The sequence below is a fragment of the Candidatus Dependentiae bacterium genome, from assembly GCA_016191325.1.
In the GTDB taxonomy this organism is placed as follows: Bacteria; Babelota; Babeliae; order Babelales; family JACPOV01; genus JACPOV01.
This window is the reverse complement of the sequence record JACPOV010000008.1, coordinates 230,686-692,058: the sequence shown is the minus strand read 5'-3', so window position 1 is coordinate 692,058 and position 461,373 is coordinate 230,686. Positions and strand designations below refer to the sequence as shown.

Here is a 461,373-nt window from a genome sequence, read left to right as displayed (position 1 = left end):
AACGCATCGCTATTTGGTTCGCGCTGATAAAGAGGGAAGATTTGCTATCGGTCCGGCGCACGTGAAAACGCAAGCGGGCACATTAACTTCCGGTACTGTTTACGTAACAGTCGGCGCTCAACAAGTAACGACCAATACAGATGAAGCAATCGTACGTTTATTAATAGATAAAACTAAAGCGGTAGTTGGTGAAAAAATCGGATTTATGATTCGATTTTATTATCAAAATGGCGTGAGCCTTACCGGTATTTCAGATCCGCAGCTGAAAGATATTTCATTGCAAGGGCCGTATACCGGCGTTGAATTGGTAAACGGTGTGAGGATGAATTATTTAGAATGGCGTGCCGATTTTTATCCGAGTGCGGCTGGAAAAATAACTGTTGCCCCCGTTCGTGCGACGTATAGAATGCAACGAATGAATCGCTCGGCAGGTTTTGATATTTTTTCGTTATTTGATAATGCATTCGATCAAAAATATATTTATTCAAACGGGTTAGCGATCGATGTCGATTCTTTGCCGCAGACAAATGAAGCTGTTTCGGCCGTAGGCATTTTTGATCGCATCGAACTCACGCTTGATAAAAATGAGGCGGGCGAGGGTGATGGTATTGTGCTCCGCTTGACGGTGCACGGATCGGGCAACACAGAAAAAACGCTTGCACCAAAACTTGTGCTTCCGCCAGGATTGACCTCGTACGACTCACAAGCGAGCTTGCGCGATTTGGGTAGCGGGAAAACCGCAATGATTTTTGAATATATTGTGCAAGGTATAAAGCCAGGATCGTATACTATTCCTGAACAAAAATTTAATTATTTTAATACGCAAGATCGTTCATATAAAACACTCAAAACATCTACTGCTCAACTTACCATTACGCCGGGTACCGGATTTGCTGAGGATCAGAAACAAATGCCGCCTGAAAATGAACCCGCTACAAGCGCTGGATCTGCCCCACAATTAAATGAACAAATTCCTTTGTTGCAGCATGGTGCTCTTCATTCGCATTCGCATTGGCAGCTTGCGTGGCCATTTTTCTGGGCATGTATTTTCGGATTTTTTTGTGCCTTTGTATTGCGATACTTGCAGCCATTTATAACGCAGTGGCGCTTATCACGAGCAACAAAAAAAGAATACGCATTTACGCACGCTCGCTCGCGCCTAGCCAAATTAAAAAAGGTTGGAGGAACTAAACGAGCGCTTTACGATTTATTTATGCAACTTTTTGCTCAGCGTGCCCAATATCCTGTTAACGAAATGACCGAAGATCTTATCAGTGAACAATTAAAGCAGGCAGGTTGCCCAAATCAAATGGTCGATCAATGGGAAATTTTCTTTAAAAAATGTGCAGCATTTGCCTTTTTTGCGGGCGATGCCGCTCGTGATAATGAACAAACCCTTTACCAAGAAGCGGAACAATGGTTATCGCGCCTTCAAGAATATCTTTAATCTTCGTTCTCTTTTTTTCAGCAATTGCGTACGCCGTACAAAATGATCAAGAAATCTTTTTGCAAGCGCGAAGACGATATTTCCAAAACGAGCCACAAAAAGCGCTAGAGCTTTATTCATCAATTGAAAAAAAAGGTGATGCGGTTTGGTTTAATAGTGGCGCTTGTTTATTTGCGCTCGGCAAACATCCTGAAGCACTCGCTTATTGGTATCGAGCACGAAAAGAGGCGAGCTTTGCCACATTGCCTTTCATTGATCATTCGATAAACGAACTTGAAAAATCACTTAATGGTTATGCAACAACCACTAACATCTGGCGGTGGCAGCTGCTTGAACGAATTTCGCTTCTTTTTTCAATTGGTACATGGCAATTGCTTTTTTTATCATTTCTTTTTTTATTTGGTTTTTTCATATTTTATGATGGTCGCATTAAAAGAATAGCGCTTGTTTTTTGTACGATTGTTCTTTTATTATTAGCGCTGTTGATTTTTGCAGCGAATCGTTTAAAAAATAGCTCTGTTGGAATTATTGCTAAAGAACAAGCGACAGTAAGAATAGCTCCCGATGAATCTTTTGATCAGGCGTGCTTGTTGCCGTATGGTTCAACGGCACAAATCTTGCAAAAAGAAGGCCAATGGTATAAAATTCGGCACCATACGTGTGTTGGATGGGTTAACATAGACGATGTTGTCCAAGCTCAGTGAGCATGTGAGGGGAATGTATTAAGAGCAACATAAAATCTTTACCATTTTTCTTTCACCTCTTTTTTGTTTCGATATTGGGAGCGATGATTATTCTGCTCATTGGCACCTATCGCGATTTAATGGAACAAGGAAAGCAGCTTGTCGAACTTAAAAATGAATACGATACGTACGTTCTCGTTTACAAAAAAATATTCGATGAATATAAAACTATCAAACAAGCTGGCGGGAGTTCTTCCGGCCAGGAATTAATTCCGGTAATGGAAAAAGATTCAGGAAATTCCTTTGAAGTTGTTAATAGAAACGCAAACTATTTGGCAGAATCTGCGTGTGATTTTGGTAAAAATTATAATCTAGAAGATTCGTTGCGTTTCCTATACGGGCTTGATGGATCGCGTTACGAAGAACCACGCCGACCAGTTTCAAAAAAAAGAAAGCGCGTTCAAGGTAAATCTGTTCGTTCATCAAAGCGTCGACCAATGATTAGTTTACATCCACGCACCGATATTCCGATGCAATGGCCAATTTTGCGAGATCAGTTTTGGTTGAGTTCAAGATTTGGATGGCGCAAACGTGGCCAAGAACTGCATTTTCATACGGGAATTGATCTTGCTGCGATGAATGGAACGCTTGTTACTGCTGCAGCGCGCGGCGTTGTTATTGAAGTTTCCTTTTCAAAAAAAGGTTATGGTAATACAATAGTTATCGCTCACGGACAAGATCGAACCTCGCGCTATGCGCATTTGGAAACAATCAAAGTTCGCTATGGACAAAAAGTTGAAGCGGGCCAACAAATCGGTTGCGTTGGAGCTACCGGTTTAGTTCTTGGTAGAAACGGGAAAAAAAGTGCGTCCCATCTTCATTTTGAAGTGAAAGAGCACGGAAAACATGTCGATCCATTATTGATTTTAACATAAGATACAGAGGACGTTGGTATGACCTTTATTCAAAAGTTTCGCGCATGGCTTCGTAGGCCAAATAAATCGACGATCGAACAGTACATAGAAACATTTATTGTCGTTGTACCGATCGCTTTTATAATTCGCACTTATTTTTATGGTTTGTACCAGGTTCCAACTGGATCAATGGAAACAACAATGCTTGTTGGTGAACGTTTTTTTGCAGACAAATTTTTTGTTAATTTTTATCCAATTGAACGTGGCAATATTATTACGTTCAATGATCCAAATTTTGCCTATTCGGATGTTTGGTATAAAAAATTATTTGAAAATTATGTCTGGGGTCCATCAAATTGGACAAAACGTGTTATTGGTATCCCTGGCGATCACGTAAAAGGCGTAATTGAAGATGGAAAACCAGTTGTCTATCTTAATGGTGAAAAGCTTGATGAACCGTACATAAATAAATATCCACTCATCGCATTGTATCGCGATAGTTCGCAGCCTTGGGATTTTCGTTCTTATGATCCTTCAGTTTCTTACGAAGATCAGCCTTTTTATGCAATGGATGAATTTAGCGTAGAGCGCGCGAAACGCTTAGTTCGCAACTATAATGATTCGAATATAAAAATGCCTTATCAACCGGTAGAGTGTTATGGCAAAACGGTTGATGAGTTTGATGTTCAATTGGGAGAAAATCAATATTGGGCGATGGGCGATAATCGTCAAGGAAGTAACGACTCGCGCTATTGGGGGCCGCTTGATGGCTCGCTGATTCATGGCGTAATTAAATGGCGTTTGATTTCGATTGATAGCACCGATTCGTGGCTAATTTTTGATATGGCTTCGCATCCAATTGATTTTTGGAAACGCGTTCGTTGGAGCAGATTCTTCCAGCGTGTTCGCTAAAAAGTATTGCAACGCAACAAAATTTTGATACAGTATGGGTGATGCATGAAAATAGGAAATTATATTAAGGAATTAGCAATGATGGCTCCCAATAAAATGACGCTTGGAGTAATTCTTGTCGGAATAGCAACGCTTAGCGCGTGTCAGTGGTTTGGCTCATCGAGCGATCACGATCATAAGCCATCGCTTGTGGTGGTGAACGTGCTTGATAAGCAATATTATGATGATGCGCATATCGCTGGCTCAATAAATGTGCCCCTTGAAGAACTTGAGAATTATGTACAGAAGAATCTGGGCAAAGATACTGAAATTGTGATATATTGTGGTAATTATAAGTGCTTAGCAAGCTCTGAAGGCGCTAAAATGCTATCAGATCTTGGCTACAATCATGTTTGGGCCTACGAAGGCGGTACTGCAGAGTGGAAACAACTTGGTTTTCCTGTCAATGGCGCTAGCAAGGAAGTATATTTAAACGACCTTGAAAAGCCAGAAGGTATGACCCACGAAGGCGTTAATATGATTTCAGCACAAGAACTTAAAGAGAAAATTGAAAAGCACGCACAAAAAAGAGATTGCTGCTAAGTTAGATAAGCGTTTCGCGGCGGTATAGCCAAGTGGTAAGGCATGGGACTGCAAATCCCTGATCCCCGGTTCGAATCCGGGTGCCGCCTCCAGCCTTCGCCAAGGCTTCGGCTGGCGCGGCCAGTTTTTTTCACGGATTGAAATATATTAACAATCGGCAGTTGAGCGAAGGCTGTCCGCCGTAGTTTGCCGAGTCTGATGACCCGGATAAACGCAGGCTGGACTAATTCCGATTAGGAAAAGCTACGAATGGCGGGCCATTCTCTTTAAATGAATTTTTAAGCATGTTGAAATTTTCAAAGAAGCGACCTATCTATCGCGTTCGTCCCGAGGGATTTCGAATGAAATGTGAAATTGTATCGAGGGATAGCGAAAAACTCTTCAGAAATTTTTGAAATAGTTTACAATAAATAAAAAAATATGGTTGCCGGGATGGCGAAATTGGTAGACGCAAAGGACTTAAAATCCTTTGGGGTAATTCCCCGTGCCGGTTCGAGTCCGGCTCTCGGCACCAGCCTTCGATAAAGCTTCGGCTGGCGCGGCCAGTTCTCTTGCGGATTGAAATATCTTAACGCTCGATAATTGAGCGAAGACTGTCCCGCCATAACGGCGAAACCCAGAGCCACCGATGGGGCTAGTTTCTTAGAATAATCACAAGCAAAATAGCAAAAAATCGTAATTTACTTTCTACTAAATAATTATTAATTCCTCGTTGATGTGCAAAAAACTAATTTTAATGCGCCACTTTCTTCTGGTAAAAAAAGCATTTTTTATTCATGCACGTTTTTTTGTTTTTAGCGCGCATATTTTTTTTGTATTTTTGTGCTTTTAAATGCCTCTTTTTTTTTAATATTGAAAAAAATAAAAAAACAGAGCATAATTTTTTTTGAAATGAAAAATTCTTTCTGATAAGCAAATTGAAGCACGAAAATCTTTTTGCGTAACGGGAAAAAATAAATTTTTTTATGAGCGGTTTTTTAAAAAAAACGTTCATTTTTATCGCGGATTCGTGTGTTATGATAAAAAAACTTCTTGACAAAAGTTTTACTCATAATATTGTACGAATTAGACGAGATTTTGTGGGTATGCTCTTTTGTACGATAAAATAGAAAGCCTCAAATAATTGAAAGAAAGGCAAAAAAATGAATAAAGCGATGGTTGTTGAATTAATGGCCAAAATGACCAAGGAATCAAAAGCAACATGTAAGCGTTGCTTGGAAGCGTCAATGGATGTAATTAGCGACGCTCTTAAAAAAGGTAAACCAGTTGTATTGACTGGCTTTGGAACATTCTCTGTATTGAAGAGAAAAGCACGTACAGGCGTTAACCCTGCTACTGGCGGCAAGATGCAAATTCCTGCTAAAAAGGTTCCTAAGTTCAAGCCAGGCAAAGCACTTAAAGAATTGGTTTCGTAAAGAACTGATTCTAAAGCTTTCAGAAAAAGAGGTGCTCTTAAAACGAGCGCCTCTTTTTTTTGGCTTGCAATAACATTTTTAGAACAATTATACTGAGTAGAATAATTGGCGTATGACCTTAAGGATGAGCATGGAAAAAAATTCAACGAATAATTGGTTTGGCATAGCAAAAGAAAAAATTGATGAAGGTGCGCGCAAGCTAAATATTTCATCAAGCACTATTACTGAGAGTGCAATCGCTCTCGGCTCCGGTTTTATTATCGGCTATTTAGCAAAAAAATATGGCCGGCCAATTCTAGCATCTACTTTCCTGCTTATCGTTGTTTTGGTAATTCTGAATCATTTTTCAGTGATTACGATCGAATGGTCCAAAATAAAAGCGCTTCTTGGCCTTTCGCCCAATGAAGATGTACATGCGATCCTTAATAATATGGGGCAGTGGATAAAAGATCATACTATTGCAGTTGTTGTCGGCGCGGTCGCGTTCCTGATTGGATATTCAATCGGATAAAAAAGTGGAGACGTAGAATGAAAAAGCAGGAGACCTTTGTTGAGTCTTTGACAAAAATTTTGCAAAAACAAAATGCAATAAAACAAGAAGATGCTCAGTCGCTCAAAAAAATATTTTATGATCGTTCCGATTTAACCTTCGATGAATTTTTGCTTGAAGAAGGATTGATAAGTCGTTCGCAATTGCTCAATGCTTTAAGTGAACTTTATCAAGTTCCTGCATTCGATGCGACCGGTTATTTTTTTGAATATCATACTTTGCACGAATTTCCAAAAGATGTGATGCTGCGTTATCTTTTCATTCCGGTAAAACTTGATGAAAATCATAATCTTTTCGAACCGGATGAAGATATTCTGCCGGTGATTGCAAACAATCCAAATGATCCGGATTTGCTTGAAGAGATTGGCAAATATGTTTCTTACGATATTACTTTTATGGTTGGATTAGCGCGCGATATTAGTGATGCGGTAAAAGAGTTTTATGATAGATCGCCCACTGAATTGCATACTGATGACGATGTTAATGAGCTTGTAGAGGAAACTGAAGAGATTGATGAATTGCTCCATCCGCATACTCGAAAAGATGAAGAGTAACGGTATGCAGATTGATCGAACAATCTCAGAACATTCGGCTGTCGACCTTGTCGATAGATTAATTATGCGTGCGATTGAATGCAAAGCATCTGATATTCATTGTGAACCACTCGATGATCTTTTGCGTATTCGTTATCGCATTGACGGCGTACTTTATGATCAACCACCTTTGCCAGAATCACTCGCATTGCAAATTTTATCCCGCATTAAAATTTTAGCGCATACTGATATCGCGGAAAAACGTATTCCACAAGATGGTAAATTTCGTGTTCGCGCTGGTATTCATGAAATCGATTTGCGCGTTTCAACCTTTCCTTCAATGCATGGCCAAAAAATTGTGATTCGTATTCTTGATCGCCAGCATATGACGATTGCGCTCAATCGTTTAGGATTGCAGCTTACGATGTACGAAACGCTTTCATCTATACTCAATAAGCAAAGCGGATTTTTTTTGGTTACGGGGCCTACTGGATCAGGAAAAACGACGACGCTGTATGCGGCGCTTTCTGCATTGAATTCTCCAGAAAAAAATATTATTACGCTGGAAGATCCGGTGGAATATCACATTGAAGGAATCACGCAAGGCCATATTCAATCCGATATTGGTTTTACGTTTGCGCGCGGTATTCGTGCAATGCTGCGCCAAGATCCTGATGTGGTTATGCTTGGTGAAATTCGGGATATAGAAACAGCAAAAGCTGCCATTGAAGCATCGCTTACCGGGCACTTAGTTTTGAGCACATTACATACCACCGATGCGCCCGGCGCTCTTATGCGTTTGATGGATATGGGAATCGAACCGTTTTTAATTAATGCTTCGGTTTCAGGAATTCTTGCGCAGCGACTAGTGCGCAGACTCTGCAATTCGTGCAAGATAGAACGATTACCTACCGATGACGAAAAAATTATTCTCGAGCGAATCGATTTGCATCTGCAAATAGTATTTAGCAGTACCGGTTGTTCAGCCTGCCTAAATTTGGGCTATAAAGGCCGTATAGGCATCTTTGAACTTTTAATGATGAGCCATGGCTTGCGCGCGCTTGTTGTCCATAAACCGATTTTTGATGCAATCGCGGGCCAGGCAAAAGCGGACGGCATGGCCACACTTCTTGAAGATGCAAAATACAAGGTGCAGCAAGGAATTATTTCTCTTGCAGAATTAGTGCGCGTATTGCTTTAGTGATTTAATTTTACGCCGGAGTTTTGAGTCTATTTTCAAAAAATTTAAAAATCATATTTCCTGCTTTATCAAGATATTCTTTGCCAAAAGAATTTCGGCCAAGAATATAACATAAGCCACCAGCAAGTCCCATTGAGATATAAAAATGACGTTTGTGTGCCGGTTGGAAGTTTCTACTTTCTATATATACGGTAGGATGCCTGAACAATTGCCCCAAGTTATCCCGTGTTTCCGTATCATATTCAATTTTTGGTCTCATTGCCCTATCGTTCATCGCATTTATAAGATTGCCCACAACTTTTCTCTGTACGATTGGTTTTGAAGCCATTAAATCCAAAAACTCTTCCTCGGTTGATAGAGAATCTTTTAGTATTTGTTTAATTTCTTGATGCTTTGCGGCTGCGTCTTGCACTTTTCTTTCATTCAATAATTGATTCAGTTTACTAGGGTCTTCGATAAGAGCTGTTCGTACATACGTGAAGCCAGGAAGTGACACAATTTTTTTTGAATAACGTTGGAAATATGCTTCGTTCAAAATTTGATCAACGAGCGGGGATAAATTATAGACAATGATTCTTTGATTATCCTTATCACCGTTATGGTACTCTTTTGCATTGGTTGATTGCATTACTTTTTTTATTGCCATTTCGTGCTGAGGAATAAGGGGCTTACCGCCAAAATTGAGCTGCACGTTTGGAGCATATTGTGCTTCTGTAAAAAATGGTTTTACGTCCGCGTGCTGTTTTCCTCCAAAGTCGATATCATCTACGATTCGTATTTTTTCTTCTTCTTTGGACTCTTGTTTAAAAAGAGGCTGCGGAGGCATATCCTGGGGCTGAGGCTCAAGCTCCATCGCGGTGCACATATTTGATAAGAAAATTATTGATAAAACTATTTTTTTCATCTCATACCTAAATTAAGAATTAGTTTAATTGTAATATAAACCGATTCTTATTTTAGAATTGGCGCAAAGATTGTCAATTTGTTGGAGATGCAAAAAATGATTCAGAAGGTTTATTTTTTTAAGAATGAGGAAAAATAGCTGTAGAGATTTTTAATCTCTGTTTTGCTATTCAAGAGAGCATAAAGCGATAAGCATGTACTTGCTCCCACAACACATTTAAACTCAAAATCATCCCACAGGCGGGCATGCCGGCGTACTTCATCGTCTTGCGCAACGTTGTTTGCAATAGCTGTTTGTGTGGCAGCAGTTTGAACCGCTTGTTGAGCAATATGCGATCTTGTTGGGAAGGATCTAAGTATGGGAGACACTTGGTTAGTATTTGGCAAGCGGATGGTTTTATTTACTACGATTTCTTTATATTGATCCATTGGTACAACTACCCCATCAAGGCGATCGTAATCGTTTATGGCAGGTAGTGTTTTCTTTTCTATATTTTTTGATTTAACGGAAGAAAGGAAGTTATTCCAAAGCTCGCGCGGTTTGTATTGATTTAAGGTTTTTTTTGATCCCGCGTCATATAGAGGACTTTGCTCAAATGAACCATTATCGCCGCTGCTTATTTTTTCCATAGAAATCGAACTGGCATTCTGAGATGCTGGCGATTCTTTTTTTTGAGTGTTCTTAATTTTTTGTAAAATAATATTATTCTGTATATCTAGCTTTTTTCTTAATTGTGCAATTTCCGGATCAGCTTTAATAATCAATTCTCTTAAGCCGCTCATATCAATATAAAGATTATTTTTCTTCCCCCGTATCGCAACCACTTTTATATTTTTTATCGCAGCCAAGAAGCGATTTATAATTTCCGGATCGGTAATTGGAGGAAACTGTTTAGATATCATAATTCCCTGAATAGAATCTAAATGGGGAGTATTTAAAACTTTTTTAGCAGTCATCTGGGCAACATCGCTTTTTTCAAGAGGCCACGGATTGATATCAGGGCACGGCCTCATTTCCGGGTTTTCACAATTACTAGATTCAATTTTTTTGTTGATAAATGCATCGTTAGTCTGAATTGCAATTTTCATTATTTTAATTGCGTGATCTTCGTCTAAAAGAAAATCTCTAAGTGCTTGCAAATCCAGATAAAGAGCTGATTCGCACTTTTCCTTGAATTTAGTTGTCGCTGTACCTACGTATATTTTTGACAAAGCTTGGCGTGCTTTTTCCTGTAAATCAGAATCTTCGCCTATATCTTTTCCAAGAAATATTTTTAATTTCTGATCGCCCAAGACATCTTTGATAAAAATATGAGGGTTTTTCAGCTTGGTTTTATCGAACGTCGTTGCTGGTTGCGTGCCGTTGATCACATGCTCAGAGATTTCTGATTCCTTTTTTTGCATGCCAAAAGCAGTGTTTATAAAAGGAAGAGCAATAAGAATTGTTAATAGGTAACGATAAAGCATAACCTTTTCCCAGTTTTTCATGTTTATTTAATACTATTATTGAGTCTACCAGGCAGTTCATAATTGTCAATTAGAAATAATTTATATTTACCTTGCGATCAAAGCCCGCTGTGGTACAATCAAAAGCATGTTTTATACCTACCTTGAGCATTTTTTATAATGAACACGCTAATAATCGAGAATCTTTCTGTTTATATCGAAGAAAAGTCTATTATTAAGCAATTTTCGCTGACGCTTTCAAGCGGTTCGATTCACGCACTTATGGGCCCTAATGGCTCTGGAAAAAGCTCGTTAGCATACGCCCTAGCCGGTCACCCTAAATATAAAGCCATTTCTGGTAGCGCACTATTAAATAAGAAAAACCTGCTAGATTTGCCGCCTCATAAAAGGGCCCAATCTGGTCTTTTTATCGCTTTCCAATACCCGCAGGCATTGCCGGGGGTAAATGTATTTACTTTCTTAAAAGAAGCTCAAGCAGCCCTCACAGGCCAGAGGCCAGAAGTCAAAGAATTTCGTGCGCGCGTTGAAGAGCTTTTTGAGCTGTTAGGGCTTGGAAGTTCGTTTTTAGATCGTGCCGTTAATGATGGATTTTCAGGCGGCGAAAAGAAACGTTTTGAAATAGTACAACTTCTGCTTTTTAAACCACGCGTTGCAGTTCTTGATGAAATTGATTCAGGGCTCGATGTTGATGCATTACGCGCAGTTGGTAAAGCTCTGGAACTAGTGCGTAAAGAGCAACCAGAAATGATTCTTTTTTTGATTACGCATTATCAACGCATTTTAGATTATTGCATTCCTGATCAAGTTCATATTTTGATTGACGGCGTTTTGCAATCAAGTGGAGATTTTCAATTAGCGCGGGATATTGAATTAAAAGGGTACGATGGCTACCGAATCTGAACACGCCCAACATTCTGAATCTTATTTTAAAACAGGTAAGGGGCTTAATCGAGAAACGGTTATTACCATCTCCAATCAAAAAAATGAACCGGGATGGATGACCGATTTTCGTCTTAAAGCGCTCGAAATTTTTGAAAAAAAACCAATGCCGTCTTGGGGTGCCGATTTATCGGAACTTGATCCGAGTGATATTTATTATTATGTGCGCCCTCTTGAAAAGTCGCACGATTCTTGGGATGCCGTTCCGGCAAATATAAAAGAAACGTTTGAAAAACTTGGTATTCCGCAAGCTGAACAAAAAATGCTGGCCGGAGTTGGTGCTCAATTTGAATCTGAGATCGTGTATAAACGCCTTAAAAAAGAATGGGCAGACCAAGGCGTTATCTTTACAGATTTAAATGACGCTCTTATAAATTTTCCTGATCTTGTGAAAAAATATTTTGCCACCATTATTCCGCCTCACGATAACAAATTTGCAGCGCTCAATTCTGCCGTTTGGAGCGGCGGAAGTTTTGTGTACGTTCCACAAGGAGTTAAGATCGATTTGCCGTTGCAGGCCTATTTTAGAATCAATAGTGCAAGCATGGGGCAGTTTGAAAGAACGCTGATTATTGCTGAGCCTGAAAGTTTTGTTCACTATGTTGAAGGCTGCAGTGCGCCAATTTATAGGCGCAGTTCATTGCATAGCGCTGTTGTAGAAATTAGTGCGCATGAACGTTCGCATGTTCGCTATACGACGATTCAAAACTGGGCGCCAAATGTTTATAATTTGGTGACAAAACGCGCGGTTGCTGATGCGCATGCATTCGTACAATGGGTTGATGGGAATTTCGGAAGCAAAATTACTATGAAATATCCTGCGATTATTTTGCGCGGCAAGTTTGCTAAAGGTGAAATTATTTCTATTGCGGTCGCCGGAAAAAATCAGCATCAAGATTCTGGTGGAAAAATTATTCATACAGCGCCAAACACAACTTCCTCAATAATCGCAAAATCGATTAGTAAAGATGGGGGGCGTTCATCCTATCGCGGTTTATTGAAAGTAGTTAACGGTGCACATTCTGTTCGTTCAAAGGTTCAATGCGAAGCACTTATTTTGGATAAACATTCTCGTTCAGATACCTATCCAACGATCGATGTTAAAGAAAATGATTGCGATATTGGGCATGAAGCAAGCGTAAGTTGCGTAGATGAAGAACAACTGCTTTATTTAATGAGCCGTGGATTGAGCCAACAGCAAGCTCGCGCAATGATGGTGAATGGATTCATTGACGCATTCGTGCAACTTTTACCAATGGAATATGCGGTGGAAATTAATCGGTTAATTGAGCATGAAATGGAAGGCTCAATAGGCTAATGAACGCGCACAACTATCAAAAATTTATTATTGGATCAGATCAATCAATCACCGTGCAAGCTGATAATAGTACCATTGATATTTTCATAGAGCGGAATATACGAACAACAATTTTTATTGTACCGCAAGCAAATGCAGTTCACTGCTCAGTTTCGGTGCATGTGAGCAACGGTAGCTTCTGTATTCTTATTCAAGAAAACTCTAAAAATTTGTGTGCGCAAACTATTTCTTATCGCTTCTTTATTGAGGAACATGCATCTCTTGAATATGGCCTTGCGCTTGAAAGCGAATCAGAAAATAATTTTTCTATTGAATCACATTTAAACGGCATCGGCGCATCACTAGCAGTTGTCGGTTTTTATCTTGTGCGAAAAAATGCCAATTTAAAATTGATGATTAATACTCAGCACCACGCAATGCGCACACAAAGCACGGTGCAGCTTTGTGGAGCGCTGTATGATCAAGCAAGTGTTTCCTATAATGGAAAAACGGTAGTTGATGAAAATGCGCAACATGTGCGTGCAGATCAGCAAAATAGAAATTTACTTTTAAGTGAGTTTGCTCGTGCGAGTTCATTGCCAGAAATGGAAGTTAAAGCACATCAAGTGCAATGCTCTCACGGAAGTGCTTTAGGAAAACACGATGAAGCTCAATTGTTTTATTTGCAAACGCGCGGAATCTGTTATGATCAAGCCCAGTATTTGCTAACTGAAGGATTTATATCCGATTCATTGAGTAAAGCAAGTACGCAAACAACAATAATGCTTAAAAAACGATTGAGCGAGCTACTATGATCAAAATGATTTTTTTACTAAGCAGTTTTAGTGTGGGAATAATTGCAGGTGCATTTAAACCTGACGAAGTAACTGGCCGCGAGTTAGTTTCTTTAGAAGATTATTATAAAGTTAAATATGCAAAAATAGTTTCAAGCAAAGCCCTCCAAGCTCAAATGACGTACGCGCAGAAGTTGCTCAAAGATCCCAAAACAGCTTCGCAGGGCCAACAAATGCTCCAGGTAATGGAAACTGCTTTTTCTAATTATAACCCATTCCCAGATAGAATTTTGCGTGATCATTATCTTAGTAATGGTGATCAAGAAAAAGCCTGGGCTCTGGTAGGCAAATTGGCGATCAACGGTGATCCAGATGCACAATTTACTGTTTATAAAACACTTAAAGACGCAAAAAAAAGTCTCCCGATTGCTTTGCTTAAGCAAGCAGCTGAGCCAAAACTTTTTGAAAAGGATGGTAAGTCTTTTTATTTTTCTCATCTGCCTGCGCAGCTTGCGTTAGTTCCTTTCTACGCTCAAAAAAAAGAAGAGGAAGCAAAAGCGATTGAATCCTTTGATCATGCGTACCGGCATGGGGCTGCATTATTAGGTGAAGAATTTTTTGGCGAGATATACTCTTCAGATGCATATAAAACTATAAAAGAACTATCGTGCAAAAAGGGAAGCCAACAGCACGCAGCAAAAGAATTAGTTAAAAAAATTGAACCGGAAGCGTTCAAAAAAAAATTATCGAACGATCCAATTGCCTCTATTGATTCGCCTGAAGACAAAAATCGGATATTGCAAGAACTTGAACATCATGCCTTCTCTTTCAATGATGAAAAAGCTCTTCTTGCATTAGTAGATTTGTATTTTGAAAAAGCTGAAATAAGAGAATCGAAAAAGCAACAACAAGATGCTTTCAGCTTTGAAAAAAAGGGCATGACTCTTTTACGCAAAGGTGCTGAGAAATTTCCCATGATGCGATGGGAGTTAATAAAAAAATTAGCTCAGCAAGAGAATGGGCAAGAACTCAGAGGGCATCTTAAACAAGCGCGCAAAGCGAATGTTAGTCCAGGTAAACGTGAAGTCGTTCTTACTGCGCTCGAAATGCTTAACGCGCATGCAAAGAAAGATGAAGAAGTCGCTTACCAATTATCTCTGATTTACAAAAATGGTATGAGTGATTGCATTCCGCCTATAAAAGAGAAGGCTGACGCGTTGCGACAAACAGCAATCGATAAAGGACATGCGTTAGCTTCGTTTGAATTTCTAGATGAAAATACTGAAAAATTATCTATTGAAGATCGAGTAAGAAGATCAACTGAAATTTTGAGTCATTTATCTCCAAAAAATGAAGATTGTCAAAATGCTCGAAACGCTATTATAAAGTTTTTAGAAGAGAATAAAGAGTATCCTCAAGCGTGCTATTGCTTGGCAAAGGAATATGCGGCCTTAGGGCAAAAAGATAAGGCGCTATTATTTCTTTTACAAGCTCAGCTTCAATCGGACGAAAAAAGCATGCAAAGCGAATTTGCAAGGCAAGCATTCTCGGCGGTTGAGTCGCTAAAAGATAAGCATCCTGAAGTGCTTAAAACATTAGGTATGGTTCGTTTTAAGAGACTCGAAGCCCTCGAGAATACAAAAGATAAGATCAAAGAGCTCGATGAAACGCAGCGAATGAAAGATAAGCATCCTGAAGTACTTAAAACAGTAGGTACGGTTCGTTTTAAGAGACTCGAAACCCTCGAGGATACAAAAAATAAGATCGAAGAGTTCGATGAAACGCAGCGAATGAAAGATAAGCATCCTGAAGTGCTTAAAACAGTAGGTACGGTTCGTTTTAAGCGACTCGAAACCCTCGAGGATACAAAAGATAAGATCGAAGAGCTCGATGAAACGCAGCGAATGAAAGATAAGATCAAAGAGCTCGATGAAACGCAGCGAATGATTGATTCATTGAAACAAAAAAAAATTGAATGCAATGATCTTGAACTCGTGCAGAATAAGTATTTACGTGATGTAGCACTCGCGTTGCAAGATACCGACGGCGTAATGGCGGAAAAACTTTTAACCATCGCATGGGAAAAAAATAACTCGTATCCTGCTCGTCAGCAATGGTGGAAAATGCGTTATGCAAAATCTCATGAAGATGGGAAAAAAACTATAACAGCTAATTGGCTCACTGAAGTTGTTGAAAGAAACAATTCAGGTGAACTTTTTCAGGCATGCCAGACAGTAATTGAAACATACGCACGCAGCAAAAGTATCATAGATGAACAATTGGCAAAAAAAGTGACTGTACTTCTAGAAAAAGAGATATCCCGTAAGCCACTTGAGGTACTTGCTATTCTGGATCGTTGGTGTCGCACCGGTAAACATAATTCAGGTGAAAAACTAGTTATATCGTTGCCGAATATTTCTTCATACTCGAAAAACGAACAACTTGTGATGAGAGCTATTCAAGCGGAACTCGAAAGAAAAAGTGAATCTGAGTTGCCGATTATTAAAGAGATGATTGAAAGCAAAACGCCGGAGGGTTATGCCTTTGCTGCTTTACATGAAAAAAATCCTGAAAAGCAAAAACAGTATATAAAGAATTTTGATGAGGTATTCGATACGTTAAATATGAAGAGCCCGTTTGCGATAAATGTTTTGGGATGGGTGATTATCGCGAGCCTAAAACAACCTGGCGATAAAGAGCTTGCCCATGCATCCATCAAAGCGGCACTTCATTATCCACTCGTTTGTAATGATCCTGCCGCAGCACGAATTCTAAAGTTTGTGACCGAGGATTTAGATCACGCCAACGCAGACCTTATCGATGCTTTCGTTACCAATGCGCAACTGGTGAATAAAGTATGCGATCATTTTTCAAAGTTTCCTGAATCTGTTTTGCTTAGAGGTAGATTATATCTTGAGCAGGGTCAGTTATTCGAAGCCGAGAAACATCTTTTGCAAGGGCAAATTTTGACACAAGAACAGAAAGATCAATCGATAGAGAGCGATATTAAAAGAAATTTGGCAAAAGTTTTCACTAAGAAAGCGGAAGTTGTTTTCGAACAAAACAAAGAATTGACCGCCGAGGTTGAGGGCCTTCTTAGAAAGGCGGCAGAGTACGATCCTAATTGTCAGGATGCCTTTGAAAAACTAGTTATATTTTCAAAAGGACGCTCTGATAATTTGCAAAAATGTTTTGATTTTAATGAATTCCAGGCATTTTCGGGAAATGCTAAGCTTGCGCACAATCTCGGTTATCTTTATCATTACGGCGGGGAATATTTACTGCACAACGATAAAAGTATAAAAATTCTTCCAGATCCGCAAAAAATGAAAAAACTTTATGAAATTGCATCCAGAAATGGTCACGCAGAATCAAGCCGAGTATGCGGCATGCTATCCGTTGCAAGTGGTCACTTTGGTAGAGCTGAAGATTTTTTCAAAAAAGCTATTGAGCAAGGTTCACAAAAAGCGGCATTTGAGTTGGGCGCTGAACTTTTCAAAACAGGTAGGGTTAAGGAAGCATTGCCATATTTGAATAAATCTTTTTCAGAAAGTGGCCCAAGCTGGAGGAGTGATCTTTTTCTTGGTGCGATGTATGCTCTTGGGGAAAAAGTACCTCAATCGGACGAAATGTTTGTAAAAAAAATGAGAAATTTCTTTTTTAGGATTTCTTCTGATATTTTAACGACCAATGACGGGTTTTCTGAATTTTCGCTTCTTAAAGACTCAATTAAGCTATATGAGCTTAGAGAAAAGTTCGCAAAATACGCTGGCAATTGGAAAACTTATTTTGATGGTCATCTTATGTTAATAGAAGCGGCATCGCAAGAAGACCTAGAAAAGAAAAGTGCGAATTATCAAGCTTGCAAAACTCTTTTTGAAAAGGCGACTACATTAGAAGCAGTGGATGTAAAATATTGTGCTCTCTTACAATTGGCCCAAATGGCTTATGGTGCAGCAGCAACTTGCGATAAAGAAGGAGCGCCAGCGCTTGAAAATGCATGTATGTACACTATTAGGGCAATGCGCCTTAACACTCAAGATGTAGACAAGCGGCTTTCTAGTTTTGGTCCGCTATTGAGTGAGCGGTTGGCGTTATTTGAACAAGAAAAAGCGATCGATGCGAAGTTTGTTTCAAAATTTAGGCAAGAATATAATGCATGGCTAAAAAGTGCTTCTCAAAATAGCAATGGTTTAGCATAGTTACAAACGTAAATATGCTAAGTATTGCTTGCTAAAGGAATAATAAAATGAGTAAGAATAGTAAAAAACCACTATATAAAAATCAATGAATACACTAATAAAAGATTTTCCCATTTTTAATCACGCAGCTGAGCAAAAACTTATTTATTTTGATAATGCAGCAACAACGCAAAAGCCGCTGCAAGTAATTGAAGCGCTTTCTTTATTCTATGCAACCCAGAATGCGCCTATTCATCGCGGTCTGTATAAGTTAGCAGAAAATGCTACCGCGCTTTTTGAACATGCACGCGAAACAATTGCCGTTTTTGTAGGAGCATCAGACCCTTCTGAAATTATTATTACAAAAAGCGCGACGGAAAGTATCAATTTTATTGCGACCGCTTGGGGCATGCAATCTATTAATGCTGGCGATGAGATCGTTCTTACCGAGCTTGAACATCACGCTAATTTAATACCATGGCAAATTATAGCAAAGAAAAAGAATGCGCTGCTTAAATTTATCCCGATCGATTCTCAAGGGAATCTCGTACTTGATAATCTTTCTTCGATCATAACTGCGCGCACAAAAATCGTTGCGTTTACGCATACTTCTAATGCTATTGGAACGCACGTCGACGCGGAACGAATTATAAAACAAGCACAGCGCGTTGGCGCAAAGGTATTGGTTGATGCGTGCCAATCGGCACCACATCAACCAATAAACGTGCGAGAACTGGGATGCGATTTTTTAGTTTTCTCGGGGCATAAAATGCTTGGGCCAACGGGAGTTGGAATTCTCTATATCAAACAAGAAGTGCAGCATGAGGTGCCGCCGTATCAATTTGGCGGTGGCATGATTTATGAAGCGTCGTATTACGATGCAACTTTTCTAAAGGCACCGCAATGCTATGAGGCTGGAACGCAACCGGTAGCAGAAGTAATTGCTTTTGCGCAGGCTTTGGAATATCTCAATAAAAATATTTCATTCTCCGCTTTGCGCGCGCATCAAGCTGCATTGTGCTCAGAATTGATTGATGGCTTGGAAAAGCTTAATGGTTTTAGAGTGCTTGGGCCAATTGATCAATTAAAACAACGTGGGCACATGGTTAGTTTTGTGCATGATAAGTATCACGCGCACGATATTGCAGCACATCTTGATCAATTTGGCATTTGCGTTCGCTCAGGGCATTTTTGCGCGCAACCACTTGCGAAAAAATTAGGTATAGCAAGTGCTGTGCGGGCAAGTTTTTATATTTATAATTCGATGGATGAAGTTAAATCGTTATTGAGTGCCCTTGAGAATATGCGCTTTTAACCGATCATTGTTCTTTTGCAGTGCTCTGGGGTAACATTCTTCTATCTATATTTAACGGAAAAAGGATGAAGTATGAAGGTATCTGGCAAGCAGATTTTCTTTATTTTAGCTATTGTCGCTTTAGTTCTTTTCGTTCAATTCAGCGGCGTTCGTTCATGGTTCACTATCGAATCGCTTAAAACGCATAAAGATTCTTTGATGCAGGTGGTGCAAACAAATTATTTCTTTGCAGTTCTTCTCTATATCGGTATTTTTGCAGCAATTGTAATGTCTCTCGTTCCATTTACACCGTTAGCAACGATCGCGAGCGGTTCTTTATTTGGAACGCTTGGCGGAATTATTTATACGCTGATCGGAGGATTATTAGGATCTACGATCGCGCTTCTTTTATTTCGGTATGTTTTTAGAGATTTTATGCTTGCGCGCCACAGTGCTCAATTTGATAAATTTCAGGGCGAGTTTAAAAGTCACGGAATGAGCTATTTGCTTTCGCTTGTTCTTTTTCCTATCACGCCTTTCAGCGTGATTATTATTCTTGCAGGATTATCCGATATTGCGCTTTGGAAATTTTTAAGTGCAATTGGCCTTGGTATGTTTCCGAGCACCGTTCTTTATGCATATACTGGCCAACAACTTGCAACAATCGAGTCTGCGCGCGATATTCTTTCATGGCAATTCATTTTGCTTTTTTCAGCATTGGGGATTCTTTCATTACTTCCCGTAATTGTTGCAAAAATAAAAAAGCTCTTAGGTAAATAGTTTTTTTGAATTTGTCGCAATACCATGATAAAATGGCGCCGATATAATTTTTTTACTTCGGAGAATTTATGAAAAAAAATATTTTGTTTATTTTTGCGCTAGCAATTGGTGGGGCTGCACATGCGAGCCATAAAGGTTATGAAAAAATAAAAGAGCATGTGAATGAAGTAGCTCCTCAACTTGACAGAGTCACCGAATCAATTCTGGATATATCTAAGCACCACAATGATATCGATGGTCGTCGTGAAAGAATAAAAAAGGCACAACGCGAAATAAATGCAGCCAATAATACTTGGATTTCAAAAAAAGATTTTATAATAGCAGGCGTTGTGTTCGTTGCAGGCTTTGTAGCTGGTAAGTTGCGATAGTTTTATGAAAATAAATAATAAAATAATTATATTAATTGCCGTAATAACAATTTCGCTGGCACAGAAGGTAGTGGCAAAAAATCATGCAGTTGAGCATATTGAGAAAGCGTCTGCTTTGGCTACTACCGAGCAAGCTGCTGTAATACATAATGTTTTACACCTACAGCATTGCCATACAGAAGAGGGCAGAAAAAACCAGCTCAAAATTTTGCAAAAATCTATGAATGAGGGTGCGGTTGAATCGATTTTATCATGGCAAAATGCGAAAATCGTCGCAGGTACCGTCATAGGAACTAGTGTATGCGGACTTGGTTTAGTTGGTTGTTTAATTTATGAAGGCTATCTTACTGTTCGCTAAGTTGAAGTGAAAAATAGTAAACAGGCTGGTTGGTTAACAATCAGCCTGTTTTTTTAATTAAATGCTTTTGTATATGTATTAATTCTATTAAACCAGCCAGGAAGCCAACGAGCTTCGTTCCGATCTTTTGGTGCAAGTACGACGCGTTCTTCCAAAACTTTTTTTGCAGCTGCAGCAAAATCGTTTACTGCGGATGAACCGGTGCTCGATCCTTCCATGTTTTCTAAGACTTGCAATAATCCCCAGCGATGATTTTGATATGCTTCTCGCGGCTCAATTCCTTCACCTTTGAAATTGATGTAATCGATAAGAGCATAGGTTCCATTCAGGCTAGAAGTGAGGCGATTAAATTGTTTTCTTACATGCTCTTGCTCTTTTAATGGCAAAGATCGCAACATTTTAGGGAAATTTTTCTTAAGACGATTAATGATGAACGTTGTTTGTAAATCAATAGTAGATGCAAGAAGCTTGCGCAACTCCTTCATGCGGGGACTATTAAACTCTTTGAGAAACTGTTCTCTGGAGTTCCAAGGGCAACCGGTTAATCGAGCATGATTAAGCCAATCGGGTATTTTAATACCATGCTCTTTGAGAAAAAAAAGAAGTGACGGAAAGCTTTGAATGAAGTGGCTGCTTTTTCCTTTTGGATGCCAAATAAAATGGCCAATGCCTAATGAAGCAAAATCTTCACCATCGTTCCAAGAAGTAAGGCCCGTGATGGTCCCTTTGCATTCATTGTGCCAAATTTTTTGGCCAATTTTCTTTGCATCTTTTGGAGTTAACACAATTGTTGAGCCGTCGGCAACTAAGACAATAATGCTGATTACAAGAAGTACTTTTTTCATCTCGATATTCCCATCCATTTAGGATTTTCCCTCTGTATTCTAAGGAGATGGGTAAATGAAAGTAAACGATTTTTGTTTCCAACTGTTCGAGAATGAATTTCAGATTACGCCCAGCTTTTTCATCTCTTTCTTAATCGATTTGAATTTAGCGTTTTCGCAAAGAAATGCGTGAAGTTGCCGTTTATTCATTTCGCGGGCTGCTGCAATATTAATCCGCTGATCATCGATAAAAATGGTCAATTCTTTATGGGGATTAATTTCGTACTTATTAAATAAACATTCAAAAATACGTATGTCGGGCTTCATTAAATGGACGTCGCCAGAAATAATAATGCCCGTGCAGAGCGAAATGATTTCTTCAAACGGCTCAAGCTGCGCTAATAATCTGAAAGATTCAGGATCCCAGTTGGAAAGAATATAGAGCTTGTGGACTCTTTTTCCTTCTTCATCAAGCATGCTTGCGCATTTCTTAAACAACTTAATACCGTCTTTTATTGGTGCAATACCGCGCACGAAAAGCATAGGGGTGAAAAGTACGGTACTGAGCGCTTTAAAAAGCGTTTTATGGCTTGAATATTTGGAACTTTCAATCAGAGCTTTTTCAATAATGTGCCTAATTTCTTGCGTAGATTTCGTACCGCACATCCAATCGCACATAATTTGAGGCAATGGCTTGTTGTTGTAGAAAGCAAGAGGCGTGTCTTGGTGACGCTTTTCGATTGAGGAGAGAAATTTAAGAAAAGTGCTTTCTACCGAAAAAGGGTTATAAGCACCCAGAAGATGCGTTGGCCCCGCAGCGCGAAGAACTTCCCAAAGCACGGCGCGGCGATTACTTTCAGCCAACACCCCATCAAAATCGAAAATAATATGAGCTGCAGACAGATCGATAACGGCAATAAGGCCGATTACAAGTTTAAACCCGCGCATGCTAAGCTTCATAGAAGATCCTTTTTCTAAGCATGATACTGGAGTTACTATACTTTACTGGACCTGTCTGCGCAAGAATGTTGAACAGAAATTTTTTATATTCTGATATTGTGTTTTTCTCTAAGCTCTTTGCGTGCATCATGCACATTTCTTTTGGCATGTTCAAGATGCCCACATAAAATCATTTTGTTTCGGGGAATCCCTGCTTGCGCTGCATATTCTGCATAAAGAGGATCTTTTTCAATGACGTAGCAATTTGCAGGATCGATTTTATAACGCGTTAGTACTTCATCGTAAAATTTTTTACTTTTTATTTCTTTGAGATCTCCAGATACTACCATGTCTGAGGTGCGCAGTAGTGCAAATTTAGTTTTAAGAGCAGATGCAACTTCTTGGTTGTAATTATCTGCAATAACTATCCGATAGTTTTGCGCTAGTTCTCGCACAAATGCTTCACCCTCTGGGCAAAGTTGAAGACTGCGTGTACATGTTGCAGGGTCGATTGCAATTCTTACTAGTTTCAAGACAGATGATTCATCTCGAATTTTTTGAATTTCATTTTTTTTAATTTTATGGCTTCTTTCCAATGTTTTAAGTTGGTTATTTGCGCGACGGATATCGTTCTCGACTGTAGATAAAAGTTCGGCTGTAGATACGAGGCCAAATAATAATTTGTAAATAGCATCAGGGGCTTCCATACCATTCCAAATGGCCTTACTACAATGTGCAGTTGCCGAGCGGCCATTTGTAATGCCAATTTTTTCAATCGTAGTAAGAGCATCAAAAAGTAAATGTTTCATTTCTTTGCTTGCTTCTGCTATGGGATCGCCTTTAAATATTCCTTTAAAACCCGCCCATGCACCCGTTGCCGAAAATCCAGTTTCGGAAAGTGCAGCATTCACATCCGGCTCTAAAAGAAACATATCAAGAGGCACAATAATGACTGGTTTTTCTGCCTGAAGCAGAAAAGAATTAAAGCATAATGTGAGAAATAATAATAAATGATTTAATTTCATAAAGCCCTTACCTGGATTAAATAGCAACTATGCATATTTTATCCTACCATGAAATTAATGTTACGCAAATCAAGCGCTCTATTGGCTCGGTTTCCATTCAGGCTGAATTAAATCAGATGTGTTTTTATCAAAAAAAGTGCGTTTTTTGAGCAAATTTCACAAATTTTGTATACTTTCTAGTGAAAAAGCTTTTATCCAAACGGAACTCTGCATGAATATCTATAAAGAGATTTTACTTGAGCATTATCGCCAGCCGCGCAATCGCGGTCAGCTTGAGCCTGCCGATTTTTCATCGGACATGCATAATCCTTCATGCGGAGATAGCGTTTCATTTCAGGGTTTGATCATTAAAAATCAACTAGTGAAATTAATGTTTATGGGGCATGGTTGCGTTATTAGCCAAGCGGCTGCTTCAATGTTGAGTGAATTTGCTCAGGACAAAAAAATTGAGGAAATAATGAACCTCAATACCTCGGCAATGTGCACGATGATAGGTATGGAGCTTGGGCCGACGCGATTAAAATGCGCGTTACTACCTCTTGAAGCTTTGCAAAAGGGATTGCTAAGATTGAATAAAGAAAAAGGAGCAGAGGGTGCTGGATCATGCGAAGGTAATGAAGGCTCTTCAGGAACAATCAAATAAACTTTTTGCGCCGATCGATGATGAACTTGATCTGGTGCGAATTATTTGGCATGCACTCGTAAAAGATCCCGATTTGCGTACAAAAATTAAAAATGCAACCACTCATCTGCTTGTGCCCGGCTGGCAGGAACAAATCGATAAAGCATATCCTATAGATGTTCAAACGGAGCCGTATCGCGTTATTGGTATCGACGGTTCGCAAATTTATCCTGATCGTCATCAAAATGCATCATGCGCACTTATTAATATTGGTGTGGTTGAGCTTGAATATGGACAATCATCCAGAGCGCATGTCGCCACTCAACCATCGGTATTGACCGATAATTCTCATGAGCTTTCATTTACCGAAGATCTTGTGAATGCTCGAAGGCAAGAATTTGAACTGCAAGCTGCAACCGATTTAGCATCGTTTGGTATTTCTATCGATCGCGGTGGGCGTACATTAATTTTATTTGATGGTTCGCTTATTTTTTGGCATTTGCAATCGTATGATGAAGCGATGAAAACTTTTTTTATTGACGCGTATAATAAATTGCTCATGAAGCTTTATGGGCAAGGAATTTGGGCTGCATGGTACATTAGTTTGCCAAAAAGCAAAGAGCTCGTGAATCTCGTTCGGCTTGCATTGTGCGATTATAATACCGATTCATGCGAAGCGTTTAATAAGGTAGATCATATTGTAGATTCGCATATCGCCTCGTTTTTTTTGCCACCAATGAGCCGCTCAATTGTTTTTGAGCATCGCTCGCCGGTGATCGATTGGTATGAGCCTTTATTGCGCCCACATTTTTTTTATTTAAATGGTGAAGATGAAATTGGGCGAATTGAATTGCCTTCATGGATAGCAAACGATCAGCAAGCGGTGCAATCAATTGCGCAAATAGTTCTGGATCAAATCAAAAAAGGTTTTGGGTATCCAGTAAGTTTGGCAGAAGCGCATGAACAAGCGGTTGTTAAAGGGCCAGATCGCGATTTTTTTTATCATATTCTTACTCGGTGCGGAATGAATCACGGCAGATCTTTTTCTATTTCACAAAAAAGTGCAAAAAAGCGCAGAATGAACGTATAATTTTTTTGTTTCTTTGACAAACTCGGCGATCTGTGTGATAGTAATGCGCACTAATAGAAAGTGCTTCATGAAAAAAAGTTATATATATTATATTTTGATTCCTCAGTTATTATTTTTTTCTCCTAGTCATTCAACTGAATTTGGTGGACTTTCATCGTGGTTTAAATTGGGAATGTCTTTTAGCGCTGCAGGATGGAAGCAGTTAAGTGAGTTTTTTCCAGTTATGACTAAAGCGCGCATTAATTGTATGTTTTCAAATGTGCGGAGCGAAAATGTACAGATAGTTAGTGGTGTTAAAGACACCATATTAGGCCGACTTACTGGTTTATTTGTAATTGGAAAGCAGCAAGAAGAGAAAGTTGATAAGTTACCACCAAAAATGGATGCGATATCTGCAGGATTAAAGGAAAATTGGGATAATGTTAATAACGGTTACAAATCATTCATTGTTCAACAAGAAAAATTTGATAGTGGATGTATACATAAAATTGATGAAGCAGGAAAGCAAATAAGCGAACAACATAAAGTTTTTGAACAGCTCAGACGCGATCTATTTAAGGAAGATGAAAAGATGAAAGCATTGCGCGCTGAACAAATGACTCATGCTGATCAATTGGCTACTATCGATAAAGCAACAAGACAGTTAAATTTAAAGCTAAAGATCCAAAAAATCCAATCAATGAAGGCTTTAAAAAAAGCGAAACTGATCAATCAAAAAGTAAAAAAATTAACTCGACTTAATCAAAAAGAACGGCCTTCGTTTAATATTGAGTTAATGCAAAATTTTGCAAAAAATAATTTAAGCAATGAAGCAATGCTAAATAATTCAGCAATTTCTTTTTTAGTTGGAAAACATTCATAAGTATTTGAAGGTTACAAATATGATCAAAGCTTCACGGTTTTTTTTATTTTCTCTCTATATATCATCGATGATTCGTATTGAAGGAGTGGAAACTGAGCTTTCTCCCGAATTAGCTGAAAAATTTCATCAAATTGCTAAAGAGACTGCGCAAAAAGTTGTTGATGAATCAAAACCTGGATTAATAAGCTCATTGATTAACTGGAAAACAGGCTTAATTTGTATGGGTGTTTTATGCGTTGGAACTAAGCTTGCTTATCCGCGTTACATCGCTAATGAGCAAAGGAAGGTTCAAGAGGAACTTAGAGCGAATTTGGTCCAAGTGGAAGCATCAGTTGGAGAGCAAACTGCAAAAATTAAGACACAATTTGATACCAATAACCAAAAAATTGAAAATGCTTCAGTCCGTATAGATAATATTGGAGCAACTGAAGAAAATCGAATAAAAACATTCAATATTGCATTCAAGAAAATGGCCGATGAAAGACAAAACCGTAATGAAAAGTTTACGAGTGCTATTAATAAATTAACTAATGAAATACAAAAAGGCACGATAAGTCATCAGCAGGCATGCGAAGAACTAAAAAAAATCGATGGTCAAATTGGGCACTTGGAGACTGTATTGAATGTGCAAAATAAATCGGGACGACAAATTAAACATAGAATTCGTACTGGGCAAAAATTAACGCGCGACATAACAAAAAATCACAAGATGTTAGACAAAACGCAAAATGAAACTTTAAGCAGTGTATCTAAATTAGAACGTCGCCAGAAGTTATCGCACAAAAATTCATTACCTGCGATTAAATCATCACAAACCCTGTCTGAAAACTCGTTAGATTAATTGTAAAATTAAAAAAATACTCAATATAAAAAAGGCCCCGAAATCTCGGGGCCTTTTTTATTATCCTAAGAATTTTTTGAAAAACCCTTTGATGCTACTTTCACCATCGGTTGTTGTGGTGCCAATAAGCTCAGAGTATTTTTTGAGCAGCTCACTGCTTTCTGCAGAAAGCTTAGTTGGAATATGGCATTGCGCAATAATCACTAAATCGCCATTGCGCTTAGTGGAAAGGTTAGTAAATCCTTTTCCGCTCATTACAATGCGATGGCCAACTGGGCAGCCTTTTGGTATTTTAATCGATTCTTTTGTACCATCGATGTTTTCGATCTCAAGTTGTGCGCCAAAAACTAATTGTGGATAGGTAAGCATTACGATGCTTTCCAGATTGTCATCAACTCGCTTGAAGCGTTTATCGGGCGTCACGTTTACTTTGATAAAGAGTGCGCCTGCTTGGCCTCCAAATACACCAGCATCTCCCGCTTTTGCTACGCGTAGTTCAGCGCCATCAAAAATTCCTTTAGGAACGGTGGGCATAATTTTTTCAAATTTTTGCACACGCGATTGCCCATTGCAAATCGTACATGGAGAGGGAATGGTAAACCCTTCACCGGAGCAGGTGCCACAGGTTTGCGCGAAGGTGAAAAACCCTTGGCGGAAATGTTGCTCGCCCGCGCCTTGGCATGCGGTACACAATTGATAAGAAGTATCTTTTTTAAGACCTTTTCCATCGCATCCAGGACACGGTACGAAATGATAGTACCCAATCTCTTTTTTTACGCCGGTGTACGCTTCTTGCAAGCTGATGGTGATTTCTTTATACAGATCATGGCCTTGCTTTGGAAGTGGGCCCGTATTTTTTCGTTTAGCTCGCTGCTGTTTGGCTTTTCCTTCTTGGCCGAAAATTGAACCAAAAATATCGCCAAACTGGCCGAAGATATCTTCCATGTTTACGTCTTGGCCGTAACCTTGAAAGCCGCCCATTCCTTGAGGGCCAGCATGGCCAAATTGATCATACATTTTTCTTTTTTCTTGATCGGAAAGAACTTCGTACGCCTCTGTTGCCTCTTTAAATTTTTCTTCCGCTTCCTTGTTTCCAGGATTGCGATCTGGGTGAAATTTAAGGGCTAATTTTCTATATGCTGCTTTAATGTCTTGTTCTGAGGCAGATTTGGCTACGCCAAGTACCTCATAGTAATCTTGTTTATTCGCCATGATTAGTGCTTTTATAATAAGATGTGAGAGTATTTTTGCTATTAGTATAACAAAAAAAATTAGAATCAAATAGCTGAGAAATTTCGAAAGGAAGCCATGGTTAACGTTCGCGAAGCTCTTCTTTACTTTATGGTTTACGTGATCTTTGTCCTGATCGATCTCGTGTGGATAGGGGGAATAATGCGCAATCTCTATACCTATGCACTCGGTGATAAAGCTCGCATGATTAATGGCGCTCTTGCTCCCCATTGGCCGGCAAGTTTAGCTGTTTGGGCATTGATTGTTTTTGGTATTTTTTATTTTGTGCTGCCACTTTCTCGCTCAGTCTCATCTGCCGCTTTACACGGAGCATTGTATGGGTTGGTTCTGTATGGAGTTTACGATCTGACCAATTATGCAACCTTGTCATTTTGGCCGACTCAGTTGGTTGTTTACGATATTTGTTGGGGTATTGCAATCAATAGCTTTGTATCGGCGTTTGCTTACTATCTGAGTAATCGCTAAAGAGTTATCATTTTTTGCACACGGACAAATTTTGTGCAATCGGCGTTTGATTGTTTGATATCTCCCTTGCGCGCTGGGCTAAACCTAATCCCGGCTGAGAATTCTGGAAACTCGTTTTTGAGCTGTTCAACCAATTGCAAAAGAGTAATGCTTTGGCCAGTTCCCACGTTAAAAACTTCAAATGAAGAAGTGGCTAGTGGCAAGAGACCTGAAGTGAGATTTGCCTGCACAACCGTGCATACCGGAACGAAGTCGCGGGTTTGGCTTCCATCGCCGTAAATTGTAATTGGCTGATTGAGTTTCATCCGTTCTTTAAATTGGGCAACTACGGCCGCGTACTGGCCGTGGGGGTTCTGGCGTTCACCGTAAACATTAAAATAGCGCAACGAAATGGCACTCAATTCCGAGCTTTTTACTGCATCGCGGCATAAGAGTTCTCCCATGAGTTTCGAGTGGCCGTAGGGCGATTCTGGTTTGCAATTGGTATGCTCACTACAGGTACCTTCAACCGATCCGTAAACCGCCGATGAAGAAGAAAAAACGACTCGCTTACTTTTATTTAAATGAGCAGCTTTCAGTAGATGAAGTGTCCCATTAACGTTTGTTTCAAAGCAATTTATTGGGTTGCTCATTGACTCAGGAACGGAAATAAATGCTGCAAGATGAAAAATAATATCGGTCTGTTTGCTAGCAGCGATGCAGGTTTGTAAGTTATTGATAGTTCCATGAATAAATTTGATTTGTGAGGAAACGTTCTGCAGATTCTCAAGCGAGCCGGTTGAAAGATCATCCAAGACAGTAACCTGAGCGCCAAGAGTTACGAGTTTTTCAACAAGATGCGATCCAATAAATCCTGCACCGCCAGTGACTAAAACGTTCATGTACGAATAGGTACTGTTTTCCATCTCAGGACTCTTTCTAAAAAACGTTTAGAGCGATAGGGTTAAACGATCGGCAGTTTTCTTCCCATCAAGTACTGCTTCTTGCATGCTCGAATATTTCCAAGCACCATATCTTCCTATCGAATGAATATCAAAATCTTCAAGCCGCCCAAGAATTTTAGGCAAGTTTGCTTCGCGCCAAAAATCATAAATAACGTACGCATGATCTATATGGATAATTTTTTTTGTAACTATTTCGTTCTCATCGAATGAAAGGAGTTTTTTTGTGCTGGTAAGTGCATGATCAAGCATTCTCGCAAGTGGCATTTTCGGTTTTCTTAAATAGGAAAGTTCACCATAGAGAGAACTGCAGCCAGCAGGGACGGTGCTTTGTGCAAAATTGTGCGGAAAGCCAATTCTATAAAAGGGAAATTGGGTTTCTGGAAAATAGATCCAATGTTTAGCAGAAAGATTTTCTCTCCCAATTCCTAAATTAAAATTGATCACAGAATTGCAGAGCAATTTATCTGCTGCTTTAGAAAGAGATCGCACGGATGAATTGCTTTTCAGCTGAATCAACAGTTTATCTAATGGCATCGTATTGATAAGAATCTCGAAAGATTCGGTTTGCCCATTGGCAAAAACAACTTTTTTTTCTTTAAGATCTACGCTGCATGCTTGATGTTGAGTATAAATTGGGTTTTTTAATTGAGCTGCTAGTTTTTTTATCCAAAATTCTATACCGCCAGTTTTTGGGTACACAAAGTGTGCATTGTAACCAACGGATGCGGGGCGATCGATAATACTTCCCTCAATAAGCTGCGCGAGCGTTGTATTGGGGACAAATCTTCCCATCCAAGTGTTCGTTACGTTTCTGATATTGTACGATAAAATCTTTTTTTGAAACGGAAAAAAAAAGTGGCGGGCAATACCAGAACCAAAATTAGCAAGCACCCAATCATGAAATGAAATCACTTTTTTATTTTGCTTGATAGGTCTTCGTGCAAAGCCTTCAATGCAGTCGGTAATAACGTTTGTGGGAAGTCCATAAAGATTTGATTGAAAAGGGTATTTTGTGTAGGTGCCGTGACTATAAATAAATGAGCATCGATCGATTGCATTCATATTTTCAAGCCCGACAACATCCGCTATGAATTTTTGAAAGTAGGGATCGCTTGTGTGCAAAAGATGGCCAGTATAATCGAAAGTAAAATTATCTTGCGTGACCGATCGGCATAAGCCGCCGACCGATGTATCTTTTTCAAATAACTTATAATCGGTAAATCCGTTTTTCTCTAAATGGTAGGCTGTTGAAAGGCCGGTAAGTCCTGCGCCAATGATTACAACTTTTGCCACTCACCCGCTCCTTTTTTGATGAAAACACGCCAATCTTTTGGGAGTGCTTACGTTTTTTAATTCTCCCGAAGCTTTTTTATGCTCATGGAGCAGCTTATTTTTTGGGGATAAAATAAAATGAAGAGCGGTAAAAGTCCAGGAGTTTATGATTTAAATGGGATCTCTCAACGGTAAGCAAAAATGAGCTTTTTATGAGCCAATGATCCTTGGAGCGTTTTAGGAAAAGTGTTTCGTTCGAATTCAAAATAGCCAGTTCTTATCGTTGATTCCAATTTCTGGGGAACGGAAAGCACTAAACAAAGCGTTGTTTCTGCTTCAAGTGCCAACGGATGCTGAAAGCGAAAGATGATTTGCTGTTTTTGACGATTCCAGGAACTTTCACATAATAAATGTTCTTGAAATGGCAAAAATTCTTTTTCAAGCGGTTTTTTATAAAGAGTGCCATGCAAATGTTCAAGCTGTGCGCCTTTCCACGAAATAAGAAGCTTTTCTAAGAAAAGCGATTGATCAGTTTTCTTTTTTTTGAATTCAATCGTGCACGCTAAGAGCCAGAAACTTTCATAACGAGATGTGCTATGCGCCGTATCAACCCGCTTCCATTTTTGGTTGATAGTCATTTGTACTTGGCAATAGGCAGAAAATGGAACACCTAATGCAATGAGAACGACAACGAATTTGTTCATCAACATGCTCCCCCTAATCTTTTTAATCGTATCAGTGGGCGAACAAATGCAACAACAGTTTTCTACATGCAGGCGATAGAGCCGTGAATTATTGGCATCCGCTGGTCGCCAACAGTGAATGAAAGCAGAATTTGAAAATGGTGACGTTTAAAATGATCAGGAAGTGGTGGGAAGGGGCCAGCTTTTTCAATTCTTTTGCGAATAAAAGCATCGAGCAGATCGTTGCCTGATGCTTTCATCATCTCGATATGGTGAATCTCGCCTTCTCTATCGAGCGTAATTTTAAAACTCACTGCTGCTTGCGTAGTTGGCCATGATTTAGGCTCAGATTGTCGAAACGAATTTTGCAAATACCAGACAACTTTTTGAATGTAACTAATATAACGCATTTCAATAGGATCTGGCCGCTTAGAATCATCGCCATCTCGTTTGAGCCAATCTTCGCCTTCATTTTTGATACTGTGAATAAATCCTTGTGCAATATCGGCAAAAGTTATTGAACGTGTTTGAACATCTGCGCCATAGATTTGCGAGGGTACTTGCTGCTGTTTTACGCGATGTCGTTTTTTTTGTAGAGGCCTGGTTAAAGGTTCAGAATTTTGAGTTTCATTCATTATGAGCTGCGTCATCGATTCTGTGTCGGTAGTTTTAACGATTTCATTGTTTTCTTCAGCTTGTTCCAGTGATTTTTGTTCGTCATCGGGAGAGTTTTCTTCTTTCTCTTCCTCAGATTCTAAATCTTTTGCATCAATTTGTTCTTTGGAGAAAGAGTTTTTTGCATTCTGGGTTTCTTGATTTTCCGTAGTGGGATCTCCAAAATTGGAAGCGCGTGGTTTTAACGATGCTACGCCCGTTGGATCCGGTTCTGGTTGCGCATAGTTGATAGGCGCTGGCGGTTCTTCAAAGGTAATTGATGGCATTAACTGCGTATGCTCTGGGGGTTTTATAAGAAAAAAAAGTATGAGAAAGCCGATGTGTAAAATAAGTGAAAGAATTATGAGCAGAATAATTAATGCTGGGCGACGACGTTCCGTCATGAACTTCCTTTTTTTTGCGCGTACAGCTTTCTTTTAAAATACGACAAAAATAGGAAATAGGTAAATAAAGTTTGATTGTCATTGTTCACCAAGCAATTAAAAAAACATAAACAGTTCGTTTAACTTTGACTTAGCGGATCATCTTTTTTACAATACGCAGCAATTAGATGTGGGCAAACAATATCTTAATAAGAGGTTTAATAGAGATGAAAAATGTTCTTTTATATTTAGTAATGATTGCTGGAATGAGCGCACACTTTAACGATTTATTGCCAAAAAAATTAGTTTATTTTGCTTCTCGCGCTTGCAACGCGTGTGGTTCGCAGGAGATGAATCCTCTTGAAGCGCAAAAGCAATTATTAATCCTTAAACTTGTTTTTCACGAATCCCAAAAGGCGTTCCTGAAAGCTGAAAAAAAACATTTGAGACAAATTTCATCAACCAAAATAGCCAGCATAGCGAGCGTGCCCCTCTTTGGGTTGTGGTCAATTCTTCTAGGAACACAGCAACAACTTAATACAACAGAGAGAATTGGCGCGGTCGCGCTCACGATGGCCGCAGCATCAGGATTTTTCTATTTGTTCTCTAAGGGATTAGAAACGATGAAAAAGAACTTTGCAGAAAACAAAGAGGCATATAGAGAATTTCTCGGCGTTCTTAGAATGGAAGTTGAAATAGAATTTAAGAAAAACAATCTTCCAGAGGCGCAAGATCTTATTGATGAAATAGAGAAAGCGCAGAACTATGCATTAAACATTAAAGCATAATTTAATACATCTATGGTACGCATTCCTCAGTTTTTGGCTTTTGCTCTTACGGTGAACCCACTTTTTGCTTACAACTTTGATGGAGCGGGCCGGCTTACAATTACAGCAGAAGAACGATTAAAATTACAGCATGAAAAAATTGTTCTTCAAATGCGCACAGATTACGATCGCATAAGGGACGAATGGGAGTGCGAAATCAATCAAAGAAAAGAATCGATGAGCACAGCAAAGCATTGGGCACAACTAATTCCCGTTGCTCTTTTGGTTAAAATCGGACTGCAACTTTGGCACGAAGATTTAACGCTCGAAGATGTCGCGACTTTTTTTCTAGCGGAAGGGGCTGTTTGGGCGGCGGCCAAAGTTCCATCTTTTGCTTCTACTGAAAACGATCAGAAAGCTGTTTGTGCCGATCAGCGAGCATGCAAAAAACTGCTTAATAGATTTAAAAAAAATCTTATACAAGCAAAGTTGGATTTGGCGGTAAATGGGATTCCGTTGATTGACGAAGAGCGAAATCTTGTTTCTTCAATGGAAGAGGCGGTAAAAGTATTTGATGGAAAAATTAAGGCATGCGAACTGCTCAATTCTATTGAAAAACCGAAAGCGCTTTCATAAATGATGGTTGCTATCTATAAACCACTACCTCGATCATTCTATAAACGTAATACAATTATTGTAGCCCGGGAGCTGGTTGGCGCATATTTAGTGCGTAAAATAGCCGGCAAATTAATTGTCGGGCGAATTGTAGAAACTGAAGCCTATCCAAGTAATGATCCTGCAAGCCACGCGTTTATAGGCGAACGAAAACGGAATCGATCGCTTTTTGGTCCCGTGGGCCATGCGTACGTTTATTTTGTTCATAATAATTTTTGTTTAAACGTCGTTGCCCGGGATGAAAGGCTGCCAGCCGGCGGGGTTTTAATTCGCGCCATCGAACCAATTTCGGGAATCGAATATATGAAAAAAAAGCGGCCGCATATTGATAACGAAATTAATTTAACTAATGGGCCGGGAAAATTAACAAAAGCGCTGGCAATAGCTCGAGAGCTTGATGGATTAGATCTTTCGGGCGAAGGTGAGTTGGTTATCGCTCGAGGAGAACCACTTGCATACGGTGAAGTTAAAGCAACGAGGCGCATTGGTATCTCAAAAGGAGTGAGTAAACGCTGGCGCTTTATTATTGCGGATAATCCATGGGTTTCTCGATACCGCAAAAACAAACCTAAATAATCCAAAACGCCTTGCGTATTTGAAAAATTCTTATACGCTTGTAATACATAGTAAGTAATTTAAAACCAAAATAGCGCTTAGCGGTTTGCAATAGTGCTACGGTAAGTAAAATGGCACGTTTTAAAACATTTTCTTTCTCGGTCATTTCATTTTCATCTACCAATTTCTTAGCGGTAGCTATTATTATTGTGGGCTACTAGCCCAACCATTATTATTCCCCAAAATCACATTTTCTAACTACATTTCGTAATAATCCCTGCATTTGCCTCATTTGAATCAAATGGCGTGCAAAGAAGGATAAATTTTTGTATTCTTTTTCACTTAGGTTAAACAATGAAAAAAATAGTATTTTTAGTACTTTTTCTTTGTAATAGTTCTCTTTCGATGATGACAAAACTGTCGACGAAATACCGTGCTCATAACCCCTCCCAAAATGGTATTCGTTCTTATCAAGATAAATATAAACAAAAAGTTATGGATATTGCGCTTCGAGAGGTGCCAAAACTTAGCTCAGTTGTGCCTGGCCAACATAACGGACAAAATTATCAAGATTTATTGCATTATGATATTATGCCAGTTTTTAATAATAAAAAAATTGAAGCCAAGCTTTACGTTGAGAGTGGTGTACCGGTCGGTTTTATTACCTACAGAATTTATGACCCGTGGTATGGTTCACTCATTCCTTATTATTCTATGGGGCCGAATGCTGAAATTCATCATTTAGTGATCGAAATGGGTTATCGAAATAAAGGTTACGGGAAACGCTTAATGGATTATGCGTTAACTGATTGTAAAAATAAATCGGTTAATCGTGTTACCCTTTGGACAACTGCGCCAGGTTTTCATGAATTGGAACAATTTTATCAAAAGTTTGGTTTTATGATTGTCCGAAGAACTAAACTCTTAGAGCAAAAATATGCATTAAGATTAAAACGTCATCCGATAGTAGGATTTGCGAAATCAATTTTATATGGTTGGCAAAAATAAAAGTTAGGCACTCGACCAAGCGGTTTTTTTTTGTGTATTTTGGGTATGAATTACAGATGTGATTGGATGATATGAAAAAAGTCTTTTGGGATAACCCGTATCAATGTGAATTAGATACAAAAGTTTCTAAAGTTAGTGGTAATCAAGTTTTGTTAGATGCAACAATTGCTTATTCCTTTGCTGGTGGTCAAGAAAGTGATAGGGCCACAATCAATAACATTCCGATTCTTGATTCTAAACGGGAAGGATATGTTATTTATTACACGTTACCTGAAAATCATGGCTTGTCAGCGGGAGACACCGTACGCATGACTATTGATTGGCCAAGAAGAAGCAGGCTGATGAGATTACATTTTGCCGCTGAACTAATTCTTGAACTTGTCACTCGTAAATTCGGCTACGAAAAAATTGGTGCGCATATTTCTGAAACGAAATCTAGAATAGATTTTAAATCAGATGAAAATATTAAGCCCTTTTTGCCTGAAATATTGGCTGAATATGATGACATCATTAAGAAAGACTTGCCAATAGAAAAAGGCTTTTCGGATGTCGAAAATCAAAGACGATATTGGAAAATAGAGGGCTTTGCTCAGGTTCCTTGTGGGGGAACTCACGTTAACTCTACAGGCGAGGTTGGATTTATTACTTTAAAAAGAGAACATCCAGGTAAATCTATAGAAAGAATTGAGATTAGACTTGTCGATGACTCTATTCCTATTAATCCTAACAAATAAGCTACGCATTGGCATTTCAAAGGGGATGAGTAAACGCTGGCGGTTTATTTTAACAAATAATCGATTTGTTTCAAAAAAGGCTGTGGATTAAGACTTACTTAAGAAAAACCAATTTTCGGTACGATTTATAAGCCATGCATGATGAAGTGCGTGGCTTTTTTTATCGGATGACTCCAGGAATCGTATAATTTCCTCTAAAAATTGTTCAGTAAGTACCATTGATGCTTGTTCGACTATTAGCCAGTGTACGAGTAACCGTTTTTTCATAAAAGGGTGAAGGTGCTTGAACTGCTCGAGATCGACGTGCCACGATTCATCACCTTTTTTGGTAAGGTTCTCAAAAACAACTTCAGTCATATCATCAAGAAAACTTTCCGTTTCCTGCAAATGATTAAGTGTTCGCGTAAATTGCTTTTCAAACCGAGAATCAGCCAAACAAATAGCAGGGATTACCGATGTGCGAATTCTGTTTCTTAAAAACGCATCCGATTCGTTTGTGCTATCATGTGCATAAGGAATGTTATTCATCTCAAGGTATGAAATAATAGCTGATTTATGCGTTTGCAAAAGCGGGCGAATATAAAGGCCATCTTTTGGTTTCATGCAAGCGAGGCCTGAAAGCGTTGCGCCTCGGATCAGTCGCATAAAAAATGTTTCTTGCTGATCGTTTGCATGATGGCCAAGCGCAATGGAGCTTGCTCCATGTTCAGCAGCTAATTGCTCAAAGAAAAAGCGGCGTAGCTTTCGGGCAATTTCTTCTTTTGAGCCGTTATTTTTTATGGAAACTTCGAGGTCTGAAGCTTTTTTTGCTATAAACGGAATGCCAAATCTTGTGCACAAATCTTTGGATAGATCAACATCGTTTTGAGCGTCTTCTCGCCATTCGTGATTCAAATGAGCCGCAATAATTTTTATATCGTGACTTTTTCGATAACGTTCAAGTAAATGCAGTAGAAAAACAGAATCTGGCCCGCCAGAAAGACCGGCGACAATAGTATCGCCGGTTCTAATAAGCTGATTTTTTTGAATGTGATTATCGATCTCGATTAAAATTTGATCCATCCGATCCGCTTTTACACATCCAAGTTTTTAACAAACTGACCATTCTGTTCGATATAATCACGGCGTCCGCTTACATCATCGCCCATTAACGTTGAGAACCAAGAATCGGCTTCAAGCGCATCTTCAATTTTTACTTGAAGAAGGGTACGGGTAGCATGATCCATTGAAGTTTCGCCAAGTTGATCCGGGTTCATTTCACCAAGACCTTTATAGCGCTGAACGGTCATATACGATTTGCTCAGTGCGCTAATTGCGCTGATGAGACGGAAAATGCCTTTATCAGTAGCCTTTTTATCTTTGCCAGTAACTTGCAAGGTCCATTCATGTTGCTCAAGAGCGAGCAACGGTTGGATAAGTTCAAGCAGCATTGGCAATTCTGGCGATGAAAAGAACTGAACATCAACCGACCATTCGCGGGTGAGCAATTTGAAAACAACATGCGTTGTTTCTGGTGTAATTTCGCCCACTTCTGGTTTGGTTGCGTGCATAGATTTGGCAGAAACTTGGTATTTCTTAAAGTGTTTACGCATATTCTCAATGAGCGTTTCTACGCTCATTTGTTTATTCCATGGATAAAGATGCGCACTTACTACTAATTGGTGAGCATTTTCATAAGAAATTTTGAAAATATGAGCGATTTCGATAACGCGCTGCTCGTAACCGCGTACCGCGGTGAGCAGATCAGACCATTCTTTGAGATTTAACTCTTTACCGTTGATGGTAAGAGTTGTTTGTTCTTGAGCCCATTCAAGCAAAAATTCTTTGAAAGATTTTTCATCCTTGAGATATTGCTCTTTCTTGCCAATCTTTGCTTTATAAAGCGGTGGCTGAGCAATATAGAGGTATCCCTTTTCAATAAGCGGCTTCATGTATCTAAAAAAGAAGGTAAGCAAGAGGGTACGAATATGTGCGCCGTCCACGTCCGCGTCGGTCATTAAAATAATTTTGTGATAGCGCGCTTTATTCACATCAAATTCTTGCTCGCCAATTCCGCAGCCAACGGCAGAAATAAGCGCTCTAATTTCTTCGTTTGAAAGCATTTTATCAAGGCGCGCTTTTTCAACGTTGAGAATTTTACCTCTGAGCGGCAAAATCGCTTGATTAAAGCGATCGCGCGCTCCTTTGGCAGATCCGCCTGCAGAGTCACCTTCTACGATAAATAGTTCAGTATCAGCAGGATTTTCATTTGAGCAATCGGCAAGTTTTCCAGGAAGTACCGCACCTTCAAGTGCTGTTTTTCTACGCGTTAAATCGCGGGCTTTTTTAGCAGCATCGCGCGCACGCTTTGCAAGCTCAGCTTTTTGCAAAATAACTTTTGCAATATTTGGATGCTCTTCCATATAGGTGTCGAGCGCTGCAAACGACCAAGAGTCAACAATCCCTTTAATTTCGCTATTGCCAAGTTTAGTTTTCGTTTGCCCTTCAAACTGAGGCTCGGGAACCTTAATATTGATAACGCAAACTAACCCTTCTCGAACATCTTCACTTGAAAAGCTTTCGCCTTCTTTAATGACGTTCATTTCAGGGCCGCGTTTATTGCACACTTTAGTAAGTGCGGTTTTAAATCCTGAAACGTGGGTACCGCCTTCAACCGTATTGATGTTATTTACAAATGAAAAAAGCTGTTCGCCAAAACCGTCGTTGTATTGCATTGCGATTTCGACGACGTATTGTTCATTTTCTTGGCTAAAATGAATCACCTGAGGGAATAGTGGCGATTTCTTTGAGTTGATATATTCGATGAACGAAACAATACCGCCTTCAAAGTAAAATTCATGTTTTTTATTGTTAGTTTCATCAACAATTGAAATGGTCAACTTTTTGTTTAAGAATGCGAGCTCTCGTAGGCGAGCGGCAAGCGTATCAAAGCTAAAAGCTGTCGTTTCAGTGAATATTTCATTATCTGGCCAAAAACGAATATAGGTCCCACGTTTCTTTGATTCGCCCGTAATTTTGAGCGGCGCAAGCGGTTTGCCTTTTTCATAGGTTTGCGAATAGATACGCCCATCGCGGTAAATTTCAAGTTCGAGTCTTTTAGAAAGAGCGTTTACTACTGAGACGCCGACCCCATGAAGACCGCCAGAATATTTATAGCTTTCTTTATCGAATTTACCACCAGCATGCAATTTGGTGAGTACAACTTCCGCCGCGGAAATTTTTTCTGTTGGATGAATATCGGTTGGTATGCCGCGCCCATTATCTTCTACCGAGCAGGAACCATCCGCATGGAGGTTAACGGTAACCGTATCTGCGTGCCCAGCCAGCGCTTCATCCACCGAGTTATCAACAATTTCGTAGACCAAGTGGTGCAGGCCATTTACGCCAGTTGATCCAATATACATCGCGGGGCGTTTACGGACCGCCTCGAGGCCTTCAATGACTTGAATCGATTTGGCACTATAGGTAGAACTCGAGTTTTGAGGATTATCTTTGGACATGCATACTCCTTGAACGGCAACCAGGGAAATTTTTTTGGCTAATTTACGCGATTATTTCTTTGCACTATACTGCATTATAGTATACAAAAAAAGAGTTTTTTTGACAACTTGGACAACACGGTTAAATCTTTAAAAGGTAATCTATGTTTTTTAATAAAAAAATGAGCCTGATCGCAGTTTTTTGTTTCTTTGGCAATCAACTACTTACTGCACAAAAAGCTCCTCAAATTATCAGAATGGAGCAGGAACTTGAGCGCCGAGAAAAGCAGCGCAAAGATTTTATTTGCTCAAAAAGAGGTTCAACCCAATCGACAGATATGGTATTTCTGGGAGGGTTATTTGGCATACTTGCGGGAACTTATTACCATGATTTAATTTATATGGGATGTGCTACTGCTGCTGCAATCGGTGCTGTGGGTATCCAAGAATATCAAGTTAATAAAGATGATAAACGATGCATACAAGAGAATGTTGCATATTTTCAGAAAGAATTAGGAAATTTAGAGAAATTCTGCGAAGAAAATGAAGTTACTCTTAGCTATATAAACGCGTCAGGCGAAGACAAAGAACTAATTCGAAACAATATGAATAAAGTGAAAGCGGATTGGAGAAAACAGCTTGAAAACTGCAAAAAAAAATAAAGTTAGGGCGTTTTTTCTAAACAGCAGATTCATAATAGCGCTCTTGGTTATGCAGACCTGGCACATTTCAATAATTCCATCATTCTCAAAAGAGTTTCTGTTACTTAGCAAACAAGTAAAAAGTGAAATCGATAAACAAAAATTGGAATGGGAAAAGCTGGAAAGTGCCAAAAGTGAAATAAATACTTTTAGCGCCCGATCTTACGCCGCTGCAGCTCTTCTATTTGTGGTAGGCAGTTTGGCCTATATGCGGCCAGGAAATGATATAGGAATAATAATAGCTTTTAAAAATCCAGAGACTATTCAATTTGGCGAGCGTTGCTTAGCGGGTTCTGCTTTGAGCGCATCGAGCGGAATGATTTATGAATATTTGTATGGTAAAAATACCATCTGCGAGCATTCCGAACTGTTTCTCGAGAAACTTAGAAAACTTGATTCCTATAGTGCCGAAATAAACAAAAAAATGGACGATTCAAAGATTTCGGACGATGAACGGGCGCGAGTAGTTAAGTATATGAATACGCTGAGGAATGAATGGCGGCAAAAACTTGATGTTTGTAAGAAGAATCAATAAAAAAGGAACTGTGATGGCTCGAATGACAAAAATCTTGAATGCTTTGCTGTTTTTTTCATGTGCCGCATCTTTGGCAAACGAGGTGTTTTCTGAAAACTGGTCTGGCAAATTGTACGATGAAAATTCGCAAATGCAATTTAATGCTGCTTTGCCGTTGGTTGCTCAATTTTCATTCAATGATGATGATAACGTTTTGGATATTGGGTGCGGCAATGGAAAAATTACTCGGGTAATCGCCGAGAAAGTTTCTAAGGGAAGCGTGATCGGCATTGATCGAGCACCTGAAATGATAGCATTTGCGTGTGAAAAGTATCGCGATAAAGAAAATCTGGAATTTTTACAATGCGATGCGTGCGATTTGCCTTTTGAAAATCAATTTAATTGTGCTGTTTCATTTTCATGTCTGCATTGGGTAAAAGATTTAGAAAAAGCTGTGTCAAAAATTGCAAGAAGCTTAAAAAGTGGTGGGAAGCTACTTATTTTGATGGAGCTCAAAAATGAATATCCATTAGTTAAAGCACTCAGTGAGGTTTTAACTGAACATCGCCTTGAAATTCCTTGGTATTTTTATACCATGCAAGAGTTACAAAATTGGCTTACGCAAGAGCATTTTGAATCAATTGAGTTTGCAGATTACTTTCAAGAGTTTACCTTTAAAAATAAAGCAGAGCTCAAAGCGTGGGTCGAATCGTTTCCCTATGGATCTGAGCTTGATGCTCATGAACAAATGGCAATGAATAATGAAATAGTTGAACGCTATTTATTATATGCTTCATCATGCGAAAATGATTTGATACGTGTAGTTTTTCCAGAAACAATTATTACAGCAACTAAATGTGAGTTCTCATGATTAAATATTTTCCTGTTTTGTTAACTATATCTTTTATTGTTTCTGCAGATGGTCTCACGATTAGAGATAAAGAAATAGCGGCTGATAATGCCGAAAAATCAATTCTTAGATCAGATTATGATGCTTTTAAAAAAAATTTAAAAAAAGCTTATAATATCGCAATAGGTGAGAAGGTGACGCCGTTAGGGGTTCATCATCAAGTAAAATTTGAGGAGGCGAAAATATTTATAAAGAAAGATGCTGAGCTGTTTGCTAGCTATCTTTGTAAAGCTCAGGAACAAATAGACTATTATAAATCAGAAAAGTTTAAAAATTATCAAAGTCATAGAAGTGTTGGGGTAATTTGCGGGGCTACTATTTTTGGTGGATTGTTTGTTAATGCTGTTCAAAAATTTAATGTGAGTGAGGAACTATTTGGCTTTGTGATTTTAGGATCGCTTGGGGGTGGTATGATAGGTTATTATGCGAATAAATTTATTGCTCCGCGATATGACTCTTTCAAGCAAGATCAAGCAGAGTCCATTAAAATTACAAGCGTGATGATAAAAGAAAAAGCAGATTTAGATTTGAAAATTGCAAAAGAAGCTAAAAAAGAAAATTTGCGTCAGATAATACGCGAAGAGTTAGCGCACTCAAGCAATAAAAAGCAAACTTATGCGTCGCCCGACTTTGATAAAAAATTAGAAGAAGCCATGAAAGAGCTGGGTATTAGCGATAGTGTGGCTGTAAATAAATTCAAAAATCGACTCAGCCAAAAAATATCGCCAGAGCAATTAGAAGATCTAAATGCAGAAAGTAAACAGGAATCTGACGGTAAAGGATCATATTTACTTCCTGGCGTTACATTTAAAGCAATTCCCGAATGAGTTCTCATTTTTATTCAGATGATTTTTTTATGCAGCAAGCGCTTGTGCAAGGAAAAAAAGCATTTGCTGCTGATGAAGTGCCCATTGGTGCAGTAGTTGTAAACAGTGCCGGTGAAATTATTGGCCGCGGCTATAATCAAGTTGAAAAGCGTGGTTGCCAGGAATTCCATGCAGAAATTCTGGCAATTAAAAAAGCGTGCAAGAAAATGGGCGATTGGCGCTTAGAAAACTGCACCTTGTTCGTAACTCTTGAACCATGCATTATGTGCATGGGATTAATTCAGCTAAGCCGCATATCCACTCTGGTGTTTGCGGCCCGTTCACCTCTTTTTGGGTATCACCTTGACAATTACATGGAATCTCAGCTATACAAAAAGGGCATTATAACCATAAAAGAAGGCGTCCTTCAGGATCAGGCGGCTGAACTCTTGAAGCTCTTCTTTAAACAAAAAAGGAAGTGATCGTGGCTGAAGCAAAAAAAGGGACGATAGGTGCAAAAAGCTTGGAATCAATAAAAAAGGGGTTGCTTGAGCGAAAAAAAGAGCTAGAGGAACAACTTTCCGATCTTTATCAAGTAAAGAGTGGTTTTGAGGTTCAAGATATTGGCGATCAAGCACAATCTATATCACTTGAAACGCTAAAAATCTCTTTGCAGGATAATGAAATTAATGAATATAACATGATCATGCAGGCGCTGCGTATGATCGATGAGGGAACCTACGGCATTTGCATAGAGTGCGGCCAACCAATTGCCGAAAAGCGATTGAAATCGTATCCAAATGCGAGCCGATGCATTATTTGCCAAGAGGTGCTTGAAGACCGCAAGCCTGAATAGTTTTCGCGGCAAATTCGTTGCAAAATATCGACTGCAAGGTATACTACCTTTGCAAAATGCCGATGTAGCTCAGGGGTAGAGCAACTGATTCGTAATCAGTAGGTCGTCGGTTCAAATCCGATCATCGGCTCCAGTCTACGTTTATCCGGGCCTTCCGGCTCGGCAAACTACGCCTGGCACGGCCAGCTTTTTTACGGATTAGATGAACTTTAATCGTCGGTTGGTAGCGAAGGCTGGGCCATAAAGTTGAAATAATCCAAAAGATTTGCCTGGCACGGCAAGAGTCGCCTATTAGCATTCATAAAGTAATTTATTCGCTGAGTGGGTAAGTTTTTGACAATTTTTCAAAGTCGGTTATTCTCTATTACTATAGAGATAAACTATTTTTAAGCTGTAAAGGTTATAACTAGGTATGGAACGCAAAAAAACGACTGCTGCACCCAAGACAAAAATGCCTGCTGGAACTCCTGTTTCTCATGGCGTTGGCCGCCGCAAATCAGCGGTAGCGCGTGTATGGTTACGTAGAGGAAACGGTAAGATTGTTGTTAACGGGAAAACATATAATTCGTACTTCGATACAGAAGTTACGCGCCTTATGGCAGTTAAGCCGATTTTGCTTACCCAGCCAGCAACAGCTCATTATGACGTTGAAGCATATGTAGAAGGCGGTGGTCGCAATGGTCAAGCCGGAGCAGTACAATTGGGTATTGCGCGTGCATTGGTTTCAGCTGATGAAAATCTTAAAATGACTATGCGTGAACACGGAATGCTAACGGTCGATGCTCGTCTTAAAGAGCGTAAAAAATACGGTCGTAAAGCAGCTCGTCGTGGCTTCCAATTCGTTAAGCGTTAATTTTCACACACATTTTCTCATTAAAAAAGGCAGGGTATGTGCGGTGTTGTCGGGTATGTCGGCACTAAGCTGAGTCGTTCCTTCGTCATGAAGGGATTAAGTAGGCTTGAGTACCGTGGTTACGATTCGGCAGGTTTTGCTTGCCTTGATTCAGTCTCAAATCGATTGATGTGCGTTAAGGCAAAGGGGCAGTTGGTTAATTTAACCAATGCGCTCGAAGAATCGCCGGTTGATGGTCATATTGGTATTGGGCACACTCGGTGGTCCACCCACGGCGTTGTCTCCCATGTAAACGCCCATCCTCATGTCGATTGTACCGAGACGATTTCGGTAGTCCATAATGGCATTATCGAAAATCACACACAACTCCGAGTACAGCTTGAAAGTGAAGGGCATTGCTTCAGATCTCAAACAGATACAGAAGTGGTCGCCCATCTTTTTGAGCAAATTACGAAAAACTCCTCTTTACCAGAATCTATTGCAGCAATTGCGCGGCAATTAGAGGGCGCATTTGCCTTTAGTTGCATAGGTGAGCCGTTTTCTGATGCGGTTATTGCGGTTCGAAAAGGATCGCCACTGTGCATCGGAATGGGCTCGCAAGAAATGTTTGTAGCTTCAGATGTGCTTGCATTTGCAGGTATGACCGATGAAGTCGTCTATTTGCCAGATGAAACGTTTGCAATAGTGCGCCAATCTGGCGTTGAGCTCTACGACTTTAACGGAAATAAGCGTGAGCTTAAATCTGAGCGTGTACAAGTTTCATGGTCTGACGACGGTAAAAATGGTTATGAACATTTTATGCTTAAAGAGATTTTTGAGCAAAAAAATGGCATTCATGCGACTCTTTCGTATCTAAAATCTATTCACGACACCGTTTGGCAGCAAATGGGAATGGCCGCTGATGATGTGAAAAAATTAGGCGCGATTTCTCTTATTGGCGCTGGAACTTCCTGGCATGCAGCCCGCATTGGGCAATTTTTCATTGAAGAGATTTGCAAAATGCCAGCGCGCGTCGTACTTGCTTCAGAATTCCGCTATATGCCATTTTTTAAAGAAGAGCGCAATTTTTATTTGGCGATTTCCCAATCGGGAGAAACGGCCGATACGCTTGAATGCTTGCGGCTTGTAGAGCGCACTGGGGCTCACACGGTTGTTTTGACTAACGTTCCTTCAAGCAGCATGGTTCGCGAATCCAATGGTTTTTTGCTCACGAAGGCTGGCCAAGAAATTTCAGTCGCATCTACCAAGGCATTTTCAACGCAATTGGCAGCTCTTTTTTGGCTTGCGAACCGCATAGCACTTGAAAAAGGAATGATAACTGTCGATCAAATGGAGCGCGCGTGCGATCATTTGCTCATGAGTGCAGAAATATTGGAAAACTGTATTGAAAAGTATCGTAAATCGATCGTCGATCAGTTAGCTCCGTATTATGCGCAATTTAAAAAATGGATTTTCTTGGGGCGGCATATTAGTTACCCATTTGCGCTTGAAGCTTCGCTTAAGCTGAAAGAAATTTCATACGCCTTTGCACAGTGCTATCCGGCTGGAGAATTGAAGCACGGCCCGATTGCGCTCGTTTCTGATGATACGCCGATTATTATTTTTTCCACACTTGATCCCTTGATCTACCAAAAGCTCATCTCAAATGCTCAAGAAGTAAAAGCGCGGCAGGGCCATTTGCTGATTTTTGCTTTTGAAGGACAAACTGAACTTCTCAAGCTTGCAGATAACGCTTTTATTATACCGCACGTAGATCCGCTTCTTGGCCCGCTAGCAATGACCGGGCTGATGCAATTCTTTGTATATCAAATTGCCAATGTTCTTGGTTGTCCAATCGACAAGCCGCGCAATTTGGCAAAATCGGTAACCGTAGAATAAAAATAATCTACGATTCTAAGAGAGCATTAGTTTTTCTGAAGAATTAACCGATAGCGCGGTTCAGATTTCTTGTGCGGTGGATGATTGCAGGTAAGCATGAAAATGAAGAGAAAGAAAAGGCCGGAAGCAAGCGAGACACCAATCTGGTGCCGCTTTTTTCTAGATAATGGCATAGTGAATAGCTCTACGTCGTTTAATTGATATGCGATAAAATCTTGTATCTATCTGTTTTTAGCTTAAATCCGCCATTATTTTTGTCAATTAGGATAGATACTATATTAGGATTTTCTCTTTTTTGAAGCTATTTTTTTGCCGTACAGAGGTTCCTGCTTAGCGGGCAATTGGCTCGGTATTTTGTGGCGAGGCAATTTTTGCATGGATTTATATTGCTGGTGATCCCGGTGCTTGGGGGTGGGCGCTAAAGTCTTTCTCAGATCTTTTAAATTATTACCAAAAAGATTTGAAAAACAGAGCATTGCGCAAACAATTACTATAATTTTATTCACAGATTCCTTTCACTTAAAAAAATGGGGAGATGCTTCTGCTCTCCCCATTTCTAGTATTACAATGGAGGAAAGCCGGGGCCTTCATTTGGCACTTGCGTGCCACTTTGGCGATCTTTGATAATTTGATTGAGCTCGCTCAAAATCGTGTCGGATTGTGTGGTGAATTTTTGCTGGATATCCCGTTTCACGTTTGTGGACATCTCATTGCTTACATTTCTTGAAAAATCGAGTGTTGAATCAACTAAGTTGCGCAAATCGACAGAAGTTAAATACGCGTATGCTTCGTTAAGTTCATCAGTTTGATTATTTTTTGATAATTCTGTGTACGCCTTTTCTATTTGAGCAGGTGTCGCATTTTGGTTTACTCCAAGAGTTGCATAAGGATTTTTTCTGCCCAAAATATCTTCATATACTTTATCTTGCGTTAGTTCTCTAAATAAATCTGAAAACAGATTCGATGGCTGTTGCTGCTTCCACAGATTTGCTTCTCTTTGCTTTGCCACGAGGCGATCGAGTGGCATTTGTGGATCGGTGTTGATGCGGCGTTGATTTGCAAGAAGTGCAAAATCTTGTTGAAGTTGCTGAGAATCATCGCGATAGTTAGCAATTTTTTGATTGAGATAATCGGTTTTCGCCCGTTCAAATTGTGCAAGTTTGCTATTGTAGAGCGTATCGTACGTAGTTGAACCCCTGCGTGCTGCAAGCTGCGCTTTTCTTGCAGATTCACGTTCTGCCCATGTGGTGAACGGTTTATCCGCTTCAAGCTTCATAACTTCGGTTAACGAATCTACATACATTTTAGCAGTATCTGGCTGGCCAGTGCGTTGAACAAACCATTGCTTCACACGAGAAGGCAAAAGTTTTATCTCTTGCGTAATATCTTGCAGCAATTTAACAAGTGTGCGCGGTTCTTCAGGTTTTGTTACTGGTTTTTCTCGCAGTTGGCCAAGTTGTTTGGTAATCGCGCCTAATTGTTGATCAATTGTTTCCAGATCAAACTTAGCAGTATCGATTTTTCCTCGAATAGATTGCGAATTAGCAATTTCTTGAATAAGATCTTCGCGCGATTTTTGAGTGGCTTGTTTATTACCAGAAGCTTCTGCTTTATTTTGCGCACCGAGCAAATCTTTCATTCTCTCTTTTGCATCTTTGCGTTCACGCTCGAGAGTTTTTTGCTCTTGATCAATTCTCTTTTTTTCCGACTCGAGCCGTTGCTGTTCCGATTCGAGTATTTTTGCTTCTCGGCCAATTTCTTGCGCGTTTATCGATATAAAGGCGGCGACAACTAAACACTTTATTATTTTAAGAAAACATTTTGCTTTCATTACATAACTCCTTTTTACATCTTCACTTCTTCAATATCGGCAACATCCTTAGGATTATAAAGTGCCGTAAGTGTATTCAAAAGATCTTGGCGTTTTTTTGTTTTTTCTGGATACGCCTTTTGCACCAAATGCATCATTTCAATTAAACGTGCCGTGGTTAAAATCATATAATCGCAAGCGATAAGTTCTTTTTTTCTGTCGTACCAGGATTTTTCTGCGTTGTTGGTTTTTCCGGTATCCTTTTTATTTTTAGCAGCATCTTTCTCTTTTTTTGCATCGACCTTGATTGCGTTTTTTAAATTGCTTTCACGCCCGAAAAAACGATTAAACCATTGAATGTCTTCTGAAGGTGGCATTTTTGGATCGATTTCAAAATCTGGAATAACGCCAACCCCCTGAATGGAGAGATTATTTGGCAAATTATAAAGAGCGATTGTTAATTTAAGTGCGCAATCGTTGCTTAGTGGAATTACTTCTTGTACAGATCCCTTACCAAACGTTTTTGTGCCGACAACAAACGCTAAGAATTTACTTTCTTTAGCTGAATAGTATTGCAAGACGCCTGCCAGAATTTCTGCTGCAGATGCGGTATAATTATTTACTAAAATGAAAAGCGGAATGCGTTTATCAGCGATTGGCGTACGGCTTGTTGTATAGCGATCGCTTACTTTATTATTTCTGTCTTTCGTTTCAACGACTAAACTTCCTTTTTCAAGAAAGAGACCAGCAATATCGACAACTGCGTTCAGTAAGCCTCCTGAATTATGCCGCAAATCAAGAATCATGCCTTTAGATTCATGCTGCAAACTTTTTTTGAGTAGTTGCTCAATTTGTTTTATCGCATTTTCGGTGAACATATTGAGTGATAAATAATAAATATTATGATCTTTAAGATAATAACAGAGCGCATTTTGCTCTTTTATGCGAGCACGCACGATATTAAATGGAATCAAATGCATGGTGTCTGCACGCATTACTTTCACGTGAATTGATGTTCCTTCTTTGCCGCGCAATTTTGCAGAAGCTTCTTCGACCGTCATGCCTTTAACCGCTTCATCGCCGATTTGCACAATTTTATCATCAGGTTTTATACCGGCTTTATCAGCAGGTTCTCCAGGAAGGGTATCGATGACGCGCAGAAATTCATCGTCCGTTTCTTTGGTATTATCGATGATGATCCCAACGCCGCCAAATTCTCCCTGCGTTGCCTCCATAATACTTTTATATTCTTTAGGATCCATAAACGCAGAATGCGGATCCAATGTTCGAACGATTGAATTAATTCCTTGCGTCATTGCTTTATCAACCGGCGATCCAGCATCTTTGTCGGCAGGGGCTTGAAGTACGTTGAAATGTTTTGTTTTTATATTATGCAGAGCATCGCCGAGTGTTTGCGAATATTTATAAATTGATTTATCAAAATCGTTATTTTCTACCGTATTGGCGATTTGTTGAACGTGTATAACGAGAATAAATGAAAATAGAATGAGCGGCCATATGGAACGACGCATGAATTCTCCTTTTGTGAAATACTCTTCTATTAAGAATCATAGCTATTTTATATTCCAAAAGAAAGGGAGCTAATTCTCTTTATTTTCATGTTGCAAAACCGGCTGCACGGAGAGCATTTATTGCAAAAAATTAAAAACTATTTTCTAATAATTTTACTTACATGGTATCATTTGGAATATAAGAGGATTTTTAATCGTTTACAAAGGAACTTAAAATGGAAGTGGCTCCACAGTCTCCAACAACGCCACTTGTGGTTAATCAACGATCAACCGAAATGGTTATTGTCACCGGTTATTCCGGTGCAGGGAAAAGTACCGTATTGCGATCGCTTGAAGACATTGGTTATTTTTGCGTAGACAATTTGCCAATAGAGCTTTTGCCTCATTTCTTTCAACTGCTTGATCGTTTTCAGGTGAATGGCCAGCGCGTTGCGCTCGGCGTTGATGTGCGCGGCGGCACCAATATTGAACTGCTTGTTGAGAATTTGCTTAAAGCAAAACAAAACGGATTACCATTAACCGTATTTTTTTTATCAACGAGTTCTTCTGTTCTTCTCAAGCGTTATCAAACAACGCGCAGGAAACATCCATTGGGCGCGAATGCTCCGATGAGCGAATTAATTGATCAGGAAAAAAAATTATTGAAACCGCTCAACGCAATTGCGGACGTTGTGGTCGAGACGGACCAATGTACTCCTCATCAATTGCGCTCAATTGTGCGTTCCTATTTTGTTCGCGCTGATGCGCCAGTTCTTGTCGTTCACGCGATATCATTTGGCTTTAAATACGGTGTGCCGGCGCAGTGCAATTTTGTATATGACGTTCGCTCATTGCCAAATCCTTATTTTATTGAACATTTAAGGCCGCTTGATGGAACAAGTGCGGAATTGCGCGCATATTTTCTTGAGCAGCAGGAAGTGCAAGAATATTGGAAGCGCATGATAGATTTTATTGATTATTCAATTGCGCGTGCTTATAAAGAAGGCCGTTTTTTTATTACTATTGCGATCGGCTGTACCGGCGGTCGCCATCGTTCAGTTGCTTTTATTCATGAACTTTCTCAACGGACGTTGGAAAATGTAATGTTTGTGGTAAAACATCGTGATATTAATCGGGAACCGATGGTTCAAGAAAAAGGGGAGCAATAAATGATAACGTCTTTGCAGATGAGAAAATCGTTGTTTCGTGTATTTTTTGCTTGCGAAATTGTTATAATGCTTGGGTTCTATTTTTTCGGCTCGCATGGGATTTCTGCCTTGAAGCGATTAGGAAAAGAAAAACAACAGATGCAGCAGCAGGTTGATAGCTGCCTTGGCGAAATTAATGTATTGCACAAAGAGATTAACGAATGGAAAACATCCGATTTTAATCGCGAGAAAATTGCCCGCGAGCAATTGCACATGGCGCGCCCCGATGAACTTGTTATTTATCTAAACTGAGGAAAAAAATGAAATATACATTGCCCCCGTTACCATATTCCTACGATGCACTTGAGCCTTATATTGATGCGCGAACGATGGAGATCCATTATACCAAACATCATCAGGCGTATGTGGATAATTTAAATAAAGCGCTCGATCAATATCCGGAACTTTATAAAAAAAGTTTGGCCGAACTCATTCTCGAGGTAGATGAAATTCCTGCGCCAATTAGAGAAGATGTGAGAAATAATGCGGGTGGGCATTTAAATCATTCATTTTTTTGGGATCTCATGAAAAAAAATGGTGGTGGTACACCCCGCGGTAAAACAGGCGAAGCGATTACAAAAAAATTCGGAAGCTTTGCAGCGTTCCAAGAGGAATTTAATACTGCTGCAAAAAAACGATTTGGCAGTGGCTGGGCCTGGCTTATGATAAATCACAAAGGGGAGTTAGAAGTTACTTCTACACCTAACCAAGATTCTCCTGTTATGAAAGATATGGTGCCGGTACTTGGGCTTGATGTTTGGGAACATGCGTACTATTTAAAATACCAAAACAAACGGCCCGATTATATTACTGCATGGTGGAATGTAGTTAATTGGGATTTTGTTGAAGATACCTATAAATCATTGATTTAATTCTGTTTTTAATGCACGGAGTTGTTTTAAGAAATCATTTAACTGATCAATCTTTTGAGGAAAATGAAGTCGAGCAGCAATATTTGGATAAGATGTTGATAATTCGATGTGCTCACATGCTAAAAGATACCGATTAACCTCACTATCATGTGATGCCAATGCCAATCCTTCTAAGATATTCAGACTATCTACTATTAACGTTCGACGTTGCCGTGCAAGGTGTTCACTAAGTTGGCCATTATCTAACTGATTAAGATTCTTAGGAATAATACGTGCTCGACGAGTATTATCCAGATTGGACGCGAGAATATACAGCTCAAATCGGGGATCTACGACGTGATGAATATCTTCTATGATTTTAACAAACTTAGGATCGCTTATATGCTCAGTTTTTTTTACACATTCTGCAAAATTTCCGGACGTTTTTGATGTTGCTGTATTTTTGAATAAAAATTGATTGTCTTTTTCAAATGGACTGTAATAACCTTGATAACCGGTATTGCTATTTGTTTGCATCTTCATTTGATCAATTAGCTTCATTACGCTTGTATGAATCGAAAAATCAAGCAATAGGATGCAAAAAAGGAGCAAGGCCATTTTTTTATTCATATGCAAGAACCATTTAATGACTAAATATATATTACATAGTCATAATAACAACTTATTGCATATTGTCAAATGGGAAATTGTCTACCTTTCTAAAGGTTCTTGTGCAGATTTAGAAATATTACATGAAGCATTTTTCAAAAGCTCGTTCGTATATCAAAGCTTAGATTTTAGTTTTTGGGCAATCAACCAATGCTCTTTCAGCGTTTGCCTTGTTATTACTATTTTTTTATTTAATGAATCTATGTACATAACGGTTGCCAGCGTTATAACACCTACTTTATTCATCGAGTTTCTATCGTTGGTTGATTCTTTCTTTGCAGGCAGAAGCTGCGATCTCTTTTCTAACGTTTTGACGGGTAATAGCGATTCAAATTGAAAAGTGGCATAAACAACCTGCCCGAACGTGCAAAAAAGTAGAGAAAAGAATAAAAATTGCATGATGTTCTTTCGTGATGAATGGGAATGCGATTGTTCATTTTAGCTATCGTTTCTTTTTCTTCTAGCACCTTCTTTTTGATCGCCGCTTGAAGTTCTGCATCAATCGTATCGAGTACCCTTTGGAATTTCTCACTTTTTTCATGCGATTCAATAGCTCTTTGCTTTAATGATTCTTGTTGTGCAGCCAGTTGATCAAGCTGGGCGCGCACGATTGATTCTGCGGTTCCATACTTTGGTGCGATTGAACTTGTTTGCATCTCTTTAGGCGACACGTTCTTGAGAGTATCAAAACTATTAACTGCAGTATGTACAGAAAGAAAGGCGAGTGTAAACGGCAATAGATTTTTGCTCAAGATAAATAATCCTTTTTTCCTAGCGAGTTTTTCCCATTATACAGATTTCTGCTCACTAATAAGAGCATGCTTGATTTATTGACTATTATAAATAAAGGCTGGTAGGTTTTAGAAAAAGAGATCGGGGGAGAGCTTATGAGTAAGAACATAGGGTATGGAGCGCGCACTGCTATTTTAATTGGGCTTGTTATTCTTGCTGGCATGTCGGAAATAACAGAACGCAAATCGATCCAACAAGGTTTAAACGAAACCGTTAAGGAACTTTCTCAAGAGATTGAGAAAGAATTAAGAGATGCGCGGCTCGAAGATATGTTAACCGTATCGGTTAACTTTGCAAAAAAGAAAATCCAAGAGATTAGTTTTTATGAGTTGGGCACAAAATATGGATTGCCTGCTGTAAAAGATTACGTTATTCAATTACTGTCATCAAAAAGCCCTTATAAAAATAGTGTTGCACAAGTCGCCAATGAAAATAAAATTCTCAAGCCGGGGCAATCACTAGAAGGCGAATTTTTAGTAAAACGTACAAGAAAAGTTCAAACGGCTCTTCAGAATTTTCTTGGTTCTTATTCAATTCCGATCGACGCCGTGCCTAAAATAGCGTGCGCTTTTAGCGGTGGCGGTTATCGATCGATGGTGATCACCGCAGGTTTTATGAAAGGGTTGCAAGACTTGGGGTTGCTTGATGCACTCACCTATGTTTCTGCACTTTCAGGATCAACGTGGTATATCGGCCCATGGACTTTAATGCAACAGCCAAATAATAATAAGTTTGTTTCGATCGATGAATTTAACCAAAAGCTGCGTGATAAAATTAAGGCGGATACCTTCGATTTAAAAGGAAGCGGAAATAGAAATTCGTTGAGTTTCTTGCGCCTTGCAAATGATGTTATTTTTCCCAAGGTTGTATTTGGGCAAGTGGTGAGCTCTGTTGATTTATATGGCGCACTTCTTGCGCATGCATTGCTTTCTGACTTTGGCGATATGCAGCAGCGCCAGCATCTTTCAAACCAATGGTTTAGTGTGCAACAAGGAAATAATCCTTGGCCGCTTTATACTGCCGTTTCTATGGCAAAAGATAATGAAGGATTATATCAATATAACTGGTATGAATTTACACCAGAAGAAGTGCGAAATTTAGAAACTGGATTAGCGATTCCTTCTTTTGCGTTCGGTCGCCGATTTGAAAATGGTAAATCGGTCGATTTTGCTCCGGAGCAAAGTTTTGGTTTTCAGATGGGGATTTTCGGTTCAGCTTATACGATTAACTTGCAAGATATGCGCAGTATTATTAACACGAGCGCCGGGCCTGTAACGCAAGCGGAAGAAATAGAAGCGAGTAATATTATTTTTGGAGGGATAGAAAATCCTTTCAAAACCATCAGCTTCGATGCGATTGCCGTTGGTATTACTAAAATAGTTATTAATGGATTGAGCGATTCGCGCATAGGCACAAGAAGAATTGCACCGGGCCAAGTGCGCAATCCGTTCAAAGGATACGATAAAGGAAGTTCGTGGCTCCAAGCTCGTGAGCAAATTACGTTTGTTGATGCAGGTATTGATTATAACATTCCAATCCGGCCACTATTGAGGCAAGATCGAAATGTTAAACTTATATTTATTGGAGATGCCTCAAGCGATGCGATAGCTGGAGGCGAACTTACTAAAATGTTGAGCGATATTGAACGTGTTTATAAAGTAAAATATGAAAAAGTTCCTCTCATCAGTGGCGATCTGTTTCAAGTTTATCGCACAGCGCCGGAAGACGACATTTCCCCGCTTATTGTTTATTTCCACTTTTTCCCCAATCCAGAATTTATTAAAAAAGCGTCCACAATTCCTGAGCTACGTGAATTGATTGAGAAACATCAGCTTTCAAATTTTTCTATGGAAAAATGTGTTGAGAGTGATTTTTGCGGCACGTTCAATTTCGCGTACAACATTGAGCAATTTAATCAGCTTACCGGCGTATCGGAACTTATTGTCAAAGCGTACAAGCACGAGATCAAACAGATAGTAAACGATATTGTGTTCAAGCAAGAACTTGAAATTGGTGGTTGAAAGATTCAGATATCAAGTGCGGTCAATTTGATTGCACTTGATATCACTTCTTTTCATTTATTCTAAAAAGAAGCATACTTCAAAAATAGTGGCCGGTACGCCTTCTGTTTACCGATAGCCGCCCGCGTTCAGTGTGCATCAGTTCACTGGATCTGAATTCAGCTCGTAAAGTGTTTTTTGCAGGATCGACGATGACTATTCTTCAGGGCTTGAAATATCGGTGGGTTATGCCGTCGGTTCAACCAAGCGAGGCACTGCATATTGCCAGTTCATATAATATTTCGTTGCCCTTAGCGGCTACATTGCTTGCGCGCGGGCTTCTTACCAAAGAAGAAATAGACCGGTATCTTTTTAGTGTGCAAGAACGAGATGTTGCTCATCCTTCTCGCTTAAAAGATGCGCAAAAAGCGATAGAAAGAATACGGCTTGCTATTGAGCGAAACGAAAAAATACTCATCTTTGGTGATTACGATGTTGATGGTATAACCTCGAGCGCATTAATAATGCTTTGCATGGTTCCTCTCAACGCAGATATTAATTTTTTCCTCCCAAATCGAGCGCGAGATGGATATGGCCTTTCAACTCGAGTAGTTGAGCGAGCTGCACAAAATGGTTATTCGCTGATAATTACCGTGGATAATGGTGTAACGGCGTTTGAGCCTGCACTCAAAGCAAAAGAACTTGGCATCGATTTAATTATTACTGATCATCACCGTCCTCATGATCAATTGCCAGAATCGTATGCATTAGTAAATCCGCATCAGCAAGCGTGCGATTATCCATTCAAATTATTTGCAGGGGTTGGTGTTTCATTTAAATTAATGAGCTTGTTGTATGAACAATTGAATAAAGAATTACCCGATAAGGTATATGAACTTTTATTGTTAGGCACCGTAGCGGACGTCGTTCCTCTAACAGGAGAAAACCGTTTCTGGGTTCGCCATTGTTTGAATCGTGTAAATAAATCGCATAGCTATGCGCTTACGGTGCTCAAAACAAATGGCAAAATAACTAAAGAAACTATTGGTGCATCCGATATTGGATATGCGCTTGCGCCGCAAATTAATGCGTTAGGCCGCCTTGAAGATCCGCGTCAGGGAGTTAAGTTTCTCATCGGTTCAGATGAACGGGAAACTGAACACGTGGGCGCCATTCTTGCAGAGTTGAACCAGGCGCGCAGGCAAATCGAGCGAGCGGTTCTTTCAGATGTTGTTCATGAGATTGAGCAAAAGCGTATCGATCTAGAAAAAGAATCGGTTATTATTGCTGCCAGTGATCAATGGCCCGCAGGGATTATTGGTTTGGTTGCTTCACGATTAGTGGGAGCCTATAATCGGCCAGCAATTCTACTCCATGTAACCAAAGATGGTATTGCAAAAGGATCATGCCGATCAGTAGCAGCGTTCAATATGTTTAATGCGTTATCCGAATGTAAAGATTTACTTATTACGTTTGGTGGGCACGCGGTTGCCGCAGGCCTTTCTCTTAAAGTCGAAAAAGTACCAGAGCTCAAAGAGCGACTCGAGAAATTAATCGCTGTGCAATTAACGCCTGAAGATCTTATTCCTCAAAAGAGCGTTGATGCTACGCTTCGTTTGGGAGATTTAACAAAAAAAATAACGAACGATCTTTCTTATTTTGAGCCGTTTGGTAATGAAAATCCTGAGCCGGTATTTTATATTGAGCGTATTACGCTTTTGCAGCCACCAACACTTTTAAAAGATGTGCATGTTAAATGTTTAATCTTTGCAGATGGGGTCACTAAACCGATTATCTTTTTTAATCGCCCAGATCTTTTTGATTTATTTAATAACTATCAAGATGAACAATTTGATATGATAGCCCATATTTCAGAAAATAATTGGAACGGTAAAGTTTCTATAGAACTTCAGGGTATTGATTGCAAGCGATCACAAGGAGAATGAATGATTATTACGATTGATGGTCCAACAGCAAGTGGAAAATCGACTATTGCAAAAGGATTAGCTGAGCGGCTTGGATGGAACTGCTTGAGCAGTGGATTTTTATTTCGTGCGCTGGCTTATATCCTCACCCATTCGTTGGGCTATTCCCCGCAACAGATTGAAGACATTCAGCTAGCAGATATACAAGAAGCTTTTGGTAACCGCTTTTCTTATACATTGAATAATTCTGGTGGTGTTGCGGTTTTTGATGGTAAAGAAATTACGCAATTTCTAAAAGACGCGCAATTGGATCAATTGGCATCAATCATAGCAAAAAATGAAGATGTGCGTATAGCGGTTTCACAATTGCAACGATTATTAGTGCGCAATGAAAATGTTGTGGTTGAGGGACGCGATTGCGGTTCTGTAGTTTTTCCTCAAGCGCTGGTTAAATTTTTTTTAACAGCGCAAGCAGAAGTACGGGCACATCGTTGGAGCAAAGAACAACTCGCGCGTGGAAATCCGGTTGAGATTGAACACGTAAAGAAAATGATCGAAGAACGAGATAAGAGAGATACAAGTAGACAAATAGCGCCACTCGTAGTGCCAGATGGCGCATATATTATTGATTCATCGCAAAGCACTCCAAATGAAATTGTTTCTCAAATGAACGATGTTGTGCAAGATGTATTAAAGAAGGCGCCGCATAAAAACGAATACTAAAAGAAGCACTTAATAAAAAGGATTTTTATGAATGAAGCCCCTTCTTCCTTATTTACTTTTTATGCTACAACTCCTCTTGATCAAATATTAAAAAAACTAGAAACATCGATCGACACTGGTTTAAGAACATCCCAAATTAAGCAACGGCAACAGCAATACGGCCAAAATTATATTCAAGAACATGATCGAAATGCGCTGCATATTATTCTTGGGCAACTCAAATCTCCGTTTTTTTATTTGCTTGCGATTGTTGCCCTTATCGCATTGGCTGTTCAGGAATGGTACGACGGGATTGTCATCTTACTGTTTATTACTATTAATGTAGTAGTTGGTTTTTACCAAGAATATCATGCGGAACATCAACTCAGTTTACTCAAGAAATATTTAGTGCATCGTGAGCGAGTGATTCGCGACGGCAAAGAGTTTGAAGTATCAAGTGACCAAATGGTGCCGGGCGATATAGTTCTTTTATTTCCTGGTGACCGAGTGCCGGCCGATATTCGTTTGATCATGGCAGAAAATGTTCAAGTTGATGAATCAGTATTAACAGGTGAATCGCTTCCGGTCAGTAAGCGAGCAGAAATTCTTAAAGGCCCCATTAATCAACCAACGCAAGCAGAAAATATTCTTTTTACCGGCACATTAATTACGAGTGGAAAAGCGGTAGGCGTTGTATTTGCGACCGGAAGTTCGACGCAAATGGGAGAACTTGTTTATTTAACAATCGCTACCATGCGAGAAAGTAGTTTTGCAAAAAAAGTGGGGCGCCTTGGCAATATTATTATTATTCTTGTGCTTACCACTCTCATTTGTGTTTTTGCAGTTAATGTCTTATTAAAAGCGGGCCGTGTAAATATTTTTGATCTTTTTATATTTTCATTAGCGCTTGCTATTACCGTAATACCTGAAGCATTGCCTGTCGTCGTTACGTTTTCACTATCTCAAGGTGTTTCTCGTCTTGCAAAAAAGAAAGTGGTTGTGAAACGACTTTCTGCAATTGAAGATCTAGGAAGTGTTCAATTGATTTGCACCGATAAAACGGGAACTCTTACAGAAAATTCATTAACAATGGTAGGCGTATACGCGCGCGATGAAAAACAGCTTCTTTGGAGCGCATTGCTTGCGGCGGAAAATACGTATGATGCAATTGCCTATGCAACTAAAGGATTTGATCATGTATTGTGGAATGCTGTCGGCCCAGAAACAAAAAAACTTACAGAGTATAAAAAAATCGGAGAAATACCATTTGATCCGCAAACCAAAAGAAATATGGTTGTTGTTCAACACGGAACGGACACAGAAATTATCGAGCGTGGCATGGTTGACGAAATTATTTCGCACTGTGCCATTCCTGATAAGGAATGGCTTAAATCATTTCTTGAATGGTCTGGCCATGAAGGTTTATTAGGAAGAAGAGTACTTGCAGTTGCAAGGAAAACGGCAGAAAAAAATATTACATCTTTAAGGGATATTCCTGAAAATAATTTTGAATTTTTGGGAGGGATCTCCTTTGCTGATCCCATAAAAAATACTGCCCATGAGGCGGTTGATAAGGCACAGAAATTAGGAATTCAAATAAAAGTGCTGAGCGGCGACATAAAGGAAGTTGTTGGTGCAGTATGCCAACAAATTGGGCTTATCAGCGATGCGACAGAAGTAATAACTGGGCCAGAATTGATAAATAAATCTCCTGAAGAGAAACACGCGCTGTGCTTTAAATATAATGCGTTTGCGCGAGTGCTTCCGGAGCAAAAATTAGAGATAATTAAAATTTTACAGACACGCTATGAAGTTGGTTATATGGGCGATGGTATCAATGATGGGCCCGCTTTAAAAATTGCGGATGTGTCAGTTGCGGTGCAAGATGCAGTTGACAGTGCGCGCGATGCAGCAGATGTGATATTGTTAAAGAAAAGCTTGCTTGTTATTGTGAATGGTGTTGAAGAAGGCCGTATTATTTTTGCAAACACCTTCAAATATATTAAAACAGCGTTATCTACTAATTTTGGAAATTTTTATTCACTTGCGATTGCGACTCTCCTGATCGATTATTTACCAATGTTGCCAATGCAGCTATTGATTCTCAACGTGATGAGCGATTTGCCAATGATTGCGATTTCTACCGACGCTGTCGATCCAAAACAAATACAAAAACCGGTTAGTTATCAGACGGGTGATATTCTTGCGCCTATTGTTATTTTAAGTATGGTTAGTACCGTTTTTGATTTAATTTATTTTTCAATTTTTAAAAGATATGAACAGAGTGTATTGCAAACGGGTTGGTTTTGTTTAAGCATTTTAACAGAATTATTATTTATTTTTTCGATAAGAACTGAAGGGCCTTTCTATCGAGCGCATCGCCCATCTTCTATACTCGTTGCGCTTGTGTTGTTTTCCGGCACGATAACTTTAGCACTTCCATTTATACCGTTAACGCGACGTCTCTTATTGTTTACAAAGCTTGAGCCGTACCATTTTTTCATAATTATTATTTTATCTATTATTTATTTTATAACGACCGATATTGTCAAATGCGCGTATTATTGGAAACGCTCAAATGGCAACGTAGTAGCCAAATAAAAAGGCGGCTATAGAAATTTCTATAGCCGCCTTTTTGTATCTTTTAATAGTTTTATTTTTTTCTTCTCAATCTTTTAATCGTTTTGCGCTCTATCTCATTATTTTTTGCCGTACTTACTTTTTTGAACGGATTATTAACGAGCGCTTGAACGAGAACATCATCCATCGTTTCTACAAAAATGATTTCAAGATTTAATTTTACTTCTTTAAGAATCTCTTCCATTTCATCTTGGTTTTCCTTTGGAACGAGTACTTTCTTCATGCCGTGTTGCTGCGCCGCGATGAGCTTTTCCTTAAGACCACCAATTGCAAGCACGCGTCCGCGTAGAGTAACTTCTCCCGTCATTGCCACTTCAGGGCGCGTTGGATTTTTGGTGAGTGCAGAAATGAGTGCAACGCACATAGTAATACCAGCAGAAGGGCCATCTTTAGGAGTCGATCCTTCTGGAATATGAACGTGTACATCTTTCGATGAATAAAATGCTGGTGGCAATCCGAGTTCAGATGCTCGGGAACGAATATAGCTTAATGCTGCATGCGCAGATTCTTGCATCACTTCGCCTAATTGCCCAGTAAGTGTTAGCCCGCCCTTGCCACTGATAACGGTTGTTTCAATTTCAAGAATATCGCCGCCAAATTCTGTCCAGGCAAGACCGGTTGCCAATCCAATGCGGTGGCGTGCCTGATCAAGAACCGTTTTTTTGAATTTTTGCGAACCGAGCCATTCTTTAATCAGCTGATGATTTATCGTTACCGATTTGAGTTTTTTATCATGCAGAAGTTGCTGAATAACTTTTCTCATCAGTTTAGCGATGACACGTTCAAGTTGGCGGACTCCCGCTTCTTTTGTGTAATGCGCAATAATATAATGCATAAGCTCATTGCTCAATACAAATTGTTCAGAAGTGAGGCTGTATTCTTTGAGGTTTTTAGGAACCAAAAAGTGATACGCGATTTCCGCTTTTTCATCTTCCGTGTATCCAGGAAGGGTTATAATTTCCATACGATCGAAAAGTGGATAAGGAATTCCTTCAATCATATTGGCTGTCGCGATGAACATAACTTTTGAAAGATCATATTCGATTTCAAGAAAGTGATCAGAGAACGATTTGTTTTGTTCCGGATCGAGTACTTCAAGCAATGCAGCAGCAGGATCGCCATGCAAATCCCGTGTAATTTTATCGATTTCATCAAGTAATATTACCGGATTAATCGTTTTTGCTTTACGCATTGCGTGAATAATTTTGCCAGGTAACGCGCCAACGTAAGTACGGCGATGTCCCCTGATTTCCGCTTCGTCTCGAATACCGCCGAGTGAAATGCGAACAAATTCACGCTCTAAACTTTGAGCAAGCGACTGCGCGAGCGATGTTTTGCCAACGCCAGGAGGCCCCACAAGGCAAATAATAGGAGAACGCTCCATGTTTTTAGAGAATTTTTTAGCTGCCAAAAATTCGATAATGCGCTCTTTTACTTTATTAAGGCCTGCGTGCTGTTCATTTAATATTTTTTCAGCATTTGCAAGGCTAATCGTATCTTTGCTGAACTTCTTCCATGGGAGTGAAATGATCCAATCTACGTAACTGCGCGAAACAACCGCTTCAGAAGAAAGTGGCGGCATTTGCTCTAAGCGTTTCAGTTCTTTCTCAACTTTTTCTTGGGCTTCTTTTGAAAGGCCGAGCGTTTTTATTTTTGAGCGAATTGCATTGATCTCGGTAGAATGATCATCGCGCCCAAGCTCTTTCTGGATCGCTTTCATTTTTTCAGTCAGGTAGTATTCGCGCTGGCTTTTTTCAACCTGCGTTTGAATACGGCCCCCGATGCGCTGTTCTGTTTCTAAAATTTCGATCTCTTTTGCAAGGAAGGTGCAGATTTTTACCAACCGGTCCTTAAGATCATTTGTTTCAAGAAGATCTTGGCGATCTGAGAACGATAAATTTAAATGCACTGCCATCGTATCGGCTATCGCATCCATATCATCGATGTTTTTTGCCATGCTGACGAGTTCAGTGGGCGCTTTATCATTTAATTTAGTATATACCTCATAAAGCTTTTTTAGATGGCGCCAGAGAGCTTCAATTTCTACCGTTTTTTCAAGAGAAGTTGTTGGTAAATCTTCATAGTGCACACCCAAAAACCCATCAAGCTGCTCAGTACCAGCCATGCGGGCACGGCAAATTCCTTCCACAACTATTTTTAATGAACCATTTGCTACGCGGGCAATTTGCAAGATAGTAGCACGGGTACCATAAATAAAAACGTCATCCGCTGTCGGGTTTTCAACATTCGGGTCTTTCTGGGTAGAAATAAAAAGCGCTTTCCCGTGTTGTAGGGCATATTCAACTGCTTTTATAGATTGAGGCCGGCCTACTATGATGGGGTGTAAGCTTCTGGGTAAAATGATGATATTTTTAAGCGGCAGCAAAGGGAGTACAGAACCTACAGGTTGTTCTGAAGAGGTCTCCATTAAGCTTGTTTCTTCTAGTGTCATTGGTCTCTCACTCTATTGAGGATTTATTTCAAACTGGGCAATTTTGGGGTGCGCATAGCGCACAGCATTTAAAATGTATAAAATTTGCTTAAGCTATATTGCATTGTCTTGTAGAACAAGTAATCTATTCTGCTTATAATTTTATCAAAATAAGTGTAATGAGTAAACTTTGAAAATGAGCTTAAAAAAATAAGGAGACCGGCTATTCTTATACAAATAGAAAAGGAGCGCACTCAATATAGAGAAAGTGGTCAATTGAAGTGAGATTATGCATATTATTTTTACAAATGCTGAATCTTTTGCTAAAGTAACAACACGTTAATACTGTTCTTTTTTACATCTTTTTAACAATTTGGGTAAAGAGAGGAATATATGCTTACCAAAATTGCTCGGTGGTGGTGGGGAGATTTTCAAGAAGGGGAGCTGAAAAAATTTGGCCTTCTATCCTTGATCTTTGGGTTGGTGATCGGTGTGTACTGGTTCTTGCGTCCGCTCAAAGACTCTATTTTTCAAGCGGTAGTAGGCGTTGACTACATTCCACGAGCAAAAATGCTTTCATTGGTCGTAGTATTTCCACTTGTTTTGATCTATTCAAAATTAGTTGATATGTTCCCTCGTCAGCAAATGTTCTATGCTCTGTGCACCATTTACGGTGTTCTTGCGATCGTATTTGCACTTCTTATGAACCATTCGACTGTCGGATTAAGTGCTGGTGCACGTCCTGATAATCTGTGGGGATGGGCATGGTACGTGTATGTTGAGAGCTTTGGTTCGTTGATTGTTGCTCTTTTCTGGGCATTCACAGCGGACACCACGCAGCCCGATTCTGCTGAACGTGGTTATCCGGTCGTAGCTTTCGGCGGACAACTTGGAAATATTTTCGGTCCGCTTGCCCTTTATTTCATTATGCATAAATTCGCTAATTTTGAGTTGACAGCTGAAGGCGAATTGCCAGCTGGCGCTGCAGCTCATAGCGCATTGATCCACTCTGGCGCAGTTGCAGGTGCTGCAATTGTTATGGGATTGATTATGCTACTTGTAAAGATTTTCATGGCCTCAATTCCTAAAGAACAACTTGTTGGTTACCATGGAAAAGGCGATAAGAAGCACGATTCAGAACCTGGGTTCTTTGAAGGATTGCGCCTTATCTTCTCTTCAGGTTACTTGCTTGCAATCTTTGCAATTATCTCGTTCTACGAAGTAATTGTTACCGTATTAGATTTCAACTTTAAGACATTGGCAACTGCTCAGTTTCCTGTTCAACATGAGCTGACAAAGTATTTGGCTGCTTATGGTTCATGGGTTGGTGTAGTTTCTATGTTGAGCATTGCGCTTGGCATTAATAAGATCCAACGTGTACTTGGCCTTGGTGCGTCATTGGCATTGCTTCCTATTTTGGTTGCAGTCGCGGTTCTTACGTTTAAAGCGTATCCAATCGTAAGTGTGCTCTTCTGGATCATGGTATTCTCAAAAGCGGTCAACTATGCGTTGAACCAACCATCTATGAAGCAACTTTACATTCCAACGACCAAAGATGCGAAATATAAATCGCAGGCGTTCATTGAAATGTATGGTTCTCGTGGATCTAAGGCACTTGGCTCAAGTGTTAACTTGTGGCGTAAAACGTTCATTGAAAAATATGGCGCTATAGCTGGCCTTGATCAATTCATTATGATGTGTACTTTTGCGTCACTAGGTATTATTGCCTTCTGGATTCCAATTACTATTTACCTCGGCCGTACCTTCAAAAAAGCGGTTGATGCAAAGAGTGTTGTTGTCTAAGTGCAGTTGATGGTGTGTATGTAATTTGAAAAAGGCCTTCTAAGTTCACCAGAGTTTAGAAGGCCTTTTTTTACCCCCAGTAAACAAGAGTTCCTGGGACCCCCAAGAAATACCGCTTGAAGCAGCATCTGGGTGAAATGAGAAAAGTGTTCTTTTATAAAATTCATAGGGGCGTTGAATGATTATGCGATATGCGCAGAGCTTTATGGCTGCGGTAGGGCAAGATAAGCACGAGCGATTAAAATTTCTGCTGTTGAGCTTGTCATTTTTCTTAGTTATTGGTTCTTATACACTTATTAAAGAGCTTCGCGATTCGATTTTTGTGGCAATTGTAGGGCGCGAATATGTTCCTGTTGCCCGAATTCTCGAAACGTTCTTACTTATTCCTGCAATTTTTTTCTATGCCTACCTGGTAGATCGCTTGCGCCGCTATCAATTGCTCTATGTTTACGCAGCTTTCTATGGAATCGTTGGGTTTATTTGTGCATCTGTTTTAGGGGATTCACTTATTGGTTTGCAAAATACAGATGCAAGTCCAAATAGGCTGTTTGGCTGGTTTTTCTACTTTTTTGTTGAAGGCTATGCGCCGTTTGTCGTCAGTCTTTTCTGGGCATTTGCTAACTCTGTAAACAGTCCGGAAACTGCTAAAAATAATTATGCTTGGATGGTTTCGGGGTCAAAAATTGGTGGTATGTTGAGTGCAGGATTTGCGTGGTGGCTTTTAGGTTGGCATTTTGCTGATGGCAAACGTATGTTCACCGATGTGGTTAATCACCAACTGTTACTCTGTTTCTTTTCATGTATGGTAATTCTTGTGCCAGTTGTTATTTATTTTCTCATGAAAAAAGTTCCTGGTCGCTATTTACATGGTTACGAAGCTGTTTACCAATTTGAAAAAGACCATGAGAAAAAAGAGGAAGAGAGTGGTAAGGTGGGATTACTTACTGGTCTTTCTATGCTCATCAAGCAACCGTATGTTTTTGGTATTTTCGGGATGCTTTTCTTCTATGAAATGGTAAATACCATTTTGGGATATCATCGCTTAGGCGTTATTGAATCATCAGCCACAAACGTTTCCGATTTTAGCTTTAAGCTTTTTGAGCAAGCGTTCATGCTTCATTTTATAGGATTTTTGATTTCAGTTATCGGTACGCGCGCATTATTGCGTTGGCTTGGCGAGGAACGATGCCTTATTTTAATTCCTATAGTTACTGGTGGATTGCTTTGGTACTTCATTCTCAGCTCAAACATATTGGTATACGTGCTTGTTAAATCGTTTAACTATGCGTTTGCTCAGCCAGTGAGGGAAAGTTTATACATCCCAACGGTAAAAGAGATTAAATTCAAATCGAAGTCTTGGATTGATGCATTTGGAGCAAAATTGGCTCGGGGCAGCGGCTCTGGCGTTAATATGCTGACCGTTTTCATGGGTGCGGGCGCAGGTTTTGCAAGTGGGTTATTCGGCTCGATCATTTTGCTCTGGGTTATCACTGCAGCGTTGCTAGGTCGTCGCTATACCAAGGCTATTGCCGCTAACGAAGTTATAGGGCAAGAAGAATAGCCTCAATAGTTGGCCGTATGCATTGAATTTTTTGTTTAGTTTGTTAGAATAAAACTATTATTAATCCCTTGTTTCTTAAAATGGGTGGTTCAATAGGCAGAAACTGCTTATAACCCAAGGAACAATTGCAATAACCCAGAAAGGTATTTTCCTCATGATAGATTTAAAAAAACTTATTGAAGCGGGCGTGCATTTTGGTCACAAGACCTCGCGCTGGAACCCAAAAATGGAACCGTTCATTTGGGGGCACCGCAACAATATCCATTTGATTAACGTAAAAGCTACAGGCGATCGCTTAGAAAAAGCCGCTCAATTTTTGGAATCGATAGCTTCAACTAAAAAATCAATTTTGTTCGTTGGTACCAAAAAGGTAGCACAAGAACCGGTAGCAACAGTTGGCCAACGCCTAAAATTGCCTTATGTAATCCATCGCTGGATTGGTGGCACGTTGACCAATAACTCTCAAGTTAAAAAGTCGATTACCAAGTTGCTTCATTTTGAAGATATTGTTTCAAAGTCTGATCAACATCTGTACACAAAAAAAGAATACGGCGTTTACCAAAAAATGGTTGACCGTTTGATGAAAAACGTTGGCAGCATCCGTAATTTCACAATGCCAGTTGGAGCGGTTGTTCTTGTTGACGTGAAAAAAGAACAAACGGCTTTGCGTGAAGCTAACGCAATGGGAATTCCTGTGGTAGCTCTAGTTGATACTAATAGCGATCCATCAATGGTAAATTATCCAATTCCAGGAAACGATGATGCAGTAAGTTCTATCCGCATTATGTTGGATTACTTAGCTGACGCTGTCGCTCGTGGCCAAGAAAAAGCTGCTCAACTTAAAGAAGAGCAAGCGGCCGCAGCTGCTGCAGCAAGAATCGAAGAAGATGCGCAAATGTTGCCTGCTGAAGGTAGCGAAGAAGAAGAAAAGCGTGCTCGCACACGTAAAAAAGCTGGAGATCTTCCAAAGGCTCCTGAAGCAAAACCTCGCCGCGCACCGGCGTTCAAACCTCGTCCAAAAAAAGACGAATAATCAAGTAATCAAAACTGCCCTGGTATCAAAATACTGGGGCAGTTCTTTTTGTACGGAGAGATGTCTGAGTGGTCGAAAGAGCATGATTGGAAATCATGTATACTCTGAAAAGGGTATCGAGGGTTCGAATCCCTCTCTCTCCGCCAGTCTACGTTTATCCGGGCCTTCCGGCTCGGCAAACTACGCCTGGCACGGCCATTTTTTTAATGGATTGTAATAAATAATCAAAAGCCAGTAGAGGCGAAGTATGCCCTTCGTAGCTCGCAGGCGAGCGGAGTAGTGCTTTTATAAGATTCTTTTATCTTTCCATTAGATTGAAAATTTCTGATAATCCTGAGCGTATTTGTGTTCCAGTTAGGGGTGCTTATGAAAAATAATATTTTTTTGATTCCACTGTTATTATTGAGCATTCAATTGCGCGCAGATGTACTTGCAGAGGTCATTTTAATTAAACCAAGTGATGTTTCTTTATCGAAGGATCAATTGGTTCAGTTGATTTACAAAAAGCGGATTATTATTGATGCGGCAAATAATACACTGGGTTTGGTATATCTCGCTGATGATCAAGTGAAAGATTATTTAAAAGAAGAAGTTAGCGTTGAAAACAGTATTCTTTTTAATTATCTGACAGAGAAATTCAATCAGATTAAGACGATATCTAATTTAGACCTGCAAGAAGCTCGTGAAGAAATAGCTGAAGTCTCTAATCAATATTTAACTGAATACCAATCAATAATTAAAGCGTGCAGATTGTCTGTTGAGGGAATATAAATTATATTTTTTCAGAAAATAAGGAAATTATGAAAAATTTCATGTTATCAGTTGTTTTTTTATCAAGTTCTATTTCCATTTTTGCAAATGCTGAACGATTTACTATTTCTGCTTCAGAAATTCCGGATAATAAAAACAAACTGTTGACGATGGTAAATGAGCGAATAAAGAATAATGATAACTATATAGTTCACTCCAATAATATACGTAATATCGGTCAGGGGCTTTCTGATGGCGCGATAAATCCCTTTTTAGATGTAGTCAATAAAAAAACAGCTCGCATGCTGGATTATGTTGATGATGTATATAAAGTGCATGAGGGCAGTTTGAGTGATGAAATAAAAGCAGAAGTTGCAGAAGTAGCTAATCAGAATGCATATGAATTTGAGAATTTTCTCCTCCAAATTCAAGCTGCGCGAGACAATGTGAATCAAGCAAAAAAAGATCTTCTGGGGATTATTAATGAATCTGAAAATTCATCTTCTTGCAAATAAAACAAATTTAGAAATTCACTACGGATTTCATAAAACAGAATTTGGCTTGTGCCTGATTGGTTTAATCGATCAGGATATTTGCCATCTTTCATTTCACGATAATGAAAATCAAGGATTGCTTGAACTTCAAAAAGAATGGCCACAAGCGCAATTAATTCCTGAACAAGATAAAATTGCAAAAAACATTAAAGCAATTTTTAAAAATAATGGCGATAAATTTTCTGTAGCACTCAAAGGCACTCCGTTCCAAATCGAAGTGTGGCAACAGCTTATTAAAATTCCTGCGGGTAGCACTGTTTCATATCAAGAAATTGCTCAAGCACTAGGAAAACCAACCGCAACTCGCGCCGTTGCAAGTGCAATTGCAAAAAATAATATTTCCTATCTGATTCCTTGCCATCGCGTCATTCGCAAATCTGGAAAAATAAATAATTATCGCTGGGGAATTCAGTGCAAAAAATCTTTGCTTGCCGCGGAGCGGGCAGAACTTGCTTAGTTATTAAATCATAGGGGGAACGTGGTGAATAATTATAATAAAATCGGTTCAATTATATTTGCATTTGGAATGGTAAGTAATGGCATTGCTGCTATGGAAGCTCAAGATACGCAAGAAGATAACATAGCAGTCGTTGTTGTGCCCGGTCTCAATGGCGGCGGGGGCCAAAACCTCGATGTTATTTATCCACATCTGAAAAATAGAATAGTGGCATCGTGCCCAAATGGTATATGGCAGTCGGATTTAGGCCAAAATAATTGCTTAAATCATTTAAACGATACGATGAAAACCGTCTCGAAAGATAATAAAATTAAAAGCATCATTATTCATGGCTGTTCGCAAGGCGGGGCTACTGCCTATAATGGTGCGGTAGATCATCAAGTTGATAATCCGCAAAAAATTGATGTACTTGTTCTGGAAGCAGCAGTAGCTTCTGGAAATAGTGCCATCTTGCAAAAAGTCCCCAAGCTTGTTGCTGGTTTGCCATTGAGTTATTATTGGGCCCCTTATATAGCTAAATTAGTTATGCCTCGTTACGCACCTGCCGGTAGGCAACCAATTCTTCAGACCGCAATGCTACAAAAAGATTTGCCGATTATTATTATGCATGATAAAAACGACCCAGAGATTCCTTATGATGATGCAAAAGCGTTATACACAGGTTTAAAGAATGCTGGGCAAGAGAATGTGTATTTTATTGAAACGAATGATGGAAATCACGGTTCTTTACTATGGAAAGAACAACATGCAGAACAAATTACTGCGTTTCATATGATTTTAGCAAGGCACATTAAAAAGCAAAAAATTGCTGATGAAGGTTTAAAAAAATATCAGCCGCCTGTGGACAAAGAAGCATATGCAAAGTTAGTAATCAAAGAAAATAGAATGCCGTATGTGGATTTGGGGGTAAAAACTGCTTTTTATGCATCGTTATGCTATGGCGCTTATAGAATATATAAATACTTCAAACCACAGTAAGACAAACAATTACCCTTTTAAGAGCTAAGCTATAGATTCAGGTTAAGTTCAAAAATTGATTTAGAGGAATAATATGATCAAAGGATTTTCTCCTTTTTGCCGAAAATTTTTGCTTATTGCATTGCAAATAGCATTCGGTTTTTCTTCGAGCCAAACAAAAGCTATGGATTGGCTAAACCCGCTTGGCTGGGATTTAAAAACGAAGTGTGCCGTTGCTGTTGGTACAGCGGTCGTAGCAAAAAAGGGATGGGATGCTGCACGGAAATTAAAAGATCGTTGGTGTTACGATGGCAGTAAAGTTCCTCTCGTATATCATGAAAACTATAATATTGGTTTTTTTGGCGTAGAAAAACTTCATCCATTTGATTCAAAAAAATATGGACATGTTGCGGATGAATTAAAAAAAGAATGGAACATTTCAGGTTTACATTTTTATGAGCCAGCATCAGAAGTTTCCAAAGATAGTCTTCTTAAAGTTCACTCAAAGGAATATTTAGATTCCTTACGTTCGTCAAAAGCCATTCAAAAAATCGTAGAAGTTCCAGTTGCCAAGATTCCTAATTTTCTTTTACAACGTTATCTACTTTCACCAATGCGGTATGCAACACAAGGAACAATCCTCGCTACTCAATTAGCATTTAAGCACGGAGCTGCAATAAATCTTTCTGGTGGATATCATCATGCAAAAGCTGATAATGGAAGCGGTTTTTGTGTGTATGCAGATATTCCTCTTGCGCTTCAAAAGCTGCGGGAAAAAGAAAAAAAAGATTTGAAAGTTCTCTATATTGATCTTGATGCGCATCAAGGCGATGGCGTTGAGTCGTGTTTAGAAAATGATAAAAATATATATTTTTTTGATTGTTATAATGAAAAAAATTTCCCCTATGCGACTGATAGTCGCGAACTTCGAGAAAAGATACATAAGAAATTGATCTCGAAAGATATTTATTGCAAGAAAGGGAACCATTCTGGAAACTGCCAGGATTGCAGTGATAAATATATTAACAGTGTAAAGAATGCTCTACCTCAAGCGTTAGATGAATTTCAAGAAATACATAACACCAAACCAGATCTTATTTTTTATAACGCCGGAACTGATCCATTTGAAGAAGACAGGCTTGGTAGAATGAAATTAACTAAGCAAGGTATTATAGATCGGGATGAATTCGTATTTGCGCAAGCACTAAAGCATAAAGTTCCCATATGCATGACTCTTTCAGGTGGTTATTCGCCCCGAAGTGCTGAAATTATTTCTGCTTCAATTTCAAATTTGTGGAATAAAGGCTTTTTGAAGAAAATTGAAAAAGAGGATGTTGTTAAACTGGATTAAGATTTGGTTTAAAGTCACCTGGACTTGTTGATTTTGGAGTAATTAGGTATACTTTACCTGTTTGCTGAAATTCTTAATTTTTTGATGCAAATCGCGCAATTAAAAGTTGGGGAAGTTTATAAAGATAGAATGCTTAATTTGTCAGGTCCGAAAGGAAGCAGCAAGGGCACGTCGATTCTTGTATGAACTTCCCCTTTATAGTATTCTTGAAAAGTCGGCCTCTCCCGGCCCATGCTGAGCACTGGCGAAAGCAAAAACGATCTAATTATTACATAATGAGCATATCTCATGGATTTGAATCTTACTCGAAAATGGCGTTCACGCACATTTGATGGCATTGTTGGCCAATCGCTCGTAGTTCGCATGCTCAAAAATAGCTTATATCTCGATCGATATTTTCCTGTTTACCTGTTCTCTGGCCAGCGTGGATGTGGAAAAACAACCACCGCCCGTATTTTTAGCGCTGCCGTAAACTGTGAGCAGTTGCCAAATTTTCAAAAAGATCCGAGAAATATCTCGATTCCTTGCCTCGTTTGTTCATCATGTACTGCATTATTTGAGAGTCGCCATCCCGATTTTATAGAAATTGATGCTGCATCGCATACGGGAGTCGATAATGTTCGCCAAATCATTGAGGCAGCTTCGTTACTTCCGCTCCTTGGCAGAAAAAAAATATATCTGATCGATGAAGCTCATATGCTTAGTAAGGCCGCTTTTAACGCATTTTTAAAAATTTTAGAAGAGCCGCCACGCTCCGTTCTCTTTATTCTGGCGACGACCGATCCGCATAAAATTATTGAGACGGTTCGTTCAAGGTGTTTTCAAGTCTTTTTTGGCCCGGTAGCGACGCCTGAAGTGGTCGATCACTTGAAAGACCTTTGCGCAAAAGAAACTATTGCCTACGAAGATGAGGCGCTCGTTTTAATCGGAACTCACACAGAAGGATCGGTGCGTGATGCGATTAACTTGCTCGAGCGTGTTCGGTTTTCGCATGCAAGCGTGGGCAAACAGGCAGTTCTTGATCTGCTTGGCTATATTGATGATACGCAGCTTATTGAATTGATGAAGGCGGTTTTAAGCGAATCGAGTGAAGAGGTAATTTCTTGGTTTGAATTGCACAAGGTACAAGATAGATCAGCGCCAGCGCTTTGGGATTCGTTTATTGAGTTGATACGTGCTCTTTTATGGGCTCATAACGGTAAAATTATTGAGCGGTATCTGCCTCTTGCGCAAGAAATAACTGCGCTCAGCAAGCAATGTTCACTTTCGTTTATCAGCCAGGCGCTTGAACTTTTTTACGATCATGAACTGTTGTTTTTGAAAACAACTTCGCAGCATAGATTATTTGAATCGCTTATTATGGCGCTTTGTTTGCGCATGCATGAAAAACAACCAGCGCACTCCGGCTTAGCAAACAAACCACTCGTAAAATCACCTGTAGCAAAACCAGTAGCCGTTTCAGCGCACAGTGCGGCAAAAGAAAATGCAGCGCCTTCCGTTGAAAATTCATCAGTGCAATCGGTTCAAGAAACACCAAAAAATGATAACCGGTGGCACACCGTAGTTATCGCCATAGAAAAATTAGACGATCCGTTATTAGTATCTTTATTTAAACAAGCACGGTTTATTTCATTTGAGCAGGAATCGGGTAAACTGGAAGTAGCATTTGGCAAAGATTTTATTTTCTTTCAAGAACGAATAGAAAATACAAAAGCAGTTTGGAAACCGATCATAGAATTAAGCTTTGGCACCAACGTGCAGTTTTGCCCATCGTTTATTGATCATTCCGTTGAGATTGCTGCTCCAAAACCAGTTGCGCCAAAACAGCCAATGCCAACTGCGCAGCAACCAGCGCAGCGTCCGCAAGCATCACAATCGGCGCCCGCTCATCAAAATCAATGGCAACAGCGCCGCAATTCGTACGAAAAAAAAACAGTTAAACCAACTGAACGGGTCAAGCCGTTCGATGTTTCTGATCGCGAGCAATGGAAAAAAGCGCATCGCATCCTTGAAACATTTCCCGGTATTATCAGCGAGGTACAGCAATGAGTTCATTACCCCAAGTAGTAATAGTTGGCAGGACCAACGTAGGCAAATCAACACTCTTTAACCGTTTATCGACCGATGTGAAAAGCATGACGCTCGATTATGAGGGAGTTACACGCGATTTTGTGCGTGATACGGTGTGTTGGAAAGATACGTGTTTTGAGTTAATTGATAGCGGCGGTATTAGTATCCACAAAGTTCACGATCCGCTTGGCGAAAAAGTGCGCCAATTAGGATTTGATCTTATTGATAAGGCGGATTTGCTTCTTTTTGTCGTTGATGGAAAAGCGGGATTAACGGAAGATGATCGCCAGCTTATTCAGGTGGTGCGCCGCAAAGGAAATAAAGTACTTTTAGCTATTAATAAAATGGATAGCAATCAAGCGCAAGAAATGCTTTATGAATTCGTGCAGCTTGGTTTTGAAGAAAACTTTCCGATTTCGGCACAGCATGGAACAGGCATTGCAGAACTACTTGATGCTATTCTTGCAGCTTTGCCAAAACATGCAAAAACTAAAGAAGAAGAACCGCGGTATTCTGTGGCTCTTCTTGGTAAACCGAACGTTGGAAAATCGTCTCTTATGAATTTGCTCTTAGAGCAGGAACGATCTATCGTTTTTGATCAGCCGGGCACTACGCGCGAGGCGATTACCGAGCCGATTAAATTCTATCAAGAAACAATTGCGATGACCGATACTCCCGGTATTCGCAAAAAAAGATCGATTGATGAATCGCTAGAAGAAATGATGGTGAAATCATCATTTCGTGCAGTAAAAAATGCATCGATTATTTTATTATTGATCGATTCCCCGCAAGGGCACATGAGCGATCAAGAATTGAAACTCGCGTTTTATTGCTTTCAAGAAGGAAAAGCGATCATTCTGCTTTTTAACAAAGATGATTTAATGACCGATTTCAATCGAAAAGATTTAGCATTTGATCTTGAGCGGTACGATTATTTTATTAAAAAAATTCCTTCACTCACGATTTCGTGCAAAACCGGAAAAAATATCGGTAAAATTTTGCCACTCGTGAAAAAAGTTTGGGAGCGCAATACGCAGCAGCTTAACGATCTTGAGCTTACGAGAGTATTTAAAGCGGCCCTTGAGCGAACGCCTCTTTATCATCAATCGAAATTATTGATGCTCTATCGCGCTGAACAGGTGCGGCATGCCCCAATTACTATTTTGCTGTACGTGAACGAGCCCAAATGGTTTGGCCAGAGCCAGGTAAGTTTCTTTGAAAATGTAATGCGCGAACATTTTGATCTGGTAGGTGTGCCAGTTCTTTTTATTCTGAGAAAAAGAAAGTAATTTTTTTTGAGAGGAAAAGAGCATGAATAAGAAGATTCACTTTCAAGGCATGGATTCGTCTGTTGCTATTGAAAACTATATCAACGATCGATTGCCAAAAATTGAAGAATTTCTGAAAGATAATGCAGGGCCTGTATACATTGATTTCACTGTGCGCCCCGGAATTCCGCATGCGCACAGCCAGGCAGAATTGCGTGTAAAAACTCCGCATCATGAAGTTATGGCGCTTAAAGAAGGGCCGCACGCATATCAATTGATCGATATGGTTATTGATAGCGTTTATGATCAGTTGCATGAACATAAGCGAAGAATGACTGCCGACAAGAAAAACGGCAATAACGATTATTTTAAAGGTGCCTAGTTTTCACATTTGAAGTTAACATTAAAGGGCGCTTTAATAAGCGCCCTTTTTCATTTCAGCAGGTTAATCTTAATTATCTTTTATAGTGAGCATTAAGCTCATAAATAAATTCTTCACGCGGCATTTGATAAAGCTCGCTCGACCATCGCTTTTCGATCGTTTCGGTAGTCGGATCCACAATTAAGAATGCGGGAAAGCCGACGATCTTAAATTTCTCTTTTACGTATTTATATGATTCTTCATTCTCATCGGTGCCATCAATTTTGAGCGGTATATAATTGCTGAGCGCATCTCTTACTGCACAATCCTTAAGCGTCGTATTATTAATAAGTTTGCAAATTGAGCAGTAGCGGGCCCATACATCGATAAAAAGTTTTTTATTTTCTTTTAGCGCGAGAGTGCGTGCTTCTTGATAATTGGTTTGCCAGAAATCATCGTGCGGATTTGCAACGTACGCTTTATATCCTTCTGAAAGCGCAAGAAGCGCTCCAATGATGAATAAACTGCCAAGCGCGTTATTAATCTTTCGCCAGCGGGGCGAGGTATGCGTTTGATCTGCAGATAAATAAACAATGCCCACCGTAATTAAAAAGAGCGCAACGAATATCATCAAAAGGTGCCACGGCATTAATACTGAAAGGTAATAAAAGCATACGCCAAAAAGAAGAAGCCCAAATAGTTTTTTTACTTCAAGCATCCACATGCCAGCTTGCGGAAGCAAAGAAAGAGATGTCGAAAACGTGCCGATAATTAAAAGCGGCGTGCTTAATCCTATGCCGAATATAAACAACAATAAAAAGCCCATGAACATGCTGCCCATCGTTGCCACAATGCTCAAAAGCAGAATGAGTCCTGGAGAAACGCAGGGTGATGCAAACGTGCCGCTTGCTGTACCAAAAAGAAACGCGGAAACGAGCGAACCGGAGCGAGAACGATGCGAGCCGGATGGCTGCATAAAGCGGGGCACATACATTTCATAGAACCCAAACATTGAAAACGCCAAATAAGCAAGAAAGCTGACAAGAACCAATATGGAAATCGGATGCGTGAGTAATTTTCCATAAATGGGGCCGGTATAGCTTGCGCCAAGCCCTAAAAGTGCAAACGTCGTCGCAAGGCCGAGGGTATAAGCGCCAGCGCGTGCAAAATTTCCAAGCAGCGAAGAGCTTTTTTGTGCATGCAAAATGCCGACCGTGATCGGAATCATTGGGTAAATGCACGGCGTTAAACTCAAAAGCAAGCCAAGCAAAAATACCAGAACTAAACGCATTGGCAACGAATTAGTAGTTTCAATTAATTGCGAAATATTTTCTGAAATGGACCATTTTTTTGCAGGAGCTTGCTCGGTATTTATAGGTATCACATTCCGATTTTCTTGATCTTGTACTAGTACGCGTTCATCTTGAGCATTCTGTTCCTGATCGTGAAATGTAAGCGCTTTTGTACTATGCGCGGGGCCGCGATCGGTATTAACGTGATACATAAGATGCAAGAAAGCATCGGTGGGTGGAGTATCATTTTTTTGCTGAGCATTTATTTTAAATTCTGCATGATCAAGATATACCAATTGAGTTTCTTTGGTTGCTGGATCATAACGCTTTACCGGTTCTTGCAGCGATTCAAGAGCGGAAACATGAATATCGGGATGATCAACCGATACGTGCAACGAATCTTTATAAAGTAATTGATTCGGCTCTAAATTAAAAATTAGAGAAACCTCTAATTCATTTTCCGATTTTTTGATTGTTTGTATGTGCGGTGTGCTTTCGCCAAAAATCGAGGTGGCAATCAAAAAAGGGATGATCAAAGAACGGAGAAGGTGCATGGGATGCCTTTTAAAACAGATGACATTGATATTTTTTTCTATATTAATACAATTTAAGTAACATGTAATCGGTGTTCATGCAATATTTTTTTAATCTTAAGAAATTAAAGATTTTTTCGATTGATTGCATACAATATTTTCGGGGTCCCCATAACCATGGACTTTAGGCCATGTGTGGGGTAATTATTTTGGGGCTGTAGCTCAGTTGGTAGAGCGCATGGATGGCATTCATGAGGCCACCGGTTCGACCCCGGTCAGCTCCACCAGTCTTCGCTTATCCGGGGCTTCCGCCTCGGCAAGCTACGCCTGGCGCGGCCAGTTTTTTTACGGATTATAAAGTTTCTCGCTAATCGCGGCTATTAACTATATTGATCGATTTATTTTTGGAACACACGTCAATTTTTGCTAATGCGCTTTCAGTATACTTTTCTTCAGATAGATTTTGCGCATTTCCTAAATAGCCATTAATTTCTTTACGCATTTGGTTCCAGGTGTTTTTATTTAATTTCGTGCAGAACGGTTTGAAAGTAAAAAAAAGTTGGCAGTTAATCGAGCCGTGTTCCGCTTTTGCATTTAATATTGCATTCGTTTCTGGCGGGAGCGCGAGCTCAATCTGATCTTTTGCGGTAATTGAAATATTACTTTTAAGCGGGATTGTATGAAAACTGATCGAGCATGAACTTTCTGAAATTGCGGTTATTGAATTGCCAATATGCCGAACGTCGATTGTGTCTTGCGTTTTTACATAAATACTGCCGTCGATCGATTTTATTTTTACAGGGCCGCGTGCGGTAATAGAAACGGTTGTTTGCTCAGGGATCATAAGTTCAAGATCAATAGAAATTCCGTCGTCAGTTGGTTTATCGATGGTGATCGATGCCTGTTTTTCATCGACAGAAATATGAAGCGCCGGTTTAGGTTTTTTTTCTTTTATGTGTTTTACCGATTTTATGACGAGCATTGGGCGCGCCCATGTTTTGATTACAATTGAGCCGACCGTTTCATTGTGCACATTCAATGTGCCGAGTGGTTTAAAGTGATGTTCTTCGTAGCCAGATTCTTGTTGCCCTCCAGAGATCCAACTATTCATTGATTGGAGCGAAATTCCATTCGCACTCGATGATATTAGTTGCAAGAGGCAGCTGATAATGCATACACTGAAAAGCTGATTCATAAAAAATACCTTTTTACGCACGGTAAATTATCAGGATGTCACCATGCAGTATACAAAAGTTGATGCAACTATTCAAAAGCGCCTCACTCAAATTATTAATGAGCAGTATCCATTAGTGCAGACGATCGCGCAAAAACTTTCTGAGCGCGGTTGCCAAGCATTGCTTGTTGGCGGAGCGGTGCGGGATCTGTTTTTAGGATTGCCGCTCAAAGATGTGGATATTGAAGTTTATAATTGTTCGCTTGAAGAACTTCAAACGGTGCTCGGTGAGTTTGGCCAAGTAAGTTTGGTTGGTAAAGCATTTGGCGTTTTACGTTTACATGGGCTCGAGGCTGATTGGGCAGTTCCGCGCAGCGATGCATCTGGCCGTAAACCAGAAGTTGTACTCGATCCGCATCTTTCTTATGAACGTGCTTTTTCTCGGCGAGATTTAACGATTAATGCGATGGGAATTAATTTAATTACGTTTGAATTAGTTGACCCGTTTAATGGCCTTCTCGATTTAAAAAAGAAGATTTTGCGTGCGCCAGATCCTACATTTTTTATTGAAGATCCGCTGCGCTTTTATCGTGTAATGCAGTTTGTTGGGCGTTTTGAAATGAAGCCAGACGCGATTTTAAATAAATTATGCGCCGAAATGAATCTCAAATCGGTTTCGCGAGAGCGCATTGAAGCGGAATTTGCAAAACTTTTGCTCAAATCTAAACAACCATCGCTTGGTATTTCTTGGCTGGATGAGATTGGCAGACTCAAAGATATTTTGCCAGAGCTTGCAGCTACTAAAGGAATTGTACAAGAACCGGACTGGCATCCCGAGGGCGATGTTTACGAACACACTAAGCAAGCATTTGACGCGGCGGCGGCTCTTGAATATCCATCACAAGAAGAAAAATTAAAAATCGTGTATGCAGCATTGTGCCACGATCTGGGAAAAGTAAGTACGACTCAAATTTTTGATGGGAAAATTATTAGTTACGGGCACGAAAAAAAGAGTGAAACACTCGCAAAAAGAATGCTTAAGCGCATTATGCGCAATAAAGATCTTATTTCATGCATTGCAAAACTAGCTCGTTATCATATGCAGCCGGGGCAACTGGTTAAAAACAATGCAAAGCTTCCAGCCTATAAACGACTTGCGCGCAAATTGGCGCCCGAGATTACGATGCAGATGCTCGGGATGCTTACGCTCGCCGATAGGCGCGGAAGAAATCCTAAGAAAGGGACGCCTCTTACAGAGCAGTTTTCTGATGTTTCAGCATTTCTTGAGAGAGCAAAAGAGGCGCGTGTACTTCATGAGCCCGAAAAGCCGATTTTACAAGGGAGAGATTTGCTTGATGTAATCAAACCTGGGCCTGAACTTGGTAAGTTACTTAAGCGTGCTTATAAAATTCAGATCGATGAAGGAATTTGGGATAAAGAAGAATTAAAAAAACGGGTATTTCAGAACAACAATTAAGTTACGCGATTTTTCCGACAGCGCCTCGGAATTTTTGCATTCTAGTTGCTAATTTAACAGCATTGGCCATTTCTTTTCTGGGATTGAGTTGTGAAGATGCTATAGGCTTCTCGAGCTCTTCTACGATTGATAAAACGTTATTATTATTTGCTCTATTGGTTCCTATCGAATCGGCAACGTAGTACGATTTTGCTCGATCTTTTTTCTCAGCTATAAGCGTGAACCAGTGTCCATAATTTCCACGCTGAACTTTCATTGTCCCAATAATAAATGCAAGAAATCCATCAGTAGATTTTTTCCAGTCAATTATTTGTGGCATATAGCTAGAAAGAAATTGCATATTTTCTAAAACGATAAAATGATTTTCAGCTATCGAATTTCCATACTTTTGTTTAGCAATTGCTAAGATTTCATCACCGCTTAGAGATTCATTTAGGTTGCCGCATTTGTCAATTATGAGCTCTTGCGCTAGTTGTTGATTCAAATGAAATGATGGTAAATTCTTCAGGCAGCTTTGAACATGTTCGTTTTGTGCTATTTCATGTTCTAGTGAATTATGAAATAGCTTTTTTAGTTCCTCTTGATGTATATCGAGTGGGGTCAATTTTGATATAGAATCGAAATTGAATTGCTGAATTATTTGGTTATTAAGCGCGTTACGAAGAGGTTCATAGGTAGCAGGCGCACTTTCTTTGAGTGGCGCTATTGCCTCTAACATGTGGTTTTTAACGTATTCTTTCAATACTTCTGTCGATCGTTTTATTAAGATGACTTTTTTCCAATTCTTTAGATGATCGGATAAGATCTGCTCATCCATAAAAACCGGAGCCAATTCTTTCGGCGCATCATCTTTAGAAGGATAACCCTGTTGATGTAACTCATATGCTTTTGAAGCTGTATGTAGCGCTCTGTAACCGCAGGTGTCTTCAAAGCTTGGTTGGGTTGGTACATCTATATTTTTTATTTTATTTGTAAGTTCACTTGATCTAGATGTTAACTTTTTAAAATAGACCCAAGAACCGACCGCTCCCGCAACTAAGGTACAGACACCAGCGGCCCTGAGGGTTTCTTTAGTTGAATCATTAAGGGTAGCGATTCTATTCTTAAAATATTCAAAACCTTGAGAGAATATATTTGCTTCAAGTGCGGAGCAAGCGGAGTACGCCAATAAAGATAGAAATAAAACAAATCGTCTGTTAATCATAGTATCGCTCCATTTATAGTGATACTTTAATAATGCCAAAAAATTTCAGATAGTCAACTGGCGCGGGGGCGCTATGTATGGTTTCATATAAATCTTGCCCAAAAAGAGTGAAAAGCAGTACACTCAGTGACGTTGGAGGTATAAAAAAAGTATAACTGAAGGGAATTTCATGGTTGGGGTTTACTCGAATCCGGTTATTCAACTGATTACTCAATCAGATGCAATGACAAAAATTATTTTGCTTATATTGCTCGCTCTTTCTGTTATTTCATGGGCGCTTTTTATTTATAAATTAATTCTTGGTGCCTCGCGCCGCCGGCAGTTAATGCAAGCGCTCAGCGATGTTAAACGGGCTTCCACTTTTGATGATTTACGCGCAGTTGCAAGTGAACATGCGCATACCATGCCCGGATTTGTCATCACAAAAAATTTAACTATTTTAAAAACGTTATTGGAAACGCGGCAAAGCTTTACGCCACTTTCAGATCGAGAACTTGAGATCGTTGAGGGGGATTTGGAACAAAGCGTGGCAGATGTTTTGCATACAGAAGAATCCTATTTACCTTTCTTTGCAGCAACTGCGGCAGTTTCTCCTTTGCTTGGATTATTTGGCACGGTGTGGGGATTAATTCACTCGTTTGTGCGCATTAGCGAAAAACAAACGGCAGATATTCCAACGATTGCCCCAGGTATTGCGGAAGCGCTTATAACAACGCTTGCGGGATTGATGGTGGCTATTCCCGCATTAATGATGTTCCACTATTTATCGACGCGCGCGCGCATGCTTGAATACTATCTTTATAATTTAACCGATCGTTTAGTGTTCTCGGTAAATACGTTGTTCCTTAAATAGCGAAAAGGATGCGCATGATGAAATTACGCAGGCGCCGTCGCGCGCAAGCATCGATTCCGGAGCTTAGCTTAACGCCAATGATCGATACGGCGCTCACCTTATTGATTATTTTCATGGTTACAACGCCGATGATTCACAACGCAATTAAAGTAAATCTACCGCAAGGTCAATCAAAAGAGGGCGGTAAGGAAGGGCAAGAGATCGTAGTAACGATCGATGCTAAGGGCGGTTTATTTTTAAATAGTAAACCGATAGCATTAGAACAGCTCGGAACTGAAATTAAAGTGCATGCAAGCCGTTCACTAAAAAAACCGGTCAGCGTTTGGGTGCGTATTGATGAAGGGAAATCATGCGGCACGCTGGTAGGGGTTATAGATCGCATCAAGGCTGTTGGGGGTGTTCAAGATGTTAAGATTGCGCTGGCAAGCGTTACGGTTTAATGTATCGCGTTTAATTATTATTTCATGCACCGCTTCCATTGCATTACATATTGCGATGGTAATTCTTTTATTTGTGCCGCCAAAGAATACAAATACGATGCAATTGGTGCTTGGTTCCCGCCGCATTTCGGATTTGCCAATTCAATTTGTTTCCACTGCTCATCACATTCCGGGTGCGATGAAGCGTGTAGCGCAATTGCAAAATCAAGCGCAAAAAAATGTTTCTGAAAAAAAATTGCCTGTTGCTGCAGCTCCTGAACCATGCACGACGATTAATAAAATGAAGCCGGAAAAAAAGCAGATCGCTCAAAAGAAACAGCAAAAGCAATCACTCAAGACCGCAAGTAAAGAAAAAAAAGTAGAATCTAAAAAAGAAAAAATGATCGCTGCGGCAAAAAAATTGCCAGAAAAAATAATTGATAAAAAACAAGAACTGAAGCCAGAGCCAATCAAAAAATTGCCGGAAAAAAAAGAAGAACAAGAAAAGCAACCGAACGAAATAAAAAAAATGGTTACTGAACATCAAGAAATTCAGCAGCAACCACTACTTTCTCAAAACGATGTTCAATCGATGCCGGTTGATAATGAAATAATTGCGATTGGCCATCAAGAATATGATGCGCTTTGTTTATATGCAGTAATCCAGGAAGAAATTGAGCGGGCGTGGCATCCTCCTGCGGGCATTCGGCCACCACGAGGCTGCGTTGTGAAAGTGTCTGTTGATAATGATGGAAAAGTTTCACATGCGGTGATTCAAGAATCGTCCACACTTATTACGTACGATATCGCTGCGCGCATGGCGTTGCTGCAAACTTATTTGCCACGCGATCTTGCAGGAAAAGAACTTATTATAGCTTTTCAACTATAATAAGTTACACATAACTATTTGGAGTCGATATGAATAGTATTAAAAATAAAATTTTATTGTTTCTGATACCCATTTTTTTATTTTTGCGTATCACAGCTTTAGAAAATGCGCCGATGAATGTTTCGATTAAAGGATCATCGGTCGAAAAAATGAAATTGTTAATTGGCGTTATTGATGCAAATGAAATAATGGATGCAAGTTCTCCATTACTTAAAGAAATGCTTGAACGTTCAAAGGTAATGCTGAGTGGTTTTTCAGTTACGGTTATGCCATTTGAAAAACAGCCATCAAAAGCTGCAATGAAAGAATTAACGAAAGATGGTTTTGGCCTCGGTTTATTTTTAGCGCATTCGTGGCGCGGCACTACCATCGATTGGCGCTTATATGATCTTGATGCGCATCAAATGCTTAAAGGTAAACGGTTTGTTACCAAAGAATATCCGCCAGCGATTGTAGCGGAACACATTGCTGATCAAGTATGGCCATTACTCACCGGCCAGGGTGGTTTTTTCTCAACGCGCATTGCGTACTGCAAAGAAAAAAGGATCAAGGGAAAGAAAATCGAAAAACATATTTATGTAACTGCGCCCTATATTGATTGCGAAAAATGTGCGGAACAATCTTCGCTTCTTGTGCAGCATGCAAATGCATTTGCACCGCGTTGGAATAACGATTCTCTTGCGCCAATGGTTTTATATTCAGAAATTACGAATTCAAATGTGCGTTTAATGTCGGTCGCTATGGATAAAAAGAGAAAAATGGTCGCAAATCTTGATGGGTTTGTGATGCGTCCTTCATTTTCAAACGATGGGAAAAAAGTCGTCTATTGTTCGTGCGATGGTTCTATTGGAAGCAAGAGCACCATTTATTTATATCAGATAGATGCGCAAACAGGCCGGCCTTCACTTTCGCAAATTACTCATAATAGCGGCCAAAATATTTCGCCAACACTCTGCGATAATGGAGATATTGTTTTTTGTTCAGATGCAGGAAGCAAGCAGCCGTATATTTGCTATTATCATGCTGATACAAAGGAATTTGAAAGAGTGACCAACGACGGATATTGTTCAAGCCCAAGTTTTTGCCAAGCGACAAGCAAAATAGCTTATTCGCGTATGTGCAATGGCGTTGCGCAGCTTTTCTCCTACGATTTGATCACCAAAACGCATACACAAATGACGTTTGATAACAGTAATAAAGAAGAATCGTGTTGGTCTCCCTGCGGAAACTATTTGGCATTTACCGTAACTAATGGAAAAACAAGTAGAGTTGCGGTGCATCATGTTTTTAGTAATGAGCGCATTTATGTAACGAGCGCACAAGATCGTTGCTGCTATCCAAGCTGGTCGCCGCTTTATGAACAACCAATAGTTGTATAATTTTTGCAAAAACTTATTTTTTCATGAAATAGTTTCTTGCATAACCCCACCAAGCTTTCATAAATGATTCACCTTGGGGTGCTGTTGGCATAGTAAACAGCGTTTTCATACTTTGTGGCAAGCTTTCAAACAGCGTTTTTAGCTGCTGGTTTTCGTTAATAATTGCGGATCCATATTTATATATTAAAAGTAAAAGAATAATTTGCTCTGTTTGAAGGTTATTAAGATAGTTTAGTAGCCCAGAAATTGGTGATAAATCGTATATAGTTATTTGGATTTTTTGTCCCGCCCCGACAGTAATAAGTTTTGTATTTATTTTATTAAACGTTGCAAACCAAACGGGATCTGAAGAGAGAGAAAAAAGTTGTTTTTTTGTTTGCCAATCGAATATATCAACGCCAAAATCATTTGCACTTGCTAGTAACGATTGATCTGAACTAAAACAGAGAGAATTAATGCCTTCGCGACCAGTTAATGATGTTTTTGATTTGAAACCTATGAATAAACTGTGGATATTTATTGCTCCATTTTTCAACCCGACAAGGATCTCTGAGCTATCTGGTGTAAAGATGAAAGGGCCTCTATCGGAGTTAAGGTTAGATTCGGACGCATTAGTATAAGCAATATTGTGTCCAAGGGCTGAGCTAGGAAAGATTAAAGGATTTATGATTCCAAGATTCCAGTTAATAAATGTATGGCCGAAGGATCCGGCAAGGAATTCATTGTTTGGGCTAAATATAAGGTTTGTAAGTATACCTTCTTGAACGGGAGCATCTGTAAAAATAATATTTTGCTGCTCAAAGTCCCAAATATTTACCGTCGCCCCATCACTAAATGCAACATTTTTACTATCGCTTGTGAACGCGACAGTAAATGCATCAGAATCGAATTGTTTAATAGGCTTATAGGTAGTTGCATTATAGAGATAAAAAGAAGCTCGATCAGCTATGCCAAGCATAGTTCCATCGGGGCTGAATGAAAGTCCATAAATCGAATTGCCAAATGAATCATCATCAATAGTATGAATTAATGTGCCGCTGACGATGTCATACAGGTTAACAATTGCTTTTATTGTTTTTGATTCAGTAACTTTTGGCGCACCAAAAGCAATAATGGTATTTTTAGGGTTAATTGCAAAAACTTTATTTACAGTGTCCGTTATCGAAGCATTATTAATAATTGGAAACTTCAATTGTGATTTCAGAAAGCTCACTACAGGAGAATTTTTTTCGAGAATTTTTTTTGCTATAGCATTGTTGATTTGAGGATAAAGTTTTAAGTTTTTGAGAATCGCAGGATTTTTTTTGAATTGCGAAATAAATTGCGCTGAATTGAAGCGAGTCGCTAATTCATCAGTAATCGCAGTAACCAAATCAGGAATATTAAGATAATCGGCTGCTTGAAGTCCTATATTTAAATCTTCATTTTTTTCTGTCTTAAGCTGATTGAGGAGTTTTTCTTTGTTTGAATCGAGCATACTTAAATAATTAATGAGAGTAGTTAATGAGTTTTTCGTTAACTTGAACTTTTTCAACTCTTCTTTGGTATCTTCTTGATAGTCTTTCATGGTGATCGAATAATTTTCCAATAGACCATAATCTGATTCATTGATTTCGAATGTACCATCGATTACATCCAAACTTATGTGCGGTTTGATATCCATACCAATGAGTTCCATCGCATAATTGGTATGAAGCGTGGTGGCACATGCCAGTAAAATAATAAACAGCTTTTTGCTCATTTCTTTCCTTATTTAAATTTTGCTGGAAATTGCTTTATGATCGCATTAGAAAATTGCTCAGCAATGGTTTGTAATTGATGCGTTAATTTTTCTTGTACATCTACGTCGGTAGCCCAATTTTTTTTAACGCGCGCATTTATGGCATCGATAGTGAGCTGTAGGTAATCATCCAGCAATTTCTGCGTTTTAGTAAAGACCAAATTAGGATTTAATGCATAAAGATAGCGTGAAAAATCGTCAGCTTTTGAACGCCAGAGGTTTGTTTTGGCGTTTATCGCGGCCGCATCGTTCTTTCTTGCCGCATCAATCAGATTTAATGAAATGGTAAGCATATCTTTTAAAAGGCCGTTTATTTTATCAATTGAGGCAGCAGGATAATAAGAGCCAAACGCATCGGCAATAGCTTTATTGTTTTTAAGTAATTGATCGTTAAGCGCCTTAGTTTGTCCACTATTATTGAGGCTTTCCACCACATAATCATGCAGTAATGATCCTCTATCGGTCCACGCTTGGTCCATGGCCACCCGTAATTGATGTTCAGCCATTGGGATTGTTTTTCTAACATCGGGTTGAGTAATTGCAGCGGCGGCTCCAAACGTTTTACTGAAAACAAAAATGATAAATAATACCGAAATTCGTGATAATTTCATCATGCTTGCCCTTCGCACGGCTTGTAAATAAAATATTCATAATAGAAATTTTAACACAATGTATACAGGGCAGACAATGAAAATAGACAATCGTTGTACGGCACAAAAACTATCCTCTCTGTTAGCCCTTGGGATAACGATTGCGTATTGGGTGCGATTATTCTTTAAAAATTACTGAAGAACAACAACTCATGTTTGTTCACGCCCTAAAACGCGGATTTTAGGGCAATCTATCGACAGTTTTTTGATTATATTGTATACTTTGGACATAATAGAACGGCCCTTAGGCCGTAAATTAATTCAGTCAGGAAAAATGGCTCTGGGGTTGGAAGCGAAAGAGCCGGTAACGCGACACGTTAAAAAATATAAGACCGATAGGATAGCGCTTATGAAAAAAATGCGATTCAATCAATTATCCAAAGGGCCTCGAAATCTTGTCTTTATTGTTATATTATTTGTTGCCTGTTTGGGATTGCTGACAAAGCTGACCGATTATACGCGTCAGGTTAAAGGAATTAGTTATTCAAACTATTTAAAAGCAGTGGAAGAAGGAAACGTTAAAGCGGTTCATGTTTCTGGCCAAGATGTTTTTGGCGTCATGAACGATGGCTCTCGTTTTGAAGTAACCGTTCCTGAAAATACTAATAATTGGGATGTGCTCAAAAACCACAATGTAGAATTTTCCGTAGCTGCAAACTCCAATCCGTACAATATGTGGTACATGATGTGGATCGCCATGTTATTGATAGTACCGCTTGCAGCATGGTATTTCATGCGCCAAGCACGCGGCTCAAATAATAGTAGCGGCGGCATTTTTTCTATGGGTAAAAGTAAAGCAAAAATGTTTACCCCTTCTATGATCAATGAAAACTTTTCCGCAGTTGCGGGCGCTACCGATGCCAAAGAGGCGCTGAAAGACGTTGTAGATTTTCTTAAAAACCCAGAAAAATATCGCCGTCTTGGGGCACGCATTCCTCGTGGCGTACTTTTAGTGGGCGACCCAGGTAATGGTAAAACACTTCTTGCAAAAGCGATGGCAGGCGAAGCGCATTGCCCATTCTTTAGCGTTTCCGGTTCCGATTTTATTGAAGTATTTGTGGGCGTAGGCGCTGCGCGCGTTCGCGATCTTTTTGAGCGTGTACGCCGTCATTCGCCAGCGATTGTTTTTATTGATGAAATCGACGCAATTGGGCGCCAACGCGGAAGCGGATTTGGTGGTGGGCATGATGAACGTGAACAAACGCTTAATCAACTTCTGATTGAGATGGATGGCTTTGAATCATATAATTCTGCCGTTATCGTTGTCGCGGCTACGAATATGCCTGAGGTTTTGGATAAAGCGCTCTTGCGACCTGGTCGTTTTGACCGCATGGTAACAGTCGATTATCCAGATGAAACGGCACGCGAACAAATTTTAGCGATTCACTCACAAAAAGTAAAAATGGGTTCCGATGTTGATTTAAAAGATCTTGCACGCGAAACGGCCGGGTTTTCTGGCGCAGATTTGGGAGATCTCATCAATAAAGCAGCATTGCAAGCTTCAAAAGAGGGCAAAGTTGAAGTGGGTATGGCCGATTTAAAAGCTGCTCACAAAAAAATAGTCCATGAGAAAAAAACTGGCGGCAACGCATCAGTTAATCCGATGAGCAAGGGAAGCGGCAACGTAAAAATGTTTGTTCCTTCGCAGATCAAGGTTACTTTTGCAGATGTTGCAGGTATGCCAGAAGCAAAACAAGAATTGAAAGACGTTGTAGATTTTCTGCGCAATGGTGAAAAATATCGTCGCCTTGGCGCCCGCATTCCGCGAGGTGTGCTTTTAGTAGGCGATCCAGGTAATGGCAAAACGTTGCTTGCTAAAGCGGTAGCAGGGGAAGCAAATTGTCCATTCTTTAGCGTCAGCGCTTCTGATTTTGTAGAAATGTATGTTGGCGTTGGTGCATCTCGTGTGCGTGATCTTTTTACGCAGGCTCGAAAACATATGCCAAGCATCATTTTTATTGATGAGCTTGATTCGATCGGTTCACGCCGAAGCGATAATGGCAGCGGCGGTAGCGAAGAACGAAATCAAACGTTAAATCAATTGCTTACAGAACTTGATGGATTCAATACGATCGATTCTTCGGTTATTCTTATTGCGGCAACAAACCGTTCCGATGTTCTCGATCCAGCTCTCGTTCGCCCAGGAAGATTCGATAAACAAATTCACGTTCCGTATCCGACGCTCAAAAGCCGTGAAGAGATTCTTAAAGTTCATCTTGCGCGCGTTAAAACTGACGGCACCATTGATGCATCTCGTATTGCGCGAAGCACTACAGGATTTTCTGGCGCCGATCTGGCAAATTTAGTCAATGAAGCTGCATTAATGGCGGCAAAACGAGCGGATGAAAGCGTTGTAACAATGCACGACTTTGAAGCAGCGCGTGATCATGTAACGCTTGGCCAAAAAATGGAATCTCGCGTAATGAGCGATCAAGAGAAAAAAATTACCGCATTTCATGAAGCGGGGCATGCATTGGTACGCATTCTGATGCCGGAGCATGGCGATCCACTTGATAAAGTAACGATCGTTCCACGCGGCGGCGCATTGGGTGTGACTCACTTCTTGCCTGAGCGGGATGTAATGCTTGAGACAAAAGATAGATTTATGGCGTTCGTGTATGTTGCGCTTGGTGGGCGCGCTGCCGAATTGCTTGCGTGTGGTGTGATGACTCCCGGCGCTGGGGATGATTTCAGAAAGGCAACTTCTCTCGTTCGCAGAATGGTATGCGGCGGTATGACCGACGAAATGGGCCCAGTGGTCTACGATCAAAATCGCGAATATCGTTATTCTGAAAAAACTGCAGAGCGCATTGATGAGCTTGTTGAAAAAATTCTGAGCACTTCGATGGTAGCGGTTAAAGAACTGCTGCAAAATCACCGAGAAAAACTTGATAAATTGGCGATTGCGCTTCTTGAAAAAGAGGTTCTTTATGCTGATGAAGTGTATGAGCTTCTTGGGATCGATCCGCGCAGCAATTTCCGCTTAACGGGCCAGGAAAGCTGAGGCCCCATACCTGGCCTTTGGCCACTGTGCGGGGACCCCGAAATTGTAACTATGTCCGCTATCCCTCGATACATTTTGCTCACTATTTTTATAGTTTCGCAAAACACTCGGGACGAGCGCTGGATTGCAATTTTTTTGTAATGATTTTTGCGAGTGCTGGCATCGTATAAAAGGAATCGCGAGGGCTATTTGAGAAATTTTATTTTAAATCCAAGAAATATAAAAAACTAATCTCGCGCTCGTCCCGAGTGATTTTTAACGGAGTTAAAAATTGTATCGAGGGATGGCGCACAAGAAAAAGTGAGAGAGTAGATGGAGATTGCTCAAAGAGTAATAGATGAAACTAGAGCCGCAGTAAAGCAAGCGGGGCAACTATTGCTCACGTTTTACGGCAAAAAACTTGAAATTCATGATAAAGATCAAGCCGGATTTGCAACGAATGCCGATATGGCATCTGAAAAGTTTCTTATTGCTGCTTTGGAAAAGATTCTTCCGCGAGCATCATGGCTTGCAGAAGAAGAGGGCTTTAGCCCTGGGGCCCCCGAAAAACAATTCTCTCATTCTGTGAATGATTCAAGCCCGGCGTTTTTTGGGGATAAAGAAGAGGGCTTTAGCCCTGGGGGAAAAAGTGGTAATAATGAACTTTGTTGGGTGATCGATCCACTTGATGGGACTACCAATTTTGCACGCCAAATTCCTTATTTTTGTGTCTCAGTTGCTTTGACTTCTCAAGGGCATCCAATCCTTGGGATTGTTTATGATCCGTTGCGCGATGAGCTTTTTGTGGCGCAGCAGGGCAAGCCAACCACCCTCAATGGAAAGCCGGTGGCGGTTAGCAGGGTACAAACGCTCGATAAAGCGATGGTTTTTTTCGGGCTTCCTTATACCAAAGGCAAGGCACATTCCGATACCTTGAAAACCGCAGACGCACTGGCACCCAAAATTTTTGCATACCGGCACTTGGGAGCTATTGCGCTTGAACAAGCGTACGTGGCTTGCGGCCGTGCTGATGGATTATTCTTTCAGGAGCTTGGCTGGTGGGATATTGCGGCCGGCATGCTCCTTATTCAGGAAGCGGGCGGCACGGTAACAACCTACCACGGGACGGTTCCTACGGCCGATTATCGATCCTATCTTGCCGGCAATACTGAAATTTATCGGCAATTGATGCTTTATCTTGCTCAGGAAGATTGAAAAAAAACGATTTTATAGTACATTGTAAAGAAGAATACGATTTAATGACGTTCGTGAAAGGATGTTTGGTATTATGTCAAGAATCTGTTGCCTCTGTGATAAACGTCCTCAAAGTGGAAACTTAGTGAGTCACGCAAATAACCGTACAAAGCGCTGGGTGTACCCAAACGTACACAAAATGCGTTTCAGTATTGTTGGCCAAGCGCAAAAGAAAGTAATGCGTGGAGCTGTGTGCACTAAGTGTATCAAGGCTGGTAAAGTCGAGAAAGTTGTATAAAATCCCCAATTCACACCGCTTCGCGGCGGGTCTTGGGGCCCCAAAAGAAAGAACAATCTTTGCATACAGGCAAGATTGTAGGAAAAACATAAGGTTTAACGATGGCCAATACGAAATCTGCTAAAAAACAATCGCGTCAAAATATTAAGCGTCGTGATGTAAATCTCGCTCGCAAAACAGCAATTAAGAGTGCTGCAAAAAAAGTTCTTCTTGCAATCGAGCAAGGCGAAGATATCAAAGTAACGCAAGAACTTATGCGTGATATCGAAGCAAAATTAGCTCGCGCAAAAGGCAAAGGTACGCTTCATAAGAAAGCGGCATCTCGCAAAATCGGCCGTTTGGCAAAACGAGTAGCAGCAGCAAGTAAATAAATTTGCGCTGATTGCTAAAAATTTTTAAGAGCAGTGGATTAAATTCCGCTGCTCTTTTTTTTGTTCTATGAAATAATTATGCTAAGAGCGGTTTCATGTTTTCGATCGAAACACTGGAGTTCCTATGTATAAATTGTTAATTGTAATGAGCTGTTTTGATTTTTTGCCCAACCTTGAAGCAATGGAGCGCAAAGTTTCTAAGGGGGGAAATGAAAAGTGTGAATTCTATAGCTACGATGGTAATGTTGCAATTCAAGCTAAAGCGACCAAAAAAACCTATGCAGCAATTTATATAAACGGCAACATGATCGAATTGCCAAATGCGATAGGTATTTTTCAGGAATTAAAAAAGCGATATGAAAAAGAACAAGAAGGGCGTTGATAACATCTCAAAAAAATGGTGGTCAACTAAATCTGAAAATGAATTATCCCGCAGATGATGCGGCATTTCTTTTTTTGCCATTACAGTTCCACCTTGCCCTGGGTTAGAGGCTCATGGAGGCCCACATTGGGACGTTCAATTTCCTGATGGGAAAGGATACGATAGTGTTTATCCTGGTGGAAAAAATAAGGGTTGGAAAATAGCGAGGAATTATTATGACAAAAAAAATCACTTTAGTTTGTTCACCATTACGTTTTTATACAACTAATGATGAAGATTTGTTTTTTAATTGGTTAAAAAAAATAAATTGCATAGAAGATTATAAAGGGGTGGGAAATGCTCTCCACGTTCATATTATATCTAACAAAATCGAAGATAGTGAATTAATAGAGTTATTCGGCATTTTTAACCGCTATAAATTTGATGAAAAGCAATTAGTAGTATTTAAAAACGAGAACAACAAAGATTGGTTCTAATAGTAAGATTCTGCGTACGTAATTAAATCAGCATTTGATTTTTTGCCATTTACTTGTCAGAAGCTAAAAGTGATCGGAAATTAGAAAATGGACAATAATTATTTGGTTTGCAAAGGCGTTAAGTTTGGTTCTATGCATGATGAAGATGCTTTTTTTGAATGGATCAAAAAAATTAAATGCATCCAAAGTTTTGAGGGAGCGCGAGATGAACTCTATCTCGATTTAATTTCTGATAGATTAGAAGATTTAGAATTGCGGGACATTATAGCTTTATTTCGAAGATATAAAGTTGATATGGCGCAATTAAAGAGATTTTTGACCGAAGATAATAAGCGGTGGTTTTTTGATAATAAAAGAGCCTATTGGTATAAAAAAGTTTTTGGAAAGTAGGAGATGTTATACAGTTAGCTTTGCGATATCTTATAGAGTTTAAGCAGTTGCAGCGCATTCTTTTTCTGCCATCATATTGCGATAATTTACAAAGAATTTTTTAGCTACTTTTGGCGCTTCTTTTGAAGAACTTACATTTTCAACAAGCAGTACCATTACGAGCGGTTTTTCTTTTTTATATCTAAAGCGGCCGGCAAACCATGCATGATAAAGCGGTTCAAGTTCGCCACTTTCTTGCGTTTCCATAGAGAAGATTTGCGCCGTTCCTGTTTTTGCATACACTTTCACGTTATTGATCTTATTAGTGCGCTGCGCTGTTCCTATAGTTACTACTGCCTCCATCGTCTTTTTTAAAAATTGACGCGTTTCAGCTTTAATTGCAAGTGGTTTTTTTATTATCGGCTCAGTTTCAATAATGCGGGGATTCACCAAATAACCGGTGAAAATACTTGCGATCATGCGCGCTGTTTGCAGAGGCGTTACCAAATAATAACTTTGCCCGATAACAGCGGATAAATTTTCTCCGGGCCACCACGGTTCGCGCTTAACACGCCGTTTCCATTCGCTTGTGGGCACGAGGCCTGTATTTTCTGGAAGCAAAATATTTGTTTTTTCGCCTAAACCAAAACGATGTGCATAATCGGCGAGCGTATCGATCGATATTTTTTTTGCGATTTCAAAAAAAAGAATATTGCATGATTTAGCTACCGCTTCATGAACCGAAAGTGCGCCGTGGCCATCTCTATTTGCGCAGTGATATTTGCGCCCGCGAAATCGGGTAAATCCTTTGCAATAGGTAACCATTTCAGGATTAATAAGTTTATTTTCCAGTGCGGCACTCAGCGTAACAAGTTTGAAGGGGGATGCTGGCGGATAGCAGCAGACGGTTCGATTTAGAAATGGCTTTTTCTCTTGCAAGAGCTGCCATTCACTCAGCGGAATTGGATCAAGAAAAAGGGCAGGATCAAATGCAGGGCGAGAAACAATCGCTTTTAACGCTCCATCCTCCGGATCCATAATCAAAAGGCATCCGGCATTTTCCATCGGGAACGATTCTTCGGCAATATCTTGCAACGTTAAATCGAGCGTTGTCGCAATATCTTGGCCCGCGAGCGCTTTTGAAAGTTCTTCAGCATATAAATTGGTGCCAACCGAGTTGATCATTTTCAATACGGTGCCTTCTTGGCCGCGCAGCATCGGCTCAAACATTTTTTCGATTCCCATTTTTCCCGCGCTTTCTGAGTTCATGCTGCTAATATAGCCGATAACGTGGCTTGCTTTACTGCCATAGGGATAACAGCGTTTTAATTCTGTTGTAATGTTTATATTTTTGTCCGTTGGAAAAAGTTCCGTAATCTTGCCTAATTGCTCAAAAGTCGCATTGGAAAAAAGAATTGCATCTTTTGATGTTCGTTCCGCATATTTAATCGCACTCAATTGCACCTGCTCAATAGTAATTCCTAAAAGTTCAGCAACGGTTTGCAGCGTTGCTTGTTGCTCGGCAGTCAATTGTCTATTGCCCGATCCGTGCCAATAAATATTGGTAATGGGCCGATTGGTTGCTAATAATTTGCCATTGCAATCAAGAATATTGCCGCGGCGCGAGTATACTTTTTCGACGCGCAAAAAATTGTGCCGTGCTCGATCGTGAAGATCTTTATTAAGATAAACCTGTAGATAAACCAATCGCAGCATAATAATCATGCATGCAATTACATAAAAAATCGCAATATATTTTATTTTTTTGGTGTATGAGATGATTGATTCCATAGATTAGCTCCCCTCAATCATTATCATCAGATTTGATCATGGTGTTGAGAGGATGCATCGTATCGCACATTTCACTCAGCTGCTCAGTGCTCACGTGCGTATATTTTTCGGTGCTCGCGAGTGTTTTATGCCCAAGAAGTTCTTGCAGCGTTCGTAAATCAACGCCTTGATTGAGCAAATGCGTCGCAAATGAATGGCGGAGCTTGTGCGGCGTTATCTCTTTTTTTATTTTCAAAAATGCACGAAACATTTCAATAATGCGCTGCACCGAGCGAGTGGTGAGCGGTTCGTTTCGGTTATTTAAAAAAAGACGATCACTTTGGCTTGTCGCTTGTGGCCGTTCATTGGCAAGATACGAAAGCATTATATCTTTTGCTTTTTGACCAAAAAGCGCAATGCGCTCTTTTCTTCCTTTTCCGTAAATTCTGATCGTTTTTTGTTCAATATCGATGTCTGAAATTTTAATATGCACTAGTTCTGAGCATCGAATGCCGGTCGCATAAAGAAGTTCAAACACCGCTTTATCGCGATACGGTTTGCGCGTTGGCAGATCATCAATTTTGATCGTATCAAGTACATGAAATATTTCATCAACGCTCAAAAAGAGCGGCAGTTTTTTATCGAGTCGTGGCCGTGTAATAGAAAGATGAACCGTGATTCCGATGGTTTTTAAAAAAGCGATAAACGATTTCATGCACGACATTTTTCGTGCAATAGAACTTTTTTCAATTTGTTCATGATAAAGGGCAACGCAATAGCGCTCGAATGCTCGGTTGAGCGGAATATCTTGCTCACTATTCTTTTCAATAGTTTTCCAAAAGGTAAGAAAACGTTCCAAATCGGTTTGATACGCGCGTACGGTATGCAGTGAAAGATTGCGTTCAACTTCTAGATAGCTAATAAAATCTTTTATTTTTTCTCTAAATTGTTCTGGAGACATTTTTAACCTTGTAGTGTGTTTGTTGCATACAACATAAAACAGGTGACTCCATTGATCAATAAAAAAAATTAATTATTCTGGTAACCTACGGTGGACAAGTAAATAAATCTAGAGACAAGGGGTGCAAAAAAAATGATTAATTATCCATTGATCGGTACCGTATTTCTAACAATCTCATGGATTTTGATGCTCTATTCGATGATTCCACAGATTGTATTAAATTATCGCGTAGCCAATGCAGAGGGCCTGAGCGATTTGATGCTTATCGGTAATCTGATTATGAATCTCTGCGGCATTTTTTTTATTTTTTGCTGTCATTTGCCATTTGTGTATCAGTTATTGGGGTCGATTGGTTTTTTATTGTTTCTTGTTGTTCTAGCGCAGAGAGTTTTTTACGATTGGCCACGCTCAAAACGCTTTCTTATTGCAATCGTAACTCTGGGTTCTCTCTTTGCGAGTTCAATTCCGTTTGTAATGTATAATTCCTATTATTATGGTTCAATTCTTGGGTGGTTCGGTTTCTGGGCTCAATTTTTGTATCTATTTCCACAACTTATTAAAATTATTCAAACCAAATCGGTCGAGGGTTTCAGTTTTGCATTTATTACATTGCTCACGCTCGCTAATCTTTTTGAACTGTTTGGTGCGCTTATTCTTGATTTGCCATTCAATATTATTGCAAATGATATTCGTGGTTTGATGATGTATGTATTGTTTTGTATCCTCTTTTGGAAATATCGTAAAAAATAACGACAAGGATAACAATGGCAAGTGGATGGCGTTTGTGGCATCTTTTAAGGGACTGTTCCCTCTTTCTGGCGATTAATTTCTTGGTGTTTACTCTTTTCTTTAACCCTCAAACAGATTCATTAACCTATTATAATGCGCATCTTGGAGCTTTTTTTGTTCTTTTGGGATTTGCTTTGCGGCGTGTGTGGCGGCAGGTTCCAGAATCGCTTTCTTTTCTTTATGCACTCATTATAAATCTCGTTTTTGCGAGTATGCTCATTCCTCTTTCATGGTGTTGATATAACTTGTTTTTCTTTGACCCTGATTGCTATTATTAATAAAAAAATAAACGAGGGATATTATGAAAAGATTAAGTATTATTTGTGCGCTCATGATAGTTATACAAGCGGTTTCTATGGAATTACCGCCATCATCAAGCGATAAAGTTACCATCAACACTGCAAATGGGCCGATTGCTATTGCTCGCGATAGTTTTAAAAGTATTATGCGCAACTCAGAGGCATTGAATAAGATCGTCGAATTTGAAAAGCTTAATCTTGACACTATTTCTTCTTTTAACATGGCTAAATTACCGAAATATCAAATTGCTTTATTGGTTAAAGCTCTGCCATATTTAACTAATTCGGCAGCGCTAAGGAAGTTTCTTTCGACGCAGTCAACGGCAGAAATAGAGCAACTCATTGCAGTGGTAGATTTTCTGGGGATAGATAAACTTGATGAAGCGTTGATTCAGGAAGCGCTTAAACGAATCACGGAGCGTGCAAAAACTGATCCGCTGGCAGTTAAATCTTTTGTGTTGCCACAAACAGTACAAGAACGAATAGCAGCGGCGCTTATTAAGCAAGAGGCTATACAGAGTTCGTTGTCTGGCGGGCGAATATCGTCTCAACAAGTTCAAGCTGATTTTGACACGATTGCTTTCAGCGCGTCAGGAAAAAGTGTCGTTTTGATTAATAAAGGGTCAGCATTAGGTAAAGTCCGCTTTCAAACTATTCAAGACCCAAAAAATGGGGTCGATATTAAAATAGGAAACCGGATTATATCATATGCTTTGAGCACTGACGGATTATGGTTTGCTGTGGGAACAATAAATAAAAAACTGGAATTATGGTCACTAAAGAAGCCGACGGGGCTCACCGCAGAAAAATCTTTGTCATTTAATCCAACGGGACTTTGTTTTTCTCATGATAATAAAAAAATTGCTGTAGGCGGCAACATTGATGATGAAAAGGGATACGAGATTATACTTTTTGAGATCGCAACTGCCAAAACTGAAACAATATCTGTTTCGCTAAAAACGAATGGCAGTGTTCTTTCAACGCTGGCATTTTCTGATGATGATAAATATTTAAGCATTGCTAATGCGGTCGGGGAAATTATTCAAGTTAATCTTAAAACCGGCGAAAAAATTGAAAAAATGCTTCTTGCCAAAAAAGAAATAGGCAATGTTAGATTAAGTAATAACGGACAGTTTGCTACCATTATCGATACAAAAAAAGATCAAAATAGCATTACGATTTATGACATGGAAGCTGATAAAAGCTATAAAGCCCCATTTTTCATATCTGGAGAAGTTTCTCAAATCGTCTTCGATCCGTTAAATAAATTCGTCGTTGCTTTATCGCAAGAGGGTGGTTTTCGTAGAATTTCGGGCAGCATCTCGTTAAACGATTTAACAACAGGTAAGCTTGTTACTTCACTTCCACTCAAGGATCGTGTTCAAGTAGGTGCCATTGATGCAAAAGGGGAGACTCTTGTTCTTGCATCAATCGATCTACCGGATAGCAAAGTAGTTTATTTCTACGATCTTAAACCATTATTTTTATTACAGGATCTTGCACTAAAAATTACTTTGCCTCAAGCAGCATTTTTGGCGTTTATTGCGCAACACAAAGGGGAACAGGTTAATATAACAAAGAGTAAAGAGGCAATTGATGTTTTCCTTAGCTTTGATCCAGGGATACAGGAATTGATCAAAAAGGTAGTTTCGCTTATTGGACTGTAGAGACCAAAACCAAGGGTGAACAATAATCGTCAAAGTTACTCTAAATTATATCTTTACACCCGTCGTCGCATTCGCTTTGCTTATGCTATGCCGGGCAAGCCTTTTTAAATTGGATTTACTCTAAGTTGTATTCTTTACAGCGTCTGTTCACCGATGAGCGGTTGACGCCAAGGAACGTTGCAATTTGGTTTTGATTACCAAATTTGTTCCATAGAAGAGACATCATGCGCGGATCTTTGAGCGCTTTTTTACCAAGGCGAGCCGCTTGGATCAATTCTGGATCGGTAACATTATACGCAGGATCGAATTGCGTTTCGTGATAAATGTGCGATTTTTTAGATTTGTTTACTAAGAACTGCTCAATCTTGGCCTTAAACTCATGCAAACTGACCGGGCGATTATAAATAATGCGGTTCGTTTCTTGATCGGTCAGTTCAAGTAAATTTTTAAATGGCTGTGTTTTAATTGCCTGTTCACTAAATCCGTGCGCGAGTTCTGCAAGCTCATGCTCAGATAGGGTGAGCAATGAAGGAAGGGTGAGTGTTGCTTGCTTTAATTCGCTATAGAGTTCGGCGCTGAATTTGCCTGATTGTACCAGCGGCATCATATCAAGTTGCGTTGTGCAAATAATGCGCGCGGTGCTTGATAATTTTTGCTCACTTTTGAAGCGGCGATAAAAACCATATTTCATAAACTCTGCTAAATGGTTTTGCGTTTCGAGTTCCAGCAGATGGACATTTTGAATAATAAGGGTTCCGGTTTCGTTTAACTTTTCAAGGAGTGCCGGTTCATTCGAGCCGCCAAAAAGTGGGTTTAATCCAAAAATCTTGTGGGCAGTTTCACTATTTTTCTCAGGGGAGTGCAATTTTAAAATATGAAGCGTTTCGCGCAAACTAATATGATGAATAATTTCTCCAGTTGCGATCGCATCTTGCTCAGCCATGTCCAGTAAGAGCGCTTTTTTGCTAAGCGCCACTTTTAAAAGTTCTATTTTATATTGTAATAATCGAGGGCTGTTACTCGGAATGAGCTGATTAATTAATTTTCCAGATTGCGTTGTTTCAAGATACAGTAAATAGTCCCACTCGCTTGGATCCTTAATTTGCTCAAGTTGCGGTTTGAGCAGATCCCCAATCTCTGGATAATAAACGGTGATAATAACCGCATTCTCTTCCAAATGAGGAATGCCGGAAAGCACGATTTTATTACCATTGGTATCGTTTGCAAATGCGGTTTGACCACTGCGATAATCTTGCACTTGATGTGCAATAGTTTTAAGCGCCTTGCTGAGCGGATGGCCTTCTAGAGAATTTGGGTTAATGCTCACAAGTTCTTTTGCGGCCTGATTGCCGAATATAAACCGTCTATTTTTATAAAAGATAATACCAATTTTGCGTTGCTGAGCTGAACGCAGAAATGATTGAATACTTTCTTTGTACTGATTAATTTCCTGGTGTTTTCTATAAAGTTCTTCTTGTATTTCTTTTTCACGTTCCATAAGCGCATCAAGGTTTCGGTTTTGCAATAAGTGAATAATATTGCTTAAGTAGCTTGCAAAGACCACCATCTCATCGCGTTCGATCCGATTATAAAATTCACTCGTGCGCGCGTTTCGCTCAACGAGAATATAGGCGATAATAAGATCTTTTTGATAAATCGGCAGGAAAATATCTGCGTCTATTTCATCCATGAATCGAGACACGGAACTGCCAACAGAGCTATCTTCATAAAAATTGCTAAATGCAATCTCGTCAGCGATTAATATTTTTGCTTTCTGTAAATAAAGTGCAATGTCGCACGTCGCTTCATCGTGATTGCAGACAAAGTTCTCTACAATCGATTCACGCCATTCGAGCGTGCCATATTCATCTTTGGTCATTTCTGCATTGGGTAGACGGCGTAAATGAAGCGATATTCTATTTGCAGGCAAATAAAAAGCACCTTTAAAGAAATTCACCGTGATATGCGCGAGTTCTTGTTTTGTTGTTGCAAAACTGAGCTGCTCAAGCACGTTTTTGAAATCATCAATAAAGTTAAAATGCGGCGCAGTTTGTACATGTTCCTGGAAGTTTAAAAATCGTAAACCAATAATTTTTTTGGCCGAAAAGTAAAAAGCCATCGTTAATAAAATTGTAGAAATGCTTACCACTGCATAATTACTTGCAATATAGGTCTGCGAAAAAGAAAATGGAAATATCTGAATAAAATCAAATAATAATTGCGGTGCAATTATCATCTGAATTAGAATCTTAATCTGCTTTTTTAAAATTTTTGGCATGTGAGGATTTCTTAGGTGTCTCAGGACAACCAAGATGCTTGGAATAATTAGGAAGAAAATATAAACGGAATTGATGGTTAATAATTGAAATTCAATTGGAGGACGATTTGTAGGGTTATTGAATTCAAAGATTGCAAGATACACAAATGAGAGTGCAAAAATCGTACTGACTGCCATGAATATTTTTTGATGCAAACGAAGGCGACGATCTTTCTCTGTTAAGCTTTCAAGAAAAAAACATAAAGATTGGTATTGAATAATTGTTAAAGCCCATGCGAGTCTAATAATGAATAAAAAAGGGCGATAATCAAGATTAGAGAAAAAAAGTCGATATGACGTCGAAGTTATCCATGCTATATCAGAGAACATTGCTCCAATTAATACTGGAACTAAAAAGAACCAAGGACGCTGAATTTTGGAGGCCCTAATGCCATGCGTGATGGTCATCGCGAACAGAAATGTTTTACAAATTAATGCAGTAATTGCAACAGCTAATAAAAATGGATTACTGCTAATAATTTGGTATAAAAATAAAACAATATTCATCATGTTTCTTGCTATTAGGAAGTGCAGTAGCTATAATGATTTCGTCTAAAAAAATGTGTTTTAATCATTTATATTAAGGGGCTTTTTGTATGCTATCTTCATTCTATAAATTAACCGGAATTCTTTTTGCAGTCGTGATTTTGTTATCTGAAATTCCGCCAGTAAGCTAATAGTGGATTTATATTCTTTCATTCTAGCAGGAAGCGCAGATTGCGCAACCATGCTTAGTTTTTAGGGGTAAAGCCATTTCTTCGCTATCGGTTTCAAAAAAAGAGTTCGTTAAGCAGATTATTTCGATTCTCGAAAAAAATGCTGAGCATCTTGGCAATCCGATGGTATTTTCCATCAGCGAGCAATTAGGGCGGGATCCGTTTCTAGTACTTATCAGTTGCTTACTTAGTTTACGGACCAAGGATACGGTGACGTTTCCCGCTTCAATGCGCCTCTTTGAATACGCTCGCACCCCCGAGCAACTTCTTAAACTTCCTATCTTAACAATAGAAAAACTTATCTATCCTGTTGGCTTTTATCATCGCAAAGCACTTTTAATGCACAGCGTCAGCAAAGATCTGCTTGATCGTTTTGGTGGCAAAGTCCCTGGTATAGAGGAAGATCTTTTAAGTATTAAGGGCGTCGGCCGTAAGACAGCAAATCTTGTCTTAGGCGAAGGATTTGGGATTCCTGCAATATGCGTGGATACCCACGTTCATCGCGTCGCTAATCGGCTTGGTTTAGTGGAAACACAAACTCCGGAACAAACCGAAACTGAACTCAAAAAGATTATTCCCAAGGATTACTGGATCCGCCTTAATCAATGGCTCGTCGTTTGGGGCCAGCAAATTTGCGTGCCAATTTCCCCATTTTGTTCAAAATGTCCTTTACGGCCAGTTTGTAAGCGTGTTGGCGTTACAAAAAGCCGCTAATCTTTTTACCGCGCATCCCTCGACTTGTCCGCCATGGTTCGATACATTTTGCTCAATTGAGTTACGCAAAACACTCACCACGAGCGGATTGAAAAAAGTCACTTTACCCAAAATTAACCCTCCGCTCGCCCTGAGTGATTTAGAGCAAAGCGAGAAATTGTATCGAAGGGTGCGGGCTAATAAGTCGTTTAATTGATTATATATATTTTTTGTCCGGGACCCCAAACCAAGGCCGAAGTGCCGTTTTGGGGCAAAAAAAAATAAAAGCGCTGCAAACCAGAAGGTTTTTAGCGCTTTTATTTATCAAATAAGCGAAGCTTATTTTCTTTTAGCGGCCTTTTTAGCTGCTTTTCTTTTCGTGGTAGCTTTTTTAGCTACTTTACGACGAGCTGTCGTTTTCTTCACAGTTCTTTTTTTCTTCATTGCCATGGGCAACTCCTTTTTTTAGAAGAACGATTAAATAATACTTATCATCTTCACTTTTGATGTTACAATTTGAGATAAATTAAAGTCAACAGTTTGCGCCTATTAAAATTGATTATTTTAAATAAATGCACATCAAATTGTTCGATAATATATTAAATAATTGTTCTTTTTAGGATGCCGCCAATTCTTTCGTTTTGGCTACCAGCTCGTCAAATTGGAGATTTGGTTCTTGCGTGCCGTTTGCATGCCGAAGCGTAACGGTTTGCATTTCAACTTCTTTTTTACCAATTACGAGCATCCAAGGAATTTTTTCTATTTGGGCAGTTTTAATTTTTCCAGAAATCGGATCTGAGGTGTGATCTAGTTCGCTTCGAATCCCAGCATTATTCAAAAATTGCAAGAGTTTTTGTGCATATTCTTTCTGATCATCGGTAATTGTAAGGATTTTAACCTGTACCGGCGCAAGCCAGAAAGGCAAATGTCCCTTAAAATGCTCAAGAAGAATGGCAAAAAACCGCTCCAGGGAGCCATAAATAGCTCTATGAATAACAACCGGCCGTTCTTTAGTGCCAGCCGGAGTTACATAGCTTAAATCAAAATTTTCAGCTGCAAAGAAATCTACTTGAATAGTGCCGCATTGCCATTCTCGCTCCATTGAATCCTGAATCTTGAACTCAATTTTCGGGCCGTAGAATGCGCCTTCGCCTTCTTGGATCACAAACTTCATCTGCGCTTTGTTGAGCGCGTTCTTAAGTGCATTGATAGCTTTATCCCATACTTCTGGAGAACCCATCGCATCTTTAGGGCGCGTGGAAAGCGCAACTTTGATATTTTTGAAATTGAAACGATTATAAACCGTTTTGGTCAGATTAATCATCTCAAGCAGCTGTTCTTCTAGTTGCTCTATAGTGCAATAAGCATGCGTATCATCTTGCGTGAATGCACGCACGCGCATTAATCCATGAAGCACGCCTGAAAGTTCATGGCGATGCACAAGTCCGAATTCTGCTAGCTTAAGGGGCAGTTCTCTATAGGAATGCGGGCGTTCTTTATACACCAAATAGGAGCCTGGGCAATTCATAGGCCGAATTGCATATTCTTTATCGTCTATGGTGCAGAAATACATATTATCTTTGTAATGTGCATAGTGGCCCGAACGTTTCCACAATTCATCGCTGAGCATAATGGGCGTCGCGATCTCTTTATAGCCGTGCTTGGTTTGCAAATCACGCAAATAATCAATGAGCAAATTGATTATTAATTTGCCATCGGGATGAAAGAAGGGGAATCCAACTCCCTCATCGTGAAATGAAAAGAGATTCATTTGTTTGCCGAGTTTGCGATGATCAAACTGAGCGAGCTCTTCCTTTTTACGTAAAAAAGCATCGAGCTCTTCTTGTGTATAAAAAGCGGTGCCCGTAATGCGCTGAAGCGCTTGATTATTTTTATCCGCTTTCCAATAAGCACCAGAAATGTTGAGCAGTTTAAAATGCTTAATATCGCCAGTTGATGCAACGTGGCCGCCGCGGCACAGATCGTAAAAATCGCCTTGTTGCGAAAGCCCGACCGTTTGAGCTGGGATTTCATCAATTAATTGAAGTTTAAACTTATTATTTTTAAAAATTTTTCGCGCTTCATCTTTACTGATTTCTTTATGGGTAATGGTAAGATTGCGCTTTGATAGTTCGTGCATGCGCGCTTCAAGAAGCGGCAAATCTTCTTCTTTAAAATTTCGCGTTGGCAAAAAATCGTAGAAAAAACCTTCAGCCGTTGCCGGGCCGATCGTAAGCAGCGTTTCTGGATAAAGTTCGGTAACAGCTTGAGCAAGAAGATGGGCTGCTGAATGACGAAGAACTGAAAGATTTTTGTTTGAAGACATACCGTTACCTTTTTGCAAAATAGCGTTATAATGAGGCTATTGCAGCAAGTATAGCATAACATCCTTTTTTTACTATGAATTAGTGCTGATGTGGATCGTAATTGCAGTAGGTAATTTTTCATATTCAAGCGAAATTTGATTCATGAGCATTCAAATGACATTTCTAGAAAATCAAAATATATGTACGTGGCTCACATGCATGGTGGGATTTCGATTAAAATTGATCAATGCAAAAAATATTGAATGTTATGCGGTGAGATATTTAGAAAATAACCCTGCATACACAAATCCTTATATTGCAGAGCTTGCAATTGGCCCAAAAAATGGAAAAGCCGATTATTTAATCGAAATTGAAATCGATCATCTTTTATCGAAGATCGTCGCACGCTTGGGATATTCTTTGAGCGAAGGATCTTTAGAATATGAAAAAAGAAAACTGCGCTATTTGTTATTGAATGAGCTTGCTCAAGCTAAAGAACATAACGAAAATATTGAAGAAAAAATCTACTCCCTCTACCAAACATTTAATTATCCTGAAGATATGAGCGAATTTGTACAATGCTCTTGTTGCAGCGCCTGGTATAATGATGAATTTCGCGAACGCTTTTTGGCGTTCTTAACGCAAGAAAAAAATATTCTTTTTTTATGAATTTATTTTTTCACGCGAGTTGAGCAATTGTTTGTTTTATATCATCTAATAAATTTTTTGCGTTATCAGAATCATCATCTTGAAATTCTTCTGCGAGCATAATTTCAAGTGCTTTCAGCTTTGGAAGAATAGTTTCTTTTTGAAGAACCAATTGTTCGTTTGCAATTCGATTTACAGCATACGCGAGAAAAAGAAGGGTGCTGGCAAACGCCGTACAATAAAGAGCTGTTGTAATTTTTTCAAGCGGAGAAATTCGATCAGAAATTACCTCGATTGTTTTATAATAATATAATGGGGCATACGCGGCTGCAAACCCAGCAGAAATAACTTTGCCCAATAGAGAAATTTGCTCAGTTGTGCGCAATTCCTTTAAGAACGATTGGTATTTATAGCGAAGATCGAGCATTCTCAATGTGCGATCTGTTTCAGCGCTACGAACGGTTTGATCTGCAAAAATTAGTGATTCATTTAAATGGCTTACTATTACAAAAAGAGTTGCTAACATTATGCGGCGCATAGTTCGATTCCTTCATGATGTTCTGTTGCAGTGCGATTGATAGGATCAAAGGTTACCAGTTATTATTATTTTTTCTACATGAATACTATTTTGCGTAAATACGATTCGTCCATCGCGAGCGATCGGAGCAGGTGCATATTTGTAGGATTTATTTCTCAAAGAGAACAGAGAAAAATCTCGTTCTCTTTTTTTTAAAAGAAAACTAGGCAGCTTGCTAAATGCGCCGCTGATCTAATGTTTAATTATCGCGGGCGTCGCTCATGCGTGTAAGATGACTACTTGATAAACCGCTTCATTAAAATCGTCGATTCGTATCGCACAATTAAGCGTCCTACTGCGCATTCAAGCAGTAGGAAAAAATTGTGGAACTAAAAATTGATTTAATTGCGCGCATATCTGGAGTGTGATACGGTTCAATCGACATCGAGAAGGTAGTAAATGAAGCTTCAAAAAAAAGGAATCCTATGGCAGCAGAGCGTATTTATGTCCTTGATACGAATGTGTTGTTGCACGATCCTGAGTCGATTTTCAATTTCAAAAGTGCGCAGGTTGGCATTCCTATTTTAGTTCTGGAGGAGCTTGATAGGTTCAAAGGTGAGAGTACAGATCGCGGGCATAATTCTCGGCAAGTTATTCGGTATCTTGATGGGTTACGTGCGCGTGGTTCATTACGGGAAGGAGTTGAGCTTGATAATGGGGGAATTTTAAAAGTTCTGTTTGCACCGGATAAGAAAGTGATGTTGCCAACATCATTAAGTCTAAATATTGTTGATAATCTTATTCTTCTTACGATTCTTGAACTTAAGCAGCGAGGGTACGACGTACAATTTATTTCTAAAGATTTAAATGCACGCGTAAAAGCTGATGTTCTTGGAATTTCTGCACAAGATTATCTCAAGGGGTATATTACTCCCGAAACATTTTATAAAGGATGGGCTCAGTTTAAAGTGCCATCTGTTTCATTAAAAAAAGATTCGCCAGTTGAGCTTCAGGAGATCGCTGAGCACCACCATTTAATTTTGAATGAATTCGTGCTTCTTGAAAGTAATAATAATCCGTTTAACTATAAAATATTTAGATACTTAGGAAACAAACAGTTCAAGCCGGTTACCGTGCCAACGCTCGGATGGCCCCTTGAGCCGCGAAACGTTCATCAATTAATGGCGCTCGATTTACTCTTTGATGAACGAATTCAGTTGGTAAGTTTGCTCGGGCCAGCTGGAACCGGAAAAACATTCTTGGCGCTCCTTGCTGGGCTTTCACAAGTGGTTCATCAGCCTATTTACGAAAAAATGCTGATTTCTCGCCCTGTAATCCCGTTGGGGCCCGATATTGGTTATCTACCTGGCACAATTCATGAAAAATTGCACAGTTGGATGCAGCCAATTTACGATAACATGGAATTTATTTCGCATACGGTGAATCGCGGTCGCCAACAAACCGGGCAAGAATATGAGCATGAAATGCCGGTATATGCCGGAAAGCGCGATAAGGGAAATAAGCACAAGAAAAAGTTTGAGCATCGGCAGGATAAAATTTCTCCGCTTGATCAATTGATCAAAGATGGAAAAATTAGTCTTGAAGCGATCACGTATATGCGTGGCCGCTCGATTCCGTATCAATATATTTTGCTTGATGAAGTTCAAAACTTAACGCCACATGAAGTGAAAACATTAATCTCTCGCGTGGGCGAAGGAAGTAAAATTATTCTGGCGGGTGATCCTTATCAAATCGATTCACCGTACTTAGATTTCAGTTCAAACGGGATCGTGGTTGCAACGAGTAAATTCAAAGGGCAATCATTATTCGGCACCGTATTCTTGCAAAACAGTGAACGTAGTTTAATTAGCAGATTAGTAAGCGAGATCTGGTAAGTTCAGAAAAACTGTTTTTTTCATTTAGAGAGCGGCTAAAAAACTTTAGCCGCTTCTTTGTCTCATTTCTATTTAAAATTGTATAAACTAATTACATAGAACTAAGTTATAACAATTAAACAGCAGAGATGCACCATGAGCCCCAAGAAACTTTTTCTCTCTTGTGCTTTAACATTTATTTCCCCCCCTATTCTTGGAATGGATACATTAAGGAATATTTTTGGCGGTAAGCCTAAAATTCAGCCGCCTTTATTTATTCATGTGAACAAGAAACCCGTTGTGAAGGCTCAGAAGCTTGAAACGGAGCCAGAATGCGTGAGCTGCTATGAAAATACTGACGAACCTCTAATGTCTTTAGATTGCGATCCTCGGCATCGATTTCATGTAAGTTGCATCTCTACCTGGTTTGGAAAAAATAAAACATGCCCCACCTGCCGGCAACCGGCAGTGAGCCTCGACGAAACTAAAATATTTTTTTGGGAAAAAATAAAATCAGGAAGAATAAAACCGGCCGAAATATTTAATGAAGTGGAGTCGATGTCTGTTCTGGCTCGCCTGAAACGCTTTGAATTAAAAGATCAGAACGAAATGCTTATTAAGGAAAAAGACAACTATAAACAACTCTATGAGAGCGAGAAAAAATCATATAAAAATCTCGATCGAAAATATTATGAAGAGCAAGCAGAATGGAGTCAGAAAAATGCACTGCTTAAAATCCAGCGCAATGCGATATTAATTACTTGCGGTATTGGTATTTGCTTTTTGGGCTATAAGAGAATATTTTCCAAATAAACTAAAGATAACTATTTTTTACACCTACAGATGAATTATTTCTTTTTATTACTCCTGATTTATATTCAATAAGGTTATCGTTGAATCAATGCATGATAAGCTTTTAGCAAGAAAATAATCAAACATAGAGGGCGCGTTCATGTTAAAGAAAATATTTTTGTTGTGCTTTGTAAGCTTTTTTTCGCTGCATGCGATGGAAAAGAAAGAGGGCATGGAGATCGCCATCTCGAAATATACACTGCCCATCGCTCAAGATGTTGAGACGAATATTGATCCTATTTGTCGCGACGATCTTGGCAAGGCGCAATGGCCTGAATTATTTACCGTGCACACGGTGAACGGAATTCCGCATACTTTTCATGCAGAATGCCTTAACGACTGGGTAATAAAAAACAATCAATTAAATTGCCCAACGTGCAGGTTTCCCATTTCTTCTGCACAAGCTGTAAGAATACATTTAACTCAGAAACTTCCTAAGTCAATAGGAAAGTTTTCTGATTCTGAAAAGCTTGAATTTCGAGAATATATACAGGAGAAATCCAAAAAAACTATTATTTTAAGAGAGGATCTATCGAATAAATTAATTAAAATGCAGCAAACATTGGAGCTTCAAAATGGAAAGCTTGAAAGTCAACTGATGTTGCTTGTGCAACAAGCAGAATGCGTTGAAATTATTAAAAATAAAATTAAAGGCGCAGAAAATAAAATTAAAGAACAAAAGAGAATAATAAAGATATTGGGATTTAGTTCTGCGTGCAATGTTATTTATTGGGGATGTCGAGGTTACGAATATTTTTATGGCAAAAAATAACTCTAATAGCTGAAAAGATTTCCACACAGATGAGCGATATTGGCTTTATGCTTCTTTAATTGTTTCTCATTTAATCTTGTTGATCGATCGACCGTATACATAATCGGCTCAATGCCAAGAAACTGCAACGTTTTTTTTACTTGATCTCGTGCGGGATCGCCGAGCCATAAAAGGTTATACCAGCGAGGCGTTATCGTTAAATTAATCATCAACGCTTTTTTGATAAAATGAAGCGGGATTGCTGTGCGATAGGGCCCATTAAATTTCCAAGCAAACTGATTAATTAAATCAAACCAGCATTTTAAAATTCCAGGAACGCCATACCAATAGGTTGGGAAAACAATTAGTAAGCGATCAGCTTTTAAGATTCGTTCTTTATTCTCTTGATAAAATGCATTCGCTTCAAGCTGTGCACGATCGCTTGCGTAAAACGGAATTTCAGACGCATGATCATAAAGATCTAAAATATCAAGTTCAATATTTTTTTGTTCGCGCAAAAATGCGAGAGCATGATTAAAAATTGTTTTGGTAAGTGAAGTTGCTTTATCGTGGGCAACGATTGCAAGAATACGCATCCCGTTCACCTATTTTGCTCGAAAGTTTTTATTTTTTTTACGAGGGAGGCATCTATGCTTTTTTTGGGGTTAAAGAATGGATTACAAGCAACCAGCTGCCGTGCGATCGAAGGAATAGCTTTTCTCAATGGTAAATCTTGCAACTGCATGATTGCAAAATTTCCACATGAGATTGGAAATTTGCACGAGGCAAATCCTAAAAATGGGCGGAGTGCTTGAAAAAGAGAAATGAGAAGCTGATTAATCATTTGCCGGTGACCCCTTTTAAAAGAAGGGATTTTGTTTCGTCAAATGAAAGCGTGTGCGCACCTGGTTTAATAAAAACCAGCACATCTTTCTTGAGAGCAAATAGTTGTTCGCGATAATAAATAGATTTGAGACGACGCCTGATAAGATTTCGCTGAGGAGCCGTTCCCACCTTGCGCGGGATAACAATTAAAATACGCCCCACAGTGGAAACACTGGGAGCGATTCTAATATCAATAAACGGTACTTTTAACGCCGGCTGAGCTTGAGCAAAAAGCTTTCTGATCTCAGCCGGAGTAAATATCGTAATTAAACGCGCAATTGAGCGATTTTTTTTAGCCGCTGACCGTGAGGCGTTTTCTGCCTTGAGCGCGACGGCGGTTGACGATTTTTCTACCATCTTTTGTTGCCATTCTCTTGAGAAAACCGTGTTTTCTTGTTCGTTTGCGGCGACTTGGTTTGTAGGTAATTGACATCCTGATATCCTTGCAATATAAAAAGTGGCGCTTTTTAAGGCGGCCATTACTTGTGATTGTTTACCTATTCTAAGGCCAAATCACATTTTTTTCAATTCCAACTTTATATTTGTTTAGCCTTAGTGAGGAAAGTTTGGTTTTTTGAATCGAACGTTCATCTTTTTATCTCTTCCAGGTACCGCTGAGCGTCTAGGGCAGCCATGCAACCGGTTCCTGCCGAGGTTATCGCCTGGCGGTAGATCGCATCGGCCACATCTCCCGCGGCAAATATACCCGGAATTGAGGTTTGCACACCTTTTACTTTGATATATCCATAATTTGTCAGATCCAGCTGGCCCTTAAAAAGCTCTGTGTTTGGCGTGAGCCCGACTGCGACAAATACCGCACCAACGGGAATATCATGGGTCTCGCCCGTTTCCTGGTTTGTTATCACCACTTGGGTAACATGAGAGCCGTCCCCAATAATTTGGGACACGGTGCTATTATATATAATGGTAATTTTAGGGTTATCGAGCACCCGATCCTGCATCGCTGCCGATGCGGTGAGTTTATCTTTTATATGCACGATCGTGATTTTGTCGGTGAATCGGGTCATGAACGATGCATCTTCCATGGCGGTGTCGCCGCCCCCAACAATGACAACGGGCCGATCTTTATAAAAAGCACCATCGCAAACGGCGCAGGTGGTGACGCCTTTACCCCAATACTCGTTTTCGCCAGGGCAACCAAGTCGTTTTGGAGTCGCTCCCGTTGCGATAATTAAGCTATGTGCTTTGATCGTTTCGTTTGTCGTTGCTATTGAGAACGGGTGGCGCATGCAATCAACGCCAATCGCAGGTTCACTAATAATAGTGCATCCTAAATCGCGCGCATGTTCTCGCATATTCATCATGAGGGTAGGCCCGAGAATTTCGCGATTACCTGGCCAGTTTTCGACCATTGTCGTGCCCATTAATTGCCCGCCCGGGGCTTTGCCTTCAATAATAATCGGATGCAAATTGGCACGTGCAGTATAAATGCCAGCAGTCAGGCCTGCTGGCCCAGAACCTAATATTACGACAGGATGAATCATAGAATCGTTCATATGATAATTACTTTCGCGTCAGATGATAAATAACATGGTTGAGTGTTTTTTCCCGCAAGCAGCATCGTTTAAGAACTTGTGTAGGCAATGGCATTTCTTGCCCTTGAATTTTGGTTGGCGGTGGATTGAAGTACACAAATTCTTTAGTACGGGCACGTTTTAAGAGATTTAAATAACTCTTAATATCATCAAGCGTAACCGAAATGTTTTCATGGAACGCAAGTTGATCTACAAACAATAGTTCACGTGCTTGTTTAAGTGCTAACTGTTTGATCATATCCTTAAACGAATTTTCTGTTTTATACACATGATAATCGGGGTTATGCATCACCGATTCGAGTACCGATTTTTGTTGGCGCAATACTAGATAATGGGGAACATCAATATGATGTTTTGAGATGAGAAGCTTGAGCGCTTCCTCGGCCATCATGCGCCTCTGCGAAATATCGTTACGAAACGAAAAAACCTCAATGAGTTTTTGGTGCATCTCTTTTGTACTTTTTAGCTTGAAGTGATTCTTAAATAAATCGAACGAAAAATGAGATGCGGGAATTCGATCAATGATAATAATTTTAAAAACATATTTGGTGTCTAGTTGGGTACTAAAATATTCTTGCAGGCAACTGCTTGCGGTTATCAGCTCGTCACCAACTAGATGTCCCATAAAAAGTTCTTGAAATGGTGCGTCAGCTTCTTCATTGCCAATTTTTAGCCAAACATGCTCTCGATGTGCGCCTAAAAGGGCGCCATGCATTTTATCAAGAAGATAAATTTCAAAGCATACCCAATCACCAATTTGGATTGAGTCAGTTGCGTTGTTGGTGAACGCCTGTTCCTCTTCTTTTATAAAAAGTTCAACCTGGCGATCGATATCTTTGTAGTTTTTTCTTTTTGGAGCTTTAAACGGCAGCGTTTTCCAATCACGAAATTCGATCGGTGTGCCCACTGAAAGTTCAAAAACAAATTGAGCGTCTTTACCGGGAATAATAATGATTTCTTGCAATCGTGGTTCACCGGCAATTGCGGTATGGGATTCGTGGAGTTGTTCATAGAGTTGGCTCAGCACACAATATTTAAAAAGAAATTCTTTTAAATGTTCCGTCAGATTACTTTTATAATGTTCTTTGATGTAGGAGAGGGGTGTTTCGCCTTTGATAAAACCGTGCGTGCTTGTGTTTTCTTTTTGATCCAGAGCTGTTTCATGGTAGAGCGTGTTAACATGCTCCGCAGGAACGGTGACGGTTGCTCTAAAGAGTCGTGGACTAATTTCTTGAAATGCACACGTTTGCGTGCTCGCTGTCATTACCATATTCATCTCCTTTTGCCATCTGCCAGAATCTAAATCCTATGGCTAGAACTTAGCGCAGTTCAATACTCTTTGCAAAAGGTTTCAAGAAGGTAGAAATTTAAATCCACTCACCGTGTGTTGATTTTTTTTGTTCTGTATTTTTCGCGTCGCCAGTACTTAAAGTAGTTTTGGGCTCAATAAGAATTACAGAAACTTCCGCGTGGGCGACCGGCCTGTGCTCAACGCCTTTAGGGATTACGACAAGCTCACCAGCTTTAAGATTTAATATTTGATCTCTTAATTCAATTGATAATTGACCGTCAATGATTAAGAACATCTCATCTTCGTTGTCATGCTTGTGCCAAACATACTCGCCTTTGAGCTTTGCAAGCTTAACATAGGAATCGTTTAACTCAGTGATAATTTTGGGAGACCAAAGATCAGAAAAAGCAGATAACTTTTTTGAGATATTGATAACAGATATATTTTTCATAAGTGAACCCTTGCGAAATTATCTGCGGACTGTTTCAGACTTCATAGCCCAGGCGTCGCGTATCCACGCCTTCCGTCTTCGCCAAGGCTTCGACGGCCACGTCCGGCTTGGCAAGCTATGCCGGGCACGCTTCGTAATGAACTGGCTGCGCCAGGCGAAGTCTAATAAGACGAAGCGTGGTGCAAGAGAGGGGAGTCGAACCCCTATTCCCTTTCGGGAGCTGGATCCTAAGTCCAGTGCGTCTGCCAATTCCGCCACTCTTGCTTATAATTTCAATGGTTCGATACGTTTTATTTCGTAAAACACTCACCATGATGGGATTAATGCTGCCGCTCAACTGTCGATTGTTAATATATTTCAATCCGTGAAAAAAGACTGGCAGCGCCAGGCGTAGTTTGCCGAGCCTGAAGGCCCGGATAAACGAAGACTGGTGGGCCGCATTGGAATCGAACCAATAACCTGCAGATTAAGAGTCTGTCGCTCTACCAATTGAGCTAGCGGCCCAAAAACTACACCATAGAGTGTAGTTCAGGTGCATTAAAACGTCAAACTAAACTGTCGTAATTTCTTTTTCTTTTTTCTCTGCCAATGCTTCTGCTTTTTTAATAAAATCATCAGTGATTTTTTGTAGCAGATCGCTCAATCGGCGTGCATGATCTTCAGAAATAGTTTTTGCTTTTTGGTTATCGCGCACGAGATTATGAAAGTCTTTACGTACATTGCGAATGCTGATGCGAGCATCTTCCAATTTCTTACCTAATACTTTAACAAGCTCTTCGCGGCGTGCGGTAGAAATTTCTGGCAAAACGACGCGTAAAATTCCTGAGCCATCGTTCTGTGGTGAAATACCAAGTTCAGATTCACGCAATGCGCGTTCTATATCACCAATAACTGCAGGATCCCATGGTTGAATAACAATCAAGCGCGCTTCTGGCGTTGTGATCGATGCGGTTTCTTTCAGGCGCATCATGCTATTGCCGTAAGCAGCTACTTTTATATCTTCCACAAGAGATGGATGAGCGCGGCCGGTACGAATCGTAATGAGTTCGCGTTCGAAATGTTTAATAGGTTTATCCATTTCGACATTCATTGCTTTTTCAAACTCTTTTGAATTTTGGTCTGTGAGTTTTAATGTTGTTGTCATAGTATCCCTTTCAAACAAATTTTTCGGTAATTAACTTATGGTACTGCCAAACGTGCTATCGTTTGCTGCGCGCACGAGTGCATTATCGCTAAAAATGTTAAACACGCGAATCGGCAATCGATACTCGCGCGCTAACGCAATCGCCGTCGCATCCATAATGCCAAGTTTTTGCATTAAAGCATCGTTATAAGAAAGCGAAGCAACAAGTTGTGCATGCGGTGCGGTTTTTGGATCTGCGGTGTAAACGCCATCGACGCCGGTGCATTTCCAAACTTCGTGCGCATTGATTTGTAACCCACGCAAGATTGCGGTGGTATCGGTAGTGAAAAACGGATTTCCGGTACCACCAGTAAAAATCATGAGCGAATTATTTGCTCGCGCGTTTTGAATTGTTTGCGCCGAAATTGGCGAACCAACTTCAGGCGACGGAACAGCGCAAAAAACGGTGCAAGGTAATCCTTCTTGCTCAAGCAGGTCTTTGACTATAAGGCCGTTCATCATCGTTGCAAGCATGCCAATTTGGTGGCCGACAGAGGGTGTTAGCCCCAAAGCGGTTCCATGCTTACTGCCACGGAAAAAGTTTCCGCCGCCAATAACAATGCCAAAGCGATGCGTTGCCTGCAGCTGTTTAATTTGCTGAGCGATAACGCGTACACGTTGGCTATCAAGCGCTTGAGTAAGGGGCGAAACAAGTATTTCGCCCGTCAATTTCAATAGAATCGTAGTTTTGCTATGCATACATCAATCTTAGTTTGCTCGTGAGAGCGGTTTGCTTGATCTCAGTATTTTTTAGTTTACGCCAATTTCGTAACGTGCAAACTGCTTGATTTTGATATTTTCACCGATCTTGCCAATAAGTTCTTTCAACAATTCATCAACGGTTAGTTGATCGTTCTTGATGAACGGTTGATTAAGCAAGCATACTTCGCTGTACACTTTTTGTATTTTGCCTTCAACGATCTGATTGATTATCTTTTCAGGTTTTCCGGAACTTGCAAGTTGTGCTTTAACTATATCAATTTCTCGTTCTAGGAACTTTGGATCAACTTGTTCTGGAGAAAGGTAAAGTGGTTTCATCGCAGCGATATGCATGCAAACATCGTTTGCAAATCGTTTAACATCTTCTGTAGCGGCTACAAAATCGGTTTCGCAGTTGATTTCGATCAAGACACCAACGCGCGCGCCTGGGTGAATATAGGCATGAACAAGCCCTTGATCAGTAACGTTTGCGCCACGTTTTGCAGCAACGGCTGCCCCTTTTTTACGCAAAAGCTCAACCGCTTTCTCAACGTTGCCTTCTGTTTCTTCGAGCGCTTTTCTGCAATCAAGCATACCAACGCCGGTGCGGTTTCGTAATTCTTGGATAAGTTCTAAGCTGACTTTTGCCATATGAGGGCTCCTGTATCAAAAAATAGGTACTTTTACTATTAGTTTGCCAGAAAGGCCATAATTGGGCAAATTGCTTATTCAGTTATGGTTGCGTCCAAATCAACTTTGGAGTTTTCAATTGGGTCTGCGATAGTGATTGAAGAAAGCATTGAAGCTGCCGGATGCTCCGATTGATTAATGCTATTTTTATTGAGAATCTGATACCGTGCGCAGCATTGTAATGCATGAATAGTAGAAAGTGCTTTAGGATCTAGATGGTGCTGTTTTAGTGCTGTATTAAATATTATTTCATACGAAAGTTTATTAAAATAATACTCATTAGAATTTGATAAAAGCTGTAGCTTTACAAAGAGCTCAAGATCAAGTTGTTTATTTTTGCTAATATTAAATAAAGTTAATTTCGATGCTGGCTTATATATAACGGTAGAATAATGCGGTATATGAGCAATTCCCACTATGGTATAAAGAGCGGATTCATTTAATAGAAGAGTTTCATCTAATTTTGTTTCTTTTTTAGGCGTGAGCCATAGTGCTTTTATTTCTTTTTTATCAATTTTACTGAGTATTGTTTCTTTGCTTTCATCACCTGTTAGTATTCCTTCTTCTGACTCAAGAAATAGATATGGATTATTCGAAGTGTTATTAATTTTCTCTAAGATTATCGAGTAATTTAAGGAATTGGGCGTTTTCTTTTTTGGATGATACTCCATGCTATTAATAGCGGGAAAAATGAAAAGCAAAGCCACAATCGAGAATACTAATTTCCACATTGCCATAATAGTTCTTTCAACTCCTAATAGTGCAGATGCGCTACATCTTTTCAGGGCAACTAATACCAATAAGCTTCATGCTGGTGTTAAAAGTATTTCTTAACAATTTGATAAGTAAAAGCCTGCCGCGGCTTTGTTCGATATGATCGGCATCAATCACGCGGTTTTTTGCGTAATAGCTATGGAAAAGTTGTGCTAATTCAAGAATGTAATAGGTAAGTGCGTGGGTTTGATTAGTATGCGAGATCGTTTCAAGCAATGTTTTGAGCGAAACCATTTTTTTTATCAAAAGCTGCTCAGCTTTGCCGAGGTTTTTCGCATCGTGAACACCAGTTTCCGCCAATCCTTCTTCATGTTTACTTTTTTCCAGGATGCTACCGGTGCGAACGTACGCATATTGAATATAGAAAACCGGATTTTCTTCAGTTTTTTTCAGTGCAAGCTCAATATCAAAATCAAGATGCGCATCAGCTTTGCGATTCAAATAAAAAAAGCGGGCGACATCTTTTCCTACCGCTTCAATAACATCGCGCAAATTCACAATGCGGCCAGCTCGTTTAGACATTCTGAGCGCTTCGCCGCCTTCTTTAAGGGTAACCAGCTGATATAAAATCACATCAAGCACATCTTTATTATAGCCAAGTGCTTGTAAGATTCCCGCAAGGCGCTGCTTGTAACTATGATGATCTTGGCCCAGCACTATTACTAATTTGTCGGCGCCGCGTTCAATTTTGTTTTCTAGGTAGGCGATATCTGCCGCTGCATAAGTTAATTCGCCAGAGGTTTTACGCACAACGCGATCTTTATCGTCTCCATATTCAGTTGAGCGGAACCATAACGCACCATCTTTTTCGTACGTCGCATTATTCTTGGCTAATTTTGCGAGGCTTTTATCGATCGCTCCGCTTTCATGTAACGTTTTTTCTGAAAACCAAACATCAAACGTAATACCGTATTGCGCAAGCGTCTTTTTAATTGCTTCTAAAAGCGCCGTTTTTGCGTACTGCGCAAAAAAAAGATCATCTTCCCCAAGAAGGGAAACGCCGTATTTATCCACACAAGTGCGCGCAAGTTCAACTAAATATTCACCTTGGTAGCCCTCTTCAGGCAATTGCGCATCTTTTCCCAGTGCTTGCAAACAACGCGCTTTAAATGAGGCACCGAGTTTTTGAATCTGATTGCCAGCATCATTGATATAAAATTCTTTTGTAACTTTGTGCCCCAGGAAACGCAAAATGTTTCCTAATACGTCGCCGATAATGCCGCCGCGGCCGTGTCCCAAATGGAGAGGCCCCGTAGGGTTTGCGCTTACAAATTCGATATTAAAATTATGGCGGGGTGCCGATTGCTCCAGCTTAAAAAATTGATCTTCTTGCTCATAGAGTGTTTCGGCAAGAGTAATGAACGCATCCTGAGTCAGGAAAAAGTTTAAGAATCCGGGTCCAGCAATCTCTATTTTTTCAACAATCGGGTGTGTGAATTTTTCCTGAATTTGTTGGGCAATAATTCGGGGCTGCATTGCAAGAGGTTTTGCAAGGATCATTGCGCTATTGCTTGATAGATCACCAAACGTTTGCTTTTGTTCATCAACATTAAGCGAAAGCGTGTGATCTTTAATTAAATTCTTATCGATACCAAATGTTTTAATTAAGAAATCGTGAAATGCTTGCTCGAGATGGACTAACAGATTCATAGTGCTTACCTGAAATAATGATTTTTTATTTTTAGTATAAGCTGGAGGAATGAATTTGTCATTTATAAAAAAAAGGATCAATCCAAGCGGATCGATCCTTAAATGATTTGCGGAATGCGCAGCTTTATATCTGTATTAGAACCAGCCACCAGGATATGGTTGCTGTTCACCAGGTTGAGCTTGTTTTCCTGGTTGATCGATCTTAATATTTTCAATTTCAAGTTTGCCAGCTGCCCAATCTTTTAAAAATGGTGCAATTTCTTTATTTCCACTTTTTTCTGCTTCATATACGATCGTTGGGAGGAATAGGTATTTAATATACGAATCACCGTAATTATCTTTAACGAATATTTTTACCTCGTTAAAATCACCTTTTTTTACCGCATCGTTTAACTTGAGCGATTTTTCATATGATTGTTTTCTAAACTCAAAGTCAGAGTCCATAGTAAACGTTGCTTGAGATCCGATAAAAATGAGGGCAATTGCCGCTACTTTAATTAATTTCATTTTATTTGTCCTTTTTTTATATTGCTAATGTGTTTTGTAAAGAGCCGGTTGGACCGCTCTTTTGCTATAATTTATAATAGCAAATCTCGGTCTGAAGTTGCAATAATAGCGATTCCTTCGGGGCCATTTTTTATAGAATAGCCAGCGAGATTAAAAATTGGTCTAACAAATTACTCTACAGTTATTTCGAGCGTGATATTTGGATGTTGCATATTTTGTTGGTTTAAGGCAAAAATGCGCAAAATGTGCAGGAACGTTTCTTGCATTTTTCTGGCATTTTCTTGTTTTGCTAATTGCGCATCATTATTATTTTCAATGGTTGAAGATGCAGTAGTTTGCAATTCTTTCCAGTTGCCATAAAAATCGAGCATCTTGGAAGCGAGTTTATTCGAAGAATCTTTGAGCGTATACGCATTCGTTTTGGAATCTTTATCAATTAAAAAATCACCAAGCGGCACATTGGCAACGGCATGGTGCATTTTTATAGTAATTTTTTTACCTGTTTCTTTTTCATATTGTTTTGCAAAAAATTCGAAATGCCTTAAGAAGGTTGCCAAGTTGCCAAAGCTGCTTAAAAGTGAAACAATTTCATCATTAGCTGAGTTGGATGACAATCCATGATTTCCCATGAGCGCATTTCTAAATAAGCGTGCACCCGCGCCACTTTGCAAGGTAACTACCAATACGCCCTTATCATTCAACATGTCAAAATATTTCCAGAGCGGATGTTGGTTGAGCGGCTTTGCTGATCCATAGATTGATTCCTGGGCAGCTTTATGAAGCTCTTGGAGTATGAAATAGAAAGAGTGGGAAGCATAAACAACATCTGCTTTCTCATTGTTGAAATAATCGGTGATATCTTTGACCGTCACATCCTGAGCTGTTTTTTGTATAACATGAACATTCTTCACATCGATTGCTTTATATGCATTTTTATAAAGCTCAGCAAATGGCACATACGGTTCAATACTGAGTACATTAACTTCAGATCCTGAATCTTGGAGAGCTTTTACCACTGCATTCGTTTCGCCTCGTCCGCCACCAATATCGACATAATTAATTTTTTTTCTACCTAGGATTGATTTCATTGCTTTAAATTGCTGCGCACCATCTGCATCTTTGATGTATGGCATGGATAATTCACTGCCATCTAAATTTTGAATTTGTTTATCAAGATTTTGTTGCGCAAATGAAATGTCGTTTGAGTTTGATTGTTCAGAACTTTCAAGATTCAAGCCAATCGGCTTAAATGAAACTTTAGATTCGGTTGATTTTGGTTTGAGAGATAATTTTAAAGTGATATTTAAATCGGTTATTACCTGATTAATGTTAAATACAGCGAGTAATCGTATAAATGGTTCAAGTTGTTCAGCATTCATATTCTTGAGTTCTGGATATTGTTTTACAAGCGCTTCACAAAATGTTTTAAGAGGCGTGCGTACTGATGAGAATGATAAATCGCAATTAATCGTATTACTTGTTTTTTCTTCATAATATCTTTTAAAGATATCTAAGCAGCGGAAGAAGGTTTCTACGTTATTAAAAATTTTAACGTTCGGCTCGGAAATTGCATGTGCTTTGCTCAATTCAAGATCGTGCTTACCCAATAATAAATCGGTGAAGTTTTGGATCGTTGGCCCACTTAAAAGACTGATTACAAAAACACCATCTTTTTTTAATGCGGCAAAATAGTTAAAGAGGGGATGCTGTTCAATGCTAGAGCCATTGGTGGCAAGTAATTTTTCTGATGCATTGAATATAGATTGCATTTCGCTATAAAGCGAATGCGGGGCGATTAAAATATCTATCGAATCTTTTGGCGCATTGGTAACCGATGCAATTGAATCTTTTTTTGAAAGTTCTTTATAAAGTGCTTCTGCTATTGCGTTTTTTTGTCCAGCGTGCGATACAATAATATTATTTTTTGCGTTATCTTTTAGCGCGGAGAGCTGTGCTTGAATGGTATCTTGTTGCAATTCTGGTACAGCGAGCAGAGCATCCTCTGAAATAATTTGATTTTCTTTTTTTGCATTTTCGATTGCTGCTTTAAATGCCGTTCGAGTGGTTTGAATTTGTGCTTGGAAATGTTCCTTATACAAATAAGCTGGTTTTGCTCCTTCCATCGCATTCAAAGAAAAACCGGTCAGGGAAAGTATCATAAATAAAACTGATAAAAACTTCATAGGGTCCTCGCATTCAATAAAAGTATATACGATAAGAATGCCAGATAATTACAAGTTGTCAATTGCTGGGCGATTGTGTATGTGCGATATAAAACGAGCCAGGTTTGTATCGCAGGTTAAATTAATTTATGAATTCATTATTACATTTTTTGGCTTTTTAATTATTCTACTATAAAAAATCATTTTAAATTCAGCTTGAATAAATACGTTATTTTGTTAGTATAAGTAAGTATGGAAGAAATTGTGGTTTTTTATAAGATGGAGTTCAAAATGATTAGAAAAATAAATAGCGTTATATTCACTGCGATTTTTACTGTTGCACAGCTGAATGCAATGAATAGTGAACCAGCAAAACACTGGTCGTTAGAGCAGAATAATTTGCTTAAAACTTCTATTGATGAGACTGATGTACCGAAGTTCAATCTACGGTTTCAGAATTTTAAGAACGCCATGGATGGTGCCATAAAAAACACTAATCTTCAGGTAAGTTTGGCAACTGAAAAGCCAACAATTCTTATGAAAGCTTATTTTGAAACAAATCCAAGAAAAACAAAGGTATATGAGCAAGCGCAAGAATACACTGATAAGGCCCGAACGATATACGAAACTTGCAAAACCGAAAATGCACCGGGCAGATTAAGAAGAATTGGCGCATATTCTTTAGTGACTGTTGCATCACTATTTGGTGTTGGTGCGGCCATTGGCATGACATGCGACGGGATCTATGACTCAAGATTTCCGGAACCATTATGGGATATGTTGACAGGAATATACAAAACTCCAGTTTTTGGTGATTTTCTTGTATCGGGAATTACTGCTGGTTATCTAAATCCACTTGGCGCGATTGGATTGACGTGCGCTATGGGTTATGGTGCTTACTGGTTAAAATATCCAAAGATTATTCGCGATGCCCAGAAGATAAGAAATACAACTGAAAGCTATTCTACTCAGTTGGCAAATGAGCTTCATCAAGAATCGTGCAAAAAGTAGTCAGTAAAATAAAATTGAAAGTGTCGATTATGCAGATATCAAAAATTTTATTTATTGGATTAATGTTCATTCAAGTGCCGCTTTTTTCTATGAGCTATTTGAACAGGAATGAAATCGATCCGTGGAAAAGAGATAAATTAGCTATTGCTGATTCAATTGAAAAATCGGATGTTGATGCGTTTTATGGCAGTTTCTCGCGTGTCGCTACTTATTGGAAATCGGCCGGGGAGATTGTATTTCTTAGTAATCCTAAGCAAGTTGTTTTTATGCCGAGTAGACAAAAAATCGAAAATGAGATTTATAAATTCGATAAAAAGGCTCAGGAAATATACAATGCGAATATGAGCTGTTACCTAAATAAAACTAATGCGTGCCCTAATAGTCCAGAATTAAAAAAGAAGAATGATGCTCAAACGATTTCTTTAGCAATTGCTGTTTTTAAAAAGAATATGGAAGCATAAAAAACTTGCTTATTAAGGAATTAAAAGGGGCCGGCGATAAACCGGCCCCTTTATTTTTTATAAGGCTTGAACTTCTTTCATCAATTTATTGAGCGCAATTTGATAAATGCTTGCTTGTGCATAAAGAATCGTGCCCACTTTGTCTTTTGTGGTAGATATTTGCGCCATTTGAAGTGATGAAGCGCTTGGATAGATGCCGCGAATTCGTTTTATAATTGCTTGAGCTGTGTTGATAAAGTTTAAATTACTTTCAATTTTCTTTTTTCTGCCGTCGTTGCCAAACCAGCTGGTTTCGATCTCTTTGCTCAATTTTTCATTATCTTTTTGCAAACGATAAACAACTTGATCGAGCGTATCGGCTACGTCCGCAAACTTATATTTGCTCGTGATGCCATTTTCCTTTAAGAAGTTCATAAAATCGCTATCAGTGAATACGCGGCCTTTTGTTCCTTGTTGCAGCTTATCCCATTGTGAAAAGAATGAACCGTATGAAATGCTTCCCTTTGTATCTGTTTGGATCATAAGTTTTGAACTGTCAGCTTTGGCGATCCAATCGGCTGGTGCTGGATTTTGCCGTGCGATAGAATCAAACGTTGTTTTTTCAATCAGCGAAGCTTCTTGAAGTTTTTTTCGTAACTCATTTTCGGTTTCTTGTTTGCGCGCTGCGCCGATTTGTTTGTCTTTCAATTTTTGAGCGGTGTTTTTCACTAACGAAAGAATGTCATTCAGCGATGTAACTTGAAGAGCATAGCCCTTTGCCGCTGCTCCCTTATTTATTTGCGATGTAACGTATCCATTAGCCGCTTGCGCGTAGTTCGCCCATTTATCAAAATCTTCTTTCTGGATGCCAGATCTGCTAAAAGAGTCTACAGCAAATGCTGGGATGCTCAGGTTATTAAACTGTTGGTAGATTTCGTAAGGTGCAGCGCTCACTATTTTTTCGTAAAGAAGCGTTGAAGGGTTGACTGGCTTTTTTGCGGGAAATAATTTATCAATGCATGCTTGGCGAAAGCCTAGTTTTTTAAAATTTTCTGCATTAAAAATTTTTTGAGTATCCTGATTAGCAGCAAGTTTTTCGGCCGAGAATGGAACGAACGGTTTTGCGCCCTTGATAGCGAGCGACTGCTTTGCGCTTTCAAGCACCGAGGCAGCTTCTTTAACAATCATGCTTAATTCACGATCGCGAGCATATTTGGTGACATAATTATCGAACAGCGCAATGAGTTCGGCATATTTTTTATTTATTTCCGCCGCTGGTTGCGAGGTACTGACATTCAATGCATCATCTGCATACGTTGCGCAAAGAATTCGCTGAGCTTCAAGAATTACTGCACCATGGGCTTTTTGTTGGTCTGGGGCCATGCTGTTCAAGCCAGCCATCAAAAGAAGCAACGGTGCAATTGCACATAATTTTTTCATACATTCCTCCGTTTATAAAAATGAGAATTTTTACTCTTATAATCACTGGAAATCTAGTAAAATCGGCTAGGATAAATCAATACATTGGCCCGCTAAGGGCAGGGGCGGAATTTGTAATCCGCCTGATTTTTTTTAGTTTTTGCGCTATTCTAAGATAGTAATTGATTTATTTTTCCCCAGAAAACTTCGGGTGTGAGGCCGTAGATGAGCGTGGAAAATGTTTTTCCGGGGTCCCCGCAAACCACGGCCTAAAGGCCGTGTGTGGGGTTGATTAAGGGCTTTTTGGATGAATATTGCGGTTCTAGTATCTGGCGGGGTTGATAGCTCGGTTGCGCTCAAATTGTTGCGTGATCAGGGGCATGCGGTGACCGCTTTTTATTTAAAAATCTGGCTTGAGGATGAGCTTTCTTTCTTGGGAAACTGCCCATGGGAAGAAGATTTATCGTACGTTCAGGCAGTTTGTGCGCAGCTTAACGTGCCGCTTGAAGTTATTTCTTTGCAAAAAGAGTACTGGGATCAAGTGGTTTCTTATACGATCTCCCAGGTGAAAATGGGAAATACCCCAAATCCCGATATTTTATGCAATCAACGAATAAAGTTTGGTGCTTTTTTTTCAAAAATTGATAATTCATTTGATAAGGTGGCCACAGGGCATTATGCTCAAGTACACGAAGAAAATGGGGTATTCATTCTGAGCCGTGCACCTGATCCTATTAAAGATCAAAGCTACTTTCTCTCGCATTTAAGCCAAGAACAATTAAGCCGTGCACTTTTTCCTATCGGGCACTTGCAAAAAAATGAAGTGCGTGCGCTCGCTGAAAAATTCGATTTGCCCAACAAAACGCGCAAAGATAGCCAAGGGATTTGCTTTTTAGGAACGCTGGATTTTGCCGCATTTCTGCGCCATCATCTGGGTGAAAAAGATGGAGCATTGGTTGAGCTTGAAACCGGAAAACCGGTGGGCGTTCATAAAGGATTTTGGTTTTATACTATTGGGCAGCGGCAGGGATTGGGGCTCGCTGGCGGTCCTTGGTATGTTGCCGATAAAGATCCTGAAAAAAATATCGTCTTTATTTCTAAAAATTATCACAGCGCTGAAAAAGAACGAAATTCATTTTATGTTGGCGATTGCCATTGGATTTCTGGAAGAGATCCTGAACAGAAAGAATTTTTAGTAAAAATGCGGCACGGCGCTCAACTTTATAAAGCACGCGTCGACTATAATCGCGAAAAGAAGGGCGCATTCGTGCAGCTTGAAGGGCGCGATCAGGGAATTGCTCCAGGCCAATTTGCCGTATTTTATGATGAAGCTGTATGCATTGGAAGTGGCACCATTTCCCGAATGCCTCAAGGAATTGCGATATGAAATTAATGGGTGATAAACAGCTCAATTTGTACGCATGGTGTACATTGCCAACAATGATTACGCTTTTTCGCATTGCACTCATTCCGTTTATTATGTATGCATTGCATGATCACTTGTATCTGCGTGCGTTTATTTTTTTTATATGCGCCGCGCTCAGTGATGTGCTTGATGGGATGCTTGCCCGATACCTCAAACAACAAACAATAATTGGAGCGTTGCTTGATCCACTTGCAGATAAACTTTTGATCGGAGCGCTCGTTATTTTTTTTACTTTTTCTACGCAGCAACTCCCGGTTTGGTTTTTTATGCTATATTTTATAAAAGAATGTACGCTTATCGGCGGCGCATCTTACTTGTTTTTCACAAAGGGTGCGACGATTAAAGCGGATGTGTGGGGAAAACTTGCTATGGGAATGCAAACGATTCTTATGGTGGTTCTCATGAGTGCATTAGTAAAAAATAGTTTCTTTCAGGGCACTTATCTGCTTGTGCTCATTACTGCATTTTTTTCTCTGGTAGCTCTTTTTTCCTACGCAGTTCAAGCCATGAAGTTAAGGAGATCAGCATGCGTCGATTAATTATTCCTGTTTTTGCGGTAGGCCTTTTGGTGAGCAATGCACCTGCACCAAAGAAAGAACGCGTTGGCGCTCTTAAGGATGAGATCGGGCAGCTTTACGGAGAATTAATTAAACAAAATAACGATACCATTCTTGCGTGTGCGCGATTAAATCAAACCTTTATGCAGGAGCTGCAAGATTTAATTGAGGGTGAGCGCCTTTTTGCAAATCCTAGTAAAGAAGATCTGCAAAAAAAACGAGATCAATTAAAAAAGCAATGTATATAACAATCCGTTATCTTAAGTAATTTTTTTTTTCTGGTATTATCAAATTTAATTATAAATGATTTTTGCTGTCGTTTCGGAAAGGACATCTCGTGGCTGGATATAATCGTATTATTATTATGGGTAATTTGACTCGTGATCCTGAATTTAAACAATTAGCATCCGGGCAAGCGGTGTGCCAATTAGGCTTAGCTTCAAATCGCCAGTATCGCAACAAACAATCTGGGCAGATGGTGCAAGAAGTGTGCTTCATTGATGCTGATGTTTTTGGTGCGCAAGCAGAAAGCTGCCGTCAATTCTTGGCAAAAGGCCGCGCAGTGCTTGTTGAAGGACGTTTAAAGTTTGATACGTGGGAATCTCCAGAAGGCCAGAAGCGCAATAAATATTCGATCGTTGCAGATCGCGTTGTATTCCTGGGCAACGGCGGCGGCGCTGATGCTGAAACTGGTGAGCGATCAATGCGCCCAGCATCACGCGGCAACGATAGCGTGCAAGCGGCAGCGACAGCTGAAATCGATGTTGATTATGACGAAATGCCAGCTGCAGCAAAAAAGAAGCCGGCAGCAAAGAGTGGCGAACTAGAGTTCAAAGATGAACCGCCATTCCAAGACGATTTGCCATTTTAGGTTACCCCATTTGCACGAACTTCGTCGTGGCTATGGGGGCCCCATTTAAAAGCCCCACTGGGTGACAAAGTCATGCCGTGGCAGCGGGCCAATTTTCAAATCAGTAATTTTAAAAGCGGCCCTAAAAAAGCCGCTTTTCTCATTTTTTCTAAGATATTTTATTTATTAAATAACGATCTGAGTGTTAAGTACCCAGCAATACCTGAAATAGTAAAATTTGTGATACCAGCTAGACACCATGCCATCTGTAAATTACTATGTTTTTTAAGCTTTGGGGTTGATGAGCCCACGGCGCCTCCTGAGTCAGTCACCGGTCCAGTAAGTACTTGGCCACCTGGTGCATCTGAAACGTAAACAATTTTTTTGGGCTCGATCCCATGATTAAGCAGAAGTGAAAGTCTCGCAAATTCCAAAGAGTGCATCTTCCCTTGATGGAAACAATACTGTGAAGCACCAAATGAAGCGAGAGCAATGAAACCGGTTACTGATGGATTATTGCTTAAAGTTTGGAGATTTTGTATCAAGCTGCCTCTGAGTGGCTGACTAATTGTTAAATTGGAGGCAAGAAAAGAAAATAAAATTGCATAAAGCATTCTGTATTTCATAAAATCTTCTATTTATTAAAAAGTGATTTGAGCGTCAAATAGCCAGTAATTGCCGAAAGCGTTAAACTTCCCGCACCAGCTAACGACCAAGCTACCATCAAATTTCTGTTAGATTTTATTCTGTCTTTAGTCTCCGGTATAAGAGTAGACACATGATGATCGATGTCTGCTGCGACATAATTGAGGTTTGTTGCTATTCGCCTAACGCGATTTCTTGCTTGATCGTTTGGAAGCGAATTCACTGGACTGTTCTTATAATTTTTATATAGTCCTTAAGCAGTAAGAGCTTTGTAGAAGCTATAAAAAGTACCAGCGGTGAAGATTGGGAAAAAATAACTTGCAAAGCCGGCATAAGAGGGATCAGCGATTGTATCTAGTTTATTTTTAAAGTTTAAAAAATCCTGACCGTGGGCATTGGTAACCATTGAGCTCGCTGCGACAAGAAATAAAACTGCATGAAGGATTCTGTATCTCATAAAATCCCTATTTATTAAATAATGATTTGAACGTCAAATAACCTGTGAGAGCTGAAATAGTAAAGCTAGTGGCACCAACGAGAGACCAAGCAATCACTTTGTTTCTATTTTTTATCATTCCGGCACGAAGATCAGGAACATATGTACTTACATCATCGTCTACGTCAGCAGGCTCCATATTTATTTGTGTTAATATACGTCTAACACTGTCTTTTGTGCCTTGTTCTGTGTCAGAGTTCAAAAGAAATTCATTTTCTTTATATTTTATATATGCGTTATGTGCAATTTTAAAGCAACAAAGACTGCCAAGCCCTGAAACCAGAGAAGCAGTAGCATTCATACCTGACTTATTATTTAAAAAATTCTGAATATATCTAAACTTTCCTGGTTCGTTTGCCATCATTGAAGTAGACGCCATAAAAAGTAAAAGTACTAAAAATTTATTTATTCTGTATTTCATAAAATCCTCTATTTATTAAATAATGATCGTAATGCTAGATGGCCAGCAGCAAATGAAAGGCCAAGGCTAGCGCCACCAGCCAGAGACCAAGCTATAATCGAATTCCTGTGCATTGTTCGCGCTTTTTGTGTATTTTCAATATACGAACTGACGGTGTCTTCTCCATCAGCTAGTGGGTGATTTGGAGCCATTGCGAAAATCTGTCGAACTCCATCTTTAATTTGCTGATCTGTCCCGGTAAGAAGAGTATTGCAATGACCATATAGCCAGCTAGCATCGTTAGCTTTTTTGGAGCTATAAAAGAAAGCTGCTAACGATACGAGAGAAACAAAACCTGTTGCTGCTGGGTTATTGCTTAGATTGTAAGTTGTTTGTATAAAAGTATCTTTTAAAGGCTGTGCAGTTATTGGGTTAAAAGCACTAAAGATCAAAGCCAACGTGGCTATAATTGCTACATGTTTCATAAGATTTCCCTGTTTTTATTATTTTCAATTATGCATATTTATAGTTTTGATTATATAGATTTTTTCTGGATCTGCAAGGGATCCAAATTTTATAGGTAGCTATAAATAACCCCTAGGTTGTAATTAAATTCAATTTGTATATAATTATAAATAGATATTGAATTAGCTATAGAAATGGAGGTTTATTATGGCGAAATTTATTAATAGTTTGCTTGCTTTTAATCTGTGTTTATTCACCGGTATATCAAGCGCGGTAGATGTGAATGAATTAACAAGGCGTGCAAATCGGTTTAATGAGTTAGCAAACCTAAAAGATGGTGAAGCATTTGCAACGAATTATAATGAGCAATGCAAGGTTATCTCCAGCGAAATAACCGAAGATTCATTCGGAGACAATGGGGTAATAAATACTGTTAAAATTTTAATTGAGCATAAGCGCGGTTGGATTCGTGATTATTTGCGAACCTATACATTTGGGATTTCTGTAGATAAAAACACAAAAAATATAACAGGTGATTTTTTAATAGATGGTACATCCCCAGAGTTTTGCTATTCTAGAATTTTTAAAACAGCAATTATCATTTCTGCTTTATTTGGATTGTACTCATATTTCTCTTCTGGTTCAGCTAAAATATGATTCGTTAGTTTGATTGGCAAAAAATAAGTCTTTATTTTAAAAGGTGGCTTTAACGCCACCTTTTTTATTTCTTGCGTTATACTATTCATTCTTATGGACGAACTATTTTAGGGATCACGCAATGAATCTAATGCATGCATTATTGGGGTGGGTAGTAATTTCGTTTCAGCTCTCAGGAATGGAGCAAGCAAAGCAAAAAAAGCGCGTTTCATGGGCCAAAGTAGCAGAAGTAAGGAGTAACCCGCGTTATTTGCGGACGCAGGCAGAAGAATTTCGTTTATCAACACCCGATGAACAATTTTCTACAGTATTGAACCTCTCGACTGGGGTGCTCTTTAAAAAAAAGAGAGAGACGGGAGAGTTGCTCAAGCTCTTTGGATTTGATCCTACGCATAAGGTTTGCGATATGGAAGCATCAGGCAAAAAAATTATGTTCAACATAAAAAAAGACGGCACTATTGTGCATAAAGTTTGTTTGAAGCGTTGCCAAGATGAAGAACTGGCTGAGCCTGATGAAAAGAAACGCAAAAAAAATCAAGAGCTCGAGGACTAAGATGAAAAGCTGCACCATAATTCTTATATTATTGATAGTATCAACTACACATGCAATTTTTCCCATGGAAAAAAAACCTAAAAGCGTGACTTGGGCTGATGATTTCGATAAAAAATTAAAAATCCTACGCACCTATACTCCAAAAAAATTTGAAAAAGAAATAAACAAAGAGTTCAAAAGTTACTATGAAATAACGCATGCTCTCGGGCAATCAAAATCTAATCAACGAGAGTGCGATAGGGTACTAGAAGCATGTAACTTAGAAAAAAATGGAACTATCGCTAACATTCGATTTATAAAAAACGGTTGGTTTTTTGATGTGCGATTCAATGGATATCTAATAGATGACATCTACGAATGTTCGGTCGAGCAAACTAATGATGACGAAAAAAAATTATTTGATTGGAAGGTAAAGCACTGCGCCACAGTACCCAATACGACAGCTTTTTGCAGTTTAATAGTCGGTGCTATTGGTGGAGCAATGGTAACTTTGAGTAATTTGAAATAATTTATGAATAGTGGCCTTATTTTTTTAATTATAATTGTTTTAACGTCATACAACGATATACGTTGCATGGACGATAAATCTTCAATTATCGTTCCCTGGGAAAATTTCTTTTCTCAAGAGCCAGTGCAGATTCAAAAAACGGTTGATTATCTTATGCGGCTTTCTCAAGGAAATTTAGTTATTGGCAGCGATGTAGAAATTTACCGTCTACGGAAAGTATACAAACAAAGTTCAAAACAAATTTACGCGACCTATGCTTTAGAAACAAATTTCCTATATCATCGAGTTCGAGATCAATTTTTACAAGTACCAGCCGACAGACAGAGAAATAATGCGGCGTACATGGAAAGTATCGGCCACGGTTTAACTGGATGGCCTAAGCTCATTGGCCCCAGGTCTCCACTTAATACAGATATGAGAGCCTTGCATAAAGTGAGCCGGTCGGTGCCGGATCTTGGAGGCCTCTATAAGAATGAATGCTCTCGGCCATATTATATTGTTTCTGGTTACGTTAAAACTGCCGCTTTTTTTGGCTGTTGTTTTATAGCATACCAAGAGTTTAGAGCGTTCTCATCGCGGGTTTTTATTGCCCTTACTCCATAAATAATTATTTCGCCGTCTTTTTTTGTGTGAAAGCCGCTCATCTAGGAGCTTCTATTTATTTTTAATTGACAATTAGAAAATAAATAATGCATTCTGGAGATGATGAGGCAACATTTGAGGTTAAGTGGAGTCTGAACATGAAACACCTGAAATCAATAGTACTTTTTCTTCTTTTTTTTCAATTGAGCGCTGCTGAGTACCCGTTTACCGATATGGTTGCCGTTTCAACCGAATATCTTTATCCCTACAGCCAATTTTACCATATTGAGGCTATCTGCAAAAGCGTATGGAGCGATCTTGATCTTTATTTAACGCATGAACCGTTTGAACAACTAGCGGAAAAAATTCCACTATTAAAGAAAAATCTTGAGCAATTAGTTCATGAAGTGAAGCGTATGGTTTTTAATTGCCCTGAAGCGGCCTCTTTTTTACCAGAAGACACGATTTACTTAATGCGAATGGTTACGGTACTTGCAAATAAATATCGTCTGGTGTGCCAGAAAATTAAAGACTGTACCGGAGAAGATATTTCTATTTTTAGTAAACGATTTGAAGAAATGCGCATGGACCTTGAATTTCTTCGCGAATCGCGCGATGAAATAGCATTACTTGAATAGTTTGATACCCATCTACGCTAAAGCTATGCCGGGTACTTAGTACGAAAAGTCCCGTATATTTCTGATGATTTTAATTATTTCGGAAACAAAGCTATGCTTTTTCGGATGAAATTTGGGGTCCCCGCGGCATGACTTTGTCATCAAGTGGGGATGTTTTAGTATACCCAGGCGCAATCAAGGCCGAGCATTAAATCATAAAGATGCGCATTAAAAATGCGGCGCCCGCCAGCGATGATATCAAACCAGAATCCAATGCGCGGGCCAACATCTCGTAGCGTGTCGGCACAATCATATTCTATCATTGCATGAACCGTGTGCATGTTCCAGCCGCGTAGCCGTTCATCAGAGTTGATAATAACTTCATCAAAACCATTCCCGCCCATTTTAAGCTCAAGTGAATCAGCATCGCGCTTGGTAAATGAATATCCTGCCAAAAGCGATAGACCGCGAACGAAGTGATCCGCTTTAAAATAAGATCCTAACTCCCAAATAGTTCCAGGGTCGATTTCTACTTTGTTTTGCGCGAGCAGAATAAATCCATTTTGTTGTTCAGCAGTTTTGAGGCGCAATGTTCTATCCTTTTTAAAAAGAAATAATGCGCCACTATGAAAACCGATCGTTACCCAATCAAAAAAACCAACGGCGCAATCGAATTTTAATGGTAATCCATAGTGCCCGTTATAACCTAGCGGGAGATCAAAAGGTTGATCGATGTTTGTCGTTTGCGCGGTAGGAAAAAGAACACCGATTTTTGCGCTCGCATCAAGAAAATCTAACACACAGCTATCTTGGTAGGTGCCGGCCCAACCCGCGAGAAATGAAAAGTCGCCAATGCCGGTTCTGTGCGATGTCGGCTTAAAACGTACGCCGTAACGACTAAAAATTGGCCCTAAATCGTCAAGTAACGCTTGCCATTCGGGAGTTGTTATATTCGGGAAACTATTGTCTGTTGGGGAAAGATCTTCGAAATGAATATTGGAAATGGTGAGTGAACGAATAAGTGGCATGTGAAATTGAAGAAAGAAGCCATTGAATAAATTTTGATAATACTCGCCGATACATTCAAAGAGCGCAAAATTTCCAGTAAACGAAAGTTTCCCAAAAGTACCATTGTGCGGCAGTGCGGCTAATGCTATTAAAATCTGATCAATCGGATTTGCTGGATCAAGATTGGGCAGATTTGATCCGAGAAATTGCATATTTTGTGGGCCAATAATATCAAAAAGCGGACTTATTTTTCCGCTATCATCCCGCGAGTGGCTGGTGCGTGCAAATCCGCTATTAACTTGCCATGAACTCAATTTATCTCGCTCAAAGCGGGGTTCATCCCAAAATCTAAGAGCGCGATAAAAATGTGGGTTATCAATAGGCAGCATTGATTGTGAGCAAAAAAATAAAAATAGTGCAAGCAGGCAACGAATGTTCGCCTTCATGTGTTCATATCCTTAATGTTGCCTGATTGGCAATTTTATTCACTATGGTTGAAACCAAAAACTATTTCTAAGCAAATAATTTTTTCTGGTCAAACGCATGCGTATTATAGATATACTAAAAAGGCAGAGTTGTCACGTATTGATCATGTGGTATACTAACGAGAAAGACACAAAAAAATTGCAAAAGGTATATCTATGGATAATTCTGCGATGCATAATCAAGTGCAAGATGAAACCAACGTTACAGAAGGCAATCAAGCAAGCGAGAAAGCTTTAGTTACTTGCGAAACGCAATTGGCTGAGATCAAACGTAATTACGCTCTTCTTAATGCTGATTTTGAAAACTTTAAAAAGCGTTTGGAAAAAGAACAAGCTGCAGTGATGTTTGGGATGCAAAAAAGTTTGTTAGTGCCGCTGCTCGATATTGTCGATAATTTTGATCGTGCATTAAGCGACAATGCAATGACCGATAAAACAATGGCCGCACATCTTGAAGGTTTTTCATTGATTAGAAAAAACTTACAAAAGTTGCTCGAGAAATTTGGGGTAAAAGAAATTACTGATAATGCAGTATTCAATCCCAATTTTCATGAAGCGGTAATGAGCGTGCAAGCTAGCGATGGAAAAGAATCAGGATCTATTGCGGCGGTTCTCCAAAAAGGTTATATGCTTAATAATCAGGTTTTACGTCCGGCAAAAGTAACGATTGTTTCGTAGGGATACAAATGATTATTTTTAGGGTGGGAATTTTTTTTATCCTTCAATTGATTGCCAGTTCAGCTTATGCAATTAATATCAAGGGAATATATAATAGAATCGTTAATAGCGGCTATCAAGAGCAATTAAAGCAAGCCAGATTGTTGAAAAAGAAGCAGCATGCGATGTGGTTTGCTCATTTTGGATTGACACCACGGGAAAGTGAACTCTATGCTCTGCTTTTTAAAAAAATTTCTAACAAATCTGCAAACGCTGGGCCTGGATCGGAATTTTTAGTTAAATTAATTGAGGACATTGATTTTTCAAAAGTTGACGGGAGTCAAGATTCTATTATTCATGCAATAACAGAAAACATCGCAAATAAAAAAGATGCACTTTTTATTGCTAGCGATCCCGAAATAAAACCGATCGTGTCTGAATTATTCAAATCAAACGCAATGAACTCGGTAAGCATTTTAGCTACTTTATATGTCACGGTCCTAACCTCTTGGCCCAAAGTCGTTGATCAGGAAGAATTCAGAAGGGCTTATCACAGTTTAGCCAATAGCAAGCAAGTGCAGGATGCGGTACAAGATATTATCCAAAATCCGAAATTGCAGACGAAAGAAAAAAGAAAATCGCTACAGATATTAGAGCAAGAAATTAAACAAACGTTGTTTGCGCAGATTTCTAAGCCTCTTGTGGGCAAGGAGTGGAATCTTCTTGCGGCCAAAATAATTGGTGACTGGAGCGATGCAGTTGCGAATCGTAATAGTACTCTGAACCCTACTCACTTTAGATTTGAACCATACATTCCATTTTATATTTCTAGCGCGGAAGAAACAAAAAAAATTGATAAAAACAGAGAAGATTATACAAATAGTGTAATACAAAATTTGATGATTATTCGGGAGGAATTGATTAATGAGGTACGCAAAACCAATCATTTTCTCAGCATTAATCAACCACTCGCCGCAGATGATATCACCCTAGACCTAAAACTGCTCGGAGCGCATGGTCACGAATCTGAAGAAGAACTCAAAAGACGAGAGCCGATTTTGCGAAAAAAAAATGCGCTCGTTATTTCTCCGGACAAGGGTATAAATGAAGCCGATAGCAAAAGGCGCACCGAGTTAATGCAACGCCTTGCAGATGCTCCTTCTCGAATTCCAGCGGTTATGGAAGCGAGAAAAAAATTAAAAAAAGAAAAAGAACTGATAGCGGATATGGATGAGGCTAAGATTAATTTAATGCTTTGCGATCATTGGCTTGACCAATATAAAATGGTTAGCAGAAAAGGCCTAAAGAACAAACATATTGGTACAACCCATGTTGCAAACTCGTTAGTACCTAATCACACAAAATCTATTCAAGCAAAAAAGTTTGTATCTGATATTTTTGATCCCCTGACCATTGAAACCGAGAATTATTCCGTTGAAGATATTGCGAATGAAACCTATAAAAAATACGAAACAAGCATTGCGCATATCTCAAACTCACTTCTACCTATTGGTGAAAAACTAACCGACCGAGAGGTACAGGCTATGAGTAATTTTAAACGCAGAGAAAGATTAACCCAAATGGTCCTTCTCGCTCGCTTTGTCAATGCTAAAAATACTGAATGGGCTAAGTCGTTAGACTGAATATTATTTTAAATAACTCAAAATACCAACCACGAGCTCAATAAAAATCAATACGATAACGAGTACCGAAAGTAAATCTTCGCGCGTTGTATCGATTTTGCTTTGATAGACGGAAAGTACATCTTTGATAATATCGAGTTTTGTATTGAGCGAGTCTTTCCACGTTTTCAGATCGAGTTTTTCGACGAGCAGTGTATAAGTTTCCGCGACGTAAACATCCCCCGCAATTTTTACGCTACTTTCAATGCGCTCAATAATGACTGAAATTTCTACTTTGAGCCGATCAAGATTACTAACTGGATCTTTTGCGAGAGAACTAATAAACGGAATATAGGCGGTGAGCGGTAGGGTCCACGCTTCTTGTTGATAGACTACATTAAGTTGTTGATCGAGAATGCGGTCGTAATAATGCAATTCTAATTGCTGAATATTTGCAAATTCAAAAAGATCTAGAATTTCAACATAATCTTCGTCATAAACAAACGCTGCAGCTGTATCAATGATAATTAAATCTCCACGATAGTAACCGGTCGCCGATTCCATGATCGCATCTTTTTGATATTCCGAAAGGCTTTCCGTTTCAAACTGCAACAGGGAAACGATCGTGCTGCCATGGTTTTGCTTAAGGTCGATCACGCTCAATTGTGGATCTTGATCAACTTGTATTACTACGTACGAATTGCGCAAATGAAAGAATCTCGCCTGCTTAATATAATTTTTTATTTTGCTAAATATAGCATGTGCATCAGCAATACTTTGTTCGCGAAATTCCGCGTCCAGCGTATTGAGCGTTTTTTTCATCGTCTCCAACGTGTCTTTAAAAGGCACCTTGTAAACGAGAGAAATAACACCAAAACCATGCAGCGTTGCCTTAATGCATTTGGAGTTGGCAGACGCTTGGGGAAGGTCAACTGCCAGAGGGATATGGTAATTTTTAAAATATTTAGAAAGAGTATGTTGTTTAATTAAGAGTTCATTGCTTGCTTCAACTTTGTTGAGCGCAATATCCTCTCCCACATCAAATGCGTAGAAAATGAAAAAATTGCCGGAAACTATATTGGCTTCATTTCCTTCAACCAGCTGCTTCTCCGTTTTCATTTCGTATTCCCTTTTTTTTACGAATCCGATTTTTTTAAGATAGCAAGGAACGCTTCATGCGGTACCTCAACGCTACCAACTTGCTTCATTTTCTTTTTTCCTTCTTTCTGCTTTTCAAGCAGCTTGCGTTTACGAGAAATATCGCCGCCATAACATTTTGCGGTAACGTTTTTTCGTAATGCAGAAATCGATTCTCGTGCGATAATTTTGGCACCGATCGCGGCTTGAATTGCCACTTCAAAGAGCTGACGTTTAATCACTTCTTTAAGGCGCGCAACCAAATCTTTGCCTTCTTGATACGCTTTATCGCTGTGCACAATAGATGAGAGTGCGTCTACCGGTTTACCATTTAAGAGCACGTCCATCTTAACCAAATCACCCGGCTGGAACCCAGCTTCTTCATAATCAAAGCTAGCGTATCCTGAACTGATCGATTTAAGTTGATCATAAAAATCGGTGGCAACTTCATTGAGCGGAAGCGAATAATGCATAATAACGCGATCTTCGCTCAAATAAGAAAGTTCCTTCTGCACGCCACGTTTATCCTGACAAAGTTTGATGATACCGCCCAAGTATTCTTTAGGAACGATAATGGTTGCGTTAATCACCGGCTCCATTACTTCTTCAATCTGGCTCGGATCAGGAAAATCAGCAGGACTTTCTATATTTACTATTTCGTTGGTATGCGATTTGCGAATTTTGTAAAGAACGCTGGGCGCGGTAACAATTGCGGTGATGCCGTATTCTTGTTCAAGGCGCTGCTTGAAAACATCCATATGAAGCAACCCCAGAAACCCACATTTGAATCCGAGCCCCAACGCTACAGAAGTTTTTTTCTCGACCGTTACGCTTGCATCGTTGAGTGTTAATTTTTCAATGGCGGTTCGCAATAACTCGAATTCGGTATTATCAATCGGGTAGATACCCGCGAATACCATTGGTTTTGCAGGTTTGAAGCCTGGAAATGGTACCACTTCTTTGCGTGCTTGATAAATTGTATCCCCAATGCGCGCTTCTTTAACGGTTTTCATACCAGAAATTAGATAGCCCACTTGGCCCGCATAAAGCGATTCCATTGGCGTTTGATCCGGATACATTAACCCGAGTTCTAAAACTTCGTATTGCACGTTTGAGTGTGCCAGCTCAATAATATCGCCTTTGCTAATTTTTCCATCTTTGATTGCTAAAAGACAAACGACTCCTTTGTACTCATCAAACCATGAATCAAAGAGAAGTGCCTTAAGCGGCTTATCGAGTGAACTTTCTGGCGCCGGAATGCGTTCAATCACCGCATCTAATATTTGCTGAATCCCGATTCCAGATTTTGCAGATGTTCCGATTACCTCGGGTTCATCAAAATCGAACATTTTTTTCATTTCGCCAAGAACTCGTGGCAGATCGGCCGTAGCAAGGTCAACTTTATTAATTGCTGGAATAATAGAAAGTCCTTGCTCAAATGCTAAGTAAAAGTTTGCAATAGTTTGAGCTTCTACACCTTGCGAAGCATCAACGAGCAAAAGCGCACCCTGACAGGCGTACAATGACCGAGAAACTTCATAACTAAAATCTACGTGTCCCGGAGTATCAATTAAATTTAAAAGATACGTTTTTCCCTTATAGGTGTGAAACATCGAAGCGGTTTGGGCTTTGACGGTGATACCTCTTTCTTTCTCCACCTGCAGTTTATCAAGAAACTGTTCGTGATGCTTAAGATTTGAAAGAGTGCCGGTGGTTTCAAGCAAGCGATCGGAAAGTGACGATTTTCCATGATCGATGTGAGCAATAATCGAGAAATTGCGAATACGGTCTGGCGTAAAATCTTGTAATTTTATTTTTTTTATATCCATGATATTCAAGATGAAGGATTGAGAAATGTTAGTTGCATATGTGCAGTTTACTTGAACATCCCGAATTTGTAAATTTCCAGGCCCCGGTAGAGCAAAACCTCCATGGTCATTCAATTCCCGCTTTTTTTCGTAAAGATAATTCATCTGTAGGACTGCACACAGGAAGACAGCAGGCTGAAGAGGTTAATTCATAAATAATGTTTTTTAATTCTTGCGCTTGTTTAAAATTGCTAATCTTATTTATTCCGAGCTTTTGAAATGCCATCAATGAAGCGGAGCATTGATGTGCCTTTGAAAGTCTCATGAAGTCTTTAAAAAAAATGCCAGCTTTTTCGATCGCTTCTTTAGATAAATTATCCCGTAAGTCCTGAACGTCATACCAACCTTTATGAAGGAAATAATTATTGTCCGTGAAATCCACTAACTCAATAAAGACTTTCTTAGGCTTGCACGACTTTGATTTTTGATACTGACGGGGTTTTAAAAACGGATTCATGGCAGATAACGCTAATTGGGCCCCTGCTAATAGGAACAATGTAGAAAACACGCGAGGAGAAAAGAATGGCTTCATAAGATCCTCTTTTAACAAATGTTAAGTGCTTATTTTTTGCACTGGTGACTCTATTTTATCAATGTTCTTGAACTTGTCTCCTTTTGAAATTCAGGATATTATTAAAGTATATATTCTTGCATTAACGCAAAACATTCAATAACTTCTCAATCAAAAGAAATTAGTGCGGTATTTAGAAAGGTCATGGTATGTCATCTTCAACTCATGATGCTCAAAACGAAAATCTTACCGGCAAACTTAAGCCAGTTTTGATTGAGGATGAGCTCAAAAGTTCGTTTCTTGATTATGCGATGTCGGTCGTCGTTAGCCGGGCAATTCCCGATGTGCGTGATGGATTGAAGCCGGTACATCGCCGTGTGCTTTATACCATGAATCAGCTTGGTTTTCACTATAACAAACCGTATCACAAATCGGTACGTATCGTGGGTGAAGTACTTGGTAAGTATCATCCGCATGGTGATCAAGCGGTCTATAATACCATGGTGGGGATGGTTCAAGAGTTTTCAAAGCGGTATCCACTTTTGGATGGCCAAGGAAACTGGGGATCTGTAGACGGTGATAATGCTGCAGCAATGCGTTATACCGAAGTACGCATGGAAAAGATTTCTCAGGAAATTTTGGCGGACCTTGATAAAGAGACCGTTCACTTTGTTCCAAACTTTGACGAATCGACCGTTGAACCGATTGTGCTTCCAAGCAAATTGCCAAACTTGTTGATCAACGGAACTTCCGGAATCGCCGTGGGTATGGCTACCGCAATTCCACCCCACAATTTGGGTGAAGTGATCGATGCTTGCTTGGCTTATCTAGCAAATGAATCGATGACCGATGAAGAACTCTTTGAAAAAATTCCGGCGCCCGATTTTCCAACAGGCGGCATTATTTGCGGCCGTGCTGGTATTGTGCGCGCTTATAAAACAGGACGCGGCAATTTAATTTTACGCGGCGTTGTTGAAATTGAAGAAACAAAAAAAGGAAGTGCGCTTGTTATTTACGAGCTTCCGTACCAAGTAAACAAAGCTGAACTTATTATCAAAGTTGCAGACTTGGTTAAAGATAAAATTATCGACGGCATTTCCAATATTCGCGATGAGTCTGATAAAAAAGGTATGCGCGTTGTGATTGAACTCAAGCGCGGAGAAATTCCGACCGTTGTGCTCAATCAGTTGTATAAGTTTACTCAATTAGAGACCAGCGTTTCGATTCTAATGCTTGGGTTACTTGAAAATCGTCCATTGATTTTCAGCTTGCGTGATCTGATTCGTGAGTTTCTTTTGCATCGCCAAGAAGTTATTTATAAACGAACTGTCTACGATCTTGGCAGAGCGCAAGCGCGCGAACATCTTCTTGCTGGCTTCATTATTGTTCTTAATAATATTGATGAAGTGGTTGCGCTCATAAAAGCTTCATCTACGCCAGAAGAGGCGATTGCAAAATTAAATCAGCGCTTTTTGCTTACTCAAGAACAAGGAAAAGCGGTTCTTGAAATGCGCTTGCAACGTTTAACGGGGCTCGAACAAGAAAAAATATTTGCAGAAATGGAAGATCTCAAAAAAATTATCAACGGCCTCAAATTAATCTTGGCCGATAAGACGATTTTGAAAAAAGAGATCGAGAAAGAATTGGTTACTATTAAAACCGATTATGCAGATCCTCGTAGAACAAAAATTGAAGGACCGATCGATATTCTAACCGAAGCGGATCTCATTCCTGACGAAGAAACCGTCGTTACCCTTACCGATCGCGGTTATCTCAAGCGCGTTCCACTTTCTACGTACGGTGTTCAGCATCGTGGCGGAAAAGGAAAAATGGGCATGGCGCCGCTCGAAGAATCGGGCGATTTTGTAAAAGATGTTTTTGTAGCCAAAACTCACGACGAATTAATGTTCTTCACGAATTTAGGACGCGTGTATAGCATGAACGTGTTTGAAGCCCCTGAAGGTTCTCGTACATCAAAAGGGCGTGCAATTGTTAACTTGCTCCAGCTAAATCCTAACGAGCACGTAGTTAAACTTCTGTGCATTCGTGAAATGGAAGGTAAATCGCTTGTGATGCTTACGAAGAATGGCATCATTAAACGTACCGATGCTGGTGAATTTTCGAATATTCGTAGCTCAGGAATTCGCGCGGTAAGTTTGCGCGACGGCGATGAATTAGTATTCTGTGCTCTAAGTTCGGGAAATGATTCAATCGTGATTGCATCAGCAAAGGGCCAAGGTATTCGCTTTAAGGAAACTGAAGTGCGCCAAATGGGCCGCCAAGCATCCGGTGTTATGGGAATTCGTTTGCGTGGAGGAGATCGCGTTGTTGGCATGGAAGTGATAGCTGATGATCGCGATATTTTATTCGCGACATCTCGCGGCTATGGAAAACGCGTTAAAGCTGAAGATTTCCGTGTTGCGCATCGTGGCGGATATGGCGTTCGCACAATTCCAACCGATACACGAAACGGGGAAGTTATCGGGCTCTGCGCCGTTACCGATGAATCGAACGTTCTTCTTATTGATACGACCGGAAAAATGATTCGACTTTCGCCAACAGAAATTCGCACAATGGGCAGACAAGCTAAAGGTGTTCGTTTGATTCGAATGGATGAAGAGCAAAGACTTGCGCATTTAGTCGCGTTTGAAGAAGCTACCGATGAAGTAATTGAAAATGAACCAACAAGTGGTTCTGCTCCTGCAGAAATTAAAACCGATGCATTTGAAACGGATCATCAAGTAAGTATTTTTGATATGGATGTTAATACTTCCTCACAAGATATTTTTAAAGCGCTTAACTTTGATGAGCAATTAAGCGATGAGGGTATTGATTCGTAATCGGCATGAAAGAAACTATTGCACAACTGGCTCTACATCTTTCGCTTATAAAGGGAGTAGGGCCTGGTTTGTGCAAGCGATTGCACGATGCGCTGGGCGATAATCTGCATCTTTTGTATACGTTAAATGCAAAAGAATTAGGATCGTTCGGCTTTTCGGAGCAAACGGCGCAGTTCATTATTTCTGGGCTTGCAGATCGATCCGCTCTCGATCAAGAAGTTAATTTACTCGAAAAAAATAATATTTCTTTCGTAACGCTTTTTGATAAAAATTATCCTCCGCTTTTAAAAGAGATTCATTTACCTCCCGTTGTTCTTTATTACAAGGGGCCACTATCGCAGCAAGAAGCGCTGGCGGTTGTGGGATCCCGTGATGCAAATAATTATGGCCACTATGCAATTGAACAATTTATTCCTGAGTTGGTTGCGCACAACTTTACGATCGTAAGCGGCGGTGCACTAGGAGCCGATGCGATGGCGCATCGAGCTACGCTAAAAGCTGGCGGTAGAACAATTGTTGTATTGGGTTCTGGATTGCTTAAATGGTATCCAGCTACTAACCAACGATTATTTCAATCGGTTTTGGATAATGGCGGGACGCTTATGAGTTCATTTGCGCTAGAAACTACCCCGGTTCCAGGAAACTTTCCCGCACGAAATAGGATTATCGCTGGGCTTTCGCGCGGTTGCTTGGTTGTTCAAGCAGCTCAAGAAAGTGGGGCTAAAATTACGGCACTTTTTGCCCTAGAACAAGGAAGAGAAGTTTTTGCAGTTCCCGGCCCAATTAGTGATCCATTGAGCGCTGGCTGCCATAGTTTGATACAGCAGGGTGCAAAATTGGTACACACCGCCAAAGATATTTTGGCAGAATTTAATCTGGTGCCGGTGCAAAAAATCGAAGCGGCGCAAGAAAAAGAAAAAAGTTCTACCGTTGCGGAACAAATTACGATAAATTTTTCGCTTCCTCTTGCACAACAAATAGTTCAAGCCTGCATACGGCCACTTTCGCTTGACCAATTAGTTGAACAACTGGGCAGTGATTTGGCGACCTGCCAGGCAGCGATTTTTGATTTACAACTTGCGGGTGTTCTTGAACAAACTCTGAATGGAATGTGGCAAAAAAGTGTATAGAGCATTGATGAAAGAACTCAGCCAAATTAAGAGGGCACTATGATACTATGGGATGTAAGTGGCGTTCTATTCAAATCTGATACCTGGCGCCTTTCGTTTTACGAAATTGGCTGGTCTGCGTGCGCGCAATACCTTCTTGTTGATAGAAAAAGTATAGATCACCTAAAAAGTATTTTGTTTGATGATCTTCTTTTTCGTTTGAACCCCAAAGAGACGCAAGAAGAGCTCGCTCGAATGCCCGATGGCTCGAAAATGTCTCCAATGATGATGGCGTGGCTCAAAGGCGAAGTTAACGGGCCAGAAATGATTCGTTCACTGAAGGCTTTAATTGAAGAACTAGATAGAAAAAACTATTTTTATTCCAAGCGTGAAAGAGACTTGATTCTCAAGGTAATAAAAGTTGTTTTTGATCCGGCGATTATTGCGCGTTATACCAAACCGATTAACAAAGGCGCAGAACTTTTAAACGAGAGCCGAGCGAATGGCAATCGTAACGGCATCGTTTCAAATTGGGATTCACTCTCATTTGATCATCTTAATAATTCTCCGCATGGCAAATCGGTATTTTCGCTGGTTGAGGCGAACGATATTTTTATTTCCGGTAAATGCGGTTTAATAAAACCCAATCAAAAGCTTTTTGAGACAATTCTCGAGCGTTGCAATGTTATCCCCGAAAAATGCTTTTTTATCGATGATCAGCCTGAAAATATTGCCGCAGCGGCACAAAGCGGGATCAAGGGGCATTGCCTTGGTGACGGGGACTATAAGCGACTCAAAGAAGTGCTTATCGGTCATGGGTATTTATAAGGCTCATTGTGTTTTTTTGCCCTATGGGTATGCTTAATTGAGAAAAGCTTCACCAGAAGGGAAGAAAATGATAGTATCAAATTCAATTAGAAAACATTTTTTGTTTTTAGCGCTCGTGCTTTCTGTTTTTGCGGCAGATGCGCAAAAAACCGTACTATGGGATATTGGCGGTGTTCTTTTTAAGCCTGATATGTGGGGTATTTCCTATTATGAGCTTGGTTGGACCGACTATGCCAAATACATAGTTTTCGACCAAAAAAGTCCCTTCCACATCAAAGATTTGTTATTTGAAGATATTTTATACCGCTTGAATCACCATGCGGGTGAGCAACAGTTTATCGCCTATTTGCCTGATGGTGGGCTTATGCCTCCTATTATGATGGATTGGCTCAAAGGCAAAATTACTGGCCAAGAGATCGTTTCATTGGCTTTCCAAGTGATTAAAGAGCTTGATGGGCAGCATTATTTCTCAAGCGAACATGAACGAGTTATGCTGGAAAAGATGGTAAAAGTAGTATTTGATCCACAGGTTTTAGGGCGCTATACCAAGCCCATTTCTGCCGGAATAGAGCTCGTTGCATCATGCGCTAAGAACGGATGCACCAATATGATTATATCAAATTGGGACCCGATATCGTTTAGCGTTTTAATGCGTTCTTCCCATGGAAGAAAAGGTCTGCGTCATTTTGATCCAGGCAATATTTTCATCTCTGGCAGCTATGGAATGATGAAGCCGGATAGCGCTGTTTTTAGAAAAGTGCTTGAAATGTACCAACTTAATCCAAGCGAATGCTTTTTTGTGGATGATCAAATTGAAAATATCCATGCTGCGCAAGCTTTAGGTATAAAGTGCCATTGGTTACAGAAGGGTGATTATAAAGGTTTAAAACGCGCACTTATCCAAGCAGGTTTTTTACCCGCGGATTAAGAACGTTTTTTGCGTTTTAGCCCAATTTACTGTACCATAGGACAAGAAATTAAAAATTGCTAATTATTAACTACATGTTGGAGTTTTCGTATGCCAGTACCAAAACGTAAGCGGTCCCGAGCGCGCCGCGATTCTAGATTTGCAAATAAAGGTCTCAAGGTTAAAGCGATTACCACCTGCAAACAATGCAATGAACCACTTTCTCCGCACGTTGCGTGCAAGGGTTGCGGTTTCTATAAGGGTGTTAAAGTTATCGCTACCAAAAACGAGCGTGTTGTAAAGCGCCAAGAAATTCGCGCTAAACAAAAAACACAACAAGCTGGCAGCGAGCCTCAAGCTGCACAATAATATTCGAATAGCCAAAGCTTGTTAGTAAACCTATGATAGCATTAGATGCGATGGGGGGCGATTTTGCTCCCCACGCGATAGTTCTGGGTGGATTGCTTGCTGCTCGCAAAGGAATTAAGATTGGGCTTTATGGAGACCAAGATCGTATCCTTGAGAGCCTTGATAAGCAAGACAGCGACTGGAAAAAGTTACCCATTTCAATCATCCACTGTTCCCAAACAATAGAGATGGAAGACGAACCGTCTTCTGCTATTTTGCGCAAAAAAGATGCTTCGCTGGTCGTAGCATTGAACGATGTGGCAAAAGGGGAAGCATATGCGTTTGTTTCTGCCGGAAACACCGGTGCCTGCTTGGTGGGTGGTATGCTTCTTATAGGTAAAACAGAGGGAATATTGCGGCCAGCAATTGGTGAATTTATTCCTGCGCTTCATGGATCGGTTTTCTTTATCGATCTTGGTGCGAATGTCGACTGTAAGCCGGATCATTTAAAACAGTTTGCCATTATGGGCGATGTGTACGTTAAGCTCAAAAAAAATATTACTTCTCCCCGCATTGCGCTCCTTTCAAATGGCGCCGAGCGAACAAAAGGCAATAAAGCTGTTTTAGAAGCGCATGAGCTTTTGGCTTCATCAGGATTAAATTTTATTGGCAATCGTGAACCGCATGATATCTTACATGGTGAAGTTGATGTCGTGGTTTGCGATGGGTTTGCAGGTAATATTATGCTGAAATCTCTCGAGGGAATGCTTTCTTTAATTCCAAAAGTCGTGGACCGTGAATGCAGAAAAACATGGATCGGTCGCTGCTTGGGATTTTTAGGAGGCCGTTTGCTTAAGCGACTAAAAAGAAATGTCGCTCGCGTGCAAAAAGGCGGAGCGCTTCTTTTGGGAGTGCGAAAACCGATTATTATTGCGCACGGTGCATCGCAAGCATCTGCTATCGAAGATGCACTTCTTTACGCGCATACGATTCATCAGACGAGGTTTGTTGATCGTTTTAACGAATCGGTAGAATCAATGTTGAACAATTCTTCAATGCTACAAAAACCTCTTAACGCATCTTCTATTTCTGAGCGTTGAGAGTTTTTGTGTCCTGTGCTACGTTGTGCCTAATTCATTTTATTATTTGAGTAAGGAGAAATTATGGAATTATCATCATATCTCTCAGTTGATTTCTGGCTCACTTATGGCGAGCGCTATAAAAATTATTTAATGGCTGCTGGTATTGCTTTAGCGATTATTATTGCAGGCTCATTTTATTGGTATACGTCTTATACGAGAAAACAAGAGCTAGCGGTTGCTACGCTTTCCGATATTTTTCATGACGCTGCTCGAGCGCAGCAAAACGCTGAGCTCTGGGCTGAAGTAGAAATGGCTGCGCGCACCGGCTATAAACAGTTCAGTGCAACTAACTGCGCGCCGTACTTTTTGGCATTGCAGGCCGAATCGCTTCTTCATATGGGAAAACGAGATGAATCCCTTGCGATGATGGAAGAAGTAATCAAGGGTCTCAATTCTCGCTCGCCACTTTATTATGTATATGCAATTAAACAAGCGCGCATGATGCTTGATACTCAGGATGAAAAAATACAGCAAGATGGCTTTGCAAAACTTGAGCTTATAGCGCAAGCAAAAGATAATAAACAAGCTGATGAAGCATTATATTACATCGGACAACATTATGTTGCCCTTGGTAATTCAGCTGCTGCTAAAGCTGCGTTTGAAAAAGTTTTTGAGATAACGAAAAATCAGGCTTCAGATTATCCATCGCCTTGGGTTAAATTGGCGCAAGAAGCGGTGCAGGAGTTTGCATGAAGCGCATTCGGGTACGATTTGCACCTTCTCCAACAGGGCATTTGCATATTGGTGGTTTACGTACAGCTCTTTTTAATTGGCTTTTTGCGCGGCACAATAATGGTGATTTTCTGCTCCGTATAGAAGATACCGATATTGAACGTTCAAAACCCGAATTTACCGATTCGATTCTTGAATCTCTCGAATGGACATCAATTGAAAGTGATGAACCATTAGTTATTCAAACGGAACGAATGGCGATTTATAAAGAAAAAATTCAATGGCTTTTGCAACACGCAAAAGCATACCGCTGTTTTTGTGCAGCGGCTCCTATGCGCAGCGAAGATGACTATTTCAAGTATGATGGCAAATGCCGTTTGAGAAAACCTGAAATTGGCGACGAGAACGTGCCACATGTTGTTCGCATTAAATTACCGTTGGAACAAAAAACAATAGAATTTAACGATATTATTCGCGGGCTGATTGTGTTTGAAACGACGCAATTAGATGATTTTATTATTGCGCGAACCGATGGAACGCCGATTTATAATTTTGTCGTGGTTGTGGATGATGCACTAATGAATATCTCGCATATTATTCGTGGCGAAGACCATATTTCCAATACGCCAAAACAAATTGTGCTTTATAATGCGTTCGGTTTTGATGTTCCGTATTTTGCACATTTACCGCTTATTTTGGGGCCATCAGGTGCACGTTTAAGTAAGCGTGATGCAGCAACTGCAGTAACTGATTATAAAAAAAATGGTTATCTGGCAGATGCGCTTTGCAATTATTTGGTGCGGCTTGGTTGGGCTCATGGCGATCAAGAAATCTTTACTCGTGAACAATTAGTTTCGCTCTTTACGCTCGATGCCGTTGGCAAAAAAGCTGCTATTTTTGATCAAGCAAAACTTGATTGGGTAAATAGCATGTACCTTAAAGAACTTGATGCTAAAAAGATTTTGTCTTTTATTACGCGCGATGTTGAGCCCGGTTTTGTTGCGGCTCTTTCCGATTGGAATGAAGCAACCATTCTAAAAGCTATTGATCTTTATAAGGGACGCGTAAAAACGATGCGCGAATTAATTGATGAAATAAATGGATTCTATCATGCTTCCGCGCGCGCTACAAATGAAGAAGTGCAGCAATTTGGTACGGCGCAAGCAGCTCTTTTATTGCAAGATTTTAATGATGCAGTTAAAACAATGGCGGTAGTCGATAGTTCAACCGTTGGAGAGATTGCAAAGCGACTCGCTGCTGAGCGGGGCATCAAATTAGTTGAACTTGCGCAGCCGATTCGATTAGCTTTAACGGGTAAAGTACATGGGCCCGGTGCATTCGATATTGTTGCACTTTTGGGTAAACAAGAGAGTTGCAAACGCTTGGAACGTTTTGTAAACGAGTACGGTACTCGCGTTTAGCAAACTACATTTCTAGGGGAACGCGCAGATGAAAATTGGCATGCTGTTTCCAGATTATGGGAGCCAATATGTTGGCATGGGAAAAGAACTTTATGATACTTCCCGCATTATGCAGGAGTATTTTGAAGAAGCTTCAACTTGCCTAAATATTAATTTCGTTAAACTTTGTTTCGCTTCTTCTGAGCAAGAGCTTGCTCAAATTGATCACGCTTATACCTCTATTTTTCTTGTAAGCTGCGCGATTTCAGCGCTTTTAAAAGAAAAAGAAATAATCCCGCAGGTTGTTTCAGGTTATGGAATTGGCCAATGGTGCGCATTGCATGCGGCAGGCAGCTTGAGTCTGCCCGATGGTCTCTATTTTCTTTCAAAATACGCACATTTTTATCAGGAACTTTTAACAACATTAGAGCCACGCATCTTAGAACAAGAAGGCATGGAGATTGTCAAAGTTCGTGAGTTATGCAAAGAATATAAACATGCCTCAATAAGCGCTTACCATACGAACAATAAACTTCGCATATCCGGTTTAAAAGATGAGATGATCGGTGTGGAAGATGAACTTAAGCAGCAGGATGCTCAAACCGATGACATTTCTGTTTTTGCAGGGCTTCATAGTTCGCTAATGAAACCGGTACAGGATCACTTGCGCACGTATCTAGAGAAAATAGACTTTCATGATTTGCAAATTCCGCTCATCTCGACTATCGATGGAAGTTCACTTTTAAGTGGCAGCCAAGCGCGCGAAAAAATTATGGAACAAATCGTTAGTCCAATTCACTGGGATAAAGTAATTAAGTCGATTGCCGATTGGGATTTAATTATTCATGTGGGGCCAGGCGATTCACTACAGAAAATCGTGCGTGACTATTATCCAGAAAAGCGGCATATTGCGATAAATAGTTTGACTGACGTTGAAAATCTTTTGGTTTTAATTAAATAATAGCAACAGCCTCAATTTATTGTGGAGCATTATGGCAAACTTTGATTCTCAAGATACCTATCAAAAAATGGTAACAATTATTTCGGATGTCTTGCATGTCGATAAACAAAAAGTTACCCGCGATACTTCATTAGAACAGTTAGGTGCAGATTCGCTTGATAAACTAGAAATAGTTATGAAGCTCGAAGAAGAGTTTGGTATAGAGATAGAAGATCAAGAAGCTGCCAAAATAGATTCTATTAATGAGGCTGTGGAAAAAATTAATGGATTGCGCACCAAATAATTATGCTATTTGGGGGAGAGAAGCGCAGAGTTTTTCCGCTAATGCTAAACGATCTTTATGCTTCGGATGAGTGATACCTGAGTCGTAGCGCCCATTATCAATGAGATAATGTTGTATAAATTCTTTGTATCCTTGCGCATATTCATTATTTTTTAATGCAGTTTCAATATCGGCACGAAATTCGCAAAAGCGGCAATGTGTATTGAGTGGGCAATCTATACTGCCATTACCTTTTTTAATATCAGCTTCATTCTGGATTACGGTATGAAGATCGCTATCTTGGTTCATGATATGATGCAATTCATGGCCGATAACAAATTTTTGTTCTTGTTTTGATAACGTTTTCATTTCTTCTTCATGAATGTGAATAGTTTTACCAGAAGTAAATGCTGGCGCTGATTTAGTTGTGCGCGTAAAGAAAATCTCATTTTTATCCACACCGAAATCGTTGAGAACTTCCTGAGAAATTTTTTCAAAGTACGGAGAGAGCTTTTGTGTTTCGATTGTTGGAAGTGGTGGCAGTTCATCTATTTTTTCTAAGCATTCATTTTTTGTAAGACCAATTGAACCGATTTTCTTCCAGGCATCTTGTTCGAGCTGTTGTAAATATGAAACCATAACGCATTGAATGTTGTTCTGATTATTGTTTTTTTGTAGATATACTACTCCAATAATAGTTAATGCGGCTATTGCTAATAACAGTACTATTTTGTAATTAAAGTTCATGTTTTCTCCATTAATTTCTATTATGCAGTCTGAAATGTTGCATAAATTTCTTTGGCCATTGCAACGCGATTTTTAAAGAGAGGATGAGATGTTTCTTCATCATCATCATAGGGCTCTGAGGCGTTTCGCATTTGGGCAAACTCAATATAGCCTTGCGCATAATCGGGGCCTGCCATAGCTGCTTTAATATCTGCGCGCCATTCTATAAATCGAGAAAATTCATTGAGCGGGTAATCACTTCTAGGAGATTCCCAGTCGAGTTTTTGATTTGATAAATTATCTATCGCTGCTTTGCAGAAACAATCTTTGTGCAATATATGCTGTGCCTCATGACCTAACACGAATTTTTGCGCATTTTCTGGAAGTGAATGCAGCTCTTTTTCGTTAATAAAAAGTGTATCTTCTTCAACTTCAGCCGGCGAGCTACTATCAATAGGCTGTATCGAGATCGAGTTTGGATCTATACCGAACGAACTTAATACTTCTTTTGCCAAGTTGATCGTTTTTTTAGAAAGCTTTTGGCTGATGCGAGTTTTTTTCGCATGCATTTTATTATATTGTTTTTCTGTTGGAATAATTTCTGCAAGACATTCATCTTTATTAACGCCAACCGTTGCTAATGAATCCCATGCTTTTTTTTCAAAGGTAGCAAGTTGTTCATTAAATTTATTTACCGGTTGGGCTTCTTTTGTCTTGAGAAAATAAAGGCCGGTTGCCATCAGAATGCATGCAATAATTCCTGTAAAAACTTTGCGTATATTTTTCATTATAGCCTCCTTTTTTTTTGCCAAGGCAATTATGCTTGTGCTACTTCTGAATAAATTTCTTTAGCTAATGCTAGGCGTTCGCTATTTTTTGGATGCGAAATACCTGCATTTTCTCCACTGCGCTTAATTGATTCATCCATGTACGTAACATATGCCTGGGCATATTTAGGACCTATCATAGCAGCATTAATATCAGCACGCGTCTCTATAAAACGAGAATACTGATTAAACGGATTATCCATAGAAGAGTCATCCTGCTCTGTGCTATGAAGCTTTACCGTTTCGCGCAATGCGCAAATTGTTGAGCCGTCTTTGAATCGCATATGTTGAAATTCGTGTGCTAATGCAAAGAGCTGCGATTCTCTTGATAGAGCTTTAAACTTATTCTCATTAATAAGAAGTAATCCGTCAGTTGCAGCGGCAGGTGAACCATCATCAAATGTTGTTATTGTCACTGTCTCTGGATCGATATTTAAATCGTGCATTACTTCATGAATCACGGAAAGTACTTCGGGTGAGATATCAGCTTGTTGCGTTTCAGCATCTTCTTTTAGATACCGGGGTAAGTATTCTTCATAAAATGATTCAAACTCATTCTGTTTTATTCCGGCTGATTCTAACGAATCCCATACTTGATGCTGTCTATCAGTAATCAATTGCTCGTAATGCTTCTGGGTGCCAGTTTTGCTTGGCTTATATATTTTTTTATAAAATATATAAGTTGCAACTGTTAAAATTGATATCGCTAATAGTGTTGTTTTTTTATTAAATAGTTTCATTTTTTATCTCCATCTTTTTAATTAAGCTGTTGTTTGCATTGCTGAATGAATTTCTTGTGCTAATGCAAATCGATCGTTATCAGAAGGGTGATTTGGTTCTGCTTGTTCACCCTCGTTAAGCGATGCTTGTGTAAATTCCAAATACCCTTGGGCAAATGGGCCGCCTTTAAGCGCCGCATTCGCATCTGCACGAAACTCGCAGAATCGAGAATAGTAATTCAGAGGATCGTTAAAACTATTTATTTGATAGCTTAGATTTTTATCTGCTAATATAGCTTCCAATGCTGAAATATGCAGATAATCCTTATAGATGATATGCTGTGTTTCGTGTGCAAGAATAAAGAGCTGCGCATTTCTTGAATAGCTGTTCAGCAATTTTTCATTTATGAGTAAAGTAGTTTCTGAAGCACATGCAGCGCAATCTCTCTCAGTTGCGACAATTTTTATGCTTGCTGGATCAATCCCGCATGAAGCTAAAACTTCCGCAGCTAATTTCTGCGTTTTTTCTGAAAGCTCAGTTGTACTGTGCGCTTTTTCGTTCTGTCTTCTTATGTGGTCAGGCTCAAGCTCAGTTGCTTTAGCTTCAAGTAGAGCTTTATTAATATCAAATGCATTTAAATAAGCCCAGGTATTCTGTTCTTCTTTTGAAAGATAATTGTATGCGTATTCTATAGGATTGTTTGTATTTTTATCAGCGTATTTATAATAGCATCCGAAACCTACTAAAAGTCCCGCGATGGTAAGAGCGCTTATTTGTAAGAATTTCTTCATCATATCTACCTCCATTTTCTAAGTAAGATATATTTCTATTATTAAATATAACCTATTTAAAGCTTTTGTCTAGTACATTCTTTATATAAAATCGAGAGAAAATTGGTAACTCTGTATAAGAAATGTCGATTTTCAGATGGCTGCTAAGATCTCTCGGGCGAGATTTAATCGGTCACTATTCTTTGGGTGGGTTATTCCATTAGTATCGCCCCTTGAAGCGATCATTTCCTGTATGAAGGCAACATATCCCTGAGCGTATTCCCTGCTGAAGGTGGCCGCTTTGATATCGGCCCTGAGCTCGGTAAAGCGGAGATATGCACAAACGGGCGCATCGGCGTTTATTTTGCCATTTTTTACAGTGTTTTCTAAAAAGTGGCAGAAAGAATTGTCTTTATAAATAATATGCTGGATTTCATGGGCTATCAAAAAAAGCTGGGCAGGGGCAGAGAATCTTAGGAAAACTTCCTTATTTACAAAGAGGGAAAAACTACGTGTACCAAGGGGAGAATCGGTCTCTGAGCCAACGATGCTTATTGATCTGGGGTTTATACCAAAATCGCTCATAGCTCGGTAAAAAAGGGTTAACGTTTCTTGTGGGAGGTCGACTTTTGGGAAATCAAAGTTTGTTTGATAGCGCTGGGCTTCCTTAAAATAAGGAGCGAGCAGTGAATCTTGATAAATGCCGATTTTTTCAAACTGCTGCCAGCATTGATTTTCTTCTGCCAAGAGTTTTTCGTTATAATGATTTATCGCATCATAGTTTGCAGAGAAAGAAGGGGAAGAGATTGATAAAAAAATACCCAAAAGAATGGGTGATATATGCTTTAAACCGTCCATTTGAGCCTCCATTACTTTCCATTATAATTGAGAGAGGCCAAACGTCAAATAGGCTTTCTATAAAAAATGTCAGCACATGGGCAAAAAAAATGCCCCTTTGAGCATCCATAAGAAGCTTTAAAGGGGCAAACTTAATTAAACTAACGAATTACTGTTCGTAAGTTTGACCGACCATAAGCTTTGGAGCTTCAGTAGCGCAGTCAGAAGGACATTCCCAAGAATAAGAAACGTGCTTAGTTCTTTGAGCAGGTTCTTCAACGCGAACGTAGCGAACGCAGCATGGAGCTTGCGGGCAAGTTTCTTCAACTACGCGTTCAGCGCAGCAACGTTTTTTTGGACAAGAGTTACAAGAATTATAACCATAACGTGCATCTGCGTCGAATGCGAACAATGCGGCAACTGCTAGAGCAGCTAGTACGAGCTTCTTCATATGCTCTCCTTTAATAAGGGTTAATATTGCTTAGTATTTGTAGGCTAATCCTACATACTTATTACCATTTTCGTACAAACTGAATATAAAATGCAATAATTAAAAGTATAAAATGTGTCAAATAGAAATAATTTAAGACATGAGAAAGCTCTCTTTTGCCCGCTTTCTTCATGAGTTTCTCGGGTGAAAATCAAAGAATCGGATATTTTTCCATGGGGTAAAAATGATTAATGCAGACAAAAGAAGAAAGTTTAGAAATTGTATAAAAATTGCCAGATTTGCGGGGTTTTTGGTTTTTTACTGTCCCTGTACCGAAAGTTGGCATTACCAGTCAGAAAAACGATTCTGCTGGCAGCATTGAGAATTGGGCTGCTGAAATGCAGCTATTTTATCAGCGTCTGGAAAACGCCTCTTTACGTAAAAAAAGCCCGGAGTTTTTCCGGGCTTTTTTATTCTCAGCAAAATGAAAAATCTTTAAATGAAGGTGAATCCGCCTTTGATCCAAACGCCCCATTGATCAAATGCGCGGCCATTGCTGCCTGAAATTTCAACTTCTCCGCCAATTCCCAAGAACGGTAGATAGTCGCAATTTTCCCAGGTATAGCCAAAGTGCGTAAAGAATTTGTTTGAATATGCACCAGGATTTGCAGCAGAATCAGGGTCGATGCTATCGTTTGTGATTGTTACAGGGCTGCTTGCATCTGCTGTTGGTGGTTGAAATGTACCATTGATCATCGTAAGGCTTTGCGTATTATTTCCAGCGCCTGGAACTGGAGCTGTAGGGGTTAAGCCTTGCAGTCCATAGGTGCCGTTGGGAATATCTTGCGTGATAGCGATTTTATCTTTTGAGATTCCCCACACGTTGTAACCGACGTCGATCGTCCAGCTTTTGTGTTTATAATCAAACATCAGTGCTGCATCGCCGTGAATATCATTTTGTACTTTACACTCAAGAGTTAAAATATTTGCACCAAAAACAACTTCGTTTTGATAGGTTCCATTCAAGAATCGCTTGAATAATAGATAGCGACTACCAATGCCGTTGTTCTTTAAATCAAACGTGCGGTGTTGGCGTGCATAAAATACGTGATAGGCGTTCCCCTCAAAATACATCCCGAATGATTGATCGCAACCGTTGTTCCACATTTCATAATGGGCCGTAAGACCGGCGCCAAATTCAACGTGGTGTCCATTACCAAAAACTGGCTCAAAAAGAAATTCGCCACGGGGTCTATTTCCTGTTGGCGCAATAAGAGCAAGTTGAACGCTCAGATGAGAACAATCGGAGCGCCAGAAATTATAGCCAAGGAAGAACGTTAAATCTGCGACGCCCGCTTTTGATTTTTTGCCATCTACTTTTGCAAAATTTAATCCCTGGCGCAAATGCGGTAAGCTTGCATCGGTTACGCCGCCTTTCCACGCTTCGATAATACTGTTAAGTGGAGATGGTTGTACGGCAGGATTTCCGAAAGTATTTGCAGGAAAACCGGGCGATCCTGTATTGGTAACAATTTCTTCAAGCCCCATATCCCAGCTTGTCCAACCGAATGGAACGTCTACACGAAAATAAAGGCCGCATACCAATTCATCCAGGCCCAAATAAAGGTTCATATCGAAAATAAAATTACGCACTAAAGGATGCGCAGAAACCGTGCCGAAAAAATTAGGATTTAAAAGGAAGTTTTGTGCAAAAACATCGGTGCTTGCGCCTGCAGGATCGGGCATTCCCGTTATGGTGGTTTTAGCTGGGCCGAACGTCATAGTATCGGTGCCATTAAAGAATAAAAATTCTCCGATTTTTTTACCGCGGAATGTTTGGCCATATTCACCAATAAACGCGATGCTACCATTTAAGCAATCAAGATCGGGTAAATAAAGATGGTGCGCTTGCCCCGCCATCCAGCGAGCTTCATTTGATCCCTGAGAGCGTTGGCGATAAAATGATTTACCAAAAACGGTACTCATATCGGCCGAAATGCTGTGAACTGTCATAAGGGCGAGAACCCCGAGCAGCCTTTTGAGATGATGCTTCATATAAACTCCTTAATTAAAATCAAAAACCAAGCTAACGCTACTATTTTTCATTTTTTTCGTCAATGCAGTTTGCGCTTGCTCAGCGGTTATTTATACTTGGAGGAAAATCTCACCCCAGCAGAAAGTAGTTTCGATGGTATTTGGTTTTCTTATTATCAGTTTTTGTGCAGCAGTGCTTGAAATGCTGCCAATTAGTAGTTCGACGCATATCGCCGTGCTTACGAACGTATTGCAAAATTATGGCGTGTTTGCGTATGACAATGAACTACTTAAAGCGCTCGATTTTTTACTGCATGGTCCAATGGTTATTGTACTCATTATATTTTTTTTTAATCGGTGGCGATTGTTGCCACGATTTTTTTTAAAAAACCGTTACTCGTTCCTAAACTATTTAATATGTGGATTTATTGCAGAGTTCGTCACGCTGATGTTTTTTATTTTTTTTGAATATAGCGGCATGAGCGGATGGCCACGTTGGCTCGGTTTTTTATTAACGGCACTTGCATTATTAAGCGATCGTTTGTTGGGCGCACAAGAACAATCAACTCAATGGAATAAGATAAATGCGTTCATTTTGGGCGTTGCTCAAGGAATCGCCTTTTTGCCTGGAGTTTCGCGATTTGGGTTAACATTTGCGGCAGCTCGATGGCGCGGATTTTCTTTGCGGCATGCGCTTGAGCTTTCTTTTTTGATTGAGTTTCCGATAAGTTGCGCCGCCACACTAAAAGGATTTTACGATATGCACAAACTGCATGCGCTCAATCTCTTGAATTGGCAATGGCAGTTGACTATGGTGATAGCGATAGTAGTTGCGGTTGCACTTTTATTTCTCGTCAGAAAAATAATAATGGCACGCAAATGGTGGTTATTCGGCTGGTATGCTGCAATCTTATCAGCAGTTTCATTGCTGAATGGGCACGCATAATTTAAGTAAAGGGGGGCGTATGGTTTATGAATGGTTGTATCGCATGAGAGGGTATTCATTTCGCACAATTGTGTTTATACTGGCGCTATTTTTTCTCGCATGCTTTTTGGCTCTTTCACTGTGGACCTATTGCCCAACAGATAGTTCACTTTTTTATCAATCAAGCGAAAATTCTCACACAACAAACAAAGCTGGATTTCTCGGCGCACATATAGCAGCGCTTTTTTATTTTTTATTTGGCACGAGTGCGCTTTTTTTTGCAGTTTTTTTATTTTTCTTAACATGGCACTTTTTTTATTATGGCGATGTAAAAAAAATTCACTCGCAGCTGATTGGATGGTCATTATTTGTGATGAGTTCATGCATGGTTGGTGCATGGTATCATGTGTGCGTAATGAGAACCGGTTTTTTGCCTGGCGGGGTTTTGGGCAATGCTTTGGTTGCAAAAATGATTCGCTTTGATCAATTTTTAGTTGGCTTGTGTTTGCATAGTATTCTGCTCATTTCTCTCATTTTAATTTCGCGAGCATCAGTTTTAAAATTGCCGAATTATTTGATGATTGTTTTTTATCGCTTAAAAATCTTTAAGCAATTTTTTTCAATTGTTGTATTGCCAATCAGATTATTGAAAAACACAATCACTCGTATTAAGGATTCATTTATTACGCTGCTTGTCGGCACTGCGGATCAAGAAAAAACTAATCATTCGACAGAAATACTTAATGATGCCATATGGCATATGATTTCTGAAAAAAATAATACACAAGAAAAAAAATCATCTCCGTTGCAACACGAAAAAATTGAAAAAAAATCTCCTTTTGCCGAGCGCAAAAAAGAGACAGCGTCATTATATAATTTACCAACCGCATCAATTTTTTCTTCTCCAGATGTGAGCAAAGAAGAAATGCATTTAGCAAAAAAACACGAGCAATTAGCATTAATACTTGAAGAAAAATTGCAGCGTTTTGGTATTCAAGGCCGTGTTGTTGGTATTAAAGCGGGCCCGGTTGTTACCCTTTTTGAATATCAGCCCCATATCGATGCAAAGGTGAGCAGAATTCTTGCTCTTGAGGATGATTTAGCTTTAGCACTTCAAGCAATTTCTATTCGTATCATTGCACCAATACCAGGAAGATCGCTCGTAGGTTTTGAAGTTGCAAATCAAACTCGCCTGCCTGTTTATTTTTCTCATTTGCTGCAAAGTTCCGAATGGCAAAAAACAACGGCTCAGTTACCGCTTATTTTAGGAGCCGATACGAGCGGAAACAAGATGATCGTCGATCTTGCTGCAATGCCACATTTATTAATTGCGGGATCAACAGGATCTGGAAAATCGGTTGCACTGAATGCGATGATCGTGAGCCTGCTGTGCAAAAAAACACCAGAACAATTACGACTTATTTTAATTGACCCAAAACGCCTTGAGTTTGCAGCGTATGCTGATATTGCACATTTGCTTTTCCCTATTGTTGATGATCCAAAGCAAGCGGGAGTTGCACTCAAATGGGCGGTTCAAGAAATGGAGCGCCGTTATCAACTTCTTGCAGCTGCGGGCGTTCGTCATCTTTATGATTACCAAAAATTATGCGCTGGCGATGCGTTACGAGAAAAATTACCGCTCATTGTTATCATTATTGATGAACTTTCAGATTTAATGATGGTTGCTTCCAAAGAAGTAGAATTGCGCATTGCGCGTATTGCTCAAATGGCTCGCGCTGCAGGAATTCATTTGATTGTTGCAACGCAGCGGCCATCGGTTGATGTTATTACCGGGATTATTAAAGTTAATTTTCCAAGTAGAATTGCTTTTAAGGTTTCATCAAAAATTGATTCGCGCATTATTCTTGATTGCGCCGGAGCCGATAAATTATTGGGTAAAGGGGATATGCTTTATTTGGATGCAGCGGGCCAGATAATTCGCGTGCACGGAGCATTCATTTCAGATAAAGAGCGCGAAGGTGTTGCGCAGCATATAAAAGAACAACAAGATGTGGAATATTGCGATATGAACGATCTTGTTTCTATCCAAGAAGGTGAGGATATTGATGAAAGTGATCAAGATCTTTATAAAGAAGTTATAGAATTTTTAAAATCGGTTGACGAAGTTTCCATTTCCTTATTGCAACGAAAATTCAGAATAGGATACAATCGCTCCGCACGCATTATTGATTCACTTCAGGCTCAAGGACTTATTATTTCGACTGAAGGTGGTAAAACGCGTAAAGTTCTGCGTTGAGAAGATCTTTTTTATTTTTGTATTTCTTGACAATCGATCAAAAAAAGGACATTTTTTCAACAAACTGAAAAAACTAAAGATCTGCATGCATTAAAGAAGGCGGAGATTCTTCATGATAATTTCTGATTTTATACGCAGCGTTTTGCCAACTAGTTCGTTTCTTTATGCACCACTTCAAGCTGATGCTACGTGGGCTATAGATAGTCGTACCATTCAAAAAGGTGATATTTTCGTTGCGATTCGTGGAAACAATCTTGATGGGCACCATTTTGTCGCCGATGCATTTTCACGCGGCGCAGCTGGATGCATGATTGAAAAAAATCAAGAATCATTGCTTTCAAAAATTGATAAAGCAATTTTGAAAGAAAAAACGGTTATCATTGTGGATAACACGCAACAGGCACTTGCAAGGCTTGCGGTGGCGGTGCGCCAAAAATTTTCTGGGCCAGTTATTGGTATTACCGGTTCTATTGGAAAGACATCAACCAAAGAAGCGATTGCGTCAATTCTCAAAGCCAATAATCAACCTTATTTAGCAAGTACCGGTACCCAAAACACGGTTCTTGGTATTTCGCTCACCTTGCTTAAATTAAGAGCAGAGCATCAAGTTATCGTTTTAGAACTTGGCATTTCAAAACGTGGCGAGATGGCACGTTTAGTTGAGATTGCGCAGCCAACCATTGGCTTGATAACTGCCGTTGGCCATAGCCACATGGAAGGGCTTGGCTCTATTATTGATATCGCTAACGAAAAAAGAGATATCTTTAAATATTTTAAAGAAGATAATATCGGGATCATTAACGGTGATCAACCGTTGCTTGCAAACGTAGCGTATAATCACCCGGTAATAAAATTTGGATCAAAAACAACCAATCAAGTACAAGCGCGCAAAGTTCAAGCAACGAGCGATTCGCTTAATTTTACGCTCAAACTTTATGGGCAAAAATATAAAATTACGTTGCCAACAAATCATAAAGGGGCAGTTTTGCACTGGCTTGCAGCTGCCAGCATTGCGTATCTTATTGGCATAGATAATCAGATGATCGTTGATTGCATGCAAAAACCAGTTGTGGTTCCCGGCAGATTTGAGCGCCGTCGCCTCAAACTTGGAAACGGCATTATTATTAACGATTGCTATAATGCAAGCCCAGAAAGCATGAAAGCTGCATTAACGGCATTTCAGCATGTTCAAACTTCGGGGCATAAAATCGCAATTCTTGGCGATATGCTCGAGCTTGGCGTTAATAGCCCATTTTGGCATCGCCAAATTGGTCGATTCTTGCGCAAGGTGCCAACCGTTCGTGATCTTATTCTGGTAGGATCGCACATCGAATGGACGAAAAAAACTTTGCCTCTAGGGGTAAAAGTTGAAGTGGTACCAACATGGAAAGAAGCATCACAAAAATTAAAAGAGCGCTTATCGCAAGAAGTGTGTATACTGGTAAAAGCTTCTCGCGGAATAGCTCTTAATAATTTAGTGGACGAATTTAGTTTATGACGACAGACGAAAAACCATATCATATACCGGTACTTCTAGATGAAGTTATTGAATTCATGGCGCCTAAACCCAAAGGCATCTATGGAGATGTTACTTTTGGCGGTGGCGGGCACACGCGCGCACTCTTGGAAAAACAACCAAAGTGCGAAGTGGTTGCCATGGATTGGGATACGGTCGCTCTTGAAAAAAATGGTGAAAAGCTCCTTGAGGAATATCCAAAAAGATTAACACTCGTTTGGGGAAATTTTTCTCAAGTTGATAAGCATCTTAAAAAGGCCGGCTTTGATTATGTGGATGCACTCCTTGCCGATTTTGGTACTTCTTTTTATCAATTAACTGAGCGTGCAGGTTTTTCGTTTAATAAAGATACACCGCTGGATATGAGAATGTCTCCCGCGCATCAAAAGACAACCGCTGCTGAAGTTTTAAACAGAGCCTCCGAAGAAACGCTGCGCGATATTTTTACCCATTTAGGTGAAGAACCCAAAGCAAAAGCTATCGCGCGCGCAATAGTTGAAGAACGCAAAAAACAATCGATTCGTACGACAAAACAGTTGACCCTGATTATTGAACGAGTCTTGGGTGTGCGCGGTTCGCGCAAAATTCATCCAGCAACGAAAGTTTTTCAGGCGTTGCGCCTTTACATAAATAAAGAGATTGAAAATATCGAATCCTTTTTAGTTTCTGCAATGCGTATTATTAAGCCAGGTGGGCGATTGGTATGCATTAGTTTTCACTCTTTGGAAGATCGCTTAGTAAAGCAGTTTTTTAAAGAGCAAGAAAAGCTTGGCCACACGATTATCACCCCAAAGGTGGTAGTGCCAACAGAAGAGGAAATTAAGCGAAATCCGGCAAGCCGATCGGCAAAATTGCGCGTTTTAGAGTTAAAATCCGTATAAAATATCTGATTTTGTCGTGCATGGAGCGTAAAAGCTTTAATCCATTTCTTTATTCTTAATGCGCTGAATTTCGAAAAAAGGCCTAAGTAACCAATGTGCGGTGGCGATACTTTTGATTATTTTTTACTGCGTTTTTTAGCCAAAAAAATAAACGTAAAAAATTTGACAAAAGCCCCCATGGACGTTACATTATGAACCAGTTGGTTTAAATAAGACCAATAGGAGAGAGTAAACCTGAAATTCCTAAGGACGCTAGATGAAAATAACAGAAGTAAAAGTGTTTCCATCTCAGGAAAGTGGCAGGCTTAAAGCCTACGCAACCATCGTGTTCGATAACGATTTTATCGTTAGGGATTTAAAGGTAATTGAAGGAAATAAGGGGCTCTTCGTTTCGATGCCTTCGCGCAGAAAAAAAGACGGTTCGTTCAGAGATATTGTTCATCCGCTCAATTCTGATACGCGAACAATGATTGAACAATCAATTATTGCAGAATACGAAAGCGTAATGAAATCAGGCGCTAGTTATCCAATGGAAACGAGTCGCTTACAACTCTAGAAATTTCTTTTTTTAGTGGGGCGTAGCCAAGTGGTAAGGCACCAGGTTTTGGTCCTGGCATCGGAGGTTCGAATCCTTCCGCCCCAGCCATTCTTTGCTAATCCATGTCTTGATTCTGGATAATCTGTGAAAGGCCTTGCGCCTTGCAGCGCTTTTAAGTAACGATGACTACTTTTCCCAAAAACTCACCTATCACGAGCAAGTTATGAATTCAGAGTTAGTGGTTAATTTCGATTACAAAAATATTCAACAAGTCCGGATGATTATTCCTGTTATGGTAGTTTTGTGGTTTTTGGTTGATTCTATTCAAGAACCTTGCCTCAGTTTTTTGCCTATCATTGTAATCAAGTTTGTGATTATATCTTGTCTGGTTTTACTTTCTTTGGGGTCAATTTATTATTTTGTACTTACCAGGAAAAATGAACCTGCTGCTGTTTTAAATAACGATGGAATATGGATTATCCATCACGGATTTATTTCTTGGGAAAATATTAGTGATATTTGTATGCATCAAGCATTAGGCGCCCCTCTACCAATAGTGGCGGTTAACGTCAGAGATCCTAAGGCGATCTCTGCACAATCTAGTTTCGGAGGAAAGTGTGTACTGTTCTGGTCAAAATTATTTGGCTATCCCCATATTTTTCTTGCAAATATAGATATAGAAAATGAGCTAGTGATAAGTTTTTCCAAAAGATATATCACTAGTAAAAATTCCGTTTGATATATAGATCAACCCGTTTTTTATATTAGAAATGTGTCGGTGCAAATATAACTTATTCGACACATTTCTTTTAATCATTCTGGTCGTTATTATATATCACATTTTTCCAGAAGTGCTTCTCGAATGTTGTTTTGTCTAAGTTCACTTTTTTCGGCTAGTTGTTTATAAGCTTCAATTGAAAGAAATGCTGCAGCAGGCAAGGATGAAATCGCAAAAACGATTTTGATCCCGATAGTGTCCCAAGCCAATAAGCTGCCCAAAGCTATAGGGGTTGAAACCAGAAGCGGCAAAGTAAGAGCTTTTTGGACCTGGCGCAATTCTTTATTATGGGAACCCAGGCGATAGGAGGAGCAGATACCATCTATATGTTTAACTTCTTTTTCGTTTAGGCGATCCATCGCATTAAGCCTTTTTTTGAAGTTATTTACTCCAAAGAAATAACCTTTTGCAGATTTTTCTAATTGAGAGAACAGCTTTTGATGTTGAAGTGCGGCCTCAGATATCATCTCATTTACGATTGCTCTTTTTTGATATTCTTGAGAATTGAATCCTAATTTCCCCTGCTTAAAGTTGTAGTACGAATCACCAATGGGTGTTTTTTCTTCCTTTAATTGATCGATGGCAGTTTTGTAATCTTGAGCATTGCATGAGTTATTCAGCATGAAGACTAATGCTATATAAAAAATTCTTTTCAAAGTGCGTCCCTTCTTATATTTGAAACTTCCCCATTCAAATAAAACTGATTATGTACATCGCTTCTTATTTACTCTTAATCTTTATCATAGGTAGGAATTTTTTTTCTAAGTGCTCCTCGAATCAGATCTTGTCTTTCTTCGTTTTTATCATCCAGTTGTTTCAGTATTTCGATAGCACCAATTGCTGTAATAGGGATTGATGAAACGGCAAACATTATTTTGCCAGGAGTCGTATCGATCATCTTAAAATAACTAATTGTCATAAATGGTGCTGCCATATAGGCAGCCATGCCTAGAAAAAACTGCCCCCAACATAATTGCTCGATTTGATAACCAAATCGTGACACATTATATGATGAAGCAATCGCGTCGATATGCTGGGCTTCTTTTTTGGTTAAAAAATCCATTGCATTAAGATTTTTTTTGAATTCATGTACCCCAAAAAAGTACCCATGAGCAGATTGTTCTAATTTATAGAAGAGCTTTTTGTGCTGCACGGGTATTGAATATTCATGGACTATTCTTCGAGAAACGTCAGTATTGAGGACTTCTGCCTGTTTTTTATATTTGACGCGATAGCTAACTGGAGGCGTTCCCTTCAGACTTTCAATGGCATTTTTGTATTCTTTCTCATGGTCGTAGCCTGCTATAGACTGCCCGATGATCAGGGCTGTAAAAATGATTTTTTTCAAAGTGAGTTCCTCTTAGCGTTTCTAAACTTCCCAATATCGATTATTAATATTTTTTTTAAAAAATCAAGTAATGCGAGTATATTTTGCAATTCTGTTTCAATTTGAAACAGATCGGGATCCGCTGATAGATTTTATAATGCAACGTGTGTTCAACCTATTAAGAATTTTCTTGAGCGTCTTGCATTAAGGATGGATAATATGATCAATAAGCCAACACGCATTAGAAGGGAAGCATATGCCAAAAGAGAAGTCCGCTTAACTTCTTTAAAAAAATGCATAAAGGGGAAAAGAGTGGGGGGGGTGCATGCGTATCCTCTTTGTGTCGCTATAGTGGGATGGAGAAAAGCATCTGTTTTGATATAATGTATTAGGCAATTTTTTTATAATTTTTAAATATGAAAGGATAGTTATGAGCGATAATTTAACTCGTTTAAAAATTGCACAGTATGTTGATGATTTAACGGTAAATGTTGAGGAAAATATAACGATAGGGGATATCGGGTCTTTGTTGTTAGTAGTGATGCTGGCAAGGATCTTCGTGTTCTCCATGGGTTAAAAGGGTGGGCTATAAGTGAGTATAAAAGAAGCCTTAGAGAGGAGCTGGAAAAAGATGCGGCAGCTGGCAAGCCGTTGCCCATTATAATTTAATAATAAAAGACCAAATTTGAGCTTTGTCGGTTCAATCTTTTTCGACTGTTCTCTAACCGCCTTAAAGTTATCATGCCTGCTGGTAGTTGAATCTTATTGGCATCTGCGCTTCGTGCACGATGGCGTGCAAAAATGGGTTCTCTGCGATTGCGCGTATTTGTATGACTATATGAAAAACTTTATCGCATTTTTTTTACAGCTATTAAGGTGTACGCAAATTAGATAAACTAAAATGAGTACACTTGCCGATTATAATTAATTTATCAGCATTAATTTTTGGATGTTATGCATACTCTTTATCTTGGTTCAAATTCTGCATCCCGCAAAAATTGTTAACCGAAATCGCAATCCCATCTCAGATTGTAGGACACCAAGCAGATGAAAAAGTGCGCGGATCGAATTTCCGGGCCAAAAAACTGATTGGTACTAGCCCCTTGCAACAATTCGCTTAATTGCAATTCGCGTTTTTAGTACGGGGTTTGTTCTTGAGACGTTTACCAAAAAATTTAATAATAGAATCTGCTATGAAAGTCGATTCTTCTTCCAGGGCGAAATGTCCTGTATCAAGCAGGTGAACTTCAATATCTTTCAGATCCCTTTTATACGGATGCGCACCATCGGCGGGAAAAATAACATCGTTTTTACCCCAGACAATTAAAGTAGGCGGTTGATATTTTCTGAAATATTCTTGCCAGCTTGGATAGCGGGACGGATTGGATCCGTAATCGTAGAAGAGCGCGAGTTGTATTTCTTTATTGCCTGGCCGATCAAGCAAAGCCTGGTCGACAGTCCATGTATCGGGGCTTACTAGAGCCAGATTTTTCACGCCTTCTGTATATTGAAATTTGGTCGTTTTTAACGTTAGAAGATCTAATAGAGGTTTAGCATTTTCATTGTTCTTATTTTTCCAATAGGCTCTGAATGGGTCCCAAAAACCTTTGAGTCCTTCCTCATAAGCGTTTCCGTTTTGAACGATAAGTCCTTGAACCCGTTCAGGATGGTTGACTGCTATGCGATAGCCGACTGGCGCTCCATAATCCATCACATATAAAATGTATTTTTTTATATTCAGGCTTTCAAGAAGGGTATTCACAATGTTGGCCAAGTTATCAAAAGTATAATTAAAATTGGTGACCAGCGGCATTGAGCTGTTGCCATAACCTGGATAGTCGGGCGCTATCAGATGAAAATTTTTACTCAGCAAGGGGATAAGATTTCTAAACATATGTGAAGAGGTAGGAAAGCCGTGGAGTAAAACAATAGTTGGTTTTTCTGGGTTTCCCGCCTCTCTATAAAAAATATCAAGACCATCAATTTTTTTAGTATGATAGGTAGCGCGTTCATGCTTGAAGTCACTAGCAGATTCGATTGCGAATGTGCCTAGAATACATAATGAAAGGAGAGTTGTACGCTTCATAGTTTCCTTTATTTGAATTTCTACATTCTTTTATTAGATTGCTTTTATTTTAAAATATATACTGGAGAGATTTCAATAACCCACGTTCAGTTGCATTAATAAATTAGTTCGTATGGTTTTTTCCACTAAAATTTATCTGAGAAAATTGCTATGAATATTCTTTATCTTGGTTCCAACTCTTCATCGCGCAAAAAATTATTAACAGAAATGGCAATCCCATTTCAAGTGGTCGGTCATCAAGCAGATGAAGAAGCGTGCGGATGGGAACTGCCGCTTGAAAAGTTGGTAGAGACTATTGCAATAGCAAAAAGTGAGCACGTGATCATTCCTCAGGATGCTGATAAACAGAAACCAATTTTTGTGCTTACAGCGGATTCTTTGTGCTGCGATGCTCGCGGTAAAATTCATGGCAAGCCAGAAAGCCGCGATGATGCTATTGCTAAGATTCAAGCACTGAATGGAAAAGGTAAAGTATCTACAGCGTTCTGTTTAGAGAAAAAAGTTTTTGAAGATAATTCGTGGATAGCTCAAGAACGAATTATAAAAGTGGTTACTGCCGATTATGAATTTGATTTGCCCGATTCTTGGATTGATCGCTATTTGCACAATGTTCCATTTTACATGAATATTTCTGGCGGCATAACAATCGATGGTTATGGTGCACAATTTTTAAAATTAATTAATGGTTCTTATTCTACCATACTAGGTTTGCCAGTATTTGAAGTTCGGCAAGCTTTAGAAGAGATTGGTTATTTTTAATATTAAGGCTTTTTTTATATAAAACCGAGCTGCTGTAGCTTTATTCCCTATAAGCTTATTTGACAAAATCGCATCCATTTGATAATTTATATTTGTATTATTTTGTTTTTTCAAAGCTGCTGGGTTCAATAAATGAAGAAATTACTTTTATCTTTTATTCTTTTATTACTTCATCAAGGTGCTATTTATTCTATGGAGAATAATAACAATGCTGCCATTAAAGGCGCTGCCTATTATCTTAATTCAGGGACCAGCGTAAGCTTTCATGATAAAGAAGGAACATATCTTAAGAGGTTTAATTATAAAATTTGGAATGCGGATCAGCAAAAAAAATTCGATAGTATGATTGATACCCAGTCGCCTAAGCTAGAAATAACGTCTGCTGAGATAAGAGAAGATCAATTATTTGGCCGTCGATTATTCTATAAAGATAAAAATGGCGACTATTTGGTTTGTACAACTTATGATGGTGGTTCGGGTTATGTTGCAGATTCCTACCGTGGTCCTATAGATATTAAAAAAGCTACAAAGTATCATCATTCTTTAATACAACCATCATCTTTGTTAAATAATATTAAAAGTGTAAAAGAAGATGGGATATTTTTTTCTATGTGGCTGTTTCCTCCATATTTAAAGAAGGAACTTATCTATAAAGAAGACGGTGGTACTACCGAAAGATCTACCAGAAAACATCAATTATATTTGGGTACGCAATTGGCTTGCGGTCTTGGATTGTTGTATGCATGTTATAAATGTTATACCAATTATTTCCCACTAAATTCTAATTAATATTAAAAAAAAATATGAGCTTGCGACTCCAAGCTCATATTTTTTTTAGTATTAATTTAATTGGCTATTTTTTAACGGCTTCCAGCGCTTTAAAAGTTCTGCGCAGAGAATATCTTTAGGATTTTTTTCAGGAAATGCTTCAAGCGCAGCAGTTGCTTTATCAAGCGTAGTTTGTAACGTTGATTTATCGCAAGAAGTGGTATCTATTTGATCGATCGCAGGCATTAAATTATATTCTACCGCTTTTTTAATTCTCGATTCATGCGAAACTTCTAGAAGAAGGGTGTCGATAAGTTCAAGAAAATCCACAATGCTCGATTGCACAAATTCCGCATTTACGTTTTTTGTGGTTCCAACATTGCGCATAAAGTTATTACGCACAGCTCGTGCGACTATTTTTTTTAAATTCTCAGATTCATTTTCTACGAGCCACTTAAGCAAAGCTAGAAATTCGTATGAGAGCTCAAACTGTGTATTTTCGTTATCAAAAAAAGAATTTTGAGCCATGTGAAGCCTTTCAGGTTAAAGGGCATTCCGATGCTTTAACTGTACCCGTTTTTAGCCCATATGGGAATAGTTTTTTAGATGGAATATCGTTTCGTGTTGGAGCAGGGGTTTTCAAGCGGTTGGCATTCAGCAAGTTACCGTAAAAGTGATCCATTTCGCGGGCAAGTTTTATATTTTTTTAGTAATAGGAAGAAAATCTAATCTTCGTACGAGATTTCCCACTCCGGAAGATCCAATGGTTTAATCTCTTTTGAGATTGGGCTTCCTGGGGCAAATGACGGATCTGGGGCTGCGGGGTGCATCTTGTTTTTCTTCAATTCCAGTAACCGCTGTGTGCGTTGTTTTGCTTGCTGTTTAAACTCTTCGGATTGTGCTGTGAGATCGGTTTGGGTAGCGGCAAATGCTTTATTAATTTCTTTTTGTAACTTCTTTATTTGTTTTTGCAGCTTGAGTACCATTTCGACGCCGGCAAGATTTATCCCCAACTCGTGCGTTAAGTAAATAACTTGCTCGAGTTTATCGACATCTTCTTCTGAAAAGAGGCGCGTATTGCCGTTTGAACGCTTAGGGCAAATGAGCCCTTCTTTTTCATACAAACGTATTGTTTGCTGATGTACAGAAAACATTTTGGCTACTGCCGATATCGAAAAAAAACCTTTAGCCCTTTTCATTGTACTCCTTGAGGCCCACATATCAATTGTGCAACATACTTACTCTACCAAAAAAAGTAAATAAGTGCACTGATTAGACGTAAGCACACCCGAAAAATTCAAATTGATAATTTTAATCGCGTGTTTTATGTAGCCGCATTACTAAATTTATTGTTTTGATGGGTGGCATTGGTATAGAACTTAACTAATTAAAAAGGAGAATTCTATGAAAAAAATGAGATTGTATTTGGCGTTAACGGTCGTCTCGGTGCTATTTGCTTCAAACAAAGTAAACGCGCAGATTTTAGTCGGCAACGAGGAAAGAGAACGATCTGAGCTGAACTCTACAAATAGATCGGATCGCGAATGCGTTCGCATTCTTCCTGTCCCGGCATCATTAATTGTCATCATTTTAGAGAAACTTTTAAGCAATAGCACGATTGTAAACTTACTTTTGGGACTTTCAGAAAAAGCGCTTGAAAAATTGATTGAGGATCTTATAAGCCATGCACAAAGCCATGTTGATTGCCCTCCAGCGGCTCCTGCCGATCAATTGCAAGCATCACTTTTTCATTTGACTCATCAAATAATGCCTGATGTGGCCCAAAAATAAATTCAACCGGTTAAAAAATGAGGAGAAAAATGTACCGAATAATTAATAGGCAAACTTTTTCTTTATTGCTTCTTATTGCGGCATATTCAGATTTTGTTCAAGCGAATAATGTAGTTTTAGTAAAATCTCTAGAACGGCTCAAACTTAAAATTGATGAGTTTGCTATCGTTGTTTCGCCAAAAGGACAAGCAACCGGTTTTGATTTTGAGAAAAAATTTCCGAATTTATCGGCCGAACAAATAAAACTTCTGGAAAAACTATTAGGCAGCGAGGCGATAGTAAAAACATTATCAGCTTTAACTGAGCAAGAGATTCTCAAAATTATTGAAGATTTACTCCGCACGCCAGAATATGCTGCGCCGGGGCAAGAAGATGTGCCGCCACCTCCAACGCAAGAGGGTGAAGATGATATTCCGCCTCCACCCGGGCAAGATGACGACGGAGATATTCCTCCGCCACCAGGCGAAGGCATGCCTTCAGGCGAGCCTCAAAAAAAAGAGCTCGGGCTTACGATCGATCAAATCACAAAACTTTCAGCCGACGAAAAAGAAACTTCCGATGAAGAGCTTCTTGCGTTTTTGAAAAAGATGGCTCAAGTTTATCGTGGCACTTTTCAAGGGTACCTCACGAGTATTAAAAATGAATTATCCGCTTTGGGATCCAAAAAAAATAGTGCGTTTAAATTTGTGCAGGGTAACGATCCTAAAAAATTAGCGGAAGCTATTGTTTCGTTGCTTGCAAAACTTTCAGGAGGCGAAGACAAATCTGCAGAAGAAAGATTTAAAACAGCAAGTATGCTTATTGGAAACGCGAATCAAGGGCAACAGCTTATTGATGCGTTTAAACCGTGGATTTTAGGTTCTGCAGAACAATTCGATGCGTCTGCAAAAAATTTCGTCACTCAATTGCTGATAAATAGTGCAGCGGCGATGCGCAAAGATTTACCACAGATTAAAATTTTAGAAATTGATCAGGATTCAAGAACTGCAGCATTCTCAGATAAACAATTTCTTGAAGCAATCTCTCGTACCCAAACGTATGATGAATTATTAAATGAACTCAATCTTCTTCGTTTGAATCAAAATTATCTAAAGGTCGAAACACTTGAAGAGGATCTTTATAGATCGCAGCATAAAGCAGGCGTAAAAGAAAGCGTGCGAGAAGAAGCGATAGATATTCGGCAAGCGCTTGAGCGTGAAATTCGAGAAAAAGGTAAATCGCGTGAAGGAGGCGCTGTTGGTTATGGTAATGCTTCATTATTACAATTATTAAAAGATGCAAAAACTGCGCAAGAGGTAATGCAAAAAGTAGATCTTAGTCGTTATCTTTTTTACGTTCCTAGATTTAGCAGTACGTATCAATCTTATCTTGATAAATTTCTGCAAGGAGCAAAGCAGCAAGATAAAGAAAAAAAGAACAAAGATATTCCAGAAATTAGTTTTGCTATGTATCTTTCGCGCGCAATTAATAAGGCTTCAACATTGAGCGCAATTCTTGATGCTTTGCGTTTAGTATTGAAAGCCCCAAGCCCGGGGAACGATGCGATTTTACTTCAGCTGCAAGAGGGCACAAAAAAGATCAGTTATTATATTACGTACGATGCGCAGATGAAAGCGTTGCAAGAAAATAAAACGGTGCAGATGTTAGCGGGTTCCGTAAAAGATCGGCTAACGGAGAATCAAGAGAAAGCTTTTGCTCAAGAGCTCGAGAAATTTATTTTAAGCACAGAAGATAGAAAAAAAATAGATTCATTACGAGCTCAATCTCAAGCAACATTTGATTTAAGTGGAATAATGGATCGGTATCTTCGCGCTATACAAAATCCGGTTGAGCTCACATCAATCGAGAAAAGAAACGCAGTCGCAGCACTTTACCAAGAACTTACAACGTTAGCTAACGATAAAAAATATGCAGCACAAAAAGAGTTGCTTGAAAGCGTGAGAGATGTGCTTATTAATCCTGCGCGCACAAGAAAAGAGGTTCAGGAAAAACTTCTTCCTCTCATTATCCATGCAAGTCCTGAGAATCGTAATAGAATACTTGGAACTCTCGCGATCATTGAGCCGTATGGTTTTCTTGCACAACTCTTTAATATCTTTTCCGATAAAATAGAAAAAGCAAAGACGGTAGAAGAAAAAGCGAAAATTCGAACGGAGTTGCTTGAGGTTCTTAACGAATTAAATGATCGTGGAATTGTTTCGGAGCCAGACCTTGCAAAACTAATCGGATCTGAGCAATACAAAGACAAACTTTCAGAGGTTCTCTCATTATTTAAAGCAGGGCGCCTGCATAGCCTTCTTGCTTATTTTGATGAGAACTTTTTTAATGCGGGAAAAAACGTAGCGCAAGAAGTGAAGCGTCAGGATATCGTAGAACAATTTACGATGCTTGAAGAAAAAATGTATCGCATGTTTGCGCACGCTTTTTACGCGGCTATTGTTACCCATTTACAAGCAATCAAAGATAAAAAAGAGGAAATTATAGGGCTTGAGCGAAAAAATAATCTCGAACTTTATCCTGTTATTTATCAGCAATTTACATTGTATAGTGGCGATGTAATCAATAAATTAAAGCAATTTAAGTTTAGCGATTTTACCGAGCAGGATAATAAAACAGTTCAGGATGCTTTTGACAAATTTGTTATTGAATGGAGAACTGCTACAACCAAAGAGCTCGAACGTGAACACGTAAACAAAGACGACATCAGGGCTATTGAAGATAAAATCAATATGTACGCGCAGGATATTAGAAGACGATTTTCTCAGTTAGTAAAAAAATAAAAAGGGGAACAACGTGGAGATTTCATATATTATTATTCCCGCTTTTTATATTGGCGTAATGATTGCGGGAACATGGTTCTCTCAAAAAGGAATGGCTTGGTACCGAACACTTTCGGTACCAAATTTTACGCCGCCGGCCTGGTTTTTTTCTCTTGCATGGGCGATTCTTTATATTTTAATGATAGTATCTGCGATTTTATGGTGGCATAGCCAACAGTCTTGGTGCCAAACAACGACGATTGCTGCATTATATGTGATCAACGCATTTATTAATGTGCAGTGGAGTTATTTATTTTTCTGCCGGCATTTAATTGGTTGGTCTATTATCAATACGATCGCGCTTGAAATTTCGATTTGGGCGCTGATGTATATGCTTTGGCCAATAAATCCTGCAGCCGCCCTTGTGCTTGTTCCGTATGGCACATGGGTGCTTTTTGCAATGTTTATTAATGTATTAGTTTGGTGGCGCAATTAAACGTTGAATTTAACTAAAACAATGTCGCCATCACGAACCAGATAATCTTGGCCTTCGGTTCTCATTTTGCCTTGCTCTTTAAGCTTGGCAATGCTACCGGCTGCAAAAAGATCGGCGCAATTAAAAACTTCAGCGCAAATAAAGCCGCGTTCAAGATCTGAGTGAATTTCGCCAGATGCTTGCCGAACGGTCAGCCCTTTTTTTACTGGCCAGGAATGAATCTCTTTTGGGCCACAGGTGAAGAAAGTTATAAGGCCAAGGTGTTCATACGTTTTTTGAATAATAGTCGCAAGGCCCCGTTCTTTGACGCCGAGCATGCCCATCATCTCTTGTGCTTCCGTATCGCTCAAGCTAATCAATTCAGATTCTAATTTAGCGCAAATAGGAATGACGCGGTTTTGCCCAAAGCTTGCGACAAGCGATTTATAGTGAACGTTATTTTTATACCCATCATCTTCAAGCTCGCCTTCAGAAACGTTAGCGATAATAAGAAAGTTTTTAGCGCTTAAAAGAGAAATAGTGTTAAGTGGATGCTCTTTTAAAGCATTTCGGACGCCTTCAATATTCAATGCATCAAGAGCGGTTTTTATTTTTGTGAGTGTTTCTTGCTCGAGGTTCAGTTCTTTTAGTTCTGCCGGTTTATTTTTTGCACCTTTTGTAAGGTGCAAAACTTTTTCTTCACGTTTTTGAACTGTTTCAGCATCTTTGAGCATAAGTTCCGTCATGATGATTTCGTAATCTTCAAGAGGATTAAGCTCCGCGCCTGAATAAATGATATCAGGATCGGTAAAGCAGCGAAGTACGTGCAAAATGAGATCGACTTCTCGAATGTGGCTTAAAAATTGATTGCCGAGCCCTTCTCCTGATGCTGCGCCTTTAACAAGGCCTGCAATATCAACAAAGCTCACCGTTGCAGGGATAATACTTTGGCTTTGATAGAGCGCTTTCAGTTTTCCGGTGCGATCATCGGGTACTTCCGTAATCGCTAAGTGCGGTTCAATGGTGCAAAACGGATAATTTTCTGCAGGCACTGATGATTTTGTTAACGCATTAAATAGGGTGGATTTGCCAACGTTAGGAAGCCCAACAAGGCCCGCTTTGATACTCATTTGATTCTTTCTACAAATTAATAGTTTTCTTTATTGTGCGTTAAAAATCGAGTTTATTCAAATAGTGGCCGATCTCTACACGAGGCAAATTATTGCTTTTTTCTATCTGAATTAATTACTTTAGTTCTGTAATCTGCTTTGAGAGTAAAAATTTTGAAAAAGGGTGGGTATGAAAAAGGGAATTGCAATAACCGTGTGTGCTTCCGCACTTATTTTGCTCATCGGCATGGAACGGAATACTGACCGCGGATTCAAAAATGAATCTCAAATTCAAGACGAATTGAAATCGCAAGAAGAAAAACGTCGAACGGATGAAAAAAGGCTCGCTGATGAACGCAAAAGAGAAGATGATCTCCGGCAAGAGCAACGTGATGCTGAGGTACGCTTAGAACAAGCCGCAACAAAATATGGCCTAGATTCTAAGCAGTATGCATCGATTTCTAATAGAATGGGGCAGCGTGAAGGTGAAATAACTGATGCGATTAATAATCAAAAAAGTATTCAATCAGATATCGTTTCTGCTGAGCAAGAAATAGCTGCCCTAACTCAGCAGCTCAAGAGCTTGCGCGAATCGCCCGATTATAAAAAAGACCAGTTGGCAAACTCTTTTCGATCAGAGATTCAAAATGATATTCGTAACCAATCGCCTGATGCTGTCAAAAGCATTATAGAGAGCAAGATTGATTCTATTGCTGCTCGCCCATCGTATACTGAACAAAAAGTGTTGCTTAATGCGCTTATAGAAATGGCGCGAACCTATAACGACAACGAAGTAATAGATAAAGCCCAACGGCGCATTAAAGAGATTGATGCATTTAAGCCGCAAAATTTGGCGACAAATGCGTTGGAGCGAGAATTAAAACTTGATCAAAAAATTCCGATGGATCAAATCGCAGCTCTGGATAATAAAACGGTCGATCTCATAATCGCTTTCGAGCAGACGTACCAATTAGGAAATCAAAAAGAACTAAATCGCGTCATACAAAGCATGCAAGAAGTGAAAACCGCTGTCGATCGCTATAAGTTAAAACAAGGAACCATGGAGTCACTCTTCGCGATTGATTTGGCTCTTAAGGCCTCAGCTAAATTGCCTGAGATAGAGGTATTTGGTGAAATTTCGGAAATAACTGAGGATATTGCGCAAATTCCCGCAGTTCGTGCGGCAGTCCAAGATTTGACTGAAAAAGGAAATGCTATTGTTGCGGCAGTTGCCCAGAAAGCGATAGATGGGGTTCCGTCAATTCGTGTATTAGCAAAAAAAAGTGGAAGCAATCTTGTTGAATATGCAAATACTATCGAAGATATTGCAAAAGTTATGAAAGCTGGCGGCGGTGGACTCGACCTCATGGTGAACAACTTAGGTAAAGTGGACGGTCTTTTAAGTGCAGCTGAAACGGTTGTTCGTTTAGTTCCCGTTCAAAGTGCGCGAGATATTGGTCAAAAGGTTACTAAAATAAAAGAGTTGTTGATTAAGAAAAAGCCACTATTAACAACTGGATTAAAAACGGGTAAGGATTGGTCAGCCGCCCTTGCTGAATATGGTTTTCAGTTGGCCGACCTTGTGCGTGGCTTTGGAGAATCTCTAACTAATCTTCGTACGACTGATGATCTAGATAAAATCGCAAAAGCTCAAACGCTCATCGATATCGAGAAAGCAAAACTATCCGCTATACCTGCAAAATCACGATTCGCGCAATTATTTACGCCAGTGACCGATTTCTTTAAGAGCATTAGTGAGTCGGTGCGAAATCTCTTTAAGGCTAAACAACCAACTCTTCAAGCTGCTAATGAGAATTATGATCAATCTCAAACAAATTATTTAACAGTTCTTGGATTTACCAGACAAGAAATTGCGGGAAATCCATCTGCAGATGAAATTAAAAAAAGACTATCAGCTGCTCTAGTTGATGCAACTAAGCAAAAAGCAGTGGCTGATGCACAAAATCAATTAGTTAAAGCGACAAATGATTTAGTAGCGATATACAGCGATATCACTAAACAGCTTAAAGGGACGCTGGTAAACATAGATTATTTAGTTACGGGATGGGATGCTTTAGAAACTAACCAAGAATTAACATTTGCTGAATATGTTCCGACAATTATTACGGCGCATGATCAACGCGTCGCTTACTTGGATGCAGCGCTGCAGGGAGTAAATGTTCTTCAAAATGACTTGAAAGCGCTTAAAGGAACAGGAATGGATGAAATTGCTACAACGTTTGCAGACAAAGTAGCATCGCTTGTTTCTGGCGAGATGGTTTCTACTATTGCAGAGTACGCTCAAATTATACGCGCGATGGACAAATCACTTGCATATCAAAAACAAGAATTGGAAGCTGCAATAGGGCAAGGCGGGGGGCCTGAATAGGAAATTATGCGACTGAAAAAACAGATTGAAAATATTGGCATATTAGAACGGTTTGTGTATATTGCGATGAAAAGAGTGTCACGTATCATTTAATAAAAGGAGACGATGTTATGATGCATACTTCTGGCATGAGATTAATGTGTATGATCGTTTGTTTAATCACTGCTTTAGGCAGTATCCACCTTGGCCTTATGGCTCTTGGCTACAACCCGCTTGAAATGTTGCATATTATGCAATATGAAAAGATTGTTTACTACATCATTGGTGCTTGTGGTGTGATCGCCCTCCTGAAGTTAGTAATGGGCGCTTGCTCATCTCACTGTGGCTGCCATTGCGGTTCAAGCTGCGATCATAAACACAAATAAAATTATTTTTGTTTTGATACAGTAAATAAGCCTGGAGGAAACTCCGGGCTTATTTATTTAGTTGAAAAAACTAGAAATTATAACAATAAAAGCTATTCTAAATTTTGAATTGTGAAAAATCATGGAGATAGTAAGTGCGCATGGTTCGATACAATTTCTCACTTCGCTCGAAATCACTCACCACGAGCGCAATAGAATGTTTTTTAGAGATCGCTCGTCCTGAGTGCCCGGCAAAGCCTGGGTGTATCGAAGGATGAGTGAGCCGCCGTAGTCGAATGAGGAGGTGAGCATAATTATGATTAAGGATCTTGCAATGTTTTCAATAATCTTTCTTTACGCATTATGTGCAAGTAGTTTCACGTTATGTAAAGCTGTTTTAATGTATAGCAAGCCATTTTTTTTTGTTGGCGTGCGCATGATTGCTGCAGGATTATTGTTAACTGGTGGATGGGTTTTTTATCATCGAAAAATGCCAACTATTGCGCGTGAAGATCGTTGGAAATTTTCTGCGATTGTTCTTTTTCATATTTACGCCGCCTATGTTTTAGATTTATGGGCGCTCCAAGGGCTTACCTCATTTAAATCGTCGTTCTTCTTTAACCTTTCTCCCTTTATTACTGCGTTGCTTTCGTACTATTTATTTTCGGAACGTCTTACGGTTAAAAAGTGGATGGGGCTTACGATAGGAATTCTTGGTTTCTTGCCAGAACTTATTCAGCACATACCGCAAGAAGAACTTTTTGGTTCTGTTCTTTTCTTCTCGCTACCTGAAGTTGCGATGTTAGGTGCAGTTATCTCTTCGTGTTACGGATGGACTATCATGCGCGATTTAATGCAAACAAATCGTTATTCACCTGTTGAGATAAATGGAATTGGTATGCTAGGCGGCGGAGCACTTGCATTATTAACTTCGCTCATTTTTGAAGGATGGCAACCACTGCCGGTATCAAGCTGGGGCCCATTTATTGCGCTCACCGCAACAATTATCGTCATCGTGAATGGTATTTTTTATAACTGGTACGGATCGCTTTTAAAAACGTATACGGCGACATTTCTTTCTTTTGCAGGATTTCTCTGCCCGCTTTTTGCAGCACTTTTTGGCGTCGTGTTTTTGCATGAACAATTGACGTGGACGTTCTTCTTTTCGTCAGCAGTCGTCGTAGTCGGATTGTATCTTTTCTATCAAGAAGAGTTGCGCGAAGGTTTTACGCGCATGAAGCACAGAGACGCAGTGCCATCAGTTACGCCATAATTATTTTTTCTTCAAATATGCAAAATAAAAAGCTGCGCATCCGCCTGTTGCTACAATCATTCCAGCGATGAATGGGGCAAACGATTGCTTAATAAATGATGTAGCGGTAGGTATAATATTCGTCGGCCCGCAATTTTGTGTACAGGGTTTTTTCGCTTTTTTTTGTTGTTCCGCAAATAAATCGTAAATGGGTTTTTTATCGAATCCGATTCTGCTACCTTCATGAAATGTAATACTTTGGATAACTTTTCCAGCAGTGTTGATAAATAATGAACATTCATCTTCTTTTTTTAAAGAAATAGAAGCAAGACTTTTTCCTACTTTGTGAAAAGCATCTTGTTCTTTTGATAAAGAAGCTCCATCTGCTCTTAGGTTTAAAGTTTCTTCAGTAAGATCCGCATTTTGTTGTTCAAGTTCTTTTTTTTCTTTTTGCAATTTCTCAGCTTTGGTTGTGATAGTGGTAGCAGATTTAGAATGTCTTTTTGTTTTAGGTATGTGATATTGAGGAAAAGCTGTTGCTGTAGTAAAGATAATTAAAAATATTAAACGAAATTTATTATTCATTATATGTGCCTTTGGGAGGTGCAGGATATTTTAGGGTTTATAAAAAAATCTTCCCACTATTTTTCATATTTATGTGATTTGTATTATACTTTATAGAGTAGCGAAACAATTTTGTTTTTCAATCAGCACTAATCATTTAATTTAGTTGTCATTGTAGATAGGTTTTTATGGATTGTGTATTGCACGTACGGCAATTAACTAAAATTTTTCATTCATCCTCGTGGTTTAAAAAAGATCATCCTTTTGTCGCAGTAGATCAAATATCTTTCTCTATTGAAAAAGGTGAGATTCTTGGCCTTTTGGGGCCAAACGGCGCTGGAAAATCTACTACCATGCAAATGCTTCTTGGTACATTAACACCAACTGGCGGTAGCATTAGTTATTTTGGTAAGGATTTTGCTACGCATCAGGCGACCGTGATGGAAAAAATAGGATATGCAACAGGATACGCCAAGCTGCCATCAAAGTTTACCGTATGGGAAAATTTGCGGATTATCGGCAAGCTCTATGGTTTATCGGCCGAGCAGGCGCGCTTTAAAAGTGAAGAGCTTTTAAGTGCGTTTAATGTTTCGCATTTGCTTGATCGCTATACGGGCGGTTTATCTGCGGGGCAGATGACGCGCGTTATGCTCACCAAAGCTTTTTTATCAAGCCCCGAACTTGTTCTTCTTGATGAACCCACTGCTTCACTTGATCCTGATGTAGTTGAAAGTGTGCGGCATTTCTTGCTTGATCAGCAAAAAAAATCTAATGTTTCAATTCTTTTAGCTTCACATGATATGAACGAAGTTGCGCATGTTTGTGATCGCGTATTAGTTCTCAAGCAAGGAACGATTATTGCTCACGATACCCCAGATAAGTTAGCAGCTACCGTTTCAAAATCGCATGTAAAACTAACGATCACGAATAATCTTTCATTATTAATCGATGAACTTGAAAAACAAGGTTTTCAATTTGTTGTTCGCGATCAAGATGTGGATGTCTCTATTGATGAACAAGCAATCAGTGGGCTCTTTTCAATGTGCGCCCGACTCGATGCTTCTTATTCGCATATTTCGATAGAAAAACCGACACTTGAAGATTATTTTTTAACGATCGCACGAAAAAATATATAAGGGAAAACTATGCTTATTAGATGGCATTGCATAGCTGGCGTTATTGAGCGGCACGTACTTTTGCAGTTTAGAGATTTATACCGCATTATTGATAACTTCTATTGGCCGATGTTTGATATCATTCTTTGGGGATTCATGAGTTTATGGGTTACTGAGAAGGATGGTAATAAATCGCCAGAAATTATGCTTGCAATTTTGGGTGGCGTTTTTCTTTGGAACATGCTGTACCGCTCAAGTTTAGAAATTTCGGTAAATCTTACTGAAGAACTTTGGAGCAGAAATTTAATTAATCTTTTTTCAACACCTCTTACCATTTCTGAATGGCTTTGTAGCCTTTTAATGATGGGAGTAATTCGAGTGGTGATGACCGTCGCGGTGCTTTCTACAGCGATTTTTTTCATTTTTAACATTAATGTGTTCAGCATCGGATTACCAATACTTTGGTGTATTTTATTGCAAATGATTTCTGGTTGGTCGATTGGTATGGTGTGTGCGGCACTTATTATTTATTGGGGGCATACGGTTCAATCGCTGCCGTGGCCAATGGGTTGGTTCTTTGCGCCATTTTGCGGTGCATTTGCCCCTATCGAAGTGATGCCTGCGTGGATTCAAAAAATAAGTGCCTTTATTCCAATGACCTATACTTTTAAGGCAATGCGGGGAGCGATCGCAAAAGAACCAATAGAGCTTCTTCTTCTAAAAGGTTTGCTGCTGAATCTCTTTTATTTAATGTGCGCGCTTTTCTTGTTTTTCTACTTGTTTAAATTAAGCAAAGTATATGGGCTTGAGCGACTCGAAGATTAAAGCTGGCTGCGCGATTTTTTTTCGTCCCCCAATGCTGCAAAGGCAGCAAGGTAAACCTTGTAATCTTTTTTTTACCCATGCTATTATGCGAGCGAATTGTGAGCAGTTAATTTGGGGCCCCCATAGCCAACGGCAATGCAAGGGGCAATAAAAAGGAGCAAAGAATGCGTTCGATAGCGATTATTAATCAAAAAGGCGGGAGTGGAAAAACAACCACGACGGTAAATTTGGCAGCTGCCCTTGCAGAAAAAAAAAGAAAAGTGCTTGTGATCGATCTTGATCCGCAAGCATCGACCACCCAATGGTTCGGTTTTTCTAGTAGCCAGAAGGGTATTTATAGCGCGTTTGTTGAAAATGTTTCTCTCGCATCAATTGTTGCTGCAACTGCGTATAAAAATATTTCACTTGTTCCATCTTCCACGTGGCTTATTGGCGTCGAGAGATTATTGGCGCACGAAGTTGGCTCTGAAACATTATTAAAACATCATATTGAACAAATGGGAACTGCGGCATTTGATTATATTCTGATTGATTGCCCGCCAACGCTTGGCGTGCTTACCGTGAACGCATTATCTGCAGTTCATGAAGTTATCGTGCCGGTGGAAACTCGTTTTATGGCACTTTCTGGGCTTGTTCAACTATTGCAAACGATCGAAGTAATCAAGCAACGCCTCAATCCTGAACTTGCTATTGCAGGAATCGTTCCATGCCGCGTTGATGCGCGCACAAAGCATGCAAAAGAAGTTATCGATGAGTTGAAAAATAATTTTAAAGATATGCTTTTCAAAACTGCTATCCGAGAAAATATTAAACTTTCGGAAGCTTCCTCATTTAGTGAGCCAATTTTTTCTTATGATGATACAAGCCACGGCGCAGCCGATTATCGCGCATTTGCAAAAGAAGTAATGAAACAAGAAGTGACATAAAAAAGGAGCCTTTCATGGTTAAAAAGAAAAAAACATTAGGCAGTAATCCGCTTGAGGCCTATTTAGCAGCTACGACAACTCGCTCGGCGCAAAAAAAAGTTGAATCGGTGCACGAGCAGGATACCGAATCGGTAAAAAAACAACGGATCACCATCCATTTGCCGATAGATTTGATAGATAAGATTAAAAACGTCGTTTTCTGGGAACCGGGATTGACGCTTACTGCGCTTGCGCAAGAAGCTTTTGAGCAAGCAGTAGCAAAACTAGAAAAGAAACGGGGCGATCGATACCCTGAGCGAAAAGAGCGTTCGCTAAAAGGCGGCAGGCCGCTTGTGTAAAATTTTTCATATTTTTTTATCAAAAGTTGAGAAGAGGCGCATTAGCGCCTCTTTATTTTTTATTTTTTTCTGTGACAATAATCGGGATGACCGAAACTAATAAGCAGGGAATAAAGAATGAAAAAAGGTATATTTTTTTTACTTTCAATCTCAATTTTAGCGCACGCTGAGCATCAACAAACGACAATGCTTTCTTCTGCAGCTTCGTGGCTGGCAAATCATAAACTTGGTATTGCAGGATTGACTTTGATGGGGGGCGGCTTTCTTGCACGTTGTTTTATTCATGATTTTGAAAAGAAAAGACTTGATCGCTACAACAGAATGAATCCAGTGAAATCAGAGGTGATAACAAAAGAAGTGCTTGTTAATTTAATAAATAAAAAAATAGAGACAAGTGACGACTGGCATCAAGGTCTAGGAAAAACTAATAATAACTTTGTTGTTTTTGAAAAAAATACCTTCTTAGGTAAGTTTATAAAAGACAAAATTGAATTGCAGGGCGATGAAGGAAAGACGGTGACTGTGGGTATTACTAAAACTGTTAATAACGGGAAAAATACAGTTTCAGTTATTTATATTGGAGAGCAACTCCAAATCACTCATCATCCAAGAGAAATTAGATGTTTAGAATATGCTGATTCTTTCCGGATCGCGTGCATCGGAATTGGTGCAGTTGCTGGATTAAAGAGTTTTGTTTTTGACTATTTTAGTTATCATTAATACGCATGAGCAAAAAGAGCTTTTAACATAAAAAGGCGCATAAAAATGTGCCTTTTTTCTTGAGCGCTGATGGACAATTATTAGGCAATAGCTAGAATAGTAGGGGGGAAATCAGACTTTTTTAGGGATATTGCTATGAAAAAAATATTAATTTTTGCACTTGCATTCTTTGTGGGGCAAGCTAAATGTTTGGAAACAACGTCACTTGCTCCTGCGCACGTTTTTGCGGGCAGTTTAGGCGTTGGATTAGTGGGGCTGGGTGTTCATTGTTACGATCGATTCAATCATACCAAGATGATTAAGAAACATTATGAAAAAGTCGCCCCTATTCAAAAAAAGAATACGGACTTTGGTGAAAAGATCAGAAAACAAAATCATCATGGACATATCCCCGTATATGAGGGTAATGAAAAACAGTTACGAGATGTTTGTGAGCAATATAATATGGCCGAGCCGAGCAGTGCTTATGTTGGTCCGCGCGAGGGAATTCAAGGCTCGATTGGTTGGAGTGCGCAAATTGCGGCACAAGATCGAAAGATAGTGTACTCGCCAAAAAAACCGATCATTGAAGATGGGTTTGAAGTGAATAAAATGCTGAAAGCGGTAGTAAAAGAAGAAGAATCTAGTGAATGGGAAAAAAAATTTCAAGAAAGTTTTTTGAATGAACTCGATTCACTACTTTCGTCTGATTCTAAAGAGCAAATAGAGAAAAAATCCCCAGGCTGGAAAAAGATGTACCCTTATTGTGTGTCTTTGCATGAAATTTATCAGCCTATTGATAATACAGTTAATTGTTTTCAGGAACAAGAACTTCCTGAAATGCCTCAGTGCACACCTTTTTTGAAACATCCGAAAACGTTTTTCTCTGCATGGTTTGCTATAGCGAGTGGAATTGCTTTCTATTGGTTCAAACAAAAGAAAATGAATTAAGAACGCAGCTTCCACTCGTATAAAAATTTAAAATATATATAGATTGATATGTAAAGAGGCGCTTAGTGTGCCTCTTTTTTTTACTTTTTAGCGACGATGAGTACAATGAAGATAAAAATCGCTCTCACGAGGAATAATCAATGAAAAAAGTAGTTCTCTTTTTATTAACGATCTCATTTTTGATGCATGCGCAGCCGCAAGATACTATTCTTTCATCCGCGGGTTCTTGGTTAGCAAATCACAAGCTGGGCATTGCAGGGATCGGATTGATCGGCGGAGGATTTATTGCAAAGCGCTACATTCAGTCAGTAGAAAATAAAAGATTGGATTGCTACAGGCTCGATAATGTAGTAAATACTCAAAATATGAAAGCATCAGAAATTTCCACTTTATTGAATGAAAAAGTCCAAAACGGTTTTTCAGAAAGTTCGCAGATAGGGGAAAATCTGGACAATTCAATTCTTAATTGGACTTTTAAAAAAAATACAGCACTAGGAAAAGAGTTGGAAGATAAAATTCGATTAACCGTTCCGAAAGACAAATCTGTGATTTTTTTTAAGGATCGGGAAGAGATCAGAATAGTCTCGTCTGCTGACGAAATTACTGTGATACATCATGTGAGAGAGCTTAAGCAAGTAGCGTATGCTGATTGGGTGCAAAGAGCATTCGTGGGAATTGGAGTATTGGCGGTATTTAAAAGCTTCGCTTTAAGTAATCGGTAATAAGGGACAGGTTAGGTGCTCGGTAGGCAATTACTGTTGGCATCACTCTTTATTGGATAACATCTAAAAAAATAAAAATAGATTTGATAAGGAAAGAAATATGAAAAAAGCAGCGTTTGTTGTTTTAGTAGTTTCACTGTTAGCTCATGCGGAGCCGCAAGATACTATCCTTTCATCCGCTAGTTCTTGGTTAGCAAATCACAAGCTGGGCATTGCGGGGATTGGATTGATCGGAGGAGGACTTTTGGCTAAGCGCATTATTCGTGAAATTGAAAATAAAAGATTGCATCAGTATATGCTCAATAATCCAGTAAATGCTAAAAATATGAAAAAAGATGGAATTTGTTCTTTAATAAATGAAAAAATCCAAAAAGGTTTTTTATGGAATTGGGGATTGGGAAAAGATAATAACAATGTAATAGTTACTTTTCAAAAAATTACTCCCCTGGGAAAGCAGTTAAAAGATAAAATTGATTTGAATGCGAGTGGGAGAACAATCACTCTTTTTACTCCAATAGAAGATGGAGACGGATTGAATAAGATCGAGATCGACTGCATTGATGATAATCTTATTGTCACAAATCTCGGGAGAGAGCTTAAGCATGTAGCTTATGCTGATTGGGTGCAAAATGCATTTACTGGAATTGGAGCAATTGCTCTATTAAAAAGCGCTATTTTTGACTAATACATTTTTTTAGTTATCATTAGTACGCATTATTTTAGGGATCATTTTATCGATTTACCAGGTGAATATAGTTAATTAGTTTTCTTGCTAGCCATCTATAAAAATCGTCTATTTCTTTGAAAATATTTCTATTTGACAAATTTCCGTATTGGGTGTAATCTTTAGGTAATTATTCATTTTATAAAGATATGGATGGATTTATGAAAAAAATACGAAGAATTTTATTTTTTTTCTCTTTCATAACAGCTTTCGGGTCAAATTCTCAAGGGGAAGTCTCAAAGGGTGCTTTTATCAATTGGTTTGGCAATAATAAATTGCGAACTGCAGGAATTGGGATTGCGGCTTTGGGTTTCGGTGCGGAAAAGTTATTAACTAAATTCGAGCATGATCGGTGCGCACGCAAGAATGAAAGCATGAATCAAAAGGAAGGGCGGAGATTAGAAAATAAAGCGTTTGATTCTTTAATGGATCAACGTTTGCAGCGCGGTTGGAAAATAGTGGGAGATATAGAGCAAATACAATATAGTGGGGATATCCATTTCTCTTTAGAACGCAAAACAGGCTTGGGAAAAACAATTAAAGAGCGTTGGGTCATTGAGCCAGAATGGGGCACCTGCCGGTTCACTCCCTTAAGGGTGAAAAGAGATGAAAAAAGTAAAGAGATTAATAAAATTAGTCATCCAGATTCAGCGAAAGAAACAAACGTTTTTGTGAAGCGTCATATAGAAGGCAATATTGCCTACATTCCTTGGGTTAAACGAGCTCTCATCGGTATGGGAGTTGTTTCATTTGCTTGTTCGTTCTGGCCATCATCTAAGTAATAATTTTTAATATTTTCCTTCGAAAATGATTTGTAAAGGAGCACTTTCCAAAGCGCTCCTTTTTCTTTTTAATAATACTCAATCATGATGCGACATAATCTATAAAGCTTGTATAAAAACCTTTTTTAAAATAATCTTATTTTGAAAAAAAGCCTTTTATTCCAGGGATATTTATGCGTCGGTACATTTGTTTAGTATTTCTAGTCGTGCTTATTTTTAAATCTTACTGTACAGATCCGGAGAATAAAGTTGGTACTTACAGCGTGATTGCCTACCTTCATTCTGCAAGGCAGATGGGTATCGAAAGTGTTGTTTGTGAGAGAAAGGGAGAGAAGATACTTAAGTACCTGAAAGAAATCGACGAAATTGACAAGGATATTACTAGTATTATCGTAGACGTTCCTGAAATGAAGAAGATAAAAACTTTTACGTTTGTGCGTGATGGAAAGGATTGGCTGAAAACAAGCGTTGATAGAAAAACTAAAAAATGCACAATTCTTTAATCTATTAACAAACGCTAATTTTTAATCAGGGGTTTTTATGCCAAAAAATATCATTTTTCTAACGCTACTTATGTGTGTTATTAATTGCCATGCGGGAAAAACGGTTATCCATGGTAAGGAACTTGCAGTTCTGCAATTTATCAAGAGTGCAGAGGGGGTGAGCGACTGTACGGTAACTTACCATAATGCAAAAAAAGAGTTACTTGCTGTCGAAGCACCCAAAAGCGTAAAAGAGATGGGCGAGGAACCGTTTAACGAAGTTTCATTGATCACGATTGCTAATGATGATGCAATGACTTATCTTCATAAGAAAGATGACAAATGGATCATTGAACAATTTAGCGATGATAAACAAATAGAAGCGCTGGGTAAGAAAAAGTGCATTGTTCAGTAGATAAGTGCGGCTGAAACACTTTTTATCGAGTTTGTTTCTTGCCATAAGCGAGACTATTTTGAGATTATTATGAAGAACGCTCAATTCGGGCGTTCTTTCATTATGGAGAGCTATGGGAAGTCTGGGGAAGGGATTCTTTATATGCATTTCTATGTTAATGCCGCGTTCTCTTTGGGGTCAATTTCTTTTTGATCCATCGCACATTTCTTATAAAAACAAAATAATTGCTGGATGTGTAATTGCGTTTCTCGGCCAAAAAGGCATTGAATATTTTGCTCAGAAGGAGCAGAATTTTAGATCGTTCATTACGCAATTTGCCGAGCATTTAGCAGTATGTAAAAAATTTAATGAAACCTTTCCTGGCACTATGCAGAGACCTTTCGAGCAGTTAAAAAAAGCTCACGATCAATGGGATCAAGAGGTACTTAAAAGCCAGAAATATTTTTTGTATGGAAATAAAAAATATACAAATAGTGGGATTATATGGAAATGGCAATTTCCACCGCATATATATAATAGCGTTGAGTGGGAATGCTTAATGGATGATCCTAAAAATGTTCATGAATCGTTTTTTCCACACGAATCATTTCAAACCCAATTTGTACCGGTAATACAAAAAAATGAAAAAGGGGAACGGTTTGTGGATCTGACCATTCGTAAATCGTGCGCAAAAGATCGATCTATTAAATCGGTGGCGCCTTATTTATGGCTCAGTAGGGCTTTTCTTTTAATCGGTACCGGCTTGGCGCTTAAAGGCGCGCATGAGTTTCTTTTTAATAAACGATAAAGATAGAACATGTTTTTTAAAAAAGAATCGTTTTAATTTTAAATAAATAAGGGCGCCTCTTAAAGGCGCCCTTATTATTATTGCAAAGTTAGCTCATTTTTTACTGTGCATCAGTATCAATTGGCCCTTGCTGAGAACCTGATTGATTATCGGTACCAGCTTCTGGTTGTGATGGGCCGGTTTGTTTATACAGTTGCTCAGCAACTTTGTACCATGTTTGAGAAAGTTCATCGGTCGCTTGTTGCAACGCTTGCTCATCGGTTGATTTTTCTTTGAGCACGACGCGCGCTTTTTCAAGCTCTTTCTCAACATTTTCTACATCGCTCGCTTGGATTTTTTCTTTATTCTCTTTGAGCGAACGCTCGATTTCAAGAATTAATCCATCAAGGCGATTTTTCTTTTCGATTGTTTCGCGCGCTTTGCGATCTTCCGCTTCATGCGCTTTTGCTTCGTTGAGCATGCGATCAACTTCTTCTTTTGAAAGTCCGCTTGATGAAGTGATCGTTATTTTTTGCTCTTTATTAGTTGCTTTGTCTTTTGCAGAAACGCTTACAATACCGTTTGCATCGATATCGAACGTCACTTCAATTTGTGGCATGCCGCGTGGTGCGGGCGCAACGCCTTCTAATCTGAATTGGCCAAGCATTTTATTATCTTTGGCAAATTCACGCTCACCTTGAAACACACGAATATCAACAGCTGTCTGATTATCTTCAGCGGTAGAAAATACTTGCGACTTGCGTGTTGGGATAGTTGTGTTTCGTTCGATCAATTTTGCCACAACGCCGCCAAGAGTTTCGATCCCAAGTGAAAGGGGAGTGACATCCAAAAGAAGTACATCAGTAACTTCGCCAGCTAAAATACCGCCTTGAATTGCGGCGCCGACTGCGACCACTTCATCAGGATCAACCGATTTATTCGGTTCTTTTTCAAAGAATTTGCGTACGAGATCTTGTACTTTTGGAATGCGGGTTGAACCACCAACCAAAATAACTTCATCAAGTCTATCGTTGCCTATTTGCGCATCGGCCATTGCGCGTTTGCATGGAATCAGCAAGCGGTCGAAAAGATCTTGGCAAATCGATTCAAATTTTGCGCGTGAAATTTTAATATTCAAATGTTTTGGGCCGGAAGCATCAGCAGTAATATATGGCAGGTTGATATCGGTTTCAGGAATTGAAGACAATTCTTTTTTAGCTTTTTCAGCCGCTTCTTTCAAGCGCTGCAATGCCATTTTATCGCTACGAAGATCGATGCCCTGTTCTTTTTTGAATTCATCAACGAGATAATCGATAATGCGCTGATCAAGATCGTCTCCGCCCAAATGCGTATCGCCGTTGGTTGAACGTACTTCAATAACGCCATCGTTAATTTCAAGCACCGAAATATCGAATGTTCCGCCACCAAAATCGAATACTGCTATGGTGCCACTTTTTTTCTTATCCATACCGTATGCAAGGGCAGCTGCGGTTGGTTCGTTGATGATGCGTTTTACTTCAAGGCCTGCAATTTTTCCTGCGTCTTTAGTTGCTTGGCGTTGCGAGTCGTTAAAATATGCTGGAACGGTGATAACCGCTTCGGTTACTGTTTGGCCCAAATATTCTTCAGCTGTTTGCTTAATGAGGCTCAAAACTGCCGCAGCAATTTCTTGAGGAGAATATTCTTTGCCTTGTGCTAGGATGCCCACATCACCATTGGCTCTTTTTACGAGCGTATACGGCATATTTTTAGCTTCATTTTGAACTTCTTCAAAGCGATGCCCAATAAAGCGCTTAGCCGAATAAATGGTGTTTTCTGGGTTAGTGATAGCCTGGCGTTTTGCTAGGGTGCCTACAAGGCGCTTACCGTCTTTAGTGAACGCAACGACAGAAGGAATAATATTACCGCCATCCTTGCTTGGAATTACCTTTGGCTTACCGCCTTCCATGAAAGCAACGACAGAGTTGGTTGTTCCTAAATCGATTCCTATAATTTTTCCCATACATTTCCCTTGTTTTGCCCTCAATATTCATGAGGTGTTATTTCTATAGTATTAACTACTTTTCACGTATATTTTATAAACCATAGTTTAAATAATGTCAAATAATTACTCATAAAATCTGAGCGTAATTCACTAAGATTTCTTTCATTTGTACCTGGCTGCCGAAGGTACCCCGGGGGCCTACTGGAGGGCCTCTTCAGACGGCTACAGTTTCATCTTTTCCAATGCAATCTTAGCGTTTTTCTTTGGAGGCCGGCGGGCCGACTATCGAATCGTCCATTATTTCATCGAGATATTTGGCTATCAGGCAAGGTCCCTATGGTTTTATTGTCGCATAATTATCAATAATGGGCTTCGGTGAGAACGCGGGGCGGCTCCGTGACCAGCCCTTTTTGTTCCACGGCCGCGCGAGGCACTCCGTCTTCGTCCAGGCAGCCTTCACAGCTTCGATGTGTTACAAGGGGCTGCTGGCCTTGACTGCGTTCAAATAGCGCAGCTAAGAAAGTAGTTAAATTAAAAAGGAAAGGAAAAAAAAGGATATAGCTGTATATACTATATAAGGAACAATTCATTACACCTTATTTAGGAACCTATCCTCATTCATTCTGGCACACGCAAACACACGCACACACGAGAACGTACACGCGCGCAATAAGCCCCATTACTACTCTCCTTTAAACATTCACGCGAAAGAACGTCCTTTGTTCTTCTAACGCTCCTTAACCAATAGAACGTTATTACTATTTTTGGTTTTTGAAACAACGATATCGAATAACAAGAACAAGAAATTCCTGAAAGGGGAAGGAGGGCGCGGCGCGCACTCTGCCCTTGTCTTTTTGCGCATACAGATCGTACTTAATCTGCACTCGGCTCAAAACCATCTCTTATTGCGCTCTACATCACGCCTGCGCGCAGCTCTATAATTCAAATAGTTGTTCGTCTTAAACTCAATATCCCATGCTTGAAACATCATTTTTTCTATCTGTGCAGCTGAGAAAGTGTAGCCCACCATCTTTGCTTGAGTTACAGCATTGGATAATGCACAATTTATAGCGGTCATAATGGCGAGTGCCCGTTTCTCTTCATCTGGCGTTAACTGATCGGTCATAACTCGATTCTTGAGTCCAATAAGTTTATCAATGAGTGTTGAATAAGTTACTACCGATGAATCTGCTGCGATAAGATCGCCTACTTTCTGCGCATCGATCGTATCGATAGCATTCATGAGTTCTATCGGTTCGGTCTTGATGATTCCATATTGAAAATAAGAATCAAAGCGCCCACGAAGTGCCGAACTTGCGGCTATCTGTGCCATTAATGCTGCTATCGGTGCTGAGAAAATGGTAGCCCTGCGTAAATTTAAAAATGTACGAGGTACTTGTGTGCTTATGGGGCGTATTAAGGTACTGCTGAAAGGTCGAGCCTTGGTCATCGTCTGAAGCGGCTTGTACCGCATAGCTATCAATAGCGTTGCCAAGATAAGGATTATAGTAATAAAGGCATGCTTGCGCATAGCGGACTCCCCCAGTTAAAAGTATCTTCCCATTTTTAATCTTATCTGGATGGATGAGATGGGTTCAATGGAATAGGCGTTGCGCGCATTGAGTACGTTGGGGATATGGTGGGAAAAGAACTAAATAGCAACTTGGTAAACAAGGCACACAAAGAATACTTATTTTGATGCTTTTATAAATAGTGCGACGCCGGCAAACATTATCGCTCCTGATATAATCACTCTGCTTGTGCAGGTTTCCGAAAGAAGCGGAATTGCTAGAAGTGTTACAAAAAGCGGAATTAAAAAACCAAAGAGAGAAAGAAGCGTCGCTGAATATTTTTTAAGGAGTGATGCATAGAGTGGGTACGCTAAAACATTTCCGATAACCGTGGTATAGAGCAGCGCAAAAATTAGGTTGACCGAATTAAGATTTGAAAGTTGTGAAAAAAAGTCGGTTGGGCTTGCCATAAGCCATGCGAGTGCGATCGATCCGGAAATAACCATCATACCAGCATTGAGTTGCCGTGGGGTAAGATGTGCATCGACCAAAATCTTTTGTGCCTTAATCCAGCCATACCTGCCAATTACTATTGCGGCAAATGCTGCACAACTAGCGATCGGAGCTATAGTACTCCATCCTGAAATACCATCATAGCAAAGTGATGCACTGCCGATCATTGCCAGGCCAATTGCAAGAAGTTGTTGGGCATTGAGTGATTCTCGAAACATCACAAAAGCGATCATCGCCGTAATAATCGGATCGAGTCCGGCGATGAGAGCTGCTTTACTTGATGGGAGGTGTTGCAGAGCGTACGCTTTTAGAAGTGAATTAATGAAGGTGGTGCAAAGCGCAATAAGGGTGAGTGGAAAAATAAAATTCTTGATCGCTTTAAGAGACGATCGCTCTTGCCATAAAAGTACCAAGCCGCCGCCCAACATCCGAATCGCAACAAGCGCCATCGGCGAAAGAACGCTCAACGCAAACTTGTTGGCAATAATGGCAGAAGCAAGTAGAAAGAAGGTAGAAATAAGCAAAAACACCGATTTTACTCCATAAGTCCTTAAAGGCGTTGTCTTGTTTTATATTTGATACTTGTAATAAAGAATACTTTATTATTGCTGATCTAGCAAGGCGATTGCGAGGGGTGTTGTTAATGCACAGGCAAAAAGGGAATGTGGGAAATATTAAATTGTTTCAAATTGTGGAAATAAAAGTGTGGAAAATTATTTCATCGATTAAAATTGGCCAATGGCAAACGATTCGCTTTTCTTTGCTAAATACAAGGCGTTGATTTAAAACATTTATTTTAGCTCAACGTCGAGATTGTTTTTTTTCGCGCAGCAGTTGTTAAATTTTAAAACCAATTAAAACTTTTTTTCGATGAGTATCTCGGAACAATTTTAAATCGCGTTCGTTTGTGCTAGACTATAAGCAACAGGTAAAGCTTTTTCGGTAGGTGTGTTAATGCACGTGCTTACAGAAAAGGGAGTACGTATGATGGTTCGTTTTGAACTGAACGAAAAAGTTGTATACCCGGGACATGGTGTCGCCAAAATTAATCGTATTGTAGAAAAAGTTATTTCTGGAAAAACAACAACTCTTTATGAATTGAGATTCATAAATAAAGAGATGACAATTTTGGTGCCGGTTAATAGTCTTGAGGTGAATGGCATTCGCCCACTCAGCTCTCAAGATAGTATTGAAGTAGTTTTTGAATTACTTTCTCAGCCATCTCCCAGAAAAGCCCATCAGCAAGTGACAAGTAATTGGAAGCACAGAAATAAGGCGTATCAGGGAAAACTCAAAGAAAATAATCTGAGAGCAACTGCTGAAATTTATCGAGATCTAAAATCTATAGAACTCAATAAAGAGCTTTCTTTTTGCGAAAAGAATCTTTTGCTGCAAGCTGAAATGCTTTTGGCGCAAGAAATTGCGCATGTGCAAAAAATTGGTGAAGAAAAAGCTATAGAACATTTACGGTCTTTTTTTGGATCGATTGGCCACAAAGCATCACAACAAATACTCTAACGTATGAGCACCATAAAAAAAACTTGCCCGCATCTACTTGATCGTCAATGGCAAAAAATATCGCAGAAACAACCTGCGATTATTATTTATGGGCCGACCGCCGTTGGTAAAACCGATTTGGCGATCGAACTTGCGCGCTTGATGAATGGTGTGATGATCAATTGTGATTTGGGACAATTTTATGAACCACTTTCGATAGGAACGGCAAAACCATCACTCGACCAATTGGATATTCCACACGCATTGTTTGATATTGTTTCTCAGCCGCGGCCAATTACTGCGGTTGAGTATGATCACTTAGCGATACAAGCAATAAAACAGGCTGAGCACAGTAAAAAAGTGCCAATTATTGTTGGCGGTAGCGGCTTTTATTGTATGTCCCTTCTTTTTCCAATGAACGAACCTATGCATACCAAAAGTATGCCAATTGCTGATCGACCACCTTATTCTTGGGAGCTTCTTGAACAGATCGATCCGGTTCGTGCCCGCGCGATTCATCATAATGATGAGTATCGGATAAAACGGGCACTCGATATTTGGTACGATACTGGCCAACTTCCATCTTCTTCTCGGCCACAATATCATCCGTTCGGGCCGTACATTTTTATAATGGTTACGAGAGAACGAGAAGATCTTTATGCCCGGATAAATCAGCGCGCAGATCAAATGCTGGCAGCGTCTAATGGCGCAGCTTTTAACTGGATAAAAGAAGTGCAGGGGCTTTCGCCAGAATGGCAGCAGTTTGTATCGCAAAAAAAAATTCTTGGGTACGATGACGTTGTGCGCTTTGTACACAATGCAGACCATTCAGTTCGTGCGTACACAATGCTGCGCGAAACGATCGCGAAAAAAACGCGTAATTATGCAAAGCGACAACTTACGTTTGGCGCGATGATGGTACGTACTCTTGCAAGCCTTGAAGATGGGCCGCCAATCATACCAATAAACTTAACATCTACCAATACTGGCCAGGCGGCGTTATATATTAGTGAAATGATCGCACAAAAAAAAGGATTATTATGAAAGATTTACATGATATAAATTGTACTTGTAACTGCCATCAAGATCCTTGTGTGATACTTGATAGAACTCAAACAGCCGTTGCAACATCTTTGCTGATAGTGTTATTGATTGGTGTATTTTGCGCCGGTTATTTAATGGGTAAAAAAGCAGCAGTTGATATGTTTACGCATGATGTAAACGAACAATCATTTGCCGATCGCTTGCACCATTCGATGACAACACTGTATGGCACAGAACAAACGGTGCTTGATAGTGCTGATAACAAAGAAGAAGTAACGACTCAAGATCTAGCTGCGCATCATGATATTCCTCATCCAAAGATTGATGCAAGTGCAGAACCGGCCATCTTTTATTATGCTCAGTTAATGAGATCAAACGTACAAAAAGACGCGCAAGTTTTAGTTGCCCGATTGCAAAAAAGAGGAATTGCAACTACGATAGTAAAACGAGTAAGCTCAGGTCGTTCGCGTGACGGTAAACCGATCACAAAAACTTGGTATACGGTCAACACGGCATCATATACAACAAGGCCTGAGGTAGAAGCACTTATTAGTTCAATAAAAATAACCGAACCATCGTTGAAAAAAGTGCAGATACTCCAAACAAAAAATCGCACTCAATGAAAGGTAGTAAATCATGACATCTGCTCAACAACGCATGTTGAAAAATAAATTTGCAAAAGCAATTCTCTGGATCACTTTTTTTTCTATGGCCGGAGGCAGTTTGCTTTTCTCGCCAAATCTCTTTAAGAGGTTTAGTGGCGGAGCGCCAGCTATTGGAACGGTAGACCATGCTGCAATTTCGGTAAATCAATTTCGCCAAAAAGTAGTTCATGAGGCTGAACGCATAGAGCTCTTCAAAGAACAAATGGGCCCTCAAGCAGAAATGATGATGCGCATGATGGGTATCAATGAAGATCCACGCGTGCTCGCGGTGCAATCACTCATTGTAGAAACTATTCTTAATACCGTTGCAGATGCACTCGGTATTAAAATTTCTGGTGATTTTCTTGCGCGCAAAATGCAAGATCCTATGTTTGTAGTTCAAGAATTGCGCGATACGGTCCCATTCAGTGTGGTTGATCAACGTGGCCAGATTTCAATGAATCTGTTGCGTTATTATTTGCAAACTCATGGAATTACGCTTTCAGATTTCGAACAATCTATTGAAGAAGCACTACGCAGAGTTATGGTACGGGATATGATTTGCCTTTCTCACTATATTTCAAACCAGGATTTGAAAGACGCGTTTATTGCGCGCTACATTCCGCGCGAATATAGTATGCTTACTTTTAAATTAGATAAATATCTGAAAGAGTTGCGCACAAAGCCACTCGACCAGAAAGAAGTAGAAGAATTTTTTGCTGAACAAAATAGTGCATCAAAGCGTTATTGGTCACCAGAAAAACGCACAGCAAAAGTTTATGAATTTAAGCAAGATCAATTTGGCTTGAAAGTACCTGATGAAGCGATCGAAAAATATTACAGCGATCACAAACCAGATTATCTAGAATCTCCTGTAGAAGTGCAAGTGCGTAGAATTTTAGTAAAGCTGGATGAGAAACTTCCAAATCAAGCGCTTGAACTGATGCAGAAAATTAAAGAAGAGTTGAAGTTAGCTCCAGGTAACTTTGCAAAACTTGCAAAAGAGCATTCACAAGATGCGGCAACTGCTTCAAAAGGTGGACTTCTTGGCTTTTTCAAAAAAGGTGAAATGCACGAAGCGCTTGAAAAGGCATCTTTTAGATTGCAAAATGATGGCGATATTTCTGATATCGTTAAAACAGACGCTGGCCTAGAGCTGGTTCAGCGAGTAAGTCGAAAACCGGCGGTTTATAAAACACTCGCCATGGTAAAACCTGAAATTGTTAAATTGCTTACAAAACAAAAATTTGATGAGCAATTTAGTCGCGAGAGTCGCGCACTGACAAATCAGTTGCGCACTAAACCAGAGGCGATCGATGCATTTGTACAAAAACATCATGGCGCTATGCGTACCGCTCAAGTAAGCAGAAAAGATGCGAGTCTTCTTTCTCAGCGCATTTTCAAAAATCCACTTCATGAATGGACCACCTTTACCGGCGATGATGGTATCGGCTCTATTCTTGAGACGACGGCGGTTGAGAAAAGTGCCGAAGTTCCTTTGGAAACGGTACGAAAGCAGGTAGAAGACGATCTTTACTACGATAAAGCACGCAAAGCTATGAAAAAGGCGCTGCGCGATGCCCAAGCTAAAGCGAAAACCGCTTCTCTTGCTAGTTTGAAAAATGAATTTGGTGGTTCGGTTGAACTTACCGGTATGGTAACACCCGACGATAAAGAAGCGATAGAAGCACTTGAAGCTAAGCATTTCCCAATGAGTGCGATAAGTAGCCTTTCAAAACCGGGCGCTTTGCACGCAGCCGATCAGGGTGATAGTGCCTATATCTTGAAACTTGAAAGCATGAAACCGTTCGATGAAGCCACTTTTGCGCAAAAAAAACAAGAATTGATGGCAGAACTCTCCCAGCAGCAAAAAGAGCTTGCTTATAGGGGTTATATTGCGTCTTTATATAGAAATGCTACAATTAATCTTACTCAAGATAGTAATTCACAAAATGACAGATTACCACTGGAAGACTAATCACTATGACCGCCCAACACGAAACTAAAATCGCTCCCGCTAAAGCGGCACCAGCTACAGAAAATAGTGACAATCTGAATAAGAGAAAAATGCTTGAACTTACCTTTGCTCAGATCGATAAGCAGCATGGTAAGGGATTGGTTATGTTTCTTGGTGACGCGAAGCTAGAAAAAGCGCCCGTTATATCTTCAGGCTCAATTTTAATTAATGATGCGGTTGGAATAGGCGGCTATCCATTGGGCAGAATTGTTGAAATTTACGGCCCTGAAGCTTCAGGTAAAACAACCCTGGCGCTTCATGCAATAGCGCAAGCTCAAAGAACTGGCGGCATTTGTGCTTATATCGATGCTGAACACGCTCTTGATACTTCATACGCTGCAAATCTAGGCGTAAATATAAACGATTTAATTATTTCGCAGCCCGATTATGGTGAACAAGGGCTCGATATCGCTGAAATGTTGGTACGATCAGGATCGGTAGATATAGTGGTTATCGACTCTGTTGCGGCTTTGGTGCCTAAAGCAGAGCTTGATGGGGATATGGGCGATGTTCACGTGGGGTTGCAAGCGCGTTTGATGTCTCAGGCGCTGCGTAAACTCACCCCGGTTGTCCATAAATCGAAAACCGTTTTGATCTTTATCAATCAAATTCGCCACAACATTAATAGTATGCCGTTTGCCAATAAAGAAACGACCACTGGCGGTAATGCGCTTAAATTCTACGCATCACTTCGCTTGGATGTTCGCCGCATTGCGTCTCTCAAGAAAGACGACAATCATTTTGGTAATCGAGTTTCTATTAAAGTAGTAAAAAACAAAATGGCACCTCCATTCAAAAAAGTTGAGCTTGATGTGCTTTTTGGCGAAGGCATAAGCCATGAGCTTGATGTTTTGGACGCTGCATTGCATTATGGTGTAGTTGAGCAGTCCGGTGCATGGCTCGCTTTTGAGAAGAAAAAATTTGCGCAAGGAAGAGAACAGGCTCTTGCTCATATGAAAGAAACTCCTGAGTTTGTGCTTCAAGTAGAAAGTGCTATCGCTCAAGTACAAGCGGCACAAAAAGAGAAATAAACACCGTATAAAGGTAAAAATACGTTGAAATCAATTAATATTCAAAAAACTGATCAGTTAGTGAATGAACAAATTCGAGCTCCTAAGGTACAGGTAATCACCCTTGATGGGGGAAATGCCGGGGTCATAACACGCGAAGAGGCGTTGAAACTGGCCCGTGCTGCCGATCTGGACTTGGTTATGGTATCTGATACCGGCCAAGAAGGAGTTCCGGTTGTAAAGATTATGGATTTTGGTAAGCTTTTATATGCCAAAAAGAAAAAACAGGCAGAAGCTAAAAAGCACCAAAAGACAATTCAGGTAAAAGAGATCAAAATGCGTCCTAAAATTGGCGAACATGATTATCTTACCAAATTGAAGCAAGCTGCCGGCTTTTTAAAAGATGGCAAGCACGTGAAAGTGACTCTTATGTTCAGAGGCCGTGAAGCGGCTACAAGCAGAGAGCGCGGTGCTGAGATTTTTGAAAAAATCGACTTAACACTTGCGCATGAGGGGCTTACTAATCTCTCGCACGAAAAAGATATGAAGAGTTCATCTATGTGGTCTCGAATTTATTTTGTTAAATAGTTGAAAGTTTTGCTATCATGCCTAAAATGAAAACGCACTCTGGTGCATCAAAAAGATTTAAAAAATTGAAAAGTAATTTGGTAAAAGGCGCTAAAGCTGGCCGTCGCCATTTGATGACGTGCAAATCAGCTTCAAAGAAACGTGGCATGCGCCGTGCGTTATATGTAAATAGCTGCGATATTCGACATGTTAAATCGTTATTGCAGTATAGTAGTGATCGATAAGGATATATTATGACTCGTGTAAAACGTGGACTCGCAACTAAGCAACGTCATAAAAGATTATTAAAACAGGCTAAGGGTTATTGGGGGCAACGCTCCAATATTATTCGTCGTGCAAAAGAAACTGTGCTACGCGCAATGGCTTATGCTTATAAAGGCAGAAAGCTGAAAAAGCGTGATATGCGTGGGCTTTTCATCACCCGAATTGGTGCCGCTTCTAACGAGCGCGGTATGCCGTACAATAAATTTATGCATGGTCTTATGAAAGCCAATGTTTCTCTAAATCGTAAGATGCTTAGTCAACTTGCAATTTTCGAACCAGAAGCATTTTCACAACTGGTGCAACTCGCGCAACAATAGGTTTATTGACAGCGCTTGGTGCGCATCGGTACACTACCATCAAGTAGAAAAAGATGATGGTGTACATGCGTAAAAAAGGGGAGCGTATGGAAATATTGCAAGCGCTTGAGCAAAAAATTATGCACCTTGCTGTGTTAGTTAATGAGCTCAAGGCAGAAAATGCTAGGCTAAGCGAAGAAAACGAAAAATTAGTACAAAAATTGACTACCGTTCATAGTGAAGAGCTGGTAAAAGAGCGTCTTGCTACGAAATTGTTCGTTGATGATCTAATTAAAAGTATTGATTCCTTAATAAGTAATGAAAAAGCATCATGAAGCGGGAAGCAAAAAAATATACGGTCATGCTTTTAGGTGAACCGTATACGCTGATCAGCGATGAACCAGAAATGCACATCATGCAAGCAGTTTCCCGAGTCGATGCGCTTATGAACGAATTGAGCGAAAGCCTTAAGAGCAAGGACGCTAAGCGCGTTGCAGCACTTGCGGCACTTCAATTTGCTCATAAAAACCTATCGTTTGAAGAACAGTTACGTTCTTACCAAGACGAACTTATTGCACGGATTAACCGCCTGACGGGATCGTAGGGTTATTGTTTTTTGTGCGTTTGCATGCGTCTTTTGATGCTTTTCCATAATGCTTGCCCTCTTGATTAATATTGAAAGAGCGCCACGTCGTTATTTAACGATTGGCTTTCCAACGAGGATATCATAGAGAGGATCAACAATGATGACGTTATTACTCCAGCTTGGGGGCGTCGCGGTCGCGTTAGCTTTTATTGGAGGCATCGCGGTACTTATTTTTGCGAGATCAAAGTATAAGCAAGCACAACGCTTCTTTGATGAAGCGGTTAATACCACAAAAAATATTAAGCGTGATATTGAAAACGAGCGTCGCGAATCGTTGCTACGACTCAAAGATGAGTTGCACAAGCGAAGAAGTGAATTTGATTTAGATATGAAGCGTGAGCGATTAGAGCTTGAACGTTTTCAAAGTAAATTGAATGCAAAGTACGAAACGCTTGAAAAAAAAGAGCAGCGCATTGAAGAGCTCACGCAAGAAATTCAGCAAAAAGAACGCAATCTTTCTCGTGCAAATGATCGTTTGCTAGTGAGTGAAAACAAAATTAAAGCTGTCTATACCGAGCTCATTGCAAAACTTGAAAGCATTACCGGTATGACGCGCGATGAAGCTCGCAAGGAGCTTTATAATACGCTTGATGAAGAAGTGCGCATGAGCAGCCAAAAATGGATTCAAAAAGTAGAAGAAGAAGCGCGCCAAACTGCTAAAGACAAATCAAATAACATTGTTGTAACTGCAATGCAGCGCTATATCGCTGATCAAGTTGCCCCACATTCTTCAGGTATCGTTCATTTACCAAGTGAAGATATGAAGGGCCGTATTATTGGTAAGGAAGGCCGCAATATCAAAGCGCTTGAAATGGCAACCGGTATGGAATTTGTCATTGGCGATATTCCAGAAATAATCACGATTTCGGGTTTCAATCCCATAAGACGAGAAGTTGCACGCCGTGCATTGGAAAAATTAATCACCGACGGCAGAATTAATCCAACTCGTATTGAAGAAACGGTTGGGCAATGCGAAAAAGAAATCGACGAAATGGTCCAGGAAATGGGCAAAGATGTAACGCTTGAACTTAATATTCAAGGCTTGCATCCTGAGATTATGACGTTGCTTGGAAAACTTTTCTTCCGTACCAGTTTCTCCCAAAACGTTTTGATGCACAGTAAAGAAGTTGGTCTGTTCTCTCGCATGATAGCGGAAGAACTTGGGCTTGATGGCACCATGGCACTTCGCGCTGGGTTGCTGCATGATATTGGTAAAGCAGTGAGCGCAGAAGTCGAAGGACCGCATGCATTAATTGGCGGCGATATTGCTAAACGATGTGGCGAAGATCCACTTGTTGTAAACGCGATTGCAGCGCATCATGAAGAAATTATTTTTGCTTCTATTTATAGCCCAATTATTATGATTGCCGATACGATTTCTGCATCGCGCCCCGGTGCTCGACGAGAAACACTTTCTGCGTATATTAAAAGGCTTGAAAAGCTTGAAGATATTGCATGTTCATTTGAAGGTGTGAAAAAATCATATGCATTGCAAGCTGGCAGAGAAGTTCGCATAATTGTTGAAGAAGAAATGCTGGATGATGATGCAGCAGCAACGTTGGCACGCAATATTGCGCGCAAGATCGAACTCGAAATGGCGTTTCCTGGGCAAATTAAAGTAAACGTAATTCGCGAGAAACGTTCAATCGAATATGCACGGTAGATCATGAGCATTATACGAATTTTACTCCTAGGTGATGTTGTTGGGCCTGCTGGATGCGCGATGGTGCAAAAGCATTTGGCGAAATTGCGAGAAAAATACGCGATAAATGGCGTCATTGTTAATGGTGAAAATAGCGCAGATGGCCGCGGCATTACGCCTAAATTAATGCACTTTTTTAAACATTTAGGTGTTGACGTTGTCACCAGCGGGAATCATATTTGGCATCACAAAGATATTTTTGAATATTTAAAATATAATACCGATCTACTTCGCCCTGAAAATTTTCCAAACGAATGCCCGGGAACGGGAGTTACTACGTTTTCAATTAACGGGCAAATAATTGGGGTGGTAAATATTCAAGGGCGCGTTTTTATGCGCGAGCACCTTTCGTGCCCGTTTAAGGCCGTAGATTCTGCGCTCACTTTTTTGCAATCAAAGACAAAAACAATCATTGTGGATTTTCATGCTGAAACAACGGCAGAGAAAATTGCGATGGGTTTTTTCTTGGATGGAAGAGTTAGTGCCGTTGTTGGAACCCATACCCATGTACAAACTGCTGATGAGCGCGTTCTGCCAAACGGTACCGCGTTTATTACCGATTTAGGAATGGCGGGTTCTCTTAATTCTATGATCGGAATGAAAAAAGACGCGATTATTAGAAATTTTATTACGCAAATGCCGGTAAAATTTGTTGTAGAAACAGAAAAGCCGTATTTTATGTGCGGTGTGGTTATCGAAATTGATATTGCGACCGGAAAAGCGTTAAAGATTGACCGCATTCGCATTGATGATAACGAATTGAATGTGGCCTAGTAGATCAAGCAACAAAAATAGTATTTAATTAAATAAAGCGCTGCACGTAAATGCAGCGCTTTTTCATTTTAATCGATCTATCTTCTTTGTTAAAATACGATGAAGCAAAAATAAGAAAATTTAAAAAGAAAAGGAATGGGGTGAGACTTATACGTTTTGTTTTATTACCTAGTTTAGTAACTATTTTCTTATTTTCCTCCGTGATCGGCATGAATAATTCAGAACGAATTAGGGATGCGAGCGACGAGCCAATTGATATAAATAAAATAATCTCTGTTACAAAGGGAACAAGTGCACAGCAGGGATTGCGTACGAGTTTTCTGCAAACCGTTTATTATACTGCAGAACTGCCCGATAATGTTCAACTAGTTGCGCAGTTGGCCGATAATAAGAAATTTTGTACGAAACGAACGATTAACGAAAATGGTGTGATACTTTCTGTACCAATAGATTCGAAATATTTTGATGGTATCAAACTTTATTACGATCTTTCCCTCGAAGAAAAATAATATGAATTATATAGTTTGGTTAATAGTTTTTCTTTTTCATCTTCATTGCGTTGCAATGGAAGCGGAACTTCATGAATCAAAGCGTCAAGAGCATGCAAAGCTTGCACTTTTTCAAAATGGTTTTTCTAATGAATTGATTGAGAAACTTTGTGAATTGAAACCGGAAGATATAACTGCTGTCGCACAACTTGACGATTCATCGATTGAGAAAACCGGCAAAAGCAAAATCTATCAGGCGTTCTTAAAGAATGGAGACATTGTCATTGCTGATTGCTGCCAATTGGAAGGCCAACAAAAAAAAAGGTGCACACGGCTTGTGCAGATTCCAAAAGAAACAAAATTTGTGATAGAGCTTCCGCTCAAGCCATCTTATTATGCAATGATCGAGAAACAATTTGCAAATCAAGCAGAGTAATTTTTTGCATACATTCTAAGTAGCTAAAAAGAACCGTTTTTCTTCAAAAGAATTGTTTGCTAATTTTACTTATTTTTTTAGTTTTTCTTCTGCTTCGATGAGCATTTTTAAATACCGTATGTCTTTGAATCTGGTTTCCACTGCTGGGTGAGTATCTGATCCGGTTTTTAAGGATTCAAGAGCCTTTTGAACATTTGAGCAGCTATCTAATCCACCGCATGCGGCCAGCAAATCGGCCTCCCGTTCTATATGGTGAGATAGTTCTTTCGAGAGATTTAATTTGTGCTCTCGTCGCAATAGTTCTATCAGCCATGCATGCCCACGCACAGCATGAGCTAGTTCGTGTAGAACTACCCCTTTATTTACAACAGGGTCTTTATGGATTTCCAGATTCAAATGTAGATCGCCGGAATTAAAGAATAAATAAATCGCCGCTGTACCGTTAGATTTTATCGATACAGGTTTTTCAGAAAATAATTTTACGTAGAGGTATTTTTTGCTTAGGAGTTGATTATTCTTTACAGAATCGGTAATAAATGATTGCAATTCGTGTGGGATCGAATTAGAAAAGCAAATTTCTGGCGACTCATCTATTTGTGTATGGTTTTGTATATGCGCTTGTTGCAAAATTTCATTTGCTTGCTTGGAGATTTGATTATCTTTTAAGTGATCTGCAAGTAATCTTTCTAAGCGGTAATTAGCAAATTCAACGATAAGTTGTTGTGTAGAAAAACCTTCTTTTCGTAAAAGCTGAACTATTTCCGTTGGTTTTCCTTTAGCAAAAGGTGAAAGTAAATCAGTTAACCGTTCATGCTTACCACTCTTAACCGCATCTATAATTGAGGCCTTAGAAGAAGCAGAAACTTCAGCGTTATTATTGTTATTATCGCTTACTTCTTTATTGGATTGCGAAGAAGAGGGCTGTTCGGATTTATGTCGTTTTGGCGCACCCTCCTCCATTGAATAAATTGAAGCGGTGATTGCCATAAATAAAGATAAAAAAGGTGCTAGTTTTCTCATAAATAAATCTCCAATTGAAATAATATTTAATATTCATTATCCCAAATATTCCAAAATTGTCAAATGCTGATTCCTGGGGCCCCAGTTGTATAAAAATTGCCCAACGACTAATCTTGTTCAAACTGAAAATAATGGTATAATTTATACTAAAACATAAGGTTTTTCTAATAATTTATTATTTTATCCAACGAATTCTTCAAAAAATGGGGTTTTTCATGAATATTTTAGCACGGATTGTGCTTTTTCTTCTTATTGCGCTATTTTCATTAAGCAGCGCGCAAAACCATCCCATTAATTTGGCAGATTTGGCCGAGCCTCTCGATAGGGTTTCGCAAGCGGTAGGCAAGGGTATTTCTACCGGTGTCGCCGATGGCCTGGAAAAAGGATTGCCTGGCGGCATAAATGCTACCGCCGCAGCGCTCAAGGAGCAGTTTGCCGATGGTGGTAATGGGCGAGGCGCTATGCAAAATTTCTGGGGGGCAAGCGCAGATCAATTTGATGTTAATGGGGAAGGCCGGAGAGCTGCTATAAATTCGGCCGAATCATCGAGCCTATTTTTGCGAAACGTTGGCGGAACCCTAAACTCTGTGATAACGCGTATTGGTTCAAATAGTGCTCTCATTTCAGTAGGTGCAGCATTGGGCGTTGCAACTGCTTGGTACGGCTCGCGTGTTCTATGGAGTTATATTGAGCGCCAGATGAACAAACCCAGAATTATTATTAAATCTTCTCGACAAAATATAATTGAACGTGCCAAAAACACGCTTTATACAACTTTTGGAAAAACCGAAGCGATTGTACGCCCGCCGATGATTTTCGAGATGGAGCTTCAGGCGCGTCTTGAAGGGCTGATAGAGACGACAAAAATTATTCACAAAAAAATTAAAGAAGGCAAAAAGAATATAAAATACCGCAATCTATTGCTTTATGGCCCACCAGGAACTGGTAAAACTCTTTTTGCACAACAATTAGCCGAACGATCTGGTATGGAATTTGCAATGGCAAGCGGTTCATCGTTTGCAAAAAAAGGCGCTCTCGAGGCAATGGATGAACTTTTTGCATGGGCAAATAAATCAAAAGGGCTCATACTTTTTATTGATGAAGCGGAATCTTTAATGCCAAATCGTGATGGTCTCGATCCTGATAGTGATGCGTATCGGGTGTTTACCAACTTCTTAAATTATACTGGAACACGAAGTGATAAATTCATGATCGTGCTGGCTACAAACAGGCTTCACGTTATCGATGAAGCGATGCATCGCCGTATTGATGATCTTATTGAATTGCCACTTCCTTCACAAGTTGAGCGAGCTGCGGTTCTTCGCGCCTATTGCGAAACTATTTTATACGATGCAAAACAAAATGGTGAGCAATTTGTTGCTGCTGCTCGCGCATTTTTAACTGATCACAAAATTGATCAAATGGCGCAGCGAACAAAAGGATTATCGAATGGTGATCTTGAAGGCGTTATCAATATGATAAAAACCGACGCTGATAGTTCGGAGGATGGTTTGATTACAGAATATATGATAGATATCGCAGTCAATCGGATGATGCAAAAGCAAGCAAACTTTCTAAAAACTGAGACCCAGCAGGTAGCTGGGTCTTCTACTATGGTAGAAAAATTTATTCCTGATTCTATGACCGATTTGGTTACCTCTGGCACTCTCACAAAATTCTTATCGTTCGCTCTTTGGCCGTAAGTTTTAAATCATCCTGATTTGAGACTCATACGCACTCAAAATCTCATCAAATCGCTTGTCGCCAGGCCAAATTACAAAAACAACTTTTTGAATATCAGATTGAGTTTGCGAAAGATAATCTATTGCCGCAGATAATGCAACTTCAGTTGCCTCGTGCAATGGATAATTAAAAATACCAATACTAATTGGAGGAAAAGCGATCGTGCTAATTCCATTGAGCTCCGCTTGCTCTAAGCTACTTCTATAAGCATTATAGAGTAATTGTTTTCTACCAATATCATTTCCTCGCGGGCCAACTGCATGAATCACATGTGAAATACGAGGATTCTTTGGTTGGGTGTATATTTTTGTGGTACATGCTGTTCCAACTGGGCATATCACTTGTTGGGAACTGTCGTAAAAACTAGTTTTATTTGCAGGAAGCTTGTCAGAGAGATCTTGTAAATCAGGAAAAAAATCTGCTAAGGTGCGCGCTACGCCAGCACCGTGAGATAAATATTCATTTGCGGGATTAACAACCGCTTCAACGAGCTGATCTTCCAAGTTACCAATAGCTAGAGAGATTGTTTTTCCATTTGGCAATACGCGATCTTGTGTTCTCAGCTGATTGCCAGCTTTACTGATAAATGTATATGCCAATAGTGGGAAAATGAGTGCGGTAAAAATACTTTTCTTATACATATAAACCTCCATTAAGATTTATTAAATAATACCAGTCACCTCAGAGGATAACAGGAATGGGAAAGCTTTGCAAAAGGCCCCGATTGTGATTCTTTCAAATAGGAATTATGGAAAAAAGGTTTTAGTGTATTCTTTATTTAAAATTATCAGAATAATGGATTAGTTATCTTGCTCATCATCAAGATTCATAGTTCTTTTTTCACGAGCTTGTACTTCCGCAATGCCGGGTTGCGCCAGCGCTAAGACAGCTTCCCCTTGTTTGGCGAAATCTTCTTGATGCGGCAATCCATATTTTTTATAAAAAGCGTGCACAGCATTTTGATACATAAGAGAATGCTCGCTATTCATTAATTTTCCATGATCACCAGATGGAAGTTCGAGTAAATAAACATGTTGGTGCCCCGTTTCTTTCAATTTTATATATAACTTTCTTGAACATTGTACCGGAATCACTTTGTCTTTGGTGGAATGAACAAAAAGAATAGGAACATGCTGCGGAATATAGGAAGCAACCTTGCAAGGCGCTATGCCATCTAAATTGAGTGAAGGAAACTGTGATTGCGCTATTTTAGCGCCGATTCTTTCTGAGAATGGTAGCCATTGTACACCAAACCGCCTGAGAAGATGGTTGATGATTGATTTGAATGAATCGAACGGTGATTCAAGAACTACTGCTGCCACATAGTTAGGTTGAGCGAGCGCTAGCAGATTAAGAATGGTTGCTGCGCCGCGTGAAATTCCTGTTAAAACGAGGCCAGCTCCTGGCAATTGGGCAAGCGCTGCAGTGATACTTGCGTGGAGTTGATCAATATCTTTTTTTTGGCCAAGATTGACGTGCTCTTTTAGATATTCGCCCTTATCATTCTTTGCATCTGGGAAATTAAAAAGAACTAAGGGATCATAAAGAAACCAGTTATTATTCTTTTTTAAATCTACAACGGGAACTTGCGCGAAAAGCGCGAATTGCTGTTGGGTTGCACCCAACCCATGTGCAAATAAATAAGCAAATTGTTGTGCGGATTCTGTTTTGGGAAAGGTTTTACCGTTCTCAGCTATGCAAAAAGCTGAAAATAGGTATAAAAAGACGTAAAAAATACCCCATGCGCCCCCGCGCATTTGGAATATGCTCATTACTAAACTCCCCCTAAACTATCCCTCATTACCAGTATAAAGAAGTTTTAAAGAAGCTCTCAAGGATTTATTAAGTCACACGCGCTATCAAGTGCTGCAATTAATGCACCCCTGTTTCCTTTTGTATTAACGGATATATTTTTATTATCCTTAATCTTGGCCAATCTTTATATAAAAATCCAATCTGAATCATTGATTTTGCGTGCTGTTCTTTGTTACCATTGTAATTAGGAGATGGGGAGGTAGTTAGAAGCTAAGCTCTCTACATGCGTAAGTATAGACGAGAGACGTAGGGTTAAACCTATGAGTTCCCATCTCACCTTCAATTTATTAAGAAGCGGCAAATGTGCCGTTTTTTTTATTTTAAAATTACTTTCCTGCCCCCGCACCGTGGTTGCAGGGATGAGAAAAATTCCCATTTTCAAGATCTTTAATGCATCCGGGGCAAGCTGGCACAAACGCCTCTTTAATTTTTTGTGCGCGTTCTTTGAGTATCGCTACCCGTTCCTCAACCAATTCAGGATTTACTGATGGGGTATTAAATTCACGATCAAGTGAATCGTACGCCTCTTGAGCTTTTTTAAGCTTCTCATCCTGAACTTTTACAAAACCTATTAAGCAGGCGCGTATTTTTTGAACAAGACCTTTCTCAATTTCATAATTTTTTTGCGCTTGCTTTTCATTTTCTTGCGCGATTAAGGTTTTAGTTTCTGCCGTTTTTGCGATGTTTTGCGCATCAATAAAGTTTTTTTGATACGTGTAGCTCGCTAAATCAGCTTGTGTTTGACGAGCTCTGGCCTCAATAGCGAGAGCTTCAGCTTCTTGTTCTTTTGCTCTCACTTTGCGCTCTTTTTTTACTTCGAGTTCGCGATGATGGCGTTCCGTTTCGCGGCGATTAAGCTCTTCTCTATATTCAGATTTATTACCCAATCTTTCAAGCTCGGCTGTTAATTGCGTAATTCGCGCTTCAGCATTTTTTTGTAAAGTTTCAAATCTGCTGGATGTTTTTCCGTTTCCTAATTTTTTTGATTCATCAAGCGCTTCGATTAGATCGTTTACTGCATTATTAAGTACGCCTATTTTTCGCATGTGTGGATATGGATTTGCGTCATCTGGCTTTGCTATTGGAAGATGAATATAATCACTCGATAAATAATTATTTATTTTAAGAAATGGCTTCTTGGTTTCTACAAAAGTGTACAGCTGCTGTACAGCGTTTCTATTTTTGTTAATTGCAGAACGCATTTTAATGAGTAATTCTTTGCGCTCAGGGCTTAAATCCTTAAGCAAATCGGGCCGCATCGACTCTTTCAAAAGAGATTCTGATTCGGTTAACCAATCCGAAATTTTTTTCGTGATCGTATTGGCAGCATTAGCATTATTAAAGAGATAATTTTCTGTTTCTGCTTCGTCTTTAAAACTTATGATAAGAGGATCAATTTTTTCTTGCAATGCATCCGCCTTCAAAAGAAGAGAATCCATATTGGGCGGCGTTGAAGAATTATACCACCATAATCCCGAAGCGAGAGTTGCGCCACCTGAAAGCCCTGCTATCCATGCAAAGATAGGATTTTCATACCATTCTGTGCAGCCAGCTGAGGAGAATGAGACTAAAAAAGAGGCCAAAACAATATACGAAATTTTCGTTTGATTCATTTGATTTCCCATTTGGTACTAAAGAGCATTTTTATATTGGAATAGTAGCAAATCTTACCTGAAATAACCAATGCCCAGATCAAATAGGTATTTGCAGTTAAGCCCAATGATTAAGGCGGCTGAAAGCCAAGCAAAAATGGTGACCAAATAGGAATTGGCATGCGGGCCCATTTTTTTTCTATCGCTTGTAAACATTATGAGGGGAATTATTGCGAAACCAAGTTGAAAACTCAAAATTACCTGGCTTAAAAGAAGAAGCCGTGCAACGCTAGCATCCCCATAGAAAAGAACGCATATAATTGCAGGAACTAAGGCAATAGAACGGGTTAAAAGTCTTCTCATCCAAGGGCGAAGACGTATCTCTAAAAAACCTTCCATTACAATTTGGCCCGCTAGGGTGCCGGTCAAGGTTGAGTTTTGGCCCGAGGCAAGAAGAGCTACAGCAAAAAGCGTACTCGCTAACGGAATGCCTAAAAGCGGGCTTAAAAGCTGATATGCTTGCTCAATTTCTGTTATCTCTTTGTAACCGCGAGAGTAAAATACCGCTGCCGATACAATTAAAATTGCTGCGTTAATGAAAAAAGCGATCGTGAGAGCAAAAGTAGTGTCTATGGTGCTGAACTTAATAGCTTCGCTTTTTCCCTGATTGGTTTGATCGTGCTTTCTTGTTTGCACAATCGACGAATGCAGATACAAATTATGGGGCATTACGGTTGCGCCTACGATCCCAATTGCAATATAAAGCATTTCAGGATGCGAAAATATTTCTGCTTTAGGAAGTAAATTTGAAATAATTAAACCGATATCTGGCGATGAAATCGCGATTTCGTACCAAAAACAGCCCGCGATAATCGACATTAATAAAATTACAATCCCTTCAACGTATCTGAAATGGAATTTCTGCAAGTAAAGTAACGCAAAAACATCAAGCGCCGTTAAGCATACGCCTAGAAACATTGGAATATTGAACAGTAAATTAAGGGCAATTGCAGAACCGATAACCTCTGCTAAATCGGTCGCGCAAATTGCTATTTCACACAATACCCATAAACATAACGTAACGGGTTTTGAGAAATGATCTCGGCATGCTTGCGCTAAATCTCTTCCTGTAACAATTCCTAACTTAGCTGCCAAATGCTGGAGCAAGATTGCCATGAGGTTGGAAAGCAGAATAATGGAAAGCAACGTATAGTTAAAAGCTGATCCTGCAGCCAGATCGGTTGCCCAGTTTCCTGGATCCATGTATCCAACCGCGACCAAATAGCCAGGGCCGGCGAAAGCAAGCATCTTGCGCCACCAAGGCCATGCAGGATTTATGGGAATTGTATGATAGCTTTCCTGCAAACTTGGGGTCGTGCGATTTTTGCGCCAAGCTTTAACGATTGGTACAGTCAATTTTTTTGTAGTAATCATGATTATCGGTTTATTCGTAATATTAATCGTTCTTCTATGATAAGCGAAAAAACGAGTTATCGATACTATTTTTTATAAGGAGCGGTATGGTAAGATTTTCCCATACCCAGGAGATACGTTTATGAAAGCCATGAAAAATACAATCTTGGCATTAAGCATTCTTTTTAGCGCACTTAACGGGATGGAACTGAAAAAAAATGAGTTTTTATTAGAAAAAAAAGCTGATGATATTGCTTTTTATCCCGATCTTAACAGAAGAATCGATAAAAATGGCAAAGTAATCGGTACGGCCAATGGCCATATTTATTGGCAGCCCGATAATACTGTAGATAAAAACAGTATTACGCTCAGCCCGAATGGAGAACGGCTTGCCTATTGCAGCAACGATTCGAGCGGGAAAAATATGATGTTTTCTTTCTATAACCTTGAATCAGATAAAGCCGAAGCATCGATAAAACCAATGGAGCAGATGGGGCCCGATTCTCACCCATCTGCTTTTTTTGTTGATAATAATACCGTCTATTTATCTTCTTATTGTGGCTATCCAACGCATTTTGGAAATGCAGAAGTGGCAGACGATTTTCCGGTATATACATTTTATGATGTTTCTACTCAAAAGTTTTCTAAGGTAAAAGATAAAAAACTCTTACGCGGATTTGCCGGGATTAATTCAAAATCCATTTTACTTGCAACCACTGAAAAGCCGCCGTATCAAATCTATGCATTAGATCCCAAGAATAAAACTTTAAAAGAAACTGGCATTACAACTCGCGCAACGCCGCATGTTCAATCAACGAAGGACGGATCACTTATTGCGATTGGCGATTTAAAGAATGTAAAAACCTATCAATCTAAAAACGGGGCCTACGTACGAGTTGGCATCTGGAAGTTTTCTCAAAATCACATATCCTCTTTTGCTTTTGATCCAAAGAATCATTTAACCATCGCAACTACAAATGGAGATATTTGCGTTTGCGATACTGAATTGAAAGCAACTCTCTTTCTTATGAATATTAATTCGCTTGCAGATAATAGCGTAAAAGAGATCGGTACATTTTCCGGAATTATTACAAAAATGCGACCATTGAATACTATGATTATCGCCCAGTTAAGTGACCCTAAAACAAAAGAGAGAATGTTGTGCGTTATTAAGGGCGATATTAATCAGAAACTTGAAGAATTGAAAAAAAGATGCAAACAAGAAATCGATAAAAGAAAAAATGCATGCGTCACATTGTAATGTAAAATTTATCTTAAAACACCAATCATTTCACTTAAGCGCCTAGTAGGCTTTTTTGCGAAATGTATTTTTTTCCATTTTTCTATCATGCGCATTATTGAACGGCTCTCAGTAGGTAGTTCATCGTTCATGCCAAACCATTTGAGTTCTTTAGATTCAGCGTTTTGTACAAATGATTCATTGCTTGTTACCGATAGCAGAAATCGAACATCATAATGATAATGCTCTTGTTCTTTTTTGTTTGCTGGAATGAGATGGATGTCGATATCAAATATTTCAGTGCTTACGGGCGCAATTCCCATAATCCCAGATTCTTCTTGCGCTTCTTTAATCGCAACACCTAATACATCAGATTCACCATCACAATGCCCGCCTAATTGCACCCACAAATTTAATTTTGCATGATGCATAAGAAGTACTTGAGAATAATCGTTATTTAAAAGCCAAGCAGAAGCGGTGATGTGCCCGATTTCAAGAGTGCGCTCAAAACATTCAGGATTATGATTAATAAATTCTAGCATGCGCTTTTTATATGTTGCTTCTTCCTGAATCGCATCATACTTATGGAGTAAATGTAAAAGCTGATCTCTTTTCATTATTAGTTTTCCTGATTTTCGATATACGTTGTGTATTTATCTGAGCGACCTTTAGCTTTTTCGATCGGGTATTTTTTTCGGTTAAGTTCCAATTTTCGCTCTATAGCTTTTGCAATATCTGTGTTGAATCTATTGGCAAAAGCAATCGACGCAATTAAAACATCTGCAAGTTCATTTTCTATTTCTGTGCGTTTAGCTTCACTATTTTTCTCTTGCGCAGCATCGGTCCATAAAAATGGCTCCATGAGTTCCGCAGCTTCAGCACCAATTGCCATGCTTAAATTCTTTAAGCTATGGAATTGAATCCAATCCCGTTCAATAACAAATTCTTCAACCGAATTTTTTACATTTGCTAATGTAATGGTTCCATCTTGAGAAAACGGCTTTTTAATAATCTGTTCAATTTGACTTGCGAGAACTATATCTTTTTCTGTAACGCCTGATGCGCTGTGGGTCCAGAGCGTGATCGTTACTTTTTTATACGCGATTGAAATATCGGGATGGTGATTAATTTTTTGTGCATATTCCCCAACTGCATTAACAAAGCGCAAAGCGGTCGCAAAATCGCGTAGCTCAAATTGTTTGTTCATGAAATCGTGGGTCGGAAGATGATAGGCGCGCCAACCTGGTAAATTCGAAATAAGATCGTTAATTTCTTCCAGCGTTAAACGTGTTGGATTCATGATAGGTCTCCATAGTCATTTTTACTTTTTTTGAGCTTTGTAGTATTTTAACATAAAAAATATGTTAATCGTAGCCGAATGGACTTTTATCAATGAGTACTAAACTTCCAGATATCCAGACCCAGTTTGCAGAATGGTATAATGAGGTTGTATTTAAAAGTGAGCTAGCAGATCACGCACCTGTTCGCGGATGCATGGTAATTCGCCCGTACGGCTATGCATTATGGGAAAATATTAAGGGGATTCTTGATAAGCGCATCAAAGAAACGGGCCATCAAAACGCCGCTTTTCCGCTTTTAATTCCCAAATCGTTTATCGAAAAAGAAAAAGAACACGTTGCCGGATTTTCGCCCGAACTGGCAGTGGTAACCTTTGCAGGCGGCAAAGAGCTTGAAGAGCCATTGGTAATTCGCCCAACTTCTGAAACCATAATTCACTATATGTTTGCCCAATGGATTAAATCCTGGCGCGATTTGCCTATGAAAATAAATCAATGGGCAAATGTGGTTCGATGGGAAATGAGAACGCGTCCATTCTTGCGTACTACTGAATTTTGGTGGCAAGAAGGCCATACCGCTCATGAAACAGCTCAAGAAGCAAAAGATGAAGCTGAGCAAATGTGGCGCGAATATATTAATTTGTACCAAGACTACTTAGCTATTCCCGTTCTTTTTGGAATGAAATCTGAAAGCGAAAAGTTTGCAGGAGCGGATGCGACGTACACGGTTGAAGGGATCATGAGAGATGGCAAGGCTTTGCAGCTGTGCACATCGCATATCATTTCTCAAAACTTTGCAAAATCGTTTGGCATTGTGTTTCAGGATCGCCAAGGAAATCAAGCGCATCCCTATTTAACCAGCTGGGGATTTACTACACGCTCAATTGGTGCGTTGATTATGGTGCACGGTGACGAAAAAGGTCTAGTTCTTCCACCAAAAATTGCACCAATTCAAATTGTAATCGTGCCGATATTCCGAAAAGATGCCGATACAAACATGATCAAAGCTGAAGCGGAAAAAATTGCAAAAAAGTTAAAAGATCACGGGTTTAGCGTTTTTATGGACGACCGCGAAGATGAAACACCTGGTGCAAAATTCTATAAATGGGAACTTAAAGGAGTTCCTATGCGCATAGAGATAGGCCCACGCGATGTTGCCAACGGAACGGTAATGCTCAGCGATCGTATTGGATTGGCAAAAGAATCGGTGCCTGCGCATGATATTGCAAAGGCGGTTGAAGCGCGGGCTGCATTAATGCAAAAAACCTTATTTGATCGCGCTCATGAACGGCAAAAAGCATTATGGCACACCGGTAAAAAATTGAGCCAATTTGGCCCGCTGCTTGAAGCAGATAACGGCTTTTACAAAACCGGTTGGTGCGGCAAGCCGGAATGCGAAGCGCAATTAAAAAATTATAAGGCGACGGTTCGCTGCTTACTGCAATCCCATGAATTTGAAGTTTGTTTTAATTGCGATCTAAAGAGCAAAACTGATACGGTTGTGGCAAAATCATACTAAAATTCCCCACTATGACTTTCAGTCATGACGCGGGGACCCCATTGCTAAAAAAGTTAAGCGGTTTGAGGTTGTTATGAAATCAGTACTTGCAAAATTTGAAGCATATTTACTTACAGAAAAGCGTGTTTCAAAAAATACGTTTGCAGCATATCAAAGTGATCTTGGCCAATTTGTTCAGTTTTTACAGAACAACACAATAGAACTTGCAAACGTTACAGGCGATCATCTCAAATTGTTTCTTCATTTTCTTAAAGGGCAAGAGATTGGGGCGCGCAGCATGGCGCGCAAAATCTCGACACTTAAACTTTTTTTTCGCTGGGCAAACGAACGGCTTTCATGGAATGTGCAAGCGAATCAACTTCGCGCCCCTAAGTTAGAAAAAAAACTGCCCACCTATTTAAAACCTTCAGAAATTGAACAGCTTTTGCAAGCGGCTCATGCAGATAATTCGCTCCATGGTAAACGCAATAGCGTCATGCTTTATTTGCTGTATGCGACAGGAATGCGCATCAGTGAATTGATCAATTTAGAACTTGCACACCTTCAGCTTGAAAGTGCACTTATTTACGTGCTGGGAAAAGGCGGAAAAGGCAGGCTTGTTCCGATTCCGGAACACATTACTTCAATGATTAGAAATTATATTGATACAGTGCGCCCGCAATTAATGGCAGCGGAAATGATTAATGGAACGCCGTTTTTATTTCCGGTACTTTATGGAAAGGTTGCAAAGCCTATTTCGCGCCAATCGTTTTGGATGATTTTAAACGAATTATGCGAACGGGCCGGCATTAAAAAATCAATTTCGCCGCATATGCTTCGCCATTCGCTTGCGACTCATTTACTGCAGCAAGGGGCAAACTTGCGCTCATTGCAAATGCTTTTAGGCCACGAAAATTTAGCAACAGTGGAAATTTACACGCATTTAGAAAAAAGTCACGTACGCAAAGTGTATGATAAAAAGCATCCGAGGGCATAAAAAAAGCGCTAGGAGCACTTTAATAAGCTTAAATGGTTAAAGCATCCTAAAATGAATTAAGTCTTAATCAAGGATTGAAGGTTTTTTATTTTGACGAAGCTTGTCCTGCGATTCTTTGAAGTTTTGATCGGCTATTATCTTCTTTAAAACAACTTGTTGATGATCCGATAGCTTTAAATTAGATAGATGTTTAACGAGCGTATGTACTTTCTCATAAATGCAAGGATCGTGAGGTGGTTTGGTAAATTTAACAAGACGATATTTGTTTTTGATATACCTTGGATCATGAAATTTTTGCAGAATTTTTATACCGTCTTGCACTGCCCGATTTTTTTTATTTACAAAACCTAAAGCCTTTTGTGTCAGCAATCCTGCATTGGGTTCGTCTATCGCTAGATACTTGTAGAATAAATAATGTGGATTAATAGTGTGACGTGGTTGATCTAGAGTCGACCCTGAAAATTTGTCACTTTCCCAAACATCTAGTTCTTTTTGAAAAACAACATCCTTTTTAGCAAGATCAAATATCGCATATCGTTGTGCACATTCGCCAGGATGAGATGTAAAAAGTATGCAGAAAATGAATGGTAATGGGTCCGGGCCTACCGCGATATTCTCAACTTCTTTTAGATCACATTCAATCCGAGTAAATAAATCAAAAGGAATACCGTTTTCTTTGGTCTTAATTTGCAACTGCGTTGGTTTGAGAAATGGGGTCGATACTATATAATCTCCACTTGTAAGAATGCCTAGTTCTTTTTCCTTTGGAAGGCATCTAGGGAATTCAAGGTGAAAAGATAAGCTTTTTTCAATTTTCGTTGATCGAAAATTTAGAAAATCATTGTTTGATATGTAAAAACCCTCAGCGATTTCACGAAACCCTTTTTCAATCGGAACTTCCTTAAGAATCTGCTGATGGAGATCTGCTGGAACGAATTGAGCAAATCGATTAGTAAAAGATTTTTTAAATTCTTCATCATAGGGCTCGCTTGAAGAATCCGGCAGAGTTAATCGTTTACCTGCAGCTTTGTCTTTTTTGGGTACGATGTTATTGGAGATCGCAGCTTTTAGTTTAAATAAAAAAGATGGTTTTTCCATTCCGAAAGCGCAATGAAAAATGCTTGCAACTATGAGGCAAGAAATTAATTTTTTCATGTGGAATTCCTAGGCTGAAAGTTTATGATAAAAAAGCATACGCGGGCATAAAAATGAGCATTGTTTATTCTGTTTATAACTTCTTACAAATAGCTTTATGACCTATCCAGCCGCTCTTTTGACAATCTTGGGAACAGTATTTCGTTCTTTTACATGCTCCGCAATGATTAGCCGCTTCTTTCCCGCACGCATCGCACAGAGATAGAAATTCGTATACTGGTTTAATAAAGGTTAGGGGAATATTTTTGGCAAGCTTAATTTCGCTTATATCTTCCATTATAAAGCCAGTTTTTAAATTTTCCTTAGGGAACGCATTTTTATAACCGAACGCCATTAATGCTTTTTCAAGATTTTGTCCGTGCCACATTCCAGCGTGAACAATTGATAATCTATTTTTACCAGAACTAATAGATTGGAGTAGTGACATATCCGACTCGGTACATTGCATATCTAGGAGCGTGTCATAAAATTTTTTCTTGGTACTAGCATCGGAACTTACTTGCTTTGCTAAATTAAAAAAATGATCTGATGACTTAATACCGTATTTTGTTGCCTTTTCCAAAAGCATCTCTTGCGCCTTTGTAAAGGTATCCATTCTAGGGACAACAGTTTCTTGTAGTTTCGCAGGTAAATTGCCCAGAATTTTTTTTGCATTAGATTGTTGTTCTTGAACACTTTTTAAATAAGCTCCGAAGCTGACTGCTTTAAATTCATCCGGAACGGGCATGTTTTGATCGATTGAGGCCTGTATTTCATGGGTGCTTTCCATCATTATATTTACCCACCAATTTGCTTCTTCTCGCTCATCAAAAGCTTTGTATGCAATTGAACCATTTTTCATTTCATGCTCAACCGCATCTTTTGTAGGTATATTGATGGTTAACTGACTTGATTCTGTAAATTTTTTAGCTTTATGGGGAAATTCAATATAAAAAGAGCATTCTTCTTTGCGATTTTTTAAAGCTTTAAGTAGATTTGTTAGCTCAATTTTATGTGATTTCACAACCTCATCGTCAACGTCCGATCTTTCATGCCAATCGAATATTACAATAGCCTTATTTTTTGAATCGGCATTTTTCAGGCATGAAATGCCCACTGTTACAGCCAAAAGATTGTTTATTGATAAAAGCAATGTGAGAGCAAATACATAAACGTACATTTTTTGTCCCGATACCCTAAGAAAAATGAGCAGCAGAATGCTGCTCTTATACTAAACATAGTAGCATGTTATTAAGCTTTTTTCTAATTATGCATCGCTAGAATGCGGATAATTATTTGATTTTTTTGCGGCGATCAATTTCTTGCTGGATATTTGCAATTCGATCTTTAAAAGATGGATGAGTTGCGGTAAGTTGTGCAACCAGATCGTGTCGATCGTGATGCAAATGTCGTTCAAAGAATTTTTTCGCACTTACTAGTTCTGCATAGGTCGCGTGCTGAATCATAAAATCATCCGCTTCTTTTTCAAAATGGCGTGAACATTTTTTAAATGCTAAGTAACCGGTAGCCGGGCCTATAAATAAAAGTGAATAGGCGGGGCGCGAGTGAATTAATTCTGTCCAGATAGTCCAGTATGCTGCACCAAAAAGGCACGTTTTAATTGAATGAAAGTTATCTTGATGGCCTTTTTCATGAAGAGTGATAGCAGATTGCTCAGGCGTTATGGCCGAATGTGCCATGCACGTAGCTTCTTCCTTTGGTATATAGATAGTATTAAGTATCGTCGCCCATTCTGGCCCACAAGCAAATTTTTGTTGCTCATTCGGTTTGAGTAACCCTTTTTTTCGAAGAATTTTTTCTAAAGCAGTTTTTGCTGCGGGCGGGATATCGCCCGATCGATTATAGTATGAGTATGCAACTCCTCCCACAAGCGAAAAAAAAGCGGTCCCGGCAAAAGTTTCTACCGTAGAAAGAATTCTTCCTGTATTAATTTTAGGGGCGGCTAATGAATTGGCCGGTATCATAATTAAAAGGATGAGCGGCAGTATACGTTTTTTCATAGTATCATTCTTGCAATTATTAAAAGAGATCCATGCTCGCAAACAATTGATTTCTTCTTCTCTTAATTTCTTCTAGGGTCAACTGTATACAATGATTATCCCATGCTTTTTCGTAACCAACAACATATTTTTCATATTGTTCAGGTGTGAAGCGTGGATATGATTTTCCGTCTTTTGCACGATCATTTGCTTCATGAAGCTGGCGAATAGCTTTAGCAGCACGGTGGCGATCAATGTTATGGGGATGAGTGGAAATTTGTGAAAAATATGGTTCTTGTTGAGCCGATATTTTCCAGTCTTTTTCAACAATTTTAGCAATTTCCAAATTTTTCGCTGCTGGTTTCTGATCGGCTCGATGTTCAATAAAAGGCCTTATCGCAGTGGGTACACGAGAAAATACAACAGGGTCTACCTGAAGAGCGATTGCGACAGCAATTATATATAAATGATCTTGTGTCGCTAAATGGGAGATTTCGTGCTCCGCAGTACTTTTTTGTATGTCTTTTTCATACGTTAACTCTTTTTCTCCAAAAAGTAGTATATTTTCTCCTGTATTGGGATTTACGCGTGCGCCTGCATTATGTGCGTGTTCATGTAAAGATACAGTTAAATTTCCGCGGATCTTATTTGATCTATATGTCTTCTCAATATATTCCTTAATTTCAGGAGATATTTTATCTTTTATTGAATTATCATAAGTAATAGTATTATTAGTTTTTGGCTTTTTTGCATTGAGTTGATTCATTATTTTACGAACATGATACAGCTCATTATTTGAGGCAATCCCCGATTCTTTCTTTGTTTCTTCGATAGCATTTTTTTCTTGCTGATCGAGTACTTTATCAACTAATTTTGAAACCGAAATGTCATGCGAAATCATTTTTTTTGCAAAATCATCCATCGGATGGGTTGGACAATTGCTCCGCAAAAAACATTCTTTTTGTTCTTGATATGGTGGTGTTTTTATTAGATCGTGAATAGTTTGAAATTCTTTATTTACTAAATTCTTTAAATATTTTTCTTGGGCAGTTACTTTTGGATCTTTTATAAATAGACTTTTTAGTCGATCCCAAGCGTTTGTATGTTCTTGGCAAAAAGAAAAAGCGGAAAATAAAATGAGAGATGCCAAAATTATTTTCTTCATAAGACTTTTCCTGTTGGTAAGCTATTAATTTTTATTTGCATCGTTGCATTGAGAATGAACGCCAAAAGACGCATAAACGAGCGATGTCCCCAATGCTATTGGAAATGCAAACCCAGAAACTGTTCTTGCAAATCCAAAGCGGGTAGCGCGGAGTGCGGATTTGCCGAGTTTTCCAAAAAGATCATGTTCATAGGCGCTTAATTGCGTGTATTTTTTATGTGCTAAGTTTTGTTTTTGCAATTCTTGCGCGTACTTAATGGTAGCGTTTCCATTCTTATTGGCAGCGTAGCCAAAGTAACTTTTGAGGCCTAGAAATGCGGCCGAGGCACCGGCAAAGTATTTGGACATGGTAAAACATTCTTCTGCTGGAAGATGCGCAGCAATACGATCGCTTAGGTTTTTATCTTGCGCGCTCAAGGCTGCGTTAAGTGATGCAGATATTAAGAGTGCCGTTATTATTCTTTTCATTTTTATCCCGATTTAATTAAAAAGCGCACTTTTTACGGTGCGCTTTTAATATTTGTTTAATTTCTAAAATTAAGCTTTTTTGTTATACACATCAGCTGCTTTGAATGATAACGAGGTCATCATAGCTACAGGGAATGCTATTCTAGATACGCGGTATGAAGTGCCGAATAGTCTATTTGGTAAAGTTCCGAATGTTTGCTGATTTGCTTTTGGTGCAGTTTTATTCATACCGTATTTAAAGATATTTTTTGCTGCCCAAATATAACTACCTAAAGTTGCAGACTCGTATGCATTCTTTGAATACTGAGACGAATCAGATGCTTTTTTATAGAAAAAGTTATACATGCTTGATCCATACTGCTCTGCTTTGCCTTGAACGTTCTTTAAGAAATCGTTTGAAAGAGCAACGTTTGCAACGAGGGTAGATAACATTAATAGTGATAGTATTTTTTTCATAAGATAACTCCATTTTCTGTAATTAAGTGTGAATGTAACTTAACACTATTAAGTATACCCTATGGGCACATATTGTCAACTTGAAAAGATTTTTAAATTAAAAATCAGACTAATTTGATTGGGAGGTGCCCATTCGGACACGATTAACTTGGAGGTTAAAGCTCTTGGGGTCCCAGAAAAAACGCTGGTTTTTCTGGGAATTAAAAAAAGCCCCTGTAAAAAGAGGCTATTTTCTAAGTTTGCTATATAAAAAGGATTTAGTGGCGAGCATGCTTTACGGTGGAAGCAAGCATAATCCAGGTCCATCCGGTGAAGATTAAATCAATACCTACAAAGGTGCCGATTACCCATAATCCAGATATTGGCCATTGGTACCAAATTAAGGCGCCAAGCAATACTGAAATGATGCCATTGATAAGAAGCCATGTTTTATGGGGAACATTTTTGGTTAAAGCTACCGCTATTCTGAATATACCAGCGATAACAAAAAATATTGCAAGAACCAGGGTGAGCGTTATTGCATTGATTGCAGGATTAAAGAATAAATAAAGGCCTGCGAGGATATAAAGAATGCAAAGAAGAGCGTGCAGGAAAAAGTGGCCAGCACGATTCATTTTGAATGCTTTAATGCCTTCAAAAACACCACCGATAAGCAAAAAGAATCCAAGATACATTACTGAAATAAGGGTACTGGTAAATGCGTAGATAACAGCTAAAACACCAAGAATTATCAACCCGATACCCAAAAGCATAAAAAGCGAAGCGTGTTCTCGTAAATATTTAATTGTGGAAGCATTACTCATAGCGATTTCCTTTCTTATTTTAACTGTAGCTTAGCGATTTTATTTTTTAAAAAGCAATACAACGAAGCTTTGAGTTACAATGACTTTTAATTGCGGTACGCTACTAAAAAAATCTGGACACTTTTTTCGGAGAGCGAAGTATGGAAAAAATATCGTGCATATTTAATTGCAAAGCGCCAAGTAGCATTGTTATTAATGAATCGGGATATGAAGGAAATAAATGCTTTAACTGCGCACTTATTTATATTTCGCCGCGGCCATCTATGCAAGAAGTTCTCGATATTTATGGCCATAATGATGCGCATATTTCTGCACAGTCGCATATTACGCAATCTTATTTTAAATATCTACACAGTGTTCACACGCTTTCTATTATAAAAAAATATAAAAAGTGCGGAGCGCTTTTAGAAATTGGAGCTGGCGGCGGTCATTTTCTTGCCCAAGCGAAAAGAGATGGTTTTGAACCGTACGCGATTGAACTAAACCCAACGCAGGCGGTATTTATTTCTGAAAAGCAAAAAATCCCCTGCGAAGAAAAGCCGTTTTCTCTTTCTTCATTTGGTTCTACAAAATTTGATGTTATTTATCATAGCGATGTCATAAGCCATTTGCATGATCCGCATGCTGCATTTTTGATGATGCATGAAAAATTAAATGATGGCGGATTTCTCATTTTTGAAACCGGTAATTTAAGCGATGTTCATCGGCGCTATTATTCGCTTTTTAATTCATTTCAGTATCCAGATCATCTCTTTTTCTTTGGTGAGCAAAATGTTAAAACGCTTTTGGAGCAAAGCGGCTTTGTTTTTAAAAAAATGTATCGTTATTCAATAGTGCTTCACTTAATCATGTTAAAGTTGATTGGCCTGCTCAGCAAAAAAAATAAGCAGCAGAAACTTTCTCCTGCCTCATCAGGCAATCAGCAAACAACAAGAAGTTCTGCAAAAGATTTTTTAAAAGATACGTATCATATTATGCTTTATACGATGCGCTACAGACTCGGTGCATTATTGCCTAAAAAAAATCGACCACAAACAATTATTGTTATCGCTGAAAAAAATTAACGATTCAAATAGGCATCAACAGAATAAATGCCGCTTCCAGCGATAAAAAATCCTATGAAGATAGCAATCATTGCAAGCGAAAATGAATAGACTTGAAAAGAATCCTTTTTATTCCAATGCATCAAGAAGGCAATGATCATCATAAAAATAAGAAATAAGGAAGCTATGCGCGTTCCAAGCCCTAGCGTCAGCGCAATACCTCCAAAAAATTCAGCGCACGCGGCGCATAATCCCCAGAAAACTGGCCAAAAATGAATGCCCACATTTGCCATTGTTCCGCCCAAAAATTGCCATGTTTGCACCCCGCCCATTATTTTTGGATATCCATGAGCAATCGTTAAAATGCCAATGGTGATGCGCATAAAGCAGAGACCATATTCCAGAAATATAGTTGAAGAAGGGGCAGTGAGAAACAAAAATAATTGAGTAATCATTAGTTTTCCTTATGCATAGAAGTTTTGAGTGGCGATAATAAATAGTAAAGCATTGATAATATAAAGTGATGTGCAAACTAAACAGAGAGCTTTAATTTTAAAATAAAGAAGGTATGCAAGGAAACATGAAAAAAGAGCTCCGCCTGCCGTTATTATAAATATAAGCAAAGGCATCTGCAGATAAGCTAAGACTGCGATAATTGCATAATAAATCATGCCGGCAAATGAATTTGAAATAAAAAAAAGATTGGAGTATTCACTTTTCATTGGCTTCGTACAGGAAATAGTATCGGTCAAATCGCACGCGGCTTTGTAGTTGGGATCCTCGTTTACTTTTCGTTCAGTTAGAGCGGCATAGAGAGAGATGAAAAAACCAATTGCTGCAATCAATAAAAAAAGCATAGATGATCTCCTTTTTGATCAATCTATGCAATACAATTTCTTTAATGCAATAAAAAAATAAGCTGCGATAATTACCGCAGCTTATTAAAATAGTTAAAACAAGAAAGTCTTATTTAATATTTTGCGAATTCCAAGCGCGGCTTAGCTTTTCAAGAAGCGTTTCTTGTTTTGCATATCCAGCAGTTCTGAATTTAGCAAGTTCTTGTTCTTGTTTTTCAAAGAGCTTTTGCGCTTCTTCATGTTTCTTTTGCCAGAAATCATGCATCGCTTTCATATGTGTTTCATGCAACGCTAAAAGACTTTGGGTTTGTTGATCCGCGAGTTCTTCTTGATTTTTGCCAGCGGTGTTTTGGGCAGCCATTAAATTCTTAATGCTTGCAGCATTATCGCTCAAATGTTGTTTCATTTCTTTGACGTTGTGTTCCAAGAGATCATATTTTTGCTGATGAGTTTCGCCTTCCCATTTAAGCCATTGCGCTTTGTGATCAAGAATGGTTTTTTTCAACTCTATCAAATGCTGAAAACCAGTTTGTGCATTGATTAATCCTGCGCTCATCACAAGCGCGGATATAAGTACGTATTTTATCATCTTCATTTTTTGTCCTTTTTTATATTACATAATGTTCTTGATTGCTTCTACTACTTAGGATAAGGCAATAAAAGGCCTAAAATAAAGGGTTTTTCCACTTTTTTGCTATATTTTTTATTGTTTTTAGGGAGTCGGTTGTGCTAAAATTATATTAGTATTAAATATGTAAAAAAAGACTAAGGGATTGTAATGAAGAAAAATATGTTTTTATTAATTGCATTGAGTGCATTTTCTTTTTCTCTTGTTGAAGCGTTTACTATCAACAAACCCCCATGCCGTTCAGAAGAAGCGTGCGTTAATGATCCTAATTGCGAATGTTATTGTTCAGTAAAATGTGGTTACAGAAAAAAAGAGCTAGAAAAAGGCGATAGACCTGTATTCAAAGACGGTGTGTGCTGGTGTAAAGAGTGGGATTATCAAAACTATCGTAAACGCCATTGCGATCTAAAAGAACAAGCAGGGGGCCAGGCGCCGACACTTCCAGCTGTGCAACAACCGCCGGCAGTTAGTTTGCCAACTCAAAACTTATTGGATTACTAAGCGAGAATTATTGTTTCTTTTTGGTAAGACTAGAAATAATATTTGAGATATTTGCTGTTAAAAACTTTTCGAGAAACGCGCCAATTTTTCTTTGTCTGCCAGAGCGGGTAAGTGGGACTCCGATTTTGCGCCCAACCTTTGCCTTAAAACCCGATATGCCAAGAAGTCGTTTCCACGAAAAACCACCAAAATTCATAGAGATCCCCCACCTAGATTAATTGCCTTTTTTATTAGCTTAACCAATAAGAGAGTAAAAAGGCAAAAAATATAGTTGTCGGTTAGTTTACAAAGAGCGCAATGAGATCTTTGTTATCGCTGTCTTTGGCATAATCGGCCACAGTTTTTCCATGCGCATCTTTAATTTCTGCATTCGCATCATGCTTGAGTAAATATTTAACATTTTCCAGGCGCCCATTTTGCGCAGCAAGCATAAGAGCGGTTTGGCCGCTTTTTGGATGTTGATAATTAATAGAGGCATGATGCTTGATAAGTGTATCAAGAATATCGGTTGTTTTTCCTTGGGCTGCGATTAAAAGAGCGGTGTTTCCTTTATCATCTTTCATATTAACGAGTGATGGATGATTTTTAATAGCAACTTTTACTTGTTCAAGATGCTCTTGCTTAATAGCAGAAAAAAGATGCAGTAGTTCTTTGCTCATTATTCTTCCTTATTTTTTTAAGGCAATTGATAGATATATACATTCGTATTGTTCGACCAAGTCATCGGAAGTTGCATTAATTCTATCAGTTTAAAGTTATGTGGCTCTGGCAGTTTGCGTAGCGTTACAACGCGCAATCCTTTTTTTAATTTTCCCAGCTTTTCGGTCAACGATCGCATCAATTCATCCGAAAAACAGGTGGAGCACATAAAGAATACGGTTGCTTGATCCAACGGAACATCGTTTATATTTTTATTAATGAATGTAATCTTATCTTTTTTGGCAAGATTGCGACGCTCGATCTCTTTTTGTACAGCAACGGCATTTTCATGGCGCGTTTTGGAAAGTTCAATACCAACTACTTTTGCCGGAGTTGTGAGCCCAACTTGTACCACCAATTTACCAACGCCAGATCCTAAATCGTAAAGAACATCGCTTTCTTTTAAATTAAGTTTGCTTAAAAGTTCTGCGGCGCCTTTATGCGTAATCTCTCCATACGTTGGATTGCCCCCTTGCTCACGAATAGTGCTGCGCTCTTTTTCCGAAATTGAAAAGCCATTTATATTTTTATAGAGATCATCGATAATCATAAAGCTGTCACTATTTGATAGGGAACTATCTTTGCTGAGCGCAAAACTTGCATATGCGCTGCATGCAACTATACAGAATATCAATTTTTTCATAATAACACATCCTCTTGTATCACAGAAAATAGTGATACGACGTAATAATATCTCAGATTGTCGTTATAAGAGCTTTAAAATGAATTATTTTGACCATACTTCTAGTAGTCGGTATAATCAAGAAAATAGCGCAGAAAATAAAAATGATTATAAAGGAATTTGTTCATGGCACACACATTTATTGTTGCGCAGAAAGAGCTTTTCTCGATTCTTTCCTCGATGCAACCCATTTGTTCTAAGCGCACGACGCTTGATACCACTTCATATATTTTATTTCAAGCAGGTCACCGTGAACTTATTTTAAAAAGTACCGATCTAGAAATCAGCTTGCAATCTAGTTGCTCGCTTATCTCAAGTTCTATTAACGATACCCTGACATTTCTTGTTCCAGGAAAACGACTTTTTGATTTGGTTAAAGAACTTGATGGTGATATTGAATGTACTTTGAAAAATAATCAGTTTTTTATTAAATCTGGCGCAGTTAATGTTGGGTTGCATATTAAAGATGCGCAAACTTTTCCTCCATTTCCAGAGCGCATTGAAAATCTCATGCATCTGGAAGCCTCATTTTTTGTGGAGCTCATTGATAAAGTCGCTTTCTTAATACCGCCTAACAATGCAAATCCTGCGCTTAATGGCCTCTTTCTAGAAATTGATGGCCAAGCATTTAAAATGACGACAACCGATGGCCATTGCTTAGCGCAAGTACGCACCAATAAATATGTGCTTGAGGGCATGCATCGCTGGTTGATGCCGCGCAGAGCTGTTTTTGAAATTAAAAAGATTTTGGAAAATGTCACAAGCCCTGCAATATTTTTGGGCACATGCGGCAATCAATTAGTATTTTCGGGCGACACATTTAATTTTTTTACGAAATTACTTGCAGATCAGTTTCCGCACTATTCAGCAATTCTTGAAAAAAAAGATTTTGTGCCAGCAGTTCTGGATCGCGCACAGTTTTTAAAAGCGTTACGCCGCTCCACCTGTTTACTTTCAGGGCAATTTTTAGCAACGCAGTTTGGATTTGATGCTGAAAAGCTTTTTGTTTCTATGGAAAATAAAGAGGTTGGATCGCTCAATGAAGAGCTTTCGCTTGATCAGTTTACCGGAGCGCGTTTAGATATTCGTTTTTATTCTCCTTATTTGCTTTCAGGGCTTCCGGCTTTTGCAGATGATAAAATTACTGCGTATTTAAAGAACTCTACTAAGCCAATTATTTTTGAATCAGAAAAAGAGGCGTATCAAATTACTTACTTGGTGATGCCAATATCGCCAACGCAAAATCTTTAGAGAAGTTGAGTGCAGATAAACTCAGTAGAGCTCAAAAATTTTCGCTGCTTTCCTTCGTATGAGCTTGATTTTCAGGCACCGCTCGTACTCATTTCTGGTGCGAACGGTTCAGGAAAAACATCGCTTCTGGAGGCACTCCATTATGCATGCTATTTGCGATCGTTTCGCACGCATGTTCCAAAAGATCTTTTATCTTTTGGACGAGAATCTTTTTTTCTGAAAGTTGGGGTCGCCGCTGATAATTTAGATCATGAACTTCAAGTGGGATTTTCTTCCAGAAAAAAACTGGTTAAAATTGATCAGCAGCCGATAAAATCATATAAAGAACTGATCGACTATTATCGCACTATTACATTGACCGAAGACGATCTTTTGCTTATTAAGGGCGGCCCGGAAGAGCGTCGGCTTTTTATTGATCAAGCAGTTATGCTGCACAAGCCTGAATTTTTACAAGAATTAAGAACGCTGCGCTCAATAGTTGCGCAGCGGAACGCTCTTGTTTCTCGCGCAGATGGAGCAGCGGACGAATCATATTGGCTGTGGACGCAGCAGTTATTTGAACATTCCCAAGAAATTGCGCGAATTCGCGCAGCGCTTTTATCATCGATTGAAATTCGGGTGAATCAATTATTGCGTCATTTTAAAGTAGAAAGCGGCATTGCATTAAGCTACAAATCTAAATATGAAACACTTGGTAATTCATGGAACGATTGGGTGGCTACACAAGAAAAATTGCCCTTTAAAGAGTTTACCATGGGTAGGACTCTTTTTGGTGCGCACCTTGATGAAATAGACATAAAATTCAAAGGGCAAGTGGCTAAAAGCTTTTCTTCTCGCGGCCAGCAAAAACTCATCCTTATGCTCCTTAAAATAGCCCAACTTCAGGAGCTTAAAGCGACCAAGGGGCCAGCTCTTTTACTGCTCGATGATTTTATGAACGATTTTGATGAACCGACCGCGTTCCAGCTTATTGAACTGATCAAAGAAAATGCTCAACAGGCAATATTTACATCCCCCTTGGTAATAGGCCATTTCGAGGCTGCGCTTATGGGGCAGGGATGCCACAAGATAAGTTTGTGAGGAATGGTCTTTTCAGGTGGAAACTTTAGGCGTTTTCTTGGCTCTTTTCAAATGCGCCCCGTTTGACAAGTATCGAAAAAATAGGTACATTAACAGTAATAAATAATTGAAAAAAGCTTTAAAAAAGAGCTTTGTTAAATAAAAAATTATTTGACATTCTAGCAATTTTAATCATAATGAATGATGTGTTTGGGAAGAGATTTCTAGCACATTTAATTTAGGCTTCATTACTACTCTCCTTTTTTCCACCGCACCGATGGTTCGCCATCAGTGCGGTGGTTTATTTTTTTATCTATTTTTTCGCTTTATTTATCTTATCTTGAATTGATGTTTTGGTAAGGCCACCAGCTTGGCGAAGCTCTTTTACTTCTTGTCCGTTTTTAAATACTAAGAAGGTAGGAAAAGCGTTCACCCTGTGCGAGCCAAAGAGCATCGCAGCTTCTTTGTCTTGGTAACTTACTCGCACAAATCGCACGTCAGGATTTTCTTTTGCAAGTGATTCAAACGTTCCAGATTTATTAAAAGTAATACAATGACTGCAAGTTGGGCTGTAAAATTCTGCGACTACAACGGGTGCAGCCTGAAGGTGGGCATTAAATTCATTATGGTTTCTCGCAGTGACTATTTCTCCACAACTGGCAGAAAAAATAACTAAAAGGCTCAGTGCGCAAACAGTAGAAAAAGAACGAATGTTCATACAGATCTCCTTTATAAAATAACATATACCACACAGTAATTTTACTATCTGAATTAATACAAAATCAATTAATCTCTTTTTTGTTTTGTATGTGTTTTTTATTTGCTTTTTTTAATGGTTCTTTCTAAATTGTAGGACATCTTTTACTCCGGAAATTTCAAAAAATGATTATTTGGAGTAACAAAAAAAAGAAGTATTAATTAACTCCAATGGGAGGCGGGTGGATAGTGAAGTATCATACTATAAAAATTATGCTTCTGGCATTAGGCATTTCCTTGGAGCTGTTTTCGCTTAGCCCTATAGATATTCAACAGCAAGAACCGCTTCGGCATCTTATTCTTCATTTTCCTTCTTTAGTGGGCTGCCAAAGCGACGCGCATCAATTAGATGCAATAGAAAAAGATGCGCTTACAGAAATTAATAATTCATTAATTAATGAGCATTATCTTATTCCCTACGAAAAAAATAATACAAATCTGTCTGTTTGGGGTTACCTTTCTTATCGGTTCAAAAGATTATATTATTCGCTCTTTTATTATAAATATTGTTCAGAATACCCCGATAAACTTAATTATGCTTTTTATCCACGGCGCGATCCGCATTTTGGTTTTTATACTATATATATTCCCAATGGCGTACCGTATGAAAAATTTTCAAGTACGGCACAAGATATCTTTAAGAAAAAAAATCTTGAATGTTATATCGATGCAGATATTCCAGTCTATTTAACAGCGCAAGAAGAAAAAAATGAAAGAATGGCTGGAAATGGTTATTTTTCGATTGATCAGCTCAAACAGTTGAACGATAAAAATGTGTATTGGTATCAATCGTTTCCTACAACGGGATTAATTTTAGAAGAGCCATATTATCCCCCAACATATCCTTATCTTCCCCATTTTTTTTCGCTGCATCAACTTGCTCCTAGCCAGGGTGCTGGAATTACGATCGCATTAATTGATACTGGAGCTTGTGCATTTAAAGTGCAAGATAATCCACATTATTATAAACACAGAGATATTGCGATTAATTATCCTCGAATTGGCCTTGAAAATTTAACAATCAGCAATAACTCTAAATCGGCTCAAGTTTCTCAATTGGTAACGGCTATTCAACCACATTTAAAAAAAACAGTTCCGCCAGAATCGCTTGAGCAATTGATCGCACATTGGATTTGCGATTATGCATCCCATAAAAATAAAGAGGGGATTGAAAAATTTTTAGCAAGGCACGGAAATCAATCTATTTGCGATGGATCCGGATCCCTCAATAATCAGGGAGCTATACTTTTACAAAAAATTATTAAGGCAGCGGGTACGTACACTGTGGGTTGGCTGGATGAACCGTATAATAAATATGCGGTACTTAATTTTTTACCCACATCGTATTTGAACGATCCGTCACAATTATTAGTAGCAACTCACGGAACGCATACCCTCAGCCTCATTTCTGGATGCCCTGCACAAAACGATCATCAAATTGGTGGTATTGCTCCGCAAGCAACGGTAATGATGATTAAAGCATTTAATGAAAAAGGATTGAGTACTAAATCGCTTCTTATCGATGCAGTAAAAAAAGCAATCTCTGGAAATGCCGATATTTTAAATTTAAGTCTCAAAATTGCAGACCGGATTGATTTGACGCACGAATCCTCAAAAACGCTTGCGCAACTCATTGGATTGACACCGTATGTGGTTGCTGCATCAGGAAATGATGGCGGTAATAGCAGGCGACCAACGCTTTCGTATCCTGCTCGTTTTGAAACGGTAGCTTTTGATGTAGGCGCATTTGGATTAGAAAATCACAATCCAATTATTCCGGAATTCTCGCAATACGAAATCAATAAAGGGCCACTTTTTGTTGCGCCGGGAGTTAATATTATTGGAGCAGGAATAATTCCAAGCCTTCCTGAATCATCTATTTATATGTATCGCAGTGGCACTTCGATGGCAGCAGCGCTGACAAGCGGGTTTCTTGCATTGCTGCTTGGTGAATTTAAAGATGATTTCACCAAAGATGAACTCTTAAATGTTTGCTATCACGCAACGTTCAAACTTGCGCCAACGCCAGATTGGAAAACTAAAACAATCCTGGGTGTTCTGGATATGAGAACCGCTCTTTTTGTTTTACATTGCATTAAAGCTCTAAAGAAAAAATTAGCAACGCAACCGTTTGAGAATTTAATGGCTGCTGTTTTTTTCAAACTGCTAGAACCTCTTGAAACATATGGTAAAAAATATTTGAACAGCGCAAATCCTAAAGACGATTTTATAGCTTTCATTAATCAAGCACATGCTGAGCCATTTCCAGAAAACTTTAAGCGGCCGGCGTCTTTGCAAGATGGTATCAATAGTGTGGTGAACTCAATCCGTAGCGAAATTGTAAGCCCCGAGCGCAAAAATTCTCTTCATTCACTGGGATTGCCAGATCGTGCTCAGAAAAAACTTGCGCACGACGCTTTAAAAAACGATTCGTGGGTAAAGCAAGCACGTGGGATAAAAAATCGTTTGATTGCTGCACGTCAGTTTGCCGATAATGTTGTTTAATAAAATGAAAAGTAGGTAGCTAATACTGCCAAGAGAAAGAAAAGCGGCCAATAGATAAGTTTAGGTATCAAATTATTATTATACTGAATAAATTGCCCACCGCGGCCCATAACAAAAAGTGTGCTATCAATTGCAATAGCGGTAAGGAAAAAATAGCAAATAAAATAAAAGCTCTCTATGTAACTTATTCCGATAACACCCAACGCTTGCCGTAATGATACTTGGCTTAAAATAAGAACAAAGAGTAATCCACTCAATGCAATGAGCACATCGAGATTTGTGAATCCCATCAGATTTTCTTCTTTTGAAAAAGTAAGCAGTAATATAAAGAGAAAAATAATCGTTAAAACAAGAAGAATAAGATACGTGATGAATTCGCCAATGAGCGTACGCTGACAAATAAATGAAAAATTAAATTGCGGTAAACTCATGAATGCAGTATTTGCAGAATCGAGCGTTGCGTTATAATGATTTTTTCTATAATTAAAAAATGAGCTTTGAAAGAACCAACTGCTGATTGAAACAAGCGCAGAAATGCCGGGCAATGTTTTAGGATCATTTTGCGTATACGCATCAAGATCTGGGATCAGAATCGTATTTTCATTAAATACTGGATGCAAGATGCGTAAATTTATGTGGCGATGATCGAAGGGGTAGGTGAGGAACGTATCGATCGCATATAATTTACACGAAAACTGCCAGAGATAATAATCTTCATGGCCTCGCGAAGAACTTTGCAAAAGATCCGTTTGCAAACTGAACGCATCTGGCATTATAAACGCCGGTTTTATTGTTAGTGATTTTGCATAGCGCTGCCAAACGTAGCCACTTACTAATACACTTGGAAGTACATCGTTGGACTCTCGAGAAAAGATGATCTTTTCTAAAAATACACCGGTCGGAATAAAATTGACATGCTTAAAAAGAGGCGACATAGAATATTTTTCCTGGAGTGATCCGATGAGCACATTAAGTTGATTTTGGTCGGCGATCACCGTGTAATCAGTATGGCGCTCAAGCCCATGTTTTATTTCTTGATTCCACAAAAAAAAGAGTTGGAGTGTACAAAAAAATGCAATGCTCATTGCAGCAAGCCACCACGCAAGAATGGTAGAAAACCAACCAGCTAGAAGAATGCTTGCAAGGCACGCAATCAGAAGGCAGCCCATACTTATTTGAAATATTTTGTGCCTCAGCATAGTGCTGTGCCGTTCAGCAACGCCAATTGGGTAGCAAATGCCGGCAATCTTTAATGAATCAAGGCCCAAGGGACTGACAACAACCCACGTTTCTTGGCCGCTTACTTCGTTTGGAAAATTAATGACGCCGCCTTCTGGATTTTTTATAATTTTTTGTATGTCTTTATAGCGTGCATCTCCGGGAAGTATAAACAATATATCGAAAATAGAGCGCTCGCCTCTATAGCCGATGTGCGGAGTGGATGGATGCACAATAATCGTTCCATCTTCGTGAATTAAAAAATTGAGGCTGGTAACAAGAGGGTTAAGCGAAATAAGATGCTGCTGCACCGCAGAAAGTGGCAAGAGAAATAATATTCGCTCATTGGATGAAGTAACGAGTTGGTACGCTATTACTTTTGTATTTAGATTTTCAGAATAGAACGGCTCTGTCCATTCGTTGGCTTGTGCAGATTGCGGCAAGGTTGCTGCTTTTTTTTGATCTACCGCATCGTTATTCGTTTTAATAAATGCGAACGTACTTTCTGTCGTGATAAGATCGATCTCTTTAATAAGGGTGGGCCCTTTGAGAAATTTGATCGCATTATTTGTAAATTCATTCCGGGGTAACGATTTATTAAGAGTATAAAATTGAGTGATATGCTCAGCCAGCGATTTGAGTTCTAGGGTGATAGCGTCAGTAACGGAGGTCGTATTAGATTCTATAGCTTCTACCAAATCAGCGTTGAGTTTTAATTTATAGTGATAATAATTAAAGATGAGCACGCTAGTGCCGATAATCGTTAAGATCAATAATAAAATGCCAATTATAAAGGGGAATTTATATGATTTGTAATCGGCTACAGCTATTTTATTATTCACGGCACACCCATTTTTTAACATAATAATGATTATCAGAACAAATTATTTTCAATCTGAATTTTCACCAGTGCTGTTTTCCTTAAGATTTTGCGCCAACAGACGCGTTAATTGCAATAGATTTAACGGATATAACCGATTTGCGCCAATTCTTTGCCCATCGCATCGTAAATTTCCGGGTCATCAGGTGTCCACGTTGAAAGTCCATCAACATAACGGTTATACATGCAAAAAGCGGCGGCGATGAGAACTGTGTCGTGAATTTCCTTATCGGTAGCCCCTGCTTGCCTTGCTCGTGAAATATGTTCGGCCGTTACTAATTTCCCATTCTTTTGCACTTGTTGAGCGATCGCTAATAAAGTTTTGAGCTTTTCTGAAATGGGTGCCGTTTGAAAATCGTCTTTTACCGCTTGCACCGTGGTCAACGCACCGTTATCTAGTAAATGTGCAGCGGCAGCGCTGTGACTATTACAGCAAAAATTGCATGTATTAAGAGATGAAACATAGGAAGCTATAAGCTCTCGCTCTCCTGCAGATAATGTCGATTCGCCTCGAAGTAATACTTCTGCCAGCATTGAAAGTGGCTTTGCAGTTTGTGGGCAATAAGCTAGGAGACTGATGATTCCTGGAAGTGACTGCGGTAATTCTATATGCGGAACTGAATACGCTGGATTAACTAAAAAAAACAATACAGAGAAAATAGAATATTTCATTTTTCATCCTTGAGAATAAAGAAAAGGTACTCTTCGTGAATACCTTTTCTTTGAATGAACAACTACTTTAGTAAACAACACCGGTTTGTCTGGTTCTCATTGCTCGATACTTGTTGTGACGGTTGCGTTTTTTAGGACCAGGAAAATTGTCTAAATCCCATTGCTTACAATAGCAGAAAACACCGTTTGGATCATTTTCAACATATACTGGATTATCATCAGCGTGTCTTTGTCTAAAATCGCCCTTTTGTGAGCAGTAACATTCGTTTGATGTCTCGCATTGTTCTCGAGAGAAATGCTTTCTTTTTGATGGAAATGCGTCAACCTGCCCAAACGCAACAACAGCAAATAATAATAAGAATGCGAATTTTTTAAAAACCATAAAACGCTCCATGTTTAAAAATGTGACACTCGAATCGATCATAACTAGTAACCAAATCGAAAAACAAGTATCCCAAAATTACTACTTTGTGAGCATTTTTTTTAAATATTGCTGAGTCAAAGAATTGCTTTGCTTACCCTTCCAAAGTCCGCACAAACTAATAGCGATTGCATCGGTGACGTCTGCTTTTTGCACGACGCCTACCGTTGGGAATAACCGATATACGACTCGCGCAACTTGCTCTTTTTGGGCGCCGCCTGATCCGGTGACTGCAAGTTTTACTTCGCTAGGGGAAAGTTCGTGAAGCGCCGTTTTATAGGTGTCGGAAAGTAAATAAACAATACCGCGTAAATAACCGAGCTTTAAAAATGTTTGCGTGTTTTTTCCCAAAAAAGGCGTTTCGAGTGCGATATCTGTAACCGCAAATTTTTGTATTTTTTCTAGAAAAAGAGCGTGGAATATGCCGACTCGCTCTGGCAAGCCTTTGGTTGGGGACATTTTAAGAAAACCATAATCAATAAGATTCGCCTTTCCCCCTTCATGCTTAATAATCGCAAATCCTGTTACTGAAAATCCGGGATCGATGCCTAAAACTATCATTGCTATTCCTTAATTAATATTCTTGGCGCTTTGATTATATACAAAAAAAATAATCAGTCATCTTCTGGATAACAGGGAAGGTTTTTTATGGAAGGACCATTCATTTCGGTCTTCTTTTTTTTAGATTTAGGAGATCCCGTTTCCCCGCGTAATTGCGTATGGCATTTTATGCGTTTACTTATTTCGTCCAGTAAGGCTATGAGTTCGTTCTTAAGAGGGTCTGCATCTTTTTTAACATGCATTTCGGGTTGTCTCAGTTTGGCAACTATTTTATTTTTTATTTGTTTCAATTCTTTATTGGAATAACGGCTCAGCTCATTATCGAGATTAAGATTTAATTGACCATAGTGGGAAACGCTTTCTTTTAACGCAATTTGATCCGCTTCTTGCGTTGCACTATTAATCAAAAACTGTTCTTCCAAAATAGGTCCAAACGCTACAGAAGCAAGAGGATCTGGTTCTGAAAATAATTCATCTAGAGGATTCATATTACTCTCATCAGAAACAGTGGAGAGCGACGGAACAGTTGCAGGCGGTTTTACGATTTTGGGAATTAGGGCATTAGAAGTTCTAAGTTCCATAAGGTTCGTGCCTAAAATCTCTTGTAGATCTTCTACAGGATCGCCAGAATATTGAATTACTTCTTGTGGGTTTTCAACTCGAATCTCAGATCTATCATCAAACTCGACTAATTCTTGTTTTCGAATCGTACTAAGGAATAATTGGCTAAGGAATAATTTAGTGGGATCGTCGGAGCTCGTTGGGCGCTCCTCCATCGTGAGTAATAGCAAAGACTGTGCGCATAGTGCCCCGAGCCAATAGAATTTGTAAGGCATACCGATTTTTCCCGATACAATGTTACGGGCGCAAGCTGCCAACAAGAAATAAACATTAATGTTTTTATTCTAGTTGATCGAATTACCGAGAGTCAATTTTATTATGGGCAATATTTATTCGTCGTAATCGAGATCTTCAAAACGCGTGAGCTCTCGAATGAAATTGAGCATCACGGTCCCGGTTGGGCCGTTGCGCTGTTTACCAATAATTACTTCAGAAAGAAGTGGGTTTTCTGCATCTGGGTTGTAAACGCTGTCGCGGTATAAAAACATAATAAGATCGGCATCTTGCTCAATTGCTCCAGATTCTCTTAAATCGGAAAGCATAGGTCTTTTATCCACGCGGCTATCAACAGCACGCGAAAGCTGTGAAAGCGCCACGATGGGCACTTCAAGTTCTTTAGCAAGCGCTTTAAGCGATCGAGAAATTTCTGAAACTTCTTGATGCCGATTTTCATGTTTTTTTGCAGTGCGAATCAGCTGCAAATAGTCTACGACGATGAAAGATAATTTGTGTTCATTTTTCAGTTTACGTGCTTTTGCGCGCAACTCCATCAATTCAACCATCGCTGTGTCGTCTATAAAAAGTTTCATTGATGCTAATTGCGCTGCTACGTTCGTTAATTCTAGCCATTCATCTGAAGAAATAGTCGCATTGCGTATATTATGATGAGAGATGCCCGCTTGTGTTGAGAGCAATCGTAGCGTGAGTTGCTCTGCCGACATTTCAAGAGAAAAGAAACCAACCGTATACCCTTCTCGAGCTGCTTGCGATGCAAGTGCAAGTGCTAAAGCAGTTTTGCCCATTGAGGGGCGAGCCGCAAGGACAACGAGATCACCTTTTTGAAAGCCGGAGGTCATCGCATCAAGTTTTTTAAAACCTGAAGGGATGCCGGTAATTCCTTTACTGTGGCTTTTAATATCGGAAAGATATTCAAACGTTTTTTTGAGCCAAATATTAAGCTGAACAAAATTTTGATTGGTCCGTTTGTTTGATATCTGAAAAATTGTTTGTTCTGCTGCATCAAGAACAACATCTATATCTTTTTCATTTTGATCATAGCAGGTGGTGATGATTTGTGTTGCAGAACTAATAAGCGAACGAAGCGTAGACTTTTCTTTAATAATGCGCGCGTGATGAGTTACCATCCCCACCGCTGGAATATCTTCTTGCAAAGCAAGTAAATAAGAAATGCCACCGATCTCTTCAAGTTTATTTTTTTTTGTGAGCGCATCCTGAAGAGTTACCAGATCAACTCGTTTTTGCTCTTGAGTAAGTTGGGTTATTGCTTGAAAAATTACTTGGTGCGCAAGGTTATAGAAATCTTGCGCACCGATAATTTCAATTACATTGTGAATATACTCGTCATTAAGCAAAAGAGCACCGAGTACAGCCTTCTCAGCTTCAAGGCTATACGGCATGGTTTTTCCGAGCAATTTTTCGGGTTGCGAAGTCTTGTACTGACTACGCGCGGCATCGTAAGCCATAGCTTCCTTGCGTTATTCAGGTGCCGGAGCAACCGTCAATTTAATTTTTGGTTGTAAACGTGAAGACAACTTAACGATAACTTCATAGCTGCCCTTTTCTTTGATTGGCTTTTCAAAAATAATTTGATTTTTTGCGACCTTCACACCTTTTTCTGCTAAAAGATCTGCTACTTCTGCCGGTGCAATAGAGCCAAAAAGTTTGGTGCCATTGGCCATTTTTCTTTTGAGTATTACATGAATAGATTTAATTTTTTCAGCAAGCATCGAAGTTTCGGTAGCAATAACCTCTTTGCGGTGTTCGACTGTTTTTTTCTTTTGCTCATAAAACGATTGGTTTTCTGAAGTAATTTGGACGCCAAGTTTATGCGGGATTATATAGTTTGCTGCAAATCCATCAGATACTGAAATGATTTCGCCAGCCATCCCAACTTTTTCAACATTTTTTAATAGATAAACTTTCATACGATGCCTTTCTTAGCCAATTGTGTTCTCTTTTTTAAGCATACCGGTTTAGCTAAAAAAAAATAGGTGGCCAATTTTAGGGAGCGTTTAAAAGAAGCCTATTTTAAGCGCAAAAATGGCATCATTGTCCGCAAGGTGTACGCCTGGGGTTGCCAAAAAAAGGCTGCTAAATAACCATTGTTTTATAGCCACTTACTATAAAGGTGGTCGGTTCATTCGGCTTTTCCGTTGTTCTTTTTTCGATTACGCAGGTAAAAGACCGTTTTTTATTTGCTTTAAGGTGTATGGTTCCGTTCAGGAGAATGCAAGAATCGGATTTTTTAGAAAAACGCAGTTCGGCATTGGTTAATGGTAGCTTTTTCTTCTTGCCATCAAAAGCAAATGAAAGCTCGTGCCCGGCCGTTGTCAGCTGCTGCATAATTTGATCAAATCTATATTTGATCAGGGCTATCGCCCATGAACTTATCGCATGCATTTCACCCTCAGTTTGCAGCTGCTGCATATGTGCCGTTGCCAGTTCATCCAAGTATCCAACCGATTGCCAAACGATGCTTGTATAAAGAAGAATGAATGCGATCATTACGAGAATCATAAGAGTTGCAAAACCGGGAAGCTTTTTTATCATTAGATCGTCCCCGAGATTGCATACCATTGCTCTGCTTGGTAAGTTTTTTCATTTGGCAACTCAAGTTCAGCTTTTAAAATAAGTGATTGCACAGCAATTGGGTGCTTATTAATGGTTTGGATTTCAAATCGTGCTTGTTTTACTTTATCAAAAATGAGTGATTTGTTTTTTTTAACCCACTGATTTCTTTTGAGTGAATAAGAGCCAGTTAAATACCATAATTTGTTTGCTTCGATCAAAAAGCCTCTATGTTCTTGCGCGTTTCGCGCTACCACAATTTCATTTGCGGAGCGGACGCTCCAATGCTCAATCGGCTTTTCAAAGTCTTCAACGATTCTTTTTATTGCAGCAAGTGATGTGTGAATCCCAACCATGCGCTGCGCAGTTTGTTGCTCTAGGCTCATAATGGTAATCCTGCGAGCGGTAAAGCCGATAACAAGCCAAGATAGGAAAAGTGCCAGTGCAACGTATACGCTCAATTCAATTAACAAAAATCCTGAGCGCATAGTATTCATGCAAGCGGCCCCTCAAATATTGAAGTGCGTTCAATCCCTTTTGCATCTCGCCAGTTTACCTTTAACTCAATAATGCTTCCAAAGCCGGGAGTAACTGACTTGCCAAAAAGTTGATCGGCAAGATCAAATGAAATTGAATGAACTTTCCACACATATTCATAGTTGCTATTTTTCATGCCGCCTGTTTGACGAAAACGCTCATCTACTTGAAGCCGCTCAATAAGACTTGAGGCTTTGCTGATCATATCAAGTTTTTTCAAAGCAGTTGCACGATAGGTTGCAAGAACGCTATGCCATTTTATAATAAGCGTTAAACTTATGAATACAATCGCTGTTGCATAGATAAGTTCTGTTGTTAGAAAACCGTATTTTTTAGTAACACACCGCATTTTTAATGTCGTCAGCTAGAAGATTAGTGTTTGAAATTACGCTCGTCCGCGAGTATGCTTAATTTAATTTTACCCATACCATAGTATGAGGACTTTTATGAATAAATTTCTGCTTATAACTTTTTTTTCATTATCGGTGGGTTTTGGCGTGGTGCCACTTTCTGCCCAAATAGCGGGCGGCTCATCACATGCGGCAACGGGCCAAGGAATGCGCGATATCCCGGATCTTCCGCCATTGAGTGAAGAGGAATTGGAGCTTTTTTCACAAATTTTTGAAAACATGGATGAAAAAACGCTTGAAGCGCTTGCGCAAATAGGCGAAGAATATATCAAGGAAATGGAAGCGCAAGGGAAAGATCCGTACGAAATTTTCCGCGAACCGATGATTCCAGCAACGCCGCCAGTAACTATAAAACCGGCTGAGCCCAAAATTCCAGCGGGCCATCCGATCATCTTAATGCCGCCAGCAAAAACAAAAGAGATGCGCGCGATCCTGCAAGAACTTGCCGCTCAAATCGAGCGAATTCAGCGCAAGGCTGAAAGTGATCGTGAATTTGCCGATGCGGTAAAGCCATGGAAATATCATTTTGAAGACATTGTTTATTTTGCACATCAAATTGAGCAAGAAAAAATCGTAAATTATCTTTTTGATAAAGATTTTGATGCGCTTCTTTCGTCAATTAAAGAACTTCATCAAACGCTTGGAATGCTTGAGCCGCAATTTTATGTTCCAGAAGTTTCGATCGATGCCGATAAATCGTACGGAATTCTTGGAGTAACTTCTCGTACGCCATTTGCAGAAATTCAATTGGCATATCAGAATTTATTACGCGAAAAAAGCCCGGCACTTATTAAAAAACAATTAGAAGGTAAACCGATAGATGAACTAAGCGTTGCGCTTGATATTAATGAAGATCAATTAAGTGCTGTCAATAAAGCGTACCAAACTATTTTGACACGCGAACAATCAAAGCAAACGCTTGGCAGTATTTTGCAAGCAGTACAAAAAGCTGTTTATACGCAAGAACTTATTGCGAATGCAAAAAAGCTCTTGCAAAAATATGAGCCAGAAGCACTTAAAATAAAAGAAGAAGAAGAAAAACGCCAAGCTGCTGCGCGCAAAGAACAAGAAGAAGCGATTAAACGTCGCCCGCCACTTGCGCCTCGCGTTTTTGAGCCTGCATTTGGCCGAGCAGGTGGAGATTTGGGATACACCCCTACCGGCTCTAATTATCCAAGTTATCCATCATTCCCTTCCTCAGGAATAAACGCTGGGCCTGGAAAAGGTGGCGATGCTGCGAGCGCTTCAAAGCCTGATAAACCTGGAGATAAAAAGAAGGACGATAAGAAAAAAGACGACAAAAAGAAAGATGATAAGAAGAAGGATGATAAAAAGGACGAAAAGAAAGCAGGCCCTGAAAAACGGGTTAAAGTTCCGGAAGCTGCATCCGAACCGGTAAAAAAGAAGCTCGAAAAAATATTAGAACAACTTGAAAGTTTTAGCGACTATTTAACGAAGAAATCGATAACGCGCGGCGGCGGCATTGCACCCGTTGCCAATGTTTCGCCAAAAGATCTCTTTAAAGACCTTGAAGGATTCTTAACCGGCCCTGTGGCTTCACCGTACGATCCAAGCACACCGCTTTTTGTTCGCGCAAAAGATATGATTTCGGCGTTAACCGAAATGACTGAAGCGGTTCATAAAATTAAGAAAGAGGTAAGAAATACTACCGATCTTTCACGACTTGAAAAGCGCGAATTAAAAAAACAAGCACAATCGCTTTTTCAAGATTATGAAAAGTTGATCATGCAAGAAATACCTGAACTTCTTCGTATTAAAATAACGCCAGATTTTAAAATTATTCCTGCCGCAGGCGGTGCGCCAAAAGATATTAGCAAAGAAATGAAATATCTTCTCTTTGGTATAAACGATAGGCTCGATACAACGCTCAGCCCGCAAGATTTTGCGGTACTTACGCAGCTCAATCCGCCAATTATTCCGGCAGATAATGGTACACCATCGCAGCAAGCAAGCTATATGGGCCAGTTCATGGATGCATATCAGGAAATGCTGAAAGAACTTAAACCAGAACCGCTCGCACTAGGAGCGCCTGTACTCGCGTCATAATATCTTGTGATTTAATTTAAGCCCCGAGTAAAATCGGGGCTTTTTTATTTGAAGGCGGATATATAAAATAGTTGAAAAAAAATTATACTTATTGGACAACTAAACAAACAACCATAAAGGATACCTCTGTGAGTAAGTTGTTTCCAATAAATATTATTATAATAACTATATTGCTTATCATTTCTAATGCCGCTGAATCTTGCGAAGTCAAGGTAAAAAGCAATGAAGAAAGGCCTTCATTACTTACTCCAGAATTTCTTGAGAAATTGCGTAATCGTAGCGACAAAAAAGAAGTTAACTCAGATAAAGATGCAGCAAATTTTAACCTAGTTAATCCGAAACCTCTTTCTGCCGAAGAGAAAAAAATGAGCGCGCAAGAAAGAATTGAAAGAAAATATAAAGGTGAACTTCCAATAGTAGCAAAAGAGCTTCTTATTTATTTTAGTAACCGCCAATATTTTATAGAAAACAATATACCAATTATCAATAGGCTTTTTATTTCTGGTCCATTAGCTAGAAAGCTAAACTTTATGAATACTCTGCCGCAAGAGTTGGAGTTGCCTGCAATTTACGTTTCTGCAGCAAATTTTGTCACAGAAGATGGGCTTGAAACGGCAAGTCGAGTTCACAAAGTATTTGAAGCCGCTAAGAATTTAAATAAACCTGTTCTATTATTTATTAATGGAGTTGATCTCATTAATTCTCAAAACCAAGATTATATGAATGCCAACAAAGTAGCGCTCGATGCGATAATAAACAAATTAGATGATATTGAGCATAATAAAGATATCTTTGTTGTCATAGAGGGTAGAAGCCTGGAGGGGCTTAATACGCGCATGAGAAGCAGATTTATAGGGCGCGCCTGCGAATTGACAGGCGATTGGGATTGATAATTTAACTCAATGATTCAAAAAAAATGATAATTAAAGGCCTTCGAATTCGAAGGCCTTTTTATTAGATAAAATACTCGATGCTTCACATAAGAAAATTCGAAAAAATTCATTTCTTGTTTTTTAATGAGCATACGGCCGACAATTCATTTTCCACATATTTTTTAGCTTCATCGTCCAGCAAAAAATTATTAGCCAATGAGTCTAACCCTGAGCGCAGTACATCTAATGAGCTGGCATCGTTACTATGAAAACTTCGGCGTTCGGTATCACAAATAGCAATTCCGTCTGCCGTGGGAATCAGATTCCCCGTATTGAGATCAATGTATTTTGCTTCTACGATTAACAGTTTAAGTTCTTTCGCCTGCTCAAGATTGATACGTTTTTGCTCATCTTGTATTACTTTTTTTGCAATAACGAGCGATTCTGGTACCCATCGTTTTGTTTTTTTTCTTTCCTCTTGAGGAATAAGATATTCTTCTTTATACGGAACAAAGAATGATTTATTATCAAGTTTTTTCAATGCATCGTTTATTTTTTTGGCGCCCTTTAATCTGGATTCATCAATTTTTATAACATGATTTTTTAACCAATCTGGTTGATACACTCTTAATTCGGGCAATTTGCCGCGGAGTGGGTCTTCACGACAAAACATTTTTACAACCACCTCAGAAATGTGATTATCGATAACAGAGTGAATATTGGAATCTGATGGTTCCATTGCCGCTACTGAATACGTGATCGAAAGTGCGATTTTTATGTATAAACGTTTCATGTTTTTTCTTTCTTTGTTTGTTAATTAAAAAAAATCCCCGGTGTTTTAAACCGGGGATCTAACTTGCTGGATTCTATTTACGAAGTTTTATAAATACAATCTATCCCCAATTTTAAAAAAAGGGGTAAAAAATCGGTTCAACGCTTGCGCATCTCGATTTCTGTAAAGATTTGAAAGTTGAATTGAATTGATTATTATCTTCATACTATATATTATAGCGGTCTGTTGCAAAATTGTCAAATAGCAAAACTATTTGAGGTTTTTCAAATACTACTTGTTGAGTATTTTATTAAATTTATTAGCTATTTCGATTCGTTATTTCCAAGAAAACATGCAATAATTCTAGGTTTAGCTTTCTCAACATTCAATGCGGTAAATGCAACTTCTTTGTATTCTTCAAGTGCGCCATTGAGCTTTTCCATAAACTCTGACTTTTTAAACGTCATATTACCAACTTGTTCAGTAAAGCGTGTTTGTTCCCCAAAATCTTCAAATCCTATTCCCTCTAAACGCGCTTCTAAAGCTTCTTGCGATGGCAACGTTACCAATTCTTTATCCATTCCATTGCTCATCGAAGAAAGCGATAAGAAAGCTAAATTAATTAGTGTTTTTTTCATAGTTCCCTTTTTCTCTGAATTCAATCAACTCTTTTATTGCTTCAGGATGATCTTGCAGAATGGTGTTAACAATTATTGGTGCGAATGATTGCATTAAATCGTGCAACTTAGGGCTATCTTTATAATATTGGTTGTAATCGTCAATTGAGATTTCTGTTCCATGATAAACACCAACTGGATAATATTCTTTTCCACCAAATTTTTTATGAATGCTTGTTACTCTTACAAGATCATTAAGTTGTAAAGCTTCTAAACGTTTTTTAATGGTTTCTGAATCTGGCAATGTTACGAGCGTCGTCATAGCATTATTCATTGTAGACAGCACTAAGTAAGCTAAACTAATTACTACCTTTTTCATATATTCCCTTTTTTATCTATTTTTATCACTTACTGGACTGGATAAGAAGTGGCGATGATAGCTCTTCTAAGAACTCTGGTGAATCAGGCACAAGCGTTTGAATAATTTGTGTGGTAGATTCTAGCATTGATTTTACTAACTCAGGATTTTCCTTACGATGCTTAACATATTCATCCTGGAGTGCGATTTGGACAGTAAGATAGAGGCCAGCCGCGCAAACTTCTTGATCTCCAAGCTTTTCGTGAATTTTTGTTACACAAGCAAAGTCATCAAATTTCGCTTGTGTTAAGCGCTCCTTGAGTGTTTCTTGTGATGCCATTTTTATTAATTGAGGGTTTGCATAACTCATCTTTATAGCAGTTAAAATAGTTAAGAGAATAATTCTTTTTCTCATAGCTTTTCCTCTTTTATTTATGTCAAAACTTCTTTACAGCGATTGCACAAATGATACTCGTTATTATTCTCTTCCCATTTCCAGCAGCGAGGGCACTTATTTCCTCGTGCATGCTCTACGATGAGAGAAAAGCCTTTCAAATCAGATTCATTTAATTTCTTTGGCGAAAGCTCTACCTGAAATTGCGAAACGATCAAGAATTCTTGAAAAAATTCATCAATCTTTTCATGGTGGCGCTCAAGCATTGCAAAAAAATCGTTTAGAATTTCATTTCGGTGTTCGTCGAAATTGAAATGGACCGATACGCGCGCTTCAAGCGAATGTTTAATAAGATTTTCTGCACGTTTTTCTTCAATCGCTTTGAGTATTGCGCTGCGAATTTCTTTTAATAATTCCCATTGTTCTTGCGATTCGGTAACGAAACTCAATTTACGAATTGCGTCTGCAGTTTCCTGTGCACGCCCTTCAAAAGGATACCAATCGATTCCTTGAACCGACGATTGCGAGGTGCGCGCGATCATTGATTGCCAGATATCGGCAAGGTTTGTGAATGGCTGCAGATGAATCGAATCTTTTTTCTCTTTTTGATACACATCGGAAATATTTTCAGCGGTAAATGAAAGTACGGGAGCCATTAAACGCGTCAGCGTATCAAGAATATACCAACACGCAGTTTGCGCTGATCTACGTTTGGCACCATTGGCTTTCTCGGTGTACAAACGATCTTTGATAACATCAAGATAGAATGAACTCAATTCTTTTGAACAATAATCTGAAAGTTTGTGAAACACGGCGGTTAAATCTGCAATTTCATACGCTGCACGAATTGAGGCATTTAAATAATAAAGTTGCTCAAGCGCATAATGATCGATTACCATCATTTCATCAAGGGGAATCAAATCTTTTTCTGCATCAAAATCATAAAGATTTGAAAGCAGGAAGCGGCAGGTATTGCGAATTTTGCGATACACTTCTGAAACGTTGCCGATCAATTCTTTTGAAACGATCGCATCACCAGAATAATCGATGCTTGAAGCCCATAAACGCAATCCATCGGTACCGATTTGTTTGATCATCTCATCGGGACTCACGACGTTTCCAATCGATTTGGACATCTTGTGCCCCTTTTCATCGACCGTAAATCCGTGCGTTAAAATACTTTTCATCGCCGCTTCTTTTTCAAGCACCAAGCTTGTGAGCAATGAACTCTGGAACCATCCACGGTGCTGATCAATTCCTTCAAGATACATATCGGCAGGAAAGCGGAGGGCTGGATTTTCTTTCAATACTGCATAATGGCTTATGCCAGAATCGAACCACACATCGAGAATATCTTTTTCTTTAGCAAACGTTGTTGATGAACATTTTGGGCATTTAAGCTTAAAAGGCAGTTCGTGCATTTTAAGATCTTGCCAATATTCAATCCCCTCTTTTTCAACACCTTTTGCAACAAATTCTACCAATTCAGGTGTAATTATTACATGCTCGCATTGCGTACAAAGTACTGCAGGAATTGGCACGCCCCAACTGCGTTGGCGAGATAAACACCATTCAAGGCGCCCTTCAATCGTCGCACGAAGGAAATTACCGCTGCGTTCAGGCAGAAATGCTATTTTTTCAATAGCTTGAAGTGCTTTTTGCTTTAAATTGCCATGGGATAAATTGCAAAACCATTGGTTTGTTGCGCGGAAAATAAGCCCATTGTGGCAGCGCCAGCAATGCGGATAATTATGCTTTATTGAGCCTTTGAACCACATACGGTTGAGTTCAGCTAATTTTTTTATTACCCAAATTTGGCCGTCGGTAACGAGCATTCCTTCCAGTTCTTTAGGCTCAATGCCGGGCAAATATTTACCATCGGCACTAATTGGGCTAAAAATCTCAAGGTTATTTTTGACACCGACTTCGTAATCTTCAGGGCCGCAACCGGGAGCGCAGTGAACAAATGCAGTACCATCATCAAGTGAAACTGAATCGTCAGCAATAATTGGAACGCGTAAATTTTCGATAAATGGATGTTGGACTTGAGCACTTGCTAGTTGCTCCCCTTTAAGTTCCGCAACTATCTGGGGTGTTGCATTATTAAGTGCCATTACTTTTTCGATAAGCGATTTTCCAACAACTAAATACTCTTCGCCCACTTTAATTACGGCGTACGTTGCACTTGGTTTTGCAAGTACCGCGCGATTGAGCGGAAGCGTCCAAGGAGTTGTTGTCCAAATCAGGAGGTTTATTTTGTTTCCAGCTAAAGCAGGAAAGAGTTTTTTAATCGATTCTGCAGCGAGCGGAAAACGAACGTAGATTGAAGGATCTTTACGCTCTTTATGCTCAATTTCAGCAGTTGCAAGTACTGTTTGATCGTGAAAACACCAAGGTACAGTTTTTTTCTTTTTTTCCATATACCCATCGGCAACAAAGGTGCCAAATGCGCGAATCGTTTCCGCTTCATAACTAGGATTCATGGTTAAATAAGGATGATCCCAATCCATTACAACGCCAAGTTGTTTAAATTCTTTACGTTGCACGTCGATCCATTGCTGTGCATAGGCGCGGCATGCTTGCAAGAGAGGAAGCCCATGAAGCTCAGGGTTTTCTTTGGTAACTTTAATTTCGATTGGTAAACCATGGCAATCCCATCCTGGAGTTACGGGCACATGTTTGCCAGCCATTCGCTGGGATTTGCTTACAATATCTTTAAGAATTTTATTGTAGGCGTGCCCCAAGTGAATATGCCCATTTGCATAAGGAGGGCCATCGTGCAAAATAAACTTTTCGTTGCCCTCATTGAGCTTAAAAGCTTTTGAGTAGAGGTTTTCTTTTTGCCAGCGCTCGAGGAGTACCGGATCATCAACAAGGTGATTTGGGCGAATAGGAAATGTGGTCGTCGGTAAATTAAGGGTATCTTTAAAGCTAACGGGTGATTTTTCGTCGACCATGAATGTCCTTCATAATATCAATTTTTTGCAAACAGCCTTTAAATAAGTATACTAAAAACATGGTCTTTGCACCAATTTCCATAGCACTAACTCTTTTCATCTAGAATTAACAACAGAGCGACCAATATGAAAAAAATTATTCTTGCACTGCTTTTGCTTCAATTAGAATCCCATGCCGCCCTTAATCAGAAGGATAAAGAATTGGCGTGCCTTGCAGTTTTTACAGATGACAGACTCGTCACAGATCTGTTTGGCAAAAAGGCTGGTACAGCTCTATTAAAAAGAGCTAAGCTCCCGTTAGAGCATAAAGATGCGACCACCTTGAGCCCTGATCATTTTTCTGCTCTCGACACAACGTTGCAGAAAAATTTTGAAAAACTGTTTCCACTTTTTGAAGAGATTATTTTTACCGATTCAGCCCAAAGAATTATGTTTTCAGTAAGACCCTTACCTTCAAATTGCCCTGAAGAGTTAATGTTTCATAGATCTGATATTTTGGATCGGTACGAAAAGAAATATATAGATCGTCACAAACTTATAATACTTTCTTATGCAAATGGTCCTTCTACTAATTTAAAACCTAAATAGCTCTCATATGAAGATCTGCCGCATAGTCTTTTTATCACTTTTATTTATTGGTTCATGTCGTTTACTATCCATGGATAAAGATGAAAAACTCAATGCATTTTTAAAATTTGATAAAATAGAAACAGTTAAATCTAAGTTGGGTTCGTATGCGGGTAACGAATTATTGCTGCAAGCAAAAAATAGCGATAATGAAATCCCATTTAAGCCGTTTTCTGGGCCCCAAATTATCAGTAACCTTCCTAAAATTCTTCCGGAAAACTGGTCTAACTTCAAAAATATCGTTTATATGGATCCCAAATACAGGATCATGTTTGCTTTAGTTCCAGTAAGTACCGAACAATATTATTTACAATTTGATAGAAAAAAGATTCCTGCATTTGGAACTCAAGGCATGTTGTGTTATTTTGGGACTATTAAAGGAGATGTCACTGATGATGCATAAAGGCCTGAATGAAGGGATAAAAGTTGGCATATGGGGTTTTGGCGTTGTCGGCAAATCTGTTGCGCAATTTTTTTCTGACTATCCTATTAAATTATCGGTAATGGAGAAGCGATCACTTTCTGATCAAGAGAAAGAATATTGCGCTCAGCGTTCCATTACCCTTTTTGGGGAAGAGCAAAAAAATAAGTTTCTCGATAATAATGATCTTATTATTCCAAGCCCTGGAATAGATTTACGGGATTATAAAAATTATCGCTCTAAATTCTTGAGTGAATTGGACATTTTTTCTGATGCTTTTAAAAAACCAATTATTGCAATAACGGGAACGGTAGGAAAAACATCAACAACCCATTTTCTTTCTACGTTACTTTCATCATCAATGCGTATTTCAACGGGCGGCAATATTGGAACGGGGATGCTCGATCTAATTACGCACCAAGAAAATACTGATTGCGCCATTCTCGAACTTTCTAGTTTCCAGCTTGAATATTGCAAAACATTTGCACCATACCTTGCTCTTTGGACAAATTTGTATCAAAACCATCTTGATCGACACGGCACGATGGAAGAATATTTGAAAGCAAAACTCAACCTTATTTGCAACCAAAAAGCTGGGCAACATGCATTGCTGCCAGTGGAGCTTTTAAAGTTTGATGCGATTAAAAATTATTTGGATTGCGCCCCACAGTTTCTATCTTTTTTTTCTCAATACAAGATTGATTTAAACAAATTAGGCGCAATAATACCGCATAAATTATTTTGGATCGAAGATGGCACTATTGTTGTGTATCAAAACGGCTTAGTGAAACCTCTTATTTCAATCAATGAATTGCCCAAACATTCATTTATCCAAAATTGGATCGTCGTTGCAGCGGCGACAAACATTTTAAATAAGCCTCTTGATTTGATAAAAAATATTTCTTTCGACTCGGATGTACTCAGCCATCGGTTAGAGCGCATTACCACAAAAGAAGGAATTACTTTTTTTGATGATTCTAAAGGAACTCTAGCACAATCAACATTAGCAGCAATTGATTCATTTAGTAATCGGCCATTGATTCTCATGCTGGGCGGATTGAGTAAGGGAGTCGATAGATCTCAATTGATTGCACAATTACCAGCAAATGTGCAGGCGGTTATTTGTTTTGGCAAAGAAGCTGACCAACTTGCGCAGTGGTGCAATGCGCGTGCAATAAAAGCGCATGCGTCACCAACACTTGAAGAGGCGTTTGAAGCATGCAGAACATTTGCAAATGAAGAAACGCCGGTTCTTTTTTCTCCCAGCGGCTCAAGCTTCGATCTTTTTACCGATTACAAAATGCGCGGAAAACGATTTAAAGAGTTAGTCGCGCAGCATTACACGATTTCATAATTATTACCCATCTCTATATATTCGTACCACTCCTCGTTTATTTTGAATGATAAATTAGAGGAGTTATATGAAGCGAACGCTGTTAGTACAATTAATTGGTTTTCTGTTTTTTGTTTTCTCCATCGTTGAATCCCAACCACCACGCCTGGTGATCGGATTTGTCGTTGATCAACTTTCGTATGATAATTTTATGAAAATCGCGCCGAATTTTGGCGGCGGCTTTAAAAAACTAATCGATAATGGGATCATTTATCATAAAGCATGTTGGCCGCATGGTATGCCAGGAACAGCGCCGGGCCATACCGGATTAGTAACAGGAACTATCCCTTCCGTTCATGGAATTACTAATAACGATTGGCCAGATGAAGATGGCAATAAAATTACTGCCGATGCCGATACACCTGAAAATGCCGCGGTATTTTCACCAACCGGTTACTACCCATTTGGAAAATCAACGCGCAATACCATGGTTGATACCATTTGCGATCAGATAAAAATTGCAAGCGGCCCAAACCGTTCGTTTGCGGTCTATTCGATTACCGGAAAAAGTCGTTCGGCTACCGCAATGGCGGGTAAAATGGGTAAAGCTATTTGGTTTGATGATAATGCGGGGCAATACACATCAAGCAAAGCTTATTTTGATGAACTTCCCAATTGGTTAACCACTTACAATGCAGATAATAAAAAAAAATTAACGTCATATGCTTGGAAGCCTTTTTTTCCATCACCAAATAAAGCTTATTCCTGCGCAAATCCAAACTCGTACAACTATACAAAAACCGATTCGGTACTTGATGTTATGCAAACGCTAGATGAAACCGAACCAAAAACATTTTATAATTTAATTGAGAAAATGCCGCTCTCGCATGAACTGGTTCTTGGATGTGCACTCAATTGCTTGGAGCATTTACTGAAAGAAGAAACTGCTACGACCATTGTTTTATGGATCGGTTTCAGCGCTGTGGATAAAGTTGGGCACCTTTTTGGCAATACGAGTAAGGAATACATCGATATTCTTTATCATCTTGATGCGCAACTCGATAGATTTATGCGAGAAGTCGGAACAAAAGTGAATCCAGCAGATACACTTTTTCTTCTGACTGCCGATCATGGGAGCATGCCGATTGTCGAATTACTGAACGAGAAAAAATTTTCTCTTGCCAAACGAATTAACACTATAGAGCTTGCAAACGAATTAAATGCGATGCTTGAAAAAAAAATCGGCATCAAAAATCTCATTAACCAAATAGATACGCCCAATATTTATTTCAATCAATCGGTATGGAAAGTGTTAGATGAAAAAAAGCAAAAAACAGCAGAAAATTTACTTAAAAAAACATTGAAGAAAAAATCGGGCATTAAACAAGTTTGGACCTATAAAGATCTTGAAAAAGCGAATTTTGGCCCACACGATATTTGCCAATTTTACAAAAACCAGATTTTTCCTGGCCGCAGTGGGCAATTAATTTTCCAAGTGTATCCCTATGTTTTTGTGAGCAAATATCCCACCGGCGCGGGGCACAAAACTCCCTATGAATATGATGTTCATGTGCCTCTTATTTTTTATCAACCAACTGTTCTTTCTGATAAGCAAATTCAAAAGTCGGTTTTTGTTCAGCAGGTCGCTCCAACGCTTGCTTCAATTTTAGATGTACCCTGCCCTTCAGCATGTTCATTTGACGTGTTGCCCGGCATTTTACCTTAGGAAATGCCGTAAAAAACGTGCAATGATTTCAGGAATTATTTAAACTGGGGAAAATATATATAAACTTGCTGGAAGCTTTATGCTAAAAAAATATCTTGTTTTAGTGCTCATTTTACCGTTTTGTGTGAATGCTATGAAAAACCAAAATCGTCTATTAAAAGACGAAGGACCTATCCTCATACTAGGAGCCGAGTATGTATATACTGGCGGCGTTTTGCAAGGAACGGTAGTCACCGTTGAGGATACGGCGGAACGACTTATGGGCGGCCCCTTCATATATTTTTACGGAAATACAGCATCCGTTGATAAGATTTTTAACAAGAACGTTTACTTTGCCAAAGATGAAAACGGCGCAGGCTATTTTATTGATCCTTCCATGGTTGAAAAAGTTGAAAGAATATATGGACGTAATTAACACTCAAGATGACGAACTTCTAGATATTATAAACGATCAAGATATCGTAATCGGTGCTCAATATCGCTCTGCAATTTATATAAATAATTTGCATAATTATCGTGGCATTAACGGATTTATTAAAAACTCTCAAGGGCAACTTTGGATTCCGCGACGAACTGCGCAAAAAAAACTTTTCCCTTTAGCTCTCGATACCAGCGTTGGTGGGCATGTGATGTCTGGAGAAAGTTATGTTGAAGCATTTGCGCGAGAAACAAAAGAAGAATTGAATCTCGATATTTCTGAATTAAAACATAAACAAATAGGTTATTTTACGCCGCATAACCATTCGGTTTCAGGTTTTATGAACGTATATGAAATATTATTAGACACAGAACCGCTCTATAACAAAGATGATTTTATAGAATCATACTGGCTTTATCCGCATGAAATTATTGATCGATTGAATGCAGGTGATCGTGCAAAAGGTGATTTGCCAAAACTCATAAAGCTTTTATATATTCGTTAACAATGAAAACGCTTATTTTACTAAATTAAGAATTTTGAATTTCCAGTTTGTTTTTCTTCAAGATAGAATAAACGCTAAATGCTTTACGCAGTTTCTCACCCTTTTTTGACTAAGCCAGGCCTAATTTTTTTTTAATATCTGAAAGATCTTCGGTTTGTACTGTAACGCAAAACATTTCGGGCTCTATCTTACAGCCAGCCCAATCGGTCATAGGGAAATTAATTCCTATGTTTAACCTATAACAAATAAGAGCTAGCAATTTACCTTCACCTTTAAATGCAGGTTTCTTGGATAGAAATGTAGATGACGTTCCTGGGTGTATTGTTAATCCGGTTTTTACTTTTTTTATAATTTTTTCATACGATTCGAGAAGCTCTTTAAAATCAATCGATTCTTCTGGATTTTGAATTTTCATAGTTAAACCCCAACCAAACTCAAGATCAAATTTTCTTGCTGACGTATTTTTATTTAATTTTTTTAGAATTGCATAGATAAATAGATCGTTAGATCTAGGAAATAACTGTTTTTCATCATGGATTTTTTCTTTAGTGAAATTTCTGTTTATCAATGGCTGTGCATGTAATTTTTCAATTATTTTTGCTGCGTAAAAAGGAACATCGTCAATATTTTTTACTTGATTAGATAAATAAGAAAGCTCTTCTTCAACAGTCATAGGTTTATTCACATCTTCCATTGCGTGGTTCTGCAGTGAAAAACTAAGTAAAAATAGTAATTGCGTTTTCATTTTTGATTTCTGATGCTTTTGAATTAATAAAAGTGTTAACGCAACTATAATACTTTTATTAAACACTTCCAACGGTCAAAAAGTTTGATAATGCAAACGTTAATCGCGTTCCAAGCAAATGATTAGCTATTGGGCCGAGCGTAAATGAACGATAAGGCGAAAAATAAGAATCAAACGCTGCATTATTATCAAGCATGCAATCGGCGCTATACGCCCCAAGCGCCGCGGCCCAAGGCAATCCCGTTGCGGCTGCAATATAATAGACCGATTTCATTTCTCTATCGCGCCCTGCCAACGGAAATAAATCTTTGCTCACCCCGATTAATCCTGGCCACATATATTCAAATGAAACCGGAACCTGCGGATATTTTTTTGCAAAATAATTTCCAAGTATAGTGGCTGTGCGCGTATTATCGTGCGTTTCTTTTTTTGCATAGGTATCAATGAGCCGCGCTCCGCCCAAAAGTAATCGATTTTCCCCAGTAATTCTATAATAATGGTAGACCAAATCGGTATCCCAAACCATGCACAGCTTATCGGGAAATATTTGCTTTATATGATTATCTGAAAGCGGTGCAGAAATCATAAGAGTTGTTTGCACATGATACAAATTGTTTTTCAATAGCGGTAAAGCTTGAGCAAAACGATCGGTGCAGACAATAATATGCTCAGTTTGCACCGTTCCTCCAAACGTGGTCACTTCATTATTTTTGATATCTATCACTGGTGTTTCTTCATAAATGCGCACGCCCATTTTTTCAAGCACCATTTTCATGCCCCCGCAATAGCGAGAAGCATGAATACCAAATGTATCTGCATACCGTACGCCGCCAGAATAATTCGCGCCTGTTATTACTTGCCCGATCTCATCGTGCGTATATAGCCGGCTTTCATAATTAAGTTCTTGGCGCGTTTGATATTCGCGCATAATTTCATTTTTAAAAGCGCGCTCGCCGTTGGCGACAACGAGCGTATCCTGCTCTTGATAATCGCAATCAAGATCATATTTTTTTATGTTTTCTTTAATGATGTTGACGCCCGAAAGAATGAAATTCCAAAGATTTCCCGCTTCTTGAGCCCCATATTTTTCTTTAAAAGTACGAAGCGGCAATTCCGAATCGGGCGTGATAAATCCTGAACTTTTACCGCTAGCGCCGGAGCCACAAAAATTTTTCTCGAGCAGAACAACGCTTAATCCGCGCTTGGCAAAGACTTGCGCGGCAGAAAGACCCGCCATGCCACCACCAATGATAACAACATCGGTCTTTATTGATTCTTTTAAGGGGCGAACTCTATTTTTTTCTAAGTACCAAAAAACTTGATCGTACGGTAATAAATTTGGATAGTTCATATGTATTCCCTCTTTTTTTCATATCTTCGAATTACTATTGTGGCAAGAAAAAATAATCGGTAAGCTTGCACCATAAGATTAAATTAAAGCACATTTTTATAGTCAAGCAGTTATTCAAATAAAAAAGGAATACATGATTAAAACAAAATTAGTCGCTATTTTTTGTATTTCAACTTTTTTTTCAACAATGAATGCACAAGATCCAAAATCAATCTTCAAATCGTACAAAAAATCTATTTTTGGCTGGTTTTCTGCATTTAAACCTCGTAAAACTCCACAAAACGCTCATAGTAATACGAATGATCCTCGAGTAATGCAAATTTTGAATGGGCCATTCAAAAATGAACAATTCTTTCTTGAACAGCCGCTTCCAAATTCTGCAGTAAATCTTTTTGATTTAGATGATCAGTTTCCAATTGAGTCTTATGTAGAAGTTATAAGTGAGCAAAATTTAAAGCCGCATTTACTAGAAGAATTTAAAAAAAATAAGCGTGGTGAATTTCTAGGTAATAATGCTTTCTATAAAAGTGAACCGCTTTTTAAGGGAAGAATTTTTTATGGCACTCTGGTCAACAACAACAATAAATCAGTTTGCATTCATGAAAGTTGGCTAGAGCAACCTTCTGAAACGAAATAAAAGTATGTATAGCGAGCAAAAACGACTCAAAACAGATTTACGCATCTTCTTAGGCGTAGTTTGTGCGCTCATGGTACTCGGATTGATTTTTGTGTATTCATCAAGCTCTGTTTTCGCGCTGGAAAAATGCGGATCGGCGCATTATTTTGTAAAAAAACAATGTTTTGGCATTCTGCTTGGCTTTTTTGCGTTATTAATTACTCGTTTCCTACCATTATCGATCATCGAATCATGCTCATCTCTTTTTTATCTTGGTGCCTTAGGATTAACGGCGCTTACTTTTGTTCCCGGCTTAACGCTGAAAATTCATGGTTCAAATCGTTGGTTGTCGTTAGGCGGTTTTTCATTTCAGCCCAGTGAACTTTTGAAAATTACGCTTTTAATGTACCTTGCTGCCTATTTAACCAAAATGACTGGCAAGCGAAATTCTATAAAAAGTTATATCCCGTTTTTGGTTCTCTTTGGAGCGGGATGCTTATTGCTCCTGAAGCAACCGGACTTTGGTATGACGGTAACCCTTGCACTTACCGTGTTTCTTATTTTCTTTATTATGCAAATAAATACAAAATTGCTTTTGGGCGCAGCAGCACTCAGTATTCCAGTGGGAGCTGCACTCATTTATATGAGAAGCTACCGATTAAAACGAATTACGACGTTTTTTAATCCATGGAGTGATCCGCAAGGTTCCGGTTTTCAACTTATTCAATCACTCATTGCTATCGGATCGGGCAGTTGGTGGGGAGTTGGGATTTCAAATTCTCGCCAAAAATTCTTTTATTTGCCAATGCAGCATACCGATTTTATTTTCGCCATTATTGCGGAAGAAACCGGGTTTATTGGTGCCCTTCTTATTATCCTTCTTTATATTTTATTTCTCTATTTTGGGATGCGCATAGCCTCGAAGTTGACCGATCCGTTTGCCATGATCGTGACACTTGGTTTCGTAACGATGACGAGCCTACAAGCAACGATTAATATTGCGGTGACCACCGGGATGTTGCCAACAAAAGGTATCGGCCTGCCCTTTATAAGCTACGGAAACTCTTCTCTTATTTGTAGTCTTGCAATGATCGGCCTCATTATGAACTGCGTCGCGCATAATAGAAATGGATAGTTGTTCTTTGGGCTTTCGTTAAACTTCAGAAGGCACCATGTATCACACCTAAGGAATTTTAAAATGATTCTACATTATTTTCTTATTTTCATCTTTTCTATTCAATTAACGGCTATGGAAAAAAATCATGAAGTGCCCACTCTTCCTGATAAAATTGGTTTGTTGCCAAAAGAATTACAATCGATCATTTTGCTTTCGGCGCATATTCCACCGCATAGTTTTAAACGGTGTGGCAAAAATGAATATGCCGCAGTTGATGAAAATGGAAATCTGGCAATAGGCCTCGATAAACCGTCTTCTGCTGAATCAACCTACTTTCATGCTGATGGGTCCGACGACAAAGTTTTAGCGTATACAAATAAATTGAGTCTACCGCAAAAACTTGCTACTTCCGTAAATACGATGGAAATTGCGCAAACGCATGGCCAGGTCGTACATTTTTTTGATACTCAGACCAAAAAAATACAACAGTGCAAATTAGAGGATAAGTGCTTCCATTCATCCTTATATTCAAAATTTTTAAAAACAGAAACGCATGCTTTTTTCATTAACCCATTAACTGGCTATTATACTGACAAGCAAGTTCATAGACATTACGTAGTGCCATCGCTCTATATTCTGGATCTCAAATCTGGTAAAAATATTGAAACAATGATTTGCATATCGCATACCATGGCGATGAAAAAACGTAGCCAAATTTATCACCTTGATACCAAAACGCTTAATAAATTAAACAAAAAAGGATGCCATGAGTTGCATTTCATAGCTGAACCCCTTGCAGAAACGCCGCATTTGATTCCACTCCTATTTAAGGTTTCTAAATACAGTGAAAAAAAGCATGAACTTAGTGAACATTTTATAAGCGCGCTTTTTAATATTGATGAAGAAGTACTTTATGGATGGCCAATCAAAGGGGAACAGATCGAAGAAGAAGGATCAATTACGCAGGGATTTTCAAAAAATCACAAAATCAACATTAAGCACATTTCTGTAAGAATCCCCACAAAAGCGGAACTAAAGCAAAAAGAATTGCCCGCCGATGCATTATCAAAAACCGATCATTTCATTTTGGGATTGAATGATAAAGCGATCGCATGGACTCAACGAGCATTGAAATTTATTGATACCTCCGATTTTTTTTTGCCTTCAGCTCGAGACGGCATAACATTGCTGCAAGAAATTAATGATGCGGCTTATGCAAAGAAAACGCTGAAGCTAAAAAATCGCGCCCAATTTGTTCTGGCAACAAAGGATGGCGTACATGGCAATATCCTGAATGCTATAAAGAGTAGAACAGTAACATTACTTCAAGAAGGCAATCCCCGTCTTTCTGAAGCTGAGTTAAAAAAATTCTTAAAAGTTCAGATTCAGAAAAAAAAATAATACTTAATGATTCAAAGGTTAATCGATTTGTTTCAGTTTAAATAAATCTTTCCATGGATCTTTGATCGAATCGAGTCTCTTAAAAATATTCCTTATCGTAAATTGTTGCGCCGATTTAATTGAATCGAGATCTTTCCATGAAAGCGGCGTTGCCACCGGTGCGTCTGCAATTGGGCGAACCGCATGTGGCGCGACTGCAATTGCCAAAAATACCCCCAAACCCTCAACCCTGATCTCCCCACATTATGAACCCTACCGAATTTAATTAAAATCAGTGGATAATATTAATAAATCGACTATTATTAAACAATAATTACTGAATGAATTTTTTTTATTGAATTGTAGGATATGATTTCTTCGCAAATTATTTTATTAACCGTCTTAATGTACGTCTTTGCTATTTCTGGGATGGAAAAACGCCCACAGATTTTTAATTCATTTACAAATAAGGCTTTTACTAACCCAATAATTTATCAAAAATATGCGGGCACAGGATTCTCTTTGCTAGAAAAGAAAGATACTAAACCTGAAAGCATAAAACTTTCTAAGCGAATCTCTGCTCTACCTATTCCACTACAGCAAGCAATTCTTTCACAAATACCTGTCGAGAATAGATTCCCTATTGATAGCAGCACCTCGCTCAGTGTAGAGAAAAGCACTATTTTGTTTGTAGCAAAAGATACCGCTCCCTCCCAAAATAATTTTTATGAAATTGATAAAACACTTTATGATTCATTTGCGGTTGGCACTCTGCCACCAAAAAAACAGGATCATGCAGTTTGGAAGTCCCTAGATGGAGATAAACTAACAATCGTAGTAAGTGATCAAAAAACAGGGCAACTTTCTCTATTAAAGCGAGCATCTCTTGATGCGCTATGGCACATAGATGAAGAATTTGAAAAACCGTCTACCTATACAGGAACTACTCATTCAAGATTGCGAAATTATTTTCTAAAGAATGATCGCTTTCTCATTATGTGTTCTGGTCAATCAAAAGTGACCATGTATAATTTAAAAGATAACACAGCAATGGAAATGTGTTATTTTTTGAGCAATGCAAATGATCATAAAAGCAACGCAAACTTGCCACATCTTTCTGGCATAAGTTTGCCATCTGAAAATGCGCCACATTTATTTCCAATGGTTACCAACGATGGCGTCACTCCCTACATAATGAGGATTTACAATACTCAAGACAGGAGTTTTAGTTATAACCACTACTTGCCGCGCAACACAGAAATTTCGGCACTTGTATTAAATACTCAACCATTATTATTAAAAGATTTGCCTTATTCAACCAAAGATCGAATCGACAAATGCACAGAGTTGGCCAAGTATTTAGAAAAAGAGCCCAATGCGGCACAGTTGGTTGGCAATGCTATAGAATTTTTAGTTTTTCGTTGGAAAGGGTCGAAAGACGGTGAAGCTATTTTAGCAAAGCTGAGCGATTCGAATTACATTCATAATAAATACAGGCTGATTGCATTTACTCAGCATGGACAAGACGGAAATATTTTTAAGAGCGTTTATGAAAAAACTAAAGCGTGTAAGGATCAAGAGCGCACATTCTTTTCAGGTTTCTATGAAATTGCCCAGTTGTTTCTTCAAAATATGTACTTAAAGAAGTAAAAGAATTGCACGAAATACTATTGATTTTTATTTTTTAATTGACTGCCTCACCTTAAAAAAATCTTTCCATGGATCTTTAATTTTCTTCAATCGCTTAAAAATATTATTAATATTAAATTCTTGTGCCGATTTAATTGAATCGAGTTCTTTCCATGAAAGCGGCGTTGCCACCGGTGCGCCTGCAATGGGCCGGACGGCGTAGGGAGCAACCGCGGTGGCCCCAAATCCGTTGCGCAGATAATCGATAAATGTGCGTTTACCACGCTTTTTAATATTTAATTCTGTGGTAATTATTTTTGGATTTTCTTCTTCAAGTTTTTGCGCAATTGCGCGCGCGAAGGCTTTCACTTCATCAAAAGTTGCCCGCCTATTAAGCGGAACGGTGATATGCAAGCCATGCGCACCGGTCGTCATCACAAACGATTTTAATCCTAAACGATCTAATTCTTTTTTTACGATCCATGCTGCATCTTTAACCACTTGAAAATCTTTGATAGATGGATCGATATCAAAAATCATGCGATCAGGATTTTCTAATTTATCGTATTTACTTAACCATAAATGTGGCGTTATGCAATTTTGATTTGCCAGGTAAACGAGTGTTGCTTGATTATTGCAAACCACATAATGCGTTGAGCCGCCTTCCTGTTTTTTTACCGCAACTCGTTTAATCCATTCTGGAAAATATTCTGGGGCGTCTTTTTGATAAAAACCTTCGTCTTTTATCCCATTAGGATAACGCACCATAGTAAGTGGATGATCTTTCAGATAAGGAATCATGTAATCTGCGATATTAAAATAATAATCGATTAAATCGCCCTTAGAGATTTTGGTTGGCGCAAAAAGAATTTTTTCAGGATGCGAAATTTCAACCGTGTAGCGCCCCGCTTTAATACTCATCCCTTCTTCCTCTGTGTTTTGCGCGCCCTGCGCGAATGTTACGCAACTTAGGCTCAATAAAAATAAGAAAACAGATCGGTTAGAAAAAATCATAACGGTATTTTTAATCCGTCGTACGCAATCATGGTTATAACCCGAACCTGATCTCCTAATTGATTAATAATCGTATCCGCTTCATGAGGATCTATTGAAGTAATTTCGGTGCCGCAATTGGTAACAATCATGCGAGAAATTTTATTTTTTTTGCACCATTGCAACTGCATAATAATAGGCGCATGACCAACATCGGTACTCTTTTTTTTGCTCACAAGCAATGAACGTTTTATAAGCGCACCGTCACCAATATAAAGATCAATTCCTTCAAGTGCTTTTTTTTCTTTTTTTATTTTGACGACATCGGGAACATAAAAAATAGTATGTTCATCATCCGAAATGCGAAAACCAACCGCCGGAGCTTTGAGCGAATGCATCACTTCAAACGCTTCCACGGTCAAATCTCCTGCTATAACCGGATCGCCCGGCATTATAAGGCGGCATTCTTCAATTTCGTACTTTTTTATTTCCTGCCAACTTTCAGGCGTCGTAAAAACCGGGCACGGCGTTTTGGGCGATAGGCCGCCAGCATGATCGGGATGCGCATGCGTGATGAAAATTGCATCAGGGTTGAGCGTTTTTATTTTTGATTTCCAATCAAGCCCCGCATCAATCATTATTTTTGATGAACCGGATTCAACAAGTAATGAAGAATGGCGAAAATGACGTTTCGATTTAATTTTTATGTTGCCCCGAGTTCCTAAAAAAGTTAGTTTCATTGCGCGCTCTCCTTAGTTATCTGTTGCATGGTTCGGCCGGTCAGCGCGGAGCGTTGATTGGTCTTTGAGCGAGGTGCGCCCGGCTCATCATGCATTTTTATCATAAGCCATTGATTGTTTCTATCTGAATCTTTATAGCGTATGAGTGCATAGTTGCCATGGAGTTTTTTGCCATCTAGTTGAACTTCCACTTGTCCATTTTTTAAGGCGGTGGTAATCGGAACGAGTTTTCCGTTTTTCATTTTTATATTTTTATACGTGCCAATATCCCACACCATGACCGTGCCGCCACCATATTCCCCTTGCGGGATTGTTCCTTCAAATGTTGCATAATCCAGAGGATGATCTTCGGTCATAATTGCTAAGCGTTTTTCTTTTTTAGTTGGAATGCCCTTTGGAACTGCCCACGAAACAAGAACTCCATCGATTTCTAACCGAAAATCATAATGCAGATGCGATGCGGCGTGCTTTTGTATCACAAACTTTAAATTTTTGGTTTTCCGTTTATTTATTTTGGGATTAAGAGGTTCGCGCGTGTGTGAAAAATTACGTTTTGATTGGTAAGTGGTTAATTTATTTTTCCTTTTAATCATCTTACCCTCGCATCCTTGCGTATTAATGAATAAAATTCCGCTCAATACTATTCCAAATTTTTTCATACCGCTCGCTTCTAAAATCGTAACGTTATTATGAGTAGTAATGAAGCCATTCCGTTGTTCACTCTACTACCGTGCGCTTTCGCATCGCAAGAAAGCTTTATCTGCGGTGTTTATTTCTTAACATATTCATGAATTATCAGACAATAAAACAGAAAAAAAATAAGAGGCGCTTTTTTTAATTGCGCCTCTTATTTAAAATTAAAAAAACATTATGTTTTAAATGTTTTTTACCATTTTTTTAACTGAATCTGAAAATGTTTGTGGTGCATTCACAAGATGCTTTTTAAGATTCGAGAAGAAATTCATTACCGTTTGCGCATCGGCACCTTTATAATAAAGTACCCCCGCCGCTGCTGCAATTGCTGCTGTGCCGGTAACTGCTGCAGTGCACCATGGATATTTTTTTGCAATCGTCGCAATTTTGGTAAATACGCCATTCTTATAAAGAACGTAGGTAACCGTTCCAACGGTTAAAATCCCTACTGCACCGATTCCGTAAAGTACCGCTTGATTTTCAAGAAGCGGTGCAAAAGAAACGGTATCAAACTTAGGAAGTTTCCAGCGAGATTCATTACTTGGCAGTGTAACTTCTGCTTGCACAGTAATTTCAGGAACTGTATCAACTATTACTTTTGGCGCAGGTTCCGATTGTGCACTCACTGGCTTTACAAACTCTTTCGCGCGCTTAACCATATCACTATCCGTAATGCTTTTTGCGTTGTGCTTAATTGCACTCATAATAGCATTGATATCATAACTCACCGTTTGCCCGCGCTCAGCCATTTCCTCTCGAGTAATTTCCGCTGCTTGATCCATCGCGCTCGCGCTCAATGTTGCTAAAGAAAGTATTACAATGCTCACTACGCTCGCTTTTTTTGTCCATACTCCATGATGTTTCATGAGCATATTCCCTTTAGTTATATAATTATTATTTAGAGGACTCACCGCCAGAAGAATCTGCATTCCAAATCATCCAAAAAAAACCTGCTATCAAAACTGCAGCAGCAATTCTTCTAGGATTATTAACAATTGCAGATTTAATTTTTTCGGTTGTTGATTGCTTTTCTTGTTCAATTTTTTTTGCCTCTTTCTCAATCTGAGGAAGCTCGTTTTTTATTTCTTTCTTTTCTTCAATTATTATCGCTGGCTTTTCTTCTTTTTGAAGAACAATAGGCATTGGCCGTGTTTGACCCATTGGTTTTACGTCAGAACTTTTTGGGAGATCTTTCTTACTATTTTCTTTGAAAGCATTCTGAAAAAACTCACGCGCCTTCTTCACACCTTTTTCAAAGGTTCGCTCATCATCAACTGCACGGATAACAGAAATGCTCAAAAGAGCGACTATTAAAATAAATTTCTTCATATTTTTCCAATCTATCTATTATTGTTTCCAATTCATTGCAAGCTCAACAAGCAATCTCAATCCCGCGCCAGTTGCACCTTTATCAAAATAAGCAATATCAGGAACTGCAAACGCACTGCCAGCAATATCAAGATGCGCCCAAGGAATATCGTCCACAAACGATTGCAAGAAAAATGCGGCGGTGATTGCTCCTGCGCGATATTTTGCACTTCCACTATTGCACAAATCTGCAACATCGCAGGCAACAGCTGGTTTGAAATCGTCATCCATCGGCAAACGCCATACGCGATCGCCAGTTGTTTGCGCAGCTTTTTCAATTTTCTGTGCAAGTTCATCATGCTGACTCATAAGACCGGTAAAGAAAGGGCCTAGAGCGTAAGCGCATGCTCCCGTTAACGTCGCAATATCGATCATAGCATCTGGTTTATAATGTTTCACTGCATAAGAAAGCGCATCGGCTAGAATCAAGCGGCCTTCTGCATCAGTATTTTTTACTTCTGCCGTTTTTCCATTATAAAAGCGGATAATATCTCCTGGCTTTGTGGCAGTTCCACTTGGCAAGTTTTCGGACGTTGGCACTAAACCAATAATATTTACTTCTGGCTTGAGTTGGGCAAGAACACCCATTGCACCAATAACTGCCGCAGCGCCGGCCATATCATCTTTCATGGTTTCCATGCTTTGCGCAGGTTTTATGCTCAAACCGCCAGAATCGAAAGTGATCCCTTTTCCAACAAATGCAATTGTTGGCGCATCTTTTTTGGTGGTTTTATATTCCAGGATCGCTAACTTGCAATCCTGTTCAGAACCTATAGAAACAGCTTCTAACCCGCCCATTCCCATTTTTCTAATTTCAGGTTCACCAAAAACGGTCAGCTTCAAATTATTATCTTTTGCAATATCTTGTGCATGGCTCACTAATACGGTTGGCGTTAATTGTGAAGGCGGCATATCAACCCAGTGACGCGTATTATTTACGGCCGCTGCGATAATTGCGCCCTCTTTATACCCACGCTCAAGTTCATCTTTATTTGCATCTTTTGAAATCGACCAATCAATGGTCAAATTTTTATTAACGCGTGATTTTTCGTCAGAAAAAAATTCATCAAAACGATACGATGCCATCGTTGAACTTATGATAAGATTTTTTGCTAAATCAAAATCTGAAATATCAAATAATTTTGCGGATGGTAATTCAATGGCGCACGATATTGTTTTTCGCGCTTGCATTGCACGAATAAGAGACGCCGTTGCACGACGCAAAACTTCTATATCTACATGATTTTTTTTACTTACTTTACCTAAACCAACACAGAAAATTGTTTTAGGATGCCCGTCTACCGAAATCGAGGCTGTTGCGATTTTACTTTTTTGGCCAGTAAAATCGATTTGCTTCAAATACTCTTCCATTGCTGGAAAATAACGACTTGCCGTTTCATGCAATTCTTTAGAAAACGATTGGCCAGCCGGCATAAAGAATGCAATTCCTTGTGCCTTCGTATCAGCTACCAAACTCTCATTAAACCGAAATGTAATCATAAACGTTTCCTCACGCATATTCCTTATTTTTTAAAACCTAAAAAACAGGAAAATAACAATTAAGAATCATGTTTTATTCTAGTTTGAGAGTATAACATGCAAAGAGCCGAGTTTCCACTCGGCTCTTTTAGCAACAACTTTATCTTTTTAGTTATTTTGTGCGACGAAGAGTATTTCTGGGGGCTCTTTTTTGCGATACTGGAGCAAGCAATTGCCGTGCTGAACTCCTTTTTACCGGCGCGGGCCTCTTAATTTGCGCAGGCCGCGGCGCAGGGAGATTGCCCTTGTTTGCCGGCATACGATAAACAAGGCCAGGTTTAAGCTTAACCGGCTTATTGCCCTTCATAATTGGATTGCCAAATCTATCATATCCAGGTTTTCCATTAGGATCCTCAACGAGAGTAACGGAAAGATTAATGCGAGCAAGTAGCGTATCAAGCTGGCTTGCAATCAATGCACCCACCGGATAAACGCCACCAGCGGTTGCCATTGTTGGATCAAACACAACGCCATTTGCAAGATCAACGAACCAGTTATTCATTTTATCCTGATAATAGGCAAAACCTTTGTCGGTCGCGCTCAGTTGATAAACGAATCGATCGCTTGCCGCATCATACGAAAGTCTGCTGAGCGAATCGGAGAGAATTTTGCCCGCATCGGAATTGGCAGGAACACCATGAACCATTGTTTGATCAACCGTTTGGAGCGAATCGGTCGATGGAAGTTTGTGCACCAATCTCGTTTGCCCACGACTATCGGTTACGACGTTAAGCCCCCAAGCACATTGCTTCCAGTAACTCAATTTCAATTTTTCAAGAGCGTTCACTTCACATTTGGTTGGTTCGTTTGGATCAAGCACCATCGTATCGAAAACAAAGTCGTACGAAATGCCGCCATCGGTTATCGCAACCCAATGAGATTTCACGAGCGGAGAATATGTTTTTTCCTGCGTTTTAAGCGTAATGGTGCCTGGAGTTCCATCCTCTTTTTTATATGAACCAGTAAATGAACCGTTGCCAGCAGATTTCAATTCGATCAAGTTATAGTTATACAGCAAATACTGGAAATTAAGATCGGGTTGGCCATTCCAAATAACCATAACTGGAGCACGCGGAGCATCCGCCTTAACATACGCCCCATTCGTTCGCGCATAGCGCAAAATGGTAGAATAAAGCGAACCGGGATTATAATCGGCCAAGAAACTCGCCTGCTGATTATCTCCCACCGGCCAAACCGAATATTGCTTTATGCTGCCATCACTATTTAACGATTGGAGGATTAATGCGGTGCGTCCATCATCGCTTCCCAACGCGTAGCTATACGATTTACCATCTTTCGAACGTCCAGGATTTGCTGCCGTCGACCATAAGTGATACTCACCATCCGCATCTAAATACGATGCGACGAAAAGCCCCACGCCATCTTGCCCAGCAATGAACAGTTCATTTTTAGTTGAACCTTTTTTTATGAAAACCTGATTTTCTCTCAAGCGGGGTTTTCCATCAACGTAATATCCGTATCCACCAACCAGATCATAATAATATTCTTTACCGCCTGAACTTATTTTTACAAAATAGGTAGTTATTTCAGGATTATAATAAAAATCATATCTCAATGATGGAGATGCAGGCAAATTAGCCGCTTTTACCGCTTGTGCACTTTCGTTGGCAACCTGAATCTTATTATAATTGTAAAGTGCATCATTAAGCGCTTGTACAGCCGCTTTGTCATTAGGATTTTTTGCGAATCTTTGCTGAGCGTTGCCTAGATTTATTCGTTGCTGACCAAGAAGTTTTTCCATGCCGCCCGCATCGATCTTGATCATAGAATCGGTTGGAATCGAAGGATGATCGCTTGCGATATCAAGCGTCTGTTTACCATTTGCATCAATTACTATTCCCGCATACGCACGAAGGTTTTCAAGAAGCCAACCGGTAAAGCGCCCAATTACTGCGCCATTACTATCGTAGCTCATGCCGATGCCATTATCTTTACCAGGCTCACCAACATTATAATCGATGTAAACTTTTGGCGTTTGATCTTCTCCAGCTTTGGCATCGGGCGATTCAAAATAATATTTTCCATCGCCAAGCAGTTTTAAATAACGAGGTATTGGCATTTGCAAAAGATCTTGAACATATTGCGCACTCTTTAAATTTGCAATCGTATTTGCTGAAAGCGGCGCATAGATTTTCTCTTCAGCTTCCCGCTCTTGCGCAATTTGTTTTCTCTCTTGTTCTAATTGAGCAAACCACGCCTTCGTAAGCGCATTAACGCGATCCTTTAATCGACCAATACTCGGATTATTACTGCCCCATGTTTTTTCTAAATAGGAAACTATTTTTTCTAAGAATCCTTGCGCCGTATCAAGCGATGGATCAAATCTTTTTAGGTTTCCTTGATATGATCCTCCACGATCATAAAGCGCACCCGAAACGAGGCTTATAACGAGCACGGTATTTTCATTTAATTTGTTTCCATATATCCAGTTATTTTCGTCGTTGATTGGCCCTTCGATCGTCACAAAATAGTTTTTAATGCGGCTTTGCAGTTCTTTTGGTTGCAGTTTGAGAGGATCATTAATATCTGTTGCATCTCCATAAATATAGGCCCCATTTTTCAAATCATCTTGTGAAATGAAAAATCTAAATCTGCCAAACATCGTATTTTCATTAAATTGCTGTTCAGCGACCGTTTGAAGGTAAGCGCCCTGAGTCGCCTGAATATTTTTTAATAAATTGGGTAAATATTTTTTAGAACGCTGTGCACGATCTAAAAGCTGATCAAGATCGGAAATAGTGCCAACTACTTGGCCCGATTGTTGCGCATCATGTACTTGCCCATTTGATAAACTGATCGCATAGCGCTGCGGCGCAGCCAAATTATATTCTTGCCCAAGATTTGATGTACCATCTTTATCGTCAGATAACACAAAAAATTCTGCCGGCCAACGATCGCTTGTATATACGTAACTACCGTTTTTTAAATCATCAACACTCGTTGCATACAATTCTATATTCTGAACCTGATCGGTAGTAAATCGATACGGCCCGAGCTCAATTTTTAAGAGCGATGGATCTTTGAGCATGCTATTTTTCCATGCAGTGAAAATGCCATCCAGTTGCGATCTGAATTGCGGTGCTTTTTGGTTAATAAATGCCCCAAGATATGTTTTAGGATCTGCTGGATCAACCACTAATCCCTGATCGGAAAGCGCCCATTGCGCTGGAAGTGGCAGAAGTTGTGCAGCCACCGTCGATTTTCCGTCAGCAGTTTTTGCACCCGCATTCGCCAAGGCTTTTTGTTGGTCTGGTGTCGGTTTGGTTGGATTTATTTCAGGATTCATAAATAGAGTATAGAGTGCAGTTTTATCGCCTTTAAAAACAACATCTCCATACTGTGAATTCTCTTTAGAGCTTGCTACCAAGCGAAAGCTTCCCGTTGGTGATTTATATACGAAGAACGGGCTTCGCTCTGGCGCCGGGTTCAGCATTTTATCGTAAAAGCGTGAAGTAATAACGCTGACAAAAAACTTTACGTTATCATCTGGCAACTGCCCAACCACTAAGTTTTTATTTTCATCAATAATCAGTGGAACAACATAATCGGTTGTACCATTTTCAATTAATGGAGAATCAACTTTGTAAACAAATACTCCCGCCTCTGCCAACTGCTTATCAATTGACAATTGCACGGTACCAATTTTAAATGGGCCATATTTCAATTGTTCAGAAACATCTTTCCATTGCGCATCATATACGCCTTTCATTGCAGCAGCTTGTATCCTAATATTTTCATCAATTGGAAATTCGGCTTGAGCTAAATTAGCATCTGCTTTTGAAGAATTGCCATCGTACGTATAAACGTTTCCAGAAATCAAACTTACCATTCTCAGATCGCCAGCGTTCGGCGTGGGTTGTAAAGAAGGAGTTCCGTACGTCGAACCTATAGGGCTTGGAACTAAAAGTGGTTGCAATACCGTTGGTGCTTTAGGATCAACAAGCACAACGTAATCACGCAGTAATGCGCTCAGTTTATTATCGGATCCTAACTGTTTTACAATCGCCTGAATATCTGGCGTATCTTTTGTTTGATAAACGAAACCGGTCGGCGGAACTGAATAAGAAACATATGGATAATTAGGAATCGCTTTTGTTATTTGCCCGTTTGAAAGTTGTTTGATTTGGTCGTCATTTAAAGCAGAAAATCCGGTCAGATTAAATGGGCCGAACGCATAACTATTTTGCAAAACAATTATAGCGGGCGCTAAAAGCTTCCCATACCCCTCGCCCTCCTTAAGAGCAAATGTACTACTTTTATTACTCCCTTGTTCAAATAGATCTGCTACGACAATGTCGCCTTTATAGCCCGTGGCCTGTTCCCTGCTTTCCTCATAAACAGCACCCGCTATTCCTTGGCGTGCACTTCCCCCAAGTTGATCAAGATATTCCTGCACAGGAAACTTTGCTTTACCCTTTGGATCTATTTTTAATAAGGGAATTGCAGGATTTTCAGGGTCAGCTGGCAATCCCGCATTAATGAAATGATAACCAGAATTGAGATGCAACATGCGAAATGGAAAACTAGGATCGGTTATAGCAATTGGCAAATTATTTGGACCAAGCTCACCATAATCGGAAATTGATACATAATAATTTGCATATTGTAGAAAACTGTCGGTATCGGCATCATCATTTCGCTTGGAAACTTCTGAACCACTTTGTGCATCAATCCCAACATAAAGCATAAACGATGAAAGTGGCGCTCCATCATTTATAAATGTTATGGGTATTTGCATCCAAATGGTTCCGAATGCCTGCGGTTGACGAAGCTGGTCTAGTTGTGCCTTGCGATTCATAGCTTCGGTTATCGGTCCGATAACAAAGTTAGGTATAGCAAACGCAAAGCCAGAAATAATACTTGTAATGATATGTTCTTTTATTATGGACTTGGCTTTTTCGATCGCCTTTAAATCAAGCGCTTCAAAATTTCCCGATTTTTCAATCCATTCCTTTTTTGCTGAATCATAATCTTCGTAAGCGGTGCGTTCACTCTCTTGTGCATTTTTTAACGCAGTTTCTTTACTATCAACTACTTCTTTTGACCAGCCATTCTTTTTTGCTTCTGCTAATTCTTCTTTTGCATTTTTTGTTTTAGCTTGAGCTTCTTTATATTCTTTATTTGCTCGATCATATTTTGATTTGGAACTTTGGCGCTCAGAAATTGTTTGTTCTTTTTGTGCGTCTTGCGTTTTCGTTTCTTGTTCTTGGAGCTTATCTTTCGCTTCCAGAGTTTTTTCTGGATCGCCTCCTTTTTCGTTTGCTGAAACTTGCTGCTGCGCTTCAGAAAGCTTTGCTTGCTCTTCGCTCACAATTTTAGTTTTAGCTTCTACTTTTTCCTCAATTTTTACGTCAACATTTTTCTCATCTTGTATAACTTTTTCTTGAGCCGGTTTTTCCAAATCGGTCTGGCCCGTTTCTTCAAGGTACTTAGCATTCGCTTTGTCGCCTGCAAGCGTATCTTGGGCTTCTTGTATTCCTTTGTCTTCCGGCGAAAGCAGCTCGGCTTCGATTTCTACATTCGGAATTTCGAGCTTAGGCTCCCTGATTGGAAATTTTTCAAGAATATCTGCTTGTACACCAAATTTCTCGAGCGTTGCTTTACTTAATGAAGGTAAACCTTTTTCTTCAGCAATTTTTTCAACTTGTGTGGCAAAATCCCCTTTAGCCTTTGAAAGGAATGTTTTGAACGATTGAGGACTTTCCGTTACGAATTTACCGTTTTCAATACTCGTGACATCGCCATTCTTAAAAGCCGCTTTGAGCTCATCCTTAAACGCTTGTTTTGCATCTTCGGGAAGATTTTTTATATCTTCAACGCTGACTCCCATTGAGTCTGCGACCTCTCGCGTTAATGCCTCAGCTTCGGCTTTACCTATAGATTCTGCGCCTACAACACCAGCTTCTTCAGCCGCTTCACGCACAAGGGTTGATTCAACCCCTTCCATCGAAAAAACATCTTCGACAAAAATAAAGCTGAGCAATAAACTCAGTAAAACTACAACAGTTCTTTGATTGACCATTACGCTCTCCTACGCTCATTTTTTTTACCTGGCAGCAGCGTAGCATAGTTAAATTCAGTGGTTCAAGAATTAAAAAAAGGCGCACGTAAATGCGCCCTTTTTTAGCGTGAGAGGTAGAACAATTTTTAAAAACCTAAACCAAATCCAAAACCGCCAAGTGGTGTTCCAACATCAAATCCTATTCCTGGCCCATAATAACCGCCATAATAATCGTTGTAGTAACGTCGACCATACGCGCGTGGATAATAATAATCCGCATCATCATAATAATATTCGGGCTGCGCATATTCTCGCACAATTTGGCGCGGGCGCGGATAATATTCACGAGCATTATAAGACTGCATTCTTGATGGAGCATTTTGCTCTATCGTTTCATCAATTATTTTGCCAAAATAACGCTCAATATAATCTTTCATCTCATCTTTAGTGAGAGCTTTATCGCTTTCTTGGATAGCAACGCCGCCATGAAAAAGAACTAATTTGCTGCCATTTTCTTTTGCCGCTTTATATGCAGCGCCAATTTCTGGCAAACGAGAGCTATTTACTCCAATAAAAGCAACCATCGCGTCTTTATAGCGTGGCTTTTGGCTTAATTGTAAAAACGCTCTTTTTATATCGTCTGCTTTGGTTTGCTCACCGGCTGCTGCATCGTGCGAATTAAAATGAACTACCGCTAAATTATGACTATTAAGAATGGAGCGGAATTCTTCGAGTGATCGAGGAATAAATAATTCAGCAAAAACAGTTTGTGAACCGATCGCTGCAATCAGCAGAACGATTCTTACATTCAATATTTTCATATGCACCCCCTTATTGTTTTATATCTGATAGTATTTTTTGACGTGGTTTATTTTGTATATTTCCCGATAGCACGTCTTGAATAAACAGTTGAACTTTATAGATATATTTATCCGGAATAAAGAACACAGAATCAAAATGGCGGCGCCCTTTTGTTATCCAAAGTCGTTTATAACCCGCAGCATTATCATATAAATGATGCGCTGCTTCTACTGTCACTTTCTCATCGTTATAACAATGGATCAAAAAAACTGGTGCCGAAACGTTTTTTATAGATTCCGCAGGATTTACCGGATAAATATAGGTATTAGTAGCGGTCGCATTCAATTGCGCTACCGTTTTTAAAACTGATTTAAGTATCGATTGCACATACGAGTTGAAAGCGTATCGTTCCAGAAATTTTTTGCCCGGCAAATCGAACGTATAGCCCATAATCGAAAATTTAAGATGATCCATGCATCGCTTTAAAATATTTTCACTCGTATCGTAGGGGCAATCGAGAATTAAAGCCTTAAAGAAAGGCTTCCCCTGCCGCTCAGATTCTGCTTGCGCCTGAATGGCTGCAACCGCTCCCATGGAAAAACCGTACGCGATAAGCGGCACATCTTTTAAATCTTCACGGGCATGCAAATAATTGGCCGCACCTGCAACATCCAGCGCTTCATCGCGGCCAAACGTGCAGCAATGGTCCGCTTCGACATGCTCACCGTGAGCACGAAAATCAAAAATCATTACATTATAATCGGGAAAAATAAGGCGGCGCATGAACGAAATATCAAATTTATTGCACATAAATCCATGGCATACAACGATAGTAGCCTCTGCACCTGGCTTTTTTACCAAAATCCCATGGCGCTCCATTGCCTTGCAATCGGTACCCGCTTGAGAAATAAAGGTAACATATTCCATTTGCGCGCCATCTAAATACTTTGTTTGGTTATCTAGAACTACGCGATCGGGCATTATAGCGCTAAATGAACCGACTATCATCGACCACCAAGCAACAAAAACCACGGTAAATAAGCCGAAAAGTAAGCGCTTGCCTACCTTTTTATACATACGTTCTCCCCTGCGCCTTGACATGTATATAAAAATTTTAACACCTAATCATTTCTATTTGCAATATTAACAAGTAAAAAAAGAGAGCGGGTTTGATATTCCGCTCTCTGAATTATTTATCTACGATTTGTTAAGAAAACTATGCGTCCTCTTGATCTAAAAGCTTATTCATTAACTCTTCAAGCTGTTTACGGCTCATCGGCTGATTAATGCGCGCTATCATTTTCTGATCTTTAAAGACCATCAAGCAAGGAATCGTTGGAACATGATATTCCTGCGCAATCTCGGGAGAAACGCTCGTATCAACTTTTAAGAATGCTACTTGTTCTGCAAATTCTGCCGCCACAGCTGAGAGGCTTGGCAACATTCGCATGCAGCTTGGGCAATAAGGGGCATAATAATCAACAACCACCAGCCCCTTTGCTGCGTTGATTATCTCTTTAAGCTCTTCTAGTTGCTTAATCTGTGGAACTTCAACCCTTTTTTCAGCAATAGTTGGCTTACTTCTTTTTTCTATTTCTCGCGCAACGGTGGTATTAAACCCATGCTCTTGGAGAAACGAAACGGCATCAAGGGCCGCCTTTATTCCATCGCCCGCGGCAACCCCTGCTTGGCGATAGCGATGATCGGTTACATCGCCTGCTGCAAAAATACCGGCCAACGAAGTAGCCTGGGTACGATCTGCCAGCGAAATCGTGCCTTCTGCATCCAATTTTAGATATTGTTTAAATAATGCGGCATTCGGATCATGGCCAATTGCCAAAAACACCCCACTTACCTGCATAGTTGATTGCGTATCGGTTTTTGAGTCAAAAAGTTCAACTCCGGTTACCAAATCGCCGTCGCCCACTATTGAACGCACCTCAGTATTATATTTAATTTCAATGTTTGCATAATCGTGCAATCGATCCTGCATTGCGGCTGCGGCACGCATACGATCTTTGCGCACTAAAATGGTTATTTTTTTTGCATAGGCAGCTAACTGAATCGCCTCTTCTATTGCAGAATCACCGCCACCAATAACAACAACTTCTTTATCTTGGTGAAATGGCGCATCACAAATTGCGCACGTCGTTACACCTTTGCCCCAATATTCTTGCTCACCCGGAATGCCGAGAGTTTTGGGAGTCGATCCTGTTCCAATAATAACCACAAGTGCGTAAAACGTTCTGCCACTTTCGGTAACGATCTGAAATGGCCATTGTGAAAAATCAACACGCTCGACCGCATCGCTAATAATTTCTGCGCCAAACTGAACAGCTTGTTCCTGCAAATCCTTCATCACTTCGGTTCCAAGAATTTTTGGTCTGCCTGGCCAGTTTTCAATATAACTTGTTTCGGTTAACGCACCGCCAGGTTTATTTCCCGCAATAACGATTGTTTTTATTTTCTGCCGCGCGCCATATAGTGCCGCGCTCAGCGATGCTGGCCCAGATCCGAGTATAACCAATGGCACTACACCCTCATGCTCATTAATTTTATTCATCGAAAAATCGAATGGTGATTTATTACGCCACGCATAATACAACGCACTCGTTCCACTCGCGCCAAGCAAAAAAACTCCCAAGAACAAGACAACTTTTAACATTCGATTTTTTAGCATACGCACATCCTTACTCACGATTATTAAAAAATTCACCCAATTATGTTTCAAGATTGACAAATAAATAAGTAGTTGTGTACCTTAATACCCGTCGTTAATAACAGTATAATTAACTCCTTTAAAAAAAGGCACAAGCGATGAAATTATTTTTGAAAATGATTTGCGCTCTCGTTATCACCGCAGCCGTAGCTCCTTCAGTTTTAGCAGCAGACAAAAAAGGCTCATGCTGCAGCACTGAAATGACAAAAATCGATGCTGATAATTCACCATCAGTAGGATGCACCTTCCTAAAAGCCGCAAAAATTGCACTTCCTTATGCTGCGATCCTTGCATACTTCAAATATCTACACAATGATGCAAAAAACGCAGAAAACAAGATTATAGAACTTTGCATCGGTGTTTGGATTTATGAGCACATCAAAGACCACGCAAAATATGTTGAAAGCCTAGTTGGTAACTTAGTAGGTAGCACAGTACAAGCTGCTTGCTAATTACGTTAGCCAATTATCTAGATTTAAGCCCCCGCTAAAATGGGGGCTTATTTATTTAATTTCTTTTTGCTATTTGTCCACCCAGATTGACTTTTTTTTGTTCTCAGGTACGATATTTTCTACAGCCGAACAAAAAATAAATGGGTTATTGCAAGAGGAAACTTAATGAAATTTTCTAATAGAATTAATATATTATTATGGTGCATGATCGCATCAGCCCCATCAATCGTCACCTTTAGCACCTATGCAGACTCAATAACGACTCCCATAGAAGGAAAAGAAGCCTCGGGATCATCACAGCAAGAAAATTCATCGCCCGCCGACAAGCAACTCCTAGAAGATACGATTGAGCTTCACTTGCGCTCAACGCTCGATATTTTCAAGAAGTTTGACTTCGTACTAGAAAATTTGGCCCAAGTCATTAATAACAACCAAATTCGTGGTTGCGACAAAGCAAAAGCTCTCGATCACATTAAAATGCTTCGCTATAACATCTTTCAAATTCAAAAAAGCAGCGCTTTAATGAATGATCAAATGAGTATTAAGCTCCTTAACGTTCTTTTTGCTGGATTTGCAGATCACGTTCGCATGCTCATTAAAAATCGTTTTATTGAGCTTCCAGAACCAAACTTTGATAGCATAATAAAGGATACGGTTACCCGAGGAACCCCAAGCTTTGAAGCAATCCGCAGCGATATTGCAGCTAATGAAAAATTAATAAGGACTATTGAATCTGAAGCAAATCGCATAGGCCTTTCTCTTTTCAATCGCGCATACCGCCGTGTTGAAAAATTCATGGATGACTATCAAGTATTGCCAAGAACAGGAAAAATTCTTATCGGTGCTTTAATTGGATATGTTTTAATCTCTAGAATACCGGGCCAGTACATACCTGACAAAGAAGATATAAAGAATCTAGGAGAGGAAAAAGTAGCTCAATTAATGGAAGAAAGCGCAAACTCGTGGCTTACTAGATTACAAAATTTTACGTTCGGCCCAAATGTCAGAGTAAATCAATTTGGAAAAATAACAAATAGCAACTGGGCGAAAACTCCTGGTTGGATAGAGCATTATTTAAGAAGTATTGGCATTGCTGATCTCGCATTTCCAGGATTAATTACTTGGGGGCTTTTTAAGGATCAGATCTCAACTACTTTCAAAGATTCAAGAACATGGACCGAAAAGAAATGGGAAATAATTCGCAGCTATTTGCGCGGCGGTCCCGTAATTAGAAAAGTCGACAAATGGGATAAAGAGCCAACAGTACGCTTTAAAGACGTTATTGGTAAAGATCACGCTAAAGATATCCTCTGGAGAGTTGTCGAATATATTCGTGATCATGAGCGTTTTGATAGAGCCGGAATAGTTCCAGCCGCAGGTTATTTACTTGCTGGCCCTTCACGAACTGGAAAAACATATATAGCTGAAGCGCTTGCAGGCGAAATTAAAGATGCTCTTGAGGCACAAGGCATTACAGATAAATTTAATTACATTTACTTCACCGCAGCAGAAGTGCTTCAATTTGGAATCTCAGCAATTATTTCATATGCAAAACAGCATGCTCCATGTGTACTATTTATCGACGAAATCGATATGCTCGGCGCACAGCGTGATCGAAACGCACAAGGTCTTTCAGAATTACTGACTGCCATGAGCGGCGCGATGATGAATGCAGATAATTCTCGCCAAGTTATTATGCTTGCGGCAACAAATGCTCCACAGAATTTGGATTATGCATTGCTACAACCAGGAAGATTTGAAAAAACTATTTGGTTTACGTATCCAACCGTTGCTGAACGCGCACACTTTTTGGGCAAGGAACTGGAAAAGCGCGCCATACTCACCGTTGATACAAACTATCTTTATAAGCTTGCGCAAGAAACAGACGGAATGTCTTTTGAGGGTATTCGTTCTATTATTATTACAGCATTGCAATATGCCAGAGCTGAAGGGGAAGTGCTCAATGAGATGCATCTTGAACGCGCATTCGATGAAGAAAGCAGATTGATTATCTTTGAAGAGCCACGTATTAGTGAGCAAGAGCGAAAATTAATTGCCATTCACCAAGCGGGCCACGCAATTGCTACGATGTTATTCCAAGGCAACCAAGCGGTAGCGAAAGTAACTATTTGCCCAGTCAACGTCAAACCGAAAGAAGAACCGGTTTGGATGAAATACGTTGATGAAAAAGAGAAGCAAGAATCTGTTGAGTATGGAAAGATATTTACTGTTCGCAAAAATGATGCCGCATCATTTAGCAATCGCGATGAACTCATTGCTCAATGTAAAATCGATTTAGCTGGCCATATTGCGGAAACCATCTTATTAGGCAATACAGGCTATACTTACCATCGACATGATAATCAAAAAGCTTTGGCTATGGCAAAATACATTATCTTTAGAGGTATGAAAGAAAGTGAATTGCCAAAAGAACAACGTGAAAAGTTGCAGCGCGAAGCATTTGATTTATTGAAACAATGCGAGAAAGAGGTCGCTGATCTTCTTACGCAACATAAAGATAAAATTGAGATAACAGCTCAAGCACTTGAAAAATATTTGAGCTTAAGCGGCTATCATCTTGAATTGATCATGGAAGGCAAACCATTGGTTAAAGAAGACGCATCAGCGCAGCCAACAGAAGCCGCACCTACAAAGGCAGAGGCAGAACCAGCTGCTCCCGCTGCATAAATTAGTTTTACAAAAATAAAAAAAGCGGCTCGCCACTGTGTGGGCCGCTTTTTTTATATCTATCAATCAATAAGTGAAAGTCGAAAAGCGTAGCGCCCTTCTTTAAATGTAGCGTTTAACCATTCTTCAATACACTGTACAGTGGTTTTAAAATCTACATAATCCGCAGAAAGAGAAAGTACGTTTGCATTATCGTCCTCTTTTGCCATGCGGGCAACAATAGGTTCCCAAACAACGGCTGCGTATATTCCAGGAAATCGATTTGCTGCTATTGCCATTCCAACGCCAGACCCGCACAATAATAAAGCGCCCTGAGCATTTCCATTTTTGATTTCCGCAACAGCTGCTTGCGCAGGCACCGGATAATCTGCTCGTTCTGTATTTTGCACGCCCACATCAATCCAAGTAACGGAACAACCTCCAAATTGCGAAATCTTTTTTAACTGCTCTTTATACATATAACCACGATGATCCGCGCCAATAGCGAGCGTTTTATGCATTTTCGCCTTTCTAGAAATTACGTTTTAAGATCGTAGGCCAGAATATTACATTCCTTATTAGGTTCACTGATAGCTTCTCCTTCATTTGTCAGATACCAGCGTACCGAACCAAATCGTGTCGCTTTAGTAAACCAAAGATCAACTGTTTTTGTACCTGAAGAAATTAATCGATTGCCATTACAATCAGCAGCATCAAATTTTATCAAAAATATTTGTTTAAATTTATTAAAGCGCAACCCGAAAAAGAGTGCATACTCGCTTGGTAGCTCATCAAGATGCTTCACCTGGATAGGATGGTAGAGTTCATCATCAATTTTCATAAAAACAGAGAAACTTGAATTGTCAGTTATAGAATCGACAATGCAAGAATCGGATGCGCTCACCAAAAGATAGAAAGAAATAAAATAATTATTTTCTTCAAGTTGGCGACGCTCAAACTCAATAGCATTTTCAGCGTATGAACCATTTCTTCGCGCGTGTAAGGAAGCATACTGACAACGCACGTCATCAGACAGCCACAAAATATCGAAATGACCGATTGTATCAAACTGATCATATAAATGAAGCGAACGAATATAACGAGCTACCAGCTTTGTTTCATAGTTGATCGTGCCGGCCTGAGGAAGCTGCTCCATTGCCCAACGGGAATAGCGGCAAGAGGAAAGAAGAAAAACAAATAAAAAAATAACAGCTCTTGCCATTATCGCCAGCTTCATTAAAACGCCTCTTTCTTTTACTATAGATGAGCAGCACGTGTAGGTATCCTAAAAAAACCGCTTCTTATTGACAAGAGAACCATGCATACTATGAAACATTTTATCAAGCTCCTTTCATCGCGCTATCTAAAAGAAGCCACTGAGCAGCACACGCTAGGCAGCATGGTAAAAATTTGTTTTTTTTCAATCGCATTGGCGACATGTTCGCTCGCTCTGATTGGATCTATCATGCGAGGATTTGAACAAGCGGCACAAAATACTTTGCAGAGTATTCATGCCGATATTATTATCGAGCCTAATGGCATTCAAATGGATGAAAAATTCATAGAAAAAACGTTAAAAACCTATGAACAAATAGTTGGCTACAGCCCTTCAAAAAGTGGTCATGCTATGATAAGCGCAAGAAATGATAGCGATTTGCCGCAAGCAATTATTATTAAGGGCGTACGGCCAGCACAAGAAGCAAAAACTTCTTCCATTGAACAAATGATTATTGCACCTAAAATAAAGAAAGCATTGGAAACTATTTTGGATGAATCATCAATTATTATTGGCGCCAAGTTAGCGCAATTGCTCAATGTAACGTGTGGCGATACCGTAAAGTTGTATTACGCAACCGATTATCAATCCATCGGAAAGAAAATTCATCTAGATACCCAAATGGTAAAAATAGCGGGCATCTTTAAAACAGGTATTGATGAATTTGATTCAGCAATGGCGCTCAGTTCATTTGATTTTTTTAATGAACTGTTTGAGCAAGAAATAGATTCCATAGCGGTTCGTGTCAAACATAAAGCAGATGCTGCATCGGTTATTCAGTCACTAAAAAAAGAATTGCCGTATCAAGTACTTTCCTGGAAAGATTTGTACCCTGCTCTTTTTTCCGCGCTTAAATTAGAACGTTTCGCGATGATCGCTATTTTGTTTTTAATAATTATCGTCTCCAGCATGACGATCGTCGCCCTTATGTTCATGCTTATCACCCATAAAAAATCTGATATTGTGATTTTGCGGGCAATGGGATGTTCGGTACATCAAATTAGGATTCTTTTTCTTGCGATCGGAACATGCATAACCCTACCAGCAATTGTTGCCGGATTAATAAGTGCATTTTTCATCGGTTTTGTTTGCAAACATCATATTCATCTGGAACTACCCGATACCTATTATGCTACACATTTACCAATAGATCTTAATCCCACGCTCTTTATAGCGATTGGCTCTTTTGTATTTGCAATTGCCCTTATCGCTTCGTGGCTCCCATTACGCTCACTTGGGAGATTGCCCCTATCTGCACACCTGCGCAAGTAATTTCAAGTAGAATATTGCATAGCGGTTTTGTTTATATAATAAGCTGCTATAATTAAATAGAATATGAAATAAGCCTTATTATGCGCTTATCACAGTAGACTATTTGCCTAAATGGAGAAAAATGTTTTTTCGTCGATTTATACTAAACGTGTTCGTTATTGCGCACATCTCTTTTAATATTTTCTCCGTCGTCATCAACGACTCAAGTTTGCTTAATCCAATTGATGTTAAATCTATAGCTACTCCAAAAACTATAGACGAGCTGCAAACGATTGTTATTGATGCTAATAAGAATAAAAATTCTATAAGTATTTGCGGGATGCACTTTTCTCAAGGTGGGCATTGCGCAACTCAAAATGGTATTGTTATCAATATGAAAGAATTGAATAAAATCATACACATTGATCAAGAGAAAAAAGAGGTTACCGTTCAGACCGGGATCACGTGGGGACAACTTCAAAAGCATCTCCACTCTTATGGACTTGCAATCAGTTGCATGCAATCGTATAACGACTTTTCAGTTGGTGGTTCATTGAGCGTTAACTGCCACGGCCAAGATATTCACTATCCACTCATAAGCACTACCGTCAAAGAAATAAAATTGATTATGGCCGATGGATCGATGCTAACAGCTAACAAGAATTTGAATTCTGAAATTTTTGAATCAGCAATTGGTGGATACGGCCTTATAGGAATCATTCACGAAGTTCGAATCCAACTTTCCAATAATAATCTACTCAGAAAGAAGGCTCTCGAGATACCAACTGAAAGCTATCCTGCATATTTTAATTCGCATGTCAAAAACAATCCAGCTATAGCATTGCATTCTGCCAGACTTACCATTTCAGAAAAAAATCTTTTTAAAAACGTGCTTATCGTTGATTATTACAACACCGAGCAAACCGTATTCAGCGATGACATGCCAAATCACATAAAACAAAAAGTCATTAATAAATTGTTTATAACCACCCAAAGCAAACCTTCACCTTTACGTGATTTGCGACCTTATTTCGAAAGAAATCTATTTGAAAAAGAATCGGAGATGTCACGCAATGCGGCAATGGGGTCAACTATCAGTGGGCTTCTTTCTCCTTCTTCTAAAACTACATACACCTTACAAGAATATTTTATTCCGCTAGAAAACTTTAATAAGTTTCAAAACGAACTGAAAAAATACATAACAGATAGTGCGCTCAATGTGCTCAATATAACTATTCGTTATGTTCCTAAAAGTACTGATTCACTATTAAACTATACGCAAAAAGATTCTTTTGGATTTGTATTGTTTGTTAATCACGATACACAGCAAAACACTCTCGATGATATGAAAAAAACAACCCAGCAACTTATCAGTTGCGCGTTGAACCTTGGCGGAACTTATTACTTACCTTATCAACTGTATGCAACAGAAGAACAACTCAAATGCGCATATCCACAGTTCGATAAATTCGCACAATTGAAAAACAAGGTTGATCCAAATCATCTTTTTACCAATTCCTTTTGGCAAAAATACGGAAAAACTTACTAGAGACGAACCAATTTCTAAACATAAACTATTTATTATCAGACAATAGTTAGTATACTCATCATCGAAATTGAAGATTTTTATATTATCTGCGTATGCTCTAAAATCATCTTGATAAAAAAGGATAATTATGAGCTATTGTTATAGCAACTTACGCACCAAACTTGAAAACTTTAATCTAGAAAATAAACGCGTACTTATTCGTGCCGATTGCAATGTGCCAATTTCTGAAGGCATAATTCAAAACGATTTTCGTTTAAAAGCTTTGCTGCCAACACTGCATTTTATTATTGAAAAAAAAGGGCGCATTGTTATTGCAACCCATTTAGGCAGACCAAAAAAACAGGAACCTGAATTTTCGACGCGGCAGCTCATTCCGTGGTTTGAAAAAAACAACCTGCATCTGGAATTTGCGCAGACGATTGATGAAGCAAAAAAATCCACTGCTCAAATCGTTTTACTAGAAAACCTGCGTTTCTTTGCTGGAGAATTAGGCAACGACGCCGATTTTGCAAAAGCGCTTGCTTCATGCGGAGATTATTATGTGTGCGAAGCGTTTGGAACCGTTCATCGAGATCACGCATCATTGACACTAACACCGCTTTATTTTTCACCCGCGCATCGGACAATTGGATTTTTAGTTGAACGAGAGATTAAATCACTCAATAAACTTCTTGATAATCCAGCTCAGCCATTTCTTGTTTTACTTGGTGGCAATAAAATTGAAACAAAGTTACCGCTCATCAAATCACTCCTGGAGCAAAAAGCTTCCATTTTCCTTATGCCTCCCCTTGTTTTTACTTTTCTCGCGGCTCAGAATAAAGAAATCGGAAAATCGTTCATTGAAGCAAACGAACTGACTGCAGCAAAAAAATTACTTGAAGATGGCAGGACGAGGGATCACTTATTATTTCCGATTGATTATTTAGTAGCCGCTCAGAATCAAAAAGGCGCACTTTCACTATGCAATGCAGATAGGTTTCCCGCCAATGGTTATGGCATTTCCGTAGGCCCCGAAACAGTTTCTTTAGTGATCAAACAAATCGGGCTTGCCCGTTCAATTTTTTTTAATGCAGCGGTCGGGTTTAAGGAGCGCCCCGAGACGCTCCTTCCCATTAACAAAATACTTTCTGCGCTGGCACAAAGCAACGCGTACACAGTGATCGGCGGTGGCGATTCCGTTGAATATGCTTTTGATGCTGGTGTTGCTTCGCAGATTAAATTTCTTTCCACCGGAGGCGGCGCAGCGCTTGCCTATTTAAGTAAAGCAGATCTTCCCGGGCTTGATCCATTTATTACGCAATCGGGCAAAAGCTAAAAAGATGGATGCTATTGAGAATATGCTCGTCAAGTTCTTTTGATTGCCCATCAGCGCGCTCAAAAAGCAAAATACCTTTATTGTAATGCTTAATGGGCCAAGAATAGTATTCTGGTTTATCGATGTGTAATTGTTCCGCCAACTTATTAATCATTTGAGCTTCATTGCCCTTGCTTCTCTCAATACTTTTATGCTCAATTGAACGAACCAGTTTATTGAAATCAGTATCTGAGCAGAATGCACTATAGTCGTCGGGTGTATGCCAAATCGTGCTCCCATTGCCATTTGCATACTTTGCATGCTCGAGGCGATGAATGCCCGCAACGCCTTTTAGGCAATCAAAGTCGGCATTATCCACTATATAGGCGCCCTTATGCAAATTAAATCCTTGTTCATGACAAAGATCGTGCAGAAGAAACGCAGCAATATTATCCCTTCCGTGCAACATCATCATTTTGCGCGGCATTTCATTCAAGTAGCGTAAAACATCGTTGTGTTTATTTAAGTTTAGCATCGGCTCCATAGTACCTACCCTTTTTTAGAGGTTTTTGCTTCAAACAGGGCCTTTTTTCCCCTGTCGTTTCCTCATCCTACTATGTAAGTTACCCTTAGGCAAATGCCCCAATTTAGCCTTAAATTAAGCACTTTTCATACTCTTTCTAGCCAAATTGATGTAAGTGTCCCCTTTTTTCCACCGCATCTTCTACTTTTGCCAAAATAGTAGCAACTATCACATGAAAAATACAATAATAGCCTTTATATAGACTTACTTTCCCCCTAAAATTCGGGTAAAATTACTAGAGAAAGGAAATAGTTGCATGGTTTCATATCATTTTTCTCGCCGTAAAGTACAACTGCTTGCAGCGTTTATTTTTCTGATTTTCAATACTTTGGCACACGCACGCAGCCCATTCCGCACTGAGGAACCGGGAACACCAACTATAACCACTTACTGGTTAGGCGATTCAAAAAAGCATGCGCTCTCAAGTTTCTATCTCCAAGAGGGCGCCCTTTTTCATCTTTACGATGCACGTTATTTTGACACAAAAAAATTAACGTCTGCACCAATTTCATATCGCTATCAACTTGAAAACCATGTTGATGGAGCGGTGTTATCAGCGTTAATTGAAAAACTCCTTATCGAACTTTGCGCAAAAAAACCACATCTTACCGATTTTACAATTTTGAAAAAAAGAGATTTCAATTTTAAAAATCATACCGGTTTTTTAGTCGCAAAATTTAAAGATTATCCTTTTGTGTTGAAATTATTTATAACCACGCCAGAGCAATTTCTTAAGCCATTCGATTATGGTTTTGAATCATGTTGTTTTTTTATCATGGGTGGGGGCGTGAATCGCTATTTAAGTGGTTTTACGCGTCTTAGAAATCTAGACCGCCTTCAAAAACTAGTTGCTCAAAATACTGAGTGGAGCGATAAAGTAGAATTTCCTCGCAAATGGTATTGGGAACCAATGGAGCAGAAAAAATTAATTATAGAAGGCGAAAATATTGGTGCGGTTGGAAAAAAGCAAACAATAACGTTACCTTCAATTTATGCACTTGTTTGCGATGAAGTATATATTGAACGTACGTTTTCTCTGACCAGCTCAAGCGATCGAGACACAGCACTTAATTTAACGAACTTTTTGCAACAACAAGTCGATCCACATATTAATAACTATGTTATTGATGACGTAACAAAAAAGATTGCGCTCGTCGATACGGAACATTTTCCAACAATGGTCGGCCTGGATCAACCAAAGCCATGCACCGATTATGTTAGTTGGTATTTAAGTCTTTCACTTAAAATGTGGAATAATAGCTTCATGCGTACGAAAAAACAGCGCCTTGCGCATCAACGCAGATCTAAGGAAGATATGAATTTTTTTGCATCTTTCTTTTAGCTTTTTTTAGCTATTTTCTCTCCAACTTCCAATAGCAAACGCGACCAGTCATTTTTTTTAGCTTCATCTTCACGTTGCCTTATAAGCATCAACGTTGGAAACCAATCAGAATTTTCACGTATGCCCCATCTCCAATCATTATCAGCGGGCAAAATAGCAAAAGTTTTCCTTGAGCCCATTGCACCGGCAAGAGAAAGTACCGATGAGTCAATAAACATACAAAAATCCAGTAAATCGATAAGAGCCGCGCTGTCTTCAAAAGCATTATTATTTTTATCAAACCCCTCTAATGTGACCAAGGGGAAATCTTCGGGGAGTTGCTCAAGCTCTTCTTGGGTTAAATCGCCTTGCATATTGTAATAAGTAATATTTTTTTCTTTGGCAATCTTAGCCAATACATCTAGGAATTGATTAAATGGGATGTTTCTATTTAATGGTGGTAAATTGCTCGCTCGCCAGGAAATACCAACGTTTGTTGTTTTTGGATTTAATTCTTTTGCTCGTTGTTTTTTTATTATTTCATCATAGCATATGTATGGAAGAACATTTGAAAGATCGGGCGATTTTGTTCCTATTATGTAAGGCAAACTGATAAGCGGTACTTGATAATCATACGATTCATTTTCGTGGGCAATTTGATAGCCATTCCTTTTTATTATCTTTTCCAATGATCGATGCACCTCTATCACTACCTGTGCACCTCTTTCCCTTAGTTTATTAACGAATCGTATAAATAGAAATACATCACCTATCCCTATTGCTTTACGTTCGCCACTAATGCCCCCTCTCAATCGGACAAGCACTTTTTTATTTGTTAAATCTTCATTTTGCCATATATCTCGCATAAGTAATTTATCATGCGGCATATCATTATGAATAAGCAATCGATTCTCCAATAATGAAAATCCTTGCGTATATGCGCCATGCTTGAGCAATAGCTCTGCCTCTTTTACTTTATTCATTAACTTTTTGACTTCCATTGTTCCTTCAGCCATCGAAAAAATACAAATACATAAAATCGTAAAACGTAAAAAAATGCACATGCGAACTCCCTATCTTTTACATAATATTTCTTATGTCTCAATTTAGCTCTACAGATTCTTGATACATGAATCAAAAAAAATATAGAGATAAACTAGATCGTACATAATGAAGCAAGGAAAAAAGATGAAATTTCATAGTATGTTATTCACTTTATTAGTTTTTTTTCAATCTCCTGTTTTACATGCTGCTCTTTTAGCTGATTTAATCGAACTGAGCTCTGATGAGCAAATACTTTTTAACACCAAAAGTTTTGATGATCTTTTTGCTCAAGGGAGAAAGCACAAAATTGCCGGCCAGATACAAAAAGCGCTTTCCTGCCTAAAGCCTGCCCTCCTTAAACGTCCTTTTGATTGGCCCGCCAACTGGGATTTAGGCGATCTGTATTTGGCGCTCGGTGATTTTAAAAGAGGAATGGCTGGATTTAAATTTAGATGGCAACATGAAAAACAATTCCAAGAAAAATTATGGCTTGGGCAAGATTTGGCAAATAAAACAGTTCTTATTTATTGCCAGTGGGGCTTAGGCGATACTTTCATGTATATTCGATACGCTTCTTTTCTAAAAAAACGCGGTGCTTACGTTATTTGCCAGGCGCAAAAACCTCTCGCTAAATTACTGCGCTACTGCCCATATATTGATCAAATAATAATAAGCAGTGATCCAAAACCAACTTTTGATTATCAATTGCCTACCACCTATTTTCCAGAAGTATTTGATACAGCAATCGATACCATTCCTAATGAAATCCCCTATTTGTTTGTAGATCAAAAATATATTGATGAATGGTCGATAAAATTAGGAAATAAAGAAAAATTTAGAATTGGCATATGCTGGCAAGGTGCCGTTCGCGAAGATCCTCAAACTGCTGGTCGCGCGATGAAGCTAGCCGATTTAGCAGCTCAGCTCCTTAAGATTGAAAACATCGAAATTTATTGCCTTCAGCAGGGATATGGATCCGAGCAGGTGAACTACCTCACTGCCGAAGATCGAAAAAACATTCATCTTTTTAATGATCATTTCGACAAAGATAATGGTGCATTTATTGATACCGCAGCAGTAATGAAAAATCTTGATCTTGTATTAACTATCGATACTTCAATCGCGCATTTAGCAGGAGCATTGGGTGTACCAACATGGGTGATGCTTCAATATGCAAGCGAATGGCGTTTTTTTCTAGAGCGATCCGATTCTCCTTGGTACCCTACAATGCGGCTATTTAGACAACCAATGCAAGGTGATTGGCAAACCGTTATTAATAATGTTATGAATGAACTACAAAGAATCGTAAAATAATTATTTAAAAGCGAGGATGTATGAAGCTTAATTTTTTAATTATTCTATTAGCAGCAAGCTTTACGCTTACTGCTGACCGTACCTTATCGGATCACTCGGCACATGAGCTTTGCAAACTCGGCAAAGAATATCGCACGCAAGGGAATTATCAAAAAGCCCTCTCGTGCTTTCGCATAGCAAATATTAAAGATCCTCAAGATAAAGAAGCGTCGCTCGAGCTTGCGCTTGCGCATCTTGCCTGCGAACATTTTAATAAAGGATTTGAACTACTGGATAACCATTTTAGAACTTTTTCTACTTTAGAAAAACAATGGCACGGCCAAGATCTTAATGGAAAACGCTTATTAATCCATACTCCATCTTGGGGATATGGCGATCTGTTTATGTTTCTGAGATTCGCAAGGGAACTTAAAAACCGTGGTGCATCGATCGTTATTTTTGCAGACAATATAATAATGCCTTTTGCACAGATACAGAATTACATCGGCGAGACAATTATTATTAATAACGGAATGGTAAACGATTCGTATTTTGGAAATATCGTGATTTTTGAAAGAAGTAAACTTCCTGTTTTCGATTATGAAACTCATTTGTGCAGCCTACCTGCTTTGATGAAAACAACGGCAAAAACAATCCCTCAACCACCTTACATCCAAGCCGAGCAAGAACGAATCGATTATTGGGCAAAAAAAATGAGCTGCGATCCTCAATGCAAAGTGGGATTATGCTGGAATGGCGCAACGCGTGATGATGCGCAGCTTATGCAACGATCTATGGCATTCAATTGTTTAAAACCGCTTTTAGAAAAAAAAGGATGCAGCTTTTATAATCTCCAAATTGGCGACGCGTTCCGCGCATTAAGCAAAGATGAGCGCGACAGTCTTATAATTTTAGATGAAGAACTTGATAAAAAATCGGGCGCATTTATGGATACCGCAGCCATCATTGCAAATCTAGATCTAGTAATCACAGTTGATACTTCAATCGCTCATCTAGCTGGCGCTATGGCAAAACCGGTCTTTGTGCTTCTTCCGCTTGCAGCAGAATGGCGCTACGGAATGAAACGTTGCGATTCACTTTGGTATCCCTCCATGCGTCTATTTCGCCAAGCGTCCCCAGGTAATTGGGAGCGCCCAATACAGGAAGTTTGTAACGCACTTGATACATTGCTGAACGCAGATTGCTAAGGTTTTTTGCGCGGGACTAACCGTTGACAAGAAACTGGTGAAAAATGCTAGGGTGAATCTATAAAATAGTCACTTAATTTTGCAGGGGGAATAGTGAGCAAGTGCTATAGATTCACCATCATGTTATTGGTAAGTTCATGCATGCTTTTGGCAGAACAATATCAGGATATTATAGTCAATAATCAAATTACTAGCCCAGGAATTAGAGAATCGGCCAGTCGGTATGCCGCAATTAAAGAGCATCTAAATAAATACAAGCGACCCTTCACTGTTTTGGACATAGGAGCTGCTCAAGGTTATTTTTCGTTTAGAAGTGCCCATGATTTTCCGCATTCTTCTGCGGTTATGATCGAAGGTGAATACCTTAACGTCTCATTTAATGCTTCAAACAAACTTGAAGAACTCTGCGCTCTTAACACTGATCGTAAAAATATTATTTATCTAAAAAAACATATGCTGCCCTCAGATTTTAAACGCCTAGCTCAATGTGAGCATTTTGATGTTGTGCTTTGCTTGAACGTTATTCACCATTTTGGAAAAGAGTGGCAAACGGTTGCGCAAGCGGTATTTAAAATGGGTGACTACGTTATCATCGAAACACCCCCGTCAACCGATAAAGTCTTTATGAATAATTCGGAAGTTAAAGCAATCGAAGATTTCTTAAAAGCAAAAAAGGGCACGGTAATCGCACAAACACCGCGGCATACAGATCCGTCTGCAATGGCTCTTATGCAGATTTTTGAAACGCCAAAAAAAGAATTGCCGGTTAAACATTGGTTTTATGGCAATACTGCTCGCGAAGAGGGTGTCTCTTACGAAATTGAAAGCACATTCGAAAAAAAGAATCTTTTAAAAAAGCATCTAGGAAAAGTGCGTAAATCCGAATGGTTGCCCGGTATTAATTTAGTAACTTTTAAAGCGCTCAATGGTGTTTGGCCAAATACGCCACAGGTAATTTCTTCTCTGGTTGAATTTGCAAATATCAAGCATCGAGATTTATTGCCGTGGAATATTCTAGTTCAAGGCAATAACCTTGCAGTGTTTGATGATGAAGGGGAAGTTTTTTCTGATCCACTATGCAGCTTACTGCAAACAATCAGATTTGCGGCACTTAATACCTATGTATCAGTTGAAAACTTCATTTTACATCATCTCTATCCGCGAGAATGGCTCAATAATTGCAAGGTTGAGACTAAAGGCCCGCAATCTCTCCTAACGGAAATATCTTTAGGCGAGTTGGTAGACAAAATAACAATCCTTGAAATAAAATCGGCAAAAACAGCTGACACTAATAAATTAAAAAATATTAACTACGAGCTAACAATATTACGTAAAACGTTAAATGATCAAATTAATAATTCTGAGCAATTAGATCATCTAAAAGGCGAACTTCTCAAAGTTAATCAATTGCTATGGGACGTGGAAGATAAACTTCGTGAGAAAGAACGATTGCTTTCATTCGACGAAGAATTTATCACGCTTGCGCGAAGCGTATATATTATTAATGATCGTCGTGCGCAATTAAAACGAGAGATCAATCTCGCATTCGGCTCGCAAATTATAGAAGAAAAAATTTATCAATCTTATAACACACCGGCTTCGATTGCTTCAAGCATCTAAGCTACGGTTTTTGATTTGCGCCACGAGCCAAACCAATTGGCAATTCTGCTTTTTGCACCGGTTGCATAACCGCGAGCTTTGACGAAAAATGAATTCTTAATCTTGATTTCATTTTTGAGAAATTCTTGATAAGCGCCATAACGAATATATAATTTTCTTTGTTCTTTTTCAGATGATTTATTTTTCTTTAATTGCGCAAAATAAGTTGGAGCTTGAGTTTCCAGGGATGCTTTTCCATTTGTTTCTAAATCAAGCATTGCTTGTTTTCCTTTGGCGTGGCCAACTCGATCGCGCTCCCGATCCATGAGTTTGCTATAATACTCTTTGAATGCGGATTGTTGTTCATAGCTAACGAACTGCTTTAAAAATGAATCAAAGTCTCGCGCTTTATGGGCTGTATTGGCTAGAGCAAAACTATTGCACATCAATAAAATTAATAGAGCGAATAGATGTTTCATAAACCTCCCCTTTTATTTTAGAGCATTTCGTGCTTCATTCTATTTATCTGATCCTGAAACTCTCGATCTGCCTCCACACGATCCTGCACCTGCTTGAACGCGTGAATCACGGTTGAATGATCACTGCGTCCTAAATAATGAGCAATCTCGTGAAGCGACTTATCGGTAAGATTCCTCATAAAATACATAGCAAGTTGACGCACCCAAGACAACTCTTTGCTTCTTTTTTTTGAGCGCAAATCCCCTAAGGTGTATCTATAATGGGTACCAATAGTTTTTACAATTCTATCAAAGTCGACCTGTGATCGCTCACCAGATTCTTTACTCATGCGCACAACAAGTACTTTTTTTGCTAATTCGAGCGTAATCGGCTGTTTCATTAAATGCGCGAACGCATTAATTCGAATAAAAGCACCTTCAAGCTCGCGAATATTCGAGTTTACAGAAGAGGCAATAAACGCTGCCACATCATCGGGCAGTTCTTCACCTTGCAATTCAGCTTTTCGTTTTAGAATTGCTATTTTTGTCTCAATTGTTGGCATTTGTACATCAACTACTAAACCACTTGCCATTCGCGAGCGCAATCGCTCAGCAATTCCTTGTATGTTACTTGGATATGAATCACTGGAAAAAACAATTTGCTTGTGAGCATCATAAAGCGTATTGAAAATATGAAAAAATGCTTCTTGGGTTTGTTCTTTATTTGAAATGCATTGAATATCATCGATTAGTAGAACGTCAATATCTTTATATTTCGATTGAAATTGATGAACCTTATCGAATCGAATTGCATAAATAAATTCGCTCACAAATCTGTCGGCCGGTTGGTAGAGCACCTCAACATTTCGATGATGCAATTTTACTTCATGTGCAATCGCATGCATCAAATGTGTTTTTCCCAAGCCAGAGCCGCCGTAAATAAAAAGTGGATTATATAATTTGCCAAGTTTCTGTGTTACCGCATACGCCGCAGCGTAAGCCATATGGTTATTAGGCCCAACAATGAACGTATCAAAGATAAAATTTTTGTTGAGTTGATGGCGGATTGGTGTACCAAACTTTACGACCTTTGTACCCTTTTTTTCCTGCAACGGCTGCCGCGCAATACGCTGAGCCGGTAAAACTCTAATTGTCTCATCATGATCACTTTTTTCGTCATGTGAAACAATGAGCTCGCTTTCTTCTATGAAAACAATTTTGAGTTGATCAACATTGAAGAGACGGCTGAGATGCATATGAAAAATCGCAAGATAGTTTGTCTTAATCCATTCTTTAATGAATGCGTTGGGCGCCTTGACATAAACAATTTTATGCAACGAATCCCATCGATGCAGACAAACAGCTTTTAACCATGTTTCAACAACACGGCTTCCTGCCTCTTGGCTCGCGATAACTAAAAATTGTTCCCAAATCGTTGCTAGCACGCTTAATCTATTTTATGAAAAAGTGATACATGTTTTTTTGATTGTATTGCAGTGTAGCACGATCACAAAGAGTTAATCAAGGCGCGCATTTATCAAGCAGCAAAAGCACTTTTATAATACGCCTCAATACCATTGCAGATTCCGGCAGCAATTTTTATTTGATTACTATCTTGTGATAACCAGTCCGCTTCTTGCGCATGAGAGAGAAATCCTATCTCAATAAGAGTGGATGGCATATCGGTGCCAATCAGCACTTGTGAAATAGATTTTTTTACCGCGCGATCAACAAGTTTGTAAGTTGATTGCACGCAGGTGAGAACGCCATTGTGTACGCAACGGGCTAATAATTCTGCTCTAGAATCAAATGGATAATAAAATTCTTGCAGAGCAACGTCGGCAGTTATTTTTTGTTTTAGCGACTGTTTATGAACAGAACAACGGGGAGACCAATAGGTTTCAACTCCCTGGATATTTTTTTTCGGTGATGAATTGGCATGAATAGAAACAAAAAGTTCCGCATTTTTTTGATTGGCAAAAGTTGTCCGTCTATCAAGCGGGATGAAAACATCACGATCACGGGTAACGCAAACCTCAAAACCTTTTTGCTTTAGGAGAGAAACAACTTTTCTTCCCACTTGAAGCGTCAGATCTTTTTCTTTTAGTGAATGGCAACCTATAGTTCCAGTATCCCTACCGCCATGGCCAAAATCAACAACAATTCTTTTTTTTTGAGGTTTTTCCGCCTCAGCGTACCGTAAAACTGAATTACTAGCGTGCTTTATTTTTTCTAAAACTTTTTTATTATGAAAACTCATCACAAAGCCTTTAGTAGCGCTTATCACATCGCATGATGAATAGTCAAAAATAATTGATTCTGGATCATATGCAACATAAACCTTTAAACCCTTTATTGGTTTTTCAACCTCTTCTAAGGAAATCTTATACAATGAATTATTCGTATCTTTTAAACCAGCTAAATTATGTTTCGCTTCGCGTGAAAACGAAGTAAGCGGAAAGAAGAGCACCAGTTCTTTCATAGCTGTTCCACTTTTTTGCGACGGACGCGCAGGTAATTCATTACAAAGTGGTTCAACATCAAAGTAGAACATCACTTTGTCACTCAACTTACCTTGATGGAAAAACGCCTTAGTTACGATCGAAGATTTGTGCCCAGCAGCTTGACCAATCAAACATATACTCAAACTAATCAGCAAACCATAATACTTGTTCATTATTCCCCCTTTATAATCCGCAGATGCAGAATCGCTTGCCTGATACCATCCTAATAACAGGGGGGGAGTAAAGTAAATAATTCAGATTGAAATTAAAATTAATGCTCTTTTAAAGGGGTTGTTGCACGCTCGGCAATATAAGAAAGTCTTCGCGAGCGCTCCCAAGCTTTCAAAAAAGAATCGAGCGGATAAGAAACGGCGGTATCTTCAGTATTTTCAAATGCAGGGTCATGGCACATTACCATTTTACTTTCTGCATCAAAACCAACAATTACTAAAAGATGTCCATTTTTGTACTCTCGCGGCGCAGTTAAAAGTGGACCACGAACACTGACAACTACCGGTAAGTTCTTTTTCAGCGATTGGTGAATTTGTGCAAAAGAATTAGGCCGTGTCACATAAAAGAAAAAATCGCCTTTGCACAATTCGTATGCGGTTACCGTATTGAACGGCCAGCTCCCATATGCATCCAGCCCCGCATCATACGAACGCGCCGCAAAAGCAATAGGATCTATCGGTACTCCACTTAAAAAGCTAGAAACAATTGAACACGATGTGGGTGAACATAGCGCTTCTTTGCGAGGATGCTCAAGAACCATCTGTGATTGTTTTCCAACACCTACGACATGCACGGATGAAAGTGCTGCGCATACCTGTTGAGCATCTTCCTCTTGGAAATCGGGAAAATTTGCAATCGTTACGCTCAATGCTGCAAGTTGTGATAAATCTGCGCCCTCGTGTGATTCTATTTTAATGCGAAAGGCATCCGAAGGCTTATTGGGGGGAATCTCTAAGCGAACATGTTCATACTTAGTTCCCGTTCCTGATTTGTTAAAATAAGAACGCTGTGTGTGTTGACCCCATTCTATCATCGTATGCCAATCGTGCCAATTTTGCGTTCCTGCATCGCGCACTTGTGCTAAAAATCTATAATAGCCTCGTGCGGGACGATGCGCATTCCAAGAAAAAATAAGCTGTGTAAATAATGGCACAGTTTTTTTTCCAAATGTTAATGAAGCGAGATTCTTGTGATCAAGTTGTTTAGCTTGAGAAAATCTTTTTTTATAGCAACTTGCCCACTCTTGTTGGGTTGCCTGCGCAAAAGAAAAGCACCAAAACGAAATTCCCAGAAAAAAAATTAAGTGTTTCATCAATTCCTTTTGCATTACAGAGCCTATCAGCAATATTATATATATATTTGCATTTATTTTTCAATTGAATAATAACGCAACCTTCAAAAACCCCAACTCTTCATAGTTTTTTTATTTTTCGTTACTGGATGGCACCTTTCAAAATTTTCCAAAGCTCTATATTATTGCATTCTTATAATCTAATTGAAATACTTAGGATGAGGGAACCGTTATGCGTAGAGTTATTTCATCACTCATATTTCTTATTGTTTTGTTTTCCGTATGCCAAGGAAAACAAGCAGTAGTTATCGTCCCCGTTGCCGATTTGCTCGGCAATCAATCGGGAGAAAAAGCCTATCAAGGATTGGGTCTTTGCGCAAAACCAGTCGAGTTCTGCATTCGACTTCATCAACTCCTTTATAATGAAATTGTTACTATAGAAGAAGAAAAAGGTGCTGAAGCTCGCGTGAGAATTAGCTCCGCGTTTTATGAACTTACGCCAGGCGGCGCGCCGCAAACTAGTTATTGGACTCTAAGAAAAAATCTGCTTCCAATGGCAGAGCTGGTTGCTCGGGCAATACCGATTGATACAATTCCAGAACCACTCAGTTTTAATCCAAGAAAATCAAGCGGCAATCATCAAAGAATAGTTGCCCTTTTACAACCGCACTACGATCCTCGTACACAAACTACTTATTCAGTGGGAACACGGTTTGTGCGCACCGAAAAAAATACACAAACTAACCAAATTGAAGTTTTCGCTTTTAATAGACATCTGAACACACCACTAACTATTTCGCTCCCGATCAATAAATGTATCGAATCAAGCAATGATCGTTCATGGGATGAGCGAAGAGAAATTTTTCTAAGATTATTGCATTCATGGGCACACCAGAATAATGGCTATATTCCTTATGTATGGGGCGGATGCAGTTTTACAACTCACGAAAACGAACCACATTTTATTTCTATGCCAGCTGCAAAAGGCGCTACTCTTTTTGTACCACGCACGCAAAAAAAGATGTGTTCTGGATTCGATTGCGCGGGATTAATAGCACGAGCAGCGCAACTTGCGGGCATACCCTACTACTATAAAAACACCGCTACAATTGCTAATCATTTGAAAGAAATTTCGCATGCGCGAGATATTCAAAATGGCGATCTTATTTGGTTTCCTGGGCACGTAATAGTTATTAGCGATGTTTCACGCAATTCAATTATTGAAGCACGAGCATATGGCCAAGGATATGGAAAAATTCATGAACTACCAGTCAGCACCGTATTTAAAAATATCGAAACGGTTAGTCAACTTTTAGCGCATGCACGTGAGAAAAAAATGATTTATCGTTTACAAAAAGATGGAAGCGTAGCGCATTCAATAGCAACACTAAAAATATTGCAGTTATCAAGCACGCTCACGAATTAAAAATTTCTTCCAACATTGATTCGGTAATAAAATCTTGTCGAGCATAATGCGCGCGAATAATCGGAACTATTTTTTCATAACCAATAATAATAACACTGCAAAGTTTTCCTTCGCGCATCTTGCAAGAAACATACGAACTATTTGTTACCTTGTTAAATTCTTGATCGAACGCTAATTGCTGAGAGCCCGCAACAAAAAATTTGTTCTGAAAAAAATATGAGCTATAAAATTGGAAAATTCCTGCATACGGTTTTGATTGGCCCACCATCGCATGTGCAGCGCATACCCCTTGAGATACTGCATCAGACCATTTAAAACTTGCTAAGCGATTATTCGTAATCCTGTCAAAAGTTTCAACGCAATCGCCCGCGGCGTAAACATCAGGGCTTGATGTTTGCATACATTCATTTACTAAAATTCCATTCTTGGATGTATCAATTGCCGCATCGTGGGCTAGTTTAATATTTTGTACTGAACCGATTGCAAAAACAATCATTTGCGCGCCAATAACACGCCCGCTCTTTGTTTTAACAGCGGCAATGCGTCCATCATCTTGCACAATTTCTTTAAGTTCTTCATCCAAAAAAAATCTAACGCCTATTTTTTCAGCATTCAAGCGCACTACCGCAGCACCCTGCTGATCGAGCAAACTATTAATAACGCGCGAATTGGATTCCAGAACGGAAACAGAAATCCCATTTTGCTCCAATGCATCTGCGCATTCCATACCAGTTAATCCTGAGCCAACAACTAATACCGAAGAAACTGCATGCGATGCGCAATATTCTTTCAGTCGCAAAATATCGTGCAAGGAATAAAAATAAAAAATCCCCGCACACATTTTTTCTAAATTAATTTTGCGTGCATGAGCACCAGTAGCAATCAGCAACTTATCATAAGAAATTTCATCACCATCAACCAAAATAATTTTTCGCGCAACGGGAGAAATCTTTTCAACTTTTTTTCCCAACAAAAGATTTATTTTTTGTTGATCGAAAAATTCTTGAGGACGTGTGAAAATATCCGCTAGCTGCTTATCACCTGCCACGTAATCCGGCAATAAACATTTATTATAGGGCATCTGCATCTCATCAGATATGCAAATAATTTCTGCATGCGCATCTAATTGCCGCAATGTAGCGACAGCGCCCATTCCAGCTGCTGATGATCCAATAACAACAAATTTTTTATTCATAAAAATCAAAACAATCGCCAATAATTTTTACTATTATTCGAAATCGACGCGCACTATAGAGCGTGCTATACTTAATTTACATGCTAATAATTTTACTTCAAAAGGAATTTTCATGAATAAATTGATAGCAACTATCTTATTAAGCATAATAATAAATAATGCACTTTCCATGGAAAATGCTGTTGAGAAAATTGTTACTGAGCCGGGGTTTAAACACACATTAAAACTTGGCAATAAAAATGTTTCCGCTTTTTCTTATTTTAATTTTTCAAATAATCTAGAAGTTTTACAAAAATCCCTCACAGGAAACGAAAACGGAATTTACGATTTCAGACCTCTAGAAAATGCATACTCAAAATTAACAAAAGAAAATAGACCATTCTTTCTCCGACACCGTGGAAAATTCGCTTTTAGTTCAGGATTACTAGTGGGAATGGCACTTATGAGCATTCCATTTGTATGCGTTTTATACAAATTTCCCTCGTACAAAAAATAAATTGAAAGGGTCTTATAATGTAAGGCCCTTTCTTATTCACTTTAATGAAGTTTGCTGACTGCTTTTTATTTTATTTATATAAGCATCAATCGCACTAGTAGTTGCCGAACTACTTTCTAACACTAAGTTTGTTTTCATCAGCTCTCCAATGTAGAGGCACGCGAATTTATTTCTTTTTTCTAAGCATTGCTTGAAAGCTTCTTCATGAGAATCTATCGCAATCCCGTAATCTATAGCATTCTCTTTAAACTGCTTTTGCGTCGCATCTCCTAAAAAGAAATCAAAAATTTTCTCCACCCCATAAAAATCCAAAGTTACATTATAAATTTCATGAGAAATTTCTTTCTCATTTGTACGTATGAGCGTTTCGATTAGATGACGATGCAATCTTGCACAATTTTGTTTCTCGATACAATCTTTGCACATCTCATTGTTCTTCATACCATCAAGCTCATTGTCCGCTTGTGCGCGTACCTGCCACAATGCGATACCGCGTAATTCACCTTCAGCATTTACAACCAAACTTGCGATAAAAAAATAATATAAAATAATCTTCAAATTAATTTCTCTGTAATAGATGATAATTTTTTTATAAACAAAGGCACCATTATGTAAAAACTGGCCGCGCCATGCGAAGTGCAAATAAGACGAAGCGTGGTGCGCCCGACAGGATTTGAACCTGCGGCCTACAGATTAGGAATCTGTCGCTCTATCCACCTGAGCTACGGGCGCATTTTGGCTCAAGTATAAAGTTTTTTTATAAAATGAAAATGTAGGCAATCTCTAATAATCGAAGAATGGCGACAGCCAGGCGTAGCTTGCCGAGCCGGAAGGCCCGGATAAGCGAAGACTGGTGCGCCCGGCAGGACTCGAACCTGCAACCTACGGAGTCGAAGTCCGGTACTCTATCCAATTGAGCTACGGGCGCATTCATTCGATAATTGTAGCAAAAAAAGCCTAAAAAGCGAGCTGAATTTATTCTCAATGCAACTCAAAACCTTGTAGGAACGAACCTATCTAGAGTAATCTAAATACAAAATTATTGAGAGGATATATTAATGCTTTTATTCAAACGATTTTTTTTATTAATGACATTCATTTTTTTTGCATCAATTAAGGCAGAATTTGAAGCTTATATTGATATTCTGCCACTCAACAAATCATTTGATAATAACCTGCAAATCTTTCTTGTTAAAGAAACAAAAATGGGTTGGTTTGGCAGAAGTTATGAAGAATATATAAATCCACGTGCAAAAGTAATAATCAATGCGCAAGTAGAAACTCAGGAAGCCCAAGATGAAGCTCTCTCAAAAGCGACAGAGTTTTTCAATGAATTTTTAAAAAAGCAAAAAGTAGACGTAATCGCTTCACCGTTAATAAAAGTTATTGGTGGTGAAATGTTTGGCCCTTTTTCAGAATTTGGAAAAAGAAAAAATCATTTTGTATATCTCGCACAAATACCTATCCCTAAAGTAGATGTGCTCAGCAGCGCAAAGCTGGTTAGTGTAGAAAAAATCCTCAATCGCACACTCACGGTAGCTGTCGATCCAACACTTGTGCAGCTTCTCGAGACTAATGATTTTAAAACAGCTCTGGAAGAAAGCGGATTCATAGCAAAAACGGGAAAATTATTATCACAAGCGTTAAGTAATCTCGCTGCAATAATTCAAAATCTAAAAGATACGCTTCTTTTGTCCCGTTGAATTGGAACTATTTTTTTACAAAAAGAGCGAGAAACTCTTTATTACCATCACCGCCTAAAATCGGCGATTCTATAATTCCTTTATATTCGAATCCCTGATCAGCGATGCCACTTGTTACTTTTTTAATAACAGTTTCGTGAACTGACGGATCGGTCACAATTCCTCCCTTGCCAATTTGGAATCGTTCAGCCTCAAATTGAGGTTTAATAAGAACTATAAGTCGCCCATCTGGTTTGATAACGTTCTTAACCGCTTCTATTACTTTTAATACAGAGATGAACGACAAATCGAGGGTTACTAAATCAACAAGCTCTGGAAGCGACGCTAAGTGGCGCAAATTGGTTCGTTCCATAACGATCACTCTCTCATCATTGCGTACCTTTTCATGAACTTGCCCGTACCCCACATCAATGCCATAAATTTTAGCAATTCCTCGTTGCAGCATGCAATCGCTAAAACCCCCAGTAGAAATTCCCGCATCGAGAGCTACAAGATCGCTCACATCAAGATTAAAAGCGTCTAAAGCCGCCTCTAGTTTAAATCCTGCACGCGAAACGTACTTTGGCTGAGTGACGTCCATATCGATTTGAGCATCTAGCGCTATAAGCGTTCCCGCCTTAGTAGTAATTTGGCCATCAACTTTCACCTTCCCTTGCATAATGATGCTTTGGATAAAAGCTCGACTCAAATCTGGCCGCTGCTGAATAATAACGAGATCAAGCCGTTGTTTGGCCATGTTTTCCTCTTAGATACTGTTGACTTTTAACAACCTCAATTTACATACTAAAAATACAACTATTATTAAAAAACAGAAAGCAAATCCATGAAAAAAATGCTCTTCTCGGTTTTTATCTCAATATTATTGTCATCATCATGTTTTGCCCAGCGAACCCATCGAGTTGGCGTTTTACCATATGCGTACGATGCTCAAGGAAAAGTCCATTTTCTGTTGGGGGCAGAACCCAAGAAAGCGAAACTTTTTGTTTGGAGTGAGTTCAGCGGGGCGCAGGATGAAAAAGATATTGATTTTCCACGCCAAACAGCTGCTCGAGTTCTCAATAATGGCACGCGGTGTTATTTCGGATTCGAAGCCACGCAAACAGCAAGTTTAGATAAAAAACCCAAGAAGCCAACTATAAGTTTGTGCAATAAAGGCATTGAATATATTATGCCGCGCTTAAAAGGGAATCAATTAATTCCCCTAACAAGCTATTATTCGGTATATTTGGCGCCAATAGATTGGGTGGATCACGAAAAGTTTAACCGTTCTCCCAAAATTTACGAAGACGGCAAACTTCTGGTTGGCGCAACCAAACAAAAGTTTATGTGGGTGTCCACCGAAGATCTTCTTGCTGAAATAAAAAGCACTCCCAACCGCAAAGACGCAAAGTTACCGCTTAGATATAGGAATGCTTATGGCATTACTCTTTCGCCAATGACCTACGATCTTCTTAAAAACCCTCAAGCACAAGAAATAATCTCTTCTATCATAAAAAAAGCTCCGCAGGTAAATAAAGCGAAGAACTAAGCCGTTAATGCTGTTTGATTATCAACAGGAATCAAATCAGGCACCTGAGCAAAAAGAAATTGATCTTTTGGAATCTTGAACCAAGATTGCTTTTCAGCTTGCACAAGCAACGTTTTAGTCGTATCTGACAGTGGGAAGAAATAGTCTTTGGCTAAACGCACTTGTTCTTCTAAAACCTTTTTAAACGGACAGACAACGAAAACACCTTCGTTCGTTTCAATCGTCAAGTTTCCAGTTTTTAGACCCTTTGAAAGAGCTATACGAAATTCCTGCATTGTTTTGCATGGTTCGCCATTAACTTCTTTCAAAATACTGCCTGGCATTAGAGAACGGCTTCTATGCGCTTGAGAGTCTGGAAAAATATGCGTTATGATTAATGCTGGCTCCATTTGATACTTCATCTCAGCATATTTGGCCAAAGCGGGCGCTTGATTGACAAGAATCGGCAAATGATTAATCGTAAGCGGCTGAACAACCATTCCGGCAGTCACTTCGTAATCTAATTTTTCAAACCCAGGATACATGTGCCGAATCGGGAGTAATTCTGTTTGCTCAAAAGTAAGCGAAATATCTTTTCGAGCTCCCTTTCTGTACACAACTAAATCTACGTGCTGCCCTAATTTCATTTGCGAAACATAATCAATGAGAGCAACTTTCTCTCCTTGCCAAAACATTTCGCCGTACATATCGAGCTTGTAACCGTTAATTTCATAAACCATGTCGCCACGTTTAACCCCAGCTTTTGCAAGCGGGCTGCCCTTGTACACGTCTACAACATAAAGGCCACCCGGTTGCGGGTTAGCTAAATAGTTAGTCAAACTTTCGCTTCCATTATTAAAAATAATGCCAAGAAACGGTTTTCTGAGTAATTTCACCGTGCGCAGATCATCCAAAACAATTTTTAGTTGATTAATGGGGATAATAAACCCTACATTTTGCGCGTCTGGCGCGTAGAGCGTATTTACACCAACAACTTGGCACGATCTATTAAGAGATGGGCCACCAGAGTTTCCCGGGTTAATTGGGGCATCAATTTGAATAAGATGTTGCTCTCTGCCACTCACCACGCCAACAGTACTTTTTAATCCTTGCTGACCCAATGGATAGCCAAGAGTCATAACTTCATCTGCACGTTTGACATCATTAGAATCCCCAAAATCAAGATGCGGTATCTCACCCAAAACGGTCTTGATAACTTCCAATCCTTCTGCAGGAACGCGCAACAGAGCCAAATCTCTCTCAGGGCTTAATCCAACAATTTCAACATCGATTTGTTGTTTGCCGAGTCCTGGAATTTGGATCCAAATAGCTTTTGCTTGGTCAATAACGTGAGCATTCGTGATAATCTCGCCCTCTTTATTGATAAAGAACCCACTGCCAGTTCCCTGATATTGATTTGGCGTTTTATAGGGCTGTAATAAATCAATGGTGCCGATTTGAGAGAATACCTGCACTACAGCATTTTTCACTTTATCTTGCAGTTCACTCCATGCTTGACCAGCAATATATGTTGGAACACTATCATTTTTTGCATTTAATTCAGGAGAGCTTGATGAACCGTGGAAAAGTTGAGTTGAACGAACTTCCTCATAAAGCTGGCGCTGCATTTTTTGAATGTTACGCATCCAATAAACACCACCGCCGCAAAATAAAAGTACAAGGCCGTACGCCATCCAGTTGCTTCTATTCATATATCCTCTCTTCTCGTTCTTGATAATTTTTTTATGAACAGTTTTATAGAATTTCAAGTGTAGCAGTCACAAAAAATAATACCAGACTGCGCAACTCGATTTGCCAAAAAAAGTGAAATTGATATCATGAATACTTGCAATTGTTCAGTGAGCTAAAGGAGTTCCATTCATGAGCACCCGGCATTCGGCAGTAACACTTGAAAAAATAGTTTCTTTATGCAAACGCAGAGGATTTGTCTACCCTACTGCAGAAATCTATGGCGGATTGAACGGAGTATACGATTTTGGCAATTTGGGAACCTTGCTGAAATATAATTTGCGTTCAGCGTGGCTAACTTCTATAAACGCAGCTTCCGATGACATCTTATTAATGGAAGGCGCGCTCCTTGCACCTCGCTCTGTTTGGGAAGCTTCAGGCCATATTTCAAATTTCAATGATCCGATGGTTGATTGCCTAAATTGCAAGCATCGCTATCGTGCTGATGAGCTTGATCTTTCAAAGCCATGCCCCCATTGCGGACAAACAAAATGGACCGATGTGCGCATGTTTAACATGATGTTCAAAACTAACGTTGGAGCGTCATCAGATCAAACAAGCGAAGCGTACCTGCGCCCTGAAACAGCTCAAGCAATTTTTGTAAATTTTAAAAATATTATTTCGACAAACCGTGTAAAGATTCCATTCGGCGTTGCGCAAATTGGTAAAGCGTTTCGCAATGAAATAAATCCTAAACAATTTCTATTCAGAATGCGCGAATTCGAGCAGATGGAAATTGAATGGTTTTGCAAAGAAGAAACGGCAAAAAAAGATTTTGAGTTTTGGTCCCAACAACGCATAGCTTTTTATAATCATATCGGTATTGATCAATCACAAATTCGCTTACGCGCTCATCAAGCTGATGAATTGTCGCACTATTCTACAGCAACATCGGACATTGAATATAATTTCCCCTTTGGTTGGAAAGAGCTAGAAGGAATTGCGTATCGTACCAACTTCGATTTAACGCAACATGGTTCGCACTCAACTAAAGATCTCGCAGTCTTTGATGAAGCAACCAAAACATCTTATATTCCACATGTTGTAGAATGTTCAGTTGGTGTTGATAGATTATTCCTCACCGCACTCTTTGATGCATATGACGAAGATGTTGCTGAGGGAGAACAACGCATTGTTCTTCGCCTCCATCCGCGCATTGCTCCAATAAAAGCGGCACTCATGCCACTTACTAAAAAGCAAATTGAGCCTGTTGAAAAAATATATCGTGATTTGCGCCGTAGTGGAATTATGGTGCAACTTGATGAATCTGGCTCTATTGGTAAACGCTATCGCCGTCAAGATGAAATCGGTACACCGGTGTGTTTCACCTATGATTTTGAGAGCGAAAATGATCATTGCGTAACAGCAAGAAACCGTGATACGATGCAGCAAGAAAGAATTTCTGTTGATCGGGTACATGAGTATCTTAATAATCTGATAAAATAGGAAGAGTGCATACGATGAATGCTCTCAAGCGTTGTTATAATTGGGTTGGCGCACAAGTACATGAAGCGTACGCCATCCCTCTTCTCGCGTTTGTTTTTTTTATCGAATCGATCATATTGATCCCTGTCGATCCACTGCTTATTCTTTATTGCATTGAATACCCTGGGAAATCTTGGTATTTTGCAAGCATCGCTACGGTATCATCCGTTATTGGCGGGCTCATGGGATATAGTTTGGGAGCATTTTGCTGGGATTTAGTCGGCACCCGATTAGTAGGTTGTTTTTTTAGCGCTGATCAATTTGAAATGGCTCTTTCATTGTGCAAACAATATCAGGGCTGGGCACTTATCATCGCAGGATTTCTTCCAGTTCCTTATAAAATATTTACCATCTGCGCTGGATTTTTTCACGTTCCACTTTGGCAGTTTCTCGGTTGCTCGCTTATTGCTCGCTCAATGCGCTATTTTTTATTAGCAACCGTATTGCGCACTTATGGAGCAAAGATCAAAGAATATATTGACCGCTATTTTAGCCACTTAGTACTATTGCTGATTGTGGTAGTCGTTGGTCTTATTTGGTCTTTCAAGCGATCATAAGGAATGGGTTCATGCCTGTAAAACATATCTCACATTTTTCGCCTGGCCGTATTATTCTTGCTTCGGTCGGTTGTGCGATAGCAATTGGAACATTCCTTTTGTCATTGCCGATAGCAAGAAAAGTGCCCATTTCTCTCATCGATCTTCTGTTTACTTCCACATCTGTGACCTGCGTTACAGGCCTACTAACGGTACCATTGACCGACTTTACCTCGTTTGGCCAATTGGTTATTTTTTGTCTGATGCAAATAGGTGGGCTTGGCATAATAACACTTACACTTTTTTTAATGTTATTTTTTATGGAATTTGGGTTAGGAGCTCAAATTCTGGCAGGAAAATTGCTTGAGTTGGAAACATGGAAGAATATCAAACATATGATATTTTTTATCATAGGGCTCACCCTAGCGATAGAGCTCATAGGGGCTGTTTTTATCTTTATTGCAATTCATAACGAATACCCACTGCAAAAAGCAATTTTTTTGTCCCTCTTCCATTCTGTTTCTTCATTTTGCGATGCAGGCCTTTCGCTTTTTCCGGACGGTATGATCGCATATAAAACTAATTGGTTAATGCTTGTCTCGACAACCCTATTGATGCTCTTAGGCGGTATCGGCTTTATTACGATTCACGAACTCATTGAATATGTGCGAGCTCGAAGAGTCGGAAAACGCCCCCATCTTTCTTTACAAACAAAAATTACGCTTTCGATGACCGCATTGCTTATGACCGGAGCGATTGTGCTTTTTTGGCTTCTTGAAAGGCAAAATACCCTTGCGCATATGGATCCGTTTACCGCTATTTTAAATTCAATTTTCAATGCAGTTTCCAATAGAAGTACCGGTTTTCTGACCGTCAGCATTTTTGATTTGAACATTGCAACAATTCTTATGATAATGGTGGTTGCCTTTATCGGTTCATCACCAGGTTCTACAGGGAGTGGTATCAGAACTACAACGTTTGCAATTTTTCTTGCGACAGTAAAAGCCGCAATTGAAGGAAAATCTTCGGTGCAAATTAAAGGAAGGCGCATAGCAAAAGATCAAGTTTATCGAACGCTTGCTATTATTGCATTAAGTCAAGCATGGATACTTGTCACCATTTTTTGTTTACTTATTACAGAAAAAGGATGGGATTTTCTTGATGTAATTTTCGCAGTAATATCGGCATACGCAACGCTTGGCGTTGATACTGGAATTACGCCTTATCTTTCCCTTTCAGGGAAATTATTTATTATGGCAACAATGATTGTAGGCCGTATTGGATCGCTCACGGTTGCTGTCGCATTGCGCAAAAAATTAGAAGCACCGGAATTTCAGTATCCTGAAGAACGAGTTATGTTATCTTAAAAGCAAGGGACATTTATGAAATTTTGTGTGCTCGGATTAGGACGCTTTGGTTATCACGTCGCGACGCGGCTTGCAGAAAATGGCATGGAAGTGCTAGGTGTCGATAACAATGAAACAATTGTCGCTTCGGTACGCGATAGCATTACTCAGGCGATTTGCATGCAAGTGCATGATGAAGCATCTCTCAGATCTATTGGTGTTGACGAAATGGATGCAGTAATCGTTGCAATGGGAGAAAATTTTGCAGGTTCAATTTTGATAACGGCCCTACTCAAAAAAAGACTCAACGTTCCATTAGTAATCACCCGAGCAGTTAACGAAATTCACAAAGAAATTCTTTTATTGATAGGCGCAGATCAAATAATTTTGCCAGAACGTGAAATAGGTAACAGCCTTGCCGATAATTTGAGCTTACCGTTCAGAGTCATTTCGCGAATTGCAAAAAATTATTCGATCAGCCAAATAAGTGCACCAGAAAAGTTTTCTGGCAAAACTATTAAGAAAATTGGTCTCCAGGAAAATTATCACCTCAATTGCATCGGAATAAAAAAAGACGGAGAAATAATTCCTGTCGATAAAGATTATGTTGTACAAGAAGGAAATCTGCTCGTACTTGCAGGCCTCAATAAAGATTTGGCAGTCGTTGCAAAATTATGATTTCTCCTGATCCGCTTATTGAACTGAAAGATGTAAGTTTTTCTTATTCTTTTTCTTTTTTAGGCAAGCGCAAACTCGTTCTAGATAACATTTCTTGTTCGATAAATCACGGTAAGTTAATTTTTTTGCAGGGCACGAACGGTTCAGGAAAAACTACTTTCTTAAAAATCCTTGCCGGGCTTTTGCATCCATCATCCGGCTCAATATATCGCACCAATTATCCTATTGTGTATATAGGTCATGATTTTTCCTTGCCGCAATTTTTAACACCACATCAAGTAATTTCATATGTTTTCAGCTTACGCAAAAAAACTATAACGAACGATCAAATTTTTTTTTATTTGGAGCAAGTTAATTTACAAAACGTTGCGCATCAAAAAATAAAATCGTTTTCATTTGGCATGTGCCAACGCATGATGATTGCACAGGCATTGGCGCAAGAGCCTCACCTTATGCTTCTTGATGAACCGTTTTCAGGAATAGAAAAATCACTCAGGCCAAAAATTGAAGAATTGTGCTTGGCACAAAATAATTCACGCAGCACGATTTATATTTGCCACGATGAATTTGCATATGCACACGATTCCGCTATGATTTTACACGAAGGAAAATTAAACACGCAAGGCGCATCGCATCAATCGAGAAAGGAACAAGTTGATTATTTCAGGACGAGAGATTAAACGAAGACTCAATAACGATATTCATATTACGCCGTTCAATGAAAAGCAACTTAACCCGAACAGTTATAATTTGCGATTGCATAATGAACTTCTTGTATATCAAGATCAAGTACTTGATATGAAAAAAGCGAATAGTACAGCTTCGATTGTGATACCAGAAAACGGGCTTGAATTAACGCCAGGAAAATTATATTTAGGACGCACGGTAGAGTATACTAAAACAGATAACTTAGTGCCGCTCATTGAAGGAAGATCCTCAATTGCAAGACTCGGCCTATTCATTCATATTACCGCAGGATTTGGCGACGTTGGCTTTAGTGGTTATTGGACGCTAGAAATTTTCTGCGTGCAACCTATTAGAATTTATCCGGGAATTGAAATTTGCCAAATATTTTACCATACGATCGAGGGAGATTTCGATCGGTATTCTAGCGGTAAGTATCAGCACAATCAAGGAATTCAGCCAAGCTTGCTCTACACAGAGCTTACTTAATCAAATTTAATCATTGCATTGACCGCAACAAAATAAATTTAAAAATCGCATACAAGAATTTTCTGAAACGTTGCGTAGATTATTATTGTTGCCAGCCAAGCGCGCAGCTACCACTTGAGGATTTGCTGTTTGGTGCTTCGGAATATTATCATTAACGCGCGCATTTATTTGCGTTTCTCTGTTTTTATAAAGCAAACTTTCTTTTTCAACTGATGACATTATCTGAAAAATGATAAACGCGTTATTTTCCATCGCAAGAGATGCAGGCACATAACCTAACGCTATAATAACATATAGTAATTGTTTCATTTACTCTCCTTTTTTCTTAAAGAAAACTATTCGTTTTCTTGCGAAACATTAAAACAGCAAGAGAAAATCCCCCAATAACCAAATACATTTCTTGTGTGATCATTTTCTTGCGCAGGATTATTTTCATTGAGCTGAATATTCTTTTTTGGGAGTATTAACTGTTGTTCACTGTTTTTCACAGCCCCAGCAGGTATTGTACCGATAAAAGTATATTTCCCACTATTTTGATTCATAGTATAAGCAAAATGTGAAGCTAAAAAAACATTGAGGAGTAAGATTCGCTTTAACATCGTCGTCCCTTCCCTAAATTTTCGCTGATGCCCTAGCTTATAGGGCGCGACATAGATTTAATTTATTTGTCCCTAGATGCGCAATCTCACCGTTGCAAGCTATATTATAGCGAGCAAAAAAAGCATGCACAACCGCCTCATAATGTGCCGCGTGCTCAGAACGCATTAACATTCCGTGCGGCCCATCAGGGAGTTCAAGCAAATAAAGATCTTTGTGCCCGCGACTTTTTAGTGTTTCAAATAAAAAGCGGGAAGAGTCGATAGGTACTACTAAGTCAGTTTGACTGTGGATAAAAATTGTGGGAACAGTAATTGGCAACCAATTAATTGTCTTACTTGGCATAATGCCATCGATCTCAAGAGAAGGAAATCGCATTCGCATCATCGAACGCGCAAGAGCTTGCGGAATCCACTGAAGGAAATAAACTTTTTTTATGTGATTAATAATCGATTCAAACGAATCAAACGGTGAATCGAGAACAATCGCTTTAAGCTGCACAGGTTTATAGAGCCCAACATAATTAATAATCGTAGCGGCACCGCGCGATAAACCAAAAAGAACAATTTCCGCATCCGGAACTCTTTTCAGTGTTTCTTGATAGGCAAAATGCAATCTATCCAGGTCTGCTTGCTGACCTAAACAAACTAACTCGCGGCGATACATGTTCGGTTGTGGTAAAACGTCAGCAAAATCAAAAAGCGCGATGTTGCCATCAATTACCCAGTGCTTATTTTCAGTTTGCTCGTCGCGAAAGCGCATATAAAGTTTGCGCGCCTGCTCCTGAGAACCGCCCAAACCATGTGCATAAATAAATACGGTCTCGGCATGCGCATTAAAGGCAAAAAGAAAAGCTAATAATAAGAGGTTAAAGCGCATTACCGTCACCGATAGATTGTAGTGAGTCTATTTTCTCAAAAAATACCACGCAAGAAGGCCAGTTGTTGCAACTGTGAAAGACCCAACAAAACCTTTTCCAAAACTAGTCAGCGCGAATGATTCTTGATCCTCGCGTTTGATGTATTCAGTTAGATTAGGTTTGGTAGAGCTCTTACTAGTGTATTCTGTTTCTTGGGTATAATAAGTCTTATAAAGTGCAGGACGGGCAATAAAAGGTATTAAGTAATCATTGTGGTTAACTAAAAAAAATCTTTGAAAATCTTTAGTTACAAATGTTGCCTTCTTGTCATGGCTCTCTTGCCATTCATCTATTTTTTCAACTGTGAATGTTTTTTTCTTATGAATAACCTCTTCCTTCAAAGCATATTCAGGAATCTTTTCAATCCTGCCTGCATATGAAAAAGAATGTAAGAGAACTGGAACTAAAAAAAGAACTGAAACTTTTCTGGATATCATGATAAAAACCTCCATTTTCTCATGAAAATAACTAGATCGATTCTATACGAACCACGGTCATTGGTTGGCGATGCCCCTTTTTGACGCGTGACTTTTTGCGGCGCTTGAACTTGAACACAATCACCTTAGGCGCTTTCATCTGCTTGATAATCGATGCTTTCACCTTTGTTGGGAGCAATGGTTGGCCTATTTGGATTTCTCCAGGGCCCATCTTACGTAGAAGCGCATCGAACTCAAGCTGAGCTCCTGCTTCACCTTCAATTTTTTCGATAGCGATGGTTTTTCCTTCTATCGCTTGATATTGTTTACCACCGGTTTGAATGATCGCATAGCGTTCAAATGTCGGAACAGATGGATTTTCTGTGGCTTGGGTGCGTGTTTTTTGTTCCATAAAGCAACCTTTATTTGCATACGAGATATCAACATATTCTACTAGCTGTATTTTAACAGATGAGATAAATCTGTCTACACAGCTCAATCTCATAAATACCTTTCAACTTTAACATAAAAAATACGCATTGTCTTGCCCTTTCAGGCTTTTCCTGGGGCATTTGAGATAATAACCCAGTATGCTAAGCTCAAGAGGTCGTTATTTTACGCAAAAAAAACGATTTTTCGGGCAAAATAAAGCGTTAATTGGACACTTTTTTACTCAGATAACTTGCTCGTTAAGCATCTAGGGCCATCTTTAATAGGATTTTTAATGAAAATCGCTCGCTTGGCACTAATAAATGCCGTACTTTTATCCCTCTTTTCTTATTCAGAAGCACTTTCTTCACTTAAGCAGGAAGAAAGTTTTATCGAAGCCATCAATAAAAATTTACTAATAGCAAATTCCACCAGGGGTTTATCAGCTGAAAATCTCATGCTGCCTCCCATCGATATGCCTCGAGAAAATGATACAATGGCAGAATTAGGCAAACTTTATAAAAAACAAAATGCTTTGCGCTTGAAAGCGATTTCTGATCCTAGCAAGCAAACAGCTGCTCAGTTGTATGATCAAGCGGAAACGGTGGCGCTTTCGGCCATGTGCAAAAAAGAATCGGTTCTCGTTATGAACCAGCTCATTAAAATAGTTACGAGACTTTTTGATCTTCTTGAATATTGGCAGAGGATAAATAATCGCCCAATTCTTTATTTTGCAACTCACTGGCCTACTAAATTCTTTGAAAAAAAACCACTCGCGATGATAGCTAATGAATCTATAAAAAATATAAAAGAAGCTATTTATTATTATACGTATTTTTTAGGTAATATTTATCGCAATACCCATAAAATTAATACCATCAAGACGGAGGATGAGTTTAAATCGCATCTTGCAAAAACAACTTTTCTAATTAATGCGTGCCTTAATCAAGAAACATTTGAAGAATCTCAGCAGGGCAATGCTCTTTCATTGGAAGAACTCCACGGTCTTTTAATGCGTAATTATGAAATTGCGACACACTTTGAAACCACGGCACTTTTGCGTCTCTCAAAGCATCAGAACCCAAGCCATTTTGAACGCAATTGGCTAAAGTATACTGTTGGGGCTGCAGCGGCCTTAGGTGGATTAATTTATTATAAAACCCATCAGGAGCAGATTACTCAAACATCTGAGCAAACCTTAGCCGCGATAAAAAAACTAATTCAAACAAATCTGACCGAGCCTTTAAAAAATATATTTGATGCATATTTTTCAAAACAAAATAAAGAAGATCCCACTGAGTTTGAATTAAAAACTGAAAGTATTAACAACAAATATCTCACAACTAAGTATCCGCAAAAAACGGCTGATGAAATAAAAAAACTTGCTCATGAAATGACGTTAAAGCGTGACTCTTCTCAGTTGAAAGATGATATTGATTTCGCATATAATAATCCCGGAAAAGCATGGTATTATGGAAGTATTACCGCGCCGCTTATTGAAATTCGCATGGAAGCTTTAAATGCAATCGATGCTGTGCGGCACGGGCTGAACCAAAACCACGTAAATTTTAACTTAGCAATGACATTGCCCGCGATTGCAATTCTTGGTGGATTGTATGTTTTATATCGCCAAGTGAATCGCTTCTCAAAAGATGTTCTTTCCGATCAGCATCGAAATCCTGTACGGGAAGGGCTCATCAATATCGAAAACGCATTAAATAAATTTAATAAACCGCAAACAAGTGTGCCGTTTGAAGCTGAGGGACTCATTCTCTATTGGCTTTCTCAATTGCGTTGTTATGCGCCGCATATTCCCGAGCATCACCGCGCACAATTTGAAGAAGATCTTTCTCAAATCAGTTCGCCCGATTTCGAGCTTCATCAAAAATTAGCGACACTTGAAAGAATGTACCGCACTTATGAATTTCTTGGTTTCGGGCCGCAACGAAAACTTTTTTATTCGTACGGCGCGCAATCGTTTTTAAACTCAACCGTTAACCGCGAGCGTTCACTTTTTTCAGGCGCTGCTCTTTAAATTGCCAGAGCAAATCAAACGCTTTTTTTGGTGATAATTCTTCAAAGTTAATATCATCAAGCGTCGCGCCGAGAAATTCGAGATCCTTAATTTTCTGCGCCGTATGTTGAATCGCAATGCGCAATTGCTCATTTTCTCTTGCAACGTGACTATTTTCTGCCGAAATTGGCTTATTGTTTTCATGATTGCTTGTTGTTGATTTCAGCTGCTCAATAAGTTCAGTTGATCTGCGAATAATTTGCTCAGGCAATTGTGCAATTTTTGCAACTTCAACACCGAAACTGCCATCAGCTATTCCCGGTTCAATGCGATACAAAAGAAGCATTCTATCGCCAACTTTTTTATTTTCAGCATGATAATTAACGATGCCAGGAAACTGGTTACTCAAATTCGTTAGTTCGTGATAGTGAGTTGCAAAAAGGCAACGTGCGCGAACGTGGCAATAAAGATATTCAACAACCGCTTGCGCAATTGCAAGCCCATCGAACGTACTTGTGCCGCGCCCTACCTCATCTAAAATTACCAGACTATTTTCTGTTGCCTCGCGGCAAATGTAGGAAGTTTCTTCCATTTCAACTAAGAAAGTACTTTTTCCTTCTGCTACGTTATCGCTCGCTCCAATTCTGGTGAAAATCCTATCAAGCAAAGGAAGCTCGGCACTTTTTGCTGGAATAAAGCTGCCACATTGCGCCATGATGCAAAGCAGAGCAACTTGCCGCAAATAGGTCGATTTACCGCCCATGTTTGGCCCAGTAATAATCCAAAGAGAACGATCATTTGTCAGCGTTGTATCGTTTGGAATAAATCGATGTTCACTCAAACGTGCGACGACAGGATGCCGCCCCTGATGAATAATAATATCATGCGAATTGTTAAACTGAGGCCGCGCAAAACCATTTTCGTAAGCAATTAATGAAAAACCAAGAAGTGCATCTAAATGAGAAAGTGATTGAGCAGTTTTTCTGAGTGCAGAAACATATTCAAAAACTTCTTTTTTTACTTGCGCGAAAACATCCGCTTCTAGTTGCTCAACTTCTGCGCGTGCGGTCATAATCTCTCGTTCAAGCTCTTTTAACTCTGGCGTCGTGAATCGTTCTTTCCCAACAAGCGTTTGATGCCGAATATAATGCGAAGGAACGAGTCCACTATTCGTTTTTGTCACTTCGATATAATAACCATGCACCTGATTATATCTAATCTTGAGCGAATTGATGCCAGTTTTTTCTTGCTCGGCTCGTTCAAGGATTAAAATCCGTTCATTGCTCTGTTCAATCAAGTCGCGAATATAATCGAGCTTTTGATCAAATCCGCGCTTAATAATCCAATCTTTACTCGCATCATCATTTAATGCGGCCGCTAGTAATGTTTTTAACTGTGTAAAATTACCAAGTGAATGCAAAATAAGCCGCATAAGCGGCAATTCTTGAAGCGGAAGAAGTTGCGCAATAATATCTGGTAAGCAATTAATAGCGCACAAAAGCCCCAAATAATCGTTAAGAATTCCTCGCGCAAGCGCAATTCGACCGACAATGCGCTCCAAATCACCAATTTCCATAAATTTTTCGCGCAATGCGTTGCGCATTGATTGACGCTCAATCAGAGACGCGACAATATCTTGCCGTTGGATTATTGCATCTTTTTTTACAAGTGGACGTGCAATCCATTTTTTTATCGTACGAGAACCCATCGCTGTAATAGCACCATCAAGAACTTCAAATAAAGTATTTTTAATACCGCCATCTTGATTATTTTTTACTAATTCAAGGTGACGCTGGGTACTGCGATCAAGATTTAAAAAATCATCCGGTTTATAAAAATGAAGCTGCTTAAATTGCTCCAGAGATGATTGTTGATTTTTTTTTAAGTAACTATAAAGAAGTGCTAGTGCATTTCCCAAAGAGTGATGCTGCGCAACTGAATTCATAACTTCAGATTTAAACTGACGCTCCGCCCATGCACGCGAATCGGTAAAATCATCTTGAGAAAGCGAATGCATTGTCGTACAATAACCCATGCGCGCAATATGCGATACTAATTTTTTGATATCGCCAATCGCAGGAAAAACAATTTCATCTGGAAAAAAACGCACCAGCTCACTTTCCAATGCTTGATACTGCTCATTTGAGATACTAGTTGCAAAAAGCTGCGCGGTTAATAGTTCACCAAAAAGCAATCCCCATTGATCTTTCATCGGAAAAAAAGCAAGTAAATATGATGCAGATTTTGTATCAAGTAGCTGCGTATCTGTGAGCGTCCCTGGAGTTAAAACCCGAGTAACTCCTCTGCGCACAACTTTTCCCGGCTTTGGTTCTTCGAGCTGATCGCAGATTGCGATCCGAAAACCACCTTTAACAAGTTTAGCTACATAATAGTCGAGCGCGTGAACAGGAACACCACATAACGGAATATCCTCACCACTATTTTTTCCGCGCGCAGTAAGCGTTATTCCCAAAAAAGCGGCCGCTTTTTTTGCATCGTCAAAAAAGAGCTCGTAAAAATCACCCACCTGAAACATTATTAGCGTATCAGGATATTGTTCTTTAATTTCGAAATACTGCCTCATTAAAGGCGTAACATTATTTTTTGCTAACTCACTCATTCTGACCAACACTGTTAAAAAAGATCTTATTGCTCTGCAAAATATGCACTAGCTTATCACTATTATTGCAAATAATCTTGCAAAATGAGTACGATTTGCGCACAAAAAGGAGAACCGAATGAAGCTTCGTTTTCTAATCTTATTCGTTGCGCTCAGCTGTCACGCAGCACCACCATTAATGTACGATACGTTTGACGATCTGAGTCAAAATAATGTTAAACGTCTTCCGCAATTTATTCTTGATTTTTATCATGCGCTCAAGGATACCACTAAGGAAGTGCATCAAGCTTTGATGAACTTGCCGAACACATTTTTCAATAGTTTGCAAAATTATCCGCATGCAGACGAGCTTGCAAATGTACGTTATTGCCCGAATGATGAATTATGTATGCAAGAAAAAGCGTATGTCGACAAACGACTTTCAATAGTAAAAAAATACATGGAAGAAAAATTTAATATTCAGCTGGAAGACGATCGCGTACCACGAATCGCTTATTGCTTTAGTGGCGGTGGATTTAGAGCAATGATCATGACTATTGGTTTTTTAACGGGCGCACATTCTCTCAATGGCTTAAATAATGCACTTTATATCGCAGGTCTTTCTGGATCTACATGGGCAATCGCCCCATGGATTGCGTCTGGAAAAACATTGCAAGATTTTTTCGAACCTCTGTCATTGCAACTTGCTGGCGGTATGGCTCAAATTTCAAGTATAAAAACGATTAGCCAAATGGTTGAACATTTGATTAATAAAATGTATTTCAAGCAACTCATATCGGTGATAGACATCTATGGGCATATCCTTGCAAACACGCTCCTTAATCATACGGTTGATGATCCACTTCGCATAACTATTAGCGAATCTCATTCGCCAATTTCTGATGGTTCTAAACCAATGCCTATTTACACCGCGATTCACTCAAATATTCAGCCGTATGAATGGATTGAGTTTACACCATTTGAAGTTGGCAGCGCCTATTTAAAATCTTATATTCCAACGTGGGCTTTTGGCAGAAAATTCAAAGAGGGCATCTCAGTAAACAATGCGCCCGAACAGACTCTCGGCTTTTACATGGGAGTTTTTGGCTCTGCATTTGAACTAAATTTAAAAGATGTGATTCGCATGACGGCAGATAACATCGCGCAAGTTAAATCGGATCTTCCATCCTATTTATATCTACCGCTCAAAAAAATCACCATGTTGGTTTTAAACTCAATTCTTGGTGATATAAGGCTTTTCCCTGCGATTTTGGAAAACTTTACCTTTCAGCATACAAAGAGCCCGATTAAGGATGAACATGAGATGGTATTGGTAGATGCAGGCATTGACTTTAATTTACCACTTCCGCCGCTTCTTCGCGCATCGCGTAAAGTAGATATGATTATTATTTATGACGCATCAGCTTCAGTCAGCGGAGCTCCAGAGCTTTACCGAGCTGAAAGATACGCTCGCCGCAAAGGAATGAAGTTCCCTAAAATAAACTATGAGGGCATCGATCAAAAACCGATAAATGTCTTTAGTGATCCTAATGATCCTGAAACACCAATAATCGTTTATTTTCCAAGAATAAAAAACGAAATGTATTGCACCGAGTTTGATCCCGAAATATGCATTAACCAAAATTATTGCAATACGTACAATTTTGCGTACACCAAAGAGCAAGTGCATCAACTTTGTGGTCTTGCAGAATTTACAATTAAGCAAAATCAACAAATTTTGGAAGAGCTCATAAAAGAAGTACTGACCAAAAAATATGGCTATCAATTACCCGCAACGGCGTGAAATTAATTGATATCTATGGTCTCGATATCTGCGAAAGCATGAAGCTGCAGATCGATTTTTGTTCGCATAGCGCCTAGCGTCTGCTTGTAAGCTGCTTTGGATGAAATGGCAAGTTGCTCTAAGCTGCTTGCTGTATCATCTACCGCATCTTTCACTCTTTGAGAAATTTGCAAACCGCGCTCACGAAGATAAGAACCCATAGAACTCATTCTGTACTCCATAAAGCCCAAAATGGATTCTATTTGAATCACTAATAGAGCCCAGTCGGTCCTTAGTTCAGTGAGCACCGGCTCATTATTATCGATTCGATCGGCCATACTTTCTATTTCAGCAAAAACTACAGGCAACGATACGCGATGCGCCAAATACCAAGTTAGCCTGCTTTCATGGAACAAACGCGCTACAACTTTATCTACCGATTCGTCAAACATTTTAAAATAGCGTCCAAACGGTGAGAGGCTTGCTATTACCAGCTGATTCATAAGGGCACCCCAAAAAAGAGTTTTGCCCCATTGAAACCATCCACCAACTGAATAATCGCCGTTCGGCGCTAAAGTACTTATTGTTTTAGACATTGCCTCTTGCTTGGCAATAATAAGATCGATTTTAGGAAGAAAGTTTTTTATCACTTCATCGCAATTAAGTTCGCCCTTAATATTCGGGCAAGGCAGAGGCGGGATTACTGGCTCCGAAAACCACTGATATGCCACCACGCCAGTGCCAATTACTGCTGCACCAACCATCGCTTTTTTTATGAGCTTGCCTCTCTTAACTTCCCAGTCAACTTTTGCTTTAAAGAAGGTGATCTTGGCGTCATCTATTCTTTTAAATGGCTGGACTAATTGCTCAGCCTGTAAAGCCGTAACAATAACGCTAAGCCACAACAATAGGCTTCTTGATAAAACGCCAATATTCATATCATCTTCCTTAGTAAAGAAACTTCCCAACCTATTCAGTGTAGATGACGCGCGCACTGCGTCAACAGCTTCAGGCCCACTATATTAAAACTATAAATATTTATAAACAATTGAAATTATTAATAAGCTAAGTGTATTATTATTTTACATATTGAAACTATTATTTTTGGTGAGTATTAAATGAGAGCATTTTCCATTTTCATGGTTTTTTGCTTTGCGACTGCCAATCTCAACGGCGCTCTGCACAAATCTCCCCCGACGCTTGTTGAGTGTATTTTACGCAAACTCATTTCGTATCAATTAAAAGAAGAGAACGAGCGAACTCAAAAAGAACAAATGGTCATCGAAAATTTGAATAAATTACTCCCAGAACTAACTGAAAAAAAGTATAAAATTATTGCAGATTATTCATTACCGACAAAAAAATATAGCATTCCCGCCTTGATAAGCGTTTCCAACGACCACCAAATTGGCATCACCGAAAATAGCCGTATTGATTTTATCTCTGCAAGCGAATGGCATAAAAAAAAATACACTAACTTTGCGCTTTCACCATCGAACAATTTTCTTTCTTTTATCAGGCAAGGCACAAAAAGCTGTAATATTTTTATCTTAGATATGAAAACTAAACAAAAACGTCGTTTGCCCTTTGAATTAGATAAAAAAACTGCTGCACTTACACCACTTTTTTTATCTGATGATACTTTTTTGATGTACGCGCCCAAAAAAAACAACATAGACATATTTAAACTCGATAGTTTGGAAAAACGATTTTCTTTAACAGATTTTCCTATCGAAATGATGGCATCTTCAGCGCACACCAAGCAGTTATTGATCGCTACTACTTGCGATCAAAATAACAGAATCGAACGTTGCATCGATGTAATAACCTTCGCAAACGATTTAGTTATTCGGCATGTCTCGCTCTTCGGTTTTCAGGGGAAAATATACTCATTGACGCCGAGCAAAAACAGCTCGCTGCTGGCGTCAACGTCAAATGACGAGCACACGGGATACGTTACAATTTGGGATACAAAAGAAAACCAATTTGTGTGCAGCTTGAAGCATAATGCACCTGTCCACTCTGCAGCTTTCAGCCCAGATAATAAACTCCTTTTGACAGGTAGCCGTGAAAACGGTGGCAAAATACGAGTTTGGAATATTGCACAACAGGAATCAATTGCTAATATTATTACTGGGCCCCATAAGCAAAACGCACCGCCCACGTTGCTTTCGTGGAACGAAGATTCGATTATGATACAAGATCTCTGGAACGTCGCATATAAGCTGGATATGTCCCACAAATGCTTCGAAAAACTTTTATGCCTCCAAGGTGAAGCGACTGCAGCAAAATCGAAAGATGATATGGAGAATGCTCAGTGAAACTATCTATAAGAGCATTCCTTTGTTTGTTTTTTTTTCGTGCATCCAACTGCATGGAGCAACCGCTGCTGCAAAAATCAAAATCAACGCAAGAGTATACGGAACACCAACTGCCGACGCTTGGCCATTCTTATTCCGGCGAATATTTTAATCCGAGTATGATGACTAAAGTAGCTCTTGGTTGGCAAAGGTTTTTTAGGACAACAAAGCAACCAATCGAGAAGCAAAAAGATAGTATCGAGCATAGTAAAATTATAGATCTTAACCCCGCGCAATCTCGCGCAATTATTAAGTCGCATTTAGTTGACTGGAAAACTGGCTTCTTAATTCTTGATCTGAAGTGTGAAAAGGGTTTTTTTTCCTGTCATGATGATCTTATAGCAGTTTATAATCGCGGGAAAAAAGCCTTGAGTTTATCGAACGCGAGCACCCTTCAACAGCTAAATGAGTTTGGAAGCGCACCAATCAAAACGATTCTCTTTCCAGATAAAAAAAGAATTATTATCGTCCCAGAAGAATCTGGCACTATTTATCATGCTCAAAATGATGCAACCGAAAAAAAACTCATTTCTCAAAAGCTTATCGACTCGGGGGAAATTGATCTTGCAGATATATTTAGTAAAAACTCATTAGCGCATACGACTTTTTTGGAAAATAATAAATCGATTGCAACGATTTATCTGAGAGATTTAGTAGGGCAAAAAACAATTGTGGAACTCAACGGGCACGAAAATTCCATCACGAAACTGCAGCATACACAAACGACCATTGGCTCCGGGTCTCAAGATAAAACTGTTCGCTTGTGGGATCCTGAATTATCAAAAAAGAATGCATGTTTAAGCACATTGCAACATCCAACACCCATTACAGCACTCACTTTTCATCCCAAAGAGCCTTATATTATCTCGGGAACCGGTATACCAGATGGTAAAATATATGTCTGGGATTCGCGTAAGATGAATAAGCCTATTAGTATAACAAAGCTTGAATCATCAATAGCGCCATCGGCGCTTGTAAAAAATCTTTACGAGACTGACGAAGTACATCCATCAATAGTTTATCTGGCGCATGATGATAACGGTTCATCTATCGTCGCGCAAACAAAATGGTATGATCAAGATAACTATCAAACCTATCAAGGAGAATTCAGCCAGCTTTTAGCGGGAGAATCGCTCCCAAAGAAGTCTTTTGAAAAAGCACATAGTTCCCTAGAAAAAGAATCTGCTTCTTAGGTGTTTTTACGTAGATTTAAGGAGCGGTTTTAAATACCGACCGGTATGACTTTTATTCGATTTAGCTACCGCTTCAGGAGTTCCTTGCGCAACAATTGTACCGCCCTCATCGCCGCCCTCAGGCCCCAGGTCTATTAAATAGTCGGCCGTCTTAAGTACATCAAGATTGTGCTCAATAATGATCATTGAATTGCCTTTATCAACTAATCGATTGAGTACTTCAAGGAGCTTTTCAATGTCGTTCGTATGCAATCCCGTTGTCGGTTCATCAAGAATATAAAGCGTTTTTGTTCCGCGCTTAGCAAGTTCATCAACTAACTTAATCCGCTGCGCTTCACCGCCAGAAAGTGTTGTCGATGGTTGCCCCAGTTTTACGTAATCAAGGCCAACTTGGCACATCAACGATAAGCGTTTTGCGAAATTTTTATGCGCGGCGAAAAACTGTTCAGCTTCTAATGCGGTCATATCAAGAACCTGGGCAATATTTTTCCCTTTATAAGTGATCGCCAAAGTTTCAGCGTTAAATCTTTGTCCTTTGCAGCTCTTGCAGGTCATGACAACGTCAGCTAAAAATTGCATTGATACGGTTATAGTTCCATCACCTTTGCATTCAAAGCAACGCCCTTCTTGAACGTTAAAGCTAAAGCGACCCACTTTATAACCACGGGCCATGCTCTCTGGCAAATTAGCAAAGAGCTTACGAATTTCATCAAAGATTCCCAAATAGGTTGCAGGATTTGATCGAGGCGTCCTGCCAATTGGCGATTGATCAATTACTACCAGCGATTCAATATGTTCGACTCCTTCAAGATCGGTTGTGCCTTCCGATTTTCCGACACCTTTTTTCCCTGAAGAAAGTTCGCGCTGCAATGCATTTACCAATTCATCAAGTATAAGCGTACTTTTGCCCGAACCGGATACACCTGAAACACAGCAAACTACACCCAGAGGCAATGAAACACTAATATCTTTTAAGTTATTGCGCGTTGCATGTTTTAGCGTTAAATAACCATTGGCTGTTCTACGTTTTGCAGGAACTCGTATCGCTCGCTCGCCCGATAAATAAGCCCCTGTGAGCGATTGGGGATCTTTTTTAATTTCTTCTGGAGTGCCAACCGCCGTGATTTTACCACCAAGGGTTCCAGCAGCAGGCCCCATATCCACCAAATAATCTGATTGAAGCATGGTATCAAAATCGTGTTCCACGACGATAACCGTGTTTCCTTGATCGCGTAACATCTTAAGAGTATTAATTAGCCTATCATTATCGCGCTGATGCAATCCGATACTTGGTTCATCTAGAATATAAAGAACACCACTAAGCGATGATCCAATCTGAGTCGCCAAACGAATTCGCTGCCCTTCTCCACCAGAAAGAGTTCTTGCTGAGCGATTTATAGAAAGATACGAAAGCCCTACATCATTTAAAAATTGTAAACGGGCACGAATTTCTTTAATCAAACCTTCAGCAATAATGCGTTCTGTTTCATCAAAAGAGATTGAATTGAAAAACTTTACTGCGTCTTTAATAGAAAGCTCGCCAATCTCAATAATATTTTTTCCGCCAATTTTAACTGCTAAAGCATAGGGATTTAATCTACGCCCTAAACACGCACGGCATGTTTGCTCTTGCGCATAGGAACCAAAGAAATCCGGGTATTTGGATTTCCATGCATCTGGATCATCTTCTTTCCACGGCCATAGATGGATAATTCCTAACCCATTACATTCTTTGCAAGCACCTATTGGTGAATTAAATGAAAAGAAACGAGGTTCAATTTCAGGAAATGCTTCTGAGCAATGTAAGCACATTCTCTTTGATGAATAGAGGTGCGATTTTTCACCTACAATAATTTTGCACATGCCATTTGCTAAGCTAAACGATTTCTCAACCGCTTCTTGTAGACGAGCACGTTCGTTCTCGCTTACCTCAATTCTATCGATTAAAACATCGATGCTGTGCTTGTAGGTTTTTGCTAATTTTATCGCCTTGATTTCATCTGCGCTGTTGAATTTGTATGATGCGCCATCGATAACAAAACGGTAATAGCCACGTTCAAATAAAGATAATAATTCTTGCTGATACTCGCCCTTTTTTTCAACCGCCACTGGAGCTGCTACTGTTACCACATTTTTTGCAAATTTGGTGATAACTCCATTGGTAATATTATCTGGCGATTCTGGCTTAATTTCTGTTGAGCATGTGGGGCAATGTGGAATGCCAATACGAGCAAAAAGCAAGCGGAGATAATCGGCTATTTCGGTAATGGTACCAACGGTTGATCGCGGGTTGGCGCCAACTGTTTTTTGCTCAATCGCAATTGCTGGGCAGAGCCCTTCTATGCGGTCAAATTCAGGCTTTTTTGCTATCCCTAAAAACTGGCGTGCATAAGAAGAAAGCGATTCCATGTAGCGCCGTTTACCTTCAGTATACAAAACGTCCAAAGCTAAGGAGCTTTTGCCAGATCCTGATGGACCCGTAATTACCGTTAATTTATTTTTTGGAATCTCGACATCAACATTCTTTAGATTATGCTCGCGGGCACCGCGAATAATAATCCATTCGGTCGATTTGCGCTCTTTTTGCTCTATTTTCTTATCTGACTGTTTCATAACCCACCACCAAATTCAAATTGCGATTATCAAATTCTTTCAAAATCCGCATCTATTCAAAATAACACGTCTTGGGGAAAAAAGCAAAACGCCCGCCTCTTACGAAACTAAATGAGTGGCCCTCCTTTTTTTCTAAAAATTTGCATTTTGCCCGAAAACTCGTATACTTTTGTCTACATTAATGGTGAATGTAGCTCAGTTGGTAGAGCACCAGGTTGTGGCTCTGGTGGCCGTGGGTTCGATCCCCACCATTCACCCCATTCTAAGAAGTTATCTATGAACTCAAGCTTTTTTTCAGGTTCAATTCTTATCGCTATCGGCGGGTCAATGATTTTAAAATCTGCCGGCATCGATTTACCAATGCGATTCCTTCCTGGCGTTATCCTTATAGCGCTTGGCATTTCAATGCTCATTTAATAAAGGATACATCTCGTGAAAGCACTTTTAACCTCCGAGCTCTTGTGGGGCACCCTTCTCATTATTTTTGGTATTTCAGTATTATTAAAAGCGCTTCTTGGTATCGATTTGCCTATAATCCGAATACTCTTTGGCGGCCTTCTGATTTATTTAGGGTTTTCGATTATTAGCACCTTCAAGACCAACGAAATTAACCCTTCGGCCACTTGGTTTTCAAGCTCAACAATATCGCATCAAAGCAAAGAGAAAAATTATCGAATCGGCTTTAGCAGCCTAACAATTGATCTGCGAGCGTTTGATCCAGAAATTCCACATACAATAATCATCGACTCTTTTTGCAGCTCGATCAAAGTTATTACAAATCCGTTAATTCCTACCAACGTCAAAATTAACGCGACATTTGCGAGCTATAAACTGCCAAACAATGATGCTATTTCATGTGGCAATACGGTATATTCAACGCATGAATCAACAATAAGGCCTATTATTGATATGCAAATAAATCTAATAACAAGTAGTTTAGAAATTCATTAAAACTATGACGAATTTGCACAGTTTCTGCTTGCATAGAGTATAAAAAATAGATACACTTCTTTTACATCAAAAATCGTATGTCGGGGTGTGGCGCAATTGGATAGCGCACTCGCTTTGGGAGCGAGGGGTTGCCAGTTCGAGTCTGGCCACCCCGACCATTTTTTTAGTAGATGCTTCCTTCATGAAAAACTCATTTCTATTCTCTCTCGCTTTTCTACTGTCTCTTGGCGCATCCTTTTTTTCGCAAGCAAGCATAAGTTCACTGGATGAATTGAAGCCTATAATTCAAAAAGATATCTGGATTAATAGTTCATTCAGCAAAGAAGAGATACAACTTCTTGCTAACGTAATTTTTTTTTCGATCTACCGAGCAGAAACTCAACAAGCCTACCGCACGTATGCAACTATTTTGACAACGTTTGCGATTTTAGCTGAAAAGCAGGCGCGGGCAGGTTTTAATGTGGACAATGTCGGAATTGAAAGTCTTAAAATTGCGATAGATAACTTAAAAATGCTTCAACCTATCAGCAAGACCGTTATCGATGTCCATGCGAGATTAGTTGATAATCTAATGCGTCATTCAAATAAAAGGCTTGCAGCTATTTTCGTTTCGTGCGCAGAACATGCAACGAGTGTTGTAACAACCGCAGCAAATAAAAAAAGAGAAAAAATAATAGAGCTGCTTTCTAAAGCACAAAGTCGTTATGCTGATGAATCACAAAAATTGCACGAGCTTGCCGATTCTTTTAAACTGCTTAAAACGAATATGGAAACAAACCAAAATTCTCATAATGCGTACGCAATCGAAAAAGTTCAACGCGATCTTTTTTCAGAACTGGACGAATGCCTACACCAATTGCATTCAGGAAAAAATCAGTTTGACGCTCTCGCATTTGAAATTGAAGTTGAAGCCATTGATCTTTTCAAGCTTTATTATAGCGCAATCTGCGATGAAATGATTAAGCGCGAATACAAATCTGATTACTTTGCTCTCCTTGCATCTCCTGAAGAGTGCAATGTGATTCAATTGTCCACACTTCCAGAATCCATGTTTCTGAAAAATTAACCATTCATCAGACTGAATACAAAAATGTATTTTGTATTTTTGCAAAATACTCGTGAATTTTTTTTTAATTTTCTCTACGCTTACACCTGTTAGCTCTTTTTCTTGGAGAACAGGATGACCGAATTATTGCAAGCTATTCGTCGCTCAATACGTTATTTTGATTGGATAAGTTTTGGCCTTATGCTTATTCTTATGAGCATTGGGCTTCTTTTTATTTACAGTGCTACAACCAAACCAGAAATGCCGTATTCAGTTTTTTTTAAAAAACAATTTTTTGGAGCATGCTCAGCACTCGGTATTTATTTCTTTTTTTGCATTATAGATTATCGAACATTAATGCGCTGGGGTTATTTTTTATATATTTCCGTCATTGGCTTTTTGATATTTACGTTGGTAAAAGGATCAATCGGCATGGGCGGCCAGCGGTGGGTCGATCTTGTTCTTTTTAAATTTCAGCCTTCAGAAGTATCGAAACTATTCTTTCCTGCGTTTATTACGAATCATCTATACTCCCAAAACGATTCACCTAAATATTCAATGAACGATTTTTTTCCGATCTTGATTGTACTAGCGGCAAGCGCACTTCTCATTAGAAAGCAGCCAGACCTTGGCACCGCTCTTTTAATTACATTCGCTGGCGCGATTTTGCTTTGGATTGCAGGGCTTGATAAAAAATTGTTTATCGCTGGGTTTCTAGCGGCAGCACTTTGTGCACCGATTATGTGGAAATTTCTCAAACCATATCAAAAGCAACGAATCGCTGTTTTTTTAGGAGAAGGAGATGCGCACAAAGAACGATATCAAATTGAGCAATCAAAAATTGCAATCGGCTCTGGCGGCATCACGGGAAAAGGTTTTCTGCAAGGGACACAAAATAAATTAATGTTTTTACCGGAAAGTCGTACCGATTTTATTTTTTCAGTCATTTGCGAAGAATGGGGATTGCTCGGTGCATTCGTAATTATTTTTTTATATATGCTTCTTTTTGCACGCATTTTATATCTAATCAGCACCGTTAAAAGTTTTTTCCCGCAATTATTAGCATTAGGCCTTTTAATTCACTGCATTTTAGCCTGCATTATTAATATCGCTATGGTGACGGGCCTTTTACCCGTGGTTGGCATTCCACTTCCACTTATCAGTTACGGCATTTCAAATCTATGGATCACGCTTGCAAGCCTTGGTTGGATTAACGGCATAACTATTAGAAGATATTATATTGGAGATTAATGATTATTGCGTTTTACCTAGCCTCTCGATACATTGACTTTCAATAACTTACTCTCAGCAAAAAGAAATTAATTATGAACGATGTTTCACCAATTACGCTCCTCACCCAAGAAACTCTTGAAGAGCGATCGCATGATTTTGCACCAAAAACATTCGAAGATTATTTAGGGCAGGAAGAACTTAAAAAAAAATTAGCGCTGTACACGCAAGCTGCCAAAATGCGGGGAGAGCCTCTCGATCATCTTTTACTCTTTGGGCCTCCAGGATTGGGAAAAACTACACTCGCAACGATAATGGCGCATGTGATGCAAGTTGGCATCAAAATCGCGAGCGGGCCAATGCTTGAACGAACTGGTGATTTAGTCGCCCTTCTTTCAAATTTAGAGCCGAGAGATATTTTTTTTATAGACGAAATTCATCGCATGCCTTCAAACGTAGAAGAAGTGCTTTACACCGCAATGGAGCAATTTAATGTGGATGTCATCATCGGGCAAGGAGCTGGAGCAAAAACGGTTACGCTTCCGCTGCAACCTTTTACGCTCATTGGAGCAACCACCAAAAGTGGCATGATATCCGCTCCTTTGCGCAGTCGATTCGGAATAGTTGAGCGAATTGATTTTTATAACGACGAAGAACTCCAAAAGATTATTATGCAAAGCGCACAGTTTTTAAAACTAAGCATATCGGAAAATGCAGCATTGATGATTGCGCGCTGTGCGCGGGGCACTCCACGTATTGCTAAAAAAATCGTGCGGCGCGTGCGCGATTTTGCACAAGTTAACGATGTTCCTGCCGATGATATTATGGTAGGCAAAGCGCTCGAATTTTTGGGGATAGATCAAGATGGCCTTAACTCAATCGATAATATGCTTTTGCGCAGAATTATAGAGCAGTTTAATGGCGGGCCGGTCGGTGTTGAAACGTTAGCTTCACTCATTGGCGAAGATAAAGATACCATAGAAGAGGTCATAGAACCGTTTTTGATGAGAAAATGCTATCTGGAAAAGACTGCTAGGGGTCGACAGATTCCCCATAAGGCATTATCTTATTTAAGAAACAAGTTTCTTGGGCAAAAAGATTTATTTTCCCTCTAGGAGAATGTATGTCTGGTCATTCCAAATGGGCAACGATAAAACGCAAAAAAGCGGCCATTGATAATAAGCGCGGAAAAGTGTTCTCGCGCCTCAGTAAAGAAATTTCTGTAGCTGCACGTGGTGGTGGCGATCCTTCTGGCAATCCACGACTTCGCCTTTTAATAGAAAAAGCGCGCGAAGCCAATATGCCAATGGATAATATTACCCGGGCCGTAAAAAAAGGTACCGGAGAACTTCCTGGGGCGCACTACGAAGAACAAATGTACGAAGGCTATGGGCCGTACGGAATCGCGGTGATGGTTGACACCCTTAGTGATAACAAAAACCGCACGGTTGCCGAAATTCGTCGCATTTTCATGGTCAAAGGCGGCTCCCTTGGCGAAGCCGGTTCTGTCGGCTGGATGTTTCAAAAACTTGGCGTTGTGCAAGCTGCAGGAAAAAGCAGCGAAGATGAATTAATGGAAAAACTCATCGATTTCGATATCAAAGATTTGTCGCAAGAGGATGATTTCTTCACGATCACGTGTGAACCCAAAGCACTAGAACCAATTAAACAAGTCGTTAAATCCCTCGGGCTTAAGATTGAGAGCGCCGAAATTGAATGGGTCGCGCAAAATACAACGCCACTTACCGCGGAACAAACGGAAAAAGCAGTTGAGTTTCTAAATGAGCTTGAAGAGCACGATGATGTTCAAAACGTGTTTACAAATTTAGGATCATAAAATTACTCCAACAAAAAATAATTAATATCACGCTTTCTGACTTAAAGGATCTGTATGGTTGTCAGTATGACCGGTTTTGCCCTGAAAAATATTCAACTCAAAAAAGCTGACGGGTCTACCGTTTTACTGACCATGAGCGTCAAATCGCTCAATTCACGATTTTTTGAAACTACCTGCAAAATGCCAAATGCGCTGCAGTTTTTAGAACTTGAATTTATCAAGCAGCTCAAAGAACATCTTATTCGTGGGCATGTGACTCTTCTTATTCATGCAATGAGTGCCAATTCATTCAAAGGCCCTGTGCAAGTCGATATGCCAACGGTCAAAAGCTATCTGAATGCTTTAGAGTTAATAAAGAAAAGCACTAAGATAGAAGGCGAACCGATGCTTTCAGATATTGTTTTGCTCCCTAATATTTTCACCTTTGAAGAACAAACTGCTGATGAATCGCTGCGCACGCCGATCATGCGAGCGCTGGACGACTTAATCGCCCAGCTTGATAAAACCCGCCAGGTTGAGGGCGCTGCTTTATTGAAAGATCTTGAAAAGCGCATGCAAAATTCGCACGCAGAAATGGCGGTTCTTGAACAAGAGGCTGCCGTTTTCATGAAAGCTAAAAAAGAAAAAACTACTGCTCGATTAGCAAAACTTGATACAAGTAATCAAGAAATAGCCGATTCGCAACGCAATGCTCTTTATTTTGAACTCGATAAAATTGATATTAATGAAGAGATTGTTCGATTCAAAAGCCACATGGCCACCTTTTTAAAAACGGTGCACGCTCCCGAAATAGAAAAGGGCCGCCGCCTCGATTTTATTTTGCAGGAAATGGCCCGCGAAATAAATACCATTACATCAAAATGCTCCGATGCTGCAATCAGCACTCATGCAATTAATATTAAAGTAGAGCTCGAAAAAGCTCGCGAACAAGTTCAAAATATCGTATAAATTCCCTCTACGTTTATTTTGGTAAATCATTGACTCTACTTATTTTTCTGCGTTACAAATGAGCTAATCGTCTGTTCACTCGTAGCAGAAAAGTAGTTCCATGAAAAATATTAATTTTTTGTTTGCGTTCTTTCTATTGTGCGGCATATCTTTTTTAAATGCTCAGAATGATAGTAATGAAAGCGAAATTATTAGTAAAACGGAAGACGCAATAATTGCATTTATCGATCAAAACCCAACTGATCAAGTGCGAACCAATTGCGTTCTTTCAACGCAAATTAATTCGAGGAATATTCCATATACTATTAATACAGCAGGAACTTATTGCGTTGTTGAAAACATTGCCCTATCAAGAGCGGGTGCTACGCTCATCACCATCAACGCAAACAACGTGGTTTTAGATTTAAATAATCAAACCATTAGCGGATTTGGCAACTATATTATAGCAAGCAATAATAGCGGAGCGGTCCCAAACGTTGGCACCAATTTTCAGAACAATACAACTTTTGGAAACCTTCAATCAAACATACCCAGCATTAACTCCCTCCAGGGCGGTGCATTCCCGAATATTACAACTAACCAGAATCAGAACAATAATACGGTTAACTCTATAAATTCTATAAATGGAATCAATACGAATCCAAACTTTGGAACAAATAATACATCAAATGGCAACGCCACCAACATTGGCACCGTTAGTGGTACGGGATTGACGATAAACGGGATCCAAGTAAACGCTCGGAGCAATGTAACTATCCAGAATGGCGCGCTTATCAATTTTGCATCCAATGGCATATTTCTCTCTCCCGGCTGCCAGCAAATTGAGATAAACAACGTTTTTCTTTTTAATAACAACGTAGGAATTTTAGCGAATGGAATTAATCGCTGCTTGATTAGCAATTGCTTTGCCGCACTATGCAGAACGGCAGGGATTCTTATCTCAAATGGCGTTTCATTTAACGCTCAAAATTCCATAATCTCAAAATGTTATGCATTCGGTACTGGGATTGGAAGTTCGACCGCTGGCCCTGGTTTTTCATTTGGCAATTGCTCCAATTTTCTTATCAACCAATGCATTGCATATGGAAATCGGGGGAATGGCTTTCAGCAAACGGCATGCACCGGATTTCTTTATGAACAATGCCAATCAAGCGGGAATATTAATAGTGCACACGGTTTTTCTATAGAGAATAATAATACATCTCTGGAATCATGCATTGCCGATAATAATCAATTTGATGGATTCAGAGCGAATTGTAACCAAATAAGTCTTGAGAATTGTAAATCAAAAAATAATCGCAACGGATTTAATTTTGAAGGCGGCACCGACGGCATCGTACTCAATAATTTTGCGCAAAACAATTCGGTTTCTGGATTTGCCCTAGCTGCAGCAACTCGGGCTTTTCAAGTGCGCAGCAATACGGCAACTGGAAATACGACATTCGGCTTTAGCGATCTAAATGTAACGGCACCGCTCAATAAATTTTATGCTAATTTTGCAAACAATAATGGCACTAATTTTAGCGGAATCACGAACGTCGCGGTTTCACCACTGCCCGCAACGCCAATTAACTTTACGACCAATATTGCTGAATAAAAAGGCCCGGCGTAAAAGCCGGGCTTAAGAGTAAAAACTTCGACCTAGAATATCTATTTTGCTGGCAGATATCCTTTATACCCTTCTAGAAGTTCGATGATTTTATCGTGCTCAGCTTTGTGAGCTGAATTGCGTTGATCTTTCTTCAGATCCGCGAGTTCTTCTATGTACGTTTTTTGTTCCCACAAGTCAATGATCGTCGCTCCTCTTTCAAGCAATGCCTCTACCAACTCTGGGCTATGGTACCATCTAATTGCCCTGCCTAAAGCCGTAAGTGAAGCATTTCTGTTTCGAGAATGAGGAAACGTTGCTGCATCAATGCAGGCATCATATTTCATTAACAAATCAAGCATTTCAACACTTCTAATCAATTGAACCGGGTAGACGCCGAGCAGTTTTTCCTGAGAATTTGCATTACCATTATTTTGAAGCATATTTGCTACTGTCCGCATCGCTTCAAAGTTATCAACCATTGGGTAGCGAACATTAGCACCGATTCCTTCTTTGAGAAGTTTTTCTGCATCTTCTATGTTATCCAAATCCACAGCTTTATTCAGGGGAGAGGTATAGAATATAGCCCGCTTGCTATCCATATAAGCTCTGGCATCAAGGCCTTTTAATTGATCTTCAACAATATAAGGCAGCGACCGATCCAGTTTGTGTTCGCCGATCTGGCTAACTTCACTACGTTCACGCGCGTAATACTTTCTTACTCAATCAGCCTTTTTCTCCTGCTCGTCAGCGATCATAATAATCGATGAAGTTCCGAATATTAAAACTAAACCATAATGAAATACTAATTTCATAATTCTTCCTAATGTTAAATCACTCAAATAAATTGCTGTAATTATCTTGATTATGCTCTTTTTCATATTCCCTTAATATTCGAGAGAATTGTTGAATCTTTCCACAGGCCTCCGCTGGATATCCATAGTTTATTAATGATGATGCACTCATTGTGATGAGTCCAACGCACGCAAAGCTTAGATCATTGAGAGTCTTTTTTTCCGACTTTCGCACTTCACCTGAATCCAAAGCAACTTTAAATTCTTCTGCTGATTTTTCATTATTAGATTTTTCCCATAATGCTATTCGGTTTCTGGATAACACAGAATATTCATCATTGTTGAGGGTGCCGTTCTCAGCCCGATCCTTCAACTTTGTGCAGCCTTTTACCCACGATCCTTTTTGCTCTGCAGTCATTCCCAGTGCAAGAAAAATATTTGGCGCACAATGTTTCTGAAATTTTTGCTGGCCATCACGCAACGCATACTCCTTAAATCTTTCAATCTCCCGGCTATCACTTTCAGCTTCCCATTCAGCAATTCTCTTCTTCATGTCCATCACATCAGATTTTTGCTCCATCGCAGAAACAAATGATGTACCTGCAATCATTAAAATCAAACTATATCGCATTAATAATTTCATAATTTCCTGCACTTACTAAATTTGTGTTATGTCTTAATTGTTAAATATTACTCATCATGAACGCTTGCTGCGCATTTGGCATCGCCAGTTTTCGAGCTGCATTCATCTCTTTATAATGATACGCGAGCCTCATCATTCCATTAACGCGGGCACATAAAGCGTGATGTATCAATTTATCTTTGAGCGTTTTCTCCTGATAGTCATACTCATAAGCAAATCCTCTTCGTTCACATCTATCAATTACGTTTTCCAAATAACGTTTGACTTGCTTGGCATCAGCAGGTTTGCCATTCATGAGATAATCGTTCAATTTCCAATAATCTCCGGTGTAAATTGCGGCTTTTATTTCTTTTGGCAAAGTATCTTTTTCTGGGAAAATAAATTCTTTTGCGGAAATAAAGGGTTTTAATAAGCTCTGTTGATTACTTTCGCTCGCTGATTCCCTGCTCGAATTGGCATTTATTTGTACGAATAGAATGCAAGCTAAAATTAATGATAATCTCATAAAACCTCTAAATCTATTTTTGTTCATGGTCTTTTTGATTTCGGTAACAATCGAGGATTTTGTTCATCAGATTTAAACGAAAACAATCCCAAAAGGCATTACGCCATTCGCCTTCATTTTCAACACACTTGCACTTTGCAAAGGAGGAAATAATTTCTTCATCGATCCCTTCCTGGTTTGCGCCAGCATCAAGAAGCGCTTTAAAGGCCCCTGAGTCATAATGCGCTACCGCATTTGCCAGCGGAGTCCGTCCTTCATTATTTTTCGCGTTGAGATCGGCACCAGATCGAATCAATAAATTAATTACTAATTCAGGTTGAAGTTGGTATTCACTATTTACCATATGCAAAGGCGTTCTGCCACGAATGTCTCGATGATTAGGATCAGCACCATTTCTAAGCAATAAATCAACGCTGGCCAGTTCACCATAATGTACAGCAGAGTAAAGAGGCGTCATATTCCAGTCATCAAGTGCTTCAACATTTCCGCCATATTTAATTAATAATTTTAGCATTTCCAAAGAACCTGGCGCATGCACGAGAGTTTCTCGATTTTCGCTTATAAAATGGTTTGGATTCGCACCATTTTTTAATAATGATTCAGCTAAAGCTATATTTTGTTCATACGCCGCTTTTTTCAGTTCAGTTTCTAAAACTTCACTTTTTGATTGGCCGTTATTAGTTTCACTGGCATTCAAATTAGAGCAAGAAGAAGTAATACAAAGGAGAGATAACAATGCAATTCGTTTCAAGTAATTCACAGAAGCTCCTAAAATGAAAATTTTATAGTCCTAATTTTTTCTTGTACACTTCTAGAACCTCAATAAGTTGGTCTCTTTCAGCTTTGTGAACTGGATTATTTTGATCTGCCTTGAGATCCTCAAGTTCCTGAATAAAGGTTTTTTTATTTTCCAAATCAATTGTAAAAGCTCCATGCTTGAGCAATTCCTGTACCATTTCTGCGCTATAATACCACCTAATGGCTCTTCCTAATGCAGTGAGGGACCGATGGTCTTTATTAAGGGTAGACGCAGAGTTCATATCGGCACCATATTTTGCAAGAAGCGTAATCATTTCAAGACTTCGAACTAATTGAATCGGATACACGCTTTTTTCAATCCCATGCACCAATGGTTGAAGTTGATTAGGATTTATGGCTTCCGCAACTCCTGTGTCTTCTGAATGATCATACTTTTTGTATATGGAACGGCGTTCTTCTGGGTTAATCGTCTTGTCTAAAAGTATTTTTGCATCTTCTAAGTTATCGCGATCAACAGCCTCGTTAAGAGGGGTACTGTAAAGCGCACGATTTTTTCGAGCATCAAGGCCTTCCCAGCAATCTTCTACCTGATAAGAATAACTGGATGGCACATAAAACCAATCACCCACGCTTATTATCGGGCGCGAATAATATTTTCTTACTAAATCAGCCTTTTTCTCCTGCTCATCAGCTATGATTACGAGCGGGATCAACAAAGTATTTAAGAACAAAGATAATTTGATTTTTGATAAATAATGCATAAAACCTACCATCTAAAAAGAGTTAAAACCATTGATCAGCATAGCAAAAATCATCAAATTGAACAACTGCCCACGCTCCATTAAAATTTACAAATAGAATTACTTATCGGGTGTGCTCACTTCTGTTTAAACTTCTCCACTTTTTTCTCATTTCGCGTACACTGGAACTCACGTTTTTAACACTTTTAACCAGCATATTCAATGTCCCAACATTTTACTCATTTGCATTTGCATACCGATTATTCTCTTTTGGATGGCGCCATTACCCTGGAGCGCCTGGTTCAATTTGGCAAAGAGCAGCAGCTTAAAGCGCTTGCGATTACCGATCATGGTAACGTTTTTGGCGCGGTCAAATTCTTCCAGCTTGCAAAAAAAGCGAATATTAAACCAATTCTGGGAATTGAAGCTTATTTTACTGATGATGTAACGCAGAAGAACGTCGAGAAAAAATATCATCATTTGATTCTGCTGGTGCAAAATAAACAGGGGTATCAAAATCTATGCAAATTGCTTTCGTTTGCCTATCAGCAGGGTTTTTATTTTAAACCCCGCATCGATTACGGCATTTTAGAAAAACATTCCGAAGGATTAATTGCTACAACCGCGTGCCTTGGCGGCCACATTCCGAGTTTACTTATGCAAGGAAACGATACTGAAGCTGAAAAGCGGATGGATTGGTTCATGCAAGTTTTTGGCAAAGATCGTTTTTATTTTGAAGTGCAGCCAGAAGATCAGCATGATCAAAAAGTGCTGAATGCAAAACTTTTTGAATGGAGCGCACGCAAAGATATTCCGTTAATTGCCAGCGCCGATTGCCATTATGTAAATGCCGAAGATCGAGAAGCGCATGAAGTAATGCTTGCAGTGCAAACGCAAAGTAAAATGACCGATCCTGATCGCTTTACGTTTGGCGATTGCCGCGCTTATATGCGCACGCAAACTGAAATGCTTGAGATTTTTAAGGATCATGAACAAGCGGTGTGGAACTCCGGCAAAATAGCCGATATGTGCGATTTCCAGTTTGAAACGGGCAAATTATTCTTCCCCGAGTTTGAAATCCCGCAAGAACACACGCAAGAATCGTTTTTTAAGCATTTATGCGAAGTTGGCTTTGAAGATTTACTCAACCAAGAGCGCATCGATCGTGCAAACTACGATTTTTATAGAGCACGCCTTGATGAAGAAGTTAATCTGATAACTAAAATGGGATTCATTGGCTACTTTTTAGTAGTGAGTGATTTCATTCAATGGGCAAAGCGAAACAAAATTCCAGTTGGGCCAGGCCGTGGATCTGCTGCAGGATCCCTCGTTGCATGGGCTCTGCAGATTACCAATATCGATCCGATAAAATACAATTTACTTTTCGAGCGTTTTTTAAACCCGGAACGTATCACGATGCCCGATATAGATATCGATTTCTGCATTGAAGGGCGCGATAAAGTGATCAATTATGTGCGTGATCATTATGGGCACGAAAAAGTGGGCCAAATTATTACGTTTGGTACGATGCTTGCAAAAGGTGTCGTAAAAGACGTCGCCCGCGCACTTGGCATTCCGTTTGATGACGCGAATGCGATCACGAACTTAATTCCTGAACAGCTAAAAATTACGCTCAAAGAAGCGTTCGATCAAGAGCCGCGTTTAAAAGAGATGGTTGATGCAAATCCGCGCGCTGCAAAACTTTTTGAGATCGCTTTCAAGCTTGAAGGGTTAACGCGGCACGCTTCAAAGCATGCTGCCGGCATCGTAATTTCTCCCGCGCCGATTGATGAAGTGCTGCCCGTTTATGTTCCACCAAAAAGTACTGAGCTTGTAACGCAATTTGCAATGACCGAACTTGAAAGCATCGGTTTTTTGAAAATTGACTTTTTGGGACTCAAAAACTTAACGCTCATCGATCGTGCAGTAAAATTAATCGAAAAAAATCATGGCGTTCTTTTAGATATCGATAAGTTGCCCCTTGATGATGCAAAAACATTTCAGCTTTTGGGACAAGGAAAAACATCGGGCGTATTTCAATTAGAGTCAGATGGCCTAAAAGATGTATTAATCAAACTGCAGCCAGATAAATTTGAAGACGTGATCGCGGTGAACGCACTGTACCGCCCAGGGCCGCTGGGTTCTGGCATGGTCGACGATTATATTCAGCGCCGGCACGGCAAACAGGAAATTAAATATTTATTTCCCGAACTTGCGCCAATTTTAGAAGAAACTTACGGCGTAATCGTTTATCAAGAACAAGTAATGAAAATTGCTTCCGCCATTGGCTCATATTCTCTGGGTGAAGCGGATATTTTGCGACGCGCAATGGGTAAAAAGAAACCTGAAGAAATGGCAAAGCAGCGCCAAATATTTTTGGATCGCGCCATTCAAAAAGGGTTCGATGGCCAAAAAGCGGGAGAACTTTTTGATTTAATGGCATATTTTGCTGGTTATGGTTTTAATAAATCGCATTCTGCAGCCTATGCACTCATTGCGTACCAAACAGCCTTTTTAAAAGCGCATTATCGCGCAGAATTCATGGCCTGTTTGATTTCTTTGGAATCTGATCATCCTGAAAAAATGTCATTTTATCTGCAAGAAGCAAAAGATCTCGGCCTTCCGATACTTCCCCCGCACGTTAATCAATCGCAAATTGATTTTGACGTAGTGAATGGAGCGATTCTATTCGGATTGCGCGGGATTAAAAACGTCGGTATGGCGGCGCTTGAAACCATTTTGGTTGAACGAGAAAAGAAACCGTTTGCCGATCTTCTTGATTTCTGTTCACGCGTCGATTTACGCACCGTTAATAAACGGGTGATTGAAAATTTAATTTGTGCTGGTGGTTTTGATGCGTTGCCCGGAAATCGTGCACAAAAAACAGAAGAGCTCGAGACAATAATTGAGCGCGCATTGGCATTGAAAAAATCTCGGCTTACCGGCCAAATGGGACTCTTTGATATCGGCGCACCAAAAACAGACGATGCTGATGCGGAAATTCCGGCGTACCAGTTTGCGCCACGCGCTGATTGGGAAAATAAACAAAAATTAGAAAAAGAACGCGAAGTTATAGGATTTTATTTGAGCGCACATCCCCTTGATTCTTACAAAAAATATACGAGCTTATTTACGTGCAGCACCTTTGAAGAGTTGCGAGCAGTCGCCACGAATTTAGCACCGGCCGATATGCACGTGGCAACCGCATGTGGCCTAAAACTCAGCGCGAAACAGATAGTCACCAAAAAAGGTGATCGCATGGCTTTCCTGCAACTTGAAGATGCGACAGGAAAAGCGGAAATTGTTGTTTTTCCAAGTGTGTTTAAAAAAGTAGAACAATGGCTCGATACGCATCAGGTGTTTTTAGTAAAAGGCATCATTGATCCGAGCAGCATGAATCAGTGCAAAATAAAAGCCAATGAGATTGTACCGGTCGATCTTTTTTTCGAGCAATGGCCCGTAGAACGCGCGACCATTAAATTGCCTACCGTTCTTGATAATGAATTACTTTCAAAATTAAAAGCGCAACTAACACCCGGAAGCGTACCGCTCTACCTTCAGTTTGATGAGAATAATAAACTGCTTCAATTAAAAACCAATCAAACGATTACACTCAATGCTGCCACAGTAGAATTTTTACAATCGCTGGCAGCAGAAGTTAAACTCATTGTTTAGGTTTCTCAAATAAAGGCCCATTATCTAGACTCCGGTAAAACTCTTTTGAGACAATAAAGAAGTTATACTATAAGGAGCTCTATGCTGTGGATAAAAAAAATTGCTATTAATTTTTTTTCTTTATTTTTCTTTTACACATATCTTTTATCGCAAGTTCCTCCAACTCAAAAATTTAACCCTACACAAGCTGATCAAACAATTGCGCGTGACTTGCAACAAAAAGCCAAAGATTATATTAAAGCGAATAAACCACCCTATGCACAATCGCTCGTTCATTTAGCAACAGATGATTACGCAAATGAAGTGAGAAAGACAACAGGAGATACCCAATTTGTTGATAAGACCTTCGGACTTGCTGAACACGAAGCACTCATCAATGCGGCGCTCAAAAACGAAATAGATCACGCAAATTACTATGTTGTCTATACCGCTATTCCAACATTCCATATGTTTCAAGACATTGTGCTGAAAATGTATGAGGCGACTCAAGGGAATAAGGGCGCACTGAACAATGATGCTTTCCAGTTTGTTCGCTATCAATACAATGATCCCGACTTTAATACGATTTCCAACACCGCATTATTTATGCGAGATCAAATAAACAAATATGGCATCATTAATGATCGCCAGGCAGAAGTGAAAAAACTTCTCTTGTCAACGAATCTGGCTCTTTTTGGTAACATCGGCTTTACCGGGGAATCTACCTGGTATTTTTTCAACGAACCTCAACCATGGGCACTTCAACAATCCTGGAAAGATTTCAAAAAAACTACCCTAATCCAATCACTAAAAAGCTTCGGATACGCAGAGAAGTTCGTCGATGGACTCCTAAATGCGGAAAGACTCCTAGAAGATGCGCAAGGGTATTTGCCGAGTGATCTTATGCAAATTTTTATTCCTGCACCCCTAAACCAGCTCAATCCAAAGCCAGCCGAAGCTAAATTTGTTAATAAGATCGGTTACATTTCATGGCGCTTAGGCCTTCCATTTGATTTAGATCTACTTCCTAGGTTATTTAATTTACAGAAAATGACTTTTGGCGTAAAAGATGGGATGATTTTTGATCTTTCTCAAACAGGCGGAATTAAACAACCAGGACGCGTTTACCTTTTGCCTACAGTTGAAAATTTCATTGAAGAATTTAAGAAAAAGGAACAATCTGCCATAACTTTATCACGAGACTTTGCAAAAAAAGCAGAAGACAATTGGTATAGCCTCAATGCTATGCTTCGACGCTACAAAAATAATCCATCCGCCTTGCTCCATAAAAACTGGCTCCAGGGGCGTATATTAATAACAAACGATGTACTCCTCAATCCAGAAAGTGGCGTGCTCATTTATCGTTATGATCCTATTGCTCCTATCGTAAAGCAAAAATATCAAGCAGCTCTTGGTGCGGTCTTTGCTGAAATGGAACGGGATCGTATTGCTCGCAATCAAGTAGTGCCAGTGACAACTTTTGACCTCGAAAGCTCATTAAAAAATCTTACGGCCGTACTGGAAAAACTCGCAACTGTTTTTTAGCAAAATGACGACCAGATGGAGTAAAAATGATTTTGAAATCAAATGCACTGAAATTTTATATATGTTTAATCATACCTTCTTTAATATATGCAGAAATAGCTGATGAACAAGTAGCTATGCAACTTTTCGATTCGGTAAAAGCAGCTGAAAAAAGAGGTTACAGCTTTACACAATCGCAAGCTCAATTAAGTGTGCCTAGGATACAGCAGAAAGTCCGATCACTGGAAAAACTGGCACAAAATAAAAAGATCATAGACGAGTGCTTTCGTAAAGAAATGGATATGAAAAACACCCACTATGTTTTTTACACTGCCGTTCCCTATCTGCGCCTTTTTCAGGATATTACTCGGAAACTCTACAAACGAAAAGTTGGTAATATTGGCGCATTATCTCAAAAATCGTTTCAATTTATACGGTACACATACAATGATCCAATCTATGGCCAATATAAAGACGTTACCGATTTCTTGATTCAAGAGATTCAAGAAAATGGCATGGTGGACGATAACCTTACCCGTCTTAAAACAATTTTAGTCTCAACCAACTTGGCATTCTTTGGCAATATAGGTTTTACAGGTGAATCTACTTACTATTACTTAAATCATCCTCAGCCATGGGCGAGAGCAAAACGCGAATGGCTCGACGCTTCGCTCAAATCATTTGGTTATTCAACGGCATTTTCCAACGAACTTCTTGCACTCCAAGATTTAACAAAAACCGGAATGGGCGATCTCTTTCAGCTTTTTATTCCGAAGGAAATGGTGAACTCAATTGGGTATCTTTCCTGGCGCCAAGGGATTCCATTTGACGTACCTTTTATTAGCGCGATTTTCCAGCGGCCCAATCTAAGCTTGAGCCGAGCTGATCAAATTTATCCAGATGAGATAAATAAACTCATTAATGAAATAAAAAAGAATTGGAAAGAGAAAGACCCTGCGACAGTCACATTGGTAAATAATCTGCTTGAAAGTGTACGCGCGGGCAAATTCCATTTAGATGAATTCTTACAAACATATAAAAAAGCACCTGCCGCGTTACCATTCTTGAATTATTATCAAGCTCGCTTGTTAGTAACCAACGATCAGCTCTTGAATCCTAGTAGCGGCATTATTATTTATCGGTACTCAAGTATGGATCCTCAAAAAGAGCAAGAATATAAAGCTAAATTAAATGGTATTCTTGAAAAAATGGAAGATTCAAAGAAAGTTCCTGATACCAGTTTCGCTGAGAAACTTGAAAATTTGAAAAATTCCTTAAATCGGCTTACTGCCAGAATTACTGCAACGCCTTAAAGGGATACGTATGATGAAATCAGCAAGAATATTATTTTTTCTCGCGTTTTCTTTTGCAAAGATGCAAGCAGATAAAAATATTGATGCGGGAATTCTACCTTATTATTATGATGAAAATGGAAAGGCATATTTTCTTTTGGGAAAAGAACCCAATGGCGTTTGGGCAGATTTTGGTGGTAAGCACGAACAAGGAGAATACTCGAGCGAAACGGCAGCTCGCGAATTTTCTGAAGAAACTCGCTACGTTTTTGGTAAGTATGCCGGAAAAATTAATCTTCTTGAAAAAGCTGAAAAATCACAATTAAAAGATAGTGTTAATTATATCAAGGGAAGAATTACTGCAAAATTAGAGCATCCGAAAAAATATTACATCATGTATCTTGCTCAGGTTGACTTTATTCCAGCTGAAATGTTCACAGATGCGCCGAAAGTACCGCATTATGAAAAAAAAGATTACGAATGGGTTCCAGCAAAAAAATTTATTAAAGCGATTGAGATGTCGAGCGATCGCAATAATACTTTTTTTGAAACAAAACAGATCCGCAAAGAGTTCTTTGATACCCTAAAACATGAATATTCAACTTTAAAAGACATTTTTTGTGTACAGAAAAAAAAATCTATGAAATACACAAAAAGCAAAAAGGATTACTCAATCCTTGAAGACTCTTTGCAAAATCTTGCCCGATCGATTCATGAAGTCGAAAAAAAACTATTAAATTAACAAAAGGGATACAATGTTAAAAAAAATTAAATTAATATTTCTTTCTGGACTCTTTTCTTGTATTTCTTACTCGCAAGAAATGCATGTCAATGGTGGAATTTTACCCTTTTATTACGACAGTTCAGGAAAAGCATTTTTTTTGATGGGCCAAGAACCGAATGGCGTGTGGGCAGATTTTGGTGGACGATACGAACAGGGGGAAAACTGTTTAGAAACGGCTAGTCGTGAATTTTCGGAAGAAACTAGATATGTATTTGGCAAATTTGCATCTGGCCTAAAGAATCTAGAAAAAAAAGCTGATGCTTCTTGCTTAAAAAGTAGCATTGATTATATCAAAGAACGAATCTCTGGAAAGTTGGTTCACCCTAAAAAATATTACGTCATGTATCTGGCTCATGTAGATTTTATTCCAGCGCAAACATTCACAAAAGCCTATAAAGTGCCGCATTATGAAAAAACAGATTACGCGTGGGTACCCGTTGCAGAGTTTATGGAAACTATCAAGAACACAGATGATCGCTTGCATGCTTTTTATGGAAGCAAACAAATAAGAAGACAGATTTTCGATGTTTTTAAAGCGCATCACGATGATATTATTCGTCTGATCTATCCAACAAAACGTGCTAAGAACTCTCAGGATCAGAAAGTATGTAGATCGGACGCAAAAGCAAAATCAACTATCTCAAAAAAAAGCGCTACCAAATAACCAGATTGTTATTTTTTCAATAGTGAACAAGCATGTTGATAATAATCGCTGCTGATCCCTTCAAGATTTGTTAAGAATTTATGAAGTTGCTGCGATTGTGTTTCTTCCATTGCAGAAACCAAAACTTTTTCTAATGCTTTGTGCACTTCCATTTTTGCTGCGTGCTTATTTTTTACTAATGAAAGCGCATACGATTCATAAAGTGCCAAGCACGATTGATCTGAGACGAATGTTTTGCACCGCTCAATGAGTTCTTGGGCAGCAGAAAGATCGTTTCGCTCCAAAAGAATTTCGCATAAAACTTCGGCAGTTGCTAGTAAGCGCTGAGTGTTAGCCGTCTCTTGATACAATTGAAAAAGGGTAGAAATAAAAAGCTCGTTGTTCGGCTTTATTGAAGCAAGAAGTTCATAAACACCTATCGCTTCGGCAAGACGCCCTTCTTTTTTATAAAGTTGCGCAGCAGTGATATATCTATCGATCGCTTGTTCATCAGTAAACGACCATAATAGATCCCCTTCCAACTGATAAGAAAATGCCCGATCGTTAAATGAATGAACTAATAATCGGTAAATTCCTAATGCGCGTTCCTTTTCTCCACGCGCCACAAACTCAGCCAACTTAAACCATGCAACATTATATTTATCTGCAGGAACCTGCCTCATCGCACTTCCTTTTTTTATGCCCCAACAATAACTTTTGGGGGACTCCGTAATCAAATCTAGCCAATTGCGGAGATTGATTTTCATGTTATACGCTGTCAAAACTTATCACAAGAATAGCAGTTTGTACTTACTGCACAACTAAATAAATTTTTTACTACTCTCGATGCATGTATCTGAAAAATAATGCGGTATCAACGTAACAAATAGAAATCAAAATAAGAAAGGATTTGTATACTTGTTAAAAAAGAATGTCCCTCATTGCCCCGATCATCAGGCCACGCCAGTATTTAGTCAGAAGTCTGCAAAAATCTTTTTTTAGCAAATGCTCGGCCAGATTGTGATTTAAGGTATTTTTCAAAGTCTTTGGCTCTGGTTTGATCGGAGAAACCTAAATACATCTCTAACTTCCAAGGTCTGTATTCAGATGTATAGGTAGATCCACAAGAATTGTGAGTCGCTAATCTTTGTTCCAAATTAGTGGTATAGCCAACATAAAATATCTCAGGGAAACGTATAGATTGGATTAAATAAACATAGTACATTTTTTTATACTGGATGGGTCCGTCTTCGTTCATCTTCGCCAAAGCTTCGATGAACTACTTCGGACAGTCTTCGCTTTTGGCAAACAAAACTTATTTCACTATTAATTCTTCCTCGCGGCGCCAGCCAGACGAAGCTGCGTAGGCAGCGAAGACTGGTGCCGAGGAGTGGAATCGAACCACCGACACTGCGCTCTTCAGGCGCATGCTCTACCACTGAGCTACCTCGGCGTACTATTTTGTAATCAAAAAACGAGGAAAGAGATGATAAATGTTTCTTGATTATCCCTAGCAATATACCCTAAAAAGGGCTAGATTGCGGGTTCATTTCAATAGGCACTATGTATGGTACCCATATCTTCTTTTTTGTCAACAATGAAATTTGCCAACCCCCTATCCCTTTGGTACGCTTGATTATATAGTGCTAAAAACAAATTACCCATGAGTATTTATGAATTCCCTTCAGGCGGCAATTAACGAATTTAAAAACGCATTTTCCCAAGCTTTATCGGCAGCAAAAGATAGTTCTGCTCTCGAGACGGTGCGCATTAATTTCCTCGGCCGTAAAGGCAAAATTACCGAATTAATGGATGCGCTAAAAACTCTTTCAATTGAAGAGAAACGAACATTTGGCCCCATCTTAAACGAACTCAAGCAATGGGCAGAAAAATCGTTTTCATCGCAGCATGATGCAGTTACGAATCAAGCACAAAATGCGGAACTTGAAAAACAGAAAAATTTTGACGTTACAGCAACGATCGGATCTTCCCCTGCCGGATCCCTTCACCCGATGACTCACATCAAAGAGCGGGTTGAAAATATTTTTATTTCGATGGGTTATCAGATCGTTGATGGACCCGAAGTGGATAATGAATATTTTAACTTCGAAGCGCTTAATATTCCTGAAAATCATCCAGCGCGCGATATGTGGGATACCTTTTGGCTTGATGTTCCGGGCCTTTTATTGCGGACCCACACTTCATCGGTGCAAGCGCGGGCTCTTGCAAATAATAAACCGCCATTTGCTGCAATCGTTCCGGGCCGAACTTATCGTCATGAAGCGACAGACGCAACGCACGATTTTCAATTTATGCAAGTTGAAGGAGTCGTTATCGATCGCGGTATTTCGATGAGTAATTTGATTGCAACATGCAAAGCTTTTCTGCAAGAAATGTTTGGCGGCAAAGAACTTTCTTTGCGTATCCGCCCGAGCTATTTTCCTTTTACCGAACCAAGTATTGAAATCGATATTTCCTGCCCATTTTGCACAGACGGATGCTCAGTATGTAAATATTCAAAATGGATTGAAAGCGGCGGCGCTGGATTAGTTCATCCGCGTGTGCTCAAAACTGCAGGCATCGATTCGGATGAATATAGTGGATTTGCATTTGGCTTTGGTTTAACACGCCTTGCAATGCTTATGTACGGCATTAACGATATTCGTCTATTGCATTCAGGAAAAATCGAATTTCTTGAGCAATTCTCATGATAATTATGAAATCAAAAAAATTAGAGAAAAATAAGGAGTTTGTATGGACGTTTTGAAAGCTGTCATACCCGCAGCAGGTTTAGGCACACGTTTTTTGCCATTCACGAAAGCTGTTCCCAAAGAGCTCCTTCCAATTTTAAATAAGCCTGCGATTCAATATATCGTTGAAGAAGGAATTGCTTCAGAAATATCGCAGTTTTTCATGATCACGAGCAAGGGAAAATCTGCCATCGAAGATCATTTTGATACCAATAGCGATCTTGAGCTCCTTCTTAAAGAAAGAAATCAGCTTGAGTTGGTCGCATCACTTGATAAAATTGCGCGCGCAGCACAATTTTGTTATATTCGCCAGCCTGAGCCACTTGGCCTTGGGCACGCAATTTGGATGGCGCGACACGTCATTGGTAAAGAACATTTCGGGATTTTTTTGCCTGACGATATTATTATTTCAAAAGTTCCAGCAATGCTTCAACTATTAAAAGTTGCGCGCCAAGAAAAAGCGAGCGTAATTGCTGTGCAGGAAGTGCCAATAGAACAAATTTCTTCATACGGCGTTATCGGCATCAAAAAACAACTCACACCAAATTTATTTCAAGTTTCTCATCTTGTAGAAAAACCTGATCAAAAAGACAGTCCTTCAAACCTTGCAGTGGTGGGGCGCTATATTCTTTCAAATAAAGTTTTTGCTGCACTTGATCATATCGAAGCTGATAAACGGGGCGAAGTACAACTAACCGATGCAATAACTGAAATGATGCGTACGCACAGCGAAAAAGTTTACGCGTTTAAAATTCAGGGAATTCGTCATGATGTTGGTAATCCAATTGGGTGGATTAAAGCAATAATAGGATGCGCACTGCAAGATCCACAATGCGCACCCCATATTACTAAAATCCTTGAAGATAAAGAACTTATGGATTCGTTTATCTATAATCGCTCAAAGATTGTTGAACATTCGCTTTAATTATCCTTTTAGTTCTTTTAAAAGAGCTTCAGTTGAAGTACGTTTTTCATCTGGCTCACTGAAGAATTCTTTTTTTTGCGCGATTACTGCTTTAGTTCTTTCCAGCAGTTTTTCTAATTCATTTTTAAAATCTTTAAATGAATTGCTTGTAAACCAACTTGTTTTTTTGTCGGCAGTTTTTGCCTCTTTAGCTATTTTTACAATCTTTTTTGCTCGACCCATGATTCCTTCAAAAGCATCATCAGGAGTCCCTGCATAATTACTCGGTTTACCTTCAAGATACTCGAGTAATATAAGAATAGTATTAAGATCGGCACTGAAAGTAATTCGCATTTTCAATTGCTCAATATCCCCTTTTTGTAAAGTATCTATTAGAGTCTGAACATCTTGTCCAATACGGGAATGATTTGCTGAGTCCAAAATAATAAACTGTGATTTGCCTTTAACTTTATTAACTGCGACAGAAATCCAATGTGTCCAAGTTCCTTGAATAAAGCCTCGTTGGTTTTCATATTCGTGTGAATTAGCAAGCACAAAAACATGAAAATAATCCTGCTGACTTTGAAAAGCAGCGACTTGATTCACCATTTCTTCCGTAAGGCCTTGTCCTTTACTGAATTCTTTCTGTGTTAACCAATCGGGATTATCGATGACGGTAATAAATTCACTTCGGTGCTCAATCTTTTCAGGAATTTTGCTTTTGATTAATAACTCAATTTCAGCGCCATTAAGCCAATCTATTGTTCCTTTTCTTTCGCTTTTCTCTCTGCTTTTTTTTATTACTGGAGACCAATTATCGAACCAATTTTTATAAATTGCATTACTTTTTAGATCGTTCAAATAAATCTTGCGTTCTTCATTATTTGAACCCGCAATTATCGCATTTAAAATCAAAATACCATTTTTAAGTGCATGATATCCGCAATTTGCTCCGTCAACTTGGGTTAATACTCCCATTTGTTTTATATCGCCCGATTGATAAATCCAGTTGGCTTCTATAAGTGCCGGTTGCCCCTTTATCAGTGCTGGGACTTCCTCCTTTCCTGGATTAACTGGAATGACTGGCAGTACAAATTGCGATCCGGCTAATTCTTGCGCAAGCACGACCAAATTCACGCTAAGCGTATCGAGTTCGGCGGCAAGGTTTACCATCGCGTCAATCTGTCGAAAAAAAACTAATATCAAAACTATCAATATTCGTTTGATCATACCTATCTCCTTATCTTGGTTTCTGTATTTGACTATAAAACTCAGCCATTGCTAATGTCGATAGTTAAAGAATCAAATTTATTGCGCAATTGAAATTTAATTTTGTAAAATAACAGCAAAAAGAGTTGGAGGATTTCAATCATGAAAAAAATATTTCTCTGTTTATTTTTTTTCTCAACAATCGCTTATTCAGATGCAGATTGCATGGACAATAGTCAGCATGGTGATACATCTTGGGGATACGATTACAAAAAATACTATTACGTTGGCGATTGTACGTGCCCTTGTTGGCGCTATGCGCGTTCTTTTCGACGCAATAAATGCGAGCGCTGTGGACACTTTAATGTTCCGCGCCCCATTATGCCTAAAAAATGTGAAGAAACAGAAGTCGTCGGTTAATTATTCTGTTATTTTTTATTTGCATGTCGCATCAAAAACGGAATAATAGAATCAGGATTAAGCGAAATTGAATCAATCCCCTGTTTGATCAAAAAATCTGCAACTTCTGGATAATCGGATGGTGCTTGCCCGCAAATACCGGTATGCTTGCCCGATTTTCTAGCGCCTTCGATTGCCATTTTCATCATGAGCATTACTGCTTCATCCCGCTCATCAAATAAGGAGGTGAGAAGTTGCGAATCGCGATCGACAGCTAACGTTGTCTGCGTAAGATCATTCGAACCGATAGAAATGCCATCAAAATATTCACAAAATGATTTGATCAAAATAACATTTGAAGGAATTTCGCACATCATAAATAATTGCAACCCCTTTTTGCCTCGCTCGAGCCCCTGCGCTTTAAGCACTTCAATCACGCGTTGCGCTTCTGCAACAGTTCGAACAAACGGGATCATGAGAACAATATTGGTAAATCCCATTTTTTCTCGCGCAATTTTCATTGCTTGGCATTCAAGCTCAAACGCCTTTTGATAAAGCGGATTATAATAGCGAGAAGCACCTCGAAGCCCAAGCATCGGATTTTCTTCCTGCGGCTCAAAATAAGAACCGCCAACTAAATTTCGATATTCATTACTTTTAAAATCTGAAAATCTTACAATAACCGGTTTCGGATAAAATGCAGCGGCAATAGTTGCCACGCCTTGCGCAAGGGAATCGACAAAAAAACTTTTCGTGTCTGAATATCCATTCGAAAGTGATGCAATATCAGCGCGAATTTTTGCATCAGTAATTCTTTCCGGCTCTACCGCCGCCATTGGATGCATTTTTATTTTGTTCGTGATAATAAATTCAGTACGCGCTAAACCAATGCCATCAATCGGCATCCATGAAAGCGAAAATGCCCTTTCTGGTTCAGCAATATTCATATAAAGATCAACCGGAAGTTCAGGTAATTTTGCCAGGCTAATTTCTTCTTTTTTAAACGGCACCGCTTTACCGTAAATATAGCCAGTGTCACCGCGCGAACAGTCGATCGTTATTTCTTGGCCCGCTTTTATTTTACTCAGAGCGGTTCCAACTCCCACAATCGCAGGAATTCCTAGTTCACGGCTTACAATTGCTGCATGGCTCGTGCGCCCTCCGCGTTCGGTAACCAGCGCTGCAGCTTTTTTCATTAATGGCACCCAATCAGGATCGGTCATCTGCGTAATGAGAATATCTCCCTCATTAAACGTTTCGACCTCTTTAATGCTTTTTATTATTCGCGCCGGCCCCGATGCAATCGCCTGACCAATGCTTTGCCCTGTTGCAATGACCGCATCGTTTAAAGCAGAGCCTTTAGTTTCAAGGTGATAACGAACCACTTTATGTTCATTTTTTTCTACTGCATGAACCGTTTCAGGCCGTGCTTGAACTATGTAAATTTTTCCATCATTGCCATCTTTTGCCCATTCAATGTCCATAGGCGTCCATGCATCATGTAATTTGGAATAATGTTCTTCGATAATTATTCCAGCTTGGGTCAATTCAACTATTTCGCTTTCAGATAGGCAAAATGTTTTTTGCTCCTGGGGAGTGCAATTAATTTGCTCAATTGATTCCTTGCCACTTGTTCCATAAACAATTTTGATTTCTTTGGTGCCCAATTCTTTTTTTATAATAGACTGAAATCCTTTTTTAAACGTAGGTTTATGAATCCAGAACTCATCAGGGCTCACTTTGCCAAGTACTATAGCTTCACCAAGGCCCCATGATCCATTGATGATCACAACATCCTTAAAGCCCGATTCTGTATCCAGTGTAAACATAACGCCCGATACACCCAGATCGGAGCGCACCATTTTCTGCACACCAATAGAGAGCGCAATTTTCATATGATCAAATTTTTTCTCAATGCGATACATAATCGCTCGATCGGTAAAAAGAGATGCAAAGCATTTAATACATGCTTCTTGCAGAGCTTTATTTCCTTTAACATTGAGAAACGTTTCCTGCTGGCCTGCAAATGATGCGCCCGGCAAATCTTCAGCGGTTGCAGATGAACGCACAGCTACATCGCAATTTTGTTGCTTATAATAATCGGAGAGCCATGAATATGCATCATCGATCTCTTTTGCAAGATCCTCTGGAAGAGTCCCTTGCAAAATAAGCTGACGAATTTGGGCACCACGCTTTTTTAATTCATCTAAGCTCGTTTGCTGCGTAATCGGTTTCAAAATCGCGGTAATTTTTTCTTTTAATGCATTGTGATCTAAAAAGTGCCAATACGCTTGCGAAGTAATTGCAAAGCCATTGGGCACACGAAGGCCTCGATTGGTTAGCTGATTAAACATTTCCCCCAGCGAGGCGGTTTTCCCACCAACTTTTGCGACATCGTTCATACTAATTTGATTGAAATAGCGTATATAGTTCATACTTAACTCTCGTCATTCATAATTAACAATTTTTGTGCATGAAACTTTTCTATCAAGCGCACAATACCTTGTAAAAAAATGTGTTTTTTTTACACTATGCACTAATTGTAGTACATCTTACTTCATTAACACTATTATCAAGAGAATATTATGAAAAGATTATTCGTTATTGCTTTAGCATTAAGCACAATCGCGATTCTTCCTGAATGCGGACGCAAAAAATGCTGCACAAAAGAATGCCCTTCAAACGTGGTTGCGCAAAATGAGCAAAGAACTTCAGGGCCACTTTCTGAAAAAGAAGTAGGCTGGGATAAAGAAGACTTCGCATAAAAAAAGCCGGGATCTCTTCCCGGCTTTTTTATTTTTTTGATTCGCGCACTCCGCCCAAGACTGTCGGCTTGTCTCCGCCATCCTTCGATACAAACGCGAAACGCGTCCACTCAGGACGAGCGGGATATCTAATCCGCTCGTGGTGAGTGTTTTGCGAACCTTGGAGCAAAATGTATCGAATCCATGAGCGCAGAAAATTATTTCTTTTCTCGCTTATAGGTTCCCATTAATTGCGCAGTAGCAAGAATGTGCCCTTTCATTGCAGCTTCCATTTGTGATTTGGTTGGTGCTGTTTTAAATTCAAGTTTTATATCAAGCGCATATAATTTAAAAAAATATCGATGCGTACCGCTTGGTGGGCATGGCCCATGAAATACCAGTTTCCCTTCATCGTTTATCCCTTCGCTTGCGCCGCTTAAACGTGAAATAAGCACATGCTCCTCAAGGCGCCGAACCGTTCCAGGAATATTATAGGCAAGCCAGTGCACCCACGTTCCCATTGGGGCATCTGGATCATCAACGATCAACGCAAAAGATTTTGTTTTCTCGGGAGATCCCTCCCAAAGAAGTTCTGGTGAAAAATCTTCACCATCACAGGTAAAACGCCGTTCAATGGCGCCCCCGTTTTTAAAAGATGGACTCATTAACTTCATCGCTAAACCTCCGCTTGTCCAAAGACATACGAATAAAAAAAAAGAAAACCGCAAAAAATAAAGCAACACAGATTCACCTCCTTCTCATTTGATAAAAGGAGTCTATCATAGCAAGATTTTCTTCATCCATATTTTTATAGTTAGCGCTGGATTTTTCCCCAAGCGATTGATACGATTTGGTTAAATCTGCTAGGAACTCAAAAAGGAGAATTCATGATTAAAAAATATGGCATTTTTTTGCTAGCGCTTTTAGCCCTCGTAGGGGTTATTCTTTTTTATAGTTCAGGAAAATTTAATCCTAAACTCGAAGAATTTGAACAAAGCTGCCCTACTGGCATAGTGCAACCATCTGGTCACTCGGCAAACATCGCAGGGCTGCAACCTGTGCATTACTCAAAAAAAAACTTCAACTTTTCAGCAATTAAAGGCTTAAGCGCTAAACAACTGAGCGAACACAATACGCTTTATGAAGGATACGTAAATAAACGTAACGAAATTGCTGAAAAATTAACAACGGTTGATCGCAGCAATCAAAATAGAACGTATGCTCCTTATCGTGCCCTCAAACTCGCAGAAACGTATGCACTTAATGGCTCGCTCCTGCATGAACTCTATTTTGAGAATATGAACAACGAACATTCATCGGTTGGCGAGCTTATGAATAATCTTATAACTAAATCGTTCGGCTCATTTGCTGCATTTAAAGAAGATTTAATGGCAGCAGCGCAAGCATCGCGCGGCTGGGTGCTCACCGCCTATTCACTTGATGATCATTTAATTCACAATTATGTACTTGAAGAACATAATCAAACAGTACCAGTTTTGGTGATGCCTCTTTTAGTTCTGGATGTGTATGAACATGCATACATGATCGATTTCGGCATAAAAAGAGCATCTTATCTTGACATTTTTTGGGATCAAATTGATTGGAATGTTATCGAAAAAAGAATTCAAAAATGGGTTATGCCTTTTGCTCAATAGCAGGTTTATATGAAAATAATCTGTGGGTTCTTAATAAATTCTCTTCTGATTTGTAATGCTTACGCAGGAAGAGAATTTAAAAGAACATCAACTACCACAAGCGTAGAAAGAGTTAAGAAGTTCGCAACAATTCCTGAATTTTTCAATAGTTCTAAAACTCTCACTCTATCGTTTCTTTCTATAAGCGATCTTTCTGGCTTGCAAGATTTGATTCCCGATGGATGTACACACTTAGATTTATCGAGAAACCATTTGACCAATTCTGGGCTTGAGTCTTTTAAAGGAATTTTTTCTTCGACTATTAAATCGATAGATTTAGGAGATAACGATTTTACCCACTTGGCTGCGCCAGAAATAAAACAGCTGAAGAATTCGTTTCCAGCATTAAATGCGCTGCATCTCTCAAAGAAAGGTATGAAGCTATGGGATGAGGTCAAGCAAACTGCTAAGCAATTAAATATCGGAGTAATAGACTCGGGAGTGCAGCTACAAGAATTCTCTATTATTCCTTACATGGATAGGCCATCTGAGTATGATGGCGAAGAACCGTTCAGCAGTGATGGGCAATACAGCCCAGAAAGCATCACGCTCAGCAACGAAGAAGAAACTGTGCCGCTCCTGACCAATTCGACATCAAGTGAGTCAAGCGATAGTGACGATGAATAAAAATAATAACTTGTACCTGCTGTTCGTTACATATGATGGAATAAGGAATTCGGTATTTGAAAGCCAAGTGCTCGAGCCGTTAAAAAAATTTCAAAAAAATCACCCAGATTGTTCTATTCACATTATTTCATTTGAACGAACTCCGAAAAAATTTGAAAGTTATCGGCCCCCCTTCGAACTCACCGTACTCAAAAAATTTCCGTACGTTGGAAAGCTCAGTTTGATTCCTGCGATTGCGCAGCTAAAAAAAATTCTCAAAAAATATACAGAATATTCTCTTATCGCTCGCGGTCCACTAGCAGGATACATTTGCAAACAAGCAGCTCAAAAAACTGGATGCGTAGATTTAACAATACAAGCACGTGGATTATTGGCAGAAGAATACGCGTTCGCACACAAAGATATTCATTTTTTTACGAAAAGTTTGCACGCGATTCGCGCTCAATTGTATAAAAAAGTAGAACACGCAGCTTATTGCCAAACAATTCATAATTTTCCGATTTTAATTGAAGCGGTAAGCGATGCGCTTAAAGATTATTTAATTAAAGAATACAAAGTGCCACCATTATCCATCTCTGTGGCACAAAATGATGTTCCTTACAAAATTAGTCCTGAAAAAAAAATGGAATGGCGCGGCGCAATACGAAGCCAACTTTCAATTGAGTCTCAGGCAAAAGTATATTGCTATAACGGCTCTGCAAAGGCGTGGCAATGCCCCGAAGAAACAATTATCTTTTTTAAAAAAATGCACGAACTCAACGGCTATTCATTTTTATTAATTCTAACCAACGAGCCAAGCGTCTTTGAAGCGCTCTGCAAAAAAAACAATCTTCCCGCAAATGCGTATCGCATATTGAATATAGCGCATAATGAAATTTACCAGTATTTATCAGCAGCAGATATTGGCATTATTATGCGCGAACCGCACGTTATCAATTGGACTTCCCGCCCAACCAAAGTACTTGAATATCAAGCGGTTGGGCTTGAAATAGTTCACAACAATACGATTGGAATGCTTATAAAAGCAGACCCGCAATAAGCGCTGATAATAAATTAGAAAGCGAACCCCCAAGTACCGCAACGAGCCCCAATTCGCAAAGCCACGCACGTTTTTCTGGAACAAGCGCACCGATGCCGCCTATTTGAATCCCGATGCATGAAAAATTGGAAAAACCGCAGAGTGCATAGGTCATAATAGAAATGACACGCTCAGATAATCCCATCTTTACCATTTCGCTGTACGCAATAAGTTCATTGATTGTTACTTTCGTGCCCAAAAGTTGCCCTGCTTGCTGCGCTTCAGTTCCAGTAAAACCAAGCAAATAACCAAACGGCGCGAAAATATACGAAAAAATATAGTTTAAGCTGAGCGCCGGGATTTGAATACCAAGATCTGCAAGATAATAATTGAATGTTTGCGAACCGTACCCAAGAATTACGTTAACCAACGCAATGAGCGAAAGAAATGAGATCAACATCGCACCCACGTTTAATGCAAGATACATCCCATCGGTTGTACCTATCGAAAGCGCATCAAAAATTGTGCCTGTTGTACTTTTAATAGAAACTTCTGCACCACGCAATGTTTTAGGTTTTTCTTCTTCAGGATAAAGAATTTTTGCGATAAGCATAGAACCTGGAATCGCCATAACGCTTGCGGTTAGCAAATGCACCATAGGTACGCCCATCTGCCCAAAAACTGCTAAAATTGCACCGCTTACGGTCCCCATGCCACTAATCATCACAACCATAATTTCCGATTTGGTCATCGTTGGTAAATAATTACGAATTAAAAGTGGCGCTTCTGTTTGACCAAGAAAACTATTTGCAACAGCGCACAATGTTTCAGCGCCGGAAGTACCCAAAAATGGTTGCACCACATGGCCAATCACCCACACGACGCGTTGAATAATTCCCCAATGGAAAAGTGCTGCCATCAGCGCACCAAAGAAAATAATAATTGGTAAAACTTTAACTGCAAAAATGAATCCCCATGCTTGAGAAGGATCACCCAAATTGCCAAACACAAATGAAACGCCGGCATCTGCACATTTGTACACAACGGTTACAACGTCCGCAACCGCTTGAACGATTCTATGGCCAATCGAAGTGCGCAAAGTAATCATCCCGATCACAAATTGCAAAATGAGCGCATTAACTACTAACTTATAATTGATGGCACGGCGATTGCGCGAAAACAAAAACGCAATGCCAAGTATCACGAAGATACCAATTAAATTCATGTATCGATTATATTCAAGAAGATAAGAAAACATGCATGCTCCCGGGAGTAGAAAAAGAAACTATTCTCCAAGTATAATCGAACTACTCAGGAGCTCAATAACATCCGCTATCCTTCGATACAATTTGCTATGCAAATCACTCAGGGTGAGCGGACTGCCTGTCCGTCGAAGCCTTGGCGAAGACGGATATCGAATCCATGGCGGAAAAAATGTTAGATTGCTTTTGCCAGTGCTTTGCGCCGATCTTCAAGCCCCTTAGCAATAAGCGGCTGAATAATATCGTCAAGATCGCCTTCGATCACGCGATCCAATTTTTTGAGCGTTACTTCAACTTGGTGATCGGTAACACGGTTTTGTGGAAAGTTATAGGTGCGCACTTTTTCTGCACGCATTCCGGTTCCTACCATCTCTTTTCGCTTATGGCTTTCTTCCATCTCTTGTTTTTCGCGTTGGGCCATTAAAAGTCGCGATTGAAGCATCTTCATCGCTTTTGCACGATTTTTATGCTGAGAGCGTTCTTCTTGGCAAGCAACTGCAACACCTGTTGGAATGTGAGTTATGCGAACGGCAGATTCTGTTTTATTAACATGCTGCCCACCAGCACCACCAGCTCTAAAGGTATCAACGCGTAAATCTGCTGGGCTAATATTAAATTCTACTTCATCAGCTTCTGGAAGTACTGCGACTGTCGCAGTAGAAGTGTGAACGCGGCCTTGCGTTTCTGTTTTTGGTACACGTTGCACACGATGAACACCCGCTTCAAATTTTAAATGCCCAAAAACACCATCACCTTGAATATGAAGGGTCACTTCGCGAATTCCGCCCAAATCTGTTTCGCTCATATCTGCAAGAGAAACTTGCCACCCTTTTGATAATGCATAGTTTGTATACATTTTCATAAGATCAGCTGCAAAAAGGGCCGCCTCTTGGCCGCCAGTTCCAGCTCTAATTTCAATAAATACGGAACGATCATCAAGCGGATCTGGGGGATATAGAATATTTTCTAGGGATTGTTGTTCTTTTTTTAGTTGCTCTTCCAATGAATTTAATTCTTCTAGAAAGAGTGCTTTCATTTCAGCATCTTGAGTGGATGCCATCTCTTTTTGCGCAGAAGCGGTATCTGCTTCAATTGCTTCAATAACTTTTCTTTTTTCAAGCAGATTTGAGAGCCGAGAATGCTCTTTTTGCATTTCTTGGCGCTGCGCATAATCGAGAGAAGGAGAAAGGAGCTGATTGCTCAGCTCCTCGTGTCTTTTTTTTAAGTCCGGCCAGGATAACTCCATAGCTGCTTACTTACCTTTTTTGAAACGCTTTTCGAATTTCTCAATACGGCCAGCAGTATCAACCAATTTTTGCGAACCGGTATAAAACGGATGGCAGTGAGAGCAAATTGAAACGTTAATATCTGGCACTGTAGACATCGTTTTAAACGAATATCCGCAAGCGCAGTGAGCAGTTACGTCATGAAATTCTGGATGTAGTTCTTTTTTCATATTGGTACCCGAATTCTGAGATTGTTACTTTTATATTAGTATCGAGCAAATTTGCTCTTTTGTAAATATCATTAACAAATGCCCTCTTGAGCCCTGCATCCCAATGAGCTAAATGTATATGATAGTTTATATAATATTTTCTAATTGTCAAATTAAAATATCTTGTTTTATACCCATCTAGCAAATATGCCCGATTGCCAAAAAAATACAGGCTTTAACCGAACTTATTACCGTTTACTTTTAGGCGCGTTATCAACTGGGCAAGGATCAATTGATATCTTCTCATCGTTCCGATTTCTTTTCATATTTGGAGAATTATGTAAAGATCGACTGCCAAGAATCAGGCCAGGTTCTTGTGATAAGAATTGATACAATTGAGCCACATTTGTTTCTTGAATAGCTCCGCGCTCTTCTTCCATCGCAAAGGTGCTGGCTGTAAAAATGAGTGCGGCAATAATAGTTTTTTTCATAAAAAACCTGTAATTTTTCAATCAATCCACATTAATTTTTCTTTTGCTCAAGACCATTTACAGTCTCTTTAGCTTTTTTTGTTCTTTTTTCGGGGGTCGCTTTTACATGCTGTACAACATTTATAATTTTTCCAACGTAAATACGTCCCTCGTAAATTGTTTCATAATCAATGTTCCATTTTTTTTGTGCTGGCGCTTCAACTTTTTGCGCTGGAACTTCAACTTTATGTTTTTTTCTCTTTTCTTGTTCGCTATCTTCCTGTTGATTCAATGGTGAATCCCCTTGATTCAATTGGTCATGAGAAAACAAAAAACTTCTATTATCCATTGATAAAATGTGAAACGAAAAAACTAACATCATGAATAACATTTGAAAATGCATAGATGCCTCTTTTTTTTGGAGTGGCTAGTACTTAAAGAATTTTTCATGCAAAATACCTTGATGCAATAAAATGTGAATTTTTATATTGAATGGTGTAAAGAGCTAATCGCCACCGTGTTCATGCTTGATATGCTCAGAATATTTTTCTAATCCCCTGCATTGAATGCCGCAGAATGCACAGCTTTTATTTCTTGGTCTCTCTTTTATTACTACTTCTGATTCAATAATTTTTTTAAGTTCTAAATTTTGTTTTTTTTCACGCTCAGCCCTTTCCTTTTTTTTTAAGTCCTGATGAAGCTTTTGTTTTTCTAATGCCTCATTTACCAACTCATCAAAAATCTCGGGGCCCAACAATCTCAGAAACTTAAACTCATCACTTCTTTTTGTGTATTTTCTCGTTTTAGTTGTATGTTTTGAATCTTTATTCCGCTCGCTTCTCATTAATGGAATAGATACGCCGCTCGATTTATTCTCAGTACTAATTGTAGGTTGCGGTATATTAAAAGTATTTTTATCCTGAAAAAGCATATCAAATGCTAATTTGTCGCCATCAATAAAAGGCACATCATCAACAAATAAATGTTTCAGCGATCCCATATCTTTCTCTGACCACTCAACTGCTTCAAACTTGTTTTTTTCTTGATCCATAGCATTTATTTGAAAGGCTATAATAAGAAAAGCTATCAATGATAATTTCATTTTTTCCCATCTCCATGTTTAGTGCTGAGCTATTGATGTACCATCGTCTAATTAATAGTAAATACACCCACGCGCGTTTTTAATACACAAAGAATATCACGCATAAGTAAATTGGTCAAAAAAAAGATACAGATTGAATTATGAGGTCGACGAGTCGCTTATTTATAAAGGAGGGAATATTGAATTATATTTACAAAATAGAAAACCCCCGTTTTACGGGGGTTAAATCTTTCTACGCTCAGAGAGAAGCTTATATATTAGTAGTCGCTCTTATTTGGGGCAATTAATTATTTGCTGGTTCATCTTCTTCCGCAATCGGCGGTAGCGACGGCGTCCAAGGCTGTGGCTGATTGGCTGATGCAGGAAGTGGTATCCACTTAATGATGGTTATCTGATTTCCTTGAGCATCCTGAGCTTGAGTAATTTCCGCTTGCTCAGTTTTTCCTGTTTGCGAATTTATTCTTGTGATTGGAGTATTCGCCATAGCGAACAATGAAGAATAACTGATCAATAAGGCTAGGGGGAAAAATAATATATTTCTTTTTTTCATTTTAAAATCCTCGATGCCAAATGTTCTATTATTTCCCAATTAAGAAGACACATTTCTTGCTCACGGGGAAAAGCAAATATCTTTATTTAAAGAAACAATAATTCACAAAGTAATTTCATCATTGAAATAACTCTAAATTACTCGTCAATTATTTCCAGCGAAGGCTTCACCCAAACTTCTATTGTAGTTGGCGCTCCCTGCTGGGTGAATCCATGAATTGTTATCAACTTTTCGCGCTGCCCAGTAACGGGGTTAATTCTAGTTCCTGGCGCATTCATACTAAATGATGAAGCAGCACTGCTTAAAATAACTAGTAATATTAATACTTTTTTCATAGTAAGGCCTTTCATTACAAATCGTCATTTCTATTAGTAATTATAGCAATACAGTACTGATTATTTCAATAATAACTGTTGCAAAAATATTGCCCCACTTCGACACTATAAAAAAAGCCGCCAGCTGCTTTAATCACTCTATTTTTTCCAGAAAACCCTTCAATCAGATTTCTTTCTATATAATTTTCCGATTGGGCAAAAAGATGTGAAATAAACAACAATCTCATAGCAGCAAAAGCCCCTACTATTATCAGATTGTATATATTATTTTATCATGAAGGAGCTATTAATCAACATTGCTGATTTGCAGCCATTTTTAACGAAACGCCTGCTTGATCGTATTCACTGCAATTTCTAGAGCTAATTGAGTGGGCTCTGTATTTTTAATCGGATCTAATAAAAGAAAATCGTGTACCGTACCTAAAATACGCATTGCTTTTGTCGGCACTCCCGCTTGCATTAGTTTTCGCGCGTACGCTTCGCCTTCATCGCGCAATACATCATTTTCGTCAACAATGAGCAATGTCGGCGGCATTCCTTTGAGCTGTTCTATAGTCGCATTCAAGGGCGTTACGTTTGCATTCAATCTTTTTGCGCGATCTGGTGCATACGCATCCCAAAACCATTGCATCGATTTTTTACCAAGCCAAAAACCATCTTGAAATTCATTGTAAGAGCCGGTGTTAAAACGCGCATCGGTGACCGGGTAAAAAAGTAATTGAGATTTAAACTGCGGCCCGCCACGTTCTTTTGCCATGCGCGCAACCATGGTCGCCATCAAACCACCAACACTGTCGCCCGCGATTGCCATTCTTTTTGGATCGATTTGATACTTTGCCGCATTCTTTGCAAGATAATCGGCTGCAGTATAAATTTGTTCGGTAGGAACTGGATATTGTGCTTCAGGAGACGGCGTATAATTAACAAAGGCTATAACAACGTTGGCATCATTTGCAAGCCGCCGTACCAATCTATCGTGTGTATTTTTATTTCCCAAAATCCATCCGCCACCATGAACATAAATCACAACAGGCAATATGCCTTTGCTTCCCGCTGGGCGTATTAATCGAACCGAAACCTCTTTGGTGGGGCCGCCTTTAATAGTAATATCTTTTACATCGGCAGCAATGGTGCCCACCGAGCCTGCCTGAAGATCATCAAGCACTTTGCGCGCTTGCTCTATAGGCAAAGTATAAATTGGCGGGCCGTCTTGTTTTGCTAACTTATTTAGAAACTGAGCAACCTGAGGATCGAGATTTTTATATTTGCCGTTTTTTTCAAGCGCGCCCGCAATGCTGAACATTGAAAGCACACCCAAAGCCACAGCACCTATCTGCAATTTATTCATACGTATTTCCCACATTAAAAAATTGTTATCACAAATTTCTTTGATGCTAACAAAAAATTTCTCGTGAAGAAAACGATTATAACTAATAAATCGTCAAGAACTTATCAATCAACAAACGTTATTGCTTGGCCAATTTTATCGGCACGGCCTGTTCTACCTATTCTGTGAATGTAATCTTCATAGGTTTCTGGTAGATCATAGTTAATCACGTGCGATACATCATCAATATCAATACCTCGCGCAACAACGTCAGTTGCTAAAAGAATGCGTACTTTGTTTTGCTTGAAAAGATCCAGTGATTTTTTTCTTTGCGATTGTGTTTTATCGCCATGAATTGCGACGACATCAAAACCGCGCTCCCGAAGCATTTTTGCCAATTTATCGGTTGCTCTTTTAGTGCGTGAAAAAATAATAACTTTTTTGAACTCTGGTTTAATCAAAAGATCGTGAAGGAGTTCAATTTTACTATTACTACCAATATGAAGTACGTCTTGGTTTACATTTTCTGCAGATTGCCGCCCCGCCTGAATACGAATTGAAACCGGCTCACGCAAAAATGAATCCATTATTTTCTTTAGATCTTGAGAAATGGTCGCCGAGAAAAATAATGAATGTCGCTTAGGCGGAAGTTTAGCAATAATATATTTGATGTCGTTAATGAACCCCATATCAAGCATTCTATCAACTTCATCAAGTACGATCGAAGTATAATTATTAAAATTGATAATGCGATTTTGTTCTAGATCCAATAATCTTCCTGGCGTACCAATAACAAACTGTGGATTTTTTTTCAGCTTATCAATTTGAGCCATCATATTTGCACCGCCAATGCACAGCGCAGCATGAATGCCGGTTTTGCTTGCAAACAATCTCAGTTCTTCTAAAATCTGATCTGCCAATTCACGCGTTGGGGCAATAATTAATACGCGATTAGTTTTTTTTGTTAAAACATTATGAACCAATGGTATTAAAAATGAAGCAGTTTTTCCTGTTCCAGTATTTGCTGTTCCAATAACATCCTTGCCTTCCAAAATAACTGGGATCGCTTGATCTTGAATTGGCGTCGGATTTATATACCCTTTTGCGGCAATATTTTTTTTAATTTGCTCATCGATTAAAAAATCGTTGAAGGTATTTTTAGGAACATAAGCAGGAGCTGAAGTTTGCTCTTCAACTTTTTTTATAAATCCTGAGGGATCAAACTTTTTTATTGCTCTCTGAGGCCTTCCACCGCCTCGCGAATGAGTTCGAGCTCCCTTATCTTTTGCTGAGCCACCCTTTTGCCAACTTTTTCTGAAATTTCCGTATTCTGACATAAATTCTCACAAAATCATTAAATTGTACCGTTGAGACTATTTAATTCTAATTTTTCTGATCAGAAAATGCATACATCGCAGAAAGAAATTGCCGTTAAAAAGCACTTTCAACTATAAGGAATGCCTAAATGGTTCGAAAATCCCAGAAGTGACTGTTTTTTTCGCTCAACTTTATCTATTGCAACCATAAAATATTAGTATAGCGCTCTTTAACGCTTATACAAAGGGCTTCTTGCTAGAATAATTACTTAAATTTGAGTAAAGCGCGTTTTTTAGCCCATTACGCATAAACTCTTACTCCATAAAAACAACACGCAAGCATGTTTTCAAATTGATAACTTAACCTAAAGTGATTCGTTTTAGGTAATCAAAGTTGTAATTTGATCAATAATTTCTTCTTTGCGCATTAACCAATCTTGAGACCATATTCTGTATACTTTCCATCCAAGCTTTTCTAAAATCTCTTGCCGCATACGATCGTTCATGCGAGCATTGTACGATGTATAATATGATGGGCCATCGCATTCGATAGCTAATAAATATTTTTCAGAATTTTTCGGATCTACAATTGCAAGATCTATTTTAAATTCTGAAGCACCAACAGCTCTATGAACAACATACCCTTTTTCTTCAAGAGCTTTTGCCACTTCATCTTCAAAAGGTGTTTCAAAAAAACTCAATTGATCTTTCTTAGTACCGCGCAAATCAAATGATCGAGCGGAGGTCTGCGCATATTCTAAATAATTTTTTAATAATAGAGCGCCACGCGAATCATCATTATGGCGAATATCAGCGGCTGTAATTGATGAGACGCAGATAAGTTCTTCTTTTGCGCGAGTCGCCGCAACATTCAATCGTCGATAACCATGCACACCGTTGAGGGGGCCGAACCTATTATATACCTGCCCCGTCGATGTATCTCTCCCATACCCAACTGAAAGAATTATACAATCACGTTCATCCCCTTGCACCGACTCTAAATTTTTAATAAAGAATGGCGAAGGTTGCTCACCGGATTCATCGAGTAACGATTTGCATTCAGCATTTTCTTTCAGTGATTTCTGTAATGCGCTGCGAATTGCATCTTCTTGCGTTTTACTAAAACTAATAACGCCCAATGTTTTTGTTGGTTCGTTCTTCGCTTTATCAATGCAGATTTGAGCAACGCGTTCCGCTTCCACAGCATTTATTCTGCCCCCATCTTTTCCGCCATCAAACGTTCCACCTTGTACATGTTCAAATTTCACCGCGTTATGTGCTTTGTGTGGATTTGGAAATGTTATAAGTTCATCATCATAAAAATGATGATTGGAAAACGAAATTAAATCTTCATACTTACTGCGATAATGGTATGAAAGTAACGAATGCGCTCCTGGCAGCACCTCTTTCGCAGCTTGAAGAATACTTTCATAATCATTGCTAAATTCTTCTTCGCTTTCGATAGTATGCGGCGCCTTAAAGAAATCTGTGGGCGGCAATTGATTTTCATCACCAAAAATAACGACCTGTTTTGCGCGAGCAATCGCACCAAGCGCATGTTCAACGCGCATCTGCGAAGCCTCATCAAAAATTACAACATCAAATTCGAGCAATCCAAAAGGAATATATGAACTGACCGTAAGCGGGCTCATCATCCAACATGGTTTATAGTTAAGCAGCTCAGGGCCAACCTCTTGAACGAGCTTTCGAATCGGCTTATGGCGAATTTTAAGCTGGCTCTGATGAACAAGTTGTTTTTCAGTCGCACCGCTTTCTTTCTTTAATTTTTTCAAAACATCAACATGCGCAGCTAAAATTCGCCCTGCATTTTTTTCAAACGTTGCATGTTCTAATCTCTTAAAATCAGCTACCGTGTGCTGCTGCTCTTGCTGCGTAAATTTTTGCAGCTCAGGAGTAACTGCATAATACGCATCGAGCCATGCACTCCAAAGTGATTGTGCAAACACTGCGGCAGGATTTTTAATTTCTACATTTTTGCTTGCATCAAGAAACCATTCTTGCCCAAATTCCCGTAATTGGCGCGCATAGTTCTGATACGAAATCCATTGCTCGAGCCCGCGCTTATCGTTAATTAATTTTTCAATCATTTGAGTACACGCGGCAAAAGGAAGCTCCGCTAATTGATTTGCTAATTGATCTGTGCCAAATATTTTCTCTAGATCTATAAATGTTTTTTCATAATGCGCAAACCAGTTTTCCAATTGAGCTCCAATTTTGCGCGCACCTAGAGTTTGCACTTTCTTTATCAGGAAATTATAACGCTCCAATTGCTCAAGCAGCTCTACATAATCTCGGTGGCTCTTTAATGAATCGCACCAATCTCTCATTTTTTTACGATCACTATAATACGCTGAAGATATATAGCGAAGAACGGTTGAATAGTCGCTTCTAAATCTGCGTGATAGTTGTGAGATTCGCTTTGGATCGATCGCATCCAGATCAATCCCTTTTTGCCCAAATGCTTTTTTAAGGGCATTTAATTGCTGAAGCATCCTGCATGTTTGCGTAAGTTCATGCAAAGATGTAAACGAATTATCATGCTCAGCCAAAGCTTTTCCGGTGATCACGCACGATTGAAATTCGGTCAATGCATGAAGACAATCGTTAACGAAATTAGGAGAAAAATAATTTTTTGTGCATACATTCCAATAACGAAATTCTTCCCGCAAGCGCAGAGGAAAGAGCGGAGCCATCGCGTTTAATAAAGTCATCGTTTGTTGGTAAGTCGCGCTATCGAGTTTGAGCGGATCACTGCCATTCCATTTAATTTTGTAATTTTTATTTTCGGATTGATAACGAGCTAATTGGCCATGCACCCACTGAATCGATTGACCAAGCGGTTCTACGATCGCACCTAGAGTCTTGGCATATTCATGTAACCGTTTAATTTTTTTAGAACGTTGCTCAAATTCATTCACGTGATTATTATGTGCGGGGTTTTCTGCAGCACTTTTTAATACGCTTTCTCGATCTTCGATGACCGATTTTGCAAACATTTTTTTGTCGGTAGCGTAATCAAATAATGATAAACATAGTTTATGCAATCCTCGCTGCTTCAAGCGATCGAAAACAACTTGTAATGCAACTTGCTTTTCACAAACAACTAAAACAGTTTTGCCTTGTGCCAAAAGATGCGCGATCGTATTTACAATCGTTTGGCTTTTTCCAGTACCCGGGGGCCCTTGAATCGTTAGATGATTGTTGTTGAGCACATTTTGAATAACAGAGAGTTGACTGTTATCCGCATCCATTACGCTAAAATCTGTTTCTTCTTTCAGATGCGCATCAGTATTTTCATTATGCATACTAAGATTTTTTTGCATTAACGGATCATGCTCACACAATGCATTAATCACATCGTGCTGTATAATATCTTTTTTATGATCATTCAGATCTTGATAAATTTGCTGACCAGAAAAAAAATAGTGGCCGATCTGAATCTCGTCAATGAGTTCAAAATCTACATGCAGTTCGGAAAAAATTTCTCGCGTTTGCATGCGAAGTTTTTGATAGGCAGCATGTAGATTGCGCATTCCCTCTTGACTATCAAAAGTAAGCGGACTTGCGTTGTAAGTAGTTTCAAGTAATAGGCTCACCGCCCTATTAAGTTGGATATCGCCAAATTCAGCGTTATGTGTAATAACCGTTTTTTTAGGATTCTTCTTTTCTTCTATCACGATCGGCAATAAAAGCAGCGGGGCATTATATTCATGATCTGCATTAGATTTTACAACGGAAGGATTACTCCACTTAATTCTGCCAAAAGTCAAAAATAAGGTATGCAATCCGTGTTCTTCAAAATCACGTTTTGCTGTTAAGCGCAGCATGTTAAGAAAAGTGATCAGTTTTTCACCGTGAATATCGGTTAAAGAACCTGACACATTTGTTTTCTCTTCTTGTAAAAGTTCTTGATGAGAAAAAGCGATCGATAAATTATCAAGCGCCCCGAATTTATTAAGGAACGAAGACAAATCGGTAGTGAACTAAAGAAGCTTTGCGCTTTTGGGTGTTTTGAGTAACCGGTTACGGCGCGAAAGATCCACCGCTTTAAGCGAGTATTCAAGTAAAGTACGCAGACCGTTATTCATAGCAAACCCTCGGGAAACACATAAAAAATAGTTGTTTTGTAAAAAAGCGCCTAAAAATTAAGCGTTTATCTGATCGATATTAGTTAATAGTTGATGTGCCATGCTCAATACCCCCACTCATTTAAAAACCTTGCTGCAAAAAGAACCGAATCCATTTTTTAAAAATACATTAATTAATACCTGTATTTTTATTGTAACACGGGTGTGCTTTTTTGTAAAATACAAACCATTAGGAATACAGACCTGAATTTAATGTATATTTTCTATTTGAAAACACAATATCGAGGCAAAATCGATACAAAATGAGGTGAGGGCGAAAACAGTTTTGAAGAGAAAAGTGGAGTCCGGCAAAGATTTTACCGGACTCCACTGAATTGTGCTATAGAGAATTGAAAATTAGAATGAAACCCCGACCCCGCCTCTTAAATCAAGCCCACCCACATTCACTTTCGTTCCGTGGTTTGATTGACGCGGGAAAAGATAACGAAATGCGGTGGTGAAATTAAGGCATCGGCTAACTGGATAATTAAATCCAATTTCCGCCTCGCCAATTCCCCTCACCTGATTTGAATGGCCTAGGTAACTTTGTTCTCCCATCCAGACAAAACCGCCACCAAGCGAGGCATAAAGGCGCAAGCCGCGTCTAAAATCGTGTATTTTGCGCAGATAGAACGTTACCGGCACTTCTTGTAAAAAAGAACGGTGTTTGAAAAACGTGGTATGCCCCACCGCAAGCCAATAACTTATTTTGGCTCCAACTGCCCATGTTTGCCAACGGTGATACGAAAAATCGGCAGTTATAATATTACCCATTCCGGGGCCGTACACTTGATTAAAAGTGTGATCGCTTTGTTTAAAAACGTAGCCCGAAGAAAACGCTGCCATAAAACATGCATCTTGCATACAAAGCGCATCGCATTCACTGCTTTGCAATAGTAATGATGATGAAGTTAAAAATATAAAAAGGAAGGCGGATACTAATTTTTTCATGTTCAACTCTAATTTTTTTGGTACAAATTTTATTACTTTATCCAGAAAACCCTTGCTTGGAAAACGTGAACGAACGGAAAAATTTTTCCCCGGGGTCCCCACAACCACGGTCTTTAAGACGTGTGTGGGGTTCATTTTAACCACATTCTTTCAAGAATATTTAAAACATTCACCGTGTTGGACGTGTAATTGGAAACACATGCAATTCTACCATTGGAAGCAATTGCAATAGCATCTGGTGATTGCCCAACCGCTATAATTGGAGGGATTACCGTGTTAGTAGCAATATCAATAATATTTACCGTCCCTTGCCCGGCGGTTAAATCGGTGAACATAGGCCCCGCATAAAGCGTATTATAGTTAGAAACGTATGCATAGCGCCCATCTGGTGTAATCGCAATTCCGGATGGTTGTATGCCAACGTTAATCGTTTCAACAATTGCTCGTTTGCGCAAATCAACAACGCTCACTGTTGTACCAAATGGGAAAAAATTGTTACTGCCAAAATTGGTCACGTACGCAAAATTACCGTCGGGCGTTATCGCGATCGCAAATGGCCCTGAAAACCCAGGAATTGTGCCGACCACCGTATTATTGCTCGTCTGAATAATACTCATCGTGCCGGTACCAGGATTTCCATCCACATAATTAATCGTATAAACAAAAGCTCCATCTGGACTTATTGCAAGCCCTGCAGGTGCTGCCGCGGGCGGTACCAAATTCAACGTAATAGTTTGAACGATCGTATTGGTACCCAAATCAACAACGCTTACGGTATTTCCATTTCCGCTCTGAACCCCTTCTGGGCCACCATAATTATTTACGTACGCGGTTTTACCATTTGGAGTTATTACAAAACCTGATGGGCCATCAAAACCAGTTATCATTCCAATATCTGTGTTTGATGCAATATCAATAATGCTTACCGTGGTGCTATTACTGTTGGTAACATACGCTTTCGTACCTGCAGCATTAATAGTTACCGTATACGGTTGATTAAACGTAGCACTGAAAATCGTATCTTGGAGTAAAAAAGTTTCTAAGTTGATAACGCTCACCGCATCTTGCCCAGTAAACGTATAATTGTTATTATCCGCGACGTACGCAAACTTGTTATCGGGAGTGATTGCAAGGCCTGCAGGCGTCACACCTACTGGAACTGTTGCTAAGACGCGATCGGGAGAAATATATTTTGCATGTATTGGAAATAAAAAGAATAAAAAACTCAGAAAAAAATATTTTTGCATTTTTGCTCTCATCAGAATCCACTCTCTCAAAAAGATACGACAATTATTTTTGAAATTATCGTAAAAGTCATATCGCTTAAAGTCAACCTGTAAAATCCGCAATTGTTTAGATTTCTGAAAGATACTAAATTTAAAATATATACAACTAACAACTATATTTTAATCACAGAGGAATTCTATGCGCCCTTTATCTCATTCCAGTGCAAAACCATCGCTTTATAATAAAGAATCTGAAACATACGATATGTTCAATCATGAAAACTCCAAAATTATCAACGGCACCATTGAAAAAATACTTAGAAAATATAAGAAAAAAACAGTACTTGATCTAACGTGTGGCACCGGATCACAAGTTTTTTGGCTTGCAGACAAAGGATACGAAATTATTGGAGCCGATATAAACGCGAAAATGCTCAAAATAGCAAAAAATAAAGGAAAACAAGAAAAAATAGAGGTAAAATTTATCAAATGTGACATGCGCACAGCAAGTATTGGCAAATTTGGCGCAGTTATTACGATATTTAACGCTGTTGGACATCTTACCAAAAATGATTTTGAAAAAGCGATGCGTGCAATATATAACAATTTACACAATGATGGCTTATATATATTTGATATATTCAATGCGCGATACTTTCAAAAAGACAACAACATCACCAAGTTAACCATTGATTGGCAAAAAAAAGATGGCAAAATAAAATCTCGCATTATTCAATATAGCACGATAAATGATACGGGCGTTTTATCTTCGTTTACGATCGAATTACTTCAAAAAAGTTCTGAATCTCTTAAAACAACTAAGCACACTAACACGCTTCAAATTTATTCATCTGACGAACTCAAAGAAATGCTACATAGAAACGGTTTCAAAGTGATAAGAAAATGCGCAATTGATGGATCAAGATTTGATGAAGATGAAACCGATAGAATATTTATCGTAGCAAAAAAACAAGAGCTAGATGTGCATCCACATAAGCAAAATTAAGAATAAAGAATTTATCCTGCTCGCTTGTTACTTAATCGTTAATTAATTTGATGAAGGTTTTAAATGTGTACAATAACGCTCTTTATCTCCGTAAATGTTTTTACAAACAGGACAGGTGACAAGCTCATATTGATTAACTTTAATACCCTGATGTTTCAAATTCATGTGCCATGCATAGAGGCGCGGATTTTGTAAGGATTGCTTACATTCACCGCAATAGGCATATGATAGAGGTAAAGACTTTGCTTCTTGAGGCTTTGTCGCTTGAATTATTTTACTTTTTACTTGCATTGGTTTTTGGGATTTTTTCTTTATTCCATTATTCTTAAATAACGGTTTTCGGGACTTAATTGCTTTTTTTGTTGAAAGCTTTTGGTCAATTCTATTCTCTGCAGCAATAAACAAGTCTCTCACTAACGGTTCCCCGCCCAATGGTGGCAAATCGAGAACGCCATTTTCATCAATAATGCAGATTTCTTGAGGCGAAACTCCAAAACCATCATCGATAGAATAGGTAGTTTTCTCTTCCATTGCATAAGCCGAGGCATTTATTATTACTATCCCTAGAATAATCATCCACATATAATTTCTCCACTCGCTGAACGATCAGCTAAACAGAAAACCCCTAACCCTATAGCGATAATCTGATTATTAATCCAAACTGTATAATTAAAAATTATAACACTATTATTAATTTATACAATTTATTTATAGTCAAAATTATCTGTGCCATTGTTCTTTGAAAACTTCCAAGGCTGATCTTTTCGCGCGATTTTTGATTTTGCTAGCCGCGTAGTTTAATTCCGGGCAGCATTTCTTGTATTTATGATACATGATGCGGTAGATAAAGAGAGAGGAGAATTTATCATGCTATTTTTTGACTCAGTATTATTGTACATCAAAGATTTTATCGCGGCGATTGGCGTGGTGGTAATTACGTTTGGCGCGGTGCGCTCTGTTTATCAATTATTTCAGATGGCTGACCGTAAAAAAAATGTCGATGCAAATCAAATTCGTCTGCAATTTGGCAATAGCGTTATTCTCGGCCTTGAGTTTATGGTGGGAGCCGATATCGTGGGCTCTTTAGTGCAACCCGATTATTATAATTTGGGTTTGCTAGCCATTTTAGTACTTATCAGAACAATTCTCAGTTATTTTTTAAATATCGAATTGCAAGCATTAACGCCACAACAGCGCCAAGCACTCAAATAAATTTTTTATTTGTCTTCAGTCTTAATTATGTTTCTATAAGCATGGATAATGCTTAAAAAGCCCGCTGCTAGTAATGGAATATTTAAGGTCAGAGAAAATCCCTTTGTTTGACTAGACTCAGCCAAACATTGTCCAATACCCCGGCCCCACAACGTTATAAGGTTAACTTTCCCATCATTATTATACGAGCTCTCAGCGTAGGAAGCTGCACCCAACGTAACACTATTTAACGCAATATTTCTGTTCCGGTCTCCGGACCAATTAGATTCAAATTCCCTATTAATTGTTCCGTGAGTCACCCCAATAAGAACCCCCACTGCGAAATCCTTTGAAGGCTGATTACTTTTAGAAAAAAACGTTTTTTCATGTGCTTGAACATTATTGCAGCTGAAAAAGAGTATTAACGAACATAAAGCAATTTTATTTAAGGTCATTTTTTTTATTCCAGATGTATTGTGACAAACGCATGAGAAAATATTAGCGAAATAATTTATTAAGCAGTGGAAGATATAATTTACAACAATTGTAATTTTGCGGCTAATACTTTAATGATCTGCTTATCCTTATATTCTTTTTCTCTATCAACTACCGATTTGGTATTTTGATTGTATTCAATTCCATTTTCACACAGCCAAGAAATTTGATTTAACAATGCATACATAGTAACCAATTTTCTTTGTTCTTCATCAAGATCCATCTCATTCATAATTGCGTTAGTATAGGTTTCTCCATAAGGAGTTCCTAGCCAGCTCAATTTTATTCTGCCAATTGCTTCTAATGGATCGCCCTGGGTTAGGCCATCTAAATCAACTAAGCCACTGAACGCACCATTGTTTATCATTACATTCTTAGAACTGATATCTCCAAAATAAGCTGTAGGTTTGATAGAATCAAAATATGATTTATATTTTGTATATAAATTTTCTGCTACTTTTATAATGCTATCATCAATTACACCTGTTTTTTTACCGCGCTCAATAGAGTCATCAATCCATAAGCGCATTCTTTGAGTCCAGGTATCACTTATTTCAGTTTCGCCACCACCCCAAATAAGACCGAATTTATCATCTACGGGAAAAGTTTTTGTTTTACTAAAAATATTCGCAATTTCTTTAGCTATTTTTTTGAGTTGATCATCAGTAAGAGTCTCAATTACCTTAATAAGATCTTGTCCCTCAATCTTAGTCTGAATTTGATATGCAAGCGGAACTACCGTACGGCTATAATCTTCTGCTAAAATATCAGGCACCTTAATTGCAACGGCCTTAAGTTTAGGAATATGATCACGAGATCCCATCAAAAATTTGTTATAGGGACTAAGCCGAATAATAATTTCTTTATCTTCTAAGCCCACATTATAAACTTCATTACAAATACCCACTTCTATACGTTTGATAAATTTTGGAACTTGCCCAAAATGAGATAAAACTATTGTTTCTATCATTTTTTCAAATGATTGCATTTCTTTTTTCATGAGTACCCGGATTGGCAAAAAGTTGCCATTAAGATTTAATACAGATCAATGGTTCTAGTGTTACCACAACTCATCATATCCTCGCATGATAGAAGATGAAGAGATTAACCATCATTAGAAGATACTTAAAATTTTTTGGCAACTCTAAAGAATAAATTATACGATGTACCCATGATTATTCTAAAGAATTTATTCCTATCGCTGTCCTTCTTATTTGCATTTCAATATCTTTGCGCAGCACCGCTGGCACAACACTTCAAGTATTTAAGCTATTTAAAAATGCTAGCTTGCGCTTTTGAGTTAGAATGAGCAATCGCGATCAATTTTGGATCTTTTATTTGTTTGATTTTTTAGCAGAATCATTTTTGGATGATCCAGTTTCTTTCTCTTGATCATCCAACGTTACTGGATCCAATCCTACTTTTTTTTCGTGTATAATTTTTACTTCTCGATGCGGATGCTGCATTTCTCCTGAATCTTCTTTTTGCCAGCCTGATGGAGAATCGTGCTTTCTTTGTTTTGACATTCTTTCTTCCTTCTTATTTCTAATTCTAGAATACCAGATTCATGAGCTCATCGTGATTCACCTTAAGAAACTTATGAGTTAATTATCAATAGATAGAAATTCTCGCAAAAACAAGAGTCTGAAAAAAGATCTACCCTTGATATAAGATATTTTTAAAATATGTACCGATTATTTTCTGGTGTGGTTTAAATAATTCATGAGGTAGGTTTGAGACATTGAAAAACTTCCATTCATAGCAAAGATCTGGCTCCATGCATTGTATTTCACCAGAAAAACTTTCCAGTAAAAAAGAATTGTGCACGTAGTGCCCCCGCTCATCAATAGTATCCGTTATCGTTATCAACCTAAATTCTAAGCCTTCAATTCCTAGCTCTTCCCTGAGTTCTCTTTTGGCGCATTCAAAAAGTGTCTCTCCGTATTCTAAATGCCCACCGGGCAATGCCCACGAACCCTGCCCATAACAATTCTTTCTTTTACCCAGCAAAAGTTCATCATTTTTTAATATAAAAATCTCACAGCCAATTTTAATTTTTTTATTGTTCATAGTTTTCAACGTATACGTAGTTTAATCGAACGACTCAGTAGTAAATTATATCAAAAAAAATCTACTGGAGATCTAAATCATATAATTATATTTTAATTATTTAGAGATTAATTTTTATCCTGCTTAAATTATCCTTTAAATCAGCGATAATAATCCCCACAAGAATAAATTTCCCATATTCAAATGTTTTTATCAAATAGCCATCAATTTAACGATAGATCTTGCCCTTAAAGAATTATCTCCCTGACTCTTAATTTCAACTTTAAAACATTAAAAATTATTTCAATTACAAAAATTGACACGTCGTTCATCATCGCTACAATTGCTGGTAATACGACAAGAAGGAATTAACCAACAGATGTTAAATCACAAAATGCATAGGAAGAAAAAAATGCAAAACTATTTCATACTACGCTTCATACCAATTTTATTATTCTCCCTCGCCTGCAACGGAATGAATCAACAAACAATTAAACTGTCATTGTTAGCTTCACATAAACTAGGGGCCGTCCAACTAGAGAAAGACGATAAAGGTTTTCATATTCTTCAAAACGGTAAAAAGACACCAGTCAATTCTTACGACGTAGATCCACTATTACGCAAAATGAATTGCGACCAGCTTAAAGCATTTCAAAAACATGGATATGTTACAGGAAAAAAACTAAGCAATGGCGAATACACCATTAAGGCGCATGTACGCGGCCTGGGAGGCGGTCCTATTTGTGGTGCAATAGCGTATTGGATTACAAAATCAGCAATGTACGGCACAGCTGGAGTTGTCGGCGCTACAGCTGTAACTGGCGTAGTAGCCGCATCGGGCGGCGGAGCTATACCTGCTATGATTGGAGTAGGTATAGCAAAAACTGCTCTCGCTGGTACCACTGTTGGAATGGCTGTGGTGGGAACAGGAGTTGTTTCAACAGTTGGCGCATCGACAGCTGCCGTAGGAACCATGAGCGTTGTCGCTGCTACAGGAGGCAGTATACCAACAACCATAGCTTTAGTTGAATCATGCTCAGCGGCGGCGGGAGCATTCTTCTCAGCATTGCTATTTCTTCCCTAAAAATCCATGAATAAATACGTATATTTTTTTAAAAAAAATCTGTATCTAGTTATAGCATATGGAATATCGTTTTTGGTGTTTTATCACTTAGCTATCTTTTTAAATCTAAGAGAACCGTTGGAATCACCATTTCAATATTCTCCCACATTTATCATTATGCTTGCTCTTTTATTTGTAGTTGTAGGAACAATCATAGACGTTTTAATGCAGAATAAGGTTAGTTAAATTTAATATTCAGAAAGACTCAACTGATTTGGCTCTTTCTGAATATTAACAGATCGTTATAAGAAAAAGGCTTCATCATGATTTACAAAACAATATTTTTAAGCGCCCTTTTAGTGCCAACTATTATCGCTCATAATAACGCGGGTTTAGTGGAAATACAGAAACTCAAAAGCGAGCAAGCTCAAAAAGAGATGGAGCTTTCCAGAATAGGAGCAGAAATTGAAGAAAAGGAAGCTCTCATAGATTTGATGATGGCTAAAGTTAGGGAAACAGCCGCAAGAGTATTTGAATCACTAAATGAACAAGAGCAAAAAGAATTTCACCAGGAACTCAATGCTTTTATGGTACGCACCAATAAAGCACTTGCAGTACCTGATGTCAAAAACTTTTTAATGACTGAGTTTTTTAACGACATGGGAAAACATTCTGATGAGATCGAAAGAATTAAATCATTATTAATTAGAAAAATAATTGAACGAGAAATATTAAAGCGCCTTGTCAAACGCTACGAAGAAAATTTACAAATAGCCGCTCAGATGGATCTAGACTTAGCTGAATTAGAAGCATCCGCTTCAGTTTAAAAGAAATGAAATCTATGAAAAACATTAACAATATTATAATTAATGCGTTCGTTATTTTTTCTATTTTCATTTGCAAATCAAATTATACATACGTAGGGAAAAGTCAGCTTGAAGTATTCTGCGCCACCATTAACAAGTCAACAATATTATTGGCGGACGCAGCCCCAAATATCGGACTTAATACCGCCAAAGAATTGGCTCCTGTAATTGAAAAGGCCACACGCTCCGTAGGTGTTGAATCTGCCCAAATAGTGGCCGATGGTGTAACCAATGCAGCAAAAATAGGTGCTCAATCGATAGATAAATTGGCTGTTGCCGGCCAAATTATAGGCACAGTTGCAGGAGTAGGAATTTGCGTTCTCGCCGCCACGCAAGTGGTCGCTGTTGGTAAAGATCTTCATTCATATCTTAATCCAACAGACGAGGAAATAGATAAACAGCAACGAGCTCGTGAAAGCTATGAAGCACTGCACGCAAAAAGAGAATTTAGAAAGTGCATCATGCAAAATCATAATCATGAAAAAAACGAATCAGGCCGACCTGCAGAGTGTGAGCAATTAGCAAAGATGTTTGCTGCAATGAATGGAAAGCAAGCACTTGATGAAATGACAGCGACATTTAACAGCGTTTATGGAAAATAAATATGGTAAAAAAAATATTTATTTTACTGATATGTACATGCTCACTTATCGCAAATAACGAGAATTCCAATGAGTTAACCACGGCAGAGAAAGTCATTATAGGTGGCGTAATCGGAACTGCCGTAGTGGCAGCGACTGTAGTTGCTGCACCGCTCATATTATCTTCTGGTACTATCGCAGCTATAAAAACCGCACTTGGGGCTGCCGCGGTTAAAGCCTCGGCAGCTGGTGCGACAATTAAAACTGCCACAACTGCAGCGGCTGTTAATGCCAGCGTAGCTGGGGCATCTGTCAAAAGTGCGGTAGCAGTAGCCGCACCTATCGCAGGAAAAGTGAGTATTGGATTAGGTGCAATTCAATTAGGAACTCCATACCTTCGTCCTCACATTGCACCAGCTTCTGAAGATAAACTAAACAAATTGGTTGAAGAAGAAGCTTCTGAAATTCTCAATGCTCACAAAAAGCTAAACGATTGTATTATCAGCAACAAAGATAATCCGGAAAGCGGTATGCCAACTGCTTGCCAAGACGCAGCGCGCATGTTTGCAATGATTGTCGGGCAAGATGAATTAAAAATTCAACCAATATAGTAATAGTGAAGCGGATTAGGATTGCGTTCTAAGATTATTTATTTTTATGCTCGTCCCAATAACGAGCACGGATGCTCGCTTGCCCTTTCTCTTTTGACTTAGAATGGGCAATCACGATTCATTTTCCATTTTTAAATTCACGAATTGGCCAGCCTTTTTTTTCGTCTTCTTGCCAACTTTATAAGGCATAGTAGTATCCTTTTTTAACATGGCCTCTATTTACATGCCTGCGTTTTTTCTTTCTAAAATTATACGCTATAGAGATTGGTATAATATTTTCAAGAAACCCGAAGTACTTACCTGCTTTCAAGAATGGGGCGAATTCCAGGAAAGCAAAATAGATCGCTTGGAATTGATACTGCGATGCCAACTCGTTAATTAATCTCAATGGTTTGTTTGGCTAAATTTAAAAGCATATTTTCCTTTATTTGCTGCCTCTTTCTTAAATGCACCATTTTTTCTCTGTTAACAATAGGCTCAAAGGTACTTACCCATTGCCCGTTTATCAATACATTGGCACCTAAGATAATTTGATCAAATTGACCAGTAGCAACCCCCCAGCTAAATAAGATATGCTCATCCTTTACTGCGTTTATAAATTGATAATATTCTATTTCATCAAAAAAATGATCTTCATTAACAAAAATAACTAATAAAGTCCCTTGTAAATTTGTATTTGATAAATGTGCAAATCGGCTATAGTCTTTCGATACTTTTTTTCTTATTGCTTCATGAAATCCTACAATCAACGAATCAAATTCTCGGGGGGGAATACCTAGAATAATTCGTTGACCTTCAAAATGCTCTGGATATTTTATCATTTCTCGTATTCGTCGAGCCATCAACTGATTTCGTGAAAAAGTAGTTAATTCAATCCATTGACAAGAATCATTTTTATTAACGATAGCATCCGGGATACATTGCCCATGGCCTAATTGTTTATTATTTACTGAAATGATTGGACACTCAATAAGAGATAAATTCTCAGCTGAGAATTTATCTCTGTATTCTATATATTTCTCAATAAAATAACTTTGCTCAAGCTGATCCAAATCAACTTTTCTTTTTTTATTAATTGTACCTCCTTACGTTTCTGGAATTCATTATTCTAAAAATATTGCGCTCACCGATGCTCAACGCCCTATCATTACATCAACAAAATCAAGAAAGCTAATATAAAGCTTTCGCAATGAACGGCATAGCTATAAATGGCATTGCAACTCATATGAAGTTTTTTTTAAGATAAGATTAAAGATCTTGAAAAACGAGCACAGCGATAGCGAGCAATAGATATAAGACTGCCAAAAATCCAAAAAAGCCTTTAAAGATAATTAGAAAGTGGATAATGAAATTTAAAGCATTAAAATTAAGATAATAATGATGAAGAAAGAATATTACTTATAAGGCTTATCTCTTTAAAACTGATGCGAATTAAACGATACTCATTTTCTTGAGCCCAAATATTTTTTCTTTGATCATTGCTAATTAATTCGTGAAATGCTTTCTGCCCGCCCCAATGTTTTCGCGGGGTGTAGTGCTGCTCTCCATCATATTCAATCAATATATTTGATTTTTCTATAAAAAAATCGAATCTAAGAAAATAACTACTCTTTTTTTTTGATTTAAGCGTTTTAAACTTCTTTTCTCGAATAAAGGGAATATTATTATTAATTAGCCATGATTCAATTAATAAAATTCCCCGCGAATTTAAATTATCTCTACAGAGTTCACATCCTCGTCCATCTAAATGATTCCAAGCTCGTTGTTGAAAAGGCCCATGCTGTAAGCAAATTATAGTTATAAGTGATCTCCCTCTTTTATAATCTGATTTAGAATAGTCGTATTTATTTCCATGGATTGCTTGAGCTCTTAAAATAAATTTTTCAGTATTCATATCTCGATTAGCACAAGAAGGACATCCGTGCCCAATTAAATGTTTATGCGGCTTTTGAAGAAATTCACCATGAAATGAACAAATAATAATCAGGACAATATTACTTTTTTCATAAATTGCTTGAGAGTAATTATATTTGGTTCCGTGAATGTTCTGAGCTTTCCTTATAAAATCTTCTAAGGTAACTTGCTTTCTTTTCTCATTCCCGTCAAAATCATATTTTCTTCTACATTGGGCACACCCTCTCCCCGATAAATGACCACTGGGCGCCTGTCTGAATGCTCCATGCTTTTTACAAATAATCCATACATGTTTATGTGTGGAAACATACTCTACTAACGAATAACCAAATTTATCGCCATGCTTAGCTTTAGCTTGTACAATAAATAACTCTTTTCCTGTGGACTGTTTTTTTTGCATGCTCTCTATACCACAAGGATCACATCCGCTTCCTCCTAAATGACTTCCAGGAATAATAAAAAAAGATCCATGCTTGTAGCAAATTATTTCTATTTTCAGTGAATTATTGATATATTTTGTTTTTGAATAATCATATCGGCTTTTATGAACTGCTTGAGCCTTATTCATAAATTGCAAGGTTGCTTTTCTATTTTTTTCAGCTCCTCTGCCAATATCTGCGCAAGGCTTACAGCCTGCTCCAGCTAAATGCAAACTTGGTGACTGTAAAAAAGAATCATGAATCGAACAAATAATACTTATTTTCGTATGATTATTTATATAAACAACATGTTTATAATCGTAGCGGCCTCCATGAACCTTGATAGCTTTTTCAATAAATAACTTCGTTAACTTTGCTGTATCGATATTTGAAGTTTTTCTTACTTTTGGTTTTTCTTTTCCTCTAATTAAATTTGCCTGATTCAAGATACCAGCACAATGCCTACAACCACTTCCTCCCAAATGTGCAGACGCAACTTGACTAAAGTCGCCATGCATTTTGCAAGTGATTATAATTTTTTTATCAGAAGCAAGATATGATGATTTAGAATAATCGTATTTGTCACCATGAACTTTACGCGCTTTTTCAACAAATGACTTGGCACATTCTAAAACTTTTGGAATTGATGCCCTGATACCTTTGCAGCGTTTGCATCCAGCCCCTTTTAGATGCGTTTCGGGCCACTGGCTGAATTCTCCATGAACTAGGCATTCAATAGTCAGCGGGGTTTTCCAGTTTATAAATCTGGATTGAGCATAAGAAAATTCATTTCCATGAATTTTTTGAGCTTTTGCTATAAAACTTTCAGTATTCATTATAATTTTATCAAATCAGTTTTTAGCGGATAAGTAATAGGTATTGCCATATCTTATACATCGCATAAGTATCTAGGCGACAATACTGCTTTAAATCTTCAGCAATTTTTGATTTTTCTGATGAACTAAGCTCTTTATTCATCATACTAAACCATTTTTCACCAGCATCCATTCCATCTTGAATCATTAATTTATCATAAGAAAGCTCAGGAACTAAAATCGGAAATATATTTTTGATAGAGGTCTTTCCGTTAAAGCCGGAATGTACATAAAGTTGATTCTTAAAAATTTCTTCTAAGTCAAAAATCCGATTGTTTAAATTTTGAAAAAAATCGTTATAAGACGAATGTCGCTCACCTAGCTCAGTGTTTATTTTTTGCTCAAAACTTTTATGCCACACAATAATAGTGCCAGAAGGCCCTATCATCGCCGCAAGCTTCTGAATTATTATCTCCGATGGATCGCAGTCAGCTTCATGAAGATATTCAAAATGGGTTGGCTCAGAATTTGCATCAGTTAACACATGTAATGAAAATTGAAATGGAATATGCTTATATGGTTTAAATCCACTGAATAGAGGAATAGGATGCGCATAGCTTTCATAATCCAAGAAATACAATGGATAGGTTAATTTATCCAATTCTTGCTTGATAGCCATGTCATCTATAATCGTTTTTTTAAATTTATAGGAATTTACTTGATTACTTTGAATGTCCGTTAATGCAAAGCTTGCTGGAATATCATCTATAGTAAGAATGTTGGAATTAACTAATATACTCAACCTTTTTTCATTAATTCTAGCTATATCATGAACAGAAATCTCTGGCACATGAGGATATGAGTAACTAAAAGTTTTACAGTGCGCATTACGGCCTTGAGAAATACAACTGCAAATTGATGCTTCCTCCTTATCTTGGTGTAAATCTATCTTAGCCCTCTGCATGCGCTCTCTCGTTAGCGACTCACGCTCTTTAACATTTTCTGTTACATTATTAATAATAAAGAGCTTATCAATCTCAATATCATTAATCCGCAAGTAATCTTTATTAAGATGTATAATGAATAAGTTTTCTAATTCAATTCCTTGCTCTTTCAAGATTATCGCTTGGAATGAAATATCTTCAATATGATCAATTTTATCTTTACTTTCATATAAAGAGTTTTTTCCCTTAATTTCATAAAGAGACCACTTTCCAGTTCTTTTATTGTATTCAAGAACATCATTACGCACTAAAAATTGATCATGGTAAAAAGTAGACTGAAATAAAACTGATGTTTTTTTCTCTATATAAGATTTTGTAAGCAAAGCGGCATCTTCACCATGCACTTCGATTAGGATACCTTCTGGAAATAGTCTTCTTGCCCATAGCTCAACTAAGTTCCCCTTATTCATTATTGCATGTTCAGAATCAGTTGGAGCCAAGAGATCCTGCAATTCTTGTTTCTTATGCAGTTTCAACCAGGCGTTCTTTGCACATTGTAAATATTCTATGTATATAGACTTATGAACAAATTTATTCATATCTAACTTCCATTTAATAAGGGATATGCTTTATAAATAAGGATATGTTCTATTTTATATCATTCGAAGAAAAAGTCTAAAATCATAACGATTTGTTCTATTATTTTCTATTTTAATTTTATTAAATACTTATCACTTCAAAACATGTATTGGATCTGGTTAAACGTGCGTATGAATTATTATCGGTTTTGAAGTTGAAGAAAAACGAGAGTTAATTAAGCTTGTACTTCAGAACTTGAGACTAGGGAATGAAAAGCTCGCCAAAGAGGCGCAAAAACGATTTGATTTGATGCCAAATCCCGCTCATAGCTTACTATGGCGGAGCTGATGGGACTCGAACCCACGGCCTTCCGCGTGACAGGCGGACGCTCTAACCAACTGAGCTACAGCTCCCTATATAACCAAAGAGAAGTGGCTCCGCGGGCTGGACTCGAACCAGCGACCCAACGATTAACAGTCGTTTGCTCTACCGACTGAGCTACCGCGGAATATAATTTCATTTTTAGTATCGGTGAAATTAGTTAGATTAGCCCCATCTTGCCATCCTTCGATACAATTTGCTCTGCAAATCACTCAGGACGAGCGCGACGGATAAAATCGCTTTTATTAAGAAATTCCTTAACAAGCGAAGATGGCCTCGCCAGTCGTAGTTTGCCGAGCCTGAAGGCCCGGATAAACGAAGACTGGTGGGCGGTGCTGGATTCGAACCAGCGACCCCCAGTTTGTAAGACTGATGCTCTGCCAGCTGAGCTAACCGCCCCTAACATTTATTTCAAGACTCACAAATTGTAAAGAAAACAGAGGGAAAAGTCAAAGCAAAAAACATGAAATAGGTATTTTTTTACTGATTTGCCTGTGCGCAGAATGTGCATGCAAAAAACTAGAACATCTTACCAGTATTCTGGGCAATCATCGTTAACGATATCATCCGCTTCGCATACGCGCTCAACAGCCCTACAATCCTCATCCTCAGTGCAGCCCCTCTCGCATCCAGCTGATGGCCCGCAATGTTTTGAGCGATAGTTTTTTGCTCTTATTGACGATTGCATCGGCGGATATTGGAGATACCATCCAGGAATTGCGCCCACCATTGGCTCATAATTGATCGAGCCTGCTAGATACGCGGCCTCGAGATCATGGCAAAGCGCAAGGAGCGCAATCAAAACAAAAAAATCGATTTTCATAACATTTCCCATCCTTACCATTTTTTACTCAACTTCCACCATTACTTTTTCGGGCGCTGTCAGTTTTGGCTGATAGATCGTCGCCTCCGCCGGATTATATACAGGGCGCACGCGCGATTCCACTCCACGCGGATGTATATAGTTAAATGATCTATTAGAGGTGAGATTTGGTGTGTAGTTTATACCTTGCGAAGGAGGAAAACCGTACTGACCATCCGAAGTAATGCGCCGCCATTCGTAATTTTTAGGCGCAGCATTTATAAGAATAATGAGGCTGATGATAGCAAGGCCCATTAATCCGAGAGCTGATTTTCTTTTCATACCATTTCTCCCAGTGATAATTATTTCTATTTGAATTTTATCATTCCGGGAAAGTGGTTTGCAACAATTTCGCCAAACAGCGCGAAATAACGCTCAAGCAAGCGCCTTAAGATGTTTTTTCTTAATGAAAAAATTTTTAGAGAATATTGCTTTTACGCGTGAATAATTACAAAGCACCCTTTTGAATGAGGAGGCAATAGGTAAGTTTTTCAAAAGAGATAAGTGGCTCTACCATCACTTTTTGATAAACACCATCTGATGAACAATGTGCCACCTTGCCCAGCGCAAACCCCTGTGGAAATACCACGCCTTCGCCACTTGAGAGCACTAGATCATCTTTTGCTACCGCATTCAAATGGTTCATGTGCGTTAGGATTGAAACATCAAGCTTATTAATTCCCTCGTGTATGCCACGCGCTTGCGCTGCACCACACCAAACGGCAACTTTGCACGAGCGATCGGTCACGAGCACAATTTTACTGTAAAACGGGGTCACCGTATCAACACGGCCGACCAGATTATTTTGATAAAGCGCGACCATTCCTGGCTTGATACCTTTTACAGAGCCTGCATCAACGAGCACATAATGCTCCTGGTCAGAAATGTGCGACATAATTACATGCGCAACTTGAGCATCTTGCATCGCGTATTGTTCCATGAATTCGGCCAGCGGCTTAGTATCATTTGCAAAGCGGAGCGCTCCCTCCAATTGAACGAGCTTTGAGATAAGCGTTTCTCTCTCTTGCTGCAACTCATCTACTTGTGTATGCAATTCATGAATTGCCCATCTTTTTTGGCTGAGTGAACGAAATGGCGCAACAATTAACGACTGAATTTTTAAAAAAGGATAAACAAGAACTGAAGAAACAGAATCCATTACTTGCCACGAATTAATTGGCATTATCACGCGCGTTAGAAAAAAAAGAATGCATCCGCCGAGAAACAACAACATTAAGCGACCGCGAAAACTCATAGAGCTCCTTATTTTTTTTCACGTTGACAGTTTATCGATCGCGTAATCAATAAGCAATTGAAATGCGCATCACTCGATACAATTTCGCACAAAGTGCAAAATCACTCGGGACGAGCGCAGCAGATAATATCCGCCGTTTTGAATTCGACCTGTCCGCCATGGTTCGATACATTCTGCTCATAAAATTCGCAAAACACTCACCACGAGCGGAATTGATAATTCCTCCCTCGCTCTGACCTATCGATACAAATATGATCGCATTCGGCTATTAGAAAGATTTCCAGTCCGCTCGTACTGAGTGATTTTGAGTGCAACGAGAAATTGTATCGAAGGATAGCGGTTCGAGTATTGATTTATGCAAATTGAAATACTTAGATTAAGAACAAGGGATATTTTTTTCTAAGGGGTGGTTGTGGCAAAAGCATTTATAACAATCTATATCGCATGCGCGCTTGCGCTCATGATAACGCTACCAATAAACGGATACGAATTACGATGGGATTGGAGCACTATTAACCATCTTGATATTTCGTTTCCAGAAAATTTTTTATGGGGATGCGCCGATTCCGCGCTACAAACTGAAGGGCTTGAAACTACAGATAACCGCATGGTCGAAAATAGTTGGACCCTTTTTGAAAATGAAATAGCAATACCAGCAGAACGAAGAGCTGGCAAAGCATGCCATCGATGGACAAAATATGAAGATGATATTCAGCTTATGAAAAACATTGGCATGAACGCTCACCGGTTTTCCATAGAATGGAGTAAATTAGAGCCGGAAGAAGGCATTTATGATCATGCAGCGATGCAACATTATTGCGCTATGATCGATCAAATGCTTGCGCAAAACATTATCCCAATGATTACGCTTTTTCATCACACCTATCCCGTTTGGTTTGCTAAAAAAGGTGCCTTTGAATACAAACAAAATAATTTTCATTTTGTTCGTTTTGCATTATATGTTTTTCGCCATTTGCACACCAAAGTGCCCCTTTGGATTACCATGAATGAGCCGGTTGGTTATGCGATCGAAGGTTATTATCGCGGGGTGTATCCACCAGGAAAAAAAAGCTTAAAGCTTGCGGGCAAGGTTGCCAAAAATTTATTGAACGCCCATGTTTCGGTTTACAAAGAGTTTAAAAAAATTGATAAGCGGCCGCAAATTGGCCTTTCGCATATTTTTAATCCACTCGACGCGCATTCTAAATGGAATCCACTTGAACAAGTAGCCGCCCGCTCGTTCGATTATTTAGTAAATAAGGTGACCGTCAACTTTTTCCAAAGTGGTACTTTTGATTGGGCATATTTAGTGCGGGGGTATAATCGCGATGCCAAGCAAGCGCTCGATTTTTTTGGCATTAATTATTATACGCACACCACGATTAAACAAATGAATTTGCTCTCGCTTAAGCCGCAACACCGGCTCGATGAAGTTCTTCTCGATCATGCAATCGATGGCCGTGTATGCAAAGTTCTTTATCCTGAGGGCCTTTATCGTTCGATTAAAAATGCTGCAAAACTTAATGTTCCACTTTATATCACCGAAAATGGCACCGCAGCAGCCGATCCTGCACTTCGGGATGATTATATAAAAAAACATTTATACGTAATCTCTCGCGCCCTGCAAGAAGGTTTTGATGTTCGCGGTTACTTTTTCTGGACGCTCATGGATTGTTTTTGTTGGCGTAAAGGATACACCGATAAACATGGGATTTATGCTGTCAATTTTGAAACACAAGAACGAACTCTGCGCCCAGGGTGCGATTATTTAATCGAAACGATCAAACGATTTAAAAATAGTTAAAAATATGCAGGATGTTTTTTTGCGATGTTAAAATCTGCAGCTCATGCTTGCGATAAGTTTGCCATCCTGCTCACATCGCAGATCGAATTTTAGATTCTGTGCCGCGCGCCAATGAATTACTTTATCCGCCGCAAATGCATAGAGCAAACCAAACCCAACGCCCGCAATCAATTGAGAGAGATAATGACGGTTGCAATTAAGAAAATCAGCAAAGACAAACGATGAAAATAATCCTAAAGGTACGCCCCATTTCCAGCCGTGCCGCATGCCAAAAAGCGCTGTCATATACGTAACGTTTGCCATGTGGCCTGAGGGAAAACCTCCCGTTGATCTTTTTCGTCTATTAAAATGCTCATTCCACGGCCGCAAACAAATATTTGTATCCAATGTTTTAATAATATTTTTTCCCCAATGAACAAATGGTAATCCGATTGCAAACATTCGTGCCGTTTGCCGTAGCCTTTCATTGGGAGCCCAAAGCGCCAAACTTGAAAGCAGCACCATCGGAACGCCCACTCCTTTTTGCGCGATTTGATGGCATGAATTATGCATTTGCCGAATATTTTTATGGCAACTTCTATCATAAAAATGACTTTGAACACTTTCATCAAACATGCGCGCGCTTAAAAAGAATGGTAAAAAACCGGTGATTATTTTTGCCGAATCGATCGTAAAAAGCTTTACATTAAGCAGAATTGCATCTTCAATAACATTTCCCAATGAATGAAATGCTTGATAAAGCTTTCCCGTGCGTTGCACCGTTTTCATATGATAATTTGATGCAAAACTGCCAAAGCATATGCTTATCAAGCCTGCAAAAAAAATTGTCCGCCGCCATCGCATCATAACTACCGCTCATCCTTTCCTCCTCTATCGTAGAAAGGAAATGGCATTTCTGACAAGAATGCAGATTAAATAGCCACTAATTCATTAATAAATGGAACAAGTGAAATAGTTTCAATACGAGAATGTTGATAATGTTGCGCTATAGAATTGGTTACATATAATTTTTCGAGCGCGCTTTTTTCAATGAGATCGAATGCATGCATAGAAAATATTCCGTGGGTTGCCGCCCCGATAATCTTTTGAGCGCCGGCATCTTTCAATAATTGGGCCGCTTGAGTTATGGTACGGCCGGTCGTAATCATATCATCAACAATCAATACACTTTTCCCCCGAACATCGCCTTCAAATGAAAGCTCAACTTGATCTACCTCAGGCCTTACTTTGTGCATAAAAATAGTCTTTTTTCTACAACGCTCGGCAATACTGGTCGCAAGCTGCATCGCCCCGCGATCGGGAGCGACAATGATATCTGCCTGCTTTGCCAATTCATCAAAAAAAGCGTCATTAATTATCGATTTAAACCGCACATCATGCTGGAATGTTGGATTATGCATGTGCAAAACCAAAAAACGATTGAGTGAAAACTGGTCAAAAAAATGCGCAAGCACCGCCGCACTTAAAGATTCACCTTTTTTCATAGTATCCTGCCGCGCATACCCAAAATAGGTAATGAGAAGGTTAACTTTTGCACCCGCTTTGCACAGCGCATCGAGAACTAAACAGATTTCAACTATATTTTCTGCAGGTGTCGGCGTAGCGCCGACGAGCCAAACCTCTTTACCTGCTACCTCATCCTGAATGCGAACGCGCAGTTCCCCATCAGAAAAATGATCAAACGCAATTGTGCCGATTTCTTGGCCGCTTGCATGAGCCAAATGGCTCACCGATCTGGTAAAAAAAACTTTCATGAAGAATTACCTTTAAATAACAGTCAAATCGCTCCATTGCTTCATTAATTCATCTTCGAGTAAAAAAACTTAAAAGTCAAAAGTGTGATTTTTCATTATTTTCATGCATTTTTCAGGCATCCGCTACCCATTCATTGCCGGCGCCTGAAAATATTTGCTATTATAAAAATGATTCAAATTTCATTCTACAATAAACGCTTTTTAAAAAAAGGAAATGTATGAACAATTTAAAACAATTGATCGTCATTTTTTCACTTTTGAGTATGGTTTCTGCTCAAGCAGCTCAGAATATGCCAAAAGCACCGACAATGCCAAGCGCAGCAGAGAATGCGGCAGCTATGCAAACAACCTATCGAGATAATTGGAGCCGTTTGCTTGATGATATTAAAAAATTTGTTGCGGCTAAATTTGCCTACTTGGAAGATTTTGAAATGGGAGCATTTGACTGGCTTAGACAACGCCTCGCAACCATAAATCCTTATCCATTTAGCGAAGAAACCAAGCGCGAGCTCATTAATTACCTTGATTCTTGGAAAGAGAACAAGAAAGCGCACCATGAAACGTTCCAAGAGAAAATTGGTTCTTATCAAAGCCAATTGCGCACAAAATAACTAAGAATTTTAAATTAAGTATTCCTAAAAGCGGTAGCTTACATTAAGTGCAACTCGATCATTGCAGTTCACATCAACTGACCATGCCTGATTCGCGCTATAAGCTATCGCTTTTTGTGTTGCTAATCCAAAAATTACGCCAACTGAAGTGCCCGCAATTGTTTGCGAAAGATAATGCCGATTTGCATTCACACTTACCGCAAACATAAGCCCCGCAAATATGCCAAGCGGCACCCATGCGCGAACCCCATATTCTAATCCCCATACAGTCATCATATACGAAGCTTCAAACATATGCCCCGATGGAAATCCGCCATGCGCTCGCCGCTCACAGCTAAAATGTTCGTTCCAGGGGCGCAAATTAGCATTCGTTTTTGCACATTTTACGACATCTTTAAAACATAATCCGGTAATCACACCAACGAAAAAAAGCCGACTTGTGCGCCGCACATGTTCGTCTGGCGCCCAAAGGGAAAATGAAGAGAGTAAAACGGAACCTGCAAATGCAGTTTTTTCTACCGCTTCAATAAATCCACCATTAAATTGGCCTCTATTTTTATGGCAATTGCGATCATAAAAATGTTTTTGCAGAGATTCATCAATCATTCGCGCTGAAAGATAAAAGGGTACGGTGCCAACAATAACTTTTACCGTATCGATCGTAAAAAGAGAACGATAAAGGTAAACCGCTTCTTTAAGAAATTCAGGAATATCCCGCATCTGAAAACATGGATTTGTATATTTTTTTTTATTTATGCAATTTGCCTGAACATCAAAAGCAAAATGAAACAGAAACAGACATACTATCAACAACTGCACGTATCTCACCCTTTTTTATCTTTTGGCATGTAAACTTTTTCGAGTCTAATACATATTTACCAATGATTTAAACTTAGAAATAAAAAAAGCTCTAAAAAAGATGGCCTTTCTAGAGCTTTTTTCAATCTACTTACAAAAATTGTTATTATGCACCAAATCCTTGTGGATGTTTTTTGTGCCACGGAGTTGCTTGTTCAAACGCATGCGCCGTTTGCAGCATAAGCTCTTCAGCATTATGCGGAGCAATGAGCTGAAACCCGATCGGTAAATTTTCGCTGCTCATGCCACATGGAATAGAAATTGCAGGAATGCCGGTAATATTCATTGCACAGGTAAAATAATCCTGTAGATCCATTTGCAACTTATTCTCATCAAATTCACCAAATTTGAATGCGGGAGCGGGATGCGTTGGCGCTACAAGAAGATCGACATCTTCAAACGCCTGATTGAAAGCATTCCGCATCAAGCCTTGTACTTTTTTTGCATTCACATAAAATTCACCAGCATGGCCGACGGAAAGTACATAATTTCCGATCATAATGCGCGCTTTTACCTCTTTGCCAAAACCTTGCTCACGCGTTTGTGCGTACATTTGGGCAAGAGTTGGTTTTTTGACTCGTAGTCCGTATCGAACGCCATCAAAACGTGAAAGATTTGATGCCGCTTCCGCTCTACTTAAAATAAAGTAAACCGCTGCGCTATAATCAAGCACTGGCAATGTAATTCGTTTTATTGTCGCGCCCAAACGCTCAAGCTCTTTAATCGCTTGCTCGATCGCATTCACCACTTGCGCATCTACACCCTCGGCATAGAGAGCATTTTCTATAATCCCAATGCGCATGCCCGGTTTAATTTTGCCGTTGAGGGTAGCCGTATAATCTTTGGTTGGTTGTTGCAACGTAGTTGAATCACGTTCATCGTGCCCCGCAATGACTGAAAGTACATGCGCCGTATCTTTAACGGTGCGCGTAGCGATACCAATTTGGTCAAACGATGATGCATACGCAACAAGCCCGTAACGGGAAATTAATCCGTAAGTTGGTTTAAATCCAACGATGCCACAAAACGCAGCGGGCTGACGCACAGAACCGCCCGTTTCAGATCCCAAAGCCCATGGAACAAATCCTGCAGCAACTGCAGCTATTGATCCGCCGCTGGAGCCACCCGGAACACGAGAAACATCCCATGGATTTCTAGTTTTTTGATATGCTGATGTTTCGGTTGAGCTGCCCATTGCAAATTCATCGCAATTTGCGCGCCCAACAAGAAATGCACCGGCAGATTTCAAACGCGCAATGGCGGTTGCATCGTATGGCGCAGAATAATTTTGCAAAATTTTAGATCCGCACGAAGTGATCCGATTTTTTTGGCAAATGTTGTCTTTAATAAGGCCAGGCATCGCGAATAATTTTCCTGATGCTGCACTTTCTGCCATAATTGAGTCGGAATTAAAAATTTCTAGCGCAGATCCGATAGTTTTATCATATTTTGAAAATCGCTCGAGATGAAAATTAAGAAGTTCTTTTGAAGAAATTTCTTTTTTTTCGAGAGCAGAACGAAGCTCGTCAATCGTTGCAAAAGCTAAATTGTTCATTAATGTTCCTACTTGGATTCAATAATTTTTGGTACAACAAAGAAGTTGCCTTCACGCTCAGGCGCACGACTTAATATCAATTCATTATCGGTGCGAATCACCACATCTGGCCGAAGTACATTTACTTGCTGCGCGTGATCAAATTCGCCAGAGCTTGCGATATCTTTAACGCGCTGCGCATAGGCCAATATTGATTGTACGTGAGTCATAAGTGGAATAATCTCACTTTCTTCTAAATGAAGTTGTGAGATCCGAGCTAATTTGATTAATTCTTCTTTTGTTATATCGGTCATAGCAATCTTTCAAGATGGAGCTTTTTAAGTAATACTACCAAAAACAACTTAACCTCACAAATTGCTCAAGGTCATTCATCTGTGCGGATACCAAGAAATTTTCTAAGAGCAGATTTTCATGCCAAAAAAGCGCCGGTTTTTAGTTGATCGACTCTTTTTTCCAATCTTCGCCTCTCAAGCGCCAGATATAGATGAGACTCATAACTGCGTTTCCTAAATAAAAAGAGCCATAGATGCACAAGAATTTTATCATAGGATTCAGAACAGTAACCTGAGCAAAAAGATACGAGACCGGAATAAAATAAAGTAAAAAGGTCCCCATGCGAGCCCACATAACAATGCGCACGTTTGCAGCACCGCGCAATGCAGCAGAAAGAACAAGCTGAACAACATCAAAAAGAACAAGCATGCTCATGAGAGGGAAAACCGCAGCTGCAAATTCAGTAAATTTCTTTTTTGGGTCAAAAATAGAGATGAAAAATTCAGGCTTATAAGAAAAAAGAATCAAGATAGAAAAAACGAAAACCGACGATAAGAAAATAACTTTTTTAATATTTACCTTAATAGCATTCCAATGATGCACGCTGTATGCGTTACTTACCAAGTAGGTAATTACTTGCGCAAAGGCTGCTGCCGGCTGAATTGCCAAACGCTCTAAATCTTTTATCACGCTATAACTGGCAATAGCGTATTTACCCATAGGATTAATGAGAAATCCAAGCCAAATATAGGCTGCGGCAAAAAGCGTTTTATCTAAAACGACCGGCCAACTGAGTTTGATAATATCGATCATGCGTTCGTGGTTAGTGATATCTTTCATAATCGAAATACCATACTTACGATTATCCGGATTTACCACAACGTAGGTGATCGCGAGTAAGAGCATTACGCCATATTGAATTACCGAAGCAATTGCTGAGCCCTGTAATCCTAATGCGGGAAATCCCCAGACACCGTTGATAAGAACATAATCGAAAAAAAGAAATGTAATAGCACCCACAATAAATATTTGCATAGGAATGCGCGGCTTTTTTATTCCGCGTAAAAAACCAATAAATGCAAAAAACATAAACATAAAGAATATGCCGATTGCGCGGGTTCTCAAAAACGGAATACCGAGCATGATCATTTTTTCTGGCACACCATAGAGCCAATAGATCCAATAAGCGCCTGCATATAATCCAGCTGAAATAAGGGTACCGAAGATAGCGGTCACCCAAAAAGCAGCAGACAACGATCGGCCTACTTCTTTATATTCACTTAAACCATTGTATTGCCCGGCAACGATAACGGTACCTACCGAAAACCCCTCAGCCGCTTTAACTATAAAATGTATAAGAGTGTTGGTCACGCCCACGGTCGCATACAATGAAGTGGATTTAAGGCCAGCTATCCATCGTGCATCAATGAGAGGAATTATTGCATAAAGCAAAAGCGAAGTGATGAATTCTGGAATAAAATATTTTAAAATAGTGCCATAGGTTTCGCCGCCATTTTCTGTATCAACGATCCCATCATAATAGCTTTTCAATAACTTTTTTTTCGGGCTAGCTTCTTGTATTTTGGACATGTTAAGCGATCCTTGCTTCGCGCTGCCGGTGATGTGCCTTATTTCCATTAAAATATCCCTTTTTTCATCTTACATCAGTTTTTTTGAAAAAAATTAATCTGCGAGACTTATGATCGATCTTATATGAATGTTCCTCTTCTATCAAAGGGGCTTCTTTAGAGCTCGCATGCCAATGCATCGAAGCCCAGTACACCATTCGCGCTTTTTGATACGGACTGTCCCCCTTAAACAAACGAATGAGTTCTTCTGGTGCCAGTGATGCACGCGAGACAAAAAGATCTATCGGATAATTGGTTTTTCTCAAGAAAGTGCGCCAATCAAGATCGCTTGTCTGCACGTTAGATAACCCCAACGTTTGTGCTATCATCGTAAGGAACTGAACCTTTTTTTGGTTTACTTCGATCAACTGGATCGCAAGATGCGGATAACGAATTTTTAGCGGAATACCCGGAAAGCCGCCGCCGGTTCCAACGTCGGCAATCATCGAGATTTCTTCTAAATTAATGAATTTATCCAATGCGAGTGAATCTTTGAAATGGAAACTTATGATTTCAGAGACCGAAGTGAGGGCAGTAATATTAAATTTTTCATTCCATTCAATAAGAAGCCCTAAATAAGCCTTAAATTGCTCAGCTTGTGACTCGGAAAGTCGTTCATTTCTTACAAACTCTTGAAAGAGTTGTTTATCAGCATCGGACGCTAAAATATTCTCATTGATCATATATTTCCAAATTTATATATTTTTATATTCAATCTTTGTTATTATATTCTTAGAAACTTATGGGAGAACGCAGTGAAAACATTACCTATACGATTCTTAAGGATACCGTTTTTTTTAATAATTTGCAGTTCATCCTGCTTGGCAACGCAGATAACCTTCTTTTTGCGCCCCTATCCTTTTGATCAGAATGCCACACACGAAGAGCTCAAAGCGCTTGTCTCTACACCTGGAAAATTAGCTATAAAAACACTGAGAAACCGTAGTGATACAAGAACAGCTGAAGGAATTTTCAGCACCTATTGGGGGTACATAACCGCGTCCGATTTCAATGGTCAAATACGTTTTCCACTCAAACAACAAAGCCAAACCATTCATATCCTAGTTACTGAACGGATTGTTCCCGTTGCGATGATAGGAAATACCATCCACCATTGGGAAATCGACCCGTCCGCACCTGCAGTACGGTACTCATATACCCGCAGCCAGGATCCAAAAACGAACATAACCTCGTGGAAAATAGAAAAAGTATCACTTCCTGAAAATAATAGAATCCAACTTGATACGATTGTTCTTTTTGCTAAGCCAAGTTCGATCTACATTCCTGAGGGAATAATTCCGGTAGAACCGAATCCAAATTTGATTTTGCCGCCGATTTATGTAAAAAAGAATATCAATAGTACTGTTCCAGCACTTTGGATGATAAAAATGCGCCAATTTTTTAAGCCAATCACCCAAGAAATAAAAAAAGTATCAGAAACCTATTATTCTGAACAATTAGTGCAATAATATATGCATTATCATGGGGTTATCGCCTTAATTTTTCTTATACACATAAATCATGTATACTACCTTCATCAGATGTGCCTAGAGCGCAAGAAAGGATCATATGAAATTACAGATTGCTTTTGATATGACCGATTTAGAAAAGGCGGTATCGATCGCAACTGCGGTAGCACCGTATGCGTCAATACTTGAAATAGGATCATTGTTATTACTCAAGCATGGAGTCAAAGCTGTAGAAACATTTCGAGAAGTCTTTCCAGATAAAATTCTTCTGGCAGATGCAAAGATTGTTGATCGTGGCAAACACGCTGTTACCCTACTCGCTCAAGCGGGTGCTGATTGGATTACAGTAATGGCGGGAACAACAAAAGATGTTATTCACTCTGCCTCAACAACCGCACACGAATTTAATAAATCGGTAATGCTCGATTTACTTGATTCATGCTCGCTTGGCCAATCGGCGCTTGAAGCAAAAAGCATAGGCGTTAACGCTTTGCTTTTTCATCGGCCGTATGAACAGCGCGAAGAAGCTTTTGCATTAGCGGATAAGTGGGAAATGGTTCGCGGTAATACTAATTTACCAATTTTCATTTCGGGACGCATTACCAAAGATTCGATCGATAAAATAAAAGCTATCAATCCTGATGGCCTTATTATTGGAAAACCAATTACGGACGCAGCTTCCCCTGAAGACGAAGCGAAATTCTTTTTCGATGCGTTTAATGGATAACCAATCTTATCCAATCCACTGCTGGGCAGGTGCGGCAATAGCCTGCTCCTCATCTTTTACGCTTTGCAAAAGAAGTTGTAACGCATTTGCCGAAACTTCTCCCAAATAATCTTGCATGTAAACTTTACCAAACGCATCATAAAACAGCCTATTCATCCACATACCAAGCGCCCGATATCCGGCAAGGCGCGCCGTTTGATCGGGTGAATTCAGAATCTGCTTACTAAAATAGTCAAATGCACCATTGAGCGTTTGTGCAAACGAATCACTCATAAGCCATTGTATAACGCTCTCTACCGAATCAAATGAAACGTTAATTTGCGTTAAGTAGCCGTTAACGAGTTGCTTTGCAGCTAGAACTACTGGATCTTTAGATTCATCGGCGGTGTTTCCTTGAGAGCTATCAGCAGAACTACCCGCTAATTGATTTGCAGCAAGCGAACCTCCCATATAATAAACAAGCGCATCAAGAAACGCCTCTTTAATTGATTGTGCTTTATCATTTTCGGCAGTATCCCCATTACCAGCTTTAGCAATAAGGTCGCTCAAATTGATCGTTTCTTGTTGCCCGGTTGAAAGCGTAATGGTTATTGGAGCCGAACGAGCAGTATGATACTGAATCATATTATTAGAAGAACCTTTATAATACCCTTGCAGTAGCTTAAGATTTGCAGCATCTAATTTTTTTTGATCAACCGGTACCATAGATTTGAATGCGCCAACCGCAAAAGAATAAAGGCTTACTGATCCAAAATAGTTTTGTTGGTTAGTAAGAATATCTCCCGCCTGCACAAAAAGATTTCCAGCAGTTTCAACCAATTTATTTGAACGTTCATCTTTTGATCCATACGCTTTAACGGCCGTCAAATAATAATCTTTAACATCGATCAGCACACCGCCATAACTATCTTGGCTGCCATAAAAATATTCAGTAGCAAACGGATCGCCAACTAAAAACAGTTGCGCTAAATCACCAAGCTGGTTGTACAAATCTCCATTCATAGCGATATTTATTGCAGCGACACGCTCTACATCGCCAAGTTGATCATATAATTCAGAAGCTAAACTATAATACAAAGCAATAACGTTAAGAGCGTAATCTTGGATGAGCTTGTACGTTTGCATAAAGTCTGCAAGCTTAACATTCATATCGTTCTTATCTATTGATTGCAATTTTATAATATCTTGGCGCGCTGCCGTTAAATTCTTCATTTCATCGGCGCTCATACCTGGATCAATCAGTGATACATCTCCACCATTCATGAGAAAATCTAAACGCTTTTTATAAATCGCAGCCGCCGAAAGATATGCTTGGGCGAGCAAAGTAGTCGCCAACTTGTATGTTTCCGGATCATTGCCAGAAACATACGTTTGCCCTCCAGCTGTTATTGTAGGCGTTGCAGGATTTGCAAGGCGCTGCGCCCATCCATAATATCCCTGCACTGTCGGAAATGAAGGATACGGAACTGCGGTCATTGGAAAGCCGGTGATCGGCTGCACAGGAATTGGTTTATATTTTTCAAAAAGATCGAAAACCGTAGTACCATATGCATTTTTTCGCTCAACCAGACTGAGTGATGATTGTTTACCTGCAATGCGCGCCTGCAGGTTTTTTACAAATTGATATCCTTGCATAATTATTGTTCGCACATCTGGGCCTATATCACTGCGCACCTGAACACCACTAAACGCATCTGAATAACTCATACCTTGAGCCTTAAGAGCTTGATCAACAAAAAGTAAAAATGCGTAATTAACCAAGAAAGCTGATAACGCATCCGGTGCCATTTTCTTAATCTGATCGCTTGTTAATGAAAACGGAATATAATCGGGCAATTCCAGCCCATAACTTAAAAGCTCGTAGCGCGCTGGAACATTTGCACCAGCAACTGAAACGTTCTCTATAGTATGCTTATCGGTCTGGCTAGGGATAATAGAATTAATTGAAATATCAGTATAACTACGAGAATAGGCTATCTTGTACTGTGTATTTACCGCATTTGCTTGCTCGGTATTGTTAATTTTATTGAAATATTGTTGCGCCTGATAATAAGCGCTGGATGCTTTTGTATAATCCTTCTTTGCAAAATAATAATCCCCGATCGATTTATAAACCGATGCGCTCAGAGCATCAATATTTACAAGCGTAATCGAAAGTGCAGGGGCCTGCCCTGGCAATCCAATTGAAACTGTTACGGTATCTTGCTGGGTATTTATATTTTTTTCAAAAACGGTCAACCCTTGTGCACTTGAACCGGGCGCAAGCTCAGCGATAATACTTTGTTGATCAGCAAGTATCTGATCAAAACGAGACAGAAATCCAGCCATATCCACAAGAATTTCTCCAGCTGTCGCAATATAAGCTGGATTTTTAACGCGAGAAAGAGCGGTGTTCATTTCGTCAAACGCCGGCTTAAGAAGATCAGCAATCTGTTTAAAAGATTCATTAGTCGCTTGTACATCATTTGCCTGATGATGAAGCACCAAGCGAGCAAATGCGAGCTTGGCCACATTCATTGGTGGATAGAAAAGAGCGGGAACGTTTTTCATATACGCATCTTGGTATTCTTGCAACACACGAAGATAATCTTGGCGAGCGTCAAGAGAGCCTAATCGGTACGCAGTTAAATATAATCTAAGCACATCTTTCCAGGCATTATCTGCAGGGCTTGAATAAACAGAGGCTTGGGGATTTAAAGCCCCCCATTGCGCAACCGTCATCGCGCGGGCTGCCGCTTCAGCTTTTTGCGCATCCGCAAGCAGAGCATCAATATTTTGCTTGCGACCTGCAAAATCGTTTAATTTTTTCTTCAAGTAATCATTTAATTGAGTCGAAAGATAAGGCGACCTTCCTGCAATTGCTGCCGAATAAAATTGTGCTGCCGTAATTGGATCCATAGAATCGTTTATAATGCTTGAAAATAGTTTGGCAATATGTCGCTGTATGAGCGTCGTGAAATTCCACTGTTGGCCATTAGAAAGATATTGGTTAAGCGCTTCATTTGCAAAAGCACTGGGATAAATCGGAATGAGCTGTGCCAATCCAGGTTGCAAATTATAAGCGGCATCCGCTTTTTGTGCTGCCTGTATTGCACTGGCAAAATAATTATTTTGCGCATCATTAAGCGCATCGAGCGTGCTGTTAGCCAATAGTTTATCGCCACTAGGAAGCACATTTTGCACCGCTATCAAACCATTAAGAACATCAATTGCGGCCTGCAGATCTGCAGTAGAACTATTCATCTCTTTAAGCTTCTGTACCGCTAGAGAATAATTTTGTAAAACTTCAGGAGCAATTTTTCCAAGCTGTGTAAGCCAAACTTCAAAAAATGGTCGCTGATCTGCATCTTCTTTAAGCGTGCTGATATATGCCATATAGTTTTGCATTTGTGTTTTCGTTTGATCTGCAAACGATGCAAGTTGCGCTATGCCATCTTTTCTTCCCTGCTGCGCCTGCAAACGGCTCATTTGCGTATTGAGCCGCTGCGCATCTATTGTATCGTTTGCCACTGTAAATGCTTTAACCGCCTGCTGGTACGCCGTTATCGCCTGCGCTGTGTTGCCAGCATCTTCAGCCGATTTTCCTTGATCTAAAAACTTTAATGCGCTCACTAAATTATCATGCAAAGCCTGATATTGTGCCTGATTGGCACTATCATTCGCTTGAGAAAAATATTTAGCCGCTTGCCCGTAGGCATTGATCGCTTCATTCAAGGTCGCGTTATTATCTTTGCCAGCAACCATACTTTTCAAGAGAGCCGCCGCACGCAAAATCAGCATAAACGCGTAATTGCTATTAATAGTTTTTTGTAAGGCGGGCAATTGATTGGGATCAATTACCGAAAAATTAGTGCCTATTTCATAATAGTAGGCGGCAGCAATGCGCAATTGCTCTTCCGTTGGTGCAGGTACCGTTGCAATTAAATCTTGAAACGCTGCAAGAAATTCGCCCATCGCTATTTTAGTTTTATTAATATCGTAAAACTTTGTAACGATATCTTGCTGTGTGGGAAACGTTTCGCCAGCTATTGCCTTGACCGCCGCGCCAAACCCGGATGCGGTTACAAGAGCTCCACCGCCCTTTCCTATGCCGGTCAGCAATTTGGCAAGATGATACATCGTCTCGTGATAGCCTGCTTTATCTTTTGCTTTGAGTTGCTGCTTTGCTTTATTAAGGTAGAGCGACGTGGTCGTTAGATAAAATCTAATAAGTTCGCGCAGCGTTGCACTTAATAGATTTGTTTTATCGTTAAAATCGGCTTTAATCTGGTTAGCTTGATAGGCACGAGAAAGCGGCTTAAGAAGCTGTCGATAATCACGCGTAACGCTCGAAATAGTCTCATTGGGCATCTCACCTTTCGCGCCGAAATCTGCTACCGCTTTGCGCGCGGCACTCCGTGCCATAGTTAGCTGATCAGAGAGAGAGCTAAGTGCACGAACCAGTGAGATAACCTGCGCCCTATGTTCTTTTTGCTGTTTTTGCGCCTCAATTAACGCTTGAGAACTCTGGGATCTTTTGATCGGATTAACAAGGCGGGCCACGTTTTGTTGGGTACTATTGAAAGAAGAGGCAATGGTTCTATTAAATAAAGAAACGCCATCACTTAAAGCCTTATTAACCTCGAAGATTAACGCTTGCACCGAGCGAAGAGCCTGCGCGGAACCCAATTGACCAGTGCCAACCTGCTTTATAGTATCTTGTATCGCTTTTTCCGCCGTGGCTTTTCGATCCGCTATTAGAGCCTGTATCGAGCTATTTCCTTGAGCAATCGCTGCTTGCAAGGAAGAAACCTCCTTGAGTAACGCGGCTTGGCTATCAGCAGGTAATAAAGCGATATCGGTTTGCATGCTCTGAATCGAGGCTTGCCAATTAGTTATAAGCTCGCTCACCTTATCACCCTGGCTGCTTACCGTATCTGCTAGTTTTTTAAGTACAGTATTTCCATCAAATGCTGCCTGTTGACCGGCTAATGGGGCAGTGATTAGGAGCCCAAGTAACCAAAATACGCCTTTTTTCATAGTATCCTCTCTCTTTGTCTGTCGCACAGCGCAACTGTACCCAAGGAATTACCCTAATTGCAATAATCTTTCCTATCGTTTTACTCCGGCTTTTTTTTAGGGTATACTGGCTTGACTAGGTAAGAAATGTTTATGCACTAACCACTGAAAGGCATTTGGCAATAAAATAACGCTTTCGTTGACAATACTTTATTAACTTCTCTATTGCGATTTTTGAATTTATTATGAATATTTATGTTGGAAATGTTGCCCGTACGGTAACTGAAGAAATGTTGAAAAACTTGTTCTCTCAATTTGGTGAAGTATCTTCTGTTAAATTGATTAAAGACAAGTTCACTGGTGCAGCTCGTGGTTTCGCTTTCGTTGAAATGCCTTCAGCTGAAGAATCACAACAAGCTATTGAGCAATTGAATGGTCATTCTCTTGAAGGCCAACAACTTCGCGTCAACGAAGCTCGTCCGATGGAACAACGCCCACGTCGTTTTGACAACCGTGGCGGTGGTACAGGCGGCGGTGGTAGCCGTAGTGGTGGCTTTGGTGGCCGTCCACGCTCTTCTTATTCAAACGGTGGCGGTAACGGCGGTGGCTGGAATCGCTAATCTCTTTGATTAGATTGAAATAAAAAAAGGCCATATGCTTTATTGCATGTGGCCTTTTTCATTACTCAACTTTCAAAAACAGGAATGTCTTGATGAAGCTCTCTCCTTTATTTCTATTTTTGTTTCTTGCAAATCCCTCTACCTATTCAAATCCTTGCGAATCGTTCGAAGCTTCAGCTGCCATTACTAAAGCGTTAGCGGCGGTCAGTTTGGCGTACGTAAGCTATAGCTGCCGGCAACTAAATACATTATTAAAAAGTGCACAATCTACCGTTCCAGCCCGAGATAGAAATGTGGAAACTGCAATAAAACGAAACATGCGCACGCACTCATTAATACAGCAATATTTTTTCTCAGGGGTACAGCATACGGTAAAAATTACCGGCGTAGCCTCTTCTTGCGCAGCTGCATTCTTCACGTTGTCGGCATACCAAGATCTGAAAAACTGTAATTAATTCAGACACAAACAATTAAAATCTTCATACAACTTATCCCCCTAAGTTATGATTCTCACGTTAAATAAATCCTGGGGGAAGAACATGAAGAAATTATTACTAATTTTGCTTTTTTGGTTTTTGGATAACAACTTAATTGTATGTTCTCCTCATGAAGAGCTCAGCGCCGCAACGAGAACTTTGTTGGGCGTCGGCCTCATTTGCTCCGGCTATGGTTGCCAAAAAATTATGAACTACATAATCAAAAGAGATACGAAACAACTTCAGGACCGCATAATAAACGAAGAAGCACACCCATGGAATGCTCGCCCAATTGGAAGCCTTAATCAAAAGCATCAAGGCGAGATAACCTACTTGCGGTACGCTTCAAAAGTTGTCAGCGGATCACTTGCATCGGCCGGCTGCTATTTTCTCTATGGAGCGTACAACGCTCATCAGTCCTCATAACGCTACTAATCGAAAGATTGCAATCGCATCAAGTATTTTGATAGGAATAGGTATAGGCAACTGATCATGGAGGGGGCATGAAAACTAGGACAATTTCTTTATTGTTTTTCTTTGCGTGGACGAAGATCTATTCTTGCGAGGATGATCTGCTTAATACCGCCAAAAATACGGCGATCGGGATTGCGTATTTGTTTGCAGGTTATCAAACACTTAAATTATCCACATACCTGCGCGCAAAAAATTGCGAACGAATTCAAAGTACCGCTTTATACCAACATCGAAATTCTCAGGCAATTTTATTACCCATCATCTGCGAAGAAAAATATAATGGCATTGGCAGCTTGGGGCTTTCATTAGATGTGCTGACGGCACTGTTTGGATGGGGCGCATGCTATCATTTTCGCGAAGCTTGCACTACTATAAAATAATCCACACGCTTAATTGTTTTGCAAAATCGCATCAAGAAGATCGATAATTTTGCTTTCAGATGGTTCTTTCCGCATCTGACAAACAGACAAACCCAAAATCGCTGCAGCAACAATGAAAGTCATTACGGACAAACGATATTTTCCTTATATTAAAATGCCCAATGAACGAATTTTACGGATTATCGGGGATGTTGACAATGACAATAAAGCATGTATAATAATTACAAATTATCATTTTTATCAAAGAATCTTATGCTTTTAATGCTTTTATTTTACTTTTTTTTATTATTTTTTCCCATATATTCGATGGACAATAATCCTCTATCGAGCGATTCTAAGCTTTCATCATTTCTTTTAAAAAATGGAAAACTTGAGCGGTCTCTTATTGAAGAAAAAATGACCGAAAAAGAATTAGGCCAATTTAGAGGACGGAAACTTATAAACTTTGATGGAAAACCTGTTCAAACGAACGGCTGGAACCTAACTCAAAATCAAAGCAATTTATGGAAAAAACTTGAATCCTTGGATCAACCAGAGCTCACCGAAGTTTGTAAAAAAATATCAAAAAATGAATTATCAGACGCTTTTAACATAGGACTCTGGTCAAGGAGGGACGACGGTAAAAGTAAGGAAATACGTGCAAAGATTCTCGAAGCTTCTCTTTCAGCATATATGTACAAGAGAAATCATGAATCTGAATTTTCAAGTACTTCTGGTATTCCAATAACCCTCGAATGCGCAAATGGAAAAGTAGAAATTTCAAAAAGGATGTATCTTCTTATCACTGCTCAATCTACAGAACTTGAAAAAAAGCAAATTGAAAGTGATCATATTAATCTGCAGAACATCACAACACAGCAAGCTCATTTACTTATAAAGTACGCGCCATTCCTCCATGATCAATATCTCTTAAACCACCTCTTTAACAAATATTCTTCTGTGCACTCACTAAATCAGATGAGGAAAGCAGCTCATGATCTTAAAATAAATACAATTATTGAAGCGGCGAAATTTCTGGATGAAAAATCAATTAAATGTTCTGATCGGAGAGTAAATCTCAGTTCAGATACGTTCCAAAACCTCCTGCAATCATCTCTCACCTTACAAAATATGCAAGATGATCTAGGCGATAAAGAATCTATCGAATTGCCTAACACTAAAAGTGATGATCTTCTGGCAGTACTCAAACACAAACCCGATTCATCTATGGATGAAAAAATGCGCCAGCTATGCATAACCGAACAACTAGAATGCCCACTATTAAAGCTAAGTACTAAAGAAGACATTAAAAATAGCATATTTAGGCAATCTGCTTCAACTGAAAATCTGGAAACAATCTCAACAAAAATGACTATGCTCCCCCCGTCCCTTGCCGAACAATTATCATTAGAGATATTGGGCGCAACACTCGATTTAACGAAGGAAAACTTAATTAGTCTAAAAAATGAATTTAAAGACAGTTATTTTTGGGATACGAAAGATAATCTTGCTCTAAGCTATGATGATACAGAAATAAAAATCCAAGATTTGGGGGAAAATAAGATTGTCAAAATGTATAAAGCCTCAACACAATTTTCTGATCAATCTAAACGCATTCTTAAGTTTTGCGGGAGCAAAAAGATACTCGAAACATTCCGGCACGCTTGGCAAAATAATAAGATAATAATCCGAGACTTTGAAACGAACAAACAAACTTATTTAGTTCATCCGACCGATCATTGCATTCGTACACTCGCAGTTAGCCCCGATGGACGATATATAGCAACAATGATCAGGACTAAAGAGTCTAACAGCAAAATATATCTTTGGAATGTGAACAATGCTGTATCAACGGATATCACACCCGATGATGGTCTGGAATATGATCTCTTAGAATTCGATCTGACAAGCAGATGCCTAAAATTATGGGGAACTTTCAACCAATCGAAAGTTTGCTATTATGACGTAAATTCAAAAAAACAACAAAAAAGCATCGAAAACACTGAGAGAAAATTTAATTCGAATGAAAAAAAGTTTTATTACTATAAAGGGCATTATAATGAAACTGGGACATTATCTGCTAAAGCGGTGACAGGTGCACATAATCTACTTATAACTGATCAATCGAGTAGCATCACCGCCAACTTTAAAATACCTTCTCAAATAACTTCTTTGGGCTTCCTCGACAAAAGTATGCTGATGTGCAACACGCGTACAAAATCGGGTAGAAACCACAGTTGTATAGTTGACTTAACGCAATTTGTTGAAAAAGTAAATTTGTTAAAATCACTTACCCCTTATCAACAGCTGTTAATGTCTCAGATAATGATTCATAAAGAGAATGAAGAGGAAAAATTAAAAAACGTATGCACAGAAAATGGTAAAATCTCGAAATCTTATGATGAAATTATTAAGTTTGGTGAAGAAAACAGCCATTTGAAAAAACCATTTCAACTTTATGGCCGCGCTGCAGCTGAATATCAAAAACTTTCGCCTTCAGTCAAACAACTTATAACTTCCCGAATACCTGTGCAAATATCTGCCTCGGACCGAGTTAAGCGCTATTTCTTTAGAAACTGATCTTCGTATAAGCGTTTAATTTCTTTTACCGAAGTTGCATCTTCAGCTTTTTTATCGGGGCGATATCCCATAAATCTTGGAAAGCGCAATGCATACCCTAAATGATGTTCAGTTTTTGCCGCGGTATGCAATGGCGATTCGGTGATTTCGTCTGCAAGCACGGCACACACAATTTCAGGATTCACCCAAACATCAGGAAACAATTCTTTTGCGCACTCTACGTTTTTTGGCTTATCGTGAATCTTTATTTTATCGCATTTATGTTTAAGATCTTTCCATTCGTCGTCGGTCATTCCGGTACCGATTTTTGCAACGGTTTGATACCCATCAGTATCTTTGTTATAAATACCCACTAAAAAAGCGCCGACGCCAAAATGTGTTCGTTTTCCTGAACCGGCATAATAGCCAAGAATGACGCAATCGATCGTGTCTTCAAGATGGCCTTGCGTATGCTTTTTGAGTTTTATCCAGTTAAAATTCCGTTTTCCTGGTTGATAAATCGCATCGGGGCGCTTTACTACGAGCCCTTCAAGCCCTTGCTCGATGTTTTGCAAGAAATACGTTTCAAGTTCTTTGGCAGAGTGAATATTTTTTTCATCAATTGCAAAGATCACATCATCTTTACTTTTCAAAATTCCTAAAAGCTTGGTGCGCCGTTCTTCATGAGTATTTGCAAGAACATCTTTGCCATTTAAATAAAGTAAATCGAAAAGATAAACGCGCAGTGGATAATCGGTAATCGCTTCCTCAATGCCGTGTTTGCGTTTTCTTTTTACCGTTTCCTGGAATGGTAAAAATATCCCAGTATGAGGATCAAATGAAATCGCTTCGCCTTCGCAAATCATCGTTTCAACAGGAAGTTGGCTAAACGCTTTTACAAGATCGGGAAACATATGACTCATATCGATTAAGTTGCGTGAAAAAAATTCTACGCGCGGTTGCTTGCCCCGTTTATCGATATGAATCTGCAAGCGAAACCCATCGAGTTTGGGCTGTGCGATGCAATCGCCAAGCTTTTCGTAAATATCTTTTGCGGTTGGCATGCGTTCTGCAGCCGCAGGGCGAATTGGTATGCCGACCTGAATTTTCATTTCTCGTACCGCTTTAATACCATCCGCTTTCAGTTTTTCCCCTATTAAACCGATATCAACGCAGGTGTTATACGCCTCTTCAATATCTTTATGCAGCGATTTGTCACCCGTAGTCATCCAGGAATAGGCATCGATGATAGTCATATCTGAAAAACCGAGCCGGAGCGTTCCTAAAATAATGCGGATAATAAATTTTGCTTCAAGTGGCGAAACTTGTTTGAGCAATGCAACAGCGTGGGCCGTTTTTTCCTCTTGCGAACCTTTTCCGCTCAATTCTTCAAACGCGCACAAACTTTCGTATACCTGCGTAACGGTCAGCTCTTTTTCTGGCTTCCATTTTCCATATTCGGTTACCACTAATCCAACGTCCCCTAATCTTTTTGCTTCTGCTGCAACCTCTTTTTCAGTTTTATCGATCAATTGCGCAATAACGCCAAATAAATTTTTTTCAGCAAAATTAAATTTATTGCCTTTATAGGCTGGACGAAGCATCCCAAGAGAAAGATTACTCAGAATTGAAATTTCTGCAGGAGTCGCTTTCTTGAAAATATCTGCCAAAATTTTTGTCATTTCAGTGCGCGAACTGGTAACTTCTAATTGCTGAAATTGCTGAGCAACGGCCACGAAATGCATAATGATTCCTTTTAATTTTTTTTACGTAAAGCGCGATTATGCACTATACAAATACCGCCGCACATTATCAATATGGCGCCACAAACCAATGAGAGCAATAATTGCCAAAACAAGCGCTAACTGAGGCGCATTAAACGATAATAGAAGTGCATAGAAAAATAATCCGGCGAGTGCAGCTACCGATGCAAGGCCAATAGTTTTTGTAACATAAAAAGCAATTGCCCATACACCAACAAGAATAGGCAGCGTAGATCCTGCAAGCGCGAGCAATATTCCAAAGCCGGTTGCAATTCCTTTGCCACCTTTAAAATTCAGAAACACTGAAAAAGTGTTCCCTAGCAGGAGCGCAAGAGCTGCGCATGCTTGCACATCTGCGTTGTAATGCGCAGATTGCAGAAGTTTAAGATAACCAAACGCCTTAAAACAATCGATCAAAAAAATAAGCACAAAATACTGAGCGCCCAATAGTCGTGCAACGTTGGTCGCGCCAGTTCCGCCTGAACCCCGATTAGTTATATCAATGCCGTGAAAGCGAGCAATAAGCTCTCCGGGCGACCACGAACCAATAAGATAACCAATTATACTCATCAATAAAATATAAATGCTCACAGCTCCATTCCTTTTGTATTCTCTAAAAATTTCATCGTATACCAATAGGCTGAAATAAGAGTCATACTAACAGCCGCTATCATTAATATATTTTCGATCATATCAAAATGAGCAAGTGGATAAAAATTTCCGGAGCGCACATTTGCAATTACAATAGTCAAATAAAGATATTGCAGCGTTGTTTTAATTTTTCCAGAAAAAGAAACAGTTATTTTGTGTGCCCTTTCTGCAGCTATCAAGCGCAATCCAGTGACGTACAATTCACGCACGAGAAAAAGAAGTGCCCAAAGAAAAAATATTTTTTGCACGTACACTAAACCAATAAGCACACCGCATAAAAGAAATTTATCCGCCATCGGATCAAGCAACGCGCCAAGTTGTGTTTCAAGATGATATTTGCGCGCAAGATACCCATCAAAAAAATCGGTGAGCGCAAAAAGTACAAAAAGCGATGCGAGCAAAATATTAAGAATAAAATTATTCCAAGGCATAACCAATACTAAAAGAAATGGCATCACCACGGGAGAAATAATAAGTCGAATCAGAGTTAAAAGAATAGGAAATGATGTATGAATAATTAATCTCCACTCATTAATTTCTGTCTGTTATGCACCAAGATGCGCGAATGCATTCAATCTATCAAACAGAAACTTGAACGTAATAACTTGCGCATTTTCATCGCCATCAATTTATTCAATATCTTGCAGTTTAATTTCAAAACCAGCATTCTCTAATCTCTTTTTAATACTCAGTGCATTTTCATGCGTATATGCTAAAACCACAAGATTTCCTGTCTTCGCACACATGCCATAGTATTCTAAAGAATCATCCTCCAAAATAGTTTCAATTTTTTCGACTATCTCAAAGTATCGAACTTGCTCATTAATTTGTACAATAACACCATACATTTTTTTTTGATGCGTTTCTTGCGCAATGGATGCATTTTGAAATGCAAAGAATGCAACAAATGAGAACATTAAACTGTTTTTAGAAATCATAAGAAAACCCCACTAAAAATTACAAAAAATCAGCAGATGAACAGGTCGCCTTTTTTAAGGATTAATTCCGTTAAAAGACTGGCTGTGCAAGGGCCCAGTCTTCGCTTATCCAGGGCTTCCGCCTTGGCAAGCTTCGACGGGCACGCTTCGTAAGGAACTGGCTGCGCCAGGCGAAGTCTGATAAGACGAAGCGTGGTGGCGACGAGAGGATTCGAACCTCCGACCTTCGGATTATGATTCCGCCGCTCTAACCAACTGAGCTACGTCGCCAATTATGCTACTGATAAGATTATACTAAATTTGAAGTTTTTGAACACCTATTGCATACAATACAAAGTTAAAAATTGAACGCAAGAAGAATAAGCCAGTAATGAGGGTCGCGATAATACCAACCATCATCGTTACTGCAAATCCCTGAATAGGGCCTGTACCGAATTTATAGAGAACTATGCCAACTAAGAACGTAGTAATATTTGAATCCAAAATTACTGCCATCGCATCGGAGAATCCAACGTCTACCGCTTTTTTGAGCGGTACTCCTGCTGCAAGTTCTTCTTTAATTTTTTCATAAATCAAAATCGAAGCATCGATTGCCATGCCAACGGTGAGTACCATACCCGCAATACCGGGCAACGTAAGCGTTGCTCGTAACCATGCAAGAGCTACCAAAATGACCAGCAAGTTGAAAAGCAATGCCAAAAATGCAAATACTCCGGCAACTTTATAAAAAATGATGCTGAAAAGAAGAAGGAGAGCCATACCAATTAAGCAGGCCATTAATCCCTGTCTAATCGATTCTTGGCCAAGCGAAGGGCCAATTTGGCGTTCTTCCACAAACTTTACTGGGGCCACAAACGCGCCAGATTTTAAGAGCAACGCCAGTTCGTTAGCCGATTCTGCGGTGAAGTTACCGTGAATGTAGCCATCGGTGCTAATCGGTACTGAGATGCGAGGAGCCGAAATAACTTCGCCATCAAGAATGAGCGCAATTTGGCGATTATGATTTCTTCGTGTTAAATCATAGAATTTTTCGCCACCTTCTGGATTAAACTTGAAGTGTACCACCACTTCAGATTGCGTTTGGCCGCCAAATCCTGTGTACGCATCTTTAAGCAGTCTACCGGTTAAATCGGTATACTTGGGAACTAGATAATAGAAATGACGTCCATCCCGTTCATCTTTGCCTGGAATAATCTCCATACCTTCTGGAAGATCGCCGTCGTATGCATCAAGAATCTCTTCTTTGCTACCGCCAGCGCGATCCACAAGCTTGATCTCAAGCAATGCTGCTTTACCAATCATCGCTTTTGCTTGCTGAGGATTGTCCACGTTTGGAAGCTCAATAACAATATTTTTATCACCTTGAGATGCTATCGGAATTTCGCCTACGCCCAATCTATCAAGGCGGGTACGCAACACTTCGATATTTCCTTGAACTGCCCAATCTCTAATGCGCTTTGCTGCAGCCTCTTTAATTGAAAGATTAACCGTGTTTTCTGAAGTTGAAACTGCAACTGTCGGTTCGGTTTTTGTAACAAACTGAGCCGCATCTTGCGCGCCTTGAAGAGAATCAAATTTCCATACAATGCTTGCTTGGTCTTGCGATTGCGCAATAGGAGTGGCCATATGCGCTTCTTCCATTTTTCTAATAAACGATTGAGCTTTATCGGTCAGCTCAACTTCTATCGCTTTTTCTGTTTGCACTTCTAAAGTGATATAGGTACCACCAACAAGATCGATGCCAAACTTAACGCGATCCGGACGCAGTTTGATTCTGCCATTATCAAACGTAAATAGGTAAAACAACCCTAATAATGCCGCAACAATCCATGCAATAAAGCTGGTACTCAAAATATTACGCATCGAGGCGTTCATGGTGTCCTTTCACTGCAATTTTTTCAATGCTACTCATTCCCGTCTCCGCTTTAACTCTTTTCAAGCTACGCGGGTTTTTTAATTTCGAACTTATTATTTAGCTGAATATTTTGCAAATCTAAAAATTAGCTTTTGCTAGCCAAGACTGGCCGCGCCAGTCGTAGTTTGCCAAGCCTGAAGGCCCGCATAAATGTAGACTGGTGCCAAGGAGGGGACTCGAACCCCTACAGGATTTCTCCCACAGCCACCTCAAGGCTGCGTGTCTGCCAATTTCACCACCTCGGCTCATATATTTCAGTTAATATGAGAAGAAATGTAGCAGATTTGCCCGCTTTGATCAACTAGAATATAGGCTCATTTTTAAGCATGCCCTCGTATTTTCGTGGCAATACACACCCGATTAAAAGCCTTTCTTTAAATGCATATATCCTATTAATCATGATGAATAAAAAAGGGGCTTACCATAAAGCCTTTTCGCAATTTATCATTTTCATCCCGATGAATCGTTTATTTTCAGAATGAAATTAAAGTATAATAACTACTAATAATAAAGGATTTACTTAGAACCATATAGTTTACAATTATTAAAGTTTAGAGAGCCGCATGAAGCTAAAATTATTGTTATCATACCTATTTGTTATCAATGTATTCGGCGTTACAGCGATTAATGCAAGCTACTCGCCAAGCGAAAAGCGTCAAAAGGCGGAGCTTATTGCTAGCTACTCACCAGGCGAAAACCCAGGAAGTGAGGCCGAACCGCTCAAACCGGATGACAAACCGTACCAAGCGTTTAGTGATAACGGCGTAACAACGCTGATCGTCCCGGATCCGAAAAAGGGAAAGGGCTCGCTCGATTATTTAGGGCTTAAATCTATTATCAATAACTCGGAAACATTCCAAAAAATGGCCGCTGACCATCCCACATTTTTCACTCCTGGAAACAAACTAACCTTTCCATCTCTCACAACTGACCAGGTAAATGACCTGCTTAAATTAGTGGCCGGCGATGAGATGGCGTTAACGAATCGGAAGTATTTACAAGGAAAAATTGGGGCTCAAAATTTGTTCAGTACAATCCAAACTCTCGGAACAGCAGAATATCTTGATATGCCACTTCTTTATGAAATAACGATCGACCAGGTAGTAAAAGGATTAGAAGACTTAGATTTAAGGGATATAACCGAAGGAGTTTTTTCATACCTTACACCGGCTATGCAAAAAGAAATTGCAAAAAAATTTGCTTCTACCCTTCCAGCCTATAAGTTAACTCAGATATTCAAATCCGTACTAGTCGAATATGAATCGCCGCTCGCGCTAAATAATGCTGGAACACGGCTAGCCGTTACTGGATACCAGGTCACTATATATGATATACAAAAACCGGATGAGTTATTAGAACTAGGGGGCTTCGACACCGATGGCACCCAGAACGTCTTATTCGATCCGGTGAACGATATTATCTGCTTTGGAACTGAATATGGTATCGGCCTGTCAAATTTTATAACCGGTAAAGGCACAGGCTTTGAAACCCTGAGAGCTTATCCACTTGCCTTTGATACAACAGGTACAAAACTGGTCCTTGCTTCAAAAATGGATGATGATACGCCCGCTATTAAAATTTTAGACATAGCAAGCAAAGACAAGTTAGCTGAATTTATCGGCTATGAAAAACCCGCGGCCCTAGCCCCAGATAATAATCTCATTGCACTTTCTTCAAAAAATGCCGTAACGCTCCAGTATATCAATAAAAATAATCAACCCAAAAAAATAGATGTTTCTGAGCATCCCACTTCTCTCCTTTTTGATAAAACAGGCAAAAAATTGGCAATTAGCATGCCTTCAAGTCTCATGATCTTAGATCTAGAGAGCGGAAAAACTATTTCGCAAAATCAACAGGCTTCGATTATTCGTTTTTCAGCTGATGGCCAAAACCTTATCTTTGCATTGAAAAATAACATACTAAACTGGCAGTTATCTGATAACTCAATTTCGAAAATTCAAGAGTGGCCTGAACGGTATAAGATTCAAGCTGCAAATGAAGATTTTAGCGTATTAGCCCTCACCAGTTACGAAGCTTATATACAGGAGCGTATATCAATTCCGAAGCAGCGGCCTATTCGATATTTTCCCCTAGCTCTGGTTGCCATTTGGAAAACCAACAGACCGGCATTAGAAACTCTCTCGGCTAAACAACTCATTGTTTTTACGATCGCGAAAAAAAAGGGGCTACCTCCACTTAATAAAGAATTGATTAATGAATATGAAAAATTACCGCAAGAAGCTAAGAACCTCTTTTAATACAGGTCAAAAATGAAAAGAAATAATTTTCTGTTAATTTTTGTCTGCCTATTTACTGCTGTAATCAATGCGAGCTGCCCGCCGGGAGAAACCGCAGAAAATGCATACGAACAGCTCAAAGCGTTTATTGATAACGGCGTAACAACGCTGAGCGTCCCAGCACAGGGTTCTATCTATTATTTAAAGCTTAAATCTATTATCGATAACTCAGGGATCTTTAAAAATATCGCACACCAAGATACCATACCTGTCAAAAAGCTAACTTTCCCGGATCTCAGAACTGACCAGGTAGACAACCTCCTTAAATTAGTGGCCGGCGATGAGATGGCGTTAACGAATCGAGAATATCTAGAAGAAAAAATTGGGCGTCAAGACTTTTTGACTACAATCCAAACGGCGCGAACAGCAGACTACCTTAAGATCCCACTTCTTGCCCAAATAGCGATCGACAAGGCAGTAAAAAAATTACAAGACCGTTCAACGATAGATAGTTTAAATAAAAATCGTGCAGCTATAACTGAGTTGCTTTCGTCTCTTTCACCCGCCGCACAAAAAGAAATCGCAAGAAAAATCATTTCCAGTTTTCCTTACATACAAACACACAAATTAGATAATGTAACACTCTATAATTATGAATCAGCGATCACATTGAATGATGCAGGCACACGAATAGCTGTTATGTCGCAAGGAGGATTTATCTACGACATAGCAAAACCGGGTGAACCACTTCAATTAGCGACGTTCAAAACAGATTACACGCAGAACATACTATTCAATCCAGCCAACAACGATATTATTACGGCGGGTGTTAAAGGCGGTACCGGCATAATTAATCTTAAAACAGGTGAAGTCGTTGGTATTGCCAACTTGCGAGATTATCCTGTTGCCTTTGATTCGACAGGCAAAAAACTGGCCCTCGTTTCAAAAAATGATGAGTATACGCCCGCTATTAAAATTTTTGAGTTAGAAAATCTCAACTTTTCAGCTCAGGCTTTCGGCCCTGAAAAAAACACAAGCCAAAGCTTTTTTTATCAAGTCACCGGCTTTTTATCTCGATTCAGTGGATTTGAGAGCCCACAGGACATCAGAACGACTGGCTTTCAAAAAACGGCGGAGCTAAGACTTTTAGCTCAAATTCCTGGTTTTCAACAACCGGTGGCCTTTAGCCCAGATAATACGCTCATTGCAGCCTCTTCGCTAACTGCCGTAACGCTTTGGAACGTCAATAAAAATCAATCAACAAAAACAATAAACGTGCCTGACCGTCCTTCTTCTCTCGTTTTCGATACAACAGGCAAACTATTGGCAATTAGTATGCCGTCGAGTCTCATGATCATCGATCTTGAGAGTGGAAAAACTTTAGAGCAGAATCAACAGGCTTCGATTATCCGTTTTTCAGCAGATAATCAAAACCTTATCTTTGCATCAGAAAGCGCTATTCTGAAATGGAATTTATTCGCTAATTCGGTTGAAAAGATCCAAGAATTGCCCAAAAATGCACTGATTCGATCTGCTAATCAAGATTTCAGTGTAATTGCACTTTCTCGAGCGAGTGATCCCTATTACGGATCATTACTTTTAAGCAATTCTGAAAAAAATAGCGTTAATATCCGATCTGAAGATGTTTTGGTTTGGAAAAGTGCTCAATCAATCTTTGGATCTCTGCAGCTTAAAGATTTAATTATTTTTATGATCGAACTTGGATCTAAGCAATTAAACAAAGAATATGATAAAAAACTGCCCCAAGAAGCTAAAAAATCTCTTTGAACAAAGGTAAAAAATGAAAAAAAATAATATTCTGGTTATTTTTCTCTGCCTATTTACTGCGACAATTAATGCAAGCTTCCTTCCAAGCGAAAAGCGTCAAAAGGATGAGCTCATTGAAAGCTGCCCACCAGGAGAAAACTTAGAAAGTGGTTACGAGCCGCTCAAAGCGTTTAGTGAGAACGGAGTAACAACGATTACCATCCCTAAGGAGAGTTCGATCTATTATTTAGGGCTTAAATCTATTATCGATAACTCGATAACGTTTAAAAATAGTCAGAAGGATCATCCTGATTTTTTCACTTCCGGAAACAAACTAACCTTTGGACCTCTCACAACGAACCAAATAGATGATTTACTTAAATTAGTCGCCGGCGATGAAATGTCATTAACAAATGCCGCATATTTAAAACAAAAAATTGAACGTAAGAAATTTTTTGATGTATTGCTGACTCTCCAAACAGCAGAATATTTAGATATACCCATCCTTCTGGATGTAGCACAACAAGAAGTCGCAAAAAATTTACAAGACCCTTCAATATTAGAAGATTTAAATAATCAGCCAAGCTATATCACTAAGCTACTTTCTTATCTTTCACCAGCAATGCAAAAAGAAATAGCAAAAAAAATCGCTTCTCTCTCTTCCTACAAAGGAACTCAAAGCTTGGACGAAATATATTTAGAAGGATATAAATCGCCTTTTGCACTAAATAATGCAGGAACAAGACTTGCTGTTACCTCACGCGAAGGCACTATCTATGATATAACAAAGCCGGGATTAAAGTTAGATACTTTTACAACAGATGCTACCCAGGAAATACTATTTAACCCGGTGAACGATAATATTATCTGTTCGGGAATTGAAGCAGGTATCGGTATAATTAATCTTGAAACAAATAAAATCAATACCATTGCTAGCCTTCGCGCTTATCCGCTCTCCTTTGATGCAACAGGCAAAAAGCTTATCCTCGCTTCAAAAATGGATGATGATACTCCGGCCATTAAAATTTTGGACTTAGAAACCTTTTACTTTGTCATCCAAATTCCTGGATTTGAGAAACCTGCGGTTCTAAGCCCAGACGATAATTTCATTGCTCTTTCTTCAAAAAATACCATAACACTCTGGGATATTAATAAAAATCAATCGATTAAAACAATAAGTATTCCTGAATCAGCAACTGAACTTATTTTCAATCAAATGGGCAACAAACTAGCAATTAGCATGCCTTCAACATTAATGGTTATAGATTTAGCAAGCAAAAAAACCCTAGAGCGAAAAGAAAAAACATCCATTATGCGTTTCTCTCCGGATAATAAAAATCTTATCTTTGCATCAGAAAAGGATATTCGCAGCTGGGACTTAGCACATGATGTAATAGAAACGATTGGAGAGTTACCAAAAAATTATTCAGTTAAATCTGCCAACCAAGATTTCAGCGTCATTGTCCTCGCCAAAACGACACTTGGTCTAATGAAAGTTGGTGGTATGGGATTGAATACACCAAAAAAACGGCCAGTACATGGACGTACTTATGACGTTTTAATTTGGAAAACAAATAGATTCCTCTTAGAATCTTTATCCCTTCAAGAACTCGTTACGTTTATGATTGCAAAGGCGACCGGATTACAACGGCTCAATAAAGATTTGGTACCAAATTATGAGAAATTACCCGAACAAGTACAAAATCTTATAGAAAAAAAATAAATGTCCGAATTTATGAATTGAGAGCGGCGAAATTTTTGCAGCTTTTCTATCACCAGCAACCGCTTTACTTACCTGCCAATACTCATTATCATAAGAATATAAAATTAAAAAACATCGGTATATTCAATGATAAATCAAAATAATTCTATAAAAGAAAATTTAAAAATCATCTCCGTTTTTTCTGCCGATAGCTCCCATCCTCTAAAAATTCCTTTTGCAGAGTCACTCATTTCAGCAGGATTTCCTTCATCTGCTGAAAACTTTGTGGAGCGCTCATTGGATTTGAATGAATTATTGATTAAGCATCCAACCGCTACCTTTTTTATTAAAGTGATGGGCGATTCGATGATCAATGCTGGCATTCATTCAAACGATATTTTAATTGTTGATCGATCTCTCACCCCTACCAATAATAAAATTGTGGTGGTGCGTTTAAATGATGAATTCACGGTAAAACGGATTCAATTCAATCAAGAAACTATTTTGTTGATACCTGAAAATCCGAATTATAAACCGATCGAGATAAAAAAAGACGCCGATTTTGAAATCTGGGGCGTCGTGACGAATGTTATTCACAGCGTATAAAAAACCAAAAATGCTTTGCATTTTTGGGGGCCCCAAGAAAATATGCGCATCATGCAATACATTAATAAAGTAAATAAACTATGAATCGTTTTGCACTCGTCGACTGCAATAATTTCTTTGTCTCCTGCGAACGGGTTTTTAATCCAAAATTGAATAGAAAGCCGGTCGTCGTTCTTTCAAGTAACGATGCGTGCATTATTGCGCGTTCAAACGAAGCAAAAAAACTTGGCATCAAAATGGGCCAACCAGCATGGGAATGCCGCGATATTTTAATACGCAATAAGGTACAGGTCTATTCATCTAATTTCACGCTCTACGGAGATATGTCCTCCCGCGTGATGGCGATTCTGACCGAATGCTCGACCGATATTGAGATCTATTCGGTCGATGAAGCGTTTATATATTTCCCATCCGCATCCGATTTTTACGATGGACATCATTATACCTCGTATGCTCAGCATGTTCGCAATAAAATCAAGCAAGATATTGGGCTTCCGGTTTCTATCGGCATTGGCCCAACAAAAACGCTTGCAAAGATTGCGGGCGATATTGCAAAAAAAAGAAATGATGGTGTTTTTGATATCACGAACCATCCCGATGCAGATAACATTTTTAAGTTAATTGATGTGCGTGATATTTGGGGAATCGGCTCTCGCTATGCAGAAAAATTATACGCTCGAAGTATTCGTACCGTATTTGATTTTATCAATTGCGATGAACGTTGGGTTCGTAAAAATTTAACGATTAATGGATTGCGCACGTTAACTGAATTGCGCGGAACGCCCTGCTTTGATCTGCACACGCAGCCAGAGCCCCGCCAATCGCTCACCGTTTCACGCTTATTTGGCAGAAACGTTACCGAATTTAAAGAGCTCCACGAGGGCCTTGCTACTCATTTGAGCATCGCTGCAGAAAAATTGCGCAAGCAAAAAATGAAAGCGCAGCAGCTGATCGTCTTCGTTTCATACACACAATATCAAGATAGCACGCGCATCTATCGCTCCGCATTTCAGCAGCTACCGCTTGCCACTTCTTACACGCCCGATCTGCTGGCGGCCGGAACCGCTTGTTTGCAATCGTTATTCCATAAAGGGTTTACGTACAAAAAAGTTGGCATCATTATTGACGATTTAGTTCCTCAAGATGCGCTGCAAATGAATACTTTTTATCAACTGCCAACAAATCTTGAAAAGCAAGCAGCCCTGATGAAAACGATCGATAGAGTTAATGCTAAGATGGGGAAAAATAAACTTGCCTATGCTTCTGCTGGTCTTAAAAAAGAATGGAAAAATAAGCAAGAGAAAAGATCGCCTGCGTATACCACTAATTGGCACGAATTACTCACCATTAAGATTTAGGTCTGCTTATTCTTCAGCACATATTTATTTGAGTATATACTTAATAAAAAATATCGTTACGAAAGAAATTATTATGAAGCTGTTTAATGCATTATTTTTTGCGATTATCATAGCAGTATCTTTCGATTCAAACATAAAATTAAGCGCTATGGAACCTAGTCAAGAATGGCGAGATTTCTTTAACTTAGTCGGCTCGAGCAAAAAACACAAAGAAGAGGATGGTAGATTTTTTATAGAGCTAGTAACTAGATCAAAAAATGAGAGGGGTGTTTTGGTGGTCTCAAAAAAATGGGAAGACGTTGCAAATCTCGCACCTAAAGACAAAGATAGCCAATACCCAGAACCGTTTGGCTCCATAAAACATCCGCTAGAAGAAAAGAAAACAAAAGGCCCTAAACATATTCGCATAGAATCAATGGTTGTTCACGGAAAAGAAGCATTGATGCAGACAATGCCACCGACCGAGAACAAAAAATGATCTATTTAAAAACAAAAATCAAAGGAGACCATTATGAAAAAGATTAATGCATTATTTTTTGCGATTATCATAGGAGCATCTTTCATACCAAACATAAAAATAAGCGCTATGGAACCTGAACCAAGTGAAGAATGGAAGAACTTCTTTGATTTGGTCGCATCAGATCCAGAAAAAAAAGAAGAGAATGGTAGATTATTCGTAAAGATGTCCACTCTTTCCAAAGATGAAAATGGCGCGCAGGTTATCTCAATAAAATGGGTAGACGTTGAAAATCTCGTCCCTAAAGATAAAAATGGCAGATGCCCAGAGCCTTTTGGCCGCATCAAACATCCCCTCGTAAGATATCAGAGTGACGCTTCTGAAAAAGAAAAAAAATAAAATCACACCATTATTCTTTAAACCTATAAACTTAAAACGATTCTTATGAAAACATGTACATTCCTCCTTTCTTTGTTAACCGCATCATCAACCTCCTTGCCGATGTTTGATTATTTAGATTATCCGAAAGGTGTCGTCTATAAAAATGGGGTGCCAGGTCATTATATACGAACCATAACGATATCATTAAACTCTGGAGATCACGAAAGAATGGTATGGTATCCTCTACCCGAAGCCCATAGAACTAGGCTGAAAGACACTGCAAACGATCCAATCAAGCCAACAACCGAAACTACGCCCTCTTTGGAAGAAAAAAAATAATTAATCTGAATAAGAATTTACGCTTATTAAAAACCTCCTAAAGCACTCTTAGCCGGGTGCTTTTTTTCTTAAATAAATCCCCATTTAATTTTTAAAAACAGCCAGATGATTTTACTATTTTTATACACTTATAAAATGAGGCATCTTTTCTCACAACATCGATCCAATAAGCATTGCGGCAAGAAGGCTCATTGCTGTATAATTACTAGTAGATAAAACAACTCAAATAAGACAAATTTTGTAACGTAAGGAATTTTATGAAGAAATTAAATCTATCGCTTATGGCGATTCTTATAACAATATCATTAATGCCACAACCAGCTTTTTCAATGGAACAGCGATCTTTAACTCCAGCATGGAAAAAATATGCGCAAGCCGTGCGTTCAGGTGAGTTAGAAACAAAAAAAATTGATAAAAAATATTATTTTAAAGTAGATACTAGAGAAGTAAAACTACCAGATGGCGAAATAGAAATTAGAACAATATGGCAACCAACGCCCGAAATGCCTTTATTCTCAGAAAATGAGGTAGGGCCATCTGAATGGCAACCAGTGCCCCAAATACCTTTATTCTCAGAAAATGAGGTAGAGCCATCTCGCCTACAAGACCAATAATAAATATTCAATCGGGCGTCCTGGACCTTGATCTTCCCGAAAATCGGTAAATTTCAAAAAAAGTAGGCTAGAGATTTTCTCTAGCCTACTTTTTTAACTAATTCATTTCATTTTTCTTTTTGCGCAAGTAAACCGATCAAAGCTCTATTTCATGTTCTTTATATAGATTTCATTCGATACGTTTTCAAATCCCCCTTTTTTTCAAAAAAAGGAAAAGATTGGCAATGGGCCGATTTTCTACGATTTTACTCACCGCTCGAAGTCAAAACTATCGATTCAATATGTATTTTTATGATATAATTAGTTGTAGATAAACAATTTAAACAAAGCAAATTTTGTAACACAAGGAACTTGCATGAAGAGATTAAATCTATCGCTTATGGCGATTCTTATAACAGTAGCAGTAATGCCTCAATTAGTTTTTTCGATGGAACTGCCTACCGGCCAAACCCAGTCTACAGATAACATCGTATATAAAAGCGAAAAAGTAAGAACGGTAAACGGAAAACCTCAGATAAGAATTGAGAATCGAAGAACACTCGCTGATGGTACTACGACTATCGACTATCAATGGTTACCAATCAACAGAATTGAAGAACCGTGCGCGTCACCAATAGTACGATACACCCGATTCCAGGACGAACAATTTAATAGATAAATCATTTGTCTAAAACTCAGGCGAACACCATGATGAAATTACATCTATCGCTTTTAGCGATTCTCATAACACTATCGTTAATGACGCAATCAGCATTGTTTTCAATGGAGCAATCTACAAACCAATCTATTGTATATCATAATGCAAATCTAAGAACAGTTAACGGCAGATTGCAAATGAGAGTTCCAAGTCCGACGTTACTGGAAGATGGCACTACGACTATTGAGTATCAATGGGTAAATGCAACCAGAATCCCGGCGCCATGTTCTACGTTGAAAAAGCAATCTCATTGAAAGCCTATATCTAGTCGATCAATGAGACTTACAAAGGAATAAAATGAAAAAAATAAATCTATCGCTTTTTACGATTATTACAGCTTTATCATTAATGCCGCAAGCGTCATTATTTTCAATGGCGCCCCAACAGAACTTTGGACAACCCCAGAACACAGGGGAATTCCAATATATCAATCCTAACCTCAGAAAAGTAAGGGCGACCGGAAATCTTCAAATGAGAACTGGTTCGCAATGGACTCTTGCTGATGGCACTATATCGAGTGATTATCGATGGGTAAATATAACAAAGCCTGAAGAACCTTCCGACACCATGAACTTGGAATCTATCTCAGATGAAAATAATAATAATTTTGAATAAAAAGAAAGATAAAACTATGCATAAATTAAACGTATCACTTTTCGCTGTACTTTTAACGCTCTCCTTAATGCCACAACCAACATTATTTTCAATGGAGCAAACGCCGCATATTCAATATGTTACCGAGACCTCAAGAAGAGTTAATGGTCAACTAGAAAACCTCTATAGTTTCGATACGTATCACGATGATGGTACAGTAACTAATGAACAAATCTGGGTTCCTGCACCATCTCAAACACTGCCTCAAGTAAATTATCCTGGCCGTTCATTCTAACTTTTGTTACGTCCAGAATTTACAAGTAACAGATAGGAATAGAAAGTGAAGAAATTAAAAATATCGATTGCCCTACTTTTTGTAGCAATCGTAACCATGCTCCAGCCAGCATTACTTTCAATGGAACAGTCGGGAAATCAGATTGTTTATGTGAATGAAAATCTTCGAATATTCAATGGTCAGCTTCAAGAAGTGGTCCGTCATGAATACAGAAATATTGATGGTACAATAAGCGCTATAGAAGAATGGATTGCAAAGCAATAAATGAGGGCAAGAGAAAAACCTCCTGCCCATTTCATTTTAAAAAATTGAAAACTTAATTATTTTTCTTTTTAGCTCGAATAAGCATATGCCAGCCAAGCTCTGCTTCAAGCTCCCCAAATAATTCATCCGATACATTCTTAAAACAATCTTCTTTTTCATATTCATACTTAATATATTTTTCTATCTTCCAAGGAAAAATATGTGCTTTTCCCATTTCAAGAATTTCAAAATCCCCAAACAGCCTACGCGCACCTTCAAACGTATAAGAATAGGTAACCGGGCATCCGGTTTGCGCTTCAGAATACATCGCAATTAATTCATCCAGAGCACCATCGCCAAAATCCCACATGCCGGTCTCTCGCATGAAGTGGAACAGCTTATAACTTATTTTTGAATAGACCATCATTCTGATTTCACCATCATCTTTTAGTAACGCATTGCAGGCTTTTACAATTTTTTCTGGTTGAGGAGAATGATGAATTACACCAAATGACCAAATTAAATCGAACTTTTCGCCGGAAAGCATACCGCCAATCTCCTGCGCATTAGCTAAAATAAACCGCGCATGCAAACCATAAACCTCAAATCTTTTTTTTGCTAACTCAAGGCTTTCACTTGATAATTCAACGATCGTAAGATCAGCGCCATTTCTTGCGAAATTTATCGCTTCAGTGCCCAAACCGCACCCTATTTCCAACACTCGTTTACCCCGCCACATTGCAAACTCTGCAAACCCGGGAATATGCGGCTCCACAAAATACTTTCTTTTTTCTACCTCATCAAAATATTCGCGGGTACCGATCGGCTTTGTTGAATGCTTTAAATTGCATGGCCGGCGATCCCAGAATTTTTTAACCTCTTCAATTGATTTTGCCGAAAAATTATCGGCAGTTAATGAACTATGAAGAGCTACTAAAAAAATAGAAAGCATCATTTTTTTCATTATATTCTTCTCCTCTTAAAATAAATAAAAGCTCTTGATTACGCGTTGGTTATTTTTATTCTTTTTTTCAATCAACGCAACCATTTTTTGTTTCTTGCCAATTGAACCTCCCTTATTGGATACTGGTAAAAAATATAAAGGGGAAAATATGAGAAGAGTTGCCAGTTGGAAGGGATCGCTATCATTCGGCCTTGTTCAATTTAATATTGAACTTTATTCGGCCATTGCTTCGCATTCGCTCGGTTTTAATTTGCTGCATGCAAAATGCCATACCCCTATCGCCAATAAACGGATCTGCCCCAAATGTAATAAAGAAGTTGCATGGTCCGATTTAGTGAAAGGCCTGAAACTGGAAGATGGCTCCTATTTTATTATCACAAAAGAAAATTTAGAAAAACTTAAACCTGAAAAAACCGATTCGATTCGTATTCTTGAATTTGTAACTAGTTCCGCTATTGATCCCATCTATTTTGATCAACATTATTATGTTCTCCCATCAAAGCATACCGATCGCGCTTTTTTTCTTTTTGAGCGTGCCCTTGAAGATTCAGACCGGATTGCAATCGGCCAATTTGTGATGCGTGATAAAGAATATGTTTGCGCAATACAGGCGCATGGAAACATTTTGCTTCTCACTACTTTGAATTATGAGTATGAAATTAAAGAACTCAAAGAAACCACAACGCTTAAAATTCCCAAATTTGAAAAAGCAGAACTCAATTTAGCGCAACAATTGATTGATAAATTAACGGTCAAAAAATTTTCAATGAGCCGATTTAAAGATACTTTTGCACAAGAGTTAAAAAAGAAAATTGCGCAAGCCGCTAAAGGCAAAAAACTTGAAAAAGTAAAAAAAGTTAAAGAAAAAAAATCAAAACCAGAAAAAGAACATTCGCTCATGCAAGCACTCCGCAAAAGTATCAAAACACGAATTCCCACGCGTGCATCTGAGCATAGGCCAGTTGCGCGTGCCAAATCGCGAGCATAATTTATGGCACACAAAATTCATGCAATGAACGCCCACATGGGCACATTAGATGATTTGAAAAATAAAAACTTTATCTTTGAACCAAAACTGGATGGTATTCGCGCGCTCTGCTACGTGAATGAAAAATGCGATTTCATTTCACGAAACGATATAAACTTATCGGGGCGCTTTCCTGAGTTGCTTACTATTCGAAGAAATATTAAAGCGCGCGAGTGCATATTAGATGGCGAGATTGTCGCGTACGATAAAAAAGGAATTCCTCATTTTTCAGCTTTGCAAAAAGGTGGAAAGCCAACCTACGTCGTCTTTGACATTTTGCTGAAAAACGGAAAATCACTCGTTCATCTGCCATTGATGGAACGGAAAAAAATATTGAATAAAACAATTGTTGAAAATGCGCGGCTTGAAAAAACGTTTTTTACCCGCGATGGTCGAACATTGTGGAAAGAAATGGTGAAAAAAAAGATGGAAGGCGTGATGGCAAAAGATCCGGAAGCGCCATATCATCCTGGAATTCGCTCTCGTGTGTGGCTCAAGATTAAATTATTCAATACGATCGATTGCGTGATCGTCGGCTTTACCACTGCAAAGCGAGCCATTTCTTCTCTCGCTCTCGGGCTTTATGATACTGATCAGGAACTTTATTATATTGGCAAAGTTGGCACTGGATTCAATGAAAAAGATATGGAAGAGCTTGAAACTAAACTAACTCCACTCAAAATTGATACGCGGCCTACAGAAAACGCACCAGTAATTGCCGGAAAAAAAATTCAATGGGTAAAACCTCGCACCGTGTGCGAGGTTACCTTTTTACAATTTACTTCAATCAGATATTTGCGTGCATCAGTATTTATTCGTTTAAGAACCGATAAGAAACCAAAGCAGTGCACCTTCAGATCGCAAACGTTAATAAACAAATAATTATGTTGCTTGCGCTTCAACTGCCGGCGCGCTCTCAGGTTCTTTTGCTATCGGCTCTTCATGAATAATTGCCGGCGCTTTCATAACCGCTGGCATTGGTTTTTTCCACAACGAACTTATTTTATCCCAAATGCCGCCTAAGAAATTTCCGATCGCGCTAAAAAACTTTGTAAACGAACGTATAATCGATGAAAAGATCGATGAAAAGATTCCTTTTGACGCTTGTTTCTTTTCAAATCCTTGTGCTTCTTGCGCGGCCTTCTCTCTTATTTCTTTATCAATTTCTTCTTGAGTACGGCGTTCATCCGTTTCAAGATCTTGTTTTTCATATTTTTCAAATTCATGTTTCAGATCAAGGCCGATTTGTTGCAGATTAGCGATCGACATTTTTATTTTGCTCATCTGATCGCGCATTGCTTGAATTTGATCATTGAAATAAGAAGCAAGGGTATTTTTTAAATAGGCATAAATATCTTGTAGGCTCTTATAGCTTGCGTCGGTCGCATAATAAAGCTCTTCAGCTTTTTCATCACTCAGCAATTGTTTAATTTCCTGAAAATTTGCCCATGCTTTATTTTGATAACCGTTTGAAATTTTGATCTGGCTATCAACGGTGGTCATCACATCATTAATTTTAGATTCGATCGCATGAATATTTTGCAACTCTTCTTGAAGCACCGTAAGTTCGTTTTGCTTTTGCGTTATTGCTGCAAGCAGTTCACGTTCCTGCTCGGTCAGATCGCCTTGCCTTTTTTGTTCACGATCCAACTGTTCAAGAAGATCTGCGAGTAATTTATCAGCATCACCGATATCAAAACCTATTTCGGTAACAAATTTATCATATTCATTATCAAGTTGATTTTGCTTTATTTTATAATCTGCGCGCGCTTCAAGGATTGATGAAAAGCGTCGGTTAATCTCGCCGATAAGATCGATCATATCCTCAACCGCTTTGCGCTTTAAGAGCCAATTACCGCCCTCTTCAATGTTTACCGTATCAATGCCGCCAATAGGTTTTTCCGGCACCGATTCATTTTCGTCAGGTGCTTGCTCACTTACCGATTGCGTTATCGGTTCAGATGCAATCGCTGGCGCTGATGGTTCTGCTTCCTGCGCGTTTGCAGTGCTTTGATTGGTAGATTGCTGCTCTGGTTGCGCCGCCGTTGTTGTTGAAGCAGCTTGCGCCGTACGCGCACTTACGGGAGAAGTTGTAGCGGCTTGAGCTGTTTGTTGCTGTTGCGCAGCAGCTGGCACAGCCACCGGCGCAGTTGGGTTTGGGGTGGCCGTTGTTGATGCCACTGCCGGAGTACTTGTTGGTGTGGCTGTCGATGGCGCACCAGTTGCGCCCGTTGAAGAACTTGCAGAAGGTGACGAAGCTGAGGCGAGAGACGACCCGCCGCTCGATAACGATGGCGATGTCGCAGCGCTTGAAGAAACTGATGATCGGGCAGTTCCTCCACGTGAAGAGGTTCCGCCGCCTAACGCAGCGCCTCCGGTTCGCGATGTATCCACTCCAACTGGCGAATCATCAGATGTATCATCCGAATCTGTATCAGATTGGTCAGAAGGCTGTGCAGCGTTTGTTTGTGATTGATTTTGCACCGGTGAAACAACAGGAGCCGGCGTAACTTTTACCGGCACTGCGTTTGGATTAATAGAAGATGAAAGCTTACCTAAATTATCGTTTAATTCAGAAAGTACTGCACCGAGTCCAGATGTGCTCGGCACTCCAGTTTTAACAGGCACAGCCGCACCCTGAACATGGGCACAGCACATGATGCCAACAACCAACAAACAATTGCGTAACGCTTTCATACCGCTCCTCTTACAACGTTTCAGATAACTCTTTCAATTCTTGGACCAACCCACGGGAAAGTTCTTCAGCTTCCCATGAAGTATAGTTCCAGCGTACTCCACTTTCCACACGCGTCAATGTTGAGCGGTCACTTTTAATATCTATAATGTCGATACGAACAACGTTCATAAGAGGATGTACCAACGATGGTGCTCGAACTACTCCCGCGCGGCCTAGAATACTATAGGCCACATTTCCTTCATCAAGAAAACAAAGCATCACTTTTTTTTGCCAGACCATATTATGATAACCGGTATGATCTTTGTGAATGGTCATCAAAATACTTTCTAATCCTTTAGGATAAACGCATTGAATTGGCGTTGTATGTGGCAATCCTTTTTCAGAAAAAGTTGCAAGTGTCGCAACGGTGCCTTTTTTCAAAACTTTAATTAAATCTTCGGGAAGTTTAACACCAACGTGTTTAGCCATTTTTCATTCCTTGCGTTATGTAACTTGTTAAAAAAGAAAATATTTTTTTGCTTTGTGAGATTGTCCCTAAATTCCCTAAAAATTTAAAACACAGATAATTTTTCTATAACCTCATTCTCAACCGCTAACGCTTGAGGCGTTAAGAACAGTCGATCATCCAACGATCGCACAAGATGGCGTTCTTGCAGCATGGAAACTGCGCAAATAAATGTTTCACGTTCCTTTTCTTGTAAGGTGGTTAATAATTCTGAAAGTTTTACGCCAACTGGTTGGCGCAGCCCGAGCATTAAAGTTTCAAGCCATATTTGTTCACGAGATAATTTCTCAACCATTATTTCAGTGGGTTCTTGTTGTTTCACTTTATCCATGTATGCCAATAAATTTTTTTCATTTTCCGTTCTGCTCATTCCATCAAACGAAAACGCGCCAAGCCCAAAACCTTTAAACGGCTTTCGCTGCCAATATGCTTTATTATGCTTTGATTCAAAGCCGGATTTGGCAAAACTAGAAATCTCATACTGCGCAAACCCATGCTCCGCCAGGTAAGCAACCGACCAATGATAAAGATCGACCACTTCATCATCGCATGGCAAACTAATACTTTTCTTCTTTACGCCAAAATAAAGTGGCGTTGCTTCGTGCACCATTAAAAAATACATAGATATTTGCTTGATCGGCCAATGCACAATTTTTGCAAGTGCATCCTTCCATTGCTCAACCGATACACCAGGAAGCCCCAGAATGAGATCTACCGAGACAGTACGAAAAAAATGATGTGCCTTATCGATTATTGAATGCACATCTTCAAGCGATTGATGCCTATTAAGTTTTTTGAGCGCCGCACTATTCAAACTTTGAACCCCTATACTGATTCTGTTGATCCCAATATCGCGCCATACGCGAAAATGCTCATCGGTCACCGTCCCAGGATTAACTTCTATCGTCCACTCGTATCCCGGTAAAAAATCGATGACTTTATACAGTGTACCAGACGTGTCAAGTAGGTCAGAAAGTGGATACGTGCTCGGCGTGCCGCCCCCCATATAGATCGTGTCAATAGAGAGTTTGCCTTTACGCTCAGAACAAAAGCGTTCAATCTCGCTTTTTAGAGCCAGATGATAATCGTGCATATACTCTTCATGGCCCGCAATCGCGACAAAATTGCAAAAGTGGCATTTGTACGGACAGAACGGCCAATGGATATAAAGCGAAGATGGATTAACTGACAAGTCAAAATACATGCACGTCCCTAAACGTTGTAAATCCCCAAAAACCTATCTCAGCTGCGTATCAGACGAATCTGCCAAATTAGTTTTTTCATTTTTGGCCGAATTCTTTCCACCACGCAAAATCTCACCGCCCACTTTTTTTTTCAAATGCGGATTTGGAATCGTATTGCGCACAATATCGATCGCACGAATCAAATCGTAGCGCATCCGTTCGCCCGCTCCCTCTTGATGAGCAAACTTAATAATTTCTGCACCCGAAAAAAGATGCCGCACCTGCTCCTGCAAATCTGCAGGTAGCGCCGAATGCTTTACCGCCTCAATAACTTCTTGGTCGGTTTTGCCTTCAAGCGAAAGATCGTATCGCTTTGCTAAATACGTTTTAAGCACTCTCGTTAAATGCCCATAGAACAGTTTATGCGTATCTTGATCTTCAAACAAGCCCAAATTAATCTTTTGTAGGTTATTAAGCGCTTCCTGCCACGGATCGAGTACCTTTTTTCGAGAACGCTTAATGTAACGCACCAAGAAAATCAGCATCGCCAACACAAGCGCGCAAATAACAAATCCAAAAGGGATATAAAACGCCGGTTGGTGCCAAAACGGCTTGTACCACCATCCATACAAATCGTAAAGCTTAATACCCTGTGCCTCTTGCATCATAGTTTACTACCCATTTCATCTTGAAGCGCGAGCTTGGAAGAATCTTACTAATTGTTCAACAATTTTTTCCGGATTCTCAATATCAACCGTATCTGCCCCTGAAGCCTTTAACAATTTTGATTGCTGTTCGTTAAATGCATGCAAGAGGCGATTGCATTTTTTTGCGCCACTGTTGCTTAAATTTAAGAGAACCTCTTGCTTGGTTTCACTATCGATCGCTGTAACAAATCCGGCAGTCGGCAATTCTTTTTCTAACTGATCGCGCATGCGTAAAACAATACAATCATTGTGTGCGCAGATCATTTTAAGCGCTTTATCAAACCGAGCATTTTCACGGTTGTGGCTTTGCTCTTCATCGATCATATCTGAAACAACAAAAACGATCGCATCGCGTCGCTTTAACCGTGCAATATAATCAAGGGCACTACTGACTGAAGTTTTTTTCTCAGTCGGTTTAATCTCGCATAATGTGCGTAATAAAAGTTCAATATGCTGGCGTGAACGTGCGGGCGGAATATATTTTTCAACATGATCGCTAAAAAGTACCAAGCCAACCATATCTTTGCTATAAAAGCCTGCCATTATTAGAATAGTAGCCGTATCGATCATCACGTCGTTCTTAGATCGCTGTGCACCAAAAAAAGTAGATGCTGAAATATCGAATGCGATAATAATAGAACGATTTCGCTCATCTTTATATTCTCGCACCAAAAGTTTATTCATGCGCGCAGAGCTTTTCCAATCAATAAAACGTACATCGTGCCCAAATTGATAGTCGCTGAGTTGCTCAAACTCAAGGCCGTATCCTTTTTGCGCCGCTCGGTGCTCGCCAATATAATAACCTTGTAGAAGGCGTCGGGTTTTAATCTCTAACTGCCGAATTTTTTGTGCAGTTTCTGGACTCAACCTTTTTTCCATTGTTACCAAACACCATAATTTTTAAGAATTTCTGGAATTGCGATAGAACCATCAGCTTGTTGGTACGTTTCCATAATCGCCACCATCAAACGTGGTAGCGCGAGTGACGAACCATTGAGCGTGTAAACAAGTTTTGTTTTCTCTCCAGCAGCTTCACGGTAACGAATCATGCCGCGCCGCGCTTGAAAATCTGTGCAATTACTGCACGAAGAAACTTCCTTGTAATCGTTCAAGCTTGGAATCCATACTTCGATATCAAACGTTTTTGCCGATTGAAACGAACAATCTTGGCCCGCTAGCAATGAGATGCGATAATGAAGCCCTAATTTTTTCAAAAGCCCTTCTGCACAAGCAACAATTCTCTCGAGCTCTTGATCAGCATATTCGGGACGCGTAAATGTATACAGTTCAACTTTTTCAAATTGATGAATGCGAATCAATCCACGTTCATTAGCGCCGTACGATCCTGCTTCTCGTCTAAAACAACTCGTCCACGAAGTAAGCCTCATGGGCAAATCGGTCGGCTCAAAAATATGATCCCGGTATAAATTCGTTAAACTGACTTCCGCCGTTGGAATTAAAAACTGCGGATCATTCGCGGTTGCGTACACCTGATCTTTAAATTTGGGGAAGTTACCCGCCACAGTGAGCGATTCTTCATTGATCAAATAGGGAGGAAGCACCATCTGATAGCCATGTTCTTGATTGTGCTTGAGCATAAACATAGAAAGTGCATAAATCATTTTAACGCCATCGCCCCGATAAAGCGCAAAATTACTGCCAGTGATTTTAGCCGCCGCTGCAAAATCGAGCCAACCCAAAGCGGTCGCTAGATCGATATGATTTTTTGCTGGAAATGAGAATGATGGCTTCGTGCCTTCTTGGCGCACAACTTTATTTGATTCTTTTCCGCCCAATGGAATATCGGTAGATGGAATATTTGGGCAGCGTAAATAAAGTTCATTAAATTCTTTTTCGAGTGCTTCTAGCTCTTTTTCTGTTTGTTTGAGCTCTGTGCCCAAGGCGATTGATCGTTCTCTAATCTCGGGCGTGATGCCAGATTTTGCGTTCGCGGCGAGCTGATTTTTTTGATGACGGAGTTCCTCAACGCGCGAGCGCATTGCACGTAATTCTTGATCCTTTTTAAGGAGCAACTGCGCATCAAACGATGGCTCTTTGATAGTCAGCAGTTTTATTATCTGATCTGGATGTTCTCGCAAAAGCCCTAAATCTATCATGATAAACCTTTTTAAAGTCCGCTGTGGTTTTCTACCGCTATCCCTCGATACATTTTGCTGAGCAAAACACTCGGGACGAGCGGTTTAGAATATGTATTTTTTATAAGTACTCGATACCACATTCTGAAACGACTCCCCACCGCTCATGGTGAGCGATTTCGAACCTTGTGAGAAATTGTATCGAACCATATTAAAAATACTGGAAAAAAGAGGAGTTGAATAGTAAAAAAAATGGGCTGCTTGCGCAGCCCAAACAGATAAAGCTTTTTTAACTTCAATCACATTAGATTGAACGTACCACTTCTCGTAGCGCTTTTCCTGGTTTAAAGCGAGGAACATTCACTGCAGGCAAATCAATACGTTGCTTTGTTGCAGGATTGATGCCCTTGCGTGCTGGTCGACGTGAAACAGACCACGTACCAAAGCTCGCCCACTGTACTTTATCGCCGTTTTTCAACGCGCGTTGTACAGTACGCGCCAAGCTATCCAGCAAGCGCGCTACGTCTTTTTTTGTAAATAATGTTTCTTCACTCAAGGAGTCAATGAGCTGACTTTTGTTCATGAAAGAACTCCTAATAGGTTTAAATGGTTTAACACTGCTTCTTCATCCGACTCTACTTTTTTCTTCCTATGATTTCCTATGACATCAGTCAAATAGCCTAATTCGATTTAAATGTTTGTCAAATTCGGTTAAAATAAAGCCAGATTTTTGAAAAAAAATACCATTTTGCTCATTCCTCTCTGCTAATTACCTTTCGCTTCAAGAAGCGCGAATCACAGGTTTCGATTCTCTAAAGCGGTGGGATGCGCATAAAAAATAGGAAGAAAATTATCATGCAAAATCACCTGCCAATTTTATGCGATACGCATTGCCATATTAATATTATGGTAAAAAAAACTTTCGATACGCCGCTTTTGCCCGAACATTTTCCGCTGGCAAAAACCATTATTGATCAGGCAGCAGCTGTTGGCGTAAACCGCATTATAAATGTGGGAACGAGCCTTATTGAAAGCCAAAATTGCGTATTGATCGCGCAGCATTTTCCTAATTGCTTTGCTGCAGTTGGCATTCACCCAAATGATGCGACAGAAAACTGGCAATCGGATTTAGAAAAAATTGAACAACTTATTATTAATGATCTTGGGGTCCCCGGAATAACTGATAAGTTTTCTGGGGGCAATAAAATAGTTGCCATCGGCGAATGTGGGCTCGATTTTCATTATCCTGATTATGATCGTGCGCGCCAAGAAAACTCATTTCGTGCACAAATAGAATTAGCATTAAAATATGATCGTGCGCTTATTGTGCATACACGAGATGCCGCATATGAAACGCTTGCGATTATTGATGAATTTCAGGGTAGAAATCTGCGGGGCGTTATTCATTGTTTTTCCGAAGACATGAAATTTGCGCACGAAGTTATGAAACGTAATTTTTATATGGGAATTGGCGGGCCGCTCACCTACCCTAAAAACAACGAGCTCAGAAATGTTTTTAAAAATGTACCGCTCGAAAGCATTATTCTTGAAACCGATGCTCCCTATTTACCGCCGCAAGAAATACGGGGCAAGCAAAATTCGCCAGCACAAATAGCGAATATTGCACAATTTCTAGCGCAATTGCGAAATGAATCTAATGAAACAATTATCCGAGCAACAACGCAAAATGCTTTATTTTTATTTCGTATTTAAGAACGCGCGTTGTGCATTCCATTTTTCTCTGTAACCTTTTTGAAACACTGCACTGTCTTGACAAGGAATGCGCGGTTCATCGTCATTTTCTTCTTTTTTGTTGTCCTCGGGGCCAAACATCGAAACAAGCTTTCCATTCTCGACGGTATACCAGAAGGGAGGGGTGTTGCCACTATTCTCATCTAGTGGGACGACATTACCATTTCTTAAAGTAAACTGCTTTATCTCTTTTTTGGGTTTCTTTATTTTATCTTCTCGAGCGTGAAGAATCTTTAACGCTGCCTCAGATGCATATTTTGTGTTATTCCATATTGTTTTTGCAATATCAAGAAAGGCTTCCTCTAAATCGATTAGTTCGATTCGTGCCACCTTATCTGCCCTGCCATAAGATGCTAATTTGGCTTTTGATGCCCACATCTTTATCTCAGCAGGGGTCATAAAGTTTATCGCTAAGCAATTAACGATCAAATCAACAGATTCATTATTAGCATTTTCACCCAAATATTTTTTAAGTAGCAGCTTAGTTAATCCTATATCTGGCTTGCTTAATCTAACTTCTTCAAATCTACCAGGTCTCTTCAATGCTGAATCGATTAAGTCATCTTTATTAGTCGCGCCAATAATAAGTACATGACCCGCTTTTTCATTAGGCGCAGTAATATTTTTGGTAGCAACACCATCTAATTTCGTAAGCAAACTATGTAATAATGAGAATTGACCATCTGCAACCAAATGAATCTCATCAATAAAGATAATTGCTAACTTAGACGGATCTTTTTGCGCAGCAGCCTGCGCAGCATTTATATATTGCGATAATTTGAAAGAACCAATAAAAGGAAACAACAAACTACTATCCGCTTCTAGTACAAATAAAGGAGCTTTAAGCTGACCCGCAAGAGCCATTGCCAATGTGGTTTTACCAGTTCCCGCTACTCCTGTAAATAAATATGCCTTAGGTAATTGTTCAATCAGTTCAGTATTACCTGAAGATATTACTTTTGGAAAAAGATTAACAAATTGCTTTATTTTTTCAGGAGCGCCGTAAAAGTCATTGAATGTTATTTCACTTTTAATCGCCGTTGGGCGAGAAAAAATTGCCGTTTTATTATATTTTCTCCAACCCATAAAAGCACTAGCCGTCGATGCGATACTTATAGCAGTCCAAATGTGCTTCATTTCGATTTGTTTTAAATATGGCACTGATTGCTCCCATATGTTGCGCCAATCAACTGCAACACTATTCTGAGTCATCATTGAAGATGCCATTAATAAAACAAGTACTATTTTGGAAATTTTCATAATTATAACCCCATTTATTTTAAGTCCATACATCTAGATTATAGGATTTTTAAATAATTTCAATTAGAAAATTTGTCAATACTGGGGGAGATGGCGGTATACGATATAGCGAGCTATCAATTATGCCCAAGCTTCCACCACATACAAAATCCTACTTGTAATTATTTATACTTCGGGTATCCTATTAATGGATACATTTATTTGATTAAAAATGGAGTTACAAAATGTTTAAGATAAACAAGAAATCAATAATGGGTTTTGCCTCATTATGCTTTGCGCTTAATATAGGCGCAATGGAAAACCCGAATAAATTCGGTAAACAAGAAATTAAACCTGGCAAAGAAGAAGTGCCTTTTAAAGGTGAGTCACAAAAAGAAGGCAAAGAACTTGCCATCGCTCAATCTATGCAAAAATCTAGCAGTTCAAATGCATTGACGGCACCAGATGAATTAACTTCATCAATTTTTGATACAAAAGACATCCAGGAAAAAAATAAGCTCATCGCGGCAGCATTTATAAAAGTTAATCACCTATTGGATGAAATCGAGAGATTTCCAAGCAATTTTAAAGATTGTTATGATGACGTAAAGTTCCTTGGAAGAATAACAAACAATGCTAGTTTAGCTAAATGGGCTATGCCTTTAGTTCCACAACAATATGAAGGTATTGCAGATTCTAGAAAAGAATCTGTCTTAAAAATGGATACTGCAGTAAATATTATGTGCTACATAATTTATGCTGGTCTATTAATAAAATGGATTAGGGCAGAAAAAGCGACACAAGATGAAAAGATTGAAATCATGAATCTTGGGATGGCGCTACATACTTCATACAGTTTTTTTAGAATACTCTCGCTTGCAAAGTTTCACCGGATTTCAGAAGAAGTTCGCTCAGAAATAAATGCTGACTCTATGGCTTTAAACAAGGCAATTGGTAAACAGGAACCCGAAGCTGATTATATCGCACTAACGAATCTCATATTATTAATTAAAGAAAATATGGCTGAAATTCGTGAATCATTGAATGATCATCAACAAAATATTATGCAATTAATTAGCCCTATAGCTACATTAAGTGAATTACCAACCGTTACATTCCCCGAGATGGAAAAAGAGATTGAAAAACAAGTTGGTGTTTTAAAAACTGCCCAAGATATTATCGCAATAAATAAAGCGATTAAAATCACTGGATTGTGGATGCTCCTTTCTTCATTTGATCTCGCATAAGGATAATCATGAAACGATTAATACTCTTTATTGGATTATTAGTTCCAGCTTCAAGTTATTCGATGAATAATGCGAATAACGATATGACCGCGAAGCAATATTATTCGGCATACCAGCAACAAAAGGAAAATAAACCTCTGAGCACTGCTCCGCGCTATATTTTGGCATCAAGCTATCCAAGAGAATATTCTCAACGGAATTCTTTGCTTGGAAAAACTGAAGAGTTTGTTGAGGTATACGCCGTAAAGCCGCAACTATTCTTCGATAACACTTTTTTTCATCGTGTTATCCATACGCAAGGAACAGATCATTATCACATGCAAGAAAAAGAAAATGGAAATCGATTGAATTTGTTTGGCATAACAAATCTAGCTGCATTACTTGGTATTATTTTACTAAGTCCGCTCGTGAATAAAAAATAACTATAAAATGAGAGGTTATTATGAAGAAACTATTAATTGCACTTTTACTTGGCTGTTTTGCGTTAGCTAATTCTCTTCACTTAGCTGCGATGCAAACTTTTAATGCTCATCCCGATACTGGATCAGCTCTTGCAAAATTGGCACCAGAAGGAATAATCCCCTTAAAGGAAAAAGCTTATCGTGTTAAAGCTATAACTCAAAAATCTTCTTACGGCGACAATTTAGTAGAATTCAAAGCAATAGTGCACGATTCACAGTTCAATTATTACGAATTATATTTTGCAAAAGATCCAAATCATCAGTTCTTGAATGCGGCTAAATTTACACTTACTCCACTTACTCAACAACAAACAGAAGCTTTTAAGCGAAAGCTTCAAGAAGCGGAATACTTTAAACAAATTACCAACGCCCTGCCGTTTATTAAAGGCGCTCTTTATACAGCTGGTATTCTTGGTTTGGGTTATTTAATGTATAAGCTTTTAAAATAAGAAAACTTTTAATCTTTGAGGCCCAGTAATCGCTGGGCCTTTTTTATTTAAAACGTTAAATACCCGCCAAAATGGAATCCGTGAAAGCCGATATCGGAAGCGTTAATGCGCGGTGTCGCTTGGCCTGCCACCACTTCAGCAAATCGTGCAAAAGCTATTTGGCTTGGCCAGAAGTTGAAATCGTATCCTAATTTAAACACCACGCTTACCACATCGCAAAACGTTTGCTCATATTGAATACCAATTTGAGCGAAGAGATTTGCGCGTAAGAAAACACGGTTATTTTGCGTAATTTGAAAGAGCGCAGGTTGGGCACCACCGATAGTGGTAAATTGAGTTTGCTCTACAGGAATTTTCCCTATCAAAACCGAAAATTCACCAAGACCATAGAATCCTGCGTTGCGTGAAAATTTCCACAGGGTATTCACCGCGTTAACTGGGCCGAGTCCATTGAATGCATTCTTGAGTGTTGTAACGGTATGCACGGGAATACTATCAATATTTTGGCCATCCGCAATAATTTCTAACTGTTCTTTGAGTACGACGCCAACTAAACCAAACGTATACCCGAATGAAATATTTTTGTCTGTATAGAAAGGCCGCTTTGCAGAAACAGCAAAGCCGATAAATGAATCAGAAAAATTTGCGCTCACTGCGGTGGGTAACGTTATTTGTGAACTAAAATCCCAAAGAAGGCCGATGCGTGTTGAATCATTTGCTAAAGTAGAATCACTTTTCTTTTGCGCAAACCGAATAGCGTTTGCATCTATTTCCCAATGGGATGAGGGAGAAAAATAACCGAGCCCTATGCGAAAACCGGGATCGTACGACGGCGTAACGTTCGTAAATTTTTGGTTTGTGCTCAGCGTAACTGCACCCTGAGTCGTGGTTTCGAAAGTGATCGCATACGGAATAAAGAAGTTCGTGCGCCAATAAAGCGCTTCTCCTATTGCTATCACGCCCTTTTTTTTGTTTTGCCCGTCGGAATCTGCTGTTATGGCGGGGACTAAAATAAAAGAGCTCAATAAAAGTAACAATACATTTTTTTTCATTCTCTCTCCTTTTACAATTCAATGTACCTTACTAAGATGGGGTAAAATTGGCAATAGGAGATTATTTGCGAAAGAAAATTTTGCGAGGGCCAAAATCTAAGAGAACATGCGAAAAAGCGCCAGCAAAGAAAAAAAGCAAATCAAAAAATACCATGCGCGAATATGAAGCAGCTGTGCAAGAAACGACTACCAAAATCATCGCACAAAGAGCACCGATAAACCACATCGAATGCGTAACACCCCGATGTTTTACTGTCAAAGGAACTAATGCAAGGGTGCTCATGATGGCGACATCGGTGATCCGACGTTGCCAAAGTAGTATCACGAAAACTACCGCAATCACTCTAAAAAAAAGCTGCTGCCCCTTACTTTTAATATCAATATCGGGAAATAATGCACCAATGCATGCGCAACATAACCATTCAAACAAAGTTGAAAACGATGCCGACATAAACCCTATGGTAAAAAGCAGTAATCCAAATGAAGTAACGCCGCCAACTAAATGTGTTTTGTATCCGGGCATTTTTTATCTCCAGCAAAAAATTGACTCGCAAAAATACAATTTATAGCAAGATTATCGTTTTACTTAAAGTTTTAACAGCAGGACAGCAGGTCCGCGCTCGATACAATGTGTTACGCTATGGTTCGATACATTTTGCTCACTCCTGTTCGCAAAACACTCACCACGAGCGGAAGACGCCAGTCCCGCTCGCCCTGAGTAAATGCGAAGCATTTGTATCGAAGGGTCGGGACGAGCGCTGTTTTATAATTTTCATACTGCTCAATAGAATTTTTTTATTTACCTATGATACCATATAAAAAGTTTAACCATCTTGCCGCAGATGAAAGATTTTATACAGACGCTTCTGTAGTTTTCATCTGCATCAACGTAGCACCCGGATAATAAAACTGCAAAATAGATTTATAATGATGCCCCGCATCGAGCATCCGGCGCGCTCCCCACTGGCAAATGCCCATATGATGGCCGTATCCTTTTCCAGTAAAGCAAATTGCTTTCCCTTTTTTTTCTACCGTAAAGCAATAACTCTTAATTTTGCTGCAGAGTGCGTACATTTGTTTGCAATTTAAATGAAGTGCATGATTCGATCCTTGAATCAAAACGCGCTGTACAACGCCAGCTTTATCGCGCTTTACCACTTTAATTTCTCGTATCGATCGAACTGAATGTCCTGCTTTTTTAAGCAGTTCTTGAAAATGCTCCAGCGAATATTCAACACGCCAGCCAAATATTTTGCATCCTTTGCAGAAATTGCATTTTTTTTCTCGCGCCAGATACGGAGCACTTTTAAAATCGATCCCAGTAATATGCGCAGGAATCACACCGCCGCAGCACGAATCAAACATCGCTTCAATTGGCTTTCCATTATACGCCATAATTAATCCACGTGTTTGATCTATCGCTTCCCGCAACCGTTCGCTCGTATGCACGCCATTATAGGTCTGATGAATATTGGTATTTTTAATATGATACAATTTCTTTTTTGTGTTTGCTTCCTGAATTCTTTTCATTACATAACTGCGCGAAGCAACTGCAAAAGCTTTATTAATTTCTAGCGGCCAGCCGGGCCAACTTTCAGAATTAAGGACCGAATAAACATATTCTTCAAGATCAAGGCAATTAATTAATTGAACTACATCTCCTGCTGCGTCAACTAAAAAAGATCCATGATATTGGCGGCCATTAAATTGCAAATAACCTTCGCGTGGTTTAATCGAACAGCGTTCGTGAGCAACTTTTTTTCCATTAATGAAAATAGTTTTTTTCTGCACGGTGAGGCGGATTTCCGGTTCTTGAAAATGTATACCAGAAACGCTTTCATACGGAATCAAATGAAAGCCGGTTTGTGCGTTGATCGTCCAACCCTGAAAATCGGAGCGATGAGTTTCATCCAAAAGCACGTTCACCGTGCACGCTTTTTCTTTTAGCTCTTTTTTTTCGATCAATTCATCTGAAGGCGTTTGCGCTTGGGCGTCTGATTGAAGATTCGTTACCTCAATTGTTTGCTCAATAATTTTTTTCTTGTAGCGATACCGCCACGCAAACGCATCCGGGCACGTAATGAGGAAAAGGAATACGAACGAAAGCCAATTATATCTAGAAAGTGATTGCATGATTTTCAAGGATTTTTTCAAATTCGTGAGGAAGTGATACTTTTTTATCTATCCCTTCATTTGCCGCAGCATCCGCTTCGGCATTATACTCTCGCTTAATATGGCAAAATGAGTAACGTTGATTTGCAAGAAGCACCCACGCTAACTCAAATAATTTTTTAAGATGAATATCTTTAACGCGGTATTCACCCTTCATTTGCTTAATAAGAAGTTCTGAATCGGCCATGATATAAAGCATATCATCCGGCTCTATAAGTTTTCGGCCCAGATAAATGCCTAAAAGGAGACCAAAATACTCGGCCTGATTATTTGTTTTGTGCCCAAGATAAAAACCTTTTGCTTTCACCAGTTCGTCGTCTTTTTTAATAACGACTCCCGCTCCCGCAATTCCTGGATTTTTTCGTGCTGCACCATCAACAAACAGCTGCCACGTATGACCCTTCTTTATTTTTGGCTTTGTCGGTTCAGTGCAATGCTCAAAAAGCGAAAGCTGGGTCATGATGCGGGTTTTTCCTGAGTATCTGATTCACGGGTCGGCCGCTCAAGATAAAGAAATCTAAAACAGTCACGGCACACTAATAATTTATTCTTGCGCAATTCACTAATATCTTTTTGAGAGATCTGATAGAAGCATGCGCTACAGCTTCCGTTGTGCACCGGAACTACCGGATTGGATACTTTTAATCGCATAGATGCATATTTTTCAAGCCATTCTGCAGGAATGCCTTCTTCTTTCTGCACACGAACAACCAAAAGCTCTTTGATTTTGCCATCGATAGCAGCAATTTTTTGCATCACCTCTTGAATGACAACATCAAGTTCTGCAGATCTTTTTACGCAAAACGCTTTTTTTTCTTCGGTCTCTTTTTGAGTTACTTCGTACGTTTTCCACGCGGCAATAAGACCATCTTCTAGCCCCAACTGCTTTTTTTTCACCGTTTCTATTTCATGCTTAAGCGATTCATATTCGCGCTGGCTGGATGATTGTTCCAAGCGCGCTTTTTTGCCTTTTTCTTGTTCATCAAGATCGGCCATTTCTCGCTCTTTTACATCTACTTCTTTACGCATATCGTGAAGATGTTGCTTTGCATTCTCCATGGAGATCTGAAGAACATCAAACTCGTGCTTATGCGTATGAAGTTCGTGCTGCAGCTTAGTTCTTTCTTTTTCTGCAGAGACAATAGATTGATCGTACTGTATAAGATCTATGAATTTTGAGAGTGGGTACTCATTCATAAAGTAACCCCTTTTTTTTCTAACCCTCATTCTGAGGGTGTTTTTTGAAAAAATACTAATTATAAAAATAACTCATTTGCTCACCATAGACATCCCTCGATACAATTTGCTTCGCAAATCACTCGGGACGAGCGCGCAAACCAGTCGAGAAAATATATCCCTTAAAGAGATGGCAGCGCCATCCGTAGCTTGCCGAGCCTGATGGCCCGCATAAACGTTGGATGGTGGGCCCACCAGGATTCGAACCTGGGACCTCTCGGTTATGAGCCGATTGCTCTCACCGCTGAGCTATGGGCCCGTTTATTTTTATAATTGCTCGTTATTATATCGCAATATTTGGCGATAAACAAGAAGCCCGCATAATCGATCTAAACTTCCTTTGCATAAGAATAATTTTTTGTTAAATTGAAATATATTAATGTCCGTCTGGATAACCAAAGAGCTCCTGTATCATGAACAAAATTGTTTTTACTTTCTGAATTTATTGGCGACGGTTACGGCATAGCGCCGGGCTAACCTATGCTCAATTTCACTTGCCAATACAAACTCTTCTACGTTTTTCTTACAAAATCATTAGCATTTATTTAAAAATTGGACTCTTATGCAGAAACTATTAAAAATAATAAATATCAAAAAAAAGTATGAATCTCATCAGGTTTTGAATGGCATTAATTTAGACATTTATAAAGGCGAAATTGTAAGTCTTTTGGGTGTTAACGGTGCAGGTAAAACAACGCTATCTTCTATCATTGCAACGCTCCATCCTGCAAGCGGAGGGGATATTGAATATAACGGTGAATCAATTTACAAAAACATTCCCGATTTTAGATTCAAATTAGGCTATTGCCCACAAAAACCAAATCTTCATCCGATGCTGACGCTCAAAGAAAATCTTGAACTTGCAGGCCAATGTTATGGGATGGATAAAGAAGCGATCGAAGCCCGGATTAAAGAGCTTGCGCATCAGTTTGGCCTAGACAACTATTTGAATGAAAAGGCCTCAATATTATCTGGCGGTTATAAACAGCGATTTATGATCGCGCGCAGCCTTATTCATAAACCAGAATTTATTATTCTCGATGAGCCAACGGTTGGGCTTGATCCCCATATCCGCCGCAATTTATGGGAAGTTATTAAAAATCTCAAGAAAGATGGTATCACGGTCTTGCTCACAACGCATTATCTTGATGAAGCAGAAAAACTCTCAGATCGCGTCTGCATTCTTGATAAAGGCAATATTAAGCTCATTGATACACCAGATAAATTAATGGCCGATTTCCAGCAAAAAAATCTCGAGGATGTTTTTATTCAATTACTCAAAACAAACGACGATCAAAACTAAAAAAATAAGTTGAAAGAAATAAGGTATGAATAAAACATTTTATTTTAATGTGTATAAAGCACTTATCAGCGCAGATCTGAAAGTGTTTAAGCAGTCACTTCTTGATAAGTGCATCGATGTCGGCATTTGGGTAATACTTACGGTTGTGGTCACAGGATACGTGATGCAACATTTTGGCCTCGCGCGTGATTTCGGGCCATTCCAATTTGCCGGGATAATTGCTGCGATTGGCCTTTTTGAACTCTATGGCAATGCGGTTGAGCTTGTTTCGGATTTTGAAGGTGATCGCGTAATTAATTATAATCTGACGCTGCCAATTCCTTCATGGCTCGCAATTACGAGCAAAGCTAGTTTCTATTTTATTGTATATTGCATTCTCACATTAATAATGTTTCCCTTAGGCAAAATCTGTTTATGGAATCAACTAGATTTGGCGCAGATTAATTATTTCAAATTTACGCTTATTTTAATTGCACAAAACATTTTTTATGCTTGTTTTCTCCTGTGGGCCGCAAGCATTATTGCAAATATGGCAAAACTTGGGAGCATTTGGGCCCGCTACATTTTTCCAATGTGGTTTATGGGAGGATTTCAGTTCTCTCAATTTGCTCTATTGAATGCCATTCCATGTCTTGCGTATATCAATTTTCTTAATCCTATGATTTATATCACCGAAGGTGCGCGCGCAGCAATGCTTGGTCAAACTGGCTATATTAATTTCTGGCTATGTTTTATAGCCACTTTAGCATTTGCGTCGTTAGCGCTCGCATTAGGGATGAGAAATTTGAAAAAGCGACTTGATTTTGTTTAAGAGAATATTCGGTATATATTATATTTATTGGGATTTAACGTATGATATTGAAGTGAATTCTGAAAGAGAAAATCCACATTCAATTGCAAAAAAATTAAGGAATTATGTCTACCTTAGAAAAAAATGTAGTTCAAGCTTGGGGGGCACAAGGGAAAGAATGGCTTAAGAATCTGCCTACTATTGTCGAAGCAATAACAGCCAAATGGCAATTAACAGATCTGACGCCGTTTACGAACCTTTCGTACAATTATGTACTTAAAGGTTTCCAATATAAAAAGCCGGTTGTGGTAAAAATGGGCTTTGATAGTCTTGCCATAAAACAAGAAGGCTTGACGCTCGATACGTATAACGGAAGCGGCTCAGTTCGATTACTTGATGCTGATTTATCTATGAACGCTTTGCTTATTGAGCACTCACTTCCAGGAGCGACGCTGAAACCTTTTTTTTCACAGCGTGATGATCAAGCAATCGCGCAAACAATATCGGTTATAAAACGATTGCATGCAATTCCCGTAGCCGAACCGACGCTGTTTCCCGATCTTCAGGAATGGCTCAAAGCGCTAGAAAATCCACATCCTGCATTATCAACGATGCATATTAACAAAGCGCGCGAATTATCTAGTTCGTTACTCGCAACGCAAAAAGAAAAAGTATTGCTTCATGGCGATCTACATCACGAAAATATTGTATCAAGTACGCGCGATCATTGGCTTGCAATAGATCCTAAAGGAATTTGGGGCGATCCAACCTATGAAGTTGGTGCATTTATCAGAAACCCATTTCCAGAATTATTGCATCAGCAAAACCTCAATGATATTATTGCACGCCGCGTCACGCTTTTTGCAGAGCATCTAAACCTTGACCGCCAGCGAATCCAAGAATGGGCATATGTACAAGCAGTACTTGCAGCCTGTTGGGCAATGGAAGATGGAGAAACCGATCCGCTTTACGCAATGATCGAAGCAGAAATTCTTGAAATAAAATAATCAAATCTATTTATTGTCTCAGCTCTAACTCATTACTATAAAAGTCAAAAAAAGATTTTTTTTGAAGGAAAAAACTATGAGTTCAGTACTTTCTGGTGTAAAAATTGCAATGCTTGTTACCGATGGCTTTGAACGCCCAGAAATGGTTGATACACGTAAAGGGCTTCAAGATGCGGGCGCGACCGTCACATTAATTTCACCAAAATTCCCAAAAGTTAAAGCGCTCAATCATATAGAATGGGCCGATGAATTCCAAGTCGATCTCCCGCTTGAAAAAGCACGCGCGGCAGATTTTGATGCGATCGTATTGCCAGGCGGCATAATAAATCCCGATTTATTGCGCATCATGCCACCTGCCATCAAATTTATTAAAGATTTCGTTGATGCGGGTAAACCAATTGCAGCAATTTGCCATGGCCCTTGGACGCTCATTGAAACTGGTTTTGTTAAAGGAAAAAAGATGACTTCATGGCCTTCACTTAAAACCGATTTGATCAATGCAGGAGCAAACTGGGTTGATCAAAAAGTGGTTGTTGATGGCAAGTTCGTCACCAGCCGCATGCCTGCAGATATTCCTGAATTTAATGAAGCGGTTATTAAAATGCTTTCAAAAAAGAGCTAATTTAAGCCCTACTCTATTAATTAAAATCCCTCTTGTTTTTAGTTCACTTCTCTAGTGGAATAATTTTATAGTTACTTATAAAATTTGCAAATAATTAAATTCGAATAGCCAATCCTGCGATTGACAAATATCCCTATACCTGTAATCTAATAATAGAGATTATTTCTTCAGATAAAAAGGTATAAAAAATGTTTAAAAAAATACTATTTATTTCACTCTTTGCGGTAATGCCGCTTTTGGCTCAGCAACAAAATCAATCATATTGGAATCGCTTTGCACCGACCGCTGCAGCATTTCAAAAATCATTCATGCGTCCATTTGTTGGATTTAAAGTTGCAATGAACAAATATAACCCATTTAGATCATTAGCCTTTTCAATGTTTGTACCCGTAACGATGGCCGAATCAACAACCAATTGTGATACGTTGAAAAAAATGTTTGAAAAAGATCTAGCAAATATGAAAAAGGTTTTTGGTAAACCATTTGATCTTTATGCGTACGCCAACTGCCCCGAATTGCTTGCAAAGGCTGCTCATGAAGGGATAGATGTAAATAAAACACATTTTCATCGTCAGACTGCAATGCATGAGGCTGTAGAAAAAGGAAATTTTCAATCGGTTAAAGTTCTCATTGCTCATAATGGCAATGTAAATGCGCGAGACGGCTTTGGCGATACTCCTCTGCATAAGGCCGCGCGCAATAATAATTTTTCTATGATCAATTATTTAGTCGATAATGGTGCAGCTATTGATGCACGCAACGAAGATAATGATCGACCTATTGACATTGCTCTAATGAATCACAAATTATATGCAACGGAACGTTTACTTGAAAGAGGCGCTCGCTTTGATAAAGTAGATTTAAAAAAACTTAGTAGTACGGAACAAAGATCTTGCGATCAACAAAAAGCGCTCTTTACTCGCGAGAAAACTGATCAAATATTTACCGAGCTAGAAAAAGTGAATAAAGAAATTAGGGAGCTTGGTGGATGCACAATAAATTCTACTGACCAGAAATTAGCAGAGGGATGCGAAACTGCGCTTCGAAATCACAAAAAATGGAAAGCGAATGCTGACGCATATTTTCGAATGCAATCAACATGCGAGACTGCTCAAAAATGGCAAGCACTAGTTGACCAATACGTCACAAAAAAACAATAAAGGATATAAAAATGTTTAAAAAAGTACTACTTATTTCACTGTTTGCGATAATGCCGCTTGTGGCTGAGCAACCACATCAATCGTATTGGAATCGCTTTGCACCGACCGCTGCAGCATTTCAAAAATCATTCATGCGTCCGTTTGTTGGATTTAAAGTTGCGCTGAGCAAATATAATCCATTTAGATCATTCAGCTCTGTATTTGCGCCAACAATTTACGCATATTCAGGAAAATCTGTTGATGATAGAAATGTTAAGGTTGAATTCTTAACTGATTTGGTAAAAAATTCAATATCTATGAATGATTTCCCCGTTGGGCGTTATCATTATTATCCACATCTTATAAAAACAGCTCTTTATCTGGGAGCCAATCCAAATCACACAGATGAAGATGGCAGATCAGCATTGTATCAAGCTGCAGCTGGATCATTGGACGCGAGCGAGGAATCGGTCAAAATTCTCTTAGACAATGGCGCAAATGCCAATAAGAAAAATACCAATCATAAAGATACACCTCTTCATATTGCAGCTTGCTGCGGTAGTGAAAAAAATGTTCAAGAATTAATTGCTGCAAAAGCGGACGTCAATGCTCAAGATAAATGGGGCCATACGCCACTTAGAGAAGCAATATATTGCGAACATCCTGAGCGTGTAAAAATTCTTCTTGAGAATGGCGCCATTGTAAATGATCAACTTATAGAAAAAGTAAAAAGATCAAAAGATGCTCATTGTGGAATGCGTAAATATATTATACGCAACGACAAAGTGCTAGGTGTAATTAAACCAAATGAAGCGTATATTGAAATTCCTGCTCATGAACGACTTTGCAATAACTATTCCGAAATGCTTGAAATTCTAAACGCTCATAAAAACAAATAAACGTTATATGAATTCAAAGGGAGGCTTTCGCCTCCCTTTTTTATTTGGCATCGCGCATTAAAAAATCTTCACTCTTAAATTTCTTGTTTTAGAAATAAAGGTTCAGCCCAAGATTGAAACCTTGAAAACCAATATCGCTAATTACGGGAGGTAAAACGATTGAGCCTGGTGAGCCTGGTACAATAGGCCGCACAATGTTAATTTGGTTCGGCCAATAGTTAAATTCGTAGCCCAGATTTAAGACAGTGCCTACTCGATCACAGAAACTAATATCAAAATTAATTCCCGCTTCGAGCACTAAATTTAGTTTAAGTGAATTATATAAACTTTCATTCATAGAAGACCGTGGACTCCCGGCAACTACTTCATCAAACGCTTCTCCCGATCGTAATTTACTTTTGAGTACTGCAATTTCTGTTCGCCCATATAAACTAACGCGCTCAAAAACGTTTAATTCTGCATTGAATCCAGTCATCAAACCAAATGCGCGAAATGAATTGAATAGCGTGCCAGAGCTAGTAGTAGGATCGCCACTAAACGAGATACCCGCTGAGTTGATGAGTTGACTTTCTTTCAAGCTCGCGCCTTTGCATCCAAAATAATAACGCAACATGCCGCGGCAACTGGATAAAAACGTTTTTCCTATAACAGCATCAAATGTCTGCATTTTTTCACACAGCTCTGCTTGAACATTATCTACTTCACTCGTTGATACGAATTGATCCCAAACAAGTAAAATAGTTAATGACGGGTCAGCCTGAAGAGCTCGCCGCGCTTTTTGTTTGAACTGAGTCCAGACAAAACTAACATCTAAATTTTCACAATCAAACGTATACCCCGCTCCCAATCTCACACCGACATCATAGTTAGGGTTAATATTTTCCACGCTAAAATTAGAAAAGAATATACTCCCGTCGCTGACAGCAAAATCTTTCGCTGTAGCTGCAAATGGCAATGCAATATTCGTTTTCCAGAATAGAGTTTCGCCAAAAAGATGAAATCCTGGTCTAACCGGCTGATAATCTGCATATGCTCCACCCGTTGCCATACATGCCAGTAGGCCGAGCATGCCCTTTTGAAATTTTTGTTTCACAACCATTCTCCTTTTAAGAAATGAATAAATTCGCTCATTTTCAAAAGTTAAACATAGCAACGTTCTTAATTCATAGCCAAACGTTTGATACTAAAAAAATTAATCTTTAGTTAAGATAATCTAAGCAAAAAATCTTTTAATCGACAGCTGTAGCCCCATTCGTTATCGTACCATCCAAACACCGATGAAAGTGTTCCCAAGGAGCGCGTAAGCAGTGCATCAAGTATTACTGATGAACTATTTCCTGAAAAATCTGAAGAAACTAATGGTTTGGTTTCGACTTCAATAATGCCGCGCATAGATTTTTTTGATGCATCTGTAAATGCATTATTTATTATTTCTGCTGACAATTTTTTTGTCGATATAAACGTCAGCTCAATTAATGAAACTTTGCCAACCGGAACGCGGACTGAAGACATTTCTACTTTTCCTGTTAGTTCTGGCATCACTTTGGGCACCATTTTTGCAGCGCCTGTTGAAGTTGGAATAATATTGAGTGCTGCTGCGCGCGAAATTCGCGGATCTTTTGCCTCAACATCAAGAAGCACCTGCGTATTGGTGTACGCGTGCGTCGTCATCATCATTGCTTGCTCAAGCCCACATGAATCGTGCAACACTTTGAGTAATGGAAACACTGCGTTTGTGGTACAACTGCCAAGCGAAACAATGGTATGCTTTTTTGCATCGTACATTGCATCATTAACGCCCGGAATAATCGCAACATCTTCATCAGTTGCAGGAGCAGAGATGAGCACTTTTTTAGCACCAGCTTTTAAATGCTTCTCAGCATCTTCTCGATGCGTAAATTTCCCTGAACATTCCACCACCCAATCAATAGAAAGTTTTTTCCAGTCGATTTTAGCTGGATCCGATTCAGTAATGAGAATAATTTTTTTGCCATCGATAATTAATTCATTCCCACGCTGTTCGACGCTGCCTGGGAATTTGCCCATTAATGTATCATATTGAAAAAGGTGCCCGATTAAATCGGTTTTGGCAGGGCCAATGTTAATCGCAACGACCTCTAAATCTTTTTTTGCTGCAGCATCAGCCATAATAACGCGCAGAAATGTTTTCCCAATTCTTCCAAATCCATTAATTGCAATTCGCTTCATACTCATTTTCCTTTTTTTGCCCGCATCCTTCGATACAATTTCTCACTTCGTTCGAAATCACTCAGGACGAGCGGGATTATCAACTCTTCCATATCCTGAACATTATTGGATACATTTTTTATTTGCAATCATACGAACATCCTAGGAGAAGTATTTAGTTCCGCTCGTCCTGAGTGAACGCTTTGCGTTTGTATCGAAGGATGAGCAAATTTTAATTAAAGCGAAAAAACTAGTTACAAATACTTACTTAATCCAACTACGTACCAATTCTAGCATTTCTGCTTGCTCTTCATTTTCTACTGGCGGCAGCTCAAGTATTAACGGCACGCTCGCAAATGATTTAATCTGCGTAAAGTCTTTGAGTGCTTGCTCGCCTAAATTCCCTTTACCCAAAATTTCATGCCGATCTTTTTTAGTGCCTAATTTTTCGCTCGAATCGTTTAAATGAATTAATGAAACACGATCTGTGGTGATGGTTTGATCAACTATATGCAAAAACTGTTCGCGCCCTTGAGCAGATGCAATATCATAACCATAGGCATATGCATGCGCGGTATCCAAGCAAAAAGAAACTTTTTCCGGTTGCTCGAGCCGATGATAAATCTCTTTTAAATCTTCAAGATCGCTGCCAACAGTTGCATTTCCATGGGCGGTGTTTTCAATAATAAAATGCATATTCGTTTCATTCTTAATCAATCCGTTAAAAAGGCGCACAAATTGATCAAGGCCCTCTTGCTTGGTCGTCCAGCCGGTAGCGGCTCCAGGATGTATCACTATCGCATTAAAATGAAGCGCTTTTGCCATTTCAATTTCACGGCGTAATAAATGAACCGTATGGCCGGTCTCTTTTCCGCTCAAATTAACCCAATAGGATGCGTGAGCATATAAATAATCGCATTCATCGCGAAGCGCAAGAAATCGATCAATCTCAGGCGATGAAAGTTCTAAATAATTTCCCGTACCCTGATGAATCATAAAACATTGAAAACTTTTAGTGCCCAGTTCCAACGCTTGAGGTATGAGATCCACAATGGATGAAGTAATTCGTAAATGTAAACCGATCGTTCTCATATAAAAAATTCGTGTTGCAAAATAGTGAAGTCAAAAAACGGTTTTAATAATTCAGAAAAATCTTTTTTCAGTCGCTCGAGATCTTGCGGCGAATTTCCTTCAAATCGTAGGGAAAGAACTGGCTGCGTATTTGATGACCGCAGAATTGCCCACCCATACGGAAACGTTGCGCGAATGCCATCAATGGTTATTAATTGTGCATCAGTTCGTTTTTTGAGCTCGGCAAGAGCGTGTTGCATAATTTTTTCTTGTTTTTCCGGCGCACATTCGATGCGAATTTCTCGCGTACTAAATTTTTGCGGGAAAATTTTCAATAAATCATCGAGCGATTTTTTCGATTTGCCAAGTAATTCAAAAAGGCGCAGTAATGCATAAATGCCATCATCGTAACCAAAATAACGATCACTAAAAAAGAAGTGGCAGCTGAGCTCTCCCGCCAAAAGCGCATTATTTTGCTTCATTTGATTTTTGATAATTGAATGCCCAGAGGGGGACATGACAGGAACTGCCTGCCAAGAACTCAGCAATTCAATCAATGCTGAAGAACATTTAATATCAAAAACAATTTTGGCATGAGCGTGATCTTTAATAATTTCGCGCGCGAAAAGTGCAAGCAGCTTATCACCCTGAACGAGCTCACCAGATTTGGTCATCGCCGCCATGCGATCGCAATCGCCATCAAGCCCCGCGCCTAATTGCATATCGGTCGTTTTCAATATATGCCGCACTTGGAGCATATTCTCTTCCACCGTCGGATCCGCTTCGTGATTTGGATACGTACCATCAACCGTTGGATAAAGAAGTTGTACGTTTGGCCATTTCATAGCGCGCACAAGTTCAGGAAGTACCGTACCCGCAGCGCCATTGCCGCAATCAACAATCGCTTTCATTTGCATTCCTCGTAAATGAGGAAAATGATCGCACATCCATGCAATATAAGAAGGAATTACCGCTTTTTCTGTATAAGCACCCTGTTGCGCATTTTTTATGGCAGCGCCCGAATGCATTAATTTTTTTATTTCCTGAATCTGCTGCCCCCAAACCGATTCTTTACCCAAGCACATTTTAATACCGTTGTATTCTTTACCATTGTGCGAAGCGGTCACCATCAAACCGCCATCAACCGGCAGGTTAAACAATGAAAAATAAAGAACGGGCGTTGGGCACATGCCAATAAAAAGAACATCAATGCCGCTTTCTTGCAGCGCTTTGCATAAAAGTTCTTTAATAGCTGCAGAATGGGTTCTGCCATCCATGCCAACCGCTATCGTTTTTATGTTCGGTTTTCGTTGTTTAAAATAAAACGCTATTGCCTGGCCAATACGATAAGCATCAGCTATTGGAAAATCTGTACCAACTTTGCCACGAATATCATATTGCCTGAAAATCACGTCGTTCATTTTCTCAATTCCTTTATATCAAGGCGGTATTTTTGTAGCGTAGCGCAAATAAAGCTAAATGCAATGGAGCGTTATTACCGAATAACCTTGAACCTGTTTGATTAGAAGGCTAAAATGAAACGTGAAAAATAGTTACCTTAGAAAAGAACCATGATCCCGCTCAAAATTCAGCTTAAAAACTTCCTCAGTTACGGTCCACAATTACAAACGATCGATTTTGCGCCGTACCATTTAATCTGCCTTAATGGAAAAAATGGGCACGGCAAATCGGCGCTTCTTGATGCTATTACGTGGGCGGTTTGGGGCCAAGCCCGCAAAACATCGGGCACCGTTAAACCTGATGCACAATTAGTGCGCTTAGGCCAATCGCATATGCTTGTGATTTTTGAGTTCCAATTTAACGGGCAACGGTATCGCATTCGGCGAGAGTATGCAGAAACTGCCGGAAAACCATACGCAGCACTCGATTTTGGGATTATCGATCCGCAAACCGATAAAATTCATTCATTAACCGATAAAACGATTCGAATTACGCAAGAAAAAATCGAATCCATGCTCGGCCTGAGTTTCGATTCGTTTGTTAATACCGCATTCTTGCGCCAAGGGCAATCGAATGAATTCTCAAAGAAAACGCCCAAAGAGCGCAAAGATATTCTTGCATCAATCTTGAACTTAAATCAGTACGATCAATTGCGCAATGCCGCACTTGCAAAAATAAAACATGCAGCCGCTGATTGCCATGTAATTGATCAATTGCACCAGCGCATGACGATTCAGCTCGAGCAAGAACCGCTCTTTTTGGAACAACTTTCACTCGTTGAACACAAAATGAACGAACTGGATGCACAAGCGGTAAACATCGCGCGTGAAACGGCGCACTATGATGAGATTAAAAAAAAGCTCGCCACCGCTCAGCAGCAGCTGCATGTCGCACAATTCAATCACGATCAAGCTGCGCGCGAAACAAAAGAAAAAACTGAACAACTACAAAAACTATTTTCGCATTGGCGCTTAATTCATCACCACCATCGGCAGATGCCAGATACTGCTGAACTTGAAAAAGAACATGCAGCAGCTGCACAGCGCCTTGTACTCTTGCAAGAGCAAGCGCAAAAAAGACTTACTGCGCAACAAGAATATTTAGCGCTCAAAGAAAAGACGTACCGTATTACGCAAAAAAATCAGCAAGAGATACAAACACAGCTCGCGATGCAACAACGCGCGATAGATCGAGTAACATCTTCGATTGAACATAAAAATAACAACCTTATTATTTTCGCGCAGCAAAAAAAAGTGCTTGAAGAAAAAAACTTAGAATTGCAAAAAGTGCATGCTGCGCATAGTGAACAGCATGCAAAGATCGCGCATTTATTAAAAAATAAAGAGCAGCTTGCGCAGCAATTTGAAAAAAGAAAAAATTATTATCATCGATGGAATGCACAGTTTCAAATTATTCACAATGAGCTGATGCAGCTTGAACAAAAAAAATTAATGACCGAAGATATCACCAATCCCAGCTGCCCATGGTGTGAACAAAATTTATCTGCAGCGCGCAAACGTTTTTTAAGAAACAAACTCGATAAAAATGAATATAAAATTGCACATCGCGGCGGCCGTTTAAAAGCGGCACTGGCAAAATTAAAGCAATTATTGATAGATCAGCATACACAGATTGCGCAACTGCAAAAAAATGAACAAGAATTTTCAACGCTGGAACTGATGCAAAAAAATAGTGCACACGATCGAGAAATGTGCGCACGCGAACAAACAGCACTTGATGCAGCAATCCAATCAACTCATAAAGAAATTAATGAACATCAAAAAGAAAATGCGCAGCTCGAAGAACAACGCATAATCTTGCAAAATCGTTTAACCACTTGCGTTCAAGAAGATCCTGAATATAAAGAGGCTATCGCATCGATGCACACGATTGAGCAAGAAGTTAAAGCGATGAACTATAGCGCGGGAGAGCTTGAAAAAGCGACACAACGAGCTGCATCAGTTCAAAAAAAATTAGCCGATCTGCGACAATTAGTGCATGAAGCATCACTACAAAAAGAACGATCCCAAACAATTAGTCAATTATGCGCGCAGATAAAAATCCGCAGAAAAGAATGCGCTGTATTACAAACGCAGCTTGAACAGCATATAAAAGAGAAAAACGAACTTCAACTGGGGTTGGCTTCTGAAAGCAAAATACGAGAGCAAGCTACAATCATTCAACAAGAAAAAGAACGGTTACTCGAGCAAAAAGGCCAATTGGCGCATCAACTAAAAACGTGCGCCACGCTTAAAAAAGAAATGCGTGAGCATATAGAAAAGAAAAAAGAATTGAGCGCCATCATTGATGAATATCAAATAATCGGAACCGCTTTTGGCAAAGAAGGAATCCAAGCGCTCTTGATTGAAGATGCGCTGCCCGAAATTGAGTACGAAGCAAATCTGCTCTTAGCTGAATTAACGCACAATCAAGCGCATATTATTATCGATTCGTTGCGCGATTTAAAAAAAGGCGGCACAAAAGAAACGCTTGAAATAAAAATTTCCGACCCGCTCGGTATTCGGCCCTATGAAATGTTTTCAGGCGGTGAAGCATTCCGCATCGATTTTGCATTGCGTATTGCGATTTCAAAATTATTAGCACGCCGCGCTGGCACTTCACTCCAAACGCTTATTATTGATGAAGGATTTGGTTCACAAGATGAAGAAGGCATTGCGCATATTGCCGATGCGCTCTATAAAATTCAAGATCACTTTGCTAAAATTATCATCGTTTCGCATTTGCCATCAATGAAAGATAATTTCCCCATACACTTTTTAATCGAAAAAGGTCCTCATGGAAGTAGTATTACAGTACATCAACAAGGATAAAATGATAAAGGCATCATTGGTATTCCTAGGTTTCTCATTTTGTTACCAACCAGCCTTTGCTATGGATGATAAAAAGTTGTTAGCAGCTGCATATAGTGGAACTCCCGATACTTTAGCTATCATAAGAAAAGAATATTTGCAGCAAAAATGGAATCCTTGGCAGCTACAAATGAAACTCGATCCAGGAGTGGTTCCTATAACTTTAGATGATATATCTTTTGATGAATTAATCATTAATGGTAGCCCGGGAAGTCATAAACTAGAACCATTCAACGATACCTTAAAAAAATTCCCTCTAGCGACTCGCATTTTTTGCAAAAAACTTATAGAAGAAAAATCAAACGAATCGCAGGACAAAAAATAGGTCATGAAAATGAGTCCTCTTTCACCATTAATCTTTATTTTCATTTTTAGTTCAGTTATTTCGGCGATGGAGAAAAAAGAAATAATCCATCCACTGGAAACTCCGGATATTATCAAATTAACCGCTTACGCACTTGTTGATGTATGCAAAGATACTCCAGGGATAGTACTCCCATCCCTTATAAATCTTTCGTCAGTAAATAAATTACTACGAAAAACGGTACTCCCCCTACTCAATGAACGAGACAAAACCACCGGTGAATTGTCAGAAGCATCTGCGCAATTTAACAACTATGCAATATCAACACTCGAAAATCATTTTCATAGACTTGGGAAAAACTCCCCTAAGTGTTTAGCAACAGCATACCTAGGAACACCTTTTTGTTTTCCAATAATAAAAAAAGAATATGAAACCTCTTCGCCGTCAGACTTTAGCGAAAAATTAGATGGTTTTTCTTGGACTGAGGAGAAAAGCAAGCGCTTTGCTCTGATGCATGGTATAAGGTTCGTCACAAAATGGGAACCGTTAGATCAGACCTTAAAGAAATTTCCCCCATCAACTCAGAAGTTTTGCAATAAACTGATAGAAGAAAAGCAAAAAGAAAAAACTGCCGATGAATAAAATATTCATGAAAATGCGCCCTCGTTCATCATTAGTCTTTATTCTCCTTTTTAGCTCAGTTATTTCGGCCATGGAAAATAAAGAAATAATTCATCCTATAGAAATTCCGATCTTCTCCAAATTAACTGCTTATGCACTTGTTGATATATGTAAAGATACCCCACAGGAATTACTCTCATCTCTTTTAAATCTTTCGTTAATAAATAAAACTGTTCGCAAATCAGTATTCCCTTTGTTTAACGAACGAAACAAAGATACCGGAGATTTATCAAAAGAATCTGAGTTATTCAATAACTATGCAATGTCCATACTAACAAAGCATTTTGAAACCCAGGCAAAATTCTCACCCCATTGCGTAGCTGCAGCATATATAGGGACTCGATATGCTCTGTCTATTTTGCAAAAAGCATATGAGCCATCCACAACTTTAAAAATATTTCAAAGCAAACTGGATCCACGTTTTATACCAATTAAAAGTCGCACAGTAGGTGGGCTTCTACCAGTTGTGATCAGAGTAATGAATGAGCCCGAACCTTTTGAAGACACATTAAAAAAATTCCCACCATCAACACGCAATTTTTGCAAAAAACTTATACAAGAAAAACCAAAAAATAATTCTTGATTCTTATTTTATTGCATTGCTTGCAGAAGCTTTCCTATGCTGCCTTCAGAACTATTATTGGAGGCGGTTGAATGTTCAAAAAATTATTTTTTCTTCTCATTATTTTGATGGCACCCATTTTTCTTTCAGCCGGCACGTGGAATGTTTTTTGCTATATGGATTCCAGCGATGATCTGAACGATATGGCAATAAAAAATATTACCGAAATGATTCATGCTCAGCCAAATGAAAATGTTACTTTCTTGCTTCAGGTTCATGCATATAGAGATGTAGCCCTTCGTTATCAGATTACAAGAAATGGGCTGCAGTTTTTGCAAGAATCAACCCTGAGCGGGAAAAGTACCCAAGATTTTATCGATGCTGCGCAATGGGCTTTTGCTGGAAAAAAAGCGGATCACTCGATGCTTATTTGCTCAAATCATGGTTGGGGAATTTTAGATCCGTTCTGGAGTGCTGAAGATAAAGAATGGCAGCTGGAATCGTATCAAGATTGCGAAAGTGAAGCAACGTGTAGCTTGCCACGATGTGTGAAATCGAGTTTACAAGAACATCGTTTGCATAAAGGGTTTATGTTCAATGATGCAGCGCATACGTATCTAAATAATAAAGATTTCGTTGAAAGCTTATCTTTCATCACAGAACATATTTTAAACGGGCAAAAACTCGATATTCTCGGATTTGATACCTGCATGGGAGCGATGTTTGAAGTGGGCTATCAGCTGGCTCCTTTTGCTCGCTATTTGGTGGGTAGTCAAAGTTGTTCGTTACGCGATGGATTTAACTATTTTGAGATCATTAAAGCCCTTAATAATTCACTAGAACCAAAAGAATTAGCAACTGGCATGGTTCATGCATTTAACGATTATTATGCAAAAAATGATGCATCAGGAATTTATACGCATGCTGCACTCGATTTATCGTTAGCAAATGAGGTACGGATATCTTTTGATCGTGTCCTTGAACTTTTGATTGATGCGCATTTTATTGATCTTGCTGCGCAAGCATGCAGCGAAAGCCCAACATTTTGCATGTGGCCGATGTATACCGATTTTGTTACGCTGTGCAAAATAATTGAATCAAAGCTTTCTAAATACTCGTATGCGTTTCCAGCAATCAAAAAGGCAATGCAAGAATTTTATATTACAGCGGAGAAATTCGTCATAGCGCGCTGTGGTGGATTCTCTACCAACGATTTAGCTCACGGTTTTGCTATTTACGCGCCAAACGGGAAGATTGACGCTTCGTACTACGGTACAAAATTTGAGCAAGAATCCCTATGGATTAAAATCTTGGAATATGCACAAAACAACAAGATAAATTAACAAACGACTCGTTTTTCATCGATCGCCTTTTTGTGCATTCGTCCTAAATAAAATGCAATGAAAAACCAGCATCCAATAATGCCAAATCCTAAATAGCTTGCCCATAATGCATGGCGCGCCCGCCCTGCAACCTCTCCTAAGTTTTTTTGCATAGGCGTCAGCATCATATTAAAAAGCGAACCGCTTTGTTTTGCGCCGCGCGAACCAAAAGCATCAATCCACGCTTGCGATTTAAAACGAACATCATGGGTGGTTGGAATATAAAGCTGTTTAACGGCGGGGCTATTTAACGAATAATTAATAGCTTTTGAACTTGCCATGAGTGCAAATAGGAAGGTGAGACTATTAAGGGTAACAAAACCGAGCGTGGCCGCTGCATAAATCACCGGCATAAGCAGAAGCGCTATCGCAACGCCAAAAAATCTGGCAATGTTTCCTATACCGCAGAGTAAAAAAATAAGAGCAATCAGATTCACTGAACTGCCATAAATTCCTAAAAACTCAGCAAGCTCAACGCCGCTATAATGCTGCGCCGCAAGCGAATTAAAATGCACATCAAAAATAGTGCTCAAAAAATCGGGAAATGCGATCACCGCAAAAATTCCTAATAAATATGAATGGCTCAGCAATAAATAAAGACCTTCAAAAAATCCCATTTCCTGCTTTTTCTCTTCTGACGATTCATTTTTCCCATGGAATGAAACCAAAAGGTCGGCGGGCGTAAAGATAAAAAAACGTTTAAGCAAAAATATCAAATAAAAGATTGCGGCAGCACAAATAAATAGAGAAAGCGCACTTGTTTCAAACCCTAAACGTAACGGCAAGCTCGAAATAAAATAGGGGCCGGCAATACCGCCTAATTGCCCGATTGCTACAATGAGTGAAAACCCTTTTTTTGCAGATTCTGGCTGAGTGGTATCTGCTGCAATTGCCCAAAATAGTGCAGGAAATAAAGCACCAAAGCTTTCTGAGAAAATATAGAAAACATATACCAAGAAAGTGCTGCCCAAGTTTGAAAAAGTAGTTTCTGATCCATTCAAAAGGCATTCTGCTTGCGCAATGTGCCCAGTTAATAAAAGAATCCCAAAAAATACGGAACACGCACCATAAATTACAGCAAGTAGATAGAAAACTTTTTCCCGTGCAAACTTTTCAAGAAGTTTAGTATATAAAAGTACAACAGGAATAAGACAAATAAATGAGATTGTTTTTGCCCACGGTATTTGGCTCGCACCGATTAAACTGCAAAATATCGCGGTTTTAAGCTGACTTAATGTCCAATACACACCGATAATAAACGCAAACAGCGCACCCATTCTCAAGAATTTCTTAAATTCTTCAGTTTCAAAATTCCCAAAAATCGGTTTTGCTAGTTTTTTAAAAAAAGAAAGGAACATAAGTCGGAACCTCACTGAAAGGTAAAAAATAAGTTACCGTCATTCTATACCAACTTATTTATTATGATACTTATTAAGTGTGCTATAAAAAGGGCTTTTTACTCAAGAGTTATGAAGCGAGGAGATCGTTTGAGTTAAATTCCCGGAAATAAAACACAATACCCAGCTAGGACTATTTTGAGCCAATTTCGGATGGCCACTCCCTTGCAAAATATATCTATCAGAAAACATTTTAATTTCTTACAGCATCGCCAAAACGCCAATATCTACCCCCTTTTGACTATCTTAGACTGAAAAGTAAAATAGTAGTTATGAATAAGCACATCAAAACTTTTTCACTAAGATAAAATTAACATTCTGATGGGGAGTTATTTATGGAATCTATTTTTCTCAATCTACCATTTTTGCCCAAAGATACTTCATGGTTTCGTCTTGTGGCGGACGCAATGACCGTTGGCGCTGCATTATATGGTATCTTTCGGGTGTGGCCAACTTTCGTTCGCCAAAAAAGAACTGAAAGCTTAATTGCTGACGCAAAAGAAGCATCAGAGATTATTTCTGATGCCGAAGAGATATGTTCTCGTTTAGTTCTTACGGTTAAAAAAGCTCAGCAGAATCCTGAACTCATTGATGAAGAAAAACATATGCAATTACAAATCGATGCATTGGCAGTATTTAATAAACTGCGTAATGCGTTGCGCTTGCTTTGTAAAAATTCAGATATTGCGCACAATACTATTGTTTATCTTACTGCTTGCATTGAAAAACTAGAACAGATATGCAAATCGCAGTATCCCCATTTTCCCTCATTGCAGAAAGTTCTTGATGTGGTTGAAAAAGTTGGACTGTTGAATAAAAACGAATTTAACTTTAAGCAATTTGAAGAATTGCGCGAAGTATTACTTCAAATTCATGATCTGGAACGATAGCTCAAAAGAATTTTTTCTCACAGAATGTGCATATCGTTTGGATCAAATGCTGGGAAATTAAAGCATAATACTCGAACAGGACTATTTTGGGCCGATTTGAGATGATGCACCATACCCGGCAATAAAGTAACCGATTCGCCGACGTTTAAAATCTGATAGTTGCCATCAATTTCAATAGACAACTTCCCGTTCACAACGACGAAAACTTCTTTGCCTACCTTGTGATAATGTTTTGGAGAATCGTTTATCTCAAGCAATGCAACGCTCCATTTATCATTTGTTTTACTGCCGGATATTAAATCGTAAGCTGCATAACTTCCACAATCAATTCTATCTGGAAAGAATTGTGCATCGAGTGGAGGTAAAATGGCAGGTTCATTCGTTTTCCATTCGAACGATTCCTGTGGAATATCAAAAAAAATATCGTCTCGGTAATCAAGCCCCGGTAAATCTATGCGGAGAAACTGCGCTTTTTTTGTTTCCGGCGTGAGAGCATGGATGATTCCAGGATTAAACGTAACACTATCTCCAGGATGGAGTATCGTTTCTTCATCAGCAATGCGCCCCTGTACTTTGCCTTCTACTACAACCGCAATTTGCTTTTGTAATTTATGATAATGAGGAATAATAGGGCCAGACATTTCAAAAAGCCCAAGCCGCCATCCTTGATCTGCCTGCAACGGTATCATTGGAAAAACCATTAAATGCGGATTTATTTGATACGCTTGCCGCTCCGGCGTCGATATATAGTTCACCATAGTATGCCCTAAATGCGTAAATTAAATGAGAAAGCTGTTGAAAAAGAGTAATGCATTATTAAAGATTGTCCACTGAAGATTAATTTATGTGCGATTCAGTGAACTAATCGCACAGATCTCTAACTTTATGATCAATTTTTTTTGCGCTATCAATAGGCGAATCTTGCGCGGTGTTGATGATCAAATCATAATAGCGCGTGGGGGTAAGTTGCACTTCTTTCTGTTTATCTAATCTAAAACGCTCGATAAAATTATTGCGAAATTTATTTAGCTTGGGAATATAGGGATCTGGTATCCCATTTTTTATCAACGTAGTTATTGCAAATTCAAGTGCATCCTTCAATTCCGTACTTTTTACTGTATCAATAATAAAATCGTCATCATCTTCAGGTAATTTATACAATGATGGAAATTGCTCAAAAGCTAAAAAAGCAAATCTTCTTTCGCGAAAGATACCCGACTCATTGCGCTTTTCAATTCTTTCAATTAAAACATCCACCGGGCAATACAAGAGAACTTTAACCATTTGTAGATCTTGAAAAAAGGTATCAAATTCCTCATATTTCGCTTCGTACTCCATTACAGCATCTATAATGACATCGCGCCCATTTTGCGCGGTCTCTTTAGCTTTGCGGTACATCGGCGGAATTTCTGTAAAAAGAAGTTCTCGTGCTTCGGGCGCAAAATAATGCTCACCCGTTTTTTTGAGTAAATAATCGTGCAGAAAAAGCCAAGGATCAAAACCAGTTTTAAGATCAAGCCCCAATTCAACCGCTTTGGTAACCAGCGCAGCTGGAAACCAATCGTCAACATTAAACAGCACATAATTGGGATTCAGCTCGTGCAATTCATTCAGAACGGACGATTTACCAGCAGAGGAAGTACCATTGAGGAGAATAACTTTTCCAGTTTGCATTGCATCACCTATCCGATTATTTTTCATTAGGATAAGTGTGCGGCAAGTTTTAAATCAGTTGCAAGCATTTGTTCAGATGATTTCTAAACCGTAGGGATTATTCAGCGATCACTTTTTTGATTGAGGGAATGTGCTCTTGCAAAGTGGCTTGAATGCCACCGATGAGCGTATAAAAAGAAAAAGGGCACCCGACACAAGCGCCCTGAAATTTGATATGAACTATATTTTCTTTGATGTCGATAAGTTCGATGTCGCCACCATCAAGCTGAATTTTTGGTCTGATGTGTTCAGCTATGACTTTTTGAACTTGCTGGGCAAGATCAGATTGCGACTGTTCTGTCATTAATTTATACCCATTCCAAACGAGCAATCGTTGCGGTATCGCTCTCACGTTGACCCATTGGAATTACGCGTGTATAACCGCCAGGGCGAGACACGTACTTAGGCGCAATGTCTTTGAATAGTTTGTCGATTGCATCGTTGTTATAAGGAACCAACGAATGAACACGGCGACGAACAGAGAACGTGTTTCCCTGACGAGCTAACGTCACTAATTTTTCTACCATTTTACGTACTTCTTGTACACGAACCTTTGTAGATTCTAAATGACCGTGCATAATTAACGTAATAATTTGATTACGCATAACCGAACGCTTGTGCGACGGTTTCATATTTAATTTTTTTCTACCAATTTGATGTTTCATAGCGGCATCCGGTTTTACGTTTATTTACTCTTCACTGTGCTTGATGAGTCGTTTGACATCATCTTCGCTAATATTCGTACCAAATGAAAGGCCATACGTCTTGAGGCTTTCTTTCACTTCGCTTGCAGATTTGCGACCAAAGTTTTTGATCTTGAGTACTTCGTCTTCCGACATACGTACGATATCAATAACGCGTTTTTTTCCTGCATTAATCAAGCAGTTGTGCGCGCGTACCGATAACTCAAGTTCATCAATCGGTTTGAGCAAAAATTCAGGAGAAATTCCTTTGAGTCCTAAATCGATCGCTTCGATTGCTTTGTGTCCTTTATCTTCATGCGGCATAACCGAAATTTCATTAAACGGAATTTCAGCACTTGCCAAGAAGTGTTCAAGCTGCGTACGAAGTACAGAAACTGCATAGTGCAATACATCGAGCGGATTTTCTGAACCATCAGTATGAATTTTCAGTGTTAATTTATCGTAGTCGATCTCTTTACCAACACGCGTCTTTTCGATTTCGAACGTAACTTGACGCACTGGCGAGAACATCGCATCCATATAAATTTTACCATCTTCTTGCAGCGGCTTATCTTCAGGCCATTGCGCAGGACGATATCCACGACCAGCTTCTACAAAGAATTCGATTTCTAATTTTCCACGTGGCGCCAAATGCGCAATAACGTGATCTTTATTAACCAATTCAATGTGACTATCTGCTTTAATATCGCTAACCTTGATCGCGCCTTCACCTTCTGCGTTCAAACGCATCATTCCCGGAACGCCCTCTTTGTTACGAACAACGATCTCTTTAATATTGAGAACGAGTTGCATCGTATCCTCAACAACGCCTGGCAATGCTGTGAATTCATTGTTCACGCCTTTAATAACCACAGCAGTAATCGCTGACCCTTCAACTGCACCAAGCAATACACGTCGGATTGCGTTACCCAAAGTGATCCCAAATCCGGGTTCCAATGGTTGCGCAACAAGCTCGCCGTAGTTGCTGGTCAACGTCTTTTTGTCCCACGTCAATCGTGGAATGATGAGAGGTTTATACACCTTCTTATTCATGATTCTCCCTACCCGTATTGCTCTGTCTTTACAAACTATGCATTCACTAGCCCGTTGGCATTATTTAGAATACAACTCAACAATCAAGTGTTCTTCCACTGGTTGCTGAATATCTGAACGCACAGGGAAACGCAATACGCGTCCTTTACGATCATTCTTTTCTAGCTCCAACCACTCAGGAACTTTGATCCCAATTTTCAAACGTTTATCAACTACTTGTTCTACAAACGCAGCCTTTTTTTCAACAACTTGAGGAGCTAACGAAATAATATCGTTTAGTTCAACAAGGTATGCTGGCGAATATACTTTTTTGCCATTAACCAAAATATGGCCATGCACAATAATTTGACGCGCTTGTGCACGCGAAACAGAAAGCTTTAAACGATAGATTACGTTATCAAGACGTCGCTCAAGGAGAGACAAAAGAGCTGCGCCTGTTGCTTCCTTACTTTTTGTCGCGATAGTAAAAAAGCGCTTAAATTGACGCTCAGCTACTCCGTACGTACGTTTTACTTTTTGTTTTTCTGCAAGCTGTTTGCCATATTCTGAAGCATTTCGCTTGGTAGATCGTTCCGATTGATCTTGAAGTTTGGTTGTCGCTTTAATTTTCATAGTTTCCCTATATGATCACTAACCCACATTTACTGCTAATCAGGTTATACACGGCGTTTTTTAGCTGGACGGCATCCGTTATGAGGCAACGGAGTTACATCGCGCAATACAGTCACGTTCATCCCTGCTGCTTGCAGTGAACGAACAACTGAGTCACGGCCTGAACCAGGGCCTTGCATATTAACTTCTACTTCTTTAATCCCCATACCCATCATATCTTTTGCAAGCAATGATCCAACCTGAGTCGCCGCATAGGGAGTTCCTTTACGGGAACCTTTAAATCCAAGTCTTCCTGCACTTCCACAGAGGAGTACATCACCATCTTGAGTAGTAATAGAGACTAACGTATTATTAAAACTTGATTTTACATGCGCAATGGCAGAGGTAACTTGACGTTTTACTTTTTTAGTCTTTTTTTTGTAAGCCATGCTACTTTTAAATCCTATTGATTTTTAATTACTTCTTCGTTACCTGACGTTTCAATGCAATAGCACTTCCCGCTTTACGAGGTCCCTTGCGTGTACGCGCATTGGTTCGAGTGCGTTGCCCCCTTACTGGCAATCCCTTTTTATGGCGAGAGCCACGATAAGATCCGATCTCTTGAAGACGTCGAATGTTGAGCATAATTTCTTTGCGAAGCTCACCCTCAGCTTTATAGTTCTGAGAGACTTCCTTAGAAATCGACGCAACTTGTTCGTTTGATAGATCTTTTACACGCGTATCTAAATTAATTTTGAGTTTTCCCAAAATATCGCGTGATGTTTTCAACCCAATTCCGAAAACATAGGTAAGCCCATATTCAATTCGTTTTTTTGGGGGCAAATTAACACCTTCGATTCGTGCCATTTGAAAAATCCTTTTTAAAAATACGTAGAACCCTATTAGCCTTGACGTTGTTTATGCCTTGGGTTCTTTTCACAAATAATTCTTACAGTTCGTTTTCGCTTTACTACCCGACAGTTTGAACATACTTTTTTAACCGATGTCCTCACTTTCATTGCATATACCTCTCAACAATGCGGTGTTGTATTAATTTTTATAACGTAACGTAATCCTACCGCGGTTCAAATCGTACGGAGAAAGCTCAAGAGCGACTTTATCCCCAGGCAGAATTTTAATATAGTGCATTCTCATCTTACCCGAAACATGGCCAAGCACCACGTGCCCACCTTCGATTTCAACGCGAAACATTGCATTTGGCAATGTCTCTTTTACAATCCCATCAACTCGGATTACGTCTTCTTTCTTCTGTTTCATACCACCCTTAATAAGACTTTAGTCTCGTTAATATAAGCGGTTCGCTCTCAGTAACCAAAACGGTATCTTCGATATGAGCCGCCAAACTTTTATCTTTCGTTTTCACTGTCCACGTATCGTGCGTAACGTACACTTCGTAGCTACCCTGCGTAATCATTGGCTCTAATGCAAATGTCATCCCTGGACGCAAAACCGGCCCCCTTCCAGGAGTACCATAGTTTAAAATCTCAGGATCTTCGTGCATATGCTTACCAATGCCATGACCCGCAAAATCACGAACGACGCCAAAGCCGTGAATCTCAACTTCGCTTTGTATTGCATGCGAAATATCGGTAAGTTTATTGCCAGCTTTCGCTTGAGCAATTCCTTTATTCAACGACTCTAACGCAACATGAAGAAGTTTCTCTATGTCGGCAGGCATTTTCCCTACAAAATAAGGACGCGCTGCATCGGCACAATAACCCTTCCACGAGGCACAAATGTCAACTTTTACTAAATCACCAGTTTCAATAATACGCGTGCCTGGTATTCCATGAACAACTTCATCGTTTACTGAGATGCAACTTGAATGCTTATATCCCTTGTAACCCTTAGTTGCCGAAACCATCGACCGCTTGCTTAATTGCGCTGCAATCCACGCATCGATTTCGAGCGTTGTTTTTCCTGGACTTATCACTTGATTAAGTTCATGGAAAATTTCGGCTAAAAATGCACCTGCAGTCTGCATCTTTTGGATAGCGACTTTATTCTTAATAGTTATCATCGATATCCATAAAGCGCGTTTTTAAAATCTACAAACACCTCAGCCAATGGCTTTTCAACATCCAGCTGGGCAATCTGCTTTCCTTGCTGCTCATAATATTCTATAAGCGGCTTTGCATAGCCATGATAAGCTTTCAATCGCTCTTTAACAACATTGCCGCCATCATCTGATCGGCGAACTAAC

General features: G+C 39.3%; 462 protein-coding genes, 19 tRNA genes, 1 other RNA gene and 1 pseudogene (2 of these 483 cut by a window edge). 257 read left to right on the top strand and 226 right to left on the bottom strand.

From position 1 onward, the window contains the following. The 11 genes from HYX58_03825 to HYX58_03775 form a co-directional block, all read left to right on the top strand. Window positions 1-1,447 carry the 3' portion of a BatD family protein gene (locus HYX58_03825; protein MBI2775105.1) on the top strand. Its footprint begins 278 nt before the window's first position, so the window shows 1,447 of its 1,725 coding nt (coding positions 279-1,725); the start codon falls outside the window, past its left edge; its stop codon occupies window positions 1,445-1,447. Continuing rightward, window positions 1,417-2,151, top strand: a complete 735-nt coding sequence (locus HYX58_03820) for a hypothetical protein (GenBank protein ID MBI2775104.1) — start codon at window positions 1,417-1,419, stop codon at window positions 2,149-2,151. The genes HYX58_03825 and HYX58_03820 overlap by 31 nt, the downstream gene beginning before the upstream one ends. A gap of 83 nt (window positions 2,152-2,234) precedes the next feature. Continuing rightward, window positions 2,235-3,065: a M23 family metallopeptidase gene (locus tag HYX58_03815; GenBank protein ID MBI2775103.1), complete on the top strand. Its 831-nt coding sequence runs from the start codon at window positions 2,235-2,237 to the stop codon at window positions 3,063-3,065. An 18-nt stretch (window positions 3,066-3,083) separates the two neighbouring features. Beyond that, entirely contained in the window at window positions 3,084-3,956 is an 873-nt protein-coding gene (gene lepB / locus HYX58_03810) for a signal peptidase I (GenBank protein ID MBI2775102.1), read from the top strand. 45 nt (window positions 3,957-4,001) lie between these two features. Then, window positions 4,002-4,538: a rhodanese-like domain-containing protein gene (locus HYX58_03805; protein MBI2775101.1), complete on the top strand. Its 537-nt coding sequence runs from the start codon at window positions 4,002-4,004 to the stop codon at window positions 4,536-4,538. A gap of 18 nt (window positions 4,539-4,556) precedes the next feature. Then, window positions 4,557-4,630: transfer RNA gene (locus tag HYX58_03800), tRNA-Cys, on the top strand. Window positions 4,631-4,964: 334 nt separating this feature from the next. Continuing rightward, window positions 4,965-5,052, top strand: a tRNA-Leu gene (locus tag HYX58_03795). A 628-nt stretch (window positions 5,053-5,680) separates the two neighbouring features. Then, window positions 5,681-5,953 (top strand): HU family DNA-binding protein, encoded by a 273-nt coding sequence (locus HYX58_03790; protein ID MBI2775100.1) that lies wholly within the window; start codon window positions 5,681-5,683, stop codon window positions 5,951-5,953. A 130-nt stretch (window positions 5,954-6,083) separates the two neighbouring features. Further along, window positions 6,084-6,464, top strand: a complete 381-nt coding sequence (locus HYX58_03785; protein ID MBI2775099.1) for a hypothetical protein — start codon at window positions 6,084-6,086, stop codon at window positions 6,462-6,464. 17 nt (window positions 6,465-6,481) lie between these two features. Beyond that, window positions 6,482-7,057 (top strand): hypothetical protein, encoded by a 576-nt coding sequence (locus HYX58_03780; GenBank protein MBI2775098.1) that lies wholly within the window; start codon window positions 6,482-6,484, stop codon window positions 7,055-7,057. 4 nt (window positions 7,058-7,061) lie between these two features. Continuing rightward, a complete protein-coding gene (locus HYX58_03775) occupies window positions 7,062-8,237 on the top strand; it encodes a type II/IV secretion system protein (GenBank protein ID MBI2775097.1) in 1,176 nt (391 codons plus the stop codon). A gap of 10 nt (window positions 8,238-8,247) precedes the next feature. Here HYX58_03775 and HYX58_03770 read toward each other — a convergent pair whose 3' ends face one another. Next, window positions 8,248-9,141 (bottom strand): hypothetical protein, encoded by an 894-nt coding sequence (locus HYX58_03770; protein MBI2775096.1) that lies wholly within the window; start codon window positions 9,139-9,141, stop codon window positions 8,248-8,250. 110 nt (window positions 9,142-9,251) lie between these two features. Beyond that, window positions 9,252-10,607: a hypothetical protein gene (locus HYX58_03765; protein ID MBI2775095.1), complete on the bottom strand. Its 1,356-nt coding sequence runs from the start codon at window positions 10,605-10,607 to the stop codon at window positions 9,252-9,254. A 159-nt stretch (window positions 10,608-10,766) separates the two neighbouring features. On the opposite strand from HYX58_03765, the gene sufC reads away from it, so the two are divergent. The 8 genes from sufC to HYX58_03725 all read left to right on the top strand — a co-directional run bounded on the left by sufC (window position 10,767) and on the right by HYX58_03725 (window position 20,618). After that, window positions 10,767-11,507: a Fe-S cluster assembly ATPase SufC gene (gene sufC / locus HYX58_03760; GenBank protein ID MBI2775094.1), complete on the top strand. Its 741-nt coding sequence runs from the start codon at window positions 10,767-10,769 to the stop codon at window positions 11,505-11,507. Further along, a complete protein-coding gene (sufB, locus tag HYX58_03755) occupies window positions 11,491-12,864 on the top strand; it encodes a Fe-S cluster assembly protein SufB (protein ID MBI2775093.1) in 1,374 nt (457 codons plus the stop codon). The genes sufC and sufB overlap by 17 nt, the downstream gene beginning before the upstream one ends. After that, complete coding sequence (locus HYX58_03750; protein ID MBI2775092.1) at window positions 12,864-13,658, top strand: SufD family Fe-S cluster assembly protein; 795 nt, start codon at window positions 12,864-12,866, stop codon at window positions 13,656-13,658. Before sufB ends, HYX58_03750 begins: the two co-directional genes overlap by 1 nt. Continuing rightward, the gene (locus tag HYX58_03745; GenBank protein MBI2775091.1) at window positions 13,655-17,839 is read left to right on the top strand and encodes a hypothetical protein; all 4,185 of its coding nucleotides are present in this window, start codon (window positions 13,655-13,657) and stop codon (window positions 17,837-17,839) included. Before HYX58_03750 ends, HYX58_03745 begins: the two co-directional genes overlap by 4 nt. An 85-nt stretch (window positions 17,840-17,924) precedes the next feature. Further along, window positions 17,925-19,133 carry a SufS family cysteine desulfurase gene (gene sufS / locus HYX58_03740; protein MBI2775090.1) on the top strand — a complete coding sequence of 403 codons (1,209 nt, stop codon included), beginning with the start codon at window positions 17,925-17,927 and terminating at the stop codon, window positions 19,131-19,133. 72 nt (window positions 19,134-19,205) lie between these two features. Next, window positions 19,206-19,892 (top strand): TVP38/TMEM64 family protein, encoded by a 687-nt coding sequence (locus HYX58_03735; GenBank protein MBI2775089.1) that lies wholly within the window; start codon window positions 19,206-19,208, stop codon window positions 19,890-19,892. A gap of 68 nt (window positions 19,893-19,960) precedes the next feature. Beyond that, window positions 19,961-20,260, top strand: coding sequence for a hypothetical protein (locus HYX58_03730; protein ID MBI2775088.1), 300 nt, complete (start codon window positions 19,961-19,963; stop codon window positions 20,258-20,260). A gap of 4 nt (window positions 20,261-20,264) precedes the next feature. After that, window positions 20,265-20,618 (top strand): hypothetical protein, encoded by a 354-nt coding sequence (locus HYX58_03725; GenBank protein ID MBI2775087.1) that lies wholly within the window; start codon window positions 20,265-20,267, stop codon window positions 20,616-20,618. A 53-nt stretch (window positions 20,619-20,671) separates the two neighbouring features. Here HYX58_03725 and HYX58_03720 read toward each other — a convergent pair whose 3' ends face one another. The 3 genes from HYX58_03720 to HYX58_03710 form a co-directional block, all read right to left on the bottom strand. Then, on the bottom strand, window positions 20,672-21,463 hold the full coding sequence (locus tag HYX58_03720) for a hypothetical protein (GenBank protein ID MBI2775086.1): 792 nt from the start codon (window positions 21,461-21,463) through the stop codon (window positions 20,672-20,674). Window positions 21,464-21,562: 99 nt separating this feature from the next. Then, the gene (locus HYX58_03715) at window positions 21,563-22,402 is read right to left on the bottom strand and encodes an HAD hydrolase-like protein (protein MBI2775085.1); all 840 of its coding nucleotides are present in this window, start codon (window positions 22,400-22,402) and stop codon (window positions 21,563-21,565) included. An 83-nt stretch (window positions 22,403-22,485) separates the two neighbouring features. Then, the gene (locus tag HYX58_03710) at window positions 22,486-23,406 is read right to left on the bottom strand and encodes a hypothetical protein (GenBank protein ID MBI2775084.1); all 921 of its coding nucleotides are present in this window, start codon (window positions 23,404-23,406) and stop codon (window positions 22,486-22,488) included. 211 nt (window positions 23,407-23,617) lie between these two features. Between HYX58_03710 and HYX58_03705 the strand changes: the two genes are divergently transcribed. From HYX58_03705 to HYX58_03690, 4 genes are all read left to right on the top strand, one after another. Continuing rightward, window positions 23,618-24,049, top strand: a complete 432-nt coding sequence (locus HYX58_03705) for an iron-sulfur cluster assembly scaffold protein (protein MBI2775083.1) — start codon at window positions 23,618-23,620, stop codon at window positions 24,047-24,049. Next, entirely contained in the window at window positions 24,021-25,118 is a 1,098-nt protein-coding gene (locus HYX58_03700) for a DNA double-strand break repair nuclease NurA (protein ID MBI2775082.1), read from the top strand. The genes HYX58_03705 and HYX58_03700 overlap by 29 nt, the downstream gene beginning before the upstream one ends. Window positions 25,119-25,185: 67 nt before the next feature. Beyond that, window positions 25,186-25,980 (top strand): hypothetical protein, encoded by a 795-nt coding sequence (locus tag HYX58_03695; protein MBI2775081.1) that lies wholly within the window; start codon window positions 25,186-25,188, stop codon window positions 25,978-25,980. A 67-nt stretch (window positions 25,981-26,047) separates the two neighbouring features. Then, entirely contained in the window at window positions 26,048-26,821 is a 774-nt protein-coding gene (locus HYX58_03690; GenBank protein ID MBI2775080.1) for a hypothetical protein, read from the top strand. 60 nt (window positions 26,822-26,881) lie between these two features. On the opposite strand, the gene dnaJ is transcribed toward HYX58_03690, so the two are convergent. Then, window positions 26,882-28,033 (bottom strand): molecular chaperone DnaJ, encoded by a 1,152-nt coding sequence (gene dnaJ, locus HYX58_03685; protein ID MBI2775079.1) that lies wholly within the window; start codon window positions 28,031-28,033, stop codon window positions 26,882-26,884. Window positions 28,034-28,129: 96 nt separating this feature from the next. On the opposite strand from dnaJ, the gene HYX58_03680 reads away from it, so the two are divergent. Next, window positions 28,130-28,537 (top strand): DUF2177 family protein, encoded by a 408-nt coding sequence (locus HYX58_03680; protein MBI2775078.1) that lies wholly within the window; start codon window positions 28,130-28,132, stop codon window positions 28,535-28,537. On the opposite strand, the gene HYX58_03675 is transcribed toward HYX58_03680, so the two are convergent. From HYX58_03675 to HYX58_03660, 4 genes are all read right to left on the bottom strand, one after another. After that, complete coding sequence (locus HYX58_03675; protein ID MBI2775077.1) at window positions 28,534-29,442, bottom strand: SDR family NAD(P)-dependent oxidoreductase; 909 nt, start codon at window positions 29,440-29,442, stop codon at window positions 28,534-28,536. The genes HYX58_03680 and HYX58_03675 overlap by 4 nt on opposite strands. Before the next feature lie 24 nt (window positions 29,443-29,466). Further along, window positions 29,467-30,774: an NAD(P)-binding protein gene (locus HYX58_03670; GenBank protein ID MBI2775076.1), complete on the bottom strand. Its 1,308-nt coding sequence runs from the start codon at window positions 30,772-30,774 to the stop codon at window positions 29,467-29,469. Between the two features lie 164 nt (window positions 30,775-30,938). Further along, on the bottom strand, window positions 30,939-31,457 hold the full coding sequence (locus tag HYX58_03665; GenBank protein MBI2775075.1) for a hypothetical protein: 519 nt from the start codon (window positions 31,455-31,457) through the stop codon (window positions 30,939-30,941). A 62-nt stretch (window positions 31,458-31,519) separates the two neighbouring features. After that, on the bottom strand, window positions 31,520-32,494 hold the full coding sequence (locus tag HYX58_03660; protein ID MBI2775074.1) for a TonB C-terminal domain-containing protein: 975 nt from the start codon (window positions 32,492-32,494) through the stop codon (window positions 31,520-31,522). Window positions 32,495-32,700: 206 nt separating this feature from the next. Here HYX58_03660 and HYX58_03655 point away from each other — a divergent pair, with 206 nt between their 5' ends. The 5 genes from HYX58_03655 to HYX58_03635 all read left to right on the top strand — a co-directional run bounded on the left by HYX58_03655 (window position 32,701) and on the right by HYX58_03635 (window position 36,212). Then, on the top strand, window positions 32,701-33,261 hold the full coding sequence (locus tag HYX58_03655) for a hypothetical protein (GenBank protein ID MBI2775073.1): 561 nt from the start codon (window positions 32,701-32,703) through the stop codon (window positions 33,259-33,261). A gap of 12 nt (window positions 33,262-33,273) precedes the next feature. Further along, on the top strand, window positions 33,274-33,876 hold the full coding sequence (locus tag HYX58_03650) for a hypothetical protein (GenBank protein MBI2775072.1): 603 nt from the start codon (window positions 33,274-33,276) through the stop codon (window positions 33,874-33,876). Between the two features lie 3 nt (window positions 33,877-33,879). Next, complete coding sequence (locus HYX58_03645; protein MBI2775071.1) at window positions 33,880-34,491, top strand: DNA-3-methyladenine glycosylase; 612 nt, start codon at window positions 33,880-33,882, stop codon at window positions 34,489-34,491. A 333-nt stretch (window positions 34,492-34,824) separates the two neighbouring features. Beyond that, entirely contained in the window at window positions 34,825-35,478 is a 654-nt protein-coding gene (locus HYX58_03640; protein MBI2775070.1) for a GNAT family N-acetyltransferase, read from the top strand. Window positions 35,479-35,549: 71 nt separating this feature from the next. Beyond that, complete coding sequence (locus HYX58_03635; protein MBI2775069.1) at window positions 35,550-36,212, top strand: alanyl-tRNA editing protein; 663 nt, start codon at window positions 35,550-35,552, stop codon at window positions 36,210-36,212. 87 nt (window positions 36,213-36,299) lie between these two features. On the opposite strand, the gene tilS is transcribed toward HYX58_03635, so the two are convergent. Together tilS and gyrB are read right to left on the bottom strand one after the other, a co-directional pair. After that, a complete protein-coding gene (gene tilS / locus HYX58_03630) occupies window positions 36,300-37,274 on the bottom strand; it encodes a tRNA lysidine(34) synthetase TilS (protein MBI2775068.1) in 975 nt (324 codons plus the stop codon). Between the two features lie 11 nt (window positions 37,275-37,285). Continuing rightward, window positions 37,286-39,712: a DNA topoisomerase (ATP-hydrolyzing) subunit B gene (gene gyrB / locus HYX58_03625; protein MBI2775067.1), complete on the bottom strand. Its 2,427-nt coding sequence runs from the start codon at window positions 39,710-39,712 to the stop codon at window positions 37,286-37,288. A 143-nt stretch (window positions 39,713-39,855) separates the two neighbouring features. Here gyrB and HYX58_03620 point away from each other — a divergent pair, with 143 nt between their 5' ends. From HYX58_03620 to glmS, 9 genes are all read left to right on the top strand, one after another. Continuing rightward, on the top strand, window positions 39,856-40,353 hold the full coding sequence (locus HYX58_03620) for a hypothetical protein (GenBank protein MBI2775066.1): 498 nt from the start codon (window positions 39,856-39,858) through the stop codon (window positions 40,351-40,353). Then, a complete protein-coding gene (locus tag HYX58_03615) occupies window positions 40,331-40,927 on the top strand; it encodes a hypothetical protein (GenBank protein MBI2775065.1) in 597 nt (198 codons plus the stop codon). The genes HYX58_03620 and HYX58_03615 overlap by 23 nt, the downstream gene beginning before the upstream one ends. Window positions 40,928-40,940: 13 nt before the next feature. Then, a complete protein-coding gene (locus HYX58_03610) occupies window positions 40,941-41,777 on the top strand; it encodes a methyltransferase domain-containing protein (GenBank protein MBI2775064.1) in 837 nt (278 codons plus the stop codon). Next, window positions 41,774-42,643, top strand: coding sequence for a hypothetical protein (locus HYX58_03605; protein MBI2775063.1), 870 nt, complete (start codon window positions 41,774-41,776; stop codon window positions 42,641-42,643). The genes HYX58_03610 and HYX58_03605 overlap by 4 nt, the downstream gene beginning before the upstream one ends. Beyond that, on the top strand, window positions 42,640-43,104 hold the full coding sequence (locus HYX58_03600) for a nucleoside deaminase (GenBank protein MBI2775062.1): 465 nt from the start codon (window positions 42,640-42,642) through the stop codon (window positions 43,102-43,104). The genes HYX58_03605 and HYX58_03600 overlap by 4 nt, the downstream gene beginning before the upstream one ends. A gap of 2 nt (window positions 43,105-43,106) precedes the next feature. After that, window positions 43,107-43,478: a TraR/DksA C4-type zinc finger protein gene (locus HYX58_03595; protein ID MBI2775061.1), complete on the top strand. Its 372-nt coding sequence runs from the start codon at window positions 43,107-43,109 to the stop codon at window positions 43,476-43,478. A 58-nt stretch (window positions 43,479-43,536) separates the two neighbouring features. Further along, window positions 43,537-43,611: transfer RNA gene (locus tag HYX58_03590), tRNA-Thr, on the top strand. Window positions 43,612-43,929: 318 nt separating this feature from the next. After that, the gene (gene rpsI, locus HYX58_03585) at window positions 43,930-44,331 is read left to right on the top strand and encodes a 30S ribosomal protein S9 (protein ID MBI2775060.1); all 402 of its coding nucleotides are present in this window, start codon (window positions 43,930-43,932) and stop codon (window positions 44,329-44,331) included. A 36-nt stretch (window positions 44,332-44,367) separates the two neighbouring features. Further along, complete coding sequence (gene glmS, locus HYX58_03580; GenBank protein MBI2775059.1) at window positions 44,368-46,209, top strand: glutamine--fructose-6-phosphate transaminase (isomerizing); 1,842 nt, start codon at window positions 44,368-44,370, stop codon at window positions 46,207-46,209. A gap of 562 nt (window positions 46,210-46,771) precedes the next feature. Here glmS and HYX58_03575 read toward each other — a convergent pair. Both HYX58_03575 and HYX58_03570 read right to left on the bottom strand, forming a co-directional pair. Then, entirely contained in the window at window positions 46,772-48,040 is a 1,269-nt protein-coding gene (locus tag HYX58_03575; GenBank protein ID MBI2775058.1) for a hypothetical protein, read from the bottom strand. A gap of 14 nt (window positions 48,041-48,054) precedes the next feature. Then, on the bottom strand, window positions 48,055-49,551 hold the full coding sequence (locus HYX58_03570; GenBank protein ID MBI2775057.1) for a PDZ domain-containing protein: 1,497 nt from the start codon (window positions 49,549-49,551) through the stop codon (window positions 48,055-48,057). 215 nt (window positions 49,552-49,766) lie between these two features. Between HYX58_03570 and rapZ the strand changes: the two genes are divergently transcribed. The 3 genes from rapZ to HYX58_03555 are packed head-to-tail and all read left to right on the top strand — an operon-like array spanning window position 49,767 to window position 51,610. Beyond that, entirely contained in the window at window positions 49,767-50,699 is a 933-nt protein-coding gene (rapZ, locus tag HYX58_03565) for an RNase adapter RapZ (GenBank protein MBI2775056.1), read from the top strand. Further along, window positions 50,700-50,990: a septum formation initiator family protein gene (locus HYX58_03560; protein MBI2775055.1), complete on the top strand. Its 291-nt coding sequence runs from the start codon at window positions 50,700-50,702 to the stop codon at window positions 50,988-50,990. An 8-nt stretch (window positions 50,991-50,998) separates the two neighbouring features. Beyond that, window positions 50,999-51,610 (top strand): superoxide dismutase, encoded by a 612-nt coding sequence (locus tag HYX58_03555; protein MBI2775054.1) that lies wholly within the window; start codon window positions 50,999-51,001, stop codon window positions 51,608-51,610. Here HYX58_03555 and HYX58_03550 read toward each other — a convergent pair. Continuing rightward, window positions 51,599-52,219, bottom strand: a complete 621-nt coding sequence (locus HYX58_03550) for a hypothetical protein (GenBank protein MBI2775053.1) — start codon at window positions 52,217-52,219, stop codon at window positions 51,599-51,601. The two genes, HYX58_03555 and HYX58_03550, sit on opposite strands and share 12 nt — an antisense overlap. 341 nt (window positions 52,220-52,560) lie before the next feature. Further along, entirely contained in the window at window positions 52,561-53,010 is a 450-nt protein-coding gene (locus HYX58_03545; GenBank protein MBI2775052.1) for a hypothetical protein, read from the bottom strand. A 135-nt stretch (window positions 53,011-53,145) separates the two neighbouring features. Between HYX58_03545 and HYX58_03540 the strand changes: the two genes are divergently transcribed. From HYX58_03540 to HYX58_03525, 4 genes are all read left to right on the top strand, one after another. Beyond that, a complete protein-coding gene (locus HYX58_03540; protein ID MBI2775051.1) occupies window positions 53,146-55,071 on the top strand; it encodes a hypothetical protein in 1,926 nt (641 codons plus the stop codon). A 191-nt stretch (window positions 55,072-55,262) separates the two neighbouring features. Next, complete coding sequence (recJ, locus tag HYX58_03535; GenBank protein ID MBI2775050.1) at window positions 55,263-56,996, top strand: single-stranded-DNA-specific exonuclease RecJ; 1,734 nt, start codon at window positions 55,263-55,265, stop codon at window positions 56,994-56,996. Next, window positions 56,997-57,698: a (d)CMP kinase gene (cmk, locus tag HYX58_03530; GenBank protein ID MBI2775049.1), complete on the top strand. Its 702-nt coding sequence runs from the start codon at window positions 56,997-56,999 to the stop codon at window positions 57,696-57,698. 27 nt (window positions 57,699-57,725) lie between these two features. Then, window positions 57,726-60,278, top strand: a complete 2,553-nt coding sequence (locus HYX58_03525) for a cation-transporting P-type ATPase (protein ID MBI2775048.1) — start codon at window positions 57,726-57,728, stop codon at window positions 60,276-60,278. Window positions 60,279-60,330: 52 nt separating this feature from the next. On the opposite strand, the gene lon is transcribed toward HYX58_03525, so the two are convergent. Next, window positions 60,331-62,745 (bottom strand): endopeptidase La, encoded by a 2,415-nt coding sequence (gene lon, locus HYX58_03520; GenBank protein MBI2775047.1) that lies wholly within the window; start codon window positions 62,743-62,745, stop codon window positions 60,331-60,333. 396 nt (window positions 62,746-63,141) lie between these two features. Between lon and HYX58_03515 the strand changes: the two genes are divergently transcribed. The 13 genes from HYX58_03515 (at window position 63,142) to HYX58_03455 (ending at window position 74,934) form a co-directional block, all read left to right on the top strand. After that, on the top strand, window positions 63,142-64,551 hold the full coding sequence (locus HYX58_03515; GenBank protein MBI2775046.1) for a hypothetical protein: 1,410 nt from the start codon (window positions 63,142-63,144) through the stop codon (window positions 64,549-64,551). Window positions 64,552-64,729: 178 nt separating this feature from the next. Then, window positions 64,730-66,112 (top strand): hypothetical protein, encoded by a 1,383-nt coding sequence (locus HYX58_03510; protein MBI2775045.1) that lies wholly within the window; start codon window positions 64,730-64,732, stop codon window positions 66,110-66,112. A gap of 154 nt (window positions 66,113-66,266) precedes the next feature. Then, the gene (gene rpsB, locus HYX58_03505; GenBank protein ID MBI2775044.1) at window positions 66,267-67,145 is read left to right on the top strand and encodes a 30S ribosomal protein S2; all 879 of its coding nucleotides are present in this window, start codon (window positions 66,267-66,269) and stop codon (window positions 67,143-67,145) included. A gap of 54 nt (window positions 67,146-67,199) precedes the next feature. Then, a tRNA-Ser gene (locus HYX58_03500) sits at window positions 67,200-67,291 on the top strand. A 220-nt stretch (window positions 67,292-67,511) separates the two neighbouring features. Continuing rightward, window positions 67,512-67,916: a hypothetical protein gene (locus HYX58_03495; GenBank protein MBI2775043.1), complete on the top strand. Its 405-nt coding sequence runs from the start codon at window positions 67,512-67,514 to the stop codon at window positions 67,914-67,916. Window positions 67,917-67,945: 29 nt separating this feature from the next. Next, entirely contained in the window at window positions 67,946-68,410 is a 465-nt protein-coding gene (locus tag HYX58_03490; GenBank protein ID MBI2775042.1) for a hypothetical protein, read from the top strand. Then, on the top strand, window positions 68,379-68,906 hold the full coding sequence (locus tag HYX58_03485; GenBank protein ID MBI2775041.1) for a methylated-DNA--[protein]-cysteine S-methyltransferase: 528 nt from the start codon (window positions 68,379-68,381) through the stop codon (window positions 68,904-68,906). Before HYX58_03490 ends, HYX58_03485 begins: the two co-directional genes overlap by 32 nt. A gap of 24 nt (window positions 68,907-68,930) precedes the next feature. Beyond that, window positions 68,931-69,884 (top strand): alpha/beta hydrolase, encoded by a 954-nt coding sequence (locus HYX58_03480; GenBank protein ID MBI2775040.1) that lies wholly within the window; start codon window positions 68,931-68,933, stop codon window positions 69,882-69,884. Between the two features lie 73 nt (window positions 69,885-69,957). Further along, a complete protein-coding gene (locus HYX58_03475; GenBank protein ID MBI2775039.1) occupies window positions 69,958-71,214 on the top strand; it encodes a histone deacetylase in 1,257 nt (418 codons plus the stop codon). Between the two features lie 105 nt (window positions 71,215-71,319). After that, window positions 71,320-71,414, top strand: an RNA gene (ffs, locus tag HYX58_03470) — signal recognition particle sRNA small type. An 88-nt stretch (window positions 71,415-71,502) separates the two neighbouring features. Beyond that, window positions 71,503-73,263, top strand: a complete 1,761-nt coding sequence (gene dnaX, locus HYX58_03465; GenBank protein MBI2775038.1) for a DNA polymerase III subunit gamma/tau — start codon at window positions 71,503-71,505, stop codon at window positions 73,261-73,263. Beyond that, entirely contained in the window at window positions 73,260-74,573 is a 1,314-nt protein-coding gene (gene der / locus HYX58_03460) for a ribosome biogenesis GTPase Der (protein ID MBI2775037.1), read from the top strand. The genes dnaX and der overlap by 4 nt, the downstream gene beginning before the upstream one ends. A 22-nt stretch (window positions 74,574-74,595) precedes the next feature. Continuing rightward, complete coding sequence (locus tag HYX58_03455) at window positions 74,596-74,934, top strand: HPF/RaiA family ribosome-associated protein (protein MBI2775036.1); 339 nt, start codon at window positions 74,596-74,598, stop codon at window positions 74,932-74,934. A 73-nt stretch (window positions 74,935-75,007) separates the two neighbouring features. Here HYX58_03455 and HYX58_03450 read toward each other — a convergent pair whose 3' ends face one another. Further along, window positions 75,008-76,759 carry a thioredoxin family protein gene (locus HYX58_03450; protein MBI2775035.1) on the bottom strand — a complete coding sequence of 584 codons (1,752 nt, stop codon included), beginning with the start codon at window positions 76,757-76,759 and terminating at the stop codon, window positions 75,008-75,010. A gap of 190 nt (window positions 76,760-76,949) precedes the next feature. On the opposite strand from HYX58_03450, the gene HYX58_03445 reads away from it, so the two are divergent. Next, window positions 76,950-77,025: transfer RNA gene (locus HYX58_03445), tRNA-Ala, on the top strand. Window positions 77,026-77,105: 80 nt separating this feature from the next. On the opposite strand, the gene HYX58_03440 is transcribed toward HYX58_03445, so the two are convergent. Beyond that, the gene (locus HYX58_03440) at window positions 77,106-77,933 is read right to left on the bottom strand and encodes a hypothetical protein (GenBank protein MBI2775034.1); all 828 of its coding nucleotides are present in this window, start codon (window positions 77,931-77,933) and stop codon (window positions 77,106-77,108) included. Between the two features lie 43 nt (window positions 77,934-77,976). On the opposite strand from HYX58_03440, the gene HYX58_03435 reads away from it, so the two are divergent. Continuing rightward, window positions 77,977-79,389: a CCA tRNA nucleotidyltransferase gene (locus HYX58_03435; GenBank protein MBI2775033.1), complete on the top strand. Its 1,413-nt coding sequence runs from the start codon at window positions 77,977-77,979 to the stop codon at window positions 79,387-79,389. Window position 79,390: 1 nt separating this feature from the next. Here the strand turns inward: HYX58_03435 and HYX58_03430 are convergent, their stop codons facing one another. Next, on the bottom strand, window positions 79,391-80,593 hold the full coding sequence (locus HYX58_03430) for a hypothetical protein (GenBank protein ID MBI2775032.1): 1,203 nt from the start codon (window positions 80,591-80,593) through the stop codon (window positions 79,391-79,393). A 169-nt stretch (window positions 80,594-80,762) separates the two neighbouring features. On the opposite strand from HYX58_03430, the gene HYX58_03425 reads away from it, so the two are divergent. From HYX58_03425 to HYX58_03410, 4 genes are read left to right on the top strand one after another with little or no spacing between them, the layout of a single operon-like run. Beyond that, entirely contained in the window at window positions 80,763-81,446 is a 684-nt protein-coding gene (locus HYX58_03425) for a MotA/TolQ/ExbB proton channel family protein (GenBank protein ID MBI2775031.1), read from the top strand. A gap of 14 nt (window positions 81,447-81,460) precedes the next feature. Beyond that, complete coding sequence (locus HYX58_03420) at window positions 81,461-81,886, top strand: biopolymer transporter ExbD (GenBank protein MBI2775030.1); 426 nt, start codon at window positions 81,461-81,463, stop codon at window positions 81,884-81,886. Beyond that, the gene (locus HYX58_03415) at window positions 81,852-82,754 is read left to right on the top strand and encodes a TonB C-terminal domain-containing protein (GenBank protein ID MBI2775029.1); all 903 of its coding nucleotides are present in this window, start codon (window positions 81,852-81,854) and stop codon (window positions 82,752-82,754) included. Before HYX58_03420 ends, HYX58_03415 begins: the two co-directional genes overlap by 35 nt. 29 nt (window positions 82,755-82,783) lie before the next feature. After that, complete coding sequence (locus HYX58_03410) at window positions 82,784-84,133, top strand: PD40 domain-containing protein (GenBank protein MBI2775028.1); 1,350 nt, start codon at window positions 82,784-82,786, stop codon at window positions 84,131-84,133. A gap of 13 nt (window positions 84,134-84,146) precedes the next feature. On the opposite strand, the gene HYX58_03405 is transcribed toward HYX58_03410, so the two are convergent. Together HYX58_03405 and HYX58_03400 are read right to left on the bottom strand one after the other, a co-directional pair. Next, window positions 84,147-85,874 carry a hypothetical protein gene (locus HYX58_03405; GenBank protein ID MBI2775027.1) on the bottom strand — a complete coding sequence of 576 codons (1,728 nt, stop codon included), beginning with the start codon at window positions 85,872-85,874 and terminating at the stop codon, window positions 84,147-84,149. A gap of 208 nt (window positions 85,875-86,082) precedes the next feature. Next, window positions 86,083-86,142: pseudogene (locus tag HYX58_03400) on the bottom strand (DUF4044 domain-containing protein). A gap of 695 nt (window positions 86,143-86,837) precedes the next feature. Here HYX58_03400 and hflB point away from each other — a divergent pair. The 8 genes from hflB (at window position 86,838) to HYX58_03360 (ending at window position 92,657) form a co-directional block, all read left to right on the top strand. Continuing rightward, complete coding sequence (gene hflB / locus HYX58_03395; protein MBI2775026.1) at window positions 86,838-89,567, top strand: ATP-dependent zinc metalloprotease FtsH; 2,730 nt, start codon at window positions 86,838-86,840, stop codon at window positions 89,565-89,567. 312 nt (window positions 89,568-89,879) lie between these two features. Then, entirely contained in the window at window positions 89,880-90,761 is an 882-nt protein-coding gene (locus tag HYX58_03390; protein MBI2775025.1) for an inositol monophosphatase, read from the top strand. A gap of 73 nt (window positions 90,762-90,834) precedes the next feature. Further along, window positions 90,835-91,038 carry a 50S ribosomal protein L28 gene (locus HYX58_03385; protein MBI2775024.1) on the top strand — a complete coding sequence of 68 codons (204 nt, stop codon included), beginning with the start codon at window positions 90,835-90,837 and terminating at the stop codon, window positions 91,036-91,038. A 101-nt stretch (window positions 91,039-91,139) separates the two neighbouring features. Then, window positions 91,140-91,409 carry a 30S ribosomal protein S20 gene (locus HYX58_03380; protein ID MBI2775023.1) on the top strand — a complete coding sequence of 90 codons (270 nt, stop codon included), beginning with the start codon at window positions 91,140-91,142 and terminating at the stop codon, window positions 91,407-91,409. Between the two features lie 124 nt (window positions 91,410-91,533). Beyond that, complete coding sequence (locus tag HYX58_03375; protein ID MBI2775022.1) at window positions 91,534-91,791, top strand: hypothetical protein; 258 nt, start codon at window positions 91,534-91,536, stop codon at window positions 91,789-91,791. A 64-nt stretch (window positions 91,792-91,855) separates the two neighbouring features. Further along, the gene (locus HYX58_03370; protein ID MBI2775021.1) at window positions 91,856-92,059 is read left to right on the top strand and encodes a hypothetical protein; all 204 of its coding nucleotides are present in this window, start codon (window positions 91,856-91,858) and stop codon (window positions 92,057-92,059) included. Next, the gene (locus tag HYX58_03365) at window positions 92,007-92,267 is read left to right on the top strand and encodes a hypothetical protein (protein MBI2775020.1); all 261 of its coding nucleotides are present in this window, start codon (window positions 92,007-92,009) and stop codon (window positions 92,265-92,267) included. Before HYX58_03370 ends, HYX58_03365 begins: the two co-directional genes overlap by 53 nt. Window positions 92,268-92,354: 87 nt before the next feature. Continuing rightward, window positions 92,355-92,657, top strand: a complete 303-nt coding sequence (locus HYX58_03360; GenBank protein ID MBI2775019.1) for a hypothetical protein — start codon at window positions 92,355-92,357, stop codon at window positions 92,655-92,657. A gap of 39 nt (window positions 92,658-92,696) precedes the next feature. On the opposite strand, the gene HYX58_03355 is transcribed toward HYX58_03360, so the two are convergent. Next, window positions 92,697-94,427, bottom strand: a complete 1,731-nt coding sequence (locus HYX58_03355) for a hypothetical protein (protein MBI2775018.1) — start codon at window positions 94,425-94,427, stop codon at window positions 92,697-92,699. 13 nt (window positions 94,428-94,440) lie between these two features. Then, entirely contained in the window at window positions 94,441-95,367 is a 927-nt protein-coding gene (locus tag HYX58_03350; GenBank protein ID MBI2775017.1) for a tyrosine-type recombinase/integrase, read from the bottom strand. Between the two features lie 132 nt (window positions 95,368-95,499). On the opposite strand from HYX58_03350, the gene HYX58_03345 reads away from it, so the two are divergent. From HYX58_03345 to HYX58_03335, 3 genes are all read left to right on the top strand, one after another. Further along, window positions 95,500-96,117 carry a PQ-loop repeat-containing protein gene (locus HYX58_03345; GenBank protein ID MBI2775016.1) on the top strand — a complete coding sequence of 206 codons (618 nt, stop codon included), beginning with the start codon at window positions 95,500-95,502 and terminating at the stop codon, window positions 96,115-96,117. Between the two features lie 14 nt (window positions 96,118-96,131). Next, window positions 96,132-96,395 carry a hypothetical protein gene (locus HYX58_03340; GenBank protein MBI2775015.1) on the top strand — a complete coding sequence of 88 codons (264 nt, stop codon included), beginning with the start codon at window positions 96,132-96,134 and terminating at the stop codon, window positions 96,393-96,395. 62 nt (window positions 96,396-96,457) lie between these two features. Next, a complete protein-coding gene (locus tag HYX58_03335; GenBank protein ID MBI2775014.1) occupies window positions 96,458-98,122 on the top strand; it encodes a WD40 repeat domain-containing protein in 1,665 nt (554 codons plus the stop codon). Window positions 98,123-98,237: 115 nt separating this feature from the next. Here the strand turns inward: HYX58_03335 and HYX58_03330 are convergent, their stop codons facing one another. Then, window positions 98,238-100,949 carry a sigma 54-interacting transcriptional regulator gene (locus HYX58_03330; protein ID MBI2775013.1) on the bottom strand — a complete coding sequence of 904 codons (2,712 nt, stop codon included), beginning with the start codon at window positions 100,947-100,949 and terminating at the stop codon, window positions 98,238-98,240. 329 nt (window positions 100,950-101,278) lie between these two features. Here HYX58_03330 and HYX58_03325 point away from each other — a divergent pair, with 329 nt between their 5' ends. Further along, entirely contained in the window at window positions 101,279-101,869 is a 591-nt protein-coding gene (locus HYX58_03325; GenBank protein ID MBI2775012.1) for an endonuclease III, read from the top strand. Between the two features lie 595 nt (window positions 101,870-102,464). Here HYX58_03325 and thrS read toward each other — a convergent pair. Next, complete coding sequence (thrS, locus tag HYX58_03320) at window positions 102,465-104,174, bottom strand: threonine--tRNA ligase (protein MBI2775011.1); 1,710 nt, start codon at window positions 104,172-104,174, stop codon at window positions 102,465-102,467. Between the two features lie 142 nt (window positions 104,175-104,316). On the opposite strand from thrS, the gene HYX58_03315 reads away from it, so the two are divergent. Next, window positions 104,317-104,823, top strand: a complete 507-nt coding sequence (locus HYX58_03315) for a DUF2247 family protein (protein MBI2775010.1) — start codon at window positions 104,317-104,319, stop codon at window positions 104,821-104,823. Between the two features lie 10 nt (window positions 104,824-104,833). Here HYX58_03315 and HYX58_03310 read toward each other — a convergent pair whose 3' ends face one another. Beyond that, window positions 104,834-105,340 (bottom strand): hypothetical protein, encoded by a 507-nt coding sequence (locus HYX58_03310; GenBank protein ID MBI2775009.1) that lies wholly within the window; start codon window positions 105,338-105,340, stop codon window positions 104,834-104,836. Window positions 105,341-105,804: 464 nt separating this feature from the next. On the opposite strand from HYX58_03310, the gene HYX58_03305 reads away from it, so the two are divergent. The 3 genes from HYX58_03305 to HYX58_03295 all read left to right on the top strand — a co-directional run bounded on the left by HYX58_03305 (window position 105,805) and on the right by HYX58_03295 (window position 108,817). Continuing rightward, entirely contained in the window at window positions 105,805-107,214 is a 1,410-nt protein-coding gene (locus tag HYX58_03305; protein MBI2775008.1) for a PhoH family protein, read from the top strand. Between the two features lie 279 nt (window positions 107,215-107,493). Continuing rightward, window positions 107,494-108,006: a hypothetical protein gene (locus HYX58_03300; GenBank protein MBI2775007.1), complete on the top strand. Its 513-nt coding sequence runs from the start codon at window positions 107,494-107,496 to the stop codon at window positions 108,004-108,006. 139 nt (window positions 108,007-108,145) lie between these two features. Beyond that, on the top strand, window positions 108,146-108,817 hold the full coding sequence (locus HYX58_03295; GenBank protein ID MBI2775006.1) for an E3 ubiquitin protein ligase: 672 nt from the start codon (window positions 108,146-108,148) through the stop codon (window positions 108,815-108,817). Window positions 108,818-108,819: 2 nt separating this feature from the next. Here the strand turns inward: HYX58_03295 and HYX58_03290 are convergent, their stop codons facing one another. The 16 genes from HYX58_03290 to HYX58_03215 form a co-directional block, all read right to left on the bottom strand. Beyond that, window positions 108,820-109,401, bottom strand: coding sequence for an NAD(P)H-dependent oxidoreductase (locus tag HYX58_03290; GenBank protein ID MBI2775005.1), 582 nt, complete (start codon window positions 109,399-109,401; stop codon window positions 108,820-108,822). Continuing rightward, a complete protein-coding gene (gene yidD, locus HYX58_03285; GenBank protein ID MBI2775004.1) occupies window positions 109,398-109,640 on the bottom strand; it encodes a membrane protein insertion efficiency factor YidD in 243 nt (80 codons plus the stop codon). Before yidD ends, HYX58_03290 begins: the two co-directional genes overlap by 4 nt. After that, window positions 109,637-110,038 (bottom strand): ribonuclease P protein component, encoded by a 402-nt coding sequence (gene rnpA / locus HYX58_03280; protein MBI2775003.1) that lies wholly within the window; start codon window positions 110,036-110,038, stop codon window positions 109,637-109,639. Before rnpA ends, yidD begins: the two co-directional genes overlap by 4 nt. Next, window positions 109,974-110,114, bottom strand: a complete 141-nt coding sequence (gene rpmH, locus HYX58_03275; GenBank protein ID MBI2775002.1) for a 50S ribosomal protein L34 — start codon at window positions 110,112-110,114, stop codon at window positions 109,974-109,976. The genes rnpA and rpmH overlap by 65 nt, the downstream gene beginning before the upstream one ends. 154 nt (window positions 110,115-110,268) lie before the next feature. Further along, window positions 110,269-111,198 carry a thioredoxin-disulfide reductase gene (trxB, locus tag HYX58_03270; protein ID MBI2775001.1) on the bottom strand — a complete coding sequence of 310 codons (930 nt, stop codon included), beginning with the start codon at window positions 111,196-111,198 and terminating at the stop codon, window positions 110,269-110,271. Between the two features lie 7 nt (window positions 111,199-111,205). Beyond that, window positions 111,206-112,513 carry a hypothetical protein gene (locus HYX58_03265; protein MBI2775000.1) on the bottom strand — a complete coding sequence of 436 codons (1,308 nt, stop codon included), beginning with the start codon at window positions 112,511-112,513 and terminating at the stop codon, window positions 111,206-111,208. 91 nt (window positions 112,514-112,604) lie between these two features. Continuing rightward, a complete protein-coding gene (locus tag HYX58_03260; GenBank protein ID MBI2774999.1) occupies window positions 112,605-112,970 on the bottom strand; it encodes a cupin domain-containing protein in 366 nt (121 codons plus the stop codon). A gap of 186 nt (window positions 112,971-113,156) precedes the next feature. Then, window positions 113,157-113,243 (bottom strand) — tRNA-Leu (locus tag HYX58_03255). Window positions 113,244-113,407: 164 nt separating this feature from the next. Beyond that, window positions 113,408-113,483 (bottom strand) — tRNA-Lys (locus tag HYX58_03250). Window positions 113,484-113,529: 46 nt separating this feature from the next. After that, complete coding sequence (gene frr / locus HYX58_03245; GenBank protein ID MBI2774998.1) at window positions 113,530-114,123, bottom strand: ribosome recycling factor; 594 nt, start codon at window positions 114,121-114,123, stop codon at window positions 113,530-113,532. Window positions 114,124-114,153: 30 nt separating this feature from the next. Further along, window positions 114,154-114,861, bottom strand: a complete 708-nt coding sequence (gene pyrH, locus HYX58_03240; protein MBI2774997.1) for a UMP kinase — start codon at window positions 114,859-114,861, stop codon at window positions 114,154-114,156. A gap of 51 nt (window positions 114,862-114,912) precedes the next feature. After that, the gene (tsf, locus tag HYX58_03235) at window positions 114,913-115,512 is read right to left on the bottom strand and encodes a translation elongation factor Ts (protein MBI2774996.1); all 600 of its coding nucleotides are present in this window, start codon (window positions 115,510-115,512) and stop codon (window positions 114,913-114,915) included. Window positions 115,513-115,586: 74 nt separating this feature from the next. After that, on the bottom strand, window positions 115,587-116,288 hold the full coding sequence (locus HYX58_03230) for a hypothetical protein (GenBank protein MBI2774995.1): 702 nt from the start codon (window positions 116,286-116,288) through the stop codon (window positions 115,587-115,589). Between the two features lie 34 nt (window positions 116,289-116,322). Then, on the bottom strand, window positions 116,323-117,975 hold the full coding sequence (locus tag HYX58_03225) for an arginine--tRNA ligase (GenBank protein MBI2774994.1): 1,653 nt from the start codon (window positions 117,973-117,975) through the stop codon (window positions 116,323-116,325). A 135-nt stretch (window positions 117,976-118,110) separates the two neighbouring features. Next, entirely contained in the window at window positions 118,111-118,482 is a 372-nt protein-coding gene (locus HYX58_03220; GenBank protein ID MBI2774993.1) for a hypothetical protein, read from the bottom strand. A 170-nt stretch (window positions 118,483-118,652) separates the two neighbouring features. Then, the gene (locus HYX58_03215) at window positions 118,653-120,665 is read right to left on the bottom strand and encodes a hypothetical protein (GenBank protein MBI2774992.1); all 2,013 of its coding nucleotides are present in this window, start codon (window positions 120,663-120,665) and stop codon (window positions 118,653-118,655) included. Window positions 120,666-120,935: 270 nt separating this feature from the next. Between HYX58_03215 and HYX58_03210 the strand changes: the two genes are divergently transcribed. Then, window positions 120,936-121,655, top strand: coding sequence for a hypothetical protein (locus HYX58_03210; protein ID MBI2774991.1), 720 nt, complete (start codon window positions 120,936-120,938; stop codon window positions 121,653-121,655). A gap of 29 nt (window positions 121,656-121,684) precedes the next feature. Then, window positions 121,685-122,116, top strand: coding sequence for a hypothetical protein (locus HYX58_03205; GenBank protein MBI2774990.1), 432 nt, complete (start codon window positions 121,685-121,687; stop codon window positions 122,114-122,116). Window positions 122,117-122,173: 57 nt separating this feature from the next. Here the strand turns inward: HYX58_03205 and HYX58_03200 are convergent, their stop codons facing one another. Beyond that, a complete protein-coding gene (locus tag HYX58_03200) occupies window positions 122,174-123,535 on the bottom strand; it encodes a hypothetical protein (GenBank protein MBI2774989.1) in 1,362 nt (453 codons plus the stop codon). Between the two features lie 286 nt (window positions 123,536-123,821). Between HYX58_03200 and mnmA the strand changes: the two genes are divergently transcribed. The 4 genes from mnmA (at window position 123,822) to ssb (ending at window position 126,368) form a co-directional block, all read left to right on the top strand. After that, window positions 123,822-124,901, top strand: coding sequence for a tRNA 2-thiouridine(34) synthase MnmA (gene mnmA / locus HYX58_03195; protein ID MBI2774988.1), 1,080 nt, complete (start codon window positions 123,822-123,824; stop codon window positions 124,899-124,901). Beyond that, window positions 124,898-125,479 carry a CDP-alcohol phosphatidyltransferase family protein gene (locus tag HYX58_03190; GenBank protein MBI2774987.1) on the top strand — a complete coding sequence of 194 codons (582 nt, stop codon included), beginning with the start codon at window positions 124,898-124,900 and terminating at the stop codon, window positions 125,477-125,479. Before mnmA ends, HYX58_03190 begins: the two co-directional genes overlap by 4 nt. After that, window positions 125,467-125,745 carry a hypothetical protein gene (locus HYX58_03185; protein MBI2774986.1) on the top strand — a complete coding sequence of 93 codons (279 nt, stop codon included), beginning with the start codon at window positions 125,467-125,469 and terminating at the stop codon, window positions 125,743-125,745. Before HYX58_03190 ends, HYX58_03185 begins: the two co-directional genes overlap by 13 nt. Before the next feature lie 89 nt (window positions 125,746-125,834). Then, window positions 125,835-126,368, top strand: a complete 534-nt coding sequence (ssb, locus tag HYX58_03180) for a single-stranded DNA-binding protein (GenBank protein MBI2774985.1) — start codon at window positions 125,835-125,837, stop codon at window positions 126,366-126,368. 158 nt (window positions 126,369-126,526) lie between these two features. On the opposite strand, the gene HYX58_03175 is transcribed toward ssb, so the two are convergent. Genes HYX58_03175 through HYX58_03155 form a run of 5 tightly spaced genes read right to left on the bottom strand, consistent with a single transcriptional unit; the run spans window position 126,527 to window position 128,373 of the window. Further along, complete coding sequence (locus tag HYX58_03175; protein ID MBI2774984.1) at window positions 126,527-126,973, bottom strand: hypothetical protein; 447 nt, start codon at window positions 126,971-126,973, stop codon at window positions 126,527-126,529. A gap of 8 nt (window positions 126,974-126,981) precedes the next feature. Beyond that, window positions 126,982-127,215 carry a hypothetical protein gene (locus HYX58_03170; GenBank protein MBI2774983.1) on the bottom strand — a complete coding sequence of 78 codons (234 nt, stop codon included), beginning with the start codon at window positions 127,213-127,215 and terminating at the stop codon, window positions 126,982-126,984. A 30-nt stretch (window positions 127,216-127,245) separates the two neighbouring features. Next, window positions 127,246-127,449, bottom strand: a complete 204-nt coding sequence (locus HYX58_03165; GenBank protein MBI2774982.1) for a hypothetical protein — start codon at window positions 127,447-127,449, stop codon at window positions 127,246-127,248. 7 nt (window positions 127,450-127,456) lie between these two features. Then, a complete protein-coding gene (locus HYX58_03160; protein ID MBI2774981.1) occupies window positions 127,457-127,909 on the bottom strand; it encodes a hypothetical protein in 453 nt (150 codons plus the stop codon). Between the two features lie 8 nt (window positions 127,910-127,917). After that, the gene (locus tag HYX58_03155) at window positions 127,918-128,373 is read right to left on the bottom strand and encodes a hypothetical protein (GenBank protein ID MBI2774980.1); all 456 of its coding nucleotides are present in this window, start codon (window positions 128,371-128,373) and stop codon (window positions 127,918-127,920) included. 187 nt (window positions 128,374-128,560) lie between these two features. On the opposite strand from HYX58_03155, the gene HYX58_03150 reads away from it, so the two are divergent. The 5 genes from HYX58_03150 (at window position 128,561) to HYX58_03130 (ending at window position 131,291) form a co-directional block, all read left to right on the top strand. Next, a complete protein-coding gene (locus tag HYX58_03150; GenBank protein MBI2774979.1) occupies window positions 128,561-129,010 on the top strand; it encodes a hypothetical protein in 450 nt (149 codons plus the stop codon). 121 nt (window positions 129,011-129,131) lie between these two features. After that, window positions 129,132-129,563 carry a hypothetical protein gene (locus tag HYX58_03145; protein MBI2774978.1) on the top strand — a complete coding sequence of 144 codons (432 nt, stop codon included), beginning with the start codon at window positions 129,132-129,134 and terminating at the stop codon, window positions 129,561-129,563. 64 nt (window positions 129,564-129,627) lie between these two features. Continuing rightward, window positions 129,628-130,071, top strand: coding sequence for a hypothetical protein (locus tag HYX58_03140; protein MBI2774977.1), 444 nt, complete (start codon window positions 129,628-129,630; stop codon window positions 130,069-130,071). Window positions 130,072-130,137: 66 nt separating this feature from the next. Further along, on the top strand, window positions 130,138-130,674 hold the full coding sequence (locus HYX58_03135; GenBank protein ID MBI2774976.1) for a hypothetical protein: 537 nt from the start codon (window positions 130,138-130,140) through the stop codon (window positions 130,672-130,674). 137 nt (window positions 130,675-130,811) lie between these two features. Continuing rightward, window positions 130,812-131,291 carry a hypothetical protein gene (locus HYX58_03130; GenBank protein ID MBI2774975.1) on the top strand — a complete coding sequence of 160 codons (480 nt, stop codon included), beginning with the start codon at window positions 130,812-130,814 and terminating at the stop codon, window positions 131,289-131,291. 155 nt (window positions 131,292-131,446) lie between these two features. On the opposite strand, the gene HYX58_03125 is transcribed toward HYX58_03130, so the two are convergent. Beyond that, entirely contained in the window at window positions 131,447-132,724 is a 1,278-nt protein-coding gene (locus HYX58_03125) for a hypothetical protein (GenBank protein MBI2774974.1), read from the bottom strand. 195 nt (window positions 132,725-132,919) lie between these two features. On the opposite strand from HYX58_03125, the gene HYX58_03120 reads away from it, so the two are divergent. Both HYX58_03120 and HYX58_03115 read left to right on the top strand, forming a co-directional pair. After that, window positions 132,920-133,441 carry a nucleotide exchange factor GrpE gene (locus HYX58_03120; GenBank protein MBI2774973.1) on the top strand — a complete coding sequence of 174 codons (522 nt, stop codon included), beginning with the start codon at window positions 132,920-132,922 and terminating at the stop codon, window positions 133,439-133,441. 8 nt (window positions 133,442-133,449) lie between these two features. Next, window positions 133,450-135,063, top strand: coding sequence for a hypothetical protein (locus HYX58_03115; protein ID MBI2774972.1), 1,614 nt, complete (start codon window positions 133,450-133,452; stop codon window positions 135,061-135,063). Window positions 135,064-135,066: 3 nt separating this feature from the next. Here HYX58_03115 and HYX58_03110 read toward each other — a convergent pair whose 3' ends face one another. The 3 genes from HYX58_03110 to HYX58_03100 all read right to left on the bottom strand — a co-directional run bounded on the left by HYX58_03110 (window position 135,067) and on the right by HYX58_03100 (window position 138,579). Continuing rightward, window positions 135,067-136,161 (bottom strand): hypothetical protein, encoded by a 1,095-nt coding sequence (locus HYX58_03110; GenBank protein ID MBI2774971.1) that lies wholly within the window; start codon window positions 136,159-136,161, stop codon window positions 135,067-135,069. A 17-nt stretch (window positions 136,162-136,178) separates the two neighbouring features. After that, window positions 136,179-138,008 carry an elongation factor 4 gene (lepA, locus tag HYX58_03105; protein ID MBI2774970.1) on the bottom strand — a complete coding sequence of 610 codons (1,830 nt, stop codon included), beginning with the start codon at window positions 138,006-138,008 and terminating at the stop codon, window positions 136,179-136,181. A gap of 106 nt (window positions 138,009-138,114) precedes the next feature. Next, window positions 138,115-138,579 carry a hypothetical protein gene (locus HYX58_03100; GenBank protein ID MBI2774969.1) on the bottom strand — a complete coding sequence of 155 codons (465 nt, stop codon included), beginning with the start codon at window positions 138,577-138,579 and terminating at the stop codon, window positions 138,115-138,117. 188 nt (window positions 138,580-138,767) lie between these two features. On the opposite strand from HYX58_03100, the gene gyrA reads away from it, so the two are divergent. From gyrA to acpP, 10 genes are all read left to right on the top strand, one after another. After that, the gene (gene gyrA, locus HYX58_03095; protein ID MBI2774968.1) at window positions 138,768-141,398 is read left to right on the top strand and encodes a DNA gyrase subunit A; all 2,631 of its coding nucleotides are present in this window, start codon (window positions 138,768-138,770) and stop codon (window positions 141,396-141,398) included. Between the two features lie 5 nt (window positions 141,399-141,403). Beyond that, window positions 141,404-142,528, top strand: a complete 1,125-nt coding sequence (gene dprA, locus HYX58_03090) for a DNA-protecting protein DprA (GenBank protein MBI2774967.1) — start codon at window positions 141,404-141,406, stop codon at window positions 142,526-142,528. A gap of 39 nt (window positions 142,529-142,567) precedes the next feature. After that, window positions 142,568-143,335, top strand: a complete 768-nt coding sequence (locus HYX58_03085; protein ID MBI2774966.1) for an HAD-IA family hydrolase — start codon at window positions 142,568-142,570, stop codon at window positions 143,333-143,335. A 67-nt stretch (window positions 143,336-143,402) separates the two neighbouring features. Further along, window positions 143,403-144,263, top strand: a complete 861-nt coding sequence (locus HYX58_03080) for an HAD-IA family hydrolase (GenBank protein ID MBI2774965.1) — start codon at window positions 143,403-143,405, stop codon at window positions 144,261-144,263. Between the two features lie 90 nt (window positions 144,264-144,353). Beyond that, entirely contained in the window at window positions 144,354-144,611 is a 258-nt protein-coding gene (gene rpmF / locus HYX58_03075; GenBank protein ID MBI2774964.1) for a 50S ribosomal protein L32, read from the top strand. 32 nt (window positions 144,612-144,643) lie between these two features. Continuing rightward, the gene (gene plsX / locus HYX58_03070; GenBank protein MBI2774963.1) at window positions 144,644-145,690 is read left to right on the top strand and encodes a phosphate acyltransferase PlsX; all 1,047 of its coding nucleotides are present in this window, start codon (window positions 144,644-144,646) and stop codon (window positions 145,688-145,690) included. A gap of 63 nt (window positions 145,691-145,753) precedes the next feature. After that, on the top strand, window positions 145,754-146,425 hold the full coding sequence (locus HYX58_03065) for a hypothetical protein (GenBank protein ID MBI2774962.1): 672 nt from the start codon (window positions 145,754-145,756) through the stop codon (window positions 146,423-146,425). Continuing rightward, entirely contained in the window at window positions 146,422-147,825 is a 1,404-nt protein-coding gene (locus HYX58_03060) for a glutamate--tRNA ligase (GenBank protein MBI2774961.1), read from the top strand. Before HYX58_03065 ends, HYX58_03060 begins: the two co-directional genes overlap by 4 nt. Before the next feature lie 28 nt (window positions 147,826-147,853). Next, window positions 147,854-148,765, top strand: coding sequence for an ACP S-malonyltransferase (locus tag HYX58_03055; GenBank protein MBI2774960.1), 912 nt, complete (start codon window positions 147,854-147,856; stop codon window positions 148,763-148,765). A gap of 31 nt (window positions 148,766-148,796) precedes the next feature. Next, window positions 148,797-149,048, top strand: coding sequence for an acyl carrier protein (gene acpP / locus HYX58_03050; GenBank protein ID MBI2774959.1), 252 nt, complete (start codon window positions 148,797-148,799; stop codon window positions 149,046-149,048). Here the strand turns inward: acpP and HYX58_03045 are convergent, their stop codons facing one another. The 7 genes from HYX58_03045 to HYX58_03015 all read right to left on the bottom strand — a co-directional run bounded on the left by HYX58_03045 (window position 149,049) and on the right by HYX58_03015 (window position 155,392). Beyond that, window positions 149,049-149,774 carry a M48 family metalloprotease gene (locus HYX58_03045; protein MBI2774958.1) on the bottom strand — a complete coding sequence of 242 codons (726 nt, stop codon included), beginning with the start codon at window positions 149,772-149,774 and terminating at the stop codon, window positions 149,049-149,051. Between the two features lie 20 nt (window positions 149,775-149,794). Continuing rightward, window positions 149,795-150,541: a hypothetical protein gene (locus HYX58_03040; protein ID MBI2774957.1), complete on the bottom strand. Its 747-nt coding sequence runs from the start codon at window positions 150,539-150,541 to the stop codon at window positions 149,795-149,797. A gap of 29 nt (window positions 150,542-150,570) precedes the next feature. Further along, window positions 150,571-151,320: a hypothetical protein gene (locus HYX58_03035; GenBank protein MBI2774956.1), complete on the bottom strand. Its 750-nt coding sequence runs from the start codon at window positions 151,318-151,320 to the stop codon at window positions 150,571-150,573. A 21-nt stretch (window positions 151,321-151,341) separates the two neighbouring features. Next, window positions 151,342-152,094, bottom strand: coding sequence for a hypothetical protein (locus HYX58_03030; protein MBI2774955.1), 753 nt, complete (start codon window positions 152,092-152,094; stop codon window positions 151,342-151,344). Between the two features lie 129 nt (window positions 152,095-152,223). Further along, window positions 152,224-152,928: a hypothetical protein gene (locus HYX58_03025; GenBank protein ID MBI2774954.1), complete on the bottom strand. Its 705-nt coding sequence runs from the start codon at window positions 152,926-152,928 to the stop codon at window positions 152,224-152,226. Between the two features lie 148 nt (window positions 152,929-153,076). Then, the gene (locus tag HYX58_03020; GenBank protein ID MBI2774953.1) at window positions 153,077-153,358 is read right to left on the bottom strand and encodes a hypothetical protein; all 282 of its coding nucleotides are present in this window, start codon (window positions 153,356-153,358) and stop codon (window positions 153,077-153,079) included. 474 nt (window positions 153,359-153,832) lie between these two features. After that, window positions 153,833-155,392, bottom strand: coding sequence for a hypothetical protein (locus HYX58_03015; protein MBI2774952.1), 1,560 nt, complete (start codon window positions 155,390-155,392; stop codon window positions 153,833-153,835). 133 nt (window positions 155,393-155,525) lie between these two features. Here HYX58_03015 and HYX58_03010 point away from each other — a divergent pair, with 133 nt between their 5' ends. The 7 genes from HYX58_03010 (at window position 155,526) to HYX58_02980 (ending at window position 162,227) form a co-directional block, all read left to right on the top strand. After that, on the top strand, window positions 155,526-156,317 hold the full coding sequence (locus tag HYX58_03010; GenBank protein ID MBI2774951.1) for an undecaprenyl-diphosphate phosphatase: 792 nt from the start codon (window positions 155,526-155,528) through the stop codon (window positions 156,315-156,317). 19 nt (window positions 156,318-156,336) lie between these two features. Further along, the gene (locus HYX58_03005) at window positions 156,337-158,553 is read left to right on the top strand and encodes a DNA translocase FtsK 4TM domain-containing protein (GenBank protein ID MBI2774950.1); all 2,217 of its coding nucleotides are present in this window, start codon (window positions 156,337-156,339) and stop codon (window positions 158,551-158,553) included. A gap of 112 nt (window positions 158,554-158,665) precedes the next feature. After that, entirely contained in the window at window positions 158,666-160,051 is a 1,386-nt protein-coding gene (gene murF / locus HYX58_03000) for a UDP-N-acetylmuramoyl-tripeptide--D-alanyl-D-alanine ligase (protein ID MBI2774949.1), read from the top strand. After that, window positions 160,048-160,950, top strand: a complete 903-nt coding sequence (rsmH, locus tag HYX58_02995; GenBank protein MBI2774948.1) for a 16S rRNA (cytosine(1402)-N(4))-methyltransferase RsmH — start codon at window positions 160,048-160,050, stop codon at window positions 160,948-160,950. The genes murF and rsmH overlap by 4 nt, the downstream gene beginning before the upstream one ends. A 256-nt stretch (window positions 160,951-161,206) precedes the next feature. Further along, window positions 161,207-161,506 carry a septation regulator SpoVG gene (gene spoVG / locus HYX58_02990; protein ID MBI2774947.1) on the top strand — a complete coding sequence of 100 codons (300 nt, stop codon included), beginning with the start codon at window positions 161,207-161,209 and terminating at the stop codon, window positions 161,504-161,506. A 16-nt stretch (window positions 161,507-161,522) separates the two neighbouring features. Then, window positions 161,523-161,596, top strand: a tRNA-Gln gene (locus HYX58_02985). Window positions 161,597-161,711: 115 nt separating this feature from the next. Continuing rightward, window positions 161,712-162,227: a hypothetical protein gene (locus tag HYX58_02980; GenBank protein ID MBI2774946.1), complete on the top strand. Its 516-nt coding sequence runs from the start codon at window positions 161,712-161,714 to the stop codon at window positions 162,225-162,227. Window positions 162,228-162,316: 89 nt separating this feature from the next. Here the strand turns inward: HYX58_02980 and HYX58_02975 are convergent, their stop codons facing one another. Beyond that, window positions 162,317-162,922, bottom strand: coding sequence for a hypothetical protein (locus HYX58_02975; GenBank protein MBI2774945.1), 606 nt, complete (start codon window positions 162,920-162,922; stop codon window positions 162,317-162,319). A 74-nt stretch (window positions 162,923-162,996) separates the two neighbouring features. After that, on the bottom strand, window positions 162,997-163,614 hold the full coding sequence (locus HYX58_02970) for a hypothetical protein (protein MBI2774944.1): 618 nt from the start codon (window positions 163,612-163,614) through the stop codon (window positions 162,997-162,999). 409 nt (window positions 163,615-164,023) lie between these two features. Here HYX58_02970 and HYX58_02965 point away from each other — a divergent pair, with 409 nt between their 5' ends. Beyond that, the gene (locus HYX58_02965) at window positions 164,024-164,170 is read left to right on the top strand and encodes a hypothetical protein (protein ID MBI2774943.1); all 147 of its coding nucleotides are present in this window, start codon (window positions 164,024-164,026) and stop codon (window positions 164,168-164,170) included. Window positions 164,171-164,710: 540 nt separating this feature from the next. On the opposite strand, the gene HYX58_02960 is transcribed toward HYX58_02965, so the two are convergent. Then, window positions 164,711-165,679, bottom strand: coding sequence for an alpha/beta hydrolase (locus HYX58_02960; GenBank protein MBI2774942.1), 969 nt, complete (start codon window positions 165,677-165,679; stop codon window positions 164,711-164,713). A gap of 150 nt (window positions 165,680-165,829) precedes the next feature. Here HYX58_02960 and HYX58_02955 point away from each other — a divergent pair, with 150 nt between their 5' ends. Then, the gene (locus HYX58_02955) at window positions 165,830-166,438 is read left to right on the top strand and encodes a Maf family protein (protein MBI2774941.1); all 609 of its coding nucleotides are present in this window, start codon (window positions 165,830-165,832) and stop codon (window positions 166,436-166,438) included. 132 nt (window positions 166,439-166,570) lie between these two features. Further along, window positions 166,571-167,227 (top strand): hypothetical protein, encoded by a 657-nt coding sequence (locus HYX58_02950; GenBank protein MBI2774940.1) that lies wholly within the window; start codon window positions 166,571-166,573, stop codon window positions 167,225-167,227. Between the two features lie 51 nt (window positions 167,228-167,278). Here the strand turns inward: HYX58_02950 and HYX58_02945 are convergent, their stop codons facing one another. Both HYX58_02945 and HYX58_02940 read right to left on the bottom strand, forming a co-directional pair. After that, window positions 167,279-167,734, bottom strand: a complete 456-nt coding sequence (locus HYX58_02945; protein MBI2774939.1) for a hypothetical protein — start codon at window positions 167,732-167,734, stop codon at window positions 167,279-167,281. 197 nt (window positions 167,735-167,931) lie between these two features. Further along, window positions 167,932-168,405: a MerR family transcriptional regulator gene (locus HYX58_02940; protein ID MBI2774938.1), complete on the bottom strand. Its 474-nt coding sequence runs from the start codon at window positions 168,403-168,405 to the stop codon at window positions 167,932-167,934. A gap of 205 nt (window positions 168,406-168,610) precedes the next feature. Here HYX58_02940 and HYX58_02935 point away from each other — a divergent pair, with 205 nt between their 5' ends. From HYX58_02935 to HYX58_02925, 3 genes are read left to right on the top strand one after another with little or no spacing between them, the layout of a single operon-like run. Further along, complete coding sequence (locus HYX58_02935) at window positions 168,611-168,997, top strand: hypothetical protein (GenBank protein ID MBI2774937.1); 387 nt, start codon at window positions 168,611-168,613, stop codon at window positions 168,995-168,997. A gap of 29 nt (window positions 168,998-169,026) precedes the next feature. Then, window positions 169,027-171,777, top strand: a complete 2,751-nt coding sequence (locus HYX58_02930) for a hypothetical protein (protein MBI2774936.1) — start codon at window positions 169,027-169,029, stop codon at window positions 171,775-171,777. A 13-nt stretch (window positions 171,778-171,790) separates the two neighbouring features. Then, window positions 171,791-172,252 carry a tryptophan-rich sensory protein gene (locus HYX58_02925; protein MBI2774935.1) on the top strand — a complete coding sequence of 154 codons (462 nt, stop codon included), beginning with the start codon at window positions 171,791-171,793 and terminating at the stop codon, window positions 172,250-172,252. Here HYX58_02925 and ychF read toward each other — a convergent pair. Further along, window positions 172,249-173,355, bottom strand: a complete 1,107-nt coding sequence (ychF, locus tag HYX58_02920; protein ID MBI2774934.1) for a redox-regulated ATPase YchF — start codon at window positions 173,353-173,355, stop codon at window positions 172,249-172,251. The genes HYX58_02925 and ychF overlap by 4 nt on opposite strands. A gap of 175 nt (window positions 173,356-173,530) precedes the next feature. Here ychF and HYX58_02915 point away from each other — a divergent pair, with 175 nt between their 5' ends. The 3 genes from HYX58_02915 (at window position 173,531) to HYX58_02905 (ending at window position 177,346) form a co-directional block, all read left to right on the top strand. Further along, window positions 173,531-175,729, top strand: a complete 2,199-nt coding sequence (locus HYX58_02915; protein ID MBI2774933.1) for a hypothetical protein — start codon at window positions 173,531-173,533, stop codon at window positions 175,727-175,729. A 110-nt stretch (window positions 175,730-175,839) separates the two neighbouring features. Continuing rightward, window positions 175,840-176,094 carry a hypothetical protein gene (locus HYX58_02910; GenBank protein ID MBI2774932.1) on the top strand — a complete coding sequence of 85 codons (255 nt, stop codon included), beginning with the start codon at window positions 175,840-175,842 and terminating at the stop codon, window positions 176,092-176,094. Window positions 176,095-176,407: 313 nt separating this feature from the next. Further along, window positions 176,408-177,346 (top strand): DMT family transporter, encoded by a 939-nt coding sequence (locus HYX58_02905; protein ID MBI2774931.1) that lies wholly within the window; start codon window positions 176,408-176,410, stop codon window positions 177,344-177,346. Here the strand turns inward: HYX58_02905 and HYX58_02900 are convergent, their stop codons facing one another. After that, complete coding sequence (locus HYX58_02900) at window positions 177,347-177,910, bottom strand: hypothetical protein (GenBank protein ID MBI2774930.1); 564 nt, start codon at window positions 177,908-177,910, stop codon at window positions 177,347-177,349. Window positions 177,911-178,077: 167 nt separating this feature from the next. On the opposite strand from HYX58_02900, the gene HYX58_02895 reads away from it, so the two are divergent. The 12 genes from HYX58_02895 (at window position 178,078) to HYX58_02840 (ending at window position 186,655) form a co-directional block, all read left to right on the top strand. After that, entirely contained in the window at window positions 178,078-179,025 is a 948-nt protein-coding gene (locus HYX58_02895) for an ABC transporter ATP-binding protein (protein ID MBI2774929.1), read from the top strand. A gap of 9 nt (window positions 179,026-179,034) precedes the next feature. Continuing rightward, window positions 179,035-179,829: an ABC transporter permease gene (locus HYX58_02890; protein ID MBI2774928.1), complete on the top strand. Its 795-nt coding sequence runs from the start codon at window positions 179,035-179,037 to the stop codon at window positions 179,827-179,829. 164 nt (window positions 179,830-179,993) lie between these two features. Continuing rightward, window positions 179,994-180,755, top strand: a complete 762-nt coding sequence (locus tag HYX58_02885; GenBank protein MBI2774927.1) for a ParA family protein — start codon at window positions 179,994-179,996, stop codon at window positions 180,753-180,755. A gap of 14 nt (window positions 180,756-180,769) precedes the next feature. After that, entirely contained in the window at window positions 180,770-181,093 is a 324-nt protein-coding gene (locus tag HYX58_02880; protein ID MBI2774926.1) for a hypothetical protein, read from the top strand. 117 nt (window positions 181,094-181,210) lie between these two features. Beyond that, window positions 181,211-181,813, top strand: a complete 603-nt coding sequence (locus HYX58_02875) for a hypothetical protein (protein MBI2774925.1) — start codon at window positions 181,211-181,213, stop codon at window positions 181,811-181,813. Window positions 181,814-181,948: 135 nt separating this feature from the next. Then, window positions 181,949-182,743: a hypothetical protein gene (locus tag HYX58_02870; protein MBI2774924.1), complete on the top strand. Its 795-nt coding sequence runs from the start codon at window positions 181,949-181,951 to the stop codon at window positions 182,741-182,743. A gap of 140 nt (window positions 182,744-182,883) precedes the next feature. Beyond that, entirely contained in the window at window positions 182,884-183,465 is a 582-nt protein-coding gene (locus HYX58_02865) for a hypothetical protein (protein ID MBI2774923.1), read from the top strand. A 100-nt stretch (window positions 183,466-183,565) separates the two neighbouring features. Then, window positions 183,566-184,150, top strand: a complete 585-nt coding sequence (locus tag HYX58_02860; GenBank protein ID MBI2774922.1) for a hypothetical protein — start codon at window positions 183,566-183,568, stop codon at window positions 184,148-184,150. 200 nt (window positions 184,151-184,350) lie between these two features. Next, the gene (locus tag HYX58_02855; GenBank protein MBI2774921.1) at window positions 184,351-184,971 is read left to right on the top strand and encodes a hypothetical protein; all 621 of its coding nucleotides are present in this window, start codon (window positions 184,351-184,353) and stop codon (window positions 184,969-184,971) included. A 173-nt stretch (window positions 184,972-185,144) separates the two neighbouring features. Continuing rightward, on the top strand, window positions 185,145-185,474 hold the full coding sequence (locus tag HYX58_02850; GenBank protein ID MBI2774920.1) for a hypothetical protein: 330 nt from the start codon (window positions 185,145-185,147) through the stop codon (window positions 185,472-185,474). A 37-nt stretch (window positions 185,475-185,511) separates the two neighbouring features. After that, window positions 185,512-185,868, top strand: a complete 357-nt coding sequence (locus HYX58_02845) for a hypothetical protein (protein ID MBI2774919.1) — start codon at window positions 185,512-185,514, stop codon at window positions 185,866-185,868. 151 nt (window positions 185,869-186,019) lie between these two features. Then, window positions 186,020-186,655, top strand: a complete 636-nt coding sequence (locus HYX58_02840) for a hypothetical protein (protein ID MBI2774918.1) — start codon at window positions 186,020-186,022, stop codon at window positions 186,653-186,655. Between the two features lie 100 nt (window positions 186,656-186,755). Here HYX58_02840 and dnaK read toward each other — a convergent pair whose 3' ends face one another. The 3 genes from dnaK to HYX58_02825 form a co-directional block, all read right to left on the bottom strand. After that, a complete protein-coding gene (gene dnaK / locus HYX58_02835; GenBank protein ID MBI2774917.1) occupies window positions 186,756-188,636 on the bottom strand; it encodes a molecular chaperone DnaK in 1,881 nt (626 codons plus the stop codon). Window positions 188,637-189,507: 871 nt separating this feature from the next. Continuing rightward, on the bottom strand, window positions 189,508-190,149 hold the full coding sequence (locus HYX58_02830) for a hypothetical protein (protein MBI2774916.1): 642 nt from the start codon (window positions 190,147-190,149) through the stop codon (window positions 189,508-189,510). 159 nt (window positions 190,150-190,308) lie between these two features. Beyond that, window positions 190,309-191,172: an EamA family transporter gene (locus tag HYX58_02825; GenBank protein MBI2774915.1), complete on the bottom strand. Its 864-nt coding sequence runs from the start codon at window positions 191,170-191,172 to the stop codon at window positions 190,309-190,311. 454 nt (window positions 191,173-191,626) lie between these two features. Between HYX58_02825 and HYX58_02820 the strand changes: the two genes are divergently transcribed. From HYX58_02820 to HYX58_02755, 14 genes are all read left to right on the top strand, one after another. Beyond that, a complete protein-coding gene (locus HYX58_02820) occupies window positions 191,627-192,160 on the top strand; it encodes a hypothetical protein (GenBank protein ID MBI2774914.1) in 534 nt (177 codons plus the stop codon). Window positions 192,161-192,163: 3 nt separating this feature from the next. Then, complete coding sequence (miaA, locus tag HYX58_02815) at window positions 192,164-193,183, top strand: tRNA (adenosine(37)-N6)-dimethylallyltransferase MiaA (protein ID MBI2774913.1); 1,020 nt, start codon at window positions 192,164-192,166, stop codon at window positions 193,181-193,183. Then, window positions 193,180-193,806 (top strand): SPOR domain-containing protein, encoded by a 627-nt coding sequence (locus tag HYX58_02810; protein ID MBI2774912.1) that lies wholly within the window; start codon window positions 193,180-193,182, stop codon window positions 193,804-193,806. The genes miaA and HYX58_02810 overlap by 4 nt, the downstream gene beginning before the upstream one ends. A 13-nt stretch (window positions 193,807-193,819) precedes the next feature. Then, the gene (locus tag HYX58_02805) at window positions 193,820-195,805 is read left to right on the top strand and encodes a peptidylprolyl isomerase (protein ID MBI2774911.1); all 1,986 of its coding nucleotides are present in this window, start codon (window positions 193,820-193,822) and stop codon (window positions 195,803-195,805) included. Window positions 195,806-195,810: 5 nt separating this feature from the next. Then, window positions 195,811-196,875 (top strand): recombinase RecA, encoded by a 1,065-nt coding sequence (gene recA / locus HYX58_02800; GenBank protein ID MBI2774910.1) that lies wholly within the window; start codon window positions 195,811-195,813, stop codon window positions 196,873-196,875. 24 nt (window positions 196,876-196,899) lie between these two features. After that, entirely contained in the window at window positions 196,900-197,442 is a 543-nt protein-coding gene (locus tag HYX58_02795) for a translation initiation factor IF-3 (protein ID MBI2774909.1), read from the top strand. A 17-nt stretch (window positions 197,443-197,459) separates the two neighbouring features. Beyond that, complete coding sequence (rpmI, locus tag HYX58_02790; protein MBI2774908.1) at window positions 197,460-197,666, top strand: 50S ribosomal protein L35; 207 nt, start codon at window positions 197,460-197,462, stop codon at window positions 197,664-197,666. 9 nt (window positions 197,667-197,675) lie between these two features. Further along, complete coding sequence (rplT, locus tag HYX58_02785; GenBank protein MBI2774907.1) at window positions 197,676-198,023, top strand: 50S ribosomal protein L20; 348 nt, start codon at window positions 197,676-197,678, stop codon at window positions 198,021-198,023. 86 nt (window positions 198,024-198,109) lie between these two features. Then, entirely contained in the window at window positions 198,110-198,337 is a 228-nt protein-coding gene (locus tag HYX58_02780; protein ID MBI2774906.1) for a hypothetical protein, read from the top strand. Next, window positions 198,334-198,606, top strand: a complete 273-nt coding sequence (locus HYX58_02775) for a cell division protein ZapA (GenBank protein MBI2774905.1) — start codon at window positions 198,334-198,336, stop codon at window positions 198,604-198,606. Before HYX58_02780 ends, HYX58_02775 begins: the two co-directional genes overlap by 4 nt. A gap of 139 nt (window positions 198,607-198,745) precedes the next feature. After that, window positions 198,746-200,311: a ribonuclease Y gene (gene rny / locus HYX58_02770; protein MBI2774904.1), complete on the top strand. Its 1,566-nt coding sequence runs from the start codon at window positions 198,746-198,748 to the stop codon at window positions 200,309-200,311. A 3-nt stretch (window positions 200,312-200,314) separates the two neighbouring features. After that, a complete protein-coding gene (locus HYX58_02765) occupies window positions 200,315-201,124 on the top strand; it encodes a TIGR00282 family metallophosphoesterase (protein ID MBI2774903.1) in 810 nt (269 codons plus the stop codon). A gap of 140 nt (window positions 201,125-201,264) precedes the next feature. After that, a complete protein-coding gene (locus HYX58_02760; protein ID MBI2774902.1) occupies window positions 201,265-201,633 on the top strand; it encodes a hypothetical protein in 369 nt (122 codons plus the stop codon). Window position 201,634: 1 nt separating this feature from the next. Further along, window positions 201,635-202,048 carry a hypothetical protein gene (locus HYX58_02755; GenBank protein ID MBI2774901.1) on the top strand — a complete coding sequence of 138 codons (414 nt, stop codon included), beginning with the start codon at window positions 201,635-201,637 and terminating at the stop codon, window positions 202,046-202,048. Between the two features lie 69 nt (window positions 202,049-202,117). On the opposite strand, the gene HYX58_02750 is transcribed toward HYX58_02755, so the two are convergent. Further along, a complete protein-coding gene (locus HYX58_02750) occupies window positions 202,118-203,068 on the bottom strand; it encodes a hypothetical protein (GenBank protein MBI2774900.1) in 951 nt (316 codons plus the stop codon). 215 nt (window positions 203,069-203,283) lie between these two features. Here HYX58_02750 and HYX58_02745 point away from each other — a divergent pair, with 215 nt between their 5' ends. Next, window positions 203,284-204,771, top strand: coding sequence for an AAA family ATPase (locus HYX58_02745; GenBank protein MBI2774899.1), 1,488 nt, complete (start codon window positions 203,284-203,286; stop codon window positions 204,769-204,771). 3 nt (window positions 204,772-204,774) lie between these two features. On the opposite strand, the gene HYX58_02740 is transcribed toward HYX58_02745, so the two are convergent. From HYX58_02740 to HYX58_02725, 4 genes are all read right to left on the bottom strand, one after another. Continuing rightward, on the bottom strand, window positions 204,775-205,452 hold the full coding sequence (locus tag HYX58_02740) for a macro domain-containing protein (GenBank protein ID MBI2774898.1): 678 nt from the start codon (window positions 205,450-205,452) through the stop codon (window positions 204,775-204,777). A gap of 159 nt (window positions 205,453-205,611) precedes the next feature. Next, window positions 205,612-206,583, bottom strand: coding sequence for a prolyl oligopeptidase family serine peptidase (locus tag HYX58_02735; GenBank protein ID MBI2774897.1), 972 nt, complete (start codon window positions 206,581-206,583; stop codon window positions 205,612-205,614). A gap of 369 nt (window positions 206,584-206,952) precedes the next feature. Continuing rightward, window positions 206,953-208,239, bottom strand: a complete 1,287-nt coding sequence (locus HYX58_02730; protein ID MBI2774896.1) for a hypothetical protein — start codon at window positions 208,237-208,239, stop codon at window positions 206,953-206,955. A 54-nt stretch (window positions 208,240-208,293) separates the two neighbouring features. Then, complete coding sequence (locus HYX58_02725; protein ID MBI2774895.1) at window positions 208,294-209,652, bottom strand: Nramp family divalent metal transporter; 1,359 nt, start codon at window positions 209,650-209,652, stop codon at window positions 208,294-208,296. A 121-nt stretch (window positions 209,653-209,773) separates the two neighbouring features. Here HYX58_02725 and HYX58_02720 point away from each other — a divergent pair, with 121 nt between their 5' ends. Further along, window positions 209,774-210,892: a hypothetical protein gene (locus tag HYX58_02720; protein ID MBI2774894.1), complete on the top strand. Its 1,119-nt coding sequence runs from the start codon at window positions 209,774-209,776 to the stop codon at window positions 210,890-210,892. Window positions 210,893-210,900: 8 nt separating this feature from the next. On the opposite strand, the gene HYX58_02715 is transcribed toward HYX58_02720, so the two are convergent. Together HYX58_02715 and HYX58_02710 are read right to left on the bottom strand one after the other, a co-directional pair. Beyond that, window positions 210,901-211,362 carry an NUDIX hydrolase gene (locus HYX58_02715; protein ID MBI2774893.1) on the bottom strand — a complete coding sequence of 154 codons (462 nt, stop codon included), beginning with the start codon at window positions 211,360-211,362 and terminating at the stop codon, window positions 210,901-210,903. A gap of 128 nt (window positions 211,363-211,490) precedes the next feature. After that, window positions 211,491-212,171 carry a 4a-hydroxytetrahydrobiopterin dehydratase gene (locus HYX58_02710; GenBank protein MBI2774892.1) on the bottom strand — a complete coding sequence of 227 codons (681 nt, stop codon included), beginning with the start codon at window positions 212,169-212,171 and terminating at the stop codon, window positions 211,491-211,493. A gap of 92 nt (window positions 212,172-212,263) precedes the next feature. Here HYX58_02710 and HYX58_02705 point away from each other — a divergent pair, with 92 nt between their 5' ends. Beyond that, the gene (locus HYX58_02705) at window positions 212,264-213,688 is read left to right on the top strand and encodes a proline--tRNA ligase (protein MBI2774891.1); all 1,425 of its coding nucleotides are present in this window, start codon (window positions 212,264-212,266) and stop codon (window positions 213,686-213,688) included. 73 nt (window positions 213,689-213,761) lie between these two features. Next, a complete protein-coding gene (locus tag HYX58_02700) occupies window positions 213,762-214,664 on the top strand; it encodes a tyrosine recombinase (GenBank protein MBI2774890.1) in 903 nt (300 codons plus the stop codon). Window positions 214,665-214,727: 63 nt separating this feature from the next. Here the strand turns inward: HYX58_02700 and HYX58_02695 are convergent, their stop codons facing one another. The 7 genes from HYX58_02695 to HYX58_02665 all read right to left on the bottom strand — a co-directional run bounded on the left by HYX58_02695 (window position 214,728) and on the right by HYX58_02665 (window position 220,690). Continuing rightward, window positions 214,728-215,819, bottom strand: a complete 1,092-nt coding sequence (locus HYX58_02695; protein MBI2774889.1) for a hypothetical protein — start codon at window positions 215,817-215,819, stop codon at window positions 214,728-214,730. Between the two features lie 73 nt (window positions 215,820-215,892). Next, a complete protein-coding gene (locus tag HYX58_02690; GenBank protein MBI2774888.1) occupies window positions 215,893-216,978 on the bottom strand; it encodes a zinc finger MYND domain-containing protein in 1,086 nt (361 codons plus the stop codon). Between the two features lie 112 nt (window positions 216,979-217,090). Further along, a complete protein-coding gene (locus tag HYX58_02685) occupies window positions 217,091-217,819 on the bottom strand; it encodes a M48 family metalloprotease (GenBank protein ID MBI2774887.1) in 729 nt (242 codons plus the stop codon). Window positions 217,820-217,838: 19 nt separating this feature from the next. Next, window positions 217,839-218,963 (bottom strand): hypothetical protein, encoded by a 1,125-nt coding sequence (locus HYX58_02680; protein ID MBI2774886.1) that lies wholly within the window; start codon window positions 218,961-218,963, stop codon window positions 217,839-217,841. A gap of 24 nt (window positions 218,964-218,987) precedes the next feature. Continuing rightward, on the bottom strand, window positions 218,988-219,431 hold the full coding sequence (locus tag HYX58_02675) for a hypothetical protein (protein ID MBI2774885.1): 444 nt from the start codon (window positions 219,429-219,431) through the stop codon (window positions 218,988-218,990). Window positions 219,432-219,500: 69 nt separating this feature from the next. Beyond that, window positions 219,501-219,887, bottom strand: a complete 387-nt coding sequence (locus HYX58_02670; protein ID MBI2774884.1) for a hypothetical protein — start codon at window positions 219,885-219,887, stop codon at window positions 219,501-219,503. 257 nt (window positions 219,888-220,144) lie between these two features. Beyond that, complete coding sequence (locus tag HYX58_02665) at window positions 220,145-220,690, bottom strand: HdeD family acid-resistance protein (protein MBI2774883.1); 546 nt, start codon at window positions 220,688-220,690, stop codon at window positions 220,145-220,147. A 140-nt stretch (window positions 220,691-220,830) separates the two neighbouring features. Between HYX58_02665 and HYX58_02660 the strand changes: the two genes are divergently transcribed. Continuing rightward, complete coding sequence (locus tag HYX58_02660) at window positions 220,831-221,754, top strand: class I SAM-dependent methyltransferase (GenBank protein MBI2774882.1); 924 nt, start codon at window positions 220,831-220,833, stop codon at window positions 221,752-221,754. On the opposite strand, the gene HYX58_02655 is transcribed toward HYX58_02660, so the two are convergent. The 3 genes from HYX58_02655 to HYX58_02645 form a co-directional block, all read right to left on the bottom strand. After that, window positions 221,751-222,188 carry a DoxX family protein gene (locus tag HYX58_02655; GenBank protein MBI2774881.1) on the bottom strand — a complete coding sequence of 146 codons (438 nt, stop codon included), beginning with the start codon at window positions 222,186-222,188 and terminating at the stop codon, window positions 221,751-221,753. The genes HYX58_02660 and HYX58_02655 overlap by 4 nt on opposite strands. Window positions 222,189-222,197: 9 nt before the next feature. Continuing rightward, on the bottom strand, window positions 222,198-222,590 hold the full coding sequence (locus HYX58_02650; protein MBI2774880.1) for a hypothetical protein: 393 nt from the start codon (window positions 222,588-222,590) through the stop codon (window positions 222,198-222,200). Window positions 222,591-222,699: 109 nt separating this feature from the next. Then, entirely contained in the window at window positions 222,700-223,185 is a 486-nt protein-coding gene (locus HYX58_02645) for a hypothetical protein (GenBank protein ID MBI2774879.1), read from the bottom strand. 183 nt (window positions 223,186-223,368) lie between these two features. Here HYX58_02645 and HYX58_02640 point away from each other — a divergent pair, with 183 nt between their 5' ends. Next, window positions 223,369-223,719, top strand: coding sequence for a hypothetical protein (locus HYX58_02640; GenBank protein ID MBI2774878.1), 351 nt, complete (start codon window positions 223,369-223,371; stop codon window positions 223,717-223,719). A gap of 7 nt (window positions 223,720-223,726) precedes the next feature. Here the strand turns inward: HYX58_02640 and HYX58_02635 are convergent, their stop codons facing one another. From HYX58_02635 to HYX58_02625, 3 genes are all read right to left on the bottom strand, one after another. After that, complete coding sequence (locus tag HYX58_02635) at window positions 223,727-223,915, bottom strand: hypothetical protein (protein MBI2774877.1); 189 nt, start codon at window positions 223,913-223,915, stop codon at window positions 223,727-223,729. An 82-nt stretch (window positions 223,916-223,997) separates the two neighbouring features. Beyond that, window positions 223,998-224,378, bottom strand: a complete 381-nt coding sequence (locus HYX58_02630) for an ankyrin repeat domain-containing protein (protein MBI2774876.1) — start codon at window positions 224,376-224,378, stop codon at window positions 223,998-224,000. Between the two features lie 17 nt (window positions 224,379-224,395). Next, window positions 224,396-225,061 (bottom strand): class I SAM-dependent methyltransferase, encoded by a 666-nt coding sequence (locus tag HYX58_02625; protein ID MBI2774875.1) that lies wholly within the window; start codon window positions 225,059-225,061, stop codon window positions 224,396-224,398. Between the two features lie 165 nt (window positions 225,062-225,226). Between HYX58_02625 and dnaN the strand changes: the two genes are divergently transcribed. Continuing rightward, window positions 225,227-226,351, top strand: a complete 1,125-nt coding sequence (dnaN, locus tag HYX58_02620; GenBank protein MBI2774874.1) for a DNA polymerase III subunit beta — start codon at window positions 225,227-225,229, stop codon at window positions 226,349-226,351. Between the two features lie 9 nt (window positions 226,352-226,360). Then, window positions 226,361-227,431: a DNA replication and repair protein RecF gene (recF, locus tag HYX58_02615; protein MBI2774873.1), complete on the top strand. Its 1,071-nt coding sequence runs from the start codon at window positions 226,361-226,363 to the stop codon at window positions 227,429-227,431. 292 nt (window positions 227,432-227,723) lie between these two features. Here recF and HYX58_02610 read toward each other — a convergent pair whose 3' ends face one another. Further along, window positions 227,724-228,128, bottom strand: a complete 405-nt coding sequence (locus HYX58_02610) for a thioredoxin family protein (protein ID MBI2774872.1) — start codon at window positions 228,126-228,128, stop codon at window positions 227,724-227,726. 227 nt (window positions 228,129-228,355) lie between these two features. Here HYX58_02610 and HYX58_02605 point away from each other — a divergent pair, with 227 nt between their 5' ends. Then, entirely contained in the window at window positions 228,356-230,671 is a 2,316-nt protein-coding gene (locus HYX58_02605) for a S8/S53 family peptidase (GenBank protein MBI2774871.1), read from the top strand. Here the strand turns inward: HYX58_02605 and HYX58_02600 are convergent. The 10 genes from HYX58_02600 to HYX58_02555 form a co-directional block, all read right to left on the bottom strand. After that, window positions 230,668-232,731: a hypothetical protein gene (locus tag HYX58_02600; protein ID MBI2774870.1), complete on the bottom strand. Its 2,064-nt coding sequence runs from the start codon at window positions 232,729-232,731 to the stop codon at window positions 230,668-230,670. The genes HYX58_02605 and HYX58_02600 overlap by 4 nt on opposite strands. Window positions 232,732-232,850: 119 nt before the next feature. After that, window positions 232,851-233,441, bottom strand: coding sequence for a peroxidase-related enzyme (locus HYX58_02595; protein ID MBI2774869.1), 591 nt, complete (start codon window positions 233,439-233,441; stop codon window positions 232,851-232,853). 67 nt (window positions 233,442-233,508) lie between these two features. Continuing rightward, entirely contained in the window at window positions 233,509-233,823 is a 315-nt protein-coding gene (locus tag HYX58_02590) for a hypothetical protein (protein MBI2774868.1), read from the bottom strand. A gap of 81 nt (window positions 233,824-233,904) precedes the next feature. Then, window positions 233,905-234,423 (bottom strand): crossover junction endodeoxyribonuclease RuvC, encoded by a 519-nt coding sequence (locus HYX58_02585; protein ID MBI2774867.1) that lies wholly within the window; start codon window positions 234,421-234,423, stop codon window positions 233,905-233,907. A gap of 53 nt (window positions 234,424-234,476) precedes the next feature. Further along, window positions 234,477-235,259, bottom strand: a complete 783-nt coding sequence (locus HYX58_02580; GenBank protein ID MBI2774866.1) for a hypothetical protein — start codon at window positions 235,257-235,259, stop codon at window positions 234,477-234,479. 114 nt (window positions 235,260-235,373) lie between these two features. After that, window positions 235,374-236,681, bottom strand: a complete 1,308-nt coding sequence (gene dnaB / locus HYX58_02575; protein MBI2774865.1) for a replicative DNA helicase — start codon at window positions 236,679-236,681, stop codon at window positions 235,374-235,376. A gap of 78 nt (window positions 236,682-236,759) precedes the next feature. Then, the gene (rplI, locus tag HYX58_02570) at window positions 236,760-237,209 is read right to left on the bottom strand and encodes a 50S ribosomal protein L9 (GenBank protein MBI2774864.1); all 450 of its coding nucleotides are present in this window, start codon (window positions 237,207-237,209) and stop codon (window positions 236,760-236,762) included. A 166-nt stretch (window positions 237,210-237,375) separates the two neighbouring features. Continuing rightward, complete coding sequence (locus HYX58_02565; protein ID MBI2774863.1) at window positions 237,376-237,834, bottom strand: hypothetical protein; 459 nt, start codon at window positions 237,832-237,834, stop codon at window positions 237,376-237,378. Then, window positions 237,834-238,349, bottom strand: a complete 516-nt coding sequence (locus HYX58_02560) for a hypothetical protein (protein MBI2774862.1) — start codon at window positions 238,347-238,349, stop codon at window positions 237,834-237,836. Before HYX58_02560 ends, HYX58_02565 begins: the two co-directional genes overlap by 1 nt. Next, complete coding sequence (locus tag HYX58_02555; protein MBI2774861.1) at window positions 238,346-238,738, bottom strand: hypothetical protein; 393 nt, start codon at window positions 238,736-238,738, stop codon at window positions 238,346-238,348. The genes HYX58_02560 and HYX58_02555 overlap by 4 nt, the downstream gene beginning before the upstream one ends. A 97-nt stretch (window positions 238,739-238,835) precedes the next feature. Between HYX58_02555 and HYX58_02550 the strand changes: the two genes are divergently transcribed. After that, window positions 238,836-240,866 carry a hypothetical protein gene (locus HYX58_02550; protein ID MBI2774860.1) on the top strand — a complete coding sequence of 677 codons (2,031 nt, stop codon included), beginning with the start codon at window positions 238,836-238,838 and terminating at the stop codon, window positions 240,864-240,866. A gap of 71 nt (window positions 240,867-240,937) precedes the next feature. Then, on the top strand, window positions 240,938-241,756 hold the full coding sequence (locus tag HYX58_02545; protein MBI2774859.1) for an AAA family ATPase: 819 nt from the start codon (window positions 240,938-240,940) through the stop codon (window positions 241,754-241,756). A 109-nt stretch (window positions 241,757-241,865) separates the two neighbouring features. Here HYX58_02545 and HYX58_02540 read toward each other — a convergent pair whose 3' ends face one another. From HYX58_02540 to ileS, 5 genes are all read right to left on the bottom strand, one after another. Next, window positions 241,866-242,531, bottom strand: coding sequence for a hypothetical protein (locus HYX58_02540; protein ID MBI2774858.1), 666 nt, complete (start codon window positions 242,529-242,531; stop codon window positions 241,866-241,868). A 302-nt stretch (window positions 242,532-242,833) separates the two neighbouring features. Further along, window positions 242,834-243,148 carry a hypothetical protein gene (locus HYX58_02535; protein MBI2774857.1) on the bottom strand — a complete coding sequence of 105 codons (315 nt, stop codon included), beginning with the start codon at window positions 243,146-243,148 and terminating at the stop codon, window positions 242,834-242,836. Next, window positions 243,129-243,506 (bottom strand): hypothetical protein, encoded by a 378-nt coding sequence (locus HYX58_02530; GenBank protein MBI2774856.1) that lies wholly within the window; start codon window positions 243,504-243,506, stop codon window positions 243,129-243,131. Before HYX58_02530 ends, HYX58_02535 begins: the two co-directional genes overlap by 20 nt. A 25-nt stretch (window positions 243,507-243,531) precedes the next feature. Beyond that, window positions 243,532-243,900, bottom strand: a complete 369-nt coding sequence (locus HYX58_02525) for a hypothetical protein (GenBank protein ID MBI2774855.1) — start codon at window positions 243,898-243,900, stop codon at window positions 243,532-243,534. Between the two features lie 17 nt (window positions 243,901-243,917). Next, window positions 243,918-246,836 carry an isoleucine--tRNA ligase gene (gene ileS, locus HYX58_02520; GenBank protein ID MBI2774854.1) on the bottom strand — a complete coding sequence of 973 codons (2,919 nt, stop codon included), beginning with the start codon at window positions 246,834-246,836 and terminating at the stop codon, window positions 243,918-243,920. Between the two features lie 126 nt (window positions 246,837-246,962). Here ileS and HYX58_02515 point away from each other — a divergent pair, with 126 nt between their 5' ends. The 6 genes from HYX58_02515 (at window position 246,963) to HYX58_02490 (ending at window position 251,866) form a co-directional block, all read left to right on the top strand. Beyond that, a complete protein-coding gene (locus HYX58_02515; GenBank protein MBI2774853.1) occupies window positions 246,963-247,424 on the top strand; it encodes a hypothetical protein in 462 nt (153 codons plus the stop codon). A 7-nt stretch (window positions 247,425-247,431) separates the two neighbouring features. Continuing rightward, window positions 247,432-247,866 carry a hypothetical protein gene (locus HYX58_02510; GenBank protein MBI2774852.1) on the top strand — a complete coding sequence of 145 codons (435 nt, stop codon included), beginning with the start codon at window positions 247,432-247,434 and terminating at the stop codon, window positions 247,864-247,866. Continuing rightward, window positions 247,856-249,238 (top strand): UDP-N-acetylmuramoyl-L-alanine--D-glutamate ligase, encoded by a 1,383-nt coding sequence (murD, locus tag HYX58_02505; protein MBI2774851.1) that lies wholly within the window; start codon window positions 247,856-247,858, stop codon window positions 249,236-249,238. Before HYX58_02510 ends, murD begins: the two co-directional genes overlap by 11 nt. A gap of 67 nt (window positions 249,239-249,305) precedes the next feature. Continuing rightward, on the top strand, window positions 249,306-250,943 hold the full coding sequence (locus HYX58_02500; GenBank protein MBI2774850.1) for an alkaline phosphatase family protein: 1,638 nt from the start codon (window positions 249,306-249,308) through the stop codon (window positions 250,941-250,943). Between the two features lie 79 nt (window positions 250,944-251,022). Beyond that, entirely contained in the window at window positions 251,023-251,358 is a 336-nt protein-coding gene (locus HYX58_02495) for a hypothetical protein (protein ID MBI2774849.1), read from the top strand. Further along, window positions 251,345-251,866 carry an NUDIX domain-containing protein gene (locus tag HYX58_02490; GenBank protein MBI2774848.1) on the top strand — a complete coding sequence of 174 codons (522 nt, stop codon included), beginning with the start codon at window positions 251,345-251,347 and terminating at the stop codon, window positions 251,864-251,866. The genes HYX58_02495 and HYX58_02490 overlap by 14 nt, the downstream gene beginning before the upstream one ends. A 109-nt stretch (window positions 251,867-251,975) precedes the next feature. On the opposite strand, the gene HYX58_02485 is transcribed toward HYX58_02490, so the two are convergent. After that, window positions 251,976-252,611, bottom strand: coding sequence for a hypothetical protein (locus tag HYX58_02485; GenBank protein ID MBI2774847.1), 636 nt, complete (start codon window positions 252,609-252,611; stop codon window positions 251,976-251,978). A gap of 58 nt (window positions 252,612-252,669) precedes the next feature. Next, complete coding sequence (locus tag HYX58_02480; protein ID MBI2774846.1) at window positions 252,670-253,962, bottom strand: FAD-binding oxidoreductase; 1,293 nt, start codon at window positions 253,960-253,962, stop codon at window positions 252,670-252,672. Window positions 253,963-254,095: 133 nt separating this feature from the next. On the opposite strand from HYX58_02480, the gene HYX58_02475 reads away from it, so the two are divergent. From HYX58_02475 to HYX58_02465, 3 genes are all read left to right on the top strand, one after another. Beyond that, complete coding sequence (locus HYX58_02475) at window positions 254,096-254,599, top strand: hypothetical protein (GenBank protein ID MBI2774845.1); 504 nt, start codon at window positions 254,096-254,098, stop codon at window positions 254,597-254,599. 4 nt (window positions 254,600-254,603) lie between these two features. Further along, window positions 254,604-255,713, top strand: coding sequence for a putative lipid II flippase FtsW (gene ftsW / locus HYX58_02470; GenBank protein ID MBI2774844.1), 1,110 nt, complete (start codon window positions 254,604-254,606; stop codon window positions 255,711-255,713). Between the two features lie 63 nt (window positions 255,714-255,776). Beyond that, window positions 255,777-257,096, top strand: coding sequence for a hypothetical protein (locus tag HYX58_02465; GenBank protein MBI2774843.1), 1,320 nt, complete (start codon window positions 255,777-255,779; stop codon window positions 257,094-257,096). Between the two features lie 18 nt (window positions 257,097-257,114). Here the strand turns inward: HYX58_02465 and HYX58_02460 are convergent, their stop codons facing one another. Next, a complete protein-coding gene (locus tag HYX58_02460; GenBank protein MBI2774842.1) occupies window positions 257,115-257,303 on the bottom strand; it encodes a hypothetical protein in 189 nt (62 codons plus the stop codon). 141 nt (window positions 257,304-257,444) lie between these two features. On the opposite strand from HYX58_02460, the gene HYX58_02455 reads away from it, so the two are divergent. Next, window positions 257,445-258,725: a hypothetical protein gene (locus HYX58_02455; protein ID MBI2774841.1), complete on the top strand. Its 1,281-nt coding sequence runs from the start codon at window positions 257,445-257,447 to the stop codon at window positions 258,723-258,725. Between the two features lie 27 nt (window positions 258,726-258,752). On the opposite strand, the gene HYX58_02450 is transcribed toward HYX58_02455, so the two are convergent. The 10 genes from HYX58_02450 to trxB (HYX58_02405) form a co-directional block, all read right to left on the bottom strand. Beyond that, window positions 258,753-259,625, bottom strand: coding sequence for an ATP-dependent DNA ligase (locus tag HYX58_02450; GenBank protein ID MBI2774840.1), 873 nt, complete (start codon window positions 259,623-259,625; stop codon window positions 258,753-258,755). Window positions 259,626-259,714: 89 nt separating this feature from the next. After that, on the bottom strand, window positions 259,715-260,437 hold the full coding sequence (locus HYX58_02445; protein ID MBI2774839.1) for an MBL fold metallo-hydrolase: 723 nt from the start codon (window positions 260,435-260,437) through the stop codon (window positions 259,715-259,717). Next, a complete protein-coding gene (locus HYX58_02440; protein MBI2774838.1) occupies window positions 260,434-261,030 on the bottom strand; it encodes a DNA ligase in 597 nt (198 codons plus the stop codon). The genes HYX58_02445 and HYX58_02440 overlap by 4 nt, the downstream gene beginning before the upstream one ends. 282 nt (window positions 261,031-261,312) lie before the next feature. Continuing rightward, window positions 261,313-261,996, bottom strand: coding sequence for a hypothetical protein (locus HYX58_02435; GenBank protein ID MBI2774837.1), 684 nt, complete (start codon window positions 261,994-261,996; stop codon window positions 261,313-261,315). Window positions 261,997-262,024: 28 nt separating this feature from the next. Beyond that, window positions 262,025-262,459, bottom strand: a complete 435-nt coding sequence (locus tag HYX58_02430) for a hypothetical protein (protein ID MBI2774836.1) — start codon at window positions 262,457-262,459, stop codon at window positions 262,025-262,027. An 18-nt stretch (window positions 262,460-262,477) separates the two neighbouring features. Further along, the gene (locus HYX58_02425; protein MBI2774835.1) at window positions 262,478-263,998 is read right to left on the bottom strand and encodes a leucyl aminopeptidase; all 1,521 of its coding nucleotides are present in this window, start codon (window positions 263,996-263,998) and stop codon (window positions 262,478-262,480) included. A gap of 151 nt (window positions 263,999-264,149) precedes the next feature. Beyond that, a complete protein-coding gene (locus HYX58_02420) occupies window positions 264,150-270,080 on the bottom strand; it encodes a hypothetical protein (GenBank protein ID MBI2774834.1) in 5,931 nt (1,976 codons plus the stop codon). 125 nt (window positions 270,081-270,205) lie between these two features. Beyond that, window positions 270,206-270,424, bottom strand: a complete 219-nt coding sequence (locus HYX58_02415; GenBank protein MBI2774833.1) for a spore coat protein — start codon at window positions 270,422-270,424, stop codon at window positions 270,206-270,208. Window positions 270,425-270,890: 466 nt separating this feature from the next. Beyond that, window positions 270,891-271,937 carry an alpha/beta hydrolase gene (locus tag HYX58_02410; protein MBI2774832.1) on the bottom strand — a complete coding sequence of 349 codons (1,047 nt, stop codon included), beginning with the start codon at window positions 271,935-271,937 and terminating at the stop codon, window positions 270,891-270,893. 139 nt (window positions 271,938-272,076) lie between these two features. Then, complete coding sequence (gene trxB, locus HYX58_02405; GenBank protein ID MBI2774831.1) at window positions 272,077-273,540, bottom strand: thioredoxin-disulfide reductase; 1,464 nt, start codon at window positions 273,538-273,540, stop codon at window positions 272,077-272,079. Between the two features lie 137 nt (window positions 273,541-273,677). Here trxB (HYX58_02405) and HYX58_02400 point away from each other — a divergent pair, with 137 nt between their 5' ends. Together HYX58_02400 and HYX58_02395 are read left to right on the top strand one after the other, a co-directional pair. After that, on the top strand, window positions 273,678-274,031 hold the full coding sequence (locus HYX58_02400; GenBank protein ID MBI2774830.1) for a hypothetical protein: 354 nt from the start codon (window positions 273,678-273,680) through the stop codon (window positions 274,029-274,031). A gap of 165 nt (window positions 274,032-274,196) precedes the next feature. After that, a complete protein-coding gene (locus HYX58_02395) occupies window positions 274,197-276,719 on the top strand; it encodes an AAA family ATPase (protein MBI2774829.1) in 2,523 nt (840 codons plus the stop codon). A 62-nt stretch (window positions 276,720-276,781) separates the two neighbouring features. Here HYX58_02395 and HYX58_02390 read toward each other — a convergent pair whose 3' ends face one another. Then, complete coding sequence (locus HYX58_02390) at window positions 276,782-277,219, bottom strand: RpiB/LacA/LacB family sugar-phosphate isomerase (protein ID MBI2774828.1); 438 nt, start codon at window positions 277,217-277,219, stop codon at window positions 276,782-276,784. A gap of 17 nt (window positions 277,220-277,236) precedes the next feature. Continuing rightward, a complete protein-coding gene (locus HYX58_02385) occupies window positions 277,237-277,935 on the bottom strand; it encodes a hypothetical protein (protein MBI2774827.1) in 699 nt (232 codons plus the stop codon). 81 nt (window positions 277,936-278,016) lie between these two features. Here HYX58_02385 and HYX58_02380 point away from each other — a divergent pair, with 81 nt between their 5' ends. From HYX58_02380 to pgk, 3 genes are all read left to right on the top strand, one after another. After that, window positions 278,017-279,246: an ABC transporter permease gene (locus HYX58_02380; GenBank protein ID MBI2774826.1), complete on the top strand. Its 1,230-nt coding sequence runs from the start codon at window positions 278,017-278,019 to the stop codon at window positions 279,244-279,246. A 121-nt stretch (window positions 279,247-279,367) separates the two neighbouring features. After that, window positions 279,368-280,774 carry an FAD-binding protein gene (locus HYX58_02375; protein MBI2774825.1) on the top strand — a complete coding sequence of 469 codons (1,407 nt, stop codon included), beginning with the start codon at window positions 279,368-279,370 and terminating at the stop codon, window positions 280,772-280,774. A 127-nt stretch (window positions 280,775-280,901) separates the two neighbouring features. Beyond that, window positions 280,902-282,089 (top strand): phosphoglycerate kinase, encoded by a 1,188-nt coding sequence (gene pgk / locus HYX58_02370; protein ID MBI2774824.1) that lies wholly within the window; start codon window positions 280,902-280,904, stop codon window positions 282,087-282,089. Here the strand turns inward: pgk and HYX58_02365 are convergent. Next, entirely contained in the window at window positions 282,067-282,612 is a 546-nt protein-coding gene (locus HYX58_02365; protein ID MBI2774823.1) for a hypothetical protein, read from the bottom strand. The genes pgk and HYX58_02365 overlap by 23 nt on opposite strands. A 295-nt stretch (window positions 282,613-282,907) precedes the next feature. Here HYX58_02365 and HYX58_02360 point away from each other — a divergent pair, with 295 nt between their 5' ends. Next, window positions 282,908-283,993 carry a hypothetical protein gene (locus tag HYX58_02360; protein ID MBI2774822.1) on the top strand — a complete coding sequence of 362 codons (1,086 nt, stop codon included), beginning with the start codon at window positions 282,908-282,910 and terminating at the stop codon, window positions 283,991-283,993. Here HYX58_02360 and HYX58_02355 read toward each other — a convergent pair. Next, the gene (locus HYX58_02355; protein MBI2774821.1) at window positions 283,990-284,877 is read right to left on the bottom strand and encodes a hypothetical protein; all 888 of its coding nucleotides are present in this window, start codon (window positions 284,875-284,877) and stop codon (window positions 283,990-283,992) included. The two genes, HYX58_02360 and HYX58_02355, sit on opposite strands and share 4 nt — an antisense overlap. Before the next feature lie 283 nt (window positions 284,878-285,160). Here HYX58_02355 and HYX58_02350 point away from each other — a divergent pair, with 283 nt between their 5' ends. The 3 genes from HYX58_02350 (at window position 285,161) to HYX58_02340 (ending at window position 289,137) form a co-directional block, all read left to right on the top strand. After that, entirely contained in the window at window positions 285,161-286,330 is a 1,170-nt protein-coding gene (locus HYX58_02350; protein ID MBI2774820.1) for a hypothetical protein, read from the top strand. Between the two features lie 20 nt (window positions 286,331-286,350). After that, window positions 286,351-287,517, top strand: coding sequence for a hypothetical protein (locus HYX58_02345; GenBank protein ID MBI2774819.1), 1,167 nt, complete (start codon window positions 286,351-286,353; stop codon window positions 287,515-287,517). A gap of 1,221 nt (window positions 287,518-288,738) precedes the next feature. After that, window positions 288,739-289,137: a hypothetical protein gene (locus tag HYX58_02340; GenBank protein MBI2774818.1), complete on the top strand. Its 399-nt coding sequence runs from the start codon at window positions 288,739-288,741 to the stop codon at window positions 289,135-289,137. Here the strand turns inward: HYX58_02340 and HYX58_02335 are convergent. From HYX58_02335 to HYX58_02320, 4 genes are all read right to left on the bottom strand, one after another. After that, on the bottom strand, window positions 289,134-289,595 hold the full coding sequence (locus HYX58_02335; GenBank protein ID MBI2774817.1) for a hypothetical protein: 462 nt from the start codon (window positions 289,593-289,595) through the stop codon (window positions 289,134-289,136). The genes HYX58_02340 and HYX58_02335 overlap by 4 nt on opposite strands. Before the next feature lie 17 nt (window positions 289,596-289,612). Further along, window positions 289,613-291,019 (bottom strand): chromosomal replication initiator protein DnaA, encoded by a 1,407-nt coding sequence (gene dnaA, locus HYX58_02330; GenBank protein MBI2774816.1) that lies wholly within the window; start codon window positions 291,017-291,019, stop codon window positions 289,613-289,615. 92 nt (window positions 291,020-291,111) lie between these two features. Then, window positions 291,112-292,251, bottom strand: coding sequence for an N-acetylmuramoyl-L-alanine amidase (locus tag HYX58_02325; GenBank protein ID MBI2774815.1), 1,140 nt, complete (start codon window positions 292,249-292,251; stop codon window positions 291,112-291,114). A 98-nt stretch (window positions 292,252-292,349) separates the two neighbouring features. Continuing rightward, window positions 292,350-293,402, bottom strand: coding sequence for a C39 family peptidase (locus HYX58_02320; protein MBI2774814.1), 1,053 nt, complete (start codon window positions 293,400-293,402; stop codon window positions 292,350-292,352). Between the two features lie 211 nt (window positions 293,403-293,613). Between HYX58_02320 and HYX58_02315 the strand changes: the two genes are divergently transcribed. Further along, window positions 293,614-294,807 (top strand): C40 family peptidase, encoded by a 1,194-nt coding sequence (locus tag HYX58_02315; protein ID MBI2774813.1) that lies wholly within the window; start codon window positions 293,614-293,616, stop codon window positions 294,805-294,807. On the opposite strand, the gene HYX58_02310 is transcribed toward HYX58_02315, so the two are convergent. Continuing rightward, the gene (locus tag HYX58_02310; protein ID MBI2774812.1) at window positions 294,797-296,002 is read right to left on the bottom strand and encodes an NAD(P)/FAD-dependent oxidoreductase; all 1,206 of its coding nucleotides are present in this window, start codon (window positions 296,000-296,002) and stop codon (window positions 294,797-294,799) included. The genes HYX58_02315 and HYX58_02310 overlap by 11 nt on opposite strands. 112 nt (window positions 296,003-296,114) lie before the next feature. On the opposite strand from HYX58_02310, the gene HYX58_02305 reads away from it, so the two are divergent. Continuing rightward, window positions 296,115-296,498, top strand: a complete 384-nt coding sequence (locus HYX58_02305; protein ID MBI2774811.1) for a hypothetical protein — start codon at window positions 296,115-296,117, stop codon at window positions 296,496-296,498. A 36-nt stretch (window positions 296,499-296,534) separates the two neighbouring features. On the opposite strand, the gene HYX58_02300 is transcribed toward HYX58_02305, so the two are convergent. The 3 genes from HYX58_02300 to HYX58_02290 form a co-directional block, all read right to left on the bottom strand. Further along, window positions 296,535-297,056, bottom strand: a complete 522-nt coding sequence (locus HYX58_02300) for a hypothetical protein (protein ID MBI2774810.1) — start codon at window positions 297,054-297,056, stop codon at window positions 296,535-296,537. A 97-nt stretch (window positions 297,057-297,153) separates the two neighbouring features. Next, a tRNA-Arg gene (locus HYX58_02295) sits at window positions 297,154-297,230 on the bottom strand. Between the two features lie 119 nt (window positions 297,231-297,349). Next, a tRNA-Arg gene (locus tag HYX58_02290) sits at window positions 297,350-297,426 on the bottom strand. A 130-nt stretch (window positions 297,427-297,556) separates the two neighbouring features. Between HYX58_02290 and HYX58_02285 the strand changes: the two genes are divergently transcribed. Continuing rightward, window positions 297,557-298,201, top strand: coding sequence for a hypothetical protein (locus HYX58_02285; GenBank protein ID MBI2774809.1), 645 nt, complete (start codon window positions 297,557-297,559; stop codon window positions 298,199-298,201). Window positions 298,202-298,208: 7 nt separating this feature from the next. Here HYX58_02285 and HYX58_02280 read toward each other — a convergent pair whose 3' ends face one another. Beyond that, on the bottom strand, window positions 298,209-298,937 hold the full coding sequence (locus HYX58_02280; GenBank protein MBI2774808.1) for a TlyA family RNA methyltransferase: 729 nt from the start codon (window positions 298,935-298,937) through the stop codon (window positions 298,209-298,211). 87 nt (window positions 298,938-299,024) lie between these two features. Here HYX58_02280 and HYX58_02275 point away from each other — a divergent pair, with 87 nt between their 5' ends. Next, complete coding sequence (locus HYX58_02275) at window positions 299,025-299,729, top strand: hypothetical protein (GenBank protein ID MBI2774807.1); 705 nt, start codon at window positions 299,025-299,027, stop codon at window positions 299,727-299,729. Here HYX58_02275 and HYX58_02270 read toward each other — a convergent pair. Continuing rightward, a complete protein-coding gene (locus HYX58_02270; GenBank protein MBI2774806.1) occupies window positions 299,726-301,420 on the bottom strand; it encodes a trypsin-like peptidase domain-containing protein in 1,695 nt (564 codons plus the stop codon). The genes HYX58_02275 and HYX58_02270 overlap by 4 nt on opposite strands. A gap of 169 nt (window positions 301,421-301,589) precedes the next feature. On the opposite strand from HYX58_02270, the gene HYX58_02265 reads away from it, so the two are divergent. The 6 genes from HYX58_02265 to HYX58_02240 are packed head-to-tail and all read left to right on the top strand — an operon-like array spanning window position 301,590 to window position 306,675. Continuing rightward, window positions 301,590-302,903, top strand: coding sequence for a glycine--tRNA ligase (locus HYX58_02265; protein ID MBI2774805.1), 1,314 nt, complete (start codon window positions 301,590-301,592; stop codon window positions 302,901-302,903). Window positions 302,904-302,917: 14 nt separating this feature from the next. Beyond that, window positions 302,918-303,499, top strand: coding sequence for a DedA family protein (locus tag HYX58_02260; GenBank protein ID MBI2774804.1), 582 nt, complete (start codon window positions 302,918-302,920; stop codon window positions 303,497-303,499). Window positions 303,500-303,510: 11 nt separating this feature from the next. Continuing rightward, window positions 303,511-304,845 carry a hypothetical protein gene (locus tag HYX58_02255; protein MBI2774803.1) on the top strand — a complete coding sequence of 445 codons (1,335 nt, stop codon included), beginning with the start codon at window positions 303,511-303,513 and terminating at the stop codon, window positions 304,843-304,845. A gap of 15 nt (window positions 304,846-304,860) precedes the next feature. Further along, window positions 304,861-305,502 carry a TrkA family potassium uptake protein gene (locus tag HYX58_02250; protein MBI2774802.1) on the top strand — a complete coding sequence of 214 codons (642 nt, stop codon included), beginning with the start codon at window positions 304,861-304,863 and terminating at the stop codon, window positions 305,500-305,502. Beyond that, on the top strand, window positions 305,499-306,182 hold the full coding sequence (locus tag HYX58_02245; protein MBI2774801.1) for an ABC transporter ATP-binding protein: 684 nt from the start codon (window positions 305,499-305,501) through the stop codon (window positions 306,180-306,182). Before HYX58_02250 ends, HYX58_02245 begins: the two co-directional genes overlap by 4 nt. After that, the gene (locus tag HYX58_02240) at window positions 306,157-306,675 is read left to right on the top strand and encodes a dCTP deaminase (protein ID MBI2774800.1); all 519 of its coding nucleotides are present in this window, start codon (window positions 306,157-306,159) and stop codon (window positions 306,673-306,675) included. The genes HYX58_02245 and HYX58_02240 overlap by 26 nt, the downstream gene beginning before the upstream one ends. 6 nt (window positions 306,676-306,681) lie before the next feature. Here HYX58_02240 and HYX58_02235 read toward each other — a convergent pair whose 3' ends face one another. Genes HYX58_02235 through rplU form a run of 5 tightly spaced genes read right to left on the bottom strand, consistent with a single transcriptional unit; the run spans window position 306,682 to window position 309,019 of the window. After that, window positions 306,682-306,984: a hypothetical protein gene (locus HYX58_02235; protein MBI2774799.1), complete on the bottom strand. Its 303-nt coding sequence runs from the start codon at window positions 306,982-306,984 to the stop codon at window positions 306,682-306,684. A 26-nt stretch (window positions 306,985-307,010) separates the two neighbouring features. Continuing rightward, window positions 307,011-307,274, bottom strand: coding sequence for a hypothetical protein (locus tag HYX58_02230; GenBank protein MBI2774798.1), 264 nt, complete (start codon window positions 307,272-307,274; stop codon window positions 307,011-307,013). 37 nt (window positions 307,275-307,311) lie between these two features. Next, window positions 307,312-308,151: a prolyl oligopeptidase family serine peptidase gene (locus HYX58_02225; GenBank protein ID MBI2774797.1), complete on the bottom strand. Its 840-nt coding sequence runs from the start codon at window positions 308,149-308,151 to the stop codon at window positions 307,312-307,314. Between the two features lie 27 nt (window positions 308,152-308,178). Further along, window positions 308,179-308,628 carry a hypothetical protein gene (locus tag HYX58_02220; protein ID MBI2774796.1) on the bottom strand — a complete coding sequence of 150 codons (450 nt, stop codon included), beginning with the start codon at window positions 308,626-308,628 and terminating at the stop codon, window positions 308,179-308,181. A gap of 31 nt (window positions 308,629-308,659) precedes the next feature. Continuing rightward, complete coding sequence (gene rplU, locus HYX58_02215; GenBank protein MBI2774795.1) at window positions 308,660-309,019, bottom strand: 50S ribosomal protein L21; 360 nt, start codon at window positions 309,017-309,019, stop codon at window positions 308,660-308,662. A 312-nt stretch (window positions 309,020-309,331) separates the two neighbouring features. Between rplU and HYX58_02210 the strand changes: the two genes are divergently transcribed. Then, entirely contained in the window at window positions 309,332-311,071 is a 1,740-nt protein-coding gene (locus HYX58_02210) for a hypothetical protein (GenBank protein MBI2774794.1), read from the top strand. On the opposite strand, the gene mutS is transcribed toward HYX58_02210, so the two are convergent. Continuing rightward, on the bottom strand, window positions 311,031-313,670 hold the full coding sequence (gene mutS, locus HYX58_02205; GenBank protein ID MBI2774793.1) for a DNA mismatch repair protein MutS: 2,640 nt from the start codon (window positions 313,668-313,670) through the stop codon (window positions 311,031-311,033). The two genes, HYX58_02210 and mutS, sit on opposite strands and share 41 nt — an antisense overlap. 118 nt (window positions 313,671-313,788) lie before the next feature. Between mutS and HYX58_02200 the strand changes: the two genes are divergently transcribed. Then, window positions 313,789-315,453 (top strand): hypothetical protein, encoded by a 1,665-nt coding sequence (locus tag HYX58_02200; protein ID MBI2774792.1) that lies wholly within the window; start codon window positions 313,789-313,791, stop codon window positions 315,451-315,453. A 2-nt stretch (window positions 315,454-315,455) separates the two neighbouring features. Here HYX58_02200 and HYX58_02195 read toward each other — a convergent pair whose 3' ends face one another. After that, the gene (locus HYX58_02195; GenBank protein ID MBI2774791.1) at window positions 315,456-316,370 is read right to left on the bottom strand and encodes a hypothetical protein; all 915 of its coding nucleotides are present in this window, start codon (window positions 316,368-316,370) and stop codon (window positions 315,456-315,458) included. 180 nt (window positions 316,371-316,550) lie between these two features. Between HYX58_02195 and HYX58_02190 the strand changes: the two genes are divergently transcribed. Both HYX58_02190 and HYX58_02185 read left to right on the top strand, forming a co-directional pair. Continuing rightward, window positions 316,551-317,753 (top strand): hypothetical protein, encoded by a 1,203-nt coding sequence (locus HYX58_02190; protein MBI2774790.1) that lies wholly within the window; start codon window positions 316,551-316,553, stop codon window positions 317,751-317,753. Further along, window positions 317,750-318,985 (top strand): hypothetical protein, encoded by a 1,236-nt coding sequence (locus tag HYX58_02185; GenBank protein MBI2774789.1) that lies wholly within the window; start codon window positions 317,750-317,752, stop codon window positions 318,983-318,985. Before HYX58_02190 ends, HYX58_02185 begins: the two co-directional genes overlap by 4 nt. 6 nt (window positions 318,986-318,991) lie before the next feature. On the opposite strand, the gene uvrA is transcribed toward HYX58_02185, so the two are convergent. Further along, window positions 318,992-321,598, bottom strand: coding sequence for an excinuclease ABC subunit UvrA (gene uvrA, locus HYX58_02180; protein ID MBI2774788.1), 2,607 nt, complete (start codon window positions 321,596-321,598; stop codon window positions 318,992-318,994). Between the two features lie 184 nt (window positions 321,599-321,782). On the opposite strand from uvrA, the gene HYX58_02175 reads away from it, so the two are divergent. The 10 genes from HYX58_02175 to HYX58_02130 all read left to right on the top strand — a co-directional run bounded on the left by HYX58_02175 (window position 321,783) and on the right by HYX58_02130 (window position 329,206). Next, window positions 321,783-321,858 (top strand) — tRNA-His (locus HYX58_02175). Window positions 321,859-321,874: 16 nt separating this feature from the next. After that, the gene (locus HYX58_02170) at window positions 321,875-322,015 is read left to right on the top strand and encodes a hypothetical protein (GenBank protein ID MBI2774787.1); all 141 of its coding nucleotides are present in this window, start codon (window positions 321,875-321,877) and stop codon (window positions 322,013-322,015) included. Between the two features lie 15 nt (window positions 322,016-322,030). Beyond that, complete coding sequence (locus tag HYX58_02165; protein ID MBI2774786.1) at window positions 322,031-322,549, top strand: hypothetical protein; 519 nt, start codon at window positions 322,031-322,033, stop codon at window positions 322,547-322,549. An 81-nt stretch (window positions 322,550-322,630) separates the two neighbouring features. Continuing rightward, window positions 322,631-322,707, top strand: a tRNA-Pro gene (locus HYX58_02160). A gap of 23 nt (window positions 322,708-322,730) precedes the next feature. After that, on the top strand, window positions 322,731-323,615 hold the full coding sequence (locus tag HYX58_02155; protein MBI2774785.1) for a hypothetical protein: 885 nt from the start codon (window positions 322,731-322,733) through the stop codon (window positions 323,613-323,615). 114 nt (window positions 323,616-323,729) lie between these two features. Beyond that, window positions 323,730-324,845 carry a rod shape-determining protein RodA gene (gene rodA / locus HYX58_02150; GenBank protein ID MBI2774784.1) on the top strand — a complete coding sequence of 372 codons (1,116 nt, stop codon included), beginning with the start codon at window positions 323,730-323,732 and terminating at the stop codon, window positions 324,843-324,845. A gap of 74 nt (window positions 324,846-324,919) precedes the next feature. Continuing rightward, on the top strand, window positions 324,920-325,939 hold the full coding sequence (gene ruvB, locus HYX58_02145; GenBank protein ID MBI2774783.1) for a Holliday junction branch migration DNA helicase RuvB: 1,020 nt from the start codon (window positions 324,920-324,922) through the stop codon (window positions 325,937-325,939). 8 nt (window positions 325,940-325,947) lie between these two features. Next, entirely contained in the window at window positions 325,948-326,661 is a 714-nt protein-coding gene (locus tag HYX58_02140) for a YebC/PmpR family DNA-binding transcriptional regulator (protein MBI2774782.1), read from the top strand. A 54-nt stretch (window positions 326,662-326,715) separates the two neighbouring features. After that, entirely contained in the window at window positions 326,716-327,609 is an 894-nt protein-coding gene (locus HYX58_02135) for a YicC family protein (GenBank protein ID MBI2774781.1), read from the top strand. Window positions 327,610-327,709: 100 nt separating this feature from the next. Next, window positions 327,710-329,206: a right-handed parallel beta-helix repeat-containing protein gene (locus HYX58_02130; protein MBI2774780.1), complete on the top strand. Its 1,497-nt coding sequence runs from the start codon at window positions 327,710-327,712 to the stop codon at window positions 329,204-329,206. 53 nt (window positions 329,207-329,259) lie between these two features. Here HYX58_02130 and HYX58_02125 read toward each other — a convergent pair whose 3' ends face one another. The 5 genes from HYX58_02125 to HYX58_02105 form a co-directional block, all read right to left on the bottom strand. Then, window positions 329,260-329,799, bottom strand: coding sequence for a hypothetical protein (locus tag HYX58_02125; protein MBI2774779.1), 540 nt, complete (start codon window positions 329,797-329,799; stop codon window positions 329,260-329,262). A gap of 232 nt (window positions 329,800-330,031) precedes the next feature. After that, window positions 330,032-330,634 carry a hypothetical protein gene (locus HYX58_02120; GenBank protein ID MBI2774778.1) on the bottom strand — a complete coding sequence of 201 codons (603 nt, stop codon included), beginning with the start codon at window positions 330,632-330,634 and terminating at the stop codon, window positions 330,032-330,034. Between the two features lie 40 nt (window positions 330,635-330,674). Further along, window positions 330,675-331,139: a hypothetical protein gene (locus HYX58_02115; protein MBI2774777.1), complete on the bottom strand. Its 465-nt coding sequence runs from the start codon at window positions 331,137-331,139 to the stop codon at window positions 330,675-330,677. Window positions 331,140-331,152: 13 nt separating this feature from the next. Further along, complete coding sequence (locus tag HYX58_02110) at window positions 331,153-331,899, bottom strand: ankyrin repeat domain-containing protein (protein MBI2774776.1); 747 nt, start codon at window positions 331,897-331,899, stop codon at window positions 331,153-331,155. Between the two features lie 22 nt (window positions 331,900-331,921). Continuing rightward, on the bottom strand, window positions 331,922-332,659 hold the full coding sequence (locus HYX58_02105; GenBank protein ID MBI2774775.1) for a hypothetical protein: 738 nt from the start codon (window positions 332,657-332,659) through the stop codon (window positions 331,922-331,924). A gap of 201 nt (window positions 332,660-332,860) precedes the next feature. Here HYX58_02105 and dnaE point away from each other — a divergent pair, with 201 nt between their 5' ends. From dnaE to HYX58_02080, 5 genes are all read left to right on the top strand, one after another. Next, window positions 332,861-336,313 carry a DNA polymerase III subunit alpha gene (gene dnaE, locus HYX58_02100; GenBank protein ID MBI2774774.1) on the top strand — a complete coding sequence of 1,151 codons (3,453 nt, stop codon included), beginning with the start codon at window positions 332,861-332,863 and terminating at the stop codon, window positions 336,311-336,313. A gap of 81 nt (window positions 336,314-336,394) precedes the next feature. Next, window positions 336,395-337,837: a hypothetical protein gene (locus HYX58_02095; protein MBI2774773.1), complete on the top strand. Its 1,443-nt coding sequence runs from the start codon at window positions 336,395-336,397 to the stop codon at window positions 337,835-337,837. Window positions 337,838-337,863: 26 nt separating this feature from the next. Continuing rightward, window positions 337,864-339,129: a hypothetical protein gene (locus tag HYX58_02090; GenBank protein ID MBI2774772.1), complete on the top strand. Its 1,266-nt coding sequence runs from the start codon at window positions 337,864-337,866 to the stop codon at window positions 339,127-339,129. Between the two features lie 10 nt (window positions 339,130-339,139). Further along, window positions 339,140-339,850: an NUDIX domain-containing protein gene (locus HYX58_02085; GenBank protein ID MBI2774771.1), complete on the top strand. Its 711-nt coding sequence runs from the start codon at window positions 339,140-339,142 to the stop codon at window positions 339,848-339,850. Between the two features lie 13 nt (window positions 339,851-339,863). Next, window positions 339,864-340,556 (top strand): NUDIX domain-containing protein, encoded by a 693-nt coding sequence (locus tag HYX58_02080; protein MBI2774770.1) that lies wholly within the window; start codon window positions 339,864-339,866, stop codon window positions 340,554-340,556. 8 nt (window positions 340,557-340,564) lie between these two features. Here the strand turns inward: HYX58_02080 and HYX58_02075 are convergent, their stop codons facing one another. The 3 genes from HYX58_02075 to HYX58_02065 form a co-directional block, all read right to left on the bottom strand. Beyond that, window positions 340,565-341,218 (bottom strand): hypothetical protein, encoded by a 654-nt coding sequence (locus HYX58_02075; protein ID MBI2774769.1) that lies wholly within the window; start codon window positions 341,216-341,218, stop codon window positions 340,565-340,567. 287 nt (window positions 341,219-341,505) lie between these two features. Next, on the bottom strand, window positions 341,506-341,760 hold the full coding sequence (locus HYX58_02070) for a GIY-YIG nuclease family protein (GenBank protein MBI2774768.1): 255 nt from the start codon (window positions 341,758-341,760) through the stop codon (window positions 341,506-341,508). A gap of 153 nt (window positions 341,761-341,913) precedes the next feature. Further along, window positions 341,914-341,988: transfer RNA gene (locus HYX58_02065), tRNA-Phe, on the bottom strand. Between the two features lie 220 nt (window positions 341,989-342,208). Here HYX58_02065 and pheS point away from each other — a divergent pair. Together pheS and HYX58_02055 are read left to right on the top strand one after the other, a co-directional pair. Then, window positions 342,209-343,246, top strand: coding sequence for a phenylalanine--tRNA ligase subunit alpha (gene pheS, locus HYX58_02060; GenBank protein ID MBI2774767.1), 1,038 nt, complete (start codon window positions 342,209-342,211; stop codon window positions 343,244-343,246). Between the two features lie 43 nt (window positions 343,247-343,289). After that, entirely contained in the window at window positions 343,290-344,210 is a 921-nt protein-coding gene (locus tag HYX58_02055) for a UTP--glucose-1-phosphate uridylyltransferase (protein ID MBI2774766.1), read from the top strand. On the opposite strand, the gene HYX58_02050 is transcribed toward HYX58_02055, so the two are convergent. Continuing rightward, on the bottom strand, window positions 344,211-345,419 hold the full coding sequence (locus HYX58_02050) for a hypothetical protein (GenBank protein MBI2774765.1): 1,209 nt from the start codon (window positions 345,417-345,419) through the stop codon (window positions 344,211-344,213). Between the two features lie 141 nt (window positions 345,420-345,560). Between HYX58_02050 and HYX58_02045 the strand changes: the two genes are divergently transcribed. Beyond that, the gene (locus HYX58_02045) at window positions 345,561-345,818 is read left to right on the top strand and encodes a hypothetical protein (GenBank protein MBI2774764.1); all 258 of its coding nucleotides are present in this window, start codon (window positions 345,561-345,563) and stop codon (window positions 345,816-345,818) included. 8 nt (window positions 345,819-345,826) lie between these two features. Here HYX58_02045 and ppsA read toward each other — a convergent pair whose 3' ends face one another. Next, entirely contained in the window at window positions 345,827-348,232 is a 2,406-nt protein-coding gene (ppsA, locus tag HYX58_02040) for a phosphoenolpyruvate synthase (protein ID MBI2774763.1), read from the bottom strand. A gap of 150 nt (window positions 348,233-348,382) precedes the next feature. Here ppsA and HYX58_02035 point away from each other — a divergent pair, with 150 nt between their 5' ends. Next, the gene (locus HYX58_02035; protein ID MBI2774762.1) at window positions 348,383-348,562 is read left to right on the top strand and encodes a hypothetical protein; all 180 of its coding nucleotides are present in this window, start codon (window positions 348,383-348,385) and stop codon (window positions 348,560-348,562) included. 197 nt (window positions 348,563-348,759) lie between these two features. Here HYX58_02035 and HYX58_02030 read toward each other — a convergent pair whose 3' ends face one another. Continuing rightward, window positions 348,760-349,215 carry a YbhB/YbcL family Raf kinase inhibitor-like protein gene (locus HYX58_02030; protein MBI2774761.1) on the bottom strand — a complete coding sequence of 152 codons (456 nt, stop codon included), beginning with the start codon at window positions 349,213-349,215 and terminating at the stop codon, window positions 348,760-348,762. A gap of 213 nt (window positions 349,216-349,428) precedes the next feature. Here HYX58_02030 and HYX58_02025 point away from each other — a divergent pair, with 213 nt between their 5' ends. The 3 genes from HYX58_02025 to HYX58_02015 are packed head-to-tail and all read left to right on the top strand — an operon-like array spanning window position 349,429 to window position 351,901. After that, window positions 349,429-350,196, top strand: a complete 768-nt coding sequence (locus tag HYX58_02025) for a superoxide dismutase (protein ID MBI2774760.1) — start codon at window positions 349,429-349,431, stop codon at window positions 350,194-350,196. A gap of 9 nt (window positions 350,197-350,205) precedes the next feature. After that, window positions 350,206-350,862: a hypothetical protein gene (locus tag HYX58_02020; GenBank protein ID MBI2774759.1), complete on the top strand. Its 657-nt coding sequence runs from the start codon at window positions 350,206-350,208 to the stop codon at window positions 350,860-350,862. After that, the gene (locus HYX58_02015; protein ID MBI2774758.1) at window positions 350,855-351,901 is read left to right on the top strand and encodes a hypothetical protein; all 1,047 of its coding nucleotides are present in this window, start codon (window positions 350,855-350,857) and stop codon (window positions 351,899-351,901) included. Before HYX58_02020 ends, HYX58_02015 begins: the two co-directional genes overlap by 8 nt. Here HYX58_02015 and HYX58_02010 read toward each other — a convergent pair. The 13 genes from HYX58_02010 to HYX58_01950 all read right to left on the bottom strand — a co-directional run bounded on the left by HYX58_02010 (window position 351,879) and on the right by HYX58_01950 (window position 366,035). Then, window positions 351,879-353,138, bottom strand: coding sequence for a NupC/NupG family nucleoside CNT transporter (locus HYX58_02010; GenBank protein MBI2774757.1), 1,260 nt, complete (start codon window positions 353,136-353,138; stop codon window positions 351,879-351,881). The genes HYX58_02015 and HYX58_02010 overlap by 23 nt on opposite strands. A gap of 179 nt (window positions 353,139-353,317) precedes the next feature. After that, window positions 353,318-354,388, bottom strand: coding sequence for a peptide chain release factor 1 (prfA, locus tag HYX58_02005; GenBank protein ID MBI2774756.1), 1,071 nt, complete (start codon window positions 354,386-354,388; stop codon window positions 353,318-353,320). A gap of 6 nt (window positions 354,389-354,394) precedes the next feature. Further along, a complete protein-coding gene (rpmE, locus tag HYX58_02000; protein MBI2774755.1) occupies window positions 354,395-354,598 on the bottom strand; it encodes a 50S ribosomal protein L31 in 204 nt (67 codons plus the stop codon). Between the two features lie 227 nt (window positions 354,599-354,825). After that, window positions 354,826-355,068 (bottom strand): hypothetical protein, encoded by a 243-nt coding sequence (locus HYX58_01995; GenBank protein ID MBI2774754.1) that lies wholly within the window; start codon window positions 355,066-355,068, stop codon window positions 354,826-354,828. Window positions 355,069-355,099: 31 nt separating this feature from the next. After that, window positions 355,100-355,450: a hypothetical protein gene (locus HYX58_01990; GenBank protein MBI2774753.1), complete on the bottom strand. Its 351-nt coding sequence runs from the start codon at window positions 355,448-355,450 to the stop codon at window positions 355,100-355,102. A 102-nt stretch (window positions 355,451-355,552) separates the two neighbouring features. Next, window positions 355,553-356,149, bottom strand: coding sequence for a hypothetical protein (locus tag HYX58_01985; protein ID MBI2774752.1), 597 nt, complete (start codon window positions 356,147-356,149; stop codon window positions 355,553-355,555). Window positions 356,150-356,432: 283 nt separating this feature from the next. Then, window positions 356,433-356,699, bottom strand: coding sequence for a hypothetical protein (locus HYX58_01980; protein ID MBI2774751.1), 267 nt, complete (start codon window positions 356,697-356,699; stop codon window positions 356,433-356,435). Between the two features lie 137 nt (window positions 356,700-356,836). Then, window positions 356,837-357,034, bottom strand: a complete 198-nt coding sequence (locus HYX58_01975) for a hypothetical protein (protein ID MBI2774750.1) — start codon at window positions 357,032-357,034, stop codon at window positions 356,837-356,839. A gap of 316 nt (window positions 357,035-357,350) precedes the next feature. Then, window positions 357,351-358,397 (bottom strand): alpha/beta hydrolase, encoded by a 1,047-nt coding sequence (locus tag HYX58_01970; protein MBI2774749.1) that lies wholly within the window; start codon window positions 358,395-358,397, stop codon window positions 357,351-357,353. 89 nt (window positions 358,398-358,486) lie between these two features. Beyond that, complete coding sequence (locus HYX58_01965; GenBank protein MBI2774748.1) at window positions 358,487-359,698, bottom strand: DEAD/DEAH box helicase; 1,212 nt, start codon at window positions 359,696-359,698, stop codon at window positions 358,487-358,489. Between the two features lie 359 nt (window positions 359,699-360,057). Beyond that, the gene (locus HYX58_01960) at window positions 360,058-363,669 is read right to left on the bottom strand and encodes a DUF4011 domain-containing protein (protein ID MBI2774747.1); all 3,612 of its coding nucleotides are present in this window, start codon (window positions 363,667-363,669) and stop codon (window positions 360,058-360,060) included. Window positions 363,670-364,182: 513 nt separating this feature from the next. Continuing rightward, window positions 364,183-364,776: a hypothetical protein gene (locus tag HYX58_01955; GenBank protein ID MBI2774746.1), complete on the bottom strand. Its 594-nt coding sequence runs from the start codon at window positions 364,774-364,776 to the stop codon at window positions 364,183-364,185. Window positions 364,777-364,907: 131 nt separating this feature from the next. Then, on the bottom strand, window positions 364,908-366,035 hold the full coding sequence (locus HYX58_01950; GenBank protein MBI2774745.1) for a YncE family protein: 1,128 nt from the start codon (window positions 366,033-366,035) through the stop codon (window positions 364,908-364,910). Between the two features lie 166 nt (window positions 366,036-366,201). Here HYX58_01950 and HYX58_01945 point away from each other — a divergent pair, with 166 nt between their 5' ends. Beyond that, window positions 366,202-367,008, top strand: a complete 807-nt coding sequence (locus HYX58_01945) for a class I SAM-dependent methyltransferase (protein ID MBI2774744.1) — start codon at window positions 366,202-366,204, stop codon at window positions 367,006-367,008. A 42-nt stretch (window positions 367,009-367,050) separates the two neighbouring features. Here the strand turns inward: HYX58_01945 and HYX58_01940 are convergent, their stop codons facing one another. Then, window positions 367,051-367,590, bottom strand: coding sequence for a hypothetical protein (locus HYX58_01940; GenBank protein MBI2774743.1), 540 nt, complete (start codon window positions 367,588-367,590; stop codon window positions 367,051-367,053). A gap of 285 nt (window positions 367,591-367,875) precedes the next feature. Between HYX58_01940 and HYX58_01935 the strand changes: the two genes are divergently transcribed. Then, a complete protein-coding gene (locus HYX58_01935; protein ID MBI2774742.1) occupies window positions 367,876-368,220 on the top strand; it encodes a DUF1622 domain-containing protein in 345 nt (114 codons plus the stop codon). Between the two features lie 5 nt (window positions 368,221-368,225). On the opposite strand, the gene HYX58_01930 is transcribed toward HYX58_01935, so the two are convergent. The 4 genes from HYX58_01930 to HYX58_01915 all read right to left on the bottom strand — a co-directional run bounded on the left by HYX58_01930 (window position 368,226) and on the right by HYX58_01915 (window position 370,764). Continuing rightward, window positions 368,226-368,654, bottom strand: a complete 429-nt coding sequence (locus HYX58_01930) for a hypothetical protein (GenBank protein ID MBI2774741.1) — start codon at window positions 368,652-368,654, stop codon at window positions 368,226-368,228. 80 nt (window positions 368,655-368,734) lie between these two features. Then, window positions 368,735-369,694 carry a phosphotransferase gene (locus HYX58_01925; GenBank protein MBI2774740.1) on the bottom strand — a complete coding sequence of 320 codons (960 nt, stop codon included), beginning with the start codon at window positions 369,692-369,694 and terminating at the stop codon, window positions 368,735-368,737. 334 nt (window positions 369,695-370,028) lie between these two features. Further along, a complete protein-coding gene (locus tag HYX58_01920) occupies window positions 370,029-370,220 on the bottom strand; it encodes a hypothetical protein (protein MBI2774739.1) in 192 nt (63 codons plus the stop codon). A gap of 130 nt (window positions 370,221-370,350) precedes the next feature. Next, entirely contained in the window at window positions 370,351-370,764 is a 414-nt protein-coding gene (locus HYX58_01915) for an NUDIX domain-containing protein (GenBank protein ID MBI2774738.1), read from the bottom strand. Between the two features lie 391 nt (window positions 370,765-371,155). Between HYX58_01915 and HYX58_01910 the strand changes: the two genes are divergently transcribed. The 4 genes from HYX58_01910 (at window position 371,156) to HYX58_01895 (ending at window position 373,864) form a co-directional block, all read left to right on the top strand. Beyond that, complete coding sequence (locus HYX58_01910; protein ID MBI2774737.1) at window positions 371,156-371,827, top strand: hypothetical protein; 672 nt, start codon at window positions 371,156-371,158, stop codon at window positions 371,825-371,827. A gap of 302 nt (window positions 371,828-372,129) precedes the next feature. After that, a complete protein-coding gene (locus HYX58_01905) occupies window positions 372,130-372,633 on the top strand; it encodes a hypothetical protein (GenBank protein ID MBI2774736.1) in 504 nt (167 codons plus the stop codon). Between the two features lie 14 nt (window positions 372,634-372,647). Next, window positions 372,648-373,274, top strand: coding sequence for a hypothetical protein (locus HYX58_01900; protein MBI2774735.1), 627 nt, complete (start codon window positions 372,648-372,650; stop codon window positions 373,272-373,274). Between the two features lie 2 nt (window positions 373,275-373,276). Beyond that, window positions 373,277-373,864, top strand: coding sequence for a hypothetical protein (locus tag HYX58_01895; GenBank protein ID MBI2774734.1), 588 nt, complete (start codon window positions 373,277-373,279; stop codon window positions 373,862-373,864). Between the two features lie 374 nt (window positions 373,865-374,238). Here the strand turns inward: HYX58_01895 and HYX58_01890 are convergent, their stop codons facing one another. From HYX58_01890 to HYX58_01850, 9 genes are all read right to left on the bottom strand, one after another. After that, entirely contained in the window at window positions 374,239-374,916 is a 678-nt protein-coding gene (locus tag HYX58_01890) for a hypothetical protein (GenBank protein ID MBI2774733.1), read from the bottom strand. A 314-nt stretch (window positions 374,917-375,230) separates the two neighbouring features. Beyond that, window positions 375,231-377,033: a hypothetical protein gene (locus HYX58_01885; protein ID MBI2774732.1), complete on the bottom strand. Its 1,803-nt coding sequence runs from the start codon at window positions 377,031-377,033 to the stop codon at window positions 375,231-375,233. Between the two features lie 22 nt (window positions 377,034-377,055). Further along, window positions 377,056-378,555, bottom strand: coding sequence for a DUF2779 domain-containing protein (locus tag HYX58_01880; GenBank protein ID MBI2774731.1), 1,500 nt, complete (start codon window positions 378,553-378,555; stop codon window positions 377,056-377,058). A 316-nt stretch (window positions 378,556-378,871) separates the two neighbouring features. Next, a tRNA-Asp gene (locus HYX58_01875) sits at window positions 378,872-378,948 on the bottom strand. A 19-nt stretch (window positions 378,949-378,967) separates the two neighbouring features. Beyond that, a tRNA-Asn gene (locus HYX58_01870) sits at window positions 378,968-379,043 on the bottom strand. 196 nt (window positions 379,044-379,239) lie between these two features. Beyond that, a tRNA-Val gene (locus tag HYX58_01865) sits at window positions 379,240-379,315 on the bottom strand. Between the two features lie 130 nt (window positions 379,316-379,445). Continuing rightward, on the bottom strand, window positions 379,446-379,739 hold the full coding sequence (locus HYX58_01860; protein MBI2774730.1) for a hypothetical protein: 294 nt from the start codon (window positions 379,737-379,739) through the stop codon (window positions 379,446-379,448). Window positions 379,740-379,763: 24 nt separating this feature from the next. Next, entirely contained in the window at window positions 379,764-380,060 is a 297-nt protein-coding gene (locus HYX58_01855) for a hypothetical protein (protein ID MBI2774729.1), read from the bottom strand. Between the two features lie 166 nt (window positions 380,061-380,226). After that, window positions 380,227-381,033, bottom strand: a complete 807-nt coding sequence (locus tag HYX58_01850; protein MBI2774728.1) for a rod shape-determining protein MreC — start codon at window positions 381,031-381,033, stop codon at window positions 380,227-380,229. 412 nt (window positions 381,034-381,445) lie between these two features. Between HYX58_01850 and HYX58_01845 the strand changes: the two genes are divergently transcribed. Further along, window positions 381,446-382,837, top strand: a complete 1,392-nt coding sequence (locus HYX58_01845; protein MBI2774727.1) for a glycoside hydrolase family 1 protein — start codon at window positions 381,446-381,448, stop codon at window positions 382,835-382,837. A 27-nt stretch (window positions 382,838-382,864) separates the two neighbouring features. Here the strand turns inward: HYX58_01845 and HYX58_01840 are convergent, their stop codons facing one another. Beyond that, window positions 382,865-383,683 carry a hypothetical protein gene (locus HYX58_01840; protein ID MBI2774726.1) on the bottom strand — a complete coding sequence of 273 codons (819 nt, stop codon included), beginning with the start codon at window positions 383,681-383,683 and terminating at the stop codon, window positions 382,865-382,867. A gap of 65 nt (window positions 383,684-383,748) precedes the next feature. Beyond that, on the bottom strand, window positions 383,749-384,591 hold the full coding sequence (locus tag HYX58_01835; GenBank protein MBI2774725.1) for a ribose-phosphate pyrophosphokinase: 843 nt from the start codon (window positions 384,589-384,591) through the stop codon (window positions 383,749-383,751). A gap of 218 nt (window positions 384,592-384,809) precedes the next feature. On the opposite strand from HYX58_01835, the gene HYX58_01830 reads away from it, so the two are divergent. Then, window positions 384,810-385,202, top strand: a complete 393-nt coding sequence (locus tag HYX58_01830) for a hypothetical protein (protein ID MBI2774724.1) — start codon at window positions 384,810-384,812, stop codon at window positions 385,200-385,202. Window positions 385,203-385,226: 24 nt separating this feature from the next. Here HYX58_01830 and HYX58_01825 read toward each other — a convergent pair whose 3' ends face one another. From HYX58_01825 to rsmG, 5 genes are all read right to left on the bottom strand, one after another. Next, a complete protein-coding gene (locus tag HYX58_01825) occupies window positions 385,227-386,021 on the bottom strand; it encodes a phosphatase PAP2 family protein (protein ID MBI2774723.1) in 795 nt (264 codons plus the stop codon). Between the two features lie 145 nt (window positions 386,022-386,166). Next, window positions 386,167-387,615, bottom strand: a complete 1,449-nt coding sequence (gene gatA / locus HYX58_01820; GenBank protein ID MBI2774722.1) for an Asp-tRNA(Asn)/Glu-tRNA(Gln) amidotransferase subunit GatA — start codon at window positions 387,613-387,615, stop codon at window positions 386,167-386,169. Window positions 387,616-387,623: 8 nt separating this feature from the next. Continuing rightward, on the bottom strand, window positions 387,624-387,908 hold the full coding sequence (locus HYX58_01815) for an Asp-tRNA(Asn)/Glu-tRNA(Gln) amidotransferase GatCAB subunit C (protein ID MBI2774721.1): 285 nt from the start codon (window positions 387,906-387,908) through the stop codon (window positions 387,624-387,626). 139 nt (window positions 387,909-388,047) lie between these two features. After that, window positions 388,048-389,478: an MATE family efflux transporter gene (locus tag HYX58_01810; protein ID MBI2774720.1), complete on the bottom strand. Its 1,431-nt coding sequence runs from the start codon at window positions 389,476-389,478 to the stop codon at window positions 388,048-388,050. A 64-nt stretch (window positions 389,479-389,542) separates the two neighbouring features. Further along, a complete protein-coding gene (rsmG, locus tag HYX58_01805; GenBank protein MBI2774719.1) occupies window positions 389,543-390,199 on the bottom strand; it encodes a 16S rRNA (guanine(527)-N(7))-methyltransferase RsmG in 657 nt (218 codons plus the stop codon). Window positions 390,200-390,271: 72 nt separating this feature from the next. On the opposite strand from rsmG, the gene HYX58_01800 reads away from it, so the two are divergent. Both HYX58_01800 and HYX58_01795 read left to right on the top strand, forming a co-directional pair. Next, window positions 390,272-390,985 carry a hypothetical protein gene (locus tag HYX58_01800; protein MBI2774718.1) on the top strand — a complete coding sequence of 238 codons (714 nt, stop codon included), beginning with the start codon at window positions 390,272-390,274 and terminating at the stop codon, window positions 390,983-390,985. A gap of 100 nt (window positions 390,986-391,085) precedes the next feature. After that, entirely contained in the window at window positions 391,086-391,712 is a 627-nt protein-coding gene (locus tag HYX58_01795; GenBank protein MBI2774717.1) for an orotidine 5'-phosphate decarboxylase, read from the top strand. A 6-nt stretch (window positions 391,713-391,718) separates the two neighbouring features. Here HYX58_01795 and HYX58_01790 read toward each other — a convergent pair whose 3' ends face one another. Further along, on the bottom strand, window positions 391,719-396,731 hold the full coding sequence (locus HYX58_01790; protein MBI2774716.1) for a hypothetical protein: 5,013 nt from the start codon (window positions 396,729-396,731) through the stop codon (window positions 391,719-391,721). A gap of 221 nt (window positions 396,732-396,952) precedes the next feature. Between HYX58_01790 and HYX58_01785 the strand changes: the two genes are divergently transcribed. The 5 genes from HYX58_01785 (at window position 396,953) to HYX58_01765 (ending at window position 401,219) form a co-directional block, all read left to right on the top strand. After that, on the top strand, window positions 396,953-397,330 hold the full coding sequence (locus tag HYX58_01785; GenBank protein MBI2774715.1) for an RNA-binding protein: 378 nt from the start codon (window positions 396,953-396,955) through the stop codon (window positions 397,328-397,330). Between the two features lie 92 nt (window positions 397,331-397,422). Next, a complete protein-coding gene (locus tag HYX58_01780; protein MBI2774714.1) occupies window positions 397,423-397,785 on the top strand; it encodes a hypothetical protein in 363 nt (120 codons plus the stop codon). An 84-nt stretch (window positions 397,786-397,869) separates the two neighbouring features. Next, a complete protein-coding gene (locus HYX58_01775) occupies window positions 397,870-398,232 on the top strand; it encodes a hypothetical protein (protein ID MBI2774713.1) in 363 nt (120 codons plus the stop codon). 77 nt (window positions 398,233-398,309) lie between these two features. Beyond that, window positions 398,310-398,660 (top strand): hypothetical protein, encoded by a 351-nt coding sequence (locus HYX58_01770; protein ID MBI2774712.1) that lies wholly within the window; start codon window positions 398,310-398,312, stop codon window positions 398,658-398,660. Window positions 398,661-398,912: 252 nt separating this feature from the next. Further along, complete coding sequence (locus tag HYX58_01765) at window positions 398,913-401,219, top strand: hypothetical protein (protein MBI2774711.1); 2,307 nt, start codon at window positions 398,913-398,915, stop codon at window positions 401,217-401,219. Here HYX58_01765 and HYX58_01760 read toward each other — a convergent pair. The 7 genes from HYX58_01760 to HYX58_01730 form a co-directional block, all read right to left on the bottom strand. Further along, window positions 401,201-402,943: an ATP-dependent DNA ligase gene (locus tag HYX58_01760; protein MBI2774710.1), complete on the bottom strand. Its 1,743-nt coding sequence runs from the start codon at window positions 402,941-402,943 to the stop codon at window positions 401,201-401,203. The genes HYX58_01765 and HYX58_01760 overlap by 19 nt on opposite strands. A gap of 36 nt (window positions 402,944-402,979) precedes the next feature. After that, a complete protein-coding gene (locus HYX58_01755; GenBank protein MBI2774709.1) occupies window positions 402,980-403,552 on the bottom strand; it encodes a glycerol-3-phosphate acyltransferase in 573 nt (190 codons plus the stop codon). Continuing rightward, complete coding sequence (gene pgsA / locus HYX58_01750) at window positions 403,549-404,148, bottom strand: CDP-diacylglycerol--glycerol-3-phosphate 3-phosphatidyltransferase (GenBank protein ID MBI2774708.1); 600 nt, start codon at window positions 404,146-404,148, stop codon at window positions 403,549-403,551. The genes HYX58_01755 and pgsA overlap by 4 nt, the downstream gene beginning before the upstream one ends. Window positions 404,149-404,241: 93 nt before the next feature. Continuing rightward, the gene (locus HYX58_01745; protein ID MBI2774707.1) at window positions 404,242-404,550 is read right to left on the bottom strand and encodes a hypothetical protein; all 309 of its coding nucleotides are present in this window, start codon (window positions 404,548-404,550) and stop codon (window positions 404,242-404,244) included. 193 nt (window positions 404,551-404,743) lie between these two features. Continuing rightward, window positions 404,744-404,820, bottom strand: a tRNA-Met gene (locus HYX58_01740). A gap of 24 nt (window positions 404,821-404,844) precedes the next feature. Continuing rightward, window positions 404,845-406,425: a protein translocase subunit SecD gene (secD, locus tag HYX58_01735; protein MBI2774706.1), complete on the bottom strand. Its 1,581-nt coding sequence runs from the start codon at window positions 406,423-406,425 to the stop codon at window positions 404,845-404,847. Between the two features lie 198 nt (window positions 406,426-406,623). Continuing rightward, window positions 406,624-406,710: transfer RNA gene (locus tag HYX58_01730), tRNA-Leu, on the bottom strand. Between the two features lie 318 nt (window positions 406,711-407,028). Between HYX58_01730 and HYX58_01725 the strand changes: the two genes are divergently transcribed. From HYX58_01725 to HYX58_01665, 13 genes are all read left to right on the top strand, one after another. Continuing rightward, window positions 407,029-408,723: a hypothetical protein gene (locus tag HYX58_01725; GenBank protein MBI2774705.1), complete on the top strand. Its 1,695-nt coding sequence runs from the start codon at window positions 407,029-407,031 to the stop codon at window positions 408,721-408,723. A gap of 12 nt (window positions 408,724-408,735) precedes the next feature. Further along, entirely contained in the window at window positions 408,736-410,490 is a 1,755-nt protein-coding gene (locus HYX58_01720; protein ID MBI2774704.1) for a hypothetical protein, read from the top strand. A gap of 13 nt (window positions 410,491-410,503) precedes the next feature. Then, window positions 410,504-412,192 (top strand): hypothetical protein, encoded by a 1,689-nt coding sequence (locus tag HYX58_01715; GenBank protein ID MBI2774703.1) that lies wholly within the window; start codon window positions 410,504-410,506, stop codon window positions 412,190-412,192. A 126-nt stretch (window positions 412,193-412,318) separates the two neighbouring features. Next, window positions 412,319-412,777, top strand: coding sequence for a translesion error-prone DNA polymerase V autoproteolytic subunit (gene umuD, locus HYX58_01710; GenBank protein ID MBI2774702.1), 459 nt, complete (start codon window positions 412,319-412,321; stop codon window positions 412,775-412,777). Between the two features lie 80 nt (window positions 412,778-412,857). After that, the gene (locus tag HYX58_01705; protein ID MBI2774701.1) at window positions 412,858-414,135 is read left to right on the top strand and encodes a Y-family DNA polymerase; all 1,278 of its coding nucleotides are present in this window, start codon (window positions 412,858-412,860) and stop codon (window positions 414,133-414,135) included. A gap of 73 nt (window positions 414,136-414,208) precedes the next feature. Then, window positions 414,209-414,613: a hypothetical protein gene (locus HYX58_01700; GenBank protein ID MBI2774700.1), complete on the top strand. Its 405-nt coding sequence runs from the start codon at window positions 414,209-414,211 to the stop codon at window positions 414,611-414,613. 33 nt (window positions 414,614-414,646) lie between these two features. Next, a complete protein-coding gene (locus HYX58_01695) occupies window positions 414,647-414,991 on the top strand; it encodes a hypothetical protein (protein ID MBI2774699.1) in 345 nt (114 codons plus the stop codon). 578 nt (window positions 414,992-415,569) lie between these two features. After that, window positions 415,570-415,926, top strand: coding sequence for a hypothetical protein (locus HYX58_01690; protein MBI2774698.1), 357 nt, complete (start codon window positions 415,570-415,572; stop codon window positions 415,924-415,926). 355 nt (window positions 415,927-416,281) lie between these two features. After that, entirely contained in the window at window positions 416,282-416,584 is a 303-nt protein-coding gene (locus tag HYX58_01685) for a hypothetical protein (protein MBI2774697.1), read from the top strand. Window positions 416,585-416,613: 29 nt separating this feature from the next. Further along, window positions 416,614-416,877, top strand: coding sequence for a hypothetical protein (locus HYX58_01680; protein MBI2774696.1), 264 nt, complete (start codon window positions 416,614-416,616; stop codon window positions 416,875-416,877). Between the two features lie 43 nt (window positions 416,878-416,920). Beyond that, window positions 416,921-417,238 carry a hypothetical protein gene (locus HYX58_01675; GenBank protein ID MBI2774695.1) on the top strand — a complete coding sequence of 106 codons (318 nt, stop codon included), beginning with the start codon at window positions 416,921-416,923 and terminating at the stop codon, window positions 417,236-417,238. Window positions 417,239-417,254: 16 nt separating this feature from the next. Continuing rightward, window positions 417,255-417,512 carry a hypothetical protein gene (locus HYX58_01670; protein MBI2774694.1) on the top strand — a complete coding sequence of 86 codons (258 nt, stop codon included), beginning with the start codon at window positions 417,255-417,257 and terminating at the stop codon, window positions 417,510-417,512. A 45-nt stretch (window positions 417,513-417,557) separates the two neighbouring features. Continuing rightward, window positions 417,558-417,776 (top strand): hypothetical protein, encoded by a 219-nt coding sequence (locus tag HYX58_01665; GenBank protein MBI2774693.1) that lies wholly within the window; start codon window positions 417,558-417,560, stop codon window positions 417,774-417,776. Window positions 417,777-417,828: 52 nt separating this feature from the next. On the opposite strand, the gene HYX58_01660 is transcribed toward HYX58_01665, so the two are convergent. Then, window positions 417,829-418,707, bottom strand: a complete 879-nt coding sequence (locus tag HYX58_01660) for a class I SAM-dependent methyltransferase (GenBank protein ID MBI2774692.1) — start codon at window positions 418,705-418,707, stop codon at window positions 417,829-417,831. Window positions 418,708-418,867: 160 nt separating this feature from the next. Here HYX58_01660 and HYX58_01655 point away from each other — a divergent pair, with 160 nt between their 5' ends. Both HYX58_01655 and HYX58_01650 read left to right on the top strand, forming a co-directional pair. Then, on the top strand, window positions 418,868-419,707 hold the full coding sequence (locus HYX58_01655) for a Ku protein (GenBank protein ID MBI2774691.1): 840 nt from the start codon (window positions 418,868-418,870) through the stop codon (window positions 419,705-419,707). Between the two features lie 3 nt (window positions 419,708-419,710). Next, window positions 419,711-420,628, top strand: coding sequence for a hypothetical protein (locus HYX58_01650; GenBank protein MBI2774690.1), 918 nt, complete (start codon window positions 419,711-419,713; stop codon window positions 420,626-420,628). Here the strand turns inward: HYX58_01650 and HYX58_01645 are convergent, their stop codons facing one another. From HYX58_01645 to HYX58_01615, 7 genes are all read right to left on the bottom strand, one after another. Next, on the bottom strand, window positions 420,629-422,443 hold the full coding sequence (locus HYX58_01645) for a hypothetical protein (GenBank protein ID MBI2774689.1): 1,815 nt from the start codon (window positions 422,441-422,443) through the stop codon (window positions 420,629-420,631). 10 nt (window positions 422,444-422,453) lie between these two features. After that, the gene (locus tag HYX58_01640; GenBank protein MBI2774688.1) at window positions 422,454-422,912 is read right to left on the bottom strand and encodes a pyridoxamine 5'-phosphate oxidase family protein; all 459 of its coding nucleotides are present in this window, start codon (window positions 422,910-422,912) and stop codon (window positions 422,454-422,456) included. A gap of 83 nt (window positions 422,913-422,995) precedes the next feature. Further along, window positions 422,996-424,153, bottom strand: a complete 1,158-nt coding sequence (hemW, locus tag HYX58_01635; protein MBI2774687.1) for a radical SAM family heme chaperone HemW — start codon at window positions 424,151-424,153, stop codon at window positions 422,996-422,998. 33 nt (window positions 424,154-424,186) lie between these two features. Then, a complete protein-coding gene (locus HYX58_01630; GenBank protein MBI2774686.1) occupies window positions 424,187-424,801 on the bottom strand; it encodes a hypothetical protein in 615 nt (204 codons plus the stop codon). Window positions 424,802-424,816: 15 nt separating this feature from the next. Next, window positions 424,817-425,719 carry a DUF58 domain-containing protein gene (locus HYX58_01625; protein ID MBI2774685.1) on the bottom strand — a complete coding sequence of 301 codons (903 nt, stop codon included), beginning with the start codon at window positions 425,717-425,719 and terminating at the stop codon, window positions 424,817-424,819. 2 nt (window positions 425,720-425,721) lie between these two features. Further along, the gene (serS, locus tag HYX58_01620) at window positions 425,722-426,957 is read right to left on the bottom strand and encodes a serine--tRNA ligase (GenBank protein ID MBI2774684.1); all 1,236 of its coding nucleotides are present in this window, start codon (window positions 426,955-426,957) and stop codon (window positions 425,722-425,724) included. Window positions 426,958-427,240: 283 nt separating this feature from the next. After that, entirely contained in the window at window positions 427,241-427,519 is a 279-nt protein-coding gene (locus tag HYX58_01615; GenBank protein ID MBI2774683.1) for an HU family DNA-binding protein, read from the bottom strand. A 272-nt stretch (window positions 427,520-427,791) separates the two neighbouring features. Here HYX58_01615 and HYX58_01610 point away from each other — a divergent pair, with 272 nt between their 5' ends. Next, the gene (locus tag HYX58_01610) at window positions 427,792-428,649 is read left to right on the top strand and encodes a TatD family hydrolase (protein MBI2774682.1); all 858 of its coding nucleotides are present in this window, start codon (window positions 427,792-427,794) and stop codon (window positions 428,647-428,649) included. On the opposite strand, the gene HYX58_01605 is transcribed toward HYX58_01610, so the two are convergent. After that, on the bottom strand, window positions 428,635-429,948 hold the full coding sequence (locus HYX58_01605; GenBank protein ID MBI2774681.1) for an AAA family ATPase: 1,314 nt from the start codon (window positions 429,946-429,948) through the stop codon (window positions 428,635-428,637). The genes HYX58_01610 and HYX58_01605 overlap by 15 nt on opposite strands. Before the next feature lie 293 nt (window positions 429,949-430,241). Between HYX58_01605 and HYX58_01600 the strand changes: the two genes are divergently transcribed. From HYX58_01600 to HYX58_01590, 3 genes are read left to right on the top strand one after another with little or no spacing between them, the layout of a single operon-like run. Then, window positions 430,242-431,174 (top strand): hypothetical protein, encoded by a 933-nt coding sequence (locus tag HYX58_01600; GenBank protein ID MBI2774680.1) that lies wholly within the window; start codon window positions 430,242-430,244, stop codon window positions 431,172-431,174. 8 nt (window positions 431,175-431,182) lie between these two features. Next, a complete protein-coding gene (locus HYX58_01595) occupies window positions 431,183-431,596 on the top strand; it encodes a hypothetical protein (GenBank protein ID MBI2774679.1) in 414 nt (137 codons plus the stop codon). Between the two features lie 20 nt (window positions 431,597-431,616). Then, window positions 431,617-432,084, top strand: a complete 468-nt coding sequence (locus tag HYX58_01590) for a hypothetical protein (protein MBI2774678.1) — start codon at window positions 431,617-431,619, stop codon at window positions 432,082-432,084. 47 nt (window positions 432,085-432,131) lie between these two features. On the opposite strand, the gene HYX58_01585 is transcribed toward HYX58_01590, so the two are convergent. The 6 genes from HYX58_01585 to HYX58_01560 form a co-directional block, all read right to left on the bottom strand. Next, window positions 432,132-433,136 (bottom strand): hypothetical protein, encoded by a 1,005-nt coding sequence (locus HYX58_01585; protein MBI2774677.1) that lies wholly within the window; start codon window positions 433,134-433,136, stop codon window positions 432,132-432,134. A gap of 61 nt (window positions 433,137-433,197) precedes the next feature. Next, window positions 433,198-433,659 (bottom strand): metal-dependent hydrolase, encoded by a 462-nt coding sequence (locus HYX58_01580; protein ID MBI2774676.1) that lies wholly within the window; start codon window positions 433,657-433,659, stop codon window positions 433,198-433,200. 329 nt (window positions 433,660-433,988) lie between these two features. Further along, window positions 433,989-435,269, bottom strand: coding sequence for a SpoIID/LytB domain-containing protein (locus HYX58_01575; protein ID MBI2774675.1), 1,281 nt, complete (start codon window positions 435,267-435,269; stop codon window positions 433,989-433,991). Then, a complete protein-coding gene (locus HYX58_01570) occupies window positions 435,253-435,768 on the bottom strand; it encodes a ribonuclease HI family protein (GenBank protein ID MBI2774674.1) in 516 nt (171 codons plus the stop codon). The genes HYX58_01575 and HYX58_01570 overlap by 17 nt, the downstream gene beginning before the upstream one ends. After that, a complete protein-coding gene (locus HYX58_01565) occupies window positions 435,765-436,505 on the bottom strand; it encodes a hypothetical protein (GenBank protein ID MBI2774673.1) in 741 nt (246 codons plus the stop codon). Before HYX58_01565 ends, HYX58_01570 begins: the two co-directional genes overlap by 4 nt. Before the next feature lie 222 nt (window positions 436,506-436,727). Then, window positions 436,728-436,803, bottom strand: a tRNA-Ile gene (locus HYX58_01560). Between the two features lie 303 nt (window positions 436,804-437,106). Between HYX58_01560 and HYX58_01555 the strand changes: the two genes are divergently transcribed. From HYX58_01555 to HYX58_01530, 6 genes are all read left to right on the top strand, one after another. After that, window positions 437,107-437,847, top strand: coding sequence for an ABC transporter ATP-binding protein (locus HYX58_01555; protein ID MBI2774672.1), 741 nt, complete (start codon window positions 437,107-437,109; stop codon window positions 437,845-437,847). A 25-nt stretch (window positions 437,848-437,872) separates the two neighbouring features. After that, the gene (locus HYX58_01550; GenBank protein MBI2774671.1) at window positions 437,873-438,658 is read left to right on the top strand and encodes an ABC transporter permease; all 786 of its coding nucleotides are present in this window, start codon (window positions 437,873-437,875) and stop codon (window positions 438,656-438,658) included. Between the two features lie 104 nt (window positions 438,659-438,762). Next, a complete protein-coding gene (locus HYX58_01545; protein ID MBI2774670.1) occupies window positions 438,763-439,644 on the top strand; it encodes a phosphotransferase in 882 nt (293 codons plus the stop codon). Window positions 439,645-439,720: 76 nt separating this feature from the next. Beyond that, the gene (locus HYX58_01540; GenBank protein MBI2774669.1) at window positions 439,721-440,266 is read left to right on the top strand and encodes a type 1 glutamine amidotransferase; all 546 of its coding nucleotides are present in this window, start codon (window positions 439,721-439,723) and stop codon (window positions 440,264-440,266) included. A 188-nt stretch (window positions 440,267-440,454) separates the two neighbouring features. Further along, the gene (locus tag HYX58_01535; GenBank protein MBI2774668.1) at window positions 440,455-441,426 is read left to right on the top strand and encodes an ankyrin repeat domain-containing protein; all 972 of its coding nucleotides are present in this window, start codon (window positions 440,455-440,457) and stop codon (window positions 441,424-441,426) included. 11 nt (window positions 441,427-441,437) lie between these two features. Further along, window positions 441,438-442,304: an ankyrin repeat domain-containing protein gene (locus HYX58_01530; protein MBI2774667.1), complete on the top strand. Its 867-nt coding sequence runs from the start codon at window positions 441,438-441,440 to the stop codon at window positions 442,302-442,304. An 88-nt stretch (window positions 442,305-442,392) separates the two neighbouring features. On the opposite strand, the gene HYX58_01525 is transcribed toward HYX58_01530, so the two are convergent. The 4 genes from HYX58_01525 to HYX58_01510 form a co-directional block, all read right to left on the bottom strand. Next, window positions 442,393-443,397: a hypothetical protein gene (locus HYX58_01525; GenBank protein ID MBI2774666.1), complete on the bottom strand. Its 1,005-nt coding sequence runs from the start codon at window positions 443,395-443,397 to the stop codon at window positions 442,393-442,395. 110 nt (window positions 443,398-443,507) lie between these two features. Further along, entirely contained in the window at window positions 443,508-444,518 is a 1,011-nt protein-coding gene (locus HYX58_01520; protein ID MBI2774665.1) for a type I glyceraldehyde-3-phosphate dehydrogenase, read from the bottom strand. A gap of 237 nt (window positions 444,519-444,755) precedes the next feature. Further along, window positions 444,756-445,583 carry a deoxyribonuclease IV gene (locus tag HYX58_01515; GenBank protein ID MBI2774664.1) on the bottom strand — a complete coding sequence of 276 codons (828 nt, stop codon included), beginning with the start codon at window positions 445,581-445,583 and terminating at the stop codon, window positions 444,756-444,758. Further along, on the bottom strand, window positions 445,580-446,983 hold the full coding sequence (locus tag HYX58_01510; protein MBI2774663.1) for a phosphomannomutase/phosphoglucomutase: 1,404 nt from the start codon (window positions 446,981-446,983) through the stop codon (window positions 445,580-445,582). Before HYX58_01510 ends, HYX58_01515 begins: the two co-directional genes overlap by 4 nt. A 150-nt stretch (window positions 446,984-447,133) precedes the next feature. Between HYX58_01510 and HYX58_01505 the strand changes: the two genes are divergently transcribed. From HYX58_01505 to HYX58_01485, 5 genes are all read left to right on the top strand, one after another. Further along, window positions 447,134-449,854: an SMC family ATPase gene (locus tag HYX58_01505; protein ID MBI2774662.1), complete on the top strand. Its 2,721-nt coding sequence runs from the start codon at window positions 447,134-447,136 to the stop codon at window positions 449,852-449,854. Then, the gene (locus HYX58_01500) at window positions 449,820-450,218 is read left to right on the top strand and encodes a hypothetical protein (GenBank protein ID MBI2774661.1); all 399 of its coding nucleotides are present in this window, start codon (window positions 449,820-449,822) and stop codon (window positions 450,216-450,218) included. The genes HYX58_01505 and HYX58_01500 overlap by 35 nt, the downstream gene beginning before the upstream one ends. A 3-nt stretch (window positions 450,219-450,221) precedes the next feature. After that, window positions 450,222-450,839, top strand: coding sequence for a hypothetical protein (locus tag HYX58_01495; protein ID MBI2774660.1), 618 nt, complete (start codon window positions 450,222-450,224; stop codon window positions 450,837-450,839). Further along, on the top strand, window positions 450,832-451,461 hold the full coding sequence (locus HYX58_01490) for a hypothetical protein (protein ID MBI2774659.1): 630 nt from the start codon (window positions 450,832-450,834) through the stop codon (window positions 451,459-451,461). Before HYX58_01495 ends, HYX58_01490 begins: the two co-directional genes overlap by 8 nt. A 71-nt stretch (window positions 451,462-451,532) precedes the next feature. Then, window positions 451,533-452,783, top strand: coding sequence for a hypothetical protein (locus HYX58_01485; protein ID MBI2774658.1), 1,251 nt, complete (start codon window positions 451,533-451,535; stop codon window positions 452,781-452,783). On the opposite strand, the gene HYX58_01480 is transcribed toward HYX58_01485, so the two are convergent. After that, a complete protein-coding gene (locus HYX58_01480) occupies window positions 452,780-454,180 on the bottom strand; it encodes a hypothetical protein (GenBank protein ID MBI2774657.1) in 1,401 nt (466 codons plus the stop codon). The two genes, HYX58_01485 and HYX58_01480, sit on opposite strands and share 4 nt — an antisense overlap. Before the next feature lie 374 nt (window positions 454,181-454,554). Here HYX58_01480 and HYX58_01475 point away from each other — a divergent pair, with 374 nt between their 5' ends. After that, entirely contained in the window at window positions 454,555-455,109 is a 555-nt protein-coding gene (locus HYX58_01475; GenBank protein MBI2774656.1) for a hypothetical protein, read from the top strand. Window positions 455,110-455,126: 17 nt separating this feature from the next. On the opposite strand, the gene HYX58_01470 is transcribed toward HYX58_01475, so the two are convergent. The 12 genes from HYX58_01470 to HYX58_01415 form a co-directional block, all read right to left on the bottom strand. Next, window positions 455,127-455,867: a cupin domain-containing protein gene (locus tag HYX58_01470; GenBank protein ID MBI2774655.1), complete on the bottom strand. Its 741-nt coding sequence runs from the start codon at window positions 455,865-455,867 to the stop codon at window positions 455,127-455,129. Between the two features lie 103 nt (window positions 455,868-455,970). After that, the gene (locus HYX58_01465) at window positions 455,971-456,783 is read right to left on the bottom strand and encodes an AAA family ATPase (protein MBI2774654.1); all 813 of its coding nucleotides are present in this window, start codon (window positions 456,781-456,783) and stop codon (window positions 455,971-455,973) included. Window positions 456,784-456,880: 97 nt separating this feature from the next. Continuing rightward, window positions 456,881-457,126: a NifU family protein gene (locus tag HYX58_01460; GenBank protein MBI2774653.1), complete on the bottom strand. Its 246-nt coding sequence runs from the start codon at window positions 457,124-457,126 to the stop codon at window positions 456,881-456,883. Between the two features lie 4 nt (window positions 457,127-457,130). After that, a complete protein-coding gene (gene rplQ, locus HYX58_01455; GenBank protein MBI2774652.1) occupies window positions 457,131-457,487 on the bottom strand; it encodes a 50S ribosomal protein L17 in 357 nt (118 codons plus the stop codon). Between the two features lie 24 nt (window positions 457,488-457,511). Further along, window positions 457,512-458,558, bottom strand: a complete 1,047-nt coding sequence (locus tag HYX58_01450) for a DNA-directed RNA polymerase subunit alpha (protein ID MBI2774651.1) — start codon at window positions 458,556-458,558, stop codon at window positions 457,512-457,514. A 60-nt stretch (window positions 458,559-458,618) separates the two neighbouring features. Next, a complete protein-coding gene (gene rpsD, locus HYX58_01445; GenBank protein MBI2774650.1) occupies window positions 458,619-459,170 on the bottom strand; it encodes a 30S ribosomal protein S4 in 552 nt (183 codons plus the stop codon). A gap of 44 nt (window positions 459,171-459,214) precedes the next feature. Further along, window positions 459,215-459,598 (bottom strand): 30S ribosomal protein S11, encoded by a 384-nt coding sequence (gene rpsK, locus HYX58_01440; protein MBI2774649.1) that lies wholly within the window; start codon window positions 459,596-459,598, stop codon window positions 459,215-459,217. A 28-nt stretch (window positions 459,599-459,626) separates the two neighbouring features. Then, a complete protein-coding gene (gene rpsM, locus HYX58_01435) occupies window positions 459,627-460,016 on the bottom strand; it encodes a 30S ribosomal protein S13 (protein ID MBI2774648.1) in 390 nt (129 codons plus the stop codon). Between the two features lie 35 nt (window positions 460,017-460,051). Next, window positions 460,052-460,168, bottom strand: coding sequence for a 50S ribosomal protein L36 (gene rpmJ / locus HYX58_01430; GenBank protein MBI2774647.1), 117 nt, complete (start codon window positions 460,166-460,168; stop codon window positions 460,052-460,054). A 31-nt stretch (window positions 460,169-460,199) separates the two neighbouring features. After that, window positions 460,200-460,427 (bottom strand): translation initiation factor IF-1, encoded by a 228-nt coding sequence (gene infA / locus HYX58_01425; GenBank protein MBI2774646.1) that lies wholly within the window; start codon window positions 460,425-460,427, stop codon window positions 460,200-460,202. Window positions 460,428-460,434: 7 nt separating this feature from the next. Beyond that, window positions 460,435-461,190, bottom strand: coding sequence for a type I methionyl aminopeptidase (gene map / locus HYX58_01420; GenBank protein ID MBI2774645.1), 756 nt, complete (start codon window positions 461,188-461,190; stop codon window positions 460,435-460,437). After that, on the bottom strand, window positions 461,187-461,373 hold the 3' end of the coding sequence (locus HYX58_01415) for a nucleoside monophosphate kinase (GenBank protein MBI2774644.1). It continues 500 nt past the right edge of the window; only the last 187 of its 687 coding nucleotides appear in the window; the start codon falls outside the window, past its right edge; it ends in the stop codon at window positions 461,187-461,189. Before HYX58_01415 ends, map begins: the two co-directional genes overlap by 4 nt.

What these genes read in the sequence shown, in the direction of transcription:
- HYX58_02750 (MBI2774900.1), bottom strand. Translation starts at nt 203,068, where the DNA reads ATGAGAAAACTAGCACCTTTTTTATCTTTATTTATGGCAATCACCGCT.
- HYX58_03100 (MBI2774969.1), bottom strand. Translation starts at nt 138,579, where the DNA reads ATGAAGCCATTCTTTTCTCCTCGCGTGTTTTCTACATTGTTCCTATTA.
- HYX58_01935 (MBI2774742.1), top strand. Translation starts at nt 367,876, where the DNA reads ATGCTATTTTTTGACTCAGTATTATTGTACATCAAAGATTTTATCGCG.
- HYX58_02730 (MBI2774896.1), bottom strand. Translation starts at nt 208,239, where the DNA reads ATGAATCAAACGAAAATTTCGTATATTGTTTTGGCCTCTTTTTTAGTC.
- HYX58_03265 (MBI2775000.1), bottom strand. Translation starts at nt 112,513, where the DNA reads ATGAATATGGTAATGACAGCGAGCACGCAAACGTGTGCATTTCAAGAA.
- HYX58_03560 (MBI2775055.1), top strand. Translation starts at nt 50,700, where the DNA reads ATGATAACGTCTTTGCAGATGAGAAAATCGTTGTTTCGTGTATTTTTT.
- HYX58_03350 (MBI2775017.1), bottom strand. Translation starts at nt 95,367, where the DNA reads ATGTCTCCAGAACAATTTAGAGAAAAAATAAAAGATTTTATTAGCTAT.
- rpmI (MBI2774908.1), top strand. Translation starts at nt 197,460, where the DNA reads ATGCCTAAAATGAAAACGCACTCTGGTGCATCAAAAAGATTTAAAAAA.
- HYX58_02085 (MBI2774771.1), top strand. Translation starts at nt 339,140, where the DNA reads ATGATGAAATCAGCAAGAATATTATTTTTTCTCGCGTTTTCTTTTGCA.
- HYX58_03380 (MBI2775023.1), top strand. Translation starts at nt 91,140, where the DNA reads ATGGCCAATACGAAATCTGCTAAAAAACAATCGCGTCAAAATATTAAG.
- HYX58_02465 (MBI2774843.1), top strand. Translation starts at nt 255,777, where the DNA reads ATGATTCTACATTATTTTCTTATTTTCATCTTTTCTATTCAATTAACG.
- HYX58_03220 (MBI2774993.1), bottom strand. Translation starts at nt 118,482, where the DNA reads ATGAAATTAATTAAAGTAGCGGCAATTGCCCTCATTTTTATCGGATCT.
- HYX58_03675 (MBI2775077.1), bottom strand. Translation starts at nt 29,442, where the DNA reads ATGGAAAACAGTACCTATTCGTACATGAACGTTTTAGTCACTGGCGGT.
- infA (MBI2774646.1), bottom strand. Translation starts at nt 460,427, where the DNA reads ATGAAACAGAAGAAAGAAGACGTAATCCGAGTTGATGGGATTGTAAAA.
- HYX58_03515 (MBI2775046.1), top strand. Translation starts at nt 63,142, where the DNA reads ATGCTTACCAAAATTGCTCGGTGGTGGTGGGGAGATTTTCAAGAAGGG.
- sufC (MBI2775094.1), top strand. Translation starts at nt 10,767, where the DNA reads ATGAACACGCTAATAATCGAGAATCTTTCTGTTTATATCGAAGAAAAG.
- HYX58_01450 (MBI2774651.1), bottom strand. Translation starts at nt 458,558, where the DNA reads ATGAATAAGAAGGTGTATAAACCTCTCATCATTCCACGATTGACGTGG.
- HYX58_02475 (MBI2774845.1), top strand. Translation starts at nt 254,096, where the DNA reads ATGATTAAAACAAAATTAGTCGCTATTTTTTGTATTTCAACTTTTTTT.
- HYX58_01530 (MBI2774667.1), top strand. Translation starts at nt 441,438, where the DNA reads ATGTTTAAAAAAGTACTACTTATTTCACTGTTTGCGATAATGCCGCTT.
- ruvB (MBI2774783.1), top strand. Translation starts at nt 324,920, where the DNA reads ATGAACGATGTTTCACCAATTACGCTCCTCACCCAAGAAACTCTTGAA.
- sufB (MBI2775093.1), top strand. Translation starts at nt 11,491, where the DNA reads ATGGCTACCGAATCTGAACACGCCCAACATTCTGAATCTTATTTTAAA.
- HYX58_01650 (MBI2774690.1), top strand. Translation starts at nt 419,711, where the DNA reads ATGGCACACAAAATTCATGCAATGAACGCCCACATGGGCACATTAGAT.
- HYX58_02490 (MBI2774848.1), top strand. Translation starts at nt 251,345, where the DNA reads ATGGACGTAATTAACACTCAAGATGACGAACTTCTAGATATTATAAAC.
- HYX58_02140 (MBI2774782.1), top strand. Translation starts at nt 325,948, where the DNA reads ATGTCTGGTCATTCCAAATGGGCAACGATAAAACGCAAAAAAGCGGCC.
- HYX58_03035 (MBI2774956.1), bottom strand. Translation starts at nt 151,320, where the DNA reads ATGAAACTATTTAATAAAAAAACAACACTATTAGCGATATCAATTTTA.
- HYX58_02305 (MBI2774811.1), top strand. Translation starts at nt 296,115, where the DNA reads ATGAATAAATTGATAGCAACTATCTTATTAAGCATAATAATAAATAAT.
- HYX58_01630 (MBI2774686.1), bottom strand. Translation starts at nt 424,801, where the DNA reads ATGATGCAAGAGGCACAGGGTATTAAGCTTTACGATTTGTATGGATGG.
- HYX58_01940 (MBI2774743.1), bottom strand. Translation starts at nt 367,590, where the DNA reads ATGTGGATGATTATTCTAGGGATAGTAATAATAAATGCCTCGGCTTAT.
- HYX58_02935 (MBI2774937.1), top strand. Translation starts at nt 168,611, where the DNA reads ATGAAAAAAATGAGATTGTATTTGGCGTTAACGGTCGTCTCGGTGCTA.
- HYX58_02535 (MBI2774857.1), bottom strand. Translation starts at nt 243,148, where the DNA reads ATGAAAAAAACACTAATTAATTTAGCTTTCTTATCGCTTTCTTCGATG.
- uvrA (MBI2774788.1), bottom strand. Translation starts at nt 321,598, where the DNA reads ATGAAACAGTCAGATAAGAAAATAGAGCAAAAAGAGCGCAAATCGACC.
- HYX58_01500 (MBI2774661.1), top strand. Translation starts at nt 449,820, where the DNA reads ATGGAAGTAGTATTACAGTACATCAACAAGGATAAAATGATAAAGGCA.
- HYX58_03315 (MBI2775010.1), top strand. Translation starts at nt 104,317, where the DNA reads ATGAGCATTCAAATGACATTTCTAGAAAATCAAAATATATGTACGTGG.
- HYX58_03335 (MBI2775014.1), top strand. Translation starts at nt 96,458, where the DNA reads ATGAAAAGATTAAGTATTATTTGTGCGCTCATGATAGTTATACAAGCG.
- pgk (MBI2774824.1), top strand. Translation starts at nt 280,902, where the DNA reads ATGAGCTATTGTTATAGCAACTTACGCACCAAACTTGAAAACTTTAAT.
- HYX58_03570 (MBI2775057.1), bottom strand. Translation starts at nt 49,551, where the DNA reads ATGCGTCGTTCCATATGGCCGCTCATTCTATTTTCATTTATTCTCGTT.
- HYX58_02250 (MBI2774802.1), top strand. Translation starts at nt 304,861, where the DNA reads ATGAAATTTTGTGTGCTCGGATTAGGACGCTTTGGTTATCACGTCGCG.
- secD (MBI2774706.1), bottom strand. Translation starts at nt 406,425, where the DNA reads ATGAACGCCTCGATGCGTAATATTTTGAGTACCAGCTTTATTGCATGG.
- pyrH (MBI2774997.1), bottom strand. Translation starts at nt 114,861, where the DNA reads ATGCATAGCAAAACTACGATTCTATTGAAATTGACGGGCGAAATACTT.
- HYX58_03330 (MBI2775013.1), bottom strand. Translation starts at nt 100,949, where the DNA reads ATGATGAATATTGTTTTATTTTTATACCAAATTATTAGCAGTAATCCA.
- HYX58_02200 (MBI2774792.1), top strand. Translation starts at nt 313,789, where the DNA reads ATGAAGCTTCGTTTTCTAATCTTATTCGTTGCGCTCAGCTGTCACGCA.
- HYX58_01840 (MBI2774726.1), bottom strand. Translation starts at nt 383,683, where the DNA reads ATGATGCGATGGCGGCGGACAATTTTTTTTGCAGGCTTGATAAGCATA.
- HYX58_02280 (MBI2774808.1), bottom strand. Translation starts at nt 298,937, where the DNA reads ATGGCCAAACAACGGCTTGATCTCGTTATTATTCAGCAGCGGCCAGAT.
- HYX58_02850 (MBI2774920.1), top strand. Translation starts at nt 185,145, where the DNA reads ATGCGTCGGTACATTTGTTTAGTATTTCTAGTCGTGCTTATTTTTAAA.
- HYX58_02940 (MBI2774938.1), bottom strand. Translation starts at nt 168,405, where the DNA reads ATGAAAAGGGCTAAAGGTTTTTTTTCGATATCGGCAGTAGCCAAAATG.
- HYX58_02220 (MBI2774796.1), bottom strand. Translation starts at nt 308,628, where the DNA reads ATGATATCCAGAAAAGTTTCAGTTCTTTTTTTAGTTCCAGTTCTCTTA.
- HYX58_02720 (MBI2774894.1), top strand. Translation starts at nt 209,774, where the DNA reads ATGAAAGCCATGAAAAATACAATCTTGGCATTAAGCATTCTTTTTAGC.
- HYX58_03435 (MBI2775033.1), top strand. Translation starts at nt 77,977, where the DNA reads ATGCAGTATACAAAAGTTGATGCAACTATTCAAAAGCGCCTCACTCAA.
- rpsM (MBI2774648.1), bottom strand. Translation starts at nt 460,016, where the DNA reads ATGGCACGAATCGAAGGTGTTAATTTGCCCCCAAAAAAACGAATTGAA.
- HYX58_03775 (MBI2775097.1), top strand. Translation starts at nt 7,062, where the DNA reads ATGCAGATTGATCGAACAATCTCAGAACATTCGGCTGTCGACCTTGTC.
- HYX58_03295 (MBI2775006.1), top strand. Translation starts at nt 108,146, where the DNA reads ATGTTAAAGAAAATATTTTTGTTGTGCTTTGTAAGCTTTTTTTCGCTG.
- HYX58_03305 (MBI2775008.1), top strand. Translation starts at nt 105,805, where the DNA reads ATGGCAGCAGAGCGTATTTATGTCCTTGATACGAATGTGTTGTTGCAC.
- HYX58_01985 (MBI2774752.1), bottom strand. Translation starts at nt 356,149, where the DNA reads ATGAAATTATCATTGATAGCTTTTCTTATTATAGCCTTTCAAATAAAT.
- HYX58_02780 (MBI2774906.1), top strand. Translation starts at nt 198,110, where the DNA reads ATGGAAATATTGCAAGCGCTTGAGCAAAAAATTATGCACCTTGCTGTG.
- mutS (MBI2774793.1), bottom strand. Translation starts at nt 313,670, where the DNA reads ATGAGTGAGTTAGCAAAAAATAATGTTACGCCTTTAATGAGGCAGTAT.
- HYX58_01675 (MBI2774695.1), top strand. Translation starts at nt 416,921, where the DNA reads ATGAAAAAAATAAATCTATCGCTTTTTACGATTATTACAGCTTTATCA.
- lepB (MBI2775102.1), top strand. Translation starts at nt 3,084, where the DNA reads ATGACCTTTATTCAAAAGTTTCGCGCATGGCTTCGTAGGCCAAATAAA.
- HYX58_03490 (MBI2775042.1), top strand. Translation starts at nt 67,946, where the DNA reads ATGAAAAATTTCATGTTATCAGTTGTTTTTTTATCAAGTTCTATTTCC.
- HYX58_02510 (MBI2774852.1), top strand. Translation starts at nt 247,432, where the DNA reads ATGAAGATCTGCCGCATAGTCTTTTTATCACTTTTATTTATTGGTTCA.
- HYX58_02115 (MBI2774777.1), bottom strand. Translation starts at nt 331,139, where the DNA reads ATGAGATTATCATTAATTTTAGCTTGCATTCTATTCGTACAAATAAAT.
- HYX58_01705 (MBI2774701.1), top strand. Translation starts at nt 412,858, where the DNA reads ATGAATCGTTTTGCACTCGTCGACTGCAATAATTTCTTTGTCTCCTGC.
- HYX58_02335 (MBI2774817.1), bottom strand. Translation starts at nt 289,595, where the DNA reads ATGAAACATCTATTCGCTCTATTAATTTTATTGATGTGCAATAGTTTT.
- rplQ (MBI2774652.1), bottom strand. Translation starts at nt 457,487, where the DNA reads ATGAAACATCAAATTGGTAGAAAAAAATTAAATATGAAACCGTCGCAC.
- HYX58_02540 (MBI2774858.1), bottom strand. Translation starts at nt 242,531, where the DNA reads ATGAAACGTTTATACATAAAAATCGCACTTTCGATCACGTATTCAGTA.
- HYX58_01855 (MBI2774729.1), bottom strand. Translation starts at nt 380,060, where the DNA reads ATGAAAAGAAAATCAGCTCTCGGATTAATGGGCCTTGCTATCATCAGC.
- HYX58_02960 (MBI2774942.1), bottom strand. Translation starts at nt 165,679, where the DNA reads ATGAAGCGTACAACTCTCCTTTCATTATGTATTCTAGGCACATTCGCA.
- HYX58_02105 (MBI2774775.1), bottom strand. Translation starts at nt 332,659, where the DNA reads ATGCATTATTTATCAAAAATCAAATTATCTTTGTTCTTAAATACTTTG.
- HYX58_01930 (MBI2774741.1), bottom strand. Translation starts at nt 368,654, where the DNA reads ATGACCTTAAATAAAATTGCTTTATGTTCGTTAATACTCTTTTTCAGC.
- HYX58_02915 (MBI2774933.1), top strand. Translation starts at nt 173,531, where the DNA reads ATGAAAAAGGGAATTGCAATAACCGTGTGTGCTTCCGCACTTATTTTG.
- dnaE (MBI2774774.1), top strand. Translation starts at nt 332,861, where the DNA reads ATGTCCCAACATTTTACTCATTTGCATTTGCATACCGATTATTCTCTT.
- HYX58_01775 (MBI2774713.1), top strand. Translation starts at nt 397,870, where the DNA reads ATGAAGAAATTATTACTAATTTTGCTTTTTTGGTTTTTGGATAACAAC.
- HYX58_02320 (MBI2774814.1), bottom strand. Translation starts at nt 293,402, where the DNA reads ATGAAACACTTAATTTTTTTTCTGGGAATTTCGTTTTGGTGCTTTTCT.
- HYX58_03745 (MBI2775091.1), top strand. Translation starts at nt 13,655, where the DNA reads ATGATCAAAATGATTTTTTTACTAAGCAGTTTTAGTGTGGGAATAATT.
- HYX58_02010 (MBI2774757.1), bottom strand. Translation starts at nt 353,138, where the DNA reads ATGTTTTCTTATCTTCTTGAATATAATCGATACATGAATTTAATTGGT.
- HYX58_02400 (MBI2774830.1), top strand. Translation starts at nt 273,678, where the DNA reads ATGAAATTATTTTTGAAAATGATTTGCGCTCTCGTTATCACCGCAGCC.
- HYX58_02120 (MBI2774778.1), bottom strand. Translation starts at nt 330,634, where the DNA reads ATGAAATTATTAATGCGATATAGTTTGATTTTAATGATTGCAGGTACA.
- HYX58_03110 (MBI2774971.1), bottom strand. Translation starts at nt 136,161, where the DNA reads ATGAAAACGGAGAAGCAGCTGGTTGAAGGAAATGAAGCCAATATAGTT.
- rpmH (MBI2775002.1), bottom strand. Translation starts at nt 110,114, where the DNA reads ATGTCAATTACCTACAAACCAAGTCGCCGCAAACGAACAAGAAAACAC.
- HYX58_02070 (MBI2774768.1), bottom strand. Translation starts at nt 341,760, where the DNA reads ATGTACTATGTTTATTTAATCCAATCTATACGTTTCCCTGAGATATTT.
- HYX58_01575 (MBI2774675.1), bottom strand. Translation starts at nt 435,269, where the DNA reads ATGCAATCACTTTCTAGATATAATTGGCTTTCGTTCGTATTCCTTTTC.
- HYX58_03440 (MBI2775034.1), bottom strand. Translation starts at nt 77,933, where the DNA reads ATGAATCAGCTTTTCAGTGTATGCATTATCAGCTGCCTCTTGCAACTA.
- HYX58_03420 (MBI2775030.1), top strand. Translation starts at nt 81,461, where the DNA reads ATGATGAAATTACGCAGGCGCCGTCGCGCGCAAGCATCGATTCCGGAG.
- spoVG (MBI2774947.1), top strand. Translation starts at nt 161,207, where the DNA reads ATGAAAATAACAGAAGTAAAAGTGTTTCCATCTCAGGAAAGTGGCAGG.
- HYX58_03135 (MBI2774976.1), top strand. Translation starts at nt 130,138, where the DNA reads ATGGACGATAAATCTTCAATTATCGTTCCCTGGGAAAATTTCTTTTCT.
- HYX58_02890 (MBI2774928.1), top strand. Translation starts at nt 179,035, where the DNA reads ATGCTTATTAGATGGCATTGCATAGCTGGCGTTATTGAGCGGCACGTA.
- HYX58_01910 (MBI2774737.1), top strand. Translation starts at nt 371,156, where the DNA reads ATGCAAAACTATTTCATACTACGCTTCATACCAATTTTATTATTCTCC.
- HYX58_03790 (MBI2775100.1), top strand. Translation starts at nt 5,681, where the DNA reads ATGAATAAAGCGATGGTTGTTGAATTAATGGCCAAAATGACCAAGGAA.
- HYX58_02930 (MBI2774936.1), top strand. Translation starts at nt 169,027, where the DNA reads ATGTACCGAATAATTAATAGGCAAACTTTTTCTTTATTGCTTCTTATT.
- HYX58_03770 (MBI2775096.1), bottom strand. Translation starts at nt 9,141, where the DNA reads ATGAAAAAAATAGTTTTATCAATAATTTTCTTATCAAATATGTGCACC.
- HYX58_02015 (MBI2774758.1), top strand. Translation starts at nt 350,855, where the DNA reads ATGAATAAAAATAATAACTTGTACCTGCTGTTCGTTACATATGATGGA.
- HYX58_01610 (MBI2774682.1), top strand. Translation starts at nt 427,792, where the DNA reads ATGCAAAATCACCTGCCAATTTTATGCGATACGCATTGCCATATTAAT.
- HYX58_01770 (MBI2774712.1), top strand. Translation starts at nt 398,310, where the DNA reads ATGAAAACTAGGACAATTTCTTTATTGTTTTTCTTTGCGTGGACGAAG.
- HYX58_02880 (MBI2774926.1), top strand. Translation starts at nt 180,770, where the DNA reads ATGGTTAAAAAGAAAAAAACATTAGGCAGTAATCCGCTTGAGGCCTAT.
- HYX58_01975 (MBI2774750.1), bottom strand. Translation starts at nt 357,034, where the DNA reads ATGAAAAAAGTATTAATATTACTAGTTATTTTAAGCAGTGCTGCTTCA.
- HYX58_02595 (MBI2774869.1), bottom strand. Translation starts at nt 233,441, where the DNA reads ATGAAATATTCTATTTTCTCTGTATTGTTTTTTTTAGTTAATCCAGCG.
- HYX58_02740 (MBI2774898.1), bottom strand. Translation starts at nt 205,452, where the DNA reads ATGTATAAGAAAAGTATTTTTACCGCACTCATTTTCCCACTATTGGCA.
- HYX58_01980 (MBI2774751.1), bottom strand. Translation starts at nt 356,699, where the DNA reads ATGAAAAAAAGAAATATATTATTTTTCCCCCTAGCCTTATTGATCAGT.
- HYX58_01860 (MBI2774730.1), bottom strand. Translation starts at nt 379,739, where the DNA reads ATGAAAATCGATTTTTTTGTTTTGATTGCGCTCCTTGCGCTTTGCCAT.
- HYX58_01545 (MBI2774670.1), top strand. Translation starts at nt 438,763, where the DNA reads ATGTCTACCTTAGAAAAAAATGTAGTTCAAGCTTGGGGGGCACAAGGG.
- HYX58_03690 (MBI2775080.1), top strand. Translation starts at nt 26,048, where the DNA reads ATGATTCGTATTGAAGGAGTGGAAACTGAGCTTTCTCCCGAATTAGCT.
- HYX58_02845 (MBI2774919.1), top strand. Translation starts at nt 185,512, where the DNA reads ATGCCAAAAAATATCATTTTTCTAACGCTACTTATGTGTGTTATTAAT.
- HYX58_01795 (MBI2774717.1), top strand. Translation starts at nt 391,086, where the DNA reads ATGAAATTACAGATTGCTTTTGATATGACCGATTTAGAAAAGGCGGTA.
- HYX58_02445 (MBI2774839.1), bottom strand. Translation starts at nt 260,437, where the DNA reads ATGAAACTAACTTTTTTAGGAACTCGGGGCAACATAAAAATTAAATCG.
- HYX58_02610 (MBI2774872.1), bottom strand. Translation starts at nt 228,128, where the DNA reads ATGAACATTCGTTCTTTTTCTACTGTTTGCGCACTGAGCCTTTTAGTT.
- HYX58_03040 (MBI2774957.1), bottom strand. Translation starts at nt 150,541, where the DNA reads ATGAAAAATATACGCAAAGTTTTTACAGGAATTATTGCATGCATTCTG.
- HYX58_02190 (MBI2774790.1), top strand. Translation starts at nt 316,551, where the DNA reads ATGAGAGCATTTTCCATTTTCATGGTTTTTTGCTTTGCGACTGCCAAT.
- HYX58_03650 (MBI2775072.1), top strand. Translation starts at nt 33,274, where the DNA reads ATGGTACGCATTCCTCAGTTTTTGGCTTTTGCTCTTACGGTGAACCCA.
- HYX58_02480 (MBI2774846.1), bottom strand. Translation starts at nt 253,962, where the DNA reads ATGAACTATCCAAATTTATTACCGTACGATCAAGTTTTTTGGTACTTA.
- HYX58_01920 (MBI2774739.1), bottom strand. Translation starts at nt 370,220, where the DNA reads ATGTCAAAACAAAGAAAGCACGATTCTCCATCAGGCTGGCAAAAAGAA.
- HYX58_02980 (MBI2774946.1), top strand. Translation starts at nt 161,712, where the DNA reads ATGAATTCAGAGTTAGTGGTTAATTTCGATTACAAAAATATTCAACAA.
- HYX58_01585 (MBI2774677.1), bottom strand. Translation starts at nt 433,136, where the DNA reads ATGAAAAAAAATGTATTGTTACTTTTATTGAGCTCTTTTATTTTAGTC.
- HYX58_02325 (MBI2774815.1), bottom strand. Translation starts at nt 292,251, where the DNA reads ATGAACAAGTATTATGGTTTGCTGATTAGTTTGAGTATATGTTTGATT.
- HYX58_03645 (MBI2775071.1), top strand. Translation starts at nt 33,880, where the DNA reads ATGGTTGCTATCTATAAACCACTACCTCGATCATTCTATAAACGTAAT.
- HYX58_02635 (MBI2774877.1), bottom strand. Translation starts at nt 223,915, where the DNA reads ATGAATTTTGGTGGTTTTTCGTGGAAACGACTTCTTGGCATATCGGGT.
- HYX58_01810 (MBI2774720.1), bottom strand. Translation starts at nt 389,478, where the DNA reads ATGTCCAAAATACAAGAAGCTAGCCCGAAAAAAAAGTTATTGAAAAGC.
- HYX58_01660 (MBI2774692.1), bottom strand. Translation starts at nt 418,707, where the DNA reads ATGCTTTCTATTTTTTTAGTAGCTCTTCATAGTTCATTAACTGCCGAT.
- rpmF (MBI2774964.1), top strand. Translation starts at nt 144,354, where the DNA reads ATGCCAGTACCAAAACGTAAGCGGTCCCGAGCGCGCCGCGATTCTAGA.
- rapZ (MBI2775056.1), top strand. Translation starts at nt 49,767, where the DNA reads ATGGAAGTGGCTCCACAGTCTCCAACAACGCCACTTGTGGTTAATCAA.
- HYX58_02870 (MBI2774924.1), top strand. Translation starts at nt 181,949, where the DNA reads ATGAAAAAAATATTAATTTTTGCACTTGCATTCTTTGTGGGGCAAGCT.
- plsX (MBI2774963.1), top strand. Translation starts at nt 144,644, where the DNA reads ATGATAGCATTAGATGCGATGGGGGGCGATTTTGCTCCCCACGCGATA.
- HYX58_02045 (MBI2774764.1), top strand. Translation starts at nt 345,561, where the DNA reads ATGAAAAAAATATTTCTCTGTTTATTTTTTTTCTCAACAATCGCTTAT.
- HYX58_03600 (MBI2775062.1), top strand. Translation starts at nt 42,640, where the DNA reads ATGAGTTCTCATTTTTATTCAGATGATTTTTTTATGCAGCAAGCGCTT.
- dnaJ (MBI2775079.1), bottom strand. Translation starts at nt 28,033, where the DNA reads ATGGCGAATAAACAAGATTACTATGAGGTACTTGGCGTAGCCAAATCT.
- HYX58_02965 (MBI2774943.1), top strand. Translation starts at nt 164,024, where the DNA reads ATGAGCGATAATTTAACTCGTTTAAAAATTGCACAGTATGTTGATGAT.
- HYX58_01595 (MBI2774679.1), top strand. Translation starts at nt 431,183, where the DNA reads ATGAAACGATTAATACTCTTTATTGGATTATTAGTTCCAGCTTCAAGT.
- HYX58_02910 (MBI2774932.1), top strand. Translation starts at nt 175,840, where the DNA reads ATGATGCATACTTCTGGCATGAGATTAATGTGTATGATCGTTTGTTTA.
- HYX58_03715 (MBI2775085.1), bottom strand. Translation starts at nt 22,402, where the DNA reads ATGAAGCTTAGCATGCGCGGGTTTAAACTTGTAATCGGCCTTATTGCC.
- rplT (MBI2774907.1), top strand. Translation starts at nt 197,676, where the DNA reads ATGACTCGTGTAAAACGTGGACTCGCAACTAAGCAACGTCATAAAAGA.
- HYX58_01725 (MBI2774705.1), top strand. Translation starts at nt 407,029, where the DNA reads ATGAAGCTAAAATTATTGTTATCATACCTATTTGTTATCAATGTATTC.
- HYX58_03150 (MBI2774979.1), top strand. Translation starts at nt 128,561, where the DNA reads ATGGCGAAATTTATTAATAGTTTGCTTGCTTTTAATCTGTGTTTATTC.
- rsmG (MBI2774719.1), bottom strand. Translation starts at nt 390,199, where the DNA reads ATGATCAATGAGAATATTTTAGCGTCCGATGCTGATAAACAACTCTTT.
- rpsD (MBI2774650.1), bottom strand. Translation starts at nt 459,170, where the DNA reads ATGAAAATTAAAGCGACAACCAAACTTCAAGATCAATCGGAACGATCT.
- HYX58_02705 (MBI2774891.1), top strand. Translation starts at nt 212,264, where the DNA reads ATGAGTACTAAACTTCCAGATATCCAGACCCAGTTTGCAGAATGGTAT.
- HYX58_02055 (MBI2774766.1), top strand. Translation starts at nt 343,290, where the DNA reads ATGGACGTTTTGAAAGCTGTCATACCCGCAGCAGGTTTAGGCACACGT.
- HYX58_03735 (MBI2775089.1), top strand. Translation starts at nt 19,206, where the DNA reads ATGAAGGTATCTGGCAAGCAGATTTTCTTTATTTTAGCTATTGTCGCT.
- HYX58_01495 (MBI2774660.1), top strand. Translation starts at nt 450,222, where the DNA reads ATGAAAATGAGTCCTCTTTCACCATTAATCTTTATTTTCATTTTTAGT.
- HYX58_01515 (MBI2774664.1), bottom strand. Translation starts at nt 445,583, where the DNA reads ATGAGAACGATCGGTTTACATTTACGAATTACTTCATCCATTGTGGAT.
- HYX58_03030 (MBI2774955.1), bottom strand. Translation starts at nt 152,094, where the DNA reads ATGATGAAGAAATTCTTACAAATAAGCGCTCTTACCATCGCGGGACTT.
- HYX58_01565 (MBI2774673.1), bottom strand. Translation starts at nt 436,505, where the DNA reads ATGAATGAGTACCCACTCTCAAAATTCATAGATCTTATACAGTACGAT.
- HYX58_01670 (MBI2774694.1), top strand. Translation starts at nt 417,255, where the DNA reads ATGCATAAATTAAACGTATCACTTTTCGCTGTACTTTTAACGCTCTCC.
- HYX58_03185 (MBI2774986.1), top strand. Translation starts at nt 125,467, where the DNA reads ATGCGTCGATTAATTATTCCTGTTTTTGCGGTAGGCCTTTTGGTGAGC.
- HYX58_01600 (MBI2774680.1), top strand. Translation starts at nt 430,242, where the DNA reads ATGGAAAACCCGAATAAATTCGGTAAACAAGAAATTAAACCTGGCAAA.
- serS (MBI2774684.1), bottom strand. Translation starts at nt 426,957, where the DNA reads ATGATAGATTTAGGGCTTTTGCGAGAACATCCAGATCAGATAATAAAA.
- HYX58_01475 (MBI2774656.1), top strand. Translation starts at nt 454,555, where the DNA reads ATGGAATCTATTTTTCTCAATCTACCATTTTTGCCCAAAGATACTTCA.
- HYX58_01605 (MBI2774681.1), bottom strand. Translation starts at nt 429,948, where the DNA reads ATGAAAATTTCCAAAATAGTACTTGTTTTATTAATGGCATCTTCAATG.
- der (MBI2775037.1), top strand. Translation starts at nt 73,260, where the DNA reads ATGAGTTCATTACCCCAAGTAGTAATAGTTGGCAGGACCAACGTAGGC.
- HYX58_03140 (MBI2774977.1), top strand. Translation starts at nt 129,628, where the DNA reads ATGGAAAAAAAACCTAAAAGCGTGACTTGGGCTGATGATTTCGATAAA.
- murF (MBI2774949.1), top strand. Translation starts at nt 158,666, where the DNA reads ATGATAATTTCTGATTTTATACGCAGCGTTTTGCCAACTAGTTCGTTT.
- HYX58_01780 (MBI2774714.1), top strand. Translation starts at nt 397,423, where the DNA reads ATGAAGCTCTCTCCTTTATTTCTATTTTTGTTTCTTGCAAATCCCTCT.
- cmk (MBI2775049.1), top strand. Translation starts at nt 56,997, where the DNA reads ATGATTATTACGATTGATGGTCCAACAGCAAGTGGAAAATCGACTATT.
- HYX58_03355 (MBI2775018.1), bottom strand. Translation starts at nt 94,427, where the DNA reads ATGGAATCAATCATCTCATACACCAAAAAAATAAAATATATTGCGATT.
- HYX58_02230 (MBI2774798.1), bottom strand. Translation starts at nt 307,274, where the DNA reads ATGTTAAAGCGAATCTTACTCCTCAATGTTTTTTTAGCTTCACATTTT.
- HYX58_02410 (MBI2774832.1), bottom strand. Translation starts at nt 271,937, where the DNA reads ATGTATAAAAAGGTAGGCAAGCGCTTACTTTTCGGCTTATTTACCGTG.
- HYX58_02155 (MBI2774785.1), top strand. Translation starts at nt 322,731, where the DNA reads ATGAAAAACTCATTTCTATTCTCTCTCGCTTTTCTACTGTCTCTTGGC.
- HYX58_02530 (MBI2774856.1), bottom strand. Translation starts at nt 243,506, where the DNA reads ATGAAAAAGGTAGTAATTAGTTTAGCTTACTTAGTGCTGTCTACAATG.
- HYX58_03340 (MBI2775015.1), top strand. Translation starts at nt 96,132, where the DNA reads ATGGCAAGTGGATGGCGTTTGTGGCATCTTTTAAGGGACTGTTCCCTC.
- HYX58_02435 (MBI2774837.1), bottom strand. Translation starts at nt 261,996, where the DNA reads ATGAAACATCATGGAGTATGGACAAAAAAAGCGAGCGTAGTGAGCATT.
- HYX58_02875 (MBI2774925.1), top strand. Translation starts at nt 181,211, where the DNA reads ATGAAAAAAGGTATATTTTTTTTACTTTCAATCTCAATTTTAGCGCAC.
- HYX58_02225 (MBI2774797.1), bottom strand. Translation starts at nt 308,151, where the DNA reads ATGCGCTTTAACCTCTTATTATTAGCTTTTCTTTTTGCCTTTAATGCG.
- hemW (MBI2774687.1), bottom strand. Translation starts at nt 424,153, where the DNA reads ATGTATTTTGACTTGTCAGTTAATCCATCTTCGCTTTATATCCATTGG.
- frr (MBI2774998.1), bottom strand. Translation starts at nt 114,123, where the DNA reads ATGACAACAACATTAAAACTCACAGACCAAAATTCAAAAGAGTTTGAA.
- HYX58_01505 (MBI2774662.1), top strand. Translation starts at nt 447,134, where the DNA reads ATGATCCCGCTCAAAATTCAGCTTAAAAACTTCCTCAGTTACGGTCCA.
- HYX58_01915 (MBI2774738.1), bottom strand. Translation starts at nt 370,764, where the DNA reads ATGAACAATAAAAAAATTAAAATTGGCTGTGAGATTTTTATATTAAAA.
- HYX58_02865 (MBI2774923.1), top strand. Translation starts at nt 182,884, where the DNA reads ATGAAAAAAGTAGTTCTCTTTTTATTAACGATCTCATTTTTGATGCAT.
- HYX58_02805 (MBI2774911.1), top strand. Translation starts at nt 193,820, where the DNA reads ATGACATCTGCTCAACAACGCATGTTGAAAAATAAATTTGCAAAAGCA.
- HYX58_02700 (MBI2774890.1), top strand. Translation starts at nt 213,762, where the DNA reads ATGAAATCAGTACTTGCAAAATTTGAAGCATATTTACTTACAGAAAAG.
- HYX58_02365 (MBI2774823.1), bottom strand. Translation starts at nt 282,612, where the DNA reads ATGGAGCCGATGCTAAACTTAAATAAACACAACGATGTTTTACGCTAC.
- HYX58_02030 (MBI2774761.1), bottom strand. Translation starts at nt 349,215, where the DNA reads ATGAAGTTAATGAGTCCATCTTTTAAAAACGGGGGCGCCATTGAACGG.
- HYX58_03640 (MBI2775070.1), top strand. Translation starts at nt 34,825, where the DNA reads ATGAAAAAAATAGTATTTTTAGTACTTTTTCTTTGTAATAGTTCTCTT.
- HYX58_01695 (MBI2774699.1), top strand. Translation starts at nt 414,647, where the DNA reads ATGAAAAAGATTAATGCATTATTTTTTGCGATTATCATAGGAGCATCT.
- HYX58_01925 (MBI2774740.1), bottom strand. Translation starts at nt 369,694, where the DNA reads ATGAAAAAAGAAATGCAATCATTTGAAAAAATGATAGAAACAATAGTT.
- HYX58_01790 (MBI2774716.1), bottom strand. Translation starts at nt 396,731, where the DNA reads ATGAAAAAAGGCGTATTTTGGTTACTTGGGCTCCTAATCACTGCCCCA.
- HYX58_01520 (MBI2774665.1), bottom strand. Translation starts at nt 444,518, where the DNA reads ATGAGTATGAAGCGAATTGCAATTAATGGATTTGGAAGAATTGGGAAA.
- HYX58_02650 (MBI2774880.1), bottom strand. Translation starts at nt 222,590, where the DNA reads ATGCTTTTTTTATTGATTGCAGCAATTGGTTTTTTCATCTCTCTCTAT.
- gatA (MBI2774722.1), bottom strand. Translation starts at nt 387,615, where the DNA reads ATGAACAATTTAGCTTTTGCAACGATTGACGAGCTTCGTTCTGCTCTC.
- HYX58_02685 (MBI2774887.1), bottom strand. Translation starts at nt 217,819, where the DNA reads ATGAAAAAACGTATACTGCCGCTCATCCTTTTAATTATGATACCGGCC.
- HYX58_02525 (MBI2774855.1), bottom strand. Translation starts at nt 243,900, where the DNA reads ATGAGAAAAAGAATTATTCTCTTAACTATTTTAACTGCTATAAAGATG.
- HYX58_03660 (MBI2775074.1), bottom strand. Translation starts at nt 32,494, where the DNA reads ATGACGGAACGTCGTCGCCCAGCATTAATTATTCTGCTCATAATTCTT.
- miaA (MBI2774913.1), top strand. Translation starts at nt 192,164, where the DNA reads ATGAGCACCATAAAAAAAACTTGCCCGCATCTACTTGATCGTCAATGG.
- HYX58_03060 (MBI2774961.1), top strand. Translation starts at nt 146,422, where the DNA reads ATGAAGCGCATTCGGGTACGATTTGCACCTTCTCCAACAGGGCATTTG.
- HYX58_02420 (MBI2774834.1), bottom strand. Translation starts at nt 270,080, where the DNA reads ATGGTCAATCAAAGAACTGTTGTAGTTTTACTGAGTTTATTGCTCAGC.
- HYX58_02900 (MBI2774930.1), bottom strand. Translation starts at nt 177,910, where the DNA reads ATGAATAATAAATTTCGTTTAATATTTTTAATTATCTTTACTACAGCA.
- HYX58_02645 (MBI2774879.1), bottom strand. Translation starts at nt 223,185, where the DNA reads ATGAAGATGATAAAATACGTACTTATATCCGCGCTTGTGATGAGCGCA.
- HYX58_02380 (MBI2774826.1), top strand. Translation starts at nt 278,017, where the DNA reads ATGCATACTATGAAACATTTTATCAAGCTCCTTTCATCGCGCTATCTA.
- HYX58_03750 (MBI2775092.1), top strand. Translation starts at nt 12,864, where the DNA reads ATGAACGCGCACAACTATCAAAAATTTATTATTGGATCAGATCAATCA.
- HYX58_02905 (MBI2774931.1), top strand. Translation starts at nt 176,408, where the DNA reads ATGTTTTCAATAATCTTTCTTTACGCATTATGTGCAAGTAGTTTCACG.
- HYX58_01625 (MBI2774685.1), bottom strand. Translation starts at nt 425,719, where the DNA reads ATGGAAAAAAGGTTGAGTCCAGAAACTGCACAAAAAATTCGGCAGTTA.
- HYX58_01480 (MBI2774657.1), bottom strand. Translation starts at nt 454,180, where the DNA reads ATGTTCCTTTCTTTTTTTAAAAAACTAGCAAAACCGATTTTTGGGAAT.
- HYX58_01720 (MBI2774704.1), top strand. Translation starts at nt 408,736, where the DNA reads ATGAAAAGAAATAATTTTCTGTTAATTTTTGTCTGCCTATTTACTGCT.
- HYX58_02025 (MBI2774760.1), top strand. Translation starts at nt 349,429, where the DNA reads ATGATTAAAAAATATGGCATTTTTTTGCTAGCGCTTTTAGCCCTCGTA.
- rpsB (MBI2775044.1), top strand. Translation starts at nt 66,267, where the DNA reads ATGATAGATTTAAAAAAACTTATTGAAGCGGGCGTGCATTTTGGTCAC.
- umuD (MBI2774702.1), top strand. Translation starts at nt 412,319, where the DNA reads ATGATAAATCAAAATAATTCTATAAAAGAAAATTTAAAAATCATCTCC.
- HYX58_02285 (MBI2774809.1), top strand. Translation starts at nt 297,557, where the DNA reads ATGCTTTTATTCAAACGATTTTTTTTATTAATGACATTCATTTTTTTT.
- HYX58_01690 (MBI2774698.1), top strand. Translation starts at nt 415,570, where the DNA reads ATGAAGAAATTAAATCTATCGCTTATGGCGATTCTTATAACAATATCA.
- HYX58_03145 (MBI2774978.1), top strand. Translation starts at nt 129,132, where the DNA reads ATGAATCTAATGCATGCATTATTGGGGTGGGTAGTAATTTCGTTTCAG.
- HYX58_03475 (MBI2775039.1), top strand. Translation starts at nt 69,958, where the DNA reads ATGATCAAAGGATTTTCTCCTTTTTGCCGAAAATTTTTGCTTATTGCA.
- tilS (MBI2775068.1), bottom strand. Translation starts at nt 37,274, where the DNA reads ATGGATCAAATTTTAATCGAGATCGATAATCACATTCAAAAAAATCAG.
- HYX58_03130 (MBI2774975.1), top strand. Translation starts at nt 130,812, where the DNA reads ATGAAACACCTGAAATCAATAGTACTTTTTCTTCTTTTTTTTCAATTG.
- HYX58_01880 (MBI2774731.1), bottom strand. Translation starts at nt 378,555, where the DNA reads ATGAATAAATTTGTTCATAAGTCTATATACATAGAATATTTACAATGT.
- rpmJ (MBI2774647.1), bottom strand. Translation starts at nt 460,168, where the DNA reads ATGAAAGTGAGGACATCGGTTAAAAAAGTATGTTCAAACTGTCGGGTA.
- HYX58_02130 (MBI2774780.1), top strand. Translation starts at nt 327,710, where the DNA reads ATGAAAAATATTAATTTTTTGTTTGCGTTCTTTCTATTGTGCGGCATA.
- HYX58_02945 (MBI2774939.1), bottom strand. Translation starts at nt 167,734, where the DNA reads ATGGCTCAAAATTCTTTTTTTGATAACGAAAATACACAGTTTGAGCTC.
- HYX58_02265 (MBI2774805.1), top strand. Translation starts at nt 301,590, where the DNA reads ATGAGCACCCGGCATTCGGCAGTAACACTTGAAAAAATAGTTTCTTTA.
- HYX58_01460 (MBI2774653.1), bottom strand. Translation starts at nt 457,126, where the DNA reads ATGACAGAACAGTCGCAATCTGATCTTGCCCAGCAAGTTCAAAAAGTC.
- HYX58_02345 (MBI2774819.1), top strand. Translation starts at nt 286,351, where the DNA reads ATGAAGCTTAATTTTTTAATTATTCTATTAGCAGCAAGCTTTACGCTT.
- lon (MBI2775047.1), bottom strand. Translation starts at nt 62,745, where the DNA reads ATGGAGACCTCTTCAGAACAACCTGTAGGTTCTGTACTCCCTTTGCTG.
- HYX58_02855 (MBI2774921.1), top strand. Translation starts at nt 184,351, where the DNA reads ATGAAAAAAATACGAAGAATTTTATTTTTTTTCTCTTTCATAACAGCT.
- HYX58_03115 (MBI2774972.1), top strand. Translation starts at nt 133,450, where the DNA reads ATGATTATTTTTAGGGTGGGAATTTTTTTTATCCTTCAATTGATTGCC.
- HYX58_01535 (MBI2774668.1), top strand. Translation starts at nt 440,455, where the DNA reads ATGTTTAAAAAAATACTATTTATTTCACTCTTTGCGGTAATGCCGCTT.
- ppsA (MBI2774763.1), bottom strand. Translation starts at nt 348,232, where the DNA reads ATGAACTATATACGCTATTTCAATCAAATTAGTATGAACGATGTCGCA.
- HYX58_02625 (MBI2774875.1), bottom strand. Translation starts at nt 225,061, where the DNA reads ATGAAAAAATTGATATTCTGTATAGTTGCATGCAGCGCATATGCAAGT.
- acpP (MBI2774959.1), top strand. Translation starts at nt 148,797, where the DNA reads ATGGCAAACTTTGATTCTCAAGATACCTATCAAAAAATGGTAACAATT.
- trxB (MBI2774831.1), bottom strand. Translation starts at nt 273,540, where the DNA reads ATGCTAAAAAATCGAATGTTAAAAGTTGTCTTGTTCTTGGGAGTTTTT.
- HYX58_01995 (MBI2774754.1), bottom strand. Translation starts at nt 355,068, where the DNA reads ATGAAAAAAACTATTATTGCCGCACTCATTTTTACAGCCAGCACCTTT.
- HYX58_02670 (MBI2774884.1), bottom strand. Translation starts at nt 219,887, where the DNA reads ATGAAAAAAATACTATCACTATTAATGTTATCTACCCTCGTTGCAAAC.
- HYX58_02485 (MBI2774847.1), bottom strand. Translation starts at nt 252,611, where the DNA reads ATGAAAACGCAATTACTATTTTTACTTAGTTTTTCACTGCAGAACCAC.
- HYX58_02450 (MBI2774840.1), bottom strand. Translation starts at nt 259,625, where the DNA reads ATGAGTATTAAAGCGGGGCGCTACACGGTTGAAATTTCGCATCCTGAA.
- HYX58_03045 (MBI2774958.1), bottom strand. Translation starts at nt 149,774, where the DNA reads ATGAACTTTAATTACAAAATAGTACTGTTATTAGCAATAGCCGCATTA.
- HYX58_01815 (MBI2774721.1), bottom strand. Translation starts at nt 387,908, where the DNA reads ATGACCGATATAACAAAAGAAGAATTAATCAAATTAGCTCGGATCTCA.
- yidD (MBI2775004.1), bottom strand. Translation starts at nt 109,640, where the DNA reads ATGATTAATCAGCTTCTCATTTCTCTTTTTCAAGCACTCCGCCCATTT.
- tsf (MBI2774996.1), bottom strand. Translation starts at nt 115,512, where the DNA reads ATGGCAAAAGTCAGCTTAGAACTTATCCAAGAATTACGAAACCGCACC.
- HYX58_02090 (MBI2774772.1), top strand. Translation starts at nt 337,864, where the DNA reads ATGATTTTGAAATCAAATGCACTGAAATTTTATATATGTTTAATCATA.
- HYX58_02245 (MBI2774801.1), top strand. Translation starts at nt 305,499, where the DNA reads ATGATTTCTCCTGATCCGCTTATTGAACTGAAAGATGTAAGTTTTTCT.
- HYX58_02080 (MBI2774770.1), top strand. Translation starts at nt 339,864, where the DNA reads ATGTTAAAAAAAATTAAATTAATATTTCTTTCTGGACTCTTTTCTTGT.
- HYX58_03310 (MBI2775009.1), bottom strand. Translation starts at nt 105,340, where the DNA reads ATGCGCCGCATAATGTTAGCAACTCTTTTTGTAATAGTAAGCCATTTA.
- HYX58_03655 (MBI2775073.1), top strand. Translation starts at nt 32,701, where the DNA reads ATGAAAAATGTTCTTTTATATTTAGTAATGATTGCTGGAATGAGCGCA.
- HYX58_02630 (MBI2774876.1), bottom strand. Translation starts at nt 224,378, where the DNA reads ATGAGCAAAGAACTACTGCATCTTTTTTCTGCTATTAAGCAAGAGCAT.
- HYX58_01895 (MBI2774734.1), top strand. Translation starts at nt 373,277, where the DNA reads ATGGTAAAAAAAATATTTATTTTACTGATATGTACATGCTCACTTATC.
- HYX58_03120 (MBI2774973.1), top strand. Translation starts at nt 132,920, where the DNA reads ATGGATAATTCTGCGATGCATAATCAAGTGCAAGATGAAACCAACGTT.
- gyrA (MBI2774968.1), top strand. Translation starts at nt 138,768, where the DNA reads ATGTCATCTTCAACTCATGATGCTCAAAACGAAAATCTTACCGGCAAA.
- HYX58_03080 (MBI2774965.1), top strand. Translation starts at nt 143,403, where the DNA reads ATGATAGTATCAAATTCAATTAGAAAACATTTTTTGTTTTTAGCGCTC.
- HYX58_03705 (MBI2775083.1), top strand. Translation starts at nt 23,618, where the DNA reads ATGAATATCTATAAAGAGATTTTACTTGAGCATTATCGCCAGCCGCGC.
- HYX58_02840 (MBI2774918.1), top strand. Translation starts at nt 186,020, where the DNA reads ATGTTAATGCCGCGTTCTCTTTGGGGTCAATTTCTTTTTGATCCATCG.
- HYX58_03160 (MBI2774981.1), bottom strand. Translation starts at nt 127,909, where the DNA reads ATGAAATACAGAATAAATAAATTTTTAGTACTTTTACTTTTTATGGCG.
- ileS (MBI2774854.1), bottom strand. Translation starts at nt 246,836, where the DNA reads ATGGTCGACGAAAAATCACCCGTTAGCTTTAAAGATACCCTTAATTTA.
- HYX58_02745 (MBI2774899.1), top strand. Translation starts at nt 203,284, where the DNA reads ATGAATATTTTAGCACGGATTGTGCTTTTTCTTCTTATTGCGCTATTT.
- HYX58_03550 (MBI2775053.1), bottom strand. Translation starts at nt 52,219, where the DNA reads ATGAATAAAAAAATGGCCTTGCTCCTTTTTTGCATCCTATTGCTTGAT.
- HYX58_03415 (MBI2775029.1), top strand. Translation starts at nt 81,852, where the DNA reads ATGTTAAGATTGCGCTGGCAAGCGTTACGGTTTAATGTATCGCGTTTA.
- HYX58_03425 (MBI2775031.1), top strand. Translation starts at nt 80,763, where the DNA reads ATGGTTGGGGTTTACTCGAATCCGGTTATTCAACTGATTACTCAATCA.
- HYX58_02560 (MBI2774862.1), bottom strand. Translation starts at nt 238,349, where the DNA reads ATGAATACTATGCGCTCAGGATTTTTGTTAATTGAATTGAGCGTATAC.
- HYX58_01955 (MBI2774746.1), bottom strand. Translation starts at nt 364,776, where the DNA reads ATGAAAAAATTAGTATCCGCCTTCCTTTTTATATTTTTAACTTCATCA.
- HYX58_02665 (MBI2774883.1), bottom strand. Translation starts at nt 220,690, where the DNA reads ATGAGTAATGCTTCCACAATTAAATATTTACGAGAACACGCTTCGCTT.
- rpmE (MBI2774755.1), bottom strand. Translation starts at nt 354,598, where the DNA reads ATGAAAAAAGAACTACATCCAGAATTTCATGACGTAACTGCTCACTGC.
- rsmH (MBI2774948.1), top strand. Translation starts at nt 160,048, where the DNA reads ATGACGACAGACGAAAAACCATATCATATACCGGTACTTCTAGATGAA.
- HYX58_02585 (MBI2774867.1), bottom strand. Translation starts at nt 234,423, where the DNA reads ATGATAGTTTTAGGCATCGATCCCGGATTTTCAGTAACAGGATTTGCG.
- map (MBI2774645.1), bottom strand. Translation starts at nt 461,190, where the DNA reads ATGATAACTATTAAGAATAAAGTCGCTATCCAAAAGATGCAGACTGCA.
- HYX58_02430 (MBI2774836.1), bottom strand. Translation starts at nt 262,459, where the DNA reads ATGAAGAAATTTATTTTAATAGTCGCTCTTTTGAGCATTTCTGTTATC.
- HYX58_03700 (MBI2775082.1), top strand. Translation starts at nt 24,021, where the DNA reads ATGAAGGCTCTTCAGGAACAATCAAATAAACTTTTTGCGCCGATCGAT.
- rpsI (MBI2775060.1), top strand. Translation starts at nt 43,930, where the DNA reads ATGCCTGCTGGAACTCCTGTTTCTCATGGCGTTGGCCGCCGCAAATCA.
- HYX58_02590 (MBI2774868.1), bottom strand. Translation starts at nt 233,823, where the DNA reads ATGGTTTTTAAAAAATTCGCATTCTTATTATTATTTGCTGTTGTTGCG.
- HYX58_03680 (MBI2775078.1), top strand. Translation starts at nt 28,130, where the DNA reads ATGGTTAACGTTCGCGAAGCTCTTCTTTACTTTATGGTTTACGTGATC.
- HYX58_01550 (MBI2774671.1), top strand. Translation starts at nt 437,873, where the DNA reads ATGAATAAAACATTTTATTTTAATGTGTATAAAGCACTTATCAGCGCA.
- HYX58_02415 (MBI2774833.1), bottom strand. Translation starts at nt 270,424, where the DNA reads ATGCAGTCTTATAATGCTCGTGAATATTATCCGCGCCCGCGCCAAATT.
- rplU (MBI2774795.1), bottom strand. Translation starts at nt 309,019, where the DNA reads ATGGAACAAAAAACACGCACCCAAGCCACAGAAAATCCATCTGTTCCG.
- HYX58_01615 (MBI2774683.1), bottom strand. Translation starts at nt 427,519, where the DNA reads ATGAACAAAAGTCAGCTCATTGACTCCTTGAGTGAAGAAACATTATTT.
- rodA (MBI2774784.1), top strand. Translation starts at nt 323,730, where the DNA reads ATGACCGAATTATTGCAAGCTATTCGTCGCTCAATACGTTATTTTGAT.
- rpsK (MBI2774649.1), bottom strand. Translation starts at nt 459,598, where the DNA reads ATGGCTTACAAAAAAAAGACTAAAAAAGTAAAACGTCAAGTTACCTCT.
- HYX58_01830 (MBI2774724.1), top strand. Translation starts at nt 384,810, where the DNA reads ATGAACAATTTAAAACAATTGATCGTCATTTTTTCACTTTTGAGTATG.
- HYX58_02810 (MBI2774912.1), top strand. Translation starts at nt 193,180, where the DNA reads ATGAAAGATTTACATGATATAAATTGTACTTGTAACTGCCATCAAGAT.
- HYX58_03495 (MBI2775043.1), top strand. Translation starts at nt 67,512, where the DNA reads ATGAAAAATAATATTTTTTTGATTCCACTGTTATTATTGAGCATTCAA.
- HYX58_02135 (MBI2774781.1), top strand. Translation starts at nt 326,716, where the DNA reads ATGGTTGTCAGTATGACCGGTTTTGCCCTGAAAAATATTCAACTCAAA.
- HYX58_03410 (MBI2775028.1), top strand. Translation starts at nt 82,784, where the DNA reads ATGAATAGTATTAAAAATAAAATTTTATTGTTTCTGATACCCATTTTT.
- HYX58_01510 (MBI2774663.1), bottom strand. Translation starts at nt 446,983, where the DNA reads ATGAACGACGTGATTTTCAGGCAATATGATATTCGTGGCAAAGTTGGT.
- HYX58_01850 (MBI2774728.1), bottom strand. Translation starts at nt 381,033, where the DNA reads ATGAGTTTTCGCGGTCGCTTAATGTTGTTGTTTCTCGGCGGATGCATT.
- HYX58_02210 (MBI2774794.1), top strand. Translation starts at nt 309,332, where the DNA reads ATGAAAATCGCTCGCTTGGCACTAATAAATGCCGTACTTTTATCCCTC.
- HYX58_03485 (MBI2775041.1), top strand. Translation starts at nt 68,379, where the DNA reads ATGAATCTGAAAATTCATCTTCTTGCAAATAAAACAAATTTAGAAATT.
- HYX58_03125 (MBI2774974.1), bottom strand. Translation starts at nt 132,724, where the DNA reads ATGAAGGCGAACATTCGTTGCCTGCTTGCACTATTTTTATTTTTTTGC.
- recJ (MBI2775050.1), top strand. Translation starts at nt 55,263, where the DNA reads ATGACTATTCTTCAGGGCTTGAAATATCGGTGGGTTATGCCGTCGGTT.
- HYX58_02075 (MBI2774769.1), bottom strand. Translation starts at nt 341,218, where the DNA reads ATGAGGCAGGTTCCTGCAGATAAATATAATGTTGCATGGTTTAAGTTG.
- HYX58_03020 (MBI2774953.1), bottom strand. Translation starts at nt 153,358, where the DNA reads ATGAAGAAGCTCGTACTAGCTGCTCTAGCAGTTGCCGCATTGTTCGCA.
- murD (MBI2774851.1), top strand. Translation starts at nt 247,856, where the DNA reads ATGATGCATAAAGGCCTGAATGAAGGGATAAAAGTTGGCATATGGGGT.
- trxB (MBI2775001.1), bottom strand. Translation starts at nt 111,198, where the DNA reads ATGAACGATTCTATGATTCATCCTGTCGTAATATTAGGTTCTGGGCCA.
- HYX58_01465 (MBI2774654.1), bottom strand. Translation starts at nt 456,783, where the DNA reads ATGCAAACTGGAAAAGTTATTCTCCTCAATGGTACTTCCTCTGCTGGT.
- HYX58_02830 (MBI2774916.1), bottom strand. Translation starts at nt 190,149, where the DNA reads ATGCGCAAGCATGCCTTTATTACTATAATCCTTATCTTGGCAACGCTA.
- HYX58_02655 (MBI2774881.1), bottom strand. Translation starts at nt 222,188, where the DNA reads ATGATTACTCAATTATTTTTGTTTCTCACTGCCCCTTCTTCAACTATA.
- HYX58_02580 (MBI2774866.1), bottom strand. Translation starts at nt 235,259, where the DNA reads ATGCCTTACAAATTCTATTGGCTCGGGGCACTATGCGCACAGTCTTTG.
- HYX58_01540 (MBI2774669.1), top strand. Translation starts at nt 439,721, where the DNA reads ATGAGTTCAGTACTTTCTGGTGTAAAAATTGCAATGCTTGTTACCGAT.
- HYX58_02125 (MBI2774779.1), bottom strand. Translation starts at nt 329,799, where the DNA reads ATGGATAGCAAGCGGGCTATATTCTATACCTCTCCCCTGAATAAAGCT.
- HYX58_03805 (MBI2775101.1), top strand. Translation starts at nt 4,002, where the DNA reads ATGAAAATAGGAAATTATATTAAGGAATTAGCAATGATGGCTCCCAAT.
- HYX58_01655 (MBI2774691.1), top strand. Translation starts at nt 418,868, where the DNA reads ATGAGAAGAGTTGCCAGTTGGAAGGGATCGCTATCATTCGGCCTTGTT.
- HYX58_03055 (MBI2774960.1), top strand. Translation starts at nt 147,854, where the DNA reads ATGAAAATTGGCATGCTGTTTCCAGATTATGGGAGCCAATATGTTGGC.
- HYX58_02095 (MBI2774773.1), top strand. Translation starts at nt 336,395, where the DNA reads ATGCTGTGGATAAAAAAAATTGCTATTAATTTTTTTTCTTTATTTTTC.
- HYX58_01555 (MBI2774672.1), top strand. Translation starts at nt 437,107, where the DNA reads ATGCAGAAACTATTAAAAATAATAAATATCAAAAAAAAGTATGAATCT.
- HYX58_01685 (MBI2774697.1), top strand. Translation starts at nt 416,282, where the DNA reads ATGAAGAGATTAAATCTATCGCTTATGGCGATTCTTATAACAGTAGCA.
- recA (MBI2774910.1), top strand. Translation starts at nt 195,811, where the DNA reads ATGACCGCCCAACACGAAACTAAAATCGCTCCCGCTAAAGCGGCACCA.
- HYX58_03780 (MBI2775098.1), top strand. Translation starts at nt 6,482, where the DNA reads ATGAAAAAGCAGGAGACCTTTGTTGAGTCTTTGACAAAAATTTTGCAA.
- HYX58_02675 (MBI2774885.1), bottom strand. Translation starts at nt 219,431, where the DNA reads ATGAAAAGAATAATAACGGCACTCTTAATATCTGCATCACTTAACGCA.
- dnaB (MBI2774865.1), bottom strand. Translation starts at nt 236,681, where the DNA reads ATGCCGTATAGCCTTGAAGCTGAGAAGGCTGTACTCGGTGCTCTTTTG.
- HYX58_03405 (MBI2775027.1), bottom strand. Translation starts at nt 85,874, where the DNA reads ATGAGCAAAAAGCTGTTTATTATTTTACTGGCATGTGCCACCACGCTT.
- HYX58_02235 (MBI2774799.1), bottom strand. Translation starts at nt 306,984, where the DNA reads ATGAAACAATTACTATATGTTATTATAGCGTTAGGTTATGTGCCTGCA.
- HYX58_01580 (MBI2774676.1), bottom strand. Translation starts at nt 433,659, where the DNA reads ATGCCCGGATACAAAACACATTTAGTTGGCGGCGTTACTTCATTTGGA.
- HYX58_02310 (MBI2774812.1), bottom strand. Translation starts at nt 296,002, where the DNA reads ATGAATAAAAAATTTGTTGTTATTGGATCATCAGCAGCTGGAATGGGC.
- HYX58_03430 (MBI2775032.1), bottom strand. Translation starts at nt 80,593, where the DNA reads ATGATTAACAGACGATTTGTTTTATTTCTATCTTTATTGGCGTACTCC.
- HYX58_02565 (MBI2774863.1), bottom strand. Translation starts at nt 237,834, where the DNA reads ATGATAAAAAAGCTTCCCGGTTTTGCAACTCTTATGATTCTCGTAATG.
- HYX58_02640 (MBI2774878.1), top strand. Translation starts at nt 223,369, where the DNA reads ATGAAGAAAAATATGTTTTTATTAATTGCATTGAGTGCATTTTCTTTT.
- HYX58_03065 (MBI2774962.1), top strand. Translation starts at nt 145,754, where the DNA reads ATGGAATTATCATCATATCTCTCAGTTGATTTCTGGCTCACTTATGGC.
- HYX58_02375 (MBI2774825.1), top strand. Translation starts at nt 279,368, where the DNA reads ATGTTTTTTCGTCGATTTATACTAAACGTGTTCGTTATTGCGCACATC.
- HYX58_03230 (MBI2774995.1), bottom strand. Translation starts at nt 116,288, where the DNA reads ATGGCAATGTGGAAATTAGTATTCTCGATTGTGGCTTTGCTTTTCATT.
- HYX58_02765 (MBI2774903.1), top strand. Translation starts at nt 200,315, where the DNA reads ATGAGCATTATACGAATTTTACTCCTAGGTGATGTTGTTGGGCCTGCT.
- HYX58_02260 (MBI2774804.1), top strand. Translation starts at nt 302,918, where the DNA reads ATGAATGCTCTCAAGCGTTGTTATAATTGGGTTGGCGCACAAGTACAT.
- HYX58_01900 (MBI2774735.1), top strand. Translation starts at nt 372,648, where the DNA reads ATGAAAAACATTAACAATATTATAATTAATGCGTTCGTTATTTTTTCT.
- HYX58_01715 (MBI2774703.1), top strand. Translation starts at nt 410,504, where the DNA reads ATGAAAAAAAATAATATTCTGGTTATTTTTCTCTGCCTATTTACTGCG.
- HYX58_01645 (MBI2774689.1), bottom strand. Translation starts at nt 422,443, where the DNA reads ATGAAAGCGTTACGCAATTGTTTGTTGGTTGTTGGCATCATGTGCTGT.
- HYX58_02725 (MBI2774895.1), bottom strand. Translation starts at nt 209,652, where the DNA reads ATGATTACTACAAAAAAATTGACTGTACCAATCGTTAAAGCTTGGCGC.
- HYX58_02500 (MBI2774850.1), top strand. Translation starts at nt 249,306, where the DNA reads ATGAAGCGAACGCTGTTAGTACAATTAATTGGTTTTCTGTTTTTTGTT.
- HYX58_02350 (MBI2774820.1), top strand. Translation starts at nt 285,161, where the DNA reads ATGAAATTTCATAGTATGTTATTCACTTTATTAGTTTTTTTTCAATCT.
- HYX58_02550 (MBI2774860.1), top strand. Translation starts at nt 238,836, where the DNA reads ATGAATAAATTTCTGCTTATAACTTTTTTTTCATTATCGGTGGGTTTT.
- HYX58_01590 (MBI2774678.1), top strand. Translation starts at nt 431,617, where the DNA reads ATGAAGAAACTATTAATTGCACTTTTACTTGGCTGTTTTGCGTTAGCT.
- HYX58_03015 (MBI2774952.1), bottom strand. Translation starts at nt 155,392, where the DNA reads ATGAAGCATCATCTCAAAAGGCTGCTCGGGGTTCTCGCCCTTATGACA.
- thrS (MBI2775011.1), bottom strand. Translation starts at nt 104,174, where the DNA reads ATGTCTTCAAACAAAAATCTTTCAGTTCTTCGTCATTCAGCAGCCCAT.
- sufS (MBI2775090.1), top strand. Translation starts at nt 17,925, where the DNA reads ATGAATACACTAATAAAAGATTTTCCCATTTTTAATCACGCAGCTGAG.
- HYX58_02695 (MBI2774889.1), bottom strand. Translation starts at nt 215,819, where the DNA reads ATGAAAAAATTAATTTCTTGCCTCATAGTTGCAAGCATTTTTCATTGC.
- HYX58_01680 (MBI2774696.1), top strand. Translation starts at nt 416,614, where the DNA reads ATGATGAAATTACATCTATCGCTTTTAGCGATTCTCATAACACTATCG.
- rnpA (MBI2775003.1), bottom strand. Translation starts at nt 110,038, where the DNA reads ATGGTAGAAAAATCGTCAACCGCCGTCGCGCTCAAGGCAGAAAACGCC.
- HYX58_03325 (MBI2775012.1), top strand. Translation starts at nt 101,279, where the DNA reads ATGGTATTTTCCATCAGCGAGCAATTAGGGCGGGATCCGTTTCTAGTA.
- HYX58_03165 (MBI2774982.1), bottom strand. Translation starts at nt 127,449, where the DNA reads ATGAGATACAGAATCCTTCATGCAGTTTTATTTCTTGTCGCAGCGAGC.
- HYX58_03725 (MBI2775087.1), top strand. Translation starts at nt 20,265, where the DNA reads ATGAAAATAAATAATAAAATAATTATATTAATTGCCGTAATAACAATT.
- HYX58_02755 (MBI2774901.1), top strand. Translation starts at nt 201,635, where the DNA reads ATGAATTATATAGTTTGGTTAATAGTTTTTCTTTTTCATCTTCATTGC.
- gyrB (MBI2775067.1), bottom strand. Translation starts at nt 39,712, where the DNA reads ATGTCCAAAGATAATCCTCAAAACTCGAGTTCTACCTATAGTGCCAAA.
- dnaK (MBI2774917.1), bottom strand. Translation starts at nt 188,636, where the DNA reads ATGGGAAAAATTATAGGAATCGATTTAGGAACAACCAACTCTGTCGTT.
- HYX58_01470 (MBI2774655.1), bottom strand. Translation starts at nt 455,867, where the DNA reads ATGGTGAACTATATATCGACGCCGGAGCGGCAAGCGTATCAAATAAAT.
- HYX58_03390 (MBI2775025.1), top strand. Translation starts at nt 89,880, where the DNA reads ATGGAGATTGCTCAAAGAGTAATAGATGAAACTAGAGCCGCAGTAAAG.
- HYX58_03765 (MBI2775095.1), bottom strand. Translation starts at nt 10,607, where the DNA reads ATGCTTTATCGTTACCTATTAACAATTCTTATTGCTCTTCCTTTTATA.
- HYX58_01905 (MBI2774736.1), top strand. Translation starts at nt 372,130, where the DNA reads ATGATTTACAAAACAATATTTTTAAGCGCCCTTTTAGTGCCAACTATT.
- hflB (MBI2775026.1), top strand. Translation starts at nt 86,838, where the DNA reads ATGGCTCTGGGGTTGGAAGCGAAAGAGCCGGTAACGCGACACGTTAAA.
- HYX58_03005 (MBI2774950.1), top strand. Translation starts at nt 156,337, where the DNA reads ATGGTTTATGAATGGTTGTATCGCATGAGAGGGTATTCATTTCGCACA.
- HYX58_03695 (MBI2775081.1), top strand. Translation starts at nt 25,186, where the DNA reads ATGAAAAAAAGTTATATATATTATATTTTGATTCCTCAGTTATTATTT.
- mnmA (MBI2774988.1), top strand. Translation starts at nt 123,822, where the DNA reads ATGAATATTGCGGTTCTAGTATCTGGCGGGGTTGATAGCTCGGTTGCG.
- glmS (MBI2775059.1), top strand. Translation starts at nt 44,368, where the DNA reads ATGTGCGGTGTTGTCGGGTATGTCGGCACTAAGCTGAGTCGTTCCTTC.
- HYX58_03555 (MBI2775054.1), top strand. Translation starts at nt 50,999, where the DNA reads ATGAAATATACATTGCCCCCGTTACCATATTCCTACGATGCACTTGAG.
- lepA (MBI2774970.1), bottom strand. Translation starts at nt 138,008, where the DNA reads ATGGATATAAAAAAAATAAAATTACAAGATTTTACGCCAGACCGTATT.
- HYX58_03345 (MBI2775016.1), top strand. Translation starts at nt 95,500, where the DNA reads ATGATTAATTATCCATTGATCGGTACCGTATTTCTAACAATCTCATGG.
- HYX58_02455 (MBI2774841.1), top strand. Translation starts at nt 257,445, where the DNA reads ATGATTTCTTCGCAAATTATTTTATTAACCGTCTTAATGTACGTCTTT.
- HYX58_03190 (MBI2774987.1), top strand. Translation starts at nt 124,898, where the DNA reads ATGAAATTAATGGGTGATAAACAGCTCAATTTGTACGCATGGTGTACA.
- HYX58_03610 (MBI2775064.1), top strand. Translation starts at nt 40,941, where the DNA reads ATGGCTCGAATGACAAAAATCTTGAATGCTTTGCTGTTTTTTTCATGT.
- HYX58_03720 (MBI2775086.1), bottom strand. Translation starts at nt 21,463, where the DNA reads ATGAAAAAAGTACTTCTTGTAATCAGCATTATTGTCTTAGTTGCCGAC.
- HYX58_01950 (MBI2774745.1), bottom strand. Translation starts at nt 366,035, where the DNA reads ATGAGAGCAAAAATGCAAAAATATTTTTTTCTGAGTTTTTTATTCTTT.
- HYX58_03605 (MBI2775063.1), top strand. Translation starts at nt 41,774, where the DNA reads ATGATTAAATATTTTCCTGTTTTGTTAACTATATCTTTTATTGTTTCT.
- HYX58_03025 (MBI2774954.1), bottom strand. Translation starts at nt 152,928, where the DNA reads ATGGACGGTTTAAAGCATATATCACCCATTCTTTTGGGTATTTTTTTA.
- HYX58_03375 (MBI2775022.1), top strand. Translation starts at nt 91,534, where the DNA reads ATGTATAAATTGTTAATTGTAATGAGCTGTTTTGATTTTTTGCCCAAC.
- HYX58_03175 (MBI2774984.1), bottom strand. Translation starts at nt 126,973, where the DNA reads ATGAAATACAGAATGCTTTATGCAATTTTATTTTCTTTTCTTGCCTCC.
- HYX58_03200 (MBI2774989.1), bottom strand. Translation starts at nt 123,535, where the DNA reads ATGAAAAAATTATGTGCAATTGCACCGTTGCTTCTTTTGATGGCTGGC.
- HYX58_02255 (MBI2774803.1), top strand. Translation starts at nt 303,511, where the DNA reads ATGCCTGTAAAACATATCTCACATTTTTCGCCTGGCCGTATTATTCTT.
- HYX58_03085 (MBI2774966.1), top strand. Translation starts at nt 142,568, where the DNA reads ATGATACTATGGGATGTAAGTGGCGTTCTATTCAAATCTGATACCTGG.
- HYX58_01765 (MBI2774711.1), top strand. Translation starts at nt 398,913, where the DNA reads ATGCTTTTAATGCTTTTATTTTACTTTTTTTTATTATTTTTTCCCATA.
- HYX58_02660 (MBI2774882.1), top strand. Translation starts at nt 220,831, where the DNA reads ATGGAAAAAATATCGTGCATATTTAATTGCAAAGCGCCAAGTAGCATT.
- HYX58_01490 (MBI2774659.1), top strand. Translation starts at nt 450,832, where the DNA reads ATGAATAAAATATTCATGAAAATGCGCCCTCGTTCATCATTAGTCTTT.
- HYX58_03710 (MBI2775084.1), bottom strand. Translation starts at nt 23,406, where the DNA reads ATGAAATTAAATCATTTATTATTATTTCTCACATTATGCTTTAATTCT.
- HYX58_02390 (MBI2774828.1), bottom strand. Translation starts at nt 277,219, where the DNA reads ATGCATAAAACGCTCGCTATTGGCGCGGATCATCGTGGTTATATGTAT.
- HYX58_03365 (MBI2775020.1), top strand. Translation starts at nt 92,007, where the DNA reads ATGACAAAAAAAATCACTTTAGTTTGTTCACCATTACGTTTTTATACA.
- HYX58_03010 (MBI2774951.1), top strand. Translation starts at nt 155,526, where the DNA reads ATGGTATTTGGTTTTCTTATTATCAGTTTTTGTGCAGCAGTGCTTGAA.
- HYX58_02275 (MBI2774807.1), top strand. Translation starts at nt 299,025, where the DNA reads ATGAAAAAAATGCTCTTCTCGGTTTTTATCTCAATATTATTGTCATCA.
- HYX58_01485 (MBI2774658.1), top strand. Translation starts at nt 451,533, where the DNA reads ATGTTCAAAAAATTATTTTTTCTTCTCATTATTTTGATGGCACCCATT.
- HYX58_03205 (MBI2774990.1), top strand. Translation starts at nt 121,685, where the DNA reads ATGCAGATATCAAAAATTTTATTTATTGGATTAATGTTCATTCAAGTG.
- HYX58_03785 (MBI2775099.1), top strand. Translation starts at nt 6,084, where the DNA reads ATGGAAAAAAATTCAACGAATAATTGGTTTGGCATAGCAAAAGAAAAA.
- HYX58_03820 (MBI2775104.1), top strand. Translation starts at nt 1,417, where the DNA reads ATGGTTATCGCGCCTTCAAGAATATCTTTAATCTTCGTTCTCTTTTTT.
- HYX58_02195 (MBI2774791.1), bottom strand. Translation starts at nt 316,370, where the DNA reads ATGAATATTGGCGTTTTATCAAGAAGCCTATTGTTGTGGCTTAGCGTT.
- HYX58_02020 (MBI2774759.1), top strand. Translation starts at nt 350,206, where the DNA reads ATGAAAATAATCTGTGGGTTCTTAATAAATTCTCTTCTGATTTGTAAT.
- dprA (MBI2774967.1), top strand. Translation starts at nt 141,404, where the DNA reads ATGAAAGAAACTATTGCACAACTGGCTCTACATCTTTCGCTTATAAAG.
- HYX58_03620 (MBI2775066.1), top strand. Translation starts at nt 39,856, where the DNA reads ATGTTTTTTAATAAAAAAATGAGCCTGATCGCAGTTTTTTGTTTCTTT.
- HYX58_01885 (MBI2774732.1), bottom strand. Translation starts at nt 377,033, where the DNA reads ATGAATACTGAAAGTTTTATAGCAAAAGCTCAAAAAATTCATGGAAAT.
- HYX58_02955 (MBI2774941.1), top strand. Translation starts at nt 165,830, where the DNA reads ATGAATATTCTTTATCTTGGTTCCAACTCTTCATCGCGCAAAAAATTA.
- HYX58_02895 (MBI2774929.1), top strand. Translation starts at nt 178,078, where the DNA reads ATGGATTGTGTATTGCACGTACGGCAATTAACTAAAATTTTTCATTCA.
- HYX58_02860 (MBI2774922.1), top strand. Translation starts at nt 183,566, where the DNA reads ATGAAAAAAGCAGCGTTTGTTGTTTTAGTAGTTTCACTGTTAGCTCAT.
- HYX58_02495 (MBI2774849.1), top strand. Translation starts at nt 251,023, where the DNA reads ATGCTAAAAAAATATCTTGTTTTAGTGCTCATTTTACCGTTTTGTGTG.
- dnaN (MBI2774874.1), top strand. Translation starts at nt 225,227, where the DNA reads ATGGCACACACATTTATTGTTGCGCAGAAAGAGCTTTTCTCGATTCTT.
- HYX58_02050 (MBI2774765.1), bottom strand. Translation starts at nt 345,419, where the DNA reads ATGATCAAACGAATATTGATAGTTTTGATATTAGTTTTTTTTCGACAG.
- HYX58_02315 (MBI2774813.1), top strand. Translation starts at nt 293,614, where the DNA reads ATGCGTAGAGTTATTTCATCACTCATATTTCTTATTGTTTTGTTTTCC.
- HYX58_02735 (MBI2774897.1), bottom strand. Translation starts at nt 206,583, where the DNA reads ATGAGCATATTCCAAATGCGCGGGGGCGCATGGGGTATTTTTTACGTC.
- HYX58_03730 (MBI2775088.1), top strand. Translation starts at nt 19,961, where the DNA reads ATGAAAAAAAATATTTTGTTTATTTTTGCGCTAGCAATTGGTGGGGCT.
- dnaX (MBI2775038.1), top strand. Translation starts at nt 71,503, where the DNA reads ATGGATTTGAATCTTACTCGAAAATGGCGTTCACGCACATTTGATGGC.
- HYX58_01700 (MBI2774700.1), top strand. Translation starts at nt 414,209, where the DNA reads ATGAAGCTGTTTAATGCATTATTTTTTGCGATTATCATAGCAGTATCT.
- HYX58_03815 (MBI2775103.1), top strand. Translation starts at nt 2,235, where the DNA reads ATGATTATTCTGCTCATTGGCACCTATCGCGATTTAATGGAACAAGGA.
- rny (MBI2774904.1), top strand. Translation starts at nt 198,746, where the DNA reads ATGATGACGTTATTACTCCAGCTTGGGGGCGTCGCGGTCGCGTTAGCT.
- HYX58_02680 (MBI2774886.1), bottom strand. Translation starts at nt 218,963, where the DNA reads ATGAAGAAAATAATTTTGGCATCTCTCATTTTATTTTCCGCTTTTTCT.
- HYX58_02270 (MBI2774806.1), bottom strand. Translation starts at nt 301,420, where the DNA reads ATGAATAGAAGCAACTGGATGGCGTACGGCCTTGTACTTTTATTTTGC.
- HYX58_02385 (MBI2774827.1), bottom strand. Translation starts at nt 277,935, where the DNA reads ATGAAGCTGGCGATAATGGCAAGAGCTGTTATTTTTTTATTTGTTTTT.
- HYX58_02425 (MBI2774835.1), bottom strand. Translation starts at nt 263,998, where the DNA reads ATGATTACATTTCGGTTTAATGAGAGTTTGGTAGCTGATACGAAGGCA.
- HYX58_02035 (MBI2774762.1), top strand. Translation starts at nt 348,383, where the DNA reads ATGAAAAGATTATTCGTTATTGCTTTAGCATTAAGCACAATCGCGATT.
- HYX58_01965 (MBI2774748.1), bottom strand. Translation starts at nt 359,698, where the DNA reads ATGTCAGAATACGGAAATTTCAGAAAAAGTTGGCAAAAGGGTGGCTCA.
- HYX58_02820 (MBI2774914.1), top strand. Translation starts at nt 191,627, where the DNA reads ATGATGGTTCGTTTTGAACTGAACGAAAAAGTTGTATACCCGGGACAT.
- prfA (MBI2774756.1), bottom strand. Translation starts at nt 354,388, where the DNA reads ATGGAGTTATCCTGGCCGGACTTAAAAAAAAGACACGAGGAGCTGAGC.
- HYX58_03575 (MBI2775058.1), bottom strand. Translation starts at nt 48,040, where the DNA reads ATGAAAGCAAAATGTTTTCTTAAAATAATAAAGTGTTTAGTTGTCGCC.
- HYX58_01990 (MBI2774753.1), bottom strand. Translation starts at nt 355,450, where the DNA reads ATGCATTTTCAAATGTTATTCATGATGTTAGTTTTTTCGTTTCACATT.
- rplI (MBI2774864.1), bottom strand. Translation starts at nt 237,209, where the DNA reads ATGAAAGTTTATCTATTAAAAAATGTTGAAAAAGTTGGGATGGCTGGC.
- HYX58_03450 (MBI2775035.1), bottom strand. Translation starts at nt 76,759, where the DNA reads ATGCACCTTCTCCGTTCTTTGATCATCCCTTTTTTGATTGCCACCTCG.
- HYX58_01970 (MBI2774749.1), bottom strand. Translation starts at nt 358,397, where the DNA reads ATGTGGGAAATACGTATGAATAAATTGCAGATAGGTGCTGTGGCTTTG.
- HYX58_01760 (MBI2774710.1), bottom strand. Translation starts at nt 402,943, where the DNA reads ATGCATTTCGTGGCCGTTGCTCAGCAATTTCAGCAATTAGAAGTTACC.
- HYX58_02885 (MBI2774927.1), top strand. Translation starts at nt 179,994, where the DNA reads ATGCGTTCGATAGCGATTATTAATCAAAAAGGCGGGAGTGGAAAAACA.
- HYX58_02395 (MBI2774829.1), top strand. Translation starts at nt 274,197, where the DNA reads ATGAAATTTTCTAATAGAATTAATATATTATTATGGTGCATGATCGCA.
- HYX58_01570 (MBI2774674.1), bottom strand. Translation starts at nt 435,768, where the DNA reads ATGACCCAGCTTTCGCTTTTTGAGCATTGCACTGAACCGACAAAGCCA.
- HYX58_02690 (MBI2774888.1), bottom strand. Translation starts at nt 216,978, where the DNA reads ATGTACGTTTATGTATTTGCTCTCACATTGCTTTTATCAATAAACAAT.
- HYX58_02440 (MBI2774838.1), bottom strand. Translation starts at nt 261,030, where the DNA reads ATGATTAAAAGGAAAAATAAATTAACCACTTACCAATCAAAACGTAAT.
- HYX58_03155 (MBI2774980.1), bottom strand. Translation starts at nt 128,373, where the DNA reads ATGAAACATGTAGCAATTATAGCCACGTTGGCTTTGATCTTTAGTGCT.
- HYX58_02775 (MBI2774905.1), top strand. Translation starts at nt 198,334, where the DNA reads ATGAAGCGGGAAGCAAAAAAATATACGGTCATGCTTTTAGGTGAACCG.
- HYX58_02170 (MBI2774787.1), top strand. Translation starts at nt 321,875, where the DNA reads ATGAACTCAAGCTTTTTTTCAGGTTCAATTCTTATCGCTATCGGCGGG.
- HYX58_01745 (MBI2774707.1), bottom strand. Translation starts at nt 404,550, where the DNA reads ATGATTTCTAAAAACAGTTTAATGTTCTCATTTGTTGCATTCTTTGCA.
- HYX58_01835 (MBI2774725.1), bottom strand. Translation starts at nt 384,591, where the DNA reads ATGAAAGTTTTTTTTACCAGATCGGTGAGCCATTTGGCTCATGCAAGC.
- HYX58_03210 (MBI2774991.1), top strand. Translation starts at nt 120,936, where the DNA reads ATGATTAGAAAAATAAATAGCGTTATATTCACTGCGATTTTTACTGTT.
- HYX58_03525 (MBI2775048.1), top strand. Translation starts at nt 57,726, where the DNA reads ATGAATGAAGCCCCTTCTTCCTTATTTACTTTTTATGCTACAACTCCT.
- HYX58_01640 (MBI2774688.1), bottom strand. Translation starts at nt 422,912, where the DNA reads ATGGCTAAACACGTTGGTGTTAAACTTCCCGAAGATTTAATTAAAGTT.
- HYX58_02555 (MBI2774861.1), bottom strand. Translation starts at nt 238,738, where the DNA reads ATGCGGTGTGTTACTAAAAAATACGGTTTTCTAACAACAGAACTTATC.
- HYX58_01945 (MBI2774744.1), top strand. Translation starts at nt 366,202, where the DNA reads ATGCGCCCTTTATCTCATTCCAGTGCAAAACCATCGCTTTATAATAAA.
- HYX58_02515 (MBI2774853.1), top strand. Translation starts at nt 246,963, where the DNA reads ATGAAAAAAATTATTCTTGCACTGCTTTTGCTTCAATTAGAATCCCAT.
- HYX58_02710 (MBI2774892.1), bottom strand. Translation starts at nt 212,171, where the DNA reads ATGAATCCAACACGTTTAACGCTGGAAGAAATTAACGATCTTATTTCG.
- pheS (MBI2774767.1), top strand. Translation starts at nt 342,209, where the DNA reads ATGAATTCCCTTCAGGCGGCAATTAACGAATTTAAAAACGCATTTTCC.
- ftsW (MBI2774844.1), top strand. Translation starts at nt 254,604, where the DNA reads ATGTATAGCGAGCAAAAACGACTCAAAACAGATTTACGCATCTTCTTA.
- HYX58_03215 (MBI2774992.1), bottom strand. Translation starts at nt 120,665, where the DNA reads ATGAAGTTTTTATCAGTTTTATTTATGATACTTTCCCTGACCGGTTTT.
- HYX58_03665 (MBI2775075.1), bottom strand. Translation starts at nt 31,457, where the DNA reads ATGAACAAATTCGTTGTCGTTCTCATTGCATTAGGTGTTCCATTTTCT.
- HYX58_03360 (MBI2775019.1), top strand. Translation starts at nt 92,355, where the DNA reads ATGGACAATAATTATTTGGTTTGCAAAGGCGTTAAGTTTGGTTCTATG.
- HYX58_02360 (MBI2774822.1), top strand. Translation starts at nt 282,908, where the DNA reads ATGGTTTCATATCATTTTTCTCGCCGTAAAGTACAACTGCTTGCAGCG.
- HYX58_03225 (MBI2774994.1), bottom strand. Translation starts at nt 117,975, where the DNA reads ATGAATCTGTTAGTCCATCTCGAGCAAGCATTTCACGATTTCTTAATT.
- HYX58_02950 (MBI2774940.1), top strand. Translation starts at nt 166,571, where the DNA reads ATGAAGAAATTACTTTTATCTTTTATTCTTTTATTACTTCATCAAGGT.
- HYX58_03635 (MBI2775069.1), top strand. Translation starts at nt 35,550, where the DNA reads ATGAAAAAAGTCTTTTGGGATAACCCGTATCAATGTGAATTAGATACA.
- HYX58_03510 (MBI2775045.1), top strand. Translation starts at nt 64,730, where the DNA reads ATGATTATGCGATATGCGCAGAGCTTTATGGCTGCGGTAGGGCAAGAT.
- HYX58_03540 (MBI2775051.1), top strand. Translation starts at nt 53,146, where the DNA reads ATGAGTAAGAACATAGGGTATGGAGCGCGCACTGCTATTTTAATTGGG.
- HYX58_03385 (MBI2775024.1), top strand. Translation starts at nt 90,835, where the DNA reads ATGTCAAGAATCTGTTGCCTCTGTGATAAACGTCCTCAAAGTGGAAAC.
- HYX58_03455 (MBI2775036.1), top strand. Translation starts at nt 74,596, where the DNA reads ATGAATAAGAAGATTCACTTTCAAGGCATGGATTCGTCTGTTGCTATT.